This is a genomic window from Streptomyces sp. RG80 (genome assembly GCF_040446465.1).
Lineage (GTDB): Bacteria > Actinomycetota > Actinomycetes > Streptomycetales > Streptomycetaceae > Streptomyces.
The window spans coordinates 278,375-616,840 of record NZ_JBEAAJ010000008.1 but is presented as its reverse complement, the minus strand read 5'-3'; the positions used below and the strand labels follow the sequence as shown (position 1 = coordinate 616,840).

Here is a 338,466-nt window from a genome sequence, read left to right as displayed (position 1 = left end):
TCGGGCGACCTTCTCGTCGAGGTGCTTGGGCAGCGTGTAGACGCCGATCGGGTACTCGGCCTGCTTGGTGAACAGCTCGATCTGGGCCAGCGTCTGGTCCGCGAAGGAGTTGGACATCACGAAGGACGGGTGGCCGGTGGCGTTGCCCAGGTTCAGCAGACGGCCCTCGGACAGGACGATCAGCACCTTGCCGTCGGGGAACTTCCAGGTGTGGACCTGCGGCTTGACCTCGTCCTTGACGATGCCGGGGATCTTGGCCAGGCCGGCCATGTCGATCTCGTTGTCGAAGTGGCCGATGTTCCCGACGATGGCCTGGTGCTTCATCCTGGCCATGTCGGAGGCCATGATGATGTCCTTGTTGCCGGTCGTGGTGATGAAGATGTCGGCCTTGTCGATGACCTCGTCGAGGGTCGTGACCTGGTAGCCGTCCATCGCCGCCTGGAGGGCGCAGATCGGGTCGATCTCGGTGACGATGACGCGGGCGCCCTGTCCGCGCAGGGACTCCGCGCAGCCCTTGCCCACGTCGCCGTAGCCGCAGACGACCGCGGTCTTGCCGCCGATGAGGACGTCGGTGGCCCGGTTGATGCCGTCGATCAGGGAGTGGCGGCAGCCGTACTTGTTGTCGAACTTCGACTTGGTGACGGCGTCGTTCACGTTGATCGCCGGGAAGAGCAGCTGGCCGTCGCGCTGCATCTCGTACAGGCGGTGGACGCCGGTCGTGGTCTCCTCGGTCACGCCGCGGATCTCCGAGGCGAGCTGGGTCCACTTCTGGGAGCCGTTGCTGATGGTGCGGTTCAGGAGCTCGAGGATGACGCGGTGCTCGTCGTTCTCGGCGGTGTCGACCGAGGGGACCTTGCCGTCCTTCTCGTACTCGACGCCCTTGTGGACGAGGAGGGTGGCGTCACCACCGTCGTCGAGGATCATGTTCGGGCCGCCGGTGGGGGTGTTCGGCCAGGTCAGCGCCTGCTCCGTGCACCACCAGTACTCCTCCAGCGTCTCGCCCTTCCAGGCGAAGACCGGGACGCCCTGCGGGTTGTCGGGCGTGCCGTTCGGGCCGACGGCGATGGCGGCGGCCGCGTGGTCCTGGGTGGAGAAGATGTTGCAGGACACCCAGCGGACCTGGGCGCCCAGGGCGACCAGGGTCTCGATCAGCACGGCGGTCTGCACGGTCATGTGCAGCGAGCCCATGATGCGGGCGCCGGCCAGCGGCTGGGTGGCGGCGAACTCCTTGCGGATCGCCATCAGACCGGGCATCTCGTGCTCGGCGAGGGTGATCTCCTTGCGGCCGAACTCGGCCAGGGAGAGATCGGCGACCTTGAAGTCCTGTCGGTTGTCGACAGTCGTCATTGCGAGCTGCTCCTCGAGGTTGGGGCGAGGTGGGTAGGGCTGGTCTGCGCGGCGGCGGACACAGGGGTGCCCGAAAGAGGACACAGGCATGCCCGGTGCGCGCAGCGCAGTCCGTCGGAGGCCCTCTCTCCCTCGGCCGGTCCGCACAGGGACCGCCCGACCGCCATCAGCAGCGACGTCTGGCTCCGTCCCAAGCTACACCGGTACGCCCGGGCGCCCCCAGTCCACCTCCGAACACATCGAGCCGAGCACGAGGCAGTCACGAGAGGGGGACAGTGTGGCCATGCCATCGATAACAGGACACCCACGATCGTGGGACCAGGAGCCAACAGGCCATGGCAACCCGGGACTTTTGAACCTTTGAGCGGGGCACCGCGTGCTGCAGGATGCAAGGGATCGGGAGCATCTGATCGATCTCGCGGGGCGTCCGGGACGGCGTTCCGCGCGAACAATGGCGTTAGGAGATCGACGTGACCAGTCCGGCCGGCCCTCCCCCCACGGGCGGCGGCAGTGGCGAGCAGCAGCGGTTGAAGCTGCTCGCGGTGACCGCCTGCCCGACCGGCATCGCTCACACGTACATGGCGGCGGAGAAACTCGCGCAGGCCGCCGAGAGCCGCGGCATCGACATGAAGGTGGAGACACAAGGCTCCATCGGGGCCGAAAACATACTCGATGACAACGATGTCAACACCGCGGACGGCATCATCGTCGCCGCCGACAAGGATGTGGACCTGAGCCGTTTCGTGGGCAAGCGGGTCCTGACCGTCGGGGTGGCGGAGGGGATTCACCATCCCGAGGAGTTGATCGAGCGGGTGCGGTCGGCGCCTGTGCACCAGCCGGGCGGGGTGCCCGCGGCGGGCGGCCAGGCGGGCACGGGCGGCGGCAAGGAGCGCAGCGTCGCATACAAGGCCCTGATGAACGGGGTCAGTTACATGATCCCGTTCGTGGTGGTCGGCGGGTTGCTGATCGCGATCTCGCTGTCGCTCGGCGGGCACACGGACCCGTCCGGCGGTCTCGTCATCCCGAAGGACTCCTTCTGGATGGACGTGAACAACATCGGTGTCATCGGCTTCACGCTGATGGTGCCGATCCTGTCCGGATACATCGCGTACGCCATCGCCGACCGCCCCGCCCTCGTGCCCGGCATGATCGGCGGCTGGATAGCCAATACCGGCGCGCTGTACGACTCCAAGGCGGGCGCCGGGTTCATCGGGGCGATCGTGACCGGGTTCCTCGCCGGGTATCTGGTGTTGTGGATCAAGAAGGTCAAGGTCCCGAAGTTCGTCCAGCCGATCATGCCGATCATCGTGATCCCGATCGTGGCGACCACGGCGTTGGGACTGTTCTTCATCTACGTGATCGGGAAGCCGATCTCCTGGGTGTTCGAGCACCTGACCGACTGGCTGAGCGGGATGACGGGGACGAGCGCGATCCTGCTCGGCGCGATTCTCGGGCTGATGATCGCGTTCGACATGGGCGGGCCGGTCAACAAGACGGCGTTCCTGTTCGGCGCGGGCCTCATCGCGACCGGCAACCAGACGGTGATGGGCATGTGCGCGGCCGCGATCCCGGTGATGCCGTTGGGTCAGGGCCTCGCCACGCTGATACGCAAGCGGCTGTACACCGAGCAGGAGCGGGAGACCGGGCTCGCGTCGCTCTTCATGGGCTGCTTCGGCATCTCCGAGGGTGCGATCCCGTTCGCGGCGGCGCGGCCGGCGCAGGTCATCCCGGCCAACATGCTCGGCGGCGCGGTGGCCGGTGCCATCGCCGGAGTCGCCGGCGTCGAGGACGCGGTGCCGCACGGCGGGCCGATCGTGGCGGTGCTGGGTGCGGTGAGCGGCGTGCCGATGTTCTTCGTGGCCGTGGCGATCGGCACGGCCGTCACCGCGCTGACGACGGTCACCCTGGTCGACATCGGCGAGCGGAGGCGGCGCGGCGAGGCGGTCGTCGGGGTGCCGGCGGTCGGGCCCGAGCCGGTGCTGGTCGGGGCGGGTGCGGGTGTTGTGGTGCCGGGTGCCGGTGCCGTCGTAGCGCAGAAGGCCGTACGGGGGTCCGTGGCGGCGCCCGCCGAGAACGCCACGGCCGGGATCCTCTCCGGGTATCTCACCGAGCGGACCGTGAAGGTCGGGCTCGACGCCCGGGACAAGGAGGCCGCCGTCCGGGAGTTGGCCGGGCTGCTGGCGCTGAGCGGTGCGGTCGCGGACGTGGACGAGCTGGTGGCGACCGCGCTGCGGCGTGAGGAGCAGGGGACGACCGGGCTCGGTGAGGAGATCGCGATCCCGCATGCCAAGACGGATGCGGTGACCGCTCCGGTCGTCGGGTTCGCGCGGTCCGCCGAGGGCATCGAGTGGGGCTCTCTGGACGGTACGAGGGCCAGGCTGGTGTTCATGATCGCCGTACCGGAGGCGGCCGCGGGTGATGAGCATCTGCGGATCCTGGCGTTGCTGTCGCGGAAGTTGACGGACGCCGGGTTCCGGGAGCGGCTGACAGCGGCGCCGGACGAGCGGGGGATTTTGGAGGTGCTGGGCGAGATCCGGTAGGCGGAGGGATTGTGCGGGCCGCGTTCGTCGAGGGCTCGGCCCGCACCGTCCGTTCACAGGCGACCGCTACTCTCTGCGCCGCGGATGGTCCGCGTGGGGAGGGAGTGGCGCGATGGGCAAGGCTCGGGGGCTGGGGATCGCGGCCGTCGTGGTGGGGCTGGTCGGACTGTTGTCGGGGCTGGGTGGCCTCGGTTACGCGCGGTACGCCTTCGGGGGTTCCGTCGTGTCGAGCGAGAGCATGACGCCGACGTACGGGCCGGGTGACCGGATCGTCTACGAGCGGATCGACGCGGACGAGGTGCGGCGCGGGGATGTCGTGGTGTTCTCGGCGCCCGAGCGGTACGGCTTCGCCGGGCTGGTGATGGAACGGGTCGTCGGGGTCGGCGGCGACCACGTGCAGTGCTGCACCGGAGAGGGAACGGACGCGCACCTTTCCGTGAACGGGAAGCCGCTCCGGGAGCCGTATGTGAAGGACGGGGACTCCCACGGCGGGTACCCGGACTCCTACGACGTGCGGGTACCGAAGGGGCGGTTGTTCCTGTTGGGCGACCACCGCGCCAACTCCCGTGACTCGCGGGCCTTCCCCGACGACCACGGTGGGACGCTGCCGGCGTCCGCCGTCCAGGGTCGGGTGCTCGACGACCACACCGTGCCGACGGCTCTCGGGGTGGCGATGATGGTCGGCGTGGTGCTGGTGCTGGTCGCCGTCGGGCTGGGGATCACCGCCATGGTCGTACGGCGGAAGGCGCGGGCCGCGGTGCCGCCGGCGCCTCCCTGGGCGTTGCAGAGCTGAGAGCCGAAGGGGCCCACCGGGCGTGCGGTGGGCCCCTTCGACGGGTGTCAGTGGCCGGCTTCGTGCTGCGCCGGTCCGCCGGGCGTGGCCTCGCGGTCGGGGCCCTTGGCGGCCTCGGTCTCGCTGAAGATGTCGGGCTCGAGGTAGATGACGCGGGCGATCGGGACGGCCTCGCGGATGCGGGCCTCGGCGGCGTTGATGGCGTTCGCGACCTCGGTGGCCGTGTCGTCGTGCTGGACGGCGATCTTGGCGGCGACCAGCAGTTCCTCGGGGCCGAGGTGGAGCGTGCGCATGTGGATGACGCGGGTGACGGTGTCGCCGTCGACGACCGCGGCCTCGATCTTCTGGACCGCCTCGATGCCCGCCGACTCACCGAGGAGCAGGGACTTGGTCTCGACGGCCAGGACGAGCGCGATGAGGATGAGCAGGACGCCGATGCAGAGGGTGCCGATGCCGTCCCAGACGCCGTCGCCGGTGGCGAGGGCCAGGCCGACGCCGCCGAGGGCGAGGATCAGACCGACCAGCGCGCCGAGGTCCTCCAGGAGGACGACGGGCAGTTCGGGCGCCTTGGCGTGGCGGATGAACTGCTTCCAGGTCTGCCGGCCGCGCAGCCCGTTGGACTCCTTGATGGCCGTCCGGAAGGAGAAGGACTCGGCGATGATCGCGAAGACGAGGACACCCACCGGCCAGTACCAGTGCTCGATCTCGTGCGGGTGCTTGATCTTCTCGTAGCCCTCGTAGATCGCGAACATGCCGCCGACCGAGAAGAGCACGATGGAGACGAGGAAGGCGTAGATGTAGCGCTCGCGGCCGTATCCGAACGGGTGTTGCGGGGTGGCCTCGCGCTGGGCCTTCTTGCCGCCGAGGAGGAGCAGGCCCTGGTTTCCGGAGTCGGCGAGCGAGTGGACGGACTCGGCGAGCATCGATGACGAGCCGCTGAAGAGGAACGCCACGAACTTCGATGCCGCGATCGCGAGGTTGGCGGCGAGTGCCGCCACGATCGCCTTGGTTCCGCCTGACGCGCTCATGAGTTCGCGTTGTCCCTTCCATACGCCGTCCCGGGCGCCCCTCGTGGGCTTTGCCCGGCCTTTGCCGGTGGGCCATTGTTGCAGCCCTTCCGCACAGCGCGGCGTCAGGTGTCCACAGCCCCGGTCATACGATCACAGTGGCTCGGAAGAGCGTGCCGGTGCCCGTCACCGCTGCCTTCTCACCTGCGGGAACGAACACCGACCGACCGGGGCTCAGTTCGTGGTCGCCCGCCCGGACGGAGCCCGCCGTGCAGAGAAGGATCTGCGGGGTGGCACGGGTGAGGTCGTGGGCGGCACCGCCGTCGGGGAGGACGTACCTCGACAGCCGGAACTCGTCGATGGGGGTCTCGTAGACCTCCTCACCGTCCGGGGACGCCTCGGGGCGCAGCACGCCCGCGTCGGCGGCCTCGAAGCGGACGATGCGCAGGAGTTCGGGGACGTCGACGTGCTTGGGGGTGAGCCCGCAGCGCAGGACGTTGTCGGAGTTGGCCATGATCTCGACGCCGAGGCCGCTCAGGTAGGCGTGCGGGATGCTGGCGCCGAGGAACAGGGCCTCGCCGGGCTGGAGTCGGACGTGGTTCAGGAGCATCGCGGCGATGACGCCGGGGTCGCCCGGGTAGTGGTGGGCGATGTCGGCGTACGGGGCGTATTCGCCGCCCAGGCGGGCGCAGGCGGCCGCGGCCTCGCCGACCGTACGGGCCATCTCCTCGCGGTCCGCGCCGAGTACGGCGGTGAGGACCTCGCGCAGCGCCGCGTCCTCGGGGTGGGCGTGCAGCAGGTCGACGTACGGCTTGAGGGAGTCGACACCGAGGCCGGCGAGCAGGTCGGCGGCCTTCAGGGGGTCGCGGAAGCCGCACAGGCCGTCGAACTCGGTGAGCGCGCAGATGAGTTCGGGCTTGTGGTTGGCGTCCTTGTAGTTGCGGTGCCCGGCGTCGATGGGGATCCCGCGCCGCTCCTCGTCCTCGTAACCCTCCTTCGCCTGCGCCAGGTCGGGGTGCACCTGGAGGGAGAGGGGGGCGCCGGCGGCGAGGAGCTTGAGGAGGAAGGGCAGGCGGGGTCCGAACTTCGCCACGGCCGCGGCGCCCAACTCCCTTTCCGGGGCGGCCTCGATGACCTCGACGAGCGTCCCGCGCGCGGTGCGCGAGGGGGCGCCCGGGTGGGCGCCCATCCACATCTCCGCCTGCGGTTCACCGCTGGGTGCGACGCCGAGCAGTTCGGAGATGGCGGTGGTGGAACCCCAGGCGTAGGGGCGGATCGTGTTGTCGAGGCGGTCCATGGGGTTCTTTCTGTACGTCGGTCAGGGCGTCCCGAGCATGATCAGGCGCCGGAAGCGAGCGCCAGGTAAACCGCGGCGAAATCCGTGACGGCGATCAGTTCCGCGAGGGTCTCCAGTTCGCCGCCCTCCTCCGGTTCCAGCTCGCTGATGGGGGTGTCGTGGCTCAGGGCCAGGTCACGGGCGGCGGGGGCGGCGGTGAGGCCGCCGAGGGGACGGTCGCGCAGCAGCACCACGCGCGCGTGCATCGCCGGTGGCTCCTCCACGCGGTCGCGGAAGAAGTCGTCCGGGTCGGCGCTGGCGGCCAGCGGACCGGCGAGCAGGGCGTTGTGGGCGGCGAGCGCCTCGGGCAGCTCGGCGACCAGGGCGGGGCGGCCCGCGAGCTCGGCCAGGGCGGCGGCGAAACGGCGGCCCGCCGGACCTGCCGAGACGCCCTCCGTCCAGATCACCGGCAGCGAGTCGGCGAGCTCGGCGGCCAGGGTCTTGGCGGGATTGCTGTACGTCGCGATGGCCGGCCCGCAGCGTTCGGCGATGTGGTCCAGGCGGTCGGCGACCTTCTCCAGGGCGTCCGGCGGCGCGGCCAGCAGACCGGTGCGGTCGAGGATCGCGAGCAGCGGGGTGAGCAGCGCCCACAGCACTCCGGGGGCGGACGCGGCGAGCGCTTCGTCCTGCTCGTACGGGGCTGTCGCGAGGGGGACGAAGAGGCCGTGGGCGCCTTGTACGGCCTCGACGAGCGGGGTGCCCGCGGGGGCCACGGCGACGACCGTGCAGCCGCGACGGTAGGCCTGGTCGGCGAGAAGGGACAGGCCCGGTTCGGTGCCGTCGGGCGTGGCGATCAGGAGCAGGTCGACCGAGCCGGTCCAGCCCGGGAGCTCCCAGCGCAGGGCGCCCGCGGCGGGGGCCACGCCGGCGGGGGCCAGGCGGGTGACGGGGCTGCCGGCGCCCGCGAGGGTGCCGAGGAGGTCGGCCACGCAGATGGCGGCGGCGCCGGGGCCGGCGATGAGGACCGCGCGCGGGCGGCCGTCGGGCTTGAGTTCCTGGACGCCCGCCTCGGTGGCGTGCCTCACCGCGGTGCGGACGCGGGCGCCTGCCTCGGCGGCGCCGCGGAGCAGGCCTCGGCGGTCGGCCTCCGAGAGGGCCTCGGGGGTGTCGAGCAGCGATTCGTCGAGCATGGGCGGCAGCCTCCTGGGGTCGACGGGGGTCGTCGGTTACGCGGTCGCCGTGGCGTGGGTGTCGCCTTGGCGTCGGTGTCGTGCGTATCCGGGTCGCCGGTGCCGCTTACGCGGGGCGGCGGGCCTCGTCGACGAGGAGGACGGGGATGCCGTCTCGGACGGGGTATGCCAGGCCGCAGTCCTGGCCGGTGCAGATCAGCTCGGTGTCCTGCTCCTTGAGGGGGGCGTGACAGGCCGGGCAGGCGAGGATCTCCAGGAGGCCGGCTTCGAGCGGCATGGGGTGTCCCTTCGGGGGCTGTGCGGATGCCTGTGCGTGCGTGTGCGGATGTGCCTGGTCAGGGTACCGCCGGTGGGGGGTGGGTGCCGGGGTTGGGGCGAGGTGGGGTCGGGGCCTGGTGGGTGGGCTGGTGCGGTGTCGGGGGTGCCGTTGTGGATTTCGCCCCGCCGCCCTTACCCGTTCCCATCCCCAGGGGCGCTGCCCCTTCGACCCCGCCAGGGGCTCCGCCCCTGGACCCCGATCGGCCCTTGAAGGGCCTCGTCCTCAAACGCCGGACGGGCTGAAAGGGACTGCTCAACCCCTGATGATCCCCAGCACCTCGTCCCGTACCTTCGCCATCGTCGTCTCGTCCCGTGCCTCCGCGTTCAGGCGCAGCAGCGGCTCCGTGTTGGACGGGCGGACGTTGAACCACCAGTCGGTGGCGCTGACGGTCAGGCCGTCGAGTTCGTCGAGGGTGATGTCGGGGCGGCCCTCGTACGCGGCGCGGATCGCTGCCAGGCGGCCTGTCTGGTCCGCCACCGTGGAGTTGATCTCGCCGGAGCCCGTGTAGCGGTCGTACTCGGCGACGAGGCCGGACAGCGGGCCCTCCTGGCCGCCGAGGGCGGCGAGGACGTGGAGGGCGGCGAGCATGCCGGTGTCGGCGTTCCAGAAGTCCTTGAAGTAGTAGTGGGCGGAGTGCTCGCCGCCGAAGATGGCACCGGTCCTGGCCATCTCGGCCTTGATGAAGGAGTGGCCCACGCGCGTGCGTACCGGTGTGCCGCCCTTCTCCTCGACGACCTCCGGGACGGACCAGGAGGTGATCAGGTTGTGGATGATCACGCCCTTGCCGCCGTGTCTGGCGAGCTCGCGCGCGGCGACGAGCGCGGTGATCGCGGACGGGGAGACCGGGTCGCCCTGGCCGTCCACGACGAAGCAGCGGTCGGCGTCGCCGTCGAAGGCGATGCCGAGGTCGGCGCCCTCCTCGCGGACGCGCTGCTGGAGGTCGACGAGGTTGGCGGGGTCGAGGGGGTTGGCCTCGTGGTTGGGGAACGTGCCGTCCAGTTCGAAGTACATCGGGACCAGGGTGAGGGGCAGGCCCGCGAAGACCGTGGGGACCGTGTGCCCGCCCATGCCGTTGCCCGCGTCGACGACGACCTTCAGGGGGCGGATGGAGGTGAGGTCGACCAGGGAGCGGAGGTGGGCCGCGTAGTCGTCCAACGTGTCGCGCTGGGTGATCGTTCCCTGACGCGCGGCCGGTGCCGGCGCGCCCGAGTCGGTCCAGCCCTCGACCAGTTCGCGGATCTGCGCGAGACCGGTGTCCTGGCCGACCGGGGCGGCGCCCGCGCGGCACAGCTTGATGCCGTTGTACTGGGCCGGGTTGTGCGAGGCCGTGAACATCGCGCCCGGCAGGTCCAGCGCGCCCGAGGCGTAGTACAGCTGGTCGGTGGAGCACAGGCCGATCTCGGTGACGTCGACGCCCTGTGCGGCCGCCCCGCGCGCGAAGGCCCGCGACAGTCCGGGGGACGAGGGCCGCATGTCGTGTCCGACCACGATGGCGCTCGCCCCGGTCACCTGGACGAAGGCGACCCCGAAGAGCTCGGCCAGCGTCTCGTCCCACTGGTCGGGTACGACACCGCGCACGTCGTACGCCTTCACGAGCTGTGACAGATCAGCGGCCACGGCCTAACCCTTCTCAACGTCCTGTCGGTCACCCCAAACTACCCGCCCCCACCGACAGCGTGCCGCGGGTCCGCCGGCTGGCCCTCGGGCTCGACAGCAGGTCAGGGCAGCATCCATCCCAGAACCGGCGTGCTCTGCCCGACGACGATGAGACACATCACCAGCAGCAGCCCCAGGCTCCAGGGCAGCACCTTGCGCAGCAGGTCCCCCTCGCGGCCGGCGAGCCCCACGGCCGCGCAGGCGATGGTGAGGTTCTGCGGGGAGATCATCTTGCCGAGGACGCCGCCGGAGCTGTTGGCGGCGGCCAGGAGCTCCGGGGAGAGGCCCGACTCGCGCGCGGCGGTCACCTGGAGCGCTCCGAACAGGGCGTTGGCCGAGGTGTCGGAGCCGGAGACGGCCACGCCGAACCAGCCCAACACCGGCGAGAGGAAGGCGAGTCCGGCCCCCGCCGCGGCGACGAAGTGGCCGATGGTGGCCGCCTGCCCGGAGAGGTTCATGACGTACGCGAGGGCCAGCACCGAGGTCACGGTCAGGATCGCGAACCTCAACTCGTGGACGGTCGCGAGCCATTCCTTGACGGCCACGCGCGCGTGCACGCCGAGGACGACCGCGGTGCACACTCCGGCGAGCAGCACGAGCGTGCCGCCGGTGGAGACGATCGGCCAGGTGAAGACGTTGCCGCCGACCGGGTCGCCGTCGGGGTCCACGACGTCGAGGAAGGGCCAGTCGTAGGTCTGGGTCGCCTTCGCCAGCCAGTCCTTGACCGCGGGGATCTGGGCGATGGAGAAGATCACGACGATCAGGCCGTACGGGGCGTAGGCGCGCACGACCTCGCCGCGCGGGTCGGCCTCGTCCAACTCCTCGCTGCGGGAGCCGGTCAGCACGGAGGCGCGTACCGACTCGGCGGCGGGCACACGCGCGCGCGGGACGGCGACGAGGGCGGCGGCGCCCAGCAAGGCGGCGCCGATGTCGGCGAGTTGGGCGGAGACGTAGTTGGAGGCGACGAACTGGGCGACCGCGAAGGCGGTTCCGCACGCCAGGGCGGGTGTCCAGGTCTCGCGCAGTCCACGGCGTCCGTCCACGAGGAAGACCAGCACGAGCGGCACCACGAGGGCCAGCAGCGGGGTCTGACGGCCCACCACGGACGCGACGGTGTCCAGGGGCAGTTCGGTCACCTGGGCGAGTGTCACGACCGGCGTGCCCATCGCGCCGAAGGCGACGGGCGCGGTGTTGGCGACCAGGGCGACGACCGCCGCGCGCACCGGGTCGAAGCCGAGCGCGACGAGCATGACCGAGCAGATCGCCACGGGCGCTCCGAAGCCGGCGAGGGCCTCCAGGAGGGCGCCGAAGCAGAAGGCGACGACGAGGGCCTGGATGCGCGGGTCGTCGGAGAGGCGCCCGAAGGAGCGGCGCAGGATGTCGAAGTGCCGGGTGCGGACCGTCATCCGGTACACCCACAGGGCGTTGACGACGATCCACAGGATGGGGAAGAGGCCGAAGACGGCTCCCTGGGCGCCGCTGGAGAGCGTCTGGCCCAGCGGCATGCCGTACGCGAGCCAGGCGACCAGAACGGCCGCCAGGAGCCCTGTGAGGCCCGCGAGATGGGCTTTGAGGCGGACGCCGCCGAGCAGGACCAGGACGATCACCAGGGGCAGGGTGGCGACGAGGGCGGACAGGCCCAGCGAGCCGGCGACGGGTTCCAGTTCCTGGACGTACACGGGCGCCTCCCCGATCCGATTCCGTCAGCCCGCTGTTCCGCCATGCGGAAGGCGATTTCTCGATTCGGCTTCCGGAATGGTCGTGTCCGCGCCAAGCAGACGTCAATGGGCGTGCGTCACTGAGCGGAACGTGCACCGAACGCACACGAAATGGGGGATCGACGAGCACCCTTCGAGCCGAACACCCGTGAGGGCGGGCTCAGTTGTCCGGTGAGCGCAGGACCCGCAGATGGCCGCGGCGCGCGACCTCCATCGGGTCCGCTCCGCGTCCCCCGCCGGCCTGGGCGGCGCGCTCCTGCGGGCGGGCCGCCTCGCGGACCGCATTGGCAAGCGCTTCCAGGTCGTCGCCGCTGGGGCGGGCGGGGGCCGAGCTGTCGAGGAGCCGGACGACCTCCCAGCCGCGCGGGGCGGTGAGACGCTCGGAGTGCTCGGCGCACAGGTCGTAGCAGTGGGGTTCGGCGTAGGTGGCGAGCGGGCCGAGGACCGCGGTCGAGTCGGCGTAGACGTACGTCAGCGTCGCGACGGCGGGGCGGCCGCAAGCGGTGCGCGAACAGCGACGTACAGGGCTCACGACGTTGGACGGTACCGCACTCTTGAGCGGGCCGCGACGACTCCCCATCAGGTCACTCCACCGTGTCGTGTTGCGGAACGCCCCACGGGCCCCTTCGGACTCACCTTTCTGACCTGCATAGATACCGCTTTCTGGGATCTCGGACGATATCGAGTCCGATCATCACTCGGTACAAACAAGGTCAATTGCCTTGAGATCGCCGGTCTCGGAGAGATACGGAATCGAGCCCAACCTTGGCTGGAATGGTCATCCCGCGACATGCGGCACGAGGCGGCCGAAGATCGCCCGGACACCGCGTGGGCCCCGGGCACCCGGTCCCGCCGGGGACTACGCTTCACCGGTGATGGACAACCCCGTACCGCCCCGTGCCGCCGGCCCCGGGCCCCGCCGACGTGATCGCCACGGCCGGGGCATGCGCGGCCCGATCGCGCCGCCCCAGGTACCGCTCGCGGCGAGCCGAGCCGAGGCGTTCGCGGACCTGGTGCAGGACTCCGTGGAACGTCTGGAACGCCGGTGGCCGCAGCTCGCCGACATCGACTTCCTGGTCCTGGAGGTGCCGCGCCTCGACGGCCCCGGCGACGGGCCCTGGAACGACGAGGCGGTGCCCCTGGGCGGCACGATTCCCGCGCGCGAGGGACGTCCCGCGCGCGTGGTGGTCTACCGCCGTCCCGTGGAGATCCGCACGAAGGGCCGCGACGAACGCGCGGCCCTGGTGCACGAGGTGGTCGTCGAGCAGGTCGCCGAGCTGCTGGGGCTGACCCCGGAGACGGTCGACCCGCGCTACGGCGAGGACTGACCGGCTACCGCTGGAGCACCGACAGGTCCTGGTCCGCCTCCGGCACCCGGACCATGCCCCGGTCGTCCGGCAGCGTCTGCACCGTGAACCCGGGGATGCCTTCCTCGGTGGCCGCGAGGGTCCGCGCCGCATACACCGGACCGCCCGACACCGGCTCGACGGTCAGCGCGTACGTGCCCTTGAGGCCACTCGGGACCGGCAGCTCGACGTCCTGTGTGGTGCCGGCCTTGATCGTGTACGTCTTCGAGACCGCCGTACCGCCGTCGCTGCCCGCCGACGCCGTCACCTTGACCTGCGCGGAGCGGCCTGGGGCGACGAGGGACAGCGTGGTTCCCTTGGCGCTGTTGTCGGCGGCCGTCGCGCGTTTGCCCACCGCGCGTGTGGCGGGGATGAACGCCGTCTCCTGCTTGCCGCTCTTGCCGCGGGTGACCCGCACCGCGGCGACGATCGGGACGGCCTGGTCGGTCGGCGTCAGCACCAGCGAACCGGCCTCCCCGCGCATGACGTCGCCCAGGTCCACCGCGGCCGTCATACCCGCCTTGACGTGCAGCGTCTCGTTCCCGGCCGGCGTGATCAGCCCGGACGGCGAGGCGAGCCGCACCTTCAGGTCGGCGTCGGCGTCGCCGGGTGTGAAGGCGACCAGGCGCACGTCCGTGGCGTCCTTGGGGATGCCCGGCAGGACGAGGCTCGCCGTCGGGTCCGTGGACGCGGCCAGCCAGTCGCCGCCGATCTTGTCGTCCAGGGCCTGTACGGCGGCCCCGACCCGCCCGCTGCGGACGTTGACGTGCACGGTGAGGTTGGTCTGCTCGGCGCTGACGAGCGTGGACAGCAGGATCGGCTCGCTGGAGTGCGGCGGGACGGTGATGTCCTCGCCGGCCGGGGCCTCCAGGGCGCCGTCCTTGCCGTACAGCTCGATGTCGACGACGGCCGCCGAGTCGTCGGGGTTGGTCAGGTGCACGTAGTCGGTGCGGTCGGCGGAGGTGCTGGCGCCGGGGAACCAGAAGTCCGTGTCGGCGGTGGTGCAGGTGACGCCCTGGAGGCCGCGTCCGGTGCCCGCGGCGACTTCGGTGGTCTCCTGCACGGTCCAGCCGGGCGCGAACCGGCCGGTCGCGGTGCCGACGAGCGCGGGCGAGTCGCCGCCGGAGGTGTCCCCGGTGACCGGGGCGCCGGGCTTCTCGGGCGTGAGGACCGGCTTGTCGGCCTTCTTCTTGCTGCCCTCGTCGTCCTTGCCGCTCTTGTCGCCCTTGTCGTCCTTCGCCTCCCCGGACTCCTCTGCCGCGGCGACGAGTTCGGCCTTCCCGTCGCTCTCGGCGCCCTTGGTGACGGGCGTGAAGGACGTGTACGCGGTCTCGGCGAGGTCGGAGGTGCTCGGGCTCGGGCAGAGCAGGCTCGTGCGCTCCACGGGCAGCTCGGTGGCCGTCCTGGCGGTGTCCGAGCCGGCCGCGTCGGGCGTGTTGAGCGTGGCGAACCCGGTGACGGCGGCGAGAGCGGTCGCGCAGGCGATCAGGGACACGGTGGTGCGGTTCACTGCTGGCTCCCGTCGGGACGCTCGCCGTGCTGCTGCGGCTGCGCCGGGTCGTACGTCGCGTCGTAACCCTGGTCGTACGGCTGCCCGTACTGGTCGTACGACGGTTGCTGTGCCTGCTGTGCCTGTCCGCCGTACGCGTACGGGTCGTACTGGCCGCCCTGGTACGGGTCCGCGTAGCCCTGCTGGTCGTAGCCGCCCGCGGGGTACTGCTGAGCGGCCTGGTACTGGTCGGCGCCGTAGGCGTTGTACTCGGCGCCGGCGTAACTCGCCTGGTCCCAGTCGCCGTAGGGCTGCTGCTGCGGGACGGGGACCGGGGTCTCCTCCGAAGGAGGAGAGACGGGCTCGTCGCCCTGGGCGGTCTCTTCGGCCTCCGCCTGGGCGCGCAGGCGGCGGGCACGGCGGCCCTCGCCCTCCGTCGCCTGGGCGGGGATCGCGCGCTCCTCCTCGGGGAGGTCGTCGTCGATGTCGCGGCGGCGGCCCGGCAGGGCGAGCACCACGAGGACGAGGGCGAGGGCGCCCTGGGCCCACAGCCAGGCGGTGTGGGTGATCGGGTCGTCGTAGGTGACGTCCAGGGTGCCGCCGGCGGCGGGGAGTTCGAAGCCCTGGGCCCAGCCGTCGACCGTCTTGGCGGTCAGCGGTGTGCCGTCCAGGGTGGCCGTCCAGCCCTGGGCGGCGGTGTCGGCGAGGCGCAGGGTGCGGCCCTCAGGGCCGGCCGGGATCGTAGTGTGGATGTCGACGGGGCCCGCGGCGACGAGCGTCGGGGCGCCGGAGCCGCTGACGATGGTGGCGCGGGCGACGTCCTGGTCGACCCGCCACAGCGCGCTGCCGTTCTGCTCGCTGAGCCGGGTCAGGCCCGGGGTGGCGTCCAGCACGCGGGTGACCTCGCGCGGGGCGCCCTTGTGGACCAGGACGTAGCGCACCGCGAACTTGCCGAGCTGGTCGGCCTGGTCGGCGCCGGAGCCGGCGACCAGGTTGGCGACGACCTTGTCGAGGCGGCTGTTCTCGCCGTCGGAGGCGGCGAGTTCGGCGTCGCCGAGGCGGGCGCCGGAGCCGCGGACCAGCGTGTAGCCGACGTGCGCGGTGGAGTCGCTGTCGAGGACGAGGGTGCGGGCCCGGTCGCGGTTGTTGCTGTCCTCCGCGACGAACGCGGGCACCTGCACCGGGTCGCGCCGCTCCAGGGGACCGTCGGCGCCGCGCAGCATCCAGCCCGCGGCGACGAGCAGCGGGCCCGCGGCGGCGGCGAAGGCGATCAGCGCGGCGACCGGCTGGCGCCAGCCGAAGCTCTGCTCGGCCACGCGCGCGCGTGCCCCGTCGGCGCCCAGGGCGGCGGCCGCCAGAAGGGCGATGCCGTAGACGAGGGTCGCCGGGCCCGCCCAGGTCGAGCCGTTGGACAGGACCGCGAAGACGAGGCCGACCAGGGCGACCACCCAGGCCGCCCAGATGCCGGCCTGCCGCTCGGAGCGCAGCAGGGCGGCCAGCGCGGCCAGGACGACGCCGATCAGCATCAGTCCGCTGACCGTGCCGGGGCCGCCGGGGCTGGCGCCGAGCAGGTCGAGGGCGGAGGCGGCCGAGGAGCCGTACGCGAGACCGGCCTCGTCGAAGAAGCCGAACGGCAGCAGTGTCAGCGACCAGGGCGCGAGGATCAGCAGGGGCGTGCCGAGCTGGGCCAGGAAGCGCGGGCCGTAGGCGGTGAGGTCGGTGCGGCGCACGGCCAGGACGCCGAGGCCGAGGAGCAGCGCGATGGGCCACACGATCGGCGTGAACGCGGTGGTGATCGTCAGCAGCAGCGCGTAGGCCCAGGTGGCGCGCCAGCTGCCGCGCGTGTCCGAGGTGCTGGTGAGGCCGCTGGCGGCGATGCCCGCGCGAGCGATGAGCGGCAGCAGGATCGCGAGGACGGCGGTGCCGAGTCGGCCGCCGGCCAGCGCGCCGGTGGCGGCGGGCAGGAAGGCGTAGACGACGGCCGCCCACGCGCGCAGGAGCCGCGACTCGACGAGCGGGCGGGAGGCGAAGTAGGCGGTGAGGCCGGCCAGCGGCACCGAGCAGACGAGGAGGACCGTGATCGCCAGGCCCGTCGATCCGAACAGCAGGGAGGCCAGCATCGCGACGATCGCCAGGTACGGCGGCGCCGAGGTGGTTCCGCCGGCGCCGACCGCGTGCCAGGCGTCCAGGTAGCGCGACCAGAGCTCGCCGGAGTCGGCCGGGGCGGGCAGCAGGGCGCCGCCCGCGAGCGCGCCGCCGCCCAGGAGGGCACGGCAGGCGGCCAGTGAGACGAGCAGCAGCACCAGGAAGAGCACCGGGCCGGGCTTGCGGGCGATGCGCTTGACGCGGGCGAACTGCTCGATCTCCAGGAAGTCGGCGTCGTCACCGCCAGGCCCGGACTCGACCGCGCCGCCGTGCCGTCCCGCGCCCGAGGTGGCCTCGGGGTCGGAGCTGCCGAAGAGGTCGCCCGCGACCTGCTCGACGGTGGCCCGCACGGTCGCGCCGGGCGGCGGGAACAGCGGCCGCATCTCGCCCTTGTCGACGACCGGTGTGCCGCGCCTGCGACGCCCGGCGATGATCCGCTCGGGGCGCAGCAGTGTGCCCAGCAGACCGCGGATCTCGTCGAGGGCCTGTCCGGGGACCTTGCCGACGAGATAGGCGACCGTCCGCAGCACGGTGCCGACGACGAGCCGCACCAGGACCCAGGGCAGCACGGCGGTACGGCTGTTGACGAGCAGGGTGTAGGCGGCGCCGGCCTTGTCGACCTTGTGCGGGGAGGCGGCGGTGCGGCCCACGCAGTCGACGGCGCGCCGCTCGCGGGAGGCCGCCTCGGCATGGCGTACGACCGCTTCGGGGGCGATCAGGACGCGGTGGCCGGCGGACTGGGCGCGCCAGCACAGGTCCACGTCGTCCCGCATGAGCGGCAGGCGCCGGTCGAAGCCGCCGAGCTGTTCGAAGAGGTCGCGGCGCACGAGCATGCCGGCGGTGGAGACGGACAGCACGGGCCGTACGTGGTCGTGCTGGCCCTGGTCCTGCTCGCGGCGGTCCAGGCCGGTCCAGCGGCGGCCGGAGTGGGCGATGGTGACGCCGACCTCGAGCAGCTGCCGCTTGTCGTACCAGCCGCGGAGCTTGGGACCGACGACGGCGACGTCGTCGCGGCCGAGCTCCAGCTCGTTCTCCACGACCCTCAGCAGCTGGGCCAGGGCGTCCGGTTCGGGGGCGCAGTCGTCGTGCAGCAGCCACAGCCACTGCACCGGCTCTCCGTGCGGGAGCTCCGGCAGGTCGTAGGCGTCGTCGCGCCACGTGCGCGTGACGGGGTCCCAGCCGCTGGGCCGCTTCAGGTACGGCAGCTCCTCGGGGGTGAGGAGGGGCGCGCTGCGGTTGGCCTCCTCGACGGCCTGGCCGAAGCCGGTGCGCCGGGCGAGGTGCAGCACGCGGTCGGGCCCGAGGGCCTCGGTGACCAGCTGCGCGGAGTCGTCGGCGCTGCCGGTGTCGGCGGCCACGGCGAACTGGACGGGGCGCTCCTGGCCGAGCAGCCCGGCGAGCGCGTCGGGCAGCCAGCGGGCGCCGTCATGGGAGACGAGGACCGCGGTCACCACATGACGCGGGAACTCAGGAGTGGCAGCGTCGTGAGCTGCCGTGTGGCTGTGCACGGACATCGAGGTACGGGCCCCGGTTCGGTGGACTGCGGTGGACGCCTGTGCCCCGAGGGGGCAGCGGGGCGTCTCGGACGAGCGCCCACACTATCGGCTGGGCATGTCGACGGCCCGCCGCCTGTGGACAACCCACCTGCGACGGGCCGTAAGTCCCGTATGTGCGTGCGACTGTGCGTGCGATGTCTGTCTACGCGCGCGTGCCCCGTCGGTCTCAGACGGCGGCCTTCTTCAGGCGGCGGCGTTCCCGCTCCGACAGGCCGCCCCAGATGCCGAACCGCTCGTCGTTGGCGAGGGCGTACTCGAGGCACTCGGAGCGGACTTCACAAGACAGGCAGACCTTCTTGGCCTCACGGGTGGAGCCACCCTTCTCGGGGAAGAAGGACTCGGGGTCGGTCTGGGCGCACAGCGCGCGCTCCTGCCAGCCGAGTTCCTCGTCCGCGTCGTCGACCAGCAGTTGCTGCACCGTCTCGGTCATGTGCGCCCCTCGTCTGTCTTTCGCGTCCCCGTGATGTAGCCGTTACCGATTTCGGCTGAACGACACGAGTGAAATTACAAGTGTGCTGCTCCGGGCGAGTCAAGCCGAGATCTGCTATTGGGCCCCTTATTCACTCTGCGGAACCAAGGCCTAGCGGAAAGTGTTCAAATCGCCATAAACCTTGACAAGCAGATGGGGCCCGGGGAGGACTACCGCCCCGCGCAGGACCTGTACCAAGAAGGACGCCCAGGACCTCGATCCCGTTCCGCGCGCCCGGTTGTGCGCCATGTGTCCCGGTAGGCGCCTGAACAAACCTTTCACCTCACAGATGAACCGGATGAGGTGAAACATGTCCCACATGCCGGTGTCGAGTTGACAGTGCCGGTGTGAACCGCTGTCCTTGTGGGCATGCTCGCGAACTCGGCACTCACCTCGACCCGCACCGCCGGGTCCTACGGTGCTGCCCGCGCTCGCTGTAGCTGTTGCTGTTCCAGCTGTTGAGCCACACCCGCTCCAGCTGAAGGCCGAGTCGCCACCCGCGACCCGGCTTTTGTTCCCTCTGACCTTCTTTCACTGAGGAACCACCGCAACCCATGAACAGCGACAACGACCTCCAGATCGCCGGCGACCTCCTCGAGGTCCCGCACCTGCTTCAGCCCCCGCGCGAGCACCCGGCCACCGTCGCCGAGTTCGTCGGCCTGGCCCGTTCGATCGCCGCCGACCGCTCGGAGTGGGAGCACCTGGTCCGCTACGACGCCACCACCCGCTGGTACCACCGGCTGCGCACCGGCCCCGGCTACGAGGTCTGGCTGCTGACCTGGGTGCCCGGTCAGGGCAGCGGACTGCACGACCACGGGCGCTCCTCCGGGGTGCTGACCGTGCTGGACGGCGAGCTGACCGAGCGCACCGAGCGGGGCACGCGCGCGTTGTCGGCCGGCGCCCAGCGGGTGTTCGCGCCGGGCTACGCGCACGAGGTCGTGAACGACACCCTGGAGCCGGCGATAAGCCTGCACGTCTACTACCCGGGCCTCACCGAGATGCCGATGCACACCGCCCCGCACTGCGAGGCGCGTACCGAGCCGCGTCCGGTGACCGCCTGACGCGTTGTCGTACCCGCCTGCAATGCTTGGCCTCATGCGAATCGTGGTTCTGGCAGGCGGCATCGGCGGTGCCCGTTTCCTGCGCGGTCTGAAGCAGGCCGTGCCGGACGCGGAGATCACGGTCATCGGCAACACCGGGGACGACATCCACCTCTTCGGGCTGAAGGTCTGCCCGGACCTCGACACGGTGATGTACACGCTCGGCGGCGGCATCAACGAGGAACAGGGCTGGGGCCGGGCCGAGGAGACCTTCCACCTCAAGGAGGAGCTCGCGGCGTACGGCGTGGGCCCCGAGTGGTTCGGGCTCGGCGACCGGGACTTCGCCACGCACATCGTGCGCACCCAGATGCTCGGCGCCGGCTACCCGCTCAGCGCGGTCACCGAGGCGCTCTGCGACCGCTGGCAGCCGGGCGTCCGGCTGATCCCGATGTCCGACGACCGGGTGGAGACCCATGTGGCCGTCGAGGTCGACGGCGAGCGCAAGGCGATCCACTTCCAGGAGTACTGGGTGCGGCTGCGGGCCTCGGTCCCGGCCGAGGCGATCGTGCCGGTGGGCGCGGAGCACGCGAAGCCGGCCCCCGGCGTCCTGGAGGCGATCGCCGAGGCCGACGTGATCCTCTTCCCGCCGTCCAACCCCGTGGTCTCGGTCGGCACCATCCTCGCCGTGCCCGGCATCCGCGAGGCAATCGCCGAGGCCGGGGTGCCGGTGGTCGGCCTCTCCCCCATCGTCGGGGACGCGCCCGTGCGCGGCATGGCCGACAAGGTGCTCGCCGCGGTGGGCGTGGAGTCGACGGCCGCGGCGGTGGCCGAGCACTACGGTTCGGGGCTGCTGGACGGCTGGCTCGTCGACACCGTGGACGCGGCCACTGTCGAGCGGATCGAATCGGCGGGGATCCGCTGCAAGGCCGTACCGCTGATGATGACGGACCTCGACGCGACCGCCGAGATGGCCCGAGCGGCGCTGGCGCTCGCCGAGGAGGTGCGGACCCCGTGAGCACGGACGGTTTCCGCGCCTGGGCCGTGCCCGGCCTGCCCGAGATAGCGGCGGGCGACGACCTCGCCAAGCTGATCGCCGCCGCCGAGCCCGCTCTCGCCGACGGTGACGTCCTCCTCGTCACCTCGAAGATCGTCTCCAAGGCGGAGGGCCGGATCGTCGAGGCGGCCGACCGGGAAGCGGCCATCGACGCCGAGACGGTACGGGTGGTGGCCAGACGCGGCGCCCTGCGCATCGTCGAGAACCGGCAGGGCCTGGTCATGGCCGCGGCCGGGGTCGACGCCTCCAACACCCCCGCCGGGACGGTCCTGTTGCTGCCCGAGGACCCGGACGCCTCCGCCCGGGCGATCCGTGCGGGCCTGCGCGACCTGCTCGGCGTGAACGTGGGGGTGATCGTCACCGACACCTTCGGGCGGCCCTGGCGCGCGGGACTCACGGACGTCGCCATCGGCGCGGCCGGTGTCCGGGTGCTCGACGATCTGCGCGGCGGCACGGACGCGTACGGCAATCCGCTCAGCGCGACGGTCGTCGCCACCGCCGACGAACTCGCCGCGGCCGGCGACCTGGTGAAGGGCAAGGCAGCCGGGCTGCCCGTGGCGGTCGTGCGCGGGCTGGCGCACGTGGTGGCCGAGGAGCACGGCGAGGGGGCGGGCGCCATGGTGCGCGACGCGCGCGACGACATGTTCCGGCTGGGCACGTCCGAGGCGATACGGCAGGCGGTGACCCAGCGCCGTACCGTACGGGCCTTCACGGACGAGCCGGTCGATCCGGGTGCCGTGCGCCGCGCGGTCGCCGCCGCGGTGACCGCGCCGGCGCCGCACCACACGACGCCGTGGCGTTTCGTGCTGCTGGAGTCCGCTCGGGCGCGCACCGAGCTGCTGGACGCGATGCGGGACGCCTGGGTCGCGGACCTGCGGCGGGACGGCAAGACCGAGGAGTCGATCGGCAAGCGGGTCAAGCGCGGGGACGTGCTGCGCAACGCGCCGTACCTCGTGGTGCCGTGTCTCGTCATGGACGGTTCGCACGACTACGGCGATCCGCGGCGGGACGGCGCCGAGCGGGAGATGTTCGTCGTCGCGACCGGGGCCGGGGTGCAGAACTTCCTCGTCGCGCTGGCCGCCGAGCGGCTGGGGTCGGCGTGGGTGTCCTCGACGATGTTCTGCCGGGACGTGGTGCGCGAGGTGCTCGGGCTGCCGGCGGACTGGGATCCGATGGGGGCGGTCGCGGTCGGGCATCCCGCGGAGGAGCCGCGGCCGCGGCCGGACCGGGACGCGGGGATGTTCATCGAGGTGCGGTGAGGGCGGCGAAGGCGGCGCACCCACACCGCGCGTGCCTCTACGCTCGTAGGGCTCTCGCAGGAACCTCGTAGGCCCTCTCCACTTCTCCCGGGACTTTCATCGTGGCAGGACGGTTCAGCCCTCGGCCCACGCGTACGACCGTGCGCGGCGGGCATGTCGGGGTGCCGTCCGCGCCGTCGGTGCCGTCAGTGGCGTCCGGTGTGCCTCGGCAGCAGGTGTCGGCACCCGGGCTGACGCGGACGTATGTGCCGGACGGGCCGCTGGATCTCGGGCTGGTGCTCGGGCCGTTGCGGCGGGGGCCCGCCGACCCCACGTTCCGGGCGATGCCGGACGGGTCGGTGTGGCGGGCCAGTCTTACGCCCGCCGGGCCGGGGACGCTACGGGTCTCCGCGAGCGGCGGGGAGGTGCGCGGGGAGGCCTGGGGGCCCGGGGCGGAGTGGCTGCTCGACGGGTTGCCTCGGCTGCTCGGCGCGGGCGACGATCCGTCCGCGTTCGCGCCTCGGCATCGGTTGCTGGCCTCTACGGTGCATCGGCGGCCGGGGTTGCGGTTGACCCGGACCGGGCTGGTGCTGGAGTCGTTGATCCCGTCGATCCTTGAGCAGAAGGTCACCACCGACGAGGCGTATCGGGCGTGGCGGTCGCTTGTGCGGAAGTACGGTTCGCCTGCGCCTGGGCCCGCCGCCGGGGGGCGGTTGTGGGTGATGCCGGCGCCTCGGACCTGGGCGTTGATCCCCTCTTGGGAGTGGCATCGGGCCGGGGTCGACAACAAGCGGGCGTCGACGATTTTGCGGGCGGTTCGGGTTGCTGCGCGGCTGGAGCAGGCGGTGGGGATGGAGCCGGTGGAGGCGCAGGCGCGGTTGGAGGTTGTGCCGGGGGTTGGGCCGTGGACGTCGGCGGAGGTGGTGCAGCGTAGTCATGGGGCCCCGGATGCGGTGACCGTGGGGGATCTGCATCTGCCGGGGATCGTCGGGTGGGCGTTGGCCGGGGATCGGGATGCGGATGACTCTGTGATGTTGTCGTTGCTGGAGCCGTATGCGGGGCAGCGGCATCGGGCGGCTCGGTTGATTCTGTTGAGTGGGCGGACGCCGGCGCGGCGGGCTCCGCGGATGCCTCGGGGGGACATCGGGCGGTTGTGAGGTGGGGGGTGGCTGCCTTGAGGTACGGCTCTGGGGCGGTTCCGGGTTTTTCTCGCCCCCGCCGCCCCTACCCATTCCCATCCTCCAGGGGCTGCCGCCCCTTCGACCCCGCCTCCAGGGGGCTCCGCCCCCTGGACCCCCGACGGCCCTGAAGGGGCCTTGTCCTCAAACGCCGGACGGGCTGAGATGCCTGGGCCGGCCTCTAGAGGCGCCGGGCGGGCTGAAAAACAAGACACGGACCGGCGTTGAGAGGCGCAGCACTCTCCCGGGTAGGTGGGGGATCGGGACAGCTAGACCTCGTCCTCGGACGCCGGGCGCGCTGAAAGTTGTGGGCCGGCGTCGAAAGACAAGTCACCGTCCCGCGTCTAGACGTGCTGGCCCCCGGCTCACTGGTCCGAGGAGAACCTCACCGCGCCCGCCGGGATCCTGGCGTCGCACCAGACTCGGGCGCCGTCGCGGAGTTCGTTGTCGGCGCCGATGATGGCGCCGTCGCCGATGACTGTGCCGGTGAGGACGGAGCGTTCGCCTACTCGGGCTCGGGTGCCGATGAGGGAGTCCGTGATCACCGCGCCGGGTTCGATGACCGCGCCCGGCAGGATCGTGCTGCCGAAGACGCGGGCGCCCTCGGCGACGAAGGCGCCCTCGCCGACCACCGTGCCGCCGGTGAGTTTGGCGTCGGGGGCCACGGTCGCCGTGGGGAGGACAAGGCGGTCGCCGCAGCGGCCGGGGACCGCCGGGGAGGGGGCGCGGCCCAGGACCAGGTCCGCTGAGCCTCGTACGAAGGCGGCGGGGGTGCCCAGGTCCAGCCAGTACGTGGAGTCGACCATGCCCTGGAGGTGGGCTCCCGCCGAGAGGAGGTCCGGGAAGGTCTCACGTTCCACCGAGACCGGGCGGCCCGCCGGGATCGTGTCGATCAGGGAGCGGCGGAAGACGTAGGCGCCCGCGTTGATCTGGTCGGTGACGATCTCCTCGGGGGTCTGCGGCTTCTCCAGGAAGGCGAGGACCCGGCCCGTCTCGTCCGTGGGGACCAGGCCGTACGCCCGGGGGTCCGTCACCTTCGTCAGGTGCAGGGAGACGTCCGCGCCCGTCGACTCGTGGGTGGCTACCAGGGCTCGGATGTCGAGGCCGGTGAGGATGTCGCCGTTGAAGACGAGGATCGGGTCGTCCGGGGCCGAGTGCAGGCGCGAGGCCACGTTGCGGATCGCGCCGCCGGTGCCGAGCGGCTCCTCCTCGGTGACGTACTCGATGTGCAGGCCGAGCGCGGAACCGTCGCCGAAGTACGGCTCGAAGACCTCCGCCAGATAGGACGTGGCGAGGATGATGTGGTCCACGCCCGCCGCTCTCGCGCGCGCCAGCTGGTGCGTGAGGAAGGGGACGCCGGCCGCGCGGACCATGGGCTTCGGCGTGTGGACCGTGAGCGGGCGCAGCCTCGTGCCCTTGCCGCCGACCAGGAGGATCGCTTCTGTCACCTGTCGTCTCCGCTTCCTGCCGGTGACCGGCCGAACTGTCTTTCGGCCGGTCAGTGTATGCAGACCGTGGTGCGGCGCCTTCGACGGCGGTGCGGTGCGGGCCGCCTCATGCCCCCGTTGGCGGTGGAGATGCCCGAGCGTGGCCCTCTGGTTCCCTAACGTCCCTGGTAGCGGGCCGCGGACGAGCGGGCGGAGCCGAGTTTGCGGTAGAGCTGCCAGCCGGGGCACGCGGTGGAGAAGCCGTCCCGGTGGCCGGAGATCACGTTCAGTCGTACTTTCTTACCCTTTCGGTAGAGATTGCCACCGCCCGACTTCAGATATGTCTTGCCGCGCGGGTTGACGCCGAAGAGACCTAGCTTCCACGCCGTGAGCCGGGCGACCGCCTTCACGGCGGCGGAGGACGGGCGGCTGGCGCCGAAGGTGCCGAGGACGGCGATGCCCATGCTGTTGGTGTTGAAACCGAGAGTGTGGGCGCCCAGGACCGGCTTCGCCACACCCCCGGCGCGACCCTCGTAGATCTTCCCGCACTTGTCGACGAGGAAGTTGTAGCCGATGTCGCGCCAGCCCATGCTGCTGACGTGGTAGCGGTAGATACCGCGAATGACGGAGGGCACCTGCGAACACCGGTAGCCGTTCCCGGTGGCCGTGTGGTGCACGAAGGCCGCCTTGACCTTCTTCGTGTAGACGAACTTCTTCTCGCGCAGCTTCTCGTTCGCGCCCCAGCCGCGCCGGGTGACGATACGCGGACGGGGGCCGATGAACGGCTTGACCTTCTGCTGCTCCGTCAGTTCGCCGGCCCGCAGGACGAGCAGCTCCCGTTCGGTCCGGGCCCGGTCGAGCGCCGGGATCTCCAGGGCACCGAGGGGGGCGAGCCCGGCGTTGGCGGCGGAGGCAGCGGAGGCGGCGGACTCTGCGCTCAGTGCGTCGGCGCGCGGGCCGTCCACGGGCGCGTGCCGTGCCGTCACGGGGCCGCCTGGGTCCGCCCCCGGCTCTCCCGACTCCTCAGGCTCCCCGGCCTCCCCGGGGTCCACTAGTTCCAGACGCAGCCCCGACGGCAGGGCCGCGGCGCCCGCGGCGCGGGACTCGCCGTGCGACTCCCCACTCGACTCGGCGTCCGCACGCACGCGTACCTCCACGCCGTCCGAGTCCCCCACCCACAGCGGTGCCGTCGCCCCGCGCACCCGGCCCGAGGCGCGCTCGGCCGCGTCGGGGTCGGCGCCGTCCTCGGCGTAGTGCGTCTCGACGTCCTGCCAGCCGGACCAGGCGCCGGTCGTGGCGGCACGCGCGCGTACCTGGACGCGGCCGTGCAGTTCGGTGTCCGGGTTGTCCCAGACGACGCCGACCATCGAGAAGCGGTGCACATCCCGGGCGGGCAGGCCCTGTTCGGCGGTGGAGCCGAGGGCGCGGTCGGCGGCCAGGGGGGCGAGGGGCAGGGACTGGGTGCTGCCTGGGACGAACACTTCCGCGTTCGGCGCCGGGCGCGGAACGGTCGCGGCGGTCGCGACGGCGGGTGGGGTCAGTGGCAGGGCGAGGGCGGCCGCACAGGTGACACCGATCGAGGAAGCAAGGAATCCACGCATGCCAACGATCGTGGACAGGGTCGGACATTTCCGCCATCCGGGAACTGACGGGCCGTCTGCTCGCGTTCCGCCGAACCGGCTACCCGGCCCCTCGCCGCCCGGCGCCGCCCCCGCGTACGCTTGCGCGGGTGACCACCACCGACCGCACCCCTGCCGACCTGCTGCGTTCCGCGCTCGCTGCGGACGCCGGACGCCCCCTGGTGACCTTCTACGACGACGCCACGGGCGAGCGCGTCGAACTGTCCGTGGCCACCTTCGCCAATTGGGTGGCCAAGACCGCCAACCTGCTCCAGGGCGAGCTGTCCGCGGAGCCCGGCGACCGGGTCGCGCTGCTGCTGCCCGCGCACTGGCAGACGGCGGTGTGGCTGCTGGCCTGCTCCTCGGTGGGCGTGGTCGCGGACATGGGCGGCGACCCGAAGTCCGCCGACCTCGTGGTGAGCGGCCCCGACACGCTGGACGCGGCACGCGCCTGCTCCGGCTCGCGCATCGCCCTCGCGCTGCGCCCGCTGGGCGGACGGTTCCCGCAGACACCGGACGGCTTCGCCGACTACGCCGTCGAGGTGCCGGGGCAGGGGGACCGCTTCGCCCCGTTCGCGCCGGTCGATCCCGAGGAGCCCGTGCTGATCGTGGCGGGGCGGGAGTTCAGCGGCGCGGAGGTCGTGGAGCGGGCGGCTGCGGACGCCGCCGGCCTGGGCCTGACGGGGGCGGGGTCCCGGCTGCTGTCGGGGCTGTCGTACGACACCTGGGAGGGACTGTCCGCCGGGTTGTACTCGCCGCTGGCCACCGGGGGATCCGTGGTGCTGTGCCGGAACCTGGAGCAGCTGGGCGAGGAGTCGCTGGCGCAGCGGATCGAGAGCGAGCGGGTGACCGCCACGGCTCGGTGACCGCCACGGCTCGGTGAGGGGTCGCGCTCACGCGGCGGTAGCCGCACATCGACACAGCCCCGCGCCCCTGACGGCGTCACAGGCGCCGCCCATCCCCCGTTCGGCCCCTCATCGCTCACCTCCCGCCCGCCATCCGCGCCATGGTCGTAGCAGCAGCCGTACGCCATGAGGGGTGGACTCAGACGTGACCGACACCGCGCGCACCCTCGGTCCGGGAGCGGGGGCGTCCGCGACGGGGCGGGGGCTGAAACGGCGGCGCAGGCGTCGGTGGGTGCGCGGTGGGGCGGTCGGGGTGTGTGTCCTCCTCGTCGCCGCCGCGGGGGCCGGTTGGGCGGTCTACGCCAAGCTCGACGGGAACATCACGCCCGACAACGCGGCGGCCGCGGAGCTCGCCCGGTACGAGAAGGAGCGGCCCACCGCGCTCGTCAAGAACGCGCAGAACATCCTGCTGATCGGGTCGGACTCACGGTCCGGGGACGGCAACGCGCGGTACGGGAGGGACTCGGGGACCGAGCGGTCGGACACCACGATCCTGTTGCACCTCGCCGCCGGGCGGCGCAGCGCCACCGCCGTCTCGCTCCCCCGCGATCTGATGGTGGACGTGCCGGGCTGTCGCCGCCCGGACGGCAGCCGGACCGAGCCGATGTTCGCGATGTTCAACTCCGCCTTCCAGACGGGCGGTTCCGCCTGCACGATCCGAACGGTCGAGAAACTGACCGGAGTTCGCGTCGACCATCATGTGGTCGTCGACTTCCACGGCTTCAAGGACATGGTCGACGCGGTCGACGGCGTGCGGATCTGTCTGGCCGAACCCATCCACGACAAGGCCGCCAAGCTGAAGCTGCCCGCGGGCAAGGTGACGCTCGACGGCGAGCAGGCGCTCGGGTACGTGCGGGCCCGCAAGTCGATCGGCGACGGCAGCGACACCGACCGGATGGACCGGCAGCAGCAGTTCCTCGCGGCCCTCGTCAACAAGGTGCGCAGCAATGACGTCCTGCTGAATCCGGTGAAGCTCTATCCGGTGCTGGACGCGGCGACCTCGTCGCTCACCACCGACCCCGATCTGGCGAACTTGCGGGGTTTGTACGACCTTGTTCGCGGGCTGCGTGACATCCCCACCGAACGTGTGCAATTCCTGACCGTTCCCCGGGAGTCGTACACCTACGACACCAATCGCGACCAACTGGTGGAAGCCGAGGCGGAGAAGCTGTTCGAACAGCTGCGCAGGGACGCGCCGGTGGTGGTCGCCGAGGAAGTTCCCGAGGATTCCGCTACAAAAAGCCCCAATTCGAGCGACGGTTCGCAAGAAGAAGCGGATATCTCGGACGAGTCACACGAAGACGGCTCCTACGACGGTCACGACGAGTACTACGGCGACTACGAGAGCTACGACGACTACGACGGTTACTACGACGGGAAGTCCGGTGCCAAGCGGCCCGACGAGCCCGTCGCGGCCGTTACGCCCGCGCCCACGTTCCGGGGAAACACCGCCGCCGAGGACACCTGTAAGTAAAGCGATTACCAAGGCCGCGCATGAGTGTCCAAGGAAATGGGGCGGATTGACCGGTTGTAGGGACGTGGAATTTGTCACCGTCGTCGCTTGACGATGAACTGGCCGGATAGTGTGAGCGATCCTGTGCATCCGGCCGCGAGGTTTCCCTGGGGTCGGGCACTGTGACCGAGACCCGAGCGCCTTTGAGGGGGAAGGCGCCGCGTGGCCCCGACGGAGGATTCAGACAACCGTGGACGCGCAAGGCCGTGGGCGGGCGGACGACATCGACCCCGCAGACCAGTGGGTGCTCAATCCGAACACTGGCGAATACGAACTGCGACTGACTCCTTCCGCACCGCAATCGGGGGTCCCGCAGCCCCGCAGATCCGCCCTGCGTGCCGGGGGGGACCAGGCGGTGCGCAACCGATCGGCCGCGCCGGGCCGTACGGCACCCGCCGAGGCGCCCGGCCGTGATGTGCCGCCGCCGCGCAGACGGCGTGGTGCGCCCGAGGAGCCGCTGCCCGGGCGGCGCAACCGGCGGCCGGTCAAGAAGAAGGCCAGGGGCAAGAAAATACTGCTGTGGACCGGCGGCGTCATGGCGTTCGTCCTGGTCGGCACGGCCGGGGCCGCCTATCTGTACCTCAAGCACCTCGAGGGCAACGTCACCACCGAGGACGTCGGCAGTGTGGCCGACAGCGGCTTCAGCAAGGACGAGGCCTTCAACATCCTGATCATCGGCACCGACAAGCGGACCGGGTCGGGCAACGAGGGCTACGGCGACAAGGGAAGCGTCGGGCACGCCGACACCAACATCCTGTTGCACGTCAGCAAGGACCGGACGAACGCGACCGCGATGAGCATCCCTCGGGACCTGATCGTCGACGTGCCGGACTGCACTTCCAAGGATGCCAACGGCGACGACCAGGTCATCCCCGGCACCCAGAACGTCCGCTTCAACACCAGCCTCGGCCAGGACGGCCGCAACCCGGGCTGCACCATGAAGACGGTCGAGGAGCTCACGGGCATCGACGTGAACCACTTCGCGATGGCCGACTTCAACGCGGTGAAGACGCTGACGACCGCCGTGGGCGGCGTCGAGGTCTGCCTCGCCAAGGACGTCGACGACCCCGACTCGCACCTCAAGCTCTCCGCCGGCAAGCACACCATCGAGGGCGAGCAGGCGCTCGCCTTCGTCCGCACCCGGCACAGCTTCGGCAACCAGGGCGACCTGGACCGCATCAAGGTCCAGCAGCAGTTCATGAGTTCGCTGATGCGCAAGATGACCTCCGGCGACACCCTCACCAGCCCGACCAAGCTGATCAAGCTGGCCAACGCCGCCACCAAGGCGCTCACCGTCGACACCGGCATCGGCAAGGCCAGCACGCTCAAGGACGTGGCGCTGGAGCTGAAGAAGGTTCCGATGAAGAACCTCACCTTCACCACGGTCCCGGTCAAGGACAACCCGGCCGAGGTGGTCAAGGCGACCGTCGTGCCGAACGAGCAGGCTCCGCAGGTCTTCCAGATGATCAAGAACGATGTCTCCTTCACCGAGGTCAAGGCCAAGGAGAAGAAGGAGAAGGCCGCGATCGCCGCCCGGCTGAAGGGCACCAAGTCGGCCGCGGACGAGGTGCGGGTGCAGATCCTCAACGGCGGCGCCCCGGGCGGCAGCGCCCAGGAGGAGCTCACCTACCTCCAGACCGAGGCGGGTGTGACCAAGTCCGAGAACGCGGGCAACGCCGAGAAGACGCTGGCGAAGACGACGCTCGAGTACGCGCCCGACCAGGCCGACCAGGCCCGTAGGCTGGCCGCGATCATGGGGCTGTCCGGATCGGCGATGAAGCCGGGCGAGAGCGTCACCAACTCCCAGGGTCTGCCGACCATGACCCTGACGCTCGGCGAGGACTTCAAGGGGGCCGGGGTGAAGATGAACTCCTCCTCGGCGTCGACCCCGGGCGTCACGAAGACCACGGCGAACGAGGTCAAGTGCGCGAGTTGAGCATGTGAAGTGTGACCTGACAGGCCTGTCGTACGTCTAACAGGGCGTACGGCAGGCCTGTTCAGTGCTGTAGGGGTGGGGAGGGGACGGGGAGATGACCCAGAACAGTGTGCAGGGGGAAGCGACGCGACAGGGCGTCCCGCAGGCTCAGGAGGGGGCCTCGGAGGGGGGCGCGGGCAGACACGGCAGACGCCGGGCACGGCCGCGCCGTAAACACCGTGTGCTGAGGTGGTCCGCGTCGACGCTGGCGGTGCTGATACTCGGCACGGCCGGCGCCGGGTACCTGTACTACCAGCACCTCAACGGCAATCTCGGCACGGGTGAGCGCAGCAGCGGCGACTCCAAGGCGAAGAAGAGCGCGCCGAACGCGGCCGGGCAGACCCCGCTGAACATCCTGCTGATCGGCTCCGACAGCCGTGCCTCCGCGGAGAACGTGAAGCTCGGCGGCAGCAAGGACACCCGCAGCAACCCGCCGCTGGGCGATGTGCAGATGCTGATCCACCTGGCCGCGGACCGGAAGAGCGCCGCGGTGGTGAGCATCCCGCGGGACACCCGCGTCGCCATCCCCAAGTGCACGGATCCCGATACGGGCGACATCTACCCGGCGACCAACGACATCATCAACACGTCACTGGCTCGCGGCGGGGCCGGCTGCACCCTGGCCACATGGCAGAACCTCACCGGGGTCTACATCGACCACTGGATGACGATCGACTTCGCCGGTGTGGTGAGCATGGCGGACGCCGTCGGCGGGGTCGAGGTCTGTGTGGAGCAGAACGTGTGGGACCGACCGCTGCCGGGAGTGCCCGGGGGCTCCGGCCTGAAGATGAAGGCGGGCCGCAAGGACATCAAGGGCAAGCAGGCGCTTCAGTGGCTGCGCACCCGCCACGCCTTCTACAGCGATCTGGGCCGCGCCAAGGCCCAGCACATGTACATGAACTCGATGATCCGCACACTGAAGAGCCAGAACGTCTTCACCGACGGCGGACGCCTGATGGAACTGGCCGAGGCGGCCACGAAGTCGCTGGACGTCTCCGAGGAGATCGGCAGCGTGAAGAAGCTGTACGACCTGAGCAAGCAGCTCAAGTCGGTGCCGACGGACCGGATCACCATGACGACGATGCCGAGCATCGAGGACACGAAGGACAAGAACCACCTGCTCCCGGAGCCCGCAGGCGCCGAGAAGATGTGGCAGATGCTCCGCGACGACGTGCCCTTCGACGACAAGGGCACGGACGCGAAGAAGAAGGCCAAGACGAAGGAGAAGGTCTCCGACGACCCGCCGGCCGACGACGACAAGATCGGTGTCCTGGTGCAGAACGCCACGCAGTCCAGCACGCTCGGTCCGGTCTCCGGCCGCGCGCGCACGGTCAGCGGGCTCCTCGTCGAGAAGGGCTTCGCCCGTGCGTCGGCGGACACCACGGCGGCCCTCGCCGAGGAGCGGACGGTGGTGCGCTATCCGAGCGCGGATCTGGAGGGCGACGCCCAGCGGGTGGCCAAGTCGCTGGGGATTCCGCTGAGTTCGGTGAAGAAGTCGACCGACGTCTCGGGGGTCACGCTCGTCGTGGGCGCCGACTGGCGTGAGGGCACGGCGTATCCGAAGAAGTCCGACCCGAAGGCCGGGGACCTGCCGTCGAACGCCGACGAGCTCAACGGGGCGGACAGCAGCAAGTGCATGGACGTGTACGCGCCGTACCGCTGGTAGCGGCGGGGCCGCGGGGAGAGCCGTGATGGGGGTCTGTGGGGGCTCACAGACCCCCACAGCGAACTCCTGACTGTCTACAGAATGATGAGGCGGGCTCAGGTCCCGGAGCCCGGACAGTTTTCGACACGCCGTTCGACAACGGTTCTCAAGTACGCTTCCGCCCAGGCGGAGCGGGCGTATGAGCCGGCCGTCGGGCTTGGGGAGGCCCGGCAGTCCGTCAGGCGGTACAGGGTGGGGAGGGCAGGGAGTGGCGCAGAGCGTGCGCGGAGAGGTGCCCGCGGTCGAGGACACGATGTCCCTCACACCGCAGGCAGCGGATCCGCCCATCGAGCAGCGTGGGATACGGCGCGCATCAGGTGACCGGCGACGTGGGCGACGCGTCCTGCGCTGGTCCGCGATCGTGCTGTCGGTGGTCATCGTCGGTACGGCCGGCACCGGGTATCTGTACTACCGGCACCTCAACGCCAACATCAGGAAGGACGACCTGAATCTCGGCAACGAGAAGGACAGGGCGGCCAAGACCGAGGCGAACGCGGCGGGACAGACCCCGCTGAACATCCTGGTGCTCGGCTCGGACGCGCGGGACAACAAGGAGAACCAGAAGCTCGGCGGCGCCAAGGACACCTTCAACGGCACTCCGCGCGCGGACGTCCAGATGCTGCTGCATGTCTCGGCGGACCGCTCCAACATGTCGGTGGTGAGCATGCCGCGCGACACCCTGGTCGACATACCGGAGTGCACGGACCCCGACACCGACAAGGTCTACTCGGCGCTCACGTCGGCGATGACGAACGACTCGCTCGGCCGCGGTGGCCCCGGTTGCACGGTGGCGACGTGGGAGAAGCTCACCGACATCCACATCGACCACTTCATCATGGTCGACTTCGCGGGCGTGGTGTCGATGGCGGACGCGATCGGCGGCGTACCGGTCTGCGTGGACGCCAACATCTACTCGCACACCTCCAAGGGCAGCGGTTCGGGCCTGAAGCTGGAGGAGGGCACCACATCCATCAAGGGCGAGCAGGCTCTGCAGTGGCTGCGCACGCGATACGGCTTCGAGGACAACACGGACATCGCGCGGGCCAAGGCCCAGCACCAGTACATGAACTCGATGGTCCGCGAGCTGCGCGAGAACGCGACGCTGAGCAGCCCGAACAAGCTGCGCAAGCTCGCCGAGACCGCCACCGAGGCATTGACGGTGGACGAGGGACTGGGCAGCGTGACGAAGCTGTACGACCTGAGCAACGAGCTGCGGAAGGTCCCCAGCAAGCGCATCACCATGACGACGATGCCGTGGCAGTACGCCTCGGACGGCAACCGGGTGGTGCCCAAGCCGGAGGAAGCGGAGAAGGTGTTCCGGCTGGTCCGTGAGGACATCGCGCTCGACGGCAAGGACAAGAAGAAGACGGCGCAGGACGAGACCTCCGACGACCCGGCCGCCGCGGACGACGAGATCGCCGTCCAGGTGCAGAACGGCACCCGCACCAGCACGCAGACGGCGATGACGGGGCGAGCAGGCGATGTGACCGAGCTCCTCGTCGGCAAGGGTTTCACCGCGGCCAAGTCGGACTCCTCGGTGCTCCTCGGCCAAGCCAAGACGGTCGTCCGCTACCCGAGCGCCGACCTGGAGGGCGATGCCCAGCGGGTCGCCAAGGCCCTTGGCGTTCCGATGAGTTCGGTGAAGAAGTCGACGGACGTCTCCGGGGTCACCCTGGTCATCGGTGCGGACTGGCGCTCAGGTACGGCCTACAAGGCCGCAGAGAAGGACGACTCGCTGCCCGAGTCGGAGGACACCTTCAACGGCGCGGACACCAAGGCCTGCATGCACGTCAACCCCGACTTCACCTGGTAGCGGCCCTCCCACCGGAAGCAACAACGACGGATACGTCTCGGCCGAGGCCCCTTCCCTCACGGATGGGGCCTCGGCCGCTTGTGAAATGATCACATCAGTTCTGCAGTAACACCTGATAGGGACTCACCCATGCTCACCATCAAGCGACTTGGCTCCGCCGTGGCCGTCCTCGGACTCACCGCGGCCGGCACCATCGCCGCCACCGGCTCCGCCTCGGCCGCCTCCTACACCGGTGCCTGCGGGTCCGGTTACAGCGTGATCGACTCCATGGACGTCGGCGACGGCACCGCCTACCTCACCTACAGCGGCTCCACCGGCAAGAACTGCGTCGTCACCGTCAGCGACACCCAGGGAACGCCCATGGTCCTGGGCGCCAACCTGCGGCTGCACCGCACCGACGCCGTGTGGAAGCAGGGCACCGAGGAGGACTCCGGCACCTTCAAGTACTACGCCGGCCCGGTCTACGCCTCGGCCGCGGGCAAGTGCATCGACTGGGGCGGCCGCGCGGCCTCCAACTACACGCGCATCGACTACGGCGTCCACTGCGGCTGACGCCCGGCCGGACCGCCCGCTCGACATGCCGAAGGCCCCTCCCCCGCCGTACGGGGAAGGGGCCTTCGTCCGGTCCTAGGCCTCCGTCAGCACCGCGGGGCGCCGCGACGCGATGACCTTGCGGGCCAGTGACTTGGGGCTGGTCAGGAAGCCCCAGCCCCAGGACATGTGCATGGTGGCGAGGGCGACGGGGATCTGGAGCCGCGCCTTCAGCGGCAGGCCCTTGCCCGCCGGGACGGAGCCCAGGACGATCGCCGCGAGGTAGCCGCCGGGGATCACGAAGCCGAGCGGGGTCAGGACCGCGCCCACCACGAGGCCCGCCACGATCGCGCAGACCGCGACCGGCGGGGCGAGGTAGCGCAGGTTGATGGAGCCGGCGTGGTAGCGGGCCACGACATGCCGCCAGCGGCCGTAGTCCTTGTACTGCTTGGCCAGCGCCTTCACGCTCGGCCTCGGCCGGTACGACACCTTCAGCTCCGGCGAGAACCAGATCAGCCCACCGGCCTCCCTGATCCGGAAGTTCAGCTCCCAGTCCTGGGCGCGGATGAACTCCACGTTGTAGCCGCCCTGTTGCTCGAGGGCCTCGCGGCGGAAGACACCGAGATACACCGTCTCGGCGGGCGCGGCCACTCCTCCCGTGTGGAAGGAGGCGTTGCCGACCCCGATCTTCGAGGTCATGGCGGCGGCGACCGCGTGCTCCCAGTCGTTCTCACCCTCGGCGTGCATGATGCCGCCGACGTTCTGCGCGCCGGTCTCCTCCAGGAGCCGTACGGCGGTGGTGATGTAGTTCGGCGAGAGCATGCCGTGGCCGTCGACGCGGACGACGATCGGATGGCGGGAGGCCTTGATCGCGGCGTTCAGCGCGGCGGGCGTGCGGCCGGTCGGGTTCGGGACGGTGTGGACACGCGCGTCTTCCGCGACGAGCTCGGCGGCGATCTCGTCCGTGCGGTCCGTGGACGGACCGAGGGCGATCACGACCTCCATCTCGCCGGCGTACTCCTGCGCGAGGATCGCTTGGACGGCTCCGCGCAGATGCCGTTCCTCGTCGAGGACGGGCATGATCACAGAAACGGCGGGGAGCTGCACGTCGGGCTTGGGGTTCATAGGGGGCTCACGTTACCGCGAACGGGGGACACCGATGCGCCCCACCCGGGGCGGCGGCGGTCGTCGCAGATCGTATGGGCCTACGGTGCTCACGATCCCACGTACGGCCCTAGCGGAGGTGTCCCCCATGCCCACGCCGCCCCGCCGCTCCCCCGCCCCCCGGCCCAAACGGCCCCCGGTACGACCTGTACGACGGCGGAAACCGCGTTGGGCCGCCCGGGCGGTGACCACGCTCTCGGTGGTGATCCTCGCCTCGGCCGGGATCGGGCACGGGCTGCTCTCCAGCCTGGACGCCGACATCGCGCGCGTGGACCCCTTCAAGGACATGAAGAACCGGCCCCAAGCGGGCCACGGCATGAACGTCCTGCTGGTCGGCACCGACGGCCGCGACAAGATCACCGAGGCCGAGCGGCAGAAGTACCGGCTCGGCGGCGCCCCCTGCCACTGCACCGACACGATCATGATCGTGCACATCTCGGAGGACCGGGAGCGGGCCAGCGTGGTGAGCCTGCCGCGCGACTCGTACGCCATGACACCCGCGCACACCGACGGGACCACCGGCGAGAAGCACCACGGCCACCCCGTCAAGCTCAACGCGGCGTACGCCGAGGGCGGCCCGAACCTCACCGTGCGGACGGTCGAGAACATGACCCATGTGAAGATCGACCACTATCTGGAGGTCGACTTCACCAGCTTCATGAAGACCGTCGACGTCCTCGGCGGCGTCAAGATCTGCACGGCCGACCCGCTCAAGGACGCCTACACCGGCCTCGACCTCCCCGCCGGAACCCACACCCTGATGGGCGGCGAGGCCCTCCAGTACGTCCGCTCCCGGCACATCGACGGTGCCGCCGACCTCGGCCGGATGAAGCGCCAGCAGCGGTTCATGGCGGCCCTCATCGACCGGGCCACGTCCTCCGGGATCCTGCTGAACCCGATGAAGTTCCGGGACATCACCCGGGCCGTACTGGGCTCGGTACGGGCCGACAAGGGCTTCGGCACCGACGAACTGCTGGACCTCGGACGGGCAATGCGGAACTTCTCCCCCTCCTCCTCCGAGTTCACCACCGTCCCCATCGGGCAGATGGGCTACGCCGTGAAGGGCGTCGGCTCCACCCTGAAGTGGGATCCGAAGAGGGCGGGCCGCCTCTTCCAGGCCCTGCGCGACGACAAGCCGCTGGCCGCGCACAAGCCGAAGAGCAAGGCCGTACGCGTGGCGGTGGCCCCGCAGCAGATCCGCGTCCAGGTCGAGAACGGCACCGCCACCCCCGGCCTCGGCAAGCGCGTGGACGCGGACCTGGCCGCGACCGGCTTCCGCACCACACACCAGCCGGTGACCTCCGCCGACCGCACCGTCAAGCGCACGGTCGTCGCCTACGACCCCCGCTGGGACCGCTCCGCCAAGTCCCTCGCCGCCGCCCTCCCCGGCAGCGAGCTGCGCGCGGTGAAGGGACAGGGGCCACTGCTGAAGGTGATCGCGGGGACGGACTTCGAGAAGGTGCGCAAGGTACGGGCGGAGGATCCGTACCAAGGGGAGTTCGGGGTGGTGACGGGGGACGAGGTGGGGTGCGTGTAGACCCGTCCGCCGGATCGTCCGCGTCGGACGTGATCAGCCGAATTGCCCGGGCCCGCACGCTTGAGCCGGTTACGTTCCGGATTATTGCCGTCCGCCCGATGGCGCCCGGCGCCCGGCAGGCGTAGGACGGAAGGGCGACGGGGCCCGTCCCGGGCTCCCTCACCCCCCAGGAGGAGCCATGACCCAGACCGGAATGACCGCGATGAGCAAGGCGATGCAGGACTGCGTCGAGGCGTGCATGTCCTGCCACAGCATGTGCGAGGAGACCATGAGCTCCTGCATGCAGATGGGTGGCCAGGCCCAGATGCAGGTCATGCGGGCGCTGATGGACTGCTCCGAGATGACCCGGATGTGCGCGGACATGATGATGCGCCGCTCGCCGATGTCGGCCGAGATGTGCGCGATGTGCGCCAAGGCCTGTGAGATGTGCGCCGAGGCGTGTATGGCCATGCCGGACGACGAACAGATGATGCGCTGCGCCGAGGCGTGTCGTCGCTGCGCGGAGATGTGCCGGACGATGGCGGGCGCCACGATGTGAGGCGGGCCTGAGGCCGTTCCAGGGGCACCCTGCGGGGTGCCCCTGATCCATGGTGCGGCAGGCTGCGCCCATGCTCCCTTCGTTCCGGTACCACCCCGACCCGCTGGCGACCGGCTCGGTGGTCCCGTCCGACGCGCCGTGCGACTGCTGCGGGCAGCGGCGCGGATTCGCGTACGCCGGACCCGTGTTCGCGGTCACCGACCCCGCCGGCGCCCTGTGCCCGTGGTGCCTCGCGGACGGCAGCGCGGCCGAGCGGTACGAGGCGCAGTTCACGGAGGTCGAGGGGCGGGTCCCGATGGACGTCCGCCTGGAGGCCGACCGGCGCACCCCAGGCTTCCACGGCTGGCAGCAGGAACGGTGGCTCACGCACTGCGGGGACGCGGCGGCGTTCCTGGGCCGGGCGGGGGCGGCGGACATGAAGCGCCGCCCGGACGCCCTGGCGGACCTGACGGCGGAGTACGGCGAGGAGTTCTGCGCCGCCCTGGACGCCGACGGGCAGCCCACCGCGTACCTCTTCGCCTGTCTGCACTGCGACCGGCATCTGGCCTACGCGGACTTCACGTGAGCGGGGCGACGGAGGCCTTCGACGCCGCTGAGCGGGGTATGTGGGCGGGGCGGGCGGAGGCGTACGCGGCGAGCTTCGGGCGGCTGTGTGCGGGGCCGGTGGAGGCGTTGCTGGACGCGGCGGGGGTGTCGGCGGGTGTGTACGTCCTGGACGTCGGGACCGGGACCGGTACGGCGGCCGTGGCGGCTCTGGGGCGTGGGGCTCGGGTGTGCGCGGTGGACGCGGACGCGGGGATGGTGACGGCGGCGCGGGCGCGGGGGGTCGCGGCGGAGCTCGCCGTACTGCCGGAACTGCCCTACCCGGACGCCGAGTTCGATGTGGTGGTCGGCAACTTCGCCCTCAACCACGTCGGCCGGCCGCGTGCCGCTCTGGCGGAACTGGGGCGGGTGCTGCGTCCCGGCGGCCGGGCCGCGCTGACCTTGTGGGGTGCGTGCCGCGGGGCCGGGCAGGAGCTGCTCGGGCGGGCCTGCGAGGCGGGGGGTGCGGTGGTGCGACCGGGGTCTCTGCCTCGCCTCGACCCGGCCGAGGATTTCACGCGGACGGCGGAGGGCGTGGCCGGGTTGCTGGCGGAGGCCGGGTTCGCAGGGGTCGACTGCGCCGAGCTCGCCTGGGATCACCGGACCACCGTCGAGGAGTGGTGGGGCGGGGTGGCCGCGGGGCTGGCGACGGTGGGGGCGGTGGTCGCGGCGCAGGACGCGGGGACGGTGGCGCGGATCAGGCGGGAGTACGAGCGGTTGGGTGCGGAATTCTCCGTCGGGGGCGGGGAGTTGGCGTTGCCGCATGTCGCGTTGCTGGTGAGCGGGGTGCGCTGATCGGCGGCCCTGGGTCGGCCGAACGCGAAAGGCCTGGCAGTGCGCGCGGCACCACCAGGCCTTGTCGCCCGGGACCGGCTCAGTTGCCCGAGACGGTCACCTTCTCGTCGTTCTTCAGTTCCTCGACCAGCTGCTTGACCTTCGTCTTGTCCCAGACGAGGTTGCCGCCCGTGGAGCCGGAGATCGGCATGTTCATGGACTTGCCGTCGCCGCTGTTGACGCTCTTCATCGCCCAGAACATGTCGGCGAGGTCGAAGAGGCCCATGTCCTTGTCGACGATGAGGGAGTCGAGGCCGGCGCCCATGGTCGGGTAGAGCTTGAAGGGGTTCAGGACCGTGCCCGGGGTGGCGACCTGGTTGGCGAGGGCGGCGAGGAACTTCTGCTGGTTCTTCGTACGGTCCAGGTCGGAGCCGGCGAGGGCGTACCGGGTACGGACGAAGGCCAGGGCCTGCTCGCCGTTGAGGGTCTGCTTGCCCGCCTCGAAGTCGGCGCCGGACTTGGTGTCCTTCATGCCGCCCTTGGGGATGGTGATTTCCACGCCACCCACCGCGTCCACGATGTTCGCGAAGCCGGCGAAGCCGATCTCGACGTAGTGGTCGATGCGCAGACCGGTGTTGAACTCGACCGTGCGGACCAGCAGCTCGGGCCCGTCCTCGGCGTACGCCGCGTTCAGCTTCGTGTGCCGGCCCGTGCCCTTGTACGTCTTGCCGGACTCGGAGCCGACGAAGGTCGGGATCTCCACGTCCGAGTCGCGGGGCAGGGAGATCAGGGTGTCGCCGTTGCTGCCGGTGTGCAGGATCATCATCGAGTCCGTGCGCTTGCCCTCGGCGGACCCGGTGTGCAGCTTCTTCTTCTCCTCGGCGGACATGCCGGCGCGGCTGTCGGAACCGACGATCAGATAGTTGGTGCCCTCGCCCGCCTCGGGCCGGTCGATGACCTTGGAGAGGTCGACCTCGCGGTTGAGCTTGGAGTCGGCCCAGAAGTACGTGCCGATGGTCGTGACCACCAGGACGGTCACGACGGTGATCGCCGTCCACTTGATCCGGCGCCGCCAGTTCGGCGCGGGACGCGGCTCACCCGTGCCCCCGGGGCCGCCCGGTCCGCCGCCGCCGTAGACCTGGCCGGTGTTGTAGCCGCTGTCGTATCCGTTGCCGGCGGGGTCGTCGCTGTAGCCGCCGTCGACGTACGACGGCTGCTGCGGCACCCCTCCCCCGTACGGCGGCGCGGACTGGCCGGGGCCGCCCCCGTACGCGCCCGAGGCGGGCCGGCGGACCTGCCGCATCGCGCGCGCACCCTCGGGCTGTGCGCTCGCGCTGCCGCGTCCGTAGCGGTTACCGCGGTTCTCGTCGGACCATGCCTCGGGCCAATCGTTCATGGGGCCCAGTGTGCAGGGAACGGCTGTGTCCTTTACAAGGGTCGTAGGAAAATCAGGGCACTGCTGTTGCGAACCCAACACAAAAGCCGCTGATGTGACCTCGGCATAAGGTGGAGGCCATGACAGACCAGGCCCCTTCCGCGGAGTCCGACATCCCGGGCAAGCCCACCTCGGCGTCCCGGACCACGCTCAGCCACATCATGACCCACAACGACACCAACCTGCTTGGGACGGTGCACGGCGGCGTGATCATGAAGCTGGTCGACGACGCGGCGGGCGCGGTGGCCGGCCGGCACTCCGGCGGCCCGGCCGTCACCGCCTCCATGGACGAGATGGCCTTCCTGGAGCCGGTCCGCGTCGGTGACCTCGTCCATGTGAAGGCCCAGGTCAACTGGACCGGGCGGACCTCGATGGAGGTCGGGGTCCGGGTCCTCGCCGAGCGCTGGAACGAGTCCGACCCCGCCACCCAGGTCGGCTCCGCCTACCTCGTCTTCGCCGCGGTCGACGCCGACGGCAAGCCCCGTATCGTGCCGCCCGTCCTCCCGGAGACCGAGCGCGACAAGCGCCGCTACCAGGAGGCCCAGATCCGCCGCACGCACCGGCTGGCCCGGCGCCGGGCGATCATGGAGCTGCGGGAGAAGCGGGCGGCGGAGGGGTTCGAGGACTGACGTCGCCGACAGCGAAAAGGGGCGCCCGGTGGAACCCGGGCGCCCCTTCGCGTGCTGCGTGCTGCGTGCTGCGTGTTACGGCAGGTTGCGGGCCATCACGATCCGCTGGACCTGGTTGGTGCCCTCGTAGATCTGCGTGATCTTGGCATCGCGCATCATGCGCTCCACCGGATAGTCCCGCGTGTACCCGTACCCGCCCAGCAGCTGGACCGCGTCCGTGGTGACCTCCATCGCCACGTCCGAGGCGAAGCACTTGGCGGCGGCGCCCTGGAAGGTGAGGTCGGAGTCGCCGCGCTCGGAGGCGGCCGCGGCCTGGTAGGTCAGGGCGCGGGCGGCGGCGATCTTCATGGCCATGTCGGCGAGCATGAACTGGATGCCCTGGAAGTCGGCGATGGCCTTGCCGAACTGCTTGCGCTCCTGGACGTAGCCCTTGGCGTAGTCGAGGGCGCCCTGGGCGACACCGAGGGCCTGGGCGGCGATGGTGATGCGGGTGTGGTCCAGGGTCTTCATGGCCGTGGCGAAGCCGGTGCCCTCGTCGCCGATCATGCGGTCGGCGGGGATGCGGACGTTGTCGAGGTAGACCTCGCGGGTCGGGCTGCCCTTGATGCCGAGCTTCTTCTCGGGGGCGCCGAAGGAGACGCCCTCGTCGGACTTCTCGACGACGAAGGCGGAGATGCCCTTGGAGCGCTTGGTGGGGTCGGTGACGGCCATCACCGTGTAGTACTCGGACTCGCCGGCGTTGGTGATCCAGCGCTTGACGCCGTTGAGGATCCAGTGGTCGCCGTCGCGGACCGCCTTGGTCTTCATGCCGGCCGCGTCGGAGCCCGCGTCGGGCTCGGAGAGGGCGTACGAGAACATGCCCTCGCCCTTGGCGAGCGGGGTCATGTACCTCTTCTTCAGCTCCTCGGAGCCGGAGAGGATCACCGGGAGCGAGCCCAGCTTGTTCACCGCGGGGATCAGGGAGGAGGAGACGCAGACGCGCGCGACCTCCTCGATCACGATCACCGTGGCCAGCGCGTCCGCGCCCGCGCCGCCGTACTCCTCGGGTACGTGTACGGCGTGCAGGTCGCTCGCGATAAGGGCGTCGAGGGCCTCGCGCGGGAAGCGGGCGTCCTCGTCCACCGCGGCGGCGTGGGGCGCGATCTTCGCCTCGGCCAGCGAGCGGATGGCGTCGCGGAGCATGTCGTGCTCCTCGGACGGGCGGTACAGGTCGAAGTCAGCCGATCCGGCCAAGGTGTCTCACGCTCCAAATGCGCTGCGTTGCCGACGCTAATTACCGTTAAGTAACTCAAATTTTAGGGGCCCGCCCACGGGAGTGATACGTGAGCTTGGCGACAGGGGGAATCGACGGGGGGAAACTGCCCGGTGAAGCGCCTTCCCACGCCCCGACTATGCTCGGGCAGCGCATCGAACGACGCAGACCCCTGGAGCACGCATGGCCCTCAAGATCACCGTGATCGGCACCGGTTATCTCGGCGCGACGCACGCCGCGGCCATGGCCGAGCTCGGTTTCGAGGTGCTGGGGCTCGATGTGGTGCCCGAGAAGATCGAGATGCTCCAGCGGGGCCAGGTCCCGATGTACGAGCCCGGTCTGGACGACCTGCTGCGCAAGCACGTCGCCGGCATCGAGGGATCGACCGGGCGGCTGCGGTTCACCATGGACTTCGCCGAGGCCGGCGCCTTCGGTGACGTGCACTTCGTCTGTGTGAACACCCCGCAGCGGCACGGTGAGTACGCCTGCGACATGTCGTACGTCGACTCCGCCTTCGCCTCGCTCGCACCGCATCTGACCCGGCCCGCGCTGGTCGTCGGCAAGTCGACGGTGCCGGTGGGCTCCGCCGACCGGCTCGCCGCCTACCTCGCGGCGAACGCCCCGGTCGGCGCGGACGCCGAGCTGGCCTGGAACCCGGAGTTCCTGCGGGAGGGCTTCGCGGTCGACGACACCCTGCACCCGGACCGGATCGTGGTGGGTGTGCGCGGTGAGCGGGCGGAGAAGCTGCTGCGTGAGGTGTACGCGACGCCGCTCGGGGAGGGCACGCCGTTCGTGGTGACCGACTTCCCGACCGCCGAGCTGGTGAAGACCTCCGCGAACTCGTTCCTGGCGACCAAGATCTCCTTCATCAACGCGATGGCGGAGATGTGCGAGGCCTCCGGCGGTGACGTGGCCAAGCTGGCCGAGGCGATCGGCTACGACGACCGGATCGGGAAGAAGTTCCTGCGGGCCGGTATCGGGTTCGGCGGCGGTTGTCTGCCGAAGGACATCCGGGCGTTCATGGCGCGCGCCGGTGAGCTGGGTGCCGACCAGGCGCTGACGTTCCTGCGCGAGATCGACTCGATCAACATGCGTCAGCGCGGCCAGATGGTGGAGCTGGCCCGGCAGGCGCTGGGTGGCGGTCCGTTCCTGGGCAAGCGGATCGCGGTGCTCGGTGCCACCTTCAAGCCCGACTCGGACGACGTCCGGGACTCGCCCGCGCTGAACGTCGCCGGGCAGATCCACCTCCAGGGCGGCCAGGTGACGGTGTACGACCCGAAGGGCATGAACAACGCGCGCGGGGTCTTCCCGACGCTCGGGTACGCCGACTCCGCGATCGAGGCGGTGCGGGGCGCCGACGCCGTACTGCATCTCACGGAGTGGCGGGAGTTCCGCGAGCTGGACCCGGCGGAGCTCGGTGAGGCCGCGGCGACCCGGCTGATCCTGGACGGCCGCAACGCCCTGGACCCGGAGCTGTGGCGCAAGGCGGGCTGGACGTACCGGGCGATGGGGCGGCCGACGGCCTAGGGCCCCGTAGAAGGCGACGCCGGTTCGGCCGAGGCTCAGTCGGCCGAACCGGCGTCTTTCTGCATTCTGCACCACTTCCCCACACGGGGCGGGGGCGACTTCTCAAGTCCGGCGAAGTGCCTTGTGGGCGCGGCTACTTGGACCGGTAGCGGCGCATCTTGGCGCGTGCGCCGCACACCTGCATGGAGCACCAGCGGCCGCGGCCCGCGGGGCTGCGGTCGTAGTAGGCCCAGTGGCAGTCGTCGGCCTGGCAGGCCTTCAGGCGCAGCCAGGTGCCCGCGACCAGTGCCCCGGCGACGGCCGCCGCGATCCGGGAGAGCAGGGGGTGCTCGTCGGCGGCGGTGAGTGCGGCCGAGCCGTCGCCCTCGTCGACCGTGACGACCAGTGGCGCCGCCGCGAGGAGTTCACCGAGGGGGGTCACGGCGCGGTGCGGTGGGTGACCGGCGTGTGCGAGCAGGGCGGCGCGGAGTGATTCGCGCAGCTCACGGGCGCCCGCGACCTCGTCCTCGGGGATTCCGAGGCGCTCCCTGCCCTCCGCGGTGTCCAGCGTGTCGGCGCCCGACTCGATGTCGAGGGTGTTGACCAGGGACTCCACCAGAGCCAGGCCCCCGGGCGCGACCGATCTCTCACTCATGCTTGCGACGTTACCCCTTATACGGGAGCATGCAGTAACCGTTACCGGTTACCCGGCTCAAGAGGTAACCGGTCAAGACCCTCCGGAGGTGACCCGCCTCTGGAGGTGCCCCGCTTCGAGGAGGAAAGTCATGGCTGTCGCCGAACTGGGCGTCGTCGTCCTGGACTGCCCGGACCCCCGCGCGCTCGCCGGTTTCTACGCCGAGGTGCTGGGCGGCACCGTCGAGGGGGACGGTGAGTGGGTGGACCTGAAGGTGCCGGGCGGCCGGTCGCTGGCCTTCCAGGCGGCACCCGGGTACACCCCGCCGCGGTGGCCGTCGTCCGAGCACTCGCAGCAGTTCCACCTGGACCTGACCGTCGAGGACATGGACGCGGCCGAGAAGGAGGTGCTGGCGCTCGGCGCGAAGGCCCTGGACACCGCCGACCGCTCGCGCGCCTGGCGTGTGTACGCGGACCCGGCTGGGCACCCGTTCTGTCTGTGCGCCTGCTGAACCCCACAAGGAGGGTCCGCCGTGACCGTGGCACGCTTCCGCTCCGTCGTGATCGACTGCCCCGAACCGCTGCTGCTCGCCCAGTTCTACGCGGCGATCGTCGGCGGCACGCCCCGCGTGGAGGACGAGGACTGGGTGGTCCTGGAGGCACCGGGTGTGCCACGGCTCGCCTTCAACCTGGAGCCGGGCTTCCAGCCCCCGGCGTGGCCGCGCGTCGGCGGCAGCGCGCAGCAGTTCCACCTCGATCTCGACGCCGGGTCCACCTGGGACGAGGTCGACGCGGCGGAGCGCCAGGTGCTCGAACTCGGGGCGCGGCCCCTGCTGGTGGCGGACAAGGAGGACTTCCGGGTGTACGCCGATCCGGCGGGGCATCCGTTCTGCCTCTGCCGGATCGAGCGCCCGTAGGCCCGGTCCCGCGAGGTGCCGGCCGGTGCGCGCATGCGTAGTGGTACGTAGGTTGGCGCGCGAACCCTCGCTCCCGGCGATTCGACCTGGTCGCGCCGGACGGCTCGATGCACGCCCTCGAAGACAACGGCTCCGAGGCGGGCGGCACGCTGCGGAAGGTGTCGTCAGGTTCTGAGCCCCGTAGATCCCTGTGAATCAGATCCCTGTGGATCCACCTGGATCCCTGTGGATCCCCAAGGGTCCGCCCCCGTGCCGGGACAGGCGCGGGGGCGGATTCGCTTACGGCTTCGGGCGTCAGCCGTCCAGGTCGGAGATCTTCGCCGTCGACGGCTCGCGCCGCTCCTGGGCCGCGCGGGCCGTGAAGTCGGCGCCGCGCAGGACGCGCTGGACGTTGCCCCAGGTCAGCAGGGCGATGTCGGACTCGGACCAGTCGCGGCGCAGGAGCTCGGCGATGAGGTGCGGGTAGCAGGAGGCGTCGGCGAGGTCCTGCGGGTGCGCGGTGCCGGCGTCGTAGGTGCCGGACAGGCCGACGCACTCGGCGCCCGCGAGGGCGCGCACATGGTCGAGGTGGTCGGCGACGTCCCGGACGGACGGGCCGGTCTGCTCGGCGGTGAGCGGCACCATGCACAGGCCCTTGGCGGCGCCCAGCTCGGCGAGCAGTTCGTCGGGGAGGTTGGCCGGGTGGGGGCGCAGGGCGCGGGCGGCGGAGCGGGTGCACACGACCGGCGCCTTGGAGACGGCGAGGGCCCGGCGGACGGTGTCGGCGGAGGCGCCGGACAGGTCGGCGAGCACCCCGAGCCGGTTCATCTCCCGCAGCACCTCCTCGCCGAACCGGGTCAGCCCCGCCTCGCTCGCCCAGCTCACGCCGGACAGCGTGAGCACGCGCAGGCCAAGAGCGTGCAGGGAGCGCAGGATGCCGAGGGAGTCGCCGAGGGCGGCGGCACCGGCCGGGCCCAGCAGCACGGCGACCCGGCCGCAGTGCCGTACGTCGGCGGTCTCACCGGCGGTCCGGGCCAGCCGCAGCCCCTCGGGATGGGCCCCTACGACGGTCTTCACCAGGTCCAGCTGCTCCAGCGTGGCGCCGACGGCCCGGTCGCCGCCGATGCTCTCGGGCAGGTGCAGCGACCAGAACAGCGCGCCGACATGGCCCTCGCGCAGCCGCGGCACGTCCGTGTCGACCGAGCTCTCACCGAGCTCGAGGTCGAACCAGGGCAGGTGCCGAAGCGCCCACGGCAGCCCGCTGTAGCCGTCGGCGACGGGGTGCGCGGCGAGGATCGCGTGGGCCCGCTCCAGGGGTGCGGTGTCCGGGTCGGAGACGGGCGTGTACGGCTGCGGTCCGGCGAACGGGTCGGGCAGGTCGTCGAGCTCGCCGACCTCGCTGGTGGTGTGCAGTTCGTCCTGGAGGTCTGCCATGGCGGGCTCCGTACGTCGTGATCGGCGGCAGGATCAGCAGTACGGTCACCGTCGCACGCGGCTCGGAGGGCTTCCTGGTGGGTGGGGCGTTCGGGGGTACTCAGCTCTCGCGGGCCGCCCGGATGACGTCGTCGAGGGTCTCCCGGGACCGTCGGAGGTCGCGGATCATGCGATCGATGCGGTCGCGCTCCTGCGCGAGGTCGTCGACGAGCCTCGGCGTGGCGATGGCGGACGGTCCCCCGTCGGTGTCCCGCATGCAGGGCAGCAGCTCGGCGATCTTGTTGCTGTGCAGCCCGGCGGCGAACAGTTCCTGGATCCGGACGACCCGGTCGACGGCCGCCTCGGGGTAGTCGCGGTGCCCTCCCGCCGTACGCTCGGCCGTCAGCAGACCCTGGGTCTCGTAGTAGCGCAGCGAGCGCTCGCTGACCCCGGTGCGCCGGGCCAGTTCACCGATCCGCATCCTTCGCCTCCCTGGCTCGAACGGCATTGAACGCCCTGTGAACGGGCTTGAATCTGACATCAGTGTCAGCTTCTACGGTACGGCCATGACGCAGACGACGGACTTCCTGGCCCCGGCCCGGCTCGGCCGGCTCGCCCTCCCCAACCACCTGGTGATGGCCCCGCTCACCCGCAACCGCGCGGAGGCCGACGGCACCCCGACGCCGCTCATGGCCCAGCACTACGCCCAGCGGGCCTCGGCCGGGCTGATCATCGCCGAGGCCGCGACGCCCAACGCGGTCGGGCAGACGTATCCGAACATCACCGCGATCCACACCGACCGGCACGTCGAGGGCTGGCGGCGGGTGACCGAGGCCGTGCGGGCGGCGGGCGGGCGGATGTTCCTGCAGCTCCAGCACGGCGGTCGGGTCAGCCATCCCGCCACCACCGGGCTGCACCCGGTCGCGCCCTCCCCCGTCCCGCTGCCGGAGACCGTGTTCACGCCGGGCGGGCACCAACCGGCCGTCACGCCGAGGGAGATGACCCCCGACGACATCCGCGCCACGATCGCCGACTTCGCCTCCGCCGCCCGCCGGGCCGTCGACGCCGGCTTCGAGGGCGTCGAGGTGCACTCGGCCAACGGGCATCTGCTGCACCAGTTCCTCGCCGGCAACACCAACCGCCGCACGGACGGCTACGGCGGGAGCGTCGAGCGGCGGGTGCGGTTCACCGCCGAGGTGACCGAGACGGTGGCCGACGCGATCGGCGCGGACCGGGTGGGCGTACGGATCTCCCCCGCGAGCACCGTCAACGGGGTGCGGGAGGACGACACCGAGGACCTGTACCCGGCGCTCGTGGCCCGGCTGCGGGACCTGGACCCGGCGTATCTGCATCTCGTGCACGCCGACCCGGACGCCGAGTGGTACCGGCGGATCCGCGCCGACTGGCCCGGCACCCTGATCGGCAACCCCGTGCTGACGGACCTCACCACGCGGGAGGTACGGCACGAGGCCGGGCGCATGCTCGCGGCCGGGGCCGATCTCGTCGCCCTCGGCCGGCCGTTCCTCGCCAACCCCGACCTGGTGACGCGACTGCGGCTGGGCGCGCCGCTGAACCCGGTCCGGGACCGGTATCTGATGTACGTGGGCGGGGCGGTCGGATACACCGACTACCCCGCCCTCGCCGAGGAGCCCGCTCAGCCGTCGAGCGACTCGATCGTCGCGTTGGACGGTGCGCGCGTCGCCTGAAGGTCCCGGGCCACGTCCTCCGCCGCGCCCAGCACGCGGACCGCGTTCTGCCAGGTCAGCTTGGCGAGGTCGGACCTGGACCAGCCGCGGTCCAGCAGCTCCGCGATCAGGTTGGGGTAGCCGGAGACGTCGCTGAGGCCGTCCGGGGTGAAGGCCGTGCCGTCGTAGTCGCCGCCGATGCCCAGGTGGTCGATGCCCGCCACCTCGCGCATGTGGTCGAGGTGGTCGGCGACCGTGGCCACCGTGGCGATCGGGCGCGGGTGCAGCTCCTCGAAGGCGCGGTGCACCTTCATCGCGTCCGGGGTGGTCGCGAGGTGGTGGAAGCCGTGCGCGCGCATGTTCTCGTCGGCGGCGGCGGTCCAGTCGACCGCGGCCTGGAGCACGAACTTGGGCACGAACGTCACCATCGCCATGCCGCCGTTGCCGGACAGCCGCGCCAGGACGTCGTCGGGGATGTTGCGGGGGTGGTCGCAGACCGCCCGCGACGAGGAGTGGGAGAAGATCACCGGCGCGAGCGTGGCGTCCAGCGCGTCCCGCATGGTCGTCGCCGCCACGTGCGACAGGTCCACGAGCATGCCCTCGCGGTTCATCTCCCGCACCACCGCACGCCCGAAGGCCGACAGTCCGCCGACGCCGGGCTCGTCCGTCGCAGAGTCCGCCCAGTCGTTGTTGTCGTTGTGCGTGAGCGTCATGTACCGCACACCGAGCGTGTACAACGCGCGTAGCGTGGCAAGGGAGTTGGCGATGGAGTGGCCGCCCTCGGCCCCCATGAGAGAGGCGATACGACCCTCCGCGCGCGCCGCCTCCATGTCCGCCGCCGTCAGCGCGGCCCTGAGGTCGGCGGGGTGCCGGTCGATCAACTGCCGTACGCAGTCGATCTGTTCCAGCGTCGCGGGCACCGCGTCGGGCAGGTCCGAGCGGACGTACACCGACCAGTACTGCGCGCCCACGCCACCGGCCCGCAGCCGGGCGAGGTCGGTGTGGAGGTGGGCGCTCTGGTCGGTGGCGATGTCCCGGGCGTCGAGGTCGTAGCGGACCTGCTCGCGCAGGGCCCAGGGCAGGTCGTTGTGGCCGTCGACGACCGGGAACTCGGCGAGGAGTTCGCGGGCCGTCCCCAGCGAGGGGGAGTTCACGGCCGTCACTTGCCGAACCCGAAGCCGCCGTTGCCCGACTGCTCGACCTTGGCGCGCAGCCGCTTGCCCTTCTCGGTGGCCTGGTCGTTCAGCTCCTGCTGGAAGTCCTTCATCCGGCCGAGGAGTTCCTCGTCGTGGGCGGCGAGGATCCGGGCCGCGAGGAGGCCGGCGTTACGGGCACCGGCGACCGAGACGGTGGCGACCGGGACGCCGGCCGGCATCTGCACGATCGAGAGCAGGGAGTCCATGCCGTCGAGGTACTTCAGCGGCACGGGGACGCCGATCACCGGCAGCGGGGTGACGGAGGCGAGCATGCCCGGCAGATGGGCGGCGCCGCCAGCGCCCGCGATGATCACCTTGATGCCGCGCCCGGCCGCCTCCTCGCCGTACGCGATCATCTCGCGCGGCATGCGGTGGGCGGAGACGACGTCGACCTCGTGCTCGATCTCGAACTCGTCGAGCGCCTGGGCGGCGGCCTCCATGACGGGCCAGTCGGAGTCCGACCCCATGACGATGCCAACAACGGGGCTCATTCGGTGATCGTGCCTCTCAGGTAGCCGGCAGCGTGACGGGCGCGTTCCAGCACGTCGTCCAGGTCGTCGCCGTAGGTGTTGACGTGGCCAACCTTGCGTCCGGGCTTCACGTCCTTGCCGTACATGTGGATCTTGAGCTGGGGGTCGCGGGCCATGCAGTGCAGGTACGCGGAGTACATGTCCGGGTAGTCGCCGCCGAGGACGTTCGCCATGACCGTCCACTTGGCGCGGGGGCGCGGGTCGCCGAGGGGGAGGTCGAGGACGGCGCGGACGTGGTTGGCGAACTGGGAGGTGATCGCGCCGTCCATCGTCCAGTGACCGCTGTTGTGCGGGCGCATGGCGAGCTCGTTGACCAGGATGCGGCCGTCGCGGGTCTGGAACAGCTCGACGGCGAGGTGGCCGACGACGTCCAGTTCCTTGGCGATGGACAGGGCCATCTCCTCGGCCCTGAGCGCGAGGGCCGGATCGAGGTCGGGCGCGGGGGCGATCACGGTGTCGCAGACGCCGTTCACCTGCTGGGACTCGACCACGGGGTAGGCGACGGCCTGGCCGTGCGGCGACCGTACGACGTTGGCGGCGAGCTCGCGGACGAAGTCGACCTTCTCCTCGGCGAGCACGGGCACGCCGGCGCGGAAGGGGTCCGCGGCCTCCGCCTCGTTGTCGACGACCCACACGCCCTTGCCGTCGTAGCCGCCGCGGACGGTCTTGAGGACGACCGGGAAGCCGTCCCCCTCCGCCGCGAAGGCCACCACGTCGGCCGGGTCGCTGACGATCCGGTGCCGTGGGCACGGCACTCCGATCGCGTCGAGCTTGGCTCGCATCACCCCCTTGTCCTGGGCGTGCACGAGCGCGTCGGGCCCGGGGCGCACGGGGATACCGTCCGCCTCCAGCGCCCGAAGGTGCTCGGTGGGTACATGTTCGTGATCGAAAGTGATCACATCGCAGCCCCTCGCGAAGTCACGCAGAGTGTCGAGATCGCGATAGTCGCCGATGACGACATCGCTCACGACCTGCGCCGCGGAATCCTGAGGGGTGTCACTGAGGAGCTTGAACCTGATGCCGAGCGGGATGCCCGCCTCGTGTGTCATACGAGCGAGCTGCCCCCCGCCGACCATGCCGACTACCGGGAACGTCACACACCTAGGGTATCGGCCGCGCCACGGCGGCTGATTTCCGCTCCTCTTACGAGCCTCTTTACAGCTCTGTGAGTCGGTCCACAGGCAACCGGCAAGGGGGATGGTTAGCATGGCTGGGTTGACGAAACCTGCTGACCCACCGACTGGGGGCCTGTACGACCATGGGACCAGGTTCCTCAGGACTACGAAGGATCTTCCGCGAGGTCGCCAAGTTCGGCGCCGTGGGCGGGGCGGGACTGCTCGTCAACCTTCTGGTGTTCAACCTCGTCCGGCACCTCACCGAGCTGCCGGTGGTCCGGGCCAGCGTCATCGCCACGGTCGTCGCGATCGCCTTCAACTACGTCGGGTTCCGGTACTTCACCTACCGTGACCGCGACAAGAGCGGCCGCACCAAGGAACTGACACTGTTCCTGCTGTTCAGCGTGGTCGGCCTGGTCATCGAGAACGGCGTGCTCTACGCGGCGACCTACGGTTTCGGCTGGAACAGCCCGCTGCAGAACAACATCTTCAAGTTCGTCGGCATCGGCGTCGCCACCCTGTTCCGCTTCTGGTCCTACCGCACCTGGGTCTTCAAGACCCTCCCCGCCCGGGAGGCCGTGGCCAGCGCGGAGCACTTCCTGGAGGAGGCCGAGCAGACGACGGTCGCCCGCCCCCGCTCCGGCCAGCGCGTCAGCTGACCTGCCGCCCCGTCGGACGGGCCCCTGTCGGACGCCGGGCGCCCTATCGGACCGTGGGCTCCGCTTCCGACACCGGCTTCTGGACCGGCGTGCGCGACAGGAAGAGCCCGAACACCGCCGGCTGCGCCTGAAGCATCTCCAGGCGGCCCCCGTCGGCCTCCGCGAGATCCCGGGCCACGGCGAGTCCGATGCCCGTCGAGTTCCGGCCACTGATCGCCCGCTCGAAGATCCGCGCGCCCAGGTCGGCGGGGACGCCCGGACCCTCGTCCGTGACCTCGATGACCGCCTGGTTGCCGGTCACCCGGGTGCGCAGCGCCACCGTGCCGCCGCCGTGCATGAGGGAGTTCTCGATCAGCGCCGCCAGCACCTGCGCGACCGCTCCCGGGGTGCCCACGGCCCGCAGATGCCGCTTGCCGGAGCTCACGATGGCGCGGCCCGCGCTGCGGTAGGCGGGGCGCCACTCGGCGAGCTGCTGCTGGATGACCTCGTCGAGGTCGAAGGAGACGGCGGAGCCGGTGCGCGGGTCGCGGGAGTTGGTGAGCAGCCGCTCCACCACGTCCGTCAGGCGTTCCACCTGCGTGAGCGCGATGGTGGCCTCCTCCTTCACCGTCTCCAGGTCGTCGGTGAGGGTGATCTCCTCCAGGCGCATCGACAGGGCCGTGAGCGGCGTGCGCAGCTGGTGGGAGGCGTCCGCGGCCAGTCGCCGTTCCGCGGTGAGCATGCGGGCGATGCGCTCGGCGGAGGAGTCCAGCACATCGGCGACCCGGTCCAGCTCATGGACGCCGTACCGCTTGTGCCGGGGCCGCGGGTCGCCGGAGCCGAGGCGCTCGGCGGTCTCGGCGAGGTCGGTCAGCGGCGAGGCCAGCTTGTTGGCCTGCCGTACGGCGAGCAGCACGGCCGCGATCACCGCGAGCAGCGCCACCGCCCCGATGATCAGCAGGGTCCGGCCGACCTCCCGGGTCACCGACGAGCGCGGCTCCTGGACGGTGACCTTCTCGCCCTCCTCGCCCGTCGCCGTGGAGCTGATGACGTCGCCGGTGAGCTTGGTGCCGACCTCGATGACCGGCTCGCCGGGGATCCGGATCACGGCGTACCGCTCCCCGGTGACCTGCTCCTTCAGCACCTGGGCGTCGACCGTCTGATGCCCGAGCAGCCGGCTGTCCACGATGCTGGCCAGCCGCACCGCCTCGGAGTCGACCCGCTCCTGCGCACTGTTGCTGATGGTGCGGGTCTCGACGATGACAAGAGAGACACCGAACACGGCGATGACGACCAGCACCACGGCGAGCGTGGACTGAATAAGACGGCGACGCACGGGCCCTCCGGGCGGTTACTTCTGGAGACCGGTGCGGCCGACCCACCCAGGGGCGCGGGGAACTGCGCGACCAGCCACAGACGGCCCGCACCGACAACACGACATGCGGAAGCTAGCTCTTCTCGAACCGGAACCCGACACCACGCACCGTGGCGATGTACCGAGGATTCGCGGCATCGTCACCGAGCTTCTTCCGCAGCCACGAGATATGCATGTCCAGCGTCTTGGTCGACGACCACCAGGTCGTGTCCCACACCTCACGCATCAGCTGGTCCCGGGTCACCACCCGCCCCGCATCCCGCACAAGAACCCGCAGCAGGTCGAACTCCTTCGCGGTGAGCTGGAGCTCCTCCTCGCCCATCCACGCACGGTGCGACTCGACGTCGATCCGCACCCCGTGCGTGGCCGGCGGCTGCGCCGGCTCCGCGGCACCGCGCCGGAGCAGCGCCCGCACCCGGGCGAGCAGCTCGGCGAGCCGGAACGGCTTGGTCACATAGTCGTCGGCGCCGGCGTCGAGGCCCACGACGGTGTCCACCTCGTCCGCACGCGCGGTCAGGATGAGGATGGGCACGGTCTGGCCCTCGGCGCGCAGTCGGCGGGCCACTTCGAGGCCGTCCATGCCGGGGAGTCCGAGGTCCAGCACGACCAGATCGATGCCGCCCTGGATGCCGGCGTCGAGCGCGGTGGGGCCGTCCTCGCGCACCTCGACCTCGTACCCTTCCCGGCGCAGTGCGCGGGCCAGCGGCTCCGAGATGGACGCATCGTCCTCGGCGAGCAGTACACGGGTCATGAGCTGATGGTAGACCGCGCTTGACAGAACATGGGGTGTGATCGCAAGCCCGTGATTCTTACCATGGGGCGATTTGGTACGAACCTATGTACCAGAGGTGAGAGGGCGGTAAGGACCTTAGAAAAGGTGTGTACGGTTCCATTGACACCTGTGATCCATCTCTCAAGTCCTTCCATTTCCGGCAGTGTCCTGCCGTATGGTGAAAGACGCCTTTTGCAGCACGGGGACCTTTGGCAAGCACGTCACGCTGAAGGTCTCTTTCATGTGCGGGCCGGCCACCGCCAGCCTTGAAGCACGTTGCGCGTCCCCACCAGCAAGGAACGACCAATGGCGTCCAGCCTGACGAAGGACTCGGCCCGCCCGGGCACCCCCGGCACCGAGCAGACCTTCTTCGGCCACCCCCGCGGACTGGCCACTCTCTTCATGACCGAGATGTGGGAGCGTTTCTCCTACTACGGCATGAGGGCTCTCCTCCCGCTGTACCTCGTCGCCCCGGGCGGCCTGCACCTCAACGCCGCGACGGCGACCGCGATCTACTCCGTGTACGTGTCGCTGGTCTACCTGCTCGCGCTGCCCGGCGGCTGGTTCGGCGACCGCGTCTGGGGTCCCCGCAAGACCGTCGCCGTCGCCGGTGCGGTGATCATGCTCGGCCATCTGACGCTGGCCCTGCCGTCCTCCGGCACCTTCTACGCCGGTCTCGGTCTCGTGGCGATCGGCTCCGGTCTGCTGAAGGCCAACATCTCCACGATGGTCGGCCACCTCTACGACGGCCCGGACGACCCGCGTCGCGACGGCGGCTTCACCGTCTTCTACATGGGCATCAACCTGGGCGCGTTCGCCGCGCCGCTGATCATCGGCACCATCGGCGAGAACGTCGACTGGCACCTGGGCTTCGCCCTCGCCGCGCTCGGCATGGCGCTGGGCCTCGGCCAGTTCCTGATCGGCTCCCGCCACCTCGCGGACCGCTCCAGCGTCGTCCCGACCCCGCTGTCGGACCAGGAGAAGCAGTCCACGCTGCGCAAGGCCGCGATCTGGGCGGGCGTCGCCGCCGTCTTCTACGCGATCGTCGGCTTCTCCGGCCACTACACGCTGAACTGGATCCTGGTCCCGCTGACCCTGCTCGGCCTGATCATCCCGGTGATGGTGCTGGCCCGCATCAAGCGCGACAAGGAACTGGACCGCACCGAGCAGAAGTCGATGTCGGCGTACATCTGGTTCTTCGTGGCCGCGGCCGTCTTCTGGATGATCTACGACCAGGGCGGCTCGACCCTGTCGATCTTCGCGGACTCCTCCGCCGACAACACCATCTTCGGCTGGGAGTTCCCGGTCTCCTGGTACCAGTCGGTCAACCCGGTCCTGATCATGGCGCTGGCGCCGGTCTTCGCCTGGTTCTGGCTCGCGCTGAACCGGCGCGGCAAGGAGCCGAGCACGATCGTGAAGTTCTCCTCCGGTCTGGTCCTGGTCGGCGCGTCCTTCTTCCTCTTCCTGGCCCCGCTGTCGATCGCCGACGGCGGTCACAAGGCGGCCGCGGCCTGGCTGGTGGCGATCTACTTCGTCCAGACCGTCGGTGAGCTGCTGCTCTCCCCGGTCGGCCTGTCGGTGACGACGAAGATGGCTCCCGCGAAGTACGCCTCCCAGATGATGGGCGTCTGGTTCCTGGCCGTCACCGCCGGTGACGCCACGACCGGTCTGCTCTCCATCGCCGGGGTCGACCTGAACAAGACGGGCATCGTCGCCCTGGAGGCCACGCTCGCCGTGGTCGCCGGTGTCGCGATCTGGATGTACCGCAACCGCGTCAAGGAGCTCATGGGCTCCGTGCACTGACGTTTCTTCGAACGAAGGGCCGCCTCACCACCCGGTGCGGTGGCCCTTCGGGGTTTTCCGGCCGGACTCCAGGACGGCCCCGCACCATCACAGACATGCGTCGTACTTTCGTCTCGGTGGCGGCCGCCCTCGGCTTCCTGCTGTCGTCCTCCGGCACCGTCGTGGAGGCGGCCCCCGAGACGCTCTCCTACGGCGGCCACGCCCGCCAGACCATCACGGTGTACGGCGACCGGGGTGCCCCGCCGCTGGTGATCCTGCACGGCGGCCACTGGGCCGAGGACGCCGACTGGAGCGGCACCGCACGGTGGCTGGCGGCCCGTGGCTTCCGCGTCTACGAGACCGACTACCGCCTGAACACGGACGCCCGCTGGCCCGCGCAACGCGAGGACGTCCGGGCCGCGCTGCGCTGGATCGCCGCCGACTCCCCCGGGCGGCCCCTGGTCCTGGGCTCCTCGGCGGGCGGCCAGCTCGCGCTGGACGCGGCGACGTACGGCAAGGGCGGATCGCTGGTGCGGGGCGTGGTGGCCCTGTCCCCGGTCGCCTCCCCGTACCGGGCCTGGGTGGACGGCGGCCGCCCCGGAGCCACGGACCAGCAGCGCCGACTGCGTCGGGAGGCGCGCCGCCTGGTCGGCTGCGACCCCGACCGCACGGGCCCCCGCTGCTGGACCCGCTGGGGCGACCTCGCGGCCCGCACCCACGCCTCCGGCGCGGACGACGCCCCGATGCTCCTCATCCACTCGGAGCGGGACTTCGTACCGCCGTACCACTCGACCGAACTCGCCGCGGCGGAAAGGCGGTTGGGCCACACCGACCTCACCGTGCACACTCTGGCGGGTGCCTCGCACGGAGGTGCCCTCATGAAGCGGGCGAGAGGAACGGTGCTGCGGTGGCTGAGGGAGCATTCCTGACGGAGGCCCGGCGATGACGGTCGCGTACGAGTGGCGCGGCGGCTTCGGCGACGGGGAGGTCGACGCGCTGCACGCTGAGGCGTTCGGGCACGACCTGACGTCCGGCGACTGGCACGCGCGCGTGCACCGGCACAGCCTCGGCTGGGTGTGCGCCCGCGAGGCCGGTCGGCTGGTCGGGTTCGTCAACGTGGCCTGGGACGGCGGCGTCCATGCCTTCGTCCTCGACACGATGGTCGCGCCGGACCTGCGCGGTGCCGGTGTCGGGACCCGGCTGCTGGCCACCGCCGCCCAGGGCGCCCGGGCGGCGGAGTGCGAGTGGCTCCACGTCGACTTCGAGGAGCATCTGCGCCCCTTCTACTTCGGGGCCTGCGGCTTCCGGCCGACGGACGCGGGACTCGTCGCCCTTCGCTGAACGAGCCCCGCCGCGCACCCCGAGGGCCCGCTACCGCAGCCGCCGCCGTCCCGGCAGGAACGTGAACACCGCCGCGCCCAACAGCACGGCCGTACCCGCGACGAGACCGAGCGCCTTCAGCGCGTCATGGTCCTCGGACCCGGTCGCGGCCAGACCGCCGGACGTGGAACCGGACGCGGAACCGCCGCCGCCCGTGGACGACGAACCGCCGGACGCCCCGCCCTCCTGCTCGGTCGTGTCCAGGGTCAGCGACACCGACGTCTTGTCCGGCGTGCACTTCGTCGTCGTACCGAGCGCCTCGATCGTCAGCACCCCCGGCGACAGCGTCGACTCGCCCGTGGCCCCCGGCTTGTACGTGCCGGTCATGTCCGGGATCTCGATCGGGTCGCCCGCCTTGATGTCCTCGGCGTTGGTCGGCCCCTCCACATGCACGGAGCCCTCGTCGTCGCCGCCCAGGACCACGTCCATCGAGGGCTTGATGGAGTCCTTGGGGATGTTGGCCGGGCTGTTCATCGGCGACTTCTTGAACTGCACGGTGAGCCCGAAGTTCCCGCCGTCCTTCTTGGCGTCGATCTGGATCGTGGAGGTCGCCTTCTGCGTTCCGATGGGCGACTCACAGGTGTAGGGGATGTCGACGACCTTCCCGGTGAAGTCGGTCTGGCCGCCGTCCGACTCCGTGGCGCTCGGGCTCGGCGTACCGCTGTCGGTCTCGCTCGGCTCGTCGGAGGGGCTGGGGCTGTCGCTGGGATCGTCGGTGGGGGTGGGGGTCGGTGACGAGGTCCCGTCTCCGGCGGCCACCTTGATGGTCGCCGCGGGCTGCACGGTCTCCGTCGGCGCGCACTCGGTGTTCGTCGAGAACGCGGTGATCGTGTAGGCGTCCGGCGTCAGCGTGACCTCGCCGGCCGTCGTCAGCTTCAGGGTGCCCTTCATGTCGGAGAGGACCATGGCGCCGCCCTTGGGGATCGCCGGGTTCTCCTGCGGTCCCGCCATGGGCACGCCGGCGGTCTGCGCGCCGGTCGCCTTGAGCACACCGGACGGCTTGACCGAGTTCGCGGGCAGATCGATGAGGTCGGGGTTCTTGGAGGCGGCCTGCACGAACTTCCACACCACCTCGACCTCGTCGCCGACCTTGGCGGTGGCCGGCGCGGTGATCTCGACCTTGGTGGTCCCCTCGACCGGGTCGAGGCCGGAGGCGGCGGGCGGGATGCACTTGGTGGCGTACGAGACCTCGGCGGCCTGCGCGGGCAGCGCCGCCGCCCCCAGTACGACACCGGCACAGACGAGTACCGGTATGGCTCTCCTTCGCTTTCTCACGTGGATCCCTCTCTGGTGGGAGTCGTCGGGCTGTCTTCGTGCGGTGCGGAGAGCCGACCGGCCGCGCCCGGATCGGAGTCCGGGGTGAACCACGGCAGGGTCGAGGACGCGGGCGGATCCTGGGACGGGGTGTGCAACCCCGGGAGCCGCAGGGTGAGTTCGGGCAGCCGGAACCGGACGGGGCCGCGGGCGCGGCCGGGCCGGCGCGGCCTGTGCGGCCGTACCCGGTCGACCACGGCCATGCCGATACGGAACAGCGCGGCCGGCACCACCAGGCAGACCAGGATCCAGAACAGGGTCACGCCCCAGGGCCGCCCGACGCCCCAGGGCTGCTCGGCGAGCACCTTGCCGCCGTACTTCAGCGACACGGTGTAGTCGCCGTGCGCGCCGCCCGACAGCTCGACGGGCAGTTCGATGCGCGCCTTCTTGCCCGGGGCGATCGTGCCGCGCCACTGCTGCTCCTCCCACTGCGGCGCGAACACCCCGTGGGAGGTGCCGACCTGGAAGAGGGGGTTCTTGATCTCAGAGGTGCCGACATTGCCGACGGTGAAGACGAGGGTGCGGGCGGGCGGTGCCCCGAACCAGGTGAGCAGTCCGCCGGAGCCGTCCAGCCGGGTGTCGGTGAGGACGGAGAGCCGTCCGCCGGACGCCTCGGCGGGCAGCGGCTCCACGGCGTGTCCGGCGACCTGGAAGACGGCGTCGGCGTCGGCCCTCGCCCCGGTCGCCGTCGCCACGTGCACCACGCAGGGACAGGGCACGGGCGGCTCGGCGACCGGCAGCTTCTTGCTGAAGCGGCCCTTGGCGTCGGTGGTGACGGCGCGTCCGTCCGCGTTGGCACAGGAGTTGGTGCCGCCGGGCACACCGCGCGAGGGCACGGCCTGTCCGCAGATCAGGACCATCAGCAGCGCCTTCGCCCGCCAGCCACTGCCGGTGACGGTCACCGAACCCCCGGTCCCCGCCTGTGACTTGGAGAGCTCGACGGTCGGCCGCTCGGCGGCCTGGACGCCGGGCGCCGCCACGCCCGACACCAGCGCCAGGAGCACCGTCAGCACCAGCACGCGCACCTTCACGACACCGCTCCCGTCAACTCGACCTCCGGACGGCGCCGCCGACGTCGTACGACGAACACCGCGCCCCCGGCCGCCACCACGCCGACCCCGCCCGCCGCACCCCACGCCCCGCCCCCCGCCGACACACTCACCGCGTCCCGGGCCCCGCCCGCCGCCGTGACGGCCACCCGCACCCGCACGGCATCGAACACAGGCCGCTCCCACCCCTCGCTGAGCCGCAACCGACGGCCCGGCGCGAGCTCCACGTCCCGGGTCCGGTCCAGGACCCGCCCGAAGAGCCCGTCGGCCCGCAGCACGACCGTCGGCGCGAGGACCGTCGTCCCCCGGTTGACCAGCTCGTACGTGATCCGATCAGCACCCACGACCACCTGCTCGACGGTGAGCGCGGACAGAGTGGGGACGGTGGCCCGCAGATGCACAGGCACCCGCCGCACACGCCCCTCGGAGTCCCGGGCCACGATCGCGGCAGCGGTGTCATCAGCAGGGATCCGAACGGTGAAGGGCACCTCGGTACGGGTGCGCGGCGCCAGCTTGAGCCGAGCGTCGGCGAAGGTGACGTCGGCGCCTTCGGCCCGCAGCGAGACGCCGACCGGCCCCTCGCTGCCGTTGGTCAGCGCCACCGTGTCCTGGAGCACAACGCCGGGCTCCCCCTCGGCGTAGAAGGCAGGCCGCTCCTCGCCGACGGGCGCAATCGACCACCCGTCGGCGGCAGTTGCTGCCGGGGCGCATGCCAGCAGGGCCAGCAGGACCAACCCCAAGGGGCGCGGGACCCTATCGATATGCGGCTTCGCCGCGGGGCGCGACCAGCCACAACGTACCCGCAGCCGACCGACAACCTCACCCGGCATTTCGACAAACGGCATCGGCGGCTCCCACAGCGACGCGAACGACCTCAGTGACGCGCCGCCTGACGCCGACGCGTCACCCACAACGTGCCGGCCGCGCCGGCGAGCAGCACCGTCCCCCCCAACGTGCCGAGCGCGATCGCCGAATCCTCGGGCCCGGTCTGCGGCAGCGACGCCCCCGAACCGGAGTCACTCCGCGTACCGCCGCCGCCCGACCCGCCCGCGGCGGTCACGTCGAGACTGAGCGAGGGCCCGGGACTGTTGGTCGGCGTGCACGTCGTCGTCGTACCGAGCGCGATGATGGTCAGCACACCCGCGGTGAAGGTGACCTTGCCGGACTTCGCCGGCGTGTACGTACCGCTCAAGTCGTTGATCTTGATGGGGGTGTTGGCGGGCACCACCGCCTGGTTCGCAGCCCCGGTCACCTTCAGCGTGCCCTTCTCGGCGCCGCCGAGCTGGATGACGGCGCTCGGCTTCATCGCACCCTTGCCCAGGTCGACCGGGCTGGAGGAGACGCCCTTCTGCCAGGACATGGTGATCTTGTAGCCGCTGCCGCTCTTGACGCTCTTGATGTCGATGGGCGAGACGGCGCTCTTGTCGCCGATCGGCGTCTTGCACTGGTACTTGACGTCGACGACCTCGGCCCGGGCGGCGGGGGCGGCCATCAGCACCGCCGAGCCGGCCAGGGCCGCGGCGGACGCGAGCGCGGCGGTTCGTTTCCGGTACGACACGGTTCCGCTCCCTACTTACTCGTTACTCGGTTCCCTTGACTGGTTCCTGACGGCACATCAGATCGGCCGTCAAGGTACGCCCGGGCTCGCAAGGAGGGAAGACAAGGTGCGCGCCGGAGTTGTGACGATCCGGCGCGCACGGAAGGGGTTTCGGGTAAAGGACTAACCCCGGGTAACCCTGGGACGGAGGGTCTGGGGCGCCCCCCAGCGCCACAGCACCTCCGGCACCTCCACCGTCCCGTCGGCCCGCTGGTGCTGTTCGAGGAGCGCGGGCAGCAGCCGGCTGGTGGCCAGACCCGAGGCGTTGAGGGTGTGGAGGTGGGCCGACTTTCCGCCGCCTGCCGGCCGGTACCGGATGCCACCGCGCCGGGCCTGGTACTCGCGGGCGTTCGACACCGAGCTGACCTCGGCGTAGGCGCCCAGGCTGGGCAGCCACACCTCGACGTCGTAGGTCCTGGCCTGGGCGGGGCTGGTGTCCCCGGCGGCCAGCAGGGTGACCCGGTGGTGCAGTCCGAGTCCGGTGACCAACTCCTCGGCTCGGGCCAGGAGTTCCAGCTGGGCGGCGGCCGAGTCCGCGGGGCGGGCGAACTGGAACAGCTCGACCTTGTTGAACTGGTGGCCGCGCAGGGTGCCCCGGTCGGCGGTGCGGTGGCTGCCGCTCTCCTTGCGGTAACAGGGCGTGTAGGCCACGTACTTGAGCGGCAGCTCGGCCTCGTCCAGGGTCTCGCCGCGGTGCAGGTTGACCAGGGCGGTCTCGGCGGTGGGCAGCAGGAAGCGGTCGTCGTCGGTGCGGTAGACCTCGTCGGCGAACTTGGGGAACTGGCCCGCCGTGTAACCGGCCTCGTGGGTGAGCAGGTGCGGCGGCAGCACGAACTCGTAGCCCGCCCGGCGGTGGGTGTCGAGGAAGTGGTTGAGCAGCGCCCACTCCAGGGCGGCGCCGTCGCCGCGGTAGACCCAGTGGCCGTTGCCGCCGAGCCGGGTGCCGCGCTCGTGGTTGACGAGGCCGAGCTCCTCGGTGAGCCGCACATGGTCCCTGGCCTCGAAGGCGAACTCGGGCGGGGTCCCGGTGACCCGTACGACCTGGTTGTTCTCCTTGCCGCCCGCGACGACGTCGTCGTCGGGGAGGTTGGGCAGGGCGTCCAGGAACGCCCGGTGCTGTGCCGCCAGCCGGGCGAGCCGCGCCTCGGCGGCCGCGAGCCGGTCGGTCAGCTCCTTGGCCTCGACCCGGAGCTCCTCGGCGGGTTCGCCCGCCCGGTGCGCTGCGGCGATGTCGGCCGAGATCCCGCGCCGCTCACCGCGCAGCCGCTCCACGGCGGTACGGGCCTCGCGGAACTCGGCGTCCAGGGCGAGGAAGGCGGGGAGGTCGGCGTCCACGCCCCGTTTGCGCAGGGCGTCGCGGACCCGGTCGGGGTGCTGTCGGATGAGGGTGACGTCGAGCATGGTGCGCGCTCCGTCCGGTTCTGCCGGAACAGCGTGCGCCGCCCCGGGGAGGGTCCCTCGGGGCGTGGGCGAGAGGGTGCTCGCGGTGCCACCACGCCTTCACCGCCGCAGAACCGAGTGCTTCGGCTTCTACGACGGTCTCGTCGTGGCCCGGTGACGGGGGCCGGCCGGCGGGGCATTTCCTCCCCGCACTCGGGAGTGGATTCGCACCGGGATCGCGAGGCCGCCTTCACAGCGTTCGGCGGCTCTCTCGACTCGCGTGGCCCGGGGCTACTTGTCTCCGTCAGCGCGTTGTCGTCGAGGGTAGGGAGCCCGGGGCGGGGCGGCCAGCGAATTACGCCGGTGCGCCGAGCTCCGCCCAGACCTTCTTGCCGGTCAGCCCGGGGACGCGGACCACGCCCCAGTCCAGGCAGAGGCGCTGCACGATGAACATGCCGTGTCCGCCGGGGCGGCCCGCGCGGTGCGGGGTGCGAGGGGCCGGCTGGCCCGTGCCCTTGTCGGAGACCTCGATGCGGATCACCTTGTTGTCGAGCGTGATCCACAGCTCGTCGGGGCCCTCGGCGTGCAGACAGGCGTTGGTCACCAGCTCGGAGACGACGAGCAGCACATCCTCGGCGGCGGCGCGCTGGTCGGCGGAGGCGGCGGGCAGCCAGCCCCACGCGTACAGCGCCTGGCGGGCGAAGTCCCGGGCGAGGGGGACGACGCCGCTCGCCCCGTCGAAGTTCAGCCTGCGGACCTGCCGGCCCGCCGACGACTCGGGCGACACGGCCGCACCCCCTTCGGACACCCCGGAAGCGCCGTCGGCCTCCGGGCCGCGGTCGCCCGGCGAGTAAGGCCGGGTGCTGCTCATCAGCGCTTCACCTCACCGATTCACCAGTTCACGATTCAATAGTCAGATGTCAGAGTGCAGTACGTAGCTGGACGCTGGATCCTTCGCCGCGTCTGACGCCTGTTCCAGGATGTCTTCTGCCCGACCGAACCGGCAGAACACCCCCTGTTTCGGTACGCGTCTTCCCGCACGGGGCGGAACACGTGCGAAGCCCCGGTCGCCGTGGGGCGTCCGGGGTGCCGCGGGCCCGGCGGGCCGGCTCAGCCGGTCTCGTCGGCCAGGGCCGCGTCGAGCGTGTCATGGACAGTGAAGACCGCATCGGCCCCTGTGATCTCGAAGACCCGCGCCACCACGGGCAGCATCCCTGCGAGATGCACCCCGCCGCCCGCGGCCTCCGCCTTCAGTCGTGCGCCGAGAAGTACGTTGAGCCCGGTGGAGTCACAGAACTCCAGACGCGAGCAGTCCACCACCAGCCGACTGAAGCCGTCGTCGAGGCAGGCCTCGAGTGGCTCACGCAACAAATCGGCGGTGTGGTGATCCAACTCACCCGCCGGGGTCACGACGGCGCTGGCGCCCTCTTTCCGCACCTCGACCAGAAGCCGGCCAGACTGTGCGCTGCCGACCGTCCCGCGGTCCATGCCGTCTCTCTCTCCCGACGTCGTGGCTGCTGCTGACGCCCTCGAACACTACGCCTTCCCTCCACACTCTGGCACCCGGGCATCTGCACACAAACGGACATTTCCGCACAGATCGCACTTGCGGCCGGGTTGGGAAAGCGGGTAGGGCTAGTAGGGACACGTACTCGACACGGCCGGCTTTGGAGGCGCCGCACACCGCAGTGCACGCAGATGGCTTCGGCAGCCCACATGCCGAGAACGATGGAGGACATCATGTCACCCCGGCTCGACGCATCGCATACCCATCCGGCGACGTCGACATCCCCCCCGGAACATCTGGATCCCATCGAGCAGGACGACCCGCTTGCCGGGCTTCCGGAGATCCCCCCCTTCGACGAGGTGGGGCCGGTGGACGCACGGGCCCTTTCCAAGACCCTCTTCGAGCGGCTGGAGTCGCTGGAGGAAGGCACCCACGAATATTCGTACGTCCGCAACACGCTCGTCGAGCTCAACCTCGCCCTGGTCAAGTTCGCCGCCTCCCGCTTCCGCTCCCGCAGCGAGCCGATGGAGGACATCATCCAGGTCGGCACGATCGGTCTGATCAAGGCGATCGACCGCTTCGAGATGAGCCGTGGGGTGGAGTTCCCCACCTTCGCGATGCCAACCATCGTCGGCGAGATCAAGCGCTTCTTCCGCGACACGTCGTGGTCCGTACGGGTGCCGCGCAGGCTCCAGGAGCTCCGGCTCGACCTGGCCAAGGCCGGCGACGAGCTGGCCCAGCAGCTGGACCGCGCCCCGACGGTCGGCGAGCTCGCGGAGCGCCTCGGCCTCACCAAGGACGAGGTCGTCGAGGGCATGGCCGCCTCCAACGCCTACACGGCCTCCTCCCTGGACGCCCAGCCCGAGGAGGACGACGCCGAGGGCGCCCTGGCCGACCGCATCGGCTACGAGGACCACGGGATCGAGGGCATCGAGTACGTCGAGTCCCTGAAGCCCCTGATCGCCGACCTCCCGCCCCGCGACCGCAGGATCCTCTCCCTGCGCTTCGTGGCGGGCCTGACCCAGTCGGAGATCGGCGACGAGCTCGGAATCTCACAGATGCACGTGTCCCGGCTGCTGTCCCGGACGCTGGTACGGCTGCGCAAGGGGCTCACGGTCGAGGAGTGACCCCGCTCCGCAGCTTCGCCCGGCACGGGGCGTGCGAGGGATCCGACGACTCGGTCAGATCTCGCGCACGCCCCGTCGCCATACCCCGGCCACCAGCGGTACGCCCGGCCGGTAGGCCAGGTGTACGTGGCTGGGCGCGTCCAGGAGCGTGAGGTCGGCTCGGGCGCCCGGGGTCAGTCGGCCGATGTCCTCGCGGCGCAGGGCCGCGGCGCCGCCCGCCGTGGCGGACCAGACGGCCTCGTCGGGGGTCATACCCATGTCCCGTACGGCGAGGGCGATGCAGAACGGCACGGACGACGTGAAGGACGAGCCCGGGTTGCAGTCCGTCGACAGGGCCACGGTGACGCCGGCGTCCAGGAGACGGCGGGCGTCCGGCCACTCGGCACGCGTGGAGAACTCGGCGCCGGGGAGAAGCGTGGCGACCGTGCTGCCGTTCGCCAGTGCCTCCACGTCGGCGTCCGTGAGATGGGTGCAGTGGTCGGCGCTGGCGGCGTCGAGTTCGACGGCCAGCTGGACGCCGGGGCCGTAGGAGAGCTGGTTGGCGTGGATACGCGGGTGCAGGCCCTTGGCGCGGCCCGCCGTGAGGATCGCGCGGGCCTGGTCGCCGTCGAAGGCGCCCTTCTCGCAGAAGACGTCGATCCAGCGGGCGTACGGGGCGCAGGCGTCCAGCATCTCGCCGGTGACGAGCTCCACGTAGGCGGCCGGGTCCTCGGCGTGGTCGGGCGAGACGATGTGCGCGCCGAGGTAGGTGACCTCGTCGGTGTGCGCGGCGGCGATGCGCAGGGCGCGGGCCTCGTCCTCGACGGTCAGGCCGTAGCCGGACTTCGTCTCGAAGGTCGTCGTGCCCTGGCGCAGGGCCTCCGCGAGATAGCGGGTGAGATTGGCCTCCAGCTCCGCGTCGCTCGCCGCCCGGGTCGCCGCGACCGTGGTGCGGATCCCGCCCGCGCTGTACGCCCGCCCCGACATCCGGGCGTTGAACTCCTGCGTCCGGTCGCCCGCGAAGACCAGGTGGGAGTGGGAGTCGACGAACCCGGGCAGGACCGCCCGGCCGCCCGCGTCGACCCGGTTGTCAGTGGCGGGTGCTTTGCTTTGCTCACCGGTCCACACGATGCGGTCACCGTCGATGACGACCGCCGCGTCCTGGACCAGGCCCAGTGGGGAGCCGTCGCCGAGGGAGGGGTCGTTGGTGACCAGCGTGGCGATGTTGGTGATGACAGTGCTGCTCATGACGTCCTCGTGGGTGGCCTGTGCGGGGATGGTCGTCAGGCGCGCAGGGCTTGCACGGCCCGCGCGAGGGCTTGTGGCACATCCGGTACGAAGGTGTGGGCCCCGTCGCGTACGACGTGCCGTCCGCCCACGATCGTGTGCCGTACGTCCGCCGCGGTCGCCGCGAATACGGCCGTCTCGGCGCCGAGCCTGGGCAGCGGTCCCGCGGTTCTGACCGAGTCGAGCGCGATCGTCGTCAGGTCGGCGAGCGCGCCGGGCTCGATGGTGCCCGCCTCGTCCCAGCCGAGGGCCGCGTGTCCGTCGGCCGAGGCCGCCCGCAGCAGGGCCGCCGCCGTCCAGTGACCGCGGGTGCGGGTGCGCAGGCGCTCGTTCAGCTCCATCGCGCGCGCCTCTTCGAGGAGGTCGATGACGGCGTGGCTGTCGGAGCCCAGGGAGAGCGGGGAGCCGGCTTTCTGGAGGGCGACGGCGGGTCCGATGCCGTCGGCCAGGTCCCGCTCGGTGGTCGGGCACATGCAGGTGCCGGTGCCGGAGCCACCGATCAGGGCGATGTCCTCGTCGGTGAGGTGGGTGTTGTGGACGCCGGTGGTGCGCCGGCCGAGGACGCCGTGCTCGGCGAGGAGCTGGGTGGGGGTGCAGCCGTGGGCCTCGCGGCAGGCGTCATTCTCGGCGGTCTGCTCGGACAGGTGCACATGGAGCGGGGCCCGCCGCTCCTCGGCCCACTGGGCCACGGTCGCCAACTGGCCCGCGGGCACGGCCCGTACGGAGTGGACGGCCGCCCCGATCCGCGCGTGATCCCGTTCCTTGAGAACTGAACAGCGTTCGGCCCAGGCGTCCGCGCTGCCGTCGGAGAAGCGGAGCTGGTGGGTGTCGGGGGCCCGTCCGAAGCCGGCGGAGAGGTAGGCGGTGTCGAGGAGGGTGATCCGGATGCCGGCGTCGGCGGCGGCCCCGATGAGGGCCTCGCCCATGGCGTTGGGGTCGGCGTAGGGGGTGCCGCCGGGGGCGTGGTGCAGGTAGTGGAACTCGCCGACGCTCGTCACGCCTGCCAGCGCCATCTCGGCGTACACCGCTCGGGCGAGGTCGTGGTAGGTCTCCGGGGTCAGCCGGTCGGCCGTGGCGTACATGACCTCGCGCCAGGTCCAGAAGGTGCCGGAGCCGACCTGGACGGTGCCGCGCAGGGCACGGTGGAAGGCGTGCGAGTGGGTGTTGGCGAGGCCGGGCAGGGTGAGGCCGCGGAGGATCTCGGCGCCGGGTGGCGGAGTCTCGACGCCGGGGCGGACGGCGGCGATGCGGCCGTCCTCGACCTCGACCGCGACGCCCGGCTCGACGTGGGTGTCGAGCCACGCGTGCTCCAGCCAGTACGTCCGCGTGCGGTGCTGGGTCACGTGCAGGCCAGTCCTTCCAGTACGTCGGCGAGGGCGAGCACGCCGGCCACGCAGTCGTCCTCGGCGGCGAACTCCGCCGGGGAGTGCGAGACGCCCGTGGGGTTGCGTACGAACAGCATGGCGGTCGGGAGGTGTCCGGAGAGGATCCCGGCGTCGTGTCCGGCGCCGGTTCCGAGGACGGGGACCCTGAGGTCGGTGCCGCTGCTCTTGCCGAGGATGCGGGCGAGTTCGTCGCGCAGGGCGTGGTCGAACTCGACGACGGGGGTGAAGGACTCCCGCACGACGTCGAGGTCGATGCCGTGTGCGCCCGCGTACTCCCGGGCGGCCTTCTCGACGCCGCCCACGACGGCGTCGAGGCTCTCCTGGTCGGCGGCGCGGGAGTCGAGCCAGCCGCGTACGAGGGAGGGGATGGCGTTGACGCCGTTCGGCTCGACGGAGATCTTGCCGAAGGTGGCGACGGCACCGGCGAGTTCGGCCTCGCGGCGGGCGGCGAGCACGGTCTCGGCGTACGACAGCATCGGGTCGCGGCGGTCGACGAGCCGGGTGGTGCCGGCGTGGTTGGCCTCGCCCCGGAAGTCGAACCGCCACCGCCCGTGCGGCCAGATGGCGCTGGCGAGCCCGACCCGGTCGCCGGAGAGGTCCAGCGCCCGCCCCTGCTCGACGTGCAGCTCGACGAAGGCGCCGATGCGGGAGAGCCGCTCGGGGTCGGCGCCGATGATGTCGGGGTCGTACCCGGCGGCCTCCATGGCCCGGGGAAGGCTGATGCCCTCCCCGTCGGTCAGCCGGTGCGCCTGCTCGACGGTGAGCTGCCCGGAGGCGAGCCGCGACCCGACACAGGCGAGCCCGAACCGGGCGCCCTCCTCGTCGCCGAAGTTGACGACGGCGAGGGGCTTGGTGAACGTCACTCGGCGGGAGCGCAGTTCGTCCAGCGCGGCGAAGGAGGACACGACTCCGAGGGGCCCGTCGAAGGCGCCGCCGTCCGGCACGGAGTCCAGATGCGACCCGGTGACCACGGCGTCCCCGGCGGTGGGGTCACCGAGCCAGGCCCACTGATTACCGTTCCGGTCGACCTCGTAAGTCAGCCCCCGGACCTCGGCCTGCTCCTTGAACCAGGCCCGGCATTCGGCGTCGGCCCCGGTCCAGGCGTAGCGGCGGTAGCCGTGGGAGTCGGGGTGACGGCCGATGGGGCGGAGCTCCTTCCACATGGTGTGGAAGGAACTTCCGGTCGGGCCGGGCTGCGGGCGGCCCTCATGCTGTGTCACGCGTCGTCACCCTCGCGCATGGGCACGCGCACGCCCCGCTCGTCGGCGACGGACACCGCGATGTCGTAGCCCGCGTCCACGTGCCTGATGACACCCATGCCGGGGTCGTTCGTCAGCACGCGGCGGACCTTCTCGCCGGCGAGCTTCGTGCCGTCGGCCACGGACACCTGGCCCGCGTGGATGGACCGGCCCATGCCGACGCCGCCACCATGGTGGATGGAGACCCAGCTGGCGCCCGAAGCCACGTTGACCATGGCGTTCAGCAGCGGCCAGTCGGCGATGGCGTCCGAGCCGTCGAGCATCGCCTCCGTCTCGCGGTACGGCGACGCCACCGACCCGGAGTCGAGGTGGTCGCGACCGATGGCCAGCGGAGCCGCCAGCTCGCCGCTCGCCACCATGTCGTTGAACCGCTCGCCGGCCTTGTCGCGCTCGCCGTAGCCGAGCCAGCAGATCCGGGCGGGCAGGCCCTGGAAGTGGACCCGCTCGCCGGCCATCTTGATCCAGCGGTGCAGGGACTCGTTGTCGGGGAAGAGGTCGAGGATCGCCTTGTCGGTCTTGTGGATGTCCGAGGCCTCTCCGGACAGAGCGGCCCACCGGAAGGGGCCCTTGCCCTCGGAGAAGAGCGGTCGGATATAGGCGGGGACGAAGCCGGGGAAGGCGAACGCCCGCTCGTACCCGGCGAGTCGGGCCTCACCGCGGATCGAGTTGCCGTAGTCGAAGACCTCGGCGCCGGCGTCCATGAAGCCGACCATGGCCTCGACGTGCCGGGCCATCGACTCGCGGGCGCGGGTGGTGAAGCCGGCCGGGTCCTTGGCCGCGTAGGAGGCCATGTCGTCGAAGTCGACACCGGTCGGCAGGTAGGAGAGCGGGTCGTGGGCCGAGGTCTGGTCGGTCACGATGTCGATCGGGGCGCCTTCGGCCAGCAGCTGCGGGAAGAGTTCGGCGGCGTTGCCGAGCAGGCCGATGGAGAGCGGCTTGCGGGCGTCGCGGGCCTCGACCGCCAGTTGCAGCGCGTGCCGCAGGTTGTCGGCCCTCACGTCCAGGTACCGGTGCTCGATGCGGCGCTCGATGGCACGCGGGTCGACGTCGATGCAGATCGCCACACCGTCGTTCATGGTGACCGCGAGCGGCTGGGCGCCGCCCATGCCGCCGAGGCCCGCGGTGAGGGTGATCGTCCCGGCGAGGGTGCCGCCGAACTTCTTCGCGGCGACCGCGGAGAACGTCTCGTAGGTGCCCTGGAGGATGCCCTGGGTGCCGATGTAGATCCAGGAGCCGGCGGTCATCTGGCCGTACATGGTCAGGCCGAGGGCCTCCAGGCGGCGGAACTCCTCCCAGTTGGCCCAGTCGCCGACGAGGTTGGAGTTGGCGATGAGGACGCGCGGGGCCCACTCGTGGGTCTGCATGACGCCGACCGGCCGGCCGGACTGGACCAGCATCGTCTCGTCCTGCTTGAGGGTGCGCAGGGTGCGGACCATGGCGTCGAAGGAGCGCCAGTCGCGGGCCGCCTTGCCGGTGCCGCCGTAGACGACGAGCTTGTCGGGGTGCTCGGCGACCTCGGGGTCGAGGTTGTTCTGGAGCATCCGCAGGGCGGCTTCCTGCTGCCATCCCAGGGCGCTCAGTTCCGTACCGCGTGCTGCTCGGACGGGGCGGGGTCCTGACATGGTCTGCCTCCTAGCGGACTGTGCTGCCGTTATTCACATCCTGACTTTCTGAATAGAACTAGTCAATAGCGCGGTCCTTCGACGCGGGACGGGAACCGGTGTTTCGCTGGAGACATGGGCGCGGACAACGACCTGACGGGGGACGGCGTGGACAACGGCAACGGGGAGCAGACGGCGCGCGCGGCGCGGCGGGACGAGGCGGTGCGGGCCGCGGTGGAGCAGGGGCTGCTGACGCCCGGCTCCCCCATCGTCGGCCTTCTGGACGTGACCGGCATCCGGGAGTCGGCGGCCGAGCTGCGGGCGGCGTTCGACGCGGTCACCGCACCCGGCACCCCGGTGCTGCACGCCTTCGCGGTGAAGGCGACCCCGCTGGTGCCGGTGCTGCGGCTGCTGCGGGAGGCCGGGATCGGCGCGGAGGTGGCGAGCCCCGGCGAGCTGGCACTGGCCCGGGCGGCGGGGCTGCGTCCCGAGGCGACCGTCCTGGACTCGCCCGCGAAGACGCCGGCCGAGCTGCGGGAGGCACTGGCGCTGGGGATCGCCGTGAACGCGGACAACCCTCAGGAGCTGGACCGTATCGACGGGCTCATGCGGTCGGCCACCAGCCGCTCCCCGCTCGGCATCCGGGTCAACCCGCAGGTCGGCGGCGGTTCCATCGGGTCGACGTCCACGGCCACGGCGACCTCGAAGTTCGGGGTGGCCCTGCGCGACCCCGGCGCCCGGGAGTGGATCGTGCGCGCCTACGCCGACCGGCCCTGGCTGACCCGGCTGCACGCGCACACCGGCTCCCAGGGCATCCCGCTGTCGCTGATGGCGCAGGGCGTCGCGCAGACGTACGCGCTCGCCGAGGAGATCAACCGGAGCATCGGGCGGCGCCAGATCGACACCCTCGACATCGGCGGCGGGCTGCCGGTGAACTTCGGCTCGGACGCGACGACGCCGACGTACGCGCAGTACGCGCGGCTGCTGAGCGAGGCGGTGCCGGGGCTGTTCGACGGGCGGTACGGGCTGGTGACGGAGTTCGGGCGGTCGCTGCTGGCCAAGCACGGGACGGTGGTGGCCCGGGTCGAGTACGCCAAGAGCGCGGGCGGGCGACCGGTCGCGGTGACGCACGCGGGCGTGCAGGTGGCGACGCGGACGGTGTACGTGCCGGGGTCTTGGCCGCTCAGGATCGCCGCGTACGACGCGAAGGGGCGGCCGAAGGAGGGGCCCGAGGTGGTGCAGGACATCGCCGGGCCCGCCTGCTTCGCGGGCGACCTGCTCGCCGAGGGGCGCGCGCTGCCGCTCCTGGAGCAGGGGGACTACGCGGCGGCGCTGGACACGGGGGCGTACTACTTCGCGCACCACTACGCGTACAACTCCCTCGCCCGGCCCGGCATCTACGGCTTCGCCGCGAGCGACGGAGGCGGCAACGGCGGCGGGGGTGCCGGGGTCGCTTTCGCGACCGTCCGTACGCCGCAGACGCTCGAGGAGATCGTGGCCGAGTCCGGAGGGGCGCACGCGTCCGCGCTCACCACCCTCTGAGCAGCCGTGCGCCGTTGACGAGCGCCGGTGGACATGTGGGTCAACTGTTCGGAAAACGAGCTCAGTTGACCCACCTTAGTCATCCCACGCATGTTCCACCGGAAAATGCCAGAATCCTCACCCCTCACGCACACCCTGCGTAGTTTCGGCGTCACTCAGCCGAACCCCATGCGGGAGGGGAACCGCGGTGCCCGGAATCGACGAGTGTCTGCTGGAAGCCATGCAACTGCCCGGTGCCAGGGGCGCCGCCCTGGTCGACTGGACGAGCGGGCTGGCCCTGGGCACCGCAGGGGAGTCACCGGGCGGCGACCATGAGGCGGCCGCGGCGGAGGCCGCCGAGCTGGCCCGACTGGCCGCCGAACACCGGGCGTTCGCACCGGACGACGACATAACCGACCCACCGGTCGAGGATGTGATCATCAGCAACCGGGACAGCTACCACGTCCTGTGCTTCGTACGGACCTCCTTCGACAGCAGCGTCTTCCTGCACCTGTGGCTGGCCCGGGTGGAGGGCAATCTCGCGCTGGCCCGCATCCGGCTCGGCGAGATGACCGGACGGCTGGTGCTGGGATGACCGCGGTGAGGACGACACCGCCGCCCCGGCTGCCGGTGCGGGACAAGGCGGAGGCCCGCGCCCGGGCGTGGGGCGGCGTCTCGCCGATGCTGACCCGGCTCGCCGCCGAGCGGGCCACCGGAGTCCTGGTCCGCGAACGCGGCAGCCTGCATCTGGCCGAGGGCCGGGTGGTGCACGCCGAGAGCCCCCTGGCACCCGGCCTCGACGTGCTCCTCACGGCCCGCGGCACCCTCGACCCCGAGACCTGGCAGCAGGCGGCCACCGAGGCCGACGGCGCACCCGGCGCGGGCCTGCTGCTGGCCGGCCGCGGCCGGCTCACCCGGGGCGCGCTGGAGCTGTGCCATCTGGAGGCGCTGTACGACGCGGCGTACTTCGCGCTGGCGCCCAGCAGCAGCCCGGGCCGCTTCCGGTACACGAGCGCCGGCCGGCTCGGCGCCGTGCACCCGGTCACCGTGACCGCCCTGGAGCACGAGACGCTGCGCCGCCGCGACCTGCTGCACCGCATCTGGCCCGACCCGGCGACCGACGAGGCGCCCCTGCTGCGCGCCGACGCCCTCGCGGCCCCCGGTCTCACGGCCCGGCAGCGGGCGGTGCTGCACCTGGTCGACGGTGTCCGCACGGCACCCGACATCGCCCGCGGGCTGGGCCGCCCGGCGTTCCACACCCTGGTGGACGTACGGCGGCTGGCGGCGGCCGGGGTCGTCACCCGGGACCCCGCCGCCGAGGCCGTCACCCGCGCCCCGGCACCCCCGCCGCACCCGCCCGCCCTCCCGACCCGCGGCACCCCGGCCCCCCGGGCCGACCGCGGCCCCGCCCTCCACCCCGCAGCGGCCGTGCCCGAGGTCGCCGATCCCGACATCACGCTGCTGAAGAGGCTCAGGGATGCGCTGGAGTCCCTTTGAGCGGCAACGGGCACGCGCCGAGAGGAGAGAGCTGATGGCGGCCGAACCCGAGATCCTGGACGAGCTGCGCCGGTTGAGGAGCCGGGTGCCGCATCTCACCGGCGCCCTGGCGGCGAGCGTGGACGGGCTGGTCATCGCCCAGGACACCCCCGGTGTCGAACCTGAGGGCATGGCCGCCCTCACCGCGGCCGCGCTCGGCGTCGCCGTACGGCTGGCGGACGCGACCGGCCAGGGCGACTTCCGCGAGCTGCTGGTGCGCGGGGCGTACGGCTATGTGGCGACGTACGCGGCGGGGAGCACCGCCGTCCTCACCCTGCTCGCCCAGGACGGTGTGAGCGTCGGGCGCCTGCATCTGGAGGGCCGGCGCGCGGGCGCCCGGATCGGGGAGGTCGTCGACGCCCGTCCGCCCGTCGAGGCACCCGCGAAACCCGCCAGATCCGCCACCCCCAGGTCCAGAACGGCGCGCACGCCACGCACGACCAACGCGCGCGCCTCCACGGAAAGTTGAACCGAGCAAACCTGATCAAACCGAGTGGAACCAAGTAGATCCGAGCAAAGGGGCATAACGTCATGGCCAACACCGAAACCTGTCTGAAGGAAGCACTCGCCTCCATCGAAGGCGCGACCGGAGTCGCCCTCGTGGACTACACCAGCGGCATGGCGCTCGGCACGATGGGCGGCAGCAAGAGCTTCGACCTCAACGTCGCCGCCGCCGGCAACACCGACGTGGTGCGCGCCAAGATGCGGACCATGGAGCACCTGGGGCTCAAGGGGCAGATCGAGGACATCCTGATCACGCTGTCCGACCAGTACCACCTGATCCGGCTGATCGCCGGGCGCGGCGGCAACGGCCTCTTCCTGTACCTGGTGCTCGACGCCAAGCGCTCCAACCTGGCGATGGCCCGCCACCAGCTGAAGAGGATCGAGGAGGACCTGGAGGTCTGAGTGGTCCGAGGACCCCGTCAGACCAGTGCCGCGGTACGGCGGCGCGCCCCACCCGGGGCCGCGTCGCCGGCCGCGACGCCGGTGCCGCGGTACGCCTTGACCGTCTTGCCGGCCGGGCGTCCGCCGCGTGCGTCTAGCCAGTCGACCCGCACCCACAGCAGCTCGTCCTCGGTACGCTCGCGCCGTCCGAGCCACGCGGCCTTCAGCCGCAGCCCGGTGCCGGTCCCGGCGAGCAGCAGACCGCCCGCCACGGGCACCGCGAAGTTGGCACCCAGGGCCACCAGCCAGGCGAGCAGCACCCACCAGCGATGCCCGTGCCGCCAGTTCCGTACGGTCACGGCCCGGTCCTGGAGCACATCGTGCTTGCCGGCCCGGACGGCGCCGCGCGACAGGGCGGTATAGCGCCCGCGGCGGCGGTACGACACGACGGCGGCCGCGACGATGAACAGCGCCGCCCCCGCGAAGACCCCGATCCGGCGCCCGGTGAACCCCGGCACCAGCAGCCCGACACCCGCCGCGAACACCCCGGCCCACCACAGGGGCGCGGCCCCGGCGCGCACCACGACAGCCACCCGAGCGAGCCCTTGACCTCCGCGTGCCACGTCCAGCCTCCTCGTCGTCCCGGCACAGTCCTGATGGCGAGGCAGGGTAACGAGCGAAGGTGAGACGAGCCTTAACGCGGCGAGCCTTGAAGCGGCGTCGCCTCCGCACCGGGGCGGGCGCCGGGGCGGGTCACTCCACGAACAGTCCGCGCGCCGCCGCCTTCGCGTCGAACTCCTCCAGCCGGGCCTGTGCCTCGGGCAGGTCGTCGCACATCGCCTCCAGCAGCACCCGCCCGAGCAGCATCGGCGCACACGCGGTGTCGAAGGCCAGCCCGGTGCCGACGGCAGCCGGCAGCAGCAGGTCGGAGACCTTGGCGACCGGCGCGAACGCGGAGTCGGCGACGGTGACGACGGTCAGCCCGGCCTCCTTGGCGTACCCCAGCGTGTCCACGACCTCCCGGGGGTGCCGGGGCAGCGCGAAGCACAGCAGCGTCGAGGCGCCCGCGCGGACGGCGGCGTCGATCCGGTCGTGGATCATGGTGCCGCCCTCGTGGAGCAGCCGTACGTCGGGGTGGACCTTGGCGGCGAAGTACGCGAAGCCGTACGCCTGGGAGGCCGCCGCCCGCAGTCCGAGGACCGGCAGCGGGCGCGAGGCCGCCAGGAGCCGTCCGGCGCGCCGCACGGGCCGCGGGTCGGCGAGCAGTTCCGCGAGGTGGCGGAGGTTCTCGATCTCGGCCTCGACGGCCTGCTGGTACTCGTTGAAGGCCGCCGGGTCCGCGCTCTGGTCGGCGGGCGCGACCTCGCGCAGGTGTCTGCGCAGCGCGGGGTAGCCGTCGAAGCCGAGGGCGACCGCGAAGCGGGTCACCGACGGCTGGCTGACCCCGGCCAGCTCGGCCAGCTCGACGCTGGACAGGAACGGCACGTCGGCCGCCCGGCGCACCATGCTGTGCGCGATGCGCCGCTGGGTCGGGGTGAGCCGGTGCCCCTCGAAGAGCGCCTGCAACCGTGCGGCAGGAGTGTCCGCCACGCTCATGTCGCTCTCCACTCGGTTCCCCCTCGCTATTCAGGTGTCCAAAACTCTGCATGAACCCATACAGCGAGGCAAGCGGATGCGCCCTCGAACCGGGGCCGCTCGCGGACATCCCGACCACGGACAGGGGGGATATCCCCAGTGCGGCGGGCGGCGGCGCTCCCTACCTTGGATGTCATGACCGGAATGGACGCGCGGGACGCCGACCTGAAGAAGGAACTCAACGCCACCCTGCAAGCGCGCAGGGAGCTGGGCGAGGAGTACGAGTCCGCGTTGGTGGACTCGTTCCTGGAGAAGGTCGACCAGCGCATCGACGGCGCGGTGGAGCGCCGGGTGCGCCGGCAGATGGCCGAGCAGCAGATGGTGGTGGCCCGGGGTTCCCGGTCGCCGAAGTCCACGGACTCCTGGGGGGAGCGGTTCGGCTTCGGCATCGTCTCGCTGGTGCTGGCGATGCCCCTGTCCGGGATCGGCGGCGGAGTCGCGCATCTGCCGGGCCTGCTGGTCACCTGGGCCGGCATCGTCGGGGTGAACGCCTTCCAGGCCGTCCGCACCAACCCGGAGATCTTCAGCGGCCGCCACCACCGTCGCCGGCACAAGGACGACGACGCCTGGGAGGACTGAGGGCGCCGCAGGCGCCTCCAGGGGCGCGGGGCTGTATTCATTTGCGGCTACCGCCGCGCGGTCGCGACCAGCCCCCACCGGCCCGCAGAGGACCGCACAACAGCCCCGCCCCGAGCTCTTGCGCCTCCGTCACGCCTGCCGGGTCGGCAGCACCATGATCTGCCGCAGGTTGACGTGCCGGGGACGGCTGGTGACGTACGCGACGACATCGGCGACCTCCTCGGCCGACAACGTGCCCAGCGCCTCGACCATCCCGCCGATCTGCTCCCGCAGCCCGTCGCTGTCGATGTGCGAGGCGAGCTCGGTCTGCGTCAGCCCCGGCTCCACGTTGGTGACCCGCACGTCACGCGGCCCGAACTCGCCGCGCAGGGACTGCGAGAGATAGGTCAGTGCGGCCTTGGTCGCCCCGTACACCGCGTAGTTGGGGAACGTGACGTGGGCGCCGATGGACGAGATGTTCACGAGGTCCGCGGTCCGCCCCTCGGCGGCGGCGCCCACCAGGTCCGAGGTGAAGGCGCGGATCATCCGCAGCACACCGGTGACGTTGGTGTCGATCATCCGCTGCCACTCGTCGGTCCGCCCGTCGTCGACGGGGTTGGGCAGCATGACGCCGGCCGAGTTCACGACCAGGTCGACGGCCCCGTAGGCGGTGTGGATCCGTTCGACGGCCGCGTCCACCGAGCTCTGGTCGGTCACGTCGGCGACCACGGCGAGCGCCTGCCCGCCCTCGGCGCGGATCTTCTCCACGACCGTGTCCAGCCGCTCCCGGCGCCGGGCCAGCAGCGCGACCTCGGCGCCCTGGGCGGCCAGGAGGACGGCGATCGCCTCACCGATTCCGCTCGCGGCCCCGGTGACGACGGCGGTACGGCCGGCCAGGTTCTCGTACGACATGAGGGTGCTCCTTGAGGGTGGTCGGCGCCGCCGGGGCCTCTCCCCGGCGACGCCAACCACCCTGCGCCGCGCCGACCGTCGTACCCAGGGATGCGCTTTTCCTGGGTCTGCCAGTACCAGGTTCGGATCCCGCTCCTCCCCTACGATCGAACGCATGGACGGGGATCTCGGAGACTTTTTGCGCACGCGCCGCGCCCGCATCCAGCCCGAGGAGGTGGGGCTGCCCTCGTACGGGCGGCGCCGCGTACCCGGGCTGCGCCGGGAGGAGGTGGCGCAACTGGCCGGCGTCAGCGTCGACTACTACATCCGGCTGGAACAGGGCAGAGGTCCTGGGGGCCCCTCCCGGACGAAGTCCGGGGGAGTCTCCGATGCCGTACTGGACGCCGTCGCGCGCGTACTGCGCCTCGACGAGACGGAGCACGCCTATCTGCACGCGGTGGCCCGCCCCCGTAAGCAGGGCGCCCGCCCGGCCGCGCCCCGGGTCCGCGCGGGCATCCAGCTGCTGCTCGACAGCGTGGACCGTACCCCGGCCTTCGTCCTGGACCCCCGGATGACCGTCGTGGCCTGGAACGCCCTGGCCGACGCCGTCTTCGGCTACAGCGACACGACGGCCGAGGCCCGCAGCATTCCCCGCCACGTCTTCCTCGACCCCGCGGCCCATGACTTCTACCCGGAGTGGGAGGCGGTGGCCGCCCAGTGCGTGGCCCATCTGCGGGTCCAGGCCGGCCACCACCACAACGACCGGCAGCTGACCGCACTCGTCGGCGAACTCTCCCTCAAGAGCGAGGACTTCCGCCGCCTGTGGGCCGACCACCAGGTCAGGGAGTGCGCCCACGGCGTGAAGCGCGTCCAGCACCCGGTCGCGGGCCGACTGGTCTTCCCGTACGAGAGCCTGACCCTGCCCAGTGACGGGGATCTGACCCTGCTCGTCTACACACCGGAGCCGGGGTCCGAGACGGCGGAGAGGCTGGCAGTGCTGGCGAGTTGGGCTTCCGCCAGGGCCTAGGTGCGTTGAGGGGTCCCGGAAAAGGCTATTCGCGGGGACCGCCGCACCCCCGTTACCGGGGGGCGGGACGACGGCGGTCCCCGCGAGGGACGCTGACCGGGTCAGGCCGGGTCTCGCGTCCAGGCGTCTGTGGAGGTCCGGGAGCCGCTCCGGAGGTCCTGTGACGCCGTTTCGGTGCCGGCCGGGACGGGGAGCCGCTCCCGCCCTGCCGACACCCCCTAATCTGCCGGATCCGTGTTAAGCGTGTGCTGCGTGGACGTGACGCGCTCGTACCACTTCCGCGAAGTCCACCACTTCGGTAGGCAAACGGAAGTCCGCCCGCCGCACCGCCCGTTCACCGGACGTTTGCCGTCACTTCCCGCCCTTGGCGAGGAAGGCCAGCAGATCCTGCCGGCTGACCACACCGGTCGGCTTGCCCTCGACGAGGACGATCGCCGCGTCCGCCGTGCCGAGCACCGACATCAGGTCGCCGACCGGCTCGCCGGAGCCGACCTGCGGCAGCGGCGCCGACATGTGCTTCTCCAGCGGGTCCTCCAGGGAGGCCCGCTGGGCGAACAGCGCGTTGAGCAACTCCCGCTCCACGACCGACCCGACGACCTCCGCGGCCATCACGTCCGGGTGACCGGCGCCCGGCTTCACGATCGGCATCTGCGAGACGCCGTACTCGCGCAGCACCTCGATGGCCTGACCGACGGTTTCGTCCGGGTGCATGTGGACGAGGGACGGGATGGCGCCGTGCTCCTTGTCGCTCAGGACGTCGGCGACGCGGGCGCTGGGGCCCTCGTCCTCGAGGAAGCCGTAGTCGGCCATCCACTCGTCGTTGAAGATCTTCGACAGGTACCCGCGGCCGCTGTCGGGCAGCAGCACGACGACGACGTCGTCGGGCCCGAGCCGCTCGGCGACCCGCAGCGCCCCGACGACGGCCATCCCGCAGGAACCGCCCACCAGCAGGCCCTCCTCCTTGGCCAGGCGGCGGGTCATCTGGAAGGAGTCCTTGTCGGACACGGCGACGATCTCGTCGGCGACGGTCCGGTCGTAGGCGGTCGGCCAGAAGTCCTCACCGACACCCTCGACGAGATACGGCCGTCCCGAACCGCCCGAGTAGACGGACCCCTCCGGGTCGGCACCGATGACCTTGACCTTGCCGTCGCTGACGTCCTTCAGATAGCGGCCGGTACCGGAGATGGTGCCGCCGGTGCCCACACCCGCGACGAAGTGGGTGATCTTCCCCTCCGTCTGCTCCCACAGCTCGGGGCCGGTCGAGTGGTAGTGGGAGAGCGGGTTGTTGGGGTTGGAGTACTGGTCGGGCTTCCACGCGCCCGGCGTCTCGCGCACCAGCCGGTCGGAGACGTTGTAGTACGAGTCCGGGTGCTCGGGGTCCACGGCGGTCGGGCAGACGACGACCTCGGCCCCGTAGGCCCGCAGCACGTTGATCTTGTCGGTGCTCACCTTGTCGGGGCACACGAAGATGCAGTGGTAGCCCTTCTGCTGCGCCACGATGGCAAGGCCGACCCCGGTGTTGCCGCTGGTCGGCTCGACGATCGTGCCTCCGGGCTTGAGCGCCCCGCTCTCCTCGGCCGCCTCGATCATGCGCAGCGCGATGCGGTCCTTCACGGAACCGCCCGGGTTGAAGTACTCCACCTTGGCCAGGACGGTCGCCTGGATGCCCTGGGTGACGTGGTTGAGCCTCACCAGCGGGGTGTTGCCGACGAGGCTGATCATCGAGTCGTGGAATTGCACCGTTGTCTCCGGATGCTGCAAAAGATGTGGTCTCAGTGGTTCCGCCAGCCTAAAGCCCGGAGCGGTCGTTCACTCCTCGTTGAGATTGGACGACCGTCTGTACGGGGCAAGGAGTGGTTGTACGGCTAGCACGGAGGTGGCAGCGACGTATGACGAGCATGTCGAGGGCGAGGGTGGCCCGGCGGATCGCGGCCGGCGCGGCGTACGGCGGCGGCGGGATCGGTCTGGTGGGCGCGGCGGCCGTGGGGCTGGTGCTGGCGGAGGTGCGGCTGGCCAAGAGACAGGTGGGCAACGGCAACGGTCCGTCGCCGCATGTGCCCAACGCCCATGGTCTGTACGGCCTGTCCTACTCCACCCCCGGTGAACCTCCCCTGCGATTGACGATGCTGGGCGACTCCACGGCCGCGGGCCAGGGTGTGCGCCGCTCGGGGCAGACTCCGGGCGCGCTGCTGGCGTCGGGGCTCGCGGCGGTGGCGGAGCGCCCGGTGGATCTGCGCAACGTGGCACTGCCGGGGGCCCGCTCCGACGACCTGGACCGCCAGGTGGCCCTCGTGCTCGCGGACTCCGGATGGGTGCCCGACGTCTGCGTGATCATGATCGGTGCGAACGACGTCACCCATCGCATGCCGCCCACCCGCTCGGTCCGCCATCTCTCGGCGGCGGTCCGCAGGCTGCGCACCGCGGGCGCGGAGGTGGTGGTCGGCACCTGTCCCGACCTCGGCACGGTCGAGCAGGTCCAGCAGCCGCTGCGCTGGCTGGCCCGCCGGGCCTCCCGTCAGCTGGCGGCCGCCCAGACCATCGGCGCGGTCGAGCAGGGGGGCCGCACGGTGTCGCTGGGCGACCTGCTGGGCCCGGAGTTCGCGGCGAACCCGAGGGAACTGTTCGGCCCCGACAACTACCACCCCTCGGCGGAGGGCTACGCGACGGCGGCCATGGCCGTGCTCCCGACGGTCTGCGCCGCCCTCGGCCTCTGGCCGGCGGAAGAGGAGCGCCCGGACGTCAGCCGCCGTGAGGGCTTCCTGCCCGTGGCCCGCGCCGCCGCGGAGGCGGTGGCCGAGCCCGGCACCGAGGTCACCGCGGCGATGCCGACGGGCCCGAAGGGACCCTGGGCCCTGCTCAAGAGGCGCAAGCGGCGCCGGCTGGCCCCGGTCGAGCCGACCTCCACGTCACCGACCAGCCCGTCCGGCGTTTGACAACGAGGAAAGCAAGCGCTTAGACAATTGCGGTCAGGGTCACACCCCCACCCCCGTGACCTCGCCCATACGTACGGGTAACTTCCCAACCAGCCCTGCCCGGAAGAACCCCGTACGAACGCCAATGGAGTCGTCATGCCCGAAGCAGTGATCGTCTCGACCGCCCGCTCGCCGATCGGCCGCGCCTTCAAGGGCTCGTTGAAGGACCTCCGCCCGGACGACCTCACCGCCACGATCATCCAGGCGGCCCTCGCCAAGGTCCCCGAGCTGGACCCCCGGGACATCGACGACCTCCACCTCGGCTGCGGTCTGCCCGGCGGCGAGCAGGGCAACAACCTCGGCCGGATCGTCGCCGTACAGATGGGCATGGACCACCTGCCCGGCTGCACGGTCACCCGTTACTGTTCCTCGTCGCTCCAGACGAGCCGTATGGCCCTGCACGCCATCAAGGCCGGCGAGGGCGACGTCTTCATCTCGGCCGGTGTCGAGATGGTCTCCCGCTTCACCAAGGGCAACTCCGACAGCCTGCCGGACACGCACAACCCCCTCTTCGCCGAGGCCGAGGCCCGCACCCTCGAGGTCGCCGCGCAGGAGGGCACGACCTGGCACGACCCGCGCGAGGACGGCCTGGTGCCGGACGCCTACATCGGCATGGGCCAGACCGCCGAGAACCTGGCCCGCCTCAAGGGCGTCACCCGCCAGGACATGGACGAGTTCGGCGTCCGCTCGCAGAACCTCGCCGAGGAAGCCATCAAGAACGGCTTCTGGGAGCGCGAGATCACCCCGGTGACGCTGCCCGACGGCACGGTCGTCTCCAAGGACGACGGCCCGCGCGCCGGCGTCACCATGGAGGCCGTCGGCGGCCTCAAGCCGGTCTTCCGCCCCGACGGACTGGTCACCGCCGGCAACTGCTGCCCGCTCAACGACGGCGCCGCCGCGGTCGTGATCATGTCCGACACCAAGGCCCGCGAGCTCGGCCTCACCCCGCTCGCCCGCATCGTGTCCACCGGCGTCTCGGGCCTGTCCCCCGAGATCATGGGCCTCGGCCCGGTCGAGGCCTCGCAGCAGGCGCTGCGCCGGGCCGGTCTCACCATCGACGACATCGACCTGGTCGAGATCAACGAGGCGTTCGCCGCCCAGGTGATCCCCTCCTACCGCGACCTCGGCATCGACCTCGACAAGCTGAACGTCAACGGCGGAGCCATCGCCGTCGGCCACCCCTTCGGCATGACCGGCGCCCGCATCACCGGCACGCTCATCAACTCGCTCCAGTTCCACGACAAGCAGTTCGGTCTGGAGACGATGTGCGTCGGCGGCGGCCAGGGCATGGCGATGGTCATCGAGCGCCTCAGCTAAAGAAGTTGGGATCCCTTTCGGCGCAACGCCGAAAGTAGTCGCACGCATACCCGCCGTGACGCTATGGCCCAGAACCCTTCAACCACCAGGGTTCTGGGCCGTTTTGTGATCCAATCTCCCCCAGGATGTGACCTATCTCCCTTCCCGAAGGGATTTACGCAGGTCAAAGCCGTTCTCACACTAAACCCCGGGCCCAAAGTCCTGCCCGTTTCGTGACGTTACGCACTGACAGCGGGATAGTCCGCCCTTCAAGCTGATGTAGGAAGTCGGGGGTCGACTTTGAACCGGGAGTACGTCAGTGAGCGCCATGCCGATCGCCTTGCTGGTCACCACGGCCGCCACCGGCGCCGTGGCCGTCGCCGTCCTGCGCACCCTCATGCAGCTGCGCCGGCAGGTGGCGGCCCTGCACACCGAGCTCGCCGCGACGAACGCGGCCGCCGCGCGCGGACTCGTGCCGGCCGCCCGTGTCTCCGCCGACGCCGCCGCTGAGATACGGGCCGCCGTGGCCGAGGCCCTCGCCGAGGAGCGGGAGCGCGAGCTCGCCGAGGCGCGGGCGTTCTGGGCCGCCCAGGAGGCCCGTGACGCCTCCGACGCGCCGACGCTGCTCGGGCTGCCCGACAGCGAGCTGTTCCTGCCCCGACAGGCCGATTTCGTGGGTCTGGAGCCGCTGGAGCCGGTCGCCGAGCCGACCTCCGACATCGACGAGTTCGCCGGGGACTCCCCGGAGCTGGCCGCGGCCCGCCGCCGCCACCCCTCCCACCCGGACTTCGTCCCGGTGCAGTCGCCGATGGTGAACGACCATGAGCGCACCGTGGCCACCCTGGAGGAACTCGCCGCGGACCGCGTGGAACTGGCCGACGTCCGCCCGGGCCCGCTGGGCACCCTCGACGTCTACGTCTTCGCCGACGGCACCACGCTGTGCATGACCCCGGGCCACAAGGAGACGGCGGAACGCCTCTCCGCGGCCCTGACGGCCGGCGAGAGCCCGATACTGCTGGGCGGCTCGGGAGTCTCCGGCGCCTACACCCTGACCTTCGCCTGCGGCGAGGAGAACGTCTACATCCTGGCGGACCGGGTCATAGCGAGCCTCTGATCAAAACGCCGGACGCCTGCAACGCCCTGGGGGCGCGGGGAACTGCGCGACCAGCCACAGTGAAGCCGCACCCGCCGACGCTCCTCAGACCCCCGCCCGCTTCTGCGCCTCCTCGACCAACCTCACCGCTTCGTCGATCTGGCCCTCGTCGTCAAGTACGAGGGCCAAGTCATGCACAGCCACGGTGATTTGGTCCGCCGCGGCGAACATCCCGGCGTCCGGCATCTCCCGAGGCTCCTTCGATGGATCTTCGAGCAGCTGCGCCCGGCGGACCAACTCCCTGGCCAGGCCCAGTGCCTCGGTCGCGGCGCCGCGCTGCAACCGGCTCTGGGGCGCGGCCCGCAACCGGTCGGCAAAGTGATCCACGGCTTGGGTCAAACGCGCTGTATCGGCCACGGCGCCACCGTACGCGCCGCACCGGGACTGTTGCCAACACGCAAAGGGTCAGGCACGGTGACCTGAAGGACCGGCTTACATCCCATGCGTCCGGAGGCGCCGATGTCCCAAGTCTTCTCCGAGGAGACCCACCGCAATCTGCTCGCCCGCATCCCCCACTGCACCGGTCGTGAAGTGTCCGACTGGCTGCGCACCGTCGAAGAAGGCCCGGCGCTCTTCCGCTTCGAGGAAAAGGTCAGCTGGCTCCGCCACGAACACAACCTCGCGTACGGCCACGCGAAAGCTCTCATCCACGAGTACGACCTGAGGAGGGCCGCGCGCAAATTCCTCTAGGCGCGCAGACGACGAAGGGCCCCGGGACGAACCCGGGGCCCTTTCACGCACGCGGGGTGCGTCAGTCGCTGTTGAGGATCGAGATCAGCCTCAGGAACTCGAGGTAGATCCAGACCAGCGTCATCGTCAGACCGAACGCCGCCAGCCAGGCCTCTTCCTTCGGCGCGCCGTAGGCGATGCCGTCCTCGACCTGCTTGAAGTCGAGGGCCAGGAAGCAGGCGCCGAGCAGGACGCCGATGATGCCGAAGACGATGCCGAGGCCACCGCTGCGGAAGCCGAGGCCGTCACCGCCGCCGAAGACGGCGAACAGCAGGTTCACCATCATCAGCAGGACGAAGCCGAGCGCGGCCGCCATCACGAAGCCGTAGAAGCGTCGGTTGACGCGGATCCAGCCCGCCTTGTACGCGACCAGCACCGCGGCGAAGACCGCGAGGGTGCCGATCACCGCCTGCATGGCCGCACCGCTGGCGATGCGGTTGTCGACGACGCTGGAGACCACGCCGAGGAAGACACCCTCGAACGCGGCGTACGAGACGATCAGCGCGGGCGAGGCCTTGCGCTTGAACGACTGGACGAGCGCCAGGACCATACCGATCAGGGCGGCGCCGATGGCGATGCCGTAGGACCGGCCGATGTTGGCGTCGTCGACCGGCAGCGCCGCCCAGGCGACCGCGGCCGTGACGACCAGGATGCCGAGCGTGGTGCCGGTGCGCATGACGACGTCGTCCATCGTCATACGGCCGGTGGTGGGCGGCGCTTGCGGCGGCGCTCCGTGCTGCTGGTCCGGCTGCGCGTACGGGTTCTGCGCGTAGGGGTTGTCCGCCTGCGGCTGGGCATACGGGTTGCCCTGCGCGTAGGGGTTGCCCTGCGTGCCTACAGCGGCGCCCCCGGCCTGCGGCTGGGCGTTGAAGCCCGCGTAGCCGTTGTCGCGGCTGAACCCCCGTCGCGAGAAGACCGGGTTGCTGCTCCTCATTTCACTCCTCCATGGCCACTGCTGGTGGGCCTTGGCTCAAGAGTAATAGGTAGGCAAAGGATTGACCCTAGTGCTTGGGGAGGATCTTTCCCTTGTCGTGTTCGCCAACACGCTACGCGGCCGGTCGATTCCCGGCCACGACGGGGGCAGGTTCATGACCATTCCGGTACATCAGCCGGTACCCGGTACATCAGCCGGTACTCAGTCGAAGGGAAACCCCGTGTACCCCTCCGCCAGATCGGTCTCGGCGGCCGCCGACCCCGCGATCCGCTCCAGCCGCGCCACCTGGAGCCGGTCCTCGAACGGAGTCGCGGCGGGATCCCGGTGCAGCAGCGTCGTCATGTCGTACGAGAACCGCTCGGCCTGCCACACCCGGCGCAGACAGGTCTGCGAATAGGCGTCGAGCAGCTCGGCCGAGCCCGTCTCCTTCTGGTGCGACAGCGCCCGCGCGAAGGTGACGACGTCACCGACGGCGAGATTCAGCCCCTTCGCCCCGGTCGGCGGCACGATGTGGGCGGCGTCCCCGGCGAGGAAGAGCCGTCCGTGCCGCATGGGCTCGTGGACGTAGGAGCGCATGGGGGTGACGGACTTCTGCGTGATGGGACCCCTCTGGAGGGTCCAGTCGTCGTCGGTCTCGAAGCGCCGCGCCAGCTCGTCCCAGATCTCCTCGTCGCCCCAGCTCTCCGCGTCGGTGCCCTCGGCGACCTGGAGGTAGAGCCGGGAGACCGACGGCGAGCGCATGGACAACAGGGCGAAGCCGCGGTCGTGGCGGGCGTAGACGAGCTCGTCGTGGGAGGGCGCGACATCGGCGAGGATGCCGAGCCAGCCGAAGGGGTACGTCCGTTCGAAGACCCGGGTCAGCTCCTCGGGGATCGCCTTGCGCGCCACCCCCCAGAACCCGTCGCACCCGACGACGTAGTCGCACTCCAGAACGTCCTCACGCCCCTCGTGCCGGAACCGGACGGTGGGGCGGTCGGTGTCGACCCCCTCCACACCGAGCGCCTCGGCCTCGAACAGCAGCGGCCCGCCCTCCTTGAGCTGGAGGGCGATGAGGTCCTTGCACACCTCGGTCTGCGCGTACACCATCACGGACCGCCCGCCGGTGAGCGCCGGGAAGTCGACGCGGTGCCGCTTCCGGTCGTACCGCAGCTCGATCCCGTCGTGCCGGAGCCCCTCCCGGTCCATCCGCTCCCCGGCCCCGGCCGCCCGCAGCACGTCCACGGTCCCCTGCTCCAGGATCCCGGCCCGCTGCCGCTGCTCGACGTAGGCGCGGTCACGGCTCTCGAGTACGACCGAGCCGATACCGGCGTTGTGAAGCAGCCGGGCGAGCAGGAGCCCGGCGGGGCCGGCTCCGATGATGCCGACGGTGGTGCGCATCGGTCGTTCCCTTCGGTGGGCGTGGTTACCGCTGATCGCGTCGCGCGTACGGTGCGCGTGGTTCGTATAGTGAAATTTCCTTCACTATCTTTCTCTCGCGAGTCTGCGACGGGCGGCGCCCTGTGTCAACGGTTCGATGTCGCGATGTACTGAAGGAAGGAGCCCACCGGAAGCGGTCTCTGCCTACGGCAACTGAAAAGGTCGGAGGTGCCCGGAACCGGACTTGAACCGGTACGCCCGCGAGGGGCAGCGAGGTTTAAGCTCGCCGTGTCTGCATTCCACCATCCGGGCAGGCCATGGGCTCCGCGTCGAGGTTCGAGCCTATCGGGATACATCCCCCGAACAGCGGACGGGCGGACCGATGTTGTCTTATTTTATTGACGTCTGAGGGTGCATCAGCCCCTGGAACGGGCCATCCGCACTTGCCAATAGCCTTACGCGCGGCAGCCGCCCGCGCACGCGGAATGACGGAATTTCACCGCCCGAACGAGGGGGCTCCACCTGTTCTCGACCAGGCCTCCGTCCGGGGGCCGCGTCAGGGGCTCCCGTCATCCCCAGGTATGACACGGCCGACCGCGGTCAACCCGAAGTCGCCCCCCGGAACCGGAACAGCGGGTGACTACACGGCGGCGGGGCACCGGGACGATGGTTCACATCCCCGAGAACACATCGTCGTCCCGTCAGGAGCGCCCACCCGTGACCACCACTCCCATCGCCGGCCGAGCCACCACCGTGGCCGCTCGTGCCACGGATCTGTCGAAGATCTACGGACAGGGCGAGACCCAGGTGGTCGCGCTCGACCGGGTCTCCGTCGAGTTCCGGCAGGCCGAGTTCACCGCGATCATGGGCCCGTCGGGCTCCGGCAAGTCCACGCTGATGCACTGCGTGGCCGGGCTCGACACCTTCTCCTCCGGCTCCGTGCGCATCGGTGACACCGAGCTGGGCTCGCTCAAGGACAAGCAGCTCACCAAGTTGCGGCGGGACAAGATCGGCTTCATCTTCCAGGCGTTCAACCTGCTGCCGACGCTGACCGCGCTGGAGAACATCACGCTCCCCATGGACATCGCGGGCCGTAAGCCCGACAAGCAGTGGCTGGAGAGCGTCATCCAGATGGTGGGCCTCAAGGACCGTCTCTCGCACCGGCCTTCCCAGCTCTCCGGCGGCCAGCAGCAGCGGGTCGCCGTCGCCCGCGCGCTGGCCTCCAAGCCCGACATCATCTTCGGCGACGAGCCGACCGGAAACCTCGACTCGCGCTCCGGCGCCGAGGTGCTGGGCTTTCTCCGCAACTCCGTAAGGGAGTTGGGGCAGACCGTGGTGATGGTGACCCATGACCCGGTGGCCGCCGCGTACGCGGACCGGGTCGTCTTCCTCGCCGACGGGCGGATCGTCGACGAGATGTACCGGCCCACCGCCGAGACGGTCCTCGACTTCATGAAGCAGTTCGACGCGAAGGGCCGTACCTCCTGATGTTCCGCACCGCCCTGCGCAACGTCCTCGCGCACAAGGCCCGGCTGCTCATGACCGTGCTCGCCGTGATGCTCGGCGTGGCCTTCGTGTCCGGGACGCTGGTCTTCACCAACTCCATCTCCCACGCCTACCAGAACAGCTCCGCCAAGGGCTTCGACCACGTCGACGTCGCGGTCGAGCCCGACTACCAGGAGAGCGAGGGCGACAAGGTCGGCAAGGTCCACGAGCTCACCCAGGCGCTGCTCGACGAGAGCGGCAAGGTGCCGGGGGCGGCGAGCGCCCTGGGTGTCGTCAAGGGCTTCACCGCCATCGCCGACAAGGACGGCGACCTGCTCGGCGACGGCTGGCAGTCCGAGGGCGGCAACTACTCCGGCGCCAAGGACCCCCGCTACCCGCTCGTCAGCGGACACGCCCCGAGCGGCAAGGGCGAGGTGCTGCTCGACGCCGAGAGCGCCGAGCGCGCCGGCTACAAGGTCGGCGACACGGTCCGGATCTCCGTCGACGGCCCGGTCCTGACCCCCACCATCACCGGCATCTTCACCACCGACGACGGCAACGTCGCGGCCGGCGGCAGCCTGGCCCTGTTCGACACGGCGACCTCGCAGTCGCTGTTCGGCAAGAAGGGCACGTACGACGAGATCGACGTCCGGGCGAAGCCGGGGGTCAGCCAGACCGCGCTCAAGGCCGAGCTGGACAAGGCACTGCCGAAGGACCTCGTCGAGACGACCACGGCACGCCAACTCGCCGACGACCAGGCCGAGATGATCTCCTCCCAGATGGGCAGCTTCCGTCAGATGCTGCTGGTCTTCGCGGGCATCGCGCTCTTCGTCGGCACCTTCATCATCGCCAACACCTTCACCATGCTGGTCGCCCAGCGCACCAAGGAGCTCGCGCTGCTGCGGGCGGTCGGTGCCTCGCGCCGGCAGGTCACGCGGTCGGTGCTGATCGAGGCGTTCGTGGTCGGCACGGTCGCCGGCGCGGCCGGCCTGGTCGCGGGCATCGGCATCGGGATCGGACTGCGGTCGCTGATGGGCACGCTCGGCGCGACCGTCCCGGACGGCCCGCTGATCATCTCCGGCGGCACCGTCGCCACCGCCTTCGCGGTCGGCATCCTGATCACCATGCTGGCGGCCTGGCTGCCGGGCCGCCGGGCCGCGAAGATCGCGCCGGTCGCCGCGATGAGCAGCGTGCACGCGCAGGCCACCACCAAGTCGCTGGTGCTGCGCAACACCCTGGGCGCCCTGTTCAGCGGCGCCGGAGTCGCGGTCGTCCTGGCGGCCACGACGATGAGCGGCTCCGACGGACAGGCCCCGATGGGCATCGGCGCGGTGCTGCTCATCGTCGGCGTCTTCATCCTGACCCCGCTGCTGTCCCGCCCGCTGGTCGCGGCGGCGGCACCCGTCCTGCGGGTCTTCGGGATCTCCGGCAAGCTGGCCCGCCAGAACTCGGTCCGCAACCCCCGTCGTACGGCCGCCACCGCGTCCGCGCTGATGATCGGCCTCACCCTGATCACCGGCATGACGGTGATGGCGGGCAGCCTCCAGAAGTCGATCGACAAGATGGCGTCGGCGACGATCCGCGCCGACTACGTCGTGTCGATGGCGAACGGCAACGAGCTCTCCGCGGACGTCGGCAAGGAGCTGGCCCGCGTCGACGACGTCACCGAGATCAGCACGATGCGCAACGCTCCCTCGCGCATCGACGGCGAGACGGAGTACCTCACCGGAGTCGACGGGGCCGCGTTCGCCGAGCTCACCGATCTGAAGGTCGACAACGGCGCCTTCAAGGTGGGCGGCACGCAGGTCGTGGTGGACGCGTCGCGCGCCGAGCAGAAGGGCTGGAAGGCCGGTTCGGCCTTCACCGTCCACTACGAGGACGGCAAGCAGCAGAAGCTGACGGTCGCCGGGGTCTACGAGGGCAACGAGTTCTTCAGCGGCATCCTCCTCGACAACGCCACACTCACCCCGCATCTGTCGGACGCCGCCGACATGATGGTCATGGTGAAGACGTCCGACGGCGCGACGAGCGCGACCAAGGACAAGCTGGCGAAGGCCCTCGGCACCAACCCGGCGATCAGGATCCAGGACAAGCAGGACCTGTCCGACGACATCGCGAAGATGTTCACGCTGATCCTCAACATGGTCTACGGCCTGCTCGCCATGGCGGTGATCGTCGCGATCCTCGGTGTCATCAACACCCTGGCCATGTCGGTCTTCGAGCGCTCCCAGGAGATCGGCATGCTCCGCGCGATCGGCCTGGACCGCAAGGGCATCAAGCGGATGGTCCGCCTGGAGTCCCTGGTGATCTCCCTGTTCGGCGGCGTGCTCGGCATCGGTCTGGGCGTGTTCTTCGGCTGGGCGGCCGGTGAACTGCTGGGCACCAAGATGGCGACGTACGAACTCGTCCTGCCCTGGGGGCGGATGGCCCTCTTCCTGCTCGGCGCGGCGGCGGTCGGAGTCCTGGCGGCCCTGTGGCCGGCCCGGCGCGCCTCCCGGCTGAACATGCTGTCGGCCATCAAGGCGGAGTAGCCGTACGGCAGTCGGGGCCCGTCACTCCCATGTGGCGGGCCCCTTCCGTCTGTTCAGGTCCAGGTGCGGGCGCGCAGTGGCATCCCGGAGGCGCCCGACTCGGGCGTGCGGACGGCCAGGACCTGGTTGACGCCGATGCGGTTGCGTTCGAAGGCCAGGGCGCAGGCGGCCATGTAGAGGAGCCAGACGCGGGCCCGGCCGGGGCCTGCGATCCGCTGGGCGCGCGGCCAGTCGGCCTCCAGGGACCCGACCCAGCGGCGCAGGGTGAGAGCGTAGTGCTCGCGGATCGACTCGACGTCGCGCACCTCGAACCCGGCGCGCTCCAGTTGGGTGACCGTGGTGCCGAGGGGGGCGAGTTCGCCGTCGGGGAAGACGTAGGCGTCCATGAACTCGTCGAGACTGTAGGCGGATTCGTCGCCTTGCGGGCGGCGGGCGATCTGGTGGTTGAGGAGCCGCCCGCCGGGCGCGAGGAGGGCGTACAGGTCGCGGGCGTAGTCCAGGTACCGTTCCGCGCCGACGTGTTCGGCCATACCGATGGAGGAGATCGCGTCGTACGGGCCGTCGGCGACGTCCCGGTAGTCCTGGACCCGGATCTCGACCCGGTCGGTGAGCCCCTCCTCGGCGACGCGCTTACGGGCGTACGCGGCCTGTTCCTGGGAGAGGGTGACGCCGACGACGTGGACGCCGTGCTCGCGGGCGGCGTGGATCGCCATCGAGCCCCAGCCGCAGCCGACGTCGAGGAGGCGCTGACCGGGTGTCAGGGCGAGCTTGCGGCAGACGAGTTCGAGCTTGTCGCGCTGGGCGAGTTCCAGGGTGCTGTCGGGAGCGGCCCAGTAGGCGCACGAGTAGACCATGGACGGGCCCAGGACGATCTCGTAGAAGTCGTTGCCGACGTCGTAGTGATGGCTGACGGCGCGTTTGTCGGTGCGTCTGGTGTGGCGGTGGCCGCGGCGCCCGCGGATCTCCTCGGGGGGCGGGGCGGGCGGCAGCGGCAGCCGGGCGAGCTTCACCAGGCCGCGTACGGCGGCCCGTACGTCGGGGTCGCGCAGCGCCTCGGTGCGGCTCCTGGTGTCCCCGTCGCGCTCCCACAGGAGGCCCGCGATGAGGCCGAGGGCGGAGTAGAGGTCGCCGTCGATGTCGAGGTCGCCGGCCACCCAGGCGCGGGCGAGGCCGAGCTCACCGGGCCTGAACAGCAGCCGGCGCACGGCCCGGCGGTTGCGTACGACCAGCACGGGGGCGCCCGGCGGGCCCGCCTGCGAACCGTCCCACGCGCGGACACGGACCGGGAGCGGGTCTCCCAGCAGTTGTTCCAAGAGGTTCTTGAGCCGCAGCGCGGCGTCAGCCATGGCGCACACCTCCGTTACGAGGATCGCGGATCTGTCCACCCGGGTAAACAGCAGCACGCCGGTGAGAAGTCCCGGGAACGCCGAAAGACCTCCCGCACCACGGATGGCGGGAGGTCTCTCGGTCGTTCGGCGATCGGAGCCGGTCAGCGGACCGGGACCGGTCAGGAGGCCTTCGCCTCGGTCTTCTCCTGCTTGGCGGCCGCGGGCGCGGGGGCCGGCTTGGCGGCCTCGTAGAACTCCTCGCGCGGAGTCTCCAGGGCGCCGAGCGCGACGACCTCGCGCTTGAGGAACATGCCGAGGGTCCAGTCGGCGAAGACGCGGATCTTGCGGTTCCACGTCGGCATGGCCAGACCGTGGTAGCCACGGTGCATGTACCAGGCGAGACGGCCCTTGAGCTTGATCTTCATCTTGCCCATGACGATCATCGCGACGCCCTTGTGGAGGCCGAGACCGGCCACCGCACCCTTGTTGGAGTGCGCGTACTCCTTCTGCGGGAAGCCCCGCATGCCGGAGACCACGTTGTCGCCGAGGACCTTCGCCTGCCGCAGCGCGTGCTGGGCGTTCGGCGGGCACCAGGCGTTCTCGACGCCGGCCTTGCGGGCGGCGACGTCCGGGACCTGGGCGTTGTCGCCGGCGGCCCAGATGTAGTCGGTGCCCTGGACCTGGAGGGTCGGGGCGGTGTCCACGTGGCCGCGAGGGCCGAGCGGCAGGCCGTAGCGGGCCAGGACCGGGTTCGGCTTGACGCCGGCGGTCCACACGATGGTGTTGGAGTCGACCTCCAGGCCGTTCTTCAGCACCACGTGGCCGTCGACGCAGGAGTCCATCGAGGTGGAGAGGTAGATCTCCACACCGCGGCTCTCCAGGTGCTCCTTGCCGTAGGCGCCCAGCTTCGGGCCGACCTCGGGAAGGATCTTGTCGGCGGCGTCGACGAGGATGAACCGCATGTCCTCGCGGGAGACGGTCTTGTAGTACTTGGCCGCGTCCCGGGCCAGGTCCTCGACCTCACCGATGGTCTCGGCGCCGGCGAAGCCGCCGCCGATGAAGACGAAGGTGAGCGCCTTGCGGCGGATCTCCTCGTCGGTGGTGGAGTCGGCCTTGTCCAGCTGCTCGAGGACGTGGTTGCGCAGGCCGATGGCCTCCTCGACGCCCTTCATACCGATGCCCTGCTCGGCGAGGCCGGGGATCGGGAAGGTGCGGGAGACCGCGCCGAGCGCGATGACCAGGTAGTCGAAGGGCAGCTCGTACGCCTCGCCGACCAGCGGGGCGATCGTGGCGACCTTGCGGTCCTGGTCGATGGTGGTGACCCGGCCGGTCAGCACCTCCGCCTTCGGCAGCACGCGTCGCAGCGGGACGACGACATGGCGCGGCGAGATGTTGCCGGCGGCGGTTTCGGGGAGGAAGGGCTGGTAGGTCATGTACGACCGGGGGTCGACGACCGTGACGGTCGCCTCGCCGTAGCGCATCTTCTTGAGGATGCGCCGAGCTGCGTACAGGCCTACGTACCCACCGCCTACTACGAGGATCCTGGGACGCTCCGTGGTGCTCATGCCATCGAGTATCCACCCGCCTCAGGGGGGTCGCTCGTGCGCCCCTTCACAAGCTCCTACAGGGTGTGTGTTATCCTCCGCGACCCACGTGATCCAGGTCATGGCGTCGACCGGAACCAGTGTGCTGTGGGGGCCGTTGTCAATGCCGCGTGAGCTGCCTCTCCGTCCCCTCGGGGGCACCGTGAGCCCCTCGAAACGCACCCTCGCGCGAGGTGCCGACCGCACCCCTCTACACCCCTTCTGAACACGTTCAAGGGGCTGTTGGACCCCCGGAAGGGTCAGTCGGGGCCTTTTCGTGGTTCCACAGGGCGGAATTCCTTGTGAAGAACTTCACGAACTTTTCCGACGGCACGCGACGAAGGGGCCCCGAAGGGCCCCTCAGACGTGCTCATACGTTGTTCTCGCTGCTCAGCAGAGGGCTACGCGACCGACCACGCGATCCCGTCGAGGATGTCGTGCTCGCTCACCACGACCTCCTCGGCCCCGATCCGCTCCATGATCGACAGCAGTACGAGAGCCCCCGCGCCGATGACGTCCACCCGCCCCGGATGCATGGAGGGGACGGCCGCGCGCTCGGCGTGCGTGGAGCGCAGCAGCCACTCGGTGATCTCGCGGACCCGGTCGTGGGAGACCCGGGAGTGGTGGATGCGGGCGGAGTCGTACTCGGGCAGCTCCTGGGCGATCGCCGACACGGTCGTCACGGACCCGGCGAGCCCCACCAGCGTGTGCGCCTCGCGCAGCGGCACGGTCTCCTCGGCCAGGTCGAGGGCGGCCTCGATGTCGGCCCGCATGGCGGCGATCTGCGCCTCGGAGGGCGGGTCGGACACCACCCCGTCCGGTACGAGATGCCGCTCGGTCATCCGCACACACCCGACGTCCACGGAACGGGCGGCCCGCACATGGTCGTCGCCGACGACGAACTCCGTCGAGCCGCCGCCGATGTCGACGACGAGGTACGGCTTGGTGAGGTCGTCCCGGCCGGTGAGCTCCTTGGTCGCGCCGGTGAAGGAGAACTCCGCCTCCTGGTCCCCGCTGATGACCTCCGGCTCGACACCGAGGATGTCCAGGACACCCCGTACGAACTCGTCCCGGTTCTCGGCGTCCCGGGAGGCGGAGGTGGCGACGAAGCGCAGCCGCTCGGCCCCGAACTCCTTGATGATCGCCGCGTACTCCCGGCAGGCCGCGAAGGTCCGCTCCAGCGCCTCGGGCGCCAGCCGTCCCGTGCGGTCGACACCCTGGCCGAGCCGCACGATCGTCATACGGCGGTCCAGGTCGACGAGTTCACCGGTGGCAGGGTCGCAGTCGGCGACCAGGAGCCGGATGGAGTTCGTACCGCAGTCGATCGCGGCGACACGGGTCACTGCGCGTCCTCCTTGACGGAGACCTCGGACGTCACGCACGTGCCCTTGCGCCACCACTCCGGCAGCATCGCCAGCGCCTCGTCGCCCAGCGGGTTCACACCGGGCCCCGCGGCCAACGAGTGCGCCACCAGCACATGCAGGCACTTCACCCGGTCCGGCATGCCACCCGCGCTCGGGAAGCCCTTCAGCTCCTCGATCTCGTCCCGGCGCCGGACGTAGTCCTCGTGCGCGGCACGGTAGGCCGCGGCCAGCTCCGGGTCCTGCCCCAGCCGCTCGGTCATCTCCTTCATCAGGCCGCTCGCCTCGAGCGTGCCGATCGCGGAGTTCGCCTTCGGGCACGTCAGGTAGTACAGCGTCGGGAAGGGCGTGCCGTCGGGCAGCCGGGGGGCCGTCTCCACCACGTCCGGCTGACCGCACGGGCAGCGGTGCGCGATCGCACGCAGCCCGCGCGGCGGACGCCCGAGCTGCTGCTTGAAGGCCTCGACGTCGGCGTCGGTCGGCTCGGTGCGCAAAGTGGTCGGCGGGGGCGTTTCCATGCCTGTCTTTCTCTGGGTCAGGTTCACTGGTCGAGCTCTGGATCAGGTCACTGGTCGGAGGCGTCGGACTTGTCGACGCCGTCCCAGACGTTCGAGTACCAGGGACGGTCGGCCGCCCCCAGATCGGCGCGCGACTGCCGCGCCGCACCCGGGTCGACGACGATGAACCCCGTCTCCCCCGGCATCACATAGTGCAGCCGCTCACGGATCCGCTGCTCGGCGTACGCGTCGTCCTGCCAGCGCGCCTTGACGTCCCGCAGCTGCTCGACCCGCTGCCGGGCCTGCTCCTGCTGCCGCTGGAGGTCGGCGATCTCGGCGCGCTGGGAGACGTACTGCCTTATCGGGTAGGCGAGCGCGACCACCAGCGAGCACAGCACCAGCGCGAGCAGCGCGGCGCGGCCGGTCAGCCGGGAGCGGCGGGCCTGCCGTCTGGTCTGGGAGCGGTAGACGCGGGCCGCGGTCTGCTCGCCGAGCAGCCGGATCCTGGTCGCGGTGGAGAAACGGTCCCGGTCCTTGACGGCCATGTCCCCATCTCTCCTTCTCACACGCGCGTACGTCCCCGCACACGGTACGGGACCGGGTACGGGGACGTACGTACGACTGGCTAAGCCTTAGCCCTGCCGAGATCAGCCCTTGAAGCGCGGGAACGCGCTGCGGCCGGCGTAGACCGCGGCGTCGTCGAGGATCTCCTCGATGCGCAGGAGCTGGTTGTACTTGGCGACGCGGTCCGAGCGGGCCGGGGCGCCGGTCTTGATCTGACCGCAGTTCACCGCGACGGCGAGGTCGGCGATGGTGACGTCCTCGGTCTCGCCGGAGCGGTGGGACATCATGCACTTGAAGCCGTTGCGCTGGGCCATCTCGACGGCGTCCAGGGTCTCGGTCAGCGAACCGATCTGGTTGACCTTGACGAGCAGGGCGTTGGCGGAGCCCTCCTCGATGCCGCGGGCCAGGCGCTCGGGGTTGGTGACGAAGAGGTCGTCGCCGACGATCTGGACCTTGTCGCCGAGCTTCTCGGTGATGGTGTTCCAGCCGGCCCAGTCGTCCTCGAACAGCGGGTCCTCGATGGAGACGAGCGGGTACGCCTCGACGAGCTCGGCGTAGTACTCCGTCATCTCGGCGGCGGAGCGGTCCTTGCCCTCGAAGGTGTAGACGCCGTCCTTGTAGAACTCGGAGGCGGCGACGTCGAGGGCGAGGGCGATCTGCTCGCCGGGGGTGTAACCGGCCTCCTTGATGGCCTCGAGGATGAGGTCGAGGGCGGCGCGGTTGGACTCCAGGTTCGGGGCGAAGCCGCCCTCGTCGCCGAGGCCGGTGGACAGGCCCTTGGTCTTCAGCACCTTCTTGAGGGTGTGGTAGACCTCGGCGCCCCAGCGCAGCGCCTCGGAGAAGGACTCCGCGCCGATCGGGGCGATCATGAACTCCTGGATGTCCACGTTGGAGTCGGCGTGCGAGCCGCCGTTCAGGATGTTCATCATCGGAACGGGCAGCAGGTGCGCGTTCGGGCCGCCCAGATAGCGGAAGAGCGGCAGGTCGCTGGCCTCGGAGGCGGCGTGCGCGACGGCGAGGGAGACGCCGAGGATGGCGTTGGCGCCGAGCGAGCCCTTGTTGTCGGTGGCGTCCAGGTCGAACATCGCCTGGTCGATCAGGCGCTGCTCGGTGGCGTCGTAACCGACGAGCTCCGGGCCGATCTGCTCGATGACGGCGAGGACGGCCTTCTCGACACCCTTGCCCTGGTAGCGGTTCGGGTCACCGTCACGGAGCTCGATGGCCTCGAAGGCGCCCGTGGAGGCGCCGGACGGAACGGCGGCACGACCCGTGCTGCCGTCGTCGAGGCCGACCTCGACCTCGACGGTGGGGTTGCCTCGTGAGTCGAGGATTTCCCGGGCTACGACGACGTCGATGGACGGCACGAGCATCTCCTTCTTGGGATGTGACGCGGCTACGGCACTGCCGCAGCGGCTCTGCGAGACGAGCCTAACCGGCCCGGGGCGATCAGCCACCGCGTGGACCGCCCCGTGGACAGAACCGAGAGTAAATTGTTTCCGAACGGAACAAAGACGCTTCGGGAAACACGCCGGAAGACACGACGTGGACCGGGGCAGAGAAAACCCCGCCCCGGTGCGTACGGGGGAACACGCACCGGAGCGGGGAGCCCGTGGGGACGGGGGGACCCTCACGAGGCCTTCAGTATGAGGACCACGGATGTGAGGGCACTGTGGTTCAGCTGGGTCCTGCCCGAGGGAAGGACCGGGTCTTACTTGAGGTGCAGCTGCTGACCCGGGTAGATCAGGTCGGCGTCCTCGACGATGTCCTTGTTCAGCTTGTACAGCTTCGCCCAGCCGCCCTTGACGTCGTGCTCCTCGGCGATCGAGCTGAGGGTGTCACCCTTGACGACCTTGTACTCGCCGTCGCCCTTCTTGACCTTCTTGCCGGTCGGGGTGGTGACGGTCTTCTTGGCGGTCGCGCGCTCCGAGGAACGGGAGGTCGACTGCTCGGAGGAGCGGGTGCCGGTGCTGCTGCCGCTGTCGCTGGAGGAGCTGCCGCCGGAGGAGGACGAGCTGCCGCCGCCGGTGTACGCGGCACTGGACAGGCCCACACCACAGACCGGCCAGGCACCCTTGCCCTGGCCCGCGAGGACCTTCTCGGCTATCTCGATCTGCTGCGCCTTGCTGGCCTGGTTGGCCTGCGAGGCGTACGCCGTGCCGCCGTACGCGGCCCAGGTGGAGGCGGAGAACTGGAGACCGCCGTAGTAGCCGTTGCCGGTGTTGATGGACCAGTCGCCGCCCGACTCGCACTGGGCGACGGCGTCCCACTCGGAGGCGGTGGCGGCGGAGGCGTTGCCGGCCGCCATCAGCGGGGCGGCGATGGCGACACCGGTGACGCCGGCGAGCGCGGCGGCGCGGGTGGCCTTGGACGGACGACGGTGCTTGCCCTTGCCGGAAAACAGCATGGTGGATCCCCTCACCGACGCCTGCGAGGTGAGCTGTCGGGTTCGGGCCGGTTGAGTTGCCCGGCCGCGCTCGTCCGCCTTTCGGCGCACTGCGCGGCTTCACCCCAAGCCGGTCCCGCCGTCGAGTTGCCTCAACCGCCGGGCCCGGCACTTACCTTGGGTCCCCCGCTCCTGCCTACGGCGCTTGACGCGACGACTGTTCCCGTACAGCCGCTGGCAGGATTCGGCGTTGCGGCAGCCGGGGCTCGTGGTGACGAGCGGTGTTGACCGTAGACACGGAACCCGGGGGATTTCAAAGACGATCAGGGCTTCTGAGACTCATCCCACACTTTCGCCAAACCGGACATTTACTGGCGAAGCGTGACGCGAACTCGGGGCTTTCTCCTAGGGATTTAGCCCTTTTCGCTACCGAGAGAGAGGGTCTGCCCCGGCACGATGTCGCTCGGGTCGGCGCCGATGACCTGCTCGTTCTCGGCGTAGAGCCGACGCCATCCGCCGTCGAGGTCAAGGGAGTCGGCGATGGAGGCGAGGGTGTCGCCGGAGCGGACGGTGTACGACCCCTCCTCGGCGCTCGCGCCACGGTGCCGGCCGGTGCCCTCGGAGGGGGCGGCGAGGGCGCCGGTGTCGACCAGGCTCGAAGAGCCGCCTTCCTGCCAGGAGTTGTCCGATTCGTCATCCTTGGTCGCATCTGTGGATGAGCTGTCGGAAGACTGAGAGTCGCCCGAAGCGGAGCCGGAGCTGTCCGACTTGGCGGACTTGTCCGCATCGCTGGACGGTGACGACGAGGGATCGCCGGACGACTCGGTCGAACTGGAGGACTCGGACGAGTCGGATGATCCGGAGGAGTTGGACAGACCGGATGAGTCGGAGGACTCGGATGAATCGGATGAACCGGAGGAGTCGTTCGCCGAGGCGGACGGTGAACCGCTCGCGACGCCGGTGTCGACGTCGGCCGAGCCCGAGTCCTTGCTCAGCCCGTTGAGCAGACCGCAGGCGCCCCAGACGCCGACGCCCTGGTCCGCGAGGACCTTCTCGGCGACGGCTATCTGCTGGTTGCGGCTGGCGAGGTCGGCACTGGCGGCGAAGTCGAGGCCGCCGTACTTCTCCCAGTACTCCTGGGAGAGCTTGAGCCCGCCGTAGTAGCCGTCACCGTCGTTCGCACTCCAGGAACCGTCGGTCTCGCACTTGGCGACCTGATCCCAGGTGTTCCCGTCGGCCGCGCTCGCGCCGGAGGCGCCGAGCAACGGAATCGCGATGGCGGAGCCGGTCACCCCGGCCGCGACGAGAAGTGCCGGAGCCTGACGGGGGCGACGGTGACGACCGTTCCCGGTGAGCATGCGGTGACCTTTCGCGAGACGACTGTGACCGGCGTGGCGATGCAGCGGGTGGAACGAGTGCTGCGGGTGAAGCGAGTCGCCACGCTGATGCGTGAACGTATCGGCAGTCGATCACTTGTCACAAGTTAATGCCGCGTAGATCACGTGAAGATCACAGAGTTGAAGGCGTGTCACGTTGTGCCGGATCCAGCGCAACTGCCGTGGTGATGCGGAGAGGTGGGACCAGCGGTTCGCGCCGAACCGGCGAACTCTCGCCCCTGGAGTTCAAATGGCTCACGAGGACGGGCCAGAAGCCCTTCTTGAACCAGGTGTTCTGCCGGTCCTTGGCAAGGGTCCACGGGCCATAGCGTGCAGGAAGCTCGTCCCGGTACGCAGTCGGTGCAGAATCCCGTTCACCTGGGTCCGGACATCCACGGCGACGCGCGCGAACTGGCGACGCCGGAAGTAGGCCGTCATCAGTTCCTCGACGGCAGGCCAGGCCCGCTCCGGTACTTCGGCGGGGACGGGCGTCCCGGTCCTCTCATGCCACTCCGTCACCTTGCACTTGACTCCGGATCGCTTCCGCACCTCTCCGAGCGGCTTCACCGTGATGTCCAGAAGGCCGATCACTTCGCCCATCTCGGAGAGTGGCAAGTCCCGCAGCTCGTTGCCCGAGCCCAGACCGAGGTGCGGCTCTGTTTCTTCCTGTTCCTCAAGCACCTCTCGCGCCTGGTCGAGGAGATGTCTGGCGTTCCGCACGTCTTCTGTGAGGTGGCGCACCGCCGCGTCCTTCACCGACTGGGCGAGGCCCGGAACAGCGGCCAGTTCGGTCATCGCGCGTGTTGCGGCTTCTTCCTTCTCCTGGAGCGACTTCTCGAACAGGGTTACGCGCTCACGCTGTTTGCGGGTGTCTCCGGGGCGAGCTGCCCGGCTCGGCACCATCAGGCAGGGGGACGTCTTCGATTCGGCCAGAATCGTCACGACCTCGGTCCATACGGCCGCTTCGACATCGTCAGCGGTCAGATAGGGGTCTGCGCAGTTCGTCGTCCTTCGCCTCCCGTTGTTGCCGCCGGCACATCGGTAGTACCGGGTGTCGTTGGACTTGCGATAGGCACCGACGTAGCGGTGTCCGCACTCACCGATGATCCGACCGCTCAACGGATAGTCCCCGGCCGCCGCGTGGGACGCATTCCCTGTCTTCCGCATGGCCTCCACAAGGGCTCGGGCTCTTTCCTCGGAGATGATGCGGGGAACCGAGATGGCCACGCTGTCCCCGTGCAGAGGCACCCCGTCTCTGTCCAGTTTCGTGCCGTTCTTCCCGCTGCCGACCGGGTTGCGAAAGAGGACCTCACCCCTGAGCAGAGCAGGACTTCTGAGGCGTCGATGAAGATTGGAGGCAGTCCAGGGCCTGCCGCTCCGAGTAAGTCTTCCGAGGGCGTTCAGCTCCTGGGCCGCCTGGGAGACGGTCTGCTGCTCATCAACGATCAGGGTCACTGCCGTACGGACGACATCCGCCTCGTTCTCGTCGACGTTCAGCGCACAACCACGCTTTCCGGTCTGCTCGATGGAGTATCCCCACGGTGGTGGACCGCCGACCCAGCCACCTTCGAGAGCCTTGAGCTGACGGCCGCCCTGAGTCCGCTCGCGGATGAGATTCCGCTCGGCCTCGGCCATCAGCGCGTGGAACTGCAGCTGCTGTCGACCGAGTTCTGTTGTCGTGTCGATGTCCTGGGCAACCGAGGCGAAGCTGACCCCGAGGTCTTCCATGGCCCACACCCAGGCCCAGAAGACCCTGCCGGTACGGCCGATGCGATCGAACCTGTGGACCACGATCACGTCGATGAGGCCTTGCCGAGCGGCTTGTTCGAGCCGGAGCATGCCGGGACGGTCGACTGTCGCCCCCGACACTCCTTCGTCCCTGAAGATCATCTCGGGGGCAAGGATCCATCCAGACCGGCTGGCCACATACGCGTGGCACGCCCTCTCCTGGACTTCCAGTCCGTACCCCCGCGCCTGCTCATGGGTGGAAACCCGCAGCATCAGAGCCGCTCGAACGGCATGCACCGACTCCGTCCCGCGATTGACCCCGGGCACAGGCATAGCTGTAGCGTTGAACACGTCAGCCCCTTCACGGCTGGCAAGGCCCCGGAGCTCTGACCAGCTCTGGGGCCCCTTGCGTTTGCCGGAAATCTAGCGTTTGCCATGACACAACATCCGAAGATCCCTAAATCCGGCTAATCGCTTATCTAACGAAACAGATGAATGTTCGACCCATGCGCACCGGTGGCCGCACACTCGCCTCCCGGCGGCGGATACGGTCATCATGTGAATGCCTCGAAAACCGGCCCCGAACTCTTCACCTGGGAGTTCGCTTCCGACCCGTACCCGGCTTACGCCTGGCTGCGCGAGCACTCCCCCGTCCACTGGACGAAACTCCCCAGCGGCGTCGAGGCGTGGTTGGTGACCCGCTATGCCGATGCGCGTCAGGCGCTCGCGGACCAGCGCCTCTCGAAGAACCCCGACCATCACGCCGAAAACGCCCTGGGCAAGAGCCGGACCGGGATCCCGGGTGAGCGCAGCGCCAACCTCATGACGCATCTGCTCAACATCGACCCGCCGGACCACACCCGGCTGCGCCGCCTCGTCTCCAAAGCGTTCACCCCGCGTCGTGTCGCCGAATTCGAGCCTCGGGTACAGGAGTTGACGGACGATCTCATCGACCGCTTCGCACCCCAGGGCGAGGCCGACCTCATCCACGACTTCGCCTTCCCCCTCCCGATCTACGCGATCTGCGATCTGCTCGGCGTCCCTCGCGAGGACCAGGACGACTTCCGTGACTGGGCGGGCATGATGATCCGGCACGGTGGGGGCCCGCGCGGGGGTGTCGCCCGCTCCGTCAAGAAGATCCGCGGCTATCTCGCCGACCTCATCCATCGCAAGCGCGGCGATCTCGGCGACGACCTGATCTCGGACCTCATCCGCGCCTCCGACCATGGCGAGCACCTCACCGAGAACGAAGCCGCAGCGATGTGTTTCGTACTTTTGTTCGCGGGATTTGAGACCACTATCAACCTAATCGGCAACGGCGTGTACGCGCTCCTGCGCAACCCCGGTCAGCGCTCCCGGCTCCAGGAATCCATCGATCGCGGCGAGAGCGGGCTGCTCGACAGCGCTGTCGAGGAACTGCTCCGTTATGACGGCCCCGTGGAGCTGGCCACCTGGCGCTACGCCACCGAGCCGCTCGTCATCGGCGGGCAGCCCATCGCCGTCGGCGACCCGGTGCTGGTCGTGCTTGCCGCCGCGGACCGCGACCCGGCGCGGTTCGCCGCTCCGGACTCGCTCGATCTGTCCCGCGGTGACAACCAACACCTCGGGTACGGCCACGGCATCCACTACTGCCTCGGCGCCCCCCTGGCCCGCCTCGAGGGCCGTACCGCCCTGGAGACCCTGCTGCGCCGCCTGCCGGATCTCGAACTCGCCGCCGACCCCACCGATCTGCGCTGGCGAGGCGGACTGATCATGCGTGGACTTCGTGACCTCCCCGTACGGTTCACCCCTGCCCGAGCCGGCCGTCCGCCTCTCTGACCGCGCCCTGGCGCCCAGATGGGCCTAGCCGCCGTTTCTCTCCGCCACCACCACCGCGTCTCGGTACGCCCGTGCTGCGCTCCGCAGCGCCGCCTCCGGGTCCACGCCGTCCGCCTCGGCTGACACCGCCAGGGCCAGCAGCTCGTACCCGATGCCCTCCCCCGCGGGAGGCGGTACGTCCAGGCCCGCCGTCCGCACCCTCGACGCCAGTTTCGCCGCCAGTGCCAGGCCCGGCTGGCCGAGGGGGATGCCGTCGGTGATCGACTCGCGCTGTTTTTCTATGGCCTTCGTGCGCAGCCAGTGTTCCTTCACCTCCTCCGGGGTCGTGGCGGTCTCGTCGCCGAAGACGTGTGGGTGGCGGTGGATGAGCTTGGTGACGATGCCGCCGGCGACGTCGTCGATGGAGAAGGGGGTCTCCGGGTCCTCTTCGGCGATACGGGCGTGGAAGACGACCTGGAGGAGGACGTCGCCGAGTTCCTCGCGGAGTTCGTCGCGGTCGCCTTCCTCGATGGCCTCGACGAGTTCGTAGGCCTCCTCGATGCCGTACTTGGCGAGCCCCTTGTGGGTCTGCTGGGAGGACCAGGGGCACTCGGCGCGGATGCGGTCCATGACCTGGACGAGGTCGAGGAGCCGGGCGCCCGGGAGATCGTAGGAGGCGGGGAGGAGTTCCAGGTCGGGCATGGACACCCGGCCCGAGCCGGCGAGGCGGGCGAGGCCGTCGGTGAGCGCCGGCTCGCCCTCGCCCGTCGCGACCACGACCACGGTGTGGCCGCCCGCGCACGCCTCGACCAGTTCCTCGGCAGCCGGGGCGGCCTCGTCGACCTGTATCCCGGCCTCGCGCAGATACGGCAGCTGCGGGTGCGCGCCGTCGGCGCACAGCACCCGGTCGGCGGCGCGCAGGGCCTGCCAGGCGGGCCAGGAGAGCAGGCCGGGGGCGACGCGGTGGCTGGTGGTGAGCAGGACGATGCGGCCGGGGGTGGCTGCCGGGGCGGGTTCGGGGCTGGTGGTGTTCACGGTTCGAAGCTAACCCACGGCGCCGACGGAGCCGATCAGTTGTCCACAGGGCGAGGGGTGCGGTGTGATCGTACGACCGGAAGGGGTGAGGGGTGGGGCCGCGCTGGGGCCGGTGGGCTGTCCCTCGGATCCCCGGCCGGCGTTACGCCGTCTCCTGCGTCCCCGTCGCCGTGACCTCGCGTACCCACGGTGTCTTGGCGTCGACGCGGCTGCTCTTGGCGACGTCCCAGGTGCCGTAGCGGGGGTTGAGGTCGATGTCGAGTTTCTTGGACGACTTGGCCAGGGCCTGCCAGAAGTCGGCCGTGCTGGTGTCGGTGCCGAGGACGGCGGCGAGTTTCTGGGCCTCCAGCTGGAGCCGGAGGTTCTCGTCGAGGCGCTCGGGGGCGATGCCGTAGCGCTGGAGCCAGGCCGCTTCGAGGGCCTCGGCGCCGCCGGCCTGCTGTTCCAGGCCGGTGCGCATGTCCTGGATCTCCTTGCGGGTGACCGTGACCCCGGCGTCCTCGGCGGCGCTGTGCAGGACGCGGTCGAGGACCATGCTGTGCAGGGTGTCCCGGCTGAGGGTGCCGGTCTTGGCGATGACCTGGGCGTACTGCTGCTCGTCCGGGACCGCCGCGCGCTGCGCCTCGCGCACCTCGTTCACCCTGGTCTCCAGCTGGGCGACGGTGATCCGCTGGCCGCCGACGACGGCTGCCGCACCGGGATGCGCGTCGTTTCCGCACGCGGTGAGGAGGGGCGCCGCGACGATCGCGGCGGAGAGGAGGAGCGCGGTGCGACGACGGCGGTGCAAGGAAGCCTCCCGAGGAGATTGTGCGACGGTGCACAAAGTCTTGCGGTGATCGATGGTAGGCAGTGGGCAAGCTCTGGCCAACCCATTCGACCAACGATTCATCGGGACTTCGGGCACCGCCGCGCCCCGCGCGCGGGAGGAGGGTCAGCTCGTGAGGGCCACGGGGGCGTCCCAGGCGTCCCGGTCCACGGTGATCGTGTAGCCGTTCCGCGTCTCCTTGCTGTTGACCAGGTACTGGTGGCCACGGCTGTGACCGGTGTACTGGGTGGCGCCCCACGGCCAGTCCGCGGTGGTGGTGTTCTGCTTGTCCCACAGCGCGTACCAGAGGTTGCCGGGCAGGTCGGTCTGGTCCTTGGCGGTCGCGATCGCCTTGGCGCTGGAGCTGGTGAAGCCGTAGTAGCCCGCTCGGTACGTCTTCGCGCGCAGGGTCTTGGTGAACGCGCGCACATAGGTGAGGACCGCGTTGTTGCACGACGTGTTCGTGATGTCGTACGGCTCCATGTCCAGGTAGATCGGGCTGCCCGCCTTCATGCCGAGTGCGGCGGCCTTGGTCACGGCGTCCGCCGCGTCGCTCGCGCCGAGGGAGGCGGCCGTGGTGGTGGTGAGCTTCTCGGGGTTGGAGCCGGACTGGCAGGGCGGCTGGGCGCCGACGTAGATCGGGATGAGCTTCCAGCCGACCGTGCTGACGGACTTGACCCAGGAGGCGGTGAGGTTGGGCTGGGAGCAGCCGCGGTTCTTGCCGCCGACGTAGACGGCTGCGGCGCCGTAGAGGCCGCCGTGCCAGGCCTTCATCGCGGCGAGGGAGGGGGCGGCGCAGGTGTCGAAGGCGCGGCCGGTGTAGGTCTTCTGCGCGGGCCAGGTGGTGGCTGCCATGGAGGTCTGGGCGGCGATGCCCGCTCCGGCGACGACGGCCGCGCCGACGACGGCCCAGGTGAGGTGTCTGCGCTTCTTGGACTGGCGATGGCTGGACATGTGTGGACCCACCCCTGGTGGTGCGTTGTGAGGGCGCGCGGGGCACGCGGACCGGCGTGCGCGGCGCTTGAAAGAGCTCGCAACGTAACGGGCGCGCCCTCCGCTTTCGGGAAACTCCGCCCCTAGGAGCTCACAAGGTTGCCTCAGCGCACGGCAAAACCTAGCCGCGCACCTGTCCCAGCCACTCCAGTGTCCGCCGGACCTCCACCGCGAGCGGGTGGCCGGGGCCGTGCAGGCGTTCCACGTCGTGCACGAGGCGGGCCAGCGTGTCGTGGGCGGCGGCGCGGTCGCCGAGGGCGAGCAGGAGGTGGCCGATGCGGCGGCGGACGTCGTGCGCGAGTTCGGGGTCGCCGGCCACGTACTGGTTCTCGTAGTACGGCAGCAGCGCGCGGTACTCGGCGAGCGCCGCCGCCGGTTCACCGAGCTGCTCCAGGCACTGCGCGGCCTCGTAGCGGAAGCGGAGCGACTGGGGGTCGGACTGGCCTGCCTCGGCGGCGCGTTCGTCGGCGAGGCGGCGCAGTTCGGGTAGCGCGCGCCGGTACTGGCCGTCGTCCATGAGCGTGGCGGCGTACTGCTTGCGCAGGGTGCGGACGACCGGGGAGTGCTCGCCGTGCTGTTCGGCGGCGGCGGGCAGGATCGCGCCGAGGATGTCGACGGCCTGGGTGATACGGCCCTCCCCGAGGAGGCGCTTGACCTCGTCGACGGCGCGTGCGACGTCGGGTTTCTCGGCGGGGGGCGCGTGCGGTGTGGCGGGCGCCGGCTGGGGTGCGGGGGTGCGGGCGCGGTCCGGCCAGGGAGCGTGCGGCCGCAGGAAGGGGCGCGTGGGGTCGAGGGGCGCCCCTGTGGGGGTGCCGCGCGCGGGCAGGAGCAGCGCCAGGTGCTCGTAGACCTCCTGCGCGCTGGCGGGGCGGTGCTGCGGGTCCTTGGCGAGCAGGCGCAGGACGAGGGCCTCGAGCGCTTCCGGCACCTCGGGGCGCAGGCGGCGCACCGGGAGCGGGGGCTCGTAGAGGTGCCGGTGCAGTACGCCGAGCGCTGTGGAGCCGGAGAACGGGACGTCGCCGCTGAGGAGTTCGTGGAGGAGTACGCCGAGTGCGTACAGGTCGGTGTAGGGGCCGACGGCGCCGCCCATGGCCTGCTCGGGCGCCATGTAGGCGGGTGAGCCGATGGGGGTGCCGGTGTGGGTGAGGCGCGTGGTGTCGGCGTCCATGACGGAGGCGACGCCGAGGTCGAGGACGGTGACGGTGCCGTCCTGCTTCACCATGATGTTGCGCGGCTTGAGGTCGCGGTGGACGATCGGCACGGCGTGCACGGCGCTCAGCACGGCGCACAGTTGTGCGGCGACCGCGACGGCCCACTGCCAGGGGTAGGGGTCGTGTTCGGCGAGGTGGTCGGAGAGGTCCGCGCCGTCGACGTACTGCATGACGAGGAAGAGCTCCTCGCCCTCGCTGCCCGCGTCGTGCACGGTGACGAGGCCGGGGTGGTCGACCTGGGCGGTCACACGGCACTCGCGCACGAAGCGGCGGCGCAGTTCGTCGGCCTCCTGGCCGGCCACCTTGTCGGGGCGCAGCAGCTTCACCGCCACGCGCCGGTCGAGCCGTTGGTCGTACGCCGTCCAGACCTGTCCCATGCCGCCCTGTCCGATGAGCGTGGACAGTTCATAGCGGCCTGCGACGACACGTCCTGTCGCCACGGTCACCTTCCGCCCTCGTGTCCGCTGCCGGGGTTGCCGTCCTGGCGGCGCAGGTAGTCGCTCAGTTCGTCGAGCTCGGCGCGCACCTGGTCGATGCGGGCGGGCGCGGGGCGTTGGGGCGGCGGCACGGGCGCGTGGGGCACCGCGTCGCGGGGCGCGGGCGGCTGCGGCAGCGGGCTCTGCGGGACGGGCGCCGGTGTCTGGGGCAGGGTGGTCGCGGTGTACGGCGACTGGGGCTGGGCCTGCGGGTAGCCGTACGCGGGTGCGGGCGCCGGGGCCGGCTGCGGGGTGTAGCCGCCGTAGCGGAGCTGGTGGAAGTGGCGGATGTCCGCCGAGAGGTAGTACGCGATCGTGGCCACGAGCGTGCCGAGGAGCAGGAACAGGCCGATCCAGCCGCCTACGGTGTGGATCTCGTCGCCGCCCTCGACGCCGAGCAGGATCAGTCCGGTGACGATCGCGACGAACGAGGCCACGAACAGGCCCCAGTCGAGCCCCCTGCGGGTCACGAGCGCCAGGCGCAGCAGCATCGCCCAGGCGAACAGGCCGATGGTGAAGATCCCGACCACGACGAACAGCACGCGCAGGAGGACCAGCAACGCCGGATGGGGCGGCTGCTTCACCGGCTGCGTGTAGCCGTGGCCATGCATGACAGCTCCTGGTGCCTGAGGTGGGCGTACGTGGGCGACCGACGCCCGGCAACCCCGTTCCTGCGATTGTCGCTTCGAGCGTATAGGCCGACAACGACATGCGGTCCAGGGTTGTACCGAACCGTTGTCGTGCTGATCACGTCGTACGGGGGCGCGGGTCAGCGCGGGATGGGGCGGAAGGTCGGGTTCCGCCTCGACGGGGCGGCACGCGCGTGTCAGTCGGGGGCGACCGTGCCGTCCGTGAGTCCGTCGTACATGCCGCGCACGAGCTGATCGCCGAGCCGTCCCGCGTGCCTGAGCGCCCGCTCGAACTCGTCGAGTGCGCGAAAGCGCGCCCCGTAGCGCCGTTGTTCGTCGAGCGGGAGCCGGGGCAGCTGGAGGCGGCGCACGTCCAGGCGGGTGGCGGTGGAGGCGTAGCTGCTGGCCTGGCGGTTGTTGGCGGTGCCGCGCAGGAAGCCGGCGAGGAACCAGGGGTCGAGCGCCGTGGGATCGGGGCGCAGCAGCACGAGGTTGCGCCCGAGGGCGGCGCCCCCGCTCGCGTCGTCGATCACGCGCGCCATCGAGCCGCCGCCGAGCACGGGGACGACGACGTCGCCCGGCTCCACCGGCACGGCCTCCTCGTCGCTCTCGGGGAGGGTGCCGGAGGGGGCGGTGCCGGCGAGGACGTCGTGGTCGGTGAGGACGGGCACGCGCGCGTGGCCGCCGTTGCCGCCGGTGCGCATCACCAGGGCGCCCCCGCGCGCGAGTTCGCCGACGGTGGTGAGCGGCCAGCGCGCGGCCTGTGCGGTGTCGGCGGGCGGCGGGGTGAGGTCGGTGGTCAGGCGCAGGGTCTCGCGCAGGCGTTCGCGGACGGCCGTGAGCGCCTCGGCGCCGTCGGCGGCCGTGGCCGGCGGGAGGTGGCGGGCCGGGGCGAGGTCCACGTCGTCGTCGAGGAGTTCGATGACGGGCAGGGAGCGCGCGAGGCCGGGGCGCTCGGTGAGCGTGCCCGCGCGGTCGAAGGCACGCCAGGCGTCCAGCACCGCGTCGCGTACGGCGCGCCGGTCGGGGCCGCCCCGCCCCTCGCCGGCGAACTGCCCGGTGTCGGCGAGCAGCACCTCGGGCTGAGCCGGCGCCTTCTCGGGACGGCGCAGCACCCACAGGTGCAGCGGGATGTTGTACGGGGGTGCCGCGCCGACCGGCAGGGCGACCACCGCGCGGAGCGCGCCCCGGCGCAGCAGGTCGGCGCGGATACGGCGGCCGGAGCGGCGGGAGGCGGCGGCGGGCGGCATGAGGAGGACAGCGGTGCCGCCGTCCTTGAGACGGGCGAGCGCGTGCTGCACCCAGGCCAGCTCGGACTCGGTGCGGGCCGGGAAGCCGTACTCCCAGCGGGGGTCGTAGGCGAGTTCGTCGTGCCCCCAGTTGCGCTCGTTGAACGGCGGGTGGCACAACACGGCGTCGGCGCGCAGCTCGGGGTGGGCGTCGGCGCGCAGGGTGTCGCCGGTGGCGCCGTGCACGCGGGCGCGGGTGTGCAGGGCGAGCCGGAGCGCGGTGAGGGCGGCGAGGTCCGGGGCGCTGTCCTGGGCGTACAGCTCCTGGTCGGCGCGGGCGGTGACGGCGCGCAGCAGGGCGCCGGTGCCGCAGGCCGGGTCGAGGACGGTACGGGCGGGGCCGGCCAGGTCGGCCATGAGCCCGGCGAGTTCGGCGGGGGTGAGCGTGTACTGGCGCGGGTTGGCGTCGAGGTGGCGGCCGAGCAGGAACTCGAAGGTCTGCCGGGCGCCCAGCTCGGCGGCCAGCTCGGCGGCGCCGCGCAGGAGGGGGACGGAGGGGAGGAGCTCGGGGCCGGTGAAGGCGTGAACGGCGGGGCGGGGGTTCACGGGGGCCGGGGAGTTCACAGGGGCGGCCGGGGAGTTCACAGGAGCCGACGAGTTCACAGCCGTAGGGCTGTTCACAGGGCCGGGCCTGTTCTTGGCGTCCGAGGCGTTCACAGTCGGCGCGGCGCCGAACCGTGGTGTCAGTACCTCCTCCAGCGCGCCCGGGATCATCGCGGCGAGCCGTGCGTCGGAGCCCGCGCTCACGTCCAGCCAGACGGTGGGGCGGTCGTGGATGAGCAGCAGCACACAGCCGGCGTGGGTGAGTGCGGTGACCGGGCCCTCGGGGTGGCCGGAGAGCTGCTGCCAGACGCGTTCGCGCAGCGGGACCTCGGCGAGTTTGCCCTGCTTGCGTAGCCAGGCCTCGATCTCGGCGAGGGCGAAGGAGGGGCTGGTCTCGGTGCCTCCGACCGGCTTGGGGAAGTCGGCGTGGCGGCGGCGCCAGTTGCTGACGGCGGCGCGGCCGACGCCGGCGAGCCGGGCGATCCCAGCGGCGGTCACCTCTGTGGCGTTGTCCTGCACCGGCCCGGCTCCCCTCGTCGTTCTGCGTGGCTCCGCGCATCCCCGCAGCTGCCTGCGCTCCGCGTGTGACGCCGAGCATAGCGGCGTATGCAAGATCTACCCATTCACGGCCGTGTACGCGAGACATCTTGTGAACCGTGTTGACTCGGTTCACAGTCTCTGTTCTTATTGACCCAGCGAACGAACGGCAGCCGATCGGCGGCTGTCACCGTGTTGGAGGGGACACAGTCATGGGCATGAAGGGCAAGGTCGCGCTGGGGGCCGTCGTGGGGATCGTCGTCATCGGTGCCGTGTCGGCGAACGCCGGCAACGACAGCAGTGACTCCACGAGCAGCGACAAGGGCTCTTCGGCGTCCGGACAGGCCAAGTCGGGCGGCTCCAGCGGCTCCAGCGGCTCCAGCAAGAAGGGGTCGGCGGAGGCGGCCGAGGAGAAGAAGGTCGCGTTCGAGGGGGACGGCGACTTCCAGGTCGGTTCCGACATCAAGCCCGGCACCTACCGCACCACGGGCAACGAGGACGGCATGTGCTACTGGGAGCGCGCCAAGGACTCCTCGGGCGAGATGGACTCGCTGCTGGCCAACGACAATGTCACCGGCACCAGTTACGTCACCGTCAAGGCCTCCGACAAGCTCTTCAAGTCGAGCGACTGCAACGACTGGGAGGCCGTCGACACCAAGGCGAAGGGCTCCCCCGCGGCCAAGATGTCCGGTGACGGCGGCATGTTCAGAGTCGGCGCCGACATCGCGCCCGGCACCTACAGGTCCACGGGCAACGAGGACGACATGTGCTACTGGGAGCGCACCAAGGACGCCGAGCACGGCCTCGAGTCGATCATCGCCAACGACAACGTGACCGGCTCGGCCGTCGTCACGATCAGCGCCTCGGACACCTACTTCAAGACGTCCGGCTGCACGGACTGGAAGAAGACCGGCTGACGCCGGCCACCTACGGCGCGGTCCGGCGGGGCCGACCCACGGCAGCACCCGCCGGACCGCGCTCCCTTCCGCACGCCGCACCACACACACCACACACCACGCGCCAGGCACCCGGCACCCGGCACCCGTCACCAGGACCCGGGAACCCGGCACGCCGCACATCGCGCCGTCCCCGCTCACCCCATCGCGGCACTCCCGCGACACGACACCCCTAAGGAACCCCCATGCGTCGCACCGCACTTGCCGCCCTCTGCATCACCGCGGCGGCCACCGTCGGCCTCACCGGCTGCCAGTCCGGCCAGGACAAGTCGGACGGCAAGGCCCGCACATCCGGCTCGTCGAGCGCATCGAGCACTCCGAGCAAGGCGAAGGAGCCGTTCGCCGGACTGACCGGTGCCGAGATCGCCGACCGGGCCGTAGAAGCCACCACCGGCGCCTCGTCGCTGCGGATGAAGGGAGACGTCCCGGACGGCGGGTCCGACGGGTCCGGCGGCACCATCAAGATCGACATGGCCCTGAACAAGCAGGGCGAGTGCGCCGGCACGATGAGCGTCGGCGGCCAGGGCAAGGCCGATCTGATCAAGGTCGGCGACACCGTCTACATGAAGTACGACGAGGCGTTCCTGCGCGCCCAGAGCAAGGGCGAGAAGAAGTCGGACGTCGACGCGGGCGTGGCGCTGCTGGCCGGCAAGTGGACCAAGATGTCCGCCAAGGGCGAGGACGCCAAGGACATCGCGAGCTTCTGCGACCTGGACACGGTGCTCGGCGAGGCCGACGACGCGGACTCCGACGCCTCCCGCGGCAAGGCCACGACCGTGGACGGAACGCCCGCGATCACCCTGCACGAGCGGGACGGCAAGGACCGCTACACGCTGTACGTCGCCACCGAGGGCAAGCCGTACCTCCTGCGGGTCGACAGCGCCTCCGCGAGCGATCCGGGCACCCTGACCTTCAGCGAGTACGACAAGCCCGTGCCGGCGCAGAAGCCCAGCGGCGAGATCCTCGACCTCGACGCACTGGGCGCCTGAACCGCCGTACGGCTACAGCGGATGCCGCATCCACACGTTGGGCTCGACGTACACCGCGTACCCCCGCTGCGGTTCGCACCGCACCGGCACCAGCGCTCCGGGCACCTCGATGTCGCCCTGGGTGTCGAAGGGCAGCCCCGTCCAGCGGCGCCACTGCTCCAGCGAGCCGACGACCGTCATGGAGGCCGGGGTCACGGCGTGGATCGTGGCGCCGGCCCGGGCGTGGACGCGCAGCCACGGATCGTGCGGGAGTCCGTCGGGGCGGACGCGGTGGGCGTACTCCTCGATGGGGGTGTGCGGTTCGAGGTGCTTGGCGCTGGGGCGGACAGGGGCGACGACCTCGCCGAAGCCGTGCGCGCGGGCGTTGTCACGCATCGCCGACAGCATGCGGCCGGACAGGCCCCGGCCCTGGAGGTCGGGGCGGACGTTGATGGCGATCGCGCTGACCGTGTCGGGCCGCACCTCGCGGCGCAGGTCGGCGAAGGCCCACAGGAGCACCTCGTCCCAGCCCCGGGCGGGCAGTTCACCCCGCCCCTCGGCGGTGAGGGCGAAGGGCACGCTGAAGCCCGTGGCGACGACTTCGCCCCGCTCGTCCTCGGCGAACAGCACGTACGCCGGGAACTCGGTGGCGATCCGGCCGTAGTGGTGGTCGCCCACCAGGTCACGGGTGACGAACTCGGGCCAGCTGTCGGCCATGGCGACCGCGCGCTCACGGGCGTCGGGGCGTTCGGCGAGGCTCGACACCTTCAGTTCCATGCGGTCACCGTAGGCGGGCGGCGGCGCGGCCGGTAACCCGTTTTCCGGTCCTACGGTCAGGGGCCGCGCGGGCGGAAGGTCAGCCGCCGCACTGCCTGAGCATCATCTCCTTGTCGGGTGCCGTCACGGGAAGCTCGTACTTCAGCGAGACCTGGGCGAAGCGCACCACGTACGAGCAGCGGATCCCCTTGTTCGGGGGCAGCCAGGACGCGGGGCCCGAGTCGCCCTTGGAACTGTTGGTCGGGCCGTCCACCGGGATGAGGTTGAGCGGGTCGTTGGCGATGTCCTCGCGCTTGCCCTTGTCCCAGCGAGAGGCGCCCATCTGCCAGTCGTACGACAGCGGCATGACGTGGTCTATCTGCACCGCGGTGGCACGGGACTTGACCCAGTCGATCTCCTTGCCGGTGTAGGGGTCGGCCAGGGTCATGGACGCGACGACGCAGTCCGAACCGGACCGGAGGCGGACCTCCTCGCCGTCGCGCTGGAGGAGGTCGTTGCGGGTGTCGCAGCCGTTGCGGGAGAAGGGGATGCCGCCCGGCGCCGAGTCCATCCAGGCGTAGCCGAACTCGTCCCGGTCGTAGCCCGTCCTGGGGCCGCGCCCCTTGGTCTCCACCTTCTCGATCAGGGTGCGCGCCTTCGCTCTGTCGGCGTCCGAGGTGATCGCCGCGAGGCCCGGTTTGGTGCCGTCCGGGTTGTCCAGCGGGCTCACCGCCCGACCGGAGCCGACGGCCGGCCCGGCGCCGGAGGGCTCGCTGTCCGCGGGCAGCTCCACGCCCTCACAACCGGCGAGCAGTACGACCATGCCGAGCATCGCCGCGGCGCCCGCCGCCCCACCCCTCAGACGCGTCACGGTGCGTCCCTCCCCTTGTTCTCCTGGTCCGCCCCGCACGGACGGTCATGCCCGCTCTCACGGTACTGGCCAAGGGGTCCGGGCCATACGGGGCCTCAAGGGGCATTCATCTCAAGTCGGGCGTATCGTCATTGCTGAGTCACCTCCGGAAGGGAGCTCTGGATGGGCATCCTCGACAGGTTCAAGAGCAACCGCATGGCGCAGGACAAGGCCAAGGACATGTCCGACGCGGCGGAACGCAAGGTCAACGACAAGACCGGCAACAAGTACGAGAGCCAGGTCGACGACGGGCAGCAGAAGATCGAAGGCGCGATGGGCATGGATCGCGACAGGCCCGACCAGCCGTAAGGCCGGAGACCCACGGAGGAACGCGAGATCCCTGACGGGCGCACCGCCCGGACCGGGATCCCCTGAACCACCTTGAACCGAGGCCGTCCACGGGAAGCTCAGCCCCCGCGGACGGCCTCGCGTTTCCGAGCGACCCTCACCACGGCAGCGAGCCCATCCCGGCCGGGTCGAAGTACTCCCTGATCTCGCCCCACAGCAGGTCGGGCATCCACGTTCACCCCTATCGTCCCCGGCGCCTCAGAATCGTCTCCGGCACCTCAGACCTTTCCGATCCCCAGTGTCGTCTCCGAGGGGAGTAGGCCCGAGGAGAGGACCGCCACCCAGTAGTCGCCGAGGAGTTGCACCAGGCGCTCGGTGTCGTCCTGGCCGAGGGACCGCCAAGGGGCCGCGGCGAGCTGGTCGGTGTGCCGCTCGACCTGCCGGCGCAGGGCGCGGCCCGCCTCCGTGGCCGTACCGTCGCCCCCGTCGACCAGACCCCGCGCGGCCAGGCGCGCGCGTGCCGCCGACCACTGCGCGGTGCTCCAGCCGCGGCTCTCGAAGCGCTCGACGGAGGCCGCGCCTGTCGCGGCGAAGGAGACGAGCGACTCGGCCGGGTCGAGGCCGGCGACGAGCAGGGCGGCGAGGTGGCCGTCACCGCGGTGTTCGCGCAGGATCGTGGCCGCGTGCCACAGCTGGAGGTGCGGGATCGTGGGCCACTCCAGTTCGGCGTTGGCCGCGGCGAGGGGGCGGCCCGCGGTGTCCACCGCCTCGGCGGCGCGGCGGGCGAGGGTGGCGGCCTCCGCCAGCTCGGGACTGTCGACCAGCTCCCCGAATATCGCCCGGTACGCCCCGTCGACGCCTCGCAGTCGCGCCGCCAGCACCGCCTCGGGGTTCGCCACGCTCCACGCGGAGTCGATGTGCTCGGCCACCATGCGCGGGCTGAAGCTGTAGAAGGCGGACGCCACCCGCTCGGCGCCCACGGCTCCCAACGGGGCGGCGCGCAGGGGGAAGTAGCTCGGCCAGCGCTCCTTGGTGTCGTATCCGAGGTCCGCGACCTCCTCGAAGACCTCCGGCGCGTAGTACAGCACCGCGTGCAGGGGCTCCAGCAGGTGCCAGAGCTGGCGTACGCGAGCCGGGTCGACACCGTCGCTGTCGCCGTCGACGGCCGGACCGGTCCCGCTCTCGTGCTGCGACATGGCATGACTCCTCGTCGTATCCAAGTGACCCGAGCGATCCGAAATGACAGTGATCGAGTAATCCGGGCGCTTCCAGCTCATCCCTCAACTTGACACTGACAAGATTGCCCGCACCCCGCCAACTTGTCAATGCCTAGATTGGGCGTACGCTACTGTCCATGGCATCCGCGGACACCACGAAGCCGGCCTCGGGCCGCCCCTACCACCACGGCGACCTGCGCCGCGCGATCCTGACCGCCGCGCTCGACGTCATCGCCGCCGACGGCCCCTCCGCGCTGAGCCTGCGCGACCTCGCCCGCCGGGCCGGGGTCTCGCACGCCGCGCCGGCCCACCACTTCAAGGACCGCACCGGGCTGCTCACGGCGATCGCGGCGGAGGGCTTCGGGCTGCTCGCGGCCACGCTCCGGGACGCGTCGGACCTCAAGGACGCGGGCGTGCGCTACGTACGCTTCGCCCGTAAGCGGCCGGCCCACTTCCAGGTGATGTTCGCGCCCGAACTGCTGCGCGCCGACGACCTCGAACTCACCACGGCCCGCGCCCTCGCCACCGATTCCCTGCGCGGCGCGGGCTCCGGCGTCCGGCCCGAGGACTTCGGCGTGGACGCCCGACTCGCGGGGGTCGCCGCCTGGTCCTTCGCCCACGGTTTCGCGACCCTGCTGCTCAGTCACAACCTGGAGGGGGCGGTGGGCGACAAGGACCCCGAGGAGGTGTTCCGGACGCTGGCGGCGACGTTGTTCCGGAGCACCTGACGCCGGTCGTCAGCGGCGCGGCTCCGGCACCGGCTCCGGATGCCGTACCAGCCACTCCTGGAACTCACGGTGGCGGAACCGGTAGGCGATGCCCGACGTACGCAACAGCCCCGTGTGCTCGCCCGCCAGCGCGTACGTCAGCGCCCCGGCGACCAGCACACAGGTCGCCCCGACCCAGGCGACCCTGCTCCCGTGTCCCCCGACAGCCATGTCCGACATGGTGCCGGAGAACGGCGGATCACGACCCCAGGATCGACGCCAGGAACTCCCCGACCCAGCCCAGCAACTCCCGCCCGACCAGCGGCTTCCCGCCCACCTTCGCGGTCTTCGGGCGCGGTACCAGGATCTGGTGCACCGCCGGCTTGATGACGGTGCCGGGGTACAGCCGCTTGAGCCGCAGTTCCTGGGACTCGCGCAGCTCCACGGGTGCGAAGCGGATGTTGTTGCCCTGGAGGACGATCTCACCGACGCCGCACGCGCGTGCCAGCATGCGCAGGCCCGCGACGAGGAGGAGGTTCTCCACCGGTTCCGGCAACTTGCCGTAGCGGTCGACGAGTTCCTCGCGTACGGCCTTGATGTCGTCCTCGGTGTTGGCCGAGGCGATCGAGCGGTAGGCCTGGAGGCGGAGCCGCTCGCCCGGGGCGTAGTCGTGCGGGACGTGCGCGTCGACCGGGAGCTCGATCTTGACCTCCAGCGGCGGCTCCTCCTCCACTCCGCCTTCCAGCGAGGCGCGGTAGTCCGCGACCGCCTCGCCGACCATCCGGACGTACAGGTCGAAGCCGACGCCCGCGATATGGCCGGACTGCTCGCCGCCGAGCAGGTTGCCCGCTCCTCGGATCTCCAGGTCCTTCATCGCGACGTACATGCCCGCGCCCATCTCGGTGTGCTGGGCGATGGTGGCGAGCCGCTCGTGGGCCGTCTCGGTCAGGGGCTTCTCCGGCGGGTAGAGGAAGTACGCGTAGCCGCGCTCCCGGCCTCGGCCCACACGGCCGCGCAGCTGGTGCAGCTGGGAGAGGCCGAAGTTGTCGCCGCGTTCCACGATCAGGGTGTTCGCGTTGGAGATGTCGATGCCCGACTCGACGATCGTGGTCGACACGAGCACGTCGAACTTCTTCTCCCAGAAGTCGACCACCACCTGCTCCAGCGCCGACTCCGACATCTGGCCGTGGGCGGTCGCGATCCTCGCCTCGGGGACGATCTCGCGCAGCCGGGCCGCCGCGCGGTCGATCGACTCGACCCGGTTGTGGATGTAGAAGACCTGGCCCTCGCGCAGCAGTTCACGGCGGATCGCCGCGCCGATCTGCTTCTCCTCGTACGGGCCGACGAAGGTGAGCACCGGATGGCGCTCCTCGGGCGGGGTGGTGATCGTGGACATCTCGCGGATGCCCGTGACCGCCATCTCCAGCGTCCTGGGGATCGGGGTGGCGGACATCGTCAGTACGTCGACGTTGGCCCGGAGCTTCTTCAGCTGCTCCTTGTGCTCGACGCCGAAGCGCTGCTCCTCGTCGACGATGACCAGGCCCAGGTCCTTGAACTTCGTCTCGGAAGAGAACAGGCGGTGGGTGCCGATGACGACGTCCACCGCGCCCTCGCGCAGGCCCTCCAGGGTCGCCTTCGCCTCCGTGTCGGTCTGGAAGCGCGACAACGCCCTTACGTTGACCGGGAACTGGGAGTAGCGCTCGGAGAACGTCCCGAAGTGCTGCTGCACCAGCAGGGTCGTCGGGACCAGGACCGCGACCTGCTTGCCGTCCTGCACCGCCTTGAAGGCGGCCCGGACCGCGATCTCCGTCTTGCCGTAACCGACGTCGCCGCAGATCAGCCGGTCCATCGGGACCGACTTCTCCATGTCCTCCTTGACCTCGGCGATGGTGGTGAGCTGGTCGGGGGTCTCCGCGTACGGGAAGGCGTCCTCGAGCTCGCGCTGCCACGGGGTGTCCGGGCCGAAGGTGTGCCCGGGCGCCGCCATGCGCGCGCTGTACAGCTTGATGAGGTCGGCCGCGATCTCCTTGACGGCCTTCTTCGCGCGGGCCTTGGTCTTCGTCCAGTCGGCGCCGCCGAGGCGGTGCAGGGTCGGGGCCTCGCCACCGACGTACTTGGTGATCTGTTCCAGCTGGTCCGTCGGGATGTAGAGCCGGTCGCCGGGCTGGCCGCGCTTGGCGGGGGCGTACTCGACGACGAGGTACTCGCGCGTGGCGCCCTGCACGGTGCGCTGCACCATCTCGATGTAGCGGCCCACGCCGTGCTGCTCGTGGACGATGTAGTCGCCGGCCTCCAGGGTCAGCGGGTCGATCGTCTTGCGGCGTCTCGCGGGCATCCGGGCGCCGTCCTTGCCGGCCGCCTTCTGGCCGGTCAGGTCGGTCTCGGTGAGGACGGCGAGCTTCAGCGCGGGGTCGACGAAGCCGTAGTCGATCGAGCCGCACGCCACGTGCACGACGGACGGGGAGATCGCGCCCAGTTCGGCGTCCAGACGCGCGGCGATGCCCTCGCCGCCGAGCACCTCGACCGTACGCGCCGCCGGACCGTGTCCCTCGGTCACGAAGACCGTGCGCCAGCCCTCGGCGAGCCAGCCCTTGGTGTCGGCGAGGGCCTTGGCGGTGTCGCCTCGGTAGGTCTCGGGCGCGTGCATGCCGAGCTGGAGGGTGTCCGCCTCCAGCTCCAGGTCCGCGGCGAACGGCGACACCGACCACCACATCATGTCCAGCTCGCGCGCCCGGTCCCGGACGTCCGCGATCGACCACAGCGAGGCCGCGCCGACGTCGATGGGCGCCTCACCACCGCCCGCCGTGGCCGCCCAGGAGGCCTGGAGGAACTCCTGCGAGGTCGCCACGAGATCCGCGGCACGCGTGCGTACCCGCTCCGGATCGCACACGACGGCCATGGCGCCCTTCGGCAGTACGTCGATCAGGAGCTCCATGTCGTCGACGAGGACCGGCGCGAGGGACTCCATGCCCTCCACCGCGATCCCCTCGGCGATCTTGCCGAGCAGCTCGCCCAGCTCCGGGTGCTCCTCGGCGAGGGCACGCGCACGCGCGCGTACGTCGTCGGTGAGGAGCAGCTCGCGGCAGGGCGGGGCCCACAGGCCGTGCTCGGCGACTTCCAGGGAGCGCTGGTCGGCGACCTTGAAGTAGCGGATCTCCTCGACGTCGTCGCCCCAGAACTCGATGCGGAGGGGGTGCTCCTCGGTGGGCGGGAAGACGTCCAGGATGCCGCCGCGTACGGCGAACTCGCCGCGCTTCTCGACGAGCTCCACGCGCGCGTAGGCGGCTGCGGCGAGGGCTTCGACGATCTGGTTCAGGTCGGCGGACTGGCCCGTCCTCAGGGCCACCGGTTCCAGGTCGCCGAGGCCCTGGACCTGTGGCTGGAGCACGGAGCGCACCGGGGCCACGACCACCGAGACCGGGCCCGTCTCGGGGTCGTCCGGGCGGGGGTGGGCCAGGCGCCGCAGGACGGCGAGGCGGCGGCCGACGGTGTCGCTGCGGGGGCTGAGGCGCTCGTGCGGCAGGGTCTCCCAGGACGGGTACTCCACGACGCCCTCGGGCGGCAGCAGGGAGCGCAGGGCCGCGGCGAGATCCTCGGCCTCGCGGCCGGTCGCCGTCACCGCCAGGACCGGCCGGCCGGACTCGCGGGCGAGCGCGGCGATCGCGAAGGGGCGGGCCGCGGGCGGGCCGACCAGGTCGACGTGCATGCGGTTGCCGTCTGCGGCCGCGGTGATCGCTTCCGCGAGGGCGGTGTCCTTGACGACGGCGTCGAGCAGACCGTGCAGGCTCATTCGGGGCGGCTTTCGTCCGAGGGTGGGCAACGCGAATCGCCCGACGCTGTGACCGGCCGGGGGGTCTCCAGCGTACGTCGCTGCGGTCGCGGCTGCCGGGGCTGTGGATGACGCCGGTTCGCCTCGCACCGGGCGTCTGCGCCGGGCCTCGGGGGTTTTCGCCCCCGCCGCCCTTACCCGTCCCATCCCCAGGGGCGCTGCCCCTTCGACCCCGACCAACCTGGGGGCTGCGCCCCCAGACCCCCGTCGGCCCTGAAGGGGCCTCGTCCTCAAACGCCGGACGGGCTGAAAAACACGGGTGCCCTCGCCCCGTCACACGAGCCGAAAAATACGGGCGTCCTCGCCGCTCGGGTGGGGTGGAGGACACAGGTCGGCGCCGAGAAGTCCCCCGTGACTTCTCGGCGCCGGGCCTGCTCCCCCGTGCGGTGTGGCTAGTCGGTCGCGATCGCGTTCAGGACGTTCATGCGGCCCGCCCGGAACGCCGGGACGAGGGCGGCGAACAGGCCCACGAAGGCCGAGCCGATGAAGACGCCGATGATCGTCGGCCAGGGGATGTCGAGGACGTTCAGGCCCTCCATGGCGAGGAGCTTCTGGGCCGTGGCGCCCCAGCCCATCCCGAGCCCCAGGCCCAGCAGGGCGCCGAAGAGGGCGATGACGACCGACTCCATGCGGATCATGCGGCGGAGCTGGCGGCGGGAGAGGCCGATGGCGCGCATCAGGCCGATCTCACGGGTCCGCTCGACCACGGACAGCGCCAGGGTGTTCACCACGCCCAGGACCGCCACGATGATCGCGAGGCCGAGCAGGCCGTAGACCATGTTGAGGAGCTGGCCGACCTGGTCCTTGAGCTCTTGCTTGTAGTCGGTCTGATCGCGGACCTGGTACTGCGGGTAGTTGTCGAGCGCCTTCTTCAGCGCCGCGTACGCCTGCGTCTCCTGGCCTTCCTTGGCCTTGGCGAACATGATCGTGTTCGGCGGGACCTGGTCGGCGGGGACGTACTTCTCCATCGTCGCGATGCTGAGGTAGCGCGCCCCCTGGTCCAGCGCCGAACTGTCGTCGGTGATGGCCGCGACCTTGAGCTTCGCCGTGTCGCCGCCCTTGAAGGCGACGCTGATGGTGTCGCCGACATGGACGCCGTGGTCCTTGGCGTAGTCGGAGCCGACCGACATGGAGTCCTTGCCGTACGCGGCGGAGAGGGTGCCCGCCGTCGTCGCGCGGCGCAGGTCCTGGGCGTAGGACGGGTCGGCCGCGGTGACGCCGCCGGTGTCCTTCTTGCCGTCGGGCGAGGTGAGGGTCGCCTCGAGCTCCTTGTACGAGGTCACGTGGGCCAGGCCCGGGCTCTGCTCCATGGCCTTCTCGGCCTGCGGGACGATCCGCTGGCCGCCCTGGACGATGAAGTCCGCGCCGACCGACTTGTCGAGCTCGCCGGTGGCCGAGGCGACCATCGAGGAGCCGACCACCGAAAGGCACGCCACCAGGGCGAGGCCGATCATCAGGGCGGCGCCGGTGGCACCCGTACGACGGGGGTTGCGGAGCGCGTTGCGCTCGGCCATGCGGCCGACCGGACCGAAGGCCCGCAGCAGTACCGCGCTGATGACCCGGACGACCCCGCCCGCCAGCAGCGGGCCGATGACGACGAAGCCGATCAGGGTCAGCACCACACCGCCGGCCAGCAGCAGCGAGCCGTCCTTCGCCGTGTCGGCGGTGGCGGCCGCGTACAGGGCGTAGCCGCCCGCACCCGTCAGCACCAGCCCGATCAGGCCGCGCACCAGGCCGGCCTTGCCGTCGGCCGGCGTACCGGCGTCGCGCAGTGCGGCCATCGGGGAGACCTTGCCGGCCCGGCGGGCGGGCAGGTAGGCGGCGAGGACGGTGACCACGACGCCGAGGATCATGCCGATCACCGGGGTGGTCGCCTTGACCGTGAGGTCCTCGGTGGAGAGGTTCATGCCGGCCATGCCCATGAGCTTCATCAGCCCGACGGCGATGCCGACACCGGCGCCGACGCCGAGGACCGAGCCCACGAAGCCGAGGAGCAGGGACTCCACCAGCACGGATCGGTTGACCTGCTTACGGGATGAACCGATGGCCCGCATCAGACCGATCTCCCTGGTGCGCTGGGCGACCAGCATGGAGAAGGTGTTGATGATGAGGAAGATGCCGACCAGGAACGCGATACCGGCGAAGCCGAGCATGGCGTACTTGATGACGTTCATGAACTCGCCGACGTCGGCGCGGTTCTCGTCGGCGCTCTCCTTGGCCGTCTGGATCTTGTACGGGCCGTCCAGGGCCTGGGCGACGTTCCGCTTGAGCTGGGTGTCGCTGACGCCGGCCTCGGCGGTCGCGAAGATCTGGGTGAACCGGCCCTCGGCGCCCAGGAGTTCACGCTGGGCGGTGGCGGTGTCGAAGTAGACGACCGCGGCACCGGGGTTGGTCACCTTCCAGGAGGCGATGCCGACGATCTTCGCCTTGAAGTCACCGACGACGGAGATGGTGCGCAGTTCGTCGCCGATCTTCAGGTCGTGCTTGTCGGCGGTGTCGGAGTCGACCATCAGCTCGGTCGGCCCGCGCGGCGCGTGTCCGGAGGTGATCTCCATGGCCCGCAGGTCGCTCTTGGTCCAGTTGCCCGCGATGGTGGGCGCGCCGGTCGAGGACCCCATGTTGTCGTTGTCGCGGTCGACGACGGTCACGTTCATCGAACTGACCCCGCCCTCGGCCGACTTGACGCCGTCGGCCTTCGCGACCTGCGCGACGGTCGAGGCGGGCAGCGAGAGCGGCTTGCCGTTCTGCGGGGTGTCGTCGCTCTTGGCCTCCTTGGAGGAGACCGTGACGTCGGAGGCGGTGGTCGCAAAGAGCTTGTCGAACGTCGTGTTCATCGTGTCGGTGAAGACGAGCGTGCCGCACACGAACGCCACCGACAGCAGCACGGCCACCGCCGAGAGGGCCATGCGGCCCTTGTGCGCGAAGAAGTTGCGCATCGAGGTCTTCAGGACGGTCATGACGTACGCCCCCGGGCGTCGAAGTCCTTCATGCGGTCCAGGACGGCGTCCGCGGTCGGCTTGTACATCTCGTCGACGATCCGGCCGTCGGCGAGGTACAGCACGCGGTCGGCGTAGGAGGCGGCGACGGGGTCGTGCGTGACCATCACTATGGTCTGCCCGAGCTCGTCCACGGACCTGCGCAGGAAGCCCAGCACCTCGGCGCCCGCGCGCGAGTCGAGGTTTCCGGTCGGCTCGTCACCGAAGATGATCTCGGGCCGTGCGGCCAGGGCGCGGGCCACGGCGACGCGCTGCTGCTGACCGCCGGAGAGCTGGGTCGGCCGGTGCTTGAGCCGGTCGGAGAGTCCGACCGTCTCCACCACCCGCGCGAGCCACTCCTTGTTCGGCTTGCGGCCCGCGATGTCCATGGGGAGCGTGATGTTCTCCAGGGCGTTCAGCGTGGGCAGCAGGTTGAAGGCCTGGAAGATGAACCCGATCCGGTCCCGGCGCAGTTGGGTGAGCTTCTTGTCCTTGAGCCCGGTGATCTCGGTGTCGTCCAGGTAGATCTGCCCGGAGGTGACGGTGTCGAGCCCGGCGAGGCAGTGCATGAGCGTGGACTTGCCGGAGCCCGAGGGGCCCATGATCGCGGTGAACTGTCCGCGAGCGATGTCCACGTCGACGTGGTCGAGGGCGACGACACGGGTCTCTCCGGACCCGTACGCCTTGACGACCTGCCGCGCCCGCGCGGCAACGGCCGTAGTCCCTCCAGTGCCCCCGTGCCTGGTGATGGTCACAGCCGATGTCACGGTATGTCTCCTATGTCGGTCAGCAAGTGGCGCGCACTGATCCCTGTCGATCCGTGCCTGGTCGTACGTGCTGCTGTGTCGATGAGTCTGGCGGTGGCGAGGGGTCCGGCGCGCTGGTGCTGAGCGCCGTCTTCTGGTGGGGAAAACCCCACCCCCACTGCTGCGGTACACCGCCCCCGAGCGGCGTAAAGCCAGGTTAAGGACGGGCCGGGTGCCCTCACGTCCTCCGGCGGTACCAACCCTCCCCCAGCCGTAGTACGGAGGTACCCCTAGGGGCGATCCACCCGAGGGTGGAGCCGATCTAGGGGTCGGCTCCACCCTCCGCCCCGCTCAGGCTGCACCCTGCCGCGACGTGAGGGTCAAGTGAGAGGGTGTTCGGCAGCAGATAGATGCAAGGGGAAAGGAATCTCGTGGACCAGGGGGATGCGGGCCGGGGGGACGTGGGCCAGGGGGACATAGCGACGCCGACCGAGCCCGCGGAGCCGGCGGCTGCCTCCCGCGCCCGCCGCGGCGCCGTCGTCGCCGCGCTGATGCTCGCGATGGCCCTTGCGGCGCTCGACTCCACGATCGTCTCCACGGCCGTCCCGCAGATCGTCGGCGACCTCGGCGGCTTCTCCGTGTTCTCGTGGCTCTTCTCGGGCTATCTGCTGGCCGTCACGGTCACCCTGCCGGTGTACGGCAAGCTCTCCGACACCTTCGGCCGCAAACCGGTCCTGATCGCGGGCGCGGCGCTGTTCCTGCTGGGCTCGCTGCTCTGCGCCCTGGCCTGGAACATGGGCTCGCTGATCGCGTTCCGGATCGTGCAGGGCCTGGGCGGCGGCGCCCTCCAGGGCACCGTGCAGACACTGGCGGCCGACCTCTACCCCCTGAAGGAACGCCCGAAGATCCAGTCCAAGCTGTCCACGGTGTGGGCGGTGTCCGCGGTGGCCGGACCGGGCGTGGGCGGGCTGCTGGTGGCGTACGCGGACTGGCGCTGGATCTTCCTGGTCAACCTCCCGGTCGGAGCGGTGGCGTTGTGGCTGATCGTCCGTCACCTGCACGAGCCGCGGCGGGAGTCGGCCGAGCGCCCCCGTATCGACTGGGCGGGCGCGCTCGCGGTGTTCGCCTGCGGGGGCGTCCTGCTGACGGCGCTGGTGCAGGGCGGGGTGGCCTGGCCGTGGCTGTCGGCCCCGTCACTGGCCTTGTTCGGCCTGGGACTCGCGCTGGTGGCGGTGGTGGTCCTGGTCGAACGCCGGGCGGCCGAGCCGATCATCCCGGGCTGGGTGTGGCGCCGCCGCACGATCGCCGCGGTCAACCTGGCCCTGGGCGCGCTGGGCCTGCTGATGGTGGCCCCGACGGTGTTCCTCCCGACGTACGCCCAGTCGGTCCTCGGTCTGGCACCGGTGGCGGCCGGATTCGTGCTGACCATCTGGACGTTGAGCTGGCCGGTGTCGGCGGCGCTGAGTCAGCACGTGTACCGGCGGATCGGCTTCCGCAACACCGCGATGCTGGGGATGGGGGCGGCCGCGCTGATCCTCTTCGCCTTCCCCTTCCTGCCGTATCCCGGCGCCGCCTGGCAGCCGACGCTGCTGATGCTGTTCCTGGGCGCCGCGCTGGGCCTGTTCCAACTCCCGCTGATCATCGGCGTGCAGTCGACGGTGGTGTGGGCGGAGCGGGGTACGACCACGGCCTCGGTCCTCTTCTGCCGCCAGACCGGCCAGACCATCGGCGCCGCCCTCTTCGGCGCGGTGGCCAACGGGGTCCTTTCGGCTCGGCTGGGCGGGGCGAACGATCTGGACTCCGTGACCCGCGCGCTGGATTCGGGCACCGGCTCGGAGCCGCTGCGGCGCGCTGTCGCGGACGCGGTGCACGCGGTGTACCTGGGGGCGGCGGGGGCGGCCGCGCTGGCGTTCCTGGTGCTGCTCGTGCTGGCGCCGCGCAGATTCCCGGTGATCACGGAGTGAGGCGACCGGACTTGGACAAGGGGGCCGATGTGACAGGGCTGCGGCTGGAACGGCTGCGCGCGGACCACGCGGAGGCGCTGCTGGCCTTCGAGCGGGAGAACCGGGCGTACTTCGCGCGGTCGGTGCCGGACCGTGGCGACGCCTACTTCACGCCACCGGGCTTCGCCGACCGCCACCGCGCACTGCTGGCCGAACAGGAGGCGGGCATCTGCCACTTCCACGTCGTCCTCGACGAAGAGGGGGCGCTGCTCGGGCGGATCAACCTCATGGACGCGCTCGAAGGTTCGGCGGAGTTGGGGTACCGCGTCGGGGAGCGGGCGGCACGGCGCGGGGTCGCCACAGCGGCGGTGGGTGAGCTGTGCCGGGTTGCGGGGACGGCGTACGGACTGGCCTCGCTCATGGCGAAGACGACGGAGGACAACCTCGCGTCCCGGACCGTGCTCGAGCGCAACGGCTTCGTTCTCGTCGAGCGGATCACGCTGATGGGACGGGCGGGGGTGCGGTACGCGCGCGTGGAGCTCGGTGGGTGACGAGGTGACCGGGTGACGACGTGACGACGTGACGACGTGACGACGTGACGACGTGACGGCGTGACGACGTGACGGCGGTGCCGGGAACGTCACCGCTCCCGGTCGAACCACTCCGTGGACCCCGGCAGGAACAGCAGCACGATCACGGGCACCCCGAGCAGGATCCGTACCGCCGCGTCCAGGAACAGTCCGGTCGACTCCGTCTCGCCCAGCCGGGTGAGGGTCGGCAGCACCATGAACGCCATCAGCACGACGGTCGTCATCCGCACGCCACCCCGCGCGCTTCCGTCGTAGGTGAGGGCGAGCGCCGCGCTGACCCAGACCAGCAGCCAGGGCGCCATCAGCTCGCCCTGTCCGTAGGCGGTCAGTTCGTCCGAGAGGGCGAGCATGGAGACGGCGCCGGCGAGGGCGAGCGCGAGCAACAGGATCTGAGCGGCTCGCAGTTGTCTCGGCATGGCGCGTTCATGTACGTCGGTCATCGACACAGTCCCCCCGGTAGAGAGCGCAGCTTAACCAGCCGAACAGCCGTGCGGCGTGCCATTTTTCGCCCGGGCGACCGTCCGCCCGGCCTCCCCTAAGGCACAACCCCCACGCACCGTCCCGGGACGAACCCGCCTCCCGCACGACGCCCCGCCCCCGCCCGCCCCCGTCTGCTGGACACATGGACCTCAACAGGCGTACGGCGATGGCGGCAGGACTCGGCGCGGCGGCATCGGCCATGGCCCCGGGCACCCCACAGGCCGCCGCGACCACCCCCGAAGCCGCGGCAACCGCCTCCGAAGCCACGACAACCACCGCCCGAGCCGAGGCGGCCGCCCCGCGCGCCCTCGCCATCCGGGCCGAGTCGCCCGTCTCCACCAACATCCCCACCGCCCGCGACCCCCGTGCCTCAGGCGGCCGCTACCTCCGCCTCCGCACCGCCGCCGAACCTCCGCACCCCACCGGCTGGTTCGCCACCTACCGCGTCCACGCCCCGCACGCGGGCCCCTACGCCCTCACCGCCGTCGCCACGGCCCCCGTCGAGACCCCGCACACCGAAGCCGTCGCCTCCTGTCTACAACTCTCCGTGAACCAGGCGCGGTTCACCGACCTCGACCGCTCCCAACCTCACTGGTACGAGTCCCCGCCCGCCTGGGGCGACCTCTCCGTCCTGGACCTCGGCACGGTCCACCTGCGCCGGGGCGACAACACCCTCACCTTCCGCGTCGCCGGGCCCACCGTCGTGGACGACACCGTCGCCTACGCCCTCGCCCTCGACCGCGTCACCCTCCGGCCCCTCCCCGCCGGGCCGGTCCTCAGCGAGGCCCGCGTCCGCCGCCATCGCGAGGGCGAGCGCGCCCACCTCCGCCTCTCCCTCGACAGCCCGACTCCCCGCCCCCGAGCCGTCCACTACACCGTCATCGACTACTTCGGCCGACCCGCCACCCAGGGCCGTACGACGATCCCGGCCGCCCGCGCCACCACGACCGTCCGGCTGCCGGACGACCTCCCGCCCGGCCACTACCGCGTCACGGCCGAGGCCGGCACGCGCGTCACCACCGCCTTCGCCCGGCTGCCCGCACGCACCCCCGGCACGGCCGGGCCCGCCTCGACCCCCGCCCAGGACAGCCGTTTCGGCGTCAACCTGTGGGCCTCCTCGCTCCTGCCGCCCTCCCGCCTTGCCGAATTCGCTGCGGCGCTCAGGGACATGGGAGCCGCCTGGGTCCGGGACGGGCAGTCCTGGCCCGCCGCCGAGCCCGCCCCCGGCCGCTACGACACCGCCCACCACGACCGCGCCACCCGCACCCTCCGCGCCCATGGCCTGGCCGTCCTCGACGTCCTCTCCCCCGCCCCCGAGTGGGCGATGACCGACGCCTCGCTCCCCCTCCCCGCCGACCTGCGGCACGCCTACCGCTACGCCCGGCGCCTCGCCGCCGCCCGCCCCGAGGCGCTCCAGCTCTCCAACGAACCCGACGTCGACACCACCCTCAGCACCGGCGACGCCCACGCCGCGTTCGTGAAGGCGACCGCGCTCGGCATCAGGGACGCCGCGGCCGAGCCGCCCCTGGTCGTGCTGCCAGGCATCGCCCAGACCGGCCCCTTCCAGGACCTGATGCTCGCCAACGACGTCGTGCGGTACGCGGACGCCTGGGCCTTCCACGGCTATCCCGACCCCGCGGAAGAGGGCGAGCCGACCGTTCCCGGCGCCTCCGAGGAGCAGCACACGCTCGCGCGGCGCCATCACGCGCGCGTGCCGTTGTGGATGACCGAGTGCGGGGCGTTCCTCACCGCGCCGCCGGGCCGGGACCTCCCGTACGACCGACAGGCCGTGCAGGCGCGCTACCTGGTGCGGTCCTTCGTCGAAGGGCTGGCCGCGGGCAACGCGCGACAGTTCTGGTTCGCCGCGCCGCCCCTCCACGACGACGGCGTGTACTTCGGCCTCTTCGACCGGGAGTTCGCACCGCTGCCCGCCTACAGCGCCTTCGCCGCCCTCACTTCACTGCTCGGAGCCGCCCACTTCGTCGGACCCGCCGAGCAACTCCCCACCGGTGGCCATGGGTTCGTGTTCGACAGTGGGCGGGGTGAGCTGGTCACCGTGGCGTGGGCGGCTTCGGACCGGCCCGTGCGCGTCGGGGCGGGACGCGCGTACGACGTCATGGGGCGCCGGCTGCCGGGCGGCGCCGTGACCGTCTCGCGCGACCCCGTCTACCTCGTCACGCCCGGCGCGCGAACCGCGACGGCCACGCCCCCTCCCACGCGGCCGCGCCTCTCCGCCGCCGAACACATCGTCCTCAGCCAGCGCTACCCCGCCCGCAACGCCGCGCCCGGCAAACAGGACGGGGACGCGCCACCGCCGTACGGCTACCGGCTGGGGCGCCGGACGCGGATGACCGTGGACGTCTACAACTTCGGTTCCGAGGCCCGGTGCGTGACGGTCATGGCGAGCGTGGCGGGTGGGTCGAGCGACGGCTGGTCGGTGCGGCCGGTCGCCGGTACGCGCGCGTGCGTGGCCGCCGGAGGGCGGGTGGGCGTCCGCTTCGAGGTGCGCGCCGGGCGGACGACACGACGGCGGGAGGACGTACGCCTCACCTTCCGCGCGCGGCTCGACGATCACCGCGCCGTGCCACCGTCCGTAGCGCTCGTTCACCGCAAGTAGCCCCGCCCGGACCTTCCGGGGCAAGTCCCCTGCGCTCAAAAAATCTGAGTTAATCCGGGTAACACCCCAGGTCAGCGAAGTAAGCGCATACCGACCAATCAGTTTGGTGAACCCCCTACTACTTCTGGCTACCAGCAAGTAACGTGCGTGGCTCCGCTCACCCACCCCCCACTCCCTGCGGTCCGGACCGGACCCGAGCCACGCAAGGAGCCACGGGATGTCATACGACTCGTCCCCGCCGCCCACTCATCCCTGGCAGCCGCCCCTCACCTCCGACCGAGACACCGAACGCCCGCTGCGGCGCCGCCCCCGCCGCGAGGCGCTGGGCCACCACAGCGATCTGCGGATCCTGCGCGGCGCCTACCGCCGCCAGCGCCGGGTCGCGACCCTCACCGCGCTCGGCTACTTCACCCTCTTCCTCGTCCTGTCCGCCTTCGCCCCGTCCTTCATGGCCGGCCGCGTCGGCGACGCACCCCCGACCGGCCTGCTCCTCGCCCTGCTCCAACTCCCCGTCACCTGGCTGGCGATCGTCCTGTACGAGCGCACGGCCCGGTCCTACGTCGACCCGATCGCGGACCGCATCCGCAAGCAGGCCGAACTGGACGCGAAGCGGGGGGCCACCCGATGACGGGCTTCAGCGACTCGGCGCAGGCGATGTCCCTGGTGGCGTTCTCCGCCATCGCCACGATCACGCTGCTGCTGTGCGTGATGACCGGCCCCGACCGGGACGACCTCGACGAGTTCTACACGGGCTACGGCTCCCTCTCCCCCCTGCGCAACGGCCTCGCCATCGCCGGGGACTACATCTCCGCCGCCACCGTCCTCGGCACCGGCGGGGTGATAGCGCTGTGCGGCTACGACGGGGTCGTACTCGCCCTCAGCACCGCCCTGTCCCTGATGCTGCTGATGTTCCTGCTGGCCGAACCCCTGCGCAACGCGGGCCGGTTCACCATGGGCGACGCGCTCGCGCGCCGTATGCCGGGACGTTCCGTGCGCATCGCGGCCTGCGCGGTGACCCTCGCCGCGCTGATGCCGCTGATGCTGGTGCAGCTCGCGGGCACGGGGCAGTTGCTGGCCTTCATCCTCGGCTTCTCCGGCGAGGGCCTCCAGACGGGCTGCATCGTCGGGCTCGGCGTGCTGATGATCAGCTACGCGGCGATCGGCGGCATGAAGGGCACCGCGCTCATCCAGATCCTGAAGATCGTGATGCTGCTCGGTTCGGGTGCCGTGGTCGCCGTACTGGTGCTGCGCCGCTTCGACTGGGACCCCGGCGCGCTGTTCGACGCCGCTGCCGCGCAGAGCGGTGTGGGGCCCGCGTTCCTGGAGTCGGGGTTGCAGTTCGCGGGCGGCCCCAACCCCCGCCTGGACATGATCACTTCACAGCTGACGGTGGTCGTCGGCGGTGCCTGCCTCCCGCACGTCACCATGCGCATGTACACCGCCTCCAGCGCCCGCCAGGTGCGGCGTTCGATGTCGTGGGCGGTGTCGGCGGTGGTGCTGTTCGTGCTCGTCATCACGGTCGTCGGCTTCGGCGCGACGGCCCTGATCGGGCGCGCGGTGATCGCGGAGGCCGACCCGCAGGGCAACACGGCGTATCTGCTGGGCTCCCGGGCGGTGTTCGGCGCGGACGTCTCCACGGCGGAGACCCTGCTGTTCACCACGGTCACCACGGCGATCTTCCTGACCCTGCTCGCCTCCGTCGCCGGCATGATCCTCGCCTGCGCCAACTCCCTCGCCCACGACGTGTTCGCGGGCCGTCTGCGGCAACTGTCCACGCGCCGCGAGATGACCCTCGCCCGCGTCTCGGCCCTCGCGGTCGGCGTGCCCGCGATCCTGCTGGCCACGCTGGTCCAGCACCGCAGCCTGCAACCCCTGGTGACCCTGTCGTTCTGCCTGGGCGCCTCGGCGATCGCCCCCGCCCTGGTCTACAGCCTCTTCTGGCGCCGCTACACCCGAACGGGCCTGCTCTGCACCCTGATCGGCGGCTCCCTCACGGTGCTGCTGCTCATGCCGGGCACGAACCTGGTGTCCGGTTCCGCCGTCTCCGCCTTCCCCGACGCCGACTTCAACTGGTTCCCCTTCACCACGACCGGCCTCGTCTCCATCCCTGCCGGGTTCGCCCTCGGCTGGCTCGGGACGGTGCTGTCGGGACGCGACAAGGCGGAGGAGCAGCGACGGCAGTACGAGTCCGTGGAGGGGTGGATTCTGGCGGGGGCTGCGCGGAGGGGGGAGTAAGGGGCAGGGGCGCGCCCTTCACTCCGCCGGTGCGCGCCCCGTCAGCGTCGTCAGGCTGGTGCGTACGAGGTCCATGTGGGCGCTCAGGTCGTCCCAGCGCTCCCCGTGCTCACGCAGCACGCGCTCCGTCTCGCGGGCGATCCGGTCCTCCCGCACCCGCGCCTCGGTGAGGATCTCGGCGGCACGCGCGCGTGCCTCCTCCTGGCGCTGCCGGGCGGAGGCCTCCGCGTCGGCGAAGGCCTGCTTCGCCTCGGACAGGGCGGCCTCGGCGCGCGCCACCTGTTCGGCGTGCAGCGCGTCGAGCGCGGCGGCGCGCTCCGCTTCCTCGCGCTCGGCCTCGGCCCAGCGCTCGGCGTGCTCCTTGGCCAGTTCGGCGAGCATCGCGGCGGTGCGCTGCCGCACGTCACGCAACGCGTCGAGCGCCTCCGCGCGCCCTTCCTTCACTTCACGCCGGGCGTCGATACGGACCTCGTCGGCCTCGGCGCGGGCGGCGAGCAGTCGCTGCCGGGCGCGCTCCTCCGCCTCGGCGTGTACGGCGTCGGCGTGCGCCTGTGCCGCGTCGCGCACGCCGTTCGCACTCTCCCGGGCCGCCTCCGCGAGGCGCTGCGCCTCCTGCCGCGCGCGGTCGCGCACGTCCGCCGCCTCCTCCTGCCCGAGCTGGAAGATCCGGCGCGCCCGCTCCCCGAGCGCCTCGTACGTCTGCGGAGCGAGCCGCGCGACCCGCTCACGCAACGTGTCGAGCTCCGCCTCCATGTCCCTGGCGAGCACGGTGAGGCGGGCGGCGCGCTCCCAGGAGGCGTCACGGTCCTCGGAGAGCGCAGCGGCGTAGGCGTCGACCTGCTCGGGACGGTAGCCACGCCGTACGGCCGCAAAGCCGTGGGACGAGACAGGTGTGCCGCTCATCCTGGGACCCCTCTCCATCACGATGTGTGCGAAATGACGATTTCGCGCACATCTTGATGTATCAGGCAGAAATGTGCATAACGCGACACTCCGCACGGAGGTCACGGGCGTCCCGTCCCAAGAACGGCGCCTCGAACCGGACCGGGCCCGGTCGCGATGACCGGGCCCGGCTTCAAGTCGGCGTCAGGGGAGGTGCCGCCGAGGGCGGCGGCGCCTTACAGCAGGCCGTCCCACATCTGCTCCAGCAGCACCGACCACCAGCTCTCCGGCGAACCGAGCGCCGCCGGGTCGAGCGAGGCCAGCTGGGCCTGGAAGTCGACGGTCCAACGGCCCGCCTGCTCCTGGTTCAGCCCGAACCGCAGCCGCCACATCCGCCCGAGCAGCGCGAGGCAGCGCTGGAACTCGGGCAGCCCCGTGTTCACGAACTGCGGCGGCACCGGCACCCCGCCGGGCCCCGCCTCCACCGGCACGGCGACGATGTTCGCCGTCCCGTACTGCACACAGATCGCCTTGCCGAAGTCGCTGCCCATGACGAGGTACGAGCCCGCGTCCGGCGCCGACTGCACCCCGCGCTCCTGCGCCAGTTCGGCGAGCGTCGGCACCGGCCGCCCCGGCTGGGCCTGAGCCCAGAAGAACGGCCCCATGTCCATCGGCAGCCCCGCCGCCACCAGCGAGTGCGCCACCACCGGCGGCACCCCCTGCCGGGAGACCGCGGCCTGCTCGAACCGGAAGATCCCCGGCCCGAACGCCCCCGCCAGCTCCTGCGCGACGGCCTCCGGCGGAATCGGCGGCGCAGCCTGCACCGGCGGCAACGGCGCCCGCACCGGACCCGGCCGCGCCGGGCCGTCCGCCACCTGGTGCAACTCACCCTGGTGCGCCAGCAGTTGCTGCATCCCCTGCTGCCGGCTCGCGTGGTCCGTCCCGTACGGCGCGATGCTCGCCAGCCGCGCCTGCGGCCACTGCTCCCGGATCATCCGAGCGCAGTAGGCGCCCGGCAGCTCACACGACTCCAACTCCGTGTGCAGCTCCAGCACCTGGTCCGGCGGGATGTTCATCCCCCGCAGCTCATGGAAGATCTGCCACTCCGGGTGCGGCGTACCCGGCGCCGAACGCCGGATCAGCTGCTGCTCCGAACCGTCCGGCGCGCGGAAGCGCAACACGGCCTGGTAACCGGGACCCACGGTCGGCTGCCCCTGCTGCGGGTATCCGTACGCGGGCGGCTGCCCGGGCCCGCCCTGCACCGGCGGTGGTACGGCACCGGGCGGCATCCCGCCGGGCGCCATCGGCTGCGGGGCGCCCGGAGCCATCCCCGGGACGCCGGGGGCCTGCGGCGGCGGAGGCGCGCCGGGACCGCCCACCGGGGGCGCGGCCAGCATGGTCTCCGCGTGATGAACGGCACCACGCGCACCCCCGGCAGAGCCCGGCGCACCGGGCGCACCCGGCATACCAGGGGCGCCCGGAGGCTGGGGCGCGCCGGGCGCGTGAGGCGCACCCGGGGCTCCAGGCGGCATCGGCGCACCGGGCGCACTCGGTACACCAGGGGCACCCGGAGGCTGCGGCGCGCCCCCACCCGGGCCCATACGCCCCGGGTCGGCCAGCATCGTCGCGGCATGGTGCATACCGCCCGGAGGCGTACCGCCAGGCGGATTCGGCGCACCGGGCGGCGTGGGCGCACCCGGAACACCCGGCGCACCCGGAGGCTGCGGCGCCCCCGGCCCGGCAGGCCCGCCCCCGGGCCCCTCGGGACCGAGCGCGGAGACGAGCTGCGTCGGCACATACCCACCCGCCGGCGCACCCGGTGCGGGCGGCGGCACCGCACCCGGACGCGCGCCCGGCGCCCCAGGCGCGCCCGGCGGAGGCGGCGTGGTCGACCCCTGCCCCCGACGCGGCGGAGGAGCAGCCTTGCTCGTGGCGGCGTCGGCGATGTCCCCGGCGTTCGGCGCGAGCGACCGCTCCGGCGCACTCGGCGCACCCGGCGCCACCGGCGGCTGCGGCGCGCCCCCGGGCCCCTGCGGATACCCATAAGAAGGAGGAGCCGGCACCGGCGGCGGCGTACCGCCCTGCGGAGCACCCGGCACAGGCGGGGCGCCCGGCGGCGGCGTACCCGGCGCACCCGGATAGCCGTACGCCGAGCCACCCGGCACGGGCGCAGGCGCAGGCGTATGCGCAGGCGCGCCACCCGGCGGCGGCGTACTCCCCTGAGGCGCACCCGGCACCCCACCCGCCGGCGCACTTCCAGGAGCACCCGGCGCGTTCGGATCGTCGAGCGCCGGTGCGAGCGCTGTCGGCGGAAGCTGGCTGCCGCCCGACATGAGCGCCGTCTTGGCGTCCGACGGCGTCGCGGGCGCCGGACCCTCGTCGTCGGCACCGCTCAACGGCGGCGCGAACACGGTCGCGGGAAGCGGTACGGAACGGTCGTCACCCGCATCGGCGTTGGTGTCCGTCCCGGCCCACGGCGTAGCCCCGGGAGGCACGGCAGGCCCGGCCTGCGCGGACGGCGCCCCCACAGGCGCACCCCCGCCTCCTCCACCGTCGGAAGACACCGGCACACCGGCCTGCGTCTCGGGAAGCCCCGCGCTCCCGGCACCGGCCCGCGCCCCGCCCCGTCGGTCCGGGATGCCCAACTGGTCCGCCGCCTCCTGCAACCACTCCGGCGGCGTCAACAAGAACGACGTCTGATTCAGGTCGACCCGAGCCGCGGGAGCCGGCGCGGCCGCGGCCGCCTCGTCGGCGGCACGCCCGTACTCCTCCTCGTACCGGCGAATGACCTCGCCCACCGGCAGCGAGGGCCACAGCGTGGCCTCACCGCTGTCGCGGGCGATCACCAGCCGCTGGGCGCCGCCGTCCGAACGCGGACCGTCCGCACGGTCCTCCGCCCACACCACGAACCCGAGCTCGAACTCCCGTACCCGCACCTCACGGTGCTGGTACGACGGCACATCCCCGTTGATCCACTCTTCGGCGCGCTCCTGCGCCTGCGCGAACGTCACCATCGGTCAGCTCACTCCCCAGCCCCGGCCGCGGCCACCGGCACGGACCGCGCGAACCCGCCGTCCACCATCAGGTTCGCCACCGTCTCCAACTCCGGCGGAGAACCCGCCAGTCGCGACAGGAACACGTCGAAGTCCTCACCACACGGCAGCAACAGCCGCTCCACCCGGTCCGGCGGCGGCACGGTGGGATCCACGTCCCGCGCGTCGTCGTAGGCGCAGAACCACACCGACCCGATCCCGTCGCCCTTCACCTTCACCGCGAGCAGCCCGCCCTGGACGAAGCCGACGCCCAGGTAGTCCTTGGTCAGATGGTCACGCAGGCACTTGTTGACGTAGACCAGGTCGTTGACCGCCGCCTCGTCCCGCACCGTGAAGAACGGCTGGTCCACCAGCAGACCCAGCTCCGGGTCCAGAGCCGTCCCCACCGGGGCGCAACCACCCGCCGCCTTCAGGAAGGACCGGTAGGCGCCCGGCAGCCGGTACCCGAGGTCCTCCTCGACGCCCAGCACCTGCGACTCCGACACCGCCGCACCCGACTTCGGCAGACCGAAGTGCGCGGGCCGCGTCTCCTGCAACGGCCGCGTCCCGCGCTTGCCGTGATCCACCGCCGCCGTCGCGATACCGCCGTGATGCCGCAGCAACGCCTTCACCTCGACCGGCACCAGCTCCAGGCGCCGCGAACCCACCACGTGATGCCACGTCCAGCCGTGCGGGGTCGCCACCGCGGGCACCGTGTCCCACAGTTCGTGACCGGAGGCCGCCAGGGCCGCGTTCGCCGACACATAGTCCGTCAACCGCAACTCGTCGACGCCGAAACCCTCCGGCGGATCGGCGATCTCCGCGGCCGCCCGCGCATACGCGGAGAAGTCGGGGTAACCGTGCTCGTCCACCCGCACCCCTCTCGGGTGACGGGCCGCCCGGACCGGGTCCGGGAAATGCACGACCTGCCCGGCGTAGGCCGCGTTCGGCGGCGCGGCTTGCTGCCCGAGCCGACCTGTCGTCATGGCGGTTGCCCCCTGCGGCACTCTGTACGACCCACGGCGACCCGCTCCGGTCACCCGGCTCCGGCCCGCCCAGCCCGTATTCGACTTCTCCAACGCGTTGACCGCATACATGCGGGTGCCGACAGCCTATGCGGTACGACGAGACCGGTCACCGGGCACCGGTCAGCCGCCCTCCGCTTCCGTGACCAGCCGTCACCCCGCCGTGACAGCCCGCCCAAACCCGGGCGTGTCGCGCCGCCCCAGCTTCCGCACCAGCCACGGCATTTGGCACTCTGTGTCGTCCGGGGGGATGCTCGGGAGGGGATGATGATCATGAATACGACGCAGACGGGACCACACACAGGGCCGCGACCAGCCACATCCGGCGATCCCCGGATCGGCTGGAGCAGCAACGAGGCACCACACGCGCCCACCCTCCGTCACCGCCGCGACGGCATACTCCCGACCGTCGCCGCCGCCCTGTCCGTCCGCGGCGCCACCCTCACCGGCACCGCCGCTCGCGGCGACCAGAGCCCTCCTCTGCACCCACTCGTCCAGGACTTCCTCGACACCCTCACCTCCGCCCAGCGCGACCGCTTCACCGGCCGCTGCGCCGAGACGATCCTCATCTCCCGCCACCTCGCCGCCGCCGACGCCGCCCGCACCAGACGCGCCGCCCGCAGACCCATGACCAACGGCGAGGCCCGCAAAGCCCTCAAGCAGGCCAAACTCACCGCCCGCCGCATCCGCGAGGACGGCGACCCCCTGCACGGCAGCTTCGCCGCCCCCTGCCGCGCCTGCACCGCCCTCAGCGCCCACTTCGGCGTACGCATCGTCGACCCGGCAGCGGCGGACGACTAGCGACAGACGGCCGGTAGCAGCCGGCAGGCAAGAACAGCGAACTCGACGATCGAAGGGCAGATGCACCCCGACCGCACCAGCACCACCCGCTTCCCCGTACCCGTCGACGCCGCCCTGCGCGCCGCCGGCTGGCAACCCGGACGCTGGGACATCAAACAAGCCGAGATCTGGGCCGACGCCCTCCGCGAGCACGCCTCCCCCGCAGGCCACCGCCACGCCGTCTTCCCCGCCGCCGTCGAGGCCTGGGCCGAGTTCGGCGGCCTCCACATCACCCCGACCGGGCCCGGCCGCCAGATCGCCCCCGTCGGCGTCCACCTCGACCCCCTGCACGGCCTCCACATGGCCCGCACCCTCGGCGACCTGGGCCGCGCCCTCGACACCGAGGTCTGCCCCCTCGGCACCGAAACCGACACCGGCGCCCTCCTCGCCATCGACACCGAGGGCCGCGCCTACGCCCTCGACCACACCGGTGACTGGTACCTCGGCCCCGACATCGACCAGTCCCTCGCCGCCCTCGTCGCGGGCACGGAACCGGTACGGCTCACGGCAGGCTGACGCGGCAGCGCGCGCAGAAGCACAAGCAGAGGTACGTAAGAGGAGCAGGCGCCCTACGCCGGGATGACCGCCGACACCCGGAAACCCCCCGCGTCCGTCGGCCCGGACACGAACACCCCGCCCAGCGCCACGACCCGCTCCTTCATACCCACCAGACCGTTCCCCCCGGACGGCAACCGCGCCGACGAGGCCACCGACACCTCCGGCGGCGGCTCGTTCTCCACCTGCATCGCGATCTCCGACACCCGGTGCGCGAGCCGCACATGCGTCTTGGCGCCCGCCGCGTGCTTGTGGACGTTGGTCAACGCCTCCTGGACCACCCGGTACGCCGTCTGCTCGATGTCGGCGCCGTACACCCGGGCATCACCCTCGACGGTCAGATCCACGACCATCCCCGCCGCGCTCGACTGCCCGATCAGCTCCTCCAACTCGGAGAGACAGGGCCCCTCCGACTCGTCCACCGCCCGCGAGGCGGCAGCGGCGGCCGCCACCCCCACGGCGGCGAGCGGCACCGCGTCGGCCCGCACCCGCTTACCGCTGTCCGTGCTGCGCAGCACCCCGAGCATCTCCCGCAGCTCGGTCAGCGCCTGCCGCCCCATGTCGCCGACCAGGGCCGCGTTCTTGACGGCCTTCTCGGGATCTTTCCGAGCGACCGCCTGGAGCGCCGCGGCGTGGACGACCATCAGGCTCACCCGATGCGCGACCACGTCATGCATCTCCCGGGCGATCCGCGTCCGTTCCTCGTTCCGCGCCCACTCGGCCCGCTCCTCCGCCCGCTCGGCGAGCAACTGGAGCTCCCGCTCAAGGCTGTCGGCCCGCTCCCGCAGACTCTCCATCAGCCGACGCCGAGCGCCCACGTACAGCCCGAGCAGCAGCGGGGGCGCGGTCAGCCCGATGGCGATCGTGATCGCGGCGAACGGCACGAACCAGTCCCCCAGCTCCCACGACCCGCGTGACGCGCCCTGCCGGATCCGCACGAACATCACGATCATCTGCCCGACCAGCGACATCCCCGCGAGCGAGCCGATGATCCGGCGGGGCAGCTCGGAGGCGGCGAGGGTGTACAGGCCGACGATCGCCATGAGGTAGCCCATCTGGGCGGGCGTGATGGCGATGGACACCAGCACGACGGCGATCGGCCACTTCCGCCGCACCAGCAGCGCGGACCCGGCGAGCAACCCGAAAACGACCCCCGCGGCCCTGGGAATCCCCGCGTCCCCCGCGAACCGCCACCCCTCGGCACCGCACTCGACGACCGACGCGACAGCCAAGCCCACGTCCAACACCGCGCTGCGCCACCTGACCCACCACCACGGCCCTGGCCGGGCCGCGGCGTGGTCTTCCCCCGTCGTGGTCATGCCTCCAGCCTACGGGCGGTCGGTACGCGTTTTCCGGTGAGTTTCCGGGATTGGCCTACACCACACAGCGTGACCGACCGGATGCGAAACAACCCGATATCCCTCGAACTGCTGAATCGCTCACCGTTCGCCCCCGGAAGATCGAATTCCGCCCGGAGGGTATGCCCATGGCAAACGCACGGAACAAGTACGGGGACTTGAGCGCCGCCCTGTACCGTCGCAAGGAAGGCGCTTGGTACGGCATAGTGTTGGGTGTCGACTCGGCGACCTGACCAAATGTCCGGTTCGATCGAGTTTGATCCCCCGTGGTGTAATTGGCAGCACTGTGGCTTTTGGTGCCATCTGTCCGGGTTCGAGTCCTGGCGGGGGAGCAAGTACTCAGTTCGGGTCCTGACCGCTGACAGCACGGTCAGGGCCCACACTCATGTCGCCCATGAAACGCCCCGGTATCCTGCGGATGTCACCCCACCCCCTTTACAGCCGAAGGGCATCCCGTGAGCGCCATTCGCCCGGCAGCCGTCGTCGTTCTCGCAGCGGGTGAGGGCACCCGTATGAAGTCGGCCACACCGAAGGTCCTGCATGAGCTCTGTGGCCGCAGCCTGGTGGGTCATGTGCTCGCCGCCGCGCGTGAGTTGGACCCCGAGAACCTCGTCGTCGTCGTAGGCCACGCACGCGAGAAGGTCACCGAGCATCTCGGTGGCGTCGACCCCGACGTACGCACCGCCGTGCAGGCGCAGCAGAACGGCACCGGGCATGCCGTGCGGATGGCGCTGGAGGAGTTGGGCGGGGTCGTCGACGGGACCGTGGTCGTGGTCTGCGGGGACACTCCGCTGCTCACCGGTGAGACGCTTCGCGCGCTCGCCGGGACGCACTCCACCGACGGGAACGCCGTCACCGTGCTGACGGCGGAGGTTCCGGACGCGACCGGTTACGGGCGGATCGTGCGGGACGGTGCCTCGGGTGCCGTCACGGCGATCGTGGAGCACAAGGACGCCTCCGATTCGCAGCGCGCCATCCGTGAGATCAACTCGGGTGTGTTCGCGTTCGACGGGCAGTTGCTCGCCGACGCTCTCGGGAAGGTGCGGACGGACAACTCGCAGGGCGAGGAGTACCTGACCGACGTGCTCGGGATCCTGCGCGAGGCCGGTCACCGGGTCGGGGCCTGCGTCGCGCGCGACCACCGTGAGATCGCCGGGATCAACAACCGGGTGCAGCTCTCGGAGGCGCGGCGGATTCTCAACGACCGGCTCCTGACCCAGGCCATGCTCGCCGGTGTCACCGTCATCGACCCTGCGACCACGTGGGTCGACGTGACCGTGACGTTCGAGCAGGACGCTCTGGTCCACCCGGGCACGCAGTTGCTCGGCGTCACCCACATCGGTGAGGGCGCCGAGGTGGGGCCCAACTCCCGGCTGAAGGACACCCGTGTCGAGGCCGGCGCCCGGGTCGACAACACCGTCGCCGACGGCGCTCATGTGGGTCCCGGCGCGACCGTGGGGCCGTACGCCTATCTGCGGCCCGGGACGCGGCTCGGCGCCAAGGGCAAGATCGGGACGTACGTCGAGACGAAGAACGCCTCGATCGGGGAGGGGACGAAGGTCCCGCACCTCTCCTATGTCGGTGACGCGACGATCGGCGAGTACACCAACATCGGTGCCGCCAGTGTGTTCGTGAACTACGACGGACAGGACAAGCACCACACGACCGTCGGGTCGCACTGTCGTACCGGTTCGGACAATATGTTTGTGGCTCCTGTCACGATCGGGGACGGTGCGTACACCGCCGCCGGCTCGGTGATCACGAAGGATGTGCCGCCCGGTTCGCTGGCCGTGGCCCGTGGTCAGCAGCGGAATATCGAGGGTTGGGTGGCTCGTAAGCGTCCCGGGAGCGCGGCGGCGAAGGCTGCCGAGGCGTCGTCCGGGGAGTCGGAAGGCGAAGGCTGACCGGAAACACGTGCGTCAAACACGGCGTACCGTGATAAGTGCACACCCGCACCCACCAGCTGAGACGGCCCCGTCGCGCCCAGTGGCGAGGTCTCTCGACAGCCGGCTGAGAAACCTCTGAGGAGACAGTGCTGTGACCGGGATCAAGACGACCGGCGAGAAGAAGATGATGTTCTTCTCCGGCCGCGCCCACCCCGAGCTTGCCGAGGAGGTCGCCCAGCAGCTGGGTGTCGGGGTCGTCCCGACGAAGGCCTTCGACTTCGCCAATGGCGAGATCTACGTCCGTTACGAGGAGTCGGCGCGTGGTGCGGACTGCTTCGTGATCCAGAGCCACACGGCTCCGATCAACCAGTGGATCATGGAGCAGCTGATCATGATCGACGCGCTGAAGCGCGCGTCGGCCCGCTCCATCACGGTGATCGTGCCGTTCTACGGTTACGCGCGCCAGGACAAGAAGCACCGTGGGCGTGAGCCGATCTCGGCGCGTCTGATCGCGGATCTGATGAAGACGGCGGGTGCCGACCGCATCCTCACCGTCGATCTGCACACCGACCAGATCCAGGGCTTCTTCGACGGCCCGGTCGACCACCTCTTCGCCCTTCCGCTGCTCGCGGACTACGTGGGCCGCAAGGTCGACAGGTCCAAGCTGACGGTCGTGTCCCCGGACGCGGGCCGGGTGCGGGTCGCCGACCGCTGGTGCGACCGCCTGGGCGCGCCCCTGGCCATCGTGCACAAGCGGCGCGACAAGGACGTGGCGAACCAGGTGACCGTCCACGAGGTCGTGGGTGAGGTCAAGGGTCGCGTGTGCGTCCTCGTCGACGACATGATCGACACCGGTGGCACCATCTGCGCGGCCGCCGACGCCCTCTTCGCGCACGGCGCCGAGGACGTCATCGTGACGGCCACGCACGGTGTGCTCTCCGGCCCGGCCGCCGACCGGCTCAAGAACTCCCGGGTGAGCGAGTTCGTGTTCACCGACACGCTGCCGACGCCGGGCGAGCTGGGCGCGGACCTGGACAAGATCACGGTCCTCTCCATCGCGCCGACGATCGCGAGCGCAGTGCGTGAGGTGTTCGAGGACGGTTCGGTGACGAGCCTGTTCGACGAGCAGTAGGCACTCTGTCCAAGCGGCTGAACGCTTCTGCATGATCGATTTTTCTGTGGCCTCCCCCGCTGAGTAGACTGCTGAAGTTGCTCGGCGAGGGAGGCCACGCCTCCGTTATCGACGCGCTCTTCGTAGCAGGCCGTTCGTGGCCGGGTGACCCTGTCCGTCTCTCACCCATACGAGGAGTGATCCGCATGTCCGAGGTAAAGATCTCCGCCGAGACCCGCAGCGAGTTCGGCAAGGGCGCCGCCCGTCGTATCCGTCGTGACGCCAAGGTTCCCGGTGTGCTGTACGGCCACGGTTCGGACCCGCTGCACCTGACGCTTCCGGGCCACGAGCTGCTGCTCGCCCTGCGTACGCCGAACGTCCTGCTCTCTGTGGACATCGACGGCAAGACCAACGAGCTGGCGATCCCGAAGTCGGTTCAGCGTGACCCGATCAAGGGCCACCTGGAGCACGTCGACCTGCTGCTGGTCAAGCGCGGCGAGAAGGTCACGGTCGAGATCCCGGTCCACACCGAGGGCGAGCTGGCCGCCGGTGGCAACCTGCTGGAGCACGTCCTGAACGCGCTGCCGGTCGAGGCCGAGGCCACGCACATCCCCGAGTCCGTCACGGTCTCCATCGAGGGCCTGGAGGCCGGTGCCTCCGTCCTCGCCAAGGACATCAAGCTCCCCAACGGCACCACGCTGGCCGTCGAGGAGGACGCTGTCGTCCTTCAGGTCCTGGCCGCGCAGGCCGAGGAGACCGCCGACGAGGCCGAGGGTGACGCGGCCGCCGAGGCCTGAGCCTGAAGCCCCGTAGAAGAATTCGTCAGCCGCTGCTTCCGTACGGGAGCGGCGGCTGGCGCGTATCGAGGAGACATGGACGTGACGACCCCCGCCAATGGCCCCTGGCTGATCGTCGGGCTGGGTAATCCCGGGCCGGAGTACGCGGCCAACCGGCACAACGTCGGTTTCATGGTGGCCGATCTGCTGGCCGAGCGGATCGGGGGGAGGTTCAAGCGTGCCGGGAAGGCACAGGCGCAGGTCGTGGAGGGGCGGATCGGGCCGCCGGGGCCGTTGAACCGCCGGGTAATCCTCGCCAAGCCGATGTCGTACATGAATCTGTCGGGCGGGCCGGTGAACGCGCTCAAGGACTTCTACAAGGTGCCCGTCGCCAACATCGTGGCGATCCACGACGAGCTGGACATCGACTACGGGGTCCTGCGGCTGAAGCTCGGTGGCGGGGACAACGGGCACAACGGGCTGAAGTCGATGACCAAGGCGTTCTCGGCGGAGTACCACCGGGTGCGGTTCGGGATCGGGCGGCCGCCGGGGCGGATGCAGGTGGCGGACTTCGTGCTGAAGGACTTCTCGTCGAGTGAGCGCAAGGAGCTCGACTACTTCGTGGACCGGGCTGCGGACGCCGTGGAGTGTCTGGTGATCGAGGGCCTCGAGCGGGCGCAAAGCACGTACAACTCCTGACTTGTCACCCACCGAAGTTGACGGGCCGTTCAGGCATGGCCAATGATCCCGGCCATGCCTGCCACAGCCATCTCCTCCCGTCAGGCCTCGGCCGCCGCCCTCCGGTTCGGTCGGCTCGCGGCGATGGGCACGGTCGCGGCGCTGATCCTGATCGCGGGTGTGTGGGCGTCGTGGGGCACGGCGCAGCACGTGATGCTGACGAAGGGCCGGGAGAGCGGCACGATCGAGGTGACGCGGTGTGACGCGGACACCTGCACCGGGCCCTATACGCCGCTGTCGGAGGGGTCCAGGGCACGCGCGAGGGTCGTCATCGAGAAGACGGTCGCGGTGCGCAAGGGCGAGACGTACACGGTCGTGATGAAGCCCAGCAGTGACGATGTGGTCCGCTCGGGTCCGGCCGGGATTCTGTACGCGTGGGTGCCGCTGGGTGGTGCGCTGCTGCTGGCGTCGGTCGTGGTGGCGGGCGGGTTGGGGCGCACGCGGGGCGCGTGGGTCATGGCGGGCGCGGGTGTCGCACTACTGACCGCCGCTTTCGTGACGATCTGAGAGCCTTCGGCGTTCTCCACATCTGTGGAGGAGCTGAGTGTTGTCTGTTCGTGATTGACCTCGGGTCAGTCGGAGCTGGAAGCTGAGCCGCCCCCTCCACATCTTCCCTGTCACATCTCGAAGATGGACTGCCAATGCGTACCCTCACCCGCGCCGGCGCCCTGTCCGCCGTCGCCGTGGCCGCCCTGCTCGCGGCCCCTTCCGCCCACGCCACCGCACCCGGTGACAACGGCACCGTGAAAATCCACGACGCCTCGACCGGCGAGGAGCTTCGCCGCAACGAGCCGCACGTCTGCACCTTCTACCTGGACGCCTTCGGCTTCGACAGTGTCCAGGAGGTCGACTGGCACATCGAGGCCTGGGCCCCGAGCGCCGACGTCAAGGGCGAGACGGTGAAGTCCGGAGAGATCACCCTGGACGGCGACGGTCATGGCCGTACGGAGGATCTGTCGCTGCCGGACGGCCACTACAAGCTGTTCTGGAACTTCGAGGGTGAGAAGGGGGCCGCCAAGCACAAGGTCTTCTGGACCGACTGCGAGGACAACGGCGGCGGCGAGCCCGGCAGCACGCCGTCCTCGTCCGCGTCGCCCTCCACCTCCACCTCCGCCTCGCCGTCCGAGTCGGCGCCCGCGCAGGAGTCCTCGGAGCCGTCGGCCTCCTCCTCGCCGTCCGCCCAGGGTGGCGGGAGCGAGGGCGGCGACCTCGCCGAGACCGGCAACGGCGCCCCGGTCGGCCTGCTGGGCGGCGCGGCGGCCGCGCTGGTCGCGGCCGGCGGTTACCTGGTGTTCCGCCGCCGCAAGACGTCGTAGGGCACAAGCGCTGCATACGACGGTGCCCCCGAGGTCGGACCTCGGGGGCACCGTCGTCTGTGCGGGGCCGTCAGCCGGTGTTGCGCAGGCCCGCCGCGACACCGTTGACGGTGAGGAGGAGGGCGCGGGCCAGGGTCGGGTCGGCTTCCTCGCCTGCCGCCGCCGCCTCGCGCTGGCGCTTGAGCAGGGCGACCTGGAGGTAGGAGATCGGGTCGAGGTAGGCGTCGCGGATGGTGAAGGTCTGCTTCAGTACGGGCTGGGCGTCGAGGAGTTCGTTCTCGCCGGTGACCTTCAGGACCTCGCGGACGGTGAGCGCGTGCTCGGCCTCGATGGCGGTGAAGACGTGCTGGAGCTCTGCCGGGACGAGGGTCTCGACGTAGTGGCGGGCGATCCGCAGGTCGGTCTTCGCCAGGGTCATCTCGACGTTGGAGATGAAGTTCCGGAAGAAGTGCCACTGCTCGTGCATCTCGTCGAGCACGGTGTCCAGGCCCGCCTCGCGCAGCGCCTTGAGGCCGGAGCCGACGCCGTACCAGCCGGGGACGATCTGGCGGGACTGGGTCCAGCCGAACACCCACGGGATGGCGCGCAGGCCGTCGAGGGAGACGCCCGAGCCGGGGCGGCGGGCGGGCCGCGAGCCGAGGTGCAGGTCGGCGAGCTGGTCCACCGGCGTCGACGCGACGAAGTACGTCGGCAGATCCGGGTCCTCGACGAGCCCCCGGTACGCCGCGTGCGCGGCGTCCGACACGACGTCCATCGCGGCGTCCCAGCGGGCGAGGGCCTCGTCGGACTGGCGGGGGGCGGTGTGCAGCGCGGAGGCCTGGAGGGTGGCGGCGACCGTGAGCTCCAGGTTCTCCCTCGCCAGCGAGGGGACCAGGTACTTGTCGGAGATGACCTCGCCCTGCTCGGTCACCTTGATCTCGCCCTCCAGGGTGCCCCAGGGCTGGGCGAGGATCGCGTCGTGCGAGGGGCCGCCACCGCGGCCGACGGTGCCGCCTCGGCCGTGGAAGAGCCGCAGCCGCACCCCGTAGCGGTGCGCGACGTCGCGCAGGCGGCGCTGGGCGCGGTGGATCTCCCACTGGGAGGTGGTGATGCCGCCGAACTTGGAGGAGTCGGAGTAGCCGAGCATGACCTCCTGCACGTCCCCGTTGAGCGCGACCAGGCGCCGGTAGGACGGGTCGGAGAGCATGTCTTCGAGGATGGTGTCGGCGGCCTTGAGCTCGTCCGTGGTCTCCAGGAGCGGCACGATGCCGATCTTCGCCCAGCCGGCGTGCAGGTCGATCAGGCCTGCCTCGCGCGCCAGCACGGCGGCGGCGAAGACGTCGTCGGCGCCCTGGCACATGGAGATGATGTACGACTCGATGACCTCGGGGCCGAAGACGTCCAGGGCGCGCTTGACGGTGTGGAAGACGCCGAGGGTCTTCTCGCCGGCCGCGTCCAGCGGGGCCGGGGTGGGCGCCAGCGGCCTGCGCGACCTGAGCTCCTTGGCGAGCAGCTTGCCGCGGTAGTCGCGGGGCATGTCGGCGTAGCGCCAGGACTCCTCGCCGAGCCGGTCGAAGAGCTGGCCGAGGGCGTGGTGGTGGGCGTCGGCGTGTTCGCGGACGTCCATGGTGGCGAGCTGGAGGCCGAAGGCGGCGAGCGTACGGATCGTACGGTTCATGCGGCCCTCGGCGAACAGACCGCCGCGGTGTTCGCGCAGCGAGGTCTGGATGAGCGTCAGGTCCTGGAGCAGCTCGGCGGTGCCGAGGTAGTCGCGGCCGTCCTCGTGCGGGGTGTTCTTCGCGAGCCGGAGCTTGGTGTTCTCCAGCTTCTGGCGGATCGCGGTGGCCTTGAGTCGGTAGGGCTCCTCGGCGTTGAGGCGCTTGTAGCGGGGGCTGATCTCCGGGAGGCGCTCCAGGTCGGCCTGGAGGGAGGCGAGCAGCTCGTCGGTGGCGCCGGTGTAGCGGATGGAGTTCGACAGGAAGCCGCGCAGCTCGTCGATCAGGTCGAGGGCGTCGTTGATGCCGTGCTCGTGCTGGAGGATCAGGACGTCCCAGGTGACCTGGGGGGTCACGTTGGGGTTGCCGTCGCGGTCGCCGCCGATCCAGGTGCCGAAGGTGAGCGGGCGGGTGGCCTCGGGGAGGGTGACGCCGACGCGCTCGAGTTCGGCGGTGAGGTCCTCCAGGACGTCGCCGACCGCGTTCGCGTGCAGCTCGTCGAGGTAGTAGATGGCGTTGCGGGACTCGTCGGTGACCTCGGGGCGTACGACACGCAGCTCGTCGGTCTGCCAGACCAGGTCGATGTTCTCGGCGAGGCGGGTGTCGTAGCGGCGGCGGTCGGTCTCCAGGACCGGGGTCTCCAGGAGCGCGGCGATGCGGCGCAGCTTGTTGAGGACCGAGCGGCGGGCGGCCTCGGTGGGGTGCGCGGTGAAGACGGGGCGCACGTTGAGGTTCTGCACGGTGGCGCGCAGGTGCTCGGGGTCGGCGTCCTTGAGGCGGTCGGCGGTGCGGGCGAGCAGGCCGCCCTCGGCGGCGCGCTTGGCTCTGAGCTCGCGGCCGCGGTGCACCTGCTCGGTGACATTGGCCAGGTGGAAGTAGGTGGAGAAGGCGCGCACCAGCTTGGCGGCGGTCTCCAGCTCGGTGCCCCGCAGCAGTTCGGCGGCGGCGTCACCGTCCTCGCGCGTGAGGCGGCGGACCTTCTCGACGAGCTCCAGCAGCTCCGGGCCCTCCTGGCGGACAAGGGTCTCGCCGAGGAGGTCACCGAGGCGCCTGATGTCGGCGCGCAGCTCGGCGGAGGTGGTCTCCTGAGAAACGGTCTGGTCGTCGGCACTGCTCACAGGTGCGGCTCCTTGCAGTGTTGAAGCTCGTCCGGGAGGGAACCCGGAAGCGGTCGCGCGGCGGCTGCCGCATACGGACCGGACATCCCGGGAAGTAACAAGAGCGGACCGCGCTGTCCGAACGACTCCAGGATAGGTGTCGTCGCGGACGCGCAGACTTTTGGGCTCTTGCCGTCGGGCGACGCGCTGCCATACTTACGACGCCGTAGGTTACGGAACCGTAGGGAAGAACCGCTCGACCCCCGCCGGGCTCCTGTGACCAGGCCCTTGTCACAAAACCCTCGAACCCCACAGGGGACGCCCCATGACCGCAAGCTCCGATGTGATCGAAGACGCCCCGAAGGCGCCCGACGACACCGCGATGCCGTCCGCCACCCTGGGCGGCGAGCAGAAGCGTTCGCTCGAGCAGATCACCCTTCTGCTCTTCATCATCGTTCCGTTCCTCGCCGTGCTCGCGGCAGTGCCGCTCGCGTGGGGCTGGGGAGTGAGCTGGCTGGACCTCGGCCTGCTCGTCTTCATGTACTTCCTCGGTTGCCACGGCATCACGATCGGTTTCCACCGTTACTTCACGCACGGCTCCTTCAAGGCCAAGCGCCCCTTGCGGATCGCGCTGGCGATCGCGGGGTCGATGGCGGTCGAGGGACCCCTGGTGCGGTGGGTCGCCGACCATCGCAAGCACCACAAGTTCTCGGACGCGGAGGGCGACCCGCACTCCCCGTGGCGGTTCGGCGAGACGGTTCCGGCACTGATGAAGGGCCTGTGGTGGGCGCACATCGGCTGGATGTTCGACGAGGAGCAGACCCCGCAGGAGAAGTACGCGCCGGATCTCATCAAGGACCCGGCGATCCGCCGGATCTCCCGCGACTTCATCTACTGGGCGATGCTCTCGCTGGCCATTCCCGCGCTGGTCGGCGGTCTGGTGACGATGTCGTGGTGGGGCGCGTTCACGGGGTTCTTCTGGGGCTCGCTGGTCCGGGTCTGCCTCCTGCACCACGTGACCTGGTCGATCAACTCGATCTGCCACGCGGTGGGCAAGCGGCCGTTCAAGTCGCGCGACCGCTCGGGCAACGTGTGGTGGCTGGCGGTGCTGTCCTGCGGTGAGTCGTGGCACAACATGCACCACGCCGACCAGACCTCCGCGCGGCACGGTGTGGAGCGCGGCCAGATCGACTCCTCGGCGCGGCTGATCCGCTGGTTCGAGATGTTCGGCTGGGCGTACGACGTGCGCTGGCCGTCACGCTCGCGTATCGATTCGCGTCGCAACACCGACGAAGGCGGCTCCCGAAGCCGGAAGGAGCCCGCGAAGGCGGCATGATTGACGCCGTGGCGACCGACTCAAGCAGCACCGAGAGCAATGAGAAGCCGAGGCGCACGCGCCGCACCCGGATGACGGGTGCCGAGCGTCGTCAGCAGCTGCTCGAGATCGGTCGCACCCTGTTCGCCGCCAAGGGCTTCGAGGGCACGTCGGTGGAGGAGATCGCGGCGAAGGCCGGGGTGTCCAAGCCGGTGGTGTACGAGCACTTCGGCGGCAAGGAGGGCCTGTACGCGGTGGTGGTGGACCGTGAGATGCGGCGCCTGCTGGACATGGTGACCAGCTCGCTGACGGCCGGCCATCCTCGGGAGCTCCTGGAGCAGGCGGCGTTCGCGCTGCTCGACTACATCGAGGAGTACACGGACGGTTTCCGCATCCTGGTCCGGGACTCCCCCATCCCGCAGTCGACGGGTACCTTCGCCTCGCTGATCTCGGACATCGCCACCCAGGTGGAGGACATCCTGGGCCGCGAGTTCAAGAGCCGCGGCTTCGACCCGAAACTGGCCCCGCTGTACGCGCAGGCCCTGGTGGGCATGGTGGCGCTGACGGGTCAGTGGTGGCTGGACGTGCGCCGGCCGAAGAAGGCTGAGGTCGCCGCGCATCTGGTGAACCTGTCGTGGCACGGGCTGGACGGGCTGGAGGCCAAGCCGCACCTGATAGGGCGCCGCAAGAGCTGACTCCCACGGCGCCCCTGGTCACGGCGGTGCGGTCACTGCGGTGCGGTCACCGCTTGAAGGCGTCCTTGGCCTTCTCCTTGGCCTGGCGCATGTCGCCCTTGTCCGCCTCGGCGCGGCCCTCGCCGGTCATCCGCTCGTTGCCGACCGCGCGACCCATGGCCTCCTTGGCCTTGCCCTTGGCCTGTTCCTTCTTCGCTCGGGCCTTCTGTTCCTTCGCCACGTCACTCACTCCCGGCAGGTCGAATCTCCTGCTGTCACTGACGCGAGTGGCCCGTGCGGGCAGGCTCAAACAACCGGCTCCAGGAACTCCAGCCGGTTGCCGACGGGGTCGTGGGAGTAGCAGCGCCGGTGGCCCGGCAGGTCGTCGTCCCAGGTGACGGTGGCACCCCGGGCGACCAGCCGGGCGGCGTACGCCTCGATGCCGGTGACCCGCAGCCCCGGGTGGGCCTTCTCGGCGGGTCGGAAGTCGTCCTCGATCCCCAGGTGCAGCTGGACGTTCCCCGCTTGGAACCAGCAGCCGCCGCGTGCCGCGAGCACCGGCGGCTTGGGGATCTCGCGCATGCCGAGGACTCCCCCGTAGTACGCCCGCAGCCGGTCCTCCGAGCCCGGGGGCGCGGCGAGCTGGACGTGGTCGATGCCGGTGAGCATCACGCCTCCTTGCGGGCCACGGCGAAGATCCGGCGGAACGGGAAGGGCGTGCCGTGCGGTCCCGCCGGATAGGCCTCGCGCAGGGCGTCCCGGTAGCGGCCGACGAAGGCGTCGAGGGCCGCGGGGTCGTCGGCGAGGGCGGTGAGGACGGGCCGCAGTCCGGTGCCCTTCACCCAGTCCAGGACCGGGTCGGCGCCGGTGAGGAGGTGGACGTACGTCGTCTCCCATACGTCGGCGGTGCAGCCGAGGGCGGTGAGGTGGGCCAGGTAGGTCTCGGGGGCGAGGACGGCGTCGTCGTGGCGCAGGAGGCCGCCGAGGCCGGCGGTGTCGGCCAGTTCGCGCATCAGCCGGTGGCTCGGTGCGCCGAAGTTCCCGGGCACCTGGAAGGCGAGGGTGCCGCCCGGCCGGAGCCCGCCGATCCAGTCGGCGAAGCGCTCGACGTGCCCGGGGACCCACTGCAGGGTCGCGTTGCTGACGATGAGGTCGTGCGGCTCGGTGGGTGTCCAGGTGCGGGCGTCGGCGTGGGCGAAGTCGAGGCGGCCGCCGCCCGGGGTGGGGCCGCCGTGCTCGGTGTGGGCGCGGTCGAGCATCTCGGGCGAGTTGTCGTAGCCGGTGATGTGGGCGGTGGGCCAGCGGTCGGCGAGGTGGGCGGTGACGTTGCCGGGGCCGCAGCCGAGGTCGGCGATGCGGGGCGCCTGTTCGGTGGGCAGGCCTGGGACGCGGGCCAGGAGGTCGGCGAAGGGGCGGGCGCGGTGGTCGGCGTGGCGCAGGTACTGGGCGGGGTCCCAGGTCGTCGTCGAGGATCCACTGTCGGTCATGGCTCCACTGTGACCCCCGATTTATCTCGACGTCAAGAGACTTCACATCAAGAGACTCCACATCGACACAACCACTAGACTGATCGCCATGGAGGACGAGGTCGATCGGCTGGTCGCAGCGTGGCGCCGGGAGCGCCCGGACCTCGACGTGGAACCGCTCGAGGTGCTCAGCCGGGTGAGCAGACTGGCCCGGCACCTGGACCGGGCGCGCCGTCTGGCCTTCTCCGAGCACAGTCTGGAGCCCTGGGAGTTCGACGTCCTGACCGCGCTCCGGCGTGCGGGAACGCCGTATCAGCTCTCGCCGGGACAGCTGCTGACGCAGACCCTGGTGACCTCGGGCACGATGACGAACCGGATCGACCGGCTGACCAAGAAGGGCCTGGTGGAACGGCTGCCGGACCCCTCGGACCGCCGTGGCGTCCTGGTCCGGCTGACGGACGAGGGCCGGGACCGCGCGGACCAGGCACTCGCCGGCCTCCTCGACCAGGAGCGCGCGATCCTCGCGGAGCTCTCCCGCGCCCAGCGGGGCGAACTGGCGGGACTGCTACGCCAGCTGACCGCCCCGTTCGACAACATCCCCGGCTGAGCGCTCCGCCGGGCGAGCCGGACAGCGAGTGCCGCGATGGGCGGTCAGTCGTCTGATGCCGCGTCGTGGCTGGTCGCACCCACGCGGCGGCAGCCGCACATCGACACAGCCTCGCGCCCCTTGGCGGCGCTGATGCCCTATGCCAGCTGACCGCCTCGTTCGACGACGTCGCCGGCCAGGTCGACCGGGCCCACCCCCGCCCGGCGGGCGAGGGCGACGGCGGCCAGGGTGGAGTGCACACCGAGCTTGCCGAGGACGTTCTGCATATGGGTGCGGACGGTGTGCGGGGAGAGGAACAGCCGCTCGGCGACGGCCTTTCTGCCCAGTCCGGCGACCATGCAGCGCAGCACCTCCCGCTCGCGCGGGGTCAGGGACTCCACGAGCCGCTCGCTCTCGGTGCGGTGCTTGCGCGCGGCGGTGAGCTCCCTGAGGACCCCCGTGAGCAGGGCGGGCGGCAGATGCGTCTCGTCCCGCAGCACCCCTCGTATGACGGTCAGCAGTCTGGACAGCGAGCAGTCCTTGGCCACCCAGCCCGACGCCCCGGCCTGAAGGGCGAGCGCGGCGCGGCGCTGGTCGTCCTTCTCGGCGAGGACGACGATCCGGACGCCCGGCTGTGCCGAACGCACACCGGCCACCAGCGAGATGCCGTCGACCACCCCGTCCTCGCCGCCCTCCTGTACGGGCACGGCGGGCCGGATGCCCTGGACGTTGCCGCCCAGGTCGGCGTCGACGAGCAGGACGTCGAAGCGGCGCCCCTCGGCGGCCGCGCGCTCCAGACTGCGCAGCGCGGCGGGACCGCTGCCGGCGGCGGAGACGTCGACGTCGGGCTCGGCGGCCAGGGCGGCGGCGAGCGACTCGGCGAAGATGCGATGGTCGTCGACGACCAGGACTCGGATGCGAACCACGAAACCCCCTTCCCCAAGCTCTCGAAGAGCAGGGGATACCCCATCGTCGGGAGACGGAAGAACAGGCGCAGGCACGGCGCCCGAAGTGCGGTGGCCGCACGGCCGCCGCCGTGCCCGAACTGCTACCCCCACTTCGGGCGTCGTACCCGACTGTCTCGCCCCCTGATCAGCACCGGCCCCCACCGGTGCTGTTCATCAGGGTACGGCCGGGGGCCGGGAGCGGAAGGTAATTTGCAGAACTGGCTGTCCGACGCGTTTATGGTGAGCCGCATGTTTCGCATTGAGACAGAAGTCGACAAAGCCCGACGGGATCTGCTCCACACCCGGCTCCGCGAGGCGAACACCGCGGCCTCCCCGGTCCTGCGCGCCCTGCGCGGAACCCCAGGTGAACGCGAACTTCCGCTCCATGTCTGGGTGTTGGACGAGGCGGACGAACTCGCCGGCGGTCTGGTCGGGCACACCTGGACGACCTGGCTGCACGTGACGTACCTGTGGGTGGACGAGCGGTGGCGCGGGGCGGGCCTCGGTTCGCGATTGCTCGCGGAGGCGGAGGCGGTCGCCCGCGACCGGCGGGGCTGCCTGAACTCCCGTCTGGAGACCTGGGACTTCCAGGCACCGGAGTTCTACAAGAAGCAGGGGTACGAGGTGGTGTGCGTGATCCCCGACTATCCGCCGGGGATCACGGAGTACACGCTGACGAAGCGGCTCGGCTAGAGCTTCCGGCCGCAGATCGTGTCGTACGGTCGTCCGATCACGATCGTCAGCTGGACGGGGTCGGTGGTGCCGGAGGGGCAGCGGGCGGTGCCGGCGTCGACGAGCCCGAGGACCTTGAGGTCGCCGGAGCCCGCGCGGGCGCACGGGATCTCCTCGGCGTCCGCCGCGACGCAGTCCCCCTTCACCAACTGCCCGCCGCCCGCGCCCGCGTCGCCGGGGTGGTCGTCGGAGAGGTTGCGGCCGCAGACGGTGTCGGTGGGGATGCCGCCGCTCGGCTTCTCGTCGGACCCGAGGTTCATCGACACCTCGATGATCACGTCGGTCCCCGCCGGGCACTGGACCGCGCCGGGCAGGATGCTGCCGTCCATGATCTTCAGCGCCTTGAAGGTGGCGTCGGAGTCGTCGCAGCCGTACGCCGCGTACCCGTCCGGGGCCCGGTCCGGATCGGGACCACCGCAGTCACCGACCTTCCACTCCCCCGAACTGCCGCCACCGTCGGCCGTGTCCGAGGCGGAGGCCGAAACGGACGGTTTCGCGGAGGCCTCGTCGTCCCCCTCCCTGCCGTCCGTGAACCACCAGATCGCGTACACGATCCCGACCAGCACCAGCAACGACACACAGCCCCTGAGGCACCCCGGTCGCTTCTGCTGCGGCACCTGAGGACCGCCGTCCTGCACAGCCATGAAATCCCCCTTCGCTCAAGGCGATGTGTCCACGGTCACACGGAACGAACGACACCGCGGGAGAAGTCGCACGGGCGGTTACCGAAGGGGGACGCACGGAAGACGGCGCGCGGACAGTCCGCACGCCGTCTCCAGAACCCGCACAGGAGCGTCAGCTCACCCGGCGCGCCCCCGGCGAAGGCACCGCCTCGAAGACCCGCGGCGCCTTGAAGCCGGCCGTGGCGAAGGCCTCTTCGACCGCCTTGGTGATGGTGTCCACGTCGGTGACGTCGGCCAGGACGATCGCCGAGCCGCCGAAGCCGCCGCCGGTCATCCGGGCGCCCAGGGCGCCGGACGCGAGGGCCGTGTCGACGACCAGGTCCAGCTCGGGGCAGGAGATCCGGAAGTCGTCGCGCAGCGAGGCGTGGCCCTCGACCAGGACCGGGCCGATGGCTCGGGTGTCGCCCGACTCCAGCAGCCGTACGACGCGTTCGACCCGCTCGTCCTCCGTCACCACGTGCCGGACCAGGCGTACGACCTCCTCCTCGTCGCCGAGGCGGGCGAGCGCCGCGTCCAGGTCGGCGTAGGGGACGTCCCGCAGCGCGTCGACGCCCAGCAGGGCCGCGCCCTTCTCGCAGCCCGCGCGGCGCTTGCCGTACTCGCCCTCGCTGTGGGAGTGCTTGACCTGGGTGTCGACGACCAGCAGGCGCATGCCCTCGGCCGCCAGGTCGAAGGGGATCTGCTTCTGGGAGAGGTCGCGGGTGTCGAGGAACAGCGCGTGGCCGTCCTCGCAGCACGCCGACGCCGTCTGGTCCATGATGCCGGTCGGGGCGCCGACGTAGACGTTCTCGGCGCGCTGGCACAGCCGGGCCAGCTGCCAGCGCTGAAGGCCGAGTTCGTACAGGTCGTTGAGCGCCAGGGCGATCACGACCTCCAGGGCCGCCGACGAGGACAGGCCCGCGCCCGCCGGGACCGTCGAGGTCAGATGGACGTCCGCACCGGTCACGGCGTGGCCGGCCTCGCGCAGGGCCCAGACGACACCCGCCGGGTACGCCGTCCAGTTCTTGTCGGTCCCCGGCACGAGGTCGTCCAGGCGCAGCTCGACGACGCCGCCCTCGACGTCCGCGGAGTGCAGGCGCAGGACGCCGTCGGTGCGGCGTGAGACGGCCGCGGTCGCCGTGTGCGGCAGCGCGAAGGGCATCACGAAGCCGTCGTTGTAGTCGGTGTGTTCACCGATGAGGTTGACGCGGCCGGGCGCCGACCAGACACCTTCCGGAGCGGTTCCGTAGAGGTCCGTGAAACCGTCCTGCACCTGCTGCCCCACTACTGCTCCCTTGCGATCTTCTGCGTGAACTCCCACGCGTCCGCGACGATCCCCGCGAGGTCCGCGCGGGACGGGTTCCAGCCCAGCTTCTCGCGGGCCGCCTGCGCCGACGCCACCAGGACCGCCGGGTCGCCGCCGCGCCGCGGGGCCACGACCTCGGGGATCGGGTGACCGGTGACCTGGCGGACCGTCTCGATGACCTGGCGGACGGAGAAGCCCTCGCCGTTGCCGAGGTTGCAGATCAGGTGCTCGCCCGGGGTGGCGTGCTCGACGGCCAGCAGGTGGGCCTCGGCCAGGTCGGCGACGTGGATGTAGTCGCGGACGCAGGTGCCGTCCGGCGTCGGGTAGTCCTCGCCGAAGACGGAGATCGCCTCGCGACGGCCCTGCGCGACCTGGAGGATAAGCGGGATCAGGTGCGACTCGGGGTCGTGGCGCTCGCCGAACTCGCCATAGGCACCGGCCACGTTGAAGTAGCGCAGCGAGACCGCGCCGAGGCCGTGCGCGTGCGCCTCGCTGGTGATCATGAAGTCGACGGAGAGCTTGGTGGCGCCGTAGGGGTTGGTCGGCTTCGTGGGTGCCGTCTCGACGATCGGCACCTCCTCGGGCTCGCCGTAGGTGGCGGCCGTGGAGGAGAACACGAGCTTGCGGACGCCCGCCTCGCGCATGGCGCCGATCAGCGCCATCGTGCCGCCGACGTTGTTCTCCCAGTACTTCTCGGGCTTGACGACCGACTCGCCGACCTGGGAGGAGGCGGCGAAGTGCAGGACGCCCTCGTAGGAGGAGTCGAGCCACTTGCCGGCGTCGCGGATGTCGCCCTCGATGAAGACGGCACCGGCCGGGACGCCCTCGCGGAAGCCGGTGGAGAGGTTGTCGAGGACCGTGACCTCGTGGCCGGCCTCCAGCAGATGCTGGGCCACCACGCTGCCGACGTAACCCGCGCCACCCGTCACCAGGTACTTCATGAACTCGCTACCTCTCGCAGTCGCTCGGCCGCGGCCTCCGGCCGGATGTCGTTGATGAACACGTTCATGCCGGACTCGGAACCCGCGAGGAACTTGAGCTTGCCGGGGGTGCGGCGGATGGTGAAGAGCTCGAGGTGGAGCGCGAAGTCGTCACGGCTGACGCCCTCGAACTCCTCCAGCGTGCCGAACGGGGCCTGGTGCCAGGCCGCGATGTACGGCGTGAGCGGCTCACCTTCGCCGAAGATCCGGTCGAAGCGCCTCAAGAGTTCCAGATAAACCTTGGGGAACTCTGAGCGCGCGTCCTCGTCGAGGCCCAGCAGGTCCGGCACCCGGCGCTTCGGGTACAGGTGGACCTCGTAGGGCCAGTGCGCGGCGTACGGCACGAAGGCCGCCCAGTGTTCACTCTCCAGGACGACCCGCTCGTCGGCGAGCTCGCGCTCCAGGACGGCGTCGAAGAGGTTCTCCCCGCCGGTCGCCTCCTTGTGGGCGGCCACCGAACGCAGCATCAGGGCGGTGCGAGGCGTGGTGAAGGGGTACGCGTAGATCTGCCCGTGCGGGTGACCCAAGGTCACACCGATCTCGGCACCGCGGTTCTCGAAGCAGAACACCTGTTCCACGGAGGGCAGATGAGACAGCTCGGACGTCCGGTCCGTCCACGCCTCCAGGACCAGCCGCGCCTGCTCCTCGGTGAGGTCGGCGAAGGACGCGTTGTGGTCGGAGGTGAAGCAGACGACCTCACAGCGGCCCGAGTCGCCGGCCAGCGAGGGGAAACGGTTCTCGAAGACCACGGCGTCGTACGACGAGTCCGGGATCTCGCTGAGCCTCTCGCCCTGCGAGGGGCACAGCGGGCACTCGTCGGCCGGCGGGTGGTAGGTGCGGCCCTGGCGGTGCGAGGCGATCGCGACCGAGTCACCGAGCAGCACGTCACGTCGGACCTCGGACGTGGTGACCGTCCGGTCCAGCGGACGACGGTCCACCGCGTCCCGCACTGTGTCGTCGCGCAGGTCGTAGTAGATGAGCTCGCGACCGTCGGCCAGTCGGGTCGAGGTCTTCTTCACCGCCGGACTCCTTAAGTCAAACAGAACTAAACACAAGTAACCATAACCGCCCACCCACGTCAACAGCGGAATCAAACAAAACGCACCAGTCGAGGTGTTCAATTGCTGACCATGCAGAACCCCGCAAAAGGCGCATATCTGGCAGCCGAGCTACGACTCCCCACCAACTGGCTCGACTACACGATCCTCGGCATCTACTTCGTCGTGGTCCTGGGCATCGGCTTCGCCGCCCGCAGATCGGTGAAGACGAGCCTCGACTTCTTCCTCTCCGGGCGCTCCCTGCCCGCCTGGATCACCGGCCTGGCCTTCATCTCCGCCAACCTCGCCGCCACCGAGATCCTCGGCATGGCCGCCAACAGCGCCCAGTACGGCGTCTACACCGTGCACTGGTACTGGATCGGCGCCATCCCGGCCATGGTCTTCCTCGGCCTGGTGATGATGCCCTTCTACTACTCCTCGAAGGTCCGCTCGGTCCCCGAGATGCTGCTGCTGCGCTTCGACAAGTGGGCGCATCTGCTGAGCTCGGCGCTCTTCGCCTTCGCCGCCATCCTGATCTCCGGGGTCAACCTGTACGCCCTCGCGATCGTCGTCGAGGCGCTGCTGGGCTGGCCGCAGTGGGTGGCGATCGTGGTCGCCGGCGCGTTCGTCCTCGCCTACATCACCCTCGGCGGCCTGTCGTCCGCGATCTACAACGAGGTCCTGCAGTTCTTCGTGATCCTCGCGGCCCTCATCCCGCTCGTGGTGCTGGGCCTGAAGAAGGTCGGCGGCTGGGACGGGCTGACGGACAAGCTCACGGCCGAGCACGGCGGCGACTTCACGACGGCGTGGGGCGGCACGGGCATCGGCTCGGACAACCCGCTCGGCGCGAACTGGCTGACGATCGTGCTGGGCCTCGGCTTCGTGCTGTCCTTCGGCTACTGGACGACGAACTTCGCGGAGGTCCAGCGGGCCCTGTCGGCGAAGAACCTGAGCGCCGCCCAGCGCACCCCGCTGATCGCCGCGTTCCCCAAGATCTTCATCGTCTTCCTGGTGATGATCCCGGGTCTGACGGCCGCGGCCCTGATCCCCGGCTTCGGCACCGAGGAGTCCGGCTACCAGTACAACGACGCGATCCCGTACCTGATGGAACAGCTGCTGCCCAACGGCGTCCTGGGCATCGCGGTGACGGGCCTGCTCGCGGCCTTCATGGCGGGCATGGCGGCCAACGTGTCGTCCTTCAACACGGTGTTCACCAACGACATCTGGGCGCGGTACGTGGAGAGGGGCCGTGAGGACGCCTACTACGTGCGCTTCGGCCGCCTGATCACGGTGATCGGCGTCTGCGCGTCGGTGGGCACGGCGTTCCTGGCCTCGTCCTTCTCCAACATCATGAGCTACCTCCAGACCCTGTTCTCCTTCTTCAACGTGCCGATGTTCGTCGTCTTCATCGTCGGCATGTTCTGGAAGCGGGCGTCCGCGAAGTCCGGCTTCTGGGGCCTGTTGGCCGGCACGGTCGCCGCGATGCTGAACTACTTCTGGATCTACAAGCAGGGCATCGTCGACATCCCCACCGACCAGGGCGCGAACTTCGTCTCCGCGATCGTCGGCTTCGTCGCGGGCGCGGTCGTGATGGTCGCGGTGTCGATGTTCACCGCGCCGAAGCCGGCCCGCGAGCTCCAGGGCCTGGTCTACGGCACCCGCTCCCCCGGTATGTCCGAGGCTCCGGCCGAGGGCGACGACGCCTGGTACCGCAGGCCGGCCCTGCTGGGCTGGGGCGCGGTGATCCTGGCCGCCGCCTGCTACATCCCGTTCTCGTTCTGAACCCGGGAGGATTGAGAGACCATGCCTGAGACCTCCGGATACTCCGAGGACGACGTCCAGCGGGAAGTCACCGAACTCCAGTCGAAGTCCGCCACCGCGGCCCGCATCTTCGATCTGCGCCGCATCATCGGCGGCCTGTTCGTCCTGTACGGCGTCATCGTCACGATCGCCGGCATCAACCCGTCCGACACCACCCTCGACAAGGCCGAGGGCGTCAACATCAACCTCTGGACCGGCCTCGGGATGCTGCTCCTCGGCATCTTCTTCCTGGTCTGGCTGAAGCTGCGCCCGACGCCGCCGCCGGTGCCGCCGGCCACGGAGACGGGCGCGGGGGCGGGCACGGAGGAGAAGCCGGCCGAATAGCACGAGAACGGTACGGCGCCGGGGCCCGACAGTCGTGCCCCGGCGCCGTGCGGCTCAGAGCTCCGGTCCACCCATGCCCGGCTCGGGAACCGAATGCGGTACCGGTCCCGCGCGGTCCAGCAGTCCCGTGCGCGCCGCCAGTGCCGCCGCCTCCAGCCTCGACCCGACGCCCAGTTTCATCAGGACGCGCTGCACATGGGTGCGGGCGGTGGACGGGGCTATGCCCATGCCGGCCGCGATCAGCCTGGTGTCCTCGCCGTCGGCGACCCGTACCAGGACCTCCACCTCGCGCGGGGTGAGCATCTGGAGCAGCCGCTGGCCCTCGTCGTCCGGCTGGGCCGCCGGGTTCAGCAACTCGCTGAAGGCTCCCTGGAGCAGCTGCGGGGCCACCGCCGCCTCCCCGGCCCGGGCCTTCATGATCGCCCGTTCGACACCCTCTATGCGCTCGTCATGGCGTACGTAACCGGAGGCGCCGGCGGCGAAGGCGGCCGCGATGCCCCGTGGGTTCGGTACCGGCCCCAGCACCAGGACCGCCACCTGCGGACGGTCTCGCTTGATCTTCACCACCGGGTCGAAGATGCCCGGTTCGGCCGGTGTGGCCGTGCCCAGCAGGCACACCTCGGGTGCCCGGGTGATCACCAGTTCCGCCGCGCCCGCGGCGGGCGCCGCCGCGGCGAGCACCCGGTGCCCCCGTAGCTTCAGAGCCGAGGCCAGCGCCTCGGCGAGCAGTCGGTGGTCGTCGACCACCATCAGCCGCACTCCCATCGAGCAACCCCCCAGTCCCCCCAATGGATCCCCATGCACCGATCCCCATGCAGCGCTGTGGCTGCTCCTCTATGGATGCCCACTGGTCCGCACGGACAGAAGCCCCCTCCCGGCTCCCCCGCTCTTCATGCCCCCGGAAGCTACACGCTTGTTCGACGTTGCGCTCCCCCTACTGGTGAGAAGTGCCCCGGATCGACGGAATTTCCGGCATTCGAGGTTGATGGGTGGTACGCGCACGGCCCCGCCCCTGAGCAGGGACGGGGCCGTGTTCACAGGCCGCTGAGCGGTCACTTCGTGCCGAAGGCGACCGCCAGATACTCCTTCTCGTCCGAGCTGCTGCCGAAGTCGCTCACATAGACCTGCGACATGAACAGCCGGCCGGCGTGGTAGAGGATCTCGGAGTACTCCGGGAGCAGGCTGGTCTCCACGTCGCGCACCGCCTTCGTCGCCGGGTTCTCCAGCAGCTTCGTCTCCTTGAAGCTGCCGCCGTCGATGCTCACGATCTGCCCGCCCTTGTCGTACGGCGGCCGCTTGTACGCCAGCAGGTTGCCGCCGTCCATGCGCAGCGGGGTCATCGTGTAGCCGTCGCCCGCGTCGGCGCGCTGGCCGGTGGGCTTCCCCGTGGCCAGGTCGAAGGAGACGATCGAGTTGGTCCGGCTGTAGTCGCTGCCGGAGGCGTCCCGCTCCTCGGTCGGCAGATAGATCCGGTCGTTGCCGACGGTGACCAGGAAGCAGTACTCGACCCTGGTGATGCCGTCGCAGCGGGCGGTGTACTCGTCGGGGTCGACCGTGATGCGGGAGCGCAGCTTGCCGGTCTTGCTGTCGATGGCGAAGACGTCCGAGATGCCCTGGGCGCCGTCGACCTCGCCGACCTCGGCGGCCACGACGAGCGGCTCGGTGGAGACGATGCTCGCGTACTCGACGCCCTGCGCCATCTTGTACTCGGAGATCACCTTCCCCGAGGCCGGGTCGATGGTCTGGATGTGCAGCTCGCGCTCGCCGTACGCACCGCACTTGCGGATCGCGACCAGCTTCGCGCCGCCGCCGTAGCCCGCGTCGTAGCAGGAGTCGGTGGGCTTGGGGGCCCACAGCTCCTTGCCGCTCTCGATGTCCCAGGCGCCACCGCCGCTGGTGCTGCCCGCGGCGACCGTGTTCGCGCTGACGGTGACGTTGTCCCAGGTGATCAGGCGGTCACCGGACTTGGCCGTCTTGGTCCACAGCTTCTTGCCCGCGGCGAGGTCGATGCCCGCGATCTGGCTGCACCCGGCCGTACGGGTCTTCGTCGGCATCGCGGGCTCGTAGGCGATGGCCGTCAGACCGGCCTCGGTGGCGTGCCGGCTGGCCTGGCAGACCGGGCCGGGGAGCTTGATCGTCCACAGCTTGGTGCCCTTGTCGGGGTCGTAGCCGACGACCTCGGCGACGCCGCTCTTGGCGTAGACCGTGTCGGTCAGCCAGGAGCCGTTCACCGTGTACGTGGTGTCGACCTTGACCTCGGGCTGCGGGACCTGGAAGAGGACGGAGGAGGCGGTGTTGGACGGGACCTTCTCGTCGCCCTTGCTGGAGGTACCGCCGGTGCCGCCCTTCTGGTCGCCGCCGCCGGTGCCGCCGCTGGAGCTCGCGGTGTCGTCCTTCTTGCCGTCGTCGCCGGACGAGGAGGCGTACCAGACGCCGCCGCCGATGATGAGCGCGATGGCCACGACCGCCGCGACGATGATCGCCAGCTGCGAGTTGATCTTCCGTCCGCCGGTCGGCTGACCGGGCTGCGGTTGCAGGGGCATGGTCGGCTGCTGGTAGCCGTAACCGGGCTGCTGGCCATAGGGGTTGGGCTGCTGACCGTAGGCACCGGGCTGCTGCGGCTGGCCGTACGGGTTGGGCTGCTGTCCGTACGACGGCTGCTGCGGCTGGCCGGGGTACCCGTAGCCCGGGTTCGCCGGCGGTGCCTGCGGGGGCGGGGGTGTCTGCGGTGCGGCCTGCGGGGGCGGCGGTGCCTGGGGGTAGCCGTAGCCCGGCTGCTGGGCCGGGGGCTGCGGCGGCTGGTCCTGGGGCGGGCCGAAACCTCCCCCGGGCGGGGGCTGGTTGGGCGGCGGGGGCGGCGGCTGGGTCATGACGCGGGTACCTCGTGAAGGGGGACGGCGGCGGGAACGTGACGGGGCGAGGGGCTACTTGCCGTAGGCGAGCATCAACTTCTCCTGCGTGTCGTCGTTGCCGCTCAGCCGTGTGGTCGAGAGGTAGAAGCGTCCGCCGACCCAGTCGATGGCCTTGGAGTAGAAGCCGTCCTCGATGTCGGCGACGCCCGCCGGGTTCTGGAGCAGCTTGGCCGGCTTGTGGTCCGAGCCGGTCGTCGCGATGGAGACGACCTGGCCGCCCGCCTCGTAGGAGGGCTGGACGTAGGCGATGAGCTTGCCGTTCTCGATCTTCATCGGCAGCATCGACTCGTCGGCCGGGGACTTCACACGCCACTTCTCCTTGCCGTCGGAGAGGTTGATCGCCACGATCTCGTTGGCGCTGGAGGTGGCCTCGGTCGGCAGGTAGAGCGTGTTCGCGTCGGCGACCGCGCCGGTGCAGCCGGTCAGGTCGCGGGAGAGGATCGCCCACTCGCAGGCGGGCGCGAAGTCCTCGTCGAAGTCGACCTGGGAGCGGAACTTGCCGCCGGAGGTGAACGTGGAGATGTTCCAGGCGTTCTTGTCCTCGTTGGTGCTGTAGATGACCAGCGGGTCGAGGGAGTAGGCGCGCGCGACCCGCCAGCCCTTGTCGAACTTCTGGGTCCACCTGGCCTTGCCGGTCGCCGGGTCGAGCTCCTGGACCTCGTCGTGCTCGTTGTCACCGGAGGCGTCGCAGGAGGAGACCGCGATCAGCTTGCTGCCGCCCGCGAAGGCGCTGGGGAAGCAGGCGTTGCCGTACTTCTCCTTGTTCCACAGCTTCTTGCCGGTCTCCACGTTGTACGCGGTGCCGGACATCGAGCGGCCCACCATCAGGGTCTTGCCGGAGATGGACAGGTCGATCTGGAGGGTGCTGTCGAACAGGTCGCCGTCGGCGACCTCGGCGGTCCAGCCCTTGGCGCCGGTGTCGAGGTCGATCTCCTGGAGCTGGTTGCACTCGGCGCGGTCGCTGCTGCCGCTCATGTAGGCCACGACGATCTTGCCGGCGGCCGTCTTCTGGTCGCTGGCCGCGCAGATCTTCTGGTCGAAGGTGATCGGGTCCCAGGCGGGCTTGCCGTCCGCGACGGCGTACCCGAAGAGCTGCTTGTACGCCGCCTTCACCGCGGTCTTGTCGGTGATCCACATGCCGGGGGCGTCGGCGCCGGAACCGGGCGCGTCGGGCGCGTCCTTGTACCAGAGCACCTTCGACTCGCCCGCCTGGCGGCCCTCGTTGAGGTCGGTCTGCTCCTTGCCGCCGCCACCGTCGCCGTACCCGGGGTTGACCGGGTCGTCGGAGGTGGAGGGCTTGGCGCTGCCGCTCTCCTTGGCGACCGGCTTCTTCGGGTCGTCGTCGCCGCCCGCGACCGCCCAGACGGTGCCGCCGACCACCAGCAGCCCCGCCACGGCCGCGGCGATGACGAGGGCCGGCTTGCCCTTGAAGGGGTTGCGCGAACCGGGCGTCGGGGTGCCGGGGGCACCGGGGAACTGCGGCTGGGGCGGGTAGCCGTAGCCGGGCTGGCCGTACGGACCGGGCTGACCGTAGGGGCCCGGCTGCGGCTGCTGCGGCTGACCGTAGGGGCCCGGCTGCTGGGGCTGGCCGTACGGGCCGGCCGGCGGTTGCTGGGGGTAGCCGTAGCCGGGCTGCGGCTGACCCTGCGGCGTCTGCGGCGGGCCGGCGGGCGGTGGCGGCGCGCCGAAGCCACCCTGCGGCGGCTGGTCCTGCGGCGCTCCGAAACCGGGCGGCTGGTTGGGCGGCTGGTTGGGCGGCTGAGTCATCAGCGTGTTCCCCCTCGTCACTGATTTTTAGCCACGCCCTGAGGTACGTACGGGCTCAGAGTCGTTCTCAGACAGTTCTCAGACGGCTCTTTCTATCACCCGGGACTGACAGAACACCGGGCCGATCACCCCCTGTACCCAAGGGAGAACCGGCCCGTGATGCCTCCGTTATGAGCCTTCACGCACCCTTCACGCGTCCTCGGCGAGTTCCAGCCAGCGCAGCTCCAGTTCCTCGCGCTCGCCGGCCAAGTCTCGGAGGGTGGCGTCCAGTTCGGCTACCTTCGCGAAGTCCGTGGCGTTCTCGGCGATCTGGGCGTGCAGCTTGGTCTCCTTCTCGGAGACCTTGTCGAGCTGGCGCTCGATCTTCTGGAGTTCCTTCTTGGCGGCGCGCTGGTCGGCGGCGCTCACCGACGGCGCGGCCTTCTGCACGACGGGCGCCGAGGCGGCCGCCGCCTCCTCCATCTTGTGGCGGCGCTCGATGTACTCGTCGATACCGCGCGGCAGCATCCGCAGGGTGGCGTCGCCGAGGAGGGCGAAGACACGGTCGGTGGTGCGCTCGACGAAGAACCGGTCGTGGGAGATGACGATCATCGAGCCGGGCCAGCCGTCGAGGAGGTCCTCCAGCTGGGTCAGGGTCTCGATGTCGAGGTCGTTGGTGGGCTCGTCGAGGAAGAGGACGTTGGGCTCGTCCATCAGCAGGCGCAGCAGCTGGAGCCGGCGCCGCTCACCACCCGACAGGTCGCCGACCGGCGTCCACTGCTTCTCCTTGTTGAAGCCGAACGTCTCGCACAGCTGACCCGCGGTCATCTCGCGCCCCTTGCCGAGGTCGACGCGCTCGCGCACCCGCTGCACGGCCTCCAGGACCCGCAGGTTCGGGTCGAGCTCGGCGACCTCCTGGGAGAGGTAGGCGAGCTTGACCGTCTTGCCGACGGCGACCCGGCCGCCCACGGGCTGGGTCTCGCCCTCGGTCCGCCAGGCCTCGCGCATGGCGCGCAGCAGCGAGGTCTTGCCCGCGCCGTTGACACCGACCAGGCCGATGCGGTCGCCGGGGCCGAGCTGCCAGGTGATGTGCTTGAGCAGCACCTTGGGGCCGGCCTGGACGGTCACGTCCTCCAGGTCGAAGACCGTCTTGCCGAGCCGCGAGGAGGCGAACTTCATCAGCTCGCTGCTGTCGCGCGGCGGCGGCACGTCCTTGATGAGCTCGTTGGCGGCCTCGACGCGGAAGCGCGGCTTGGACGTCCGGGCGGGGGCACCGCGGCGCAGCCAGGCGAGCTCCTTGCGGACCAGGTTCTGCCGCTTGGTCTCCTCGGTGGCGGCGATGCGCTCCCGCTCGGCACGGGCGAAGACGTAGTCGGAGTAGCCGCCCTCGTACTCATAGACGTCGCCCTTCTGCACGTCCCACATGCGCGTGCAGACCTGGTCGAGGAACCAGCGGTCGTGGGTGACGCAGACGAGCGCGGAGCGGCGCTCGCGCAGGTGCTGGGCGAGCCAGGCGATGCCCTCGACGTCGAGGTGGTTGGTCGGCTCGTCGAGGACGAGCAGGTCCTGCTCCTCGATGAGCAGCTTGGCGAGCGCGATCCGGCGGCGCTCACCACCGGAGAGCGGGCCGATGACGGTGTCCAGGCCCTGCGGGAAGCCGGGCAGGTCGAGGCCGCCGAAGAGCCCGGTCAGCACGTCACGGATCTTGGCGTTGCCGGCCCACTCGTGGTCGGCCAGGTCCCGGATGACCTCGTGCCGCACGGTCGCGGTCGAGTCCAGGGAGTCGTGCTGGGTGAGGACACCGCTGCGCAGCCCGCCGGAGTGGGTGACCCGGCCGGTGTCGGCCTCCTCCAGCTTGGCGAGCATGCGGATCAGGGTGGTCTTGCCGTCGCCGTTGCGGCCCACGACTCCGATGCGATCGCCCTCGGAGACACCGAGCGAGACGCCGTCGAGCAGGGCACGGGTGCCGTACACCTTGCTGACGTTCTCGACATTGACCAGATTGACGGCCATTTCTCTCCTGCCCGGGGGATCGATCAGCCTCCCAGCCTAATGCGCGCCGGTCGGTGACCGATCCCCCCGCAGGTCAGCCTGTGGACAACGCGCGGATCAGCGGGCCGCGGCCGCCCGTACCTCGGTCAGCAGGTCGTACATCGTCTGGCCGGGGCAGTCGGTCTGGAGCCAGTCGCGGTGGCCGCTGACCGTCTCGACGTCCTTGGTCACACCGTTGACCGGGTTGGTGAAGGTGGTCTTCGTCTGCGGGTCGAGGCCCTTGAACCGGGCGATCACCTTGATCAGACGGACCAGCGAGGCCTTGGCGGCGTCGGTCGGACCCTGGTCGGTGAGCGTGCCGAGCAGCGCGATGCCGAGGTTGCCGGAGTTGAAGCCGGAGGTGTGGAAGGCGGTGACGAGGTCGCCGTCGGCGTTGAAGGCCGGCACGTTGTCGTCGCCGGAGTAGCGGCCCTCGTAGACGGTGCCCGCCTCGTCGATCAGGAAGTGGTAGCCGATGTCGCCCCAGTCGAGGGTGACCGCGTGGTACTCGTAGATCGCCCGGACGGTCGCGGCGGGGTCGGCGTCGCCGTTCGGGGTGTCCGAGTGGTGGACGGTGATGGTCTGCAACGCGTAGTACTTCTCCGGCGAGTTGACCACGCCGTTCTTGTACCGCTTCTGCTCGTCCGCGCCCCACGCCGGCCGCGAGAGATAGCGCACGCCACGCACGCGTGTCGGCTCGGACGGCACCTGGAAGGCGCGCTTGGGACCGTCGGTGGTGTCGATCGCGAGCGAGCGCACGTCCGTCGTACCGTCCGCCGCCTTCACCTCGTACGACGTGGCGGCGCCGGCCGCGACCAGGGCCGTACCGCCGTCGTCGACGGTCGCGCAACCGCCGCTCAGCGTCTGCCAGTCGCCGTCCGGGAGCTTGAGGGCGGCGCCGTCCCGCTCGCCGGCCCAGCGGACCCCGACGTAGGAGGCGGCGAAGGCGGGGGCGGCCGCGCCGGTGCCGGTGCTCGCGTCGGAGCGGGTGGTGGGGAACTTCTCCGGCGTCGTACCGGAGGCCTTGTCCTGCGCGCCGGAGTCGGAGTCGGTGGCGGCGAAGACCACCGGGGTCAGGGCGGCCCCGGCGGCCACGGCGCCGGCGGCCCCGATCACGCCACGACGGGACAGGGGCCGCTTCCTGCGGTGGGAGGAGGGGGTGGGGGATTCGGACACGGACGTGCCTTCCGATGCGTTCACTTGGGGGGAAGCGCGGGCGACGCCCGAGGGGCGCCAGTGGCGCTTGAAGTGTCAAGTGACCCTAGAGGCCACGGGTGTCCGGCACGTACTGCGTCCGCAGTAGATCGTGTGGAGATCGGGCAAAGACCGCGTCACGCCCCGGCACCGGTGATCCGCTGCTGCGGGATCAGCGCCGCGGCCGGGGCCAGCCCGCGCCCGCCGAAGACCTGCTCGCCCACCGGCATGTCGTCCCGTATCAGCGGCTCGGGGATGAAGACCGCGGCGGTCACACCGCCGTTGGCCGAGGCACGCAGCTCGACCCGCAGGCCCTGCCGTTCGCGCAGCCGGTTCACCACGAACAGGCCGATCTGCTTGGCGTCCAGGAGGTCGACCCGGTCGGACTGGATCTTGCGGTTGGCGTCCTCGAGGGCCTGCTCGTTCATGCCGAAGCCGCTGTCCTCGACCTCGATGAGCACCCCGTCCCGCGTCCGGGCCGCCCGCAGCTGCACCTTGGTGCTGGGCGGCGAGAACGCGGCGGCGTTCTCGACGAGTTCGGCCAGCAGATGGATGACGTCGGCGACCGAGCCGCCCACCACGGACACCTTAGGCACCGCCCAGATCTGCACCCGCCCCGCGCTCTCGATCTCGGCGACCGCGGCCCGCAGCACGTCCGCCATCGGGATCGGGTCCCGCCAGCCACGGCCGGGCGCGATGCCGGACAGGATGAGCAGCGACTCGGAGTGCCGGCGCATCCGGGTGGCCAGATAGTCGACGCGGTACAGGTCCTGAAGCTCGGTCGGATCCTGCTGCCTGCGCTGCAACCCCTCCAGCACGTCGAGCTGACGGTGCAGCAGGACCTGGCTGCGGCGGGCGAGGCTGACGTAGACGCCGGAGATGCCGCTGAGCAGTTCGGCGCGCTCGGAGGCGGCCTTGAGGGCGGCGCGCTGGACGGCGGTCAACGCGGTGCCCACCTGGGCGAGTTCGTCGCCGACCAAGCGGCGCATGGGGGCCTCGGCGTCGATGTCGACGCCCTGACCCGCGTGCAACTTGCGCATGGCCTGCGGCAGTCGGCGGCCGGCCACCTCCAGGGCGTCGTTGCGCAGGTCGAGGAGTTCGACGATGAGGCCCCGTCCGACGAGGACCGAGACGAGCAGCGACAGCAGCACACCGACGAGGCCCAGCACCACGGCGACGCCGGAGGCGCCGAGGGTGTCCCAGCCGAACGGGTCGGCCTGCGCGGTCGCCCCCGTGCCGGCGGCCGTCTCCGCCGCCGTCAGGTCCTTCAGCACCGCGGCCGACGCCGCGTCCCAGCCGGTCAGCAACCCCGAGGCCACCGCCGAGGCGCCCGGACCGGCGCTCTGCACCCGGTTCTCGACCGCCTGGAGCCTGGCGTACTCGTCGCCGGACAGGATCTCCTCGTACGCCGCCTGGTGCGCGGGCTTGAGGTCGTCGGCGGCGGGCCGGAGCAACTGCCGCTGCGTGGCGACCGCGCCGACGAACCGCGTGTACTCCTGCCGGGTCAGCGTCCCGGCGGCCTCCGCGGCGCCCAGCAGCGCCTGCTCGCGGGCCAGCGCCTCACGCGCGCGGGCGAGTTCGAGCACCACGCGCGCGTCGGAGGCGGCATCCGTGCTCCGGTCGCCGGTGAGACCCCCCGCGACCGAGAAGGCGTGCTCGATGACCGCGGTGTACTTCGAGTACGCCACCGAGGGCTTGTCGACCGACTGGGTACGGAGTCGGGACAGCCGGTCGGCCTCGCCCTTGAGCGTCCCGATGCGCTGCGGCAGGCTCGCGTCGAGAAGGGCCGCGTCCGAGCTGGAGGCGTTGATGCCGTCGAGCAGGGCGGTCGCCGCCTTGTCCGTGGCCTTGCGGACGGTGGCATAGGCGGCGGGCGCGTCCTCGTGCCGCATGACCGCGGTGCGCTCGGTCTGCAACGCGGTGACGAACCCGCTGACCGGGGCGAGCAGTTCGGCGTTGACGTCCTTGGCCCGCTCGGTGTCACCGATGCTGGACGCGGTCGTCACCGCGGCGAATCCCCACAGCGCCATCAGCGACACGATGGGCAACATCAGCAGCGACACGATCTTCGCCCGAACGGATCTCGGACGAAGCCTGCCGGTCGTGGAGCGGAGAAGACGCATGGGGAAACCTCGTTCAAGGAAATTACGGTGCGTACACGCGCCCCGATAGGGGCGCGGGGAACTGCGCGACAAGCCACAACGGACCCGCAGACGCCAACAGCCGGGGAGCGGCAGGTCCGTTGGCGCCCTCAGGCAGTCGCGAGCTCAACCTCACGGAGAATCTCCGCGGCGATGGCCGACTCATGCCGCTTACCGGTAGGCGACAGAGCAACGTACGCAGCGGCAAGGAACAAGAAGGAACCGAGCACCACCGCCAACGGAAAGATGAACTCCGTGGGCGTAGCCCCCGGCAGACCCGCACTGCTCGGCGCGAGAGAGATCTCCACGGCGTACATCGCGGTGTAGTGCATGCTGCTCACCGCGAGCCCCATGACCAGCGCGGCGAGCACCGCCAGCACCCCACCCCGCACGACCAGCGTCAGCGTCAGCGCCGCGGTCGCGGCGACGACGGCGATGGCGACGGAGGCGATGACGAGGGCGGGGTCGTAGGTGACCTCGCCGTGCAGGTTGAGCGCGGCCATGCCGGTGTAGTGCATCGCGGCGACGCCGACGCCGGTGCCGAGGCCGCCGAAGACGACCGAGGTGACGCGGGACTTGCCGTATCCGGCGGTGAAGACTCCGGCCGCGACCACACCGATGGACATCAGCAGGCTGAGCACGGTGAGCGGGACGTCGTAGCGGATCGGGGTGCCCTCGACGGTGAAGCCGAGCATCGCGACGAAGTGCATGGTCCAGATGCCGGAACCGATGGCGACGGAGGCGAGCAGCAGCCAGTTCCGCTTGGAGGCGCCGTCCGCCTCGAGTGCCCTGAGGGTGCAGCGCAGACCGAGCGCCGAACCGACGCACGCCATGACGTAGGAAAGGACGGGGGTGACCCAGCCCGCACTGAAGTGGTCCATGTGACCCATGGGGGGATTTCCTCTCGCACGTGGCACGGGCGGGGGGTCGCCGCGCACACGGAAGTACCACCGGTAACAGGGGACCGGGGTTGGCTGATCATGACAGCCCTTCCCATGACACAGAGCGGGAGGAAACGGACCGTGGGCCGCATTGATGAACATTAAAGTACTGTGGTGTAGGTAACACCTGACCTGCATATATATGCAGTCAACCCCTGGCCGGTGAAGGCTCTGGGGATGATCGGGGGATTGTCAGGAGACCGTCAGGATCCAGCCACCACGGACGCACCCGGCGCGGGCGCCGTCGCGGTCCGTACCGTGCGGCAGGTACCGGACGTTTCCAGCGCCTCGGCCACCTTCACCGCGGACTCCGCGTCACGCGTCAGGAACGCCGTCGTCGGACCCGACCCCGACACCAGCGCGGCGAGCGCACCGCCGTCACGGCCCGCGGCGAGGGTGTCGGCGAGCTCCGGGAAGAGCGAGAGAGCGGCGGGCTGGAGGTCGTTGGAGACGGCGGCGGCGAGCGCGCCGGGGTCGCCCTTCGCGAGCGCGTCGAGCAGCTCCTGCGAGGCGACGGGTTCGGGGACGTCGAGCCCCTCGGTCAGCCGGTCGAACTCCCGGAAGACGGCCGGGGTGGAAAGCCCGCGGTCGGCCATCGCGAAGACCCAGTGGAAGGTCCCGCCGACCTCCAGCGTCCGCAGCCTCTCCCCCCGCCCGGTACCGAGCGCGGCCCCGCCCACCAGGCTGAACGGCACGTCGCTGCCCAACTCGGCGCAGATGTCGAGCAGTTCCGCGCGGGAGGCGTTCGTGCCCCACAGGGTGTCGCAGGCGAGCAGCGCCCCGGCGCCGTCCGCGCTGCCGCCGGCCATACCGCCCGCCACCGGGATGTCCTTGGCGATGTGGAGGTGCACGGCCGGGTCCAGGCCGTACCGCGCGGCCAGCGCCTCGGCGGCCCGCGCCGCCAGGTTCGTCCGGTCGAGAGGCACCTGCGCGGCGTCCGGGCCCTCGCAGGTGACGCGCAGCCCGTCGGCCGGGGTGACCGTCACCTCGTCGTAGAGGCCGACCGCGAGGAAGACGTTGGCCAGGTCGTGGAACCCGTCGGGCCGGACGGCACCGACCGCGAGCTGGACGTTGACCTTGGCGGGAACGCGGACGGTGACGCTCACGGGCGGCTCTGCTCCTCGGTGTCGGCGGGGGCGGTGTCCGCGACGGCGGAGCCCTCAGCGACGGGGCTCTCGGTGACGCGGTTCTCGGCGATGCGGGCGAACTCCTCGACCGTGAGGGACTCGCCGCGTGCCTGGGGCGAGACCCCCGCGGCGACGAGCGCGGCCTCGGCGGCGGCCGCGGACCCGGCCCAGCCGGCGAGCGCGGCCCGCAGGGTCTTGCGGCGCTGGGCGAACGCGGCGTCCACGACGGCGAAGACCTCGCGCCTGGCGGCGGTGGTCTTGATCGGCTCGGCCCGCCGGACGAGCGAGACCAGCCCGCTGTCGACGTTCGGCGCGGGCCAGAAGACGTTGCGGCCGATGGAACCGGCCCGCTTGACCTCGGCGTACCAGTTGGCCTTCACCGACGGCACGCCGTACACCCGGGAGCCGGGCCCCGCGGCGAGCCGGTCGGCGACCTCCGCCTGGACCATGACGAGGGTGCGCTCGATGGTCGGGAAGACGTCGAGCATGTGCAGCAGGACCGGCACGGCGACGTTGTACGGCAGGTTCGCCACGAGCGCGGTGGGCGCCGGGCCGGGCAACTCGGTGACCTGCATCGCGTCGGAGTGCACCAGCGCGAACCGGTCGGCCCGGTCGGGCATCCGCGCCGCGATGGTGGCGGGCAGCGCGGCGGCGAGCACGGCGTCGATCTCGACGGCGGTGACCCGGTCGGCGGCCTCCAGCAACGCGAGGGTGAGGGAGCCGAGCCCCGGACCGACCTCGACGACGACGTCGTCCGGCCGCACATCCGCGGTACGGACGATCCGCCGGACCGTGTTGGCGTCGATCACGAAGTTCTGCCCGCGCTGCTTGGTCGGCCGTACACCGAGGACTTCCGCGAGTTCACGGACGTCGGCGGGGCCGAGGAGGGCGTCGGGGGTGGGGCTGCTGCTCACGGCCACAAGGGTACGGGGAGCCGGAGGCGGCCCGCGCGGCACTGCCGGACCGACGCCCGCCCGCCGTGCCCGTGCCACCGGCTCCCGTCCCCCGCCTGGGTCGTTCGTGTCACCCGTGCAACCGCCGCCCGCAGTGCGGCCAGGGACTCGCCCCCCGCTGCACGTACAGCTTCTTCGCCCGGAACGTCTGCTCCGCGGCCGGCGCGTCCTGCGGCCGTCCGCTGCCGCCCAGTCCCTGCCAGGTCCGGGTGTCGAACTGGTACAGCCCGCCGTACGTCCCCGAGGGGTCCACGGCGTTCGGGCGGCCCCCCGACTCGCAGGTCGCGAGCCCCTGCCAGTCCAGCCCGTCCGCGCCCTGCACAGAGGTCGGCATCGCCTTCGTCCCGACCTTCACCACCTGGGTGCGCGCCTCCCGCACCACCTCGGACCTGATCCGGCGCGGCTTCTGCCGGACGCCGTTGACGGTCCGCAGGGAGTACGTGACCCGCCGCAGGCCCGCCCGGCCGGCCTGCTCGACGACCTCGGTGCCCTTGAACAGCGAGGGGTCCGCGGTCCGCTCCACCCGGAACGGGATCGCCTCCTCGCGGACCTCCTTCGTCCCGGTGATCCGCAGCACGGTCACGGTCTGGCCGTCCCGGGGGAAGCTCCCCGGCGCGACCGATGTCGTGTCCTGGCCGCGCAGGGTGATGCCGGCCTCCTCGACGACCTCGCGCACGGTCGCGGCGTTCGTGCGGACGACACGGGAGCGGCCGTCCGCCATGACAGTGACCGCGCGCTCGGTGCGCACGTCCAGCGTGAGCCCCTCGCGCCCGATGGGCAGGGAGCGCGCGGTCGACAGGTACGCGCCCTCCGCACGCACCCCCAGCTGCTTGAGCGCCCCCTCCACCGTGCGCGCCGTCGTCCACACCTCGTGCCGCTGCCCGTCGAGCGTGAGCCGTAGGGGGCGGCCGTAGTGCACCGCGATCTCGTCGCCGCTGGACAGCGCCGTCCCCGGGGCGGGCGCGACCACGTCGTGCGCCCCCACGTCGACGCCCTCGTCGGCGAGCAGTTCGGTCACGTCGTCCGCGAAGGTGTGCAGCGTGCGCGGCTTGCCGTCGACGGTGAGCTCGATCGCCTTGTCCTTGGCGACGAACGCGGTGGTGCCGCCGGCGAGGAACGCGACGACCAGCGCCTGGGGCAGCAGCCTGCGCATGGCGCTGTCCGCGCGCTCGGAACCCCGCGCCTTCCGCCGGCGCGCGGCCCGGCGGTCGGCTCCGGCGACGCGCGGCACGGTCGCGGGCACGGGCGCCGGGGTCTCGTAGGCGGGCTGGTACGTGTCCGCGTACGCCCCGGGCGCGGGCATCGGCATGGGCATGGGCGGAGTGGGCGTGGGCGCCACCTGTACGCCGTACGCCACCGTCTCCGCGTTGTGCGGGTCGTAGACCGCGCCGTACGGATCACCCGGGCCGTACGCCTCGTACGTCTGGTACTGGGAGTTGCTCATGCCGACACGCTCCAGGGTCCAGAGAGACCCAGAACCTAGCGGAGCGACCGTCACTCTCCAAAGCGGCTCAACTACTCAGAGTGGTGTTCAGTAGCCGAACGCGCGTGCCGTGTTGGCGGCGAGCGCCGTGGCCAGCGCGTCCTCGTCGATGCCCCGCACCGCGGCCATCGCGCGCACCGTGACCGGAACGAGATAGGGCGCGTTGGGCCGTCCGCGGTACGGCGCCGGTGTAAGGAAGGGCGCGTCGGTCTCCACCAGGAGCAGCTCCAGGGGGGCCACGGCGACCGCGTCCCGCAGGTTCTGGGCGTTCTTGAAGGTGACGTTGCCGGCGAAGGACATGAAGTATCCGGCGCCGGCGCAGATCTCCGCCATCTCGGCGTCGCCGGAGTAGCAGTGGAAGACGGTGCGCTCGGGGGCGCCCTCCTCCTTCAGCACGCGCAGGACGTCGGCGTGGGCGTCGCGGTCGTGGATGACGAGGGCCTTGCCGTGCCGCTTGGCGATCTCGATGTGGGCGCGGAAGGAGTGCTCCTGCGCCTCCTTGCCCTCGGGCCCGGTGCGGAAGTAGTCGAGGCCGGTCTCGCCGACGCCCTTGACCTGCGGGAGCGCGGCCAGGCGGTCGATCTCCGCGAGCGCCTCGTCGAGCGCCTGCGCGCCCCCCGGCTGCCGCGCGCCCTGCCGGGACCAGCCGTCGGGGTCGCCGTGGACGATGCGCGGCGCCTCGTTGGGATGCAGGGCGACGGTCGCGTGGACGGCGTCGTACAGTGCCGCCGTCTGCGCGGCCCACCGCGAGCCCCGGATGTCGCAGCCCACCTGCACCACCGTGGTCACGCCCACCGACGCGGCCTTCGCGAGGGCCTCCTCGACCGTGCCGGACTGCATGTCGAGGTGGGTGTGGGAGTCGGCGACGGGCACCCGGAGGGGTTCCGGGAGCGGCGGCGCGGCGTTCTTCTCACGCGCGCTGGAACTGGTGGAGGGCATGCCCCGATCCTACGAAAGGGGCATGCCCTCTCCCCGGGGGGAGGCGGGGTCCAGGGCTCAGCTCGCCTTGCGGTGGTGGAACGGGTGCAGGAGATCGGACAGGTGCCAGTGGTGGCGCTCCCTGTCCTGCGCGGGCACCTCGGGTGCCTCGACCGGTCCGGCCTGCGGGGCGCGGCGCTGCTGCCGGTGCACCGCGTCGAGCACCGACGAGACCTGGCCCGGCCGCATGATCCGTACGACGTGTGCGTCGCAGTTGTGGCAGGTGGGCCGGCTCAGCGGCGAGGGCACGACCTGGCCGTCCGCGACGTAGATGACGAAGTCGTGGCCGTCGGCGTCGGTGTGGTGCTCGATCTCGTACGACTGTTCCCAGCCGTGCCCGCAGCGCATGCAGGCGAAGGAATACGACTCGTGGACGACGGCGGTGGCGCCGCTGCGCAGTGCGGCGGTCTGCCCTGCGATCTCGCTCATGCCAGCTCCTCTGGTCCGCTGGACACCGGGACGGGTGCGTCCCTTCAACCAGTGGACGCCTCCGCCGGAGCGAATGCATCAGCCCTGTCGAGTGTTGGAACCGTCTTGGACTTTCCTTGCCGAAACGGCCCGTGCGGCGGGGGCTGCGCTTTGCCTTCGCCCCTCGTCCTTTGCCTGCCCGTGGGGCGCACGCTCAAAAGACATGCGCCCTGCTCAGAGGGGGTGTGCCCTCTCTCACACAGACCCTTCACGCACCGGCGTTCTTGGCCGCCACGACGGCGTCGAAAACCTCCCGCTTGGGCAGCCCGGCCTCCGTCGCGACCGCCGCGATGGCCTCCTTGCGTCGCTCGCCCGCCTCCTCGCGCACCCGCACCCTGCGCACCAGTTCGGCGGGGTCGAGCTCCCCGGGCCCCTTCTCCGGCGCCCCCTCGACGACGACGGTGATCTCACCCCGTACGCCCTCGGCGGCCCACGCGGCCAGCTCCTCGAGCGGACCCCGCTTGACCTCCTCGTACGTCTTGGTCAGCTCGCGGCAGACGGCGGCCCGCCGCTCGGCGCCGAAGACCTCGGACATCGCGGCAAGGGTGTCGTCGAGGCGGTGCGGGGCCTCGAAGTACACGAGGGTGCGCCGCTCCTCGGCGACCTCGCGCAGCCGGGTCAGCCGCTCGCCCGCCTTGCGCGGCAGGAAACCCTCGAAGCAGAACCGGTCGACGGGCAGCCCGGACAGCGCGAGGGCCGTCAGGACGGCGGACGGGCCGGGGACGGCGGTGACCTTGATGTCCTTCTCCACCGCGGCCGCGACGAGGCGGTAGCCGGGGTCGGACACGGACGGCATGCCGGCGTCGGTGACGAGCAGCACGCGCGCGCCGCCGACGAGTTCCTCCACCAGCTCCGGCGTCCGGGCGGCCTCGTTGCCCTCGAAGTACGACACCACCCGCCCCTTGGGCGTCACGCCGAGCGCCTGGGTCAGGCGCCGCAGCCGCCGGGTGTCCTCGGCGGCGACCACGTCGGCGCCGGCCAGTTCCTCGGCGAGCCGGGGCGGGGCGTCCGCGGTGTCGCCGATGGGGGTGCCTGCCAGTACAAGGGTTCCTGTCACTTTTCCATCCTCGCAGGACCCATCCACGGGACTCCCACAGACGTGTTCCCTACGATGGCGCGGTGACCAGTACAGCGTCGTCCATGGACTCCACGGACACCCGGCAGGCCCAGGCCCCGCAAGACCAGCGGCCGTCGTGGCAGCAGCGGCTGCGCCGGTTCGGCTACACGGCCGGACCGAGAAGCGACGTACGCGACCGGCTCGTGCCGCCGTACGCGCAGCCCGACCCGCGGATGTGGGCGGCGCTCGGACTGCCGAAGGCGCTGGTCGGACGGATCACGCGCTGGTCGGGCTGGGGCGGCCCGCTGCTCGTCACGCTCTTCGCCGGGGTGATCCGGTTCTGGAACCTGGGCAGCCCCAAGGCGGTGATATTCGACGAGACGTACTACGCCAAGGACGCGTGGGCGCTCGTCCACCGCGGCTTCGAGGTCAACTGGGACAAGAACGCCAACGACCTGATCCTGGACATCGGCAGCAAGGTGTCGATCCCGACGGACGCCGCGTACGTCGTGCATCCGCCGGTCGGCAAGTACGTCATCGGGCTGGGCGAGCTGATGTTCGGGTTCACCCCGTTCGGCTGGCGGTTCATGACGGCGCTGCTCGGCACGCTGTCGGTCCTGATGCTGTGCCGTATCGGCCGCCGGATCTTCCGCTCGACGTTTCTGGGCTGTCTGGCCGGCGCGCTGATGGCGGTGGACGGGCTGGCCTTCGTGATGGCCCGCACCTCGCTGCTCGACGGTGTGCTGATGTTCTTCGTGCTGGCCGCGTTCGGCGCTCTGGTCGTCGACCGCGACCGGGCGCGGGAGAAACTCGCGGCCGCGCTGCCGGCCGACGCCGACGGCCGGGTCCGCCCCGACGCGCACACCGCGGAGACGACCCGCTTCGGCCGGCGTCCCTGGCGCTGGACGGCCGGTCTGATGCTGGGTCTGGCCATCGGCACCAAGTGGAACGGCCTGTACATCCTGGCCGCGTTCTGTGTGATGACGGTCCTGTGGGACGTCGGCTCCCGCAAGGTCGCGGGCGCCCGCCACCCGTACACCGCGGTCCTCAAGCACGACGTCGGCCTCACCTTCCTGGCGACGGTGCCGGTCGCGATCGCCACCTACCTCGTCTCGTGGATCGGCTGGATCCTCTCCCCCACGGACGGCACCGGCGGCTACTACCGCAACTGGGCGGCGACGGACGGCAAGAACAGCGACTGGTCCTGGCTGTTCCCCGACTGGTGGCGCAGCCTGTGGCACTACGAGCACCAGGTCTACGAGTTCCATGTCGGCCTGCACTCCCCGCACACGTACCAGTCCAACCCGTGGAGCTGGATCGTCGACGGCCGCCCGGTCTCGTTCTTCTACGAGTCCCCCACCCCCGGCAACGACGGCTGTCCCGTCGACGCGGGCGAGAAGTGCGCCCGCGAGGTCCTCGCCATCGGCACCCCGCTGCTGTGGTGGGCCGCCGCCTTCGCGATCGCCTACGTCCTGTGGCGCTGGTTCTTCCGCCGCGACTGGCGCGCGGGCGCGATCGCCTGCGGCATCGCGGCCGGCTACCTCCCCTGGTTCATGTACCAGGAGCGCACGATCTTCTTCTTCTACGCCGTCGTCTTCCTCCCCTTCCTGTGCCTGGCCGTGGCGATGATGCTCGGCGCGATCATCGGACCGCCGAACTCCAGCGACACCCGGCGGGTGGCGGGGGCCACGGGGGCGGGCGTGCTGGTGCTGCTGATCTCCTGGAACTTCATCTACTTCTGGCCTCTGTACACCGGCACCGCCATCCCGATCGACGACTGGCGTTCACGTATGTGGCTGGATACCTGGGTCTGACCCATGGGCTGATCTCTCTTCGGCCAACAAAAGGAAACAGCTCTCACAGATATCCCTCACGCCACTTACAGTTCACGGGACTGAGAACGGGGAGGGGATCAGTGCCATGGGCAAGGGGGTCAAGGCCGCCGTCATAGGCAGTGTGTTCGCCGTGATGGTGGGTGGGGCCGGATACGGCGCGTTCAACATCGTGTCCGCGCTGAACGACGACGGGGGATCCGGCGGGTCCGAGGTGAAGTCGGGGCCGCCGAGCGGGGACGAGGTCGAGGAGACCTCGGAGAAGTTCTTCACGGCGTGGGAGAAGGGGGCGGCGGACTCCGCGGCCCAGCTCACGAACAACAACGCCGCGGCCCGGACGCTGCTGACCGAGTACGCCGAGGACGCGCACATCACGGACGTGAGGATCACGCCGGGGGCCGCGCGGAAGACGACCGTGCCGTTCGCCGTACGGGCGAAGGTGGCCTACAAGGGGAAGTCCAAGCCCCTGAAGTACCAGAGCAGTCTGACCGTCGTGCGCGGCCTCACCACGGGCAAGGCGCTGGTCGACTGGAAGCCGGCCGTGGTCCATCCCGAGCTGAGGACGGACCAGGACAGCCTCGTCCTCGGCGGGTCGTCGGCCCCGCCCATCGAGGCGCTGGACCGGAACGGCAAGGTGCTGACGAAGGGCAGGTACCCCTCGCTGGGACCGATCCTGGACGCCCTGCGCGAGAAGTACGGCAAGCAGGCGGGCGGCACTCCCGGGGTCGAGCTCTTCGTCCGGCACAGCGGCGACGGCAGCCCCGACACCCCGCTGCTGACCCTCTCCGAGGGCAAGGCCGGCGAGTTGCAGACGACGATCAGCGCGAGCGCGCAGGCGGCGGCCGAGACGGCGGTGAAGAGGTACGCCGAGTCGTCGGTGGTGGCGGTCAAGCCGACCACCGGTGAGGTGCTGGCGGTCGCCAACAACCGCAAGGACGGCTGGAACGCGGCCTTCGAGGGCGCGGCACCGCCCGGCTCCACGATGAAGATCGTCACCTCGGCGATGCTCATCGACAACGGCGTGACCTCGATGAACGGCCCGGCACCCTGCCCCGATGACGCGATGTGGCAGGGGCAGACCTTCAAGAACCTGAAGAACATGGCGCCCAACGAGAACGCCACCCTCGCCAACAGCTTCATGCGGTCCTGCAACACGGCCTTCATCAAGCTGATCGACGAGAAGCCGCTCACCGACGAGTCGCTGACCGCGGAGGCGCAGACCAGGTTCGGGCTGGGCCGGGACAACTGGAAGACCGGGATCACCTCGGTCGACGGCAGCGTGCCCGCGGAGAGCGGCCCGGACCGCGCCGCCAACGCCATCGGCCAGGGCAAGGTCACCATGAACCCGCTGAACATGGCGTCCGTGACGGCCACCGCCATCACCGGCACCTTCCGCCAGCCCTACCTGGTCTCGCCGAAGCTCGACAACCGCGAGCTGGCCACCGCCCAGGGGCTGCGGTCGAGCACGGCCTCCCAGCTGAAGCAGATGATGCGGCTGACGGCCACCCAGGGCACGGCGGCGCCGGTCATGCAGGGGCTGCGCGGGGACATCGGGGCGAAGACCGGGTCCGCCGAGGTGGACGGAGTGGAGACCTCCAACAGCTGGTTCACGGGCTTCCGCGATGATGTGGCGGCGGCCGCCATGAGTGAGAACGGCGGCCACGGCGTCGACGCGGCGGGCCCGATCGTGAAGGCCGTACTGGCGGCGGGTGGCTGAACTCACCCGCCGAGGACGGGACTCCGGGGTGGTCGCCGTCGTTGAGGTGATGGACGAGGGCGACACAGACCCTGGGATCGCGCGGAGGACCGAGGACAGTGGGCAAGAGAAGGCGCGTCGCCGAGCGACGGAAGACGAATCGCCCCGCCGTGATCGGCGGGATGATCGCCGTGGTCGTCGGCGGCGCGGGCTTCGCCGGCTACGTGCTGTACGGCGGCGGGGCGGCGGCCGATGACCGGACGTCCGCCGTCGCCGACCAGAAGCCGAAGGTCAAGACGGGCCCGCTGTCCGCGAAAGAGGTCAACACCGCGGCGCAGACCTTCCTCACGTCCTGGCAGGCGGGCAAGGTCACCGAGGCCGCGGCCGTCACCGACGACACCGAGGCGGCCGCGAAGCTGCTCACCGGCTACACCAAGGACGCTCACCTCAAGGACGTCACCCTCACCCCGGACGCCCGCACCGGCGACAAGGTGCCCTTCTCCGTGAAGGCGACGGTGTCGTACAAGGGCACCAGCAAGCCGCTGACGTACGACAGTTCGCTGACCGTCGTGCGCGACAAGGCGACCGGGAAGCCGCGGGTCGAATGGCACTCCGCCGTCGTCCACCCCGACCTCGAGGACGGCGACACGCTGGTCACCGGCGAGTCCGGCACCCCGCCGATCAAGGCGCTGGACCGGGACGGCGGCGAGATCACCGAGAAGAAGTACCCCTCACTGGGCTCGGTGCTGGACGGGCTGCGCGAGAAGTACGGCAAGAAGGCCGGCGGCAAGGCGGGCGTCGAGCTCCAGGTGGTGCGCGGCAAGGAGGCCAAGAAGGACAAGCTGTCCGACAAGACGCTCCTTGAGCTGAGCAAGGGCACGCCGGGCACGGTGAAGACGACGCTCAGCCCGACCATGCAGGCGGCGGCGGAGGCCCAGGTCGCCAAGAAGGCACAGTCGTCGGTCGTGGTGCTGCGGCCGTCGACCGGGGAGATCCTGGCCGCCGCGAACGCCTCGCACGGCTTCAACGTCGCCTTCCAGGGCTCGCTCGCGCCGGGTTCGACGATGAAGGCCGTCACCTCGTCGCTGCTGATCGAGAAGGGGCTCGCGTCGGCGGACAAGGCGCATCCGTGCCCGAAGTACTTCACGTACGGCGGCTGGAAGTTCCAGAACGACGACAAGTTCCAGATCAAGGGCGGCACCTTCAAGGCGAGCTTCGCCCGCTCCTGCAACACCGCCTTCATCAGCCAGGCGCCCGAGCTGGACAACGACTCGCTGACCAAGCAGGCCCAGCAGGTCTTCGGGCTGTCCATGAACAACTGGGCGGTCGGCGTGCCCACCTTCGACGGCTCGGTCCCGGTGCAGTCGCAGGCCCAGATGGCGGCCTCGCTGATCGGTCAGGGCGGGGTGCGGATGAACCCGCTGAACATGGCGTCGGTGTCGGCGACGATCGAGTCGGGCGTCTTCAGGCAGCCGTACCTGGTCTCACCGGACGTGGACGGGCGGACGCTGGCGAAGGCCTCGCGCACGATGTCGTCGGGCACCCTGTCGCAGCTGCGCGAGTTGATGTCGTACACGGCGGCCTACGGCACCGCGGCCGAGGCGATGCAGGGTGTCTACGGCAATGTCGGCGCCAAGACCGGCTCGGCGGAGGTCGACGGGCAGAAGAAGCCCAACGGCTGGTTCACGGCGTACCGGGGCGACCTGGCCGCGGCCGGGGTGGTCCAGGCGGGCGGGCACGGCGGTGACACGGCGGGGCCGATCGTGGCGGCGCTGCTGAAGCTGGGCGGCTGAAGCCGGGCGGTTGACCGCCGGCTAACTCCCCACCGGGGTGGCCATGTAGGTCCGCCGCAGGAACCTGAGCAGCGCCTTGGTCTCGAACTGGACCACCGAGACGCCCTGCGCGGAGTGGAACTCGAGGACGGCCTGGACCCGGCCGCAGGGCCACACGCGGACCTCGCCGCTGCCGACGGGTGCCCGCAGGCCCTGTTCGAGCAGGGCGCGGGAGAAGGTCCACTCGTGGGTGCCGGGCAGGTCGACCCGTACCGACCGGGGGTCGGCGTCGGGGTCGTAGCGCAGGACCACGGGGATCGCCTCGTCCTCCGCGATGTCCGCGTCCGAAACGATGTGGGCTCGCGCGTACTGTTCGACTACAGACATCGTGACGGCCCTCTCACGCTGCGTGACCTGTGTGGAAGCTGTGCGTCCACTCTGACTCCAGCGTCGCACATTTCCGGGATTCCGCCGCCGGGGCCGCAGGGCCTGCACCTTGCAGTTCACATCCCTCCTCTCTTGCAAAAGGTTCGCATTAAGCCACATCATCAATGCGTGCATGTGCCTGACGGATTCATCGATGCCCCCACTTCCGCCGCCGCCGGCGTGGTCGCCGCCGCGGCCGTCGCGGTGTCCCTGCGCGGCGCCCGCCGTGAGCTCGACGAGCGCACCGCGCCGCTGGCCGGCCTGGTGGCCGCGTTCATCTTCGCCGTGCAGATGCTGAACTTCCCCGTCGCGGCGGGGACCAGCGGGCATCTGCTCGGCGGCGCGCTCGCGGCGATACTCGTCGGCCCCTACACAGGGGTCCTCTGTGTCTCCGTCGTCCTGCTGATGCAGGGCATCCTCTTCGCGGACGGCGGTCTGACCGCGCTCGGCGTGAACATCACGGTCATGGGCTGTGTGACGACGGTCGTGGCCTACGCCGTCTTCCGCGGCCTGGTCAAGGTGCTGCCGCGCACCCGCCGGTCCGTCACCGCCGCCTCCTTCGTGGCCGCCGTACTGTCCGTACCGGCCGCGGCCCTCGCCTTCACCCTCATCTACTGGATCGGCGGCACCACCGACGTCCCCATCGGCAAGGTCGCGACCGCCATGGTCGGCGTGCATGTGCTGATCGGCATCGGCGAGGCCGCGATCACCGCCCTGACCGTCGGCGCCGTGATCGCCGTACGCCCGGACCTGGTGTACGGGGCGCGCGGGCTCCAGCAGAAGCTCAAGCTGCGGGTGAACGGCGAACTGGTCGACGTGCCGGCCGCCGAGGGGGCGCGCACGGCGCCCGTCGCGGCGCGCACCTCCCGGCGCACGCTGTGGCTCTCCGGCCTGGCCACCTCCCTGGTCCTCGCCGGCGTCGTCAGCTTCTACGCCTCCGCCAACCCCGACGGCCTGGAGAAGGTCGCCGCGGACAAGGGCATCGACGCCAAGGTCGAGGACCACGCGGCCGCGGATTCGCCGCTCGCCGACTACGGCGTGAAGGACGTCGACAACGCCCGCCTGTCCGGGGGGCTGGCGGGCGTCATCGGCGTCGGTGTGACGATCGTCGCGGGCACCGGCGTCTTCTGGGCGGTGCGCAGGCGTCGTACGTCCGAGCCGGTCACCCCGGTGAGCACGAGCGTCTGACGTGGGTTCCGGGCACGCGCACAAGCTCTACCGGCACGGGCACTCGCCCGTGCACGGCCTGCCGCCGCACACCAAGCTCGCCGCCGTCTTCGCCTTCGTGGTGGTCGTCGTCTCGACACCGCGCGAGGCGATGTGGGCCTTCGGGCTGTACGCCGTGCTGCTGGGCGTCGTCGCGTACGTCGCGCGCGTGCCCGCCGCCTTCGTGCTGAAGCGGCTGCTGATCGAGGTGCCGTTCGTGGCGTTCGCGGTACTGCTGCCGTTCGTCGCGGAGGGCGAGCAGGTCGAGGTGCTGGGCCTGTCCCTGAGCGTCAGCGGGCTGTGGGGCGCCTGGAACGTGCTCGCCAAGGGCACCCTCGGCGTCGCCGCCTCCGTCCTGCTGGCCTCCACCACCGAGCTGCGCGAACTCCTGCTGGGCCTGCAACGGTTGAAGCTCCCGCCGCTCCTTGTCCAGATCGCGTCCTTCATGATCCGCTACGGCGACGTCATCACGGACGAGATGCGGCGCATGCGGATCGCGCGGGAGTCACGCGGGTTCGAGGCGTCCGGCGTGCGCCACTGGGGCGTCCTCGCGAAGTCGGCGGGCGCCCTCTTCATCCGCTCCTACGAACGCGGCGAGCGGGTGCATCTGGCCATGGTGAGTCGTGGGTACGCCGGTTCGATGCCGGTCATCGACGAGGTGACCGCGTCCCGTGCGCAGTGGACGTACGCGTTCGCGCTCCCCGTCGCCGCTCTTGTCGTATGTCTGCTGGGATGGACGCTGTGACCGCATCTCTGGAGGTCTCCGGCCTCGCCTACGCCTACCCCGACGGCCATCAGGCCCTGTTCGGCGTGGACTTCTCCGTCGCGCGCGGCGAACGCGTCGCGCTGCTCGGCCCGAACGGCGCCGGCAAGACGACCCTCGTGCTCCACCTCAACGGCATCCTGTCCGGCGGCACCGGCACCGTGACGGTCGCCGGACTGCCCGTCGGCAAGCAGCACATGGCCGAGATCCGGCGCAAGGTCGGCATCGTCTTCCAGGACCCGGACGACCAGTTGTTCATGCCGACGGTCCGCGAGGACGTGGCGTTCGGGCCGGCCGCGGCGGGCGTGAAGGGCGCGGAACTGGAGGCGCGCGTCGATCGTGCGCTGGCTCAGGTCGGCATGGGCGACTTCAAGGACCGGCCGCCGCACCACCTCTCCTTCGGACAGCGGCGCCGGGTGGCGGTCGCGACGGTGCTGGCCATGGAGCCGGAGATCCTCGTCCTGGACGAGCCGTCCTCCAACCTCGACCCCGCCTCCCGCCGCGAACTCGCCGACATCCTGCGCTCCCTGGACGTGACGGTCCTGATGGTCACGCACGACCTGCCGTACGCCCTGGAGCTGTGCCCGCGCGCCCTGATCCTCAGCGAGGGCGTCATCGCCGCCGACGGCAGGACGGCCGAGCTGCTCTCCGACGACGACCTGATGCGCGCCCACCGCCTGGAGCTGCCCTACGGCTTCGACCCGCGTTCGGTGTCCGGCGCGTCCGGGCGTCCGTGACAATGGGCGCGTGACGAACCACGACGAGGACGCCGGGTCGCTGCTGCTGGACGACCAGCTGTGCTTCGCGCTGTACGCCGCCCAGCGCGCCGTGACGGCCGCCTACCGTCCGGTGCTGGACGAACTCGGCCTCACCTACCCCCAGTACCTCGTCCTCCTCGTCCTGTGGGAACGCGGCGAGACCACGGTGAAGAACCTCGCGGAGGCCCTGCGCCTCGACTACGGCACCATGTCGCCGTTGCTCAAGCGCCTGGAGAGCGCCGGGGTGGTACGCCGAGAACGCGCCCCCCACGACGAACGCTCGGTACTGATCGCCTGCACACCACACGGAGAGCAACTCAGGGAGCGCGCGGCACGCGTCCCGAGCGCCCTCCTGACCGCGACGGGGCTCGCCACCACGGAGGTCACGAGGTTGCGCGAGGAGTTGTGGCAACTCGCGGACAGGGCGCACAAGGCGGCCGAGCGCCCGCACTGACCTCCCGTTACCCACGGTTGCCACCCCCGGTAGTCCAAGCATCACCTACCGGCCGGTACCTTGTGCACGATGTATTCGCGCGCACTTGTCCTGGGGGGCCAGCCATGAGTGACAGCACCGTCGTCGACACTCGTCCGACAAAGATCATGTACGTCGCCGAGGCGACCGCGCATGGTGGTCGGGACGGTTATGTCACCAGTCAGGACGGGCAGATCGAGCTGAAGGTCGCGATGCCGCCGGCGCTGGGGGGCGACGGGAACGGGACCAATCCGGAGCAGTTGTTCGCGGCCGGGTACAGCTCCTGTTTCCACAACGCGCTGATTCTCGTCGGCAGGCGCGAGGGCTACGACCTGTCCGGCTCCACCGTCGCCGCGAAGGTCGGCATCGGCCCCAACTCGTCGCGCGGCTACGGCCTCGCGGTCGCCCTGAGCATCTCCCTCCCCGTCCTCGACGCCGACCTCGCGGCCAAGCTGGTGGACGCCGCGCACCAGGTCTGCCCGTACTCGAACGCGACCCGCGGGAACATCGACGTGACGATCCTGCTTGGGTGAGAGAGGTACCCGAGCACAGCAGGAGGAGTACGGACGTGGATGTGAACGGCACGGTCGCCGCGGGCTTCGAGCCGGTCAGGGACGCGTTCGTCAGGAACTTCGAGGTGCTCGGGGACCGGGGCGCGGCCGTCGCCGTGTACCGGGACGGGCGCAAGGTCGTCGACCTGTGGGCGGGGACCAGGAACGTCGACGACACCGTCGGCACCGCCCCCTGGCAGCACGGCACCGCCCAGATCGTCCGCTCGGCGACCAAGGGCGTCGCCGCCGCCGTACCCCTGATGCTCGCCCAGCGCGGGCTGCTGGACCTGGACGCGCCGGTGGCCGCGTACTGGCCGGAGTTCAAGGCGTACGGCAAGGAGCGGGTGCTGGTCAGGCAGGTGCTGAACCACCGGGCCGGGCTGCCGGTCCTGGACACCCCCCTCAGCCCCGAGGAGGCCCTCGATCCGCTGCGGGGCCCCGAGGCCGTCGCCGCGCAGGCGCCCGTCTGGGAGCCCGGCACGGACCACGGGTACCACGCGCTGACGTACGGCTGGCTGCTCGACGGGCTGGTGCGGCGGGTGACGGGGCGCGGCACCGGGGAGTGGATCGCGGCGGAGATCGCCGGGCCGCTTGGCGCGGAGCTGTGGCTGGGGCTGCCGGAGTCGGAGGCGTACCGGACCGGTCGGGTCGGCCGTGTCGAGGCCCCCGAGCCCCCGAACGCCCTGCATGCCCGCCCCAAGCGCGCGGTGACCGAGGCCTACACCGACCCCGGCTCCCTCACCAACCGTGCCTTCGGCGCGATCACCCCCTTCCCCGACCAGAACGACCCGGCGTACCGCGCGAGCGCCCTGCCCGCGACGAACGGCATCGCGACCGCGGACGGGCTGGCCCGGGTCTACGCGGCGCTGATCGGTGAGGTCGACGGCGTGCGGCTGTTCACGCCGGCCACCGTCGAGGCCGCCCGCGCGGAGGAGTCCGCCGGGCCCGACCGGGTGCTGGTGATCAACACCCGGTTCGGCCTCGGCTACATGCTGCACGGCAGCGCCTCGCCGTTCCTCGGCCCCGGCTCCTTCGGCCACCCGGGCCGCGGCGGCGCCCTCGGCTTCGCCGACCCCGAGTCGGGCATCGCGTTCGGCTATGTCACCAACGGCCTGCGCAAGACGGTGACGGCGGACCCGCGGGCCCAGGCGCTGGTGCGGGCGGTGCGCGCGGCGCTCTAGGAGCGGCGCTCCAGGACCGGCCCCTCAGACGTGGATCGGGTGCGACGTGCGCCCCGACGCCTCGTCGATCTCCCCGTGGGCCTTGGTCAGCAAGCTCATCGCGAGCTCGTTGAGGGCGCGGGCGCCCGCGATCTCCTCGCCCACCCTCGGCTGGTTGGAGTCGGTGTGGTGGCGACTGGCCTGGCCGTGGGCCCGTACCTCGGAACCGTCGGGCAGGCGCACCATGGCGACCGCCCTGGTGTGTTCGGTGTCCTCCTGGAACTCCAGCTCGACGTGCCATCCCACAGCGGTGTGCATCATCACGATCACCTCCGGAAGACCTGCTTCCAGGGTGCTCCTCGGGCGAGGCCGCGACTAGTCGGGCTCGGCGTACTCCTCGGGCCGCGGGGCGGGCGCGGTCGGCTTGGTCCGGGGCGGCAGGCTCATCCGCGCGACCCGCAGGAGCAGGTCGTCCCGGAACCCGGTGACCTGTCGAGCCAGCTCACGGCGCTGGCGCCGCTGGTAGCGGTACGCGGTCTCCAGCGTGCCCAGCGCCAGCGCCCCGCCGATCAGCGCCACCACCCCCAGCACCACATACCGGCGGACCGTCCCCTCCCCCGCCCCGGCGTAGGCCAGCCCCGACGCCACGAGCAGCGCGGCCGTCAGCGCCAGCCACAGGGCGTACCCGGCGAACAGCCACGGATGGTCCCCGCTCAGCCACTCCCGGCGCGTCCGCCCGGCCTCGTTCTCCACCCGGTCCACCGCGTCGGCGATGTCGTCGAGCTCCCAGGCCGCTTTCTCGCGCTGTTCGAGGGAGAGCGGGGCCGTCATCCGGTCCAGGCGCAGGTGCAGCCGGGCGACCGCGCGGCGCAGTTCGGCCCGGGAGAAGCGGACGGGCAGCTGGTGCGGCCAGCGGGCCCACAGGTCGTCGTCCCGGCGCTTGAGGCGGAGGTGGGTGACGGCCGCGCGGGCGACGGCGACACCCAGGACCAGCAGCAGCGGCAGGGCCACCGCCATGCCCTGGTCGCCGCGCAGCGCCCCGTACCCGCCGAGCAGGACGATCCCCAGTCCGATCGGCCAGGTGTGCCGGATGTAGGTCCGGTGCCGGACCGCGTGCAGCTCCCGCTCCAGATCGTCCACGGACCGCCGTACGAGACGCACGGCGGCGACCGCGACGAACGGCGCGCACAGCAGCAGGGTGGACATCAGGGCCGCGCTCAGCGTGTACGGCAGGACCTCCGTCCCCGCCCAGCTGTCGTCCTGGGGCAGGGCGGGCACACCGGCCAGGACCGCGCAGGCGAGCGCCGCGGTGAGGACGCCGAGCCACCGCCCGGGCCGCCGTCGGCGCTCGGGCGGTGCCGGGACGGGCCGCCAGTCCGGGCGCACCTTGTCCTCGAGTACGGCGAGCAGTTCCGCGAGGTCCGCGGCCCAGTGGGTGCGGCGCAGCGGCTGACCGTTGCGGCCTACGAGTTCGCGGATCGAGGGCGGCAGTTCGGCGGGCCGGGGTGCCGTGACGCCGTCCAGGAAGACCGGGATGATCACCTTGCCGCCGGCCAGGGCCTGTTCGATCTCCCGGCGGACCCAGTCCTCCGCGTCGTCGAGCCGGCGCGCCCCGGCCACGTCCCGTACGTCGGCCCAGCCGGGGTGGATCACGGCGAGCAGCACGTCGCAGTCGTCCACCCGCGCCCGCAGCGTGTCGGAGAACCGCTGCCCCGGCACGATGGACGGCCGGTCCAGGAACACCTGGCCGCCGCCGAAGTTCCGGTCGAGTGTCGTGTAGAGGTGTTCCACCGTCTCGTTGTGGTCGCCTCTGCGGTAGTTGATGAATACGCCGCCCATGGGGCCGTTGCTACCAGAGAAAGGGCCGCGCACGTGCGCGGTTCACCCGTACGGGTGCTACCCGGCGTGCAGCATCAGCCCGATCCCGACGACCAGCAGCCCCGCCGCGGCGATCCTCGGCATCCCGAACCGCTCCTTGAAGAACACCGCACCGATCGCCGCGCCCACGATGATGCTCGACTCGCGCAGGGCGGCGATGGGCGCCAGTTCCGCCTTGGTCTGGGCCCACAGCACGAGCCCGTACGCGGCGACGGAGAGGGCCGCGCCCAGCAGTCCCACGGCCGCGAACGGCCGGAGCGTGGGCACCAGTCGCCCCCGCCAGCGGTGGGCGGCGTACGCCGGGAGCACCACGCCCTGCACCGCCATCAGCCAGGCGATGTACCCGAGGGAGGAGCCGGAGGCGCGGACGCCGAGCCCGTCGACGACGGTGTACGCCGCTATGGTCACCCCGGTCGCCAGCGCCGCCCCGATCGCCGCCCAGTCGGGGCGCCGGCCGCGCAGTCCCCACAGGGCGACCCCGGTGAGCCCGGCGCAGGACACCGCGATGCCGGCCGCCGCCCAGCCGTCCGGGACCTCGTGGGCGAACAGGGCGGCGAGCACGGTGACCACGAGGGGCGCGGAGCCGCGCGCGATCGGGTACGCCTGCCCGAAGTCCCCGAGCCGGAAGGACTTCATCAGCAGGGCGTAGTACGCGATGTGGATGCACGCCGAGGTGAGCAGATACGGCCAGGCCCCCGCCGCCGGGAACGCCGTGAACGGCACCATCGCCAGCCCGATCAGCATCCCGCCGCCCGCGATCAGCGTGAACCCGACCAGCTTGTCGGTGATCTTGTGCGCGATGGCGTTCCAGCTGGCGTGGGTGACGGCGGCGAGCAGGACGGCGGCGGTGACCAGCGGGGTCACGCGGTCTGCTCCCGGACGTCCACCAGGGTGCCGCCCGCGTGCGCGATCAGCGTCTTGGGCTCCATGGGGAACACGGTGTGCGGGGTGCCGGCCGCCGCCCACACGAGGTCGTGGTCGAGCAGCGACCGGTCGGCCAGCACCCGGGTCCTGGTCCGGTGCCCGAAGGGGGGCACGCCTCCGATGGCGTACCCCGTCGTCTCGCGTACGACCTCCGCCTTGGCCCGGGTCACCTTCGCGGCGCCGAGTTCCTGCCGGACCCGCTCCACGTCCACCCGGGAGGCCCCGTCCATGAGGACCAGCACCGGCACCCCGTCCGCCGCGAAGATCAGCGACTTGCAGATCTGGCTCAGCTCGCAGCCGATCGCCGCGGCCGCCTCGGCGGCGGTGCGGGTGGCGTCCGGGAAGCGGCGGATCTCGGTGTGCAGTTCCCCGAGGCCGAGGGCGTCGAGGGCTTCGGCGAAGAGGGGGTGGGCTCCGGAGTCTGTCGTCATGCACGGCACGCTAGCGGTCGGTGTAGAGGGCAAGCGACCGAGTTCCCGCGGCCGCCCCTGCCGACTCCACCGCTCACCCCAGCCCGCCGCCCCGGATCACGTCCCGTCCGCCGCGGTGGGCCCCTCGAACGTGACCGCCTTCGCCTCCGACACCCCCGCCGTGCGCCCCGGCGCCGCCTGGTACTGCCAGTAGAGGTTGGTGTGCGAGATGACCTGGTCCGGCGACGGGGCACCCCAGGCGCTCTTGTCGCCGGTGGTGTGGCCGTCGGCGACGAGGGTCACGTCGTAGCCCCGGACGAACGCCCCGTGGATCGTGGACCGGATGCAGGCGTCGCTCTCCGCACCGGCGACGACGAGGCGTCCGACCCCGGCGCCGGCGAGGACCTCCTCCAGGTCGGTGCCCTCGAAGGAGTCGCCGTAGCTCTTGTGGACCAGCGGCTCGGAGTCGTGGCGGGGCAGCTCCTCGACGTACTCCCAGGGCTCGCTGCCCTTCGGCATGTCCTCGTCGGAGTGCTGGACCCAGACGACCGGTATCTCCTCGGCGCGGGCCCGCTCGACGAGGGCGGCGATCGTGGCGACGACCTCGTCGCGCCGGTGGGCTTCGGCGACGACGCCCTTCTGGACGTCGATGACGAGCAGTGCCGTACGCGATCGTGCAGACAGTGTGGTCATGGCGTACACGCTAGCCGCGGGCACTGACAACGGCCTCGGTCCGGCCGCGGCGGCCCCCGACGATGCCGCCCAGCGCGCCCAGGGAGACCAGGCCCATGGAGGCGGCGCCGATGATGCCCTTGGCGCCGTCCATCGTGAGGTACATGGCGACGGCGGCGGCCGCGTTGAACAGGAAGAGGAACCACAGGGTGCCGGGGCGGGACAGAAACGCCTTGATCCTGGGCTTCCTCGCGATGGTCGAGCCGCAGATCAGCGCGACGACACCGCCGGCCGCGGTGGCCACGTCCTTCCCGGTCCCGTCGAGGACGGCTTCGGCACCGCCCGCGGTCAGGGCGAGGCCGCCCACGAAGAAGGACCAGAGCAGCAGGTCGGCGACGAACTTACGGACGGCGGCGAGGGGAGACGTCATGAGAGCTTCCTTGCAGGTGGAGGGCGGTTTCTCGAACTGCCTCCACCCTCCCGTCCCGCGCTTTTCGCCACGAGGGAGCGCACTGCCGAAGCCGTGGTGCAGCGAGCTACACCACGGCTTCGGATCAGGACCGGTAGTAGATCAGGCCGTCAGGCCCGTACGAGCTCCCGGTCCTCGTCGTTTTGTCGTCGTCCCTCTTGTCGTCGTCCAGGGCGCGCAGTCCCTCGCCCTCGACGTCCACGTTGGGCAGGGCACGGTCCAGCCACTTCGGCAGCCACCAGGCCTTCTTGCCGAGCAGCGCGAGGACCGCCGGGACGATCGCCATGCGGACCACGAAGGCGTCGAAGAAGACGGCGATCGCGAGACCGAAGCCGATCATCTTGATCATCGACTCGCTGGAGCTGATGAAGCCGCCGAAGACGGCCATCATGATGATCGCGGCCGCGACCACGACCCGGGAGCTGTGCCGGAAGCCGGTCACGATGGCCTGGCTCGGGCTCTCGCCGTGGACGTAGGCCTCCCGCATCCGGGTCACGAGGAACACCTCGTAGTCCATCGCGAGGCCGAAGACCACGCCGACCATGAAGATCGGCATCATCGACATGATCGGGCCGGTCTCCTCGACCCCGATCAGGCCGCTCAGCCAGCCCCACTGGAAGACCGCGACGACGGCGCCGAGCGCGGCGAGCACGCTGAGCAGGAAGCCGAGGGCCGCCTTCAGCGGGACCAGGATCGAGCGGAAGACCACGATCAGGAGGAGGAAGGCGAGGCCGACCACCAGGCCCAGATACGGGATCAGGGCGTCGTTGAGCTTCTGCGAGAAGTCGATGTTCATCGCGGTGGTGCCGGTGACCAGGACGTTCGCACCGGTGTCGGCCTTGACGTCGGCGCCCTCGTCACGGATGGCGTGCACCAGGTCCTCGGTCTGGGTCGAGGACGGCTTGGAGTCCGGGATCACGGTGATCGTCGCGGTGTCGCCGGCCTTGTTGAACTGCGCCGGGGTCACCGTCACGACATCGTCGAGACCCTTGATCCGGTCGGTCAGCGCGGCGGCGTCGGCCTTGGGGTCGGCGCTGCCCGCGGCGTCGTAGACGACCATCAGGGGGCCGTTGAAGCCGGGGCCGAAGCCCTCCGACAGCAGGTCGTAGGCGCGGCGCTGGGTCGTGGACGTCGGCTGGGAGCCGTCGTCGGGCAGGCCCAGTTCCAGCTGGGTGGCCGGGACGGCGATGGCGCCGAGGCCGAGCACGCCGAGCAGCAGCACAGCGGAGGGGCGGCGGATGACGAAGCTCGCCCAGCGCTCGCCGAGACCGGGCTTGGTCTGCCCGTCCGAAGGCTTGGTCGCGGCCTTGGTCTCGGCCTTGGCCTTGGCCGACTTGCGCTTCTCGCCCGCCGGACGGACCTTCCGGCCCGCGTATCCGAGCAGCGCCGGGACCATGGTGAGCGCGATGAGGACGGCGACCACGACCGTGCCGGCGGCCGCGAGGCCCATCTTGGTCAGCATGGGGACGTTGACGACCGCGAGGCCGGCCAGGGCGATCACGACGGTGAGTCCGGCGAAGACCACGGCCGATCCCGCGGTGCCGGTGGCCCGGCCCGCCGCTTCCTCGCGGTCGCGGCCCTCGGCCAGTTCGCCGCGGTAGCGGGAGACGATGAACAGCGCGTAGTCGATGCCGACCGCGAGTCCGATCATCAGCGCGAGCGTGGAGGTGGTGTCGCCGAGGTCGAGCGCGTTGGCGAGGGCGGTGATGGTGGAGACGCCGATGCCGACGCCGATGATCGCCGTGAGCAGCGGCAGTCCGGCCGCGACCAGCGAGCCCAGCGTGATGACGAGGACGACCGCGGCGATGGCGAGGCCGATGATCTCGCCGACCGCTCCGGGCTCGGCCGCGGCCTGCAGCGCGTCACCGCCGATGTCGACGGTCAGACCGGTGGCCCGGGCCTCGTCCCCGGCCTTCTCCAGGGCGTCCCTGGTGGAGTCCGCCAGTTCCATGCCCGGGGCGTCGTACTTCACCGACGTGTAGGCGACCGAGCCGTCCTTGCTGACGGCGTTCGTCTTGAACGGGTCGGTGACGGAGACGACCTCGGAGCCGTCGCCCAGTTCCTTGACGGTCTTCTCGACGGTCGCCCTGTTGGCGGCGTCCGTCATCTTCTCGCCCTCCGGCGCCTTGAAGACGATGCGTCCGGTACCGCCGTCCGCGCTGCCGCCGGGGAAGCGCTGTTCCAGCAGGTCGAAGGCCTTCTGCGCCTCGGTGCCGGGGATGGAGAAGGAGGTGGTTCCGGGGCTGGGGGCGCTGGCCGCGCCGACGCCCGCGAGCGTCAGCAGGGCGACCCATATCAGGGCGACGAAATGCCGTCGCCGAAAGGCGAGCCGGCCGAGTTTGTAGAGGAACGTGGCCACGTGGGCGTACTCCCGGTCAGGTCGTGGGTGTGTACGGGCAGGGGTGATCGACCCAGTGGGTGGCAGGGGTGATCGGCCCGACGACGTGAGCGGTCGCGTCAGGTTGGGCTGGTGGTGGGGAGGATCAGGGGTGGATCAGGGGGTGGGGGTGACGCCGAGCGCGGGGAGCACGACGGCGTCGATGTACGAGGTGAGGAAGGCCTGCGTGGGAGGCAGCTGGTCGATCATCGTGCGGGTCGCGAAGGCCCCCACCATCATGTGGACGATGTAGTCCAGCGCGGGGCGGTCGGCCTGGACCTCGCCGCGGTCGATCGCACGCTGCATGACCTTCTTGAACTCGCCCATCTCGGGTTCGACGAGGATTTCCCTGAAGGCCCGCATCAGGTCCGGGTTTCCGTGCGCGGCCATGGTCATGGCCCGCATCAGATCGGAGTTCCGCTCCATGGTGCAGTCGTCCTCGCGGCCGACCAGGGTCAGGAGGTCACCGCGCAGGGTTCCGGTGTCGATGTCGGCGGTGCCGCCCGGCTTCTGGCTCCGCATGGCCTTCACCACCAGCTCGGGCTTGCCGCCCCACTGACGGTAGAGCGTGGCCTTGCTGGACTTGGTGCGGGCCGCCACGGCGTCCATGGTGAGGGCGTCGTAGCCGACTTCGCGGAGCAGTTCGAGCACGGCCGCGTACAGCTCGGCCTCGCGCTCAGGGGTGAGCCGACTGCGACGCGCGCTCGCGACCTCAGTCATGATTCCCGCCTCCCACTCCGAACGACACGGTTTCGTACGTGACGAATGTAGCGCACTCTCATACGAAACGAAACCGTTTCGTACGTGTCGTGTCTCACGTCCGTGCCCCGCCCGGCGGAATTTCACAAGTTGCTCCGGTCCATCCCCCGGAAAAGCATGGGGAGGTGAGCTATCTGCGCCTGCCGCACCTGAGCGGTGACCTGTTGTGCTTCGTGGCCGAGGACGACCTGTGGCTGGCCCCCCTCGACGGGAGGGGCCGCGCCTGGCGCCTCACCGTCGACCGTACCAAGGTGGGCCATCCACGCTTCTCCCCCGACGGCCGCCACATCGCGTACACGAGCTGGCGCAGCCTGGTCCCGGAGATCCATCTGACGGACGTGGAGGACGGCGGCCCGGGCCGACGCCTCACCTACTGGGGCTCGGCGGACACCCAGGTCTGCGGCTGGACCCCCGCCGAAGGAAAGAGGGGCGCCCAGATCCTCGCGGTCGCCTCGCACGGCGAGCCCTTCTCCTACTTCACCTGGGCCTACAAGGTCCCCGTCGACGGCGACCCCGGCCGCAAGCTCCCCTGGGGCCCGGTCTCCGACCTCCAGGTGGCCGACCTCGACGGCGACCGCCGGACCCTGCTCCTCACCGGCACCCCACCGCACGAACCGGCCGCCTGGAAGCGCTACCGGGGCGGCGCCACGGGCCGCCTGTGGCTGCACGGCCACCGCCTGCTCGAAGGCCTGGAGGGCCACCTCCACTCCCCCATGTTCGTCGGCGGCCGGATCGCCTTCCTCTCCGACCACGAGGGCGTCGGCAACCTCTACTCCTGCGCCCACGACGGCTCCGATCTGCGCCGCCACACCGACCACGACGCCTTCTACGCCCGGCACGCGGCGAGCGACGGCACCCGGGTGGTGTACCAGTGCGCGGGCGATCTCTGGATCGTCGACGACCTCGCCAGTGAGCCACGCAAGCTAGACGTACGGCTGAGCGGGCCGCGCACGGGCCGCCGCGCCTACCAGGTACCGGCCGCCCAGCACGTGGACGGCGTCTCCGTCGACGAGACGGGCCGCGCGAGCGCCGTCGTCGTACGCGGCAGCCTGTACTGGCTGACCCACCGCGACGGCCCCGCCCGTACGATCACCGACACCCCCGGCGTACGGGTCCGGCTCCCGGAGATGCTCGGCTCGGTCGGCCAGGTCGCGTACGTGACGGACGCGGAGGGCGAGGACGCCGTCGAGATCGCCTACCTGCCCCGCGCGACCGGCGACCGCGAGCCCCGCCGGCTCGCCTCCGGCGAACTGGGCCGGGTCCTGGAGATGGTCGCCGACCCCCAGGGCGAACGCCTCGCCATCGCCTCCCACGACGGCCGCCTCCTCCTCATCGACGCGACCGAGGACTCCAACGGCGAGGTCACCGAGCTGATCCACTCGATCAACGGCCCGGTCCGCGACCTCTCCTTCTCCCCCGACGGGGCCTGGCTGACCTGGTCGCACCCGGGCATCGGCCGCTCACTCCGCCAGATCAAGATGGCCCGCATCTCCCCGAAGGCAGGCGGGGAGAGGCTGATCGTCGACGTCACCAACGGCCGCTTCGAGGACGAGAACCCGGTCTTCACCAGGGACGGCCGCTATCTGGCCTTCCTCTCCTGGCGCGGCTTCGACCCGGTCTACGACGTCCACACCGGCGACCTGTCCTTCCCGCTGGGCTGCCGCCCGTACCTGGTCCCGCTGTCCTCGGCGACCCCCTCCCCCTTCGCCCTGAACCCCGAGGGCCGTCCGGCGGCGGGCGGCCTGGACCCGGCCGAGGACGAACCGGGCGACGGCTCGGCGGTGACCGTGGAGGTCGAGGGCCTGGAGAGCCGCGTGACGCCCTTCCCGGTCACCGCCTCCAAGTACTCGGCGCTGTACCCGGTGGCGGGCGGCGGACTGGTCTGGCTGCGCTGGCCGATCTCGGGCGCGCTCGGCGAGACCTTCGCGAACCCGGACGACACGACCGGGCGCCCCACCCTCGAGTACTTCAACATCACGAAGGCCAAGAAGTCCGAACTGATCGAGCACCTCGACTGGTTCGCGGTCAGCGGCGACGGTTCCCGCCTGGTCGTCGTCGACGAGGGCGACCTGCGCGCGGTGCCCGCCACCGAGTCCGGCGACAGCGACTCCACGGTCTGGATCGACGCCCGCCGCATCCTGCACGAGGTCGACCCGGCCGCCGAGTGGCGCCAGTCGTACGAGGAGGCAGGCCGGCTGATCCGCGCGTACTTCTGGGAGCCGCAGATGTGCGGCATCGACTGGGAGGCGGTACTGGCGCAGTACCGCCCGCTGGTCGAACGGGTCGCCACCCCGGACGAGTTCGCGGACCTCCTGCGCGAAGTCCTCGGCGAACTCGGCACGTCCCACGCCTACGTCTCCCCGGCCCGCCGCAACGAGGGCCCGCCCCACTACCAGCGCCTCCAGGGCCTGCTGGGCGCCAACTTCGTACGCAGGGAAGCCGGCTGGACGGTGAAGCGCATCCTCCCCGGCGACTCCTCCGACTCCAAGGCCCGCTCCCCGCTCGCCGGCACCGGCATCCGCGAGGGAGCGGTCCTCACCCACGTGGACGGCCGCCCGGTGGACCCGCTGACCGGCCCGTACCCCCTGCTGGCGGGGGCCGGCGGGACGACGGTGGAGCTGACGTTCACCCCGGCGGAGGGCGAGGGCAGGGCGCGCCGGGTGGCCGTGGTCCCGCTGACGGACGAGCGCCCGCTGCGCTACCAGGACTGGGTGGCCAAACGCCGTGAAGTGGTACGCGAGTTGAGCGGCGGCCGCTGCGGCTATCTGCACATCCCCGACATGGGCGGCTCGGGCTGGGCCCAGTTCAACCGGGACCTGCGCCTGGAGGTCTCCCGCCCCGCGCTGATCGTCGACGTACGCGGCAACGCGGGCGGCCACATCAGCGAACTCGTCGTGGAGAAACTCACCCGCACGATCCTGGGCTGGGACCTGACCCGCAACGCCCAGCCGGTGTCGTACGCGTCAAACGCCCCGAGAGGCCCGGTGGTGGCGTTGGCGGACGAGGCGACGTCCTCCGACGGCGACATGATCACGGCCGCCTTCAAACTCCTCAAACTCGGCCCGGTCGTCGGCCAGCGCACCTGGGGCGGAGTGGTCGGCATGACCGGCCGCCACCAACTGGGCGACGGCACGGTGATCACGGTCCCGATGAACGCGGCCTGGTTCGACGCCTACGGCTGGACCGTGGAGAACCAAGGCGTGACCCCGGACCTGGAGGTCCTCCGCACCCCCCTGGACTGGGCGGAGGGCAGACACGTACAACTCGACGACGCGGTAAGACTGGCAGTGGACCTACTGACGACGACCCCTCCGGCAACCCCACCGGACTACGCGAACGTACCGGACCGTTCGAGGCCGAAACTGCCGCCAAGGGAGCGCGGGGACGGATAGGCGGCGCAGCCGCCTTTAAGGGGCGCGGGGCTGTATCGATTTGCGGCTCCGCCGCGTGGGCGCGACAAGCCCCCACCGGACCGGCACCCGACAACGCACCCAGAAACCGAACGGCAACGCAAACGTGGGGCGCCCCAACACACAGGGCACCCCACGTTCAACGGCCTGAGCCAAGCGCAGCGGCTACGCGTCGTAGTCCTGGTCGAGCCGGTCCTGCTCCTCCCGCTGGAGCCGCTCCGTCTCCTCGTCCCGCTGCTTGCCGCGCTCCTCGCGCCGGCCCTGACCCTGCTCCCGGGCCTGCTGGGCCTTCTGCTTGGCCTGCTCCTGCCACTGCTCCGACTTGTCCTGGAACTGGTCCTTCATACCCATGTGGGTTCACTCCCGAATCGGGTGAGGGGATGAGCCCCGTAGCGGGGCCTCGACCAGATTCACACGACAGGACAAAGCCCGCATTTCGATCAGTTACGGCGCGTAACTCAGCGTCAGTCGCGACGTACCGCGCGCGCCTGTTCATCGGCCGCCCCACCTGCGCCGACGAGCCCCGACCCGACCCCCTTCAGCCGGTCCCCGAACCGCCGCATCTCCCGCTGTCCGACCGTCCCGATGAGCCCCGGCAGATACCCGCGCATGCCCTGCGTGCCCCGTAGCCACCCCTGCCCGTACACGTGACTGGAGCGGCGCTCGATGCCCGCCACGATCCGGTCGACCGCCGGTCCCAGCGGATACGTCTTGTTGGCCGGCCACGGCAACCGCTGCCGCAACTCCCGCATGACGTCGTCCTGATCGGCCCCGCGCACCATGTCCGTGTCGGTCCACGACAGATACCCGACCCCGACCCGTACGCCCTTGTAGCCCACCTCGGCCCGCAGACTGTGCGCGAAGGCCTCCACACCGGACTTGGACGCGCAGTACGCGGTCATCATCGGCGCCGGGGTGATCGCGGCCAGCGAGGCGATCTGCAGCAGATACCCCCGGCTCTCCATCAGCACCGGCAGGAAGGCGCGGGCGGTCACGGCGGACCCGATCAGATTGACCTCGATCACGCGCCGCCACGCGTCCGGATCGGAGTCGACGAAGGGACCGCCGCTGGCCACACCGGCGTTGGCCACCACGATGTCGACCTTCCCGAACCGCTCCTTCACCTCCCGCGCGACCTGCGCCATCGCCTCGTGGTCGGTGACGTCGGCGTACCAGTGGCCGCAGTCGGTGTGCAGCCGCTCGGCGACCTGCTTGAGCGCGTCCGGCTCCAGCCCGACCAGCGCCACCTTCGCCCCGCGCGCGGAGAGCTTGCGGGCGAGCAACTCGCCGACGCCGCGCGCCGCTCCGGTGACGACGGCGACCTGTCCTTCGAGGCTGACCCTGCTCATGCACCCTCCTTGATCGTTGCGTACGTCGTCACGAGGTCCCGGATCTTCCCGGTGACCAGTTCCGGCGCCTCCACCGGCGTCATGTGTCCGAGCCCGGGCAGTTCGGTGAGCCCGACACAGTTCGGCAGCGCCGCGACCAGCGAACGCGCGTGCACCGGCGGCGTCAACCGGTCCGCCGTACCGACCACCACGGCCGTCGGCACGGCAAGGGACCGCACCCCGTGGTCGAGGTCGAGCAGATCGAGCACCCGCGACCAGGAGTGGCGCACCTTGCGCGGACAGGCGTGCACGATCCGCGCGCACGCCTCCACCATGTGCGGGGCCGAACCGGGGCCCATCGTCCCGTACTTGAGGATCCGGCGCGCGAGCGGCGTGACCGGCCCGAGCGGCGCCCGCGACCCGAGGACGTGCTGGGTCAGCCAGGTCCGCAGCCGCCCGGCCCGAAGCGGTACGACGGTCGACTCCGCGACCAGCCGCGAGGCACCGGTGCTGCACAGCAGGACGGCCGCGGCATGCTCCCGGAAGACGGCCCGGTCGGCCGCCGCCATCACCGTCATCCCGCCCATGGAGTGCCCGGCGATCACGGCCTTCTCACCGGGTGCGAGCGTCGCCCTCAGTACGGCTTCGAGGTCGTCGGCGAGGGCGTCGGTGCTGCATGCCGGGTTCGCCGGGCTGCGGCCGTGGCCGCGCTGGTCGTAGGCGATGACCCGGTGGTCGACGGCGAGGTCGCGGATTTGCGCCGCCCAGAAGGCGGTCGAGCAGGTCCAGCCGTGCGCGAGGACCACGGGGGGCGCGTGCTCGGCCCCGTGCACCTCGACGTGCAGGCGCGCGCCATCGGCGGAGACGGCGGTCAGTTCACGGGTGGGGACGGGCGGGGCGTACGGCCCGGAGGACACATGCATGAGCCGGCTCACGCGCTCACCTCTTTCACGTCTTCCTCAACCCGGTCTGCCTTCTCGGCGGTCTTGGTGGCACGGACCACCTCGTACTCGGCGAGGTCCACGCGCCGCGTGGCGCGCCGGAACTCGGTCGTGGTGCCCGGCCAGATGGTGGTGTTGCGGCCGCTCGCGTCGAGGTACCAGCTCGTGCAGCCGCCGGTGTTCCACACCGTGCGCGTCATACGCTCCTGCACCCGCCGGTTCCAGGCGGCGACCGCGCTCGGCCGGGCGTCCAGTGCCACCCGGCCACCCAGCACGTCGAGTTGGCGCACGTAGTCGGCCAGGTAGTTCAGCTGGGACTCGATCATCAGGATCATCGAGGAATTCCCGAGCCCGGTGTTGGGCCCGATGATCGTCATCCAGTTGGGGAACCCGGCGGCGGACGCACCGCGCAGGGCCTCCATCCCGCCCTTCCAGGCCTCGGCGAGGGTACGTCCGTCCTTGCCCACGACCCGGTCGGCGATCGGCATGTCGGTGACGTGGAAGCCGGTCCCGAAGATGATCGCGTCGACCTCGGTCTCCGTGCCGTCGGCGGCGACGAGGGTGGAGCCGCGGACCTCGTCGAGCCCGCTCGCGACGAGGTCGACGTTGGGCTGGGCGAGCGCCGGGTAGTACGCGCTGCTCAGCAGGATCCGCTTGCAGCCGATGCGGTAGTCGGGGGTCAGCTTGGCCCGCAGGGCGGGGTCCTTGATGGCCCGCGCCATGTTGGCCTTGGCCAGCTTCTCGACCAGCCCGAGTTCGTTGGGGCGCTTGGTGAAGGCCTGGACCTGCAACTCCCGGATGCCCCACAGCAGTCCGCGCCGGGCCTGAGTGGTGAAGGGCAGCGCCCGGTGCAGGGCCCGCTCGGCGTCGCCGATGGCCCGGTCGACGCGGGGCATGACCCAGGGCGGGGTGCGCTGGAAGAGGGTCAGCTCGGCGACCTCGGGCTGGATGGCGGGCACGATCTGGATCGCGGAGGCCCCGGTGCCGACCATGGCGACCCGCTTGCCGCGCAGGTCGTAGTCGTGGTCCCAGCGGGCGGAGTGGAAGACCTTGCCCGGGAAGGAGTCGAGGCCGGGGATGTCGGGGATCTTCGGGTCGGAGAGCGGCCCGGTGGCGGAGACGACGAAGTCGGCGGAGAGCCGGCCGCTGCTGGTCTCGATGTCCCAGCACAGCCGCTCGCCGTCCCAGGTCATCATCTTCACCTCGGAGTCGAAGCGGATGTGGGGCCGGAGCCGGAAGACGTCGGTGACATGCTCCAGATAGGCCCGGATGTGCTCCTGCCCGGAGAAGGTGCGCGGCCAGTCGGGGTTGGGCGCGAAGGAGAACGAGTACAGATGGGACGGCACATCACAGGCGCACCCGGGATAGCTGTTGTCCCGCCAGGTACCCCCCACGCTGCCGGCCCGCTCCAGGACGACGAAGTCGGTGACCCCTTCGCGCCTCAGCCGCACGGCGGCCCCGAGCCCGCCGAACCCGGACCCGATCACCGCCACCCGCACATGCTCGTGCTCGGTCATCCCGAAGCCTCCACGCATCGCTGCATCGCTGCATCGCTCTCTCGGACTCCGCCAGTGAACACTGGCGCAATGGGAGCGTAGGACAGCACCGTACCGATGGGTAGGGGTCGGGCCACGAAAGTTACCGGCGGTACAACATAGGCTGCGATCGTGACGGAGAAGCGCGAGTACCGCATGGAGGAGCTGGCCAGGGAGGCCGGCATCACACCGCGCACCCTGCGCTTCTACCGCGAACGCAAACTCATCCCGCCGCCCCGCCGCGAGGGCCGCATCGCCTGGTACGACGACCACCACCTGGCCCGCCTGCGCACGATCGCGGCACTCCTGGAACGCGGCCACACCCTGACCGGCATCGCGGAACTGGCGGAGGCCCTGGATCACGGCCGCGACGTGGCGGACCTCCTGGGGGTCGCGACCCCCACCGAGGAGGAACCGGTCCGCCTCACCCCCGAGGAACTCGCCGCCCGCTTCGAGGGCCAGGTCACCCCGGAGAACCTCGCCGCCGCCCTCGACCTCGGCTACCTCGGCACCGACGGCGACGAGATCGTCCACATCAGCCGCCGCCTCCTCGACGTCTCCTCCGCCCTGGTCGCCGAGGGCATCCCCCTGTCCGAGGTCCTCGCAGCCGGCAAACGCGTCCGCGAACACGTCGACGCCCTCGCCGAAATGTTCGCCGAACTCGTCCTCCGCCACGCCACCGAGAACGACATGCAGCGCCTACGCCCCCTCGCCCGAAGCGTGGTGGAGGCAGAACTGTCCCTGGCACTGGACCGGCGGTTGCGGTAGCGGTAGCGGTAGCGGACCAAACGCCGCAGACCGAAATTTTCCTCAAGTGCCCGGCATTTCACGAGCATTCACTCCATCGAGGCACTTCGCCCGCAGTCGCAGACGAAGACGCGTTCCCGGTCCGAGAGTGAGATCGAAAAGGCCCCGGCGACTGTGCGACCAGTCCCGGGGTGTGGCCGACACTTCACGGAGCGCCGACATGCCCGAGCCTAGCCCCACCGAACACCCGCGAGCTCTTGGAGCCGTGCGTCTCAGCACCCTGACCGGAGTGACCACCTCGCCCGACAGACAGCGCGCCGACATCCGACTGCGTGCCGAGCAAATGGGCTTCACGTTGATCGCCGAAGCCACCGACCTCGGAGTCTCCGCGCGCCAGAAATCCCCCTTCGAGAGGCCTTCATTGTCGTCCTGGCTGCAGCGCCCGGACGAATACGACGCCATCGTGTGGTCTCACGTGGACCGCGCCGCGCGTTCCGTCGCCCACATGGCAGAGTTGATCGAGTGGGGTCGGCAGCACGCGACAACACTCGTTTTCGGAATGTCTGAAGAGCGTCAGCCGCTCGTGGTCACACCCCAGGCGGACGGCGACGCCATTCGCCGCTGCATGAACCTGGCCTACGCCGCCGAGCAAGAGGCTCACGCCCTTTCCACCCGTCTCACCAGCGCCCACCGAGCGCTGCGCGCGATGGGCCGCTACGGCGGTGGCCTTGTACCGTTCGGGTACAGGAAGGCTCCCCACCCGTCCGGCATCGGGTGGTGTCTCGCTCCCGACCCACAGACCGTCCCCGTCGTCCGCGCGATCGTGGACGACGTCCACTCCGGGCTGTCCCTGGTCGCCATCGCCCACAAACTCGAGACCGCGGGCGTCCTGGTGCCGCGTGACCGCCACGCCCAGCTACAGGGACGCCCAACAGGCGGGCGGCGCCACGGACGCGACTTCGAGCGATTTCGCTGGACAGCCGGCAGCCTGTGCAAGATCCTCCGCACCCCGGCGCTGATGGGTCACCGGGTGCACAAGAGGGAGACGGTCCGGGACATCGAAGGTGCCCCCGTACTGATCGGCGCTCCGCTGCTCACCGAAGAGGAGTTCCAAGCGCTCCAGGACGTCCTCGACACCCGGTCCAACGGCACCCACCCCAAGCGCCGGGAGACCTCCCTGCTGATCGGGATCGCGCACTGCGCCGGGTGCGGTGGCCGCATGTACTTCGCCACGCGTAAGGCCTATTCGTACGGCGACTATGTCTGCCGCGCCGCTGCCCGTGGCGCGACCTGCCCCTCCCTTGCCGCAATGCGTGCCGACTGGCTCGACGAGTACACAGTCGGCCGCTACCGCGAGGCGTTCGCCGTGGACGGCGAGGTGACTCGGGAGCAACTCCTCAGGGACGGAGTTCGCGTCACTGTCGCCAAGGGCCGATCGGGCGGCGGACCGGAGCCGGTCGGGTCGCGTTCCTGATCTGTCCTGCGGCACGTGTGGGGGCGTGCCAGACACCGGCACACCCCCACACGTCATGTCACTTGTCGAAGACGACCGTCACCGGAGCATGATCCGACCACCGCTCGTCGTGGCTGGCGGCCCGCTCCACGAGTGCCTTGACCGCTCTCTCCGCTAGCCCCGGGGTCGCGACGGCGAGATCGATCCTCCAACCCGTGTCCCGGTCGAAGGCCCGCCCCCGATAGGACCACCACGAGTACGGCCCCTCGACCTCAGGGTGCAGAGCGCGTACGACGTCGACGTAGCCGCCGTCCGACGGCGTCAGGACGCGGGTCAGCCACTCGCGCTCTTCCGGCAGGAAGCCGGAGTTCTTCTGGTTGGCGCGCCAGTTCTTCAGGTCGGCCGGCTGGTGGGCGATGTTCCAGTCGCCGCAGACGACGACCTCGCGGCCGTCGGCGGCGGCGCGCTCGCGGAGTTCCTTGAGGTAGGCCAGGAACTCGTCCATGAAGCGGACCTTCTCGTCCTGCCGCTCGGTGCCGACCTCGCCGGAGGGGAGGTAGAGGGAGGCGACCGTCACACCCGGGAGGTCCGCCTCGACGTAGCGGCCGCTGGTGTCGAACTCCGACGAGCCGAAGCCGATCCGGACCCGGTCGGGCTCACGGCGGGTGTAGAGGGAGACGCCGGCCCGGCCCTTGGCGGCGGCGGGGGCGTGCACCACATGCCAGCCGTCGGGGGTGCGGACCTCTTCAGGCAGTTGCTGCGGCTCGGCGCGTACCTCCTGGAGGCACAGCACGTCGGCGGAGGTGTCCGCGAGCCACTCGACGAAGCCCTTCTTCGCGGCGGCGCGGAGTCCGTTCACATTCACAGAGGTCACAGTGAGCACCCGGGCACGATACCGGCACACTGGACTGGATCCCGTTCTGGATGTATTGACATACGGTAGGAAGCATGAATATCCGTCGCGTCTCCTTCGACCACCCCGACGCCGTCAAGCTCAACGACCAGGTCCAGGCCGAGTACGCCGTCCGCTACGGCGACGACGGCGACGCCACGCACATGGACGCGGCCCACTTCGAGCCACCGAACGGCGCATACCTCATCGCGTACGACGAGCTCGACGTACCCGTGGCCACGGGCGGCTGGCGCGCTCAGGACGCCAACGAGGAGGGCAACCGCGACGGCGACGCCGAGGTCAAGCGGATGTACGTCATAGAGCAGGCGCGGGGCAGAGGCCTCGCCCGGCGCATCCTGGCCGCGCTGGAGGAGGACGCCCGGGCGGCGGGCCGGGTCCGGATGGTCCTGGAGACCGGCGACAAGCAGCCGGAGGCCATCGCGCTGTACGTCTCGAGCGGCTATGAGCCGTGCGAGAAGTTCGGCTACTACCGCCACTACGAGTCGAGCCGGTGCTACGCGAAGGCGCTCTGAGAAGTCCCGCGGGGGGCAGTCCCGCGGGGGTCAGTCCCGCGGGGGTCAGCCTCTGAGGTACGCCAGTACCGCCAGCACCCGCCGATGCGTGTCGTCCGCCAGCGGCAGGTCGAGCTTGGTGAGGATCGAACCGATGTGCTTGCCGACGGCCGCGTCGGACACCACCAGCGCCTTGGCGATGGCGCCGTTCGACCGGCCCTCGGCCATCAGCGCGAGTACCTCCCGCTCGCGCGGGCTGAGCCGGGCGAGCGGATCCCGTCTGCGGCGCAGCAGTTGTCGTACGACCTCGGGGTCCACGACCGTGCCACCGACCGCCACCTCCCGCAGCGCGGCCACGAACTCCTCGACCTGGCCCACCCGGTCCTTGAGCAGATAGCCGACTCCGGTGCCGTCGCCGGAGTCGAGGAGCTCGGCGGCGTACGCCCGCTGTACGTACTGGCTGAGGACCAGCACCGGCAGTCCGGGCCGCTCCTCGCGGAGCTTCACGGCCGCGTGCAGCCCCTCGTCCTGGAAGCCGGGCGGCATCCGGACGTCGGTCACGACCACGTCGGGGGTGTGCTCGGCGGCCGCCGCGAGGAGCGCGTCCGCGTCGCCGACGGCCGCGACCACCTCGTACCCGAACCGCGTGAGCAGCCCGACGAGTCCGTCGCGCAGCAGGACGCTGTCCTCGGCGAGGACTAGGCGCGGGGCTCGGTCGGCCGGCAAGGGATCTCCACTCGCAGCAGGGTCGGTCCACCCGGTGGGCTGGACAGGGAAAGTCTGCCATCGAGCACTGACACCCGGTCGGCGAGACCGGTGAGCCCGGTGCCCTTCGCACTGGAGGCGCCGCCGCGTCCGTCGTCGCGGATGTCGAGGGTCAGCCGTCCGTCCTGGTGCCGGCCGCTGACGGTCACGCGGCTCGCGCCGCTGTGCCGGGCCACGTTGGCGAGGGCCTCGCGGACGACGAAGTACCCGGCGCTCTCCACGGGTTGGGGCAGCCGGTCCGGGAGGTCCAGCCGGACGTCCACCGGGACCGTACTGCGGTCCGCCGCGTCCGCCACGGCGGCTTCCAGTCCGTAGTCGGCGAGCACCTTGGGGTGGATGCCGTGGATGAGTTCACGCAGTTCCGCGAGGGCTTCCCCGGCTTCGCCGTGCGCCTTGGCGAGTTGCTCGGCGAGCGGGCCCGGGGGTGCGTCCAGGCGGGCGAGGCCGAGGGTCATGGTGAGGGCGACGAGCCGCTGTTGGGCGCCGTCGTGCAGGTCGCGCTCGATCCGGCGCCGTTCCGCCTCGAAGGCGTCCACCAACCGCACGCGGGAGCGCACGAGTTCGGTGACGCGCTCGCTGTCCCGGGGTGAGCACAGCAGCATCTTCGCGACCTCGGCGCGCGCCCCCGCGGCCGCTCCGAGGGCGTACGCCCCCGCGATCAGCAACGGCACGCCCGCCGCCGCGACCCCGAAGGCCGCCGGCCACGTCTCGACCGTCCACAGCTTGACCACCTTCGCCTCCCCGTCCACGGCCACCAGCAGCGGCGTGGCGAGAAGGAACAGCGGCACCCCCGCCGCGAAGGCGACGGCGAGCGCGTCCAGCGGCCACAGCACCAGACCGAGCAGCACGGCGTACGCCAGCTCCCGCCAGGTGGCGCCCTCGGTGAGCCGTACCGTGAGCCACCGGGCGAGCCCCGGCGCGTCCGGCACCCGGTGCGGCGCGACCGGCACGGGCCCCGCGCCCGCCCACCGCAGGCGCCACCGCTCGACGGCGGCCACGGGGATCCCGGACAGCGCGGTGAGCACGAGGAGCGGCAGTCCGACGAGAACGCGGGTTTATGGGGGTCTACCTGCGGATTCACCCCGGCACCCCCTCGGGATCCCCTTCGAGCCCCACAATTCACGATGTGCACAGCGCTCAATTAGATGACGAATGTGCCCTTGCCGCGCACTGTCTGGACCAAGCCGCGCTCACGCAGCTCTCTGACTGCGCGCGCCACGGTCATTCTGGCGATGCCATATGTGGCTGCCATCTCCAGCTCACCGGGAATCCTGTCTCCACTCTTCAGCTCGCCGCTGGCGATCTGCGCCGCCACCGCGTCGGCCACGGCCGCGTAGACCAGCTCAGGCCCGCGCCTGTCGAGATTCCGGATGTCGTCGCCCTCGGTCATGCCTGCACCCTAGGCACCGTCTGACCTGCAAGGACAAACATAGGGTTCCGCAGTGCCCACCACATGTCTATAGTGCCCTACATGCACCCACGTCGCATGTGCCTGGACTGCCACACCCTCACCGAGACCCCGGTTCTGCTGTACGCCATCGAGCGCGCATCCGGTCCATCGTTCCCGGTCTACGCCTGTCCAGACTGCGCCCCATCTCGCATCTCCTACGACTCCGCCCTCGCTCTGCTGTTCAACCACACACAGCACTGCGACGACTGCACCCCGGTGGACTCGTGTGCACAGGGCTGGGCGCTGTCCCGTGTAGTCGGCCGCTGCCTCCGCCGCGTTCGCCCCGCCGAACCGACCCCCGCCGCGCCCCCGCCGCCCAATTCTTTGGGGTCATAGGCGAGCCCGCGCCCCGTCTCCGGGGAAAGTCACCGACCCACCCGCGCCGAGCCCTTACGCGCCCATACGCTGATTCCGATGAACGTATCGGGCTATTCGGTCTTATCCCGCCCCCAATTGACTGCACATTCCGAATTCACACTGTCTCGGAATAGCGCGCTGCCCTCCGAGGTAGGATTCCCTCGTTCGCCACGCTGCTTAGCGAGGCACCGACAATGCAACACGGCACGAGGCATCCCGGAGATGGAGGTCAAAGGGATAACCAGACCGCCGAGTCGGAGACCAGATAGCCCAACGCGGATACCGCAGCTTTGCGGCTCGCCACGGACTGTACAACCGAATATCTACACAATGTGTGCCGATCTTATGGTGAAGCGCATATGCACAAGTGCCGAATGTCGCTGACGAGCGACGGTGGCGGAACAGCCCGTGTGGGCGACTTGGACCAGCAACGAGGACTTGTCCATTCAATGCCCATGCCCTGGAGGCTTCCAATGGCTGTTTCGAAGATCAAGATGTCCAATGCCCGCCGCGCTCTGATTGCTGCGGGAATGTCCAGGACCATGGCCCGTGCTGGCCTCAAGCTCCTGGACCTGAACGAGCCCCTCAAGCCGCAGATCGAGGCGCTCGCCGAGGAAGACCCCGAGCTGTTCGGCCTGGATGCCGACGGCAACCCTCTGGACGACGCGGACAACAGCGACGCCGAGGACGAAGACGAGCGCCCCATGACGGTCGCAGAGGCCAAGGTGGCGCGACTCCGGGGCACCAACAACCCGTTGGTCCACAAGCGGCCCCGTACGGAGCGCCCCTCCACGGCCAGCAAGTCCGCTCAGGAGGCAGCCGCGCACCTGCGCGCGCACTCCAAGGACAACCCGCCCCCGGTGCGCAAGTACATCGAGCCCGTGCGCGACATCAACGCCGGACACAAGCCGTCCACACGAACGCGCCCGTCCTCGGCCGACGCTCTCGCCAACCGGCTCAAGGGCAACTGACTTTCTCCCCAACTCGCCACGCAACACACACAGTTAGGACAACAACATGGCCGCTGTCACCCTGGAGACGACCGAGCTCGAAACCCTCATCGAGGCCTGCCTGACCGGCAAGGTGGAGGTCGGCATCGAGGCGCTGAACCTGTTCAAGACCAAGAACGGCACCGGCGTGCTCCCCAACTCCTCGGCCCTCGTCCGCCCGCACGACTCCGCATGGCGCGGCGCGCTCGCCGGTGTCCAGGCCGACCTGGCGGTCTGACATGAGCAACGAGACCAAGCCCAACGTTCGGGTGCGCGTACACGGCCGCGACTACGCGGCACAGGTCGCCAACGACCAGGTGCACAAGGTCCTCTCCGAGGCCACGGCGCAGGCGGTCCAGGACCTCATCTGCGAAGCCGTGGAGGTCGGGCTCGACCTGGCTCACAAAGCGCACTCCGGCGACCAGGACATCCGCGAGTGGCTGGAGCCGATCCGCGCTCTCGCCGCCGAGGACCGAAGCCCGAGCATGACCCCGACCATCCGTGACTTCATCGCTCGGTATCTCGCCTGATCCACAGACCACACGGCGCGGGGTGACCTAACAGCCCCGGCCCGCGCCACACGAGGGCGGGACTCGGCTGCATGGCCACGAACGCCCAACACGAACGCCCCTGGACAGCCGGACATGCTCCCGGTCCAGGGGCGTTCGTGCGTTCTGGAGTCGGTTACGCCGGTAGTAGCGGCGTAACCCTCGGAATCAGCCGCTGGCCGCCTTACGAGCGAACGCGCGGCCGTCGGACGCGGGCACCGCCCCGCCCTCTACGAGCCGCCTACGGCCCCAAAGATCGGCGTTACGGAGCCTCCCGCGCCGAGGGTCGCCCCCGAGCCCGACAGGAAGGCGTCTACCCCGGCCATCTTGTCTGTGTAGTCCGTGCGGAACAGGTGGACGTAGGTCTTCTCTGTGGTGGTGATGGACGAGTGCCCCATCCACTTGCTGACTTCGTAGATGGTGATGCCGGGTGCAGCCGCCATGATCGAGGCGTACGTGTGGCGAAGGTCGTGCCAACGGGTTGCAGTCGAGATGCCGGCATCTCCGACTCCAGCTCGGACGGTCTTGCGGAAGTGCGACTTGATCAGGTTGTTGATGTCGAACGGGATGTTCCAGTCGATCTCGCTGCTCTGGAACTTCTTCCGGCTGCCCGGCCACAGCGCCGCGTCGGGGTTCGTGCGGTTGGGGTGCGCGTCGAGGTACACCCGGAGCTCGGCCGCGAGCCGGGGCAGCAGCGGCACCTCACGGACGGACCGCTTGGACTTGGGGGAGGCCGCGACCCAGCCGCCGCCCTTCTTCCGGCGGACCGTACGGCGCACCTCCACTGTGTTCCGGAACAGGTTGACGTCCCGGATGCGGAGGCCCGCGAGCTCGCCCGAGCGCAGCCCGGTGTACGCCGCCATGCGGACCACCAAGGCGTAGTGCTCGCGCCGCTCGGACATCGCCACGGCCAGAGCCTCCACCTGTGCAGGGGTGAGGAATTGGCGCTTGTCCTCTACGGCGTCGTGGTCCTGCGGGAGCGCCACGCCTGTGCACGGGTTCACCGTCAGCCAGTCATGCCGGATGGCGTACTTGCAGAGCTTGTTCAGCACCACATAGGCGTTGCGGACTGAGCCGTGCCCCAGCTTCTTGCCGAGTGCAGCCACCCACTTCTCAACGTCCGTGGCGCGCACGCCGGTTACCTGCCTCCGCCCGAGCGCCACCGCGATGTGGTTCTTGTAGATGGAGCGCTGCCCCTCCAGGGTGCGCGGCTTGAGGTGGCCCTCACCGGCCGCCATGCACGCCTCGAACACCTGGGCAACGGTCTTCTTGGAGGTGAGCGCAGATGTGGACCGGCCAGCAGCCAACATGTCCTCGATGCGGACGAGTTCGCGTTCGGCCTGAGGCTCGGTCTTGCACGTGATCTGTCGATCCTTGCCGTGGTCTCGCCACCGGACCTCGTACGCCCAACGTCCACCGGCGCGCGGTACGGGCTTGATGTGGGCCATGGAATCTCCTTGGAACGTGGCCCAGGCCCGGTGACCCCCGTACTCCGAGGGTCACCGGGCCGGACCGAGGTGGACTAGCTGAAGATGGAGGCCACGGCGGAGCAGACGCCCTTGACGCCGTCCCAGCCCAGGACCGTGAAGAGGGCGACCGACCAGATGCCGACGAGCGGCGCGGCGATGGTCACGAACTCGCGCTCCGCGTTCGCCCGGCTCCAGCGCTTGAAGCGCTCCCAGCGGGACGGCCGCTTGTGGGCGCGAGCGGGCCACGACGGCTCCGGGAGGTCCACGGGCGCGGGCTTCTCCGCCGGGAGCCCGGCGAGTTCGGCCATGAGGAGGCCGGACAGCTTCTCGCCCGTGGGCTCCGGGTCGGTGGTGTCGATGGCCTCGTACCCGGCGAAGTTGCGAGCCGGGCGGACCCAGTAGGCCCAGAGCTGACCGTCGCCCTCTTCCAGCACCTCGGCCCAGGTGCCACGGATGCGGCCGGTGGCCTGGATGGGCTCCTGCTGGATGGCGTAGACCCGCTCAACGAGCTGGTCAAGCGAGATGCCGCACTCGAAGAGGCGGACACCGCAGACGGTGCAGTGGAGGTCCCAGATGTCCGAGCCCGGCGTGTGCTGGGCACAGGGTGTAGCGTTCATGATGCGTAGGTCCCTTCGGGGGTCTGGAAGGGCCGGGACTCCACTCCCGGCCCTTCCGCTTGTGTGGACTTACTTGCTGGTCTCGGCGGTCTTGGCGGCCGTCGTCCGCCGCGTACGGGGAGCGCGCGCCTTCGGCTGAGCCGGGGCCTCGGTCGCCTTCGCGGGCTCGGCAGGCGTGGGCGTAGCGGCCTTGGCGGGGGTCGCCTTCGCGGTGGCCTTCTTGGCTGCGGGCTTGGTTGCCGGCTCCACGGCTGCGGTCTCCTTGGCCAGCTCGGCCTGGAGGGCCGCGAGCTGCTTCTCCAGCCGCGCCTTCTTCTCGGCGGCCTGCTTCTTGCGCTTGGCCTCCGCAGCGGCCTTCCGGTCGGCCAGGTGGGACTGGTTCTCCTCCGAACGCTGGAAGTCCATGCGCATGGCGCAGACGATCTGCACGGTCTTCAGGTCGGGCTCGTAGCCGGTCTGCTCCTTGATCCACTCCGCGAAGTTCTTGTGCAGCTCCGTGGGCTCGGAAGCGGCGCGCTCGGTGTAGGTCTTCGCGTTCTCGGACTTGCTCATTTGGGCCTCCTTGGGGCTTCGTTCGCACTGGTGTTCGAGACGGAAGTTAACGCCAACTTCCACAAAATGGAAACTCCCCTCCCAAAGTTGGACAATCTCCGCAGGTGGGACTGTGGAGGCCAGGAAGTCCGAGAGCGGTTGGAGCCTCACCGGGCGAGCGCTGCACGTGTCTTGGCCCTGATCACGGCACACCGACGACGGTTGTTCTCGGCGTGCGTCACAGGCTCCAAGTGGCCAATCCAGACACACAACTTGGAGCGGCAGCCCCAGTCGTAGACGTGATCCAGGGTGTAGCCCTCGGGGATGTCACCCATGTACGCCTCCCACGCCACTCGGTGGGCTACGTACTGGTCTCTGCCGATGCGGAACCGGCCGTACTCGCCGTTGTAGGTGATGCCGGTCCACAGCGTGCAGCCGTTCTCATCGGGCGCGGCCACCTGTGGCCAGAAGCGCTCCAAGTCCGCATCGGTAACGGTGAGTTGGCGAATCCTGAGCGGCATGTCAGGCCTCCTCTTCTGGGTCGGCACCGATGGGCGGGCTCCCGGCGACCTTCCATGCGGGTGTGGCCCGGACGCCGGGCGGGAGCGTCCTGCGGCGGGTCCGCTTGCGTGGTTCCTGGGGCGCGGCAGGGGTGGTTTCGGTAGAACCACCCTCCCCAACTCGCCTGCGCCGCCTGCGAATTGGCTTCCTGGGCCCGTCCTCGCTCACCGCGCCACCGCCTTACGCACGCCGTACGGCTGTCGGGGGAGCTTCCATGAGCGCGTGGACATACCGCTCAGCCGCTCGACGCCTTCCGCGTTGATGGCGTAGCCGTGGACGTAGTAGGTCCGCGACGAGATGGAGTAGATGACCGGGCGGAGGCAGTCCCGGCGACAGTTGGCCGCTCGCCACTCGGGCTCGCGCGCCTTGGAGCGGCGAAAGCTGAACTTGGTGCAGATGTCCACCAGGAGCCAGCAGCGCTCCCCGTCGATCTCGACCTCTCGCGCCTCACCCTCGTACTCGTCGAGGATGTGCACCTCTACGCGGTCACCCTCGGCAGTGCGCAACAGCTCAGGCATCCTGCACCTCCACTGCCGGCCGGAAGGCGTCCATCGGGACACGCAGGAACTCAAGGGGATGACCCTCACGCCGGGCGGTGGCAGAGGCGCGGCGGGGCAGGCGCATGTACGGAACCCCGGCCGACTGAGCCGCCGCGAGCACGGGTGGCGGAACGGCGACCAGATAGCAGATGCCCTCGCCTGGAGGCTGATTAGTGGCGAGCCGGGCGTATGCCTCACGCACGCTCGACACGGGGTGTTGCCAGACAAGACCCCGGTTGTAGGCGAACTGGACGATCAGCCCTCGTTCTTCGGTAACGCAGCGCTCCAGATGACGCCGGAAATGGGGCCTTTGCATCTCGACGTTCAGCGCGTAATACACCCACTTGGGCAACTTGCGAAATTGCATGTCGAACTCCTGTTCGAATCGGAAGCCGTAGGCGGCCCGTAGGGCTGAGAACGGGGCGGGGTGAGCCCGGTTGCCTCGGGGCGGCGTACGGAGCCGCCTACGGCCTGATTCTGTGAGCGGGCGGGGTCAGTCTTCGTCGGCCGGGACCGAGCGCGGCGTGGGAGCCGGGTCGTCCAGGGACGGAGACCAGTACTCGACGGCCACGGCATGGCCGTCCAACAGACTCGCGGCGAAGAGGCAGGCCCACACGCCGGGCGCGAACGCCACGTTCACGAACCGGGTGCCGTCGTCCTTGATTCGCCAGACGATGAGCGAGCCGTCTTTGAACTCCACCTCATCGCCGTGCACGTTGACTTCGGTGTTGTTCATGTCGGCAAGGCGAATCCCGTAGTACCAATTGCCGTACTGGCCGGACTGGATCACTTGATGGCCTCCATTACGGCTTGGGCGAGATTCCGCATGTCGGGGCAGACGAACACGCGAGCGCTGCGCCCGTCGGAATTGCGATGCGTGGCGATGGCGTCCAGGGGAGGCATCCCGTTGATGAGCCCTTCCAGCTCGATCACGTCCGGCAGGCACACGAGGCTCTGGTGAGCGGAGGCCCGCAACATGCCGCGCTGGAAGAAGTCCTCATTGGACTCGTACACGAGCGTCTGGAGCAGGTCCTTTCGGTGCAGCTCCAGCACCACAATTGCGTTCCGCGCAAAGGCCAATTCGGTGCCCATCTCGATGGCCTGCATCTTCATGTGCGCATCCATCGTTCGCCACGTTGCGGGGCGCTCCCGGCGCGTCTTGTTCGGCTTGCGACGCCCCATCAGATGCTCACTCCACTGGCCTCGTCCTCGACGAGCGCAAGTCCGACATACTTCACGCCGACGCGCTTACCCTTCTCCTTGACGTCCCGCTTGGAGACGCCTTCAACGTCCTTCCACAGGGCGGACATCTGCATGGAGAATGCGCGCTCCTTGAGAATGTCGCTGCCGCGAACCTCTTGCGCCCAGCACCACTTCCGATAGCGGTCGTACACCTCGTAGAACCACACTTCGGAGTCGTCTTTCTGCACGACCTCCGATGACCAGAAGTCGCCAGCCTCGGAGGCGTCCCGGAGGAACTGCCGCGTGGCGGCCTCGACGGCGGCAGGACGCTTGTCCAAGCCGTTCTCGCAGTAGTCCACCCAACCTTGAAGAAGCGACCACAGAATGGCCTCCAGGATGGGCTTTTCGGTGCGGACCCGGTTCCTGATGGCGGGGTCCTCTTCGGACTTCTTCAGCGACACGTCACACGGGATGGTGGTTATGCGCCGCGTTGTGGCCTCGTCCATATCCTTGATCTGCGGGGCGTGGTTTGTGGCGAGCCAGGGCGTCATCTGCGGGGTCGCCTGGATGATCTCGTTGGCCTTCCCGTACATGTCGCGCAAGGACATGCTGTCTTCGCCAACCATCCGCTTGACCTGGTCGCCGTGAAGCGTCCACTTGTTGTTGGCCTCGGACGAGTGGCCATACCGCTTGGGCAGCAGCCGGATCAGGTCCGGGCGCGGCTTGTCCTTGGAGTTGGCGTGGAATATGGACTGGCCATAGCTCGCGGAGTACGAGCCCAGCGCCGAATCCACAGCCTCCATAAGCGTTGTCTTTCCGCCCGTCGTCTCTCCGCACAACACGCACAACTGGCGTTCCGGATTCCCGCCGAGGATGCTGTATCCGAGCAGACGGACCAGGTGCCGGCGAACCTCCGGATCGGGCCAGAACTTGTTGAGCACCTTGTCCCACACCTCGTGCGTAGCCCCTTCGACCACTGCCACGCCCGTGTTCATGGTGGTGTAGTCGTCCGGGCGCAGCTCGCGGACCTCGAAGCCGGTTGCCGTGAGGATGACGGCCTTGTCCAGGCAGGCGATCAGCCGGGGATTCTGGTCAAAGCTCTGCTGAACGCTCTTGAGCGTCACACCCTCGTGATGGCGGAACGCCTCCAGCGAGCGCCTGCGCCCGGCCACGGAAAGGCCAGATGCACCGTGCGACATCAGCATCTTGCCGTACTCGCGCTCGGCCTTGGCCTCTTCGCTGTCGCCCTTGGCCTTCTTGCAGATGTATCGCCCGGCGTCGAACTGCTGCTGCGCCATGTCGCGCGCCTTCCGGCTCACGATCCCGCTGTAGTCCCGCTCCCAGCCGTGGCCACCGTGGGCGTAGAAATCCTGCTCCTTCTCGATCCACACGACCTTTCCGTCCAGGATTTCGGCGAGAATCCGACCGTTGTCCGAGTCGGAGAACACCTCGGGCACAACGTTGACGCCGTCCAGAACGCCAACTTCACTGCCGGCCGAAGCCCTTACAGTCTTGAACTCCAGGTTTACCCTGGGGCATTCGGACAGGTCATCCGTGGTGGCGGCGATCGGCGGAAGCAATTCGCCATATCCAGCCTCGCACTTGTGACACCACAGCTTGACCTGTGCGCCACCTCGGATGTCCTTGTGCTCCTCCACGGTGTAACGGAGCTGTCGCGGCCCCTCGCACAGCCAGCACGGCCCCTCGTACTGGCCGGGCGGGCAGTCGGCGGACGGGAACCAGTCCGGGTTGACGGCCAGGATCAGCCCCTTGACCCGCTCGTGCGCCTTCTCCATGCGCCGCTTGAGCTTCTGGTCAGCCTCGGACTGTGCCTGCACCTCGGCCATCGCTTCGGGCGTGAACTCGATCAGCTCATCCCATGTGCCGCCGTTCTCGAAGTGGTCCCGCAGGTCGTGGCCGGGGGTCGGCGGCATCAGCACCGGATGCCCCGGAACAGCGTCCTGCCGCATCTTCGCGTACTTGTGCCCCTTGGGGTCGTTGTCCGCGATGAAGGGTCCAAGTCGGCCCGCTGCCTTGAGCTGTTGGGCAACCTTGGTGTGCGCGTCGTCCCAGATGCCCGAGCCCCACGTAGTTGTGCCCAGGAGGCCCGTAGGCACCCCGTAGAGGCCCGCGCGGGACGCCTCGGTCAGAAACTCCGCGTCGGACTCGCCCTCGGTCGGTACACGGACGTACGCGGCTTCGGCGTCGACGACAAGGTGGTGCTGCCAGAACACCGACTTCAGCAGATCCTTGTTGGCCTCGTAGTCCAGCTCAGGCCGGTTCGTGGCCATGCGCTGGGCTTCGGTGATCTGGTGCGGAAGCTGGTTCGGCTTACGCTTGGAGGACGCGGTGAACATCCCCTTGGTGCCGTCGGCCCTGCGATAGCGCTTCTTGACGCCGATGCCGATGCCTTCTGCATTCGCCCAGACTTCGAGCTGTTCCTTGCCGTCACCAACCTTGATGATTCCGGGCTTGAGCGGATCGAGCCGCTTAGCGCGTAGACTTCGACTTGAGCGCATTGCCATACGCTGTCTCCTCTGATGTTCCTGGAAGCCCTCGGTTGTTGCGAACCGGGGGCTTCTGTCATGCGCGGGTGTAAGTGGTCGGCCGTGGGGCTTCCACCTCCACACAGAGGTAGTCGCGGGCGTACTCGTACAGGACTTCGCGTATCGCCGTGGCGGTCGAGATTCCCCGGCTCTGCGCGTCGGCCTTGAATGCGTCCAACACCTCTGGGTGAACCTTGGCCGCTGCACGGGGCATATCGCTGATTTCGCGAGTCCGCGTGTTTTTGGACATGGGTGTCCCCTTGGGGGTTTGTCGGATGGGCTGACAAGATCAACTTTACGCCATCGGGTCTGATTTCCGCTGGCACAGCATCTCGATATTGGCAATAGCTGTATGGAGAATGAGCGAAAAGGCTGAGAATTCGGCCGAACCTCTCGAAGGTCCGCCCCAGGTTCGGCCTGGCATCTGCGCAGGTCAGAGGGTGTTTTTTGGCCTGTCGGGCGAACCTCGGACCTTGGGTGAAGAAATCCCCCTAATACGAGGAGCCCTTACGAGGGGTCTTCTTCTTCCTCTCTCGCGCGACTTTGTGACAAAGAGTGAGAGGTTCGGCCTAGGGAGGGAAATTCATGCTTCTACCTGCGGAAACGTCGGGCCGAACCTGTCAAGTGAGGTTCGGCCGGTTCGGCCGGGGAGGGGCGTATCGGTCGGGTTGGGTGGGGCGAGTTGCGGTGAATGCGCAGGTAGGGCTGAGGATTGGGTGTGTGGAATGGGACTCGATGCTGGTACTCGGTTCGGGTCGATCAGCCGATACGCCAGGCGGGGAGCCTGCGCATGACGACAAAGCGGCTATGTGTAGAGGGAATTAACTACGCTAATTACGAAAAGAACGCTATGGATTCGAACAAGGTCTGTATGCATCGAGTCGGGTTGTCTTGGATGGCAGGCGCGCCGACCAAGGAGAGACCTCCCGGTTTCACAGGGGCACCGGCCTGGATCAATCTTTCACCATGCTCTGCACAGTGCGATTCGCCCACCTGTGGCCCTCTGACCTGGGGCTCTGCCGCGTCCGGGCTGGCCGCCGCGTCGCCCCTCTGCCCGGCGTCGCCACGGAAAGTGACCGAGCTCACAGCCCCTCCGGAACCCCTCGGCCGATGTCTGCCCTGGCCGGGCTGTGAACGGGGCGCGGGGTCGCGCTCAAAACGGCGAATCTCCAGGTCAGACAGGGTGCTGTTCGGGCTGGCCGGATGGGTGCGCCGAGCCCCGCCCGGCTCAGGCTTACGTTCGACGAGTACGACGGCCGTGGCGCCGCCCACGACGGCCCCCGCGACGATCACCACCAGCACGACCGCCCCGAACAGCGCCCCGCTCGCCAGAAAGGCGACCGACCGCCACGGCCATGCCGACCCCAGGTATCCGCGCCTGCTCAGCGCCTGCCACACCGTCATGGAGATCACCGTAGGAGCCGGGCGAGGCCTGGGGGAATCGGTCCAGCCGGAGACCCGGGGGTATGCCTGGCCCTACCCCGAGTCTCGGTCCTGCCGCACTGCTCCGGAGCCCGGTGACGGGGTTTCGTGGAGCCCTCTTCGACTTAATGAGGGCAGATGACGATCCAACTGACGTCCGTCAGCAGGCGGTACGGCAAGGGTGACAGCGGCGTGACCGCGCTCGACGGTGTCTCGCTCGGCTTCGGACAGGGCACCTTCACCGCCGTCATGGGCCCGTCCGGCTCGGGCAAGTCGACGCTGCTCCAGTGCGCGGCCGGCCTGGACCGTCCGACCTCGGGCTCGGTGCGGGTCGGGGAGACGGAGCTGACCGGTCTGAGCGAACGGCGGCTGACCCTGCTGCGCCGCGAACGCATCGGCTTCGTCTTCCAGTCGTACAACCTGCTGCCCTCGCTGACCGCCGAGCAGAACGTCGTCCTGCCGCTGCGGCTGGCCGGCCGCCGTATCTCGAGGGCACGCGCGCGTGAGGCGCTCGGCCGGGTCGGGCTCGGCGACCGCGCCCGGCACCGGCCCGCGCAGCTGTCCGGCGGTCAGCAGCAGCGCGTGGCCCTGGCCCGCGCGCTGATCACGCGCCCCGAGGTGCTGTTCGCGGACGAGCCGACCGGGGCGCTCGACTCACGGACCGGGCGCGAGGTGCTGTCCCTGCTGCGTTCCCTGGTCGACACCGAGGGCCGCACGATCGTGATGGTCACCCACGACCCGCTCGCCGCGTCGTACGCCGACCGCGTCGTCTTCCTGGTCGACGGGCGCGTGCACGGTGAGACGACGGGCGCGTCGGCGGGGGAGATCGCGGGGCGCATGGCGTCGTTGGAGACGGGGGCGGGGACCGGCGCTTCTGCGAGGGCCGAAGCTTCGGCGACCGGCGCTTCGGAGGTCGTCCCGTGCTGAGCCTCGCCGCGCGTACCGTGCGGTCCCGCTGGAGCGCGTTCGTCGGCAGCTTCGTGGCCCTGTCCCTCGGGGTGTCCTTGATCACCGTGATGGGTCTGGCCCTCGCCTCCTCCCTCGACGCCCCCGAACGCACACCGGAACGCTTCGCCGTGGCCCCGGTCGTGGTGCAGGGCCAAGGCACCCTGCGCGTGCCGACCCCGATCGGCGACCGCGTCCAGAAGCTCGCTCAGCCACGCCCCGTCCCGGCGAGGACGATCGCCGCGCTGCGAAAGCTCGGCAAGGTCATCGAGGACCGCACCTTCGTCGTACGCGGCGACCTGGTCGGTCACCCGTGGTCGACCGCGGCCTTCGCGCCGTACGAACTGACCGCGGGCCGCGCGCCCCGGGCGGCCGACGAGGTCGTGGCCACGGGCGACCGGACGCCGGTGGGGCAGCGTCTGCGTACGGCGCACGGGGTGGTGCGGGTCGTCGGCACGGTGGGCGCGCTCGGCTTCGAGGAGGCGCTGTTCTACACGGACGCGCGGGCGGCGCGGCTGGCACCGGTGAGCACACAGCTCGTGGTGGAGGCGGACGCGGCGGCGGTACGGCGCGTGGTGGATGGTGGCGCGCCGGGGGGTGGTGGAGTGCGGGTGCTCACCGGCGCCGACCGGCGGCTCGCGGACGCCGATCCCGCGCGGGACACCGAGGCGCTGACCACGCTGAACGCGCTGTTCGGCACGGCGGGCGGGGTGACCGGGTTCGTGTCGGTGTTCGTCGTGGCGTCGACCTTCGCCTTCGCGGTGGCCCAGCGCCGCCGGGAGTTCGGGCTGCTGCGCACGGCGGGCGCGACGCCGGGTCAGATCCGTCGCACGGTGCTGATGGAGGCGCTGCTCGTGGGCGCCCCGGCGTCCGCGGCGGGTTGCGCGCTGGGAGCGTACGCCGCCCCTTGGCTGGCGCGGCGGGTGGTGGACGGCGGTCTCGCGCCGGCCTGGTTCGCGATCGGCGATCACGTGTGGCCGTACCATCTCGCCTTCTGGACCGGTCTGTCGGTGGCCCTGTGCGGGGCGGCGGCCGCGTCCTGGCGGGCGGGCCGGATCGCGCCGACGCAGGCGCTGCGCGAGGCATCGGTGGACGAACGGCCCCTGACGCGGGGGCGGCTGCTGTGCGGAGCGGCCCTGTCGATCGCCGCCGCGGCCACCCTCACGCTCACGCTGCTCACGGATCCGGGCGACCTGCTGCACCGCAAGACGTATGTCAGCCGCCCGATGCTGCTGATCACCGCGACGGCCCTGCTGGCCCCGGCCCTGGTCCGCCCCCTGATCCGCCTGCTCGTGCCCCGCGGGACGCTGGTCCGCTCGAACGCGGGCACCGCCGTCCGCCGCACGGCCGCGATCGCCGCCCCCGTCCTGGTCACGGTGGCTCTGACGGGCTCCCTCCTCGGCGCGACGGCGACCCTGAACGAGGCACGGGCGGCGGAGGCGCGGGCGCGGACCGTCTCCGACTTCGTGCTGACCTCTCCGACCGGCTTCTCCTCCGACACCCTCCGCCGCCTGCGCGCGATCCCGGGTGCCGAGGTCTCGGCGACCGCGTCGAGCGCCGTGTACGTCCTGGAGGAGGGCGTCGCGCTCGTCAAGTCCGAGGCGCGCGCGGCCGATCCGGGAGCGCTCGCCGCGACCACGCGCCTCCCGGTGACCGCCGGGCGCGTGGCCGACCTCGACGACGACTCGATCGTCGTCAACGAGGAGTGGGCGCGGCACGAGGTCGGCCGACGGGTCACCGTCTGGCTCGGCGACGGCACCCGCAGATCGCTCCGCGTCGCCGCGGTGCTGCCGGTCGGCACCGGCGACAACGGGGTGTACGTCACACCGGCCAACGCACCTCGGGCCGCTGTGGACCGGGTGGAGGTGAAGGCGGTGAAGGCGGCCCCGGCCGTGGGCGCGGAGCTGCGTGCGGCGGTGCGCTCGACGGACGTGACGGTCCTCACCCGCGAGGCGTGGCTGCGAGCCGCCTACCCCACGGCCGGCCTCTCGGGCGCCGACGAGAAGACCCGCCTGGGCTTCCTCCTCGTCCTGGGCATCGCCCTGCTGTACACGGCCATCTCCCTCGCCAACACCCTGCTCATGGCGACGTCCGACCGTCGGCGGGAGTTCGCGTCCCTGCGGCTGGCGGGAGCCACGACCGGCCAGGTGTTGCGCCTCGTCGCGACGGAGGCGGCGGTGGTGGTGACGGTCGGCGCGGTTCTCGGCCTGCTGGTGACAGCGCTCAACCTCACCGGCCTGTGGAGCGCCCTGCACCTCCAGTCGGCGCCGTCCGCACTCCGACTCCCCTGGCCCGAACTCGCCGCGACGACAGCCACCTGCGCACTCCTCGCGGTCGCCTCGGCGGTACTCCCGGCGGCCCGCGTCCTGCGCGGTCCCTGACACCGCATCAGCCGACCGCGTCCGAGAACGTGTAAGAGCCCCAACCGGATCGCTCCGGTTGGGGCTCTTAGCTGCGGTGGACCTGTGGGGATTTGAACCCCAGACCCCCTCGATGCGAACGAGGTGCGCTACCAGACTGCGCCACAGGCCCTTGCAACGAGTGAAACTTTAGCACCTCGATCGGGGTGCTTGGAAATCCGTTCCCTGCCCGGTCGACGGGACAGCCACAGGTGGGGCGGGTGGGCGCGGCGGCTCGGGTCGCCGCGCCTACTCGTTGGCCGCGCGCGGCCGCTCCCCGTCCTCGTACTGATCGAACAACGGCGTGCGGCCCCGCTCGCGCGCCCGTCGCGCGGACGCGGCCCGGCGGGCGTCGCTGCGGCCGCCCTCCTCCGCCCTGTCCTCGGCGCCGGACGAATCCTCCGCCTCGGCGTCCTGAGCCGGACCGTCCTGCCCGGCACCGCTCTCGGCTCCGGCCCCGTGCGCCTCGCGCTCGCCGGCGACCGAGCTGGACCGCGCCGAGCTCCAGGCGTCCGGTGCCCCCAGGTCCACGTCAGCCGTGGCCCGCGGGGCAACCGGTGCCGTCACATACGTCGGCAGCGGCACCGGCACCGGTTCCCAGCTGTCCCCGTGGCCCGGCCTGCGCTGCCGCTCGCGCTGCTGGTCGACCCACTCGGCGTGGTCGGTCTGCTCGACGAGGGCGCGCCGGTCGGCGGCGAGCGCCGAGAGCCCGGGGTGTTCGGGCGCTGGTCCTTCGTCCGGTTCGTCCGCGTCGACGGCCTCGGCCGCGGCGCGCCGACGCGGCTGGCGCGCACGCTCCTTCAGCCGCTGCGCCGCCGCCTCGGCCCGTTGCCGGTCCATCTGGTAGGCGAACCGGCGGCGTTCCTGGGAGCGCAGGTAGGCGATGTACGCGCTGAGCAGCACGGCGGGTACGCCGGGCGCCCAGAGGAACGCGAGTCCTCCGACGGCGGCGACGATCGCGCCGAGCGTGAAGGCGAAGAAGAGCACCACGGTGGTGCGCCTCCGGCGCGCGAGCGACTTGGTACGCCGAGCACGCGCCGCTGCGGCTTCCGCCGAGGGCGTGCGCCGGGCTGCGGGCACCTGCTTGCGTACCGGCGCGGAACCGGATGCGCGCGCCGGGGTGGAGGCGGATGCCGGGGCGTGCGAGGCCGATGCGTGCGCGGCCGGGTCGCCCGTCCGCTCACGTACCGGATCACGCGCCGGCTCGCGCGTCACTTCCCTGCGCGCCGGCGCCTGTACCTCCGCACGCGCCTGCGGGCGCGTCGGAGGCATGGCGAAGGCCCGGACGTCCACCGAGTCGGTGACGGCATCCGGGTCGACGGCGCTGGACTCCCCCTCCTCGGTGGAGCGCGCCCGCAGGTCCTTGGCGTACCGGCGCTCCATACCCGCCCGTCCGGACAGGAGCCGGATGGCGGTGCTGAAGCGTTCCGTCGGACGGGCCTCGTTCAGCTCGTCCTGCCTACGGAGCCACATCGGCACCAAGTAGGCGGCCCAGGCCCCGACAATGACTGCGTAGATGAGGCCGCTGCTGCTCACGCCTCACACGGTAGAGGGATTCGCGTGAGGCCATCCGCCAATTGGGCCGGTGTGTCGCACGATCTGGCTGATATTTCGAGCTTTTTTTGTGACCGATGCGATCAGCAGGCCGCCGGAGCCGCGAATTTAATGCCCTGAGACGATCGCCGCCCGATCATTCTCGAACATTTATTCAATTTACTCGACGGTGTCCCGGCCCGTGCGCGGGCGGCTCCCCGGCTATGCGGGATTCCCCGGCGTGTTCTGCGGGTTCCGCGGCGTGTTGTGCGGTGCCTTCTGTGAGCGTGCCCGCTGCCACCGCCCGAGCAACCCCTCCGGCACCTCTTCCGCGGTGAGCGCGAAGACCAGATGGTCGCGCCAGGCTCCGTCGATGTGGAGATAACGGGGCCGGAGCCCCTCCTCGCGGAATCCGAGTTTCTCCACGACCCGGCGGCTGGGCCCGTTCTCCGGGCGAATACAGACCTCGATGCGGTGCAGACCGACGCTCCGGAAACAGTGGTCCACGACGAGTGCCACGGCCGTCGGCATGACTCCACGGCCGGCCACCGACTCGTCCACCCAGTAGCCGACGTGCCCCGAGCACATCGAGCCCCAGGTGATCCCGGCAACGGTCAACTGCCCGACGAGGCGCCCCTGGTACTCGATGACGAACGGCAGCATCCGGCCCGCGTTCGCCTCGGAGCGCAGATGGCGCACCATCTGCCGGTAGGTCGGCCGGTGCGCGATCGGTCCGGTGGGCGTGGGCGGCGGGATGGTCGCCTCCCAGGGCCGCAGCCAGTCGCGGTTGCGCCGGTTGACCTCGCGCCAGGCGCGCTGGTCGCGCACCTTTATGGGCCGGAGGACGACATCGCCGTCCGCCAGCACGACGGGCCAGGACGGGCTGTTCAGCTCACACCCCCAGTGCCTGCGCCGGGTCTGGGGTGGTCGCCGCCGCGGATCTGGTCGACGGCGTGGGCCAGGAGGGGTTCCAGGACGGCCAGCCCGTCCTTCACCCCGCCGGTGGAACCCGGCAGGTTGACGATCAGCGTCCGTCCCGCCACTCCCGCCAGGCCCCGGGAGAGCGCGGCGGTCGGCACCTTCTCCCGCCCGAACGCCCTGATGGCCTCGGCGATGCCCGGCACCTCGTAGTCGATCACCGCGCGGGTCGCCTCGGGTGTGCGGTCGGTGGGCGAGATACCGGTGCCGCCGGTGGTGACGACGGCGTCGTAACCGGCGTCGACGGCCGCTCGCAGGGCAGCCTCCACGGGGTCTCCGTCGGGGACGACCTGCGGTCCCTCGACATCGAAGCCGAAGCCCTTCAGGCCGGCGGCGATCAACGGACCGCCCTTGTCCTCGTAGACCCCGGCCGCGGCCCGGTTGGACGCGGTGAGCACCAGAGCACGATAGGTCATGCCCGGCTCCAGTCGCCCGACTTGCCGCCCGTCTTCTCCTCCACCCGTACGTCCGTGATGACCGCTCCCTTGTCGACCGCCTTGACCATGTCGATCACGGTGAGCGCGGCGACGGAGACCGCGGTGAGGGCCTCCATCTCGACGCCCGTGCGATCCGTCGTCCTGACCGTGGCGAGGATCTCCACGGCGTCGTCCGCGACCGACAGATCCAGTTTCACACCCGACACCGACAACGGGTGGCACAGCGGGATCAGGTCCGGGGTGCGCTTGGCTCCCATGATGCCCGCGATGCGCGCGGTGGCGAGGGCGTCGCCCTTGGGGACGCCCTCGCCGCGCAGCAGCTCGATCACGCGGGGCGAGACGAGGACCCGGCCGCTGGCGCGGGCGGTGCGCGCAGTCACGTCCTTGTCGGATACGTCGACCATACGGGCGGCGCCCGCCTCGTCGATGTGGGTCAGTCGGTCCTGCGTACTCATGCTGTGCGGCGCTCCCGGTCCCGGCCCTTCGCGGTGCGGCGCGCGGGCCTGTTGTGCGCGACACGGTACCGCCAACCAGGAGCACTCAGCCGAGCAGGACCACCTCGACCTCGGTGCCGGGCTCGACGGACTCGACGTCCTCCGGGACGACGATCAGCGCGTCCGCGTGCGCAAGGGCGGCGACCAGGTGCGACCCGGCGCCCCCGACCGGGGTCACGGCGCCCTCGGCGTACATCCCGCGCAGGAACTGCCTGCGCCCCTTCGGCGAGGTCAGCGCCTTGCCGGCGGTCAGCTTCGCGGTGGTGCGCGGCCGGTGGACGTCCTCCAGGCCCATGAGGGTGCGGATCGCGGGGCGGACGAACAGTTCGAAGGAGACGTACGACGACACGGGGTTGCCCGGGAGCGCGAGCAGCGGGGTGTGGTCGGGGCCGATGGAGCCGAAGCCCTGGGGCTTGCCGGGCTGCATGGCGAGCTTGCGGAAGTCGATGCCGCCGCCGGCCTCGTCCTCGTCGCCGACGTACGACAGCGCCTCCTTGACGACGTCGTACGCCCCGACGCTCACGCCACCCGTGGTGACCACGAGATCGGCGCGGACGAGCTGGTCCTCGATGGTGTCGCGGAGGGTCTCGGCGTCGTCGGCGACGGCTCCGACGCGGTAGGCGATGGCGCCGGCGTCGCGGGCGGCGGCGGTGAGGGCGAAGCTGTTGGAGTCGTAGATCTGGCCGTTGCCGAGTTGTTCGTCGGGCTGGACGAGTTCGCTGCCGGTGGACATGACGACCACGCGCGGGCGCGGGCGTACGCGTACCGTGCCGCGGCCGATCGCGGCGAGCAGGGCGATCTGCGGCGGGCCGAGGACGGTGCCGGCCTCGAGGGCGCGGTCGCCGGCCTTCACGTCGCTGCCCTTCGCGCGTACGTGCGCGCGTGCCTCGGCGGGCCGGTACACGTGCACGTGCCCCTCGGCGCCCTCGGGAGACTGCGCGCGGGCGCGCATGCCGGTCACGGGTCCCTCGCCGAGGCCTCCGTCGGTCCACTCGACGGGGACGACGGTCTCGGCGCCGGGCGGCAGCGGGGCGCCGGTCATGATGCGGGCGGCCTGGCCGGGGCCCACGTGGAGCAGCTCGGCCTGGCCCGCCGCGACGTCCCCTACGACGTCCAGGACGGCGGGGAACTCCTCGCTCGCGCCCGCGACATCCGCGACCCGTACCGCGTACCCGTCCATGGAGCTGTTGTCGAACGGCGGCAGGGAGACCGGCACCGTGACGTCCTCGACCAGGACGCAGCCCTGGGCGTCGAGGAGTTGCAGCTCGATGGGTTCGAGGGGGCGGACGGTCGCGAGGATGTCCTCCAGGTGTTCGTCCACCGACCACAGGTGGTCCTGGCCGGTGGTGCGGGGCGCGGCGCTGCTCAACGTTGCTACATCTCCTCGGCTACGTAACTGCGAAGCCAGGTCCGGAAGTCCGGGCCCAGGTCTTCACGTTCGCACGCGAGTCTGACAATGGCACGCAGATAGTCGCCGCGGTCGCCGGTGTCATAGCGGCGGCCCTTGAAGACCACACCGTGCACGGGGCCGCCGACCTTCTCGTCCGCGGCGAGCTGCTGGAGGGCGTCGGTGAGCTGGATCTCGCCGCCGCGGCCGGGCTCGGTCTTGCGGAGTATGTCGAAGATGTGCGGGTCGAGGACGTAGCGGCCGATGACCGCGTAGTTCGACGGGGCGTCCGTGGGGTCGGGCTTCTCGACGAGGCCGGTGACCTTGACGACGTCGCCGTCGCCGGTGGCCTCCACGGCCGCACAGCCGTAGAGGTGGATCTGCTCGGGAGCGACCTCCATGAGTGCGATGACGCTGCCGCCGTGCTGCTCCTGGACCTCGACCATCCGCTTGAGCAGCGGGTCGCGCGGGTCGATCAGGTCGTCGCCGAGGAGGACGGCGAAGGGCTCGTGGCCCACGTGGGGCGCCGCGCATAGGACGGCGTGGCCGAGGCCCCTGGGGTCGCCCTGGCGGACGTAGTGCATGGTGGCGAGGTCGCTGGACTCCTGCACCTTGGCGAGCCGGCTGGCGTCGCCCTTCTTCTGAAGGGCCGATTCCAGCTCGTAGTTGCGGTCGAAGTGGTCCTCCAGGGGGCGCTTGTTGCGGCCCGTGATCATGAGGACGTCGTCGAGGCCCGCGGAAACGGCCTCTTCGACCACATACTGGATCGCCGGCTTGTCCACGACCGGCAGCATCTCCTTGGGAGTGGCCTTGGTCGCCGGCAGGAACCGGGTGCCGAGACCTGCTGCGGGAATGACAGCCTTGGTGATCCGAGGGTGCGACTGAGTCATGCCCGCAACCTTATCCGGTGGCTTTGCAAGGAATCTGATGCTCCGGTTAATTAGCTCTGATATGAGCGCATTGGAACCGTGCGGGAGAGATCTTTGAGTCACATCGGACGTCCGGCCGAGCCTGACAAACGTACGTTGCGGCGAGAGTTCCTCGCGGTGAGGAACAGGTTGACGGCCGATGACGTGCGGGAAGCGGCGACCGCGCTGGCCGCGCGGGCGTCGGAGCTGCCCGAGCTGGCGCGGGCGCGCACGGTGGCGGCGTACGTCTCCGTGGGGAGCGAGCCGGGCACGCTCGCGCTGCTGGACGCGCTGCGCGCGCGGGGCGTGCACGTCCTGCTTCCGGCGCTCCTGCCCGACAACGATCTGGACTGGGGCGCGTACACCGGCGAGGACTCCCTCGCGCGCGTCCGGCACGGCGGAAAGATGGCCCTTTTCGAACCTGCCGGCGCCCGTCTGGGACCGGACGCCGTGACCGCCGCCGATGTCGTACTGCTGCCCGGTCTCGCGGTCGACGCGCGCGGCATGCGGCTGGGGCGCGGCGGCGGGTCGTACGACCGGGTGCTCGCGCGTCTGGAGCGCTCGGACGCGCACCCCGCGCTGGTGGTGCTCCTCTACGACTCCGAGGTCGTCGAGCGCGTCCCCGAGGAGACGCACGACCGGCCGGTGCACGCGGTGGTGACGCCGTCGGGCGTGCGCCGCTTCCTGGACGACGTGTGAGCCGCGGCATGTGAGCGCATGCGAACGGGCCCTCCACGCACGCGTGGAGGGCCCGTTCGACGGTTCGCTGTCAGCGGCTCATGGCCTCAGCACCAGCGTGTCGCTCGTGCTCTTGTCGACCGCTTCCTTCGAGAAGGACCAGTCCAGCAGTTCGCCCTTGACCCACTTGCCCGTCTGGTCGGTGTAGTGGGCGCTGTAGGCGTGGCCGGAGGCGCCGGTGAGGTTGATCCACTTCGACTTGTCGAGGTCGCCGAGGTTGACCACCATCCGCATCGACGGCACCCAGACGACGCCGTAGCCGCCGGCGGCGTTCCAGCCGGTCGCGTTGACCGTGGCCTCGCCGCCGCCGAGCTTCCAGGGGCCGCGGTTGAGGATGTACTGGACGAAGCCGGGGCCCTCGGTGCCGAGCGTCTGGTTCTTCAGGAACAGGCGGTGCAGCCGGCCCCAGCTCCAGGAGTCGATGTCCTTGCCGAGCTTGGCGGTCAGCTCCCAGCGGGCGTCGATCATGGCGCGCTTGAACAGCTGGTCGCGGTTCTCGGCCTTGGGACGCTCACCCACCCCGGCAGGCGTCTTCCACCAGGCGCTCTTCTCGTCGTCCATGAGGTTGCGCACGACCTCGAACCAGCGGTCGCCGCCGTCCGGCTGCGCCTGGTCGGCGTCGCGCTGGCCGCACTCGCGGACCTTCTCCGTCTCGTCGGCGGGACCGGTCGTGTCGATGGGGTCGACCCACAGGCACTGGCCCTTGACCCGCAGTTCCTTGGGCAGCTTGTTGCCGAAGGCGAGCTTGAGGATGTTGCGCCAGACCGAGTTGAAGTAGGCGGCGGCCGCCGAGTCGGCGTCCTGGGTGTAGTCCCAGCCCTCCAGCAGCTTCTGCGCCTCGCGGACGTCCTTGTCCTCGATGTCGATCTTCAGCAGCTTGGGCACGAGCAGCTTGGCGATCTCGCTGCTGTTGTCCAGCTGCATCTGGCGCATGTCGTCGGTGGAGATCTTGCCGCCGTCGTCGATCTTCGACTTGATCAGGTCGGTGATGCGCTGGCTGCGGGCGCCGTAGCCCCAGTCGGTGGTGAGCGTGTAGGGGTACTTGTCCTGGTCGATCACGGCCTGGTTGGCGGTGACGATGTAGCCGCGCGCGGGGTCGTACTCGTAGGGGAGCTGGTCCTGCGGGATGTAGCCGGTCCAGCGGTACTTGGAGTCCCAGCCGGGCTGCGGGATCGAGCCGTCGACGCCCTTCGCGCGCGTGGGGATCTTGCCGGGGAGGGTGTAGCCGATGTGGTTCTTGGTGTCGGCGTAGACCAGGTTCTGCGACGGCACGTCGAAGAGGGCCGCTGCCGCACGGAAGTCGTTCCAGTCCGACGCCTTGTCCATCGCGAACACGGCGTCCATGGAGGTGCCCGGGTCGAGGGCGGTCCAGCGCAGGGAGATGCCGTAGCCGTCGCCGCGGTCGGGGGCGGCGGTGTCGACCTCGGCCTTCTTGCCGACCTTGACGAGTTCGTCGTCGCGGTCGGACAGCAGGGGGCCGTTGTCGGTCTCCCGGACGACGATCTTCTTGGGCTCGCCGCCGGCGACCTTGATGGTCTCCTCGCGCGTGGTGAAGGGCTTCACCTTGCCGTCGTTCAGGTAGCCGTCGCTGCTGAGCTTCTCCAGGTAGAGGTCGGTGACGTCGACGCCGGAGTTGGTCATGCCCCAGGAGATGTCCTGGTTGTGGCCGATGATCACGCCGGGCATGCCCGCGAAGGTGTAGCCGCTGACGTCGTACTGGCACTTGCTGGAGACCGTGCGGCAGTGCAGGCCCATCTGGTACCAGACGGACGGCAAGGAGGCCGACAGGTGCGGGTCGTTGGCGAGCAGCGGCTTGCCGGTGATGGTGTGCGAGCCCGCCACGACCCAGGAGTTCGAGCCGATGCCGTTGCCGTTGACGCCGACGGCCGCGGGAAGGTCCTCCAGGACCCCGTAGAGGCCCGAGAGCTGGCTCTGGAGGGCTGTGGTGCCCGAGGTGGACGCGGTGCCCGTGGTGCCGCTCGTGGACGTGCCCGCGGTCGACGTGCCCGTGCCTGTGCCTGTGCCCGCGGTCGAGGTACCCGTGCCCGTGCCCGAGGTGTCGTCGCCCTGCTCGAACGTCCTGGTCAGCTCGTCGTACTGGCCTTCCTGGACGATCGCCTTGTTGCGGCTGTACGGGTAGTCCGGGTACAGGTCCTTGATCTGCTTGGGACCGAGGCGGCTGGTCATCAGGGCCCGGTCGACCTCGTCCTCCATGTTGCCGCGCAGGTCCCAGGCCATCGCCTTCAGCCAGGAGACCGAGTCGACCGGGGTCCACTCCTCGGGCTTGTAGTCGTTGGCGAAGCCCAGGACGGCGTACTCGAGGGAGATCTCCTTGCCTTCCTTGCCCTGGAGGTAGGCGTTGACTCCCTTGGCGTAGGCCTGGAGGTACTTCTTGGTGGAGGCCGACAGCTTGGTGTCGTACTCCTTCTTCGCGACCCGGTCCCAGCCGAGCGTGCGCAGGAACTCGTCGTTCTTGACCTGCCCCTTGCCGAACATCTCCGACAGGCGCCCGGAGGTCATGTGGCGGCGCACGTCCATCTCGTAGAACCGGTCCTGCGCCTGGACGTAGCCCTGCGCCATGAACAGGTCCTCGTCGGAGGAGGCGTAGATCTGCGGGATGCCGTAGCCGTCGCGCTGCACGTCGACCGGTCCGGACAGGCCCTCGAGCGAGATCGAACCCTTGGTCTGCGGGAAGGACGCGCGGACGGTGCTGATGGACCAGTACGCCCCGTAGGCCACGCCCCCGATGATGGCCAGCACCAGGATGAGGACGATCAGACGGGCTTTGCGCCCCTTTTTCCTGCCGGACTTGCCGGGCTTCTGACCCGATGAGGCGGTGGTGTTGGGGGGCATCGCTGTCCTTGCTGTCCTAACGCGAGCGGCAGGCGGGGCTGTGACTTTGAATGAGCGCTGGAGCAACCATAGGCGCAGGGCCCGACGCCACTTGACGCGGAGTCGGCTACCAACGCGGACGGGCGTTCGATCTTGCCCTCCGGAGTGTCAAGAAATCGTCAAGAGTTAGGTAAGGTAACGAAGTACTTGGGTGCGGAGACTCACCACTTCGTGTCCTATGTACGTGAGCCCACGCGCGCGTGACGCCCGTGAGCCAGGGAAGGGAACAGCCGCTGACCGTCCACGACCTCAACCAGCTTCTGCTCGTCTGCTCGCTCGTCCTGCTCGTCGCCGTCGCAGCGGTCCGGATCTCCTCGCGCAGCGGGCTCCCCAGCCTGCTCGTTTATCTGGGCATCGGCGTCGCCATGGGGCAGGACGGCATCGGCGACATCCACTTCGACAATGCCGAACTGACCCAGGTCATCGGATACGCGGCCCTGGTCGTGATCCTGGCCGAGGGCGGTCTCGGCACGAAGTGGAAGGAGATCAAACCGGCGCTGCCGTCCGCCACGGCGCTGGCACTGGTCGGGGTCGCGGTGAGCGTCGGGGTCACGGCGACGGCGGCGCACTATCTGGTCGGGCTGGAGTGGCGCCAGGCGCTCATCATCGGGGCGGTCGTCTCCTCGACGGACGCGGCGGCGGTCTTCTCGGTACTGCGCAAACTCCCCCTCCCCGCGCGCGTGACGGGCACGCTGGAGGCCGAGTCCGGCTTCAACGACGCCCCCGTGGTCATCCTGGTCGTCGCCTTCTCCACGGCGGGCCCGGTCGAGCACTGGTACGCCCTGATCGGCGAGATAACCCTGGAACTGGCCATCGGCGCCGCCATAGGCATCGCGGTCGGCTGGCTCGGCTCCTGGGGCCTCAGGCACGTCGCGCTGCCCGCCTCCGGTCTCTACCCGATCGCCGTCATGGCGATCGCCGTGACGGCGTACGCGGCGGGCGCGCTGGCCCACGGCAGCGGCTTCCTCGCCGTCTACCTCGCCTCCATGGTGATGGGCAACGCCAAGCTGCCCCACTGGCCCGCCACGCGCGGTTTCGCCGAAGGGCTCGGCTGGATCGCCCAGATCGGCATGTTCGTCCTGCTGGGCCTGCTCGTCACGCCGCACGAACTGGGCGACGACGTGTGGCCGGCGCTCGTCATCGGGCTGGTGCTGACCATGGTCGCGCGGCCCTTGAGCGTCGTGCTGTGCCTGACGCCGTTCCGGGTGCCGTGGCAGGAGCAGACCCTCATGTCCTGGGCCGGGCTGCGCGGCGCCGTGCCCATCATCCTGGCGACGATCCCCATGGTGAACGGCGTCGACGGCAGCCGCCGCATCTTCAACATCGTCTTCGTCCTGGTCGTCGTCTACACCCTCGTCCAAGGCCCGACACTGCCCTGGCTCGCGCGCCAGCTGCGTCTGGGCGAGGACGCGGAGGCCGCCGACCTCGGCATCGAGTCGGCACCCCTGGAGCGGCTGCGCGGGCATCTGCTGTCCGTCGCCATCCCCGACGGCTCGAAGATGCACGGTGTCGAGGTCAACGAGCTACGGCTGCCCTCGGGAGCCGCCGTCACCCTCGTCGTCCGCGATGGAAAATCGTTCGTTCCGCTGCCCACGACGGTGCTGCGGCGCGGCGACGAGCTGCTCGTGGTCGCCACGGATCCGGTGCGGGACGCCGCCGAGCGGCGACTGCGCGCGGTGGGCCATGGCGGCAAGCTGGCCGGATGGCTGGGCATGAACGGGGAACCTCCGCGGCGCTGACGGGGCCTCCGGATCGACCCATGTCGTTAAGGGCACGTTTCGTACGGTTCACACCCCCGGTAATCGCAGGTGAACAAGGCTCATGGTGCTCGTTTTCACAGGCGCACCAGGCCTTGATCCCTGTACGATGAAGGCGCATTCTGATCGAACCAACTCTGCCTGACGCATTGCTGGCGCGACCGTACGGCGGCCGAGACGCTCCCTTCGCAGTGGGCGCCGGTATCTACCGCAGTCAGCGCAAGAGGACAGCTCTCGGCGCCCCCGCACAGGCGCGCTACCAGGCGGCAGAAAGGCACGGGCCGTGGCATCCACGGTCACCGCACGCCCGGGATACGGGCAGCTGCTGCGCACCCGCGGCGCCTGGACGTTCCTGCTCCCCGGCTTCGCGGCGCGTCAGCCGTTCGCGATGCTGACGATCTCCATCGTGCTGCTCGTGCAGCACACCACCGGCTCGTACGGCGCGGCGGGCGCCGCCGCGGCCGTCACCGGCGTCTCCATGGCCCTGTTCGCGCCGTACAGCGGGCGCCTCGCCGACCGCTACGGGCAGCGCGCCGTGCTGATCCCCGGCGTGCTCGTGCACACGGCGTCGGGTCTGACGCTGACGGCGCTCGCCCTGTCGCACGCGCCGCTGTGGGCGCTGTTCGCGGCGGCCGTCCCCACGGGCGCCTCGGTGCCGCAGATCGGCCCGATGGTGCGCGCCCGCTGGGGCGTGAAGCTCCAGGGCTCGCCCCTCATGACCACCGCGGCGGCCTTCGAGTCCGTCACCGACGAACTGACCTTCGTCTTCGGCCCACTGCTGGCCACCGCGCTGTGCACCACCGTCGACCCGGCCGCCGGCCTGCTGACGGAGTCGGCGCTGACGCTGCTGGGCGGTCTGCTGTTCGCCGCGCAGAAGAGCACGCAGCCGCTGGTCAGCCTCGACGAGCACGCACGCGTGGAGCACGGTTCCGCGCTGCGGGTACCTGGCGTGCGCGTGCTGATCGTGACCTTCCTGGGCATCGGCTCCGTCTTCGGCGGCATGCAGGTCTCGCTGGCCGCGTTCACGGAGTCGATCGGCGAGCCCGGGCTGAACGGCGTCCTGTACGGCGTCTTCGCCGCCGGCAACATGCTCTCCGGGATCGTCTGCGGCGCCATCGCGTGGAAGACGGCCCCGCAGCAGCGCCTCCTCGTCGGGTACGGCGCGCTCGCGCTGACGGCCTCCGGACTGTGGGCCGCGCACTCGGTGCTCACGCTCGCCGGACTCGGCCTGCTGGTCGGCATGTGCATCGCGCCGGCGCTCATCACCGGCTACACGCTGGTCGAGAGCCTGGTTCCGGCCGGTGCCCGCACCGAGGCCTTCACCTGGCTGACCGGAGCGGTGGCGCTCGGCCAGGCGGCCGCCGTCACGGCCGCCGGACAGCTCGAGGACCGCTTCTGGAACGGTGCCGGATTCCTGGTCCCGATGGTCGGCACGCTGCTCGCCCTGGCGACCCTGCTGGCGCTCCGGTCACGCCTTGCGGCGCGGCCCCGGACGCGCACCGTGGCACGTGGCGTCGGTCACCGCGTGCCGGTGACGGTGGACTGATCCTCGGGAATACGTCACTATGGACCCTCGTTAGCACTCATTGAGTGAGAGTGCCAGGAGGAAGACAGTGCCGACCTACCAGTACCAGTGCACCGAGTGCGGCGAGGGCCTCGAGGCGGTGCAGAAGTTCACCGACGACGCCCTGACCGAGTGCCCGAACTGCCAGGGCCGCCTCAAGAAGGTGTTCTCCGCGGTCGGCATCGTCTTCAAGGGCTCCGGTTTCTACCGCAACGACAGCCGCGGCTCCTCGTCGAGCAGCTCGCCGGCGTCGTCGTCCACGAAGCCGTCGACGTCCTCCGCGTCCACCTCGACCTCGTCGTCCTCGGACTCGAAGCCGTCGAGCACCGGCACCTCCTCCAGCAGCAGCACTTCCGCCGCTTAGGGACTCGCTCGCAGGACCCTGTCGTCGTACGACGACAGGGTCCTCGGTGTTTTCGCGGGCCCTCTCGGCCCGGCGCCGGGGCCAGCTAGTGTGCGGGGCATGGCGAACGCAGAGATCGGCGTAATCGGCGGCTCGGGCTTCTACTCGTTCCTCGACGACGTGACCGAGATCCAGGTGGACACCCCGTACGGCCCGCCCAGTGACTCCCTCTTCCTCGGCGAGATCGCGGGCCGGCGGGTCGCCTTCCTGCCCCGGCACGGACGCGGCCACCATCTGCCGCCGCACCGGATCAACTACCGCGCCAACCTGTGGGCGCTGCGGTCGGTCGGGGCGCGCCAGGTCCTCGGTCCGTGCGCGGTGGGTGGCCTGCGCCCCGAGTACGGGCCGGGCACGCTGCTCGTGCCGGATCAGCTGGTGGACCGTACGAAGTCGCGGATGGGGACGTACTTCGACGGGTTGCCGTTGCCGGGCGGCGACGTACCCAACGTGGTGCATGTGTCGCTGGCCGATCCGTACTGCCCCGTCGGACGGACGGCCGCGCTGAAGGCGGCGCGCGGGCGGGACTGGGAGGCGGTGGACGGCGGGACCCTGGTCGTGATCGAGGGGCCGCGCTTCTCGACGCGTGCCGAATCGTTGTGGCACCGGGCGCAGGGCTGGTCCGTGGTGGGCATGACCGGTCACCCCGAGGCGGCGCTCGCCCGTGAACTCGAGCTCTGCTACACCTCGTTGACGCTGGTCACGGACCTCGACGCGGGCGCCGAGACCGGCGAAGGCGTCTCGCACGACGAAGTACTCCGTGTGTTCGCGGCGAATGTGGACCGGCTGCGGGGTGTGCTGTTCGACGCGGTGGCCGCGCTGCCGGCGAACGAGGAGCGGGACTGTCTGTGCACCACGGCACTGGGCGGCATGGATCCCGGGTTCGAACTGCCGTGACGCTGTGGAGGACGGCGGCCCCGGACGGGTGGAACTCCTCGTTCGGGTGAGGGAGTTGTCCACAGCGACCCAGTGATCCACCTGTCCCGGCGGGCGGCGGCGCGAGGCCCCATCGTGGCCTTGCAAGCCGATCCCTCGTGACAGGTGGTGGCCCCCGTGTCCTTCGCTCCCTCTCCCCCTCCGCTCTCTCCCCCTGTCCTCTCTCCGCCTCCCCTCTCTCCCTTTGCCGCGCGTCCACCGGGCACCGAGGCTCCCGCCACCTGCGAGGTGCCGCACTTCGCTCCTGTGCGGGTGGGCGGCGGGCGGTATCTGCTGGCCCGGCTCGTACGGCAGCGCAGGCGGGCCGTGGCGGCGGGCCTCGCCGTCACCGCTGCGGCGCTGGTGGCCGTCGGCCCGGGGGGCGCCGACGGGGCGCGTGGGCATCCGGTGGCCGAGCCGGTGCGGGAGCGCCGTGCCGTCGAGATGGTGACGGCACCGGTGCGCATCGCCGACGGTGCCACGGTCCTGCTGTTGCGGCCCGGCGACCGGGTCGACGTGATCGCCGCCGAGACGACGGCGACGGGCGGTGACGCCCAGGTGGTCGCGCGCGGGGCGCGGGTGAAGAAGGTGCCGAAGCCGTTGGAGGGCGCCGCGGAGAGCGGCGCGCTGGTGGTGCTCTCGGTGCCGCGTTCGATCGCGGCGCGGCTCGCGGGTGCGAGCGCCACGGCACGGCTGGCGGTGACACTGTGTTGAGTCGTGCGCTCCGCCTGTTGCGCGGATTCCTGTCAAGTCCCCCTTTCGAGCTACCCAATTGGACAGGGTCGCCTCGCGTTGACGTAGGTTGCGGAGCTGTTTGTTCCACAACCTGCGCGTGCGAGGAGAGTCCCCTAGGTGAGCGAGAAGAAGCCGAGCGTCTGGGAGGGCTTCAAGGCCTTCCTGATGCGCGGGAACGTCGTCGATCTGGCAGTAGCGGTGGTCATCGGCGCCGCCTTCACCAACGTCGTCAACTCGGTGGTGAAGGGCGTCATCAACCCGCTGGTCGGAGCGATCGGCACCAAGAATCTCGACAGCTACAGCTCGTGCCTCCAGGACCCGTGCAAGGTGGCGGCGGACGGAACCGTGCTGAGCGGCATCCCCATCAGGTGGGGCACCGTGCTCGGCGCGACGCTGAGCTTCGTGATCACCGCGGCGGTCGTGTACTTCCTGATGGTGCTGCCGATGTCGAAGTACCTGGCCCGGCAGGAGGCCCGCAGGAAGGCCAAGGAGGGCACGCACGAGGTCCTGGAGGTGACCGAGCTGGAGGTCCTCAAGGAGATCCGCGACGCGCTGGTCGCGCAGCGGGGTTCCGGACACGACGAGCGTTAGCGGGAGCCGCCCGTGTCGTGCGGCGGGCGGTGATCCGGCTCGGTCAGATGTGGTGGGGCGGCTTCTCGTCGAGGAAGCGCTTCAGGTCGGCCGCGCTGTCGCCGCCGGGTCGCTCGCCCCACCCGCGATCCGTGTCGTCCGAGGACTGCTGGTCCAGCGGGTCGTCGAAGACCAGTGACGGCTTCGGGGCGCGCGGCTCGGGGTCGGGGGCGGTGCTCATGCGTCCAGGGTACGGCCCTGGGGGCGGTCGGCGTCCGGGGCTGCCGGGCCGTCGGCGCCGGTCGACAGGTCCCACGAGTGGACGAACCGCGGGGCTTGTGGACCCTCGCGCGCTTGTGAATGCCTTCACAAGAATTTCCGGTCGGTATCTGCTGTGCTTGGACTCATGACGTCCTCCCCCGCAGGCTCCAGACCCTTGCGCAGGCTCACCGCCCGCGGCCGTGACGAGACCCATCGGGTCGCCTCGCCTCTGGAGCTCTTCTTCGACCTGTGTTTCGTCGTGGCCATCGCTCAGGCGGGCGTTCAACTCGTGCACGCCGTGGCCGAGTCGCACGCGGGCGAAGGGATCCTCAACTACGCGATGGTCTTCTTCGCCATCTGGTGGGCCTGGATGAACTTCTCCTGGTTCGCCTCGGCGTACGACAACGACGACGTCCTGTATCGGATCGTCACTCTCGTCCAGATCGCCGGTGTCCTGGTGCTCGCGGCCGGGGTCTCGCGGGCGTTCGAGGACCATGAGTTCCTGGCCGTCTGGCTGGGCTACCTGATCATGCGGCTCGCCATGTCGGCGCAGTGGCTGCGGGCGGCGAGATCGAGTGAGGGGCCCGAGAGAACGACGGCCCTGCGCTACGCCGGGGGCGTGCTGCTCTGTCAGGTCGGCTGGCTGGGGCTGTTGATTCTGCCCGAGGGCGGGCGGGCCTGGCTGTTCCTGGTGATGGCGGTGCTTGAGATGTGCGTACCGCTGTACGCCGAGAAGGACTTCAACACGTCCTGGCATCCGCACCACATCTCCGAGCGCTACGGCCTGTTCACGATCATCGTGCTCGGCGAGACGATCGCCGCGGCCACGGTCGCCGTGAAGTCCGGCGTGGAGGAGAACGACGCACTCGGCGAAGTGCTGCCGATCGCCGTGGGCGGCCTGCTGATCGTCTTCTCCGCGTGGTGGATCTACTTCGTCGTGCCGATCCACGGCCATCTGCGCTCCAACAGACAGTCCTTCCTGTGGGGTTACGGCCACTACCTGATCTTCGCCTCGGCGGCCGCGATCGGCGCCGGCCTGGAGGTCGCGGTCGAGCAGGCGGTCGGCAAGGCGCACATCTCCACGCTGGCCGCGTCGGCCGCCGTGACCCTGCCGAGCGCGCTCTACCTGCTCACCGTGTGGGCACTGCACTCGCGCCACTTCAAGGTGGGCATCGCCCAGCAGTTGGTGCTGCCGACCACGGCACTGCTGGTGATCCTCTGCACGTTCCTGGGGGACTGGGCCGTGCCGGCGGCGGGCGTCGTCTCCGCGCTCGCGGTGGCGACCGGGGTGACGCTGACGGCGCGCATGGCAGGCCGGGAGAGCAAAGAGTCGGTGCCGGTGGGGTGACCTCCTGGGGCGGCGACGGTACCTGGACGAGACTGATCCCATGACAGTTGACGCTCTGACGGACGTCACCGGCGTACGCGTGGGACACGCGACACGCGTCGGCGACGGATGGCTCACCGGTACCACCGTCGTGCTCGCCCCGGACGGCGGGGCCGTCGCCGCCGTGGATGTGCGCGGCGGCGGGCCCGGCACCAAGGAGACCGACGCCCTGGACCCGCGCAACCTCGTGCAGAAGGTCGAGGCGATCGTGCTGACGGGCGGCAGCGCGTACGGGCTCGACGCCGCGTCCGGCGTGATGGCGTGGCTGGAGGAGCAGGGGCGCGGAGTTCCTGTCGGGGTGGATCCGGCGCACGTCGTTCCGGTCGTACCCGCCGCCTGCGTCTTCGATCTGGGGCGGGGCGGCGACTTCCGGGCCCGTCCGGACGCGGCCACCGGCCGGGCCGCGGTCGAGGCGGCCGCGGCGAGCTCGGTCGGCGCGGCGGTCCCTGAAGGGGGTGTGGGCGCCGGTACGGGCGCGGTCGTCGGAGCGATGAAGGGCGGGGTCGGCACCGCGAGCACCGTCCTCGACTCGGGGATCACGGTCGCGGCGCTGGTGGTGGCCAACGCCGCGGGCTCCGTGATGGACCCCGAAACGGGCGTGCTGTACGGGGAGTTGTTCCAGGGGCGCGTGCGCTATCCGGAGGCGCGCGTCCACGAGGCCGCGCGCCGGCGCCTCGCCGAGGGCACGGCGAAGAACGCGCCGCCCCCGCTCAACACCACGCTCGCGGTGGTCGCCACCGACGCGCGGCTGTCGAAGGCGCAGGCGCAGAAGCTCGCCGGTACGGCGCACGACGGCATCGCACGCGCCGTGCGGCCGGTGCACCTCCTGCACGACGGCGACACGGTGTTCACGCTGGCGACCGGGCAGCGCCCGCTCGACGCCGAACATCCCCTGGCGCTGAACGAACTCCTCGCGGCCGGCGCCGACCTGGTGACGCGCGCGATCGTACGGGCCGTGCGCGCGGCCGAGTCGGTGGACGGACCGGGCGGGGTGTGGCCGTCCTACGGGGAGTTGTACGAGGGCGGCGAGAGGAGGTCGGGGGCGGGACGATGACCGCAGTGGTGATGGGGCGCGGGTAGTCGTCTCAGAGCGCCGGTCGGTGGCGGGGGTTCACGGCATGCGCCGACTGCCCGAACCGCGACTCCCGACCGGCGCTCGCTCACCCCTGCGTGCGCGGCTCCGATCACATCGGTGTGCGGGTGGCGCATTTTGTGCGGTTGATGTCCCGGTTGTGTCACGTGATGGCGTTCACGGCTGTCGGAGGGAACCCGGTCGGTCACGGATGCGCTCTTTCTCCACGCAGGGGAGCGGATCACGCACATCACACTAATCTGGAGCAGCTCGTGACTACGCCGGACATATCAGCGCGGCGCGCACTCGGGGCCTGTGCCGTCCTGGCGGTCGGCGCCCTCACTCTCACCGCCTGTGGCGGCGGCGCCGATGCCGGGAAGGACGACGGCAAGGGCGGCGGGGGCTCGTCCAAGGCGTCGGAGGCGAAGATCGTCATCTCGGCGAAGGACGGTTCGACGGGTGCGTCGATCAACGCGACGGGGGTGAAGGTCAGCGACGGCGAGCTGACCGACGTGAAGATGACGGTGGCGGGGACCGGACAGTCCGTGCCGGGGTTCATCTCGGCGAACGGCGGCAGCTGGAAGCCGAGGGAGCAGCTGGAGCGGGGGACGAAGTACGAGATATCGGCGACCGCGAAGGACTCCGACGGGCGGGCCGTGGCGGCCGATTCGACCTTCACGACGGTCAGCAAGGCGAACAGCTTCATCGGGACGTACACGCCGGACAACGGGACGACGGTGGGCGTGGGGATGCCCGTGTCGTTCAGTTTCGACAAGGCGATCGGCGACAAGAAGGCCGTGCAGTCGCACATCACGGTCACGTCCAGCAGCGGGCAGAAGGTGGTCGGGCACTGGTTCGGCTCGCAGCGGCTCGACTTCCGGCCCGAGGAGTACTGGAAGGCCGGTTCCAAGGTCACGATGAAGATCGACCTGGACGGCGTCGAGGGCGCGAACGACGTCTTCGGGGTGCAGAAGAAGACCGTCACCTTCGCGGTCGGCCGGTCGCAGGTCTCCACGGTCGACGCCGACACGCAGACCATGACGGTCGTGCGCGACGGGAAGACCCTCAAGAAGGTGCCGATCTCGACGGGTGACGCGCAGAACACCACGTACAACGGCCAGATGGTGATCTCCGAGAAGTTCCCGAAGCTGCGCATGGACAGCCGGACGGTCGGGCTCGCCAACGCCTACGACATCCCGGACGTGCCGCACGCGATGCGTCTGACGCAGTCGGGGACGTTCATCCACGGCAACTACTGGTACAACAAGAGCAATCCGCCCTTCGGCCGGCAGGGCACCAGCCACGGCTGCGTGGGACTCCAGGACGTGCAGGGCGGGCAGGGGAACACGAACGCCGCGTGGTTCTACGACAACTCCATGCTCGGGGACGTCGTGATCGTGAAGAACTCCCCCGACAAGACGGTGTCACCGGACAACGGGCTCAACGGCTGGAACATGTCGTGGAGTCAGTGGGTCGCGGGAAGCGCCGGGTAAGCGCCCGCTGAGCGCCGGGGCGTGCGCGGACGGCGACGCGCTGCCCGGGGCGCCATGACGCGGCAAGTGCCGTCTGACCGGCGGGTTTTGACGGGTCCTCGGGTCGCGTGGGAACTTCTCACGCGACCTGAGCGTTTTCTGTGCGCACGTTTTCTCGGTTCCCGGACATGATGTCCGACCGAGGGGCTACGGTATGCACCCACAAGGTGACATGCAGCAACGCCGGGAGAAACCTTGAGCGTTCCGTACGAGACAGCAGCGTACGAGCCACGCGAGTCGCCCGAGTCTCCGGAGGAGCACCTCGCGCGACTCCTCGGCCGCGCGCTGAACTCCTTCGAGCTGCCCGACGACACGATACGGCGACTCGACTGCGCGCTCGCGCACGACAGCTCGCTGCACTCCGCGCACCACAGCGCGGGGCTGCACCGCGAGACGTATCGCCACACCTGGCTGCTCGCCGACGGCTCGGCGCTCACCCTCTGGGAGCTGGTCCACAACACCGCGCCGGGCAGCGCCCCGCAGCACGAGGTGTACGTCGACGAGGAGGAACTGCACGCCGCCACGGCCCGGCTGCCGCTGCCGCCGGACGCGCCGGACTTCGAACTGCCGGTCACGGTGCAGCTGTCGCCGATTCCCGCGCCTCGGCACGCGTACGTACCCGACGACTCCGCGGACCACGCGCGTCGGCTCCTGCGACGCGCGGAGAACCCGGACCGGCCGGACGGGGAGATGGCGGCGCTGCTGAAGACGGCGTTCGCGCACCAGATCACACAGGCCTTCGGGCGGCCGTGCCGCGCGGGGCGGATCGGGTTGTGCTTCTCGCTCTACGAGCACGCGTTCCTGCTGCGCGACGGCAGGGAGATCTCCCTGTGGGAGGTCGAGCACACGGCCACGCCCGACGGGCGGCACATGTGCGAGGTGTACGTCTCCGAGGACGCGGCGCGTGAGGCCATGGAGCGGCGCGCGGCGCGGGTCTCGTAAGCCCCTGAGGTCCCCGAGCTCCCGGGCTCCCGGGCTCCTGTTCAGCGGCCGTCGCTGAGCTGTCGTACCAGGCCCGCGAACGCGTCCCGCTCCGCCGGTGTCAGCTGGACGGACTCCAGCTCGGGGGCGGTCCGCCGCTGGTACGGAAGGGCCGGGAGCGTGGCGGAGGTCCGCCACAGGGCGGCCTCGCGGCTGCGGCGCAGGACGCGGGTCAGGCCGATCGCCCAGACGACGGTCGCCAGGGCGAGGACGGCCATGCCCGTCAACTGGTAGATCGAGACGTGCTCAGGCATGCGCCCCAGTAGACACCACGGTCCGGGACTTTGACCCCGGACCGTGACGTATCTCGCAGGTGCCGTGAACAACTCACAGCCACCCAAAGGGACATAGGGCCACTGAAACGGCTGCGGCCGGTCACAGCCCCGTCCCGCCAGGGCTGTGCCCGGCCGCTCACCTGGGGGCGGGCCACAGCAGCGCCCGCCCCGGCCTGTTTCTCCTACGCGGCGACCGGCTGCTTCGCCTCCGTCGCCGGGGCCGTCGCGGACTCGTCGGAGGCGGTGGCAGTGCCGTCCGGGGCCGTCTTGCGCAGGCCCTTGAGGACGATGACCAGGCCTGCCGTCACCGCGGTGCCGATGGCGATGGCCAGCAGGTAGAGGAACGGGCTGCCGATCAGCGGGACCACGAAGATGCCGCCGTGCGGGGCGCGCAGGGTGGTGCCGAAGGCCATCGACAGGGCGCCGGTCACCGCGCCGCCCGCCATCGAAGCGGGGATGACGCGCAGCGGGTCCGCCGCGGCGAACGGGATCGCGCCCTCCGAGATGAAGGAGGCGCCCAGGACCCAGGCGGCCTTGCCGTTCTCGCGCTCGGTCTGGGTGAAGAGCCTCTTGCGGACGGTGGTCGCCAGCGCCATGCCCAGCGGCGGGACCATACCCGCGGCCATCACGGCGGCCATGATCTTCATCGCGGAGTCGCTGGGGTCCTGGACGGCGATGCCCGCGGTGGCGAAGGCGTACGCGACCTTGTTGACCGGGCCGCCGAGGTCGAAGCACATCATGAGGCCGAGCAGGATGCCGAGCAGGACGGCGTTGGTGCCGGAGAGGCCGGAGAGCCAGTCCGTCATTCCCTTCTGGGCCTCGGCGATGGGCTTGCCGATCACGACGAACATCAGGAAGCCCACGACGATCGAGGAGATCAGCGGGATCACCACGACCGGCATGATGCCGCGCAGCACCGGCGGGATCCTGACCCGCTGGATCGCGAGGACGACGCCGCCCGCCAGCAGACCGGCGGCCAGACCGCCGAGGAAGCCCGCGGCGATGTTGGAGGCGATCATTCCGCCGACGAAGCCGGGGACGAGGCCGGGGCGGTCCGCCATGCCGTACGCGATGTATCCGGCGAGTACGGGGATGAGGAAGCCGAAGGCGACCTGGCCGATCTGGAGCAGCAGGGCGCCCCAGCTGTCGACCTGGGTCCAGGAGAAGTGCTCCATGACCGAGGGCGCCTTGGTGATCTCCCAGCCGCCGATCGCGAAGCCGAGAGCGATCAGCAGACCGCCCGCCGCGACGAACGGGACCATGTAACTCACGCCGGTCATCAGCCACTTGCGGAGCTTGGTGCCGTAGCCGTCGCCGGACTCGCCGGCCCGCTCAACGGGCGTACCGGCACCCGCGCCTCCCGTCACCTCACCCCGCGCGTGCTTCCCGCGCACCTCGCCGATGAGCTCCGCCGGGCGGTTGATGCCCGCCTTCACACCGACGTCGACGGTCGGTTTGCCGGCGAAGCGGTCCTTCTCGCGTACGGGGACGTCGTGGGCGAAGATCACGCCGTCCGCCGCGGCGATGACGGCCGGGTCGAGCCGGGTGAAGCCGGCCGAGCCCTGCGTCTCCACGACGAGTTCGACACCGGCCTCGCGGCCCGCGTTCTCCAGCGACTCGGCCGCCATGTACGTGTGGGCGATACCGGTCGGGCAGGAGGTGACGGCGACGATACGGAACGGGCGCTCACCGTGCTCCGCGCGCTCGCCCGCGTCCGTGGCGCCCGGCGCCGGAGCGCTCGCGCCGCCCGGCGCCGGGGCCGTGCCACCCGTGGCGGCATCGGCGGAGGCCGCCCCCGACGCCGCCACGGAGTCTGTAAGGGCGCCCGCGGGGGTGCCCACGGCGCTCTTCGCGCCCTCGGAAGCGCTCGCGCCCCCGGCGTCCGCCCCCGGCTCGTCGCCGCGGATCAGCGCCGCCGCGTCCGCCGCGTCGCCCGCCGCGCGCAGCGCGTCCGTGAACTCGGCGTTCATCAGCTGCCGCGCCAGCGACGACAGGATCGTCAGGTGGGCGTCGTCGGCGCCGGCGGGCGCCGCGATCAGGAAGATCAGGTCGGCGGGACCGTCCGCCGCGCCGAAGTCGATCCCGGCGGCGCTGCGTCCGAAGGCGAGCGTCGGCTCGGTGACGTGTGCGCTGCGGCAGTGCGGGATGCCGATGCCGCCGTCGAGGCCGGTCGGCATCTGCGCCTCACGGGCGGCCACGTCGGCGAGGAAGCCCTCCAGGTCGGTCACCCGGCCCAGGGTGACCATGCGCTCGGCGAGGGCACGCGCCGCCGCTTCCTTGGTGTCGGCGGACAGGTCGAGATCGAGATCGACCAGGTCCGCGGTGATCATGTCGCTCATCGCGGGCTCCTTCGCACGCGTATCGCCCGGGGAGTGGCGAGGGCGGGGGTGGGGACGGGGGCGTGGGGGTTTTCGGGGGTGGTGGGGGCGGGACCGGGGAAGCCCCGCCCCCACCGGGTGACCGGGCCGCTCAGGTGGCCCTGCCTCCCGTAGGCCGCGACGAGTAACGGGGAGCCTCGCCGCATCATGGCCGGTTCAGTGGGGTGCGCCGGGTTGCTCATGACGCCGGCTCCTTCAGTACGCGGTCCACCGGTACCTCGGTCGTGACCGTGACCGCTGACGGGTCCAGGTCGGACGGGGTCGGCATCACGCTGCCGGGCAGCTGTACCGCCGCCGCGCCGTGCGCGACCGCCGAGGCCAGCGCGTCCGGGCCGCTGCCGCCGGCGATGAGGAAGCCGGCGAGGGAGGAGTCGCCGGCGCCCACGTTGGAGCGGACGACGTCCACGCGGGCGCTCGCGAACCAGGCGCCCGTGCCGTCCACGAGCAGCTGCCCGTCCGCGCCCAGGCTCGCGAGTACGGCGCGTGCGCCCATCTCGCGGAGCTCCTCGGCCGCCTTCACCGCGTCGCCCACCGTGGACAGGGGGCGTCCGACGGCTTCCGCGAGCTCCTCGGCGTTCGGCTTCACCACGTCGGGCCGCTCGCGCAGCGCCTCCAGGAGCGCACGCCCCGAAGTGTCCAGCGCGATCCGCGCGCCCCCGGCGTGCGCCCGCGCGACCACCTCGGCGTACCACGACGGCGCGAGCCCTCGCGGCAGGCTCCCGCAGCACGCGATCCACGCCGCGTCCCGCGACTGCGCCCGCACGGTCTCCAGAAGCAGCTCCTGCTCCTCGGCCGACAGCTCCGGACCCGGCGCGTTGATCTTGGTGAGCACCCCGTCCGCCTCCGCGAGCGCGATGTTCGAGCGGGTGGCTCCGGCGACCGGTACCGGCGCGACCTCGATGCCCTGGGCGTCGAGCAGATCCGCCACGAGCGCCCCCGGCGCACCACCCAGGGGCAGTACCGCGACCGTGCGCCGGCCCGCGGCCGCCACGGCGCGCGAGACGTTCACGCCCTTGCCGCCCGGGTCCATGCGTTCGCCGGTGGCGCGGATGACCTCGCCACGGTCGAGCGAGGGCACCTCGTAGGTGCGGTCCAGGGACGGGTTCGGGGTGACGGTGAGGATCATGCGCGCACTACTTCCGTGCCGCCGCGCTCGATGGCGGTGGCGTCTTCGGGGCTCAGCCCGCTGTCGGTGATCAGCAGGTCCACGTCGCTCAGGTCGCCGAAGCGGGCGAAGTGCTCCTGGCCGTGCTTGGAGGAGTCGGCGAGCAGCACCACGCGGCGGGCGGCGGCGATGGCGGCCCGCTTCACCGCGGCCTCGGCGAGGTCGGGGGTGGTCAGGCCATGGTCGGCGGAGAAGCCGTTGGCCGCCACAAAAAGGACATCGGCCCGGATCTCGCCGTACGCGCGGAGCGCCCAGGCGTCGACGGCGGCGCGCGTGCGGTGCCGTACGCGCCCCCCGACGAGGTGGAGCTGGATGCCGGGGTGGTCCGCGAGGCGGGCGGCGATCGGCAGGCTGTGGGTGACGACGGTGAGGGAGGCCTCCAGCGGGATGGCGGCGGCGAGGCGCGCCACCGTCGTACCGGCGTCGAGGATGAGGGTGCCCTCGGTCGGCAGTTCCGCGAGGCCGGCCTTGGCGATGTGGTCCTTCTCGTCGGCCGCCGTCGTCTCGCGCTCGGCGAGGTCGGGCTCGAAGTCCAGGCGCCCGGCGGGAATGGCACCACCGTGCACCCGGCGGAGCAGGCCCGCGCGGTCGAGGGCCTTGAGGTCGCGGCGGATGGTCTCCGCGGTGACCTGGAACTCCTCGGCCAGCGACACGACGTCCACCCGCCCGCCGTCACGCGCGAGCCGGAGGATCTCCTGCTGCCGCTCCGGTGCGTACATGTCCGTTCGCCTCCGCCTCAACGTCCGGTCGCTCCCGACCGATGCCCGAACTTGTGGTTTCGTTCGGAGGCTACGCCCGGATTTCCAGAAAGTAAACAGGTTCGGGCATCAGTCGGACATGAACGGGCCTGAAGGTCGGACATGAACGGACCTCACGGCATACGGAAGGCCCGGCACCCTGGGCGGAACCCAGGTACCGGGCCTTTTCCTCCGCGTTTCAGACGAGCTCCGGCTCCTTCTCCCCCACGGGCACCTCCGTCGCCTCGGCCCCCTCCACATGCTGAGCCGCCCGCTTCGGCAGCGCGAACATCAGCAGGAAGATCACGCCCATCACCGCGGCCACCCACCACAGCGCGTGCTGGAAGGCGTTCACGAAGGCCGGGCCGATGTCGACGGGCCGCAGGTCGTCGGCGATCGAGCCGAAGAAGACCACCGAGACCAGGCCGAGCCCGAGCGCGTTGCCCATCTGCTGAACCGTGTTGATGAGCCCCGACGCCGATCCCGCGTGTTCACGCGGTACGCCCGACAGCACCATGTCGGTCAGCGGGGCGAAGATCAGGCCCATGCCGACGCCCATCACGACCAGGGGCAGCGCCATCTGCCAGGGGGCGATGGCCATGCCGTAGCGGTCGGCCTCCCAGAGGTAGAGCAGGACGCCCGCCACCATGGTCAGCGCGCCGGCCTGGAGGACCTTGCGGCCGAAGAGCGGGACCAGCTTCTGGACGGACATGCCGGCCGCGACCGAGACGGCGATCGAGAACGGCACGCCGGTCAGACCCGCCTTCAGCGGCCCCCAGCCCAGACCGATCTGCATGTACAGGGTCCACACCAGGAAGAAGATGCCGAGCCCGATGCCGAAGACGGTCTGCACCGCGATACCCGCCGCGAAGCTCTTCACCTTGAACAGCGACAGTTCGACGAGCGGGGAGCCGTCCCGGGCGCTCTTGCGCCGCTCGTACGCCACCAGCGCCCCGAAGACGACGAGCGCCCCGGCCATCGACACGTACCCCCACAGCGGCCAGCCCAGCTCACGACCGCGGGTCAGCGGGTAGAGCAGCATGAGCAGGCCCAGGGTCACCAGGGCGACGCCCACCAGGTCCAGCTTCAGCGCGCGCGGCGCCCTGGACTCGGTGATGTAGCGGCTGCCGAGGATCAGGCCGGCGATGCCGACGGGCAGGTTGATGAGGAAGATCGGGCGCCATTCCAGGCCGAACAGGTTCCACTCGGTGAGCAGCGCGCCGAGCAGCGGCCCGGACACCGCCCCGAGGCCCACGATCGCGCCGAACAGCCCGAACACCTTGCCGCGCTCCTCCGCCGGGAACGTCGCGTGCACGATCGACAGGACCTGCGGCACCATCAGCGCCGCCATGCCGCCCTGGAGCAGGCGCGCGGCGACCAGCATCTCCGGGTTCGCGGCGAAGCCGCACAGGGCGGAGGCGAGGGTGAAGCCGCCGATGCCGACGAGGAACAGCCGCTTGCGGCCGTGGATGTCGCCGAGCCGTCCGCCGGTGATGAGACCGGCGGCGAAGGCGAGCGCGTAACCGGCGGTGATCCACTGGATCTGGCTGACGGAGGCGCCCGCGTCGGCCTGGATGGAGGGGATCGCGATGTTGACGATCGTGACGTCGACGAGGTCCATGAACGCCGCGGTCATCACGATCGCGAGGGCGAACCAGCGGCGCCGGTCGGGCGCGGAAGCCATGGGCTCCGGGGTTTCGGTGGAGGTCATGTGCATCAAGCTATGACCCCAATAGGTCAGATAGTGTCCTAGTTCTACGGCATTCTCTGACTCATGACGACGGACACCCCGGCACGGCTCCTTCAGCTCCTCTCCCTCCTCCAGACCCCGCGGGAATGGCCCGGCGGCGAGCTCTCCGACCGCCTCGGCGTCTCCCGCCGTACCGTGCGCCGGGACATCGACCGGCTGCGCGAACTGGGCTATCCCGTGCAGGCGACGAAGGGCGCCGACGGCGGCTACCGGCTCGTCGCGGGCAAGGCGATGCCACCGCTGGTCCTCGACGACGAGGAGGCGGTGGCGATCGCGGTCGGACTGCGGGCGGGCGCCGGGCACGCGCTGGAGGGCGTCGACGAGGCGTCGGTGCGGGCCCTGGCCAAGCTGGAGCAGGTGCTGCCGTCCCGGCTGCGCCACCGGGTCTCGACCCTGCAGGCCGCGACCACCCCGCTGACCAGCGGGGACGGGGCGAGCATCGCGCCGGAGACGCTGACGGTGATGGCGTCCACGGTGGCCGGCCGGGAGCGGCTGCGGTTCGCCTACCGGGCCAAGGACGGTGTCGACTCGCGGCGGGTGGTGGAGCCGTATCGGCTGGTGTCGACGGGTCGGCGCTGGTACCTCGTCGCGTACGACCTCGATCGCGCCGACTGGCGGACCTTCCGGGTGGACCGGGTGAGCGAACCGTTCGCCACCGGGGCCCGGTTCACCGCGCGGGAGCTGCCGACGGGGAGCGCGGCGGAGTATCTGCGGCAGTCGATGTACCGGCGGCAGGAGACCTACGAGTTCGAGGCGACGTTCGAGGCCTCGGCCGACTTCGTCGCGGCTCGGCTGCCCAAGTGGCTCGGCGAACCGGAGCCGTTGGAGGAAGGGCGGTGCCGGCTGCGGGCGACCGTGGGAGACGCCGTGGAGTGGATGGCCGTACGGCTGGCGATGGTGGACTGCGAGTTCACGGTGCGGGAGCCGGAGGAACTCGTGCGCTGTGTACGGGAGTTGGGCGGGCGGCTGAGCCGGGCGGCGGGCGGCTGAACCGGCCGGGGCCCGACCCCGGGCCCACCCTGACCCATCGGCGTGGGCTCGCTCACATCGGCAAGCTATGCCCATGTGACACAATCTGCCATCCGGCGGGCGTCCCCGGGGTTCAGGTACGGGGAAGCCCGCCGTCCAGCGTGTCCGGACGCGGAACGCGCGACGCCGGCACGCGAAAAGGGGTGGAGCCGGACCCCGGCACCCGGGGGGAGGGCGCCGAAGGTCCGGCTCGGGGAGAGTCCCGGCGCCGGGGGGAGTGCGTCGGGACTTGGTCTGAGGCGGCCCGGACCGTCGTCCGGAGCCCGAACTCCTGGGCCCTGAAGTGTTTTTCCCAGGGCCCCGCCTGTTGAAGCGGCCGGGCACCGCCGTCTTTGCGCCGCATTCACGACCCGGCGCACGCGGGCACACGGCCCGTGAGGCGAGCCGTGTCCCAGGCCTTACGCCGCCGCGTCGAACCCGGTGTCCCGGGCCAGCTTCTTCAGTTCGAGCAGCGCGTGCTTCTCGATCTGCCGGATGCGCTCACGGGTCAGGCCGTGCTCCTTGCCGACCTCGGTCAGCGTGCGCTCCCGGCCGTCCTCGATGCCGTACCGCATCTTGATGATGGAGGCCGTGCGCTGGTCGAGGCGGCCGATCAGGTCGTCCAGTTCCTCGCTGCGCAGCAGCGTCAGCACCGACTGCTCGGGCGAGACCGCGGAGGAGTCCTCCAGCAGGTCGCCGAACTGGGTGTCGCCGTCGTCGTCCACCGACATGTTCAGCGAGACCGGGTCGCGGGCCCAGTCCAGCACGTCCGTGACCCGCTCCGGGGTCGAGCCGAGCTCGGCGGCGATCTCGGCGTGCTCCGGGTCCCGGCCGTGCTCGCGGTTGAACTCGCGCTGCACACGGCGGATCCGGCCCAGTTCCTCGACCAGGTGGACGGGGAGGCGGATCGTGCGCGACTGGTCCGCTATCGAGCGGGTGATGGCCTGACGGATCCACCAGGTCGCGTACGTCGAGAACTTGAAGCCCTTGCGGTAGTCGAACTTCTCGACCGCGCGCACCAGGCCCGCGTTGCCCTCCTGGATCAGGTCGAGCAGGGGCAGACCGGCGCGGGGATAGCGGCGGGCCACGGCGACGACCAGGCGGAGGTTGGAGCGGATGAAGACGTCCTTGGCCTGCTCGGCCTCGGCGACCAGCGCCTCCAGCTCCTCGCGGGTGGCGTCCGCCTTGGCCTCCTCGAATCCGTCGAGGACCTGTCGTGCGAACACACCCGCCTCGATGATCTGTGAGAGCTCGACCTCCCTGGCGGCGTCGAGCAGCGGCGTGCGCGCTATCTCGTCGAGGTACATGCCGACCAGGTCGCGGTCGGCGATCTCGCCGCCATGGGCGCGAACACTGTTTGCCGCGTTAGTCCTGCCAGTGGCGGACTGACGACGGGCGACGGCACGGGTTGCCATGCGTGCTCCCTTGCGATGGTGGGCTGGCGGGTGGTCCGGTGGACGCCTGGCGCCTGATTCGGCACTGTCCTCGGGTGCCCTGCATCCGATGGAAACAACGACTGGAATCAGGACAGAATTCCCAACCCGCGCCTCTATTTTTCTGATCATGCAGTACCCTGTGCGGCCACACGGGGAGGCCAGATGATGACGGAACGTACAGAGGTGCAGGTCAGGCCAGGAGTCGAGGCTGACCTCAAGGCCCTCACGGACATCTACAACCACTACGTACGTGAGACGCCGATCACATTCGATACGACCGTCTTCACCCCGGAAGAGCGACGTCCTTGGCTGCTCTCCCACCCTGAAGACGGTCCGCATCTCCTAAAAGTTGCCGCGGACGCGGTCTCACAGGAAATTCTGGGCTACGCCACATCCAGCCCGTTCCGTCCCAAGCCGGCCTACGAGACCTCGGTGGAGGTGACGATCTACCTCGCGCCCCACGCGGGCGGCCGCGGGATCGGCACGCTCCTCTACAAGGCCCTCTTCGAGGCGCTGGCCGGCCAGGACCTGCATCGCGCCTACGCGGGCATCGCCCAGCCCAACGAGGCGTCCGCGCGGCTGCACGAGCGCTTCGGCTTCCGGCACGTCGGCACGTACGAGGAGGTCGGCAGGAAGTTCGGGCGGTACTGGGACGTGGCCTGGTACGAAAAGGAGCTGTAGGCCGGTTCGAGAAGGAGCTGCAGACCGGTACGAGAAGGAGTTGTGGGCCGGCTCAGCCGAACTGCACCGACCGCTTCGCCATCCCCATCCAGAACCCGTCGATCACGGACTTCTGCGCGTCCAGCTCACCGGCCACGTCGGCCGCGCCCATGGTGACGAACAGGGGCGCGAAGTGCTCGGTGCGCGGATGGGCGTAGCGGCCCGCCGGGGCCTTGTTCAGGAAGTCCAGCAGGGAGTCCACATCACGCGTCTCCAGCGCCCGCCGGCCCCAGTCGTCGAACTCCGAGGACCAGGTGGGCACGCCACCGCCGGTGTGCCGCAGTGCGGCCAGGTTGTGGGTGAAGAACCCGGAGCCGACGATCAGGACGCCCTCGTCGCGCAGCGGCGCGAGCTTGCGGCCGATCTCCATGAGCTTCACGGGATCGAGGGTCGGCATGGAGATCTGCAGGACGGGGATGTCGGCCTCGGGGAACATCTCGACGAGCGGGACGTAGGCGCCGTGGTCGAGGCCGCGGTCCGGGATGTCCTGGACGGGGATGCCGGGGGCGCGCAGCAGCTTGCGGACGGACTCGGCGAGTTGAGGGGCGCCGGGGGCGTCGTACTTCACCCGGTAGTAGTGCTCCGGGAAGCCCCAGAAGTCGTAGACGAGCGGGACGGGCTCGACCGCGCCGAGCGCGAGGGGGGCCTCCTCCCAGTGGGCGGAGACCATGAGGATGGCCTTGGGGCGCGGGAGGTCGGCGGACCAGGCGGCGAGTTCGCCGGGCCAGATCGGGTCGTCGGCCAGGGGTGGGGCGCCATGGCTGAGGTAGAGCGCGGGCATGCGTTCCTGGGTGGCGGCGGACATGGCGGCGACTCCCTCCGGACGGTGTTGCTTGAAGTCTAAAACGCCTACAGAAAAAAGTGTACGCCGAACTTGTTTAACATTCAAGGAGAGCTCTCGTACAGTGGAACCCATGAACACGGCATCCCCATCGACCACCGAAGAGCCGCAGTGGCTCACCGCCGAGGAACAACGCGTCTGGCGCTCCTATCTGCACGCCACGCAGCTCCTCGAAGACCACATGGACCGCCAGCTCCAGCGTGACGCGGGCATGCCGCACATCTACTACGGGCTTCTCGTCAAGCTCGCCGAGTCCCCCGAGCGGCGGCTGCGGATGACCGAGCTGGCCATGCACGCCAAGATCACCCGCTCCCGGCTCTCGCACGCCATCGCCCGGCTGGAGAAGAACGGCTGGGTGCGCCGCGAGGACTGCCCCTCCGACAAGCGCGGCCAGTTCGCGGTGCTGACCGACCAGGGCCTCGAGATGCTGCGCCAGGCGGCGCCGGGCCATGTCACCGTCGTACGCAACGCGGTGTTCGACCGGCTCACCCCGGAACAGCAGAAGTCCCTCGGCGAGATCATGGAGATCGTCGCCGAGGGACTTCAGCCCAACGAAGCGGGTGCGGACCTGCCCTGGCTCCGCTGAGCCGCTCACTCAGCGAGGCCGGGACAGGCCCTGGGTCGTACGTACGGAGCGTCCCCATCCCCGTACGTACGAGGCCCTGAAGGGGTACGACCCGACGGTCGTCGTCAGTGGGCGACGACCGGCACCTGGAACTCGTCCTCGACGCCCTCGCCGGAACCGGCGACCGCGTGGTCCTCCGGCTTGCCGGCGTTGACCAGGACCACGACGATGACCGCGGCCAGGGCCAGCATGCCGACGGCGAACCAGATGGCGTTGGTGTAGCCGTGCACCTGGCCCTCGAGCGCCACCAGCTGCTGCTGCGACTTCGAGCTCGCGGAACCGATGTGGTCCTTGATGTACGAGGTCGTGGCCGAGGCGGCGATCGTGTTCAGCAGGGCCGTACCGATCGCGCCGCCCACCTGCTGCGAGGTGTTGACCATCGCGGAGGCGACACCGGCGTCCCGGGGCTCGACGCCCAGGGTGGCCAGGGACATGGCGGGCATGAACGCCGTACCCATGCCGAGACCGAGCAGCAGCATCGCGGGCAGGATGATCGAGGCGTACGACGAGCCGATCTCCAGCTGCGTCATCAGCAGCATGCCGACCGCGGCGACCAGGAAGCCGGGGCCCATGAGCATGCGGGCCGGCAGGCGGGTCATCAGGCGGGTGCCGATCTGGGTGGAGCCGACCATCATGCCGACGATCATCGGCATGAAGGCGAAGCCGGTCTTGATCGGCGAGAAGCCCTTCACGATCTGGAGGTAGTAGGTGAGGAACAGGAAGGTGCCGAACATCGCGATGATGGCGATGCCGAGCGAGAGGTAGATGCCACCGCGGTTGCGGTCGGTCACCACGCGCAGCGGCAGCAGCGGGGCCTTGACCTTGGCCTCGGTGATGACGAAGGCGATGAGCAGGACCGCGGAGGCGACGAACATGCCGACCGTCACGGAGTCGCCCCAGCCGTTGGACTCGGCGCGGGTGAAGCCGTAGACCAGCGCGACCAGGCCCAGGGTGGAGAGCAGGACGCCGGGGATGTCGAGCGGGTTGCGGTTGCGGCCGCCCTCGGGCTCACGGATGACGAAGTACGCGCCGAGCGCGGCGACGATCGCGAACGGGATGTTGACGAAGAACGTCCAGCGCCAGTCCATGTACTCGGTCAGCACACCGCCGAGGATGAAGCCCACGGCGCCACCGCCACCGGCGATCGCACCGTAGATGCCGAACGCCTTGGCACGCTCCTTGGCGTCCGTGAACATCACGGCGAGCAGGGAGAGCGCGGCCGGCGCGAGCAGGGCACCGAAGACACCCTGGAGGGCGCGGGCGCCGAACATCATCGCCTCGTTGGTGGCCGCGCCACCGAGCGCCGAAGCCGCGGCGAAACCGATCAGACCGACGACGAAGGCGTTCTTGCGGCCCCACAGGTCGGCGATCCGGCCGCCGAACAGGAGCAGACCGCCGAAGGCGAGGGCGTAGGCCGTGACGACCCACTGCCGGTTGCCGTCGGAGATGCCCAGGTCGGTCTGGGCGGAGGGCAGGGCGATGTTCACGATGGTCGCGTCGAGGACGACCATCAGCTGGGCGAGCGCGATGAATATCAGCGCTTTCCAGCGGTTGGCGTCACCGGACGTGGCCGGTGCGCCGGGAGCCTTGGAGGCTGTTTCAGACATGGGGATACCCACTTCGGGACTGCGTGACGGAAAAAGGGAACGAGAAGGTTGCTGCTGAGGACTGTTGAAGACTGCTGCTAAGGACTACTGGGACGCTCTGAACTCATCGGTCAGGACTGGCGCAGGTCCTCCATGGTCATGGCCGCGCCCGGCAGGACGGAGCGGGCCGGGGCCCGCAGCCCGTCGAGGAACAGCTGGAGATGGCGGTGGACGAACCGGTCGGCGCTGGCGCACCCGGCGCCGGCCGGCGGCCGGCTGAGCTGGGCCACGACGACCATCAGGTCGCCGACGCCGACGTCCCCCCGGAGCTGACCGGCCGCCTTCGCCCGGTCCATGAGCTCCCCGACGAGTTGCTCACTCCGCAGCCGCGCGCCCTCCAGGTCCGGGTGGTTCTGGTCGAAGGTGCTCTGGATCATCGGGCACAGCGCGCTGACCCGCTCGTCGGCGGAGGTGTGCACGAAACGCTCCAGAGCCTCGAAGGCGTCCCCGGTCTCGGCGAGCGCGAGCTCGGCCGCCTCCGTCATCCGGTCCATGACGGAGCAGACGACCTCGCGGACGAGGGCGTCGCGATCGGGGAAGTTCCGGTACACCGTGGCGTTGCCGACACCGGCCCGGCGCGCGATCTCGTCGAGCGGCACGTCGGGGCCGAACTCGGTGAACATCTCGCGGGCGGCGGTGACGATCCGCTCCCGGTTGCGCAGGGCGTCGGCACGGGGCCGGGTCACCTTCTTCTGCACAGTGGTCGCGGTCACGGTGTGCTCCTCGGGCAGTGGGCTGGCGATCCGGGGAAGGTCTCCCCGTTTCGCTCGACACAGGTCTAAACGGGGAGACGCTCCCCGGTTATTTCAGGTTGACGAAGAGATTTCATGTGACCTGAATCACTAAGGCTCTCGCGAGAACCCCACGTTCGGCCCCTCCAGCGCGCGCCCGCGCATCCCTCGACACAGGGTGATCGAAAGGGTGCAGCCCGTTGACCTGCGGCTGCCGTGGACGGAAGAGGGCCGTGCATGCAGCAGCAGACCAGCCGTCGGATACGACCGCGCCGTGTCGCCGCCCTGATGTCCGTGACCGCGCTGACCCTCGGGGTCTGCACCTCCGCCGGCACCGGGCACCTCACGACGCAGCCCACGCCCGCCGGAGCCGGTCCGATCGCGCTGGCCCGCACCTCCGCCCACGGTCCCTGCATGATCCGCGGCGGCACCGCCGTGCAGATGTCCGAGGGCGTCCCCACCCCCGGCGGATACTCCCGCTCCACCGGCACGGTCCGCGCCCTCACCCTGATGATCGACTTCTCGGACGCCCCGGGCCGCGGCCGCGCGATGGACCGCTACGAGGAGTTCTTCCCGCAAACCCAGAGCTGGTTCCGCACCAGCTCCTACGGCCGTCTCGACTACCGCGCCGAGACCCCGATCCCGACCTGGCTGCGCATGCCGAAGTCCTTCGCGTCCTACGGGATAGAGCGCGGTGCCCCCTTCGACCCCGGCTACCGGGACCTGGTCCAGGACATCGTGGCCGCCGCCGACCCCAAGGTGGACTTCCGGTCGTACGACTTCCTGAACGTGCTGGTCACCCCGAACGCCGGCCCCTCCGCGCTGGACACGGTCCTGTCGGTGACCTTCGCCGGGAACCCGGACGCCCCGGTGGCCGACGGGGTCCCGGTCGCCAACGCGTCCTTCGTCTACTCCCGCCAGGACGACGGCTCGGGCTCCTACGCGCAGACCGGCTACCGGGTGCTGCCGCACGAGAACGGCCATGTCTTCGGACTGCCCGACCTCTACACCGCGGACGGCGGGGGAGCGGTCGGCCACTGGGACATCATGAGCGAGGACTGGGGCGCCAACAACGACCTGCTCGGCTGGCACAAGTGGAAGCTGGGCTGGCTGGACGCCTCCCAGGTCAGCTGTGTGACGGCGACCGGCACCACCGAGTACACCCTGACCCCGCTGGCCCGCTCGGGCGGCGCCAAGCTGCTCTTCGTCCCGGTCAGCGGCCGCACCGGATACGCCGTCGAGCTGCGCACCCGCGAGGGCAACGACGAGGCCGTGTGCCGGCCCGGGGTGCTGATCTACAAGGTCGACGCGGACGTGGACACCGGCATGGGCCCGGTCTCCGTCTACGACTCCGAGCGCGACAGCGGCGGCTGCACCCGCAGCCCGAACGTCCACGCCGAGCTCTCCGACGCCCCCTTCACCCCCGGCGAGGACTTCCGGGACCGGAAGAAGGGCATCCGGATCAGTGTGGCGAGGGCGGACACGGCCGGTGACTACCGGGTACGTGTGACGCGGAGGTGAGTGGCCGGGGCGGACCGGGATTACGGTAGGGCTGCCCGCGACCGCCGTACCGGAGAACCGATGCCCGCGAAGACCACCACGGACACCACGGCCGCCCTGGCGGCCGCCGGCTCCGCCGCCGCACCGGCCGAGGCGGTCACCCCGCTGATCCGCGGTGTCGCCGTACTGCGGGAGCTGACCGAGGCGGGCGGCACCCTCAGCCCGAGCGCCCTGGAACGCGCCACCGGGCTCGCCCGCTCCACGGTCGACCGCATCACCTCGACGCTGGCCCGCATGGGACACGTCCGCATCGACGGCCGGGACGTGGTCCTGACCCCCCGCCTGATGGAACTCGGCAACGCCTATCTGGCCGCCCTGCGACTGCCGGCCCTGCTGGACGGACGCGCCGACGCGCTCGCGGACGAACTGGACGAGTCGGTGTCGCTTGCGGTCGCCGACCGCGACGGCATCCGCTTCATCCACCAGAACACCCGCCGCCGCGCGATGTCCCTGAGCTTTCGCATCGGTGACCTGCTCCCGGCCGAACGCACCGCGCCGGGCGCCCTGTTCGCGACCGAGTGGACGGACGCCGAGTGGGCCGACTGGCGGGCGCGCCGGGCGGCGGACCCCGAGGACCGCGGCTTTCCCGCCGTACCCCCGCGTGAACAGGCCGCCCCCGCCGAGGAGTTCGAGCGCCGGGTGCGCGAGGCGACGGCGGACGGCTGGGCGCTGGACGACCAGTTGATCGAGCCGGGCCTGGTGGCCGTCTCGGTTCCGGTACGGGATCCCCGTACCGGCCGGATCGTGTGCGCGGCGAGCGTCGTGAGCCACACCAGCCGGCACACCGCGGCCGGCCTGCGGGACACGCTGCTGCCGCGACTGCGGGCGGCGGTGGCGGACATGGAGCGGGAGTTGCGCGAGACCCCGGCGGGCGACGCCGTGGCGCCGCCGTCGGATCTGGCCGTGTGGACCGGGGCGTCCAAGCAGGAGCTGGGCAGGGAGTTCGTCGAGTCGCTGGCCCGGGGACTGACCGTGCTGACCGCCTTCGGCGAGGGCCGGGCCTCGCTGACCCTGACCGAGGTGGCCAAGGCGACGGGCCTCGCCCGGGCGACGGCGCGCCGGGCGCTGATCACGTACGAGCACCTGGGCCTGGTGACGGCGACCCCGCACCGCACGTTCACGCTGACACCGCGGGTGCTGTCGCTGGGCTTCCCGCCGCTGTCGCGGACCTCGCTCTCCCGGATCGCGACACCGCATCTGGTGGAACTGGCCGCCCGGATCCACGAGTCGGCGTCCCTGGCGGTGCTCACGAACTCCGGTGCCGCCGGCCACGAGATCCAGTACACGGCCCGGGTGGCCACCCATCGCGTCATGAGTGTGAACCTCGCCGTCGGCACCCGGCTGCCCGCCTACGCCACCTCCATGGGCCGGGTCCTGCTGGCCGGACTGCCCGCCGCGGAACGGGAGTTCGGCGAGCTGCGCCCCCTGACCTCCCGGACCCTGACCGACCCCGAGGCCCTCACCCGGGTGCTGACGGAGGTCCGCGCCCAGGGTTACGCCCTGGTCGACGAGGAGTTGGAGGAGGGGCTGCGCTCGATCGCGGTCCCGGTGCGCGACCGTACCGGCCGGGTGGTGGCGGCGCTGAACACGGCGATGCACACGACCCGCCGGACCACCGCGGAGTGCGTCCGGGACGTCCTGCCCGAGCTGACGACGACGGCCACCCGCATCGAGGCCGACCTGCGGGTCGCGGCGCGGTTCACCCGGGTGCCGTTGGGCTGAGCCGACGCCGGTGTCGAGGGCGGCGGGCCGGCGTCAGTCCGTGACGAGCTCGTCCGGCGCGGACCGGGCGAGGTCGGCGAGCGTGCCGAGCGCCCGGGACAGCTCCTCCGACTGCGGCGAGGCAAGGCCCAGCCGGATGGCGTTGGGGGCGTGGTGGTCATGCGTGGTGAACGCGGCGGCGGGCACCACCCCGATGCCGTGCCGCGCGGCCGCCGCGACGAAGGTGTCCGCGCGCCACGGCCGCGGCAACTGCCACCAGCAGTGGTAGGAGCGCGGATCGCTCTGCACGGCGAACCCGTCGAGACAGCGGGCCGCGATCCGCTGCCGCACCACCGCCTCCCGCTGTTTGGCCGCGACCAGTGCCTGCACGGTGCCGTCCTGCTGCCAGCGGTGCGCGACCTCCAGGGCGAATCGCCCCGGAGCCCAGCCGCCCGAGCGCAGGGCGGAGACGATCCGGCTCACCAGCGCGCCGGGCGCCACCACGAACCCGAGGGTCAGACCGGGGGCGACCCGCTTTGACAGGCTGTCGATCAGCACCGTCCGCTCGGGCGCGTACGCGGCGAGCGGCGGCAACTCGTCGTGCAGGAAGGCCCAGATGGCGTCCTCCACCGCGGGGATCCCCAGCCGGAGCAGCACCTCGGCGAGCCGCTCGACGCGCGCGGTGGGCATCGTGAGCGAGAGCGGGTTGTGCAGCCTCGGCTGGACGTAGACGGCGTCCAGCGGAGCCGCCGCGTGGGCCTCCGCCACGGCTTCCGGGACCAGCCCGGAGGCGTCCATGGCCAGCGGGACCAGGGTGATGCCGAGGCCGGTCGCGATGGCCTTGATGACGGGATACGTCAGTTCCTCGACACCGAGCCGGCCGCCCGGCGGCACCAGGGCGGTGACGACGGCCGAGATCGCCTGGCGTCCGTTGCCCGCGAAGAGCACCTGCGCCGGGTCCGGACGCCAGCCACCGCGGGCGAGTACGTCGACGGCGGACTCCTGCGCGGCCGGGAAGCCGGCGGTGCCGACCGCGCGCATGGCGTGTCCGAGGGCGTCGGGACGCAGCAGCCCGCCGAGCGCCTCGGCGAGGAGCGCGTTCTGCTCGGGTACGACCGGATAGTTGAGCTCCAGGTCGATCCGGCGCCCTTCGGCGGGTTCGGTGAGCGCGGGGGCAACGGCCCCGGACCCGGCGGGCACCGCGCGGACGAACGTGCCGCGCCCCACCTCGCCCACCGTCAGGCCCCGGCGGCCCAGTTCCCGGTACACGCGGGCGGCGGTGGAGTTGGCGATGCCGTGCTGCCGTGCGAACGCGCGCTGCGGGGGGAGCCGGTCACCGGGGCGGAGGGCGCCGGTTCTGATCTCCCCGGCCACGGCGTCGGCGACGCTCTGGTAGTCCTTCACGGCGCTCCCCGTCGTCCCACTGGTCCTGTCGTTCGGACGTTCATCCAACCACAGCATTGCACTGAGTGCAATATTTAAATTGCATCGAGTCAATCGACTGCAATACACTCCGAGCATTGCCCCGAGCTCGATCCTGCATCGAAAGGAGTCCAGGACGCGATGCAGTCGACGACGCGCTCCCGGTCACCGCTCGGCCCGACTCCCCCGCCCACGCCGGACTGCCGCCACTGCGGCTTCACCACCGCTCTGAACAGCCCGGACGCACTCCCCGAGACGCTCCTGGAGTACACGACCGGCTGGCAACGGCTGTTACGGGACCCCGGACACGACCACCGGCGCTCCGGCCTGCCCGCCTGGTCCCCGCTGGAGCAGGGCTGCCACGTCCGGGACATGTGCCAGCTGTTCCACCTCCGGCTCGATGCAATCCTCGGTCCATCACCGATTGCACCGAGATCACCCGCCGAGGCGCTCCCGGACACCCCCCGGCGCTACCGGGACGAGGAACCCCACCGGGTGGCGGACGAGCTACGGCAGGCGGCCGAGGCCCTGGCCCGCCGGCTGGCCACGCTCACCGCCGCCGACTGGGACCGCGACGACCCGCGTCTGGCCGATCCACGGCTCACCGTCGGCTTCTTCACCCGCCACCTCCTCCACGACATCGCCCACGACCTCGCCGAGGCCCTACGGGTCCGGGGCGACTGCGGCACAACTCACCAGCGAACAGGGGACTTTCATGGTTGAACCGAGCGGGATCCTCGGCGTGACGGTGGTGGCTCTGGGCATGGTGCTCACCCCCGGTCCGAACATGATCTACCTCGTCTCCCGCAGCATCACGCAGGGCAGGCGGGCCGGCCTGGTCTCCCTCGGCGGTGTCGCGCTGGGCTTCGTGGTGTACCTGCTCGCCGCGAACCTCGGCCTGTCGGTCGTCTTCATCGCGGTGCCCGAGCTGTACTTCGCGGTGAAGCTCGCGGGCGCCGGCTACCTCGCCTACCTGGCCTGGAACGCCCTGAAGCCGGGCGGTGTCTCCGTGTTCTCGCCCCAGGACGTACCGCACGACTCCCCGCGCAAGCTGTTCACGATGGGCCTGATGACGAACCTGCTCAACCCGAAGATCGCCATCATGTACGTCTCGCTCATCCCGCAGTTCATCGACCTGGACAAGGGCCACGTCCTCCTCCAGGGCCTCGTCCTCGGGTCGGTCCAGATCGTCGTCAGCGTCGCGGTCAACCTCTCCATCGTCCTGGCGGCCGGCACGATCGCCGTCTTCCTCGCCCGCCGCCCCTCCTGGCTCAAGGTCCAGCGCTACGCGATGGGCACCGTCCTGGGCGCGCTGGCCGTCTCCCTGGCCATCGACACCTCGGGGCCGACGAAGGCGAGCTGACGCCCTCCCCCACCCACAGGAGACCTGGCCACAGCCCTCACGCCACCCGCTACACTGTCGGCGGTGGCTCGACCCACGCCACACCTTCGCCTTCGTAGCTCAGGGGATAGAGCACCGCTCTCCTAAAGCGGGTGTCGCAGGTTCGAATCCTGCCGGGGGCACAACGCATTGCCGCTCCGACCTGGGGTTCATCCCCCAGGGAGGGCTTCTGTTCGGCCTCGGACTCGTCGTCCGGGGCCGTTTTGCGTCAGCGGGCGGGGAGTTGCGTCAGTAGTACCAGCAGTACGGGCTGACCTCAGGGTTCGGGCAGAACGAGATCCAGGCCGTGTTGTAGCCGGGTGCTCCGACGGTCAGGCGAGGTGGGTCGGCGGCATTGAAGGAAGAACCCGGATCGGCCGTGGCGACGAAGGTGACGGTCGTTCCCACCGGGAAGCTCGCGGAGCAGGTGCCGGTCTGGGCCGGGCGCCCCTGTTCGCTCTCGTACGGGTTCAGAAACGCCGCCACATGACAGTTGATCCCGGCCGGCTGGCTGGTGACGGTTCCGCCGCCGAAGCTGTCGTCCATCCACACGACCACCTGACCGTTCTGGGTCGCGGCGCGCGCGGCTCCGACCGGGGCGGCGGTGCTGAGCGCGGCCGAGGCGGCGAGCGCGGTCGCGACCAGGACCCTGCGCCAGGCGGTTGGATTTGGTTGGCTGCTCATCGGTTGCTCCTGAGTCGGCTCCCTCCATCCTGGACGGCGGCCGGGCGCACGGCCCATCCCAGAAATGTGGGGAATTGCGTCGTACGCTCGAAACATGGCGGTTCCTGTCGTCTACGGGCGATCGCTCGATCGTGTCGTCCGCCTCTGCGAGGCCGAGGCCGGTGGCGACTCCCGGAACCTGCGTGTGCGGCTCCTCGACGAGCTGCGGATGACCACCGGCTTCGACGCGTACGCCTTCCTTCTCACCGACCCCGAGACCGCCGTGGGCTGCTCACCGGTCGCCGACGTACCGTGCCTGCCGGAACTGGCCAAGATGTCCCGCCTGAAATACCTGACCGCGCTCGACCGCTGGACGGCACTCGACGACGTCGCCCTGCTGAGCGATCTCCCCGACCCCTCCCACCACCTGCTGTGGCGCGAACTGCTGCGGGACTACGGCGTGCGGGACATCGCCTCGTTGGTGTTCAAGGACCGCTTCGGCTGCTGGGGCTTCCTCGACCTGTACCGCTACGACCGGGTCTTCAGCGCCGCGGAGGCCGAATACCTGGCCCGCCTCACCGCCCCGGTGGCCACCGCGGTGCGCCGCAGCCAGGCGGGCACGTTCGTCGTACGACCGTCCCACACACCGCGCTCGGGCCCACTGGTGCTGCTGCTCTCCCCCGACCTGCGCGTCCTCGCCCAGACCCCTGAGACCTACGCCTGTCTGAGCCGGTTGGTGCCGCCCGACCACGGCCGCCCCGCGGTGCCCGTGAGCGCCTACAACGTCGCCGCCCAGCTGCTGGCCGTCGAGGCCGGAGTCGACGCCAACCCGCCACGCTCCCGGGTCCACCTCGCCGACGGCCTGTGGCTCACCCTGAGCGCCGCCCGGATCGGCGACGCCGCTCCACCGGCCCGGCGCCGGGCCATCGCCGTCACCATCGAGGAGACCTCACCGACCGAGCGGCTCGCGGTCTTCGCCAGGGCCTTCGCACTGAGCCCCCGCGAGGGCGACCTGCTCGGCCACCTGGCTAGGGGCGGCGACAACCACACGGTGGCCTGCCGAATGTCCCTGTCCGAGCTCACCGTGCAGGACCACCTGAAGTCGATCTTCGCCAAGACCTCGACCAACACCCGAGGAATGCTCCTCGCCCGCGCCCTCGGGGCATGAGGTCCCACCTCTTGGAGGGGCCCTCTTTCCGGACCTCTACTCGAGCTCGGCCGCCGTGAAGTACTCGTCCTTGATCAGGACGTCGTAGTTGGACTTGTCGATGCTCGTCGGCTGGAGCAGGACGGCGGGGACGGCCTTGACGCCGTTCTTGTAGGCGATCGAGCTGTCGACCCAGGGGTCCCGGCCGCTGAGTACGTCGTCGACGACGGTCGCTGCGGCGTCGGCGAGGCGGCGGACGTCCTTGAAGACGGTCTGGGACTGCTTGCCCGCGATGATCGACTTCACGGAGGCCAGTTCGGCGTCCTGGCCGGTGATGACCGGGAGGCGCTTGACGCCGGAGCCGTAGCCGACCGAGGTGACCGCGGTCAGGATGCCCCGCGAGATGCCGTCGTAGGGGGACAGGACCGCGTCGAGGGTCTGGTTGCGGTACCACTTGGCGAGGAGGCGGCTCATGCGCTTCTCCGCGGTGGGCCCGTCCCAGCGCAGGGTGGTGATCCGGTCCATGGCCACCTCGCCGGACGGGACGATCAACTGCTTGCTGTCCAGATACGGTTGCAGCAGCGCCATCGAACCGTCGAAGAAGTACTTGGTGTTGTTGTCGTCGGGCGAGCCGGCGAACAGCTCGATGTTGAACGGCCCCTTGCCCTTGGCCAGTTCGAGCTTCTTGATGATGTGCGTGGCCTGCATCCGGCCGACCATCTCGTTGTCGAACGAGACGTAGTAGTCGACGTTCTTGGTGCCGAGGATGAGCCGGTCGTAGGAGATCACCGGGATCTTTGCGTCAGCGGCCTGTTGCAGTACGCCGTTCAGCGACTTGTTGTCGATGGCCGCGATGATCAGCGCGTCGACACCCTGCTTGACCAGGTCCCCGATCTGCGAGACCTGGGCCTTCGGGTCGTCGTCGCCGTAGACCAACTTGCTCTTGTAGCCCATGTCCTTCAGGCGCTCGACGACGCTCTTGCCGTCGGTGAGCCAGCGGTCGGAGGCGCGGGTCGGCATGGCGATACCGACGGTGCCGCCCTCGGGACTGCTGCCGGAGCTGCTCTCGTTCTCCTTGCCACAGGCGGACAAAGTGACGGCGAGTGAAGCGGCTCCGGCCAGGACGGCTCTTCGATTGAGCATGGTGATGGTTCCTTGTGCCTCTCGTCATTGAGGGGGGTGACGGCTGGTCAGACCGGACTCCAGGCATGGCCGTGCACACAGATTCCACAACGAACGTTCGAAATTTCGTCACACGTTCGCGAGATTGGCGTGAGATTAGGGGCGCGTGTGCAGGGTGTCAACGGTGTGAACAGGATCGGTTACGGAAAGGTGCGGTTGGCATGTGCCGCAGGCCGATCGTCGAGCCGGTCCAAGTTGATCGGAAATTCTTCGAAACATTCGTAAAGCTTCGATCCTGAATTGATCTTATGGCGGCAGGGTAATTCGATCATCCTCGACAGGTGTCGCTGAATTGCCGTCACGAGCAGGGGAAATGGTCATCCCTCCTCTGACTCAACCTCTCGAATGTTTCGCAACAATTGCCGAAACCATTGACAGTTGACAGGGCCACTCCAAAACTGCCGATGACCGAGCTACTCGACGAGGAGGAAGCAGGCACATGAACGACATGAGTCGCAGGATGTTCGTCAGCGGTGTCGGTACCACGGCGCTGGCCGTCGCGACCGGGGTGGCGCTGCCCGGGACCGCTCACGCCGACACGGTGGTCACCACCAACCAGACCGGCACGAACAACGGGTACTACTACTCGTTCTGGACCGACGCCCCGGGCACCGTCTCCATGACGCTCGCCTCCGGGGGCAACTACCGCACCTCGTGGCGCAACACCGGCAACTTCGTCGCGGGCAAGGGATGGGCCAACGGCAGCCGCAGGACCGTGAGTTACTCGGGCTCCTTCAGCCCGTCCGGGAACGCCTATCTCTGCCTCTACGGCTGGACCTCCAGCCCGCTGGTCGAGTACTACGTCGTCGACAACTGGGGGACCTACCGGCCGACGGGGACGTACAAGGGCAGCGTCACCAGCGACGGCGGGACGTACGACATCTACCAGACCACCCGGTACAACGCCCCGTCCGTCGAGGGCACCCGCACCTTCAACCAGTACTGGAGTGTCCGGCAGTCCCGGCGGACGGGCGGCACCATCACCACCGGCAACCACTTCGACGCCTGGGCTCGCGCCGGAATGGGCCTCGGCAGCTTCCGCTACTACATGATCATGGCGACCGAGGGCTACCAGAGCAGCGGCAGCTCCAACATCACGGTGGGGTGACCATGCGACACAGGACAGGCACCCGGATTCCGTTACGCTCCCCCGTCACCCGGCTCGCCGTCGTCGCGGCCCTCGCCGCCGGGGCCCTCGGCGTCCACGCCGCCGAACCCGCGGGAGCCGCCCAGGCCGCCGTCTGCAACGGGTACGTCGGGCTCACCTACGACGACGGCCCCTCCGGCAGTACCCCCGCCCTGCTCACCGCGCTCCGGCAGAACGGGCTGCGGGCCACCATGTTCAACCAGGGCCAGTACGCCGCCGCCAACCCGGCCCAGGTACGGGCCCAGGTCAGCGCCGGTATGTGGGTCGGCAACCACAGCTACACCCACCCGCACCTCACCCAGCAGAGCCAGGCGACCATCGACTCCGAGATCTCCCGGACCCAGCAGGCCATCGCGGGCGCGGGCGGCGGCACACCCCGGCTGTTCCGGCCGCCGTACGGCGAGACCAACGCGACGGTACGGGCGGTCGAGGCGAGGTACGGGCTGACCGAGGTGCTCTGGCAGGTCGACTCGCAGGACTGGAACGGGGCAAGTACGGACGCGATCGTGGCGGCCGCCGGCCGGCTCACCAACGGGCAGGTCATCCTCATGCACGACTGGTCCGCCAACTCCCGCGCCGCGATCCCCCGTATCGCGCAGGGACTGGCCGCGCGGGGCCTGTGCGCCGGGATGATCTCCCCGCAGACCGGCCGCGCCGTGGCCCCGGGCTGACCACCGGCCGCCGCACGCGCGTGTCGTATCCTCGCCGCATCTGTCGCGCCCGTGACCTGGGGGGTTCCAGGGTCCGCGGCCGGCTCGAGGCAAGATGGGGATTCATGCGTGCAGCAGTCATGGGCGCCGTTCTCGGCGGCGCCCTCGTCCTTGCCGGTTCCGCCCTCACCGCACCGGCCGCCCACGCGGCCGAGACGGGGGTGGTGATCGAGAAGGTGTCGGTGAACGGTGGCAGGTCCATCGTCTTCGGTACGTCCCGTACGGAGTCGTTCACGATCGCGGTGACCGTCTCCGACGACTCGGGCATCAGCAAGGATCTCGCGTTCGTGGCGATCGACCGCGAGAAGGGGGACGACTACTGGTCGTTCCACGGCGTGCCCACGTGCACCGCCACCAGCTCCACCACGTCCAGCTGCAAGCTCACCGTGCGGCTGGACAAGAACATCGACCTGCCCCGCAACACCCTCGCGGGCCCCTGGGACGTGTACGTCCAGTTCCAGGCCAAGGACGGCGACTACTACGGCGGCGACCGGGGCACCCACCCCGTCAAGCGCCGCGCCACCCTCGGGGTCGACGCCTCGCCCGAGCCCGTCACCAAGGGCAAGGCCATCACGGTCACGGGCAAGCTGGCCCGCGCCAACTGGGACAGGTACGTCTACGCCGGCTACACCTCGCAGCCGGTCAAGCTCCAGTTCCGCCCGAAGAACAGCGCGACCTACACCACGGTCAAGACCGTCACGACCGACGGCACCGGCAAGCTGAGGACGACCGTCACCGCGTCCCAGGACGGCTACTGGCGCTGGAACTTCGGCGGCACGACCACCACCGCGGCCGTCAAGGCGACCGGCGACTACGTGGACGTACGCTGATGGGAACCAAGTCTCGGAGGGTTCCCCGCATGGTGGTCGCGACGGTCCGTGAGTGGCGGGACGAGGAAGGCTGGGGGGTGCTCGACTGCCCCGAGACCCCGGGCGGCTGCTTCGGGCACTTCGCCGACATCGAGGGGTCCGACTCCGGCTTCCACACCCTCTCCCCCGGCCAGCAGGTCGACCTGGAGTGGGAGGCGCCCGGCTTCAAGCAGGACGGGTACGACTACCGCGCGGTGCGGATCGTGCCGCGTCCTGCCTGAAACCCGCTCACCGGCCCCGCCGACCGACCCCGGTCACTGACCCAGGGGCGCCGGCGGGGTCGCGTCCGGGACGGCCTTCGGGGACGTCGGGGTCGGCGGGCGGGCGGTCCTGGTGCGCTCCTTCGTCAGGGCCTTGGTGACCTTGCGGGCCAGCAGCGGGTCCGCGGGCAGGACGTGGGAGGCGAACCAGCGGGCCGGGCCCGGGTCCGGGGAGGGTTCCACGAACTCCGCGCCCGCGTAGTCGTCCAGGGGCGGGTCGTAGATGTAGCCGGTGACGATGCCATGGGTGACCAGGCGTTCCACCAGCTCGTCGCGGCCCTCCACCAGCAGGGGGACCCGGAAGAGCGGCAGGGGACCGTTGCCGACCGCCCGGTCCCTGAGCGCCGGGGACGCCCACGGGGTGCCCGCCAGCAGGGTCACTCCGGCCCGGCGGGCGGCGAGGTTCTCGTCCAGCAGGTTCAGGCGCAGGTTCAGCCCCGCCCGGACCAGCCGCCCGTGGCGGGCCCGGTAGTCGTGCAGATCCACCCGGATCCAGGGGTCGTACGGCAGCAGGTTCGGGGCCTCGTGGGCGGACAGCGCGAGCCGCGGGGCGTGCAGGGGCATCCGGAAGTCGTCGCGTTCCAGCACGCCCAGGCGTTGCATGGTGCGCCAGGTGGGGCGTACGAGGTGCAGGGCGCGGACCGTCGAGCGGGCCAGGGGCCGGAGGGTGGCCGCCAGGTCCGCCTTGAGCCGGGCCGGAGTGAGCAGGTCGTCCCGCAGGAGTTCCAGCTCCCTTCTGGTGCGGGCGTCCTCCACCGCCAGGAAGCCGCCCGCCATCGCCGCCACATGCTTGGACAGACTGAAGGCCGCCGCCTTCCCGAACGTACCGATCGGCTGTCCGTCCACGTGCGTGCCGATCGCGTGCGCCGCGTCCTCGATCAGCGGGATGCCCAACTGCTCGCACCGGTCCCGGAGTTGGACGATCCGGTCCGGCATCCCGTACAGGCTCGTGGTCAGTACCGCGTCCACCTCGCGCCAGGTGGACTCGGGGACGGCCGCCGGGTCGATGTTGCCGTCCCAGGGGGACACCGGGGCCTGGACCGGGCGCAGACCGGCCGCCAGGACGACGAAGAGGATCACGTCGTCGTTCACCGGGGACATCAGGACCCTGGCGCCCGGGCGGCACCAGCGCCGCAGGGCCAGGTAGAGGGCCAGTCGCGCCGAGGGCGTGTAGACGCATTCCCGTCCGAGCCGCCGAGACATCGTCGCGGCGAGCCGCGATCCGTACGGCATCGTCACCTCTTCCAGAAAGCAGTTCCAGCAAGGAGTGATGGAGGGGTCGGAGTCCCGTCGCGGCAAGCCCCGCCGTGGGGTAATTCCGTCGCGGGGATCTCCGAAGGGGCACCCGGGCGAGCGTCGTACGCTCTCGGATGCCGTACGAGGCAACGGCGCTCAGTGAGTCTTGGCGCGCAGTCCGCCGACCGTCTTCAGCAGCCGGTCCGCCGGTTCCCGCAGCCGCGGATGGGCCAGGACCGTGTTCCGCAGACCCCTGACCGGTCTGCGCCACAGGCGGTGGGCCGCCGCCACCGGATGGGGCCGGTACGCGAAACCCTCGCCGACCCGCAGCTCACGCGTCTTGAGCCAGTCCTTGTACTCCTTGTCACCGCGCCCAAGATCCATCACCCGCACGCCCTGCCGCCCCGCCGCCTCCGCCATCCGCAGATGCATGAGCAACCCCGGGGAGTAGTAACGCAGTTCGGGGTCGTACGCGGTGAACCAGGCCGCGAACACGGTCCGCGAGGTGGGGCCGAAGTGGGCCGCGACCGGGCGCTCCCCGGCGTAGACGACCGACAGGACGCCGGTGAAGTGCTCCTCGCGGACCTGGAAGAAGTGGTCGGTGAGGGCGACGATCCACTGGCGGGCGAAGCGGTCCATGCGGCCCGTGCGTCGGTACTGGGCCGACTTCCACCGCATCAGCTGCCGCAGCGCCTTCGGGTCCCGCTCGTCGAAGACGAACCGCAGCTCGCCGTGGTCGCGGGCCAGTCGGCGTTCCTTCTTCAGGACCGTCTTGGCCAGGCCCGGGTAGGTGCCGCGCAGCCACTCGGGGTAGCTGCCCTCGGCCACCTTCAGATCGACGACCGGGGAGGCGAACGTCCCCGTGACATACCGGCCGAGCGGCTTCTGCTCGTCCACCAGATGGTCGAACTCGAAGACCGACAGCCCGCAGGCCCTCAGCAGCTCCCCGGTGTCCCAGGTGACCCCGGGCCGATGGACCAGCGCCTGGCAGTCGGAGAGGCCGAGACCGATGGCCCGGCCGACGCCGAGTGCGTTGCGCTCGTACGGGAAGAACCCGACGGGCTCCCCGTGCTCGTGCAGGACCGCCACCCGGGCCCCGCCGCGGTAGGTGCCGACCCCGGCCGCGAACTCCGGGGCCAGGAAAGGATTTCCGAAGTCGGGCGACTCGTCCATCACCCGGTGCCAGGCCCCGCGGAGCTCTCCGCCCAGCTCCTCGGGTCTGTGGATGGTGATCCGGTTTCTCATGGAGTTGCTCATGGATCGCATCGGCGACCGCTCCCCCCAGTTCCCCCCATGACGCGCCTGCCGCGTCCTGTCACGCGCACAGTGTGCGGTGAGGCTCAAACGTCGCGAAACAGTACGCAGGCTGTCAAGAGTGCCTGTCGTAACGGAACCGTACGAAGCGCGCTGGAACTCCGGCCAACTCCTGCTCACCGGCTCTACATTGATCTCATGGCCGAGCCGCCCGTTCCCGATGTCCGTGTGCTCATCTCGTACTCGCACGACGGCGACGCCCACCGCAAGGCGGTCCTCAACCTCGCGAACCGGCTCCGCCAGGCCGGCGTCGACGCCTGGATCGACCAGTTCGAGGAGCACGCGCCGCCCGAGTCGTGGCCGGACTGGATGCGGCGCGAGCTGGACCGGGCGGACTTCGTGCTGGTCGTGGTCACCGAGGTCTATCTGGAGCGGTTCAACCGGGAGTCGGAGGCCGGGGTCGGGTCGGGGGTCCGCTGGGAGGGCTCGCTGATCACAGCCGGCCTCTACCACGGACGCCGCGACAAGGCCCGCTTCCTGCCGGTCGTGCTGCGGGAGGAGGACCGACGGCTGATCCCCGTACCGCTGAACCTGACGACGTCGTACGTGGTCGGCGAGACGGGTGACGGTGATCTGGCGCCGCTTCTCCGGGTCCTGAAGGGGAGCCCCGGGGCCGTTCCGTCGGGGCTCGGTTCCTTGCCGGAGGATGCGGCGCGGGACTGGCAGGTCGATCTGTACCTCGGGAATGCGGGCGAGGTGTGGAAGAGGCTCGCCCACGACCTGCGGCTCGCGCTCGCTCAGGACTGGATCCTCGCCAACTCCGCTCATCCGGAGGTCGATGGGCAGGACCAGGACACCCTGGCCAGGGCGCTGGCCGAGGAGTCGCCTCGGCACGCGCTCGCCCAGCCGCTGCTGGAGGGCAGGATGTCGGCGCTGCGTGAGCACTACGCCGCCGTGAACCCGGCCTCCTGGGGTCCCGCCGGGGATCCGCGCCGGATCGGGGCCGACCACGCGCTCGTGGTGATGACCTCGTCGTCCGACAGCGGTGCGCCGGTGCGGCCGTTGTTGATGAGGAGGGAGGGCCGCGAGTGGTTCGTGGCCAACTTCCGGGCGGCGTACGTGATTCCGGGGTGGCCGCCGCGGCAGGAGGAGATACCGGGGTCTTTGTGGGATGGGGGTGCGTGAGATGGCGGACGTGGAGTTCGTGCAGGGGATGACGCAGTTCCTGAGGGAGTCGTTGGGGGTGTACGGCGACGAGGTGCTGACGGGTGAGGCGGTGGCCGGCGCGGGGGCGGGGGCCGAGGTCGGGCGGGGGGTGCTTCGGGCGACGTACGGGCGGGTCGACGAGCGGGGGCGCGAGGGGCTGGTGGAGGCGGTTCAGGAGGCTGCTGCCGAGCCTGGGAACGAGGATGCGTTGGGGGTGCTTCGGCAGGAGATTCGGCGGGCGTTGCGGAAGCACCCGGAGTTGGAGGGTGAGTTGGCCGCGCTGTTGCCGGGTGGGGGTAGTGGTACGACCGTCATCGCGTCGGGGGCGCGGTCGATCGCCGCGGGCGGGAACATCGGGATCGCCATCACCGGTGACGGTCACGGTTCGTCGAAGCGATGAGCGACGTGGACGCCTCCGGGGAGCGGGCGATCGCGGCGGGCGAGTCGATCGGGGTCGCCGTCAGTGGGGACAACGCGCGGGTCGTGGTGCTGCCGGCGGAGGCGGTGCACTGGGCGCGGACGGTCGTGGCGCCGGCGGGGGCGGGGTTTCTGCCGGGGTCGGCGACCGAGGTGTTCGTGGGGCGGGGCAGCGAACTCGACGAGCTGCGGGCGCTGTTGACCGGGGGCGGGTCGGCCGCGGTGACTCAGCAGGTCGCCGTGCGGGCGATCCATGGGCTGGGCGGGGTGGGGAAGAGCTCGCTGGCCTTGCACTACGCGCATGAGTACCGGGAGTCGTACTCGCTGGTGTGGTGGATCACCGCGGAGAGCGCCGAGTCGATCGTGTCGGCTCTGGCGGGGCTGGCCATGGCGTTGTGCCCGCAGTGGGCGGGGGCGGCGGGGCCGGACGAGCGGGCGGCCTGGGCGGTGCTTTGGCTTCAGGAGCATGAGGGGTGGTTGCTGGTCTTCGACAACGTCGAGGATCCGGGGGTGCTGAAGCCGTACGTGGGGACGCTGCACCGCGGGCATCATCTGGCGACCAGTAGGAAAGCCACGGGATGGCATGTGGTGACCACCCGGACCATGGCGTTGGGGGTGCTGCCTCTGGAGGACGCGGTTGATCTGCTGACCCGGCTCGCGTTTCCCGATCGGGCTCCGACGAGTGAGGAGTGGGGCGCGGCGACGGAGTTGGCGCGGGACTTGGGGTGTCTGCCGCTGGCGTTGGAGCAGGCGGGGGCGTATGTGCACCAGACGGGGACCGGGCTGGAGGAGTACCGCCGGTCACTGGGGTTGGTGCTGGACGAGGCGAGCGAGGGGATCGATCCGGAGCGGACGATCGCGCGGATCTGGGATCAGACGATCGTTGCGGTCTCGGGACGGGATCCGTTGGCTGTCGTGTTGTTGGGTGCGATGGCCTGGATGGCACCGGACGACATTCCCCGGGCGATTCTGGCGCCCTTGGCGTCGGACGCCGTCGCCTTGAACAGGGCGCTGGGCGTGCTGCACGCGTACAACATGGTCAGCTTCACCGATGCGCGGAACATCAGCGTCCATCGACTGGTGCAGACGGTGCTCCGTGACAAGGGCCAGGCCGAAGGACGGGAGAATGCCGAACAGGCCGTTCAGCAGGCCATGCCGTCAGAAGACGACGACTTCGGTGCGGACCGCTGGCAGCAGATCCTCCCGCACATCACCGCTCTGGCGGAGAACGCGTCGGCGGTCCGTGTTCCGAACATCGAGATGATCTTCGCTTATCAGGCAGCCTCCGAGTATCTGCTTCAGCAGTATCGAGACGCCCAGTCCATCAGCCTGCGCCGACAGATCCTCATCCAGTGCGAGCAGGTCTTCGGCGACACCCACCCCGACACCCTCGGTGCACGCAACAACCTCGCCAGCGCCTACGCCACCGCCGGGGACCTCGAAAGGGCCATCCCCCTGCTCGAGAGCACCGTCGCCCAGTGCGAGCAAATCCTCGGCGACACCCACCTCAACACCCTCACCACACGCCACAACCTCGCCGAGACGTACGCGGAGGCCGGGGACCTGGAACGAGCCACCCCCTTGCTGGAAGTCAATCTGGCTCAGTACGAGCAGGTTTTCGGCGCCACCCACCCCGGCACCCTCGGCGCACGTCACAGCCTCGCGCGCGCCTACCACGCGGAGGGGGACCTGGAGCGAGCCACTCTCCTGCTGGAAAACACCCTCGCCCAGTGCGAGCAGGTCTTCGGCGCCACCCACCCCAACACCATCACCGCACGCCACAACCTCGCGCATGCCTACAACACCGCCGGAGACTGGCGACGAGGCATCCCCCTCATGGAGACGGCCCTCGCGCAGAGCGAGCACAGCCTCGGCGACACCCACCCCTATACCCAGAGCAGCCGCGCCGCCCTCGAACAGGCCCGCAAAGCCGCACCGGCCGGTGGCGACCCGTACAAATGACTTGTACGGGTGACAACGGGTGAACGTACGCCCCCCAATGGGCAGTTCCTCCGCATGAGCAACAAGAGCCGCAGCTCGCGGATGAGGAAGAACGCGTCCGCCGTGAAGCTGGTCGGGAGTCTCGTCGGGGTGTTTCGGCGGGCCGCCGGTCTGACCCAGGTGGCGCTCGCCGAGCGGGTGGGTGTGGACGAGGAGACCATCGCCTCGATCGAGCAGGGCAGACGGACGCTGAAGGAGGATCTGGCGGGGCTGCTGGACGAACTCCTCGACACGAAGGGCGCGTTGGGCGTGGCGCTCGCGAACATGCCCGAGATCGATCTGTTCCCGAGGTGGGTGGAGCAGTACATCGACCTGGAGCAGGAGGCGTTGGCGCTGTCGTCGTTCGAGAATCAGGCTCTACCGGGCCTCCTCCAGACCCCGGCCTATGCCCGCGCCGTCTTCCTGAACGAGGTGCCCGCTCTGACCGAGGACGTGATCGAGCAGCGTGTCGCGGCACGCATCGAGCGTCAGGAGATCCTTAAGCGAAAGGTGCCGCCGACGGCGACCTTCATCCTCTCCGAAATGACCCTCATGGACCGGCTCGGCGGGGACGAGGTGCGCCACGGACAACTGCGGCGTCTGCGCGAGTGGGCCGTCCTGCCGGGGATCACGATCCAGGTCATGCCTGGGGGCCGGGACTTCCACGCCGGACTCTCCGGGCCCTTCGTTCTCATCGAAACCCTCGACCACCAGCACCTCGCCTACGTCGAGGGCCAGCGAAAAGGCTGGATGATCGCTGACCCCGACGAGGTATCCGTCCTGGAACTCAAGTATGCGATGCTGCGGTCACAGGCTCTCAACCCCCAGGAGACCAGAGACCTGTTGGACCTTCTGCTAGGAGAGCGATGAGCACCGCACTGGAATGGTTCAAGTCCAGCTACAGCACCGAGCAGGGCGGTAACTGCCTCGAGGTCGCCCCCACCCCCCACACCATCCACATCCGCGACTCAAAGCACACCCACGGCCCCCGCCTCACCGTCACGCCCGACACCTGGACGTCGTTCCTCACGCTTACCCGCGACCGCTAGCCCCAGCGTCACCGCCACCGACGCGGTCGCCATCACCGTCATCCCCGTTGCCGGTGACGTCAGTTGGGCCACCGTGCCCGCGAGCGCCGCCGCCACGCCCTGCATCGTCAGCATGCCCGCGGACCGCAGCCCGAGCGCGTGCCCCGCCATGTCGTCCGGTGTGAGGGACATCAGCCGCTCCTGCTGGACCAGGCTCGCGGCGAACCCGACGTTGGAGAGGAACACGGCCACCGCGGCCACGGGCACCTCCGGGTGCAGCGCGAAGATCAGGTACGGCGTCGCCAGCAGCAGGAGCAGTGGAGTCGCCAACCTCTCCCGCACCGCAGGCCCTACGAAGCGGCCCACCCACACGTCCCCGGCGAACATGCCCAGCGCCCCGCTCGCGAACAGCACGCCCGCCGCCTCCGGGGCGTAGGAGACGTAGAGCGAATCGCAGCCGACGACCAGGCCGTTGGGGATCCACAGGCCCAGGTAGGTCAGGCGGCGCGGGCGGGAGGACCACAGGATGGCGTTGGTGCGCCAGGTCGCGCGGACCGAGAGGCGGCCCTTGACGCGGGCCGGGCGGTCGGTGAGGCCCAGGCGGTAGCCCAGGGCCTGGACGGCGTAGAGCGCCGCCGCGAGGAGCAGACAGGTGCGCGGGGACAGGAGGGCGAGGAGCGCGCCGCCCGTCGCGAAACCGAGGACCTGCATCAGGCCCGAAGCCATGTTGAACACCGAACGGCCCAGCACGAAGCCGTCCTTGGGGAGGATCTCGTTCAGCAGCCCGCCGGTCACTCCGCCGCCCAGCGACGCGATCAGCCCCTGCGCGAGGACGACTACGAACACCGCCCAGACCGGCAGTCCGGGCAGTGCGAGGACCGACGTGAGGGCCGCGAAGGCGAGCCCCATCCCGGCCAGCGTCGCCCGCGGGCGCAGCCGATCGGCGCCCGAGAGCAGGAACGTCGCGCCGAGCACCTGCGCCAGCTGCGGCCCGAACATGCTCAGCGCCGACAGCAGCGGTGACTCGGTGGCCCGGTAGACCAGCGTGGCGAGCGACAGGCCGCCGATCGTCAGGGCCGCGTTGAAGGCGGCGAAGGAGAGGAAGAACGGGGTGAACTCCGGGGTACGGAAGAGCTCGCGGTAACTGCGCATGCGGAGGAGTCTCGGAGCGATCACCGGCCGGTCGTTAATCTTTCGCGCACACACGAAAGGTCGTACGACGTATGGGCTTATGGCTGATCGGCACGGACACGCTCGCCCGCAGCCGTTTTCTGCTCTCCCCGTTCGCCGAGACCTTCGCGAGCGTGCGGCTGCTGCACACGGCGGCCGCCGGCCACCCGGGCGAGGAGACCTGGCTGCGCGCGCATCTGCCGGGCTACCGCGCGTTCCTCGCGGCCGACCCGGTGGCAGGGCCCCTCGTCGACGCTGCGCTCAGGTCCTGGATCGCCGACTTCATCTGCCCCACCCCGCGCGCCGGGGAGAGCTTCGAGGAGACGGTGCGACGGGTCAGGGAGGCCGCTCCCGACTCCGCCCGCGCCAACCTCCGCGTCTCCCTCTCCGGCGGCCCGCTCCCCGCCGTCCTGGACCGCGACGACCTGCCCGAGCGGGCGACCGCGCTCCTCACCCACGTGTGGGAGGAGGCCGTGCGGCCGTACTGGGATCGTCGGCGGCGGGTTCTGGAGGCCGACGTGGTCGCCCGGACCGCGCGGGTGAGTCACGGCGGCTGGGCGGCCGTACTGGACTCGCTGCGGCCGTGGACGCGGTGGCTCGGCGGGAACCGGTTCCAGGTCAATCTGCACGCGTATCCGCCGCGGGAGATCGCCTCCGGCGCCGAACTGGCCTTCATCCCGGTGACCACCGGGAACGGCTGGGTCTCCTGGGAGGGCCGGGACCGGTACGCCGTGGTCTACCCGTGCTCCGGCGTCCTCGCCGAGGACCACGACCGACGGCCGGTCCCGGCCGGGCTCGGAGCGCTGATCGGCACGACACGCGCCCGCGTCCTCATGCTCCTCGACTCCCCCATGAGCACGACCCAGCTGGTCGCCGTCACCGGGCAGAGCCTGGGCTCGGTCGGCCGCCATCTGCGGGTGCTGCTGGACGCGGGTCTGGTGGAGCGGCGGCGGGCGGGGCGGTCGGTGCTGTACGAGCGGACGGCGGCCGGGACCGTGCTCGTCGAGGCCTCACGACGCCCCGACACGTACCGGAGTTAGCATCCGCTTATGACGCTTTCGAACAGCACTTCCCCCCTCTCCGTCGACATCGACACCCTCCAGGGCGGCGCCGCCGACCTCTCCCAGTACGCGGGCAAGGCCGTGCTCATCGTGAACGTGGCCTCCAAGTGCGGGCTGACCCCGCAGTACACGGGCCTGGAGAAGCTCCAGAAGGAGTACGCCGACAAGGGCTTCACCGTCCTCGGCGTGCCCTGCAACCAGTTCCTCGGGCAGGAGCCCGGCAGCGCCGAGGAGATCGCGGAGTTCTGCTCGGCGACGTACGGCGTGAGCTTCCCGCTGACCGAGAAGGTCGAGGTCAATGGTGAGGGCCGGCACGCGCTGTACGAGCGGCTCGTCGGGTTCGCCGACGCCGAGGGGCACACCGGTGACATCCGCTGGAACTTCGAGAAGTTCCTGATCGGCCGGGACGGGACCGTCGTGGCCCGCTTCTCCCCGCAGACCGAGCCGGAGTCGGCCGAGCTCGTCGCCGCCCTGGAAGCCCAGCTCGCCGGCTGAACCCCCTTCCCAAGGACGGTTGACCTTGTCCCTGGGGCAGGGCTGAGCCTCCTCGTCACCGGGCGGACGAAGCCGTCCGGTGACGGAGGATGAACCGGTGACCGACGAACTGCTCACCATCGGCGCGTTCGCCGCCCGGGCCCGCCTCTCGGCCAAGGCCCTGCGGCTGTACGACCGGCTCGGCCTGCTGTCCCCGGCCCATGTGGACGAGGTCAGCGGCTACCGCTACTACCGCGCCGACCAGGCCGAACGCGCCCGGCTCGTGGCGATGCTCCGGCAGCTCGACATGCCGCTCGCGCGGATCGCCGAGGTGGTCGAGACGGGTGGCGTCGAGGGCGCCGACCGGCTCGGCTCGTACTGGGCGGACGTCGAGGCGCGGGTGGCGGGGCAGCGGACGCTCGCCGAGTACCTCCGTGGACGACTGTCGGGGAGGAGCTCCGAGATGTACGGGAAGTTCGTGGTGGAGACGGTGGAACTGCCGGGGCAGGTGGTGATCGCCGAGAAGCGGCACACCCTGGCGGACGAGCTGCCGACGTGGATCGGGGCGTCGCTGGACCGTCTGACGGCAGCCGCGCGGGACTGCGGCGGCGTGCCGGCGGCGCCGTTCGTCGTCTACTACTCCGAGGTCTCCATGGAGAGCGACGGCCCCGCCGAGTCCTGTGTGCCGGTCGCCGACGAGGCCGCGGCACGGGCCTGGGCGGACGGGCCGGGCCGGACCCGGGGGACGGCGGTACGGGTGGAACCGGCCCAGCGGTTCGCGTACACCCGCGTCACCAAGGCCCAGGTCGCCCATCCCCAGATCCTGGCCGCCTTCGAGGCCGTCGAGGAGTGGATCGGGCGGGAGGGCCTGGAGCAGACCGGCCCCTGCCGGGAGATCTACTTCGCCGACTGGCACGCGGCCGGCCCGGACGACCCGGTGTGCGACGTGGCGTTCCCGGTCAGGAACGTCAGCTAGCGCCGGCCACTCTCACAGTCGCTCTCACTTCAGCTCGTCGGGGCACGGTGTCCCCCTCGGCAGCTGATACGGCGCCGCCAGCCGGTACGTGCCCGCCTTCGGGGCCAGCAGCTCGGTCCAGCGGTCGCCGTGGACGTCCTCCTCGGTCTCCATCAGGCAGCCGTTGACGTTGTCGTACGTCTTCGGTGTGCCGTCGGCCCGGTCCTTGGACGCCTGCGTCTCCTGCGGGCCCTCGAGGCTCTTGCCGTCGGCGTCGACGACACTCAGCCAGGGCGAGTACGGGATGCGGATGAGGATCCGGCCCGGCTTCTTCACCCGCAGCGTCATCTCGCCCTGCGCGGCCCGGTCCACGATCGCGTCGGGCTCGGCGAGCGGGGTCGGGTCGGTGACCTGGAACAGCTGCCAGTTGGCGTCGCCCCAGATCTGCTTCAGATACGGCATCCCGCGCTGCACCAGCTCCCGCTCGCGCTCCCCGCCGTCGTCGGGCTGGTCCTTGGGCAGCACCACGAAGTGCACGGCCCAGCGCTTGAGCCACTCGTGGTAGTTCGCCGAGTTCAGGGTGTCGTCGTAGAAGAGCGGGTTGCGCTTCATGTCGGCCTGGCGGTTCCAGCCGCGGGCCAGGTTGACGTACGGGGCGAGGGCGGAGGCCTCGCGGTGGGAGGCGGCCGGGACGACCTCCACGCGGCCCTTCTCGGCGCCGACCTCCTGGAGCTCGTTGACGAGCGGGGCCAGTTCGCGGGCCCAGGAGGCGGCCGGGGTGGTGTGGACGACGTCGTCGACCGACTTGAAGCCGATCCAGCCGGTGAAGACGGCGATCGACAGCACGATCGCGTACCACTTGCGGGTGCGCGGGACGGCGTAGGGAAGCGCCGCCACCAGCGTGACCCCGGCGAACAGCATCGGGAGCCGGGAGATGTTGGTGCCGATCTGGGAGCTGATCAGCCAGACCATCAGCACGCCGAACGCGTACACCCCGGACGTCAGCCGGACCGTCGTCCACGCCTTGGGCACCAGTACACAGACGAGGACGCCGTACGCGAACGGCAGGATCACCGAGCCGAACGCCATCGGCTGGGTGCCCGAGAACGGGAACAGCCACGCCGACACCGCCACCACCGCGGTCGGCGCGATGCCCAGCGCCCAGGCGCCCGGCCGCCGCTTCTGGAGGAACAGCGCCGCGGCCACGATCCCGACAAACAGTCCCGCCACCGGCGAGGCCATCGTGGCGAGAGCGGCCAGCGGCGCCGCGCACAGCGCCTTCGCCCACCGCTTGTAGCGCCAGCGGTACGGCCAGCAGAACACCACCGCCACCGCGCCGAGCGCGAAGACCGTGCCGAGACCGAAGGTCACCCGCCCCGAGGCGGCGTTGCAGAGAAAGGCGAAGACCCCGGCGAGCGCCGCCCACAGCGGGTTCTTCACGGTCCGGCTGCGGATGAGGACCATCGTGAGCAGCCCGGCGGAGATCGTCCCCGAGATCATCATCGTCGTACGGACACCGAGCACCGACATCAGATACGGCGACACCACGCTGTACGACACCGGGTGCATCCCGCCGTACCAGGCCAGGTTGTACGCCGAGTCGGGGTGCCGGCCGACGAACTCGGCCCAGGCGTCCTGGGCGGCGAGGTCGCCGCCGCTGTTGGCGAAGGTGAAGAACCAGACGATGTGCAGCACGCCGGACAGCGCGGTGATGGAGAGGACGGGGTGTCTCAGCAGACGCTCACGCAGAGCGAGGAAAGCGGTACGCGCGGCCGACGACCGCTCCGGTGCGGGACCGCTCTCGCGTTCCGCTCCGTCACGTGCTCCGTCGCGCGGTGCGGGCACGCGTATTCGCGGGCCGGCTCCCGGGCCCGGATCGGCGTCGTCGGCGCGTGTCGGCTCGGCTGTGGCCACCTTCAGGCACTCCCCGTGTCCCGTCTTCTTTTCTCGGCCCCGTCCCGTTCCGGCCAAGTTCACGGCCGCGTCCCCGGGACCGGCGACCTGCCCCGATTCGTGACGCTAGCACGCACCCCGCCGACGGGCGCCCTGACGGGTACCCGCGCGACGGGGTGCATACAGGATCTTCGCCACGGTTTTGCCGTACGCGTCGGCTTTCGCCGTACGGGTCACGCGATGCGCGTGAGCTTGTCCGTGAAGCCCGGCTCGACGAGATCCTTCTGAAGCGCCACCGGCACGCTCACCGCACCGGCCGAGGCGTCACCCACCGTGAGCGTGCCGACCTTGGTGCCGGCCTTCGCGGTGTGCGGTACGTCGTCACCGGCGAAGGTCAGCTTGACCGTGAGCCCCGACCAGCCGACGGCCGTGACGTCCTTCGTGGCGATCACCGGGGTCTTGCCGCCGAGGCCGTCGTCGACATACCCGACGACCTCGCCCTTCTTGATGATCGTCGCCGACTTCAGCGCACCCTGCGCGGCCCGGATGAGCTGGTCACCGGCGGTCAGCGCGGCACTGAGGATCGTGTTGTCGACGCCACCGGCGGGCTGCCGGATCACGGCGCCGACGATCGTCCGGGTCTCGCCGTCGACCTCCTTCTTCGCCGCGAAGAGGAGGTTGCCGAGGGCGGAGGTGGTGGTGCCGGTCTTGATGCCGACGACGTTGTTCTTGCCGACGATCTGGTTCCAGTTGCCGTGGTTGACGCCCTTGTAGTCGTCGTACGACATCATCGCGGCGACCTCGCGGAACGCGGGCTCCTCCATCGCCTTCTTGCCGAGCTTCACCTGGTCCACGGCGGTGGAGACGGTGGTGTCGTTCAGGCCCGAGGGGTCGGTGTACGTCGTGTTCTTCATCCCGAGGTCCTCGGCGGCGGCGTTCATCTTCTCGACGAACGCCTTCTCCGAACCGGCGTCCCAGCGGGCGAGGAGGCGGGCCACGTTGTTCGCGGACGCGATCAGGATGCTTTCGAGTGCCTCGCGCTGGGAGATGGAGTCCCCGGCGGTCACGTTCACGGTCGATTCCTGACCGGCCTTGGACTGGTCCTCGGCTGTCTGGTCGATCTTGATCTTCGGGCCCTCGGCGCCGCTCTTCAGCGGGTGGTCGCGGAGGATGATGTACGCCGTCATGACCTTGGCGACACTGGCGATCGGCACGGGCTTCTGCTCGCCGGAGGAGCCGAAGGTGCCGATGCCCTGGACGTCGAGGGCGGCCTGTCCGTCGGCCGGCCACGGGATGTCGACCTTGCCGCCGTCGAAGCTGTAGCTGTCCTCGGCGGTGAGTTCGAGGGTCGGGGACGGCAGCGGGCGCAGGGACTGCGCGATCGCAAACACGACCAGCAGGAGCAGGACCAGCGGCGTCCAGATCTTGACCCGACGCACGGTGGTGCGGAGCGGGGTCTCCGGCGGCCGGGGCGTGTTCGTGAGCTCGGCCAGCAGATCCAGCGGCGGCTTCGGCGGCAGCGGCTGCTGAGTGGTCCGCTCGGGGCCCACCTGGGGGACCGGGCTGGTCACATCGGGCTTGAGCGCCACGAACTTGCTCGTCCGCTCCGCGGCGGACGGCAACTTCAGCATGGTGGTGGGCTGATCCACGGGGGCGTCGGCCGCGGGGGCGGCCTTCACGGCGTCCCCGACCGGACCGGCGGCGCGGGTTTTGTCGCCGGGGGCGGGGGTGGCCTTGTCGGCGGGGGCCTTGTCGGCGGGCGCCGCGGGCTTGTCGGCGGGCGCCTGGTCGCTGGGGGCCTTGTCGGAGAGCGCCGCGGGCTTGTCGGCGGGCGCCTGGTCACTGGGGGCCTTGTCGGTGGGGGCCCTGTCGGTGGGCACCGCGGGCTTGTCCGTGGCGGGCTTACCTGCCGCCGCGGGGCTCTCCGCCGCCGTACCGGGCGATGCGCTCGCCGCGCCGGGGCTTGCCGCCGCCGCGCCGGGCTTGCTTGCCGCCGTCCCGGGCTTGTCTGCTGCCGCGCCAGGCGTTGCGCTCGCCGCGGCGGGCTTTGCGGGTGCCTCCGCGGAGTCCGCGGGCTGCTTGTCGGACTCCGGGTGCTCGTCGGTCGCGTCGCCGAAGGCCTCGGTGTCCTCGTCGTCGGCCTCGGGGCCCGGCTCGGCGTCCTTCACGGAGGTGACTGCCTGGTCCTCGGGCTCAGCAGGCTCCACGGCGCCGTCTGCGCGGTCCTCGGGCTCGGAGTCCGGCTCGGGGACCGCGTCGGCCTTCTCGGCGCTCTCCGGGCCCTCTCCGGCCTCGGCAGCCGCGTCCTCGTCGCCCGAGTCCGCCGTAGCCGCCGAATCCCCGGTCCGCACCCAGGCCGCCACCGCCGCGCGCAACCTGGCGTCACCCGTCGCGTCGCCCTTGGGAGCCTCGGTGCCGTCCTCGGCCACCACGGCGTCCTGCACGTCCTCGGCGTCCTCCGCGCCCGCGTCCTCGGCGGGGGCCGCCTCATCGGCCGCCTTCGACGCCTTCGCGCCCCCGGCAGCCTCGGCACGTCGCGGGTCCTCGGCGCCATCGGCACCGCCAGACGCCTTCGAACCCTCCGCGTCGCCGGCGTCCCCGGCGCCCCCGGACGCGTCCGAAGCCCCCGAGCTCTCCCCGGCGGCCTCGTCACCGGCATCCGCCGTTCCGGCGCCCGGCGCCGAGGCTCCCGCGTCGGCGGACGTCTCAGCCGTGCCGTTCTCGCCGGACTTCGTCTCCGTCGACTCCGCGTCGGACGTGGCGTTCTCGGCCTCGCCCCGCGCAGCGGCCCGTGCCTTCGCCACGTCGCGGGCCGAGATGACCCGGGTCGCCGTGTCGACGCCGCCGCGCGCTGTGGGCGGCTCGGCGTCGCGGGCGACCGCGAGGCGGGGGTCTCGGGCCTCGGGAACCGGACCCGTGCTCCCCGACGTCGGTTCTTCCGACGACTCGCGCTGCTTCGACCTGTCGGGGAACTCGCCCGCCACCGATGCCTCCTAAACCGTGAACCCGTCTGAATCGCCCGCCCTGACACCGCTCCCCCGCGCTGTCCGAACCATGTACCAGTGTCCTGTGTGAGGGCTTGGCTCCTGCGGTAGACGAGAACGACATACCTACCGGTTCCACTACAAACAGGTCACGCACCCTCGACAGACCAATGTGAGAGGGGTCACCCTGTCTTTCATCCACGCGGGGAGGCATGGATGGGCAGGAGCCGCAGAACACTTCCGGAGGAGCTTCTGCTGCTGGCGTTGGACCCGGCCACGGGTACCACCGCACAGCCGCAGTCGCTCGACCTCGGTCTGGCCGGAGCACAGCTAGTGGAGCTGGCGCTGGCCGGACGGATAGCCCCAGACGGGGATCGTATCGCCGTGGTGTCCCCACGGCCGACTGGAGATCCGACACTCGACTGCGCGTTGGAGTTGCTGCGAAGGCGTGGCGCTCCGGTCCGGGCGGTCAACTGGATAGGCGGGCCGCGTCTTGGGCTACGCCAGACCTACCTCTCGCATCTGGAGCGGTGCGGCATGGTGCATGCCGTGGCGGGACAGATGTGCGGAGTGCTGCCGACGACTCGCTACCAGGCGAGTCAGACCGAGATCAGCCGGGAGATCAGAGCCCGACTGGACTCCGCGATCCGCACCGGCGTGCCGCCGGACCCGCGGACCGCGGCGCTCGCCGCCCTGGCGCACGCGGTCGGCCTCGGCAAGCACCTGTATCCGGGCAACGAGGGACGGTCCTCGAGGTCCCGGCTGCGGGACCTCATCAGGCACGACCCCATGGGCGGTCTCGTCGCGCACGCCGTGATGGACGTCCAGAACGGCGTGGCGGCACAGCCGCGCCGCAGCCCGGCCCCGACCGGCCGTCCGGCCGGACCAGGTGCCAGGCAGGCAGCGGAACCCGCCCGCGGTGTTCCGGTGCAACCGCACCGCGGTTCCATGGCGCGTGTCGTGGCCCACTGAGCCGCAGCACCACGACACGAACGACCAGAGAACCGCACCGCGAGCACCACCCGCACCACAAGCATCTCCGGCGTACCCCAGACCCGGTACCGGGAGCCGCTGGTCCGCGCGGGGCGGCGAGACCGTGTGTCCGGACGACATCACGGTCCCGCCGTCCCGCGCGGTTTTTTTTGCCCCGCGAAACACTCACGGGACGCCCGCGGGACGCCAACTGCCTTTCGATCATGGCGAACTGGCGTGTACGCAGCGCATATCCACCGTTTCCCAGCGGTAGAAACCACCTTGGTGGCAGTCTGCTCAACAGCAGATACGCAAAGTGGCAATTTTCGAAGGCACGCAGCCGGAGGTGCACGTTCCCGTGGCGTCCAATGTCAATCCCACCGTCAGGCGACGCCGGCTCGGCCAGGAGTTGCGCCGGCTCCGTGAACTCAAGGGCATGACGGCCGAAGAAGTGGCCGAACGGCTTCTGGTGTCGCAGTCGAAGATCAGCCGGCTGGAGAACGGCCGGCGCAGCATCAGCCAGCGCGACGTCCGCGACCTGTGCGGGGTGTACGAGGTCGAGGACCACCGGATCGTCGACTCCCTGATGCAGATGGCCAAGGACAGCCGCCAGCAGGGCTGGTGGCACTCCTTCGGCGACATCCCCTACAGCGTCTACATCGGGCTGGAGACGGACGCCGCGAGCCTCAGGGTCTACGACCCCCAGGTCGTCCCGGGTCTCCTCCAGACCCGCAGCTACGCCGAGTCCCTGATCTCCGGCGCGCTGCCCGAGGCGACGCCCACCGACATCGACAAGCGCGTCCAGGTGCGGCTGCGCCGACAGGAACGTATCTCTGCCGCCGAGAACCCGCTCCGGCTGTGGGCGGTCCTGGACGAGGCGGCGCTGCGGCGCGAGGTCGGCAACCGGCAGGTGATGATCGAGCAGTTGGAGCATCTGATCGAGATGTCCCAACTGCCGCACGTCACGGTGCAGATGATCCCGTTCACGATGGGCGCACACCCGGGGGTCAGCGGGCAGTACGCGATCCTGGAGTTCCCCGACGCCGCCGATTCCAGCGTGGTCTACATCGAGGGCGTGACGAGCGACCTGTATCTGGAGAAGGCGCAGGACGTACAGAAGTACAGCGTCATGTACGAGCATCTGCGGGCACAGGCCCTGAATGTGGACCAAAGCCGGGAATTCATCTCAAGCATCGCCAAGGACTACGCACGCTGACCGACTCTGTAAGGCGAGGCGCCGAAAGGTACACCTTCGCCCGGCCGCGGCGGAAGACCCCCATGGAATATGCCACTCGCCCGGGTGAATACTTCCTCCGCTCCCCGATGTTGGCGAGTAGCGTCGATCACGCCATCGGATAACAACGTTGGCGCAAACCCGTGCCGTGCAGACGGAGACATACGCACGCCACGGCGACAGCTACTCAGCAACTGGCAAATCGGAGCGAAAATGGCAATCAAGCAGGGCGCCTCGGACAAGTGGGTCAAGTCGTCGTACTCCCAGGGCAATGGCGCGTGCGTCGAGATCAAGTCCCCTGTCCTGTCGGCGATGGCCGTCCGGGACTCCAAGGTCCAGAACGGCCCCACCCTGGCCTTCCCCGCGGACGCGTGGAACGCCTTCGTAGGCTCGGTCAAGGCGTAAATGGCCGAGTGACCGAGCGCTACACCAAGCACCACATCAAGCACTACACAACTACACAAGCACCACCGAAGAGCCCTCTCGACCAGCTCGCCGTCCTTGCCGAGGGGGCTCGGCTTGTGTCCGGAACCCCGTGAGCGGGGTTCAGCGCAGCCGGTCCACGTACGTGTCCGTCCCGGGCACGGTCGGGACGAACGGCGCCACCAGCTCCACCCTCCCCAGTCCCGCCTCCTCGACCGGCTCCGCCAGCCCCGTGAAGTACCCCTCCCAGCACTCCCGTGGATCCGCCTCCAGGAACCACAGCAGCGTCAGCCGGGTGTCGACGCCCTCGACCTGCTTCACGTACGTCATACGGTCCCCGGGCAGCGGTGTCGGCCGGAAGACCGTCACCATCGCCGCCGGTGACCCCGCGACCCGCTTCGGCAGGTGCCGTGAGCGCAGCCACTCCAGCAACTCCCCGCGCTGTTCGGCCGATTCGGCGTCGATCACCTCGACGACGAGACCGGCGTAGGGGTGGTCGAGGGCGTGGAAGTCGCGCGGCCCGGCCGCCCCGTCCCGGTAGACCGTCACCTCGTGGTCCTGGAACGCGGTGAAGACATGGGTGCGGTCCTGGTAGACCCGGGCGTCCCGGTTGAGGCGCTTGTTGATGCCGACGGTCCACTTCATGTGGTCGTCGTAGCGGCCGTCGGTGATCCAGTACGTCGAGATGTAGCACCCGGCGGTGACCGGCTGGGCGATCGCCGACTTCTCGGGGTAGCGCAGGAGTTGGAGGTCCCGGGTCGCGACCCAGCGGCGCCCGGCGTACATCCAGGGCATCGCCATCGCGCCGGCGTAGTAGTGGTCGTCCTCGTACCAGCGGTTGTACGCGTACTCGTGGCCCGGATGCGGCTCGACCATGGTGATGAGCGCATGGCCGGGGCGGACGCCGTACGGGCCCACGGCGGCCAGTTCGGCGTACGTCTCACTGCGGGTCTCTTCGCTCATGCCCTTCCCCTTCCTGGGTGGCTCGCCCATACTCTGACGCCCCGTCAGATATTGCGCCAGGGTCGGGAATCAGCCGGATTCAGGGAGGTCTGCCATGCCACTGCTCACGGGCAGGACGGTGGTCGTGTCGGGTGTCGGCGCCGGACTCGGTCATCAGGTCGCCGCGGCCGTCGTACGGGACGGCGGGAACGCCGTGCTCGGGGCGCGCACCGAGGCCAACCTCGCCAAGAGCGCGGGGGAGATCGATCCGGACGGGGCGCACACGGCGTACCGGGCGACGGACGTCACCGACGAGCAACAGTGCGTGGCGCTGGCGGAGTTGGCGGTGGAGCGGTTCGGGCGGATCGACGCGGTGGTCCATGTGGCCGCCTGGGACAGCTACTTCGGGGGTCTGGAGGACGCGGACTTCACGACCTGGCAGTCGGTGCTCGACGTGAACCTGCTGGGCTCGCTGCGGATGACACGGGCCTGTCTGCCGGCGCTGAAGGAGTGCGGCGGCTCGGTCGTCTTCATCGGGACCCAGTCGGCCGTGGCCGCCCCCTCGCAGGTGCGGCAGGCGGCGTACGCGGCCTCCAAGGGGGCGCTGACGAGTGCCATGTACTCCCTCGCGCGGGAGCTCGGGCCGCACCGGATCCGGGTCAACACCGTGCTGCCGGGCTGGATGTGGGGCCCACCGGTGCAGGCGTACGTCCAGTTCACCTCCCAGACCGAGGGCGTGGCCGAGTCGGAGGTGCTGGGGCGGCTCACCAGCCGTATGGCGCTGCCCGATCTGGCCACGGACGGGGATGTGGCGGACGCGGCGGTGTTCCTGGCGTCGGATCGGGCGCGGGCGATCACCGGACAATCACTGCTGGTCAACGCCGGGGAGCTGATGCGTTGAGTTCATATAGGTGAACCAAGGCCATCATGCCGAATACTTTTACCTCCCTTTGACCTTACGCTGACTTGTCGTGTTCACGCGAGAGCGCCCACGATGAGCGCCGGGTCGAACCCCTGGGAGGACGCACATGAACGGTCTCGACTGGGCCGTGCTCATCGGCTATTTCGGCGTGATGGTCGCGATCGGTGTGTGGTCGCACAAACGCGTGGACAACGTCAGCGACTTCTTCACCGCCGGCGGCAAGATGCCCTGGTGGCTCTCCGGTATCTCGCACCACATGTCGGGCTACAGCGCGGTGATGTTCACCGGGTACGCGGGAATCGCGTACACCTACGGCGTCACCTCCTTCGTGACCTGGTCCTTCCCCATCGCCCTCGGTATCGCGATCGGTTCGAAGCTGTTCGCGCCGCGCATCAACCGGCTGCGCTCGCGCCTCCATGTGGCCTCCCCGCTGGAGTACCTGAAGAACCGCTACGACCTCAAGACGCAGCAGGCGCTGGCCTGGTCCGGCATGCTGCTGAAGATCGTGGACGTGGGCGCCAAGTGGGCCGCGATCGCGACCCTGTTGTCGGTCTTCACCGGCATCTCGCTCAACCAGGGCATCCTGATCACCGGCACCATCACCGCCGTCTACTGCACGATCGGCGGCCTGTGGGCGGACGCGCTGACCGAGCTCGGCCAGTTCGTCATCCAACTCCTCGCCGGTGTGGCGATGTTCGTCGCGGTCGTCGCGGAGCTGAACGACAAGGGCATCGGCTTCTTCGAGGCCTGGGACCGCCCGGAGCTCCAGGGCCACGGCGAACCGCTGGTCGGCCCGTACGGCACGGTGTTCCTGCTCGCCTTCCTCTTCATCAAGCTCTTCGAGTACAACGGCGGCATGCTCAACCAGGCCCAGCGCTACATGGCCACCGCCAACGCGTACGAGGCCGAGCGCTCGGCCCGCCTGTCGGCGATCCTCTGGCTGGTCTGGCCGGTGGTGCTGTTCTTCCCCATGTGGATGTCGCCGCTGCTGGTGGAGTCCCAGAAGCCGGACGGCTCCGACTCCTACGGCCTGATGACCGAACAGCTTCTGCCGCACGGTCTGTTGGGCCTGGTCATCGTCGGCTTCTTCTCCCACACCATGGCGATGTGCTCCTCCGACGCCAACGCCATCGCGGCCGTCTTCACCCGCGACTGCGCCCCGGTGCTCTGGCGTCGCGCCCGGGCCTGGAACGAGGGCCAGGGCCTCAAGGTCGCCCGTATCACCACGGTCGTCTTCCTGGGCCTGTCGATGGCGGCGGCCACGCAGGTCAACTCGCCCGCCTTCAAGGACATCATCACCGTCGTCATCAAGTGGGTGGCCGGTCTGATGGGCCCGATGGCGATCCCGATGATGCTGGGCCTGCTCCGCCCGTTCCGCCGCTCCGGCCCCACCGCGGCGCTGACCAGCTGGTCGATGGGCCTGCTCACCTTCTGGCTGGTCAACTACCCCATCAACTGGAACGTCGAGGGCGGCGTCCCGCTCCAGTACCAGGTCTCGATCCCGCTCGCGGTGTCGCTGATCCTCTACATCCTGGTCGGCTTCATCAAGCCGGAGGACACCCCGGAACGCCTCGCGATCATCGAGAAGATCAACACGGACGGGGACGGGGCGGCTGCCGCCGCGGTGCCGGTGCCGGCGGGGCCGGTGGACGAGGTCGTACGGACGACGAAGGAGTAGGCGGGGCGAGGCGGGGGCTGGGGTGCGGGTGCAGGTGGGAGTTTCCTCGCCCCCGCCGCCCCTACCCGTCCCATCCCCCAGGGGCGCTGCCCCTTCGACCCCGGCCCCCTGGGGGCTACGCCCCCAGACCCCCGTCGGCCCTGAAGGGGCCTCGTCCTCAAACGCCGGACGGGCTGAAGGACACGGTGGGTGGGAGTCAGCCCCTCGGGTATCTGGCCAGCCACCCTGGTGCCGAGCCCGCCGGGCCGTGCAACGCCGGGCCCTGGGTCATTTCCATGGCGAAGTCGTCCGCCAGTTCCAGGAGTGTCGGCCGTCCTTCCAGCTCGGCCAGCCAGGCCGGGGGGAGGGCGGTCTCGCCGTGCAGGGTGCCGAGGAGGCCGCCGGTGAGGGCGCCGGCCGCGGCGGAGGGGCCGTCGTGGTTGACGGCGAGGCAGAGGCCGTGCCGGACGTCCTCCCCGACGAGGGCGCAGTACACGGAGACGGCGAGCTGCCCCTCGGCCGTGCCCTCCCCCATCAGCCCCGTGACCCGCTCCGGGGTGGGCATGCCCTGCCGTACGGCGCCGAGCGCGTGCTGGAGGGCGTCGGAGACGGGCTCGTGCCCCGGCCGGGGGGCCAGCAGCGCCAGCGCCCGCTGCACGGCCCCGTCGAGGCTCTCGCCGCGGGCCAGCGCGTGCACGATGACGGCGTACGCCCCCGCGGACAGGTAACCGACGGGGTGCCCGTGCGTCTGCGCCGCGCACTCCACCGCGAGCTGTGCGACGAGTTGCGGCTCCCATCCGACGAGCAGCCCGAACGGCGCCGACCTGGCCGCCGCCTCGGGCCCGGCCTCGCCGGGGTTCTTGGGTGAGTCGAGGGTGCCCATGCTCTCGTCGCCGAACCCGATGAGCAGCGAGCGGGCGGGATCACGCCGGGCGTACAGCCACTCCTCCCTGGCCAGCCACCCGTCGTCCTTGCGCCGCTCGTCGGGCCCCCAGTCCCGCTGCGTGGTCGCCCACCGCAGATAGGCCCGATGCAGATCGGTGGGCGGATGCCAGGCCCCGATGTCCCGCCGGACCTGGGCGCGTATCAGCCCGTCGACGGTGAAGAGGGTGAGCTGGGTGAGATGACTGACCGTGCCGCGCCGGCCGTACCCGAACCCCAGGTCGACGAGGCCCTCGCCCCCGTACTCCTCCCGGATCTCGTCCAGCCCGAGCCCGTCCACCGGCGCGCCCAGCGCGTCCCCGACGGCGACACCGAGCAACGCCCCCCGCACCCGGCTCCGGAAATCCTGCTGCTCGACCCGCCCCCAGACGGCCCCGGCTGTCGCACCCACCAAGACCTCCCAGGCGACCGTCCGTATGTACGACGTCCTGCACTGTAATCGAATGAGGTTGACGGGTTCAGTGCACAGTTTGTTATGCGGGGTGTGCCCTGGTCGGTCGGAAACGATCCGAAATCACACCTCGGCCGCCTACTCCGCGTAAAGCGCCCGTACCGCGTCCCTCGCCTCCGCCACCGGCTCCAGGCAGGTGGTGATCAGGGGGACGTCCGCGTCCGGGCTGTCCTTCAGGTCCGTGAGGATGGATGCCAGGTTGGCCAGGGGGAGCCAGCCGGGGTTCAGGGCCAGTGTGTCCGCGAGGCCCCGTTCGGCGGTGGGTGGGTCAAAGAGGGCGCAGCCTGTGAAGCAGTCGGCCTGGGCGCGTTCCACGGGAGACAGCTGGGTGCCTTCCGCAACCAGGCGGACCAGTTCCCGCCACAGCGTGGCCGCCTCGGGCAGGCCTTCCGATCTGCTCACGGTCAGCGCCGCCAGGAAGGTGCCCAGCATCGGCTCGTCGCCCGCGCGGAGCCGTTCGGCGATGCGGCCGGCCTCGGTCCAGCGGCCGGCGCGCCAGTGCAGTTCGACGGACAGATCCTCCAGGTCGTCGGTGAGGCGGGCCTCGGCCTCGTCCCAGCGCTCGCAGAGGATCAGCAGCTCGACGGCCTCGCGGCGGGCCCAGTCCGGCTCCCTGCCCAGGGTCACGCAGCGGTCGAGGTCCGCGAGCGCCTGGTCCGTGCGGCCCGTCGTGAGGCCCACACGGGCGCGTTGGGCGTACGCCCAGCCGTAGTCGGAGGACAGGGCGAGGGCCCGGTCCAGGTGCCGGAGCGCCTCGGCGTGGTCCTCGCGGGCACGGTGGACGCTGCCCAGGATCGCCCAGGAGCTCGCGTCCTCCGGGTCCTGGTCCAGACAGTGCCGCAGGGCGGCGGTCGCCTCGTCGTGGCGGCCCGCGTCCAGGTACTCCGAGCCGAGTTCACGGCGGATCCACAGCGCGTCCGGGGCCGCCGTCACGGCCGCCTCGAGGTCGACGAAGTGGCCCGCGTCGTCGCCGTTCATGTACTTCGCCCGGGACCGCATGACCAATGCCCAGGCGTATCCGGGCCGCAGCGCGATCGCGCGGTCCAGGTCCGCCTGTGCCTCCTCGCCACGGCCGAGCTCGCCCAGCGCCGCGCCCCGGCTCGCCCACGCGGAGGCGTGTTCCGGATCCAGGATGATCGCCCGGCCCAGCTCGGTCACCGCCTCCTCGTAGCGGCCCGCCAGCCGGTAGGAGTCGCCCCGCTCCGAGGCGACCCAGGCCGCGTCGGGGGCACGCGAGACCGCGAGGTCGAAGTCGGCGAAGGCCTGCTCCGACTCGCCTCGGCTTCGCCGCAGTCGGGCCCGGCGCACCAGCGTCCACAGGTCGTCGTCGATGGCGAGCGAGCGGTTGAAGTCGGCGAGGGCCTCGTCGTACCGCCCGAGGACATGCCGGCACACGGCCCGCCCGGTCAGGGCGCCCGCGTCGGTCGGGTCGAGGGCGAGGGCGCGGTCGAAGTCGGCGAGGGCCTCCTCGACCCGGTCCGCCAGCCGGTAGGTCTCGGCGCGCTCGGCGATGATCCAGCCGGTGTCGGGGGAGAGTGCGTCGGCACGGTCGAAGGCGGTCAGGGCGGCCGGGTAGTCGTCCATGAGCTGGAGGGTGAGGCCCCGGCCGTAGTGGGCGAGGACGGTGTCGGGGGCCAGCTCTATCGCCCGGTCGTACTCCTCCAGCGCCCGCCCGTACTCTCGCTCGTGGCGCCACTCACGTCCGCGCAGCGCGTGCGCCGCCGCCCAGCCGCTCGGGTCCAGGCCCGGGCGGGTCAGGAGCAGGTCAAGGGCGCGGACCAGACCGGCCTCGTCGTCGAGCGCCTCGCCCAACTCCCGTCCCCAGTCAGCCGACTGGGTGTGATCCGTGGCGCTGCCCGCGTCCTGGAGCATCCGGGCCCAGCGGCGGCCTTCGACCTCGTCCTCGCGGCAGGCCTCGACGAACAGCCGCAGCGCGTCGGCGAGGGCGGTCGCCGGGCGGGCGCAGAGCAAGTGGTAGGTCTCCTCCAGGCGCAGGGCCCGCCACTCCTCGTCCGCCCAGAGGTCGTCGGCGTCCAGGCCTTCTCCCACGTCCTGCCGCCACTCGGCGAACGCCGCCGCCAGTCGCCGGTGCCGCTCCCGCCAGCGGCGCGGATAGTGCAGTCGCTCCTGCCGGAGCATGGGCTCCCGTACGACGTCGTGGTACCGGACGCGTCCGCCGTGCTCGCCCACGAAGGGCAGCCCCCGCAACCACCAGTACTGCGCGTCGAGTTCGCCGTCCGAGAGGCCGTCGACCAGGATCCGGAAGACATCGCCGTCCAGTCGGCGCGGCAGCGCGCAGAGCCGGGCCACCTCATGGCGGACCTCGGGCTCGGCGTGCAGGAACCGCTGCACGGCGTCGGCGCTGGGGTCCTCGACCTGCTCCGGGGCACCGGGCCGCTTCTCGGCGAGGGTCGACACCAGGACGGGCAGCCCGCCGGTCAACCGCAGCACCTCGGCGACCACCGGCTCGGCCACCACCCCTTTACCGGCGAGGAGTTGACGCGCCTCGGCTTCTGTGAACGGGGCGAGCGGCAGCTCCACGACCCCGTCGACCCCGTTCCAGCGGCCTGCCGGCAGGGGCAGTTGACCCGCGGTGACCACGACGACCTCGTCCGGCGGTCCGCCGTGCTCGTCCCGCTTCCTGAACATGCCGTGCAGCCACGGATCGAGGAACGGTCCGGTCCGCTCGTAGGTGTCGAAGAAGAGGACGATCCGCGGTACGGCGGACGCGGCGGCGCGCAGTTCACGGAGCAGGACCGGGGTGAGCGCGACCTCCGGGTGCAGGACGAGGTCGATGTCGTCGGCGTTGCGGAAGCGGGTGCTGAGGCCGGCCCGCAGCCGGTCCGCGCCCTGGGCGATCAGATCGGCGGGCAGGGCTCTGGTGAGCAGGGCGGATCCCGGTACGGCGGTCTCCAGCGCGCCCATGCCCAGTTGGACGGCGGCTCGGCTCCCGGCGGACGCCGGCTCCGGTTCCTGCGCGCGCATCGCCACCTCCGCCTCGCGCCGCCGCTCCCGGTACACGGCCAGCCGACGTTCCAGCGCCTTCAACCTCCGGCCCTGCGCGGCGAACTGGCGGCAGATCACCTCCAGCGCGTCCGGCACGCTCCCGGTGTCCTCGTCGACATACGCCGTGAGCGCTCCGTGCTCCCGGGCGAGCCGCTTCAACTCCTCGACCAGGAACGTCTTCCCGACACCGGAGTCACCGCGCACATGGAACCGGGGGCGATGGTCCGGGGCGTCCGGAGACAGTGCCAAGTTCCCTAGGAACAGAGCCCGTTCGGCTTCCCGGCCGACGAACCGGGCCCCCGGCTCCCCCTCAGACGGCTGCGCCATCCCCGTACATCCCCCTCGCTGTGGCGGCTCCCCCGTCATTCTGGCTCAATGCGTACCGCGTACGGCGGCCGCCGCGGGGAAACATGCCGCCATGGCCACGACACCCCCACGCAGCGCACTCCATCTCACCGGCACCCTCCTCACCGCGACCGTCGCCCTCTACATGGCGTTGGTCGCCTTCGGAAACATCACCGACTTCGGCACGAATCAGGCGTTCGTCCAGCACGTCCTCGCGATGGACACGACCTTCAAGGACGACGACCTGATGTGGCGGGCCATCACGAACGAGGGCCTGCAGAACACCGCGTACGTCGCGATCATCGTGTGGGAGACGGTCTCCGCGCTGGTGCTGGTCTACGGGACGTGGCTGTGGTTCCGGCGGGACGACGTGCGGGCCCGGCGGTTCTCCACGTACGGGCTGCTCATGGTGATGCTGCTCTTCGGGGCCGGGTTCATGGCGATCGGTGGGGAGTGGTTCTCGATGTGGCAGTCGGAGGACTGGAACGGGCTGGACGCGGCGCTGCGGGTGTTCGTGCTGAGCGGGGTCGTGCTGCTGGTCGTGCAGCTGACCGGGGGTGACTCAGCCCATCAGGCCCGGACGTGAGCGGCGGCGGCGGATCTCGGTCATCCGGTCGCGGACGTGGTCCGCGGGCAGTTCCTCCGCCAGCCGGGCCAGCTCCTCGAATATCGTCATGTAGTTGCCGCCACCCGTCTCGCCCCGCAGCTCCCGTTCCCGCTCCACGAACGGCCGGACGGCCTTCCAGACCGAGACGATCCGGGTGCGCAGGATCGTGACCAGCAGGGTGTCGTCGAGGAGTCCGAAGACGGCGAGGTTGGCGAAGGACTGGTAGTAGTACACGACGCTGTAGAAGGCCTCCTTGGCCTCGGCGGGCAGCCCGCGCACGCCGTCCGCCGGGTCGTGTTCGGCGCCCAGGCGCAGGCACACGTAGTCGTGCTGCTCGTGGAACTCGGCGGAGCGGAACTCCGCGAGCAGGTCGATCACCACCGAGATGTGGTTGGCGTGGTTGGCGATACGGGCCTGCCGCGCGCTGAACACGACGGAGGTCACCACGGCGATGACGGCGATGGCCGTGGTCACGAGGTTGAAGACGACGGAACTGTCCATCCGGTCACCGTACGGAGCCGGGCGGGCCGGTGGGAGCCACTTGAACGGCCTGCCCGGACCGCCTACTTGACGACCACGACGGCCGTGCCGGTCTCCCCGAACGTCCACAGCGCCGACCCGTCCGCCTTCTTCATGCGGATGCCGCTCGTCTGCGTGCCGGCGGCGACCGCCGGGGGCGAGGAGCCGTCGACGGCGTTGGAGAAGGCGATGGAGAGGCCGGACTTGCTGGCGAAGTAGATGATGTGCTCGATCTGGACGCCGTCGGAGCCGGTGGTGGCGTCCCGGCGGACGTCGACCTTGTAGTCGCCGAAGTCCGGGCTGACCGTTCCCGGCCAGACCGTGAAGGTGCGCTGGGGCGCGTCGCTCGCGTCGACCAGCCACACCCGCTTCCCGCCGAGCGAGTAGACGATCCGGCGGCCGGTGCCGGAGTCGTCCGGCACCGCCGCGGAGGAGGGCTTCGTGGGGGACGCGGAGGGCTGCGCGGACGCGGACGCGCTGGGGCGTGCGGCAGCCGTGGCCTCGGGCTTCACGCCCTTGTCCGCCTGTACGGCCAGGGCGGCGACCACTGCTATCGCCCCCACCGTCAGACCGGTCACCCAGACCTTCGGGGCAGGCACGGCACGTATCTCCTCAGCTCACCGACAGGGTCGGATCATCGTACTGCCGTGCGCCCACCCTCTTCGTCCCCGTCCGGCGCCCCTCGTCTCAGTCGAGCACCGGCAGCAGCTCCGGCAGGTGCCCGTCGGACACGGTCGCGGCCCGCTGTCGCTCCTCCGAGACCTCGCCGTACAGCGTCGTACGCGGCCTCGCCGGCCTGCCCGCCGCCTCCGCCACCGCGATCAGGTCCTTCACCGACTTGTAGGAGCCGTACGACGAGCCCGCCATCCGCGAGATCGTCTCCTCCATCAACGTGCCGCCCAGGTCGTTCGCGCCCGAGCGCAGCATCTCCGCCGCGCCCTCCGTGCCGAGCTTGACCCAGCTGGTCTGGATGTTGGGGATGTACGGGTGCAGGAGGAGCCTCGCCATCGCCGTCACCGCACGGTTGTCCCGCATGGTGGGGCCGGGGCGCGCGATGCCCGCCAGGTACACGGGTGCGTTGGTGTGGATGAAGGGCAACGTGACGAACTCCGTGAAGCCGCCCGTGCGCTGCTGGATGCCGGCCAGGGTGCGGAAGTGGCCCAGCCAGTGCCGGGGCTGGTCGACATGGCCGTACATCATCGTCGAGCTCGACCGGATGCCGAGTTCGTGCGCGGTCTCGACGACCTCGATCCAGGTCGCCGTCGGCAGCTTGCCCTTGGTCAGGACCCAGCGGACCTCGTCGTCGAGGATCTCGGCGGCGGTGCCGGGGATGGAGCCGAGGCCCGCCTCCTTCGCCGCCGTGAGCCACTCGCGGATGGACATGCCGGTGCGGGTCGCGCCGTTCACCACCTCCATCGGGGAGAAGGCGTGCACGTGCATGCCGGGGACCCGGTCCTTCACGGCCTTGGCGATGTCGAAGTACGCCGTCCCGGGCAGGTCGGGGTGGATGCCGCCCTGCATGCAGACCTCCACCGCGCCGACCTCCCACGCCTGCTGGGCGCGGTCGGCGACCTGGTCGAGGGAGAGGGTGTAGGCGTCGGCGTCCGTCCTGCGCTGGGCGAACGCGCAGAAGCGGCAGCCGGTGTAGCAGACGTTGGTGAAGTTGATGTTCCGCGTGACGATGTACGTCACGTCGTCGCCGACCGCCGACCTGCGCACGTCGTCCGCGATCCGGGTCAGGGCGTCCAGCGCGGGCCCGTCCGCGTGCAGCAGCGCCAGCGCCTCGGCGTCCGTCAGCCGCGTGGGGTCGTCGGCCGCCACCCGCAGCGCCTGCCGTACGTCGGTGTCGATCCGCTCCGGGACCATCCCGGGCGCGGCCGCCTCCCGCAGGGCGCCCCAGTCGCCGTAGACCTCGTCGAAGTCGTCGCGGCGGTCGGACGTACGGCCCTCGGTGTCGATGGCGGAGTGCAGGTCCGTACGGCCGGACGCCACGAAGACCTCCTCCGGCTCCTGCCAGGGCAGCCCCCGCGGCAGGGCGTCGGGGCGCGCGAGGCCGGTCTCCGGGTCGGCGAGGGCCCGTACGTGCGGCAGCAGCCGTGGGTCCATCCAGGGCTCGCCACGCTGGACGAACTCCGGGTACACACACAGCCGTTCGCGCAGCTCGAACCCGACGGCGGCCGAGCGCTCCGACAGCTCGTCGATCTGCGGCCAGGGGCGCTCGGGGTTCACATGGTCGATCGTCAGCGGGGAGACCCCGCCCCAGTCGTCGATACCGGCGCCGATCAGCCGCTCGTACTCGGAGTCGACCAGGTTCGGCGGGGCCTGGAGGCAGGCGGAGGGGCCCATGATGTGCCGGGCCACGGCCACCGTCGCGACCAGCTCGTCCAGTTCCGCGTCCGGCATGCCGCGCATCGCGGTGTCCGGCTTGGCGCGGAAGTTCTGGATGATCAGTTCCTGGATGCCGTGGTAGGCGCGGGACACGCGGCGCAGCGCGAAGAGGGAGTCCGCCCGCTCCTCGTAGGTCTCGCCGATGCCGATGAGCAGGCCGGAGGTGAAGGGGACCGAGGAACGGCCCGCGTCCTCCAGCACGCGCAGCCGGACGGCCGGTTCCTTGTCCGGGGAGCCGTAGTGCGGGCCGCCGGGCTTCGACCACAGCCGCTCGGCCGTCGTCTCCAGCATCATGCCCATCGACGGCGCGACCGGCTTCAGCCGCTGGAAGTCGGTCCAGGACATCACGCCCGGGTTGAGGTGGGGCAGCAGGCCCGTCTCCTCCAGGATGCGGATGGAGATGGCGCGGACGTAGGCGATGGTGTCGTCGTAACCGTGCGCGTCGAGCCACTCCCGAGCCTCCGGCCAGCGATCCTCCGGTTTGTCGCCCAGCGTGATCAACGCTTCCTTGCAACCCTGCTCGGCCCCGCGCCGGGCTATGTCGAGCACCTCGTCCGGCGACATGAACATCCCGTGCCCGGCCCTACGCAGCTTTCCGGGCACCGTGACGAACGTGCAGTAGTGGCATTTGTCCCGGCACAGCCGGGTCAGGGGGATGAAGACGCTCTTCGAGTACGTGATGACACCGGGCCGGCCCGCCGCCTCCAGGCCCACGTCACGGACCCGGGCGGCGGACGCGGTGAGGTCGTCGAGGGCCGCGCCGCGCGCCTGAAGCAGCACCGCGGCCTCACCGACGTCGAGGGCGACGCCGTCACGGGCGCGTTTGAGGGCGCGACGCATGGAGTTCTCGGTCGGGCCGGTGCCGCTGGCGGGCTCGGTGGGGCCGGTTCCGGGGGTCGCGGAAGTCGTCATGGCTTCGAGCATACGGAGAGGCTCCGCCGGTTCAGCGGGGTCGGGGGTGGTTCGAGGGGGCTGTGATGCGTTGCCGGGTGCGGGTGCGATGTGGCTGGTCGCGCAGTTCCCCGCGCCCCTGGGTCGGTTGCCACGCCCTTGGTCACAAGTGCGCGGCATACCCGTCGAGCACTCCCAGCACCTCCGCCTCCCCCGCCGGCGGCAACTGCACCACGACCTCCTCGATGCCGAGGTCGGCGTAGTGCGCGAGCTTGCCGGGGGTGGGGTGGATCGCGTACGGCACGACCTGGAGGGCGCCCGGGTCGCGGCCCGCGTCGGCCCAGGCGGTACGGAGCACCGGCAGGGTCTCGGTCAGCCCGCGCCCGCCGATGGGCATCCAGCCGTCGGCGTACTCGCAGATGTGGGAGAAGAGCTTGGGCCCGGCGGCCCCGCCGACGAGCGTGCGCGGGCCGACGACCGGTCCGCGCGGCTTCTGCGCGGGCTTGGGATGGGCATGGCTGGCCCGCACACTCCCGAACTCCCCGTCGTACGCCGTCGGTTGGTCCGTCCACAGCGCCCTCATCAGCGCCATCCGGTCCCGGACCAGCTCCCGCCGGGTACGCCACTCCACGCCGTGGTCGGCGGCCTCCTCGACGTTCCAGCCGAAGCCGAGGCCAAGGGTGAAGCGGCCCTGGCTCAGGTGGTCCAGGGTCGCGATCTGCTTGGCGAGGTCGATCGGGTCATGCTGGGCGACCAGCGTGATGCCGGTGCCGAGCCCGAGCCGCTCGGTGACGGCGGCGGCCTGACCCAGGGCGACGAAGGGGTCGAGCGTACGGCCGTACTCGGGCGGCAGGTCGCCGCCCGCCGGGTACGGGGTGGCCCGCTCGACCGGGATGTGGGTGTGCTCGGGCAGATACAGGCCGGCGAACCCCCGCTGCTCCAGCTCACGGGCGAGCCGGGTCGGGGTGATCGTCTCGTCGGTGAGGAAGATCGTGGCGGAGATACGCATGAGGGCATCTGTACCGCGCCGGGTGGGATATGTCCATACCGACCAGTCGGCACCCCTGGCTGAACAACTCGGCCGCCTCTGGTTCCCTTTTCTTCCACGGGAGTTCACTGCCGTCCACGACAGTGGAACGCATGTCTGAAGACGAGCACCCCATCGGAAGACGCACACTCGTCGTGACGGGCGCCGCCGCCGCGCTTACGTTGGGAAGCGTGACCTTCGCTTCAGCGTCCGCGGCCGCCGACGGAGACCAGGAGACGAAGACGATCCGGGGCACGCTGCCCACCGGGTCCCCCGACTTCGTGTACGTACCGGTCGAAGTCCCGGCCGGCGTACGGGAGATCAGGGTCGCCTACACCTACGACCGCCCCACCGTCCCGACCGGCACGGCCGGCAACGCCCTCGACATCGGCATCTTCGACGAGCGGGGCACGGAGCTGGGCGGCTCCGGCTTCAGGGGCTGGTCGGGCGGAGCCCGCTCGGAGTTCTTCCTCCGCGCCGACGACGCCACGCCCGGTTACATCCCGGGCCCGGTGCGCGAGGGCACCTGGTCGATCGCCCTGGGCCCGTACACGGTGGCGCCCCAGGGCCTGTCGTACGAGATCACGGTCACGCTGACCTACGGCGAGCCGGGCGAGGTGGTGGAGCCGACGTACCCGCCCTCCCGGGCGCGGGGGCGGGGCCGGGCCTGGTACCGGGGCGACTGCCATCTGCACTCCTGGTACTCGGACGGCCGCCGTACCCCGGCCGAGATCGGCGCCCTGGCCCGGGCGGCGGGCCTTGACTTCATCAACACCTCGGAGCACAACACGCATGCGGCGCACCCGCATTGGGCGGACGTGGCGGGCGACGACCTGCTGATCATGCTCGGCGAGGAGGTCACGACTCGGAACGGCCACGTCGTCGCGCTGGGCACGGACCCCGGCACGTTCATCGACTGGCGCTACCGGGCCCGAGACAACCGCTTCGGCCGTTTCGCCCGCCGAATCCGACGCTCCGGCGGCCTGGTCGTCCCCGCCCACCCGCACGCCACCTGCATCGGCTGCGGCTGGCGCTTCGGCTTCGGCGAGGCGGACGCGGTGGAGGTCTGGAACGGGCCGTACACCCCGGACGACGAGGTGGCCCTGGCCGACTGGGACGCCATGCTCGTCGTATCGACACGCGAGGGCCGCGCCTGGCTCCCGGCGATGGGCAACAGCGACGCCCACCGCGACCCGGACGTCATCGGCCTCCCCCAGACGGTCGTCCTCGCCGACGCCCTGACCCGCGAGGCGATCCAGGAGGGCATCCGGGCAGGGCGGTCCTATGTGGCCGAGTCCAAGAACGTGTCCCTGACCTTCACGGCGTCGGGCGGCAAGGGCGAACACGCGGGCATCGGCGGCCGGTTGAGGGCGGCCGCGGACACACCGGTGACGGTACGACTGGAGGCGACGGGCGCGCCCCGCTGCACGGTCCGGTTCGTGACCGACCAGGGCGTGCTGTTCACGAGCGCCCCGCTGCCGGCCTCCGGATCGGGGGTGGTGGAGTGGCGGACCACACCCGCGTACGCGGCTTATGTGCGGGCCGAGTTGAGGCACGAGGGGTCGGTGGGACCGTTGCCGGGGGCGCTGGCGGCGTTCACGAACCCGATCTTCCTCGACGCCGGGTGATCGCTGCGGCGGAGTCGCGGGCCAGCGGGGTCGTGTACGTGTACTCGACGGAAGGTGGACGCCAACCGGGGATCTCGCGGCCGGCCGTCGGGGCCCGGGCGATCACGCTCAGGGCGTCCCGGACCGCTTCCCGCTCCCCCTCCGTGAGATCACCGAACGCCTTCCTCGCGGGCTCGGCCTCCTCCAGCGGGATCTCGCTCACGTACCACCGCCGCCACGCGCGTCTTCCAGGGCCGTCATGATCTCGGGCGAGTTCCTGATCAGGACCCGGTGGCGGTAGGCGCGGACCACGGCTGCGGCGCCCGCGAAGTCGTTGGTCGGGGCGGCTCCTATGGCGGCGGCCAGCTCTTCCTCGAAGCGCTCGCGGTCACCCGGGAAGCCGTAGCGGCTGAGCGCACTGCGCAGGTCGTCCACGGTCCGGATCTCGGGCAGGGGCATCGCTCCCCAGCCGTGCTCGGGCTGTGCGCTCATGATCAGCTCCTGATGAACGGGCCTCGCTCCGGTTCCCAGTATGGCCCTGCTCACCACGCCGCCGCCCCGCCTCCGCACTCGGCCCACAGCAGCTTGCCGCCCTTCGACGCGCCCAGCTCGCGGAGCACCGACGCGCCCCAGGTGTCCGCGCAGGCCCGGACCAACGCCAGGCCCCTGCCGTGCTCGGCGTGCGGGGGCGGTGGTTCGGGGGTGGTCTCGGTCGAGAATCCGGGCGGGACTCGGGGGTCCGTGTCCCATACGGCGACCCGGAGGCGGCCGGGGTGCGACGAGAAGACCCGGAGGGCGTACGGGCCCTTCGTGTGACAGTGCGAGTTCGTCAGCAGTTCCGCCGCGAGGAGCTCCGCGGTGGGGGTGAGGTCGGGCATCTCGTGCGCGGCCAGGATCAGTCTCAGGGCGCCTCGGGCGATACCCGGGGCACGGGGATCGTGCGGGAGGTGCAGGGTGTAGTTCCAGGACGGGGATACGGTGGCCATCGGAAGTCTCCGCTCGACGGGGGGAGTTGGACCGGTGCCTGGTGTCTCCGCCGTGGCGTCCCACGGTGCGCTTCCAGACGGGGCGCCCGTGAATGACATTAGCGGCTCAGCAAATGACATTTGCGGGTTCGGCGGACAACTTCCCTCGCGTGAGTGACCAACGGGAACGGACGTCCAGGAGGAAGACGTATGCCGCCGAGACCGCCGCTGACGGCCCGCCGTCTCCGGGTCGCCGTGGAGCTGCGCAAGATGCGCGAGCGCGCGGGTATGACCGCGACCGAGGCCGCACGTGCACTCGGCTCCAGCCAAGGTCAGCTCAGCAACGTGGAGTCGGCCCGGTTCGGGGTGAGTGCCGAACGCATTCGGGCTCTGGCCTCCCTCTACTCCTGTCCGGACCAGACGTTCGTGGAGGCCCTGAGCGAGCTGGCTGCCGACAGGATGCTGGGCTGGTGGGAGACGTACCGTGAGGTGCTCCCCTCAGGTCTCCTCGACCTGGCCGAGCTGGAACACCACGCGACCGCCATCCGGACCGCGTACACGTCCCATATGCCGGGACTTTTGCAGACCGCCGATCACGCGCGTGAGATCTTCCGGCACGTCATCCCCGAGCCCACCCCACCCGAGGTCGAGCACCGCGTCTCGCACCGGGTCAAACGGCAGGGTGTGCTGTACGGCGCCCATCCGACCCCGTACCGCACCACCGTCCACGAGGCCGCCCTGCACATGCTGGTCGGCGGTCGGAACGTGGCCCGCGCCCAGTTGCAGCATCTGCTCGACATGAGCGAAGAGGACCACATCACCTTGCGGGTGCTGCCTTACGACGTCGGTGCGTTCCCTGGCTCAGGTCAGTCCATCAACTACCTGTACGGCCCCGTCTCCCAGCTCGACACCGCGCAGCTCGACCAGTTCCACGGTCCGGTGCTCCTCGACGCCGAGGCCCTTCTGGACAAGTACCGGCACCTGCTCGACATCGTCGAGGACATCGCCCTCAGCCCCGCGAAGTCCCGGGATCTGATCCACGCCATCGCCCAGAACCTCTGAAGGAGCCGTCATGCCCTCGCGCCGCTGGCACAAGTCGTCCTACTGCCAGGAAGGCGACGCCTGTGTCCACATATCCAGCACCCCCACCGCAGTGCACCTCACCGACCGCGACACGGCACCGCAGACCGTCCTCACCGTCAGTCCCGCCGCCTTCGCCGCCCTGCTCGGCATGCTGAAGTCATCCGTCGGATAGGTCCGCGACCACCGCCGCGTGGTCCGATGGCCACACGCCGTCCACGGGCCCCGCGCCCGCCCGCCGTACCGCCCGTACCGTGCCCTCGCCGTTCGGGCCCGCCGGGGCTCCGACGTGGATGTAGTCGATGCGGGCGCTGGGGCCGAGGCCCGGGTGGACGTACGGGTTGGCGATGTCCCAGGTGGCTCCGATCGCGCCCGGGTCGGCGTACTCCCAGGTGTCGAAGAAGGACTGGCCGGGGACTGCGGGGGCGGTGCGGACGCCGTTGAAGAGGCGGATCTCGTCGGAGTCGGGGAGGGCGTTGAAGTCGCCGGTGACGATGGGTGGGAAGTCGGTACCGGCGCGGTGGGTGGCTATGAACTCCGACAGCGCGGTGACCTGTTGGCAGCGGACCGCCGAGGCGTGGAGGGGGGAGGCCAGGTGGGTGGTGAAGAAGGGGACGGGGTGGTCGGGGGCGTCCAGGCGGGCGTACAGGGCCAGTCGGCCGTCGTCGATGTCGGGCGGGGCCGGGAGGCGGAGGACGTTCCGGTCGGTGATCGGCCAGCGGCTCAGCACCGCGTTGCCTATGTCCACCGACGGGTCCCCGATGCGCCGCTGCCAGCGTTCCGGTGTCGGTGAGACCGCCCAGGTCCAGTGCAGGCCCAGCTCTGCCGCCAGCCACCCGGCGAGGTTCTCGCCGGTCTCCCGGTCCGCCCAGACCTCCTGCAACCCGACCACGTCGGGCTCCAGTTCGCGCAGTACGGCGAGAATCGCCTTCTGCCGCTCGGCCCACGGGCCGAACCGCCACCACAGGTTCCACGTCACCACACGCATCGACCACCACCGGACTCGGGATCTCCAGGAGACTCAGTGACCATGCCCCGTCACAACGAACGCAAGTACCGCGCGGTCTCCGCTTTTCAGCGCCACCTCGGCAACCCGATCCTGCGCCGCCTCCCCTTCCAGACCGTCCTGGAGACCACGGGCCGCACTTCCGGCCTGCCCCGGCGCACCCCGGTGGGCGGCCGCCGGGTCGGGGAATCCTTCTGGCTGGTCTCCGAGTTCGGCGAACGGTCGCAGTACGTCCGCAACATCAAGGCCGACCCCCGGGTACGCGTACGGCTGCGCGGCCGTTGGCACACCGGCACCGCGCACCTCCTCCCCGACGACGACCCGATCGCCCGCCTGCGCGGCCTGCCGAAGCTCAACAGCGCGGGCGTGCGGATCATGGGGGCGGGACTGCTGACGGTGCGGGTGGATCTGGACGGCTAGGAGGCGCTCGCGGCCGCCTCCAGCACCAGGTCGCGTACCGTCTCCGGCGCCCGCAGGGTCGGCAGATGGTCGCAGTCCGGCAGGCGTACGAGGTGACAGTCCGGGATCGCGGCGGCCATGGCCTCGTTGCAGCGGACCGTCCTGGCCGTGTCCCTCTCACCGAGGAGGAGGGTGCAGGGCATGGTCAGCTCACCGAGGCGCGGGAAGGCCGGGGGATCCTCGCTCTGATGGCCGTACGTCGTGAACCAGGCCGGGATCGCCGCCCGCAGCCACTCCGCGGCCTGCGCGTCGGGGGGTGTGCCGGCCGCCGCCCAGGTCTCCAGGGACAGGGCGAGCAGGCCCTCCATGTCTCCCGCGGTGGCCAACTCTCCGATCTTCGCCGTCAGTTCGGGGTCCTCCAGGTCGGGGTAACCGGTGATGCCCGGCACCAGCAGCACCAGTCCCGCCACCCGCGACGGTTCGTTCAACGCCCCGCTGACCGCGGTCACCCCGCCCATGCTCGTACCGACGAGCACCACGCGCCCCACACCGAAGTGGTCGAGCACGGCCCGCAGATCCTCGGCGAGGGAGTAGGAGGCGGTGGGGTTCGGTGAGCGCCCGAATCCCCGGGCGTCATAGCGGATCACTCGGTGGCGGGCGGCGAGCTCCGGCAGCACGGGTTCCCAGCACCTGGAGTCCGCGATCCCGGGATGCAGCAGCACCACCGGGACCCCGTCCCCGCCCGTGTCCTCGGCCCAGACCTCGCCGTCCTTGACCTGCACCATGGTCTCCATGGGACGACTGTGCCCGAGCCGGGCGCCGGGGAACCGTCTCATCCCGGCCAGACGATGGCCTGCACCTCGCTGTACGCGTGCAGCGCGTACGAGCCGACGTCCCGGCCGACCCCGCTCTTTTTGAACCCTCCGAACGGCGCCTCCATGTTCCGGCCGACGGTGTTCACGCCCACCCCGCCGGCCCGCAGCCGCCGTGCCACGCGGAAGGCGCGGGCGACGTCGCCGGACCAGACGTAGTCGATGAGGCCGTAGTCGGAGTCGGCGGCGAGGGCGAGGGCCTCCTCCTCGTCGTCGAAGGGCAGCACGGCGACGACCGGCCCGAAGATCTCCTCACGGACCACGCGCATCCCGCTCGTGCAGTCGGCGAGGAGGGTGGGTGCGACGTAGAAGCCACGGTCGTACGACGGGCGTTCGCCGCCCGCGACGACCACCGCGCCCTCCTTCCGTCCGATCTCGACGTAGGACTCCACCCGCTCCCGGTGCGCGGCCGAGATCACCGGTCCGACGACGGTGTCCGCGGCCCGCGGATCCCCGACCTTCAGATGCCCGGCGTAGGCCACGAGCCCGTCGACCAGCCGCTCGTACACCCCGCGCTGGGCCAGCACGCGGGTCGGCGCGGTGCAGATCTGGCCGCTGTAGAAGGAGAAGGTGGTCCCGATGCCGGAGACGGCCGACGCCAGGTCGGCGTCGTCGAAGACGATCGCCGCGCCCTTCCCGCCCAGCTCCATGAGCTGCCGTTTCATACCGCGGCCGCACACCTCGCCGATGCGCTGCCCGACGGCGGTGGACCCGGTGAAGGAGACCATGTCGACGTCCGGCGAGTCGACGGCGGCTTCGCCGACCTCGACCGACCGCCCGGAGACGACGTTGAGCACCCCGCGCGGCACCCCGGCCTCCTCCAGCGCGTCCGCCATCCGGAAGACCGACAGGGGGTCCTGCGGGGCGGGCTTCACGACGACCGTGTTGCCCATGGCGAGGGCGGGGGCGATCTTGCCCGCGGGGTTGGCCCAGGGGTTGTTGTACGAGGTGATGCAGGTGACGACCCCGACGGGCTGCCGTACGGCCAGCGCGCCCATCACCGCGGCCTTCCCCATCGGCCCGGCCTCGTTGATCTGCGGCGGGATCGCCCACTCGGCGGGCTCCACGCGCGCGTACCGCTGGAAGCGGGCGGCGGCGACCCCGACCTGCATGGCCCGCGCCGTGCCGGTCGTGGCGCCGGTCTCGGCCTGGGCCAGCTCGGCGTACTCCACGAACCGCGACCGGATGACGTCGGCGGCCCGCGCGAGCAGCGCCGCCCGTTCCTCGGGCGCGGTGCGCGACCACGGCCCGAAGGCCTCGCGGGCCGCGGCACAGGCCGCGTGCACCTGATCCCGCGAGGCCTCCGGCGCCCACCCGATGGTCTGCTCGGTGGCCGGATCGACGACGGCGTAGTGCCCGACCTCGGGCTCGGTCCACTCCCCGCCGACGAACAGCCGCTGCCTGCGCTCCCGGGTCATGCGGTCGCCACCGTCCGGGTGTCCCGCCCCGACCGCAGCACCCGGCCCGGCACGGCCCCGCTCACCACGTCGTCCCGGATCGCCTCGACGCCGTTGACCCACACGGCCCGTATCCCGATGGCCTTGGAGTCCAGTCGCGGACTGTCACCCGGCAGGTCGTGCACCAGGGTGGCCGTGCCCGCGTCGATCCGCTCCGGGTCGAAGAGCACGAGGTCCGCATGGAAGCCCTCCTGGATCCGCCCGCGCTCCCGGAGCCCGAAGAGCCGCGCCGGGTCGTCGGTGAGCATCTTCACCGCCTGCTCCAGGGTGGCCAGCCTCCGGCCGCGCAGACAGTCCCCGATGAACCGGGTGGTGTACGGCGCCCCGCACATCCGGTCCAGATGCGCCCCGGCGTCGGACCCACCCAGCATCACGTCCTCGTGCTGCCAGGTCTCGGCGCGCAGGGCCCAGGAGGCGGGGTCGTTGTCGGTGGGCATGGGCCACAGGACCGTACGGAGATCGTCGGCCGCGCAGATCTCGACCAGACAGTGGAACGGGTCCTGCCCCCGCTCCGCCGCGATGTCCTTCACGACCCGCCCGCTCAACCCACGGTTCGCCTCGCTGTAGGTGTCGCCGATGACGTACCGCCCGAAGTTGGCGAGCCGCCGGAAGACGCCGGCCTCCTTGGAGTCGGCGCGCCGCAGCATCTCGGCGCGGACGTCGGCGTCCCGTAGCTTGGCGATCCGCTCGGGCACCGGCAGCCCGAGAATGGGCCCCCACCCGGGGATGAGATTGAGCGCGCAGAAGGTCCCGAGGGACATGTTCATCGGCGTCAGGATCGGCATGGTGAGCGCGACGATCCGCCCACCCGCCTTCCGGGCCCGCTCACTGGCGAGCAGCTGACGGGGCACACGTTCGGGCACGGAGGCGTCGACGGTGAGGACGTTCCAGTTCAGGGGCCGTCCCGCGGCCGCGCTCATCTCCACGAACAGATCGATCTCGGCGTCACTGAACTGGTCGAGACATCCGGCGACGATCGCCTCGATCTGCGTTCCCTCATGCTCCCCCACGGCCCTGGCGAGCGCGATCAGTTCGCCCGGCTCGGCATGCCGCGAGGCGACGGGCCGCCCGTCACCGTCGGAGTGCGTGGACGACTGCGTGGTGGAGAGCCCCCAGGCCCCGGCGTCCATGGCCTCGTGGAACAACCGCAGCATGGCGTCGAGTTGCGTACGACTGGGCTGCCCCCCGACGGCCTCCGGCCCCATCACATACCGCCGCAACGCACAATGCCCCACCATGAACCCGGCGTTGACCGCGATCCGCCCTTCGAGCGCGTCCAGATACTCCCCGAAGGAGTTCCAGTTCCATGGCGCCCCCTCCTCCAGGGCGACCAGCGACATCCCCTCCACCTTGGACATCATCCGACGCGTGTAGTCGGCGTCCTCGGGACGATCGGGGTTGAGGGGCGCGAGGGTGAACCCACAGTTCCCGGCGGCGACGGTGGTGACACCGTGGTTGAGGGAGGGCGTGGCGTACGGGTCCCAGAACAGCTGAGCGTCGTAGTGGGTGTGGGGGTCGACGAAGCCGGGGGCGAGGACGAGTCCGGCGGCGTCCTCGGTGGAGCGGGCTTCTTCGGTGACTTGGCCGATGACGGCGATACGCCCGTCGCGGATTCCGACGTCGGCGGTATAGGCGGGGGCGCCGGTCCCGTCGACGACGGCCGCACCTTTGATGACGTGATCGAGCACGGAGGTTCACCTCCCAGTTGGCGGCGGATCTACCTACCCAGGGGCGCGGGGAACTGCGCGACCAGCCACAACGCACCCGCACCCCGCAACGGCGCTTACGAGGCAGCCCGGAACCGGGAAGTCCGATGCACAGGATCCGTGTCGATCTTCGGAATCACGTGCTCCCCGATCAACCGAATCGTCTGCAACGTCTCCTCCTTCGGCACCCCGACAGGCAACCCGAAGCTCAACTGATCCGCCCCCGCCTGCTCCCACCGCTTGCACTGCCGAGCCACCTCATCCGGATCCCCACAGATCAGCAGCTCCTCCTCGATGAGCAGCTCCACGAACTCCGCGTTGTACTCCGGCAACGTCTCCGGCCACACCGGGAACCCCTCGGGACGAGGAAACGTGTCGTGGTACCGGAACACCAGCGAGGGCAGATAGTGCAGCCCCCCGTTGACGGCGACCTCGATCGCCTCCGCGTGCGTCGGCGCGCAGATCGCCGTCGTCGTCACCATCACGTTGTCGTTGACGAAGTCCCCGATCGGCTCCGCGTTCACGACCGCCGTCTTGTACTGCTCCAGCACCCACTCCATGTCGGAGACCTTCTGCACGCTGAAGCCCAGCACCCCGAGCCCCTTCTTCGCCGCCATGGCGTACGAGGGCGGCGACCCGGCGGCGTACCACATCGCGGGGTGCGACTTCCCGTACGGCTTGGGCAGCACCTTGCGTGGCGGCAGCTGCCAGTGCTTGCCGTGGAAGCCGACGTACTCGTCCTGGAGCCACATCTTGGGGAACTCGACGATGGTCTCTTCCCAGATCTCCTTGGTGTAGTTCATGTCGGTCACACCCGGTATGAACCCGAGGATCTCGTGCGACCCGGCCCCGCGCCCGCTCCCGAACTCGAAGCGGTTGCCGGTGAGATGGTCGAGCATGGCGACCTTCTCGGCGACCTTCACGGGGTGGTTGACCTGGGCGAGGGGGTTGAAGATCCCCGAGCCGAGATGGATCCGCTCCGTGGCGTGCGCCAGGTACCCGAGGAAGACGTCGTTGGCGGAGAGGTGCGAGTACTCCTCCAGGAAGTGGTGCTCGGAGGCCCAGGCGTACTTGAAGCCGGACTTGTCCGCCTGGATGACGTACTCGGTCTCCTCCATCAGCGCCTTGTGCTCGGCCAGCGGGTCGGTCTCGCCGCGCTTGCCCACGTATCCCTGTACAAAGAGCCCGAATTCCAAGGAGGTTCACCATCCCCAGTTGTTTCTGACGCATCGTCAGATTCCAGATCTGCCGCCGACTGTGGCACCGGGTGGATACAGCGTCAATAGCTGACGTCCAGTCAGATGCCACGGATGCGGTCAGATGACGGAGACCCCCGCCAGCCACCCCCCGTCGATCACGAACGGCTGCCCGGTGATGTACGAGGAGTCGGCGGAGGTCAGGAACAGCGCCAGCGCCGCGACCTCCTCCGACCGGCCGATCCGGCCGAGCGGTACGACCTTGCGGTAGAAGCGGTCGAGCCCCCGGGAGGCCTGCTCCCCGTCCGCCGACGGGTCCAGGACGGCCGGGTTGGACATCGCGGTGTCCACGGCCCCCGGGCACATGGCGTTGACCCTGATCCCGCGCGGCGCCAGCTCCAGCGCGGCGACCCGGGTGAGCCCGAGGATCGCGTGCTTGGAGGCGGCGTAGGCACCCACGCCCGCCATCCCCGTCACGCCGGTGTAGGAGGCGGTGTTGACGATCGTGCCCCCGTCGGCCATGACCGGCCCGACGGTCTTGATGCCGAGGAAGCAGCCGACCTGGTTGACCTGGACGATCTGCATGAACTCGTCGAGAGGGGTGTCCAGGAGCGCGTTGAAGCGCAGGATCCCGGCGTTGTTGACTAGCCCGTCGATCCGGCCGTACTCCTCGACGGCCGCCTCCACCGCGGCCCGCCAGCCGGACTCCTCCCGTACGTCGAGGTGGACGTACAACGCCCCTATCTCCTCGGCGAGTTCCTTCCCCTGATCGTCGAGGACGTCGGCGAGGACGACCTGCGCCCCCTCCTCCCGGAACAGCCGCGCCTCCTGCTCCCCCTGCCCGCGCGCCGCCCCGGTCACGATCACGACACGTCCGTCCAGCTTGCCCATGCGGTGACTCCTCAGAGGTGGGGGCCGATGTCGGCGCCGAACGCCGCGATCTGGTCGGTGAGTTCCGCGCGGCTCCGGCTGCGGAACCGCACCTGGATCTGGTGCACGCCCATCGCGCGGTAGGCCCGCAGGGACTCGGCGAGCTGCTCCGGGGGGCCGGTGAGGGTGCGGCGGCCGGTGTCCCACGCGGGCGTACCGACGTACAGCGGCTCGGCGATGGCCCCGATGGTGAACGGCCCTTCGCGACCCGCCTCCGCCCGCAGCCGCCGTACACGAACGATTTGCCCGGGCAGCCGGTCCCGGGGGTCGCCCTGGGGCAGCCAGCCGTCGCCCTTGAGGGCGGCCCGGCGTACGGCGGCCGGGGAGGAGCCCCCGACCCACAGCGGAACGTGGGCCTGTGCGGGCCGGGGGCGCTGGCCGAGTCCCTCGAAGTCGTAGAGCTTGCCGTGGTGTTCGGGGAACTCCTCGGGGCCGAGGGCCTTGCGGAGGGCGTCGATCGACTCGTCCAGGACGGCCCCGCGCCCTGCGAAGTCGACCCCGAGCACCTCGAACTCCTCCTGGACATGCCCGGCCCCGACCCCGAGGATCAGCCGGCCGCCGCTCAGATGGTCGAGGGTGGCGTACTGCTTGGCGGTGAGGAGCGGGTGGCGCAGCCCGACCACGGCCACATGGCTGAGCAGTCGTACGCGCTCGGTCGCCGCGGCGAGGTAGGCGAGGGTGGCGACGGGGTCGTACCAGACCGTGCTCATAGCGGGGGCGAGGCGCCGCGGGATGGCGACGTGGTCGCAGGTAGCGACGTAGGCGAAGCCGGCACGGTCGGCGGCGCGGGCGATGTCGAGGAGGTCGGCGGGGCCGGCTGCGGCCTCCCAGGGTTCGGCGTAGATGGTGCTCTGGGACTGGACGGGGAGTTGGATGCCGTAGTCCGTCACCTCGCCCACAGCCCTTCCGGGGTGAGTCCGAGGAGTTCGATGGCGTTGCCGCGGACGATCTTCTCGATCACGTCCGGGGCCAGGTGCCCCATCTGGGCCTCGCCGACCTCGCGGGACTTGGGCCAGGTGGAGTCGGAGTGGGGGTAGTCGGTCTCGTAGAGGACGTTGGCCAGGCCGATGGCGTCGAGGTTCTTGAGGCCGAAGGCGTCGTCGAAGAAGCAGCCGTAGACGTGGTCGGCGAAGATCTCGGACGGTGGGCGGTGGACCTTGTCGGCGACGCCGCCCCAGCCGCGGTTCTCCTCCCAGACGACGTCGGCGCGCTCCAGGATGTAGGGGATCCAGCCGATCTGGCCCTCGGCGTACATGACCTTGAGGTTCGGGAAGCGTTCGAACTTGCCGCTCATCAGCCAGTCGACCATCGAGAAGCAGCAGTTGGCGAAGGTGATGGTGGAGCCGACGGCGGGCGGGGCGTCGGCGGAGGTGGAGGGCATCCGGCTGGAGGAGCCGATGTGCATGGCGATGACGGTGCCGGTCTCGTCGCAGGCGGCGAGGAAGGGGTCCCAGGCGTCGGTGTGGACGGAGGGCAGGCCGAGGTGCGGGGGTATCTCGGAGAAGGCGACGGCCCGGACACCCTGTCCCGCCATGCGACGGACCTCCTCGGCTGCCAACTCGGCGTCCCACAGGGGGATGAGGGTAAGGGGGATGAGCCGGCCCTGGGCCTTCGGGCCGCACCACTCCTCCACCATCCAGTCGTTGTAGGCCTGCACGCACAGCAGGCCCAGCTCACGGTCCTCGGCCTCGGTGAAGGTCTGGCCGCAGAAGCGCGGGAAGGTGGGGAAGCAGAGGGCGGACTGGACGTGGTTGACGTCCATGTCGGCGAGGCGGGCGGGGACGTCGTGGGAGCCCGGGCGCATCTGCTCGTAAGTGATGACTTCGAGCTTGATCTCGTCCCTGCTGTAGCCGACGGCGGTGTCGAGGCGGGTGAGCGGCCGGTGCAGGTCCTCGTAGACCCACCAGTCGCCGATCGGCCCGTCGTCGCCCTGACGGCCCATCACGGGCTTGAACCGCCCGCCGAGGAAGGTCATTTCCTTCAGCGGGGCGCGGACTATGCGGGGGCCGGTGTCCAGGTACTTCTTGGGGAGCCGGTCCTGCCAGACGTTCGGCGGCTCCACGGTGTGGTCGTCGACGGAGATGATCTTCGGGAATTCCGGGGCGCTTGCCCGGGTGCTTGCCGGGGTGGTCTCCATGGCGCTCACGGTAGCGCCGATCTGACGGCCCGTCAGCTGTGGTGACGGCGCCCGGTCCTGGTCGTTCGTGTGCGGAAGTGTGCGAAGGCCGCGTGAGGGCATTGTGATATCCCGCGCGCCTACCTGTGATCACGCTCTCCACAGCTGACGCATCTGCCATGAACAAGGCAAACTGGCGTGGTTGCTCACTGTGTTTAGGGGGACGCGATGGACGGTGTACCGCGGGTGCCTGAGCAGCGGCGTCCCGGCTCCTCTACGGAGCCCGAACCGCCGCTGCGCTTCAGCGTGCTCGGACCGGTGCGCGCCTGGCGCGGCGAGGAGCCCCTGCCGACGGGCTCGCCCCAGCAACGGGCCCTGCTGGCCGCGCTGCTGCTGCGGGAGGGCCGTACGGCGACCGCGGCCGAACTGATCGACGCCCTGTGGGGCGAGGAACCGCCCTCCCAGGCGCTGGCGGCGCTGCGCACGTACGCCTCCCGGCTGCGCAAGGTGCTGGGCCCCGACGTCCTGGTGAGCGACGCCGGCGGCTACGCGATCCGCTCGCTGGGCGAGGGCGCGCTCGACCTCACGGTGGTGCAGGAGCTGGCCACGGCGGCGGAGAAGGCGCGCGGCGGCGGGGACCTGTGCCATGCGCGGGACGTCCTGACCCGGGCGCTGGCGGTGTGGGACGGCGAGGTGCTGGCGGGGGTGCCGGGGCCGTACGCGTCCTCGCAGCGGGTCAGGCTGGAGGAATGGCGACTCCAACTGCTGGAGTCCCGCCTCGACATGGACCTGGAGCAGGGCTGCCACGCGGAGGCGGTCTCCGAGCTGACGGCGCTGACGGCCGCGCACCCCCTGCGGGAGCGGCTGCGCGAGCTGCTGATGCTGGCGCTGTACCGGTCCGGCCGGCAGGCGGAGGCGCTCGCGGTGTACGCCGACACCCGGCGGCTGCTCGCCGACGAACTGGGCGTGGACCCGCGGGCGGGCCTGCGGGAGCTCCAGCAGCGGATCCTCCAGGCGGACCCGGCGCTCGCGGAACCCTCGTCCCCGCAGCCGGAGCCCACGGCCGTACCCGTACGCCCGGCACAACTCCCGGCGACGGTCCCCGACTTCACCGGCCGCGCCGCCTTCGTGTCCGAGCTGAGCGACGTGCTCGCCACGGCGGAGGGCCGGGTGATGGCGGTCTCGGCGCTCGCGGGCATCGGCGGCGTGGGCAAGACGACGCTCGCGGTGCACGTGGCGCACGAGGCGCGTTCGGCGTTCCCCGACGGCCAGTTGTACGTCGACCTCCAGGGCGCGGGTTCCCGGGCGGCGGAACCGGAGACGGTACTGGGCTCCTTCCTGCGGGCCCTGGGCACGGCCGACTCGGCGATCCCGGACTCCCTGGAGGAACGGGCCGCGCTGTACCGCTCGGTCCTGGACGGCCGCCGCGTACTGGTGCTCCTGGACAACGCACGCGACGCGGCCCAGGTACGTCCACTGCTCCCCGGCACGGCGGGCTGCGCGGCCCTCGTGACCTCCCGGGTGCGGATGGTGGACCTCGCCGGGGCGCACCTGGTCGACCTGGACGTGATGTCGCCTGACGAGGCACTGGCCCTGTTCACGAAGATCGTGGGCGAGGAGCGGGTGGCCAGCGAACGCGAGGCCGCCCTCGACGTGGTCGCGGCCTGCGGCTTCCTGCCACTGGCGATCCGCATCGCGGCGTCCCGGCTCGCGGCCAGGCGGACCTGGACGGTGTCGGTGCTCGCGGCGAAGCTGGCCGACGAACGCCGGCGCCTCGACGAGCTCCAGGCCGGCGACCTGGCCGTGAAGGCGACCTTCGAGCTGGGCTACGGCCAGCTCGAGCCCGCCCAGGCCCGCGCCTTCCGCCTGCTGGGCCTGGCCGACGGCCCGGACATCTCGCTCGCCGCCGCGGCCGCGGTACTGGACCTCGACGCGGAGGACACCGAGGACCTGCTGGAGTCCCTCGTGGACACCTCCCTGCTCGAATCGGCGGCGCCCGGCCGCTACCGCTTCCACGACCTGGTCCGGCTCTACGCGCGTGCGTGCGCGGAACGGGACGAATGGCCACCGAGCGAACGGGGCGCGGCACTCTCCCGGCTCCTCGACTTCTACCTGGCCACGGCGGCGGGCGTCTACGCCGTCGAACGGCCCGGCGACCGTCTGGTGGACCACCTGGAGCCCGCCGAGTACCCGGGCCTGACGTTCACGGACCGGCACCGGGCGCAGGACTGGCTGTACGCGGAGGCGATCTGCCTGCTGGCGTGCGTGCGGCAGGCCGCGCAGCCCGGCTCGCTGCGGCGCGCCGCCGACCTCCTGTGGGCGGCCGTCGACCTGGCGGAGTCGGGCGCCAACTCCAAGGAGTACGAGACGGTCGCGGCACTGCTGCGGGACGTGGCGCAGGAGGCCGGGGACACCCGCACGGAGGCGCGGGCCTCGGCGGCACTCGCCTTCGTGCACCAGCACTCCGGGAGCAGGTTCGACGTGGCCTCCCAAGAGGCGGAACGCGCCGCAGAGCTCGCCCGTGAGGCCGACGACCCGCTCACCGGCTGCTGGGCCTCCAACATCGGCGGCGTGATCGCGTTGTACCAGAACCGGCACGACGAGGGCATGGCGTACTTCACGCACGCCATCGAGAGCTTCCGCGCCCTCGGTGACCGCCCCGGTGAGGCGAGCGCGCTGTGCAACCTCTCGCGCATCCACCTCGCCACCGGCCGGACGGGGAGCGCCGTCGAGCTGGCCGAGCAGGGCACGGCGATGTACGACGGCATGGGCCATGCCTTCAAGGGGGCCAACGGCCGGTACGCGCTCGGTCTCGCGCTCACCCAGAGCGGCCGGCTGTCCGAGGCGACGGAGTGCCTCCAGCAGGCGTTGCGGGTGTTCCGCGACAGTCGCCAGCGCCTCTGGGAGGGCATGACCCTGTTCCGGCTCGCCGAACTCGACCTCGCGGCACGGCGTCCCGCCCAGGCGGCGGCGAACGCCGAGACGGCGCTGACGCTGCTGCGCGGCATCGGCGGGGAGTGGCGGCACGCCAACGTGCTCACCGTGCTCGGGCGAGGACTGAACGGGATCGGTCAGCTCGGCCGGGCCCAGGTGTGCTGGCGTGAAGCCCTGGAGATCTTCGAGGCGTTGGGCTCGGCGGAGGCGGACGAGGTCCGCGGGCTGCTGAGTCCGAGGGCGGTGGCCTGAGCGGGACGCGCCTGACCGGCAAAAACGCGCGTTCATCATTCGTTTATCGCGGCACGGCACTCTCAACAGTGTCGTCGAGCCGTCGCGTCGGGGGGCAGACGGAGCGACAACCGGCCGGGCCTCTAAGGTGAACCGGCCCAGCGGGTCCGCCCGGCAACCCTCGGGGGAGTTGCCGGGCGGATTCCGCCCATACACCGCACCACACTGCCAGGGGAGTCAGCGCATGAGCGACGAGACCAGCACCGAGAACGTCCACGCGACGGGCGAGCCGACCGCGACGACGGACAACGTCCACGCGACCAGCGAGCCCGTCGAGGTCAAGAACGTCCACGCCACGAGCGACCCGCTCAAGCTCGGCGAGGACACGGGCGAGGCCTCCACGGACAACGTCCACGCCACGGACGAGCCCGCCTGACCAGAGCTTTTTTTCCCGCACGGGGATCGGCCGCGGCGGCGCGGAGGGGGAGCCGCCGCGGCCGCCGTGCGTCCAGGAACTGGCCTTATCAGCAGGGAGTTGGGATGAACCGCACCAAGAAGGTCCTCGTCACCGTCGTCCTCGCCATCGCCGCGGTGGGCGGTACCGCGGTCTCGGCGTCCGCCGACACCCCCAGCCCGAACGCCCCCGTCACCACGGACAACATCCACGCCACGGGCGTCTCGGAGTAACGCCGGCCTCACCCCCGCAGCTCCCCCTTCACCACCTTCCCGCTCGCGTTCCGAGGCAGCGCCGCCACGAACTCCACCGCCCGCGGGACCTTGTAGTTCGCCATCTCGCGCCGCGCCCAGGCGATGAGGTCGTCGCCGGTGGTCACCGCACCCGCCCGTCGCACGACGTACGCCTTGCCGACTTCGCCCAGTCGTGGGTCCGGGACGCCGATCACCGCCACGTCCGCCACGTCGGGGTGCAGGCCGAGGAGTTGCTCTATCTCCGCCGGGTAGGCGTTGAAGCCGCCGACGATGAACATGTCCTTGAGGCGGTCGGTGATCCGCAGGTTGCCCGCCGTGTCCAGGACGCCGATGTCGCCGGTGCGCAGCCACCCGTCCGGTGTCATGACCTCCGCCGTGGACGCCTCGTCCTCGAAGTAGCCCCGCATGACGTTGAAGCCGCGGACCAGTACCTCGCCGGGCTCACCGGTCGGGGCCTCGACCCTGACCTCCGTGCCGGGGATCGCCCGGCCCGAGGTCGACGCGATGACCGACGGGGCGTCTCCGCGGCGGCACATCGTGACGATGCCGCTCGCCTCCGAGAGGCCGTACGCGGTCAGGACCGTCTCCACACCCAGCTCGCCCCGCAGCCGCTCGACCAGCGTCAACGGGACCACCGCCGCACCCGTCACGACCAGGCGGAGGGCCGAGAGGTCGTACGCCGTCCGGGCCGGGTGGTCCAGCAGGGACTGGTGGAGGGTCGGGGGGCCCGGCAGGACGGAGACCCGTTCCGCGGCGATGTTCGCCAGGACCGTGTCGACGTCGAACACCGGCTGCGGGATCATCGTCGCGCCCCGCATGAGACAGGCGATCACGCCCGCCTTGTAGCCGAAGGTGTGGAAGAAGGGGTTCACGATCAGATAGCGGTCGCCCTGACGCAGCCCCGCGAGGTCGCTCCAGATCTCGTACGCCCGCAGCGTCTGGGCGTGTGTGATCACCGCACCCTTGGGGCGGCCGGTCGTCCCGGACGTGAAGACGATGTCCGACGGCCATGAGCCGCGTACCGAAGCCGCCCGCTCCCGTACCTCCGCCTCCCCCACGCCCTCCCCGCTCGCGAGGAAGTCCTTCCAGGTCGAGAAGTCGGCGGGCGCGTCGTCCGACAGCACCACGACCTGCTCCAGCGCGGGCAGCCCCGGCCCCTCCGCGACCGCCCTGCGCAGGGACGCCACGTACGACGTGCCGAGGAACGTGCCCGTGACGAACAGCAGTCGGGCGCCGCTCCTGCTCAGTACGTCGGCCGCCTCACCTCCCTTGAACCGGGTGTTCAGCGGCACCAGCACCGCCCCGGCCGACACCGCGCCCAGCGCCGCCACCATCCAGTCCAGGGAGTTGGGGGCCCAGATCGCCACCCGGTCGCCGGGCGCCACCCCGTTCGCCATGCACGCCGCCGCCGCGCGCTCCACCCGTGCGCCCAGTTCGGCGTACGTCACCCGGGTGCGGCCCTCCACCACGGCCTCGACGTCCGCGTACCGCTCCGCCGCCGACCGGACCAGACCCGGAACGCTGCCCCACTCCACGTCTCCGCGCACAACCAGCCTCCCGATCCCAGTAGCTGACTACCCGTCAGATTAGCTGTAGCCTGACGCACTGTCAGCCAGGTGGACAGCCCTCGCGGAGGTGCCCGATGACCGGACTCAAGGACGCCACCGCCATCGTCGGCATAGGCCAGACACCGTTCGCCAAGAACCTCCCCGAGGGCGAGAGAACGCTCGCCTGCCGTGCCGTCCTCGCCGCTCTCGACGACGCCGGCATCGCCCCGGGCGAGGTGGACGCCCTGGCCTCCTTCACCATGGAGGAGACCGACGAGGTGGAACTCGCGAAGGCGGTCGGCTTCGGTGACCTCACCTTCTTCAGCAAGGTCGGCTACGGGGGCGGCGGTTCCTGTGCCACCGTCGCCCATCTCGCGGCCGCCATCGCCTCCGGACAGGCGACGGTCGGGGTGGCCTGGCGGTCCCGCAAGCGCGGGTCCGGCCCCCGGCCCTGGCGGAACACCACCGCCCAACTCCCCACTCCCGCCCAGTGGACCCGCCCCTACGGCCTGCTCCGGCCCGTCGACGAGATCGCCATGCTCACCCGCCGTTATCTGCACGAGTACGGCGCCACCCGCGACCACCTGTTCAACGTGGCCCTCGCCTGCCGGAACAGGGCCAACCAGAACCCGGCGGCCGTCATGTACGAACGCCCCCTGACCCGCGAGATGTACATGACCTCCCGCTGGATCAGCGAGCCGCTCTGTCTCTTCGACAACTGCCTGGAGACGGACGGGGCGTTGGCCTGTGTCGTCGTCAGCAGAGAGCGGGCGCGGGACTGCCCCCACACCCCCGTCTACGTCCACTCCGCCGCCCAGGGTCTGCCCGCCCAGCACCACGGCATGGTCAACTACTGGAACGACGACCCGCTCACCGGCCCGGCCTGGACCGCCGCCCGGCATCTGTGGAAGCACGCCGACTTCACACCCCAGGACGTGGACGTCGCCCAGATCTACGACGCGTTCACCGCCCTCGTCCCGCTCTCCCTGGAGGGCTACGGCTTCTGCGGACGCGGCGAGGGCGGGGCGTTCACCGAGCAGGGCGCGCTGGAGATCGGCGGGCGGCTGCCGCTCAACACCGGGGGCGGAGGGCTGAGCGAGGCCTATGTGCACGGCTTCAACCTCATCAACGAGGGCGTCAAGCAGCTGCGCGGCACCGGTACCGCGCAGGTCCCGGACGCCGCGACCTGCCTGGTCACCGCCGGTGAGGGCGTCCCCACATCCGCGCTCCTGCTCAGGAGGTAGCCCCGTGCTCACCCCCGTCACCGACCCCGACGGCGCCCCCTTCTGGCGCTACGCCGCCCAGGGCGAACTCCGCGTCCAGGCCTGCGCCGACTGCGGCGAACCCCGCTTCCCGCCCCGGCCCTGCTGCCCGCACTGCCAGTCCTTCGACTCCGAGTGGCTCAGGACCTCCGGCCAGGGCCGCGTCTGGTCCTGGGTCGTCCCCCATCCGCCCCTCCTGCCGGACTACGCCGAGCAGTCCCCGTACAACGTCGTGGTCGTCGAGCTGGCCGAGCATCCGCGGATCCGCCTCGTCGGCAACGTCGTTGCCGAACCGGGCGCGCCTCTCGGCTCCCTCTCCCCCGACCGCATCCGGATCGGCGCCCGGGTGCGGTTCGTGTACGACGAGCGGTCCGGCCTTCCCCAGTGGGTCCTGGAGCGGCCGTGAGCGGCGTCCGCGTCACCGCCGACAAGGACACGGCCGTCGCCGTCGTCACCCTCGACCGGCCCGCCCGTCTCAACGCCATCGACCTCGCCATGCGCGACGAACTCGTGGCGGTATGGCGGGAGTTGCGGTTCGACGACTCGGTACGGGCGATCGTCCTCACCGGCGCGGGCGAACGCGCCTTCTGCACCGGGCTCGACCGGGACGCCGAGGTGCCGCAGCCGGGCTCCCCCTACATGGCCGACGATCCGCTGCTCCGCGTCGGCCCCAAGGCCAACGACCTCTGGAAGCCCGTGATCGCCGCCGTCCAGGGAATGGCCTGCGGAGGCGCCTTCTACCTGCTCGGCGAGAGCGAGTTCCTCGTCGCCGACCCGACGGCCACCTTCTTCGACCCGCACACCACCTACGGCATGGTCAGCGCCTACGAGTCGGTCCTCATGGCGCAGCGGATGCCGTACGGGGAGGTCGCCCGGATGATGCTGATGGGGACGGCGGAACGGATGTCCGCGCGGCGGGCGTACGACATCGGCCTGGTCTCCGAACTCACCGCGCCGGGAGCGGCGTTGGACACGGCCGTCGCACGCGCCGCCGTCATCGCCGGTTACCCGTCCGAGGGCGTCCAGGGCACGGTCCGCGCCCTGTGGGCGGCCAAGGAGGCGGCCCTGGCGGCCGGGTTCGCGCAGGCGCCGCACCTGATTTCGCTGGGCAACCTGCCCGGTGACCGGCAGGCGGAGCTGTTCTCCGCCCGCCGGCCGGAGTTCAGGACGCGCTGACGGCCTGCGCCTCGCTCAGTTCGCAGGTGCCGTCGGTGGCGGTCGCGTCGGCGGCGGTGACCAGGACGGAGTCGGAGGCGCCCGGGGCGACGCCGAAGAGACCGCTGTGCTCGGTCGCCACCACGGTGCCGGAGGCGTCCTTGAAGACCACCTCGATCATGTAGTCGTTCGTGACGGTCGTGCTGCTGTTGGTGGCGCGGACGTCAGCGACGAGGCCCGTGTCCTCGACCCGGCACTCCTTGATCGTGACGTCCTGGGTCGACTGGCCCAGGGTGGTCTCGGAGACACCGCCGCCGGAACCCGGGACGGAGTCGTCATCGTCGTCGTAGTGACTGCTGCCGCCCGTCGAACTGTGCGACGAGCTGCCCGAGTCGGAGCTGTTCCCTGAGCATCCGGCGCCGGACGAGTGCCGGGCACCCGTCAGCGCGACCACCACTCCGACGAAGACGGCCACCGCGCGGACATGGCGAAGCTTGACCACTGTTCCCCCGTAAAAGACTTCCAAAGACGACTGCTTGATCGTGAACACGTCACGCTAGCAGCCGTCACCTGGCGTCCCTCGTGCCCCGGGCGTAGCGTCTGGTGTGAGGGCCGTGAAGAACGCATGACCACGCGCTCCCACCGAATCGGCGGCCGCCGTCCGGAACCCCTTCCAAGCGCTCGGTACGACGGCCGTCCCGGGTCGCCTCAGGCCGTGCGGGCCGTCCCCGTCCCCTTCTCCGCGTCGAGGGCGTACACGCAGCGGTCCTTGCTGCACGCGTACACCACGCCGTCCCGGACGACCGGGGCGCCGGTGATCTCGCCGCCCGTCGCCAGCTTCCAGCGCAGCCGGCCGTCGTCGGCCTTCAGGGTGTACAGCAGATGGTCGGTGGAGCCGAAGTGGATACGGCCCTCCGCCACCGCGGGGGTGCCCACGATGTCGCCGCCCGCCTGGAAGCGCCACTTCGGGGTGCCGGTGACCGCGTCCAGGGTGTAGAGCCCCTTGCCGCTGCCCACGTGCACATGCCCCGCGACCACCAGCACCGGCTCGATCGAGGCCCGGGACTCGGTGGCGATGCGCCAGCGGTCGCGGCCGTCGGCGGCGTCGAGGGCGTAGACCGTGCCGAGGTAGTCGGCGAGGTAGACGCCACCGCCGGTCACCGCCGGGCCCGGCACGAAGGTCGGCGGGCACAGGAAGACCGCCGGGGCCTCGAAGTGCCACTTCACATGCCCGGTGGCGATGTCCAGCGCGAGCACCCGGGTGCCGGCCGAGACGTACACATAGCCGTCCGGCGCGTGCGTCACCCGGACCGGTACGCCGCCGCAGGAGACCGCGTCGCCGATGGGGTACGACCAGCGCTCGTCGCCGGTGCGGGCGTCCAGGGCCCGCAGCCGGGCGTCCTGCCAGACGTAGACCGTGCCGTCGTGCAGGGCAGGGCCCGCCTCGGGGGACTCGAAGTCCGTCTGGGCCCCGGTGACCTCCCAGAGCTTCTGGCCGTTCGAGGCCTCCCAGCCCTGGACGCCGCCGCCGCGGCTGCCGGTGACGACCGTGCCCCGGTCGGCCCTGAGCGAGTAGACCCAGGCGTCCGCCTGGAGCCGCCACAGGTCGGCGCCCTCACGGGCCTCCAGGGCGAAGAGGGTGGGGCCGTCGGAGGCGTGGATACGGCCGTCCGCGACCGCCATCGACCAGGCGACGTCACGCGTCTTGAAGCGGCGGCGGCCGGTGGCCACGTCGAGGGCGTGCACCTCGAAGGAGGTGACATAGACGAGGTCGTCGGCGACGGAGGGGGTGCCCCACACGTCGTTCGACATCCGGAACCGCCAGGGCCGCCAGCCGCCGCCCGGCTCCGGGGCCGGCGGCGGCGCGGGTACGGCGGGGTCGGCGCCGTTGACCCCGGGGCGGGGCTTGGACCAGCTGGCCACCAGGCCCGCCTCCGGCGGCGGCGCCTTCACGGCGGCGGCGCGGGCGTCGGCGACGCGCGGTCCGGGCCCGATCGGCACCTGGGCGCCCGCCAGGCGCACCGGGCCGGTGTCGGGGGCGCCGACGGGCACGGGTGCGGGGACGACGGGGTCGTGCGAGGGCGGCGGCGGTACGGGGGCGACGCGGCCCCCTCCGCTGCGGCCGCCGGAACCCGGCTTGACGGCGGGACGTCCGTTGCGGCGCCCCTCGATCAGGCTCACGGCCCGCTCGGGCAGCCAGGCCGACGCCGTACCGCTGTCGTCGGAGCCGGAGCCGAAGAGGTGGGGGGCCAGCTGGGCCTGGAGGTCGGCCGGGTTGGGGCGGCCGGTGGCCTCCATCTGCATACAGGACTCGATGAGCGGGCGGAGCTCGTCGGGCAGGCCTTCGAGGTCCGGGCCCTCGCGGAGCAGCATGAAGACCGTCTCGACCGGGTTGGCGCCGTGGAAGGGCAGGTGTCCGGTGGCGGCGAAGACCAGCATCGAGCCGAGCGAGAAGACATCGCTCGCGCCGGTCACGCTGCGGGAGTCCTTGGCCTGCTCGGGCGACATGTAGGCGGGGGTGCCGACGGCGACGTTCGTCATCGTCAAACGCGTGTTCGATACACCGGAGGCGATACCGAAGTCGATCACCCGGGGCCCGTCCTCGACCACCAGCACGTTCGACGGCTTGAGGTCACGGTGGACCAGTCCGGCGCCGTGGATCGACTGGAGCGCCTCCGCGACACCCGCCGCGAGCCAGCGCACCGCCTGGGCCGGCATGGGCCCGCACTCGTTCACTATCTCCTCGAGGGAGGGCGCGGGGACGTACGCGGTGGCGAGCCAGGGCACGGCCGCGCGCGCGTCGGCGTCGACGACGGCCGCCGTGTAGAAGCCGGAGACCGCGCGGGCCGCCTCCACCTCGCGCGAGAAGCGGACGCGGAACAGCTGGTCCTCGGCGAGCTCCGTCCGGACCGTCTTGATCGCCACGCGCCGGCCGGACGCCGAGCGCGCGAGATAGACCAGCCCCATGCCGCCGGCGCCCAGCCGTCCCAGCACCTCGAACGGCCCGATCCGCCGCGGATCGTGCTGTGTCAGCTGATCCACCACTTGCCTGCCACCTCCCCGTACGGGTCGCGTCACACCCTTATGCACGCGACCCCGTGCAGCGTCTCACCACCGCACCGCCATGGCGGCACGCACCCTGATTCTTCCTGGCCGAGGCGCAGGTTGCGAACCCGGGTACGAATCGGGATGTCTACCGCCAAACCGGGACGTATCACTGCTCCGGTCGGGCGGTGAGGCGTTCCAGTACGGCGAACGACGCCCCCTGATTGTCGGTGACGACGGCGACTTTCCCGTACGACGTCTCGAAGGGTGGAGCCTGGACGCGTCCGCCGAGCCGGGTCACCGCGGCGACGGCCGCCGCACAGTCCTCGACTCCGAAGTGGACGAGAAAGTGGGGCGGCATCTCGGCCGGAAAGACGTCGGAGACCGGGGCGCGGCCGAAATCGGGCTTCGCGTCCGGTCCGAAGAGGGCGTCGTGGAAGAGCCCGCCGTAGAAGGTGTTGGCGGCCTCGGTGTCCCGCGCGTACAACTCGGCCCAGACGAACGTGCCCGGCTCGTGCCGTACGCCGAAACCGGGGTGGGAGTCCGGCTCCCAGAGGCCGAAGACGGCCCCCTCCGGGTCGGTGACCAGGGCGCTGGTGCCCAGGTCGCCGACCGGCATGGGGGCGGTGACGACCTGTCCGCCGGCGGCCCAGACCCGGTCGGCGAGGCCCTCGATGTCGGGGGTCGCGAAGTACACCGTCCAGACGGTGGGCATCCGCCCGTCCGCCTTGTGCGCCAGCGCGGCGACCGGCTCACCCCCGTGCAGGGCCTGTACGGCCCCGCCGTAGCGCTGCTCCTCGAAGGTCCACCCGAAGAGCTCACCGTAGAACCGCTTGCCCGCCTCCACGTCGGGAAGCTGTGCGTCCACCCAGCACGGGACGCCCTCTCCGTACGTGGATGCCCTGTTTTCGGCCATACCGCCAAACTAACGGCGACTCACGCGGCGCGCAGACCAGCGCACCAGGGCCTGCCCGGCGGATCAGGTCGGCACAGAGCGACGGCACTTGTCAACTCTCCCGAGCGGGGCCTGGTGCGTCCAGCTGCAAGGCGGAGGAGGGCGTCGACGCGGAGCGTCGGCAACCGACGACAACGCCGCAGATGGGCGCACCAGGCCCCGCGACGCCGGCATGATCCGCCGGGCAGGCCCTGGCCCCAAGGAGCCCTCGCACCCCATTTGCAGTCGGCCGAATCGCGCTCCGATCACCCCTCGGTAAGCTGACGGCATGACAGGACAAGTGCGTACCGTCGACGGCCGCGTGGCCGGCCGGCGTGGGCAGGCGACCCGGCAGAAGCTGCTCGACTGCCTCAGCGAGATGCTCAGCTCCTCCCCTTACCGGGACGTCAAAGTCATCGATGTCGCCCGGAAGGCGGGGACTTCGCCCGCCACCTTCTACCAGTACTTCCCGGACGTCGAGGGCGCCGTCCTGGAGATCGCCGAGCAAATGGCCACCGAGGGCGGGCAGTTGACCCAGCTGCTCGAAGGGCGGTCCTGGGTCGGCAAGGCCGGCTGGACGACCGCCCAGGAACTCGTGGACGGGTTCCTGGAGTTCTGGCGCCGCAACGACGCGATCCTCAGGGTCGTCGATCTCGGGGCCGCCGAGGGCGACAAACGGTTCTACAAGATCCGTATGAAGATCCTGAACTCCGTGAACAACTCCCTGGCCGACTCGGTCACCGAGTTGCAGTCCAAGGGCAAGGTCGACAAGGACGTGAACCCGGCGGCGGTCGCCGGTTCGCTGGTCGCGATGCTCGCGGCGGTCGCCTCGCACCAGAAGGGCTTCCAGACCTGGGGCGTCAAGCAGGCCGAACTCAAGCCGAACCTGGCCCTGTTGGTCCACCTGGGCGTGACCGGCAAGAAGCCGACGAAGTAGCCGGCGTCCCCGTCAGGCGTCTCTTTTCAGGCACCAAGTCCTGTCAGGCAGGCGGTGGTTCACACAGGTGAGCCGCCGCCTGCCGTGCATGTCCGGCCACGTACGCAGGCACTTACGCAGGCAACGGCCGGTCCTTCACCACGTGCTTCATCACCAGCGTGGACGTCAGCCGCTGCACCCCCGGCAGCGTGGCCAGACGCTCGTCGTACAGCCGCTGGTACGCGGCGAGGTCGGCGGTGACCACCCGCAGCAGATAGTCCGGCTCCCCGAACAGCCGCTGCGCCTCCTGCACCCCCGCCACCTCCGCGATCGCCCGCTCGAACTCGGCGACGGTGTCCCGGTCCTCCTGGCGCATGGTGACGAAGACGAGCGCCTCGAAGTCAAGGCCGACCGCCGAGGGCTCCACGACCGCCCGGTAGCCGCTGATGGCACCGGCCCGCTCCAGCTCCCGCAGCCGCCGGTGACAGGGCGAGACGCTGAGCCGCACCCGGGCCGCCAGCTCGGTCACCGTCAGCCGCCCGTCCTGCTGGAGCTCGGCAAGAATTTTCCGGTCCACGTCATCCATGGGGAAGATTCTTCCCTCAATGCCGCGATCATGGGCAAATTTCGGGAACACTTTCGGGCCATTCACGCCTAATGTCCCCGGCATGGACATCGGGCTGCTGCTTTCCTTCCTCGCCGTCGACCTGCTGCTGGTCTGCGTACCGGGCGCCGACTGGGCGTACGTGATCGCGGCCGGGGTGCGTGGGGCGTCGGTGGCGCGGGCGGTGGCGGGCCTGGTCGCGGGGTACGCGCTGCACACCGCGCTGGCGGTGGCGGGGCTCGCCGTCCTGGTCGCGAGCTCACCCGGGCTGCTGACCGCGCTGACGGTGGCGGGCGCCGCGTATCTGGTGTGGCTGGGCTGGGGCGTCCTGCGCCGCCCGGCGACCCCGGAGGCGGACGCCGGGGCGCGCGGCGGACTGTTCCTGCGCGGCGCCGCGATCAGCGGCCTGAACCCCAAGGGCCTGCTGCTCTACCTCTCGGTGCTGCCCCAGTTCCTCGTCACCCGGGGCACGCACCCGCCGGTGGCCCTCCAGACGGCCGTGCTCGGCGTCCTCCACATGGCGTGCTGCGCCGCCGTCTACCTCGCCGTCGGCACCCTCTCCCACACCCTGCTGGCCGCCCGCCCCCGAGCCGCCCGCGCGGTGACCCGCACCTCCGGGGCGGCGATGCTGGGCATCGGCGCGGTCCTGCTGGCGCAGCACACGCTATGACTCGCGCGGGACGATCCTGAAGAGCCGTATCTCCCGCTCGATCCGCGCCTGATACGTCGCGTACGGCGGCCAGAACGCCAGCGCCGCCTTCCATACGGCGGCCCGCTCCTCGCCCTCCAGCAGCTGGGCGCGCACCGGGATGTCCGTGCCCTTCCAGCTGATCTCGGCGTCGGGATGGGCCATCAGGTTCGCGGTCCAGGCGGGGTGCCCGTCCCGTCCGAAGTTGGACCCGATGAGGATCCAGCGGCGCCCGTCCTCCTCGGGCATACAGGCCAGCGGCGTCCGCCGGGTCAGTCCGCTTCGTGCCCCGGTCGAGGTCAGGATGACCCCCGGCAGCATCTGCGCGCTGAGGATGACCTTCCCGCGCGTGAGCCGGTGGACGGCCCGGTCGAGGGCCGGGATGACGTGCGGGGCCACCTTGGCGAAGCCCCGCGTCGAGGAGATCCGCTGCACCACGCGTTCACCGATCACACCGTCACCTCCGGCTGTCCCGGTCCGAAGAGCCGCGCCGCGTCGGCCGCGTGCGCCCGCAGCCGGTGCACCGGCCCGAACAGCAGCTCGTCGCCGGCGGCCCGCTTGAAGTACAGCTGGACGTCGTGCTCCCAGGTGAAGCCGATGCCCCCGTGCAACTGGATCCCCTCACCGGCCGCGTCCCGCAGCGCCTCCAGTCCCTGAGCGAGGGCGAGCCCGCCGACCCGTTCCCCGTTCGCCGTGGCCCAGGCCGCGTAGTAGGCCGCCGAACGCGCCGCCTGCACCCGCACATACACCTCGGCGAGCCGGTGCTTGACCGCCTGGAACGACCCGATCGCCCGCCCGAACTGCTCCCGCTGCTTCACGTACTCGACGGTCTTCTCCAGCACCCGGTCGGCGGCCCCGACGGCCTCACAGGCGAGTACGGCGGCGGCCCTGTCCCCGTGCCGGGCGAGCGCGCCGAGCACATCCGCGTCCTCGTGGCCCAGCAACTCGGCGTCGACGTCACGCAGTTGGAGCCGGGCGAGCGGCCGGGTGGCGTCGAGGGCGGTCTGCCGTACCCGCACCAGTCCGTCGGTGTCCCCGGGGACGAGGAAGAGCAGGGTGCGGGAGCGGGCGAACCCGCCGGCGTGCGCGGCGACGAGCAGCGTCCCGGCGGAGTGCCCGTCGAGGACGTGCTCGATCTCCCCGTACAGCCGCCATCGGTCACCGGCGCGGCGGGCCTGTATGCCCCCGGCGCGACCCCCGCCCGCCCAGTCGCCGTCGTTGTCCGCGACGAGCGCGAGGCCGGCGGCGGGTGCGGCGAGGGTGGCGGTGAGCGAGCCGGCGGCGAGCCGCGGGAGCAGTTCGCCGCGCTGGGCGTCGGTGCCGAGCGCGAGGATCAGCGGGGCGGTGAGGACGGCGGTGGCGAGCAGCGGCGAGGGGGCGAGGGCCCGCCCGGTCTCCTCCGCCGCGAGGGCGAGCTCGGTGACGGAACATCCGACACCGCCGTACGCCTCGGGAAGGGCGAGGCCGGGCAGGCCGAGCTGTTCGGCAAGGGCGGTCCACAACCCGGCGTCGTACCCGGTGGGGCTGTCGACGGCGGCGCGCAGCTCCTCCGCTCCGCACCGCTTGTGCAGCAGTTCGCGCAAGGCGCGGCGGATCTCGTCCTGTTCGGCGGTGAAGCCGGCGTCCATGGCGACCCCTTCCCTCCGGATCTGACGGTCCGTCATATTAGGAGCGGTCGGTCGAGATGCACAGACAGAGGGAGAGACCTTTCATGACTGGCGGAACCCGCAAGGTCGCCGTGGTCGGCGTGGCGCTCTCCGACTGCGGCCGGGTGGACGACGCGACGCCGTACACCCTGCACGCGCAGGCCGCGCGCCGGGCGCTGGCGGACGCGGGCCTCGACCGGTCCCTGGTGGACGGCTTCGCCTCGGCCGGGCTCGGCACGCTGGCGCCGGTCGAGGTCGCCGAGTACCTGGGCCTGCGCCCGAGTTGGGTCGACTCCACCTCCGTGGGCGGCTCGACGTGGGAGGTCATGGCGGCCCACGCGGCGGACGCGATCGCCCTGGGCCACGCGAACGCCGTACTCCTGGTCTACGGCTCGACGGCCCGCGCGGACATCAAGGCGGGGCGGCGCACCGGGAACCTGTCCTTCGGCGCGCGCGGCCCGCTCCAGTTCGAAGTCCCCTACGGTCACACGCTGATCGCCAAGTACGCGATGGCGGCCCGCCGCCACATGATCGAACACGGCACGACGATCGAGCAGTTGGCGGAGGTCGCGGTCCAGGCCCGCGCGAACGCGGCGCTCAATCCGGACGCGATGTTCCGCACCCCGATCACGGTCGACGAGGTCCTGTCCGGCCCGATGATCGCGGACCCCTTCACCAAGCTGCACTGCTGCATCCGCTCCGACGGCGGGGCGGCGGTCCTGCTGACGTCGGAGGAGTACGCACGGGACTGCCGCACCGACCCCGTCTGGATCCTCGGCACCGGCGAACACGTCTCCCACGCCACGATGTCGGAATGGCCCGACTTCACGGTCTCCCCCGCCGCGGTGAGCGGCCGCCTCGCCTTCGAACGGGCCGGGATACGCCCCGACGAGATCGACCTCGCCGAGATCTACGACGCCTTCACCTACATGACCCTCGTGACCCTGGAGGACCTGGGCTTCTGCGGAAAGGGAGAAGGGGGTTCCTTCGTGGAGAAGGGCCGCCTGAAGGTCGAGGGCGGGGATCTGCCGGTCAACACGGACGGCGGCGGCCTGTCGGCCCAACACCCCGGCATGCGAGGCCTGTTCCTGCTGGTCGAGGCGGTACGACAGCTGCGGGGCGAGGCGGGCGCCCGGCAGGTACGACGCCGAGACGGCGCTCTGCCGGGGCTGGCGGTGGCTTCGGGGACCGGGGGGTGGTTCTGCTCTTCGGGGACGGTGGTGCTGGGGCGGGGGTGAGCCGGGTGGGCGTCACGCGATGGTCACCGCCGCTCTCGGCCCGCGCAAACGGACGGCGGCGGTGACGCGGTGAAGGCGACGAGTTGCTGGGCGGCCGTGAGTTGGAGCGTCACAGGGTCATCGGCCCGATGCGTCATTCCCCCGTGCTGCCCTACCGGCGCCGGGTGCTGACTACGGTTCGGCTCGAACCCTGACGACCGCCTCGTCATTGTCCGGATCCGGGTCCCGGCGGCCCACGTCCCACGGGGTCGTCGGAGTCGACGGCTCCAGGGACAGGGTGCCGTCGGACGGTTCGCCGAGGGTCATCGTGAATTCGAAGGTGCGGGTCTTGCCGGGGGGCAGGTCGCCGACGGGGCAGGTGTAGGTGTAGCCGTTGTTCTCGCAGTACGGCTGGTAGGCGCCGTCGTCGTACTCCTCCATGGGCTGTTTCAGGACGGTCGTGCCGAGGGGTGGGCTGAAGACGAGGTCGGCGGCGGCGTTGGCGTCGGCGGGGCCGTTGTTGCGGACCGCGAGGGAGAGGGTGCGGCGGTCGCCGGGGGCGCCGGTGAGGGTGGCGTCGGAGACCTCGTAGTCGGCGTGGGAGTCGAGGACGACGGAGGTGCTGCCGCCGCCGGCGACGAAGGCGCCCTGGGCGGGCCCGGTCCTCGTGACCTTCAGTGGTGGTCCGTCGCCGGGGTCGCCGCCCTCCGGGTACGTGTCGTAGTGCCCGGGGCCCATGTCCAGCGCCCAGACGTCCTTGCCATAGGAGACGTACATGTCCGACTCCGCCGTACGCAGCCGCACGGCGGGCCGGATCGTCACGGTCTCCCCCGGGTCGAGCGTCAGCTTCGGCCACTCGCACACGGCGGTGTGCCCCTTGTTCTGGTCCGGGTAACGGCAGTTGGCGTACCGCTGCGCGAACTCCAGCGTGTCCGCGCTCAGTTCCAGCCCCAGACCCCTGACCGGCACCTCGCCGGTGTTCCGTACGACGAGGGGGTCGGTCAGCACCGCGCCGGGGCGGGGGCCGTCCTTGACGTACTCGGGCGCCAGCGCCTCCACGACCGGCTCACCGACGACGAACCGGGTCCGCGCGGTCAGCTTCTCGCCGCCTTTCGTGGTGTACGTGTACGTCACGACCGCCGAGTCCCCGACCTCGACCCCCTTCGCCGCCACCACCTTGGCGCGGGGCGCGTCGGCCCAGTTGCTGTAGTCGCCGTCGACCTCGCACGTCGCGTGGGCGGAAGTGCCGTGACAGCCGCCGTACTTGCGGATCTTCACCGTGTTCTCGGCGCCCTTCGGCACGTCCGCCGTGAGCCTGCGGACACCGGGCCCGTCGCCGTCCTCCGCCGTGAGGGCGTACGGCGTCTTGTCGTGCGGGCCGGCCTTGTCGCCGCTGGGGCGCAGGTAGTAGACGGACGGCGCCGATATGGACGGCCTCTCGCCGAGGCTGCCGACGCCGCACCCGGCGAGGGACGCCGCGAGGAGAACGGCGGCCGCCACGGGGGCTCTCCGTTTCGCGTGCACGGGATCAACGTATCGGGGAACACCCTTCCCCCGGACGGGTGTTGTGGCACAGGACAGCCACGACCAGACCGAGGAGAACCGCCATGGCACTTACCCGGTTGGAGCGCGAGCAGTTCCTGGCCGAACCGCATGTCGCCGCGCTGTCGGTGGACGGCGAGGAGGGCCGCGCCCCGCTTTCCGTGCCGATCTGGTACCAGTACGAACCCGGCGGCGACATCTGGATCCTCACCGGCCTCGGCTCCCGAAAGCAGCGCCTGATCGACGCCGCGGGCCGCTTCTCCCTCCTCGTGGACACGGTCGAGCCGACCCTGAAGTACGTGTCCGTGGAGGGCCCGGTCCTCGACACCACCCCTGCCACGGTGGAGCTCCTGCGGGAGATCTCGGCCCGCTATCTCCCGGCCGAGAAGGTGGAGGCGTACGTCGACTACGCCTGGAAGAACCACGGCGAGCAGGTGATCATCCACATGCGCCCGGAGCGCTGGGCGACGGCGGCCATCGGCTCGCTGTAGCCACTTGGCGCGGACGCGAGCCCGGTCCGCGCGAGAATCGGGGCATGGGAACAGATCTTCACGAACTCCTGAGATCACTGCGGGTATGGGCCCCGGAGGCCACCACCCTGCCCCCCTTCGACCCCGCCACGGCCCCCGCCGAGCCGCTCCCCCTCTTCACGGAGTGGTTCGCGGAGGCGGTGGCGGCGGGCCAGCCCGAGCCGCACACGATGTCCCTGGCGACCTCGGACCCCGACGGCCTCCCCGACGTACGCACGGTGATGCTGCACGGCGCCGACACCGCCGGCTGGTCCTTCGCCACCCACCTGAGCAGCCGCAAGGGCCGCCAGCTCACGGCCCGTCCGTACGTGGCGCTCGGCTTCTACTGGCCCGTCCTCGGCCGCCAGGTCCGGATCCGCGGCCCGGTCACCGCCGCCCCGTCCGAGGAGGGCCAGGCCGACCTCCACGCCCGTTCGACGGGCGCCCTGGCCGCGGCCCTGACCGGGCGGCAGAGCGAGGCCCTGGGCTCCCTGGAGGAGCTGGCCCAGGTGTCCGAGGCGGCCTGGACCGAGGTCCAGCGCACCCCGGACGCCCCGGTCCCGACCTGGACGCTCTACCGCCTGGTCCCCGACGAGGTGGAGTTCTTCCAGGGGGACGCCCAGCGGCGGCATGTGCGGCTCGCCTACCGCCGTACGAAGGCGGCAGCGGGAGCGGAAGGTGCGGCGGAAGCCTGGAGCCGGACCCTGCTCTGGCCCTGAAACGGCGCCTCACTCGAGGAAGTCGTACACCTCGAAGTCCGCCACCCCGCGATAACCGACCCGCTGATACAGCCCGTTGCTCGTGGGGTTGGCCAGGTCCGTGAAGAGGAGCACCTCCCCGGCCCCGGCCTCCCGCGCGGCCCGGCTCGCCGCGACCGTCGCGGCGCCCGCGTACCCCCGGCCCCGCAGCTCGGCCGGCGTGTAGACGGGGGCCACCCGGGTCTGTCCGGCGACCATCGGGAGGGTGCCGGCCATGGCGAGGGGCTCGCCGTCCGGGGACTCCCAGAGCACGGTCCCGCCGCGTTCGATGCGGATGTCGGCCCAGTCCCCGGCGTCCCGGGGGGCCTCGTTCCCGACGTCGGTGACGAACGCCGCGTACCAGCGCATGAGCAGCTCGCGGTCGGGTGGCCCGGCGATCCGGGACTGTCCCTCAGGCGCGGGCGTCGGCTGGGTCAACTCGCCGAGCCGGTAGAGACGTTGGCGCTGACGCAGGTCGGTCTTGGCGCCGGTGTGCCGTTGCCACGCCTCGGCGAAGGCCCGGGCCGTCGCCCGCTCCCCGGACACCCCGGGCAGGGTGTGCCCGAGACCGGCGAGGTGCTCGGCCAGCGCTTCCGCCTCCGCCGGGGCGAGCGGGGTGAGGGTCAGCCGGTGGGGCGGCGTACGGAACCAGCCCCCGCGGACCGCCCCGGCCGCCTCCAGCGCCCCGAAGACCGGCGCCTCGGTCCCGTACGCCCGCGGCCCCCGCGCCCGCAGGGTCTCGGTGACGGTGAGCGGGACGGTGTGCAGCACCGGCCGGGAGTGCAGGAAGGTTCCGGCAGCTTCGAGGAACGCGTCGAGATCCTCGAACAGGGTCCACCTCATCGCACCCCCACCTCCGGATCGGTGGCCAGCCGGGCGTGCAGGTGCACATCCCGGAAGGCGTCCTGCCGTCCCGCCTCGAACATCGCCCCGCGCAGCGTCCCCTCGTAGGGGAAGCCGCATCTCTCGGCTATCCGGCAGGACGCGTCGTGGCCGAGGGCGTGGCCGAGTTCGAGGCGGTGCAGGCTCAGGTCGGTGAAGGACCAGCGGGCGACGAGGGTGAGGGCGCGGGCGGCGACGCGGTGGCCGCGGGCCTCGGGGAGGACCCAGTAGCCGATCCGGGCGACGCGGATGACGTGGTCGATCTCGTGGACGCCGACGTGCCCCAGCGTCGTACCGCTGGCGGCGTCGGTGACACGGAAGCCGATGCTGACGCCGTCCGCCGCGGCCTCGGCTCCGGCGCGGAGCGAGGCGCGGGCGCCTTCGAGGTCGGTGACCGTCTTGAGGGGGGTGTTCCAGCGCCGGAACTCGGGGTCGGAGCGGCCGCGCAGCCAGGCCGCCGCGTCGGCGTCGGAGTCGGGGTTCCAGTGCCGCAGCCGCAGCCCGTGGCCGAGCAGTTCGGGAGCGGGGTGGCTCGGGGACCGTTCGCGTGTATGGGCCATCGGGCCATTGAATACGGAAGGAGCCCGACGATCACCCCCTCGGCCGGAACACCTGGGTCCCTTTCGGCCGGAACGCCCCGGAACCTACGGGGTGTTCGGCCGGAACACCGGGATCCCTTGCCGGAAAGCGACCTCCAGGGCCATGCCCGGCCGCAGTTCGTCCGCCACGGCGTCCACCACTTCCGTCATCATCCGTGGCCCCTCGGCGAGTTGGACGACCGCGGCGACGTACGGGGTGCGTTCCCCGAACGGCGGCAGGTCGTTGCGGTGGACGACGGACCAGGTGTACAGCTCGGCCCGGCCGCTCGCCGGCTCCCACGCCACGTCCTCGCTCCAGCAGTGCGGGCAGAACTCGCGCGGGTAGTGGTGGGCCCGCCCGCAGGCCCCGCAGCGGCGCAGGAGCAGCCGGCCCTCCTCGGCGGCGTCCCAGTACGCGCGCGTGAAGGCGTCGGCCTCCGGGACGTCGAAGCGGGCGGTCATCAGAACCATCCCAGCGCCGCGTCCAGCGACCAGTTCTGCCACGACATCCCGAACAGCGCGACCACGGAGATCAGCGCCATCATCGCGTTCTGCCCCTGCTCGGCCCAGTCGTGGATCATCAGCGTGAAGTAGAGGACGTTCAGGAGCAGTCCGCCGATCAGCGCGGCGGGCGTCAGCAGGCCGGCCACCAGGCCGAGACCGACGGCGAGTTCGGCGTACACGACGACGTACGCCATCGTCCGCGGGCGGGGCGCGACCACCACCTCGAAGCCCGAACGGACCGCGTTCCAGCGGTGTTTGGCGGCGACGTCCGCCGCCCACGCGATGCCGGTGCCGCGCTCGAACCAGCCCTTCTTGTCCTTGTGCCGCCAGCTCTCCAGCCACCACAGTCCGAGCCCGATCCGCAGCAGGGCGAGCCACTGCGCCCCGGTGAGCCAGATGGAGTCCATGGATCTGACGGTACGTCAGATAAAGCCTCGCAGGGAAGACCGTGTGCCCCACCTGGGAGAAACCTGTGCGGTGACCCCGAGGCTGTGCGCCCGCCATGAATCCCGGCAGATTGTTGGCAATCCTGTTGGCACTCCAATACGTTCGCAACCGCAAGGAGAACCGACGGCGATCCCGGGATCGAGCGAGCGAGAGGCACCACCGTGAAGCACAGGGCAGTCAAGCGCAGGAGCGTCGTGCTGGGCATCGGCGCGACGGCCGGAGTCGCGGCGGTCGGCGGCATCGCCCTGACCGCCCAGGCCGAGAGCAGGGACAGTGGCACCTCCACCGGCTCGGACGCCCTGGTCTTCGACAAGGACGCCTACACGACGAAGACGACCACCGTCACCGACACCGACGGCGCCGAGCACAGCGTCACGTACCGCTTCTGGAAGGCCGTCACCTACGTCGCCAAGCCGGTCGACGAGGCCTACCAGTCGCTCGTCGTCAGCGCCCCGGTCGAGATCGACGGCAAGACGGTCGACCCGAGCGACGCGCCGATCCTGTTCGCGAACTCCGTCGGCGGCTACATGCCCTCCTCCGTCGCGGACGCCACCGGTGTCGGAGCCGGCGGCATGGCCATGGGCGGCGGCGCCGGCGCACCCAGCGGCGCCCCGACCGAAGCCGCGAGCGGCGGCTCCTCCTCCGCCGCTCCCAACGCGAACGAGAACACCAACGCCAACGGTGGCGCGACCGCGAGCAACCAGCTCCTCGCCCTGGCCGCCGGGTACGTCGTCGTCGAGCCCGGCGCCCGCGGCCGTACCCTCAAGAGCTCCGCCGGCGAGTACTACGGCACCGCGCCCGCCGCGATCGTCGACCTCAAGGCCGCCGTACGGTACGTCCGCTTCAACAAGGGCCGCATCCCCGGCAACACCGAGCGGATCGTCTCCGCCGGCACCAGCGCGGGCGGCGCCCTGTCCTCGCTGCTCGGCGCCTCCGGTGACAGCAAGCTCTACGACAGGCTGCTCGAGGAGATCGGTGCCGCCGACGCCTCCGACTCGGTCTTCGCGGTCGGCGCCTGGTGCCCGATCACCGACCTGGAGCACGCCGACGGCGCCTACGAGTGGAACTGGGGCACCAACGCGCTCAGCACCGGCAAGCAGGCCGACCAGAGCGTCTCCAAGGAGCTCCGGTCGCAGTTCGCCGAGTACCAGGCATCCCTCAAACTGCGCGGTCTGAACGGCTTCGGGACGCTGAACGCCCGCAACTACGACGCGTATCTGCTCAAGCAGTACATGGAGCCGTCCGCGACGACGTACCTCGCGGCCCTCTCGGACTCCGACCGTGCGACCTACCTGGCGAAGAACACCTTCATCACCTGGTCCGGCGGCAAGGCGTCCTTCTCCTGGGACGACTACCTGACCCATGTCGGCGCCCGCAAGAAGACCGTCCCGGCCTTCGACGCCTTCGACCTGTCGGCCGGCGAGAACAACCTGTTCGGCGCGGGCACCACCGAGAGCCGCCACTTCACCGCGTACGGCGCGAAGAACGACTCCACGGGCCTGAGCTCCAAGCGGGTCGCGAGCGACCTCGCCGCGACGCTGCACCTGATGAACCCGATGTACCACCTGGAGCGGAAGAACCCGGGCCGCGCCAAGCACTGGTGGATCCGCCTCGGCACCAACGACACGGACACCTCGCACGTGGTCTCCGCCAACCTCGCGGCCGCCGCGAAGGGCCTGGGTGACG

At 70.8% G+C, this 338,466-nt stretch carries 307 protein-coding genes, 4 tRNA genes, 1 pseudogene and 1 riboswitch (1 of these 313 running past the window's edge); of the genes and pseudogenes, 137 read left to right on the top strand and 175 right to left on the bottom strand.

The window, feature by feature from the left end; genetic code table 11:
• On the bottom strand, window positions 1-1,347 hold a 1,347-nt coding region (gene ahcY / locus ABKA17_RS29715), incomplete at its 3' end, for an adenosylhomocysteinase (RefSeq protein WP_353695341.1).
• A gap of 470 nt (window positions 1,348-1,817) precedes the next feature.
• On the opposite strand from ahcY, the gene ABKA17_RS29710 reads away from it, so the two are divergent.
• Window positions 1,818-3,887, top strand: a complete 2,070-nt coding sequence (locus tag ABKA17_RS29710; RefSeq protein WP_353695340.1) for a fructose-specific PTS transporter subunit EIIC — start codon at window positions 1,818-1,820, stop codon at window positions 3,885-3,887.
• A 112-nt stretch (window positions 3,888-3,999) separates the two neighbouring features.
• Window positions 4,000-4,680 carry a signal peptidase I gene (gene lepB / locus ABKA17_RS29705; protein WP_353695339.1) on the top strand — a complete coding sequence of 227 codons (681 nt, stop codon included), beginning with the start codon at window positions 4,000-4,002 and terminating at the stop codon, window positions 4,678-4,680.
• Window positions 4,681-4,727: 47 nt separating this feature from the next.
• Here lepB and ABKA17_RS29700 read toward each other — a convergent pair whose 3' ends face one another.
• The 7 genes from ABKA17_RS29700 to ABKA17_RS29670 all read right to left on the bottom strand — a co-directional run bounded on the left by ABKA17_RS29700 (window position 4,728) and on the right by ABKA17_RS29670 (window position 12,426).
• Complete coding sequence (locus tag ABKA17_RS29700) at window positions 4,728-5,708, bottom strand: cation diffusion facilitator family transporter (protein ID WP_353695338.1); 981 nt, start codon at window positions 5,706-5,708, stop codon at window positions 4,728-4,730.
• Window positions 5,709-5,832: 124 nt separating this feature from the next.
• The gene (gene manA, locus ABKA17_RS29695; protein WP_353695337.1) at window positions 5,833-6,984 is read right to left on the bottom strand and encodes a mannose-6-phosphate isomerase, class I; all 1,152 of its coding nucleotides are present in this window, start codon (window positions 6,982-6,984) and stop codon (window positions 5,833-5,835) included.
• 41 nt (window positions 6,985-7,025) lie between these two features.
• Window positions 7,026-8,153, bottom strand: coding sequence for an SIS domain-containing protein (locus ABKA17_RS29690; protein WP_353695336.1), 1,128 nt, complete (start codon window positions 8,151-8,153; stop codon window positions 7,026-7,028).
• Window positions 8,154-8,259: 106 nt separating this feature from the next.
• The gene (locus ABKA17_RS29685; protein WP_007382472.1) at window positions 8,260-8,430 is read right to left on the bottom strand and encodes a Trm112 family protein; all 171 of its coding nucleotides are present in this window, start codon (window positions 8,428-8,430) and stop codon (window positions 8,260-8,262) included.
• A 294-nt stretch (window positions 8,431-8,724) separates the two neighbouring features.
• On the bottom strand, window positions 8,725-10,089 hold the full coding sequence (locus tag ABKA17_RS29680) for a phosphomannomutase/phosphoglucomutase (RefSeq protein ID WP_353695335.1): 1,365 nt from the start codon (window positions 10,087-10,089) through the stop codon (window positions 8,725-8,727).
• Between the two features lie 101 nt (window positions 10,090-10,190).
• Entirely contained in the window at window positions 10,191-11,807 is a 1,617-nt protein-coding gene (locus ABKA17_RS29675; protein ID WP_353695334.1) for an L-lactate permease, read from the bottom strand.
• A gap of 199 nt (window positions 11,808-12,006) precedes the next feature.
• Window positions 12,007-12,426 (bottom strand): DUF3499 domain-containing protein, encoded by a 420-nt coding sequence (locus tag ABKA17_RS29670; protein ID WP_353695333.1) that lies wholly within the window; start codon window positions 12,424-12,426, stop codon window positions 12,007-12,009.
• 295 nt (window positions 12,427-12,721) lie between these two features.
• On the opposite strand from ABKA17_RS29670, the gene ABKA17_RS29665 reads away from it, so the two are divergent.
• Entirely contained in the window at window positions 12,722-13,174 is a 453-nt protein-coding gene (locus tag ABKA17_RS29665) for a metallopeptidase family protein (protein WP_353695372.1), read from the top strand.
• 4 nt (window positions 13,175-13,178) lie between these two features.
• On the opposite strand, the gene ABKA17_RS29660 is transcribed toward ABKA17_RS29665, so the two are convergent.
• From ABKA17_RS29660 to ABKA17_RS29650, 3 genes are all read right to left on the bottom strand, one after another.
• Entirely contained in the window at window positions 13,179-14,702 is a 1,524-nt protein-coding gene (locus ABKA17_RS29660) for a DUF5719 family protein (protein WP_353695332.1), read from the bottom strand.
• Window positions 14,699-18,340, bottom strand: a complete 3,642-nt coding sequence (locus ABKA17_RS29655; RefSeq protein ID WP_353695331.1) for a glycosyltransferase family 2 protein — start codon at window positions 18,338-18,340, stop codon at window positions 14,699-14,701. The genes ABKA17_RS29660 and ABKA17_RS29655 overlap by 4 nt, the downstream gene beginning before the upstream one ends.
• Before the next feature lie 208 nt (window positions 18,341-18,548).
• A complete protein-coding gene (locus ABKA17_RS29650) occupies window positions 18,549-18,812 on the bottom strand; it encodes a WhiB family transcriptional regulator (protein WP_020137941.1) in 264 nt (87 codons plus the stop codon).
• A gap of 593 nt (window positions 18,813-19,405) precedes the next feature.
• Between ABKA17_RS29650 and ABKA17_RS29645 the strand changes: the two genes are divergently transcribed.
• The 4 genes from ABKA17_RS29645 (at window position 19,406) to ABKA17_RS29630 (ending at window position 23,340) form a co-directional block, all read left to right on the top strand.
• Window positions 19,406-19,912: a cysteine dioxygenase gene (locus tag ABKA17_RS29645; RefSeq protein ID WP_353695330.1), complete on the top strand. Its 507-nt coding sequence runs from the start codon at window positions 19,406-19,408 to the stop codon at window positions 19,910-19,912.
• Between the two features lie 34 nt (window positions 19,913-19,946).
• On the top strand, window positions 19,947-20,906 hold the full coding sequence (cofD, locus tag ABKA17_RS29640) for a 2-phospho-L-lactate transferase (RefSeq protein ID WP_353695329.1): 960 nt from the start codon (window positions 19,947-19,949) through the stop codon (window positions 20,904-20,906).
• Complete coding sequence (locus tag ABKA17_RS29635) at window positions 20,903-22,204, top strand: coenzyme F420-0:L-glutamate ligase (RefSeq protein ID WP_353695328.1); 1,302 nt, start codon at window positions 20,903-20,905, stop codon at window positions 22,202-22,204. The genes cofD and ABKA17_RS29635 overlap by 4 nt, the downstream gene beginning before the upstream one ends.
• 101 nt (window positions 22,205-22,305) lie before the next feature.
• Window positions 22,306-23,340 carry a DNA-3-methyladenine glycosylase family protein gene (locus tag ABKA17_RS29630; protein WP_353695327.1) on the top strand — a complete coding sequence of 345 codons (1,035 nt, stop codon included), beginning with the start codon at window positions 22,306-22,308 and terminating at the stop codon, window positions 23,338-23,340.
• A gap of 386 nt (window positions 23,341-23,726) precedes the next feature.
• On the opposite strand, the gene manB is transcribed toward ABKA17_RS29630, so the two are convergent.
• Window positions 23,727-24,809 (bottom strand): mannose-1-phosphate guanylyltransferase, encoded by a 1,083-nt coding sequence (manB, locus tag ABKA17_RS29625; RefSeq protein WP_353695326.1) that lies wholly within the window; start codon window positions 24,807-24,809, stop codon window positions 23,727-23,729.
• 155 nt (window positions 24,810-24,964) lie between these two features.
• Complete coding sequence (locus ABKA17_RS29620; RefSeq protein WP_353695325.1) at window positions 24,965-26,389, bottom strand: peptidoglycan recognition protein family protein; 1,425 nt, start codon at window positions 26,387-26,389, stop codon at window positions 24,965-24,967.
• Between the two features lie 128 nt (window positions 26,390-26,517).
• On the opposite strand from ABKA17_RS29620, the gene ABKA17_RS29615 reads away from it, so the two are divergent.
• From ABKA17_RS29615 to ABKA17_RS29590, 6 genes are all read left to right on the top strand, one after another.
• A complete protein-coding gene (locus ABKA17_RS29615; RefSeq protein ID WP_353695324.1) occupies window positions 26,518-27,273 on the top strand; it encodes a TIGR03089 family protein in 756 nt (251 codons plus the stop codon).
• A 184-nt stretch (window positions 27,274-27,457) separates the two neighbouring features.
• Complete coding sequence (locus ABKA17_RS29610) at window positions 27,458-28,786, top strand: LCP family protein (RefSeq protein ID WP_353695323.1); 1,329 nt, start codon at window positions 27,458-27,460, stop codon at window positions 28,784-28,786.
• Window positions 28,787-29,015: 229 nt separating this feature from the next.
• Window positions 29,016-30,761, top strand: coding sequence for an LCP family protein (locus tag ABKA17_RS29605; RefSeq protein ID WP_353695322.1), 1,746 nt, complete (start codon window positions 29,016-29,018; stop codon window positions 30,759-30,761).
• A 94-nt stretch (window positions 30,762-30,855) separates the two neighbouring features.
• On the top strand, window positions 30,856-32,466 hold the full coding sequence (locus ABKA17_RS29600; RefSeq protein WP_353695321.1) for an LCP family protein: 1,611 nt from the start codon (window positions 30,856-30,858) through the stop codon (window positions 32,464-32,466).
• Between the two features lie 292 nt (window positions 32,467-32,758).
• Window positions 32,759-34,318 carry an LCP family protein gene (locus ABKA17_RS29595; RefSeq protein ID WP_353695371.1) on the top strand — a complete coding sequence of 520 codons (1,560 nt, stop codon included), beginning with the start codon at window positions 32,759-32,761 and terminating at the stop codon, window positions 34,316-34,318.
• Window positions 34,319-34,447: 129 nt separating this feature from the next.
• Window positions 34,448-34,870, top strand: a complete 423-nt coding sequence (locus tag ABKA17_RS29590) for a spore-associated protein A (RefSeq protein WP_353695320.1) — start codon at window positions 34,448-34,450, stop codon at window positions 34,868-34,870.
• 75 nt (window positions 34,871-34,945) lie between these two features.
• Here ABKA17_RS29590 and ABKA17_RS29585 read toward each other — a convergent pair whose 3' ends face one another.
• Window positions 34,946-35,974 (bottom strand): glycosyltransferase family 2 protein, encoded by a 1,029-nt coding sequence (locus tag ABKA17_RS29585; RefSeq protein ID WP_353695319.1) that lies wholly within the window; start codon window positions 35,972-35,974, stop codon window positions 34,946-34,948.
• Window positions 35,975-36,101: 127 nt separating this feature from the next.
• Here ABKA17_RS29585 and ABKA17_RS29580 point away from each other — a divergent pair, with 127 nt between their 5' ends.
• The 4 genes from ABKA17_RS29580 (at window position 36,102) to ABKA17_RS29565 (ending at window position 39,465) form a co-directional block, all read left to right on the top strand.
• Window positions 36,102-37,550 carry an LCP family protein gene (locus tag ABKA17_RS29580; protein WP_353695318.1) on the top strand — a complete coding sequence of 483 codons (1,449 nt, stop codon included), beginning with the start codon at window positions 36,102-36,104 and terminating at the stop codon, window positions 37,548-37,550.
• 178 nt (window positions 37,551-37,728) lie between these two features.
• Window positions 37,729-38,088, top strand: coding sequence for a four-helix bundle copper-binding protein (locus ABKA17_RS29575; protein WP_353695317.1), 360 nt, complete (start codon window positions 37,729-37,731; stop codon window positions 38,086-38,088).
• 70 nt (window positions 38,089-38,158) lie between these two features.
• The gene (locus ABKA17_RS29570) at window positions 38,159-38,653 is read left to right on the top strand and encodes a CbrC family protein (protein ID WP_353695316.1); all 495 of its coding nucleotides are present in this window, start codon (window positions 38,159-38,161) and stop codon (window positions 38,651-38,653) included.
• Window positions 38,650-39,465, top strand: coding sequence for a class I SAM-dependent methyltransferase (locus ABKA17_RS29565; RefSeq protein WP_502994410.1), 816 nt, complete (start codon window positions 38,650-38,652; stop codon window positions 39,463-39,465). The genes ABKA17_RS29570 and ABKA17_RS29565 overlap by 4 nt, the downstream gene beginning before the upstream one ends.
• Window positions 39,466-39,544: 79 nt before the next feature.
• On the opposite strand, the gene ABKA17_RS29560 is transcribed toward ABKA17_RS29565, so the two are convergent.
• Complete coding sequence (locus ABKA17_RS29560) at window positions 39,545-40,840, bottom strand: LCP family protein (RefSeq protein ID WP_353695315.1); 1,296 nt, start codon at window positions 40,838-40,840, stop codon at window positions 39,545-39,547.
• A gap of 119 nt (window positions 40,841-40,959) precedes the next feature.
• Here ABKA17_RS29560 and ABKA17_RS29555 point away from each other — a divergent pair, with 119 nt between their 5' ends.
• Window positions 40,960-41,508, top strand: coding sequence for an acyl-CoA thioesterase (locus tag ABKA17_RS29555; RefSeq protein ID WP_171140628.1), 549 nt, complete (start codon window positions 40,960-40,962; stop codon window positions 41,506-41,508).
• A gap of 75 nt (window positions 41,509-41,583) precedes the next feature.
• Here the strand turns inward: ABKA17_RS29555 and ABKA17_RS29550 are convergent, their stop codons facing one another.
• Window positions 41,584-42,741 (bottom strand): acyl-CoA dehydrogenase family protein, encoded by a 1,158-nt coding sequence (locus ABKA17_RS29550; protein ID WP_353695314.1) that lies wholly within the window; start codon window positions 42,739-42,741, stop codon window positions 41,584-41,586.
• Window positions 42,742-42,943: 202 nt separating this feature from the next.
• Between ABKA17_RS29550 and ABKA17_RS29545 the strand changes: the two genes are divergently transcribed.
• Entirely contained in the window at window positions 42,944-44,287 is a 1,344-nt protein-coding gene (locus ABKA17_RS29545; RefSeq protein ID WP_353695313.1) for a UDP-glucose dehydrogenase family protein, read from the top strand.
• A 133-nt stretch (window positions 44,288-44,420) separates the two neighbouring features.
• Here ABKA17_RS29545 and ABKA17_RS29540 read toward each other — a convergent pair whose 3' ends face one another.
• Entirely contained in the window at window positions 44,421-44,921 is a 501-nt protein-coding gene (locus ABKA17_RS29540; RefSeq protein ID WP_353695312.1) for a CGNR zinc finger domain-containing protein, read from the bottom strand.
• A 130-nt stretch (window positions 44,922-45,051) separates the two neighbouring features.
• On the opposite strand from ABKA17_RS29540, the gene ABKA17_RS29535 reads away from it, so the two are divergent.
• Together ABKA17_RS29535 and ABKA17_RS29530 are read left to right on the top strand one after the other, a co-directional pair.
• Window positions 45,052-45,411, top strand: a complete 360-nt coding sequence (locus tag ABKA17_RS29535) for a VOC family protein (RefSeq protein WP_353695311.1) — start codon at window positions 45,052-45,054, stop codon at window positions 45,409-45,411.
• Window positions 45,412-45,432: 21 nt separating this feature from the next.
• Window positions 45,433-45,816, top strand: coding sequence for a VOC family protein (locus tag ABKA17_RS29530; RefSeq protein WP_353695310.1), 384 nt, complete (start codon window positions 45,433-45,435; stop codon window positions 45,814-45,816).
• A 294-nt stretch (window positions 45,817-46,110) separates the two neighbouring features.
• Here ABKA17_RS29530 and ABKA17_RS29525 read toward each other — a convergent pair whose 3' ends face one another.
• Both ABKA17_RS29525 and ABKA17_RS29520 read right to left on the bottom strand, forming a co-directional pair.
• A complete protein-coding gene (locus tag ABKA17_RS29525) occupies window positions 46,111-47,229 on the bottom strand; it encodes a dipeptidase (RefSeq protein WP_353695309.1) in 1,119 nt (372 codons plus the stop codon).
• 100 nt (window positions 47,230-47,329) lie between these two features.
• Window positions 47,330-47,689 carry a MerR family transcriptional regulator gene (locus ABKA17_RS29520; RefSeq protein ID WP_353695308.1) on the bottom strand — a complete coding sequence of 120 codons (360 nt, stop codon included), beginning with the start codon at window positions 47,687-47,689 and terminating at the stop codon, window positions 47,330-47,332.
• An 85-nt stretch (window positions 47,690-47,774) separates the two neighbouring features.
• Here ABKA17_RS29520 and ABKA17_RS29515 point away from each other — a divergent pair, with 85 nt between their 5' ends.
• A complete protein-coding gene (locus tag ABKA17_RS29515) occupies window positions 47,775-48,914 on the top strand; it encodes an alkene reductase (protein WP_353695307.1) in 1,140 nt (379 codons plus the stop codon).
• On the opposite strand, the gene ABKA17_RS29510 is transcribed toward ABKA17_RS29515, so the two are convergent.
• Genes ABKA17_RS29510 through ABKA17_RS29500 form a run of 3 tightly spaced genes read right to left on the bottom strand, consistent with a single transcriptional unit; the run spans window position 48,863 to window position 51,716 of the window.
• Entirely contained in the window at window positions 48,863-50,047 is a 1,185-nt protein-coding gene (locus ABKA17_RS29510; protein WP_353695369.1) for a dipeptidase, read from the bottom strand. The two genes, ABKA17_RS29515 and ABKA17_RS29510, sit on opposite strands and share 52 nt — an antisense overlap.
• Before the next feature lie 5 nt (window positions 50,048-50,052).
• On the bottom strand, window positions 50,053-50,580 hold the full coding sequence (gene purE / locus ABKA17_RS29505) for a 5-(carboxyamino)imidazole ribonucleotide mutase (protein WP_353695306.1): 528 nt from the start codon (window positions 50,578-50,580) through the stop codon (window positions 50,053-50,055).
• The gene (locus ABKA17_RS29500; RefSeq protein WP_353695305.1) at window positions 50,577-51,716 is read right to left on the bottom strand and encodes a 5-(carboxyamino)imidazole ribonucleotide synthase; all 1,140 of its coding nucleotides are present in this window, start codon (window positions 51,714-51,716) and stop codon (window positions 50,577-50,579) included. The genes purE and ABKA17_RS29500 overlap by 4 nt, the downstream gene beginning before the upstream one ends.
• A gap of 161 nt (window positions 51,717-51,877) precedes the next feature.
• On the opposite strand from ABKA17_RS29500, the gene ABKA17_RS29495 reads away from it, so the two are divergent.
• A complete protein-coding gene (locus ABKA17_RS29495) occupies window positions 51,878-52,393 on the top strand; it encodes a GtrA family protein (RefSeq protein ID WP_353695304.1) in 516 nt (171 codons plus the stop codon).
• 43 nt (window positions 52,394-52,436) lie between these two features.
• On the opposite strand, the gene ABKA17_RS29490 is transcribed toward ABKA17_RS29495, so the two are convergent.
• Both ABKA17_RS29490 and ABKA17_RS29485 read right to left on the bottom strand, forming a co-directional pair.
• Window positions 52,437-53,708, bottom strand: coding sequence for a sensor histidine kinase (locus ABKA17_RS29490; protein ID WP_353695303.1), 1,272 nt, complete (start codon window positions 53,706-53,708; stop codon window positions 52,437-52,439).
• Between the two features lie 112 nt (window positions 53,709-53,820).
• Entirely contained in the window at window positions 53,821-54,498 is a 678-nt protein-coding gene (locus tag ABKA17_RS29485; protein ID WP_353695302.1) for a response regulator transcription factor, read from the bottom strand.
• Window positions 54,499-54,825: 327 nt separating this feature from the next.
• On the opposite strand from ABKA17_RS29485, the gene ABKA17_RS29480 reads away from it, so the two are divergent.
• The 3 genes from ABKA17_RS29480 to ABKA17_RS29470 all read left to right on the top strand — a co-directional run bounded on the left by ABKA17_RS29480 (window position 54,826) and on the right by ABKA17_RS29470 (window position 57,642).
• Window positions 54,826-56,322 (top strand): oligopeptide:H+ symporter, encoded by a 1,497-nt coding sequence (locus tag ABKA17_RS29480; RefSeq protein WP_353695301.1) that lies wholly within the window; start codon window positions 54,826-54,828, stop codon window positions 56,320-56,322.
• A 95-nt stretch (window positions 56,323-56,417) separates the two neighbouring features.
• The gene (locus ABKA17_RS29475; protein ID WP_353695300.1) at window positions 56,418-57,230 is read left to right on the top strand and encodes an alpha/beta hydrolase; all 813 of its coding nucleotides are present in this window, start codon (window positions 56,418-56,420) and stop codon (window positions 57,228-57,230) included.
• 13 nt (window positions 57,231-57,243) lie between these two features.
• Window positions 57,244-57,642, top strand: coding sequence for a GNAT family N-acetyltransferase (locus ABKA17_RS29470; protein WP_353695299.1), 399 nt, complete (start codon window positions 57,244-57,246; stop codon window positions 57,640-57,642).
• A 30-nt stretch (window positions 57,643-57,672) separates the two neighbouring features.
• Here ABKA17_RS29470 and ABKA17_RS29465 read toward each other — a convergent pair whose 3' ends face one another.
• The 7 genes from ABKA17_RS29465 to ABKA17_RS29435 all read right to left on the bottom strand — a co-directional run bounded on the left by ABKA17_RS29465 (window position 57,673) and on the right by ABKA17_RS29435 (window position 64,509).
• Window positions 57,673-58,956, bottom strand: a complete 1,284-nt coding sequence (locus ABKA17_RS29465; RefSeq protein WP_353695298.1) for a hypothetical protein — start codon at window positions 58,954-58,956, stop codon at window positions 57,673-57,675.
• A complete protein-coding gene (locus tag ABKA17_RS29460) occupies window positions 58,953-60,020 on the bottom strand; it encodes a hypothetical protein (RefSeq protein WP_502994418.1) in 1,068 nt (355 codons plus the stop codon). The genes ABKA17_RS29465 and ABKA17_RS29460 overlap by 4 nt, the downstream gene beginning before the upstream one ends.
• A 2-nt stretch (window positions 60,021-60,022) precedes the next feature.
• Window positions 60,023-60,784, bottom strand: a complete 762-nt coding sequence (locus ABKA17_RS29455; protein ID WP_353695297.1) for a hypothetical protein — start codon at window positions 60,782-60,784, stop codon at window positions 60,023-60,025.
• A gap of 134 nt (window positions 60,785-60,918) precedes the next feature.
• On the bottom strand, window positions 60,919-61,602 hold the full coding sequence (locus tag ABKA17_RS29450; RefSeq protein ID WP_353695296.1) for an LPXTG cell wall anchor domain-containing protein: 684 nt from the start codon (window positions 61,600-61,602) through the stop codon (window positions 60,919-60,921).
• 162 nt (window positions 61,603-61,764) lie between these two features.
• Window positions 61,765-63,042, bottom strand: a complete 1,278-nt coding sequence (serS, locus tag ABKA17_RS29445; RefSeq protein ID WP_353695295.1) for a serine--tRNA ligase — start codon at window positions 63,040-63,042, stop codon at window positions 61,765-61,767.
• A 334-nt stretch (window positions 63,043-63,376) separates the two neighbouring features.
• Window positions 63,377-63,892, bottom strand: a complete 516-nt coding sequence (locus ABKA17_RS29440) for an ATP-binding protein (protein ID WP_353695294.1) — start codon at window positions 63,890-63,892, stop codon at window positions 63,377-63,379.
• 239 nt (window positions 63,893-64,131) lie between these two features.
• Complete coding sequence (locus tag ABKA17_RS29435) at window positions 64,132-64,509, bottom strand: STAS domain-containing protein (RefSeq protein ID WP_353695293.1); 378 nt, start codon at window positions 64,507-64,509, stop codon at window positions 64,132-64,134.
• Window positions 64,510-64,749: 240 nt separating this feature from the next.
• Here ABKA17_RS29435 and ABKA17_RS29430 point away from each other — a divergent pair, with 240 nt between their 5' ends.
• Window positions 64,750-65,655, top strand: a complete 906-nt coding sequence (locus ABKA17_RS29430; RefSeq protein ID WP_353695367.1) for an RNA polymerase sigma factor SigF — start codon at window positions 64,750-64,752, stop codon at window positions 65,653-65,655.
• Between the two features lie 54 nt (window positions 65,656-65,709).
• Here the strand turns inward: ABKA17_RS29430 and hutI are convergent, their stop codons facing one another.
• Genes hutI through hutU form a run of 4 tightly spaced genes read right to left on the bottom strand, consistent with a single transcriptional unit; the run spans window position 65,710 to window position 71,187 of the window.
• Window positions 65,710-66,882 carry an imidazolonepropionase gene (gene hutI, locus ABKA17_RS29425; RefSeq protein ID WP_353695292.1) on the bottom strand — a complete coding sequence of 391 codons (1,173 nt, stop codon included), beginning with the start codon at window positions 66,880-66,882 and terminating at the stop codon, window positions 65,710-65,712.
• Between the two features lie 35 nt (window positions 66,883-66,917).
• Entirely contained in the window at window positions 66,918-68,264 is a 1,347-nt protein-coding gene (locus ABKA17_RS29420) for a formimidoylglutamate deiminase (protein WP_353695291.1), read from the bottom strand.
• Entirely contained in the window at window positions 68,261-69,469 is a 1,209-nt protein-coding gene (locus ABKA17_RS29415; protein ID WP_502994417.1) for an allantoate amidohydrolase, read from the bottom strand. The genes ABKA17_RS29420 and ABKA17_RS29415 overlap by 4 nt, the downstream gene beginning before the upstream one ends.
• Window positions 69,470-69,522: 53 nt before the next feature.
• A complete protein-coding gene (gene hutU / locus ABKA17_RS29410) occupies window positions 69,523-71,187 on the bottom strand; it encodes a urocanate hydratase (protein ID WP_353695289.1) in 1,665 nt (554 codons plus the stop codon).
• A gap of 114 nt (window positions 71,188-71,301) precedes the next feature.
• Here hutU and ABKA17_RS29405 point away from each other — a divergent pair, with 114 nt between their 5' ends.
• The 5 genes from ABKA17_RS29405 to ABKA17_RS29385 all read left to right on the top strand — a co-directional run bounded on the left by ABKA17_RS29405 (window position 71,302) and on the right by ABKA17_RS29385 (window position 75,129).
• Window positions 71,302-72,708 carry a type III PLP-dependent enzyme domain-containing protein gene (locus tag ABKA17_RS29405; protein ID WP_353695288.1) on the top strand — a complete coding sequence of 469 codons (1,407 nt, stop codon included), beginning with the start codon at window positions 71,302-71,304 and terminating at the stop codon, window positions 72,706-72,708.
• A gap of 187 nt (window positions 72,709-72,895) precedes the next feature.
• Window positions 72,896-73,282 (top strand): hypothetical protein, encoded by a 387-nt coding sequence (locus ABKA17_RS29400; protein ID WP_353695287.1) that lies wholly within the window; start codon window positions 72,896-72,898, stop codon window positions 73,280-73,282.
• Window positions 73,279-74,184 carry a transcriptional regulator gene (locus tag ABKA17_RS29395; RefSeq protein ID WP_353695286.1) on the top strand — a complete coding sequence of 302 codons (906 nt, stop codon included), beginning with the start codon at window positions 73,279-73,281 and terminating at the stop codon, window positions 74,182-74,184. Before ABKA17_RS29400 ends, ABKA17_RS29395 begins: the two co-directional genes overlap by 4 nt.
• Window positions 74,185-74,218: 34 nt before the next feature.
• Window positions 74,219-74,692 carry a roadblock/LC7 domain-containing protein gene (locus ABKA17_RS29390; protein WP_353695285.1) on the top strand — a complete coding sequence of 158 codons (474 nt, stop codon included), beginning with the start codon at window positions 74,219-74,221 and terminating at the stop codon, window positions 74,690-74,692.
• Between the two features lie 62 nt (window positions 74,693-74,754).
• Window positions 74,755-75,129 (top strand): roadblock/LC7 domain-containing protein, encoded by a 375-nt coding sequence (locus tag ABKA17_RS29385; protein ID WP_353695284.1) that lies wholly within the window; start codon window positions 74,755-74,757, stop codon window positions 75,127-75,129.
• Window positions 75,130-75,146: 17 nt separating this feature from the next.
• Here the strand turns inward: ABKA17_RS29385 and ABKA17_RS29380 are convergent, their stop codons facing one another.
• Entirely contained in the window at window positions 75,147-75,731 is a 585-nt protein-coding gene (locus ABKA17_RS29380) for a hypothetical protein (RefSeq protein ID WP_353695283.1), read from the bottom strand.
• 130 nt (window positions 75,732-75,861) lie between these two features.
• Window positions 75,862-76,704 (bottom strand): MurR/RpiR family transcriptional regulator, encoded by an 843-nt coding sequence (locus ABKA17_RS29375; RefSeq protein WP_353695282.1) that lies wholly within the window; start codon window positions 76,702-76,704, stop codon window positions 75,862-75,864.
• Window positions 76,705-76,878: 174 nt separating this feature from the next.
• Between ABKA17_RS29375 and ABKA17_RS29370 the strand changes: the two genes are divergently transcribed.
• Window positions 76,879-77,322 carry a hypothetical protein gene (locus ABKA17_RS29370; RefSeq protein WP_353695281.1) on the top strand — a complete coding sequence of 148 codons (444 nt, stop codon included), beginning with the start codon at window positions 76,879-76,881 and terminating at the stop codon, window positions 77,320-77,322.
• A 129-nt stretch (window positions 77,323-77,451) separates the two neighbouring features.
• On the opposite strand, the gene ABKA17_RS29365 is transcribed toward ABKA17_RS29370, so the two are convergent.
• A complete protein-coding gene (locus tag ABKA17_RS29365) occupies window positions 77,452-78,213 on the bottom strand; it encodes an SDR family oxidoreductase (protein WP_353695280.1) in 762 nt (253 codons plus the stop codon).
• Between the two features lie 154 nt (window positions 78,214-78,367).
• Here ABKA17_RS29365 and ABKA17_RS29360 point away from each other — a divergent pair, with 154 nt between their 5' ends.
• Window positions 78,368-79,219 (top strand): helix-turn-helix transcriptional regulator, encoded by an 852-nt coding sequence (locus ABKA17_RS29360; protein WP_353695279.1) that lies wholly within the window; start codon window positions 78,368-78,370, stop codon window positions 79,217-79,219.
• A 351-nt stretch (window positions 79,220-79,570) separates the two neighbouring features.
• Here the strand turns inward: ABKA17_RS29360 and ABKA17_RS29355 are convergent, their stop codons facing one another.
• Window positions 79,571-80,959: a cystathionine beta-synthase gene (locus ABKA17_RS29355; protein ID WP_353695278.1), complete on the bottom strand. Its 1,389-nt coding sequence runs from the start codon at window positions 80,957-80,959 to the stop codon at window positions 79,571-79,573.
• Between the two features lie 149 nt (window positions 80,960-81,108).
• Here ABKA17_RS29355 and ABKA17_RS29350 point away from each other — a divergent pair, with 149 nt between their 5' ends.
• From ABKA17_RS29350 to ABKA17_RS29340, 3 genes are all read left to right on the top strand, one after another.
• Window positions 81,109-82,152 (top strand): SGNH/GDSL hydrolase family protein, encoded by a 1,044-nt coding sequence (locus tag ABKA17_RS29350; protein WP_353695277.1) that lies wholly within the window; start codon window positions 81,109-81,111, stop codon window positions 82,150-82,152.
• 135 nt (window positions 82,153-82,287) lie between these two features.
• Complete coding sequence (locus ABKA17_RS29345) at window positions 82,288-83,508, top strand: acetyl-CoA C-acetyltransferase (protein WP_353695276.1); 1,221 nt, start codon at window positions 82,288-82,290, stop codon at window positions 83,506-83,508.
• Window positions 83,509-83,815: 307 nt separating this feature from the next.
• Window positions 83,816-84,601, top strand: a complete 786-nt coding sequence (locus ABKA17_RS29340) for a hypothetical protein (protein WP_353695366.1) — start codon at window positions 83,816-83,818, stop codon at window positions 84,599-84,601.
• A gap of 84 nt (window positions 84,602-84,685) precedes the next feature.
• Here ABKA17_RS29340 and ABKA17_RS29335 read toward each other — a convergent pair whose 3' ends face one another.
• The gene (locus tag ABKA17_RS29335; RefSeq protein ID WP_353695275.1) at window positions 84,686-84,997 is read right to left on the bottom strand and encodes a hypothetical protein; all 312 of its coding nucleotides are present in this window, start codon (window positions 84,995-84,997) and stop codon (window positions 84,686-84,688) included.
• Between the two features lie 102 nt (window positions 84,998-85,099).
• Here ABKA17_RS29335 and ABKA17_RS29330 point away from each other — a divergent pair, with 102 nt between their 5' ends.
• Window positions 85,100-85,330, top strand: a complete 231-nt coding sequence (locus ABKA17_RS29330; protein ID WP_289920328.1) for a DUF4287 domain-containing protein — start codon at window positions 85,100-85,102, stop codon at window positions 85,328-85,330.
• A gap of 61 nt (window positions 85,331-85,391) precedes the next feature.
• On the opposite strand, the gene ABKA17_RS29325 is transcribed toward ABKA17_RS29330, so the two are convergent.
• The 3 genes from ABKA17_RS29325 to ABKA17_RS29315 form a co-directional block, all read right to left on the bottom strand.
• Window positions 85,392-86,303: a Bax inhibitor-1/YccA family protein gene (locus tag ABKA17_RS29325; protein ID WP_353695274.1), complete on the bottom strand. Its 912-nt coding sequence runs from the start codon at window positions 86,301-86,303 to the stop codon at window positions 85,392-85,394.
• 201 nt (window positions 86,304-86,504) lie between these two features.
• The gene (locus tag ABKA17_RS29320; RefSeq protein ID WP_353695273.1) at window positions 86,505-87,680 is read right to left on the bottom strand and encodes a 4-hydroxybenzoate 3-monooxygenase; all 1,176 of its coding nucleotides are present in this window, start codon (window positions 87,678-87,680) and stop codon (window positions 86,505-86,507) included.
• A 208-nt stretch (window positions 87,681-87,888) separates the two neighbouring features.
• Window positions 87,889-87,971: transfer RNA gene (locus ABKA17_RS29315), tRNA-Leu, on the bottom strand.
• 405 nt (window positions 87,972-88,376) lie between these two features.
• On the opposite strand from ABKA17_RS29315, the gene ABKA17_RS29310 reads away from it, so the two are divergent.
• On the top strand, window positions 88,377-89,147 hold the full coding sequence (locus tag ABKA17_RS29310; RefSeq protein ID WP_353695272.1) for an ABC transporter ATP-binding protein: 771 nt from the start codon (window positions 88,377-88,379) through the stop codon (window positions 89,145-89,147).
• A complete protein-coding gene (locus ABKA17_RS29305; RefSeq protein WP_353695271.1) occupies window positions 89,147-91,675 on the top strand; it encodes an ABC transporter permease in 2,529 nt (842 codons plus the stop codon). Before ABKA17_RS29310 ends, ABKA17_RS29305 begins: the two co-directional genes overlap by 1 nt.
• A gap of 53 nt (window positions 91,676-91,728) precedes the next feature.
• Here ABKA17_RS29305 and ABKA17_RS29300 read toward each other — a convergent pair whose 3' ends face one another.
• The 9 genes from ABKA17_RS29300 to ABKA17_RS29260 form a co-directional block, all read right to left on the bottom strand.
• A complete protein-coding gene (locus ABKA17_RS29300; protein ID WP_353695270.1) occupies window positions 91,729-93,021 on the bottom strand; it encodes a class I SAM-dependent methyltransferase in 1,293 nt (430 codons plus the stop codon).
• Between the two features lie 161 nt (window positions 93,022-93,182).
• Complete coding sequence (locus tag ABKA17_RS29295) at window positions 93,183-94,568, bottom strand: NAD(P)/FAD-dependent oxidoreductase (protein ID WP_353695269.1); 1,386 nt, start codon at window positions 94,566-94,568, stop codon at window positions 93,183-93,185.
• Window positions 94,569-94,987: 419 nt separating this feature from the next.
• Entirely contained in the window at window positions 94,988-95,929 is a 942-nt protein-coding gene (locus ABKA17_RS29290) for a Ppx/GppA phosphatase family protein (protein WP_353695268.1), read from the bottom strand.
• Window positions 95,926-96,465 carry a DUF501 domain-containing protein gene (locus tag ABKA17_RS29285; protein ID WP_353695267.1) on the bottom strand — a complete coding sequence of 180 codons (540 nt, stop codon included), beginning with the start codon at window positions 96,463-96,465 and terminating at the stop codon, window positions 95,926-95,928. Before ABKA17_RS29285 ends, ABKA17_RS29290 begins: the two co-directional genes overlap by 4 nt.
• A 47-nt stretch (window positions 96,466-96,512) precedes the next feature.
• The gene (locus tag ABKA17_RS29280) at window positions 96,513-96,989 is read right to left on the bottom strand and encodes an FtsB family cell division protein (protein WP_353695266.1); all 477 of its coding nucleotides are present in this window, start codon (window positions 96,987-96,989) and stop codon (window positions 96,513-96,515) included.
• Window positions 96,990-97,091: 102 nt separating this feature from the next.
• A complete protein-coding gene (eno, locus tag ABKA17_RS29275; protein WP_353695265.1) occupies window positions 97,092-98,372 on the bottom strand; it encodes a phosphopyruvate hydratase in 1,281 nt (426 codons plus the stop codon).
• 344 nt (window positions 98,373-98,716) lie between these two features.
• Window positions 98,717-99,412 carry a transglycosylase family protein gene (locus ABKA17_RS29270; RefSeq protein ID WP_353695264.1) on the bottom strand — a complete coding sequence of 232 codons (696 nt, stop codon included), beginning with the start codon at window positions 99,410-99,412 and terminating at the stop codon, window positions 98,717-98,719.
• Between the two features lie 3 nt (window positions 99,413-99,415).
• Window positions 99,416-99,605: riboswitch (cyclic di-AMP (ydaO/yuaA leader) on the bottom strand.
• Between the two features lie 199 nt (window positions 99,606-99,804).
• On the bottom strand, window positions 99,805-100,749 hold the full coding sequence (locus ABKA17_RS29265; protein WP_353695263.1) for a transglycosylase family protein: 945 nt from the start codon (window positions 100,747-100,749) through the stop codon (window positions 99,805-99,807).
• 273 nt (window positions 100,750-101,022) lie between these two features.
• Window positions 101,023-102,768: a recombinase family protein gene (locus ABKA17_RS29260; protein ID WP_353695365.1), complete on the bottom strand. Its 1,746-nt coding sequence runs from the start codon at window positions 102,766-102,768 to the stop codon at window positions 101,023-101,025.
• 222 nt (window positions 102,769-102,990) lie between these two features.
• Here ABKA17_RS29260 and ABKA17_RS29255 point away from each other — a divergent pair, with 222 nt between their 5' ends.
• On the top strand, window positions 102,991-104,313 hold the full coding sequence (locus ABKA17_RS29255) for a cytochrome P450 family protein (protein ID WP_502994407.1): 1,323 nt from the start codon (window positions 102,991-102,993) through the stop codon (window positions 104,311-104,313).
• A 24-nt stretch (window positions 104,314-104,337) separates the two neighbouring features.
• Here the strand turns inward: ABKA17_RS29255 and ABKA17_RS29250 are convergent, their stop codons facing one another.
• The 6 genes from ABKA17_RS29250 to ABKA17_RS29225 all read right to left on the bottom strand — a co-directional run bounded on the left by ABKA17_RS29250 (window position 104,338) and on the right by ABKA17_RS29225 (window position 111,792).
• Window positions 104,338-105,327, bottom strand: coding sequence for a nucleoside triphosphate pyrophosphohydrolase (locus ABKA17_RS29250; RefSeq protein WP_353695261.1), 990 nt, complete (start codon window positions 105,325-105,327; stop codon window positions 104,338-104,340).
• A gap of 142 nt (window positions 105,328-105,469) precedes the next feature.
• Entirely contained in the window at window positions 105,470-106,114 is a 645-nt protein-coding gene (locus ABKA17_RS29245) for a SurA N-terminal domain-containing protein (RefSeq protein WP_353695260.1), read from the bottom strand.
• 144 nt (window positions 106,115-106,258) lie between these two features.
• Window positions 106,259-107,086 carry a glycoside hydrolase domain-containing protein gene (locus tag ABKA17_RS29240; protein ID WP_353695259.1) on the bottom strand — a complete coding sequence of 276 codons (828 nt, stop codon included), beginning with the start codon at window positions 107,084-107,086 and terminating at the stop codon, window positions 106,259-106,261.
• Between the two features lie 160 nt (window positions 107,087-107,246).
• Window positions 107,247-108,740: a protein kinase domain-containing protein gene (locus tag ABKA17_RS29235; RefSeq protein ID WP_353695364.1), complete on the bottom strand. Its 1,494-nt coding sequence runs from the start codon at window positions 108,738-108,740 to the stop codon at window positions 107,247-107,249.
• Window positions 108,741-108,778: 38 nt separating this feature from the next.
• Window positions 108,779-109,423, bottom strand: coding sequence for a hypothetical protein (locus ABKA17_RS29230; protein ID WP_353695258.1), 645 nt, complete (start codon window positions 109,421-109,423; stop codon window positions 108,779-108,781).
• A 215-nt stretch (window positions 109,424-109,638) separates the two neighbouring features.
• Window positions 109,639-111,792: an N-6 DNA methylase gene (locus ABKA17_RS29225; RefSeq protein WP_353695257.1), complete on the bottom strand. Its 2,154-nt coding sequence runs from the start codon at window positions 111,790-111,792 to the stop codon at window positions 109,639-109,641.
• Between the two features lie 230 nt (window positions 111,793-112,022).
• Between ABKA17_RS29225 and ABKA17_RS29220 the strand changes: the two genes are divergently transcribed.
• Together ABKA17_RS29220 and ABKA17_RS29215 are read left to right on the top strand one after the other, a co-directional pair.
• A complete protein-coding gene (locus ABKA17_RS29220; RefSeq protein WP_353695256.1) occupies window positions 112,023-112,727 on the top strand; it encodes an Rv1352/Rv1906c domain-containing protein in 705 nt (234 codons plus the stop codon).
• Window positions 112,728-112,951: 224 nt separating this feature from the next.
• The gene (locus ABKA17_RS29215; RefSeq protein WP_353695255.1) at window positions 112,952-113,755 is read left to right on the top strand and encodes a hypothetical protein; all 804 of its coding nucleotides are present in this window, start codon (window positions 112,952-112,954) and stop codon (window positions 113,753-113,755) included.
• 12 nt (window positions 113,756-113,767) lie between these two features.
• Here ABKA17_RS29215 and ABKA17_RS29210 read toward each other — a convergent pair whose 3' ends face one another.
• Both ABKA17_RS29210 and ABKA17_RS29205 read right to left on the bottom strand, forming a co-directional pair.
• Window positions 113,768-114,511, bottom strand: coding sequence for a GNAT family protein (locus ABKA17_RS29210; RefSeq protein ID WP_353695254.1), 744 nt, complete (start codon window positions 114,509-114,511; stop codon window positions 113,768-113,770).
• Between the two features lie 79 nt (window positions 114,512-114,590).
• Complete coding sequence (locus ABKA17_RS29205; protein WP_353695253.1) at window positions 114,591-115,361, bottom strand: HNH endonuclease family protein; 771 nt, start codon at window positions 115,359-115,361, stop codon at window positions 114,591-114,593.
• A gap of 162 nt (window positions 115,362-115,523) precedes the next feature.
• Here ABKA17_RS29205 and ABKA17_RS29200 point away from each other — a divergent pair, with 162 nt between their 5' ends.
• Entirely contained in the window at window positions 115,524-115,709 is a 186-nt protein-coding gene (locus ABKA17_RS29200) for an antitoxin (protein WP_353695252.1), read from the top strand.
• Between the two features lie 257 nt (window positions 115,710-115,966).
• On the opposite strand, the gene ABKA17_RS29195 is transcribed toward ABKA17_RS29200, so the two are convergent.
• Entirely contained in the window at window positions 115,967-116,884 is a 918-nt protein-coding gene (locus tag ABKA17_RS29195) for an SCO6745 family protein (protein ID WP_353695251.1), read from the bottom strand.
• A gap of 158 nt (window positions 116,885-117,042) precedes the next feature.
• Here ABKA17_RS29195 and ABKA17_RS29190 point away from each other — a divergent pair, with 158 nt between their 5' ends.
• Complete coding sequence (locus tag ABKA17_RS29190; protein ID WP_353695250.1) at window positions 117,043-117,633, top strand: TetR/AcrR family transcriptional regulator; 591 nt, start codon at window positions 117,043-117,045, stop codon at window positions 117,631-117,633.
• A 9-nt stretch (window positions 117,634-117,642) separates the two neighbouring features.
• Here ABKA17_RS29190 and ABKA17_RS29185 read toward each other — a convergent pair whose 3' ends face one another.
• From ABKA17_RS29185 to ABKA17_RS29170, 4 genes are all read right to left on the bottom strand, one after another.
• Window positions 117,643-117,843, bottom strand: coding sequence for a hypothetical protein (locus ABKA17_RS29185; protein WP_353695249.1), 201 nt, complete (start codon window positions 117,841-117,843; stop codon window positions 117,643-117,645).
• A 28-nt stretch (window positions 117,844-117,871) separates the two neighbouring features.
• Window positions 117,872-121,402 carry a transcription-repair coupling factor gene (gene mfd, locus ABKA17_RS29180; RefSeq protein ID WP_353695248.1) on the bottom strand — a complete coding sequence of 1,177 codons (3,531 nt, stop codon included), beginning with the start codon at window positions 121,400-121,402 and terminating at the stop codon, window positions 117,872-117,874.
• Window positions 121,403-121,833: 431 nt separating this feature from the next.
• Window positions 121,834-124,398, bottom strand: coding sequence for an ABC transporter permease (locus tag ABKA17_RS29175; RefSeq protein WP_353695247.1), 2,565 nt, complete (start codon window positions 124,396-124,398; stop codon window positions 121,834-121,836).
• A complete protein-coding gene (locus ABKA17_RS29170) occupies window positions 124,395-125,183 on the bottom strand; it encodes an ABC transporter ATP-binding protein (protein ID WP_353695246.1) in 789 nt (262 codons plus the stop codon). The genes ABKA17_RS29175 and ABKA17_RS29170 overlap by 4 nt, the downstream gene beginning before the upstream one ends.
• Before the next feature lie 455 nt (window positions 125,184-125,638).
• On the opposite strand from ABKA17_RS29170, the gene ABKA17_RS29165 reads away from it, so the two are divergent.
• A complete protein-coding gene (locus ABKA17_RS29165) occupies window positions 125,639-127,126 on the top strand; it encodes an MFS transporter (protein ID WP_353695363.1) in 1,488 nt (495 codons plus the stop codon).
• 29 nt (window positions 127,127-127,155) lie between these two features.
• Complete coding sequence (locus ABKA17_RS29160) at window positions 127,156-127,656, top strand: GNAT family N-acetyltransferase (RefSeq protein ID WP_353695245.1); 501 nt, start codon at window positions 127,156-127,158, stop codon at window positions 127,654-127,656.
• 89 nt (window positions 127,657-127,745) lie between these two features.
• Here the strand turns inward: ABKA17_RS29160 and ABKA17_RS29155 are convergent, their stop codons facing one another.
• Window positions 127,746-128,135: a hypothetical protein gene (locus ABKA17_RS29155; protein ID WP_353695244.1), complete on the bottom strand. Its 390-nt coding sequence runs from the start codon at window positions 128,133-128,135 to the stop codon at window positions 127,746-127,748.
• A gap of 182 nt (window positions 128,136-128,317) precedes the next feature.
• Between ABKA17_RS29155 and ABKA17_RS29150 the strand changes: the two genes are divergently transcribed.
• From ABKA17_RS29150 to ABKA17_RS29140, 3 genes are all read left to right on the top strand, one after another.
• Window positions 128,318-130,792, top strand: a complete 2,475-nt coding sequence (locus tag ABKA17_RS29150) for a hypothetical protein (RefSeq protein ID WP_353695243.1) — start codon at window positions 128,318-128,320, stop codon at window positions 130,790-130,792.
• A 217-nt stretch (window positions 130,793-131,009) separates the two neighbouring features.
• On the top strand, window positions 131,010-131,420 hold the full coding sequence (locus tag ABKA17_RS29145; protein WP_353695242.1) for a DUF485 domain-containing protein: 411 nt from the start codon (window positions 131,010-131,012) through the stop codon (window positions 131,418-131,420).
• Window positions 131,417-133,027, top strand: coding sequence for a sodium/solute symporter (locus ABKA17_RS29140; protein ID WP_353695241.1), 1,611 nt, complete (start codon window positions 131,417-131,419; stop codon window positions 133,025-133,027). Before ABKA17_RS29145 ends, ABKA17_RS29140 begins: the two co-directional genes overlap by 4 nt.
• An 18-nt stretch (window positions 133,028-133,045) precedes the next feature.
• Here ABKA17_RS29140 and ABKA17_RS29135 read toward each other — a convergent pair whose 3' ends face one another.
• From ABKA17_RS29135 to ABKA17_RS29125, 3 genes are all read right to left on the bottom strand, one after another.
• Window positions 133,046-133,930, bottom strand: coding sequence for a coiled-coil domain-containing protein (locus ABKA17_RS29135; RefSeq protein WP_353695240.1), 885 nt, complete (start codon window positions 133,928-133,930; stop codon window positions 133,046-133,048).
• Between the two features lie 215 nt (window positions 133,931-134,145).
• Window positions 134,146-136,923, bottom strand: a complete 2,778-nt coding sequence (locus ABKA17_RS29130) for an SUKH-4 family immunity protein (protein WP_353695239.1) — start codon at window positions 136,921-136,923, stop codon at window positions 134,146-134,148.
• Between the two features lie 8 nt (window positions 136,924-136,931).
• The gene (locus tag ABKA17_RS29125) at window positions 136,932-137,927 is read right to left on the bottom strand and encodes an SMI1/KNR4 family protein (RefSeq protein WP_353695238.1); all 996 of its coding nucleotides are present in this window, start codon (window positions 137,925-137,927) and stop codon (window positions 136,932-136,934) included.
• A gap of 303 nt (window positions 137,928-138,230) precedes the next feature.
• On the opposite strand from ABKA17_RS29125, the gene ABKA17_RS29120 reads away from it, so the two are divergent.
• A complete protein-coding gene (locus ABKA17_RS29120) occupies window positions 138,231-138,767 on the top strand; it encodes a YwqJ-related putative deaminase (RefSeq protein WP_353695237.1) in 537 nt (178 codons plus the stop codon).
• A 60-nt stretch (window positions 138,768-138,827) separates the two neighbouring features.
• Window positions 138,828-139,322, top strand: a complete 495-nt coding sequence (locus tag ABKA17_RS29115) for an SUKH-3 domain-containing protein (RefSeq protein WP_353695236.1) — start codon at window positions 138,828-138,830, stop codon at window positions 139,320-139,322.
• A gap of 53 nt (window positions 139,323-139,375) precedes the next feature.
• On the opposite strand, the gene ABKA17_RS29110 is transcribed toward ABKA17_RS29115, so the two are convergent.
• The gene (locus ABKA17_RS29110) at window positions 139,376-140,680 is read right to left on the bottom strand and encodes a sensor histidine kinase (protein WP_353695235.1); all 1,305 of its coding nucleotides are present in this window, start codon (window positions 140,678-140,680) and stop codon (window positions 139,376-139,378) included.
• 299 nt (window positions 140,681-140,979) lie between these two features.
• Here ABKA17_RS29110 and ABKA17_RS29105 point away from each other — a divergent pair.
• The 7 genes from ABKA17_RS29105 to ABKA17_RS29075 all read left to right on the top strand — a co-directional run bounded on the left by ABKA17_RS29105 (window position 140,980) and on the right by ABKA17_RS29075 (window position 146,546).
• A tRNA-Gln gene (locus tag ABKA17_RS29105) sits at window positions 140,980-141,051 on the top strand.
• Between the two features lie 123 nt (window positions 141,052-141,174).
• Window positions 141,175-142,623, top strand: a complete 1,449-nt coding sequence (gene glmU, locus ABKA17_RS29100; protein ID WP_353695234.1) for a bifunctional UDP-N-acetylglucosamine diphosphorylase/glucosamine-1-phosphate N-acetyltransferase GlmU — start codon at window positions 141,175-141,177, stop codon at window positions 142,621-142,623.
• Between the two features lie 133 nt (window positions 142,624-142,756).
• Window positions 142,757-143,737 (top strand): ribose-phosphate diphosphokinase, encoded by a 981-nt coding sequence (locus ABKA17_RS29095; protein ID WP_353695233.1) that lies wholly within the window; start codon window positions 142,757-142,759, stop codon window positions 143,735-143,737.
• A gap of 185 nt (window positions 143,738-143,922) precedes the next feature.
• On the top strand, window positions 143,923-144,513 hold the full coding sequence (locus ABKA17_RS29090; RefSeq protein WP_353695232.1) for a 50S ribosomal protein L25/general stress protein Ctc: 591 nt from the start codon (window positions 143,923-143,925) through the stop codon (window positions 144,511-144,513).
• Between the two features lie 75 nt (window positions 144,514-144,588).
• On the top strand, window positions 144,589-145,191 hold the full coding sequence (gene pth / locus ABKA17_RS29085) for an aminoacyl-tRNA hydrolase (protein ID WP_353695231.1): 603 nt from the start codon (window positions 144,589-144,591) through the stop codon (window positions 145,189-145,191).
• Window positions 145,192-145,233: 42 nt separating this feature from the next.
• Complete coding sequence (locus tag ABKA17_RS29080; RefSeq protein WP_353695230.1) at window positions 145,234-145,737, top strand: hypothetical protein; 504 nt, start codon at window positions 145,234-145,236, stop codon at window positions 145,735-145,737.
• Window positions 145,738-145,871: 134 nt separating this feature from the next.
• Window positions 145,872-146,546 (top strand): LPXTG cell wall anchor domain-containing protein, encoded by a 675-nt coding sequence (locus ABKA17_RS29075; RefSeq protein WP_353695229.1) that lies wholly within the window; start codon window positions 145,872-145,874, stop codon window positions 146,544-146,546.
• Between the two features lie 70 nt (window positions 146,547-146,616).
• Here ABKA17_RS29075 and ppc read toward each other — a convergent pair whose 3' ends face one another.
• Window positions 146,617-149,358, bottom strand: coding sequence for a phosphoenolpyruvate carboxylase (ppc, locus tag ABKA17_RS29070; protein ID WP_353695228.1), 2,742 nt, complete (start codon window positions 149,356-149,358; stop codon window positions 146,617-146,619).
• A gap of 304 nt (window positions 149,359-149,662) precedes the next feature.
• On the opposite strand from ppc, the gene ABKA17_RS29065 reads away from it, so the two are divergent.
• The gene (locus ABKA17_RS29065) at window positions 149,663-150,673 is read left to right on the top strand and encodes an acyl-CoA desaturase (protein WP_353695227.1); all 1,011 of its coding nucleotides are present in this window, start codon (window positions 149,663-149,665) and stop codon (window positions 150,671-150,673) included.
• A complete protein-coding gene (locus tag ABKA17_RS29060; protein WP_353695226.1) occupies window positions 150,670-151,347 on the top strand; it encodes a TetR family transcriptional regulator in 678 nt (225 codons plus the stop codon). Before ABKA17_RS29065 ends, ABKA17_RS29060 begins: the two co-directional genes overlap by 4 nt.
• Before the next feature lie 46 nt (window positions 151,348-151,393).
• Here ABKA17_RS29060 and ABKA17_RS29055 read toward each other — a convergent pair whose 3' ends face one another.
• From ABKA17_RS29055 to ABKA17_RS29045, 3 genes are all read right to left on the bottom strand, one after another.
• Window positions 151,394-151,567 (bottom strand): CsbD family protein, encoded by a 174-nt coding sequence (locus ABKA17_RS29055; protein WP_353695225.1) that lies wholly within the window; start codon window positions 151,565-151,567, stop codon window positions 151,394-151,396.
• 65 nt (window positions 151,568-151,632) lie between these two features.
• A complete protein-coding gene (locus ABKA17_RS29050) occupies window positions 151,633-151,995 on the bottom strand; it encodes a VOC family protein (RefSeq protein ID WP_353695224.1) in 363 nt (120 codons plus the stop codon).
• Window positions 151,995-152,813: a trans-aconitate 2-methyltransferase gene (locus tag ABKA17_RS29045; RefSeq protein WP_353695223.1), complete on the bottom strand. Its 819-nt coding sequence runs from the start codon at window positions 152,811-152,813 to the stop codon at window positions 151,995-151,997. The genes ABKA17_RS29050 and ABKA17_RS29045 overlap by 1 nt, the downstream gene beginning before the upstream one ends.
• Before the next feature lie 88 nt (window positions 152,814-152,901).
• Here ABKA17_RS29045 and tamR point away from each other — a divergent pair, with 88 nt between their 5' ends.
• Window positions 152,902-153,399 (top strand): MarR family transcriptional regulator TamR, encoded by a 498-nt coding sequence (gene tamR / locus ABKA17_RS29040; protein ID WP_126903729.1) that lies wholly within the window; start codon window positions 152,902-152,904, stop codon window positions 153,397-153,399.
• A gap of 137 nt (window positions 153,400-153,536) precedes the next feature.
• Here the strand turns inward: tamR and ABKA17_RS29035 are convergent, their stop codons facing one another.
• The gene (locus ABKA17_RS29035) at window positions 153,537-154,304 is read right to left on the bottom strand and encodes a LuxR C-terminal-related transcriptional regulator (RefSeq protein WP_353695222.1); all 768 of its coding nucleotides are present in this window, start codon (window positions 154,302-154,304) and stop codon (window positions 153,537-153,539) included.
• 258 nt (window positions 154,305-154,562) lie between these two features.
• On the opposite strand from ABKA17_RS29035, the gene ABKA17_RS29030 reads away from it, so the two are divergent.
• Complete coding sequence (locus ABKA17_RS29030; protein ID WP_353695221.1) at window positions 154,563-155,018, top strand: GNAT family N-acetyltransferase; 456 nt, start codon at window positions 154,563-154,565, stop codon at window positions 155,016-155,018.
• On the opposite strand, the gene ABKA17_RS29025 is transcribed toward ABKA17_RS29030, so the two are convergent.
• The 4 genes from ABKA17_RS29025 to galT form a co-directional block, all read right to left on the bottom strand.
• Entirely contained in the window at window positions 155,015-155,701 is a 687-nt protein-coding gene (locus tag ABKA17_RS29025) for a hypothetical protein (RefSeq protein WP_353695220.1), read from the bottom strand. The two genes, ABKA17_RS29030 and ABKA17_RS29025, sit on opposite strands and share 4 nt — an antisense overlap.
• 151 nt (window positions 155,702-155,852) lie before the next feature.
• On the bottom strand, window positions 155,853-157,004 hold the full coding sequence (gene galK / locus ABKA17_RS29020; protein ID WP_353695219.1) for a galactokinase: 1,152 nt from the start codon (window positions 157,002-157,004) through the stop codon (window positions 155,853-155,855).
• The gene (gene galE / locus ABKA17_RS29015; RefSeq protein ID WP_353695218.1) at window positions 157,004-157,966 is read right to left on the bottom strand and encodes a UDP-glucose 4-epimerase GalE; all 963 of its coding nucleotides are present in this window, start codon (window positions 157,964-157,966) and stop codon (window positions 157,004-157,006) included. The genes galK and galE overlap by 1 nt, the downstream gene beginning before the upstream one ends.
• The gene (galT, locus tag ABKA17_RS29010; RefSeq protein ID WP_353695217.1) at window positions 157,963-159,024 is read right to left on the bottom strand and encodes a galactose-1-phosphate uridylyltransferase; all 1,062 of its coding nucleotides are present in this window, start codon (window positions 159,022-159,024) and stop codon (window positions 157,963-157,965) included. The genes galE and galT overlap by 4 nt, the downstream gene beginning before the upstream one ends.
• Before the next feature lie 111 nt (window positions 159,025-159,135).
• Between galT and ABKA17_RS29005 the strand changes: the two genes are divergently transcribed.
• Entirely contained in the window at window positions 159,136-160,824 is a 1,689-nt protein-coding gene (locus tag ABKA17_RS29005; RefSeq protein WP_353695216.1) for a sodium:solute symporter family protein, read from the top strand.
• A gap of 21 nt (window positions 160,825-160,845) precedes the next feature.
• Window positions 160,846-161,187, top strand: coding sequence for a hypothetical protein (locus ABKA17_RS29000; protein ID WP_353695215.1), 342 nt, complete (start codon window positions 160,846-160,848; stop codon window positions 161,185-161,187).
• 54 nt (window positions 161,188-161,241) lie between these two features.
• On the opposite strand, the gene ABKA17_RS28995 is transcribed toward ABKA17_RS29000, so the two are convergent.
• The 13 genes from ABKA17_RS28995 to rsmI all read right to left on the bottom strand — a co-directional run bounded on the left by ABKA17_RS28995 (window position 161,242) and on the right by rsmI (window position 178,218).
• Window positions 161,242-161,952, bottom strand: coding sequence for a helix-turn-helix transcriptional regulator (locus ABKA17_RS28995; RefSeq protein WP_353695214.1), 711 nt, complete (start codon window positions 161,950-161,952; stop codon window positions 161,242-161,244).
• 287 nt (window positions 161,953-162,239) lie between these two features.
• The gene (locus ABKA17_RS28990) at window positions 162,240-164,057 is read right to left on the bottom strand and encodes an outer membrane protein assembly factor BamB family protein (protein ID WP_353695213.1); all 1,818 of its coding nucleotides are present in this window, start codon (window positions 164,055-164,057) and stop codon (window positions 162,240-162,242) included.
• Window positions 164,058-164,111: 54 nt separating this feature from the next.
• Window positions 164,112-165,866 (bottom strand): outer membrane protein assembly factor BamB family protein, encoded by a 1,755-nt coding sequence (locus tag ABKA17_RS28985; RefSeq protein ID WP_353695212.1) that lies wholly within the window; start codon window positions 165,864-165,866, stop codon window positions 164,112-164,114.
• Between the two features lie 189 nt (window positions 165,867-166,055).
• Window positions 166,056-167,858, bottom strand: coding sequence for an ABC-F family ATP-binding cassette domain-containing protein (locus ABKA17_RS28980; protein ID WP_353695211.1), 1,803 nt, complete (start codon window positions 167,856-167,858; stop codon window positions 166,056-166,058).
• A 96-nt stretch (window positions 167,859-167,954) separates the two neighbouring features.
• Window positions 167,955-169,052, bottom strand: a complete 1,098-nt coding sequence (locus ABKA17_RS28975) for a peptidoglycan recognition protein family protein (RefSeq protein ID WP_353695210.1) — start codon at window positions 169,050-169,052, stop codon at window positions 167,955-167,957.
• 155 nt (window positions 169,053-169,207) lie between these two features.
• The gene (locus ABKA17_RS28970; RefSeq protein WP_353695209.1) at window positions 169,208-171,193 is read right to left on the bottom strand and encodes a sensor histidine kinase; all 1,986 of its coding nucleotides are present in this window, start codon (window positions 171,191-171,193) and stop codon (window positions 169,208-169,210) included.
• Between the two features lie 128 nt (window positions 171,194-171,321).
• On the bottom strand, window positions 171,322-172,101 hold the full coding sequence (locus tag ABKA17_RS28965) for an MHYT domain-containing protein (RefSeq protein ID WP_353695208.1): 780 nt from the start codon (window positions 172,099-172,101) through the stop codon (window positions 171,322-171,324).
• A gap of 254 nt (window positions 172,102-172,355) precedes the next feature.
• Window positions 172,356-173,258, bottom strand: a complete 903-nt coding sequence (locus ABKA17_RS28960) for a 4-(cytidine 5'-diphospho)-2-C-methyl-D-erythritol kinase (protein WP_353695207.1) — start codon at window positions 173,256-173,258, stop codon at window positions 172,356-172,358.
• Window positions 173,255-174,193, bottom strand: coding sequence for a 16S rRNA (adenine(1518)-N(6)/adenine(1519)-N(6))-dimethyltransferase RsmA (gene rsmA, locus ABKA17_RS28955; protein ID WP_353695206.1), 939 nt, complete (start codon window positions 174,191-174,193; stop codon window positions 173,255-173,257). Before rsmA ends, ABKA17_RS28960 begins: the two co-directional genes overlap by 4 nt.
• A gap of 109 nt (window positions 174,194-174,302) precedes the next feature.
• Window positions 174,303-175,676 carry a resuscitation-promoting factor gene (locus tag ABKA17_RS28950; RefSeq protein WP_353695205.1) on the bottom strand — a complete coding sequence of 458 codons (1,374 nt, stop codon included), beginning with the start codon at window positions 175,674-175,676 and terminating at the stop codon, window positions 174,303-174,305.
• A gap of 87 nt (window positions 175,677-175,763) precedes the next feature.
• The gene (locus ABKA17_RS28945; protein ID WP_353695204.1) at window positions 175,764-176,654 is read right to left on the bottom strand and encodes a TatD family hydrolase; all 891 of its coding nucleotides are present in this window, start codon (window positions 176,652-176,654) and stop codon (window positions 175,764-175,766) included.
• A gap of 57 nt (window positions 176,655-176,711) precedes the next feature.
• Complete coding sequence (locus ABKA17_RS28940; protein WP_353695203.1) at window positions 176,712-177,122, bottom strand: hypothetical protein; 411 nt, start codon at window positions 177,120-177,122, stop codon at window positions 176,712-176,714.
• 247 nt (window positions 177,123-177,369) lie between these two features.
• Window positions 177,370-178,218 carry a 16S rRNA (cytidine(1402)-2'-O)-methyltransferase gene (rsmI, locus tag ABKA17_RS28935; RefSeq protein WP_353695202.1) on the bottom strand — a complete coding sequence of 283 codons (849 nt, stop codon included), beginning with the start codon at window positions 178,216-178,218 and terminating at the stop codon, window positions 177,370-177,372.
• Between the two features lie 62 nt (window positions 178,219-178,280).
• Here rsmI and ABKA17_RS28930 point away from each other — a divergent pair, with 62 nt between their 5' ends.
• The 3 genes from ABKA17_RS28930 to ABKA17_RS28920 all read left to right on the top strand — a co-directional run bounded on the left by ABKA17_RS28930 (window position 178,281) and on the right by ABKA17_RS28920 (window position 183,539).
• Window positions 178,281-180,032, top strand: a complete 1,752-nt coding sequence (locus ABKA17_RS28930; RefSeq protein WP_353695201.1) for a dolichyl-phosphate-mannose--protein mannosyltransferase — start codon at window positions 178,281-178,283, stop codon at window positions 180,030-180,032.
• Window positions 180,033-180,138: 106 nt separating this feature from the next.
• Window positions 180,139-181,767, top strand: a complete 1,629-nt coding sequence (locus tag ABKA17_RS28925; protein WP_353695200.1) for a penicillin-binding transpeptidase domain-containing protein — start codon at window positions 180,139-180,141, stop codon at window positions 181,765-181,767.
• Window positions 181,768-181,865: 98 nt separating this feature from the next.
• Window positions 181,866-183,539, top strand: coding sequence for a penicillin-binding transpeptidase domain-containing protein (locus tag ABKA17_RS28920; RefSeq protein ID WP_353695199.1), 1,674 nt, complete (start codon window positions 181,866-181,868; stop codon window positions 183,537-183,539).
• Window positions 183,540-183,560: 21 nt separating this feature from the next.
• Here ABKA17_RS28920 and ABKA17_RS28915 read toward each other — a convergent pair whose 3' ends face one another.
• Window positions 183,561-183,905 carry an SsgA family sporulation/cell division regulator gene (locus ABKA17_RS28915; protein WP_353695198.1) on the bottom strand — a complete coding sequence of 115 codons (345 nt, stop codon included), beginning with the start codon at window positions 183,903-183,905 and terminating at the stop codon, window positions 183,561-183,563.
• A gap of 168 nt (window positions 183,906-184,073) precedes the next feature.
• On the opposite strand from ABKA17_RS28915, the gene ABKA17_RS28910 reads away from it, so the two are divergent.
• The 6 genes from ABKA17_RS28910 to ABKA17_RS28885 all read left to right on the top strand — a co-directional run bounded on the left by ABKA17_RS28910 (window position 184,074) and on the right by ABKA17_RS28885 (window position 188,875).
• Window positions 184,074-185,132, top strand: coding sequence for an energy-coupling factor ABC transporter permease (locus tag ABKA17_RS28910; RefSeq protein ID WP_353695197.1), 1,059 nt, complete (start codon window positions 184,074-184,076; stop codon window positions 185,130-185,132).
• Between the two features lies 1 nt (window position 185,133).
• A complete protein-coding gene (cbiQ, locus tag ABKA17_RS28905) occupies window positions 185,134-185,895 on the top strand; it encodes a cobalt ECF transporter T component CbiQ (RefSeq protein WP_353695196.1) in 762 nt (253 codons plus the stop codon).
• Complete coding sequence (locus tag ABKA17_RS28900; RefSeq protein ID WP_353695195.1) at window positions 185,883-186,650, top strand: energy-coupling factor ABC transporter ATP-binding protein; 768 nt, start codon at window positions 185,883-185,885, stop codon at window positions 186,648-186,650. The genes cbiQ and ABKA17_RS28900 overlap by 13 nt, the downstream gene beginning before the upstream one ends.
• Window positions 186,651-186,660: 10 nt before the next feature.
• Window positions 186,661-187,125, top strand: a complete 465-nt coding sequence (locus tag ABKA17_RS28895; protein WP_353695194.1) for a MarR family winged helix-turn-helix transcriptional regulator — start codon at window positions 186,661-186,663, stop codon at window positions 187,123-187,125.
• A gap of 104 nt (window positions 187,126-187,229) precedes the next feature.
• On the top strand, window positions 187,230-187,676 hold the full coding sequence (locus ABKA17_RS28890) for an organic hydroperoxide resistance protein (RefSeq protein ID WP_353695193.1): 447 nt from the start codon (window positions 187,230-187,232) through the stop codon (window positions 187,674-187,676).
• Window positions 187,677-187,711: 35 nt separating this feature from the next.
• Window positions 187,712-188,875 carry a serine hydrolase domain-containing protein gene (locus tag ABKA17_RS28885; RefSeq protein ID WP_353695192.1) on the top strand — a complete coding sequence of 388 codons (1,164 nt, stop codon included), beginning with the start codon at window positions 187,712-187,714 and terminating at the stop codon, window positions 188,873-188,875.
• 24 nt (window positions 188,876-188,899) lie between these two features.
• On the opposite strand, the gene ABKA17_RS28880 is transcribed toward ABKA17_RS28885, so the two are convergent.
• From ABKA17_RS28880 to ABKA17_RS28845, 8 genes are all read right to left on the bottom strand, one after another.
• On the bottom strand, window positions 188,900-189,175 hold the full coding sequence (locus ABKA17_RS28880; protein WP_353695191.1) for a DUF1876 domain-containing protein: 276 nt from the start codon (window positions 189,173-189,175) through the stop codon (window positions 188,900-188,902).
• A 54-nt stretch (window positions 189,176-189,229) separates the two neighbouring features.
• On the bottom strand, window positions 189,230-190,693 hold the full coding sequence (locus ABKA17_RS28875) for a toll/interleukin-1 receptor domain-containing protein (RefSeq protein ID WP_353695190.1): 1,464 nt from the start codon (window positions 190,691-190,693) through the stop codon (window positions 189,230-189,232).
• Between the two features lie 57 nt (window positions 190,694-190,750).
• Window positions 190,751-191,596, bottom strand: a complete 846-nt coding sequence (locus ABKA17_RS28870) for an EamA family transporter (protein WP_353695189.1) — start codon at window positions 191,594-191,596, stop codon at window positions 190,751-190,753.
• Window positions 191,593-192,087, bottom strand: a complete 495-nt coding sequence (locus tag ABKA17_RS28865; protein WP_353695188.1) for a YbaK/EbsC family protein — start codon at window positions 192,085-192,087, stop codon at window positions 191,593-191,595. The genes ABKA17_RS28870 and ABKA17_RS28865 overlap by 4 nt, the downstream gene beginning before the upstream one ends.
• 96 nt (window positions 192,088-192,183) lie before the next feature.
• On the bottom strand, window positions 192,184-192,759 hold the full coding sequence (locus ABKA17_RS28860; protein WP_353695187.1) for an isochorismatase family protein: 576 nt from the start codon (window positions 192,757-192,759) through the stop codon (window positions 192,184-192,186).
• Window positions 192,760-192,769: 10 nt separating this feature from the next.
• Complete coding sequence (locus ABKA17_RS28855) at window positions 192,770-193,168, bottom strand: hypothetical protein (RefSeq protein WP_353695186.1); 399 nt, start codon at window positions 193,166-193,168, stop codon at window positions 192,770-192,772.
• 124 nt (window positions 193,169-193,292) lie between these two features.
• Window positions 193,293-195,566 (bottom strand): MMPL family transporter, encoded by a 2,274-nt coding sequence (locus ABKA17_RS28850; protein ID WP_502994406.1) that lies wholly within the window; start codon window positions 195,564-195,566, stop codon window positions 193,293-193,295.
• A 135-nt stretch (window positions 195,567-195,701) separates the two neighbouring features.
• Window positions 195,702-196,304: a TetR/AcrR family transcriptional regulator gene (locus tag ABKA17_RS28845; protein ID WP_353695185.1), complete on the bottom strand. Its 603-nt coding sequence runs from the start codon at window positions 196,302-196,304 to the stop codon at window positions 195,702-195,704.
• 164 nt (window positions 196,305-196,468) lie between these two features.
• Between ABKA17_RS28845 and ABKA17_RS28840 the strand changes: the two genes are divergently transcribed.
• On the top strand, window positions 196,469-199,735 hold the full coding sequence (locus tag ABKA17_RS28840) for a S41 family peptidase (protein ID WP_353695184.1): 3,267 nt from the start codon (window positions 196,469-196,471) through the stop codon (window positions 199,733-199,735).
• A 183-nt stretch (window positions 199,736-199,918) separates the two neighbouring features.
• On the opposite strand, the gene ABKA17_RS28835 is transcribed toward ABKA17_RS28840, so the two are convergent.
• The 4 genes from ABKA17_RS28835 to ABKA17_RS28820 form a co-directional block, all read right to left on the bottom strand.
• Window positions 199,919-200,104, bottom strand: coding sequence for a hypothetical protein (locus ABKA17_RS28835; protein WP_353695183.1), 186 nt, complete (start codon window positions 200,102-200,104; stop codon window positions 199,919-199,921).
• A gap of 113 nt (window positions 200,105-200,217) precedes the next feature.
• Complete coding sequence (locus ABKA17_RS28830; RefSeq protein WP_353695182.1) at window positions 200,218-201,102, bottom strand: SDR family oxidoreductase; 885 nt, start codon at window positions 201,100-201,102, stop codon at window positions 200,218-200,220.
• Complete coding sequence (locus tag ABKA17_RS28825) at window positions 201,099-202,016, bottom strand: alpha/beta fold hydrolase (protein WP_353695181.1); 918 nt, start codon at window positions 202,014-202,016, stop codon at window positions 201,099-201,101. Before ABKA17_RS28825 ends, ABKA17_RS28830 begins: the two co-directional genes overlap by 4 nt.
• Window positions 202,013-203,539, bottom strand: a complete 1,527-nt coding sequence (locus tag ABKA17_RS28820; RefSeq protein ID WP_353695180.1) for a flavin-containing monooxygenase — start codon at window positions 203,537-203,539, stop codon at window positions 202,013-202,015. Before ABKA17_RS28820 ends, ABKA17_RS28825 begins: the two co-directional genes overlap by 4 nt.
• Before the next feature lie 174 nt (window positions 203,540-203,713).
• Here ABKA17_RS28820 and ABKA17_RS28815 point away from each other — a divergent pair, with 174 nt between their 5' ends.
• Entirely contained in the window at window positions 203,714-204,325 is a 612-nt protein-coding gene (locus ABKA17_RS28815; protein ID WP_502994416.1) for a MerR family transcriptional regulator, read from the top strand.
• Window positions 204,326-204,524: 199 nt separating this feature from the next.
• Entirely contained in the window at window positions 204,525-205,778 is a 1,254-nt protein-coding gene (locus ABKA17_RS28810; protein ID WP_353695178.1) for a recombinase family protein, read from the top strand.
• A gap of 58 nt (window positions 205,779-205,836) precedes the next feature.
• Here ABKA17_RS28810 and ABKA17_RS28805 read toward each other — a convergent pair whose 3' ends face one another.
• The gene (locus ABKA17_RS28805) at window positions 205,837-206,661 is read right to left on the bottom strand and encodes an exodeoxyribonuclease III (RefSeq protein ID WP_353695177.1); all 825 of its coding nucleotides are present in this window, start codon (window positions 206,659-206,661) and stop codon (window positions 205,837-205,839) included.
• 44 nt (window positions 206,662-206,705) lie between these two features.
• On the opposite strand from ABKA17_RS28805, the gene ABKA17_RS28800 reads away from it, so the two are divergent.
• Entirely contained in the window at window positions 206,706-207,182 is a 477-nt protein-coding gene (locus ABKA17_RS28800; protein ID WP_353695176.1) for a GNAT family N-acetyltransferase, read from the top strand.
• A gap of 45 nt (window positions 207,183-207,227) precedes the next feature.
• Here ABKA17_RS28800 and ABKA17_RS28795 read toward each other — a convergent pair whose 3' ends face one another.
• From ABKA17_RS28795 to ABKA17_RS28785, 3 genes and pseudogenes are all read right to left on the bottom strand, one after another.
• Window positions 207,228-207,887 (bottom strand): response regulator, encoded by a 660-nt coding sequence (locus ABKA17_RS28795; RefSeq protein WP_353695175.1) that lies wholly within the window; start codon window positions 207,885-207,887, stop codon window positions 207,228-207,230.
• Window positions 207,860-208,975, bottom strand: a pseudogene (locus tag ABKA17_RS28790) (sensor histidine kinase); the annotation flags it as partial. The pseudogene ABKA17_RS28790 and the gene ABKA17_RS28795, both read right to left, overlap by 28 nt.
• A gap of 92 nt (window positions 208,976-209,067) precedes the next feature.
• Window positions 209,068-209,316 carry a GntR family transcriptional regulator gene (locus tag ABKA17_RS28785; RefSeq protein ID WP_353695174.1) on the bottom strand — a complete coding sequence of 83 codons (249 nt, stop codon included), beginning with the start codon at window positions 209,314-209,316 and terminating at the stop codon, window positions 209,068-209,070.
• A gap of 959 nt (window positions 209,317-210,275) precedes the next feature.
• Here ABKA17_RS28785 and ABKA17_RS28780 point away from each other — a divergent pair.
• Genes ABKA17_RS28780 through ABKA17_RS28770 form a run of 3 tightly spaced genes read left to right on the top strand, consistent with a single transcriptional unit; the run spans window position 210,276 to window position 211,252 of the window.
• Window positions 210,276-210,704 (top strand): hypothetical protein, encoded by a 429-nt coding sequence (locus ABKA17_RS28780; RefSeq protein ID WP_353695173.1) that lies wholly within the window; start codon window positions 210,276-210,278, stop codon window positions 210,702-210,704.
• A 46-nt stretch (window positions 210,705-210,750) separates the two neighbouring features.
• Window positions 210,751-210,960 (top strand): hypothetical protein, encoded by a 210-nt coding sequence (locus tag ABKA17_RS28775; RefSeq protein ID WP_353695172.1) that lies wholly within the window; start codon window positions 210,751-210,753, stop codon window positions 210,958-210,960.
• A gap of 1 nt (window position 210,961) precedes the next feature.
• Entirely contained in the window at window positions 210,962-211,252 is a 291-nt protein-coding gene (locus tag ABKA17_RS28770; RefSeq protein WP_353695171.1) for a hypothetical protein, read from the top strand.
• 248 nt (window positions 211,253-211,500) lie between these two features.
• Here the strand turns inward: ABKA17_RS28770 and ABKA17_RS28765 are convergent, their stop codons facing one another.
• From ABKA17_RS28765 to ABKA17_RS28720, 10 genes are all read right to left on the bottom strand, one after another.
• A complete protein-coding gene (locus ABKA17_RS28765) occupies window positions 211,501-212,718 on the bottom strand; it encodes a tyrosine-type recombinase/integrase (RefSeq protein WP_353695170.1) in 1,218 nt (405 codons plus the stop codon).
• 74 nt (window positions 212,719-212,792) lie between these two features.
• Window positions 212,793-213,356, bottom strand: a complete 564-nt coding sequence (locus ABKA17_RS28760) for a hypothetical protein (RefSeq protein WP_353695169.1) — start codon at window positions 213,354-213,356, stop codon at window positions 212,793-212,795.
• A gap of 69 nt (window positions 213,357-213,425) precedes the next feature.
• Complete coding sequence (locus ABKA17_RS28755; protein ID WP_353695168.1) at window positions 213,426-213,908, bottom strand: hypothetical protein; 483 nt, start codon at window positions 213,906-213,908, stop codon at window positions 213,426-213,428.
• 146 nt (window positions 213,909-214,054) lie between these two features.
• Complete coding sequence (locus tag ABKA17_RS28750; RefSeq protein ID WP_353695167.1) at window positions 214,055-214,435, bottom strand: HNH endonuclease signature motif containing protein; 381 nt, start codon at window positions 214,433-214,435, stop codon at window positions 214,055-214,057.
• 177 nt (window positions 214,436-214,612) lie between these two features.
• Window positions 214,613-214,966 carry a hypothetical protein gene (locus tag ABKA17_RS28745; RefSeq protein WP_353695166.1) on the bottom strand — a complete coding sequence of 118 codons (354 nt, stop codon included), beginning with the start codon at window positions 214,964-214,966 and terminating at the stop codon, window positions 214,613-214,615.
• Window positions 214,959-215,354, bottom strand: coding sequence for a hypothetical protein (locus tag ABKA17_RS28740; protein ID WP_353695165.1), 396 nt, complete (start codon window positions 215,352-215,354; stop codon window positions 214,959-214,961). Before ABKA17_RS28740 ends, ABKA17_RS28745 begins: the two co-directional genes overlap by 8 nt.
• Before the next feature lie 126 nt (window positions 215,355-215,480).
• On the bottom strand, window positions 215,481-215,777 hold the full coding sequence (locus tag ABKA17_RS28735) for a hypothetical protein (protein ID WP_353695164.1): 297 nt from the start codon (window positions 215,775-215,777) through the stop codon (window positions 215,481-215,483).
• The gene (locus ABKA17_RS28730; RefSeq protein ID WP_353695163.1) at window positions 215,774-216,100 is read right to left on the bottom strand and encodes a hypothetical protein; all 327 of its coding nucleotides are present in this window, start codon (window positions 216,098-216,100) and stop codon (window positions 215,774-215,776) included. Before ABKA17_RS28730 ends, ABKA17_RS28735 begins: the two co-directional genes overlap by 4 nt.
• A gap of 68 nt (window positions 216,101-216,168) precedes the next feature.
• A complete protein-coding gene (locus ABKA17_RS28725; RefSeq protein ID WP_353695162.1) occupies window positions 216,169-218,694 on the bottom strand; it encodes a DNA primase family protein in 2,526 nt (841 codons plus the stop codon).
• A gap of 58 nt (window positions 218,695-218,752) precedes the next feature.
• A complete protein-coding gene (locus ABKA17_RS28720) occupies window positions 218,753-218,896 on the bottom strand; it encodes a hypothetical protein (RefSeq protein ID WP_353695161.1) in 144 nt (47 codons plus the stop codon).
• Between the two features lie 1,379 nt (window positions 218,897-220,275).
• Between ABKA17_RS28720 and ABKA17_RS28715 the strand changes: the two genes are divergently transcribed.
• Window positions 220,276-221,064, top strand: a complete 789-nt coding sequence (locus tag ABKA17_RS28715) for an ABC transporter ATP-binding protein (RefSeq protein ID WP_353695160.1) — start codon at window positions 220,276-220,278, stop codon at window positions 221,062-221,064.
• On the top strand, window positions 221,058-223,463 hold the full coding sequence (locus tag ABKA17_RS28710) for an FtsX-like permease family protein (RefSeq protein ID WP_353695159.1): 2,406 nt from the start codon (window positions 221,058-221,060) through the stop codon (window positions 223,461-223,463). Before ABKA17_RS28715 ends, ABKA17_RS28710 begins: the two co-directional genes overlap by 7 nt.
• 77 nt (window positions 223,464-223,540) lie before the next feature.
• Here ABKA17_RS28710 and ABKA17_RS28705 read toward each other — a convergent pair.
• From ABKA17_RS28705 to galU, 7 genes are all read right to left on the bottom strand, one after another.
• Window positions 223,541-223,614: transfer RNA gene (locus ABKA17_RS28705), tRNA-Ala, on the bottom strand.
• A 116-nt stretch (window positions 223,615-223,730) separates the two neighbouring features.
• Complete coding sequence (sepX, locus tag ABKA17_RS28700; RefSeq protein WP_353695158.1) at window positions 223,731-225,017, bottom strand: divisome protein SepX/GlpR; 1,287 nt, start codon at window positions 225,015-225,017, stop codon at window positions 223,731-223,733.
• Window positions 225,018-225,236: 219 nt separating this feature from the next.
• The gene (locus ABKA17_RS28695; RefSeq protein WP_353695157.1) at window positions 225,237-225,881 is read right to left on the bottom strand and encodes a GNAT family N-acetyltransferase; all 645 of its coding nucleotides are present in this window, start codon (window positions 225,879-225,881) and stop codon (window positions 225,237-225,239) included.
• A 20-nt stretch (window positions 225,882-225,901) separates the two neighbouring features.
• Window positions 225,902-226,408 carry a MogA/MoaB family molybdenum cofactor biosynthesis protein gene (locus ABKA17_RS28690; protein WP_353695156.1) on the bottom strand — a complete coding sequence of 169 codons (507 nt, stop codon included), beginning with the start codon at window positions 226,406-226,408 and terminating at the stop codon, window positions 225,902-225,904.
• Window positions 226,405-226,884 carry a cyclic pyranopterin monophosphate synthase MoaC gene (gene moaC / locus ABKA17_RS28685; RefSeq protein ID WP_353695155.1) on the bottom strand — a complete coding sequence of 160 codons (480 nt, stop codon included), beginning with the start codon at window positions 226,882-226,884 and terminating at the stop codon, window positions 226,405-226,407. Before moaC ends, ABKA17_RS28690 begins: the two co-directional genes overlap by 4 nt.
• 85 nt (window positions 226,885-226,969) lie before the next feature.
• Window positions 226,970-228,292 (bottom strand): molybdotransferase-like divisome protein Glp, encoded by a 1,323-nt coding sequence (gene glp / locus ABKA17_RS28680; protein ID WP_353695154.1) that lies wholly within the window; start codon window positions 228,290-228,292, stop codon window positions 226,970-226,972.
• A gap of 5 nt (window positions 228,293-228,297) precedes the next feature.
• Window positions 228,298-229,200: a UTP--glucose-1-phosphate uridylyltransferase GalU gene (galU, locus tag ABKA17_RS28675; protein ID WP_353695153.1), complete on the bottom strand. Its 903-nt coding sequence runs from the start codon at window positions 229,198-229,200 to the stop codon at window positions 228,298-228,300.
• Window positions 229,201-229,293: 93 nt separating this feature from the next.
• Here galU and ABKA17_RS28670 point away from each other — a divergent pair, with 93 nt between their 5' ends.
• Window positions 229,294-229,917: a 5-formyltetrahydrofolate cyclo-ligase gene (locus ABKA17_RS28670; RefSeq protein ID WP_353695152.1), complete on the top strand. Its 624-nt coding sequence runs from the start codon at window positions 229,294-229,296 to the stop codon at window positions 229,915-229,917.
• A 78-nt stretch (window positions 229,918-229,995) separates the two neighbouring features.
• On the opposite strand, the gene ABKA17_RS28665 is transcribed toward ABKA17_RS28670, so the two are convergent.
• On the bottom strand, window positions 229,996-232,809 hold the full coding sequence (locus ABKA17_RS28665; RefSeq protein ID WP_353695151.1) for a penicillin acylase family protein: 2,814 nt from the start codon (window positions 232,807-232,809) through the stop codon (window positions 229,996-229,998).
• A gap of 248 nt (window positions 232,810-233,057) precedes the next feature.
• On the opposite strand from ABKA17_RS28665, the gene ABKA17_RS28660 reads away from it, so the two are divergent.
• The 6 genes from ABKA17_RS28660 to mscL all read left to right on the top strand — a co-directional run bounded on the left by ABKA17_RS28660 (window position 233,058) and on the right by mscL (window position 238,810).
• Window positions 233,058-234,587 carry a potassium/proton antiporter gene (locus tag ABKA17_RS28660; protein WP_353695150.1) on the top strand — a complete coding sequence of 510 codons (1,530 nt, stop codon included), beginning with the start codon at window positions 233,058-233,060 and terminating at the stop codon, window positions 234,585-234,587.
• Between the two features lie 301 nt (window positions 234,588-234,888).
• Window positions 234,889-236,151, top strand: a complete 1,263-nt coding sequence (locus ABKA17_RS28655; protein ID WP_353695149.1) for an MFS transporter — start codon at window positions 234,889-234,891, stop codon at window positions 236,149-236,151.
• Between the two features lie 67 nt (window positions 236,152-236,218).
• A complete protein-coding gene (locus ABKA17_RS28650; RefSeq protein ID WP_353695148.1) occupies window positions 236,219-236,533 on the top strand; it encodes an FmdB family zinc ribbon protein in 315 nt (104 codons plus the stop codon).
• A 99-nt stretch (window positions 236,534-236,632) separates the two neighbouring features.
• The gene (locus tag ABKA17_RS28645) at window positions 236,633-237,466 is read left to right on the top strand and encodes an S-methyl-5'-thioadenosine phosphorylase (protein WP_353695147.1); all 834 of its coding nucleotides are present in this window, start codon (window positions 236,633-236,635) and stop codon (window positions 237,464-237,466) included.
• Between the two features lie 156 nt (window positions 237,467-237,622).
• On the top strand, window positions 237,623-238,198 hold the full coding sequence (locus ABKA17_RS28640) for a hypothetical protein (protein WP_502994405.1): 576 nt from the start codon (window positions 237,623-237,625) through the stop codon (window positions 238,196-238,198).
• A 138-nt stretch (window positions 238,199-238,336) separates the two neighbouring features.
• Window positions 238,337-238,810: a large conductance mechanosensitive channel protein MscL gene (gene mscL / locus ABKA17_RS28635; RefSeq protein ID WP_353695145.1), complete on the top strand. Its 474-nt coding sequence runs from the start codon at window positions 238,337-238,339 to the stop codon at window positions 238,808-238,810.
• Between the two features lie 43 nt (window positions 238,811-238,853).
• Here the strand turns inward: mscL and ABKA17_RS28630 are convergent, their stop codons facing one another.
• Window positions 238,854-239,030: a hypothetical protein gene (locus ABKA17_RS28630; protein WP_353695144.1), complete on the bottom strand. Its 177-nt coding sequence runs from the start codon at window positions 239,028-239,030 to the stop codon at window positions 238,854-238,856.
• A gap of 165 nt (window positions 239,031-239,195) precedes the next feature.
• Between ABKA17_RS28630 and ABKA17_RS28625 the strand changes: the two genes are divergently transcribed.
• The 4 genes from ABKA17_RS28625 to ABKA17_RS28610 all read left to right on the top strand — a co-directional run bounded on the left by ABKA17_RS28625 (window position 239,196) and on the right by ABKA17_RS28610 (window position 243,983).
• Window positions 239,196-240,398: a low temperature requirement protein A gene (locus tag ABKA17_RS28625; RefSeq protein WP_353695143.1), complete on the top strand. Its 1,203-nt coding sequence runs from the start codon at window positions 239,196-239,198 to the stop codon at window positions 240,396-240,398.
• Between the two features lie 40 nt (window positions 240,399-240,438).
• A complete protein-coding gene (locus tag ABKA17_RS28620) occupies window positions 240,439-241,491 on the top strand; it encodes a P1 family peptidase (protein WP_353695142.1) in 1,053 nt (350 codons plus the stop codon).
• A 290-nt stretch (window positions 241,492-241,781) separates the two neighbouring features.
• Entirely contained in the window at window positions 241,782-243,002 is a 1,221-nt protein-coding gene (locus ABKA17_RS28615) for a L,D-transpeptidase (protein WP_353695141.1), read from the top strand.
• Between the two features lie 234 nt (window positions 243,003-243,236).
• Complete coding sequence (locus tag ABKA17_RS28610) at window positions 243,237-243,983, top strand: DUF6227 family protein (protein ID WP_353695140.1); 747 nt, start codon at window positions 243,237-243,239, stop codon at window positions 243,981-243,983.
• Between the two features lie 41 nt (window positions 243,984-244,024).
• On the opposite strand, the gene ABKA17_RS28605 is transcribed toward ABKA17_RS28610, so the two are convergent.
• The 5 genes from ABKA17_RS28605 to ABKA17_RS28585 form a co-directional block, all read right to left on the bottom strand.
• Entirely contained in the window at window positions 244,025-244,276 is a 252-nt protein-coding gene (locus tag ABKA17_RS28605; protein WP_353695139.1) for a hypothetical protein, read from the bottom strand.
• Window positions 244,277-244,479: 203 nt separating this feature from the next.
• Window positions 244,480-246,636, bottom strand: a complete 2,157-nt coding sequence (locus ABKA17_RS28600; protein WP_353695138.1) for a PTS fructose transporter subunit IIABC — start codon at window positions 246,634-246,636, stop codon at window positions 244,480-244,482.
• A gap of 217 nt (window positions 246,637-246,853) precedes the next feature.
• Window positions 246,854-247,801, bottom strand: a complete 948-nt coding sequence (gene pfkB / locus ABKA17_RS28595) for a 1-phosphofructokinase (RefSeq protein WP_353695137.1) — start codon at window positions 247,799-247,801, stop codon at window positions 246,854-246,856.
• Window positions 247,798-248,559: a DeoR/GlpR family DNA-binding transcription regulator gene (locus ABKA17_RS28590; RefSeq protein WP_353695136.1), complete on the bottom strand. Its 762-nt coding sequence runs from the start codon at window positions 248,557-248,559 to the stop codon at window positions 247,798-247,800. Before ABKA17_RS28590 ends, pfkB begins: the two co-directional genes overlap by 4 nt.
• Before the next feature lie 217 nt (window positions 248,560-248,776).
• Window positions 248,777-250,288, bottom strand: coding sequence for an MFS transporter (locus ABKA17_RS28585; RefSeq protein WP_353695135.1), 1,512 nt, complete (start codon window positions 250,286-250,288; stop codon window positions 248,777-248,779).
• 63 nt (window positions 250,289-250,351) lie between these two features.
• Between ABKA17_RS28585 and ABKA17_RS28580 the strand changes: the two genes are divergently transcribed.
• Window positions 250,352-251,317 (top strand): helix-turn-helix transcriptional regulator, encoded by a 966-nt coding sequence (locus tag ABKA17_RS28580; protein ID WP_353695134.1) that lies wholly within the window; start codon window positions 250,352-250,354, stop codon window positions 251,315-251,317.
• 437 nt (window positions 251,318-251,754) lie between these two features.
• Here ABKA17_RS28580 and ABKA17_RS28575 read toward each other — a convergent pair whose 3' ends face one another.
• On the bottom strand, window positions 251,755-252,750 hold the full coding sequence (locus tag ABKA17_RS28575) for a sigma-70 family RNA polymerase sigma factor (RefSeq protein ID WP_353695133.1): 996 nt from the start codon (window positions 252,748-252,750) through the stop codon (window positions 251,755-251,757).
• Between the two features lie 183 nt (window positions 252,751-252,933).
• On the opposite strand from ABKA17_RS28575, the gene ABKA17_RS28570 reads away from it, so the two are divergent.
• Window positions 252,934-253,452, top strand: a complete 519-nt coding sequence (locus tag ABKA17_RS28570) for a GNAT family N-acetyltransferase (protein WP_353695132.1) — start codon at window positions 252,934-252,936, stop codon at window positions 253,450-253,452.
• Between the two features lie 52 nt (window positions 253,453-253,504).
• Here ABKA17_RS28570 and ABKA17_RS28565 read toward each other — a convergent pair whose 3' ends face one another.
• A complete protein-coding gene (locus tag ABKA17_RS28565) occupies window positions 253,505-254,296 on the bottom strand; it encodes a dioxygenase family protein (RefSeq protein WP_353695131.1) in 792 nt (263 codons plus the stop codon).
• A 109-nt stretch (window positions 254,297-254,405) separates the two neighbouring features.
• Here ABKA17_RS28565 and ABKA17_RS28560 point away from each other — a divergent pair, with 109 nt between their 5' ends.
• Window positions 254,406-254,918 (top strand): MarR family winged helix-turn-helix transcriptional regulator, encoded by a 513-nt coding sequence (locus ABKA17_RS28560; protein ID WP_353695130.1) that lies wholly within the window; start codon window positions 254,406-254,408, stop codon window positions 254,916-254,918.
• 104 nt (window positions 254,919-255,022) lie between these two features.
• Here the strand turns inward: ABKA17_RS28560 and ABKA17_RS28555 are convergent, their stop codons facing one another.
• Window positions 255,023-256,564, bottom strand: a complete 1,542-nt coding sequence (locus ABKA17_RS28555) for an MFS transporter (RefSeq protein WP_353695129.1) — start codon at window positions 256,562-256,564, stop codon at window positions 255,023-255,025.
• A 110-nt stretch (window positions 256,565-256,674) separates the two neighbouring features.
• A complete protein-coding gene (locus ABKA17_RS28550; protein WP_353695128.1) occupies window positions 256,675-257,316 on the bottom strand; it encodes a TetR/AcrR family transcriptional regulator in 642 nt (213 codons plus the stop codon).
• A gap of 255 nt (window positions 257,317-257,571) precedes the next feature.
• On the opposite strand from ABKA17_RS28550, the gene ABKA17_RS28545 reads away from it, so the two are divergent.
• Both ABKA17_RS28545 and ABKA17_RS28540 read left to right on the top strand, forming a co-directional pair.
• Window positions 257,572-258,855 (top strand): M6 family metalloprotease domain-containing protein, encoded by a 1,284-nt coding sequence (locus ABKA17_RS28545; protein ID WP_353695127.1) that lies wholly within the window; start codon window positions 257,572-257,574, stop codon window positions 258,853-258,855.
• A 60-nt stretch (window positions 258,856-258,915) separates the two neighbouring features.
• Entirely contained in the window at window positions 258,916-260,616 is a 1,701-nt protein-coding gene (locus ABKA17_RS28540) for an IclR family transcriptional regulator domain-containing protein (protein ID WP_353695126.1), read from the top strand.
• Between the two features lie 33 nt (window positions 260,617-260,649).
• Here ABKA17_RS28540 and ABKA17_RS28535 read toward each other — a convergent pair whose 3' ends face one another.
• Window positions 260,650-261,999 carry an aminotransferase-like domain-containing protein gene (locus tag ABKA17_RS28535; protein WP_353695125.1) on the bottom strand — a complete coding sequence of 450 codons (1,350 nt, stop codon included), beginning with the start codon at window positions 261,997-261,999 and terminating at the stop codon, window positions 260,650-260,652.
• A gap of 159 nt (window positions 262,000-262,158) precedes the next feature.
• On the opposite strand from ABKA17_RS28535, the gene ABKA17_RS28530 reads away from it, so the two are divergent.
• From ABKA17_RS28530 to ABKA17_RS28520, 3 genes are all read left to right on the top strand, one after another.
• Complete coding sequence (locus tag ABKA17_RS28530) at window positions 262,159-262,740, top strand: DinB family protein (RefSeq protein ID WP_353695124.1); 582 nt, start codon at window positions 262,159-262,161, stop codon at window positions 262,738-262,740.
• Window positions 262,733-263,380 (top strand): LysE family translocator, encoded by a 648-nt coding sequence (locus ABKA17_RS28525; RefSeq protein ID WP_353695123.1) that lies wholly within the window; start codon window positions 262,733-262,735, stop codon window positions 263,378-263,380. The genes ABKA17_RS28530 and ABKA17_RS28525 overlap by 8 nt, the downstream gene beginning before the upstream one ends.
• Window positions 263,381-263,468: 88 nt before the next feature.
• Window positions 263,469-263,541 (top strand) — tRNA-Arg (locus ABKA17_RS28520).
• A gap of 106 nt (window positions 263,542-263,647) precedes the next feature.
• On the opposite strand, the gene ABKA17_RS28515 is transcribed toward ABKA17_RS28520, so the two are convergent.
• The gene (locus ABKA17_RS28515; protein ID WP_353695122.1) at window positions 263,648-264,082 is read right to left on the bottom strand and encodes a hypothetical protein; all 435 of its coding nucleotides are present in this window, start codon (window positions 264,080-264,082) and stop codon (window positions 263,648-263,650) included.
• A gap of 94 nt (window positions 264,083-264,176) precedes the next feature.
• On the opposite strand from ABKA17_RS28515, the gene ABKA17_RS28510 reads away from it, so the two are divergent.
• A complete protein-coding gene (locus ABKA17_RS28510) occupies window positions 264,177-265,229 on the top strand; it encodes a LuxR C-terminal-related transcriptional regulator (protein WP_353695121.1) in 1,053 nt (350 codons plus the stop codon).
• 36 nt (window positions 265,230-265,265) lie between these two features.
• Here ABKA17_RS28510 and ABKA17_RS28505 read toward each other — a convergent pair whose 3' ends face one another.
• The gene (locus tag ABKA17_RS28505) at window positions 265,266-266,351 is read right to left on the bottom strand and encodes a substrate-binding domain-containing protein (protein WP_353695120.1); all 1,086 of its coding nucleotides are present in this window, start codon (window positions 266,349-266,351) and stop codon (window positions 265,266-265,268) included.
• A gap of 478 nt (window positions 266,352-266,829) precedes the next feature.
• Between ABKA17_RS28505 and xynA the strand changes: the two genes are divergently transcribed.
• The 4 genes from xynA to ABKA17_RS28485 all read left to right on the top strand — a co-directional run bounded on the left by xynA (window position 266,830) and on the right by ABKA17_RS28485 (window position 269,337).
• On the top strand, window positions 266,830-267,498 hold the full coding sequence (gene xynA / locus ABKA17_RS28500) for an endo-1,4-beta-xylanase XynA (RefSeq protein ID WP_502994404.1): 669 nt from the start codon (window positions 266,830-266,832) through the stop codon (window positions 267,496-267,498).
• 2 nt (window positions 267,499-267,500) lie between these two features.
• Window positions 267,501-268,208, top strand: a complete 708-nt coding sequence (locus ABKA17_RS28495; RefSeq protein WP_353695119.1) for a polysaccharide deacetylase family protein — start codon at window positions 267,501-267,503, stop codon at window positions 268,206-268,208.
• A gap of 104 nt (window positions 268,209-268,312) precedes the next feature.
• Window positions 268,313-269,077, top strand: coding sequence for a hypothetical protein (locus ABKA17_RS28490; RefSeq protein ID WP_353695118.1), 765 nt, complete (start codon window positions 268,313-268,315; stop codon window positions 269,075-269,077).
• A 29-nt stretch (window positions 269,078-269,106) separates the two neighbouring features.
• Window positions 269,107-269,337 (top strand): cold shock domain-containing protein, encoded by a 231-nt coding sequence (locus tag ABKA17_RS28485; protein ID WP_353695117.1) that lies wholly within the window; start codon window positions 269,107-269,109, stop codon window positions 269,335-269,337.
• Between the two features lie 33 nt (window positions 269,338-269,370).
• On the opposite strand, the gene ABKA17_RS28480 is transcribed toward ABKA17_RS28485, so the two are convergent.
• Window positions 269,371-270,609 (bottom strand): DegT/DnrJ/EryC1/StrS family aminotransferase, encoded by a 1,239-nt coding sequence (locus ABKA17_RS28480; protein WP_353695116.1) that lies wholly within the window; start codon window positions 270,607-270,609, stop codon window positions 269,371-269,373.
• A gap of 159 nt (window positions 270,610-270,768) precedes the next feature.
• A complete protein-coding gene (locus tag ABKA17_RS28475) occupies window positions 270,769-271,878 on the bottom strand; it encodes a GNAT family N-acetyltransferase (protein WP_353695115.1) in 1,110 nt (369 codons plus the stop codon).
• Between the two features lie 186 nt (window positions 271,879-272,064).
• On the opposite strand from ABKA17_RS28475, the gene ABKA17_RS28470 reads away from it, so the two are divergent.
• From ABKA17_RS28470 to ABKA17_RS28450, 5 genes are read left to right on the top strand one after another with little or no spacing between them, the layout of a single operon-like run.
• Window positions 272,065-273,051, top strand: a complete 987-nt coding sequence (locus tag ABKA17_RS28470; protein ID WP_353695114.1) for a toll/interleukin-1 receptor domain-containing protein — start codon at window positions 272,065-272,067, stop codon at window positions 273,049-273,051.
• Between the two features lies 1 nt (window position 273,052).
• Window positions 273,053-273,472 (top strand): hypothetical protein, encoded by a 420-nt coding sequence (locus tag ABKA17_RS28465; protein ID WP_353695113.1) that lies wholly within the window; start codon window positions 273,053-273,055, stop codon window positions 273,470-273,472.
• Window positions 273,469-275,451, top strand: coding sequence for a tetratricopeptide repeat protein (locus tag ABKA17_RS28460; protein WP_353695112.1), 1,983 nt, complete (start codon window positions 273,469-273,471; stop codon window positions 275,449-275,451). The genes ABKA17_RS28465 and ABKA17_RS28460 overlap by 4 nt, the downstream gene beginning before the upstream one ends.
• Before the next feature lie 54 nt (window positions 275,452-275,505).
• Window positions 275,506-276,339, top strand: coding sequence for a helix-turn-helix domain-containing protein (locus ABKA17_RS28455; RefSeq protein ID WP_353695111.1), 834 nt, complete (start codon window positions 275,506-275,508; stop codon window positions 276,337-276,339).
• The gene (locus ABKA17_RS28450; protein WP_353695110.1) at window positions 276,336-276,518 is read left to right on the top strand and encodes a DUF397 domain-containing protein; all 183 of its coding nucleotides are present in this window, start codon (window positions 276,336-276,338) and stop codon (window positions 276,516-276,518) included. Before ABKA17_RS28455 ends, ABKA17_RS28450 begins: the two co-directional genes overlap by 4 nt.
• Here the strand turns inward: ABKA17_RS28450 and ABKA17_RS28445 are convergent.
• Window positions 276,438-277,649, bottom strand: a complete 1,212-nt coding sequence (locus tag ABKA17_RS28445; protein WP_353695109.1) for an MFS transporter — start codon at window positions 277,647-277,649, stop codon at window positions 276,438-276,440. The two genes, ABKA17_RS28450 and ABKA17_RS28445, sit on opposite strands and share 81 nt — an antisense overlap.
• A gap of 71 nt (window positions 277,650-277,720) precedes the next feature.
• Between ABKA17_RS28445 and ABKA17_RS28440 the strand changes: the two genes are divergently transcribed.
• From ABKA17_RS28440 to ABKA17_RS28430, 3 genes are all read left to right on the top strand, one after another.
• The gene (locus tag ABKA17_RS28440) at window positions 277,721-278,707 is read left to right on the top strand and encodes an ArsR/SmtB family transcription factor (protein WP_353695108.1); all 987 of its coding nucleotides are present in this window, start codon (window positions 277,721-277,723) and stop codon (window positions 278,705-278,707) included.
• Between the two features lie 9 nt (window positions 278,708-278,716).
• On the top strand, window positions 278,717-279,223 hold the full coding sequence (locus ABKA17_RS28435) for a glutathione peroxidase (protein WP_353695107.1): 507 nt from the start codon (window positions 278,717-278,719) through the stop codon (window positions 279,221-279,223).
• A 97-nt stretch (window positions 279,224-279,320) separates the two neighbouring features.
• Window positions 279,321-280,178 carry a MerR family transcriptional regulator gene (locus ABKA17_RS28430; protein ID WP_353695106.1) on the top strand — a complete coding sequence of 286 codons (858 nt, stop codon included), beginning with the start codon at window positions 279,321-279,323 and terminating at the stop codon, window positions 280,176-280,178.
• A 24-nt stretch (window positions 280,179-280,202) separates the two neighbouring features.
• Here the strand turns inward: ABKA17_RS28430 and ABKA17_RS28425 are convergent, their stop codons facing one another.
• Window positions 280,203-282,071 carry a DUF8823 domain-containing protein gene (locus tag ABKA17_RS28425; protein WP_353695105.1) on the bottom strand — a complete coding sequence of 623 codons (1,869 nt, stop codon included), beginning with the start codon at window positions 282,069-282,071 and terminating at the stop codon, window positions 280,203-280,205.
• A 212-nt stretch (window positions 282,072-282,283) separates the two neighbouring features.
• Window positions 282,284-285,034, bottom strand: coding sequence for a D-alanyl-D-alanine carboxypeptidase (locus ABKA17_RS28420; protein WP_353695104.1), 2,751 nt, complete (start codon window positions 285,032-285,034; stop codon window positions 282,284-282,286).
• Window positions 285,035-285,250: 216 nt separating this feature from the next.
• Between ABKA17_RS28420 and ABKA17_RS28415 the strand changes: the two genes are divergently transcribed.
• From ABKA17_RS28415 to ABKA17_RS28405, 3 genes are all read left to right on the top strand, one after another.
• Window positions 285,251-286,006, top strand: coding sequence for a GOLPH3/VPS74 family protein (locus ABKA17_RS28415; protein ID WP_353695103.1), 756 nt, complete (start codon window positions 285,251-285,253; stop codon window positions 286,004-286,006).
• 358 nt (window positions 286,007-286,364) lie between these two features.
• Window positions 286,365-287,222 (top strand): helix-turn-helix domain-containing protein, encoded by an 858-nt coding sequence (locus ABKA17_RS28410; protein WP_353695102.1) that lies wholly within the window; start codon window positions 286,365-286,367, stop codon window positions 287,220-287,222.
• A 231-nt stretch (window positions 287,223-287,453) separates the two neighbouring features.
• A complete protein-coding gene (locus ABKA17_RS28405; RefSeq protein ID WP_353695101.1) occupies window positions 287,454-287,645 on the top strand; it encodes a DUF397 domain-containing protein in 192 nt (63 codons plus the stop codon).
• Between the two features lie 141 nt (window positions 287,646-287,786).
• Here ABKA17_RS28405 and ABKA17_RS28400 read toward each other — a convergent pair whose 3' ends face one another.
• Window positions 287,787-288,626, bottom strand: a complete 840-nt coding sequence (locus tag ABKA17_RS28400; RefSeq protein ID WP_353695100.1) for a hypothetical protein — start codon at window positions 288,624-288,626, stop codon at window positions 287,787-287,789.
• A gap of 94 nt (window positions 288,627-288,720) precedes the next feature.
• Here ABKA17_RS28400 and ABKA17_RS28395 point away from each other — a divergent pair, with 94 nt between their 5' ends.
• Together ABKA17_RS28395 and ABKA17_RS28390 are read left to right on the top strand one after the other, a co-directional pair.
• Window positions 288,721-289,506 (top strand): SDR family oxidoreductase, encoded by a 786-nt coding sequence (locus tag ABKA17_RS28395; protein ID WP_353695099.1) that lies wholly within the window; start codon window positions 288,721-288,723, stop codon window positions 289,504-289,506.
• Between the two features lie 127 nt (window positions 289,507-289,633).
• Complete coding sequence (locus tag ABKA17_RS28390; RefSeq protein WP_353695098.1) at window positions 289,634-291,205, top strand: sodium:solute symporter family protein; 1,572 nt, start codon at window positions 289,634-289,636, stop codon at window positions 291,203-291,205.
• Window positions 291,206-291,401: 196 nt separating this feature from the next.
• Here the strand turns inward: ABKA17_RS28390 and ABKA17_RS28385 are convergent, their stop codons facing one another.
• Together ABKA17_RS28385 and ABKA17_RS28380 are read right to left on the bottom strand one after the other, a co-directional pair.
• Complete coding sequence (locus tag ABKA17_RS28385; RefSeq protein ID WP_353695097.1) at window positions 291,402-292,517, bottom strand: ADP-ribosylglycohydrolase family protein; 1,116 nt, start codon at window positions 292,515-292,517, stop codon at window positions 291,402-291,404.
• Window positions 292,518-292,655: 138 nt separating this feature from the next.
• Window positions 292,656-295,832, bottom strand: a complete 3,177-nt coding sequence (locus ABKA17_RS28380) for a tetratricopeptide repeat protein (RefSeq protein ID WP_353695096.1) — start codon at window positions 295,830-295,832, stop codon at window positions 292,656-292,658.
• Between the two features lie 169 nt (window positions 295,833-296,001).
• Between ABKA17_RS28380 and ABKA17_RS28375 the strand changes: the two genes are divergently transcribed.
• Window positions 296,002-296,514 carry a DUF2165 domain-containing protein gene (locus ABKA17_RS28375; RefSeq protein WP_353695095.1) on the top strand — a complete coding sequence of 171 codons (513 nt, stop codon included), beginning with the start codon at window positions 296,002-296,004 and terminating at the stop codon, window positions 296,512-296,514.
• Here the strand turns inward: ABKA17_RS28375 and ABKA17_RS28370 are convergent.
• From ABKA17_RS28370 to ABKA17_RS28355, 4 genes are all read right to left on the bottom strand, one after another.
• Window positions 296,491-297,036, bottom strand: coding sequence for a DUF4760 domain-containing protein (locus ABKA17_RS28370; RefSeq protein WP_353695094.1), 546 nt, complete (start codon window positions 297,034-297,036; stop codon window positions 296,491-296,493). The two genes, ABKA17_RS28375 and ABKA17_RS28370, sit on opposite strands and share 24 nt — an antisense overlap.
• A 62-nt stretch (window positions 297,037-297,098) precedes the next feature.
• The gene (locus ABKA17_RS28365) at window positions 297,099-297,662 is read right to left on the bottom strand and encodes a hypothetical protein (protein ID WP_353695361.1); all 564 of its coding nucleotides are present in this window, start codon (window positions 297,660-297,662) and stop codon (window positions 297,099-297,101) included.
• Window positions 297,663-297,741: 79 nt separating this feature from the next.
• Complete coding sequence (locus ABKA17_RS28360; protein ID WP_353695093.1) at window positions 297,742-300,354, bottom strand: bifunctional FO biosynthesis protein CofGH; 2,613 nt, start codon at window positions 300,352-300,354, stop codon at window positions 297,742-297,744.
• 142 nt (window positions 300,355-300,496) lie between these two features.
• Window positions 300,497-301,342 (bottom strand): LLM class F420-dependent oxidoreductase, encoded by an 846-nt coding sequence (locus ABKA17_RS28355; protein ID WP_353695092.1) that lies wholly within the window; start codon window positions 301,340-301,342, stop codon window positions 300,497-300,499.
• 131 nt (window positions 301,343-301,473) lie between these two features.
• Between ABKA17_RS28355 and ABKA17_RS28350 the strand changes: the two genes are divergently transcribed.
• Window positions 301,474-302,988, top strand: a complete 1,515-nt coding sequence (locus ABKA17_RS28350; RefSeq protein ID WP_353695091.1) for a CehA/McbA family metallohydrolase — start codon at window positions 301,474-301,476, stop codon at window positions 302,986-302,988.
• Here ABKA17_RS28350 and ABKA17_RS28345 read toward each other — a convergent pair.
• From ABKA17_RS28345 to ABKA17_RS28335, 3 genes are read right to left on the bottom strand one after another with little or no spacing between them, the layout of a single operon-like run.
• Window positions 302,957-303,190: a hypothetical protein gene (locus tag ABKA17_RS28345; protein ID WP_353695090.1), complete on the bottom strand. Its 234-nt coding sequence runs from the start codon at window positions 303,188-303,190 to the stop codon at window positions 302,957-302,959. The two genes, ABKA17_RS28350 and ABKA17_RS28345, sit on opposite strands and share 32 nt — an antisense overlap.
• A complete protein-coding gene (locus ABKA17_RS28340) occupies window positions 303,187-303,459 on the bottom strand; it encodes a hypothetical protein (protein WP_353695089.1) in 273 nt (90 codons plus the stop codon). Before ABKA17_RS28340 ends, ABKA17_RS28345 begins: the two co-directional genes overlap by 4 nt.
• A 50-nt stretch (window positions 303,460-303,509) precedes the next feature.
• Window positions 303,510-303,953 (bottom strand): ATP-binding protein, encoded by a 444-nt coding sequence (locus ABKA17_RS28335; protein WP_353695088.1) that lies wholly within the window; start codon window positions 303,951-303,953, stop codon window positions 303,510-303,512.
• Between the two features lie 189 nt (window positions 303,954-304,142).
• Between ABKA17_RS28335 and ABKA17_RS28330 the strand changes: the two genes are divergently transcribed.
• Window positions 304,143-304,994: a helix-turn-helix domain-containing protein gene (locus ABKA17_RS28330; protein WP_353695087.1), complete on the top strand. Its 852-nt coding sequence runs from the start codon at window positions 304,143-304,145 to the stop codon at window positions 304,992-304,994.
• A gap of 10 nt (window positions 304,995-305,004) precedes the next feature.
• Window positions 305,005-305,187: a DUF397 domain-containing protein gene (locus ABKA17_RS28325; protein WP_353695086.1), complete on the top strand. Its 183-nt coding sequence runs from the start codon at window positions 305,005-305,007 to the stop codon at window positions 305,185-305,187.
• On the opposite strand, the gene ABKA17_RS28320 is transcribed toward ABKA17_RS28325, so the two are convergent.
• Window positions 305,173-306,000: an endonuclease/exonuclease/phosphatase family protein gene (locus tag ABKA17_RS28320; protein WP_353695085.1), complete on the bottom strand. Its 828-nt coding sequence runs from the start codon at window positions 305,998-306,000 to the stop codon at window positions 305,173-305,175. The two genes, ABKA17_RS28325 and ABKA17_RS28320, sit on opposite strands and share 15 nt — an antisense overlap.
• 42 nt (window positions 306,001-306,042) lie before the next feature.
• Here ABKA17_RS28320 and ABKA17_RS28315 point away from each other — a divergent pair, with 42 nt between their 5' ends.
• On the top strand, window positions 306,043-306,438 hold the full coding sequence (locus tag ABKA17_RS28315; protein WP_353695084.1) for a nitroreductase family deazaflavin-dependent oxidoreductase: 396 nt from the start codon (window positions 306,043-306,045) through the stop codon (window positions 306,436-306,438).
• Here ABKA17_RS28315 and ABKA17_RS28310 read toward each other — a convergent pair.
• The 7 genes from ABKA17_RS28310 to ABKA17_RS28280 all read right to left on the bottom strand — a co-directional run bounded on the left by ABKA17_RS28310 (window position 306,435) and on the right by ABKA17_RS28280 (window position 314,715).
• Window positions 306,435-307,211 carry an alpha/beta fold hydrolase gene (locus tag ABKA17_RS28310; protein ID WP_353695083.1) on the bottom strand — a complete coding sequence of 259 codons (777 nt, stop codon included), beginning with the start codon at window positions 307,209-307,211 and terminating at the stop codon, window positions 306,435-306,437. The genes ABKA17_RS28315 and ABKA17_RS28310 overlap by 4 nt on opposite strands.
• A 38-nt stretch (window positions 307,212-307,249) precedes the next feature.
• The gene (locus ABKA17_RS28305) at window positions 307,250-308,707 is read right to left on the bottom strand and encodes an aldehyde dehydrogenase family protein (RefSeq protein WP_353695082.1); all 1,458 of its coding nucleotides are present in this window, start codon (window positions 308,705-308,707) and stop codon (window positions 307,250-307,252) included.
• The gene (locus ABKA17_RS28300) at window positions 308,704-310,434 is read right to left on the bottom strand and encodes an N-acyl-D-amino-acid deacylase family protein (protein ID WP_353695081.1); all 1,731 of its coding nucleotides are present in this window, start codon (window positions 310,432-310,434) and stop codon (window positions 308,704-308,706) included. Before ABKA17_RS28300 ends, ABKA17_RS28305 begins: the two co-directional genes overlap by 4 nt.
• A 95-nt stretch (window positions 310,435-310,529) precedes the next feature.
• Entirely contained in the window at window positions 310,530-311,648 is a 1,119-nt protein-coding gene (locus ABKA17_RS28295) for an LLM class flavin-dependent oxidoreductase (RefSeq protein WP_353695080.1), read from the bottom strand.
• A gap of 120 nt (window positions 311,649-311,768) precedes the next feature.
• Window positions 311,769-312,539, bottom strand: coding sequence for an SDR family NAD(P)-dependent oxidoreductase (locus ABKA17_RS28290; protein ID WP_353695079.1), 771 nt, complete (start codon window positions 312,537-312,539; stop codon window positions 311,769-311,771).
• Between the two features lie 11 nt (window positions 312,540-312,550).
• Window positions 312,551-313,468, bottom strand: a complete 918-nt coding sequence (locus ABKA17_RS28285) for a TIGR03619 family F420-dependent LLM class oxidoreductase (protein WP_353695360.1) — start codon at window positions 313,466-313,468, stop codon at window positions 312,551-312,553.
• Window positions 313,465-314,715, bottom strand: coding sequence for an amidohydrolase family protein (locus tag ABKA17_RS28280; RefSeq protein ID WP_353695078.1), 1,251 nt, complete (start codon window positions 314,713-314,715; stop codon window positions 313,465-313,467). Before ABKA17_RS28280 ends, ABKA17_RS28285 begins: the two co-directional genes overlap by 4 nt.
• 207 nt (window positions 314,716-314,922) lie before the next feature.
• On the opposite strand from ABKA17_RS28280, the gene afsR reads away from it, so the two are divergent.
• From afsR to ABKA17_RS28265, 3 genes are all read left to right on the top strand, one after another.
• On the top strand, window positions 314,923-317,880 hold the full coding sequence (afsR, locus tag ABKA17_RS28275; RefSeq protein WP_353695077.1) for an SARP-family global regulator AfsR: 2,958 nt from the start codon (window positions 314,923-314,925) through the stop codon (window positions 317,878-317,880).
• 223 nt (window positions 317,881-318,103) lie between these two features.
• Window positions 318,104-318,295 carry a hypothetical protein gene (locus ABKA17_RS28270; RefSeq protein ID WP_353695076.1) on the top strand — a complete coding sequence of 64 codons (192 nt, stop codon included), beginning with the start codon at window positions 318,104-318,106 and terminating at the stop codon, window positions 318,293-318,295.
• Window positions 318,296-318,399: 104 nt separating this feature from the next.
• A complete protein-coding gene (locus ABKA17_RS28265; RefSeq protein ID WP_353695075.1) occupies window positions 318,400-318,546 on the top strand; it encodes a hypothetical protein in 147 nt (48 codons plus the stop codon).
• Between the two features lie 8 nt (window positions 318,547-318,554).
• Here the strand turns inward: ABKA17_RS28265 and ABKA17_RS28260 are convergent, their stop codons facing one another.
• On the bottom strand, window positions 318,555-320,114 hold the full coding sequence (locus tag ABKA17_RS28260) for a FadD3 family acyl-CoA ligase (RefSeq protein ID WP_353695074.1): 1,560 nt from the start codon (window positions 320,112-320,114) through the stop codon (window positions 318,555-318,557).
• 95 nt (window positions 320,115-320,209) lie between these two features.
• Between ABKA17_RS28260 and ABKA17_RS28255 the strand changes: the two genes are divergently transcribed.
• From ABKA17_RS28255 to ABKA17_RS28245, 3 genes are read left to right on the top strand one after another with little or no spacing between them, the layout of a single operon-like run.
• On the top strand, window positions 320,210-321,358 hold the full coding sequence (locus ABKA17_RS28255) for a lipid-transfer protein (protein ID WP_353695073.1): 1,149 nt from the start codon (window positions 320,210-320,212) through the stop codon (window positions 321,356-321,358).
• Window positions 321,359-321,362: 4 nt separating this feature from the next.
• Entirely contained in the window at window positions 321,363-321,782 is a 420-nt protein-coding gene (locus ABKA17_RS28250; protein WP_353695072.1) for a Zn-ribbon domain-containing OB-fold protein, read from the top strand.
• A complete protein-coding gene (locus tag ABKA17_RS28245) occupies window positions 321,779-322,552 on the top strand; it encodes an enoyl-CoA hydratase/isomerase family protein (RefSeq protein ID WP_353695071.1) in 774 nt (257 codons plus the stop codon). Before ABKA17_RS28250 ends, ABKA17_RS28245 begins: the two co-directional genes overlap by 4 nt.
• On the opposite strand, the gene ABKA17_RS28240 is transcribed toward ABKA17_RS28245, so the two are convergent.
• From ABKA17_RS28240 to kbpA, 3 genes are all read right to left on the bottom strand, one after another.
• The gene (locus ABKA17_RS28240; RefSeq protein ID WP_353695070.1) at window positions 322,539-323,033 is read right to left on the bottom strand and encodes a hypothetical protein; all 495 of its coding nucleotides are present in this window, start codon (window positions 323,031-323,033) and stop codon (window positions 322,539-322,541) included. The genes ABKA17_RS28245 and ABKA17_RS28240 overlap by 14 nt on opposite strands.
• A 206-nt stretch (window positions 323,034-323,239) precedes the next feature.
• On the bottom strand, window positions 323,240-325,576 hold the full coding sequence (afsK, locus tag ABKA17_RS28235; protein ID WP_353695069.1) for a protein serine/threonine kinase AfsK: 2,337 nt from the start codon (window positions 325,574-325,576) through the stop codon (window positions 323,240-323,242).
• A 169-nt stretch (window positions 325,577-325,745) separates the two neighbouring features.
• The gene (gene kbpA, locus ABKA17_RS28230; protein WP_353695068.1) at window positions 325,746-326,492 is read right to left on the bottom strand and encodes an AfsK-binding protein KbpA; all 747 of its coding nucleotides are present in this window, start codon (window positions 326,490-326,492) and stop codon (window positions 325,746-325,748) included.
• Window positions 326,493-326,811: 319 nt separating this feature from the next.
• Between kbpA and ABKA17_RS28225 the strand changes: the two genes are divergently transcribed.
• On the top strand, window positions 326,812-327,447 hold the full coding sequence (locus tag ABKA17_RS28225) for a TetR family transcriptional regulator (protein WP_353695359.1): 636 nt from the start codon (window positions 326,812-326,814) through the stop codon (window positions 327,445-327,447).
• 112 nt (window positions 327,448-327,559) lie between these two features.
• Here the strand turns inward: ABKA17_RS28225 and ABKA17_RS28220 are convergent, their stop codons facing one another.
• Entirely contained in the window at window positions 327,560-328,012 is a 453-nt protein-coding gene (locus tag ABKA17_RS28220; RefSeq protein ID WP_353695067.1) for an Lrp/AsnC family transcriptional regulator, read from the bottom strand.
• Window positions 328,013-328,094: 82 nt separating this feature from the next.
• On the opposite strand from ABKA17_RS28220, the gene ABKA17_RS28215 reads away from it, so the two are divergent.
• Entirely contained in the window at window positions 328,095-328,700 is a 606-nt protein-coding gene (locus ABKA17_RS28215; RefSeq protein WP_353695066.1) for a LysE family translocator, read from the top strand.
• On the opposite strand, the gene ABKA17_RS28210 is transcribed toward ABKA17_RS28215, so the two are convergent.
• Both ABKA17_RS28210 and ABKA17_RS28205 read right to left on the bottom strand, forming a co-directional pair.
• Entirely contained in the window at window positions 328,695-329,171 is a 477-nt protein-coding gene (locus ABKA17_RS28210) for a nitroreductase/quinone reductase family protein (RefSeq protein ID WP_353695065.1), read from the bottom strand. The two genes, ABKA17_RS28215 and ABKA17_RS28210, sit on opposite strands and share 6 nt — an antisense overlap.
• The gene (locus ABKA17_RS28205; RefSeq protein ID WP_353695064.1) at window positions 329,168-330,346 is read right to left on the bottom strand and encodes an acyl-CoA dehydrogenase family protein; all 1,179 of its coding nucleotides are present in this window, start codon (window positions 330,344-330,346) and stop codon (window positions 329,168-329,170) included. The genes ABKA17_RS28210 and ABKA17_RS28205 overlap by 4 nt, the downstream gene beginning before the upstream one ends.
• 83 nt (window positions 330,347-330,429) lie before the next feature.
• Here ABKA17_RS28205 and ABKA17_RS28200 point away from each other — a divergent pair, with 83 nt between their 5' ends.
• Window positions 330,430-331,602 carry a thiolase C-terminal domain-containing protein gene (locus ABKA17_RS28200; protein ID WP_353695063.1) on the top strand — a complete coding sequence of 391 codons (1,173 nt, stop codon included), beginning with the start codon at window positions 330,430-330,432 and terminating at the stop codon, window positions 331,600-331,602.
• 171 nt (window positions 331,603-331,773) lie between these two features.
• On the opposite strand, the gene ABKA17_RS28195 is transcribed toward ABKA17_RS28200, so the two are convergent.
• On the bottom strand, window positions 331,774-333,081 hold the full coding sequence (locus ABKA17_RS28195; protein ID WP_353695062.1) for a COG1361 family protein: 1,308 nt from the start codon (window positions 333,079-333,081) through the stop codon (window positions 331,774-331,776).
• A 107-nt stretch (window positions 333,082-333,188) separates the two neighbouring features.
• Between ABKA17_RS28195 and ABKA17_RS28190 the strand changes: the two genes are divergently transcribed.
• Together ABKA17_RS28190 and ABKA17_RS28185 are read left to right on the top strand one after the other, a co-directional pair.
• Window positions 333,189-333,614 (top strand): pyridoxamine 5'-phosphate oxidase family protein, encoded by a 426-nt coding sequence (locus ABKA17_RS28190; RefSeq protein ID WP_353695061.1) that lies wholly within the window; start codon window positions 333,189-333,191, stop codon window positions 333,612-333,614.
• Between the two features lie 44 nt (window positions 333,615-333,658).
• The gene (locus ABKA17_RS28185) at window positions 333,659-334,351 is read left to right on the top strand and encodes a pyridoxine/pyridoxamine 5'-phosphate oxidase (RefSeq protein ID WP_353695060.1); all 693 of its coding nucleotides are present in this window, start codon (window positions 333,659-333,661) and stop codon (window positions 334,349-334,351) included.
• Window positions 334,352-334,360: 9 nt separating this feature from the next.
• Here the strand turns inward: ABKA17_RS28185 and ABKA17_RS28180 are convergent, their stop codons facing one another.
• The 4 genes from ABKA17_RS28180 to ABKA17_RS28165 form a co-directional block, all read right to left on the bottom strand.
• Window positions 334,361-335,212: a GNAT family N-acetyltransferase gene (locus ABKA17_RS28180; RefSeq protein WP_353695059.1), complete on the bottom strand. Its 852-nt coding sequence runs from the start codon at window positions 335,210-335,212 to the stop codon at window positions 334,361-334,363.
• Window positions 335,209-335,811, bottom strand: coding sequence for a GNAT family N-acetyltransferase (locus ABKA17_RS28175; protein WP_353695058.1), 603 nt, complete (start codon window positions 335,809-335,811; stop codon window positions 335,209-335,211). The genes ABKA17_RS28180 and ABKA17_RS28175 overlap by 4 nt, the downstream gene beginning before the upstream one ends.
• An 84-nt stretch (window positions 335,812-335,895) precedes the next feature.
• Window positions 335,896-336,291 carry a Zn-ribbon domain-containing OB-fold protein gene (locus ABKA17_RS28170; protein ID WP_353695057.1) on the bottom strand — a complete coding sequence of 132 codons (396 nt, stop codon included), beginning with the start codon at window positions 336,289-336,291 and terminating at the stop codon, window positions 335,896-335,898.
• A complete protein-coding gene (locus ABKA17_RS28165; RefSeq protein WP_353695056.1) occupies window positions 336,291-336,740 on the bottom strand; it encodes a DoxX family protein in 450 nt (149 codons plus the stop codon). The genes ABKA17_RS28170 and ABKA17_RS28165 overlap by 1 nt, the downstream gene beginning before the upstream one ends.
• Window positions 336,741-336,941: 201 nt before the next feature.
• On the opposite strand from ABKA17_RS28165, the gene ABKA17_RS28160 reads away from it, so the two are divergent.
• Window positions 336,942-338,466: the 5' portion of a subtype B tannase gene (locus tag ABKA17_RS28160; RefSeq protein ID WP_353695055.1), read on the top strand. Its footprint extends 104 nt past the window's final position; 1,525 of the gene's 1,629 nt are visible here — the first part of the coding sequence; the start codon lies at window positions 336,942-336,944; the stop codon falls past the right edge of the window.

What these genes read in the sequence shown, in the direction of transcription:
- ABKA17_RS28175 (WP_353695058.1), bottom strand. Translation starts at nt 335,811, where the DNA reads ATGGCCCATACACGCGAACGGTCCCCGAGCCACCCCGCTCCCGAACTG.
- ABKA17_RS28465 (WP_353695113.1), top strand. Translation starts at nt 273,053, where the DNA reads ATGGCGGACGTGGAGTTCGTGCAGGGGATGACGCAGTTCCTGAGGGAG.
- ABKA17_RS28590 (WP_353695136.1), bottom strand. Translation starts at nt 248,559, where the DNA reads ATGTACGCACCGGAGCGGCAGCAGGAGATCCTCCGGCTCGCGCGTGAC.
- ABKA17_RS29515 (WP_353695307.1), top strand. Translation starts at nt 47,775, where the DNA reads ATGACGCAGACGACGGACTTCCTGGCCCCGGCCCGGCTCGGCCGGCTC.
- ABKA17_RS29700 (WP_353695338.1), bottom strand. Translation starts at nt 5,708, where the DNA reads ATGAGCGCGTCAGGCGGAACCAAGGCGATCGTGGCGGCACTCGCCGCC.
- ABKA17_RS29525 (WP_353695309.1), bottom strand. Translation starts at nt 47,229, where the DNA reads ATGGCAGACCTCCAGGACGAACTGCACACCACCAGCGAGGTCGGCGAG.
- ABKA17_RS29270 (WP_353695264.1), bottom strand. Translation starts at nt 99,412, where the DNA reads ATGCTGTTTTCCGGCAAGGGCAAGCACCGTCGTCCGTCCAAGGCCACC.
- ABKA17_RS29440 (WP_353695294.1), bottom strand. Translation starts at nt 63,892, where the DNA reads ATGAGCAGCACCCGGCCTTACTCGCCGGGCGACCGCGGCCCGGAGGCC.
- ABKA17_RS29050 (WP_353695224.1), bottom strand. Translation starts at nt 151,995, where the DNA reads ATGCTCACCGGCATCGACCACGTCCAGCTCGCCGCGCCCCCGGGCTCG.
- ABKA17_RS29115 (WP_353695236.1), top strand. Translation starts at nt 138,828, where the DNA reads ATGCACCCCGACCGCACCAGCACCACCCGCTTCCCCGTACCCGTCGAC.
- ABKA17_RS28370 (WP_353695094.1), bottom strand. Translation starts at nt 297,036, where the DNA reads ATGGACAGTTCCGTCGTCTTCAACCTCGTGACCACGGCCATCGCCGTC.
- ABKA17_RS28690 (WP_353695156.1), bottom strand. Translation starts at nt 226,408, where the DNA reads ATGACCTATCGTGCTCTGGTGCTCACCGCGTCCAACCGGGCCGCGGCC.
- ABKA17_RS28715 (WP_353695160.1), top strand. Translation starts at nt 220,276, where the DNA reads ATGACGATCCAACTGACGTCCGTCAGCAGGCGGTACGGCAAGGGTGAC.
- ABKA17_RS29325 (WP_353695274.1), bottom strand. Translation starts at nt 86,303, where the DNA reads ATGAGGAGCAGCAACCCGGTCTTCTCGCGACGGGGGTTCAGCCGCGAC.
- ABKA17_RS28950 (WP_353695205.1), bottom strand. Translation starts at nt 175,676, where the DNA reads ATGAGCAACTCCCAGTACCAGACGTACGAGGCGTACGGCCCGGGTGAT.
- ABKA17_RS28665 (WP_353695151.1), bottom strand. Translation starts at nt 232,809, where the DNA reads ATGCCCCCCAACACCACCGCCTCATCGGGTCAGAAGCCCGGCAAGTCC.
- ABKA17_RS28270 (WP_353695076.1), top strand. Translation starts at nt 318,104, where the DNA reads ATGAGCGACGAGACCAGCACCGAGAACGTCCACGCGACGGGCGAGCCG.
- ABKA17_RS29190 (WP_353695250.1), top strand. Translation starts at nt 117,043, where the DNA reads ATGGCATCCGCGGACACCACGAAGCCGGCCTCGGGCCGCCCCTACCAC.
- ABKA17_RS29475 (WP_353695300.1), top strand. Translation starts at nt 56,418, where the DNA reads ATGCGTCGTACTTTCGTCTCGGTGGCGGCCGCCCTCGGCTTCCTGCTG.
- ABKA17_RS29555 (WP_171140628.1), top strand. Translation starts at nt 40,960, where the DNA reads ATGACAGACCAGGCCCCTTCCGCGGAGTCCGACATCCCGGGCAAGCCC.
- hutI (WP_353695292.1), bottom strand. Translation starts at nt 66,882, where the DNA reads ATGAGCAGCACTGTCATCACCAACATCGCCACGCTGGTCACCAACGAC.
- ABKA17_RS28780 (WP_353695173.1), top strand. Translation starts at nt 210,276, where the DNA reads ATGGCCCGTGCTGGCCTCAAGCTCCTGGACCTGAACGAGCCCCTCAAG.
- ABKA17_RS28880 (WP_353695191.1), bottom strand. Translation starts at nt 189,175, where the DNA reads ATGATGCACACCGCTGTGGGATGGCACGTCGAGCTGGAGTTCCAGGAG.
- ABKA17_RS28730 (WP_353695163.1), bottom strand. Translation starts at nt 216,100, where the DNA reads ATGAAGATGCAGGCCATCGAGATGGGCACCGAATTGGCCTTTGCGCGG.
- ABKA17_RS29300 (WP_353695270.1), bottom strand. Translation starts at nt 93,021, where the DNA reads ATGGCTGACGCCGCGCTGCGGCTCAAGAACCTCTTGGAACAACTGCTG.
- lepB (WP_353695339.1), top strand. Translation starts at nt 4,000, where the DNA reads ATGGGCAAGGCTCGGGGGCTGGGGATCGCGGCCGTCGTGGTGGGGCTG.
- ABKA17_RS29395 (WP_353695286.1), top strand. Translation starts at nt 73,279, where the DNA reads ATGACCGCGGTGAGGACGACACCGCCGCCCCGGCTGCCGGTGCGGGAC.
- ABKA17_RS29220 (WP_353695256.1), top strand. Translation starts at nt 112,023, where the DNA reads ATGGGCATGAAGGGCAAGGTCGCGCTGGGGGCCGTCGTGGGGATCGTC.
- ABKA17_RS28560 (WP_353695130.1), top strand. Translation starts at nt 254,406, where the DNA reads ATGAACACGGCATCCCCATCGACCACCGAAGAGCCGCAGTGGCTCACC.
- ABKA17_RS28985 (WP_353695212.1), bottom strand. Translation starts at nt 165,866, where the DNA reads ATGACTCAGCCGCCCAACCAGCCGCCCAACCAGCCGCCCGGTTTCGGA.
- ABKA17_RS29365 (WP_353695280.1), bottom strand. Translation starts at nt 78,213, where the DNA reads ATGTCGTACGAGAACCTGGCCGGCCGTACCGCCGTCGTCACCGGGGCC.
- ABKA17_RS28800 (WP_353695176.1), top strand. Translation starts at nt 206,706, where the DNA reads ATGAATATCCGTCGCGTCTCCTTCGACCACCCCGACGCCGTCAAGCTC.
- ABKA17_RS29600 (WP_353695321.1), top strand. Translation starts at nt 30,856, where the DNA reads ATGACCCAGAACAGTGTGCAGGGGGAAGCGACGCGACAGGGCGTCCCG.
- ABKA17_RS28515 (WP_353695122.1), bottom strand. Translation starts at nt 264,082, where the DNA reads ATGAGCAGCCAACCAAATCCAACCGCCTGGCGCAGGGTCCTGGTCGCG.
- ABKA17_RS29135 (WP_353695240.1), bottom strand. Translation starts at nt 133,930, where the DNA reads ATGAGCGGCACACCTGTCTCGTCCCACGGCTTTGCGGCCGTACGGCGT.
- ABKA17_RS28810 (WP_353695178.1), top strand. Translation starts at nt 204,525, where the DNA reads ATGCCCGAGCCTAGCCCCACCGAACACCCGCGAGCTCTTGGAGCCGTG.
- ABKA17_RS28945 (WP_353695204.1), bottom strand. Translation starts at nt 176,654, where the DNA reads ATGCCCTCCACCAGTTCCAGCGCGCGTGAGAAGAACGCCGCGCCGCCG.
- ABKA17_RS29360 (WP_353695279.1), top strand. Translation starts at nt 78,368, where the DNA reads ATGGACGGGGATCTCGGAGACTTTTTGCGCACGCGCCGCGCCCGCATC.
- ABKA17_RS28575 (WP_353695133.1), bottom strand. Translation starts at nt 252,750, where the DNA reads ATGGCAACCCGTGCCGTCGCCCGTCGTCAGTCCGCCACTGGCAGGACT.
- ABKA17_RS28170 (WP_353695057.1), bottom strand. Translation starts at nt 336,291, where the DNA reads ATGACCGCCCGCTTCGACGTCCCGGAGGCCGACGCCTTCACGCGCGCG.
- ABKA17_RS29030 (WP_353695221.1), top strand. Translation starts at nt 154,563, where the DNA reads ATGGTGAGCCGCATGTTTCGCATTGAGACAGAAGTCGACAAAGCCCGA.
- ABKA17_RS28185 (WP_353695060.1), top strand. Translation starts at nt 333,659, where the DNA reads ATGGGAACAGATCTTCACGAACTCCTGAGATCACTGCGGGTATGGGCC.
- ABKA17_RS29185 (WP_353695249.1), bottom strand. Translation starts at nt 117,843, where the DNA reads ATGGCTGTCGGGGGACACGGGAGCAGGGTCGCCTGGGTCGGGGCGACC.
- ABKA17_RS29175 (WP_353695247.1), bottom strand. Translation starts at nt 124,398, where the DNA reads ATGACCGTCCTGAAGACCTCGATGCGCAACTTCTTCGCGCACAAGGGC.
- manA (WP_353695337.1), bottom strand. Translation starts at nt 6,984, where the DNA reads ATGGACCGCCTCGACAACACGATCCGCCCCTACGCCTGGGGTTCCACC.
- ABKA17_RS28305 (WP_353695082.1), bottom strand. Translation starts at nt 308,707, where the DNA reads ATGACCCGGGAGCGCAGGCAGCGGCTGTTCGTCGGCGGGGAGTGGACC.
- ABKA17_RS29590 (WP_353695320.1), top strand. Translation starts at nt 34,448, where the DNA reads ATGCTCACCATCAAGCGACTTGGCTCCGCCGTGGCCGTCCTCGGACTC.
- ABKA17_RS28555 (WP_353695129.1), bottom strand. Translation starts at nt 256,564, where the DNA reads ATGTCTGAAACAGCCTCCAAGGCTCCCGGCGCACCGGCCACGTCCGGT.
- ABKA17_RS29655 (WP_353695331.1), bottom strand. Translation starts at nt 18,340, where the DNA reads ATGTCCGTGCACAGCCACACGGCAGCTCACGACGCTGCCACTCCTGAG.
- ABKA17_RS29385 (WP_353695284.1), top strand. Translation starts at nt 74,755, where the DNA reads ATGGCCAACACCGAAACCTGTCTGAAGGAAGCACTCGCCTCCATCGAA.
- ABKA17_RS28845 (WP_353695185.1), bottom strand. Translation starts at nt 196,304, where the DNA reads ATGACTGAGGTCGCGAGCGCGCGTCGCAGTCGGCTCACCCCTGAGCGC.
- ABKA17_RS28320 (WP_353695085.1), bottom strand. Translation starts at nt 306,000, where the DNA reads ATGCGTGTGGTGACGTGGAACCTGTGGTGGCGGTTCGGCCCGTGGGCC.
- ABKA17_RS29340 (WP_353695366.1), top strand. Translation starts at nt 83,816, where the DNA reads ATGCCGATCGCCTTGCTGGTCACCACGGCCGCCACCGGCGCCGTGGCC.
- ABKA17_RS29120 (WP_353695237.1), top strand. Translation starts at nt 138,231, where the DNA reads ATGATGATCATGAATACGACGCAGACGGGACCACACACAGGGCCGCGA.
- ABKA17_RS28255 (WP_353695073.1), top strand. Translation starts at nt 320,210, where the DNA reads ATGACCGGACTCAAGGACGCCACCGCCATCGTCGGCATAGGCCAGACA.
- pfkB (WP_353695137.1), bottom strand. Translation starts at nt 247,801, where the DNA reads ATGATCCTCACCGTCACCCCGAACCCGTCCCTGGACCGCACCTACGAG.
- ABKA17_RS28570 (WP_353695132.1), top strand. Translation starts at nt 252,934, where the DNA reads ATGATGACGGAACGTACAGAGGTGCAGGTCAGGCCAGGAGTCGAGGCT.
- ABKA17_RS29415 (WP_502994417.1), bottom strand. Translation starts at nt 69,469, where the DNA reads ATGTGGAAGGAGCTCCGCCCCATCGGCCGTCACCCCGACTCCCACGGC.
- ABKA17_RS28440 (WP_353695108.1), top strand. Translation starts at nt 277,721, where the DNA reads ATGGGCTTATGGCTGATCGGCACGGACACGCTCGCCCGCAGCCGTTTT.
- ABKA17_RS28970 (WP_353695209.1), bottom strand. Translation starts at nt 171,193, where the DNA reads ATGCGTCTTCTCCGCTCCACGACCGGCAGGCTTCGTCCGAGATCCGTT.
- ABKA17_RS28405 (WP_353695101.1), top strand. Translation starts at nt 287,454, where the DNA reads ATGGCAATCAAGCAGGGCGCCTCGGACAAGTGGGTCAAGTCGTCGTAC.
- ABKA17_RS28340 (WP_353695089.1), bottom strand. Translation starts at nt 303,459, where the DNA reads ATGAGCGCACAGCCCGAGCACGGCTGGGGAGCGATGCCCCTGCCCGAG.
- ABKA17_RS29000 (WP_353695215.1), top strand. Translation starts at nt 160,846, where the DNA reads ATGCCTGAGACCTCCGGATACTCCGAGGACGACGTCCAGCGGGAAGTC.
- ABKA17_RS29520 (WP_353695308.1), bottom strand. Translation starts at nt 47,689, where the DNA reads ATGCGGATCGGTGAACTGGCCCGGCGCACCGGGGTCAGCGAGCGCTCG.
- ABKA17_RS28760 (WP_353695169.1), bottom strand. Translation starts at nt 213,356, where the DNA reads ATGAACGCTACACCCTGTGCCCAGCACACGCCGGGCTCGGACATCTGG.
- ABKA17_RS28875 (WP_353695190.1), bottom strand. Translation starts at nt 190,693, where the DNA reads ATGGGCGGCGTATTCATCAACTACCGCAGAGGCGACCACAACGAGACG.
- ABKA17_RS28490 (WP_353695118.1), top strand. Translation starts at nt 268,313, where the DNA reads ATGCGTGCAGCAGTCATGGGCGCCGTTCTCGGCGGCGCCCTCGTCCTT.
- ABKA17_RS28630 (WP_353695144.1), bottom strand. Translation starts at nt 239,030, where the DNA reads ATGAGCACCGCCCCCGACCCCGAGCCGCGCGCCCCGAAGCCGTCACTG.
- serS (WP_353695295.1), bottom strand. Translation starts at nt 63,042, where the DNA reads ATGCTCGACGTCACCCTCATCCGACAGCACCCCGACCGGGTCCGCGAC.
- xynA (WP_502994404.1), top strand. Translation starts at nt 266,830, where the DNA reads ATGAACGACATGAGTCGCAGGATGTTCGTCAGCGGTGTCGGTACCACG.
- ABKA17_RS28480 (WP_353695116.1), bottom strand. Translation starts at nt 270,609, where the DNA reads ATGCCGTACGGATCGCGGCTCGCCGCGACGATGTCTCGGCGGCTCGGA.
- ABKA17_RS29690 (WP_353695336.1), bottom strand. Translation starts at nt 8,153, where the DNA reads ATGCTCGACGAATCGCTGCTCGACACCCCCGAGGCCCTCTCGGAGGCC.
- ABKA17_RS29370 (WP_353695281.1), top strand. Translation starts at nt 76,879, where the DNA reads ATGACCGGAATGGACGCGCGGGACGCCGACCTGAAGAAGGAACTCAAC.
- ABKA17_RS29485 (WP_353695302.1), bottom strand. Translation starts at nt 54,498, where the DNA reads ATGACCCGTGTACTGCTCGCCGAGGACGATGCGTCCATCTCGGAGCCG.
- ABKA17_RS29210 (WP_353695254.1), bottom strand. Translation starts at nt 114,511, where the DNA reads ATGGAACTGAAGGTGTCGAGCCTCGCCGAACGCCCCGACGCCCGTGAG.
- ABKA17_RS28180 (WP_353695059.1), bottom strand. Translation starts at nt 335,212, where the DNA reads ATGAGGTGGACCCTGTTCGAGGATCTCGACGCGTTCCTCGAAGCTGCC.
- ABKA17_RS28865 (WP_353695188.1), bottom strand. Translation starts at nt 192,087, where the DNA reads ATGACGACAGACTCCGGAGCCCACCCCCTCTTCGCCGAAGCCCTCGAC.
- ABKA17_RS29390 (WP_353695285.1), top strand. Translation starts at nt 74,219, where the DNA reads ATGGCGGCCGAACCCGAGATCCTGGACGAGCTGCGCCGGTTGAGGAGC.
- ABKA17_RS29575 (WP_353695317.1), top strand. Translation starts at nt 37,729, where the DNA reads ATGACCCAGACCGGAATGACCGCGATGAGCAAGGCGATGCAGGACTGC.
- ABKA17_RS29155 (WP_353695244.1), bottom strand. Translation starts at nt 128,135, where the DNA reads ATGACCGACGTACATGAACGCGCCATGCCGAGACAACTGCGAGCCGCT.
- ABKA17_RS28925 (WP_353695200.1), top strand. Translation starts at nt 180,139, where the DNA reads ATGGGCAAGGGGGTCAAGGCCGCCGTCATAGGCAGTGTGTTCGCCGTG.
- ABKA17_RS29595 (WP_353695371.1), top strand. Translation starts at nt 32,759, where the DNA reads ATGTCCCTCACACCGCAGGCAGCGGATCCGCCCATCGAGCAGCGTGGG.
- ABKA17_RS28220 (WP_353695067.1), bottom strand. Translation starts at nt 328,012, where the DNA reads ATGGATGACGTGGACCGGAAAATTCTTGCCGAGCTCCAGCAGGACGGG.
- ABKA17_RS28785 (WP_353695174.1), bottom strand. Translation starts at nt 209,316, where the DNA reads ATGACCGAGGGCGACGACATCCGGAATCTCGACAGGCGCGGGCCTGAG.
- ABKA17_RS29305 (WP_353695271.1), top strand. Translation starts at nt 89,147, where the DNA reads ATGTTCCGCACCGCCCTGCGCAACGTCCTCGCGCACAAGGCCCGGCTG.
- ABKA17_RS28565 (WP_353695131.1), bottom strand. Translation starts at nt 254,296, where the DNA reads ATGTCCGCCGCCACCCAGGAACGCATGCCCGCGCTCTACCTCAGCCAT.
- ABKA17_RS28190 (WP_353695061.1), top strand. Translation starts at nt 333,189, where the DNA reads ATGGCACTTACCCGGTTGGAGCGCGAGCAGTTCCTGGCCGAACCGCAT.
- ABKA17_RS29685 (WP_007382472.1), bottom strand. Translation starts at nt 8,430, where the DNA reads ATGCCGCTCGAAGCCGGCCTCCTGGAGATCCTCGCCTGCCCGGCCTGT.
- ABKA17_RS29320 (WP_353695273.1), bottom strand. Translation starts at nt 87,680, where the DNA reads ATGCGCACCACCGTCGGCATCATCGGAGCCGGCCCCGCCGGGCTCCTG.
- ABKA17_RS28915 (WP_353695198.1), bottom strand. Translation starts at nt 183,905, where the DNA reads ATGTCTGTAGTCGAACAGTACGCGCGAGCCCACATCGTTTCGGACGCG.
- ABKA17_RS28290 (WP_353695079.1), bottom strand. Translation starts at nt 312,539, where the DNA reads ATGGGCAAGCTGGACGGACGTGTCGTGATCGTGACCGGGGCGGCGCGC.
- ABKA17_RS28625 (WP_353695143.1), top strand. Translation starts at nt 239,196, where the DNA reads ATGACGTCCTCCCCCGCAGGCTCCAGACCCTTGCGCAGGCTCACCGCC.
- ABKA17_RS28890 (WP_353695193.1), top strand. Translation starts at nt 187,230, where the DNA reads ATGAGTGACAGCACCGTCGTCGACACTCGTCCGACAAAGATCATGTAC.
- ABKA17_RS28830 (WP_353695182.1), bottom strand. Translation starts at nt 201,102, where the DNA reads ATGAGCAGGGTCAGCCTCGAAGGACAGGTCGCCGTCGTCACCGGAGCG.
- ABKA17_RS29495 (WP_353695304.1), top strand. Translation starts at nt 51,878, where the DNA reads ATGGGACCAGGTTCCTCAGGACTACGAAGGATCTTCCGCGAGGTCGCC.
- ABKA17_RS29540 (WP_353695312.1), bottom strand. Translation starts at nt 44,921, where the DNA reads ATGAGTGAGAGATCGGTCGCGCCCGGGGGCCTGGCTCTGGTGGAGTCC.
- ABKA17_RS29470 (WP_353695299.1), top strand. Translation starts at nt 57,244, where the DNA reads ATGACGGTCGCGTACGAGTGGCGCGGCGGCTTCGGCGACGGGGAGGTC.
- ABKA17_RS28215 (WP_353695066.1), top strand. Translation starts at nt 328,095, where the DNA reads ATGGACATCGGGCTGCTGCTTTCCTTCCTCGCCGTCGACCTGCTGCTG.
- ABKA17_RS28855 (WP_353695186.1), bottom strand. Translation starts at nt 193,168, where the DNA reads ATGACGTCTCCCCTCGCCGCCGTCCGTAAGTTCGTCGCCGACCTGCTG.
- ABKA17_RS28310 (WP_353695083.1), bottom strand. Translation starts at nt 307,211, where the DNA reads ATGGAGACCATGGTGCAGGTCAAGGACGGCGAGGTCTGGGCCGAGGAC.
- ABKA17_RS29650 (WP_020137941.1), bottom strand. Translation starts at nt 18,812, where the DNA reads ATGACCGAGACGGTGCAGCAACTGCTGGTCGACGACGCGGACGAGGAA.
- ABKA17_RS28415 (WP_353695103.1), top strand. Translation starts at nt 285,251, where the DNA reads ATGGGCAGGAGCCGCAGAACACTTCCGGAGGAGCTTCTGCTGCTGGCG.
- ABKA17_RS28580 (WP_353695134.1), top strand. Translation starts at nt 250,352, where the DNA reads ATGACGACGGACACCCCGGCACGGCTCCTTCAGCTCCTCTCCCTCCTC.
- ABKA17_RS29090 (WP_353695232.1), top strand. Translation starts at nt 143,923, where the DNA reads ATGTCCGAGGTAAAGATCTCCGCCGAGACCCGCAGCGAGTTCGGCAAG.
- ABKA17_RS29330 (WP_289920328.1), top strand. Translation starts at nt 85,100, where the DNA reads ATGTCCCAAGTCTTCTCCGAGGAGACCCACCGCAATCTGCTCGCCCGC.
- ABKA17_RS29350 (WP_353695277.1), top strand. Translation starts at nt 81,109, where the DNA reads ATGACGAGCATGTCGAGGGCGAGGGTGGCCCGGCGGATCGCGGCCGGC.
- ABKA17_RS28995 (WP_353695214.1), bottom strand. Translation starts at nt 161,952, where the DNA reads ATGGGAGTGCGGCTGATGGTGGTCGACGACCACCGACTGCTCGCCGAG.
- ABKA17_RS29560 (WP_353695315.1), bottom strand. Translation starts at nt 40,840, where the DNA reads ATGAACGATTGGCCCGAGGCATGGTCCGACGAGAACCGCGGTAACCGC.
- ABKA17_RS28745 (WP_353695166.1), bottom strand. Translation starts at nt 214,966, where the DNA reads ATGCCTGAGCTGTTGCGCACTGCCGAGGGTGACCGCGTAGAGGTGCAC.
- ABKA17_RS28315 (WP_353695084.1), top strand. Translation starts at nt 306,043, where the DNA reads ATGCCCCGTCACAACGAACGCAAGTACCGCGCGGTCTCCGCTTTTCAG.
- ABKA17_RS28470 (WP_353695114.1), top strand. Translation starts at nt 272,065, where the DNA reads ATGGCCGAGCCGCCCGTTCCCGATGTCCGTGTGCTCATCTCGTACTCG.
- ABKA17_RS28755 (WP_353695168.1), bottom strand. Translation starts at nt 213,908, where the DNA reads ATGAGCAAGTCCGAGAACGCGAAGACCTACACCGAGCGCGCCGCTTCC.
- ABKA17_RS28460 (WP_353695112.1), top strand. Translation starts at nt 273,469, where the DNA reads ATGAGCGACGTGGACGCCTCCGGGGAGCGGGCGATCGCGGCGGGCGAG.
- ABKA17_RS28525 (WP_353695123.1), top strand. Translation starts at nt 262,733, where the DNA reads ATGGTTGAACCGAGCGGGATCCTCGGCGTGACGGTGGTGGCTCTGGGC.
- ABKA17_RS29230 (WP_353695258.1), bottom strand. Translation starts at nt 109,423, where the DNA reads ATGCATGGCCACGGCTACACGCAGCCGGTGAAGCAGCCGCCCCATCCG.
- ABKA17_RS28280 (WP_353695078.1), bottom strand. Translation starts at nt 314,715, where the DNA reads ATGGAGACCACCCCGGCAAGCACCCGGGCAAGCGCCCCGGAATTCCCG.
- ABKA17_RS28765 (WP_353695170.1), bottom strand. Translation starts at nt 212,718, where the DNA reads ATGGCCCACATCAAGCCCGTACCGCGCGCCGGTGGACGTTGGGCGTAC.
- ABKA17_RS28335 (WP_353695088.1), bottom strand. Translation starts at nt 303,953, where the DNA reads ATGGCCACCGTATCCCCGTCCTGGAACTACACCCTGCACCTCCCGCAC.
- ABKA17_RS28265 (WP_353695075.1), top strand. Translation starts at nt 318,400, where the DNA reads ATGAACCGCACCAAGAAGGTCCTCGTCACCGTCGTCCTCGCCATCGCC.
- ABKA17_RS29570 (WP_353695316.1), top strand. Translation starts at nt 38,159, where the DNA reads ATGCTCCCTTCGTTCCGGTACCACCCCGACCCGCTGGCGACCGGCTCG.
- ABKA17_RS29280 (WP_353695266.1), bottom strand. Translation starts at nt 96,989, where the DNA reads ATGGCCGTCAAGGACCGGGACCGTTTCTCCACCGCGACCAGGATCCGG.
- ABKA17_RS29405 (WP_353695288.1), top strand. Translation starts at nt 71,302, where the DNA reads ATGGGCGCGGACAACGACCTGACGGGGGACGGCGTGGACAACGGCAAC.
- ABKA17_RS29110 (WP_353695235.1), bottom strand. Translation starts at nt 140,680, where the DNA reads ATGACCACGACGGGGGAAGACCACGCCGCGGCCCGGCCAGGGCCGTGG.
- ABKA17_RS28980 (WP_353695211.1), bottom strand. Translation starts at nt 167,858, where the DNA reads ATGGCCGTCAATCTGGTCAATGTCGAGAACGTCAGCAAGGTGTACGGC.
- ABKA17_RS28485 (WP_353695117.1), top strand. Translation starts at nt 269,107, where the DNA reads ATGGTGGTCGCGACGGTCCGTGAGTGGCGGGACGAGGAAGGCTGGGGG.
- ABKA17_RS28205 (WP_353695064.1), bottom strand. Translation starts at nt 330,346, where the DNA reads ATGGACGCCGGCTTCACCGCCGAACAGGACGAGATCCGCCGCGCCTTG.
- ABKA17_RS28965 (WP_353695208.1), bottom strand. Translation starts at nt 172,101, where the DNA reads ATGGGTCACATGGACCACTTCAGTGCGGGCTGGGTCACCCCCGTCCTT.
- ABKA17_RS28475 (WP_353695115.1), bottom strand. Translation starts at nt 271,878, where the DNA reads ATGCGATCCATGAGCAACTCCATGAGAAACCGGATCACCATCCACAGA.
- ABKA17_RS28165 (WP_353695056.1), bottom strand. Translation starts at nt 336,740, where the DNA reads ATGGACTCCATCTGGCTCACCGGGGCGCAGTGGCTCGCCCTGCTGCGG.
- purE (WP_353695306.1), bottom strand. Translation starts at nt 50,580, where the DNA reads ATGAGCCCCGTTGTTGGCATCGTCATGGGGTCGGACTCCGACTGGCCC.
- ABKA17_RS29255 (WP_502994407.1), top strand. Translation starts at nt 102,991, where the DNA reads ATGTTCGACCCATGCGCACCGGTGGCCGCACACTCGCCTCCCGGCGGC.
- ABKA17_RS29215 (WP_353695255.1), top strand. Translation starts at nt 112,952, where the DNA reads ATGCGTCGCACCGCACTTGCCGCCCTCTGCATCACCGCGGCGGCCACC.
- ABKA17_RS28330 (WP_353695087.1), top strand. Translation starts at nt 304,143, where the DNA reads ATGCCGCCGAGACCGCCGCTGACGGCCCGCCGTCTCCGGGTCGCCGTG.
- ABKA17_RS29375 (WP_353695282.1), bottom strand. Translation starts at nt 76,704, where the DNA reads ATGAGCGTGGCGGACACTCCTGCCGCACGGTTGCAGGCGCTCTTCGAG.
- ABKA17_RS29260 (WP_353695365.1), bottom strand. Translation starts at nt 102,768, where the DNA reads ATGCTGCGGGTTTCCACCCATGAGCAGGCGCGGGGGTACGGACTGGAA.
- ABKA17_RS29195 (WP_353695251.1), bottom strand. Translation starts at nt 116,884, where the DNA reads ATGTCGCAGCACGAGAGCGGGACCGGTCCGGCCGTCGACGGCGACAGC.
- ABKA17_RS28620 (WP_353695142.1), top strand. Translation starts at nt 240,439, where the DNA reads ATGACAGTTGACGCTCTGACGGACGTCACCGGCGTACGCGTGGGACAC.
- ABKA17_RS29345 (WP_353695276.1), top strand. Translation starts at nt 82,288, where the DNA reads ATGCCCGAAGCAGTGATCGTCTCGACCGCCCGCTCGCCGATCGGCCGC.
- ABKA17_RS29075 (WP_353695229.1), top strand. Translation starts at nt 145,872, where the DNA reads ATGCGTACCCTCACCCGCGCCGGCGCCCTGTCCGCCGTCGCCGTGGCC.
- ABKA17_RS29295 (WP_353695269.1), bottom strand. Translation starts at nt 94,568, where the DNA reads ATGAGCACCACGGAGCGTCCCAGGATCCTCGTAGTAGGCGGTGGGTAC.
- ABKA17_RS28375 (WP_353695095.1), top strand. Translation starts at nt 296,002, where the DNA reads ATGGCCACGACACCCCCACGCAGCGCACTCCATCTCACCGGCACCCTC.
- ABKA17_RS29080 (WP_353695230.1), top strand. Translation starts at nt 145,234, where the DNA reads ATGATCCCGGCCATGCCTGCCACAGCCATCTCCTCCCGTCAGGCCTCG.
- ABKA17_RS29240 (WP_353695259.1), bottom strand. Translation starts at nt 107,086, where the DNA reads ATGTCCAGCCATCGCCAGTCCAAGAAGCGCAGACACCTCACCTGGGCC.
- ABKA17_RS28835 (WP_353695183.1), bottom strand. Translation starts at nt 200,104, where the DNA reads ATGGGTATGAAGGACCAGTTCCAGGACAAGTCGGAGCAGTGGCAGGAG.
- ABKA17_RS29130 (WP_353695239.1), bottom strand. Translation starts at nt 136,923, where the DNA reads ATGGTGACGTTCGCGCAGGCGCAGGAGCGCGCCGAAGAGTGGATCAAC.
- ABKA17_RS28400 (WP_353695100.1), bottom strand. Translation starts at nt 288,626, where the DNA reads ATGAGCGAAGAGACCCGCAGTGAGACGTACGCCGAACTGGCCGCCGTG.
- ABKA17_RS28390 (WP_353695098.1), top strand. Translation starts at nt 289,634, where the DNA reads ATGAACGGTCTCGACTGGGCCGTGCTCATCGGCTATTTCGGCGTGATG.
- ABKA17_RS28770 (WP_353695171.1), top strand. Translation starts at nt 210,962, where the DNA reads ATGAGCAACGAGACCAAGCCCAACGTTCGGGTGCGCGTACACGGCCGC.
- ABKA17_RS29145 (WP_353695242.1), top strand. Translation starts at nt 131,010, where the DNA reads ATGTCATACGACTCGTCCCCGCCGCCCACTCATCCCTGGCAGCCGCCC.
- cofD (WP_353695329.1), top strand. Translation starts at nt 19,947, where the DNA reads ATGCGAATCGTGGTTCTGGCAGGCGGCATCGGCGGTGCCCGTTTCCTG.
- ABKA17_RS28990 (WP_353695213.1), bottom strand. Translation starts at nt 164,057, where the DNA reads ATGACCCAGCCGCCGCCCCCGCCGCCCAACCAGCCCCCGCCCGGGGGA.
- ABKA17_RS29265 (WP_353695263.1), bottom strand. Translation starts at nt 100,749, where the DNA reads ATGCTCACCGGGAACGGTCGTCACCGTCGCCCCCGTCAGGCTCCGGCA.
- ABKA17_RS28540 (WP_353695126.1), top strand. Translation starts at nt 258,916, where the DNA reads ATGCCCGCGAAGACCACCACGGACACCACGGCCGCCCTGGCGGCCGCC.
- ABKA17_RS28645 (WP_353695147.1), top strand. Translation starts at nt 236,633, where the DNA reads ATGGCGAACGCAGAGATCGGCGTAATCGGCGGCTCGGGCTTCTACTCG.
- ABKA17_RS28860 (WP_353695187.1), bottom strand. Translation starts at nt 192,759, where the DNA reads ATGACCACACTGTCTGCACGATCGCGTACGGCACTGCTCGTCATCGAC.
- ABKA17_RS28435 (WP_353695107.1), top strand. Translation starts at nt 278,717, where the DNA reads ATGACGCTTTCGAACAGCACTTCCCCCCTCTCCGTCGACATCGACACC.
- ABKA17_RS28900 (WP_353695195.1), top strand. Translation starts at nt 185,883, where the DNA reads ATGGACGCTGTGACCGCATCTCTGGAGGTCTCCGGCCTCGCCTACGCC.
- ABKA17_RS29430 (WP_353695367.1), top strand. Translation starts at nt 64,750, where the DNA reads ATGGAGGACATCATGTCACCCCGGCTCGACGCATCGCATACCCATCCG.
- ABKA17_RS29585 (WP_353695319.1), bottom strand. Translation starts at nt 35,974, where the DNA reads ATGAACCCCAAGCCCGACGTGCAGCTCCCCGCCGTTTCTGTGATCATG.
- ABKA17_RS28350 (WP_353695091.1), top strand. Translation starts at nt 301,474, where the DNA reads ATGTCTGAAGACGAGCACCCCATCGGAAGACGCACACTCGTCGTGACG.
- ABKA17_RS28820 (WP_353695180.1), bottom strand. Translation starts at nt 203,539, where the DNA reads ATGACCGAGCACGAGCATGTGCGGGTGGCGGTGATCGGGTCCGGGTTC.
- ABKA17_RS28775 (WP_353695172.1), top strand. Translation starts at nt 210,751, where the DNA reads ATGGCCGCTGTCACCCTGGAGACGACCGAGCTCGAAACCCTCATCGAG.
- ABKA17_RS28505 (WP_353695120.1), bottom strand. Translation starts at nt 266,351, where the DNA reads ATGCTCAATCGAAGAGCCGTCCTGGCCGGAGCCGCTTCACTCGCCGTC.
- ABKA17_RS29200 (WP_353695252.1), top strand. Translation starts at nt 115,524, where the DNA reads ATGGGCATCCTCGACAGGTTCAAGAGCAACCGCATGGCGCAGGACAAG.
- ABKA17_RS29065 (WP_353695227.1), top strand. Translation starts at nt 149,663, where the DNA reads ATGACCGCAAGCTCCGATGTGATCGAAGACGCCCCGAAGGCGCCCGAC.
- ABKA17_RS29060 (WP_353695226.1), top strand. Translation starts at nt 150,670, where the DNA reads ATGATTGACGCCGTGGCGACCGACTCAAGCAGCACCGAGAGCAATGAG.
- ABKA17_RS28815 (WP_502994416.1), top strand. Translation starts at nt 203,714, where the DNA reads ATGGAGGAGCTGGCCAGGGAGGCCGGCATCACACCGCGCACCCTGCGC.
- ABKA17_RS28545 (WP_353695127.1), top strand. Translation starts at nt 257,572, where the DNA reads ATGCAGCAGCAGACCAGCCGTCGGATACGACCGCGCCGTGTCGCCGCC.
- ABKA17_RS28495 (WP_353695119.1), top strand. Translation starts at nt 267,501, where the DNA reads ATGCGACACAGGACAGGCACCCGGATTCCGTTACGCTCCCCCGTCACC.
- ABKA17_RS29140 (WP_353695241.1), top strand. Translation starts at nt 131,417, where the DNA reads ATGACGGGCTTCAGCGACTCGGCGCAGGCGATGTCCCTGGTGGCGTTC.
- ABKA17_RS28450 (WP_353695110.1), top strand. Translation starts at nt 276,336, where the DNA reads ATGAGCACCGCACTGGAATGGTTCAAGTCCAGCTACAGCACCGAGCAG.
- ABKA17_RS28445 (WP_353695109.1), bottom strand. Translation starts at nt 277,649, where the DNA reads ATGCGCAGTTACCGCGAGCTCTTCCGTACCCCGGAGTTCACCCCGTTC.
- ABKA17_RS28725 (WP_353695162.1), bottom strand. Translation starts at nt 218,694, where the DNA reads ATGGCAATGCGCTCAAGTCGAAGTCTACGCGCTAAGCGGCTCGATCCG.
- mfd (WP_353695248.1), bottom strand. Translation starts at nt 121,402, where the DNA reads ATGAGCCTGCACGGTCTGCTCGACGCCGTCGTCAAGGACACCGCCCTC.
- ABKA17_RS29580 (WP_353695318.1), top strand. Translation starts at nt 36,102, where the DNA reads ATGCCCACGCCGCCCCGCCGCTCCCCCGCCCCCCGGCCCAAACGGCCC.
- kbpA (WP_353695068.1), bottom strand. Translation starts at nt 326,492, where the DNA reads ATGGCCGAAAACAGGGCATCCACGTACGGAGAGGGCGTCCCGTGCTGG.
- ABKA17_RS29045 (WP_353695223.1), bottom strand. Translation starts at nt 152,813, where the DNA reads ATGACCGACAGTGGATCCTCGACGACGACCTGGGACCCCGCCCAGTAC.
- moaC (WP_353695155.1), bottom strand. Translation starts at nt 226,884, where the DNA reads ATGAGTACGCAGGACCGACTGACCCACATCGACGAGGCGGGCGCCGCC.
- afsR (WP_353695077.1), top strand. Translation starts at nt 314,923, where the DNA reads ATGGACGGTGTACCGCGGGTGCCTGAGCAGCGGCGTCCCGGCTCCTCT.
- ABKA17_RS29620 (WP_353695325.1), bottom strand. Translation starts at nt 26,389, where the DNA reads ATGCGTGGATTCCTTGCTTCCTCGATCGGTGTCACCTGTGCGGCCGCC.
- ABKA17_RS28940 (WP_353695203.1), bottom strand. Translation starts at nt 177,122, where the DNA reads ATGAGCGAGATCGCAGGGCAGACCGCCGCACTGCGCAGCGGCGCCACC.
- pth (WP_353695231.1), top strand. Translation starts at nt 144,589, where the DNA reads ATGGACGTGACGACCCCCGCCAATGGCCCCTGGCTGATCGTCGGGCTG.
- ABKA17_RS28510 (WP_353695121.1), top strand. Translation starts at nt 264,177, where the DNA reads ATGGCGGTTCCTGTCGTCTACGGGCGATCGCTCGATCGTGTCGTCCGC.
- ABKA17_RS29150 (WP_353695243.1), top strand. Translation starts at nt 128,318, where the DNA reads ATGGACCTCAACAGGCGTACGGCGATGGCGGCAGGACTCGGCGCGGCG.
- ABKA17_RS28395 (WP_353695099.1), top strand. Translation starts at nt 288,721, where the DNA reads ATGCCACTGCTCACGGGCAGGACGGTGGTCGTGTCGGGTGTCGGCGCC.
- ABKA17_RS28355 (WP_353695092.1), bottom strand. Translation starts at nt 301,342, where the DNA reads ATGCGTATCTCCGCCACGATCTTCCTCACCGACGAGACGATCACCCCG.
- ABKA17_RS28605 (WP_353695139.1), bottom strand. Translation starts at nt 244,276, where the DNA reads ATGCCTGAGCACGTCTCGATCTACCAGTTGACGGGCATGGCCGTCCTC.
- ABKA17_RS29435 (WP_353695293.1), bottom strand. Translation starts at nt 64,509, where the DNA reads ATGGACCGCGGGACGGTCGGCAGCGCACAGTCTGGCCGGCTTCTGGTC.
- ABKA17_RS28200 (WP_353695063.1), top strand. Translation starts at nt 330,430, where the DNA reads ATGACTGGCGGAACCCGCAAGGTCGCCGTGGTCGGCGTGGCGCTCTCC.
- ABKA17_RS29670 (WP_353695333.1), bottom strand. Translation starts at nt 12,426, where the DNA reads ATGGGGAGTCGTCGCGGCCCGCTCAAGAGTGCGGTACCGTCCAACGTC.
- ABKA17_RS29645 (WP_353695330.1), top strand. Translation starts at nt 19,406, where the DNA reads ATGAACAGCGACAACGACCTCCAGATCGCCGGCGACCTCCTCGAGGTC.
- ABKA17_RS29125 (WP_353695238.1), bottom strand. Translation starts at nt 137,927, where the DNA reads ATGACGACAGGTCGGCTCGGGCAGCAAGCCGCGCCGCCGAACGCGGCC.
- ABKA17_RS29535 (WP_353695311.1), top strand. Translation starts at nt 45,052, where the DNA reads ATGGCTGTCGCCGAACTGGGCGTCGTCGTCCTGGACTGCCCGGACCCC.
- galU (WP_353695153.1), bottom strand. Translation starts at nt 229,200, where the DNA reads ATGACTCAGTCGCACCCTCGGATCACCAAGGCTGTCATTCCCGCAGCA.
- ABKA17_RS29665 (WP_353695372.1), top strand. Translation starts at nt 12,722, where the DNA reads ATGGACAACCCCGTACCGCCCCGTGCCGCCGGCCCCGGGCCCCGCCGA.
- galE (WP_353695218.1), bottom strand. Translation starts at nt 157,966, where the DNA reads ATGAAGTACCTGGTGACGGGTGGCGCGGGTTACGTCGGCAGCGTGGTG.
- tamR (WP_126903729.1), top strand. Translation starts at nt 152,902, where the DNA reads ATGGAGGACGAGGTCGATCGGCTGGTCGCAGCGTGGCGCCGGGAGCGC.
- ABKA17_RS28600 (WP_353695138.1), bottom strand. Translation starts at nt 246,636, where the DNA reads ATGAGCGACATGATCACCGCGGACCTGGTCGATCTCGATCTCGACCTG.
- ABKA17_RS29545 (WP_353695313.1), top strand. Translation starts at nt 42,944, where the DNA reads ATGGCCCTCAAGATCACCGTGATCGGCACCGGTTATCTCGGCGCGACG.
- ABKA17_RS29480 (WP_353695301.1), top strand. Translation starts at nt 54,826, where the DNA reads ATGGCGTCCAGCCTGACGAAGGACTCGGCCCGCCCGGGCACCCCCGGC.
- ABKA17_RS29025 (WP_353695220.1), bottom strand. Translation starts at nt 155,701, where the DNA reads ATGGCTGTGCAGGACGGCGGTCCTCAGGTGCCGCAGCAGAAGCGACCG.
- ABKA17_RS28740 (WP_353695165.1), bottom strand. Translation starts at nt 215,354, where the DNA reads ATGCAATTTCGCAAGTTGCCCAAGTGGGTGTATTACGCGCTGAACGTC.
- ABKA17_RS28455 (WP_353695111.1), top strand. Translation starts at nt 275,506, where the DNA reads ATGAGCAACAAGAGCCGCAGCTCGCGGATGAGGAAGAACGCGTCCGCC.
- ABKA17_RS29005 (WP_353695216.1), top strand. Translation starts at nt 159,136, where the DNA reads ATGCAGAACCCCGCAAAAGGCGCATATCTGGCAGCCGAGCTACGACTC.
- ABKA17_RS28585 (WP_353695135.1), bottom strand. Translation starts at nt 250,288, where the DNA reads ATGACCTCCACCGAAACCCCGGAGCCCATGGCTTCCGCGCCCGACCGG.
- ABKA17_RS28360 (WP_353695093.1), bottom strand. Translation starts at nt 300,354, where the DNA reads ATGACGACTTCCGCGACCCCCGGAACCGGCCCCACCGAGCCCGCCAGC.
- ABKA17_RS29285 (WP_353695267.1), bottom strand. Translation starts at nt 96,465, where the DNA reads ATGGAAACGCCCCCGCCGACCACTTTGCGCACCGAGCCGACCGACGCC.
- ABKA17_RS28530 (WP_353695124.1), top strand. Translation starts at nt 262,159, where the DNA reads ATGCAGTCGACGACGCGCTCCCGGTCACCGCTCGGCCCGACTCCCCCG.
- hutU (WP_353695289.1), bottom strand. Translation starts at nt 71,187, where the DNA reads ATGTCAGGACCCCGCCCCGTCCGAGCAGCACGCGGTACGGAACTGAGC.
- ABKA17_RS28325 (WP_353695086.1), top strand. Translation starts at nt 305,005, where the DNA reads ATGCCCTCGCGCCGCTGGCACAAGTCGTCCTACTGCCAGGAAGGCGAC.